This is a genomic window from Psychroserpens sp. NJDZ02 (genome assembly GCF_004843725.1).
Taxonomy (GTDB): domain Bacteria; phylum Bacteroidota; class Bacteroidia; order Flavobacteriales; family Flavobacteriaceae; genus Olleya.
This window is the reverse complement of sequence record NZ_CP039451.1, coordinates 3763432-4224804: the sequence shown is the minus strand read 5'-3', so window position 1 is coordinate 4224804 and position 461373 is coordinate 3763432. Positions and strand designations below refer to the sequence as shown.

Annotated in this window: 409 protein-coding genes, 4 tRNA genes, 2 other RNA genes, 3 pseudogenes and 1 riboswitch (2 of these 419 cut by a window edge); of the genes and pseudogenes, 168 read left to right on the top strand and 250 right to left on the bottom strand. The window is 31.7% G+C overall.

Annotated features, from left to right (window positions below; genetic code table 11):
- The 4 genes from E9099_RS18665 to E9099_RS18650 all read right to left on the bottom strand — a co-directional run.
- Window positions 1–1426: the 5' portion of a hypothetical protein gene (locus tag E9099_RS18665; RefSeq protein WP_136585014.1), read on the bottom strand. It extends 128 nt beyond the left edge of the window; 1426 of the gene's 1554 nt are visible here — the first part of the coding sequence; it begins with the start codon at window positions 1424–1426; its stop codon lies off the left edge, out of view.
- A gap of 140 nt (window positions 1427–1566) precedes the next feature.
- The gene (locus tag E9099_RS18660) at window positions 1567–1881 is read right to left on the bottom strand and encodes an acyl-CoA thioesterase (RefSeq protein WP_136585013.1); all 315 of its coding nucleotides are present in this window, start codon (window positions 1879–1881) and stop codon (window positions 1567–1569) included.
- A 27-nt stretch (window positions 1882–1908) separates the two neighbouring features.
- Complete coding sequence (locus E9099_RS18655; RefSeq protein WP_136585012.1) at window positions 1909–2661, bottom strand: hypothetical protein; 753 nt, start codon at window positions 2659–2661, stop codon at window positions 1909–1911.
- Between the two features lie 110 nt (window positions 2662–2771).
- Window positions 2772–3809, bottom strand: a complete 1038-nt coding sequence (locus tag E9099_RS18650; RefSeq protein WP_136585011.1) for a glutaminyl-peptide cyclotransferase — start codon at window positions 3807–3809, stop codon at window positions 2772–2774.
- A gap of 88 nt (window positions 3810–3897) precedes the next feature.
- Here E9099_RS18650 and ffs point away from each other — a divergent pair.
- From ffs to fsa, 4 genes are all read left to right on the top strand, one after another.
- Window positions 3898–3996, top strand: an RNA gene (gene ffs / locus E9099_RS18645) — signal recognition particle sRNA small type.
- Between the two features lie 141 nt (window positions 3997–4137).
- Entirely contained in the window at window positions 4138–4938 is an 801-nt protein-coding gene (locus E9099_RS18640) for an SDR family oxidoreductase (RefSeq protein WP_136585010.1), read from the top strand.
- Window positions 4939–4940: 2 nt separating this feature from the next.
- Window positions 4941–5369: a hypothetical protein gene (locus E9099_RS18635; RefSeq protein ID WP_136585009.1), complete on the top strand. Its 429-nt coding sequence runs from the start codon at window positions 4941–4943 to the stop codon at window positions 5367–5369.
- A gap of 186 nt (window positions 5370–5555) precedes the next feature.
- Entirely contained in the window at window positions 5556–6209 is a 654-nt protein-coding gene (gene fsa, locus E9099_RS18630) for a fructose-6-phosphate aldolase (RefSeq protein ID WP_136585008.1), read from the top strand.
- A gap of 96 nt (window positions 6210–6305) precedes the next feature.
- On the opposite strand, the gene E9099_RS18625 is transcribed toward fsa, so the two are convergent.
- From E9099_RS18625 to E9099_RS18595, 7 genes are all read right to left on the bottom strand, one after another.
- Window positions 6306–6722 carry a hypothetical protein gene (locus tag E9099_RS18625; RefSeq protein ID WP_136585007.1) on the bottom strand — a complete coding sequence of 139 codons (417 nt, stop codon included), beginning with the start codon at window positions 6720–6722 and terminating at the stop codon, window positions 6306–6308.
- Window positions 6715–7155 carry a DUF2452 domain-containing protein gene (locus tag E9099_RS18620; protein ID WP_136585006.1) on the bottom strand — a complete coding sequence of 147 codons (441 nt, stop codon included), beginning with the start codon at window positions 7153–7155 and terminating at the stop codon, window positions 6715–6717. The genes E9099_RS18625 and E9099_RS18620 overlap by 8 nt, the downstream gene beginning before the upstream one ends.
- Before the next feature lie 35 nt (window positions 7156–7190).
- Window positions 7191–7688: a peptide-methionine (S)-S-oxide reductase gene (locus E9099_RS18615; protein WP_317130659.1), complete on the bottom strand. Its 498-nt coding sequence runs from the start codon at window positions 7686–7688 to the stop codon at window positions 7191–7193.
- Between the two features lie 388 nt (window positions 7689–8076).
- A complete protein-coding gene (locus tag E9099_RS18610; protein WP_136585004.1) occupies window positions 8077–9639 on the bottom strand; it encodes a protein adenylyltransferase SelO in 1563 nt (520 codons plus the stop codon).
- 457 nt (window positions 9640–10096) lie between these two features.
- Entirely contained in the window at window positions 10097–10945 is an 849-nt protein-coding gene (locus tag E9099_RS18605; RefSeq protein ID WP_136585003.1) for a universal stress protein, read from the bottom strand.
- 88 nt (window positions 10946–11033) lie between these two features.
- Window positions 11034–12083 (bottom strand): response regulator, encoded by a 1050-nt coding sequence (locus E9099_RS18600; RefSeq protein WP_136585002.1) that lies wholly within the window; start codon window positions 12081–12083, stop codon window positions 11034–11036.
- A complete protein-coding gene (locus E9099_RS18595; RefSeq protein WP_136585001.1) occupies window positions 12083–13219 on the bottom strand; it encodes a PAS domain-containing sensor histidine kinase in 1137 nt (378 codons plus the stop codon). The genes E9099_RS18600 and E9099_RS18595 overlap by 1 nt, the downstream gene beginning before the upstream one ends.
- Before the next feature lie 126 nt (window positions 13220–13345).
- Here E9099_RS18595 and E9099_RS18590 point away from each other — a divergent pair, with 126 nt between their 5' ends.
- From E9099_RS18590 to E9099_RS18540, 11 genes are all read left to right on the top strand, one after another.
- Window positions 13346–13723: a hypothetical protein gene (locus tag E9099_RS18590; protein WP_136585000.1), complete on the top strand. Its 378-nt coding sequence runs from the start codon at window positions 13346–13348 to the stop codon at window positions 13721–13723.
- 138 nt (window positions 13724–13861) lie between these two features.
- Window positions 13862–14473, top strand: a complete 612-nt coding sequence (locus E9099_RS18585; RefSeq protein WP_136584999.1) for a WG repeat-containing protein — start codon at window positions 13862–13864, stop codon at window positions 14471–14473.
- A gap of 5 nt (window positions 14474–14478) precedes the next feature.
- A complete protein-coding gene (locus E9099_RS18580; protein ID WP_136584998.1) occupies window positions 14479–15558 on the top strand; it encodes an efflux RND transporter periplasmic adaptor subunit in 1080 nt (359 codons plus the stop codon).
- Window positions 15558–16820, top strand: coding sequence for an ABC transporter permease (locus E9099_RS18575; RefSeq protein ID WP_136584997.1), 1263 nt, complete (start codon window positions 15558–15560; stop codon window positions 16818–16820). Before E9099_RS18580 ends, E9099_RS18575 begins: the two co-directional genes overlap by 1 nt.
- Window positions 16820–17497 carry an ABC transporter ATP-binding protein gene (locus E9099_RS18570; protein WP_136584996.1) on the top strand — a complete coding sequence of 226 codons (678 nt, stop codon included), beginning with the start codon at window positions 16820–16822 and terminating at the stop codon, window positions 17495–17497. Before E9099_RS18575 ends, E9099_RS18570 begins: the two co-directional genes overlap by 1 nt.
- Before the next feature lie 78 nt (window positions 17498–17575).
- Window positions 17576–17788, top strand: a complete 213-nt coding sequence (locus E9099_RS18565; protein ID WP_136584995.1) for a hypothetical protein — start codon at window positions 17576–17578, stop codon at window positions 17786–17788.
- Window positions 17789–18682, top strand: coding sequence for a DnaJ C-terminal domain-containing protein (locus E9099_RS18560; protein ID WP_136584994.1), 894 nt, complete (start codon window positions 17789–17791; stop codon window positions 18680–18682).
- Between the two features lie 2 nt (window positions 18683–18684).
- Window positions 18685–18981, top strand: coding sequence for a chaperone modulator CbpM (locus tag E9099_RS18555; protein ID WP_136584993.1), 297 nt, complete (start codon window positions 18685–18687; stop codon window positions 18979–18981).
- 19 nt (window positions 18982–19000) lie between these two features.
- Complete coding sequence (locus E9099_RS18550; RefSeq protein WP_136584992.1) at window positions 19001–19894, top strand: mechanosensitive ion channel family protein; 894 nt, start codon at window positions 19001–19003, stop codon at window positions 19892–19894.
- 24 nt (window positions 19895–19918) lie between these two features.
- Window positions 19919–21142, top strand: a complete 1224-nt coding sequence (locus E9099_RS18545; protein ID WP_136584991.1) for a metallophosphoesterase — start codon at window positions 19919–19921, stop codon at window positions 21140–21142.
- Between the two features lie 97 nt (window positions 21143–21239).
- Window positions 21240–21704, top strand: coding sequence for a pyridoxamine 5'-phosphate oxidase family protein (locus E9099_RS18540; protein ID WP_136584990.1), 465 nt, complete (start codon window positions 21240–21242; stop codon window positions 21702–21704).
- A 94-nt stretch (window positions 21705–21798) separates the two neighbouring features.
- Here E9099_RS18540 and E9099_RS18535 read toward each other — a convergent pair whose 3' ends face one another.
- Both E9099_RS18535 and E9099_RS18530 read right to left on the bottom strand, forming a co-directional pair.
- Window positions 21799–22632 (bottom strand): universal stress protein, encoded by an 834-nt coding sequence (locus tag E9099_RS18535; RefSeq protein WP_136584989.1) that lies wholly within the window; start codon window positions 22630–22632, stop codon window positions 21799–21801.
- An 11-nt stretch (window positions 22633–22643) separates the two neighbouring features.
- Entirely contained in the window at window positions 22644–23489 is an 846-nt protein-coding gene (locus E9099_RS18530; protein WP_136584988.1) for a universal stress protein, read from the bottom strand.
- 559 nt (window positions 23490–24048) lie between these two features.
- Between E9099_RS18530 and E9099_RS18525 the strand changes: the two genes are divergently transcribed.
- From E9099_RS18525 to E9099_RS18480, 11 genes are all read left to right on the top strand, one after another.
- Window positions 24049–24843 (top strand): gluconate 5-dehydrogenase, encoded by a 795-nt coding sequence (locus tag E9099_RS18525; RefSeq protein WP_136584987.1) that lies wholly within the window; start codon window positions 24049–24051, stop codon window positions 24841–24843.
- A 511-nt stretch (window positions 24844–25354) separates the two neighbouring features.
- The gene (locus E9099_RS18520; RefSeq protein WP_136584986.1) at window positions 25355–25717 is read left to right on the top strand and encodes a DUF6567 family protein; all 363 of its coding nucleotides are present in this window, start codon (window positions 25355–25357) and stop codon (window positions 25715–25717) included.
- A 317-nt stretch (window positions 25718–26034) separates the two neighbouring features.
- A complete protein-coding gene (locus E9099_RS18515; RefSeq protein ID WP_136584985.1) occupies window positions 26035–27669 on the top strand; it encodes a type I restriction-modification system subunit M in 1635 nt (544 codons plus the stop codon).
- Window positions 27670–27915: 246 nt separating this feature from the next.
- Complete coding sequence (locus E9099_RS18510; RefSeq protein ID WP_136584984.1) at window positions 27916–29349, top strand: restriction endonuclease subunit S; 1434 nt, start codon at window positions 27916–27918, stop codon at window positions 29347–29349.
- 274 nt (window positions 29350–29623) lie between these two features.
- Window positions 29624–30298, top strand: a complete 675-nt coding sequence (locus E9099_RS18505; RefSeq protein ID WP_055448527.1) for a DUF3800 domain-containing protein — start codon at window positions 29624–29626, stop codon at window positions 30296–30298.
- 3 nt (window positions 30299–30301) lie between these two features.
- A complete protein-coding gene (locus E9099_RS18500; RefSeq protein ID WP_055448528.1) occupies window positions 30302–30805 on the top strand; it encodes a hypothetical protein in 504 nt (167 codons plus the stop codon).
- 171 nt (window positions 30806–30976) lie between these two features.
- A complete protein-coding gene (locus E9099_RS19335) occupies window positions 30977–31123 on the top strand; it encodes a hypothetical protein (protein WP_168800786.1) in 147 nt (48 codons plus the stop codon).
- A complete protein-coding gene (locus E9099_RS18495) occupies window positions 31123–31338 on the top strand; it encodes a hypothetical protein (RefSeq protein ID WP_136584983.1) in 216 nt (71 codons plus the stop codon). The genes E9099_RS19335 and E9099_RS18495 overlap by 1 nt, the downstream gene beginning before the upstream one ends.
- Before the next feature lie 17 nt (window positions 31339–31355).
- Window positions 31356–32321, top strand: coding sequence for a virulence protein RhuM/Fic/DOC family protein (gene rhuM, locus E9099_RS18490; RefSeq protein ID WP_055448530.1), 966 nt, complete (start codon window positions 31356–31358; stop codon window positions 32319–32321).
- A 3-nt stretch (window positions 32322–32324) separates the two neighbouring features.
- Window positions 32325–35195: a type I restriction endonuclease subunit R gene (locus E9099_RS18485; protein ID WP_136584982.1), complete on the top strand. Its 2871-nt coding sequence runs from the start codon at window positions 32325–32327 to the stop codon at window positions 35193–35195.
- Window positions 35196–35392: 197 nt separating this feature from the next.
- Window positions 35393–35680: a GIY-YIG nuclease family protein gene (locus tag E9099_RS18480; protein ID WP_136584981.1), complete on the top strand. Its 288-nt coding sequence runs from the start codon at window positions 35393–35395 to the stop codon at window positions 35678–35680.
- Between the two features lie 358 nt (window positions 35681–36038).
- On the opposite strand, the gene E9099_RS18470 is transcribed toward E9099_RS18480, so the two are convergent.
- Both E9099_RS18470 and E9099_RS18465 read right to left on the bottom strand, forming a co-directional pair.
- Entirely contained in the window at window positions 36039–36794 is a 756-nt protein-coding gene (locus E9099_RS18470) for a LytR/AlgR family response regulator transcription factor (protein WP_136584980.1), read from the bottom strand.
- The gene (locus E9099_RS18465) at window positions 36795–37814 is read right to left on the bottom strand and encodes a hypothetical protein (RefSeq protein ID WP_136584979.1); all 1020 of its coding nucleotides are present in this window, start codon (window positions 37812–37814) and stop codon (window positions 36795–36797) included.
- A 214-nt stretch (window positions 37815–38028) separates the two neighbouring features.
- Between E9099_RS18465 and E9099_RS19330 the strand changes: the two genes are divergently transcribed.
- The 9 genes from E9099_RS19330 to E9099_RS18420 all read left to right on the top strand — a co-directional run bounded on the left by E9099_RS19330 (window position 38029) and on the right by E9099_RS18420 (window position 44159).
- Window positions 38029–38169: a hypothetical protein gene (locus E9099_RS19330; protein WP_168800785.1), complete on the top strand. Its 141-nt coding sequence runs from the start codon at window positions 38029–38031 to the stop codon at window positions 38167–38169.
- 62 nt (window positions 38170–38231) lie between these two features.
- On the top strand, window positions 38232–39662 hold the full coding sequence (locus E9099_RS18460) for a viperin family antiviral radical SAM protein (RefSeq protein WP_136584978.1): 1431 nt from the start codon (window positions 38232–38234) through the stop codon (window positions 39660–39662).
- Window positions 39655–39948: a hypothetical protein gene (locus E9099_RS18455; protein ID WP_136584977.1), complete on the top strand. Its 294-nt coding sequence runs from the start codon at window positions 39655–39657 to the stop codon at window positions 39946–39948. Before E9099_RS18460 ends, E9099_RS18455 begins: the two co-directional genes overlap by 8 nt.
- A gap of 4 nt (window positions 39949–39952) precedes the next feature.
- The gene (locus E9099_RS18450) at window positions 39953–40363 is read left to right on the top strand and encodes a 5' nucleotidase, NT5C type (RefSeq protein ID WP_136584976.1); all 411 of its coding nucleotides are present in this window, start codon (window positions 39953–39955) and stop codon (window positions 40361–40363) included.
- Window positions 40364–40675: 312 nt separating this feature from the next.
- Window positions 40676–40768, top strand: coding sequence for a GIY-YIG nuclease family protein (locus E9099_RS19710; RefSeq protein ID WP_317130632.1), 93 nt, complete (start codon window positions 40676–40678; stop codon window positions 40766–40768).
- A 1076-nt stretch (window positions 40769–41844) separates the two neighbouring features.
- Window positions 41845–42060 carry a helix-turn-helix domain-containing protein gene (locus tag E9099_RS18435; protein ID WP_136584975.1) on the top strand — a complete coding sequence of 72 codons (216 nt, stop codon included), beginning with the start codon at window positions 41845–41847 and terminating at the stop codon, window positions 42058–42060.
- Entirely contained in the window at window positions 42060–42386 is a 327-nt protein-coding gene (locus E9099_RS18430; protein WP_136584974.1) for a HipA N-terminal domain-containing protein, read from the top strand. Before E9099_RS18435 ends, E9099_RS18430 begins: the two co-directional genes overlap by 1 nt.
- Window positions 42386–43372 (top strand): type II toxin-antitoxin system HipA family toxin, encoded by a 987-nt coding sequence (locus tag E9099_RS18425; RefSeq protein WP_136584973.1) that lies wholly within the window; start codon window positions 42386–42388, stop codon window positions 43370–43372. The genes E9099_RS18430 and E9099_RS18425 overlap by 1 nt, the downstream gene beginning before the upstream one ends.
- Before the next feature lie 427 nt (window positions 43373–43799).
- Window positions 43800–44159 (top strand): hypothetical protein, encoded by a 360-nt coding sequence (locus E9099_RS18420; protein ID WP_136584972.1) that lies wholly within the window; start codon window positions 43800–43802, stop codon window positions 44157–44159.
- A 56-nt stretch (window positions 44160–44215) separates the two neighbouring features.
- Here the strand turns inward: E9099_RS18420 and E9099_RS18415 are convergent, their stop codons facing one another.
- Together E9099_RS18415 and E9099_RS18410 are read right to left on the bottom strand one after the other, a co-directional pair.
- Window positions 44216–45553, bottom strand: a complete 1338-nt coding sequence (locus tag E9099_RS18415) for an exonuclease domain-containing protein (RefSeq protein ID WP_136584971.1) — start codon at window positions 45551–45553, stop codon at window positions 44216–44218.
- Window positions 45550–46323 (bottom strand): XRE family transcriptional regulator, encoded by a 774-nt coding sequence (locus E9099_RS18410; protein ID WP_136584970.1) that lies wholly within the window; start codon window positions 46321–46323, stop codon window positions 45550–45552. Before E9099_RS18410 ends, E9099_RS18415 begins: the two co-directional genes overlap by 4 nt.
- A 52-nt stretch (window positions 46324–46375) precedes the next feature.
- On the opposite strand from E9099_RS18410, the gene E9099_RS18405 reads away from it, so the two are divergent.
- The 5 genes and pseudogenes from E9099_RS18405 (at window position 46376) to E9099_RS19705 (ending at window position 55871) form a co-directional block, all read left to right on the top strand.
- Window positions 46376–47590, top strand: coding sequence for a DNA polymerase IV (locus tag E9099_RS18405; protein WP_136584969.1), 1215 nt, complete (start codon window positions 46376–46378; stop codon window positions 47588–47590).
- Window positions 47590–50547, top strand: a complete 2958-nt coding sequence (locus E9099_RS18400; RefSeq protein WP_136584968.1) for a DNA polymerase III subunit alpha — start codon at window positions 47590–47592, stop codon at window positions 50545–50547. Before E9099_RS18405 ends, E9099_RS18400 begins: the two co-directional genes overlap by 1 nt.
- 247 nt (window positions 50548–50794) lie before the next feature.
- A complete protein-coding gene (locus tag E9099_RS18395; protein WP_136584967.1) occupies window positions 50795–54355 on the top strand; it encodes a ShlB/FhaC/HecB family hemolysin secretion/activation protein in 3561 nt (1186 codons plus the stop codon).
- Window positions 54356–54478: 123 nt separating this feature from the next.
- Entirely contained in the window at window positions 54479–55222 is a 744-nt protein-coding gene (locus E9099_RS18390; protein WP_136584966.1) for a hypothetical protein, read from the top strand.
- Between the two features lie 22 nt (window positions 55223–55244).
- Window positions 55245–55871, top strand: a pseudogene (locus E9099_RS19705) (Pycsar system effector family protein).
- 306 nt (window positions 55872–56177) lie between these two features.
- On the opposite strand, the gene E9099_RS18380 reads toward E9099_RS19705, so the two are convergent.
- Window positions 56178–56262 (bottom strand) — tRNA-Ser (locus E9099_RS18380).
- Between the two features lie 199 nt (window positions 56263–56461).
- On the opposite strand from E9099_RS18380, the gene E9099_RS18375 reads away from it, so the two are divergent.
- The 3 genes from E9099_RS18375 to E9099_RS18365 all read left to right on the top strand — a co-directional run bounded on the left by E9099_RS18375 (window position 56462) and on the right by E9099_RS18365 (window position 58935).
- A complete protein-coding gene (locus E9099_RS18375; RefSeq protein WP_136584964.1) occupies window positions 56462–57091 on the top strand; it encodes an NAD(P)H-dependent oxidoreductase in 630 nt (209 codons plus the stop codon).
- Between the two features lie 72 nt (window positions 57092–57163).
- Window positions 57164–57637, top strand: coding sequence for a thioredoxin family protein (locus tag E9099_RS18370; protein WP_136584963.1), 474 nt, complete (start codon window positions 57164–57166; stop codon window positions 57635–57637).
- Window positions 57638–57741: 104 nt separating this feature from the next.
- Window positions 57742–58935 (top strand): DegT/DnrJ/EryC1/StrS family aminotransferase, encoded by a 1194-nt coding sequence (locus tag E9099_RS18365; protein WP_136584962.1) that lies wholly within the window; start codon window positions 57742–57744, stop codon window positions 58933–58935.
- Between the two features lie 75 nt (window positions 58936–59010).
- On the opposite strand, the gene ribB is transcribed toward E9099_RS18365, so the two are convergent.
- The 6 genes from ribB to tpx all read right to left on the bottom strand — a co-directional run bounded on the left by ribB (window position 59011) and on the right by tpx (window position 66395).
- Window positions 59011–60165 (bottom strand): 3,4-dihydroxy-2-butanone-4-phosphate synthase, encoded by a 1155-nt coding sequence (gene ribB / locus E9099_RS18360; protein WP_136584961.1) that lies wholly within the window; start codon window positions 60163–60165, stop codon window positions 59011–59013.
- 50 nt (window positions 60166–60215) lie between these two features.
- Window positions 60216–62384, bottom strand: a complete 2169-nt coding sequence (locus E9099_RS18355; protein WP_136584960.1) for an LptF/LptG family permease — start codon at window positions 62382–62384, stop codon at window positions 60216–60218.
- Window positions 62385–62390: 6 nt separating this feature from the next.
- Window positions 62391–63026: a LolA family protein gene (locus tag E9099_RS18350; RefSeq protein WP_136584959.1), complete on the bottom strand. Its 636-nt coding sequence runs from the start codon at window positions 63024–63026 to the stop codon at window positions 62391–62393.
- An 11-nt stretch (window positions 63027–63037) separates the two neighbouring features.
- A complete protein-coding gene (locus E9099_RS18345; RefSeq protein ID WP_136584958.1) occupies window positions 63038–65467 on the bottom strand; it encodes a DNA translocase FtsK in 2430 nt (809 codons plus the stop codon).
- A gap of 61 nt (window positions 65468–65528) precedes the next feature.
- Complete coding sequence (locus E9099_RS18340; RefSeq protein ID WP_136584957.1) at window positions 65529–65897, bottom strand: diacylglycerol kinase; 369 nt, start codon at window positions 65895–65897, stop codon at window positions 65529–65531.
- A complete protein-coding gene (gene tpx / locus E9099_RS18335) occupies window positions 65898–66395 on the bottom strand; it encodes a thiol peroxidase (RefSeq protein WP_136584956.1) in 498 nt (165 codons plus the stop codon).
- A gap of 215 nt (window positions 66396–66610) precedes the next feature.
- On the opposite strand from tpx, the gene katG reads away from it, so the two are divergent.
- Window positions 66611–68782 carry a catalase/peroxidase HPI gene (gene katG / locus E9099_RS18330; protein ID WP_136584955.1) on the top strand — a complete coding sequence of 724 codons (2172 nt, stop codon included), beginning with the start codon at window positions 66611–66613 and terminating at the stop codon, window positions 68780–68782.
- A 77-nt stretch (window positions 68783–68859) separates the two neighbouring features.
- Window positions 68860–69330 (top strand): ankyrin repeat domain-containing protein, encoded by a 471-nt coding sequence (locus E9099_RS18325; RefSeq protein ID WP_136584954.1) that lies wholly within the window; start codon window positions 68860–68862, stop codon window positions 69328–69330.
- A gap of 414 nt (window positions 69331–69744) precedes the next feature.
- Here E9099_RS18325 and E9099_RS18320 read toward each other — a convergent pair whose 3' ends face one another.
- The 5 genes from E9099_RS18320 to E9099_RS18300 form a co-directional block, all read right to left on the bottom strand.
- On the bottom strand, window positions 69745–70011 hold the full coding sequence (locus E9099_RS18320) for a hypothetical protein (protein ID WP_136584953.1): 267 nt from the start codon (window positions 70009–70011) through the stop codon (window positions 69745–69747).
- A gap of 831 nt (window positions 70012–70842) precedes the next feature.
- Window positions 70843–71391, bottom strand: coding sequence for a hypothetical protein (locus E9099_RS18315; RefSeq protein ID WP_136584952.1), 549 nt, complete (start codon window positions 71389–71391; stop codon window positions 70843–70845).
- A 199-nt stretch (window positions 71392–71590) separates the two neighbouring features.
- The gene (locus E9099_RS18310) at window positions 71591–72553 is read right to left on the bottom strand and encodes a tetratricopeptide repeat protein (RefSeq protein ID WP_136584951.1); all 963 of its coding nucleotides are present in this window, start codon (window positions 72551–72553) and stop codon (window positions 71591–71593) included.
- 112 nt (window positions 72554–72665) lie between these two features.
- On the bottom strand, window positions 72666–73292 hold the full coding sequence (locus E9099_RS18305; protein WP_205961008.1) for a hypothetical protein: 627 nt from the start codon (window positions 73290–73292) through the stop codon (window positions 72666–72668).
- Between the two features lie 203 nt (window positions 73293–73495).
- Window positions 73496–73876, bottom strand: coding sequence for a VF530 family DNA-binding protein (locus E9099_RS18300; RefSeq protein WP_136584949.1), 381 nt, complete (start codon window positions 73874–73876; stop codon window positions 73496–73498).
- Between the two features lie 273 nt (window positions 73877–74149).
- Here E9099_RS18300 and E9099_RS18295 point away from each other — a divergent pair, with 273 nt between their 5' ends.
- Window positions 74150–74989 carry an oxidoreductase gene (locus E9099_RS18295; protein WP_136584948.1) on the top strand — a complete coding sequence of 280 codons (840 nt, stop codon included), beginning with the start codon at window positions 74150–74152 and terminating at the stop codon, window positions 74987–74989.
- A 153-nt stretch (window positions 74990–75142) separates the two neighbouring features.
- Here the strand turns inward: E9099_RS18295 and E9099_RS18290 are convergent, their stop codons facing one another.
- From E9099_RS18290 to E9099_RS18255, 8 genes are all read right to left on the bottom strand, one after another.
- Window positions 75143–77623: a glycoside hydrolase family 9 protein gene (locus tag E9099_RS18290; protein ID WP_136584947.1), complete on the bottom strand. Its 2481-nt coding sequence runs from the start codon at window positions 77621–77623 to the stop codon at window positions 75143–75145.
- A gap of 183 nt (window positions 77624–77806) precedes the next feature.
- Window positions 77807–78910 carry a polysaccharide lyase family 7 protein gene (locus tag E9099_RS18285; protein ID WP_136584946.1) on the bottom strand — a complete coding sequence of 368 codons (1104 nt, stop codon included), beginning with the start codon at window positions 78908–78910 and terminating at the stop codon, window positions 77807–77809.
- Between the two features lie 193 nt (window positions 78911–79103).
- On the bottom strand, window positions 79104–80108 hold the full coding sequence (locus tag E9099_RS18280) for an NAD-dependent epimerase/dehydratase family protein (protein WP_136584945.1): 1005 nt from the start codon (window positions 80106–80108) through the stop codon (window positions 79104–79106).
- 62 nt (window positions 80109–80170) lie between these two features.
- Entirely contained in the window at window positions 80171–80740 is a 570-nt protein-coding gene (locus tag E9099_RS18275) for a Crp/Fnr family transcriptional regulator (RefSeq protein ID WP_136584944.1), read from the bottom strand.
- A 175-nt stretch (window positions 80741–80915) separates the two neighbouring features.
- Window positions 80916–81173, bottom strand: coding sequence for a DUF6952 family protein (locus E9099_RS18270; protein WP_101018310.1), 258 nt, complete (start codon window positions 81171–81173; stop codon window positions 80916–80918).
- A 43-nt stretch (window positions 81174–81216) separates the two neighbouring features.
- Window positions 81217–81525, bottom strand: coding sequence for a thioredoxin family protein (locus E9099_RS18265; RefSeq protein ID WP_136584943.1), 309 nt, complete (start codon window positions 81523–81525; stop codon window positions 81217–81219).
- 12 nt (window positions 81526–81537) lie between these two features.
- Complete coding sequence (locus E9099_RS18260) at window positions 81538–82176, bottom strand: peroxiredoxin (RefSeq protein WP_136584942.1); 639 nt, start codon at window positions 82174–82176, stop codon at window positions 81538–81540.
- 144 nt (window positions 82177–82320) lie between these two features.
- Entirely contained in the window at window positions 82321–83982 is a 1662-nt protein-coding gene (locus E9099_RS18255; RefSeq protein ID WP_136584941.1) for a Na+/H+ antiporter NhaC family protein, read from the bottom strand.
- A 284-nt stretch (window positions 83983–84266) separates the two neighbouring features.
- On the opposite strand from E9099_RS18255, the gene E9099_RS18250 reads away from it, so the two are divergent.
- The gene (locus tag E9099_RS18250; protein WP_136584940.1) at window positions 84267–84485 is read left to right on the top strand and encodes a hypothetical protein; all 219 of its coding nucleotides are present in this window, start codon (window positions 84267–84269) and stop codon (window positions 84483–84485) included.
- A gap of 73 nt (window positions 84486–84558) precedes the next feature.
- Here the strand turns inward: E9099_RS18250 and E9099_RS18245 are convergent, their stop codons facing one another.
- On the bottom strand, window positions 84559–85773 hold the full coding sequence (locus tag E9099_RS18245) for an aminotransferase class I/II-fold pyridoxal phosphate-dependent enzyme (protein ID WP_136584939.1): 1215 nt from the start codon (window positions 85771–85773) through the stop codon (window positions 84559–84561).
- A 162-nt stretch (window positions 85774–85935) separates the two neighbouring features.
- Here E9099_RS18245 and E9099_RS18240 point away from each other — a divergent pair, with 162 nt between their 5' ends.
- The 14 genes from E9099_RS18240 to E9099_RS18175 all read left to right on the top strand — a co-directional run bounded on the left by E9099_RS18240 (window position 85936) and on the right by E9099_RS18175 (window position 98638).
- The gene (locus tag E9099_RS18240) at window positions 85936–86397 is read left to right on the top strand and encodes an Lrp/AsnC family transcriptional regulator (RefSeq protein ID WP_136584938.1); all 462 of its coding nucleotides are present in this window, start codon (window positions 85936–85938) and stop codon (window positions 86395–86397) included.
- Window positions 86398–86564: 167 nt separating this feature from the next.
- The gene (locus E9099_RS18235) at window positions 86565–88178 is read left to right on the top strand and encodes a S41 family peptidase (protein WP_136584937.1); all 1614 of its coding nucleotides are present in this window, start codon (window positions 86565–86567) and stop codon (window positions 88176–88178) included.
- Window positions 88179–88349: 171 nt separating this feature from the next.
- Entirely contained in the window at window positions 88350–89750 is a 1401-nt protein-coding gene (lpdA, locus tag E9099_RS18230; protein ID WP_136584936.1) for a dihydrolipoyl dehydrogenase, read from the top strand.
- Window positions 89751–89892: 142 nt separating this feature from the next.
- Entirely contained in the window at window positions 89893–90591 is a 699-nt protein-coding gene (gene tssD, locus E9099_RS18225; RefSeq protein ID WP_136584935.1) for a type VI secretion system tube protein TssD, read from the top strand.
- Window positions 90592–90593: 2 nt separating this feature from the next.
- Window positions 90594–91478 (top strand): hypothetical protein, encoded by an 885-nt coding sequence (locus E9099_RS18220; protein ID WP_136584934.1) that lies wholly within the window; start codon window positions 90594–90596, stop codon window positions 91476–91478.
- Between the two features lie 25 nt (window positions 91479–91503).
- Window positions 91504–92337, top strand: a complete 834-nt coding sequence (locus E9099_RS18215; RefSeq protein ID WP_136584933.1) for a hypothetical protein — start codon at window positions 91504–91506, stop codon at window positions 92335–92337.
- A gap of 9 nt (window positions 92338–92346) precedes the next feature.
- Window positions 92347–93180 carry a hypothetical protein gene (locus E9099_RS18210; RefSeq protein WP_136584932.1) on the top strand — a complete coding sequence of 278 codons (834 nt, stop codon included), beginning with the start codon at window positions 92347–92349 and terminating at the stop codon, window positions 93178–93180.
- A gap of 9 nt (window positions 93181–93189) precedes the next feature.
- The gene (locus tag E9099_RS18205) at window positions 93190–94032 is read left to right on the top strand and encodes a hypothetical protein (protein WP_136584931.1); all 843 of its coding nucleotides are present in this window, start codon (window positions 93190–93192) and stop codon (window positions 94030–94032) included.
- Between the two features lie 9 nt (window positions 94033–94041).
- Window positions 94042–94872 (top strand): hypothetical protein, encoded by an 831-nt coding sequence (locus E9099_RS18200; RefSeq protein WP_136584930.1) that lies wholly within the window; start codon window positions 94042–94044, stop codon window positions 94870–94872.
- A 9-nt stretch (window positions 94873–94881) separates the two neighbouring features.
- Entirely contained in the window at window positions 94882–95715 is an 834-nt protein-coding gene (locus E9099_RS18195; RefSeq protein WP_136584929.1) for a hypothetical protein, read from the top strand.
- A gap of 9 nt (window positions 95716–95724) precedes the next feature.
- Window positions 95725–96558, top strand: coding sequence for a hypothetical protein (locus E9099_RS18190; protein ID WP_136584928.1), 834 nt, complete (start codon window positions 95725–95727; stop codon window positions 96556–96558).
- 326 nt (window positions 96559–96884) lie between these two features.
- Window positions 96885–97400, top strand: a complete 516-nt coding sequence (locus tag E9099_RS18185; protein ID WP_136584927.1) for a hypothetical protein — start codon at window positions 96885–96887, stop codon at window positions 97398–97400.
- Between the two features lie 8 nt (window positions 97401–97408).
- The gene (locus E9099_RS18180; RefSeq protein WP_205961007.1) at window positions 97409–98242 is read left to right on the top strand and encodes a hypothetical protein; all 834 of its coding nucleotides are present in this window, start codon (window positions 97409–97411) and stop codon (window positions 98240–98242) included.
- Window positions 98243–98251: 9 nt separating this feature from the next.
- Window positions 98252–98638 carry a hypothetical protein gene (locus E9099_RS18175; RefSeq protein ID WP_136584925.1) on the top strand — a complete coding sequence of 129 codons (387 nt, stop codon included), beginning with the start codon at window positions 98252–98254 and terminating at the stop codon, window positions 98636–98638.
- A 10-nt stretch (window positions 98639–98648) separates the two neighbouring features.
- Here E9099_RS18175 and E9099_RS18170 read toward each other — a convergent pair whose 3' ends face one another.
- Window positions 98649–99542, bottom strand: coding sequence for an IS1595 family transposase (locus E9099_RS18170; RefSeq protein ID WP_136582359.1), 894 nt, complete (start codon window positions 99540–99542; stop codon window positions 98649–98651).
- 30 nt (window positions 99543–99572) lie between these two features.
- Here E9099_RS18170 and E9099_RS18165 point away from each other — a divergent pair, with 30 nt between their 5' ends.
- From E9099_RS18165 to E9099_RS18120, 10 genes are all read left to right on the top strand, one after another.
- Window positions 99573–100052 (top strand): hypothetical protein, encoded by a 480-nt coding sequence (locus tag E9099_RS18165; RefSeq protein ID WP_136584924.1) that lies wholly within the window; start codon window positions 99573–99575, stop codon window positions 100050–100052.
- 9 nt (window positions 100053–100061) lie between these two features.
- The gene (locus E9099_RS18160) at window positions 100062–100904 is read left to right on the top strand and encodes a hypothetical protein (protein ID WP_136584923.1); all 843 of its coding nucleotides are present in this window, start codon (window positions 100062–100064) and stop codon (window positions 100902–100904) included.
- A 9-nt stretch (window positions 100905–100913) separates the two neighbouring features.
- Window positions 100914–101762, top strand: a complete 849-nt coding sequence (locus E9099_RS18155) for a hypothetical protein (protein ID WP_136584922.1) — start codon at window positions 100914–100916, stop codon at window positions 101760–101762.
- Window positions 101763–101771: 9 nt separating this feature from the next.
- Complete coding sequence (locus E9099_RS18150) at window positions 101772–102602, top strand: hypothetical protein (RefSeq protein WP_136584921.1); 831 nt, start codon at window positions 101772–101774, stop codon at window positions 102600–102602.
- Between the two features lie 8 nt (window positions 102603–102610).
- Window positions 102611–103444 carry a hypothetical protein gene (locus E9099_RS18145; RefSeq protein ID WP_136584920.1) on the top strand — a complete coding sequence of 278 codons (834 nt, stop codon included), beginning with the start codon at window positions 102611–102613 and terminating at the stop codon, window positions 103442–103444.
- A gap of 9 nt (window positions 103445–103453) precedes the next feature.
- Window positions 103454–104287, top strand: coding sequence for a hypothetical protein (locus E9099_RS18140; protein ID WP_136584919.1), 834 nt, complete (start codon window positions 103454–103456; stop codon window positions 104285–104287).
- A gap of 10 nt (window positions 104288–104297) precedes the next feature.
- Complete coding sequence (locus E9099_RS18135) at window positions 104298–105020, top strand: hypothetical protein (RefSeq protein ID WP_136584918.1); 723 nt, start codon at window positions 104298–104300, stop codon at window positions 105018–105020.
- 90 nt (window positions 105021–105110) lie between these two features.
- Complete coding sequence (locus tag E9099_RS18130; protein ID WP_136584917.1) at window positions 105111–105953, top strand: hypothetical protein; 843 nt, start codon at window positions 105111–105113, stop codon at window positions 105951–105953.
- Window positions 105954–105961: 8 nt separating this feature from the next.
- Window positions 105962–106573, top strand: a complete 612-nt coding sequence (locus tag E9099_RS18125; protein WP_136584916.1) for a toxin-antitoxin system YwqK family antitoxin — start codon at window positions 105962–105964, stop codon at window positions 106571–106573.
- A gap of 183 nt (window positions 106574–106756) precedes the next feature.
- Entirely contained in the window at window positions 106757–107443 is a 687-nt protein-coding gene (locus E9099_RS18120) for a hypothetical protein (protein WP_136584915.1), read from the top strand.
- 247 nt (window positions 107444–107690) lie between these two features.
- Here E9099_RS18120 and E9099_RS18115 read toward each other — a convergent pair whose 3' ends face one another.
- A complete protein-coding gene (locus tag E9099_RS18115) occupies window positions 107691–109043 on the bottom strand; it encodes a DEAD/DEAH box helicase (protein WP_136584914.1) in 1353 nt (450 codons plus the stop codon).
- A 42-nt stretch (window positions 109044–109085) separates the two neighbouring features.
- Window positions 109086–109997 carry an aldose 1-epimerase family protein gene (locus tag E9099_RS18110; protein WP_240788922.1) on the bottom strand — a complete coding sequence of 304 codons (912 nt, stop codon included), beginning with the start codon at window positions 109995–109997 and terminating at the stop codon, window positions 109086–109088.
- 56 nt (window positions 109998–110053) lie between these two features.
- Here E9099_RS18110 and E9099_RS18105 point away from each other — a divergent pair, with 56 nt between their 5' ends.
- From E9099_RS18105 to E9099_RS18055, 11 genes are all read left to right on the top strand, one after another.
- The gene (locus E9099_RS18105; RefSeq protein ID WP_136584912.1) at window positions 110054–111361 is read left to right on the top strand and encodes an anthranilate synthase component I family protein; all 1308 of its coding nucleotides are present in this window, start codon (window positions 110054–110056) and stop codon (window positions 111359–111361) included.
- A 91-nt stretch (window positions 111362–111452) separates the two neighbouring features.
- Window positions 111453–111788: a four helix bundle protein gene (locus E9099_RS18100; protein WP_136584911.1), complete on the top strand. Its 336-nt coding sequence runs from the start codon at window positions 111453–111455 to the stop codon at window positions 111786–111788.
- Between the two features lie 17 nt (window positions 111789–111805).
- Window positions 111806–113143, top strand: coding sequence for a tRNA lysidine(34) synthetase TilS (tilS, locus tag E9099_RS18095; protein WP_136584910.1), 1338 nt, complete (start codon window positions 111806–111808; stop codon window positions 113141–113143).
- Window positions 113143–115524, top strand: coding sequence for a protein-disulfide reductase DsbD family protein (locus tag E9099_RS18090; protein ID WP_136584909.1), 2382 nt, complete (start codon window positions 113143–113145; stop codon window positions 115522–115524). The genes tilS and E9099_RS18090 overlap by 1 nt, the downstream gene beginning before the upstream one ends.
- 50 nt (window positions 115525–115574) lie before the next feature.
- Window positions 115575–117197, top strand: coding sequence for an adenine deaminase (ade, locus tag E9099_RS18085; RefSeq protein WP_136584908.1), 1623 nt, complete (start codon window positions 115575–115577; stop codon window positions 117195–117197).
- Between the two features lie 565 nt (window positions 117198–117762).
- Window positions 117763–118722 (top strand): YheT family hydrolase, encoded by a 960-nt coding sequence (locus E9099_RS18080; RefSeq protein ID WP_136584907.1) that lies wholly within the window; start codon window positions 117763–117765, stop codon window positions 118720–118722.
- Between the two features lie 66 nt (window positions 118723–118788).
- Entirely contained in the window at window positions 118789–120666 is a 1878-nt protein-coding gene (locus E9099_RS18075; protein ID WP_136584906.1) for a CocE/NonD family hydrolase, read from the top strand.
- 46 nt (window positions 120667–120712) lie between these two features.
- Entirely contained in the window at window positions 120713–122248 is a 1536-nt protein-coding gene (locus tag E9099_RS18070; RefSeq protein WP_136584905.1) for a YifB family Mg chelatase-like AAA ATPase, read from the top strand.
- A gap of 166 nt (window positions 122249–122414) precedes the next feature.
- Entirely contained in the window at window positions 122415–122801 is a 387-nt protein-coding gene (locus E9099_RS18065) for a hypothetical protein (protein WP_136584904.1), read from the top strand.
- A 5-nt stretch (window positions 122802–122806) separates the two neighbouring features.
- Window positions 122807–123517 (top strand): hypothetical protein, encoded by a 711-nt coding sequence (locus E9099_RS18060; protein WP_136584903.1) that lies wholly within the window; start codon window positions 122807–122809, stop codon window positions 123515–123517.
- A 217-nt stretch (window positions 123518–123734) separates the two neighbouring features.
- Window positions 123735–124556, top strand: coding sequence for a sensor histidine kinase (locus tag E9099_RS18055; protein ID WP_240788921.1), 822 nt, complete (start codon window positions 123735–123737; stop codon window positions 124554–124556).
- A gap of 8 nt (window positions 124557–124564) precedes the next feature.
- On the opposite strand, the gene E9099_RS18050 is transcribed toward E9099_RS18055, so the two are convergent.
- From E9099_RS18050 to E9099_RS18035, 4 genes are all read right to left on the bottom strand, one after another.
- Entirely contained in the window at window positions 124565–125935 is a 1371-nt protein-coding gene (locus E9099_RS18050; RefSeq protein ID WP_136584902.1) for an aldehyde dehydrogenase, read from the bottom strand.
- Window positions 125936–126100: 165 nt separating this feature from the next.
- Window positions 126101–126796 (bottom strand): RluA family pseudouridine synthase, encoded by a 696-nt coding sequence (locus E9099_RS18045; protein WP_136584901.1) that lies wholly within the window; start codon window positions 126794–126796, stop codon window positions 126101–126103.
- A gap of 43 nt (window positions 126797–126839) precedes the next feature.
- The gene (gene panB, locus E9099_RS18040; RefSeq protein ID WP_136584900.1) at window positions 126840–127658 is read right to left on the bottom strand and encodes a 3-methyl-2-oxobutanoate hydroxymethyltransferase; all 819 of its coding nucleotides are present in this window, start codon (window positions 127656–127658) and stop codon (window positions 126840–126842) included.
- 131 nt (window positions 127659–127789) lie between these two features.
- Window positions 127790–129211, bottom strand: coding sequence for an L-serine ammonia-lyase (locus tag E9099_RS18035; protein ID WP_136584899.1), 1422 nt, complete (start codon window positions 129209–129211; stop codon window positions 127790–127792).
- Window positions 129212–129390: 179 nt separating this feature from the next.
- On the opposite strand from E9099_RS18035, the gene dnaK reads away from it, so the two are divergent.
- The 4 genes from dnaK to cmk all read left to right on the top strand — a co-directional run bounded on the left by dnaK (window position 129391) and on the right by cmk (window position 133722).
- Window positions 129391–131286, top strand: coding sequence for a molecular chaperone DnaK (gene dnaK / locus E9099_RS18030; RefSeq protein WP_136584898.1), 1896 nt, complete (start codon window positions 129391–129393; stop codon window positions 131284–131286).
- A 232-nt stretch (window positions 131287–131518) separates the two neighbouring features.
- Window positions 131519–132466 (top strand): NAD(P)H-dependent flavin oxidoreductase, encoded by a 948-nt coding sequence (locus E9099_RS18025; protein ID WP_136584897.1) that lies wholly within the window; start codon window positions 131519–131521, stop codon window positions 132464–132466.
- A 13-nt stretch (window positions 132467–132479) separates the two neighbouring features.
- Window positions 132480–132911, top strand: a complete 432-nt coding sequence (locus E9099_RS18020; RefSeq protein ID WP_136584896.1) for a hypothetical protein — start codon at window positions 132480–132482, stop codon at window positions 132909–132911.
- A gap of 115 nt (window positions 132912–133026) precedes the next feature.
- A complete protein-coding gene (cmk, locus tag E9099_RS18015; RefSeq protein WP_136584895.1) occupies window positions 133027–133722 on the top strand; it encodes a (d)CMP kinase in 696 nt (231 codons plus the stop codon).
- A gap of 79 nt (window positions 133723–133801) precedes the next feature.
- Here cmk and E9099_RS18010 read toward each other — a convergent pair whose 3' ends face one another.
- Window positions 133802–134182: a LysM peptidoglycan-binding domain-containing protein gene (locus E9099_RS18010; protein ID WP_136584894.1), complete on the bottom strand. Its 381-nt coding sequence runs from the start codon at window positions 134180–134182 to the stop codon at window positions 133802–133804.
- 386 nt (window positions 134183–134568) lie between these two features.
- On the opposite strand from E9099_RS18010, the gene rpsA reads away from it, so the two are divergent.
- The 5 genes from rpsA (at window position 134569) to E9099_RS17985 (ending at window position 139393) form a co-directional block, all read left to right on the top strand.
- Complete coding sequence (gene rpsA / locus E9099_RS18005; protein ID WP_136584893.1) at window positions 134569–136407, top strand: 30S ribosomal protein S1; 1839 nt, start codon at window positions 134569–134571, stop codon at window positions 136405–136407.
- Window positions 136408–136533: 126 nt separating this feature from the next.
- Window positions 136534–137073 carry a bifunctional pyr operon transcriptional regulator/uracil phosphoribosyltransferase PyrR gene (gene pyrR / locus E9099_RS18000; RefSeq protein WP_136584892.1) on the top strand — a complete coding sequence of 180 codons (540 nt, stop codon included), beginning with the start codon at window positions 136534–136536 and terminating at the stop codon, window positions 137071–137073.
- A gap of 92 nt (window positions 137074–137165) precedes the next feature.
- Window positions 137166–138095 carry an aspartate carbamoyltransferase catalytic subunit gene (locus E9099_RS17995; protein WP_136584891.1) on the top strand — a complete coding sequence of 310 codons (930 nt, stop codon included), beginning with the start codon at window positions 137166–137168 and terminating at the stop codon, window positions 138093–138095.
- A gap of 2 nt (window positions 138096–138097) precedes the next feature.
- Window positions 138098–138430 carry a ribonuclease Z gene (locus E9099_RS17990; protein ID WP_136584890.1) on the top strand — a complete coding sequence of 111 codons (333 nt, stop codon included), beginning with the start codon at window positions 138098–138100 and terminating at the stop codon, window positions 138428–138430.
- Window positions 138431–138487: 57 nt separating this feature from the next.
- On the top strand, window positions 138488–139393 hold the full coding sequence (locus E9099_RS17985; RefSeq protein WP_136584889.1) for a ribonuclease Z: 906 nt from the start codon (window positions 138488–138490) through the stop codon (window positions 139391–139393).
- On the opposite strand, the gene E9099_RS17980 is transcribed toward E9099_RS17985, so the two are convergent.
- Window positions 139390–139698, bottom strand: a complete 309-nt coding sequence (locus E9099_RS17980; RefSeq protein WP_136584888.1) for a DUF3784 domain-containing protein — start codon at window positions 139696–139698, stop codon at window positions 139390–139392. The two genes, E9099_RS17985 and E9099_RS17980, sit on opposite strands and share 4 nt — an antisense overlap.
- A 48-nt stretch (window positions 139699–139746) precedes the next feature.
- Between E9099_RS17980 and pdxH the strand changes: the two genes are divergently transcribed.
- Both pdxH and E9099_RS17970 read left to right on the top strand, forming a co-directional pair.
- Window positions 139747–140394 (top strand): pyridoxamine 5'-phosphate oxidase, encoded by a 648-nt coding sequence (pdxH, locus tag E9099_RS17975; protein WP_136584887.1) that lies wholly within the window; start codon window positions 139747–139749, stop codon window positions 140392–140394.
- Between the two features lie 159 nt (window positions 140395–140553).
- Window positions 140554–141048 (top strand): CAP domain-containing protein, encoded by a 495-nt coding sequence (locus tag E9099_RS17970; RefSeq protein ID WP_136584886.1) that lies wholly within the window; start codon window positions 140554–140556, stop codon window positions 141046–141048.
- A gap of 335 nt (window positions 141049–141383) precedes the next feature.
- Here E9099_RS17970 and E9099_RS17965 read toward each other — a convergent pair whose 3' ends face one another.
- From E9099_RS17965 to E9099_RS17955, 3 genes are read right to left on the bottom strand one after another with little or no spacing between them, the layout of a single operon-like run.
- Entirely contained in the window at window positions 141384–143336 is a 1953-nt protein-coding gene (locus tag E9099_RS17965; protein WP_136584885.1) for an OmpA family protein, read from the bottom strand.
- A 1-nt stretch (window position 143337) separates the two neighbouring features.
- A complete protein-coding gene (locus E9099_RS17960; RefSeq protein ID WP_136584884.1) occupies window positions 143338–144285 on the bottom strand; it encodes a type IX secretion system membrane protein PorP/SprF in 948 nt (315 codons plus the stop codon).
- A 9-nt stretch (window positions 144286–144294) separates the two neighbouring features.
- Entirely contained in the window at window positions 144295–156633 is a 12339-nt protein-coding gene (locus E9099_RS17955) for an Ig-like domain-containing protein (RefSeq protein WP_136584883.1), read from the bottom strand.
- Window positions 156634–157019: 386 nt separating this feature from the next.
- Between E9099_RS17955 and E9099_RS17950 the strand changes: the two genes are divergently transcribed.
- The 4 genes from E9099_RS17950 to E9099_RS17935 all read left to right on the top strand — a co-directional run bounded on the left by E9099_RS17950 (window position 157020) and on the right by E9099_RS17935 (window position 161145).
- A complete protein-coding gene (locus tag E9099_RS17950; RefSeq protein WP_136584882.1) occupies window positions 157020–157508 on the top strand; it encodes a SixA phosphatase family protein in 489 nt (162 codons plus the stop codon).
- 41 nt (window positions 157509–157549) lie between these two features.
- Entirely contained in the window at window positions 157550–159610 is a 2061-nt protein-coding gene (gene ppk1 / locus E9099_RS17945) for a polyphosphate kinase 1 (RefSeq protein WP_136584881.1), read from the top strand.
- Window positions 159603–160514, top strand: coding sequence for a Ppx/GppA phosphatase family protein (locus E9099_RS17940; protein WP_136584880.1), 912 nt, complete (start codon window positions 159603–159605; stop codon window positions 160512–160514). Before ppk1 ends, E9099_RS17940 begins: the two co-directional genes overlap by 8 nt.
- A 94-nt stretch (window positions 160515–160608) precedes the next feature.
- Entirely contained in the window at window positions 160609–161145 is a 537-nt protein-coding gene (locus tag E9099_RS17935) for a porin family protein (protein ID WP_136584879.1), read from the top strand.
- A 68-nt stretch (window positions 161146–161213) separates the two neighbouring features.
- Here E9099_RS17935 and E9099_RS17930 read toward each other — a convergent pair whose 3' ends face one another.
- The 3 genes from E9099_RS17930 to dnaX are packed head-to-tail and all read right to left on the bottom strand — an operon-like array spanning window position 161214 to window position 164088.
- Entirely contained in the window at window positions 161214–161795 is a 582-nt protein-coding gene (locus tag E9099_RS17930) for a tRNA-(ms[2]io[6]A)-hydroxylase (protein ID WP_136584878.1), read from the bottom strand.
- Between the two features lie 17 nt (window positions 161796–161812).
- Complete coding sequence (locus E9099_RS17925) at window positions 161813–162349, bottom strand: DUF4738 domain-containing protein (RefSeq protein WP_136584877.1); 537 nt, start codon at window positions 162347–162349, stop codon at window positions 161813–161815.
- A 2-nt stretch (window positions 162350–162351) separates the two neighbouring features.
- Window positions 162352–164088 (bottom strand): DNA polymerase III subunit gamma/tau, encoded by a 1737-nt coding sequence (gene dnaX / locus E9099_RS17920; RefSeq protein WP_136584876.1) that lies wholly within the window; start codon window positions 164086–164088, stop codon window positions 162352–162354.
- Window positions 164089–164281: 193 nt separating this feature from the next.
- Between dnaX and rnpB the strand changes: the two genes are divergently transcribed.
- An RNA gene (rnpB, locus tag E9099_RS17915) (RNase P RNA component class A) lies at window positions 164282–164589 on the top strand.
- A gap of 36 nt (window positions 164590–164625) precedes the next feature.
- Here rnpB and rsmD read toward each other — a convergent pair.
- The 3 genes from rsmD to E9099_RS17900 are packed head-to-tail and all read right to left on the bottom strand — an operon-like array spanning window position 164626 to window position 166731.
- Complete coding sequence (gene rsmD / locus E9099_RS17910) at window positions 164626–165183, bottom strand: 16S rRNA (guanine(966)-N(2))-methyltransferase RsmD (RefSeq protein WP_136584875.1); 558 nt, start codon at window positions 165181–165183, stop codon at window positions 164626–164628.
- A complete protein-coding gene (locus E9099_RS17905) occupies window positions 165183–166004 on the bottom strand; it encodes a DUF3822 family protein (RefSeq protein WP_136584874.1) in 822 nt (273 codons plus the stop codon). Before E9099_RS17905 ends, rsmD begins: the two co-directional genes overlap by 1 nt.
- The gene (locus tag E9099_RS17900) at window positions 165988–166731 is read right to left on the bottom strand and encodes a hypothetical protein (RefSeq protein WP_168800782.1); all 744 of its coding nucleotides are present in this window, start codon (window positions 166729–166731) and stop codon (window positions 165988–165990) included. Before E9099_RS17900 ends, E9099_RS17905 begins: the two co-directional genes overlap by 17 nt.
- Window positions 166732–166854: 123 nt before the next feature.
- On the opposite strand from E9099_RS17900, the gene E9099_RS17895 reads away from it, so the two are divergent.
- From E9099_RS17895 to E9099_RS17870, 6 genes are read left to right on the top strand one after another with little or no spacing between them, the layout of a single operon-like run.
- Window positions 166855–168285: an ATP-dependent RecD-like DNA helicase gene (locus E9099_RS17895; protein ID WP_136584873.1), complete on the top strand. Its 1431-nt coding sequence runs from the start codon at window positions 166855–166857 to the stop codon at window positions 168283–168285.
- A 35-nt stretch (window positions 168286–168320) separates the two neighbouring features.
- A complete protein-coding gene (gene kdsB / locus E9099_RS17890; RefSeq protein WP_136584872.1) occupies window positions 168321–169049 on the top strand; it encodes a 3-deoxy-manno-octulosonate cytidylyltransferase in 729 nt (242 codons plus the stop codon).
- Window positions 169040–169747, top strand: a complete 708-nt coding sequence (locus E9099_RS17885; RefSeq protein WP_136584871.1) for an HAD family hydrolase — start codon at window positions 169040–169042, stop codon at window positions 169745–169747. The genes kdsB and E9099_RS17885 overlap by 10 nt, the downstream gene beginning before the upstream one ends.
- Window positions 169748–170365: a CatA-like O-acetyltransferase gene (locus E9099_RS17880; RefSeq protein ID WP_136584870.1), complete on the top strand. Its 618-nt coding sequence runs from the start codon at window positions 169748–169750 to the stop codon at window positions 170363–170365.
- A 28-nt stretch (window positions 170366–170393) separates the two neighbouring features.
- Window positions 170394–171476 (top strand): iron-containing alcohol dehydrogenase family protein, encoded by a 1083-nt coding sequence (locus E9099_RS17875; RefSeq protein ID WP_240788920.1) that lies wholly within the window; start codon window positions 170394–170396, stop codon window positions 171474–171476.
- Window position 171477: 1 nt separating this feature from the next.
- The gene (locus E9099_RS17870; protein ID WP_136584869.1) at window positions 171478–172026 is read left to right on the top strand and encodes a 1-acyl-sn-glycerol-3-phosphate acyltransferase; all 549 of its coding nucleotides are present in this window, start codon (window positions 171478–171480) and stop codon (window positions 172024–172026) included.
- A 184-nt stretch (window positions 172027–172210) separates the two neighbouring features.
- Here E9099_RS17870 and E9099_RS17865 read toward each other — a convergent pair whose 3' ends face one another.
- On the bottom strand, window positions 172211–173665 hold the full coding sequence (locus E9099_RS17865; protein WP_136584868.1) for a TonB-dependent receptor: 1455 nt from the start codon (window positions 173663–173665) through the stop codon (window positions 172211–172213).
- 93 nt (window positions 173666–173758) lie between these two features.
- Here E9099_RS17865 and E9099_RS17860 point away from each other — a divergent pair, with 93 nt between their 5' ends.
- Complete coding sequence (locus E9099_RS17860; RefSeq protein ID WP_136585210.1) at window positions 173759–174520, top strand: MBL fold metallo-hydrolase; 762 nt, start codon at window positions 173759–173761, stop codon at window positions 174518–174520.
- A 13-nt stretch (window positions 174521–174533) separates the two neighbouring features.
- Window positions 174534–175031: a hydrolase gene (locus E9099_RS17855; RefSeq protein ID WP_136584867.1), complete on the top strand. Its 498-nt coding sequence runs from the start codon at window positions 174534–174536 to the stop codon at window positions 175029–175031.
- Between the two features lie 78 nt (window positions 175032–175109).
- Here E9099_RS17855 and E9099_RS17850 read toward each other — a convergent pair whose 3' ends face one another.
- Genes E9099_RS17850 through E9099_RS17835 form a run of 4 tightly spaced genes read right to left on the bottom strand, consistent with a single transcriptional unit; the run spans window position 175110 to window position 179320 of the window.
- Complete coding sequence (locus E9099_RS17850) at window positions 175110–175757, bottom strand: alpha/beta hydrolase (RefSeq protein ID WP_136584866.1); 648 nt, start codon at window positions 175755–175757, stop codon at window positions 175110–175112.
- Window positions 175757–176140, bottom strand: a complete 384-nt coding sequence (locus E9099_RS17845) for a hypothetical protein (protein ID WP_136584865.1) — start codon at window positions 176138–176140, stop codon at window positions 175757–175759. Before E9099_RS17845 ends, E9099_RS17850 begins: the two co-directional genes overlap by 1 nt.
- Window positions 176141–176144: 4 nt before the next feature.
- Window positions 176145–177395, bottom strand: coding sequence for a dihydroorotase (locus E9099_RS17840; RefSeq protein ID WP_136584864.1), 1251 nt, complete (start codon window positions 177393–177395; stop codon window positions 176145–176147).
- Window positions 177392–179320: a vWA domain-containing protein gene (locus E9099_RS17835; RefSeq protein ID WP_136584863.1), complete on the bottom strand. Its 1929-nt coding sequence runs from the start codon at window positions 179318–179320 to the stop codon at window positions 177392–177394. Before E9099_RS17835 ends, E9099_RS17840 begins: the two co-directional genes overlap by 4 nt.
- Window positions 179321–179472: 152 nt before the next feature.
- On the opposite strand from E9099_RS17835, the gene E9099_RS17830 reads away from it, so the two are divergent.
- Together E9099_RS17830 and E9099_RS17825 are read left to right on the top strand one after the other, a co-directional pair.
- A complete protein-coding gene (locus E9099_RS17830; RefSeq protein ID WP_136584862.1) occupies window positions 179473–181362 on the top strand; it encodes a peptidase M61 in 1890 nt (629 codons plus the stop codon).
- A gap of 102 nt (window positions 181363–181464) precedes the next feature.
- On the top strand, window positions 181465–181788 hold the full coding sequence (locus E9099_RS17825) for a DUF6799 domain-containing protein (protein WP_136584861.1): 324 nt from the start codon (window positions 181465–181467) through the stop codon (window positions 181786–181788).
- 50 nt (window positions 181789–181838) lie between these two features.
- On the opposite strand, the gene E9099_RS17820 is transcribed toward E9099_RS17825, so the two are convergent.
- The 6 genes from E9099_RS17820 to E9099_RS17795 form a co-directional block, all read right to left on the bottom strand.
- Window positions 181839–183035: a sensor histidine kinase gene (locus E9099_RS17820; protein WP_136584860.1), complete on the bottom strand. Its 1197-nt coding sequence runs from the start codon at window positions 183033–183035 to the stop codon at window positions 181839–181841.
- 68 nt (window positions 183036–183103) lie between these two features.
- The gene (locus E9099_RS17815; RefSeq protein WP_136584859.1) at window positions 183104–183868 is read right to left on the bottom strand and encodes a TIGR02757 family protein; all 765 of its coding nucleotides are present in this window, start codon (window positions 183866–183868) and stop codon (window positions 183104–183106) included.
- Window positions 183869–183880: 12 nt separating this feature from the next.
- Window positions 183881–184453: a hypothetical protein gene (locus E9099_RS17810; protein ID WP_136584858.1), complete on the bottom strand. Its 573-nt coding sequence runs from the start codon at window positions 184451–184453 to the stop codon at window positions 183881–183883.
- Between the two features lie 63 nt (window positions 184454–184516).
- A complete protein-coding gene (locus E9099_RS17805) occupies window positions 184517–185062 on the bottom strand; it encodes a CPBP family intramembrane glutamic endopeptidase (protein ID WP_136584857.1) in 546 nt (181 codons plus the stop codon).
- Between the two features lie 3 nt (window positions 185063–185065).
- The gene (locus E9099_RS17800) at window positions 185066–185725 is read right to left on the bottom strand and encodes an ABC transporter ATP-binding protein (RefSeq protein ID WP_136584856.1); all 660 of its coding nucleotides are present in this window, start codon (window positions 185723–185725) and stop codon (window positions 185066–185068) included.
- Window positions 185726–185777: 52 nt separating this feature from the next.
- Entirely contained in the window at window positions 185778–188204 is a 2427-nt protein-coding gene (locus tag E9099_RS17795) for a DUF5916 domain-containing protein (protein WP_240788919.1), read from the bottom strand.
- A gap of 209 nt (window positions 188205–188413) precedes the next feature.
- Between E9099_RS17795 and msrA the strand changes: the two genes are divergently transcribed.
- From msrA to E9099_RS17780, 3 genes are read left to right on the top strand one after another with little or no spacing between them, the layout of a single operon-like run.
- Window positions 188414–188968 (top strand): peptide-methionine (S)-S-oxide reductase MsrA, encoded by a 555-nt coding sequence (gene msrA / locus E9099_RS17790; RefSeq protein ID WP_136584854.1) that lies wholly within the window; start codon window positions 188414–188416, stop codon window positions 188966–188968.
- Between the two features lie 2 nt (window positions 188969–188970).
- The gene (gene folE, locus E9099_RS17785) at window positions 188971–189567 is read left to right on the top strand and encodes a GTP cyclohydrolase I FolE (protein ID WP_136584853.1); all 597 of its coding nucleotides are present in this window, start codon (window positions 188971–188973) and stop codon (window positions 189565–189567) included.
- A gap of 53 nt (window positions 189568–189620) precedes the next feature.
- On the top strand, window positions 189621–189917 hold the full coding sequence (locus E9099_RS17780) for a hypothetical protein (RefSeq protein WP_136584852.1): 297 nt from the start codon (window positions 189621–189623) through the stop codon (window positions 189915–189917).
- Between the two features lie 31 nt (window positions 189918–189948).
- On the opposite strand, the gene E9099_RS17775 is transcribed toward E9099_RS17780, so the two are convergent.
- The 27 genes from E9099_RS17775 to thrA form a co-directional block, all read right to left on the bottom strand.
- Entirely contained in the window at window positions 189949–190716 is a 768-nt protein-coding gene (locus E9099_RS17775; protein WP_136584851.1) for a CDP-alcohol phosphatidyltransferase family protein, read from the bottom strand.
- Window positions 190717–190948: 232 nt separating this feature from the next.
- Complete coding sequence (locus E9099_RS17770) at window positions 190949–191458, bottom strand: hypothetical protein (RefSeq protein ID WP_136584850.1); 510 nt, start codon at window positions 191456–191458, stop codon at window positions 190949–190951.
- A gap of 839 nt (window positions 191459–192297) precedes the next feature.
- Window positions 192298–193197: an ATP-grasp domain-containing protein gene (locus E9099_RS17765; RefSeq protein WP_136584849.1), complete on the bottom strand. Its 900-nt coding sequence runs from the start codon at window positions 193195–193197 to the stop codon at window positions 192298–192300.
- A 134-nt stretch (window positions 193198–193331) separates the two neighbouring features.
- A complete protein-coding gene (locus E9099_RS17760; protein ID WP_136584848.1) occupies window positions 193332–194276 on the bottom strand; it encodes a hypothetical protein in 945 nt (314 codons plus the stop codon).
- 383 nt (window positions 194277–194659) lie between these two features.
- Window positions 194660–195028, bottom strand: a complete 369-nt coding sequence (locus E9099_RS17755; RefSeq protein WP_136584847.1) for a DUF1801 domain-containing protein — start codon at window positions 195026–195028, stop codon at window positions 194660–194662.
- 8 nt (window positions 195029–195036) lie between these two features.
- Window positions 195037–195498, bottom strand: a complete 462-nt coding sequence (locus tag E9099_RS17750; protein WP_136584846.1) for a GyrI-like domain-containing protein — start codon at window positions 195496–195498, stop codon at window positions 195037–195039.
- 46 nt (window positions 195499–195544) lie between these two features.
- Window positions 195545–196267 (bottom strand): helix-turn-helix transcriptional regulator, encoded by a 723-nt coding sequence (locus tag E9099_RS17745; protein WP_136584845.1) that lies wholly within the window; start codon window positions 196265–196267, stop codon window positions 195545–195547.
- A gap of 250 nt (window positions 196268–196517) precedes the next feature.
- Window positions 196518–197165, bottom strand: coding sequence for a DUF2459 domain-containing protein (locus E9099_RS17740; RefSeq protein WP_136584844.1), 648 nt, complete (start codon window positions 197163–197165; stop codon window positions 196518–196520).
- An 82-nt stretch (window positions 197166–197247) separates the two neighbouring features.
- Window positions 197248–197916, bottom strand: a complete 669-nt coding sequence (locus E9099_RS17735) for a hypothetical protein (RefSeq protein ID WP_136584843.1) — start codon at window positions 197914–197916, stop codon at window positions 197248–197250.
- A 268-nt stretch (window positions 197917–198184) separates the two neighbouring features.
- Window positions 198185–198751 carry a hypothetical protein gene (locus tag E9099_RS17730; protein WP_136584842.1) on the bottom strand — a complete coding sequence of 189 codons (567 nt, stop codon included), beginning with the start codon at window positions 198749–198751 and terminating at the stop codon, window positions 198185–198187.
- Between the two features lie 222 nt (window positions 198752–198973).
- Window positions 198974–199738: a hypothetical protein gene (locus E9099_RS17725; protein ID WP_136584841.1), complete on the bottom strand. Its 765-nt coding sequence runs from the start codon at window positions 199736–199738 to the stop codon at window positions 198974–198976.
- 7 nt (window positions 199739–199745) lie between these two features.
- Window positions 199746–200339 carry a hypothetical protein gene (locus E9099_RS17720; RefSeq protein WP_136584840.1) on the bottom strand — a complete coding sequence of 198 codons (594 nt, stop codon included), beginning with the start codon at window positions 200337–200339 and terminating at the stop codon, window positions 199746–199748.
- 81 nt (window positions 200340–200420) lie between these two features.
- Window positions 200421–201353 (bottom strand): DUF5684 domain-containing protein, encoded by a 933-nt coding sequence (locus E9099_RS17715; protein WP_136584839.1) that lies wholly within the window; start codon window positions 201351–201353, stop codon window positions 200421–200423.
- Between the two features lie 149 nt (window positions 201354–201502).
- Window positions 201503–202120: a hypothetical protein gene (locus E9099_RS17710; RefSeq protein ID WP_136584838.1), complete on the bottom strand. Its 618-nt coding sequence runs from the start codon at window positions 202118–202120 to the stop codon at window positions 201503–201505.
- A gap of 399 nt (window positions 202121–202519) precedes the next feature.
- Window positions 202520–204955, bottom strand: a complete 2436-nt coding sequence (locus E9099_RS17705) for a carboxypeptidase-like regulatory domain-containing protein (RefSeq protein ID WP_168800781.1) — start codon at window positions 204953–204955, stop codon at window positions 202520–202522.
- Between the two features lie 137 nt (window positions 204956–205092).
- Window positions 205093–205686, bottom strand: coding sequence for a hypothetical protein (locus E9099_RS17700; RefSeq protein ID WP_136584836.1), 594 nt, complete (start codon window positions 205684–205686; stop codon window positions 205093–205095).
- Window positions 205679–206185 carry an RNA polymerase sigma factor gene (locus E9099_RS17695; protein ID WP_136584835.1) on the bottom strand — a complete coding sequence of 169 codons (507 nt, stop codon included), beginning with the start codon at window positions 206183–206185 and terminating at the stop codon, window positions 205679–205681. The genes E9099_RS17700 and E9099_RS17695 overlap by 8 nt, the downstream gene beginning before the upstream one ends.
- The gene (locus tag E9099_RS17690) at window positions 206175–207059 is read right to left on the bottom strand and encodes an alpha/beta fold hydrolase (protein ID WP_136584834.1); all 885 of its coding nucleotides are present in this window, start codon (window positions 207057–207059) and stop codon (window positions 206175–206177) included. The genes E9099_RS17695 and E9099_RS17690 overlap by 11 nt, the downstream gene beginning before the upstream one ends.
- 195 nt (window positions 207060–207254) lie before the next feature.
- Window positions 207255–207809 (bottom strand): RBBP9/YdeN family alpha/beta hydrolase, encoded by a 555-nt coding sequence (locus E9099_RS17685; protein ID WP_136584833.1) that lies wholly within the window; start codon window positions 207807–207809, stop codon window positions 207255–207257.
- Window positions 207810–207926: 117 nt separating this feature from the next.
- Window positions 207927–208307 carry a VOC family protein gene (locus E9099_RS17680; protein WP_317130630.1) on the bottom strand — a complete coding sequence of 127 codons (381 nt, stop codon included), beginning with the start codon at window positions 208305–208307 and terminating at the stop codon, window positions 207927–207929.
- Window positions 208308–208397: 90 nt separating this feature from the next.
- Window positions 208398–209111, bottom strand: a complete 714-nt coding sequence (locus E9099_RS17675) for a DUF6891 domain-containing protein (protein WP_205961006.1) — start codon at window positions 209109–209111, stop codon at window positions 208398–208400.
- A 37-nt stretch (window positions 209112–209148) separates the two neighbouring features.
- Complete coding sequence (locus E9099_RS17670; protein ID WP_136584831.1) at window positions 209149–210270, bottom strand: polysaccharide deacetylase family protein; 1122 nt, start codon at window positions 210268–210270, stop codon at window positions 209149–209151.
- 3 nt (window positions 210271–210273) lie between these two features.
- A complete protein-coding gene (locus E9099_RS17665) occupies window positions 210274–211443 on the bottom strand; it encodes a tetratricopeptide repeat protein (protein ID WP_136584830.1) in 1170 nt (389 codons plus the stop codon).
- Between the two features lie 185 nt (window positions 211444–211628).
- Complete coding sequence (locus tag E9099_RS17660) at window positions 211629–212513, bottom strand: hypothetical protein (RefSeq protein WP_136584829.1); 885 nt, start codon at window positions 212511–212513, stop codon at window positions 211629–211631.
- Window positions 212514–212648: 135 nt separating this feature from the next.
- The gene (gene thrC / locus E9099_RS17655; RefSeq protein WP_136584828.1) at window positions 212649–213944 is read right to left on the bottom strand and encodes a threonine synthase; all 1296 of its coding nucleotides are present in this window, start codon (window positions 213942–213944) and stop codon (window positions 212649–212651) included.
- An 82-nt stretch (window positions 213945–214026) separates the two neighbouring features.
- Window positions 214027–214962 (bottom strand): homoserine kinase, encoded by a 936-nt coding sequence (locus tag E9099_RS17650; RefSeq protein ID WP_136584827.1) that lies wholly within the window; start codon window positions 214960–214962, stop codon window positions 214027–214029.
- A gap of 106 nt (window positions 214963–215068) precedes the next feature.
- Window positions 215069–217510, bottom strand: a complete 2442-nt coding sequence (thrA, locus tag E9099_RS17645) for a bifunctional aspartate kinase/homoserine dehydrogenase I (RefSeq protein WP_136584826.1) — start codon at window positions 217508–217510, stop codon at window positions 215069–215071.
- A gap of 225 nt (window positions 217511–217735) precedes the next feature.
- Between thrA and E9099_RS17640 the strand changes: the two genes are divergently transcribed.
- Window positions 217736–219295, top strand: coding sequence for an NAD(P)H-hydrate dehydratase (locus E9099_RS17640; RefSeq protein WP_136584825.1), 1560 nt, complete (start codon window positions 217736–217738; stop codon window positions 219293–219295).
- Window positions 219296–219363: 68 nt separating this feature from the next.
- On the opposite strand, the gene E9099_RS17635 is transcribed toward E9099_RS17640, so the two are convergent.
- A complete protein-coding gene (locus tag E9099_RS17635; protein ID WP_136584824.1) occupies window positions 219364–220422 on the bottom strand; it encodes a TlpA family protein disulfide reductase in 1059 nt (352 codons plus the stop codon).
- Between the two features lie 127 nt (window positions 220423–220549).
- Between E9099_RS17635 and hutH the strand changes: the two genes are divergently transcribed.
- Window positions 220550–222058 (top strand): histidine ammonia-lyase, encoded by a 1509-nt coding sequence (hutH, locus tag E9099_RS17630; protein WP_136584823.1) that lies wholly within the window; start codon window positions 220550–220552, stop codon window positions 222056–222058.
- 81 nt (window positions 222059–222139) lie between these two features.
- Here hutH and E9099_RS17625 read toward each other — a convergent pair whose 3' ends face one another.
- Together E9099_RS17625 and E9099_RS17620 are read right to left on the bottom strand one after the other, a co-directional pair.
- Window positions 222140–222523, bottom strand: a complete 384-nt coding sequence (locus E9099_RS17625; protein WP_136584822.1) for a hypothetical protein — start codon at window positions 222521–222523, stop codon at window positions 222140–222142.
- A gap of 70 nt (window positions 222524–222593) precedes the next feature.
- Window positions 222594–225152, bottom strand: coding sequence for an ATP-dependent Clp protease ATP-binding subunit (locus E9099_RS17620; protein ID WP_136584821.1), 2559 nt, complete (start codon window positions 225150–225152; stop codon window positions 222594–222596).
- Between the two features lie 260 nt (window positions 225153–225412).
- On the opposite strand from E9099_RS17620, the gene gyrA reads away from it, so the two are divergent.
- Window positions 225413–227965, top strand: coding sequence for a DNA gyrase subunit A (gyrA, locus tag E9099_RS17615; protein ID WP_136584820.1), 2553 nt, complete (start codon window positions 225413–225415; stop codon window positions 227963–227965).
- Between the two features lie 26 nt (window positions 227966–227991).
- Window positions 227992–229215 carry a tetratricopeptide repeat protein gene (locus E9099_RS17610; RefSeq protein WP_136584819.1) on the top strand — a complete coding sequence of 408 codons (1224 nt, stop codon included), beginning with the start codon at window positions 227992–227994 and terminating at the stop codon, window positions 229213–229215.
- Between the two features lie 303 nt (window positions 229216–229518).
- Here E9099_RS17610 and E9099_RS17605 read toward each other — a convergent pair whose 3' ends face one another.
- Together E9099_RS17605 and E9099_RS17600 are read right to left on the bottom strand one after the other, a co-directional pair.
- A complete protein-coding gene (locus E9099_RS17605; RefSeq protein ID WP_136584818.1) occupies window positions 229519–230268 on the bottom strand; it encodes a C40 family peptidase in 750 nt (249 codons plus the stop codon).
- 9 nt (window positions 230269–230277) lie between these two features.
- On the bottom strand, window positions 230278–231456 hold the full coding sequence (locus tag E9099_RS17600) for an acetyl-CoA C-acyltransferase (RefSeq protein WP_136584817.1): 1179 nt from the start codon (window positions 231454–231456) through the stop codon (window positions 230278–230280).
- Window positions 231457–231580: 124 nt separating this feature from the next.
- Between E9099_RS17600 and E9099_RS17595 the strand changes: the two genes are divergently transcribed.
- From E9099_RS17595 to E9099_RS17555, 8 genes are all read left to right on the top strand, one after another.
- Window positions 231581–233623, top strand: coding sequence for an HD family phosphohydrolase (locus tag E9099_RS17595; protein ID WP_136584816.1), 2043 nt, complete (start codon window positions 231581–231583; stop codon window positions 233621–233623).
- Window positions 233624–233714: 91 nt separating this feature from the next.
- Window positions 233715–233803, top strand: a tRNA-Ser gene (locus tag E9099_RS17590).
- Between the two features lie 37 nt (window positions 233804–233840).
- Window positions 233841–233915, top strand: a tRNA-Pro gene (locus E9099_RS17585).
- Window positions 233916–233930: 15 nt separating this feature from the next.
- Window positions 233931–234004 (top strand) — tRNA-Arg (locus E9099_RS17580).
- 831 nt (window positions 234005–234835) lie between these two features.
- Entirely contained in the window at window positions 234836–237856 is a 3021-nt protein-coding gene (locus E9099_RS17575) for a cellulase family glycosylhydrolase (protein ID WP_136584815.1), read from the top strand.
- A 437-nt stretch (window positions 237857–238293) separates the two neighbouring features.
- Complete coding sequence (locus tag E9099_RS17570) at window positions 238294–238731, top strand: hypothetical protein (RefSeq protein WP_136584814.1); 438 nt, start codon at window positions 238294–238296, stop codon at window positions 238729–238731.
- A 210-nt stretch (window positions 238732–238941) separates the two neighbouring features.
- Complete coding sequence (locus tag E9099_RS17565; RefSeq protein ID WP_136584813.1) at window positions 238942–239703, top strand: M15 family metallopeptidase; 762 nt, start codon at window positions 238942–238944, stop codon at window positions 239701–239703.
- A gap of 1036 nt (window positions 239704–240739) precedes the next feature.
- Entirely contained in the window at window positions 240740–241162 is a 423-nt protein-coding gene (locus E9099_RS17555) for a hypothetical protein (RefSeq protein ID WP_136584811.1), read from the top strand.
- A gap of 261 nt (window positions 241163–241423) precedes the next feature.
- Here the strand turns inward: E9099_RS17555 and E9099_RS17550 are convergent, their stop codons facing one another.
- The 53 genes and pseudogenes from E9099_RS17550 to tsaD all read right to left on the bottom strand — a co-directional run bounded on the left by E9099_RS17550 (window position 241424) and on the right by tsaD (window position 294417).
- Window positions 241424–243616, bottom strand: a complete 2193-nt coding sequence (locus tag E9099_RS17550) for a toxin-antitoxin system YwqK family antitoxin (protein ID WP_168800780.1) — start codon at window positions 243614–243616, stop codon at window positions 241424–241426.
- A gap of 411 nt (window positions 243617–244027) precedes the next feature.
- Window positions 244028–245119, bottom strand: coding sequence for a hypothetical protein (locus tag E9099_RS17545; RefSeq protein WP_136584809.1), 1092 nt, complete (start codon window positions 245117–245119; stop codon window positions 244028–244030).
- Entirely contained in the window at window positions 245119–247020 is a 1902-nt protein-coding gene (locus E9099_RS17540) for a hypothetical protein (RefSeq protein ID WP_136584808.1), read from the bottom strand. Before E9099_RS17540 ends, E9099_RS17545 begins: the two co-directional genes overlap by 1 nt.
- Window positions 247021–247026: 6 nt before the next feature.
- Window positions 247027–247707: a DUF4280 domain-containing protein gene (locus E9099_RS17535; protein ID WP_136584807.1), complete on the bottom strand. Its 681-nt coding sequence runs from the start codon at window positions 247705–247707 to the stop codon at window positions 247027–247029.
- Window positions 247700–248587: a hypothetical protein gene (locus E9099_RS17530; RefSeq protein WP_136584806.1), complete on the bottom strand. Its 888-nt coding sequence runs from the start codon at window positions 248585–248587 to the stop codon at window positions 247700–247702. Before E9099_RS17530 ends, E9099_RS17535 begins: the two co-directional genes overlap by 8 nt.
- Window positions 248587–249699, bottom strand: coding sequence for a hypothetical protein (locus E9099_RS17525; protein WP_136584805.1), 1113 nt, complete (start codon window positions 249697–249699; stop codon window positions 248587–248589). The genes E9099_RS17530 and E9099_RS17525 overlap by 1 nt, the downstream gene beginning before the upstream one ends.
- A gap of 6 nt (window positions 249700–249705) precedes the next feature.
- Window positions 249706–250776, bottom strand: a complete 1071-nt coding sequence (locus E9099_RS17520) for a DUF2931 family protein (protein WP_136584804.1) — start codon at window positions 250774–250776, stop codon at window positions 249706–249708.
- The gene (locus tag E9099_RS17515) at window positions 250760–251827 is read right to left on the bottom strand and encodes a DUF2931 family protein (RefSeq protein ID WP_136584803.1); all 1068 of its coding nucleotides are present in this window, start codon (window positions 251825–251827) and stop codon (window positions 250760–250762) included. Before E9099_RS17515 ends, E9099_RS17520 begins: the two co-directional genes overlap by 17 nt.
- 1 nt (window position 251828) lies before the next feature.
- A complete protein-coding gene (locus tag E9099_RS17510) occupies window positions 251829–253307 on the bottom strand; it encodes a T6SS phospholipase effector Tle1-like catalytic domain-containing protein (protein ID WP_136584802.1) in 1479 nt (492 codons plus the stop codon).
- A gap of 18 nt (window positions 253308–253325) precedes the next feature.
- Entirely contained in the window at window positions 253326–255092 is a 1767-nt protein-coding gene (locus E9099_RS17505; RefSeq protein ID WP_136584801.1) for a type VI secretion system Vgr family protein, read from the bottom strand.
- Between the two features lie 255 nt (window positions 255093–255347).
- Window positions 255348–255743, bottom strand: a complete 396-nt coding sequence (gene tssD / locus E9099_RS17500; protein ID WP_136584800.1) for a type VI secretion system tube protein TssD — start codon at window positions 255741–255743, stop codon at window positions 255348–255350.
- A 95-nt stretch (window positions 255744–255838) separates the two neighbouring features.
- Window positions 255839–256225: a type VI secretion system tube protein TssD gene (gene tssD, locus E9099_RS17495; protein ID WP_136584799.1), complete on the bottom strand. Its 387-nt coding sequence runs from the start codon at window positions 256223–256225 to the stop codon at window positions 255839–255841.
- A 529-nt stretch (window positions 256226–256754) separates the two neighbouring features.
- Window positions 256755–257435 (bottom strand): hypothetical protein, encoded by a 681-nt coding sequence (locus E9099_RS17490; protein WP_136584798.1) that lies wholly within the window; start codon window positions 257433–257435, stop codon window positions 256755–256757.
- An 881-nt stretch (window positions 257436–258316) separates the two neighbouring features.
- Window positions 258317–258703, bottom strand: coding sequence for a hypothetical protein (locus E9099_RS17485; RefSeq protein ID WP_136584797.1), 387 nt, complete (start codon window positions 258701–258703; stop codon window positions 258317–258319).
- A gap of 104 nt (window positions 258704–258807) precedes the next feature.
- Window positions 258808–259161 carry a hypothetical protein gene (locus E9099_RS17480; protein ID WP_136584796.1) on the bottom strand — a complete coding sequence of 118 codons (354 nt, stop codon included), beginning with the start codon at window positions 259159–259161 and terminating at the stop codon, window positions 258808–258810.
- Window positions 259162–259760: 599 nt separating this feature from the next.
- The gene (locus E9099_RS17475; protein ID WP_168800778.1) at window positions 259761–260147 is read right to left on the bottom strand and encodes a hypothetical protein; all 387 of its coding nucleotides are present in this window, start codon (window positions 260145–260147) and stop codon (window positions 259761–259763) included.
- 169 nt (window positions 260148–260316) lie between these two features.
- Window positions 260317–261216, bottom strand: a complete 900-nt coding sequence (locus E9099_RS17470) for a hypothetical protein (RefSeq protein WP_136584794.1) — start codon at window positions 261214–261216, stop codon at window positions 260317–260319.
- A gap of 1091 nt (window positions 261217–262307) precedes the next feature.
- On the bottom strand, window positions 262308–262916 hold the full coding sequence (locus tag E9099_RS17465; RefSeq protein ID WP_136584793.1) for a hypothetical protein: 609 nt from the start codon (window positions 262914–262916) through the stop codon (window positions 262308–262310).
- Between the two features lie 107 nt (window positions 262917–263023).
- On the bottom strand, window positions 263024–263608 hold the full coding sequence (locus tag E9099_RS17460; RefSeq protein WP_136584792.1) for a hypothetical protein: 585 nt from the start codon (window positions 263606–263608) through the stop codon (window positions 263024–263026).
- Window positions 263609–263647: 39 nt separating this feature from the next.
- Window positions 263648–264673: a hypothetical protein gene (locus E9099_RS17455; protein WP_136584791.1), complete on the bottom strand. Its 1026-nt coding sequence runs from the start codon at window positions 264671–264673 to the stop codon at window positions 263648–263650.
- Window positions 264674–264930: 257 nt separating this feature from the next.
- Window positions 264931–265158 carry a helix-turn-helix domain-containing protein gene (locus E9099_RS17450; RefSeq protein WP_136584790.1) on the bottom strand — a complete coding sequence of 76 codons (228 nt, stop codon included), beginning with the start codon at window positions 265156–265158 and terminating at the stop codon, window positions 264931–264933.
- 513 nt (window positions 265159–265671) lie between these two features.
- Entirely contained in the window at window positions 265672–266304 is a 633-nt protein-coding gene (locus E9099_RS17445; protein WP_136584789.1) for a hypothetical protein, read from the bottom strand.
- Between the two features lie 152 nt (window positions 266305–266456).
- Complete coding sequence (locus E9099_RS17440; protein ID WP_136584788.1) at window positions 266457–266822, bottom strand: hypothetical protein; 366 nt, start codon at window positions 266820–266822, stop codon at window positions 266457–266459.
- 210 nt (window positions 266823–267032) lie between these two features.
- On the bottom strand, window positions 267033–267242 hold the full coding sequence (locus tag E9099_RS17435; RefSeq protein ID WP_136584787.1) for a hypothetical protein: 210 nt from the start codon (window positions 267240–267242) through the stop codon (window positions 267033–267035).
- A gap of 70 nt (window positions 267243–267312) precedes the next feature.
- On the bottom strand, window positions 267313–267513 hold the full coding sequence (locus tag E9099_RS17430) for a hypothetical protein (RefSeq protein WP_136584786.1): 201 nt from the start codon (window positions 267511–267513) through the stop codon (window positions 267313–267315).
- A gap of 145 nt (window positions 267514–267658) precedes the next feature.
- Window positions 267659–268645 (bottom strand): hypothetical protein, encoded by a 987-nt coding sequence (locus tag E9099_RS17425; protein ID WP_136584785.1) that lies wholly within the window; start codon window positions 268643–268645, stop codon window positions 267659–267661.
- Between the two features lie 361 nt (window positions 268646–269006).
- Complete coding sequence (locus E9099_RS17420) at window positions 269007–269711, bottom strand: hypothetical protein (RefSeq protein ID WP_136584784.1); 705 nt, start codon at window positions 269709–269711, stop codon at window positions 269007–269009.
- Window positions 269712–269827: 116 nt separating this feature from the next.
- Window positions 269828–269986 (bottom strand): annotated as a pseudogene (locus tag E9099_RS17415) (transposase); the annotation flags it as partial.
- Window positions 269987–270108: 122 nt separating this feature from the next.
- Complete coding sequence (locus E9099_RS17410) at window positions 270109–270987, bottom strand: hypothetical protein (RefSeq protein WP_136584783.1); 879 nt, start codon at window positions 270985–270987, stop codon at window positions 270109–270111.
- Between the two features lie 281 nt (window positions 270988–271268).
- A complete protein-coding gene (locus E9099_RS17405; protein WP_136584782.1) occupies window positions 271269–271481 on the bottom strand; it encodes a hypothetical protein in 213 nt (70 codons plus the stop codon).
- Between the two features lie 89 nt (window positions 271482–271570).
- A complete protein-coding gene (locus E9099_RS17400) occupies window positions 271571–272128 on the bottom strand; it encodes an REP-associated tyrosine transposase (protein WP_136584781.1) in 558 nt (185 codons plus the stop codon).
- 717 nt (window positions 272129–272845) lie between these two features.
- The gene (locus tag E9099_RS17390; RefSeq protein WP_136584780.1) at window positions 272846–273823 is read right to left on the bottom strand and encodes a hypothetical protein; all 978 of its coding nucleotides are present in this window, start codon (window positions 273821–273823) and stop codon (window positions 272846–272848) included.
- A gap of 8 nt (window positions 273824–273831) precedes the next feature.
- On the bottom strand, window positions 273832–274215 hold the full coding sequence (locus tag E9099_RS17385) for a hypothetical protein (protein ID WP_136584779.1): 384 nt from the start codon (window positions 274213–274215) through the stop codon (window positions 273832–273834).
- A gap of 289 nt (window positions 274216–274504) precedes the next feature.
- Window positions 274505–274726 carry a hypothetical protein gene (locus tag E9099_RS17380; RefSeq protein WP_136584778.1) on the bottom strand — a complete coding sequence of 74 codons (222 nt, stop codon included), beginning with the start codon at window positions 274724–274726 and terminating at the stop codon, window positions 274505–274507.
- 316 nt (window positions 274727–275042) lie between these two features.
- Window positions 275043–275228 (bottom strand): DUF202 domain-containing protein, encoded by a 186-nt coding sequence (locus E9099_RS17375; RefSeq protein ID WP_136584777.1) that lies wholly within the window; start codon window positions 275226–275228, stop codon window positions 275043–275045.
- 616 nt (window positions 275229–275844) lie between these two features.
- Window positions 275845–276537 carry a hypothetical protein gene (locus E9099_RS17370; protein WP_136584776.1) on the bottom strand — a complete coding sequence of 231 codons (693 nt, stop codon included), beginning with the start codon at window positions 276535–276537 and terminating at the stop codon, window positions 275845–275847.
- A gap of 24 nt (window positions 276538–276561) precedes the next feature.
- On the bottom strand, window positions 276562–277584 hold the full coding sequence (locus E9099_RS17365; RefSeq protein WP_136584775.1) for a hypothetical protein: 1023 nt from the start codon (window positions 277582–277584) through the stop codon (window positions 276562–276564).
- Between the two features lie 8 nt (window positions 277585–277592).
- Window positions 277593–280625, bottom strand: coding sequence for a hypothetical protein (locus tag E9099_RS17360; RefSeq protein ID WP_136584774.1), 3033 nt, complete (start codon window positions 280623–280625; stop codon window positions 277593–277595).
- Window positions 280626–280700: 75 nt separating this feature from the next.
- Window positions 280701–281267, bottom strand: coding sequence for a toxin-antitoxin system YwqK family antitoxin (locus E9099_RS17355; RefSeq protein ID WP_136584773.1), 567 nt, complete (start codon window positions 281265–281267; stop codon window positions 280701–280703).
- The gene (locus tag E9099_RS17350) at window positions 281264–283123 is read right to left on the bottom strand and encodes a DUF4280 domain-containing protein (RefSeq protein WP_136584772.1); all 1860 of its coding nucleotides are present in this window, start codon (window positions 283121–283123) and stop codon (window positions 281264–281266) included. Before E9099_RS17350 ends, E9099_RS17355 begins: the two co-directional genes overlap by 4 nt.
- Before the next feature lie 34 nt (window positions 283124–283157).
- Window positions 283158–284153: a hypothetical protein gene (locus tag E9099_RS17345; RefSeq protein ID WP_136584771.1), complete on the bottom strand. Its 996-nt coding sequence runs from the start codon at window positions 284151–284153 to the stop codon at window positions 283158–283160.
- A gap of 14 nt (window positions 284154–284167) precedes the next feature.
- On the bottom strand, window positions 284168–285934 hold the full coding sequence (locus E9099_RS17340; RefSeq protein WP_136584770.1) for a type VI secretion system Vgr family protein: 1767 nt from the start codon (window positions 285932–285934) through the stop codon (window positions 284168–284170).
- A gap of 97 nt (window positions 285935–286031) precedes the next feature.
- On the bottom strand, window positions 286032–286457 hold the full coding sequence (locus tag E9099_RS17335) for a hypothetical protein (protein ID WP_136584769.1): 426 nt from the start codon (window positions 286455–286457) through the stop codon (window positions 286032–286034).
- Window positions 286454–287101, bottom strand: coding sequence for a hypothetical protein (locus E9099_RS17330; protein ID WP_136584768.1), 648 nt, complete (start codon window positions 287099–287101; stop codon window positions 286454–286456). Before E9099_RS17330 ends, E9099_RS17335 begins: the two co-directional genes overlap by 4 nt.
- A 159-nt stretch (window positions 287102–287260) precedes the next feature.
- Window positions 287261–287656 carry a type VI secretion system tube protein TssD gene (tssD, locus tag E9099_RS17325; RefSeq protein WP_136584162.1) on the bottom strand — a complete coding sequence of 132 codons (396 nt, stop codon included), beginning with the start codon at window positions 287654–287656 and terminating at the stop codon, window positions 287261–287263.
- A gap of 96 nt (window positions 287657–287752) precedes the next feature.
- Window positions 287753–288139 (bottom strand): type VI secretion system tube protein TssD, encoded by a 387-nt coding sequence (gene tssD, locus E9099_RS17320; protein ID WP_101019101.1) that lies wholly within the window; start codon window positions 288137–288139, stop codon window positions 287753–287755.
- Between the two features lie 333 nt (window positions 288140–288472).
- The gene (locus tag E9099_RS17315; protein ID WP_136584767.1) at window positions 288473–289663 is read right to left on the bottom strand and encodes a THUMP-like domain-containing protein; all 1191 of its coding nucleotides are present in this window, start codon (window positions 289661–289663) and stop codon (window positions 288473–288475) included.
- Complete coding sequence (locus tag E9099_RS17310; RefSeq protein WP_136584766.1) at window positions 289656–290750, bottom strand: AI-2E family transporter; 1095 nt, start codon at window positions 290748–290750, stop codon at window positions 289656–289658. The genes E9099_RS17315 and E9099_RS17310 overlap by 8 nt, the downstream gene beginning before the upstream one ends.
- Before the next feature lie 24 nt (window positions 290751–290774).
- Window positions 290775–291281, bottom strand: coding sequence for a TrmH family RNA methyltransferase (locus E9099_RS17305; protein WP_136584765.1), 507 nt, complete (start codon window positions 291279–291281; stop codon window positions 290775–290777).
- A gap of 38 nt (window positions 291282–291319) precedes the next feature.
- The gene (locus tag E9099_RS17300) at window positions 291320–291961 is read right to left on the bottom strand and encodes a DUF4159 domain-containing protein (protein WP_136584764.1); all 642 of its coding nucleotides are present in this window, start codon (window positions 291959–291961) and stop codon (window positions 291320–291322) included.
- Window positions 291962–291964: 3 nt separating this feature from the next.
- Entirely contained in the window at window positions 291965–292669 is a 705-nt protein-coding gene (locus tag E9099_RS17295) for a 16S rRNA (uracil(1498)-N(3))-methyltransferase (RefSeq protein WP_136584763.1), read from the bottom strand.
- On the bottom strand, window positions 292670–293302 hold the full coding sequence (locus E9099_RS17290) for a peptidylprolyl isomerase (protein ID WP_136584762.1): 633 nt from the start codon (window positions 293300–293302) through the stop codon (window positions 292670–292672).
- Window positions 293303–293394: 92 nt separating this feature from the next.
- On the bottom strand, window positions 293395–294417 hold the full coding sequence (gene tsaD / locus E9099_RS17285; protein ID WP_136584761.1) for a tRNA (adenosine(37)-N6)-threonylcarbamoyltransferase complex transferase subunit TsaD: 1023 nt from the start codon (window positions 294415–294417) through the stop codon (window positions 293395–293397).
- 209 nt (window positions 294418–294626) lie between these two features.
- On the opposite strand from tsaD, the gene E9099_RS17280 reads away from it, so the two are divergent.
- The 6 genes from E9099_RS17280 (at window position 294627) to E9099_RS17255 (ending at window position 311609) form a co-directional block, all read left to right on the top strand.
- The gene (locus E9099_RS17280; protein ID WP_240788918.1) at window positions 294627–298988 is read left to right on the top strand and encodes a translocation/assembly module TamB domain-containing protein; all 4362 of its coding nucleotides are present in this window, start codon (window positions 294627–294629) and stop codon (window positions 298986–298988) included.
- A gap of 159 nt (window positions 298989–299147) precedes the next feature.
- Window positions 299148–300134 (top strand): 6-phosphofructokinase, encoded by a 987-nt coding sequence (gene pfkA, locus E9099_RS17275; protein WP_136584760.1) that lies wholly within the window; start codon window positions 299148–299150, stop codon window positions 300132–300134.
- 28 nt (window positions 300135–300162) lie between these two features.
- Entirely contained in the window at window positions 300163–301164 is a 1002-nt protein-coding gene (gene gap, locus E9099_RS17270) for a type I glyceraldehyde-3-phosphate dehydrogenase (RefSeq protein WP_136584759.1), read from the top strand.
- Window positions 301165–301258: 94 nt separating this feature from the next.
- Entirely contained in the window at window positions 301259–302122 is an 864-nt protein-coding gene (locus E9099_RS17265) for an N-acetylglucosamine kinase (RefSeq protein WP_136584758.1), read from the top strand.
- Window position 302123: 1 nt separating this feature from the next.
- Window positions 302124–302498 carry a methylglyoxal synthase gene (locus E9099_RS17260; RefSeq protein ID WP_136584757.1) on the top strand — a complete coding sequence of 125 codons (375 nt, stop codon included), beginning with the start codon at window positions 302124–302126 and terminating at the stop codon, window positions 302496–302498.
- 366 nt (window positions 302499–302864) lie between these two features.
- Window positions 302865–311609 carry a T9SS type B sorting domain-containing protein gene (locus tag E9099_RS17255; protein ID WP_136584756.1) on the top strand — a complete coding sequence of 2915 codons (8745 nt, stop codon included), beginning with the start codon at window positions 302865–302867 and terminating at the stop codon, window positions 311607–311609.
- A 612-nt stretch (window positions 311610–312221) separates the two neighbouring features.
- On the opposite strand, the gene E9099_RS17250 is transcribed toward E9099_RS17255, so the two are convergent.
- A complete protein-coding gene (locus E9099_RS17250; protein ID WP_136584755.1) occupies window positions 312222–312602 on the bottom strand; it encodes a RidA family protein in 381 nt (126 codons plus the stop codon).
- Between the two features lie 45 nt (window positions 312603–312647).
- Window positions 312648–315410 carry a putative LPS assembly protein LptD gene (locus E9099_RS17245; RefSeq protein WP_136584754.1) on the bottom strand — a complete coding sequence of 921 codons (2763 nt, stop codon included), beginning with the start codon at window positions 315408–315410 and terminating at the stop codon, window positions 312648–312650.
- 87 nt (window positions 315411–315497) lie between these two features.
- Here E9099_RS17245 and E9099_RS17240 point away from each other — a divergent pair, with 87 nt between their 5' ends.
- The 10 genes from E9099_RS17240 (at window position 315498) to bshA (ending at window position 326598) form a co-directional block, all read left to right on the top strand.
- Entirely contained in the window at window positions 315498–316610 is a 1113-nt protein-coding gene (locus E9099_RS17240; RefSeq protein ID WP_136584753.1) for an N-acetylmuramoyl-L-alanine amidase, read from the top strand.
- A 54-nt stretch (window positions 316611–316664) separates the two neighbouring features.
- The gene (locus E9099_RS17235; protein ID WP_136584752.1) at window positions 316665–317618 is read left to right on the top strand and encodes an MlaD family protein; all 954 of its coding nucleotides are present in this window, start codon (window positions 316665–316667) and stop codon (window positions 317616–317618) included.
- Between the two features lie 27 nt (window positions 317619–317645).
- Window positions 317646–318959 (top strand): 4Fe-4S dicluster domain-containing protein, encoded by a 1314-nt coding sequence (locus E9099_RS17230; protein WP_136584751.1) that lies wholly within the window; start codon window positions 317646–317648, stop codon window positions 318957–318959.
- A gap of 322 nt (window positions 318960–319281) precedes the next feature.
- The gene (locus E9099_RS17225) at window positions 319282–319599 is read left to right on the top strand and encodes a hypothetical protein (protein ID WP_240788917.1); all 318 of its coding nucleotides are present in this window, start codon (window positions 319282–319284) and stop codon (window positions 319597–319599) included.
- 8 nt (window positions 319600–319607) lie between these two features.
- Window positions 319608–320399, top strand: a complete 792-nt coding sequence (locus E9099_RS17220; protein WP_136584750.1) for a (Fe-S)-binding protein — start codon at window positions 319608–319610, stop codon at window positions 320397–320399.
- The gene (locus E9099_RS17215) at window positions 320399–320590 is read left to right on the top strand and encodes a hypothetical protein (protein WP_136584749.1); all 192 of its coding nucleotides are present in this window, start codon (window positions 320399–320401) and stop codon (window positions 320588–320590) included. The genes E9099_RS17220 and E9099_RS17215 overlap by 1 nt, the downstream gene beginning before the upstream one ends.
- A 50-nt stretch (window positions 320591–320640) precedes the next feature.
- Window positions 320641–321864, top strand: a complete 1224-nt coding sequence (serB, locus tag E9099_RS17210) for a phosphoserine phosphatase SerB (RefSeq protein WP_136584748.1) — start codon at window positions 320641–320643, stop codon at window positions 321862–321864.
- Window positions 321865–321877: 13 nt separating this feature from the next.
- Window positions 321878–322363, top strand: a complete 486-nt coding sequence (locus tag E9099_RS17205; protein ID WP_136584747.1) for an ABC transporter ATPase — start codon at window positions 321878–321880, stop codon at window positions 322361–322363.
- A gap of 121 nt (window positions 322364–322484) precedes the next feature.
- Window positions 322485–325406, top strand: coding sequence for a glycoside hydrolase family 3 N-terminal domain-containing protein (locus E9099_RS17200; protein ID WP_136584746.1), 2922 nt, complete (start codon window positions 322485–322487; stop codon window positions 325404–325406).
- 52 nt (window positions 325407–325458) lie between these two features.
- On the top strand, window positions 325459–326598 hold the full coding sequence (bshA, locus tag E9099_RS17195) for an N-acetyl-alpha-D-glucosaminyl L-malate synthase BshA (RefSeq protein ID WP_136584745.1): 1140 nt from the start codon (window positions 325459–325461) through the stop codon (window positions 326596–326598).
- Between the two features lie 53 nt (window positions 326599–326651).
- Here bshA and E9099_RS17190 read toward each other — a convergent pair whose 3' ends face one another.
- Window positions 326652–327092, bottom strand: a complete 441-nt coding sequence (locus tag E9099_RS17190; protein WP_136584744.1) for a hypothetical protein — start codon at window positions 327090–327092, stop codon at window positions 326652–326654.
- 518 nt (window positions 327093–327610) lie between these two features.
- Here E9099_RS17190 and E9099_RS17185 point away from each other — a divergent pair.
- Entirely contained in the window at window positions 327611–330499 is a 2889-nt protein-coding gene (locus E9099_RS17185; RefSeq protein WP_136585207.1) for an FAD-binding and (Fe-S)-binding domain-containing protein, read from the top strand.
- Here E9099_RS17185 and E9099_RS17180 read toward each other — a convergent pair whose 3' ends face one another.
- Window positions 330500–331345: a hypothetical protein gene (locus tag E9099_RS17180; RefSeq protein ID WP_136584743.1), complete on the bottom strand. Its 846-nt coding sequence runs from the start codon at window positions 331343–331345 to the stop codon at window positions 330500–330502.
- A gap of 57 nt (window positions 331346–331402) precedes the next feature.
- Window positions 331403–332248 (bottom strand): UDP-2,3-diacylglucosamine diphosphatase, encoded by an 846-nt coding sequence (locus E9099_RS17175; RefSeq protein WP_136584742.1) that lies wholly within the window; start codon window positions 332246–332248, stop codon window positions 331403–331405.
- 181 nt (window positions 332249–332429) lie between these two features.
- On the opposite strand from E9099_RS17175, the gene aroC reads away from it, so the two are divergent.
- Genes aroC through E9099_RS17145 form a run of 6 tightly spaced genes read left to right on the top strand, consistent with a single transcriptional unit; the run spans window position 332430 to window position 338530 of the window.
- Window positions 332430–333491, top strand: coding sequence for a chorismate synthase (aroC, locus tag E9099_RS17170; RefSeq protein WP_101018477.1), 1062 nt, complete (start codon window positions 332430–332432; stop codon window positions 333489–333491).
- A gap of 45 nt (window positions 333492–333536) precedes the next feature.
- Complete coding sequence (locus tag E9099_RS17165; protein ID WP_136584741.1) at window positions 333537–334106, top strand: hypothetical protein; 570 nt, start codon at window positions 333537–333539, stop codon at window positions 334104–334106.
- A 47-nt stretch (window positions 334107–334153) separates the two neighbouring features.
- Complete coding sequence (locus E9099_RS17160) at window positions 334154–335599, top strand: dicarboxylate/amino acid:cation symporter (protein WP_136584740.1); 1446 nt, start codon at window positions 334154–334156, stop codon at window positions 335597–335599.
- A gap of 7 nt (window positions 335600–335606) precedes the next feature.
- Complete coding sequence (locus tag E9099_RS17155) at window positions 335607–336422, top strand: sulfurtransferase (protein WP_136584739.1); 816 nt, start codon at window positions 335607–335609, stop codon at window positions 336420–336422.
- An 8-nt stretch (window positions 336423–336430) separates the two neighbouring features.
- Entirely contained in the window at window positions 336431–338185 is a 1755-nt protein-coding gene (locus E9099_RS17150; RefSeq protein ID WP_136584738.1) for an RDD family protein, read from the top strand.
- Between the two features lie 12 nt (window positions 338186–338197).
- Complete coding sequence (locus tag E9099_RS17145; protein ID WP_136584737.1) at window positions 338198–338530, top strand: hypothetical protein; 333 nt, start codon at window positions 338198–338200, stop codon at window positions 338528–338530.
- 33 nt (window positions 338531–338563) lie between these two features.
- Here the strand turns inward: E9099_RS17145 and E9099_RS17140 are convergent, their stop codons facing one another.
- Complete coding sequence (locus E9099_RS17140) at window positions 338564–338980, bottom strand: thiol-disulfide oxidoreductase DCC family protein (protein ID WP_136584736.1); 417 nt, start codon at window positions 338978–338980, stop codon at window positions 338564–338566.
- Window positions 338981–339020: 40 nt separating this feature from the next.
- Here E9099_RS17140 and E9099_RS17135 point away from each other — a divergent pair, with 40 nt between their 5' ends.
- Entirely contained in the window at window positions 339021–339479 is a 459-nt protein-coding gene (locus E9099_RS17135; protein WP_136584735.1) for a DUF962 domain-containing protein, read from the top strand.
- A 712-nt stretch (window positions 339480–340191) separates the two neighbouring features.
- Here the strand turns inward: E9099_RS17135 and E9099_RS17130 are convergent.
- Together E9099_RS17130 and E9099_RS17125 are read right to left on the bottom strand one after the other, a co-directional pair.
- Window positions 340192–340482: a GIY-YIG nuclease family protein gene (locus E9099_RS17130; protein ID WP_136584734.1), complete on the bottom strand. Its 291-nt coding sequence runs from the start codon at window positions 340480–340482 to the stop codon at window positions 340192–340194.
- Between the two features lie 518 nt (window positions 340483–341000).
- The gene (locus tag E9099_RS17125; protein WP_136584733.1) at window positions 341001–343175 is read right to left on the bottom strand and encodes an endonuclease MutS2; all 2175 of its coding nucleotides are present in this window, start codon (window positions 343173–343175) and stop codon (window positions 341001–341003) included.
- A gap of 350 nt (window positions 343176–343525) precedes the next feature.
- Here E9099_RS17125 and E9099_RS19320 point away from each other — a divergent pair, with 350 nt between their 5' ends.
- The gene (locus E9099_RS19320) at window positions 343526–344938 is read left to right on the top strand and encodes a polysaccharide lyase family 7 protein (RefSeq protein WP_168800777.1); all 1413 of its coding nucleotides are present in this window, start codon (window positions 343526–343528) and stop codon (window positions 344936–344938) included.
- Window positions 344939–345239: 301 nt separating this feature from the next.
- On the opposite strand, the gene E9099_RS17115 is transcribed toward E9099_RS19320, so the two are convergent.
- From E9099_RS17115 to E9099_RS17060, 13 genes are all read right to left on the bottom strand, one after another.
- The gene (locus tag E9099_RS17115; RefSeq protein ID WP_136584732.1) at window positions 345240–345743 is read right to left on the bottom strand and encodes a hypothetical protein; all 504 of its coding nucleotides are present in this window, start codon (window positions 345741–345743) and stop codon (window positions 345240–345242) included.
- On the bottom strand, window positions 345722–346807 hold the full coding sequence (locus E9099_RS17110; RefSeq protein ID WP_136584731.1) for a hypothetical protein: 1086 nt from the start codon (window positions 346805–346807) through the stop codon (window positions 345722–345724). Before E9099_RS17110 ends, E9099_RS17115 begins: the two co-directional genes overlap by 22 nt.
- A gap of 592 nt (window positions 346808–347399) precedes the next feature.
- Window positions 347400–348743 (bottom strand): hypothetical protein, encoded by a 1344-nt coding sequence (locus E9099_RS17105; protein ID WP_136584730.1) that lies wholly within the window; start codon window positions 348741–348743, stop codon window positions 347400–347402.
- 651 nt (window positions 348744–349394) lie between these two features.
- The gene (locus E9099_RS17100; protein ID WP_136584729.1) at window positions 349395–350453 is read right to left on the bottom strand and encodes a hypothetical protein; all 1059 of its coding nucleotides are present in this window, start codon (window positions 350451–350453) and stop codon (window positions 349395–349397) included.
- Window positions 350454–350567: 114 nt separating this feature from the next.
- Window positions 350568–351245 carry a hypothetical protein gene (locus E9099_RS17095; protein WP_136584728.1) on the bottom strand — a complete coding sequence of 226 codons (678 nt, stop codon included), beginning with the start codon at window positions 351243–351245 and terminating at the stop codon, window positions 350568–350570.
- Window positions 351246–351964: 719 nt separating this feature from the next.
- Window positions 351965–352129, bottom strand: coding sequence for a DUF3995 domain-containing protein (locus E9099_RS19575; protein WP_317130658.1), 165 nt, complete (start codon window positions 352127–352129; stop codon window positions 351965–351967).
- Window positions 352130–352150: 21 nt separating this feature from the next.
- On the bottom strand, window positions 352151–352384 hold the full coding sequence (locus E9099_RS19570; RefSeq protein WP_240788916.1) for a hypothetical protein: 234 nt from the start codon (window positions 352382–352384) through the stop codon (window positions 352151–352153).
- A 382-nt stretch (window positions 352385–352766) separates the two neighbouring features.
- The gene (locus E9099_RS17085; protein WP_136584727.1) at window positions 352767–353294 is read right to left on the bottom strand and encodes a hypothetical protein; all 528 of its coding nucleotides are present in this window, start codon (window positions 353292–353294) and stop codon (window positions 352767–352769) included.
- A 228-nt stretch (window positions 353295–353522) separates the two neighbouring features.
- On the bottom strand, window positions 353523–354347 hold the full coding sequence (locus tag E9099_RS17080; RefSeq protein ID WP_136584726.1) for a hypothetical protein: 825 nt from the start codon (window positions 354345–354347) through the stop codon (window positions 353523–353525).
- 19 nt (window positions 354348–354366) lie between these two features.
- Complete coding sequence (locus tag E9099_RS17075) at window positions 354367–354654, bottom strand: hypothetical protein (protein WP_136584725.1); 288 nt, start codon at window positions 354652–354654, stop codon at window positions 354367–354369.
- A gap of 354 nt (window positions 354655–355008) precedes the next feature.
- Window positions 355009–355578 (bottom strand): hypothetical protein, encoded by a 570-nt coding sequence (locus E9099_RS17070; RefSeq protein WP_136584724.1) that lies wholly within the window; start codon window positions 355576–355578, stop codon window positions 355009–355011.
- Between the two features lie 84 nt (window positions 355579–355662).
- Window positions 355663–356076, bottom strand: coding sequence for a hypothetical protein (locus E9099_RS17065; RefSeq protein ID WP_136584723.1), 414 nt, complete (start codon window positions 356074–356076; stop codon window positions 355663–355665).
- A gap of 44 nt (window positions 356077–356120) precedes the next feature.
- Window positions 356121–356846, bottom strand: coding sequence for a DKNYY domain-containing protein (locus E9099_RS17060; protein WP_136584722.1), 726 nt, complete (start codon window positions 356844–356846; stop codon window positions 356121–356123).
- Between the two features lie 198 nt (window positions 356847–357044).
- On the opposite strand from E9099_RS17060, the gene E9099_RS17055 reads away from it, so the two are divergent.
- Window positions 357045–357656 carry a hypothetical protein gene (locus E9099_RS17055; protein WP_136584721.1) on the top strand — a complete coding sequence of 204 codons (612 nt, stop codon included), beginning with the start codon at window positions 357045–357047 and terminating at the stop codon, window positions 357654–357656.
- Between the two features lie 219 nt (window positions 357657–357875).
- On the opposite strand, the gene E9099_RS17050 is transcribed toward E9099_RS17055, so the two are convergent.
- The 37 genes from E9099_RS17050 to E9099_RS16870 all read right to left on the bottom strand — a co-directional run bounded on the left by E9099_RS17050 (window position 357876) and on the right by E9099_RS16870 (window position 395296).
- On the bottom strand, window positions 357876–358643 hold the full coding sequence (locus tag E9099_RS17050; RefSeq protein ID WP_136584720.1) for a phospholipase D family protein: 768 nt from the start codon (window positions 358641–358643) through the stop codon (window positions 357876–357878).
- A gap of 296 nt (window positions 358644–358939) precedes the next feature.
- A complete protein-coding gene (locus E9099_RS17045) occupies window positions 358940–359386 on the bottom strand; it encodes a cytochrome c oxidase assembly factor Coa1 family protein (RefSeq protein WP_136584719.1) in 447 nt (148 codons plus the stop codon).
- Between the two features lie 422 nt (window positions 359387–359808).
- A complete protein-coding gene (locus tag E9099_RS17040) occupies window positions 359809–360657 on the bottom strand; it encodes a CPBP family intramembrane glutamic endopeptidase (protein WP_136584718.1) in 849 nt (282 codons plus the stop codon).
- A gap of 60 nt (window positions 360658–360717) precedes the next feature.
- Window positions 360718–361338: a hypothetical protein gene (locus E9099_RS17035; protein ID WP_136584717.1), complete on the bottom strand. Its 621-nt coding sequence runs from the start codon at window positions 361336–361338 to the stop codon at window positions 360718–360720.
- 1319 nt (window positions 361339–362657) lie between these two features.
- Entirely contained in the window at window positions 362658–363236 is a 579-nt protein-coding gene (locus tag E9099_RS17030) for an NAD(P)H-dependent oxidoreductase (RefSeq protein WP_136584716.1), read from the bottom strand.
- Window positions 363237–363272: 36 nt separating this feature from the next.
- Window positions 363273–363860, bottom strand: coding sequence for a Crp/Fnr family transcriptional regulator (locus tag E9099_RS17025; RefSeq protein WP_136584715.1), 588 nt, complete (start codon window positions 363858–363860; stop codon window positions 363273–363275).
- A gap of 476 nt (window positions 363861–364336) precedes the next feature.
- The gene (locus E9099_RS17020) at window positions 364337–365836 is read right to left on the bottom strand and encodes an SH3 domain-containing protein (RefSeq protein WP_136584714.1); all 1500 of its coding nucleotides are present in this window, start codon (window positions 365834–365836) and stop codon (window positions 364337–364339) included.
- A gap of 1793 nt (window positions 365837–367629) precedes the next feature.
- Window positions 367630–368007 carry a hypothetical protein gene (locus tag E9099_RS17015; protein ID WP_136584713.1) on the bottom strand — a complete coding sequence of 126 codons (378 nt, stop codon included), beginning with the start codon at window positions 368005–368007 and terminating at the stop codon, window positions 367630–367632.
- Between the two features lie 163 nt (window positions 368008–368170).
- Entirely contained in the window at window positions 368171–368674 is a 504-nt protein-coding gene (locus E9099_RS17010) for a hypothetical protein (protein ID WP_136584712.1), read from the bottom strand.
- 249 nt (window positions 368675–368923) lie between these two features.
- Window positions 368924–369559 (bottom strand): hypothetical protein, encoded by a 636-nt coding sequence (locus E9099_RS17005; RefSeq protein ID WP_136584711.1) that lies wholly within the window; start codon window positions 369557–369559, stop codon window positions 368924–368926.
- A gap of 222 nt (window positions 369560–369781) precedes the next feature.
- Window positions 369782–370165, bottom strand: a complete 384-nt coding sequence (locus tag E9099_RS17000; protein ID WP_136584710.1) for a hypothetical protein — start codon at window positions 370163–370165, stop codon at window positions 369782–369784.
- A gap of 364 nt (window positions 370166–370529) precedes the next feature.
- On the bottom strand, window positions 370530–371852 hold the full coding sequence (locus E9099_RS16995) for a hypothetical protein (RefSeq protein ID WP_136584709.1): 1323 nt from the start codon (window positions 371850–371852) through the stop codon (window positions 370530–370532).
- 477 nt (window positions 371853–372329) lie between these two features.
- Complete coding sequence (locus E9099_RS16990) at window positions 372330–372893, bottom strand: carboxypeptidase-like regulatory domain-containing protein (protein WP_136584708.1); 564 nt, start codon at window positions 372891–372893, stop codon at window positions 372330–372332.
- Window positions 372894–373232: 339 nt separating this feature from the next.
- On the bottom strand, window positions 373233–373391 hold the full coding sequence (locus tag E9099_RS19315) for a hypothetical protein (protein WP_168800775.1): 159 nt from the start codon (window positions 373389–373391) through the stop codon (window positions 373233–373235).
- 54 nt (window positions 373392–373445) lie between these two features.
- A complete protein-coding gene (locus E9099_RS16985; protein ID WP_136584707.1) occupies window positions 373446–373793 on the bottom strand; it encodes a hypothetical protein in 348 nt (115 codons plus the stop codon).
- Window positions 373794–374655: 862 nt separating this feature from the next.
- Window positions 374656–375108, bottom strand: a complete 453-nt coding sequence (locus tag E9099_RS16980) for a hypothetical protein (RefSeq protein ID WP_136584706.1) — start codon at window positions 375106–375108, stop codon at window positions 374656–374658.
- A gap of 2 nt (window positions 375109–375110) precedes the next feature.
- Window positions 375111–376775 carry a hypothetical protein gene (locus E9099_RS16975; RefSeq protein ID WP_136584705.1) on the bottom strand — a complete coding sequence of 555 codons (1665 nt, stop codon included), beginning with the start codon at window positions 376773–376775 and terminating at the stop codon, window positions 375111–375113.
- A gap of 132 nt (window positions 376776–376907) precedes the next feature.
- Window positions 376908–377120: a transposase gene (locus E9099_RS16970; RefSeq protein WP_136584704.1), complete on the bottom strand. Its 213-nt coding sequence runs from the start codon at window positions 377118–377120 to the stop codon at window positions 376908–376910.
- Between the two features lie 326 nt (window positions 377121–377446).
- Entirely contained in the window at window positions 377447–378667 is a 1221-nt protein-coding gene (locus E9099_RS16960; RefSeq protein WP_168800774.1) for a S41 family peptidase, read from the bottom strand.
- Between the two features lie 477 nt (window positions 378668–379144).
- Window positions 379145–379474: a hypothetical protein gene (locus E9099_RS16955; RefSeq protein ID WP_136584701.1), complete on the bottom strand. Its 330-nt coding sequence runs from the start codon at window positions 379472–379474 to the stop codon at window positions 379145–379147.
- Between the two features lie 233 nt (window positions 379475–379707).
- A complete protein-coding gene (locus E9099_RS16950; protein ID WP_136584700.1) occupies window positions 379708–379920 on the bottom strand; it encodes a hypothetical protein in 213 nt (70 codons plus the stop codon).
- Window positions 379921–380032: 112 nt separating this feature from the next.
- Window positions 380033–380926, bottom strand: a complete 894-nt coding sequence (locus tag E9099_RS16945) for a hypothetical protein (protein ID WP_136584699.1) — start codon at window positions 380924–380926, stop codon at window positions 380033–380035.
- Window positions 380927–381489: 563 nt separating this feature from the next.
- Complete coding sequence (locus E9099_RS16940) at window positions 381490–382293, bottom strand: BatD family protein (RefSeq protein ID WP_136584698.1); 804 nt, start codon at window positions 382291–382293, stop codon at window positions 381490–381492.
- A 341-nt stretch (window positions 382294–382634) separates the two neighbouring features.
- Window positions 382635–383708 carry a hypothetical protein gene (locus tag E9099_RS16935; RefSeq protein WP_136584697.1) on the bottom strand — a complete coding sequence of 358 codons (1074 nt, stop codon included), beginning with the start codon at window positions 383706–383708 and terminating at the stop codon, window positions 382635–382637.
- Between the two features lie 464 nt (window positions 383709–384172).
- Window positions 384173–384661 carry a hypothetical protein gene (locus E9099_RS16930; RefSeq protein WP_136584696.1) on the bottom strand — a complete coding sequence of 163 codons (489 nt, stop codon included), beginning with the start codon at window positions 384659–384661 and terminating at the stop codon, window positions 384173–384175.
- Window positions 384662–384930: 269 nt separating this feature from the next.
- On the bottom strand, window positions 384931–385845 hold the full coding sequence (locus tag E9099_RS16925) for a hypothetical protein (RefSeq protein ID WP_136584695.1): 915 nt from the start codon (window positions 385843–385845) through the stop codon (window positions 384931–384933).
- The gene (locus E9099_RS16920) at window positions 385838–386416 is read right to left on the bottom strand and encodes a hypothetical protein (protein ID WP_136584694.1); all 579 of its coding nucleotides are present in this window, start codon (window positions 386414–386416) and stop codon (window positions 385838–385840) included. Before E9099_RS16920 ends, E9099_RS16925 begins: the two co-directional genes overlap by 8 nt.
- A gap of 51 nt (window positions 386417–386467) precedes the next feature.
- A complete protein-coding gene (locus E9099_RS16915) occupies window positions 386468–387025 on the bottom strand; it encodes a hypothetical protein (RefSeq protein ID WP_136584693.1) in 558 nt (185 codons plus the stop codon).
- Window positions 387026–387158: 133 nt separating this feature from the next.
- Entirely contained in the window at window positions 387159–387953 is a 795-nt protein-coding gene (truA, locus tag E9099_RS16910; protein WP_136584692.1) for a tRNA pseudouridine(38-40) synthase TruA, read from the bottom strand.
- Between the two features lie 251 nt (window positions 387954–388204).
- Window positions 388205–388582, bottom strand: coding sequence for a hypothetical protein (locus E9099_RS16905; RefSeq protein WP_136584691.1), 378 nt, complete (start codon window positions 388580–388582; stop codon window positions 388205–388207).
- Between the two features lie 159 nt (window positions 388583–388741).
- Window positions 388742–389740 carry a YARHG domain-containing protein gene (locus tag E9099_RS16900; protein WP_136584690.1) on the bottom strand — a complete coding sequence of 333 codons (999 nt, stop codon included), beginning with the start codon at window positions 389738–389740 and terminating at the stop codon, window positions 388742–388744.
- A gap of 5 nt (window positions 389741–389745) precedes the next feature.
- Window positions 389746–390267 (bottom strand): hypothetical protein, encoded by a 522-nt coding sequence (locus tag E9099_RS16895; protein ID WP_136584689.1) that lies wholly within the window; start codon window positions 390265–390267, stop codon window positions 389746–389748.
- 89 nt (window positions 390268–390356) lie between these two features.
- Window positions 390357–391784 (bottom strand): hypothetical protein, encoded by a 1428-nt coding sequence (locus E9099_RS16890; RefSeq protein WP_136584688.1) that lies wholly within the window; start codon window positions 391782–391784, stop codon window positions 390357–390359.
- A 38-nt stretch (window positions 391785–391822) separates the two neighbouring features.
- Entirely contained in the window at window positions 391823–392539 is a 717-nt protein-coding gene (locus tag E9099_RS16885) for a DUF3307 domain-containing protein (protein WP_136584687.1), read from the bottom strand.
- Window positions 392536–393135: a SatD family protein gene (locus E9099_RS16880; protein ID WP_136584686.1), complete on the bottom strand. Its 600-nt coding sequence runs from the start codon at window positions 393133–393135 to the stop codon at window positions 392536–392538. Before E9099_RS16880 ends, E9099_RS16885 begins: the two co-directional genes overlap by 4 nt.
- 117 nt (window positions 393136–393252) lie before the next feature.
- On the bottom strand, window positions 393253–394743 hold the full coding sequence (locus tag E9099_RS16875) for a YfcC family protein (protein WP_136584685.1): 1491 nt from the start codon (window positions 394741–394743) through the stop codon (window positions 393253–393255).
- 37 nt (window positions 394744–394780) lie between these two features.
- The gene (locus E9099_RS16870; protein ID WP_136584684.1) at window positions 394781–395296 is read right to left on the bottom strand and encodes a GNAT family N-acetyltransferase; all 516 of its coding nucleotides are present in this window, start codon (window positions 395294–395296) and stop codon (window positions 394781–394783) included.
- A gap of 80 nt (window positions 395297–395376) precedes the next feature.
- Between E9099_RS16870 and ung the strand changes: the two genes are divergently transcribed.
- Window positions 395377–396042 (top strand): uracil-DNA glycosylase, encoded by a 666-nt coding sequence (gene ung, locus E9099_RS16865; protein WP_136584683.1) that lies wholly within the window; start codon window positions 395377–395379, stop codon window positions 396040–396042.
- Between the two features lie 642 nt (window positions 396043–396684).
- On the opposite strand, the gene E9099_RS16860 is transcribed toward ung, so the two are convergent.
- From E9099_RS16860 to E9099_RS16835, 6 genes are all read right to left on the bottom strand, one after another.
- Window positions 396685–397047 carry an endonuclease domain-containing protein gene (locus tag E9099_RS16860; RefSeq protein ID WP_136584682.1) on the bottom strand — a complete coding sequence of 121 codons (363 nt, stop codon included), beginning with the start codon at window positions 397045–397047 and terminating at the stop codon, window positions 396685–396687.
- Window positions 397048–397590: 543 nt separating this feature from the next.
- A complete protein-coding gene (locus E9099_RS16855) occupies window positions 397591–398445 on the bottom strand; it encodes a substrate-binding domain-containing protein (protein WP_136584681.1) in 855 nt (284 codons plus the stop codon).
- Between the two features lie 2 nt (window positions 398446–398447).
- Complete coding sequence (locus tag E9099_RS16850; protein ID WP_136584680.1) at window positions 398448–399317, bottom strand: nucleoside phosphorylase; 870 nt, start codon at window positions 399315–399317, stop codon at window positions 398448–398450.
- Window positions 399318–400247 (bottom strand): DUF1835 domain-containing protein, encoded by a 930-nt coding sequence (locus tag E9099_RS16845; RefSeq protein WP_136584679.1) that lies wholly within the window; start codon window positions 400245–400247, stop codon window positions 399318–399320.
- Between the two features lie 2 nt (window positions 400248–400249).
- Window positions 400250–400576, bottom strand: coding sequence for a translation initiation factor (locus E9099_RS16840; protein WP_101018534.1), 327 nt, complete (start codon window positions 400574–400576; stop codon window positions 400250–400252).
- Window positions 400577–400655: 79 nt separating this feature from the next.
- Window positions 400656–401603, bottom strand: a complete 948-nt coding sequence (locus E9099_RS16835) for an isopenicillin N synthase family dioxygenase (protein WP_136584678.1) — start codon at window positions 401601–401603, stop codon at window positions 400656–400658.
- A gap of 156 nt (window positions 401604–401759) precedes the next feature.
- Between E9099_RS16835 and E9099_RS16830 the strand changes: the two genes are divergently transcribed.
- Together E9099_RS16830 and E9099_RS16825 are read left to right on the top strand one after the other, a co-directional pair.
- Window positions 401760–403736 carry a thiamine pyrophosphate-dependent enzyme gene (locus tag E9099_RS16830; protein WP_136584677.1) on the top strand — a complete coding sequence of 659 codons (1977 nt, stop codon included), beginning with the start codon at window positions 401760–401762 and terminating at the stop codon, window positions 403734–403736.
- A gap of 63 nt (window positions 403737–403799) precedes the next feature.
- Window positions 403800–404600: a hypothetical protein gene (locus tag E9099_RS16825; protein ID WP_136584676.1), complete on the top strand. Its 801-nt coding sequence runs from the start codon at window positions 403800–403802 to the stop codon at window positions 404598–404600.
- 2 nt (window positions 404601–404602) lie between these two features.
- Here E9099_RS16825 and E9099_RS16820 read toward each other — a convergent pair whose 3' ends face one another.
- The 13 genes and pseudogenes from E9099_RS16820 to E9099_RS19630 all read right to left on the bottom strand — a co-directional run bounded on the left by E9099_RS16820 (window position 404603) and on the right by E9099_RS19630 (window position 419197).
- Complete coding sequence (locus E9099_RS16820; RefSeq protein WP_136584675.1) at window positions 404603–405985, bottom strand: TolC family protein; 1383 nt, start codon at window positions 405983–405985, stop codon at window positions 404603–404605.
- Window positions 405986–405987: 2 nt separating this feature from the next.
- Window positions 405988–407343: an HlyD family secretion protein gene (locus E9099_RS16815; RefSeq protein ID WP_136584674.1), complete on the bottom strand. Its 1356-nt coding sequence runs from the start codon at window positions 407341–407343 to the stop codon at window positions 405988–405990.
- A 1-nt stretch (window position 407344) separates the two neighbouring features.
- Window positions 407345–409012, bottom strand: a complete 1668-nt coding sequence (locus E9099_RS16810; RefSeq protein WP_136584673.1) for a peptidase domain-containing ABC transporter — start codon at window positions 409010–409012, stop codon at window positions 407345–407347.
- Window positions 409005–409691 (bottom strand): TetR/AcrR family transcriptional regulator, encoded by a 687-nt coding sequence (locus tag E9099_RS16805; protein ID WP_136584672.1) that lies wholly within the window; start codon window positions 409689–409691, stop codon window positions 409005–409007. Before E9099_RS16805 ends, E9099_RS16810 begins: the two co-directional genes overlap by 8 nt.
- 91 nt (window positions 409692–409782) lie before the next feature.
- Window positions 409783–411033, bottom strand: coding sequence for a mechanosensitive ion channel family protein (locus E9099_RS16800; RefSeq protein WP_136584671.1), 1251 nt, complete (start codon window positions 411031–411033; stop codon window positions 409783–409785).
- A gap of 73 nt (window positions 411034–411106) precedes the next feature.
- On the bottom strand, window positions 411107–411694 hold the full coding sequence (locus E9099_RS16795) for a pseudouridine synthase (RefSeq protein WP_136584670.1): 588 nt from the start codon (window positions 411692–411694) through the stop codon (window positions 411107–411109).
- Complete coding sequence (locus tag E9099_RS16790) at window positions 411684–413990, bottom strand: DNA topoisomerase 3 (RefSeq protein ID WP_136584669.1); 2307 nt, start codon at window positions 413988–413990, stop codon at window positions 411684–411686. The genes E9099_RS16795 and E9099_RS16790 overlap by 11 nt, the downstream gene beginning before the upstream one ends.
- Window positions 413991–414462: 472 nt before the next feature.
- On the bottom strand, window positions 414463–415461 hold the full coding sequence (locus E9099_RS16785) for a hypothetical protein (protein WP_136584668.1): 999 nt from the start codon (window positions 415459–415461) through the stop codon (window positions 414463–414465).
- Window positions 415462–415526: 65 nt separating this feature from the next.
- The gene (locus E9099_RS16780; protein ID WP_136584667.1) at window positions 415527–415970 is read right to left on the bottom strand and encodes a hypothetical protein; all 444 of its coding nucleotides are present in this window, start codon (window positions 415968–415970) and stop codon (window positions 415527–415529) included.
- Window positions 415967–416530: a hypothetical protein gene (locus E9099_RS16775; protein ID WP_136584666.1), complete on the bottom strand. Its 564-nt coding sequence runs from the start codon at window positions 416528–416530 to the stop codon at window positions 415967–415969. Before E9099_RS16775 ends, E9099_RS16780 begins: the two co-directional genes overlap by 4 nt.
- 183 nt (window positions 416531–416713) lie before the next feature.
- Window positions 416714–418300, bottom strand: coding sequence for a DUF4139 domain-containing protein (locus E9099_RS16770; RefSeq protein ID WP_136584665.1), 1587 nt, complete (start codon window positions 418298–418300; stop codon window positions 416714–416716).
- 104 nt (window positions 418301–418404) lie between these two features.
- Window positions 418405–418755: pseudogene (locus tag E9099_RS19635) on the bottom strand (DUF1853 domain-containing protein); the annotation flags it as partial.
- Between the two features lie 13 nt (window positions 418756–418768).
- Window positions 418769–419197: a DUF1853 family protein gene (locus tag E9099_RS19630; protein ID WP_136584663.1), complete on the bottom strand. Its 429-nt coding sequence runs from the start codon at window positions 419195–419197 to the stop codon at window positions 418769–418771.
- A gap of 110 nt (window positions 419198–419307) precedes the next feature.
- Here E9099_RS19630 and E9099_RS16755 point away from each other — a divergent pair, with 110 nt between their 5' ends.
- Together E9099_RS16755 and E9099_RS16750 are read left to right on the top strand one after the other, a co-directional pair.
- On the top strand, window positions 419308–420861 hold the full coding sequence (locus E9099_RS16755) for a DEAD/DEAH box helicase (RefSeq protein WP_136584662.1): 1554 nt from the start codon (window positions 419308–419310) through the stop codon (window positions 420859–420861).
- An 84-nt stretch (window positions 420862–420945) separates the two neighbouring features.
- The gene (locus tag E9099_RS16750; protein WP_101018549.1) at window positions 420946–422064 is read left to right on the top strand and encodes a DEAD/DEAH box helicase; all 1119 of its coding nucleotides are present in this window, start codon (window positions 420946–420948) and stop codon (window positions 422062–422064) included.
- A gap of 1994 nt (window positions 422065–424058) precedes the next feature.
- Here the strand turns inward: E9099_RS16750 and hpf are convergent.
- A complete protein-coding gene (gene hpf, locus E9099_RS16745) occupies window positions 424059–424361 on the bottom strand; it encodes a ribosome hibernation-promoting factor, HPF/YfiA family (RefSeq protein WP_136584661.1) in 303 nt (100 codons plus the stop codon).
- 123 nt (window positions 424362–424484) lie between these two features.
- On the opposite strand from hpf, the gene E9099_RS16740 reads away from it, so the two are divergent.
- From E9099_RS16740 to E9099_RS16730, 3 genes are all read left to right on the top strand, one after another.
- Window positions 424485–427310 carry a M16 family metallopeptidase gene (locus E9099_RS16740; protein WP_136584660.1) on the top strand — a complete coding sequence of 942 codons (2826 nt, stop codon included), beginning with the start codon at window positions 424485–424487 and terminating at the stop codon, window positions 427308–427310.
- Window positions 427311–427480: 170 nt separating this feature from the next.
- On the top strand, window positions 427481–427804 hold the full coding sequence (locus E9099_RS16735; protein WP_136584659.1) for a hypothetical protein: 324 nt from the start codon (window positions 427481–427483) through the stop codon (window positions 427802–427804).
- 2 nt (window positions 427805–427806) lie between these two features.
- Complete coding sequence (locus E9099_RS16730) at window positions 427807–428229, top strand: PepSY-like domain-containing protein (RefSeq protein ID WP_136584658.1); 423 nt, start codon at window positions 427807–427809, stop codon at window positions 428227–428229.
- A 552-nt stretch (window positions 428230–428781) separates the two neighbouring features.
- Here the strand turns inward: E9099_RS16730 and E9099_RS16725 are convergent.
- Entirely contained in the window at window positions 428782–429450 is a 669-nt protein-coding gene (locus E9099_RS16725) for a hypothetical protein (protein ID WP_205961005.1), read from the bottom strand.
- Window positions 429451–429719: 269 nt separating this feature from the next.
- On the opposite strand from E9099_RS16725, the gene E9099_RS16720 reads away from it, so the two are divergent.
- Both E9099_RS16720 and E9099_RS16715 read left to right on the top strand, forming a co-directional pair.
- The gene (locus E9099_RS16720) at window positions 429720–430511 is read left to right on the top strand and encodes a hypothetical protein (protein ID WP_136584656.1); all 792 of its coding nucleotides are present in this window, start codon (window positions 429720–429722) and stop codon (window positions 430509–430511) included.
- Between the two features lie 46 nt (window positions 430512–430557).
- Window positions 430558–430971 (top strand): hypothetical protein, encoded by a 414-nt coding sequence (locus tag E9099_RS16715; RefSeq protein WP_136584655.1) that lies wholly within the window; start codon window positions 430558–430560, stop codon window positions 430969–430971.
- 129 nt (window positions 430972–431100) lie between these two features.
- Here E9099_RS16715 and E9099_RS16710 read toward each other — a convergent pair whose 3' ends face one another.
- From E9099_RS16710 to E9099_RS16650, 14 genes are all read right to left on the bottom strand, one after another.
- A complete protein-coding gene (locus E9099_RS16710; protein ID WP_136584654.1) occupies window positions 431101–434337 on the bottom strand; it encodes an AsmA-like C-terminal region-containing protein in 3237 nt (1078 codons plus the stop codon).
- Window positions 434338–434409: 72 nt separating this feature from the next.
- Entirely contained in the window at window positions 434410–435015 is a 606-nt protein-coding gene (locus E9099_RS16705; RefSeq protein WP_136584653.1) for a hypothetical protein, read from the bottom strand.
- 59 nt (window positions 435016–435074) lie between these two features.
- Window positions 435075–435641 carry a pentapeptide repeat-containing protein gene (locus E9099_RS16700; RefSeq protein WP_101018571.1) on the bottom strand — a complete coding sequence of 189 codons (567 nt, stop codon included), beginning with the start codon at window positions 435639–435641 and terminating at the stop codon, window positions 435075–435077.
- Between the two features lie 7 nt (window positions 435642–435648).
- Window positions 435649–435816, bottom strand: coding sequence for a hypothetical protein (locus E9099_RS19310; RefSeq protein WP_168800773.1), 168 nt, complete (start codon window positions 435814–435816; stop codon window positions 435649–435651).
- Between the two features lie 476 nt (window positions 435817–436292).
- Complete coding sequence (locus E9099_RS16695; RefSeq protein ID WP_136584652.1) at window positions 436293–436583, bottom strand: hypothetical protein; 291 nt, start codon at window positions 436581–436583, stop codon at window positions 436293–436295.
- Window positions 436584–436587: 4 nt separating this feature from the next.
- Complete coding sequence (locus E9099_RS16690) at window positions 436588–438195, bottom strand: hypothetical protein (RefSeq protein WP_136584651.1); 1608 nt, start codon at window positions 438193–438195, stop codon at window positions 436588–436590.
- A 16-nt stretch (window positions 438196–438211) separates the two neighbouring features.
- Window positions 438212–439180: a hypothetical protein gene (locus E9099_RS16685; protein WP_136584650.1), complete on the bottom strand. Its 969-nt coding sequence runs from the start codon at window positions 439178–439180 to the stop codon at window positions 438212–438214.
- 14 nt (window positions 439181–439194) lie between these two features.
- A complete protein-coding gene (locus tag E9099_RS16680; RefSeq protein WP_136584649.1) occupies window positions 439195–440958 on the bottom strand; it encodes a type VI secretion system Vgr family protein in 1764 nt (587 codons plus the stop codon).
- Window positions 440959–441131: 173 nt separating this feature from the next.
- Window positions 441132–441731: a DUF6642 family protein gene (locus E9099_RS16675; protein WP_136584648.1), complete on the bottom strand. Its 600-nt coding sequence runs from the start codon at window positions 441729–441731 to the stop codon at window positions 441132–441134.
- 155 nt (window positions 441732–441886) lie between these two features.
- Window positions 441887–444247 (bottom strand): hypothetical protein, encoded by a 2361-nt coding sequence (locus tag E9099_RS16670; RefSeq protein ID WP_136584647.1) that lies wholly within the window; start codon window positions 444245–444247, stop codon window positions 441887–441889.
- A gap of 275 nt (window positions 444248–444522) precedes the next feature.
- Window positions 444523–445500: a phosphotransferase gene (locus tag E9099_RS16665; protein ID WP_136584646.1), complete on the bottom strand. Its 978-nt coding sequence runs from the start codon at window positions 445498–445500 to the stop codon at window positions 444523–444525.
- A gap of 3 nt (window positions 445501–445503) precedes the next feature.
- Complete coding sequence (locus E9099_RS16660; RefSeq protein ID WP_168800772.1) at window positions 445504–446493, bottom strand: nucleoside hydrolase; 990 nt, start codon at window positions 446491–446493, stop codon at window positions 445504–445506.
- A gap of 166 nt (window positions 446494–446659) precedes the next feature.
- Window positions 446660–447373 carry a LytR/AlgR family response regulator transcription factor gene (locus tag E9099_RS16655; RefSeq protein WP_136584644.1) on the bottom strand — a complete coding sequence of 238 codons (714 nt, stop codon included), beginning with the start codon at window positions 447371–447373 and terminating at the stop codon, window positions 446660–446662.
- The gene (locus tag E9099_RS16650) at window positions 447361–448374 is read right to left on the bottom strand and encodes a sensor histidine kinase (protein WP_136584643.1); all 1014 of its coding nucleotides are present in this window, start codon (window positions 448372–448374) and stop codon (window positions 447361–447363) included. Before E9099_RS16650 ends, E9099_RS16655 begins: the two co-directional genes overlap by 13 nt.
- A gap of 205 nt (window positions 448375–448579) precedes the next feature.
- Between E9099_RS16650 and E9099_RS16645 the strand changes: the two genes are divergently transcribed.
- A complete protein-coding gene (locus E9099_RS16645; RefSeq protein WP_136584642.1) occupies window positions 448580–449434 on the top strand; it encodes a DUF5694 domain-containing protein in 855 nt (284 codons plus the stop codon).
- 273 nt (window positions 449435–449707) lie between these two features.
- On the opposite strand, the gene E9099_RS16640 is transcribed toward E9099_RS16645, so the two are convergent.
- The 5 genes from E9099_RS16640 to E9099_RS16620 all read right to left on the bottom strand — a co-directional run bounded on the left by E9099_RS16640 (window position 449708) and on the right by E9099_RS16620 (window position 453992).
- The gene (locus tag E9099_RS16640) at window positions 449708–450343 is read right to left on the bottom strand and encodes a hypothetical protein (RefSeq protein ID WP_136584641.1); all 636 of its coding nucleotides are present in this window, start codon (window positions 450341–450343) and stop codon (window positions 449708–449710) included.
- A gap of 112 nt (window positions 450344–450455) precedes the next feature.
- Window positions 450456–450809, bottom strand: coding sequence for a TfoX/Sxy family protein (locus E9099_RS16635; RefSeq protein WP_136584640.1), 354 nt, complete (start codon window positions 450807–450809; stop codon window positions 450456–450458).
- Window positions 450810–450921: 112 nt separating this feature from the next.
- Window positions 450922–451941: an SH3 domain-containing protein gene (locus E9099_RS16630; protein WP_136584639.1), complete on the bottom strand. Its 1020-nt coding sequence runs from the start codon at window positions 451939–451941 to the stop codon at window positions 450922–450924.
- Between the two features lie 166 nt (window positions 451942–452107).
- Window positions 452108–453046, bottom strand: coding sequence for an SH3 domain-containing protein (locus tag E9099_RS16625; protein WP_168800771.1), 939 nt, complete (start codon window positions 453044–453046; stop codon window positions 452108–452110).
- Window positions 453047–453428: 382 nt separating this feature from the next.
- Entirely contained in the window at window positions 453429–453992 is a 564-nt protein-coding gene (locus E9099_RS16620) for a hypothetical protein (RefSeq protein WP_136584637.1), read from the bottom strand.
- A 174-nt stretch (window positions 453993–454166) separates the two neighbouring features.
- Window positions 454167–454261, top strand: a riboswitch (TPP riboswitch).
- A 98-nt stretch (window positions 454262–454359) separates the two neighbouring features.
- On the opposite strand from E9099_RS16620, the gene thiS reads away from it, so the two are divergent.
- From thiS to moeB, 8 genes are all read left to right on the top strand, one after another.
- Window positions 454360–454563, top strand: coding sequence for a sulfur carrier protein ThiS (gene thiS, locus E9099_RS16615; protein WP_136584636.1), 204 nt, complete (start codon window positions 454360–454362; stop codon window positions 454561–454563).
- Window positions 454564–454607: 44 nt separating this feature from the next.
- Window positions 454608–456467, top strand: a complete 1860-nt coding sequence (thiC, locus tag E9099_RS16610; protein ID WP_136584635.1) for a phosphomethylpyrimidine synthase ThiC — start codon at window positions 454608–454610, stop codon at window positions 456465–456467.
- Window positions 456468–456587: 120 nt separating this feature from the next.
- Window positions 456588–457196, top strand: coding sequence for a thiamine phosphate synthase (locus E9099_RS16605; protein WP_136584634.1), 609 nt, complete (start codon window positions 456588–456590; stop codon window positions 457194–457196).
- Between the two features lie 50 nt (window positions 457197–457246).
- Window positions 457247–458011, top strand: a complete 765-nt coding sequence (locus E9099_RS16600) for a hydroxymethylpyrimidine/phosphomethylpyrimidine kinase (RefSeq protein ID WP_136584633.1) — start codon at window positions 457247–457249, stop codon at window positions 458009–458011.
- Window positions 458008–458613, top strand: coding sequence for a thiamine phosphate synthase (gene thiE, locus E9099_RS16595; protein WP_136584632.1), 606 nt, complete (start codon window positions 458008–458010; stop codon window positions 458611–458613). The genes E9099_RS16600 and thiE overlap by 4 nt, the downstream gene beginning before the upstream one ends.
- A 52-nt stretch (window positions 458614–458665) precedes the next feature.
- Window positions 458666–459436 (top strand): thiazole synthase, encoded by a 771-nt coding sequence (locus tag E9099_RS16590; RefSeq protein WP_136584631.1) that lies wholly within the window; start codon window positions 458666–458668, stop codon window positions 459434–459436.
- 39 nt (window positions 459437–459475) lie between these two features.
- Window positions 459476–460594 (top strand): 2-iminoacetate synthase ThiH, encoded by a 1119-nt coding sequence (gene thiH, locus E9099_RS16585; RefSeq protein ID WP_136584630.1) that lies wholly within the window; start codon window positions 459476–459478, stop codon window positions 460592–460594.
- Window position 460595: 1 nt separating this feature from the next.
- Window positions 460596–461373, top strand: partial view of a HesA/MoeB/ThiF family protein gene (gene moeB, locus E9099_RS16580; RefSeq protein WP_136584629.1) — the 5' portion only. 278 nt of this gene lie beyond the right edge of the window; the window shows 778 of its 1056 coding nt (coding positions 1–778); it begins with the start codon at window positions 460596–460598; its stop codon lies beyond the right edge, outside the window.

The window sequence follows — 461373 nt, the reverse complement described above, 5'->3', positions numbered from 1 at the left end:
TAAGTAAATCATTTTCTGAGGCATCTCTAAAATCAGGATCTTCGTTAAAAATCATATTTTCATAATGCGTGGCATCATCAAAATCGTAATTAGAACTAGAAAAGAAGTTATTATTATCTTGAAAACGTAATAGACAATTAGTAAACTTAAAATTAAAGACAACAGATGTATCTTCAATTTCGTCAATTAAAAGCTCAGGATTATCATTACCATAAATAATACAGTTACTAAAATTAGCTTCGGTTAAATCCGAAACAAAAGCGGTATTTTCAGCATCGACAACAAAGTTATTAATTAATAACGCAGGGAATTGTCTAAAACTACTATTCCAGTAATTAGCTATCGTGGAGTGGGTGACATTGTATTTTCCACCAAGAGTTGCACCAAAACTAGCTTGTCCAGCATTATTTAAAACGATGTTTTCTGCTCTGATAGAAGTATTACGTCCTAAAATTCCGAAGGTACTAATATTGTAAATTTGAGAATTTGTAATGGTTAATTTATCTGTTACAGCATTGGCATCACCGTCAGATAACACACCAACTGTGGCGTTTTTTATGGTAGCATGATTAATAGTATTATTTTGGCTCCCTTCAAATAGCCAAATCGTTCCCCATTGTCCAGGGACATCACTATATAAAGGCTCTAAACGATCGCCTTCAAAAATCACTTCGTTTTCTAATAATTCTGGATCAGTACTTAACGCTCCATTGACATTTAACGTTGCGCCTTCAGAGACTAATAAACCTGAGTTAGCATGAAAATGGATGCGTGCGCCGGGATTTATTGTCAACGTTTCACCTGTTGGTACAGCTGCGTAGCCATAAACGACATACGGTTTTTCATTAGTAAAAGTTAACTCATCTGGCAGTAATTCGCGACCTAATATCTCACTTTCCGTAGGGACACCATCAATGGTTAAGGTTAGTGTTTCAATAATACCTGTAGTGTTATCTCTATTCGGGTAAATAAAATTAGCGTCCTTAACTAAAGTTACTAAATCGACCTCTTGAAGATTACCTCCAGAGTCAAACAAGATTTTGTCTGTGTATAAAAATTCTGTATCAGACAGCGGAGTCGTGTTAGTATTATAAGTGGTTTCTATAAAAATAAATAAACTGTCTTTTGCTAATAGTTGTACATCCGTAAAGCTTTTTCCGGCTTGACCGTCTACATTTAAACGGTAGCCTGAATTTTCTCCATTTTGTAGTTCCACATTAGGAATAGAAATATCTTCATTACTATTATTATACACTTTTAAATTATAAGTGCTTGATCCAATATTTGCAAAAATGGTATCTAAATAAACGGTGTCTTTAGAAAACCCTAAACTACCGGTGCTTGCTTCAAATTCGAAATCTTTACGACAAGATAATGATGATAAAATTAATCCAATACAGCAGATAAAATATAGCGTACGCTTCATAAATTGTAATTGTAACTTTGGTTGACTAAAATATAACTTTTTTAAAGGGTAATTAGTATGTGTCTTTAAAATTATTAGAACATGGCAATGATTTCTGGTGATATTCTAGACGGTCTTTTGGTATCTATATTCATAAAACACTATTTAGTTTCGGAATAAGCACACTGTTTGTTGTTAACTAACACTTCTACAACACGCAAGGATGTCACGCCTTCGCATAATTTGACGTAGGTTTTTAATGTAACTTTATCACCTAAAAATATTTGGCGTTTATAGTCTATTTTATGGGATATTAACACCCAAAAATACTGATCAAGCATCTCTTGTGTGGCATTATTAAACCAGTGTGCTTTAGCAATTTGGTTTACCCATTGGATATAACGCACATTATTAACATGATTTAGTTCATCTAAATCATCAAGAGTAACAATTAAATCTTCACTATATGTTTTCATGACTTAACAAAATTACTAAAATACCAGTTATTGTTTGTTTTTATAGTCAGCAATAATTTTATTAAATACCTTTCCTTTTTGGACAAAAAGCTCTAATAGCTCTACTTCTTTGTCTTTTTCTAAAAGCTGACTATCAAGTTCATTTTTTATTACAAACTCAAAAAACATAGGGATATATTCTTTTTCAATTTGTAAATCATGTATTATAAATCTTTCGTTAAATAAACTAGAGTTTTCAAAAAGTGATTCTAAATCGTCATAGGTCATTTCAATAAAAGGAGGCGCGACATATTTGTCTTTATTTTCAAAAAGTTTAGCAATCACACCAATAACCTGTATGATATCTATTCCGCCAGTGGTAGGTTGCTTAGAGTAGAGGTGAGGACTGGTTTTAGTATCTTCTGAAATTTGGTTTTTAAGGGTTGCTTCAACAGTTTTAACATCTGCTAAGGTTTCTTTATAAGGGGTGATTAGTTGGACTTCATCTAAATTATTAAAGATTTGTTTAAGCTCGATGACCACACTTTCGTGGAAATGATAGGCTTTTAAAACTAACTTTTGCTCATTGTAAAATAACGAACTAATTTGAATCGTATCTCCTGTTTTTCCTTCAATTTGAAATGTTCCGTTAGCATCAGTAACTGTTATTTGTTTAGATAATAAGTTTGTTATTTTAATGTTTTCTAAAGTAGAAATCGAGTCATACACTTTTCCTGTTACGGTTTGTGCATATAAGACGGATGTAGTCAAAAAGACTAGTAAGGTTGTAAAAGTTTTCAATAGTTGGTTGGTTGATTAGTCTCAAATTTAGATTTATCAAGACGATGATATATCTAAATTAAGAGACTTTAACAGCCGATTTATAATATTTTAACTTTTACAGTAGGAGGTTAGTTCTCTATAATTTTAACCTCAAATAATTTATCCCAACGCTTTCCAGTTAAGAAAAAAGTTTGTGTTTCTGGATTGTATGCAATACCATTTAAGCAGTTTTCATTAATCGAGAAATTAGAAATTTGTTTTGTTAATAGTGTACAGTCAATAACAGCCTCTACAGCACCATTTTTAGGATTGATTATGGCAATTCCGTTTTTCTCCCAAATATTAGCGTATAATTTGTCATTGGCAAATTCTATTTCATTTAATCTTCCGATTTTTCCTTTTGTAGTACAGACTTGTATGTGGTCTTCTTCAATTAATGTATCAGGATTTAAGGTCCAAATTAAACTGGTGCCATCACTTTTATATAGTTTAGAGCCATCGTTAGCAAATCCCCAACCTTCTTTACTTTGACCATAGTTAAAGCTACTTTTCTTTTCTAGGGTAGTGGCATCATAAGTAAACCCTTTTTTGCCTTGCCATGTTAAATGGTATACGGTATTGTTTAATACGGTAATACCTTCTCCGAAAAAAGCATCAGGAATGGTAGTTTCAGTAATGCTTTTTCCTGTTTTGTAATCTATTGTTCTGATTTTAGATTCGCCAAATTGTCCAGTACTTTCATATAAGACACCATTACTAAATTCTAACCCTTGTGTAAAAGAAGTCTTATCGTGCGGAAAGGTATTAATGACCTCCACCGTTAAAAATTTTGGAGCGACATGACTTAATAAAGCAATCGTTTGATTAACAATTGCAGTTTCTCCGTTAAAATTAATGGTCGCTTTTAAGGTATGTTCACCTAATTTAAAATCAGAAAGCACTTGTTTAGGCGTAATAGGTTTTCCGTTTAGCTCGTAATTGACAGATGTGATTTTGATGTTTTTAGGATTTTTTAGAGACAATTCTAGCGTTTTGTCAATGCTAATTGTACCATTTTGAGCGTTAGTAGAGACAGAAAAGCTCTTTTTTTGCAGTTCTACGTTGTCACCGCACGATAATAGTGCTGTTGCTAAAAATATGATTGTAAGGTATTTAAATGCTTTCATTTTGTAAACTTATTTGTTAGCAAGTTATTTATTAAAATTCATTATAAAAAATGATTGCGAGAAAATAAAATGTTTGTATCTTTGCACCTGGCAAGTCCTACACAACTAGCTCCTGTTGAATCCTCCAGGTCGGGAACGAAGCAAAGGTAAATGGTCGTAGCAGTGTGATGTAGGTAGCTTGCCTTTTTTTGATTACTCTAAATCCTTTTTTAAAAAGAGATTTAAAAACATAAAATAAAGATTTGCTAGTTAATTCTAGCAAATCTTTTTTGGTTACAGTCGTTTTGTACTTTCAACTTTTTTACTTTTAACTTTTAAAATTATTTACATGTCTAAAGTCGTATTAATTACAGGAGGGTCTTCTGGAATAGGAAAATCTATAGGTGAGTTTTTAACCGAAAAAGGGTGTATTGTTTATGGTACCAGTCGTAACCCATCTAATTATACCAACAGTAAATTTAAGCTTGTCGCTTTAGATGTTAATGATACGGTTACTATTGCAGCTGCAATAAAAACGGTGATTGCAGCAGAAGGGAAGTTGGATGTGTTAGTTAATAATGCTGGTGTTGGGATTAATGGGGCGATAGAAGAAATTCCGCAAGAACAAATCCAACATAATTTTAACACTAATTTTTTTGGGCCTATAAATGTTATCAAGGCAGTGTTACCTCAAATGCGAGTGCAACAATCTGGTTTGGTTATAAATATTACATCCATTGCTGGATATATGGGCTTACCATATCGTGGTATTTATAGTGCTAGTAAAGGCGCACTAGAGCTTGTAACGGAGGCGTTACGTATGGAAACTAAGGATTTTGGGGTTAAATTCACCAATATTGCACCAGGTGATTTTGCGACTAATATTGCTGCAGGACGTTATCATGCGCCTGTTTTAAAAAAATCTCCATACACTAAATACCCAAACGTACTTAAAGATATTGATGAGCATGTAGATAATAGCAGTTCTCCAATTGCTGTCGCTAAAAAAGTACATGAGGTTATAAATACCAAAAACCCAAGAATACATTATAAGGTTGGTGCACCGATGCAAAAATTTTCTATTGTTTTAAAGTTTTTATTACCTGATAAAATGTATGAGAAGCTGTTGTTGAATCATTATAAATTATAATCATGAAAAAAATCCTCGCGTCTTTGTGTATCGCTGTTGGATTTACATTGACTAATTGTGTTAGCTTTAAATATGTTTGTGAAACTGATGAGCGTTGGCCTATGTTTTATGGGTTTCCTTTTGTCCAAAGTACTGACAGTTGGGTATTTTCTATGTCTGGTGATTTATTTATTAAAGGTTTTATAGGAAATGTTGTGTTTTGGAGTCTACTTATTTTTGGTCTAATTAATCTTTTAGATACTGTAAGGCATAAGTTTTTTAAAGTCATTATTAAAGTTGTGATAGTTGTTTTATGTGTATTATCGGTAGTTCTAATTTATTTTGAAAGTACCATTTTTGATTGGAACATACACTGGGATCATGATAATTTTAAAATGAATTATTACCAACAAGACTTAGATTGCGAGAAAACCTTCAAGTTTTTTGACTAAAATGTTAATATCATTTGAAATCATTATTTTACTTGCGAAAGTTAAATTGTAACTTTGCATGGCGTTAAGGATGAAAGTGGCATCCTTTTTTTGCTGCCACAAATGGCAAAAAAAGATATAACGGACAGCCTGACCCTTGTGGTAACGCCCAAAATAGTAATATACACAACTTAAATATATTTTAGAATGAAATTTTTTATTGATACTGCCAATTTAGACCAAATTAGAGACGCTCAGGATATGGGTATTTTAGATGGTGTTACAACTAACCCGTCTTTAATGGCTAAGGAAGGAATTACTGGTCATGATAATATTATGAAACATTATGTTGCTATTTGTAACATTGTGGATGGTGATGTTAGTGCGGAAGTTATTGCTACTGATTATGAAGGTATGGTTAAAGAAGGTGAGGCTCTTGCTGATTTACATGACCAAATCGTGGTTAAATTACCAATGATTAAAGATGGTATTAAGGCTTGTAAATATTTTAGCGATAAAGGCATTAAAACTAATGTAACGTTAGTATTTTCTCCTGGTCAAGCATTATTAGCTGCTAAGGCTGGTGCAACTTACGTGTCTCCTTTTATTGGACGTTTGGATGATATCTCTACGGATGGTTTAAACTTGATTGCAGAGATTAGACATATCTATGATAACTATGCTTTTGAAACTGAAATTTTAGCTGCATCTGTACGTCACACAATGCACGTTATTGACTGTGCTAAATTAGGTGCTGATGTTATGACTGGTCCTTTAAGCTCTATTGAAGGGTTATTAAGACATCCTTTAACGGATAGTGGTTTAGCTAAGTTTTTAGAAGACTACAAAAAAGGAAACTAGTAATTAATTATCAGTGATTTGTTTTTAGTAGTCACTATTTGATTAATAAATATTATAAAAAAATCCCGAGCATTTGCTTGGGATTTTTTATGCTTTTTAGTGTACTAATGTTGCTAGGTTTATGATAAATAATAAGGTCCAAATTACTGTTCTAATCCAGTTTTTTGATACTAATTGACTGAGTGTTTTTTCTGTGTTTTTCCCGTTGTTAATGGTGTTGTGTAATGGAACAAATATGGCAAAAGTAGTTAGCCAGGCACTAATAGTTAAACCACTTCTAATATAAATAGAGACATCGGGTTGTGTAAATATTAGATATAAATATAGTATAAGCTGCCCAAACATTAAGGGGATGACTACACCCGCTATTCTTACCGTGTATTTGGCATGCCATTTTACTAGTGACTCTTGATTATGATATTTAAAACTTGGGTAAATAATAAGTTGCACTATCCAAATTAATACCACTAATCCAAAATCGAAAAGTAAACTTAAAACCTGAAGATTACTCATTATTAATTACATCCTGTCCCATGACTTCTTCGTCTATTCTTTTCCAAATGTGTTCAGAATTTAAGTAAAAACTGCCTATAAAGTCAAAATTGCATTGATCTGGCGCAATAATGGATAAAAAAGGTTGTCCTTTTTTATCTCTGTATAAATGATAAGTATCGCCAATTATGGGTTGAAAACTAAATTTGGCATTATAGACTAGGTTATTATATTCTAGTTCGGCCATCATTTTCTCATATTCGGCTTTTAACTCTAAATACTTGGCTTTAATTTGCTGATTGGCTTTGTGTACGTTTTTGTTTTTCCAAGTGACGTTTTCCGTTACTTTTATGGCTGGAGCACCAACATTTGTTGCATATGGTTTTAATGATGCATCGTATTTTTGTGTCTCTTGGTTAAAGACAATATTATCAGGTTTTTTAGTGTCTGACATCCTTTTTCTTTTTTAACAAAGATACTAAATAGCTGCTATTTAATAGATTTACGTTGTATGTTATCCGTTAAATGTTTGCTAAACTTTGTTTGTAATAGCTTTAGTTTTGGATTAATATAGGTTTGACAAAATGGTTTATTTGGATTGTTTTTATAGTAGTTTGTAAATTGAATTTCTGACGGTTTAAAGTCTTTAAAAGGAAGGTTTTTTGTGATTATAGGTGCTTCAAATTCTGATTGTAAATTAACTAGTAGTAAAGCAGAACCTTCTTTTTGTGCTTCTGAAAAATAATAGATAGCCGATCTGTATTTTGTCCGCATGGAATGGTTAGAGGTACTTTTATGCGTGTATAAATGTATTTGAATTAAGATATCAAGAGTAATTATTTCTGGATGGAAATGAACGATCACTGCTTCTGAGAAAGTTGTGTTACTTTCAGTGGAAGCTATAAAACCTTGTTCTACTTTATCTACACCTTTTAAGGCTTGAAATACCGCTTCTGTACACCAATGGCAACCACTTCCAAATGCTATTTTGTTTAGCTCTCCTCTTATTTTTAAGAGGAGAATGAAATTCTGCTTTGAAAAAAAAGCGGGAAGAAAGAGGAGTTAGATTGTTAGAATGTTATTCGGTTTTGTTTTTTCTGTCGTATTTAAAAAACTGCTGCGCGTTTTAGGTCAAACTCTCCGGTTTTTACTGAAGTAAAAGCCACCTCTCTTTAGCTAAAGAGAGGAGCTGTTTGCTATGGTGTTTTTTGTTATGGTTTTAGCTTTTGTTATTGTTATTGTTATTGTTATTGCTTTTGTGATGTCGTTACTCTATTCTTTTTAGCTATCCTCTTATTTTTAAGAGGAGAATGAATTTCTGCTTTGGAAAAAAAGCAGGAAGAAAGAGGAGTTATACATCATAAATGCTTCACAACTAAGAGCTACACGACAACATAGAACAGCCTACTTTGTGTCTTGCCCATTCTGGTCGTTTTGCAAACCATTTTTCGTGTTTTGGTTGTTCTGCGTAGGGGTTTTTTAGTAAGTTGAATAGGTCATCGATAAGTTTGTAGTCGCCTTTGTTAGCGTCATCTATTGCTAATTGCGCCATGTAATTACGTAATACGTATTTTGGGTTTACGCTGTTCATGTTTTCTTTTTTCGCTTTCGCTGAAATTGGGTCGCGTTCCAAACGGTCTGCATAACTATCAAACCATAAGTTCCATCTGTCTTTTACGGCTTCAGTTACTGATTTTATATCGTAAAACGATTCACGACTAATTTGTAATCCATTAGTAGGATTTGAACTATCAAAATCTGATAGGTTACGGAAAAAGATAGTCATATCTGTTTCTGTTAGTTGTAGACAGTCTTCTAATTCCTGAATAAGGTTGGCATCTAGTTGTTCTTCGGATGACAATCCAATTTTACTGCGCATCATTTGCAGGTATTTGATGTCTTTTTGTTCGGCATAATTAGCCAATACAGCTTCCAAACCTTCTGCTTCTTCAATTAATGGATATAAAGCGTTTGCTAATTGGTATAAATTCCAAAGGACAATATCCGGTTGTGAACCATATTGGTAGCGTTTGTTCTGATTGTCTGTCGTATTTGGTGTCCATCCAGGCTCATAACCTTCTAACCAGCCATAAGGCCCATAATCTATAGTTAAACCTAAGATTGATAAGTTATCGGTATTCATGACACCATGTACAAAACCAACACGTTGCCAATGGATAACCATGTCTAAACTGCGCATCGCTACCTCGTTAAAAAACTGAACGTAAGCTGGTTTGCTTGGTACGCCTAAATGCGTAAAATGCGTATTTATAGTATAGTCGACAAGGGTTTTTAAGGTTTCTGTATCCTGTCTTGATGCTAAAATCTCGAAACTTCCAAAACGTAAAAAACTTGGTGAAATTCGCGATACAATGGCACCTTTTTCGTAATCAGGGTTTCCGTTGTACATGACGTCGCGTAATACTTGGTCTCCAGATAATGCTAAGCTTAAAGCGCGTGTGGTTGGCACACCTAAATGGTACATGGCTTCGCTACACAAATACTCTCTAACCGAGCTTCGTAAAACTGCTAAGCCATCTGCTGTTCTAGAATAGGGGGTTTCTCCAGCGCCTTTTAATTGTAGTTTCCAATTTTTGTTATTGTGTTCGACTTCAAATAAATTAATAGCACGACCATCACCTAATTGTCCTGCCCAATGCCCGAATTGGTGTCCACCATAACACATCGCATATGGTGTTGTACCTTCTAATACAGTATTACCTGTAAATACGTTTAAAAACTGTTTGGTTTTAGCATCGGTTTCGGATAAACCTAGGGTGTCCAACATTTCTGGAGAGACATGGACTAATTCTGGTTTTGCAGTGTGTTTAGGAGTGACAAAACTATAACAGGCTTTAGTAACTTGACGTCTACTGTTGTCTGTCATTGGATCTGCTGGAAGTTGTGTGGTAAATGTATTTTTTATGTTCAGTTTCATGTAAAGCCTTTATATGACAAAGATACGGAATTGCTTGTCATAAAAAGAGTTGTACCTTTTACTGAATAATCAAAACAGGTTTGTTTGTTATATTGCTAAATACAAAAAAAACGGAAAGTAATATGCTTTCCGTTTTTAACGTATTTACTTGTAGTAAATATATATTTAAATTTGATTAATAGCCAATTTTGAAAAATAAACAGGAAGTATAGACTTCCTGTTTATCTTTTGTGTTTAAAAGTACTGTTTGACAGAAAAGATAATTACTTAGACCTATAATTAAACTGTGTTTTAAAATAGCTGCCTTACTGTAAATTTAAGTCACTTTTATCTACAGAATTTTAAATTTTGTAGATGAGCTTTATTTTAACTAATTAAATAAGAGCTTTTAATATAAATCTAAATTAAATATTATTATCGGTTAATAATATGATAAATATCAGTTAATCAATTTTTGTTACTCATGTAATACCAAAAACGGAACTTCTGTTTGATAGCTTATTTCTTCTACTTTATTGTGAAATAATATTTGCTGAAAGTAATTTAAATTTTTAGCAATCATAACTATCATATCTATATTTTTAGAGGCGACAAAGTCTTCTATTCCTGCTTCTATCTTAGTGTTAGTTAGAAAACTAAAACTATGACTGTAATTGCTGAAGTAGTCTTCTAGAAAGTCTTTGTTTTTCTCTTGGTCTTTATTAAGTTTGACCTCCTTTTTATTGATGTGTACAATTTTTAAGGATGCCTTAAATTGTTCTAGATTGTCTAGAATAGGCTCTAGAGTAGTGACACCGTAAAATTGTAATAAGTCTGTCGGAAAAGCAATCTGTTTAAGTGTTTTAAATTTTGCGTTTTCAGGTATAACCAAAGTATTACATTTTACTTTTGTTATAATATCTGCGGTATTACTACCTATAATCAGTTTTTTTAAACCAGAAGCACCTTTAGTACCCATGACAATAAGGTCTATCTTTTTTTCTATGACTTGGTTTCTTACAGCGTCTATAAAAAAATCGGTGTCGTTTATAGTGTAAAAAGCATGCTTGGCATTATTCGAAAAATGTGTGGCTATTTTTTTTAGTAACTCATTTAATTTCTTTTTAGCGGGTTTTGTATAAAGATCCTCTGCTAGTATTGGCGCAGTGCTGTAATTATAATCTATTTCGCTAATTGTTACTTGTGTTAATGGGTTAACATGAAGTATATAGAAAGTACACGCTGTATTTGAAAAATAATTGAGCGCGTACTCAATAGCATTCCAAGAGTTTTCAGAAAAATCTGTAGGTAGTAGGATAGATTTCATTTAAAATTTGTCTTATTAAAACAAATCTATACTTAAGCGATAGTTTAAAAAATGATAAAAATCATATTAGCTTTATTTTAAGTTGCTTTTAGCAGACATCTTTAAGTCCTTCAATATCAATTATTTTAATATTTCGGCCTTCTATAACGATCAAACCTTGCTTTTTAAAACTAGAAATAGTCCTAATTAAAGTTTCGGTAGCAATACCGGCAACACTTGCTAAGTCGCTTCTAGATATTTTTATAGCCTCGTTAGGTTGACAATTTAATTTCTCAGCAAATTTTAAAATGGTAGTTGCTGTTTTTTTATAAACCGAGCTATATGCCATTTCTAATAGTTGGTTTTTTACTCCAGAAATATCGTCTGTAAGTAATTGTATTAGTTCTAACGTTAATTTATGGTTGGTGTTTAAAATAGTAGTTAATTCATTTTTGGATAAGCCCACTAACGACGCCTCACTTATAGTCGTTGCTGTTTCTTGGTAGGGGATATTTTGGGTAAAAGACGTGTAGCCAAACAAATCATCTTCTTTGTAAAGTGCTGTGGTTAGCTCTTTTCCTTTTTCGTCTAATTTATGGCATTTTACAATTCCTTTTGTTACTAAATAGATGTAGTTCGAGTTTTTCCCTTCAGTATACACCGTTTCATCTTTACCAAAATGGAAGACCTCTCCATTATCATCAAAAAAGTTTTTCAAATCATTTAAACTTCTTAGTTCATCAGTCGTATTCTCTTCTTTGTTTGGTGTATTACGTCTGTCTTTTAAAATAGCAGCTTTAGCTAATCGACTTTCTATAGCACTAATTATTTCGTCCTCACTAAAGGGTTTTGTAATATAATCGTCTGCGCCTAAATCCATTCCTTTTCTAACATCTTGTCGTTCTGTTTTTGCAGATAGAAAGATAAAAGGGATGTGCATGGTGTGTTCTTGCTTTGTCAAACCTTCCAATACGCCATAGCCATCTAATTCGGGCATCATTATGTCGCAAACAATTATATCCGGACGTGTTGCTATGGCTGTTTGTAACCCTAGCTTTCCGTTAGATGCGGTTGTTACGGTATAGTCGGATAACTCTAAAAGTTCTTTAGTGTTTTCTCTTAAAACAACGTCGTCTTCAATTAAAAGTATGGTTTTCATTAGTTTGGTGTATTTGGTATAGTAATGGTAAAAGTAGATCCTATATTTTCTTTGCTTTCAAATTGTATTGCGCCTCCTAGATTTTCTAAATGTGTTTTTACAATATTTAAACCAATACCAGTACCTTGATTTAGTAAAGCATTTTCGGCTCTAAAATAACGATTAAATATATTTTTTTGGTCATTTTCTGGTATACCAATTCCGTTATCAATAATCTTAAAAATTGTATTGTTTTGGTTCTGATTAACTTGTAGTTCGATCGTGGTGTTTTCTGGCGAATATTTTATAGCATTATGTACGAGGTTAGACAAGGCTAATTCTATAGTTTTTTCATCTTGAGTTAATGATATATCATCAATATTTTCAGGATATTTTATTTTCTGACCTTCTTTTAAAAGCATATTAGCATTGTAAACGACTTCGTTAACCACTTTACTTAATCTAAACTCGGTAAACTTGTAATTAACCTTTCCAGATTCTAATTTTTCCACAGATAGAAAGTCATTTAAAATATTATTTAAGTATTGTACTTTACTATTAATGGTGTTTATATGCTTGTCTCTTTTGTCTTGTTGCTCAGCTAATTGGTACTTGCTTAGTAGCATGGACGAGGTTAAAATTCCTGTTAAAGGCGTTTTAAATTCGTGAGACACTAGAGATAAAAACTTAGTTTTTAAATCGTTTAATTCTTTTTCAGTTTCTAAAGCTTCTCTAAGTTGTTTGGTACGCTCCTCAACTGTTTTTTCTAATTTATCAGTATAGTTTTTACGCTCGGTAATATCAATAACCAAAGCCATAACGTATTTTTTATCAGCGACGTTAAAAGGATTTAAACCAACTTCTACAGGAAAGGTGTTACCATCTTTTTTAACAGCAAAAAGAGCACGTCCTTTACCCATAGTTCGTTTTTCACTGTTTTTGTAATACGAATTAAACTGTTTACCGTGTCCTTTATGATAATTAGAAGGGATAAGGGTTTCTAATGGTTTGTTATTTAGTTCATCTTTATTATAACCAAACATCTCTTCTGTAGAGGCGTTTACTGCGATAATGGTTTGGTTTTCATCGACTATAAGAATACCTTCTGATATGGCTTCAGATAAAATTTCAAAAATCTCTTGGTTGTTATTAAACATAAAGGGAGTGTGTAGTATAAAATAAAGTTTCAAAATACGAAAAAAAAGACATTATTGCTGTGTTTACTGATTAATATCATGTGTTAAGTCTTGAAATCCGATTACTTTGGATATTAAATTAAAGGGATGAAAAATAATATGAATAGTACTGGGGTGTTCTATCAAAACCTTGGTAAATTGTTTTACGCAGTTGCTGCTATTGATGGTACTGTAGAACACATAGAAATTGAAACGTTAAAACAAATAGTAACAGTAGAGTGGCGTACTGAGAAAGAAGCTTTAGTGATTATGGATATGTTCGATTGGTTGCATAAAGATCAAGAATACGATGCCAATACCTGTTTTAAGAGTTTTTTGAATTATATGGCATCTCATAAAGCGCTTTTCACAGCTTCACGAAAAGCATTAATTCTTAAAACGGCTAGGACGATAGCGCACAGTTTTTCTAAACATAACAAGTCAGAGCTCATACTACTAGCACAATTAAATTTGGCACTAAAATAAGCGCTTGGAAGTCTTAGGAATCTTAGAATTATTCCATCCTATAATAAAGAATAATTACTGCCGTAACTGATTAATATCATTTTGTAAGAACTGAAATCAATATACTTTTATATACATAAATTATAAATTAGTTTTATTATGAAAAAAGCAGCCATTTTACTTATCGCCATCGTTTTATTTCCAATTATAGGTCATTCTCAAAATAGTGAAGGTTTAGAGTTTATATCACCTTTTCATGACGGGGTTGCCGCTGTCAAGAAAGGAAAGCAATGGGCGTTTATAAATGCAGACGGTACTATTGTTGTCGATTTTAGAGCTGATTTAGTACCAACGACATCGGGAGATAGTGCTTACCCTATTTTTAATAGTGATAGATGTTTAATTAAGCAGGTCATTGATGGCATTCCATATTATGGCTATATTGATAAAACAGGTGTAGTTAGTGTCAAGCCTCAGTTTTTAAATGCTACTAATTTTAATACTAATTCGGCTATAGCCTTAAAATTAATTAAAGTCGATTTGGGAGAAAATGGATTGGTTGGCAAGGAAATGTATCTTTATAAATATTTTGAAACGACCATAGATGTTTCAGGCGAAATTAAAACGGTCTTAACGGAAGAAGAAACAATCGGTCTAATACCTAAAAACTTTAGAACCCCATTAGCGATTACTTCTAAATTTATTTCAGAGCATTTAATAGCCACTAAGTCTAAAGATACTAACCTTTGGTATTTAAAAAAAATAGACTAATGCGTATGAAATATTTGATAGGCCTTAGTTGTTTTGTACTTTTTTACTCATGTTCCAATACGCAAGAAAAAATTAGACCTACAATACAAGATTTAACCCAGTCTGTATATACTTCTGTGACCATACAGCCGGATAGTTTATATCAAGCGTATGCTATTGTTGCTGGGATTTTAGATCAAAATTTAATAGAAGAAGGTGATTTGGTTACAAAAGGGCAAGCGATTTCTCAAATTATAAATAATACGCCTGTTTTAAATGCACAAAATGCAAAGTTGTCTTTGGATTTAGCGAAAAATAATTATAACGGAAGTGCAGCAATTTTATCAGGAATTGCAGATGAAATTGAAGCAGCTAATTTGAAGTATAAAAATGATTCGATTAATTTTTATAGACAGCATAACTTATGGGAACAAAACATTGGTTCTAAAGCCGATTTTGATAACAAACAACTAAATTATCAGTTAGCTAAAAATAATTTGACGTTACTTAAAAATAAGTATGACCAAACTAAAAATCAGTTAAATACCAATGTTAAGCAAGCACAAAACACCTATCAAACGTCTTTAATTAGTACTAAGGATTTTACAGTAAAAAGTGCTGTAAATGGGAAAGTCTATGCGCTTTACAAAGCTTCTGGCGAATTAGTAAATACTATGGATCCTGTCGCTTCTATCGGTAGTGCCTCTACTTTTATTATTGAAATGTTAGTGGATGAGGTGGATATTGTCAAAATTGTAAAAAAGCAACAGGTTTTAATTACTTTGGATGCGTATAGCGGTAAAGTACTAGAAGGGAAAGTCTCTAAAATTTATCCGAAGAAAGATGAGCGGAATCAAACGTTTAAAGTCGAAGCTGTTTTTGTAAATCCCCCAGACATATTATACCCCGGATTGTCGGGCGAAGCAAATATTATAATTTCTAAAAAGCAAAATGTTTTGACCATTCCTAAAAGTTATATTATTGGTGATAACCAAGTCCAAACGGATAATGGGATCGTAACCATTACTACGGGATTAGGAGATATGGAGTTTATTGAAGTATTAGACGGGATTACCAAAGACACATACATCTATAAACCTGAATAATGGTAAACTGGCCCGTTATATTAGATATTGCAAAAAAGCAATTATTAACTAAGTTTAAGTCTACTGCTATTGCTGCATTAGGTGTCACTTTTGGTATTGGTGCATATATTACTTTGGTTAGTTTTATGACAGGTTTAAATAATATGTTAGACGATTTAATTTTAAATCAAACCCCACATATTCATGTGTATAATGAGATCGAACCTTCAAAACAGCAACCTGTAGCTCTTTATGAAGCTTTTAAAAACAGCTTAAACGTCGTACATTCCATTAAGCCAAAGTTAAGCCAGAAAAAAATCCATAATGCGTTACCTATTATAAACTTTTTAAATAAAAGTGAGGCTGTAAAAGGCGCGATTCCGCAAATAAAAACACAAATATTTTATATCGCTGGGTCTATTGAAATAGCTGGTAATTTAACAGGAATACAACCTATTGCGGAAGCTAAATTATTCAATTTTAGAGATTATATTATTGAAGGGTCGCCAGAGAAGCTTAAAAACACTGAAAACGGAATCTTATTAGGATCTGGTATTGCTAAAAAAATGGCGTTATCGGTTGGAGACCGCATTCAGATAAGCACTATAGGGGGTGATGTGTTTCCTTTAAAAATTGTTGGTCTTTATCAAAGTGGTATTTCGGATGTTGATGCGATTCAAAGTTTTGTCAATTTAAAAACAGTACAACGTATTTTAGGAGAAGCACAAAACTACATCACGGATATTAATATTAAATTGTATGATATCGAAAAGGCATTGCCATTATCTAAAAAAATAGCACAACAATTTAATGTAACCGCCATAGATATTAAAACAGCCAATGCACAATTTGAAACTGGTACAGATGTCAGGAATCTTATTACTTATGCGGTTTCTATCGCGTTGTTAATTGTTGCAGGTTTTGGCGTGTACAACATTTTAAGCATGCTTATTTACGAGAAAATGAATGACATTGCCATTTTAAAAGCAGTCGGTTTTTCAGGTAACGATGTGCAGTATATTTTTATGAGTCAAGCCTTAATTATTGGAGTCGTAGGTGGGCTTTTAGGCTTGTTAATTGGTTTGATTTGTACAAATATAATTAGCACCATTCCGTTTAAAACAGATGCATTAGCTAAAATAGAGACGTATCCCATCGATTTTAGTATTTGGTATTATGTTATAGGATTTTCGTTTGCAATTATCTCAACTTTTTTTGCAGGCTATTTGCCTGCTCTTAAAGCTAAAAAAATAGACCCAGTAAGAATAATAAGAGGACAATAATGGAGACCGTTTTAGAAGCAAAAAATATAAATAAATACTTTAAAAAACCAGTACCTTTTCACGTGCTGAAGGATATTAGTTTTAAAATTAATAAAGGTGAATTTGTCTCCATAATGGGGAAATCTGGGTGCGGAAAATCTACCTTATTGTACATTTTGTCTACTATGGACACAGAGTACGAAGGGGAATTGTATTTGAATACTGATTTAATAAGCGGGGATAGCAGACAGAAGTTAACCGTTATTAGAAATAAACATATTGGTTTTGTGTTTCAGTTTCATTATTTGCTTTCTGAATTTACCGTGTTGGAAAATGTCATGCTGCCTGCTAAAAAGTTAGGCGAAAAAAGTATCAAAGCGATTGAAAAAGACGCGCTTGAAAAATTAAGAATATTAAATATTGAACATTTAGCACACAAACGCGCGTCTCAAGTGTCGGGAGGCGAAAAACAGCGTGTCGCTATTGCTAGAGCATTGATAAATAATCCGTCAATTATTATGGGAGACGAGCCCACAGGGAATCTAGATAGCCATAATGCAGACAATGTGTTTAATATCTTTAAAAAGCTTAGTGTGGAAGAAAATTTATCGTTGCTAATCGTAACTCATGACGAAGATTTTGCAAAACGGACTGATCGGATTATTACTATGGAAGATGGTAAAATAATTAGTGAATAATTAACGCCTTAAACTGATATTAATCAGTTTAAGCTATCGATTTTATTAGTAAATTTAGTGTTACTAATAAAACCAGGTATGAAAACAAAGCAAGACTTACTTACAGAGATTACACAATTAACAACCAATATAGAAACCAATTACCCGGAACTATATACTTTTTTGTTAGAAGAACCCGTAACCATCCCTTCTGAAGAGCATCCACATATTGATGTTGCAGCTTTGCAAGATTATTTGGAGACTTTAAAACAAGAATTAAAACACCACATAGAAAATCATAAATCAAAATAAATGGCAGTTGTAGAGTATTATAAAACGTTGGGCATTTCCAAAACAGCGTCAGAAAAAGATATAAAAAAAGCCTACAGAAAATTGGCGCGTAAATACCATCCAGATTTAAATCCGAATGATAAAGACGCTGAAAAGAAATTTAAAGAAATTAATGAGGCGAATGAGGTATTGAGTAATCCTGAAAATCGTAAAAAATACGATCAGTATGGAGAGCACTGGCAAAACGGCGAAGCCTACGAGCAATCAAAACGTCAACAACAGCAGCAGCAAAGGGCGTATCAAGGTCAATCTGGGCAAGCTGGTGGTTATAGTCAACATGATTTTGAAGACATCTTTGGTAATATGTTTGGCGGTCAGGCATCTGGAGGACAACGTACTTCAAGATTTAGAGGTCAAGATTTTAATGCAGAGCTTCAGTTGGATCTAAAAGAGGTGTACGAAGATCATAAACGTACGCTGACTGTAAATAATAAAAATATCAGAATCACCATTCCTGCAGGAGTAGAAAATGGACAAACCATTAAGATTAAAGGCTATGGTGGCAAAGGCACAAATAATGGTCCTAATGGTGATTTATTAATTCAGTTTTCAATTACTAATAACACCAAATTCAAAAGAGATAAAGACAACCTGTATGCGACTGTAGATTTAGATTTATACACAGCACTATTAGGAGGCGATTTAATGGTGGATACTTTTACCGGAAAAGTGAAATTAACAATCAAACCAGAAACTCAAAACGGAACGAAAGTTAAGTTGAAAGGCAAAGGGTTTCCGAAGTATAAAAAAGAAGGACAATTTGGAGATTTGTATATCACTTACCAGATAAAAACGCCGACAAAACTGACGGATAAAGAGAAAGAATTATTTACAGAACTTCAAAAACTAAGATAATTATGGAAGTAACAGATTTAATTTCTATAACCACTTTTTGCACGCATTACAATGTGCCTACAACATTTATTAACCAACTACAAGATTATGAGCTAATAGAAGTTGTCGTTTCTGAGCAAGAGGAATATATCAAACTAACGCAAATTAATGAAGTTGAAAAAATGATGCGTTTGCACTATGATTTAAACATCAATTTAGAAGGCTTAGATGCTGTGTATAATTTATTAAAACGCGTCGAAAACTTACAAAGCGAAATAACATCACTTCATAATAAATTAAGACTTTATGAAGATTTATAGGTCATACCAGTTTTAAATAATGGATACAATTCAACAATTATTGCAAGACTATCCGTTTGTAAAAAGTATTTTTAAATACGGTATTATAGTAGGCTTTGTGTTGCTATGTATTCAATTTATTAGAAAATTTTTAAAACGAAACATTGCCAATGCTTCCGTACGTTATAAGTCACAAAAAGGGGTAGAGTTGTTTGGTTATTTTATACTTGGTGTTATTACTATTTTGTATTTTACAGGAAGTATTAAAGACTTTACAATAACTTTAGGTTTGCTGTCTGCGGGATTAGCCTTTACATTGCAGGAGTTAATTTTAAGTATCGCAGGTTCTGTGTATATTTTTATTGTAAAAGTGTATGAGCCTGGAGATCGTATAGAGATTAACGGGATTAAAGGAGACGTTATTGATGTGGATAGTATTTACACCACGATGATGGAAATTGGGCAATGGGTAGAGAGTGATAATTATACAGGTCGAATCGTAAAACTAAGTAATGCCTTTGTGTTTAAAGGACCGGTGTATAACTATTCTAAAGATTTTCCTTTTATTTGGGACGAGTTTAATTTACCAATCCGTTATGGTTCTGATATCGAATTAGCTAAAAGCATCATTATTGACGCGGCAACAACCACACTTGCCGAATATACCAAAGCTTCAAAAGAAAAATGGACGGAGGTCGTGTCTAAATATTATGTGGAGGATGCTATGGTAGAACCGACCCTAGCAACTACGTTAACAGATAATTGGATTCAATTTAATTTGCGATATATCGTCGATTATAAACAAAGGAGAGTGACCAAGCATCTTTTAAACGATAGGATTAGAAAAGATATTGAAGCGACCAATGGGAAAGTGATTTTAGCTTCTGCAACAGTGGAGCTTATTAAAATACCTGAAATAGAAATTAAAAAATAAACTTTTAAAAGTTATAAAATCAGCATGCGTAGCCATTCCATTTTCAAAATAGTACTGTTATGTTTGGCTATTGTCGTTATTGATGCTTTAGCCTTTTATTGGTTGCAATCTATAACACAACTTATTTCATCACGTGTTTTAAAAACAGTCATAAATGTGGTGTTTTGGTTATTTACTATTGGGTTAATTACCGCTATTTTAATATTAAAAGTAAGGTTAGATCATGTTGCTATAAAGAAGAAGCAGCGTTTGATTTCCTCGTTATACGGGCTTACAGTCTCGTCTTTTATTCCTAAAATAATTTTTGTCATTGTTATTTCTATACTGTATTATTCAAATTATATTATTTCTGAAAAACAATCATTACTCATTATTCCTTTGCTAGGATTATTTGCAGGCTTTTTTCCTTTTTTTGTTATTGCTTATGCTATTTTTAAATCGGCGTATCATTTTAAAGTGCATCATGTTACCGTAAGCTCTAAACAATTACCCGAAGCGTTTAACGGGACTAAAATTATACAGATCTCTGATTTACATATTGGTAGTTTTAATTACCGGTATCATCTTTTAGACAAGGCAGTCAAAAAAATAAATCAGGAAAAACCAGATTTTATATGCTTTACAGGCGATTTGGTGAATAATTATGCCTGGGAATTAGAGGGTTGGGAAAACACCTTAGGACAATTAAAAGCAACACACGGTAAATATGCTATTTTAGGAAACCATGATTATGGCGATTATAGTGTGTGGCGCACCGAACAGGAAAAAGCAGTTAATTTTGACACTATAAAACAGTTTTTTAAGATTATCAATTTTAAGCTTTTATTAAATGAAGCGGATGTAATTGAACGTGATACCTCCAAAATGGCCATTATTGGAATAGAAAACTGGGGAAAACCACCATTTAAGCAATATGGCGATTTACAAAAAGCGCTAACGGATGTGGACGCTGTTCCTTTTAAACTATTGCTCTCTCATGATCCTACCCATTGGACGGAAGAAGTAATTCTTAAAACAGATATTGCCTTGACGTTAGCTGGGCATACGCATGGGATGCAAGCCGGAATTAAAATTAGAAAAAAAGAATGGAGCCCTATTAAATATAAATACAAACATTGGGCAGGATTATACCAAATTAACGCACAATACCTTTATGTTAATCGTGGGCTAGGTTGGTTAGGTTTTCCTGGTCGAATTGGAATGCGACCAGAAATAACATGTATCACCTTAAAAGCAACAACTGATTAATATCATAGTTTTTAACTTAGATATTAAATATTATTACTGTTGTAAAACAAGAGATAAAACATAATAAGTACATTGTATAACCTTAAATCAAGCAGCCATGTTTAAAAATTTAGAAACCAAAGAAATCGATTATATTTTAGAAAATAATTATATAGGTCAGATCGGTTATATCTATAACAACAGACCGTTTGTTGTACCTATTACTTATTTTTTTGATAAAGAAAATAACGCTATTGTTTGTTATTCTGGAGATGGACATAAAATGAATGCCATGCGTAAAAATCCAAGTGTCTCTTTATTGGTGTCGGATGTAGATTCTGTTACCGATTGGAAATCCGTTTTAGTACATGGTACTTTTGAGCAACATTTTGGTAGTGATGCTAAAGCGTATTTGCATAAATTCTCGTTGGGTATAAAAGCTATTATATTAGAGAAGGAGCATAGCAAAGCTAATTTTATCAGCGACTTTTCTAGTAAGATTTATAAAGATAATGTGCCCGCTGTATTTATTATTAAAATTGAAGAATTAACAGGTAAAAAGCGTTTAGATTTTAGAGCATAATTATCAAAAGCAAAAGTTTAAACATAAAAAAAGAGCTAATATGTATTAGCTCTTTTTTTTTGTGTCATTATTTTTTTTAGTAATACGTTATGTTTTACCCTAAAGCCGGAATGACTAAAAGCGGAATAGTAGGATAGGAGACTACGTTTTTAATGATGGGCTCATTCATTAAGTTTTCAATAAAACTATGTTGGTAATTTATTAAAACTAGAAGATTAATATCTTGTTCTTTTATAAAATTAGTAATCTCTTGCGTTTTTTTGTCATCATTTGGCATCCAATGGAAACTATTAGGGTAGTCTACTAAATTGGATTGTAGTGTTGCTAAATTAAAGTTTTGTGCGTCTGTAAGTGTTTTTTCTTTACAGATATGGACCACTTTTATTTTAGAATTATATAATTTAGAGACGTCTTTTAAAGGCTGTAATTCGTCACCAAAAAAGCGATTGTAATCTGTTGCAAAAGCAATCTGTTTAGGTTCTACAAAATCATAGTTATCCGGAACGACCAGTATTGGGCAAAGCTTTATTTTTTTAATAAGGTTAATGGTGTTGCTTCCAAAAAGGATGTCTTTAGATTTAGACGCCCCTTTGGTTCCCATAAACACCATATCTATCTCGTGTTTTTTGACCGCAACTTCTACAGCATCTTGAAGTTTTTCAGTACTAAAAATAATTTCGAAGTTATGCTTAGACAATTCATCAATAGCATCGGCTTGATCTTTTAGTTCAAATAATTGCTTTTCAGCATCCGCTTTTAAAGTATCTATATAATTGGAAGTAATATAGGTTCTTGTGCTAGATTTAACAGACCAAGCATGCAGTAAATAAAAAGTGCATGATTGATTTTTATATAATTTTAGAGTGTATAATAAGGCGCTCCAGGCGTTGTCTGAAAAGTCTGTAGGGATAAGAATGGATTGTTTCATAAAGTAAGGTTTTATTTAAAAGTAGATGGTATGACTAAAAAAGGAATGGTTAAATGGAAGCCTATTTGATTAATATTAGATTTAAAAAATAAGTTTTCAAAAAACGAATGCTTATTGTTAATCATTACCAATAAGTTTATAGGTGTTTTTAATTGGAATATAGTAATGGCTTCAGGCACATTTTGATTGTGGATATCATGAAACAAATGCGCTGTTTTGGTAAACAAGTGCTCTAATGTGTCTCGATTTTTCTTTTGCACCTCTGTTAATTCCTCTTGATATCTTACATTCAAAATATTGATTCTAGACTGATACGACGTCGCAATATCTATGATGGGTTGCAGTTGTTTGTCCTGAAAATCTATTTGATAATCCGATGGAAATAATAGCTCGCGAGGGGTTTCAAATTCAAAACCACTAGGCACAGCGATAATGGGGCATTTGGCATGCTTTAATACATGGATTGTGTTAGAGCCAAATAAAACTTCTTGTAGTCCAGTCGCTCCTTTGGTCCCCATAACAATCAGATCCATAACATTGGCCTTGTAAAGGGATTTGATTTCGTCCGTTAGCGTATTAAAGGAAGATATCTGAGAAAAGGTATGGTTTGGATTGCTAAACTCTTGTTCAATTATTTTGGATAAAGACTCTAGTTTCTCTTTAGATACCTTAGCCGTCATTTCGATCATTTCCATCTCAAAAGCACTATCATTAATATCTTGATATTGATAAATAAGCGGCGTATAGGTATTTAGTAAGGTAAACACGCAGGTCTCATTTTTATACAATTGAAGTGCATATTTTATAGCATTCCAGGAATTATCGGAAAAGTCGGTTGGTAGAAGTATTTTTTTCACAGTAATGGTGTTTGTTATTATGCATAAATTTACAAGTAACACGAGATACAAACTATGACATATATCAGTCTAGTAGTTTTAGTGTCTTTAAATACCTCTTTAAAAAAGGGATTAGTAAATAAGGGTAATTCGCTAATTTCAATAAAAAAAAGACGCTACCTTTCGGCCATTCATTATAAAATGATTTTAAATTGATGGTGAATTAAAATTACAAGCGCAGAAATGGTATGAGTTATATAGGATGTTCGGATTTATGCAGATAACCTAAAGGCCTCAGTCTTTTACAATGGTAATAGGTAACCAGACTAACAGTAGCAACGTGGTTATGGTTCATTACTCTTCTTTATAGGCATCACCTTTATATTACTAATCGTATACGTCACCTAAAACCTTATACCAGAACAACAGGAAAATCACAAACAGAGATAAAATATATTGGACTATAAAACAATCAGGTCATAAAAAAAGCAAAATTTATGTAGTTATTTTTTTTGTAAGTATCCAGATATTCGGTTAATTGGTGGAAGTCTATTTTTAACCTTATAACGATACTTAAATTATGTCCATAACCTTATTTGATTTAACAGGAAAAATTGCTTTAATAACAGGCGGAACATCAGGTTTAGGTATGGCTATGGCTAAAGGTTTAGGGCACGCAGGTGCTACTTTGGTTATAAATGGCGTGTCGTCTAAAGCTAAATTAGATCAAGCGGTGGCTATATATCGATCGGAAGGGCTAAAAGCATTTGGATATTTATTTGATGTTACTAACGAAGCGGAAGTTATTCAGAATATTAACACTATTGAAACTGAAGTTGGAGCTATTGATATTCTGGTTAATAACGCAGGAATTATAAAAAGAACACCACTTCAAGAGATGAAAGTAGACGATTTTGAACACGTGTTAAAAGTAGATTTAGTCAGTCCGTTTATCATGTCAAAACACGTCGTAAAAGGCATGATTGCAAGGCGTGAAGGTAAGATTATCAATATTTGTTCTATGATGAGCGAGCTGGGACGGGATAGTGTTGGTGCTTATGCAGCAGCAAAAGGCGGTTTAAAAATGCTGACAAAAAATATGGCGACCGAATGGTCTAAACATAATATCCAAGTTAATGGTATTGGTCCAGGATATTTTGCGACACCACAAACCGCTCCAATTAGAGAAGATGGGCATCCATTTAACAATTTTATAATCGATAGGACACCTGCAGGGCGTTGGGGTAATCCTGACGATTTACAAGGTGTAGTTATATTTTTAGCCTCTAAAGCCAGTCGTTTTATTAGCGGTCAAATTGTATATGTCGATGGCGGGATTTTGGCCACTATAGGCAAACCTTCCAACGAGGACTAATGGTCATTGTGGGAGTGCTACAAATTCATTTCTAAATTTAAAAAGACAATATTAAGGGCTAACAATAAGCAAAGACGTTATAAATAATAAAGCAATTCTGGGAATAATACCAATTTGGGCGTTACCCACGTTTGCTTTTGGAAGCAAACGTGCGTCAGGCTGTCCATTATATCTTTTTTACTAGTTGGTTAGGCGTTGCTCATACTTCACAACACCACCAACTCACGTAAAAAAGGATGCCATTTCCATCCTTAACGCGGGGCCAACACTGGTCTTAACAGTTAGGTTTGGTTAAAAAGCAACTATTGGGACAGATAATCTTAAAAAAATAGGCATTTTTTAAAACAAGAAAAGCCACCAAAACCATAAATAATATAACACAATCTATAAGCCTTACGGGAAACCGTAAGGTTTTCTTTTTTTAACACGGTATGTTTGACACTTAAAGTCGGAATAAGCCGAAAATAGACTTAAAACAGGAGTACGTTATTAAAAAATCAAATATTTATTTATGAAAAAAATGACTTTCTTATTACTCGTAATGACGTTGTTTCTATCCAGTTGTGCCACCCATTATGGTTTGCCAAAAAACTACAACCAAAACACAACCGAAGTTGTACTAACTAAAAAGAATTTTAAAGTGGTAAAAATCGTTAAAGGCGAAGCACAAGCCACATATATTTTTGGAATTGGAGGATTGGCTAAAAACGGATTAATTGCAGAGGCTAAAGCAAAAATGTTAAAATCAGCAGGTATGGAAGGTGTTGCTAGAACAGTAGTAAACGAGATTGTGGAAGTTAAAACCTCTGGCTTTTTATTTGTAAATAAATATAAAGTGATCGTCTCAGGACAAATTATTGAGTTTACAGAATAGTGTATTGCTATTAATCAATTGTATTTATATAAAACAAAAGCCTTGCGTAACCGGAGCAAGGCTTCCTTTGTTTTAAGTTAGTTTTTGTAATATAGTGTTTTGTTTAAATGACTGATTTATATGTTTTTATGTTTGGGTAGAGGTTTGTATTTATTATTTGCTATAAAAATATCGTTTTTTGAGGATTTCCGTAATGGTGGTTTTTAAAAAGGTCTTATATTTAAGCTCTCCCTCTTAAAAAAAATAACCAATACCAAATACTAACACTTACTAGTCCAGTAAACAGTATATAAAGTACTAAAAATAAGCCTTTTTAAATGTCCGAAGAACAAAAACAACAACAACTAAAACAAACCCTCTGGAACATCGCCAACGACCTACGTGGTAATATGGACGCAGACGATTTTAGAGATTATATACTAGGCTTCATATTTTACAAATATTTAAGTCGTAAAATGAAAAACTACGCCAACGTCATCCTAAAACCAGATGGTTTAAGTTACGACACCGTAGAAAGTCATGAAGAAGCAGAAGCACTGCTAGAAGCCATCCGTTTTGAAGCCCTAGACAAACTAGGCTATTTTCTAAAACCAAGCGAACTATTCAGCGAGCTAGCAAAACGCGGAAACTCTGGCAATAAAAATAACTTTATTCTTGGCGATTTGGCAAACGTGCTCACCAGTATAGAGCAAAGTACCATGGGTAGCGAAAGCGAAGACGATTTTGGTAACCTATTCGAAGACTTAGACCTAACAAGCAGTAAACTAGGGAAGACCGAAGACGCCAAAAACGAACTGATAGTAAAAGTACTAACACACCTAGAAACCATAGACTTCGATGTAGAAAACACCGAAAGCGACATCCTTGGTGACGCCTACGAGTATCTAATAGGGCAATTCGCCTCTGGCGCAGGAAAAAAAGCAGGCGAATTTTACACACCACAACAAGTTTCCAAAATACTAGCCAAACTAGTCACCACAGATAAAACCAAACTAAAATCGGTTTACGATCCTACCTGTGGCTCAGGATCCTTACTATTACGCGTAGCAAAAGAAGTAGAAGACGTAGGCGAATTTTTTGGGCAAGAAAGTAACCCAACCACCTACAATCTGTGTCGCATGAACATGATCATGCACAACGTACACTATAAGCAGTTCGATATTTATAACGAAGACACACTAGTAAACCCAAGCCCAAACCATATCGATAAACGGTTTGAGGCCATAGTAGCAAACCCACCATTCTCGGCAAACTGGAGCGCAAGCCCATTGTTTATGAGTGACGATAGGTTTTCGGCATACGGTAAACTAGCACCAAAATCTAAAGCCGATTTTGCCTTCGTACAACACATGGTGCATCAATTAGACCATAACGGTACCATGGCATGCGTACTACCACACGGTGTATTATTTCGTGGCGCGGCCGAAGGACACATACGCAAGTTTCTAATAGAAGATAAAAACTACCTAGACGCCGTAATAGGCCTACCAGCAAACATATTTTATGGTACCAGCATACCAACCTGTATTTTAGTGCTTAAAAAAAATCGCTCAACAGATGTCACACTGAGCGCAGTCGAAGTGCTACCTAAACGTCACGAAAGCATCCTCTTCATAGACGCCAGCCAACATTTCGAGAAAGTTAAAACCCAAAATGTACTGCTAGACGAGCATCTAGACACTATAATAGAAACCTACCGAGACTACTGTCATACTGAGCGCAGACGAAGTGCAACCAAAGACAAATACAGTTACGTAGCCACAATAGCTGAGGTACGCGACAACGACTACAACCTAAACATACCACGTTATGTAGATACCTTTGAAGAAGAAGCACCTATAGATTTAACAAACGTAGCCAAAGACCTAAAAACCTTAGAAACAGACATAGCAAAAACCGATGCTACCATTGCCGACTTTTGCAAACAGTTAAACATAGAAACACCGTTCTAATCGTCGCAACCGTCACTGCGAGGCACGAAGCAGTCTCTATAAACAGATTGCTTCGTTCCTCGCAATGACAAATGCAAAGAATCTCATGATAAAAACTAAAAACATAATCAATAACAATTTGGGCGTGACCCAAGGGTCGGGCTTGGAGTTTATCTTGAGCGAAGTCGAAAGGTTGCAATCTTTTTGTTCGTGCCTCTCAAAAAGGATTTCCACTGCTATCCCTCACGCAAAAAAAACAAACCGATAATGGCGATAGAAAACAATAAACCAACAGTCATTGCTTCACAACCGTCGTCAGAACCGTCATTGCGAGGAGGCACGACGAAGCAATCTCATAATGCAAAGGAAAGCAACAAGCAGATTGCTTCGTCCCTCGCAATGACAGATAGAAAAGTACCCAAACTACGTTTTAAAGAGTTTGAAGGTGAATGGGATTCTGATAATATGAATAATATTACTTCTTATGTTGATTACAGAGGAAGAGGTCCAGAAAAATCAGATCAAGGAATTTTTTTAGTTACTGCCAAGAATATTAAGAAAGGCTATATTGATTATGAAAATTCAAAAGAATATGTTCCTATAAAAAATTACTCTATAGTTATGAGTAAAGGTTTACCAAAGGTTGGAGATATTTTATTTACGACAGAAGCACCTCTTGGGAACATTGCTCAAGTTGATAATCCTAATATTGCCTTAGCGCAAAGAGTTATAAAACTAAGAGGTAAAGAATGTATAGATAATACATATTTACTACATTATATGTTAGCTCCTATTTATCAAAAATTAATAAATAGAAAAGCAATTGGAACAACAGTACAAGGGATTTCTGGTAAAGAATTGCGAAGAACAAAAGTTAGTTTTCCCAACCTCCCAGAACAACAAAAAATAGCCAATTTCCTAACCGCAGTAGACACCAAAATACAGCAACTAAACACCAAAAAAGAACATTTAGAGCAGTACAAAAAAGGCGTTATGCAACAACTGTTTACCCAACAACTACGTTTTAAACCAGACACGTCGCAACCGTCATTGCGAGGAGGCACGACGAAGCAATCTGCCACTAATGAAAACCAAACACAATTTCCAGATTGGGAAGAGAAGAAGTTGGGAGAGGTTTGTGAAAAAATACAAGATGGAAATTATGGAGCATCATATCCTAAGGCTGATGAATTTGTAGAAATTGGTATTCCTTTTTTAACATCAAAAGCATTAGGTACAGGAGGTTCTATTATTTCTGATAAAATTGATTTTATACCATTAGAAAAGCATAAAGAGTTAAAAAAAGCACATTTAAAATTAAATGATGTTCTTTTCACAAATCGAGGAGCAAATGTTGGCGCAATTGCTTTTGTAGATGAATCTATTGCTCACGGAAATATTGGGCCACAACTGACTTTATTAAGAGTTAATCAAGATGTTATTGAAAGTGAGTTTTTACTTCATTCAATGAATTCTTTTGGTGTAAGGAAACAGATTGCTTCACAGGATAGTGGAAGTGCAATGAACTTTTTTGGTATTGGTGCAACATCTAAATTCAAACTAAAAATTCCACATCCAAAAGAACAACAAAAAATAGCCAATTATTTAAGTGCTATAGATTTAAAAATAGAAGCGGTAAACACACAAATTAGTAACACGCAAGCGTTTAAAAAAGGGTTGTTGCAGCAGATGTTTGTTTAAAAACGTCACTGCGTCGCGTACGTCATTGCGAGGAGGCACGACGCGGCAATCTCATGAAGTGTAGCACTAACAATAAACAGATTGCTTCGTGCCTCGCAATGACGGAAACAATAAGGATTCGCAATGACGTAACGAGAAACAGATTGCTTCGTCCTACGTCCTCGCAATGACTTAACGAGAAACAGATTGCTTCACTGCGTTCGCAATGACGGAAACAAGAAGCGTTCGCAATGACGTAACAAGAAATAAAAGAGAGTTTATTTAACAGAATAGTATGAGTAAAACATTTAATATTTATTGCGACGAGAGTTGCCATTTAGAGAACGACCATAAAAAATATATGGTTTTAGGTTCTGTTAGCTCGGCATACAATCAAGTAAAAAGGCATACAGAACGTATTAATAATTTAAAAGATAAACATAAGTTTAATGCAGAAATTAAATGGTCTAAAGTGTCTAATTCTAAACTTCAGTTTTATAAGGAATTGGTAGATTATTTTTTTGATACAGATTTACGTTTTAGAGCAGTAGTTGTAGATAAAGCAAAAATAGATAACGATACACATGGTCAAGATTATGATACATTTTACTACAAAATGTATTACTCACTTTTAAACCATAAAAAAAATAGTGAGTATAGTTACAATGTATATTTAGACATTAAAGACGATTTAAGTACATATAAAGTAGAAAAGCTAAAAGAGATTTTAAATATAGAATATGGTGTATTTAGAAATGTACAAAACATACGTTCTCACGAGAGTATTTTAATGCAATTGGCAGATTTTATAATGGGAGCAATTTCTTATAATTTAAATAATGAAAAGAAATCAGTTACTGCCAAAACACAAATTATAGAGCGTATAAAAATGCATGCAGACCAGCATTTGCAAGCATCATCTAATTGGGCAGAATCTAAGTTAAACTTATTTTTTATAGAATTAAAATAGACTATGCCATTAAACCAAATCAAAACATACAATAGTCTGTTAGATATTTCAGGCTTAGCAGAACGAGAAAGAAAAATTTCCTTAAAAGCTATTTTTGATAGAGATATTACTAATAATGCTAGTTTTAAATTCAGAAGTAAACCAATACAACCAACACCAAAAGAAGGTGAGTTAAAACTAGAAACATTATTTACGCATTTAACAACAGTTGTAGTTGATTATAAAACTAAAAAAAGAGAGTACGATTTATATCGTTCACAAAGATTACATTGGTTAAAGTACCATGTTGACGAAAAACGAAAACAAGGAATGTTAGTCTTTAGCGCTAAAGATAAAGGAGGAATTAGGACTTATATATATGATCAAGCGGAACATTATGTAATAGTACTAGAACCATTAAGGAAAATAAACGAATATTATTTGCTTACAGCTTATCATTTAAGAGGTAAAGACAATAAAAAAATAGAAAATAAATATAAAAGAAGACGTTTAGCAGAACTGTATTAAAAGCAAAAAACGCATAGCATCAAGGCTTGCGTCTTTCGATTTCCTTCTTCCAACTGGAAAGATGAACTCGCTGCAAATGTACAACATTATTTTGTTACAAAACAAACTTTATACCAAACCATCATTACCAAATAGGTTGTTTAGGTATTTAGAAATAAGCATTTTAAGGAAATGACCAAACAATCTGAAGCACAACTAGAAAACAACCTTATTAAACAATTAACAGGTTTAGGATACCAAAACGTAACCATAAAAGATGGAGATGCTTTACTGTCTAATTTAAAAGCACAATTAGAAGCGTTTAGAAAATATAAATAATGAGTTATAAAGACCAAATAGTAATTTTTCAAGATAAGGACTCTGGTATTACAATAGATGTAAAACTAGAAGGAGACACTATATGGTTAGATCAATACCAGCTTGAAGTTCTTTTTGATACGGATAGAACTTCTATTGGTCGTCATTTAAGAAATATTTATAAAACTAATGAATTAGATAAAGAGGCAACTAGTGCAAAAATTGCACAAGTTTAACAAGAAGGAAATATATTATGAGTGAAATAGTAATCTATAAATCTGATTTAAATCAAATTGAAGTATCGGTTCAGTTTGATAAAGATACTGTTTGGCTTAATCAATCTGAAATTACTACCTTATTTGAAAGAGACCAATCTGTAATTTCTAGACACATAAATAACGTTTTTAAAGAGGGAGAATTAGATAAAAAAAGCAATATGCAAAAAATGCATATTGCAAATTCAGATAAACCAGTTGTATATTATAGTTTAGATGTAATTATATCTGTAGGTTATAGAGTAAAATCTAAACAAGGTACACAATTTAGAATATGGGCAAATAGTATTTTAAAAGCGTATTTGGTAGAAGGCTTTGCTATTAACAAAAAACGCTTACAACAAAAAACAGCACAACTAACTGCCTTAAAAAAAGTAGTTGCGTTGCAAGAAAAAGTACTTACAGACTACAATTTAACTACTAACGAAACACAAGGTTTAATACATGTAATTAGTCAATATAGTAAAGCGCTAGATATACTTGATGATTACGACCACCAACGTCTGCAAATACCACAAACTTCACACCAAGAAGTATTTAAAATTAATTATAACGAAGCAAGAAAAGCTATAGACGAATTAGGAAGGCAAACACATTTTGAAGGCCTTTTTGGTATTGAAAAAGATGATTCGTTTAAAGGCTCTTTGCAAAACATTTACCAAACCTTTAATGGTAAAGATTTATATCCTTATATAGAAGAAAAAGCAGCACATTTATTATACTTTGTAGTTAAAAATCATTCGTTTACAGATGGGAATAAGCGTATTGCTGCATTTATTTTTGTGTGGTTTTTAGACAGAAACAACTTGTTACATAACCAAAACGGATTGAAACGTATTAGTGATAACACTTTGGTAGCATTAACTTTAATGCTTGCTGAAAGTCATCCAGAAGACAAGGATATGATGATTAAAGTAATTACAAATCTTTTAATTGAAGATTAAGACATGACTAAACAATCTGAAGCACAGCTAGAAAATAACCTAATTAAACAATTAGCAGGTTTAGGCTACCAAAACGTAACCATAAAAGATGGAGACGCTTTAGTTTCTAATTTAAAAGCACAACTTGAAGCTTTTAACAAAACCGTATTTTCTTCTAAAGAGTTTGATACCATTTTAAACCATTTGGCAAAAGGTAATGTGTTTGAAAAAGCAAAAACACTTCGCGATCGTTTTAATATTACCAGAGAAAACGGAGATAGTTTTTATGTACGCTTTTTTAATAGTGAAGATTATGCTAGTAATCTGTTTCAGGTTACCAACCAAATAACCCAAGAAGGTACGTACAAAAACCGTTACGATGTCACGTTATTAGTAAACGGTTTACCATTAGTACAAATAGAGTTAAAGCGTCGTGGTTTAGAAATTAAAGAAGCTTTTAATCAGATTAATAGGTATCAAAGACACTCGTTTTGGTCAAATCATGGGTTGTTTCAATATGTGCAATTGTTTGTTATTAGTAACGGTGTAAATACAAAGTATTTAGCTAATAATAAGTTGCAATCGGTTAAGCAAACTTTCTTTTGGGCAGATGCCAACAATAAAAATATTACAGAATTAACAGCATTTGCTTCTTCATTTTTAAACCCAAACCATTTGGGTAAAATGATTGCTAAATATATAGTGCATAACCAAACGCATAAAATTTTAATGGTCTTGCGTCCATATCAATTTTATGCAACCGAGCATATTGTAAATCAAGTAGCCACTAGTAACGACAATGGTTACATTTGGCACACAACAGGTTCTGGAAAAACCTTGACGTCTTTTAAGGCAAGTCAGTTAATTATGGATTTGCCAGACGTACACAAAGTGGTGTTTGTGGTAGACCGTAAAGATTTAGATTACCAAACCATGTTAGAGTTTAATAGCTTTAAAAAAGATAGTGTAGATGTTACGGACAATACACAGTCTTTGGTTAGGCAATTAACAGACGATTCTAAATTGGTATTAACTACTATTCAAAAGTTAAACAATGCCATTTCTAAAGCCAATTACAACAAAAGCTTATCGCATTTAAAAGATAAAAAAGTAGTCTTTATTTTTGATGAGTGCCATCGCAGTCAGTTTGGACAAACACATAAAACCATAACGGAATATTTTAAAAAGAGTCAATTATTCGGTTTTACAGGAACACCTATTTTTAAAGACAATGCCTCTAAAAACGATTTAGGAAAACGTACCACCAAAGACTTATTTGGTAACTGTTTACATAAATACGTGATTACAGATGCTATAAAAGACCAAAACGTATTACGTTTTGGGATAGAGTACGTTGGTAAATACAAACAAAAAGGAAATACTTTAATTGATATTGAGGTTGAAGCTATTGATACAGCTGCCGTTTTTGCAGACCCAAAACGTTTAGAGAAAATTGCAGATTATATGATTGCGTATCACAGTCAGAAAACGTTTAATAAAGAGTATTCGGCTTTATTTGCAGTAAGTAATATTAATACGCTAATTGCTTATTACGATATCTTCAAACGTAAAAAACTTTTAGGAGAACACGATTTACGAATTGCGACTATTTTTAGTTATGGAACAAATGAGGACGATGAAGATGCACAAGATTATATTCCTGATAATACGTTACAACAAGCAGCAGAACCGCAAGCGCAATACAAAACCAGTCATAGTAGAGAAAAGCTAGACGAATACATTACGGATTACAACCAAATGTATAATACTAGTTTTTCGACTAAGGATAGTCAGCAGTTTGAAAACTATTTTAAAGATATTAGTAAGCGTTTAAAAGAACGTGAAAAAACAACGTTTCAAGATAAAGATCGATTAGATATTGTTATTGTAGTAAATATGATGCTAACAGGTTTTGATGCTAAAAAGGTAAATACACTGTACGTTGATAAAAACTTAAAGTATCATGGTTTAATACAAGCGTATTCTAGAACGAACAGGATTTTAGGCGAACAAAAGTCGCAAGGAAACATATTGTGCTTTAGAAATCTTAAAGGGGCAACAGATGAAGCGATTACGTTGTTTTCTAACAAAGAAGCGATTGAAGAAATTATATTGCCACCTTATGAAAAGATTGCAGAGAAGTTTGATGACGCCTTAAAAAACCTGTTAGAAATAGCACCAACGTTTCAAGATGTAGATAATTTACCAAGTGAAACCGAAGAGTTAGCTTTTATACAAGCGTTTAGACGATTACTTCGTGCGAAAAATGTATTAGAGTCGTACACCGATTTTGAATGGGATGATTTAGGCATAGACGAACAAACGTTTGAAGATTACAAAAGCAAGTATTTAGATTTGCATGATAAGGTTAAAGACGAAAACCAAAAGCATAAAACATCTATTTTAGATGATATTGATTTTGAATTAGAGTTGATTCATCGTGATCAAATAAACGTAGCCTACATTTTACAACTTTTAGCAAAATTAAAAGATGTTAAATCTGTGGATGCGCAAGCACAGAAAAAAGCAATAATAGATATGCTATCTGGTGATGTTGAATTACGTAGCAAACGTGAACTAATTGAAAAATTTATAGAAGAAAACTTACCACATATTAGTGATGTAGATAATATTCAAGACGAATTTGAACGGTATTGGCACGAAGAAAAAATATTAGCATTGTCTAAAATGTGTGAAGAAGAACACTTAGACCAAAAACAATTTAAAGCCTTAATAGAAAGCTACACAGATTATGGTCGCGAGCCTTTACGCGATGATATTTTTAAATGTTTAGATAATAGACCAAGCATATTAAAAGCACGCGAAATTGGAGAGCGTATTTTAGATAAAATGAAGGAGTTTGTTCAGGTGTTTGTTCAAGGGATGACTGGGTAGTGTATAATCGTTACTGCGATGCGCAATAAGACCGTCATTGCGAGAAACGAAGGAGCTTCATTAAAGTAAACGTCATTGCGAGGACGCAGGGCGAAGCAATCTCATGATGCTAACGGAAACTATTAACAGATTGCTTCGTCCCTCGCAATGACAGTAAAAAAAGAAGCAATGACATAAGCGAGGTAATGACATAAACTATGAAACCAGGTTACGTTTACATACTAACCAATAAAAATAACACCACATTATATGTTGGTGTGACTGCCTATTTAAAAAAGAGGATACTGCAACATAAAGAAAAACATGATCCAAAATCGTTTACGGCTAGATACAATTTAGACAAACTGGTATATCATGAAGCACACCAAATGATTGGTGACGCAATAGCAAGAGAAAAACAATTAAAAGCAGGAAATAGAGCAAAAAAAATAGCACTAATCGAAAGTGTAAATCCAGAATGGTTAGATTTGTTTGATGAGTTGTAACGTCATTGCGAGGACGCAGGACGAAGCAATCTCATGATGCTAACGGTAACAATAAACAGATTGCTTCGTCCCTCGCAATGACGTAATAAATAAAAATGTAACTCACCTAACTACCAGGAACATGCAACATAACAGGAAGCAACCAAGACTAGGAAGCAGCAGACTATAAAGACACACTAGAGTTAACACTAGACGAAAACAATAGGATTAATGCCAAGAGGATAGTTAACAAAAACCAAGTACAGTAGCAGCTTTAGTTTTAGGACGCTATACTAATGGTTGGACGTCTTGGAAAGATTAAAACGGTAAAACGTTAGAAGCTTTGAAACGTAAGTAATTTGAGCTTTAAAGGTGTTTTCTAAACACCAAATAGCGTTCTTATTCTAGAGACTATTCCTTTTTTTTCATTATCTCCAATAGTAAATTCTTCTTCACTTCCCAATAAAGTAAGTTCTTTGTTATTTCTTTTATCAATTTTAGATAGATTAACAATAGTACTTTGGTTTATTTTTTCAAAACCGTAAGGTTCTAGTTTTTTAGAAAGCTCGTTAATACTAATTCGAACATTAGTAACAGTAACGTCGTCTTGCTCACCAAAAAAATGAACACAGTTTTTATTGGATTGATATTTTTTTATGTTTCGTGATGTTGAAATGTAACAGGTTTCGTCAGGACAAAAACCTATGTCTTGATTAACACCAATTGCAATAGATAATCGTTCTCCTTTTTTAAAGGTATTATTTTTATTTATTTTTCCAATCACCTTATTTTTTAAAATAGCTTCAAATTCTTCAATATCAAAAGGTTTACTTAAGTATCCTGAAATATCCAAACTATTAATGACTTGTTTTTCTTTTTCAGTTTCTCCTGTTAAAAAAATGATTTTTTTATTATCACCAATTTTTTGAGCTAACTCAATGCCATTATACACAGGCATGTCAAAATCGACTATAAGTAAATCAAAGTCATCTTTATTTATATTTTCATAAGCTTTTTTAGAACTGTCATAACTTTCTACATGTTTGAGTTCATAGTCTTTGGGTAGAGTATCTATTTTAGCCTTAACGTATTTTAAAGTTTTAGGTTGATCGTCTACAAGTATATAACGTATCATTTAATTTAAGCTTAAGGTTAGTTCTGACAAATATTGATTGTTTGGCAATGATTTATGCTCTAATTTACTTTTAGGATAATAGGCATCTAGTAACTGTTGTAAAGCATTTAATCCGAAATTAGAAGATTTTGCAACTTTGGTTTCGTAATCTAAGCGTTGTTCGGCACTGTTAACTAAGCAATAACTTAATTGTTTGTCTTCGTTTTCTTTTAGAATAATACTTATAAATGAGTCTGTATTATTTAAGCTACCGTGTTTTAAAGCATTTTCTACAAATGGGAAAAACAAAGTAGGTTTAATTTGTATGTTTTTGTTTTGTTCTTGTTTTAAGCTATTGTCAAACTGAATGTTAGTGTTTGGTTTGAGATATTTTATAAGGTCTAAAAACATAGTGATATGTTCCAGTTCTTCCTCCAAAGTGATGGTCTTTTTATTTAAAGCAGAGACATTGTAGTCTAATAGTTTAAAGATGTTTTTTAAGGCTTTTATAGGTGGGATTTTATTTTTGTTACCACCCATTTTATAATTAATCCCTAAAAATGATTTGTAGCTATTATCGGTTTGCTCCATGTCAACATAAATTTGACTGATTACATTTTTGATAAAATGTGCACCAAGCCTAGTGTTGTTCGCTTCGACATTTTTATAGTTTACAAATTGGTCATACGCTCTTTTTTGATGATTTATAGCTTCTTTATGCTGTGCTATCTCCTTTTCTTTTTGACTTAAAGACGAATAGAATTTTTTCATGTAATCTTCTATCTGTTGTTCTAACTGAAAGATTTCATTATTCTTTTTGGTTAATTTTCTTTCTAAAGATTGTGCTTTTCTAAGTTGTTCATCAAATTTAGAAACTCCTAATTGTTGCGCTTCTAGTTGTGCTGTCAACTGTTTATATCTCTTTTTAAAAACGCGCTTTCTATAAAGATTATACCAATTTCTAATAATGATTAGGATTAATATAAAAAGTAGGACTTCAACTGGTTTGAACTGTTGGATAAAGTCTGAAAAAGAATCCATAAAGCGATGTAGGTTTTTTTGGGGTGGTTGATTAAATAGCTGTTTTTATTTGAGGCTTACTTTTTTATATCTCAAAAAAGTAGGTCGATATCCCAAATATAGTCGGTCTGTCACAAATTAAGAAATTTAATTGTAATCATCTGCATCTTTACTGTAATAACAAGATGTTTAGCATGGTGCTGAGCTTTTATAAATCTAATTAAAACTTAAAAACATGAGTAATTCACAACAAAACAATCACAAAGCCAATCAAGCAAATCCTAACAAAGGAACATCTGGAACTAATGCTGTAAATAGTAAAGTACATGGTAATAGAGGTCAGCAGTTGAATCCAAATCATAATTCTAAGAAGTAATTATTAATAATACCTCGTTTTTTTAGAAAGACGAGGATTAACTAACCATTAAACTTATACCAATGAAAAATAAAATAACATTAAGTGGATTTGCAGGAACAGGGAAATCTACAGTAGGAAAACGTATTCAAGAACAGTTAAATTTTGAGTTTGTTTCTGTTGGAAATTACTCTAGGAAATATGCAATGGAAAAGTATGGATTGACTATTAACGAATTTCAAGAGCAATGCAAAGCACAACCAGAATTGGATAATGAAATAGACGAGAAGTTTAGATTAGAATGTAATAGCAAAGAAAATCTTGTAATTGATTACAGATTAGGGTTTCATTTTATTAAAAATGCATTTCATGTGTTATTAAAAGTATCTGATGAAAGCGCTTCTAAAAGAATTCGTTTAGCAAATAGAAATGATGAGGTTACAAGTGCAAAAGCCATTCAGCAAAGAAACCAGAAGATGAGAGATCGGTTTCAAGATAATTATGGTGTAGATTTTACTAGCGATAAAAACTATGATTTGGTTATTAATACGGACGATTTAACAGCCAATGAAGTTGCAGAGTTAATAATGGAACAGTATCAAAAAAGTAACACTGTAACTAAAATACCAAGCGTGAACTTTCATCTATGGCAACCATGTAATATGCGATGCAAGTTTTGCTTTGCTACTTTTTTAGACGTAAAACAAGAGTATGTGCCAAAAGGACATTTACCAGAAGATGAAGCTTTAGAAGTGGTGAGAAAGATAGCGGCAGCAGGATTTGAAAAAATAACCTTTGCAGGCGGGGAGCCTTTGCTTTGCAAATGGTTGCCAAAACTAATTAAAACAGCAAAAGAATTAGGAATGACCACTATGATTGTTACTAACGGAAGTCAGTTAACTGATTCTTTTTTAAAGGAAAACAAAGCTTATTTAGACTGGATTGCGGTAAGTATAGACAGTTTAGATGAAGAAAATAATATTAAAATGGGAAGAGCAATCACTGGACAAAAACCATTGTCTAAAACATTTTATTATGAGTTAATAAACAAGATTCATCAATATGGTTACGGCTTAAAAATTAACACTGTAGTTAACAAAGTAAATTATAAAGACAACTTAGCTTCCTTTATAGCAAAGGCCAAACCAAAACGCTGGAAAGTATTACAAGTATTACCAATAAAAGGTCAGAATGATAATAAAATTGATGCATTTAAAATTACAGATGAAGAATACGCTCATTTTTTAGACACTCATAAAGATGTAGAAACTATTGTTCCAGAATCTAATGATGAAATTAAAGGAAGTTATGTTATGGTAGATCCTGCAGGGCGTTTTTTTGATAATGCAGCAGGAACACATAATTATAGTAAACCAATTTTAGAAGTTGGTATACAGGAAGCTTTAAAAACAATGAATTATGATTTTGATAAATTTTTAAATAGAGGTGGAGTTTATGATTGGAATACTAATAAGAACCAAGATTTAAGAAAGGAGGAGGTTTGTTATGAGTAATAGAGTAGAAGGCTTTTTTAAATCAGAACTCTTTTGTTATAGACAATGGGATAGGCAAGTTAGTGATAACCTTTTATCCGAAATTTTAAAAGGGATAGAACCAAATAGTTGTAACACGTTGCTTATTGTTAGCCGAAACGTATTGAAGAAAACAAATAAAAATATAAATGAAGAACTTTTTATTAAAGTAGATAACAAAACCTTAATCACTTGCTTTTATTGTCAGTTTCAGGAGTATTTGGTAACAAAAAGAGTTCAAAAGTATTTAATAATAGATAATATTTAAAGTTATGAAGAAGATAGTGCTAATAGATATGGATGGTGTTTTAGTAGAATTAGGTGATGGGCCATTTAGTGTGAATAAAAATAAGAAAGGATTTTTCTTAAATAATAAGCCAATAAAAGGAGCAATAGATGCTTTTAAAGAATTAAGTAAGAAGTATGATTGTTATATAGTAACAACTCCAGTTTGGAGTAACCCACATTGTTGGATGGAAAAACGTTTATGGGTTGAAAAACATATTGGATTGGAGGCAAAAAACAGACTTATTTTAACTCATCATAAAAACTTAGTAAAAGGTGATTATATTATTGATGACACAAAAAATCATGGAGTTGATAAATTTGAAGGAGAGCATATTCATTTTGGTACTGATGCCTTTTTAGGATGGCATCATGTTCTAGATTATCTATTGTATTAAAAGGCAAGAGAAAAACAATTAAAAGTAGGAAATAGAGCAAAAAAAATAGCACTAATCGAAAGTGTAAATCCGGAATGGTTAGATTTGTTTGATGAGTTGTAACGTCATTGCGAGTTAGTCATTGTGTTTTACCTGTCATTGCGAGGAGTGAGGTACGAACGACGTGGCAATCTCATGAAAACAACCGTCATTGCGAGGACGCAGGACGAAGCCATCTCATGATGCTAACGGAAACTATTAACAGATTGCTTCGTCCCTCGCAATGACAGTAAAGAAAGGAGCAATGACATAAGCGAGGCAATGACATAAACTATGAAACCAGGTTACATTTACATACTAACCAATAAAAATAACACCACATTATATGTTGGTGTTACTGCGTATTTAAAGAAACGGATACTGTAACATAAAGAAAAACACGATCCAAAATCGTTTACAGCCAGATACAATTTAGACAAACTGGTACATCATGAAGCACACCAAATGATTGGTGACGCAATAGCAAGAGAAAAACAATTAAAAGTAGGAAATAGAGCAAAAAAAACAGCACTAATCGAAAGTGTAAATCCAGAATGGTTAGATTTGTTTGATGAGTTGTAACGTCATTGCGAGTCAGTCATTGCGTTTTACCTGTCATTGCGAGGAGTGAGGTACGAACGACGTGGCAATCTCATGATGCTAACGGAAACAATAAACAGATTGCTTCGTCCCTCGCAATGACGTAACGAGAAGCACCAACAATAAACAGATTGCTTCGTCCCTCGCAATGACGTAACGAGAAGCACCAACAACAAACAGATTGCTTCGTGCCTCGCAATGACGTAACGAGGAACAGATTACTTCAGTAAAAAAGCTAAAGTAATAACAAATAGATAAAGTGAAACTTTGCGCACGTTTTTTATATTAATTATAGTTTGCGCGCGTTTATTTTGGTTTGCGCACGTTTTTCAACCTGTTTTTCCCAAAAAGAGCGTGTATAAATCTAAAAAAACATAATAAAACCCGTTTTTCCATTATAAAACTTATTTTTCCGTCATCTTTGATTGTAAGTGTTTTTCACTATTAAAAGTATAATCGTTTTTCACGAATAGCAATGAATAATAAGCGATTTTCACTTAAAATAACTGTTTTTCACGGTTTAGAAATGCCTAAAGAAGTCATCTTAGTGGGTACGGCGCTATACATGAAGCTTATAATTTGGAAGTACCCTTGCCAAATCAATTAGCGTTAATTAGTTTTAAAAAACGAGCATATTCCACAAGACATTGGCGCGTATTTACATCTAGACATCAACTAGTTAATAGAACGAGCAACGCAATAGGTATCATCAAAATTTAAACACAAAATAGTGCAATAAAAAGCACTTTTATTATTAATTAATCACAATCAAATCAAAAAAACTACAAATAGTGCAATAAAAAGCACTTATTGTAGATTTAAATAATAAAAAAAACATATATTTATATAAAAAGAGCCATATAATGCACTCAAAAGATTTAATAGAAGCCATAAAAACACGTAGAGATAATTTAGGTGTAACACAAGAAATGCTTGCAGACCTTTCTGGTGTAGGTTTGCGTACGCTAAAACATTTTGAAAGCGGTAAAGGGAATCCAACTTTAGAAACGTTACAAAAATTGGGTAATGCATTGGGTATGGAGTTAACATTTACGGTTAAAGAGATAACTACTAAATAATGAGGCAGGCTGAGGTTTTATATAAAAAGGAAAAGGCAGGTATATTAACACAATTAGACAATGCTAGTTTTGTGTTTACATACGAGGATAGTTGGTTTCATGATATTAATAAACCGGCAATTAGTTTAACCTTACCGAAGACGCAACAAGAATATAGGTCTAAATACCTATTTTCTTTTTTTTATAATATGTTACCAGAAGGCTCTAATAAACAAACGGTTTGTTTTCAGAATCGTATAGATGCAAAAGATCATTTCGGTATTTTACTAACAACAGCAAAACAAGATACTATTGGAGCTGTAACTATTAAAAAAGTACACAAATAATGGCAATACCAGAAATTACAGTTTGTCCAAGTACACTTGCAGCAAGGTATGACACTTATAGCAACACCGCTTTAAGACGTGTGTTTAATGGTAAAAAAGTAAGTCCTTTTTTGCCTTACGATTCGCCAGCAAGCAATGATATTACAGATGCTTTGTTTACCGAAAATAGAAAACGCATGTCTATTTCTGGAGTGCAAGAAAAATTTTCGGTCTTATTAGAAAAAAACAAATTGCGTTTAATAGAAGAAGGAGAGCAAGGGCAATATATTTTAAAGCCAATTCCTAACGTTGGTAAAAATGCCAACCAAATGCCTGCAAACGAGCATCTAACCATGCAAATTGCAAGACAGGTATTTGATATGGAAACTGCCGAAAATACACTTATATTTTTTAAAAATGGTAGTCCTGCATACATTACAAAACGTTTTGACGTAAAAGCAGATGGAGGTAAATGGGCACAAGAAGATTTTGCATCTTTGGCAGAACGCACACCACAAACACATGGAGAAGATTTTAAGTATGTAGGTAATTATTTAGAGCTGTTTACAATTTTGAAAAAGTACGTGCCAGCCTATGCGGTAGAATCTGTAAAATTATTTAAGCTCATTCTTTTTAATTATTTGTTTTCTAATGGCGATGCACATTTTAAAAATTTCTCTCTGATAGAAACACCTTTAGGCGATTTTAAATTAAGTCCTGCTTACGATTTGTTAAACAGTAGACTACATATAGACGATAAAGATTTTGCTTTAGAAGAGGGTTTGTTACCGCTAAATTTAGCACAAGGAAAAGTTACAGAGCAGTTTTATGTATTAGGAGAACAAGCTAACATTTCTAAAAAACAAGTAGATAAAGTATTTAAGTCTTTAACAGCTAAAAATGATAGCGTATTAAAATTAATTGAAGCTTCTTTTTTAGAAGAAAAAGCGAAACAAAATTACACACAAGCATACCAAACACGATTAAATAAATTATTACGTCCATGAGCTACGAATATTCTGAAGATGGGTTAATAGAACAAGCAACACAAGATGTTTTAGAAGAATTAGGTTGGACTGTCCTTTCGTAGGTTTTGTAAATGGTATTCCGTTATATGGAAATAATAAAAGTGTTTATAATCAAATAGCTAGTTAGGATAACTGTTGCGGAGGACATGAATAAGACCTTCATTGCGAGGACGCAGGACGAAGCCATCTCATGATGCTAACGGAAACTATTAACAGATTGCTTTGTCCCTCGCAATGACAGTAAAAGAAGAAGCAATGACGCAAGAAGAAACAGATTGCTTCGTCCCTCGCAATGACAGTAAAAGAAGAAGCAATGACGCAAGAAGAAACAGATTGCTTCGTCCCTCGCAATGACAGTAAAAAAAGGAGGAATTACATAAGCGAGGCAACGACATAACAAATAAATATGCAACTAACCCAACTACCAGGAACGTACAACATTATAGGAAGCAACCAAGACCAAGAAGCAGTAACCTACAAAGGCACACTAGAGTTAACTTTAAACGGAAGTAATAGGATCAACGCTAAATGGTTAATTAATAACAACCAAGAACAATTAGGAACCGGTTTTTTTAAGGATAACATCTTGGTTATTAATTTTAATTACATTGGTGATGACGAGGCTATTTATAAAGGTGTTGTGGTGTATAAATGCATAACTCAGGATATTCTAGACGGCTTTTGGTCGGAGAAACATGGTAACCCATTATATCTAGGTGAGGAGCGTTGCTTTAGAGCAGGCACTCAAGAGGAGTTTATTAATTAGCACGGTCACTGTTGGGAACGAAGCAGTCTTATCAAAGGTAATGTTTTGCTATAATTTTACTGCGTTCGTAATGCGGTTCTTAATATTTTCTGTACATCTAAATTATCCTTTTGCGGAATCAAAAAAGGTTCTAAATCGTTTGGGCTGTTAATTTGTTCTGATTTATCAATAAAACCATAACCTAAATATGTGCTGTCTTTAATTAAAACAAAAGCGGTTTCATCGTTATGTCTGCCTTGCTTTTGTAAAACCAGATCTTTTTTATTTTCCATGGTGTGTGTTATGGCTGAGGTAACACGTAAATTATATGCGGTTACGGTTTCTTCATTTGCACAAATCCCTTTACAAGTCGTTATTTTATAATGAGAACATTGTGTAACGCCATCTTGTAAATGACAAAATTTTGGACACAATTCAAACTGAGCACACATTTTTTCTAAATACGCTCGGCAATCGGTAATACTAGAAAAGGTTTGAATGCTATTTGGTGTTGCTTTTAGAGTGTTGTAGGCTAAATGCTTTATGCCTTGTCTATCTTCATAACTAAATATAGCATACGCTTTTGGTGCGCGTTTGGAAATAACATTGTATTCCGGATAATGTTGTTTTATGGCAGCATCTTCCATTAATAAAGCAACAAGCTCGCTTCCGGACAGCTCAAAGTCAATGTCCGACGTCTCACGACAAAGGTCTAACGATTTTTGTGCTTTGCTGTAAAAATGACTTAATACCCGTTTTTTTATGTCTTTTGCTTTGCCAATATAGATTATTTTTCCTTTTTTATTTTTAAAATAATAGATTCCGGCAGTATTGGGTAAATTATTAAAAACAGCAGTTGGTAAATGGGACGGTAACGTGGCTTCTTTAGATGTTTTTTTTAGGAAGTCAGCAAAAACAGTTTCAGCATCTTCTTGATTTAATAATATTTCAAATAAAACAACGGTTGCTTCAGCATCACCTCGTGCTCTGTGGCGATCTACAATATTAATATGCAAATCGGTGCATAATTTACCTAAACTATAGGATTTATGACCGGGTAATAATTTACGAGATAAGCGGACCGTACAAAGTTTTTTTCGATTAAAATCAATGCCCAGCGCCTTAAATTCGTTTCTGATAACATTGTAATCAAAGTTAACATTATGCGCTACAAAAATAGTGTCTTCAGTAATGGATAAAACGTCATTAGCAACCTCGGCAAACGTAGGTGCATTTGCAACCGTCCCGTTATCAATTCCTGTTAAAGAAGTGATATAATCAGGGATTAAAACCTCTGGGTTAACAAGAGAAGTAAACTCGTCAATAACCTGTTTACCATCGTATTTAAAAACAGAGATTTCAGTAATTTTATTACTTCTTCCACTAGTTTCGACATCAATAATTGTATACATTATCGTAACGTTTTTTCTAAAGCTTTCAGCTCGACACCCAGCTCATTAAACATCCCTAAAATACTGCTAATTTTAAGCTCTTCTTCGGTGTATTCTTGTGTGTTAATACTGCAAGTAAATTCCCAGATCTCTAAAACTTCATTAATAGGCACGCTATAACCGTTATAAGCTTTGTTGTCCGATACTAGTAATAAAGAGTCATTTAACGCAATGTTATTATACACACGTTTGTAAACCATACCATCGTTTAAAGTAACCAAGACGTAAGTACGACCACTTTTAATATCGCTTCTATCTTCAATAAAACGACCAATAACAAAGGCGCCATCCTTCATGGGTAGCATGGAGTCTCCTTTAATTGGAAACGCACGGTGTTTTCCGGTAGGTAAAAAAGGGAGTTTTATTTTCTGTAATTGCTCAATATATTCTGGATCGTCATACCCTGCTAAATATCCAGCAGAGGCTTTGACGGGCACAACTTCAATTAAATTTTCGTTATCGTCATCAACCGTTATCGGAAACAACACGCGTTGGTTATTCAGCTCGATAAAAGAGAAGTCTTTGGCTTTAGTCAAGTCGTTACGCAATAAAATATCTATCGGTATTTTAAAGTAATCGGAAAAGGCAATTAAAAACTCGATAGTAGGGGCAGACCGATTTTCTTCGTAAGAGCCAATACGTGATCTAGTTACATCTAACTCTTCAGCAATACCCTCTTGGGACAGCTTTTTGAGACTTCTTAGGTGTTTTATGTTTTTAGAGATATAATTCATAATACTACAAATGTAAGCAATAAATACTTAAATATGTAGCTAAGTTTGTAGCATGCAAAATAATATTTTACATCTAGATTTAGACACGTTTTTTGTCTCTTGCGAGCGACTAATAGATAGTCGTTTGCAAAACAGACCGTTATTAGTTGGTGGGACCGGTGATAGAGGTGTGGTCGCTGCGTGTAGTTATGAGACTAGAGGTTTTGGTGTGCATTCTGGTATGTCCATGAAAGTGGCAAGACGGTTATGTCCAGAAGCTACAGTAATTAGAGGTGATGCGTCCATTTACACCAAATACTCACATCTAGTAACAGAAATTATTAAAGAAAAATCACCAGTTTTTGAAAAAGCGAGTGTTGACGAGTTTTATGTAGATTTATCAGGCATGGATAAGTTTTATGGGTGTTATAAATACGCGTCAGAGCTCCGTCAAAGCATCATTAAAAATACAGGATTACCAATTTCGTTTGGATTATCAGCCAATAAAATAGTATCTAAAGTGGCTACAGGAGAAGCAAAACCGAATAATCAATTACAGATAGATTCAGGATTTGAAAAAGATTTTTTAGCCCCATTATCCATTCGTAAAATACCATCGGTTGGAGAGAAAACGTACCAGGTGTTAAGAGGTTTGGGTGTGGATAAAATTAGTGTTATCCAACAAATGCCATTAGAAATGATGATTAGCGCATTGGGTAAAAACGGACAGACTATTTGGAAGCGTGCCCATGGTATTGATAATCCACCGTTGGTCCCGTTTTATGAACGTAAATCTTTGTCTACAGAACGCACGTTTGGAAAAGATACCATCGATATGGTTAAGCTTAGAACCACCATTTTTGCTATGGCAGAAAATTTAGCCTTTCAATTAAGAAAAGGCAATAAACTAGCTGGCACATTAAGTGTCAAAATCAGGTATTCGGATTTTAATACGTACACCAAACAGGTTAAAATCACTTATTCTAGTGCAGACCATGTGATTATCCCAAAAGTATTAGAGCTGTTTGAAAAACTATACCAACGCCGATTATTAATCCGTTTGGTAGGTGTTAAGATTAGCGATATAGTGACTGGTAATTATCAAATTAACCTTTTTGATGATACCGAAGAGATGCTAAATCTATACAATGCAATGGATGCGATAAGAAACAGATATGGCGACTTAAGTATTATGAGAGCCTCTGCAATGGGCGCCAAAACCATTGGTAGATTTAATAACCCGTTTAATGGCGAACCTCCCGTTTTATTAGCACACCGTAACCAATAATGTATTTAAACTGTCACTCATATTACTCTTTGCGTTTTGGAACATTTTCTGAAACCGATCTTTTAGATTTAGCAAAAGCTAATGCTATAAGGGCTCTGGCGTTGACAGATATTAATAATACCTCGGCGTGTTTAAATTTTGTGCGTCATGCTAAAAAACGTAATATTAAGCCTGTAATTGGTATTGATTTTAGGACGGGCGCACGACAACATTTTGTTGGTTTAGCAAAAAATAATGAGGGTTTTAAAGCGTTAAATAGCTTTTTGTCGCAACATTCTGAACAAAAATTACAATTACCAGAGGTGGCACCAACATTTAATAATGCATTTATAATTTATCCTTTTGAAAACGTCTTACAACTAAACAAAAAAAACTTTGCTGACCACGAGTTTATTGGGGTGTCTATTACCGATTTGCGCAAACTTAGATTTTCGTCCTTAAAACAATTGCAACACAAAATTGTTTTATTGCAGCCTGTGACGGTAAGAGATAAAAAGGATTTTAATGCCCACCGGTTATTAAGAGCCATAGATAATAACACGCTATTAAGTAAGCTTGAAAAAACGGAGGAATGTAATCCTGAAGATAAAATGTGGTCTTTAGAGCAATTAAATATAGCTGTAGCTGAATTTCCTTTTGTCCTAAAGAATACAAAAGCGTTGCTAGACCAATGTGAGATTGAGTTTGGTTTTGACGATCAACGAGAGTCTCAAAATCAGAAACGATACACAGATTCGTTTGAAAATGATTGTTTGTTATTAGAACAATTGTGTGATCAAGGCTTGCCAAAACGCTATGCTAATCCAACACCAAAAGTTTATGCCCGTTTAAAAACCGAATTGGATACCATCAAATCTATGCATTTTGTGTCCTTTTTTCTTATCAATCACGATATCGTGTCTTACGCTAAAAGCCAAGGGTATTTTCATGTTGGGCGTGGTAGTGGTGCCAATAGTATTGTGGCATATATTATCGGGATTACAGATGTAGATCCTATCGAGTTAGATTTATATTTTGAACGCTTTATCAATCCTTTTAGAGCATCTCCACCAGATTTTGATATCGATTTTTCTTGGAAAGATCGGGATGATGTTACCGCCTATATTTTCAGAAGATTTAAGCATACCGCATTATTAGCAACCTATAATACGTTTAAATATCGTGCGGTAGTTAGAGAGTTGGGGAAGGTTTTCGGTTTACCGAAAGAAGAGATTGACAAACTAAGTAAAAACAGCTACAACGCTTCTAGTTTAGACGATATTTCGAAATTGGTTTTAAAATATGGGAAGTTAATTGAAGGCTTTCCAAACCATTTAAGCGTGCATTCCGCCGGAATCTTAATTTTAGAGCAACCCGTACATTGTTATTCGGCAACAGATTTACCTCCAAAAGGGTATCCAACCGTGCAGTTTGATATGAATATTGCCGAAGATGTTGGCGTCTTTAAATTTGATATTTTAGGGCAACGTGGTTTAGCAAAAATTAAAGAAGCGCTAGAAATTATTGCCGAAAACAGACCCGAATTACCACCAATAGATATTACAAATGTCGAAGCTTTTAAAAAAGATCCAAACATTAATAATCTATTAAAATCAGGAGGTGCAATTGGGGCGTATTATGTAGAGTCTCCTGCAATGCGTGGGTTAATGCAGCAATTACAAACACAAGATTATTTAGGTTTGGTGGCAGCAAGTTCTATAATCAGACCTGGTGTATCGGGTTCTGGGATGAAAGACGAGTTTATTAAACGCCATCGGACGCCAGAAAAGCGTAAAGAGGCACATCCCATATTGTATAACATTATGCCAGAAACTTATGGTGTGATGGTTTATCAAGAGGATGTGTTGAAGGTGGCTAATCAGTTTGCCGATTTAACTTTAGGCGAAGCAGATGTGCTTAGACGTGGTATGAGCGGTAAGTATAGATCTTTAAAAGAGTTTGAAGCTGTCGAAGAAAAATTTATTGCTAATTGCAGAAAAAAAGGATATGCTGACGCTTTAATTTTTGAAGTCTGGAACCAAATTAAAAGTTTTGCGGGTTACGCTTTCGCGAAAGGACATTCGGCATCGTACGCTGTAGAAAGTTATCAGAGTTTGTATTTAAAATGTTATTTCCCGTTAGAGTTTATGACCGCTGTACTTAATAATGGTGGTGGTTTTTATAGTGCAGAACATTATTTTCATGAAGCTAGACAGCAAGGCGCCACCATTTGTTTGCCTTGTGTAAATACTAGTGATCATCCCAATAGGTTGATTGATACGTCTATTTATTTAGGGTTGGGGTATTTAAAAAGTTTAGAGGCTTATACCATCAAACGCCTATTGACGGAGCGTCAGTTACACGGACCGTTTACCTCTTTGGACGATTTTATTGATAGGATTTTGATTAGTATCGAACAACTCACCATTTTAATTAGAAGTAATGCCTTTAGATTTACCAATATCCCTAAAGTAGAATTGCTTTGGAAAGCTATTTTTAAATTGAATGCCAAAGGAAAAGACACCATACAATCCAAACTGTTTAAAACGGAGCATAAACAATTCACTTTACCAAAATTAGATAATAATTGGATTGAAAATGCTTATGACGAAATGGAATTGATTGGTTTTCCGTTATGCAATTATTTTGATTTAGTAAGTGAACCTATGGAAGGTGATGTGTTGGCCTCCCAAATGCATCTGTTTGTTAATAAAACAATACTTATTTACGGTAATTTAGTGACCACGCGTTTTAATAAAACAACACAAGGTAAATTGATGCGCTTAAGTACGTTTGTAGATAAAAACGGAGACTATTTTGATGCGGTACATTTTACAAATGTGGTCCATCAATTTCCTGTTAATGGGTTAGGGGTTTATGCTTGTTATGGAAAAATAACAGATAGATTCGGTTTTTATAGTATGAGTGTGGTTTGGAGTAGGAAACTTTCAGTAGTACAAGATCCTAGAAATAATTAGCTTGTTACTTTTTTTATGTAATCAAGTGTGTTAGTTTTATAATTTATTGCGTCTAAAAATCAAGTACTATGTAACTGTCATATTATAAGGATTATAGAGCGGCTGTTTTTGTAATACGATTTAAATTAATTAAGAATTAAAGACATCGTATAATAAATTAAAAGAAATTTAAAACCAGGGCTTATTTTGTATAATACATGCGATCGTTATAATATTGATTCCCTGATCACAACCAAATAACTAACACATGAATAAAAGATTATTTAATTCGTTATTGTCCCTTTTTATTGTAGGTTTTACCTATGCGCAAGACGAAAAAGCACTACCAAATACACCAATATCGCACTCGTTTTATGCTACAGGTAATTTAGCGACTTCTAATACTAACGAAAGTAATCCTGTTGTTACAGCACTTGCTAAAGCCTTAGAAAACGATACAGAGGCGACCTTATTACTCTTAGGTAATAATGCGTCTAATAAAGGAGTGTCTGATCAGAATAGTAGTAAAGCTAATTTAAAGCGCTATGCAGAGGTATTACAACCATTTTCAAAACGCATGTATTTTATTCCTGGTTTTTCAGATTGGAAATCCGGTTTAAAAGGGCTTAAAGACCAAGAAAACTATTTAGAAGACCTTTTTGATAATAAAAATATTTTTCAACCAGAAAAAGGATGCCCTCTAGAAAAAATTGAAATTAATGACAACATCGATTTGTTAATTTTAGATTCGCAATGGGCTTTGGCAGATTGGGATAATATTCCGAATATTAATGACGCTTGTGATATTAAAAATAAAACAGAATTTTATGTCGAAGTCGAACATGAAATTATAAAAAGCCAAGGAAAAACAGTGCTTATTGCCATGTATCATCCTATTGCTTCTTATGGTAAACATGGTAATGCTTATACTTTTGGTATTGGGTCGCAAAATTTGAATAATACGTATTATGAGGCGTATAGTAAACGTTTATTAACTATTGCACAACAATCCAAAAATGTTGTTTTTCTATCTGGACTTGAGCAAAACATGCAATTTATTATAGAAAAAAAGATACCAACCATTATTAGCGGTGCAGGAGGACAAATTCAAAATGCAAAACAAGGAAATCATAGTTTAGCCGCCATTAATGAAAAGGGATTTACAAAAATTATAGATTATAAGAATGGGGCGTTGTGGATGGCTTTTTATGGCGAATCTAATAATTTTACAACACCTTTATTTACTTCAGAAATAATAAAACCATTAGATGAGGTCGTCATGCCAGATTTTAATGAAACAGAAACACCAGACTACGTCAAAGCATCTATATATAAGCCGGAAGAATTAGAGCGTTCTGATTTTTATAAAATGGTTTGGGGAGAACATTTTAGAAAGGATTATGCCACGCCCATAAATGTCAAAACGGCACTTTTAGATACCTTATATGGTGGTTTGTCTATTATTAGAAAAGGAGGAGGGCATCAAACCAACTCATTACGTTTGGAAACAAAAGATGGTCGTGAATTCGCGATGCGTTCGGCAAAAAAAAGTGCGTTGCGTTTTATTCAATATTTTCTGTTTAAAACAGAATACTTAGAGCCAGATGTTGAGGATACTTACTTTATTCAATTATTACAAGATTATTGGACTACCGCAAACCCTTATGGAAGTTTAACTATTGGTGATTTGTCTGATGCGATAGATGTTTATCATGCCAATACTAAAATGTATTACATCCCAAAACAAAAGGCTTTAGAGAATTATAATGAAGCTTTTGGAAATAAAATTTATTTTATTGAAGAGCGTATTACTGACGGCCATAAAGCTGTCGCTAGTCTGGGAAGTACTAATACCATAGAAAGTACAACCGACTTACTGGATAAGCTACGTAGAAAAGATAAAATAGCGATAAATGAGAGTTTATATATCAGAACTCGTTTATTCGATAATATTATTGGTGATTTTGATAGGCATGCAGACCAATGGCGTTGGGCAGTGCAAAAACAAGAAGATGGTACCGATTTGTATGAGCCTATTCCTAGAGATCGTGATCAAGCTTATTCCGATTTTGATGGTTTTATGTTGGGGGCTTTAACGGCTTTAAGTCCGCCAATGCGTTTTATGCAACGTTATAACGGAAACTATAAGGAGACACGCTGGTTTAATGATGCTGGAGATGATGTTGATTTTGCAGTGTTGACTAAGCATACTCAAGACGATTGGTTGCGTGAAGCACGTTTTATAAAAGAAAACTTGACTCCTGAAATTATTGATAAAGCCTTTAGTAATTTTCCTAAAGAAATTGATCAAACCAAAGTAGCAAGAACAAAAAAGGCCTTATTAGAACGGTTAGCAAAAGTTGAAGAAAATGCGGTTAGTCTATATGAATACCTTCGCTCTGGTGTTATTATTACAGGAACCGATAAAGATGATCATTTTGTGATTACGCGTAAACCAAACGGTATCACGAATGTTAGTGTCTACCGCATTAAAAAAGGAGAAAAAACAGATAAGTATTTAGATGTTGATTATGATAAAGCTATAACTAACGAATTATGGATTTATGGATTGGATGACAAAGATATTTTTGAAGTGAATGGAACGAGTAATAAGTACATTAAAATCAAATTGATTGGGGGACAAAATAATGATACGTATCGCATCAATAATAAACGGAATCTTCGTGTGTTTGATCAGAAATCAAAACCAAACACGTTTGAAACTCCAGTTTCTAAAACACTTTCTGACGACTATGATTTAAACACGTACTATTTTAAGAAAAACCGTAGAGATGTTAGAAACATCCTGCCGATTATCGCTTCTAATACCGACGATGGATTAAAATTTGGTGCGACTTTAAACTACACAAAAAATTCATTACACCGGAATCCTTTTACAGCTAAACACAGTTTAAGTGTGGCTTATGTTACTAATACCTCAGGTATTGATGTGGATTATTCTGGAGAGTTTGCTAATGTCTTTGATAAGATTAATCTTGGGATTAAAGGAGGCTATTCCTCTTCAAATTATACGAATAATTTTTTTGGATTTGGAAATGAAACACCAAATTTTGACGATGATTTAGATTTGAATTTTAATAGAGTACGATTACAGACCTTAGCATTAGCACCAGCATTAATTTATAGAGGCTATTATGGAAGCATCATTAAATTAGGTGTAAGTTATGAGGGCATTGAAGCAGAAAAGACATCAGGCCGCTTTATAACCGTAAGTGGTGTTAACCCAAACGTATTTGAAGGTCAAGATTTTTTTGGAATTGAATCGTCTTACGAATATAAAAATTTTGATAACCCAGCGCTACCTAAATTGGGGATAGGCTTTAAACTAACCGCAGGATATAAAGCTAATTTTGATGAAGACAGAGGTTTTTCATACATCATACCAGAACTTAGACTAACAAAAAAAATAGACAGTCGTGGTATTTTAGTATTCGCGACAAAGCTTAAAGGGCATTTTAATTTGAGTGACGAGTTCGAATTTCATCAAGCGGCGTCTATTGGTGATGGTGATGGCTTAAGAGGGTTTAGACAAGAGCGTTTTAGTGGTAAAAGTGCCTTTTACCATAATTCGGATGTAAGACTATCTTTAGGTAAAATACGTAATGCGCTTATTCCTATTTCTTATGGACTTTATGGTGGATTTGATTATGGACGTGTTTGGGTAGAGAATGATAGCTCTAATGAATGGCATACGTCTCCAGGTGGTGGTGTGTTTTTTAACATTGCTGGATTTACAACTGCTAACTTCGGCTATTTTAGTTCGGATGAAGGTGGGCGATTAAATATATTACTAAGTCTAGCATTCTAATAATAAAAAATACTTGACATAATTAGGGCACAAACCTAAACAAAATTTAGTTTTAGTCAATTTTTGAGACATAAATTCACCAACGAATAGTTTTTTAATTACGGAGGAATACAATACTATATTATGGAAAAACAAATGCATTTAGCAGCACAATATTTAGCTGCAGCAGGAATTAGTTTTCTTGAAAAAAAAGACGACGATAGTCATACAAATTTAGGTTTTAGTATAACAGACCACTGTTTATATACGCACGCACTTTCAGAAAATGAAGACGTATTGGGTTTAGATTATAATAATTTTGCATTAGTATGGAACTCTAAAACAGAAAGGACCAGTTTTAATTTGGATGGTGAGACGCACAGTACAATTTTAAAATGGCTTTCAAACACCGCAAAAAGTAATCTTAATAAATTATATAGCTATAAGTTTCATTATGACTTACCTTATACTATAGACGCGACTTATACTTTTAAATTATCTAATACTGATAAACTTAAAGTCTTGACAGCACAACGTGTATTAGCGGAGGAAGTCATTGAAAAAATAAAAGAGGTCTACCACTTAAATACGCCATGTAGAGTTTGGCCGCATCATTTTGATACGGGTATTTATACAGCATTTCCAGATAGTAATATCACCATTGGATTGGGCTTAGCGATTCCTGATAGTGTCTCAAAGACATTCTATTTTTATATATCTGGGTATAAAAATGGAAAAACAATGCCGACTTCTGATTTTCCAAAATTAGAGATAGGCCAATGGAAATCGGATGGTTTTACTGGTGCTATTTTAGAATTGTCAGAGACCACAGTAGCTGAAGGTGTTTCTTTTTTTAAGCAAGCTATAAGTCAACTACAAACAAAATAAATTGTATTTGTAAAGGAATGATATGAGCAGTAAAAAAGCAGAAAAAGTAGAAGATAACTATTTAATGGACGCGTTAAAGATCGATAAGGACACCCTTAAGTCTTTAAAGAAGAAGTTAGCTAAAATTGAACCAAGGTCGGAGCGTGGTGTCGAAACGTTGTTTCGTTTATTATCCAAAAATCAGTGTACCTTAAATACGATGATAGATAGAAAATCTAACATTCTTATTTCGATTAATGCGTTAATATTGTCATTAATTATTGGGACTGTTATGAGTCAGTTAGCTGCAGATCCACATCTTATTTTTCCTGTGGTAATGATTTTGATGACTAATTTAATCTCTATAACATACGCGATATTTGCAACACGTCCAGAACTAGTACATGGCGATAAAGGCACACGGAATCTTATGTTTTATGGTAATTTTCAAGATATGGAGGAAGCTGAATATGTGGATAGTATTACGTAGTTAATGAGTCAAGGAGATGAATTGTATAAAACCATTGCAAAAGACACCTTTTATCTAGGGAAAACGATTGACAGAAAATTTAAACTCTTACGTAAATCCTTTAATGTATTTTTAGTAGGGGTTATTTTATCCGTTATTGGATTTATAGGCTGTCACCTCTTTTTTGGTGGACTGATGTAATCTATCAGTGGATACTACAACAGTATGATAATAATAGTTGATATTATAAATAAAAAAGCCTTATATGAAAATGTAAGGCTTTTTGTTTATAGTGTAGGATTTGAATTCCTGTGGTTAATTTAAAATGTTTATTAAACCTTATAATGTGTTTTTAGTGGGCCTTATGTTATCTGATATGAGATTTATAGGTTGTCACAGATGTGTGCTGTAAAGCCTTGTAATATTGAAGACGCTTATAAAACAACACTAATAATAACTAAAGTATTAGAAATAAAAAAGCCTTACATAAAAATGTAAGGCTTTTTGCGGAGAGTAAGGGATTCGAACCCCTGGAGGTGTGACCCTCAACAGTTTTCAAGACTGCCGCATTCGACCACTCTGCCAACTCTCCAAAGTGTCTCATTAGGTATTCCCTAATTGCGAGTGCAAATATAGAAAGCTTTTTAGTTTTATTCAAATAAAAAACACACTTTTTTTAAAAAACTTTTAGTTGATACCCTTACTTATTTGGTAATCAGATTATAACATAAATTTATAGTGCTTTTACTTTTCTTAAAGGGGTATTCTTTATTTTTGAACAAAATAAAACTATGAATATAATAGAGCAGCTAAATTGGCGTTACGCCACAAAAAGCTTCGATTCTGAAAAAAGCATTCCAGAAAAAGATATAGATGTGATAACGGAAGCCTTTAACTTAACAGCAACATCGTATGGTTTGCAACCGTTAAAGCTTCTTGTCATAAAAAATAAAGCGTTACAATCGGCATTAGTGCCATTTTCATATAATCAAAAACAAGTAGGGGAGGCGTCTCATCTTTTAGTCTTTTGTATCGAATCACAAATAGATACACCTTTTGTTTCTAATTATTTTGATCGTGTCAAAGCTATACGAAATACACCGGATGCTATTCTAAATCCTTTTAAAACCTTTTTGATAGAAGATTTTAAAACAAAAACACAAGCAGAAAAAGAAACATGGGCAGCAAAACAAGTCTATTTAGCTATGGGAAATTTAATGACGGTTTGCGCAATGTTAAATATAGATGCCTGTCCAATGGAAGGTTTTAGTCCTTCTGATTACGATCGTCTTCTAGAATTAGAAGCGTTACAATTAAAATCGGTACTTGTGATGCCTATAGGTTACAGAGCAGAAGATGATTTTATGGCAGCATTAGATAAGGTCAGAAGACCTATCCAAGAAACTGTAATCAGGAGGTAAGACATTAAAGTGGCAGGATTATTGTTATTTCATAAAAAAGAATACTTTTGTATTGCCTTAAAACGTTCGAAAATGAAAAAATTACTGTTTCTATTTATGTTATGTGCGTCGTTTACAATGATTGCTCAAGACGATGATTTTGAAGACTACGACTCTAATTTGAATTGGTTAACGGATTTGGCAGAAGCTAAAAACGAAGCTGTAGCTTCTAAAAAACCGATTCTAATTTATTTTACAGGAAGCGATTGGTGTGCCCCATGTAAAATGTTGAAAAAAGATTTTTTCTACTCGGAAGCATTTGAAGAGAAAGCGGATCAATTTGTGCTACTGATGATTGATATGCCAAGACGTGTTGATATCATATCTGAAGAACAACAAAAAAAGAATAATAAGGTGGTTAGTAAATATAATACATCTGGAGGCTACCCTAATTTGGTGGTGTTAAATGATAAATTACACATAATAGGAGAATTATCTGGTTATACGTTTTTAAGAGAAACAGACAGACATTTTGCATTTATAGAGGCTATTCTAGAAAATTATTAGACTATTAAAATATAACCCTATTAAAAAACGTCTAAATTAAGTTTTAGGCGTTTTTTTTATAGCTTAAATTCTTTTAAATTTGACTAATAACAAAAAATATAGAGATGCCAGGATTTGAAAGCTTTGGAGATTTAGAGCGAAAAGAAGTAGAAGATGTACTAGATAATGGAGTATTAATGCGTTATGGTTTTGATGGCATGCGTAATGGACATTATAAAGCAAAGTCTTTAGAAACAGAAATACAAAATACATTACAGGTTAACCATGCACAATTAGTAACTAATGGTACAGCTGCCGTTTCTGTTGCTTTAGCTTTAGCAGGAATTGGAGCAGGAGATGAGGTTATTATGCCTTGTTTTACATTTGTAGCTAGTTTTGAAGCAATCATGATGTTAGGGGCGATTCCTGTATTAGTGGATATTGATGATACGTTAACCGTAGATCCAGAGGCGGTAAAAGCTGCTATAACGTCAAAAACAAAAGCAATCATGCCAGTACACATGTGTGGTAGTATGGCTAATTTAGATGCACTGAAACAAATTGCAGAGGATAATAATTTGAAATTGATTGAAGATGCTTGTCAAGCTATCGGAGGAACTTACAAAGGAAAGGCTTTAGGGACTTATGGAGATTTGGGATGTTTTAGTTTTGACTTTGTTAAAACAATAACTTGTGGAGAAGGTGGTGCAGTCGTGACAAATAACGCAGCGTATGCTAAACATGCGGATTTGTTTACAGATCATGGACACGACCATATTGGAAGTGATAGAGGCGCGGAAACACATCCTTATTTAGGTTATAATTTTCGAATCTCAGAATTGAATGCCGCAGTAGGTTTAGCGCAAGTCAGACGTTTAAAAGACTTTATTGCTATTCAGAAAAAAAATTACACGATTTTAAGAGAAGCGTTGTCAACTATTCCAGAAGTAACTTTTAGAACGGTACCTGAAGGCGGAGAAGAGAGTTATGCTTTTTTAAGTTTCTTTTTACCAAATTTAGAAACGACAAGAAAAACATCTGCTGCGTTTAAAGAGACCGGTGTAGATGTTTGTTTTCATTATTATGATAACAATTGGCACTATATTAGAAAATGGGACCATTTAAAAGATATTAAAACACTTTATCCAGTGTCTAAAGAGGTTAAAGATGGTTTAGCGTATCTTAAAGATAAAACGTTTGAAAAATCAGACCATTTTATTGGTAGAAATATCTCTTGTCTAATCAAGTTGTCTTGGACAGAAGAAGAAACAAGACAACGTGCGCAACTTATGGTTGAAGCTATAAAAGCATCATTATAATAACAATTAATTACATAAAAAAAGCTCCAATTTTAATTAATTGGAGCTTTTTTGTTTTATAATATGTTGCAGGTTTTAATATCCTACGTATTCTTCGATTTCTAAACCGTAACCAATCATTCCAACACGTTTAGTTTGTTGAGAATTAGAAATTAGTTTTAATTTATGAATGTTTAAATCGTGTAATATCTGTGCGCCAATTCCAAAATCTTTACTATCCATTGCAATTGCTGGTGCTTTTACAACCGTATTTGGCTTTTGTTCACTTTTTAAAAGAGATAAACGTTGTAAAAGATTCATAGATTCTGCTTCCTGATTAATAAATAAAATCGCGCCTTTTCCTTCGTCGTTAATAACGCGGAACATATCATCTAATTTTTCGTCAGCATTATTTGTTAACGTTCCTAAGATATCATTGTTTACTAGTGTAGAGTTAACACGAGTTAAAACCGTATCGTCTTTTTTCCAATCGCCTTTAGTTAAGGCAATGTGTACTTGGTTATTTGTCGTTTGTTGGTAGGCTCTTAATCTAAAACTTCCAAATCTAGTTTCGATATCAAAATCATCTTTCTTTACAATTAAAGAATCGTGATCCATTCTGTAAGCAATTAAATCTTCAATAGAGACCAGTTTTAAATCAAACTTTTTTGCTACTTCAATTAACTGTGGTAAACGCGCCATAGTCCCGTCTTCATTCATAATTTCTACAATAACTCCTGCTGGTTGTAAACCTGCTAGTCTTGCAAAATCTATAGCTGCTTCTGTATGTCCAGTACGTCTTAAAACCCCTCCTTCTTTGGCTACTAAAGGAAAAATATGTCCTGGACGTGCTAAATCGAAAGGTTTAGTGTCAGCCTTCGTTAAAGCTTGGACTGTTTTAGCACGATCTCCAGCCGAAATACCTGTTGTAACACCTTGGCCTTTTAAATCTACAGAAACGGTAAATGCGGTTTCCATATGGTCTGTGTTATTAGTCACCATCATGTGTAAATCTAACTCTTCACAACGCTGTTCTGTTAACGGCGTACAGATTAGACCACGACCATGAGTCGCCATAAAGTTAATCATTTCGGGTGTTACTAATTCGGCAGCAGCCACAAAGTCTCCTTCGTTTTCTCTGTCTTCGTCATCAACGACTATAATAACTTTTCCTGCTTTTATGTCTTGTATAGCTTCTTCAATGGTATTTAATTTAAAAGAAGAATTGTCTTGTGTTTTTGTAGTAATCATAATAAATGTGTTGTCTTGCAAAGATATTACATATGTATTAGTTATGATATCTATGCGTCTATTTTTTGACGTCTATTAAAGTGAATTAATGGGTATAATATAACCCCTAAAAGTGTAAATAAAGGATGTTCTTTTTTATGCTTTATAGTCTTCAGTAATTTGACATATTCTAAATAGGATTTGATGTAGTTAAAAACAAAGACTATAAATGAAATAATGCTAATTTGTATTCCCGCTAAAGCTAATTGAGGTTGTTCATTATTTTTTAATATAAAATAAGAGAGAAACAAAATTAAGGCAATACTAAAAAACAGAAAACTTAACTTGGAGACTGCTCTAAAATCTATACTATCATTTTTACTTAAAGTGATAGGTGTTTCCGAATATAAATCTTTACTGTTATTCGTTTTTACCGGATTGTAGTTAGTACCGAAAGTAATTTTATCGACTCTAAAAAAGTGAGTTAAAGGGTAGATTACAGCACCAAGCGTTTTTTGAATAATTGTCTCTTTTTTATTTTTTGTTAAAGCATTTAGCTTATCAAAGGCTAAAGATGATTTAATGTAGTTATATAAAAAGATTATAAAGGCAACAGCACTAAATTGAATTCCTGCTTCAGCGAATTGTGGTAATTTATTGTTTTTTAAAACAAAGTATAGCACTCCTAAAACTACCGTTATACCAAAACTAATACTGGTTATTTTTGAAAGTGTTTTATAGTTATTGATATCTTTTTCTTCAAAGCTAACCAACGGTGTATTTCCATTTAAAGCCTCAAATTGCGCACTTCGATTAAATTTTTGATTGTACCAATTTTTGATTGGTTGTGTGATATGATCGAACTCAAAAATACCACGATCTTGTGTAGCACGTGTTGTTAAAAAGATACTCAGTGGTAGCATGATTAAGGTAGAGAACCAAGCGGATAATGCAGGGTGAAGATTCCCGTTTTTTGCACTATTTTCTGCAAATAGACCTATAAAGTGATAGCTCAAAAATAAGACAATAGCTATTATCATTGGCAAACCTAAACCTCCTTTTCTTATCAAAGCACCTAAAGGCGCACCAACAAAAAATAGTATTATACAAGCAATAGCCAAAGCAAACTTTTTATGCATTTGTATACCGTGCTTATATATGGTAGTGTTTCTAACTTTTAAGGTAGCTTGTTTCGATTTTATAATTTGTTGTGTACTAGAGGTGCTATTTATGGCATAGTCTAAAACTTGTATTTTACGTTTGTCTTTAAAAATATCAAGGATATCACCAGTGTAAGTACTATCTTTTTTAGGATTGACGGTTAAGTTTAAAGTTGCTAAATTAGTTCTATTATATAAAGCGGTTGAAAATTCTTTTACAATAGTATTTCTTTCAATTTTTAGGGAGTCTATTGCATAGTTTAATTCTGCAACATTTAGCATCGTGTATTTATCATCAATATTTTTTTCGTTTAAATCAATATTGTTTAATTTAGATAAGTCTAAATTCATAACATGCTTTTTAAAAGCAGCTTTTCTAAATGGCTTTTTCTTACGTTCGTCAATTTTTTTGGGAGGTGTATCATCATAATAATTCCCATCATATAAAATTAACTTTAAAATATTAGAATCTTCTGCACTAGCTAGCTCGCCACGTTCAGCAATAATGGTCGTGAAATTACCAGTAAAGCTTTTTCCACTTTTTTTATGTATTGTAACACCTTTTAGAAGCTTACCATTTTCTCCAGACTTTTCTTGTACTTTAATATTAAAAGATTCACCAATATCATTAAACTGCCCTTCTGCTATTATCATAGCAGGTTTAACTTTTGCAATATTTTTCCTAAGATTATAACTGTTATATTCTGCCCAGGGAATAACGTTATTACTAAAAAAGAAAGTTAGTATAGATAAGCCAACAATAAAAATACCTAAACCAGACATGGCACGTTGTAGTGAAATACCTGTAGATTTCATTGCAGCAAATTCATAGTTTTCGGCAAAATTACCAAAAACCATAATTGAGGCTAATAAGATTGTAAGCGGTAAAATTAAAGGAATTAGGGTAGGAGTTATATACATTAAAAACTTCAGGACCGTTACTAAGTCCAAATCTTTACCTGCTAATTCTTTAATATATAACCATATTGCCTGTAAAACAAAAATCAGCATGAGTATTACAAACACGCTGATAAAGGTTTTAAGATATGTAGTTAATATGTACCTATCTAATATTTTCACTTAAAATTAATCCAATTTGTTGATATAATAGTCCTTGTACTTACTTTCGTCAAAGGTAAATAAGGATTTTGATAAAGGCTCATTAGTTTTGAAAGAATTTACAGTTAAAGTTGTTTTTGTTCCATTTTTCCCAACTTGAATTAATCTGTAAATGTGTTTTGTTTTGGTATCGACTCCTAATAATACATTTTTAATTTCTGAATTAGAATCCATTGGAAGCAATTTTACAAACTGAATTTTACGTCCACTAACATCTTGAATGATATCCATGTTGTAAGTAAAGCCATCTTGATAAAAGGATAACATTTTACTTGGTGTAATTGTAGTTTCGTCTTGATCACTACCTTTAGACACTGTTATTTCCTCATCCTCAGGGCTAATGCTAAAAATACTTTTACCGTCAAAAATACGTGTAATACCTAAAATGTTTAAACGGTATTTTTCACCTTGCATGACTACATCACCTTTAGTTTCTTGCTTGATATTTTCTTCCGTATTTTCTAAAACATATTTAAAATTTATGGAAATATTATCATAGCTCTTGGCTTTTGCTGATACTTCATTTAGTAATTTTTTTGCATCATTATCTTGTGCGAAAATGGTACTGGTAGCTAATAAAAATAATACTAATAATTTTTTCATTTTAATTGTAATTAATTTTTTTCGTTTTCTAATAATTGATCTAGTGCCACTAAATCTGTTACTAGCACTTGTCTGGCTTTACTACCTTCAAAACCGCCTACAATACCTGCTGCCTCTAATTGATCAATTAGACGACCAGCACGATTATAACCTAGTTTTAATTTACGTTGTAATAAAGAGGCAGAACCTTGTTGTGCTGTAACAATAATTTCTGCAGCATCTTTAAATAATTTGTCTCTATCAGATATATCTACATCAAGATTTGTGCCACTTTCTTCTCCAATATATTCAGGTAGTAAATAAGCATCAGGGTATGCTTTCTGATTTCCTATAAAATCGACTATTTTTTCGACTTCTGGCGTATCTACAAATGCACATTGTACACGTATCATGTCATTACCCTGCGTATATAACATATCTCCACGACCAATTAATTGATCTGCTCCACCAGCATCTAATATGGTTCTTGAATCTATTTTACTTGACACTCTAAAGGCGATACGTGCCGGGAAATTGGCTTTAATAATACCTGTAATAACGTTTACAGAAGGACGTTGTGTTGCAATGATTAAATGTATACCAATAGCACGTGCCAATTGTGCTAAACGAGCAACAGGAGTTTCTACTTCTTTACCTGCAGTCATAATTAAATCGGCAAACTCATCTACAACCAAAACAATATAAGGTAAGAACGCATGACCGTCATTTGGATTTAATTTACGAGCTTTAAATTTTGTGTTATATTCTACAATGTTACGACATAATGCATTTTTAAGCATTTCGTAACGGTTATCCATTTCTATACACAACGAGTTTAAAGTATGGATTACTTTAGTGTTATCTGTAATGATAGCTTCGGCCTCATCAGGAAGTTTGGCTAAGTAATGTCTTTCTATTTTATTGAATAATGTTAATTCTACTTTTTTAGGATCGACTAGTACAAATTTAACTTCAGCAGGGTGCTTTTTGTATAATAATGAGGTCAATACAGCATTTAAACCTACGGATTTACCTTGTCCAGTGGCACCTGCCATAAGTAGGTGAGGCATTTTTGCTAAATCAATCACTAAAGTCTCGTTACTAATGGTTTTACCAATTGCTATGGGTAAATACATATCTGTATTTTGAAACTTTTGAGAAGCGATAACAGAACGCATGGACACTATCGTCGAGTTTTTATTTGGCACCTCGATACCAATAGTTCCTTTACCAGGAATAGGGGCAATAATACGTATCCCTAAAGCCGATAATGATAAGGCTATATCGTCTTCTAAGTTTTTAATTTTAGAAATTCTTATTCCAGCTTCTGGTACAATTTCATATAATGTAACCGTTGGTCCGATAGTTGCTTTTATACTAGCAATTCCAATCTTGTAGTTGTTTAAAGTATCTACAATTCGGTTTTTATTTTCTTCAAGCTCTTCTTGATTAATAGTAACGCCTTCGTTGTCATATTTTTTAAGTAGATCTAGAGGTGGATACTGGTAGTTTCCTAATTCTAATGTAGGGTCAAACTGTCCAAAGTCTTCTACTAATTTATTGGCAAGATTATCCGTTTCAGATAATTCTTCTTTTACTGCTTCTACTTCAATTTCCATTTGAGGTTCTTCAATTTCAATTTTTGGAACTTCAATTTCAATTTTAGGTGATTTAACTTCTGTTTTTGTTACTTTTTTAGGTGTATCTTGGCTTAGTTCAATATCCTTAGTAACTACAATTTTGGAATGATTGGAGATTGTAGGTTCTACTTTTTTATCGACGTCAAAAGCAGATTTGATATCTTCAGCTTCATCAGAATACGAATTATCGACAGGCACAAAGTCTTCATTAAAATCGTCCTGAATATTATTTTTTGCTTTCTTAAAAAAGGCAGCAATACGTTGTGGAGTAAATTTAAATCTAATAGCTAAATAACTAATAAAAGCAAATGTTAACAACAGGGAAGTTCCAATTTTACCTATGTAATCTTGAAAAAAAGTGTTAATTTCAAAACCGATGGTTCCGCTTAAGCTATCATTTTTATGTGTAAAAAAACCAAAGAAAATAGATATCCAGATCATTACTAAAATACCCCAAAACCAATGTTTGCGTAATTTAGCTTTACTTAAGTCTGTTAATACGTACACGCCAGATAAAAAGGTTAGTCCAGAGATTATAAAAGCAGCAACACCAAAACCGCGTTGTACAAATAAATCGCTAATCCAAGCACCAATCTTGCTTAACCAATTTTTAGTTTCTACTTCTCTAGAAGTAAATTCGCTTAAAGTGCTTTGATCTATTTTTCCGGTAAATAAATAAGATAAAAAAGCGATAAAAAACAGAAGACCTAAAATTACCAAAAAGCTTCCAAGAACTAGCTTTTGTTGACTAGATAGCTTAAAATCAGGTTTTTTGATGCTGACTTTCTTTTTGGGCTTCGTTTGTTTTTTTGCTTTCGCCATTATCGGGTTTTAGTTTGGGTAAAAATACAAATAGTTAACGTTTATCCTAATGGATAATTGTTTAAAATGCCTTTGGAATATAAATAATACATCCAATAATAGAAGCGGCTATAGATGCAATAAAAACAGCACCTGCTGCAATGTCTTTAATAAATCCAATTTTTTCGTGATGTTCTGGATGAATAAAATCCGCAATAGCTTCAATAGCAGTATTAACACCTTCCACGCTCATGACTAGTCCTATCGCAAAGCATTGCATAATCCATTCCGTTGAAGAAATCTCGAAATAGAAACCACCAATGGTCATGATGATAGCAATACAAAATTGAATTTTTATACTAGCTTCGGTCTTTAAAAGTAAGAGCATGCCTTTAAAGGCATACCCTACACTTTTTAAACGATTGATTATAAAAGGTTCCTTTTTACTCATTTATAATACGTCTAATGCCGCTTTATAATTTGGCTCATCAGCAACTTCTTGTACTTGTTCTGTATATTTTACAACCCCATTTTCGTCTAAGACAACAACGCATCTAGAATCTAATCCTTCAAAAGGACCTGAAGCAAACTCTAAACCGTAGTCTTTACCAAATTGTCCTGTTTTAAAATCGGATAACATTACCACATTATCAATACCTTCTGCACCACAAAAACGCGCTTGTGCAAATGGTAAATCTCTTGAGATACATAATACTTTAGTGTTTTTTATTTCTGCTGCTTCTTTATTAAAAGAACGTACAGAGGTAGCGCACGTGCCGGTATCGACACTTGGAAAGATATTTAAAACGACCTTTTGACCTTTAAAATCTGATAATTTATGTGTAGATAAATCACTTGCAGTTAAAGTAAAGTCAGGAGCTTGTGCTCCAATTTCTGGAAGATTCCCTATTGTTTCGACAGGTGTACCGCCTAATGTTATTTTAGCCATTTTATTTGATTTTATTTATGAAAAGTAAAAATAGACAATAAAGAGCTTTAACAATAAAGGTTAGCTAAACTTTATTATATCATTTTAAACTATCGTTAAATGTAAGTTGATAAGTAAAAGCTATTATTAAATAGTAACAATCAATTTTATATGTATTAAATTTATTGGATATACAACTAGTTTTGTAAAAAAATAAACACAAAAATAAACACTATATGGATCATACTACTAACGGAGATGCAAGCAAGTGCCCTTTTATGCAAGGTGCAATTACTACTACAGAGAAAACAGTCACAGATTGGTGGCCAAACACACTAAATTTAGATATTTTACACCAACAGGACACTAAAACAAATCCACTTGGTGCTGATTTTGATTACCATGAGGAATTAAAAAAACTGGATGTAGCAGGTCTTAAGAAGGATGTACACGATTTTATGACAGACAGTCAAGATTGGTGGCCTGCAGATTGGGGACACTATGGCGGCTTAATGATTAGAATGGCATGGCATGCAGCAGGATCATATAGATTACCAGACGGACGTGGTGGTGGTGGTACAGGTAACCAGCGTTTTGCGCCATTAAATTCTTGGCCAGATAATGTCAGTTTAGATAAGGCGAGACGTTTATTATGGCCAATTAAGAAAAAATACGGAAATAAAGTAAGTTGGGCCGATTTAATTATTTTGGCAGGAACAATTGCTTACGAAAGTATGGGGTTAAAAACTTACGGTTTTGCGTTTGGACGTATAGATATTTGGCATCCAGAAAAAGACGTGTATTGGGGAGCGGAAAAAGAATGGTTAGCACCTAGTGACGAGCGTTATGCTAATGTTGAGAATCCTGAAACTATGGAAAATCCATTAGCCTCTGTACAAATGGGATTAATTTACGTTAACCCAGAAGGTGTCAATGGTAAATCAGATCCTTTAAAAACAGCATTACAAGTTAGAGAAACATTCAAGCGTATGGCGATGAATGATGAAGAAACTGTCGCTTTAACTGCAGGTGGACATACTGTTGGTAAAGCACACGGAAATGGAGATGCCAGTATTTTAGGGCCAGAGCCAGAAAGTGCGGGAGTGGAAGAGCAAGGTTTAGGTTGGTCTAATCCAACAAAATCAGGTAAAGGAAGATATACTGTTACTAGTGGTATAGAAGGTGCTTGGACAACGCATCCAACAAAATGGGATAATGGTTTTTTCGAAATGTTATATAACCATGAGTGGGAATTACGTAAAAGTCCTGCAGGAGCTACACAGTGGGAACCTGTAACTATTAAAGATGAAGATAAACCTGTAGATGTTGAAGATTTAACAACAAGGTTAAATCCAATGATGACTGATGCGGATATGGCCATGAGAATGGATCCTATTTATAACGAGATTTCATTACGTTTTAAAGATGATTTTGAGGCGTTTTCAGATACTTTTGCTCGTGCTTGGTTTAAATTAACGCATCGTGATATGGGGCCAAAAGACCGTTGGTTTGGTCCAGATGTGCCACAAGAAGATTTAATTTGGCAAGATCCAATTCCTAAAGGAACTAAGGATTATGATGTTGATGCTGTAAAAAGCAAAATTGAAAGTACAGATTTAACTATTTCAGAATTAGTCTCTACAGCTTGGGATAGTGCAAGAACATATAGAGGCTCAGATTTTAGAGGTGGTGCTGATGGCGCACGTATACGTTTAGAGCCTCAAAATAAATGGGAAGGTAATGAGCCAGCACAATTACAAAAGGTATTAGCTGTATTAGAGCCAATTGCTGTAACATTTGGAATTAGTCTTGCGGATACTATTGTATTAGCAGGTAATGTTGGTGTCGAGAAGGCAATCAAAAATGCAGGTTTGGCTGTAAATGTTCCTTTTACTCCAGGTAGAGGTGATGCATCACAAGATATGACGGATGTTGCGTCTTTTGAAGCTTTAGAACCTTTAGCAGATGGTTTTAGAAATTATCAGAAAAAAGAATATGTTGTTAGTCCAGAAGAAATGTTATTAGACAAAACACAATTGCTTGGCTTAACAGCTGTAGAAATGACCGTTTTAGTTGGAGGAATGCGTGTTATGGGTACTAATTATAGTGGGACTAAACATGGCGTGCTAACAGAAAATGAAGGGGCTTTAACTAACGATTTCTTTGTAAACCTTACTGATATGATTTATGAATGGAAATCTATAGATAACGGTATTTATGAAATTAAAAATCGTAAAACTGGAGCTGTTAAATTTACAGCAACTCGTGTAGATTTAGTATTTGGTTCTAACTCTATATTGCGCTCTTATGCAGAAGTGTATGCACAAGACGATAATAAAGAAAGATTTGTAACAGATTTTGTTGCAGCTTGGACAAAAGTGATGAACGCTAATAGGTTTGATATATAACAATATCAAGTAAACATAATTATAAAAAGGAGTGGATTTTTTAGAATCCATTCCTTTTTTATTGAAAAATTTAAAAAATGAAAGACATAAATACACTTTTTGAAAGTATAAAAAATAAAGATACTGCCACTTTAAAAGCAGTGTTAAATGCTAATCCTAAATTGGCAGAATCTAAAGATCAACGCGGTTTTACAGCTTTAATTTTAGCGAGTTATTTTGATAATGAAGCAGCAACTAAAATTTTGATAGAACATAATGCGCCTATTAACGCCAAAGATGCCTCAGGTAATACTGCTCTGATTGGTGTTAGTTTTAAAGGAAATGTAGGATTTGCTCAATATTTAATTAAAAATGGTGCCGATTTAAATGCAATCAATGCCAACGGAACCACTGCCTTGACCTTTGCTACACAATATAATAAAGTCGACATAGTTAAACTGCTTTTAGAGCATAATGCCGATACTACCGTTAAAGATAACGATGGTAAGACGGCTTTGGATTACGCTGAAGCGAAAGAGTTTACTGAAATTATTGGGCTTTTGGGATAGTTTTATTGGATCGTTTAATGTAACGCCAAAATAATACTCAAATAATAAATTATATTCTAAGTTAAATTAAGTTCGTTTGAAAAATGAACAGAGTTAATTTTTAATTAAAATACAGTGACTTGGCTTGTGCTTACTGATTAAACGAAAATAGTGTGGATTTAAAGACAATTAATGTCACTGAAATGTTTGTAAGACTTAAAGATATGTGAAAATACTAAACTAAATTAGACACGCTTTTAAAAAACGGGTCAGAGAGTAGATGTCTCTAGACTGGTTTGCGTGATAGATGTCTCGGGAGTGAGACTTAGTAAATAAAACTAGTAGTTTTATTTAAATATATCAAGCTCTTGTGACTTAAATCAGAAGAGCTTGGTATGTAAAGAACAAATTACCTAAAACTTTAGATGTTTTAAATTATTTACAGTTCTCCATTTCTTTTGCTAAAGCTTCAGCAAAAGCTTTGATATCTTCAGCAGTGTTGTATTTCTTAGTTGTTTCTAAAGAAAAATCTGTGATTTCCTTTGTTAATTCACTTGCTTTTGTAGGATCCGCTGCCATTGTTTTTGTCATTTTGCAAGTAAGATCAGCCATTTTTTTAGCATCAGACGCCATGTCATTTCCACCACCACAAGAGGTTAAAAATAGTGCTCCTAAGCATATTGTAATTAGTACTTTTTTCATTTTACTTAATTTAAAAATATTTTGCTTACTCCCTTTTAAAGTCCTTTTCGGCTTATTTTGACTGTAAAATAATTAACAAGAGCAATACTACTTATATTTTGTTAAAAATAAGTAAAAAATACATTCTTTTTTATACCAACAATGTCATATAAATTTTTGAGGTGCTCTTCTTTAAAAATGAGTTTACTTTAAATAAAATAAAGTAAGATCTAAAATAGTTTAAAATTCTGTGTTTTCTAGAGTAAAGTATTAAACGTATTCTGTTGTGTCTTCTCTATTTAGTATTCGGTTAGTTTTATGAAGTTTCTGTTTTTTTTGTAATTATGGCTAATGGAAAGTGAATATTATGCCCCTGTAATAAATGATATTACAAGCTAAACGAAGTTAGTTTAAAAAGAATCAAACTCAAGTTTCAATTAAAGCAAAACGACTCTGTTTTTGCTAACTGATTAATCGAAAATAGGGGAGGTTTAAAAGCAAACAAAGAGTGTGGATTCTAAAGTACTTATTACTTTATGTTGTTATGTACTTTTAAGAGAGAAAAATATTATAAATACTAAACTAAATTAGACATGCTTTTAAAAATCGCTACAGAATGCTTGGTAGATGGCACACGTTTGGAATTCTAAGTATAATTATGGTTTTATCAGTTTGCTTACACCGTTTACCTCTTTTTAGTTTAGGAATGGAAAGTCCGTAGGATTTTAGTTTAGCGGTTAGCTAAAGTAAAAAAAACAGCAGACTTTATAAGTACACAGTGGCTTTTTGTTAAACACTAAGATCTGTATTATTTATAGGATTCGCTGAGTGTAGTTTATTTGCTTGAATTATTTAAAAATTATAAATCTTAAAATTCTTTTCTAATTCAGTCTGTTTTATTTTTAAAGTTTTTTTGAATGTTGCAATACTAGATTTATTCAGTAAACTTAATCCTGTATCAAAACTTTCAATTTTGTGCCTTGTTGTATACTTGACTTGTATGATGTCATCGCCAGATTTATTTATTTTTTCAAATATTATAATATCAGTGTATTCTATTTTTCTGTACCTCAAATTGTTTCTTAAAAGTTTAAATAAATTACCAATCGTTATATATCTACTAATAAATGAAACAAATTGTGAGACCTTGAAATCGTTTTCACCTACAATGAGAATAGGTATTTTAATTAAATATATTTTTATAATTAAAGCTAATGTCAAAATAATAAGTATAGAATTAGAGATGTAAAAAGTAATATCACTTCTCAAAAAAGTATTCGAATAACTTGATTTTTCTATAAGTAAATTTAGACCAAGAAAGGGAAAAACCATGAAAGCTAATAAAATGAAAGAAGCGTGAATATTAATGCTTTTTTTTTGATATAAAATTATATTTTTCATTGTATTTAAAATTATAAAGTTCTTTCAATTTATTTATTTAAAAGAAGTGATTTTTTTTAATAACACCCAATATTTGGTGTGAAATTGGTTACTTGTTTTAGTGTAGTAAGTAAATGACAGCTAGAAACTCTAAGAGGACTTTAACAAATTAACTAAAAACAGCAACTAATTTTACAGGAAGTTGAAATAGTTTTTTTATTTACTGAGACTTCGACTCTCTTATTTGTGAAGAAACAATGGTCCATTCTAAATCTTTTCGTTCTAAATTGTAAATTATTATAATACCTTCAATCGGATATTTTAATATAAGGTTTAATTTGTTTTTGGAATAAGTCCATTTACTCACGGTAATGTAATCGGATATTCTTTTTTCTTTTATTTCTCTGTCTTTTAAAAAGAGAATGTTTTTTCCAAACATTTTAATTCCCTTTAAGTTTTTTTCATTAATCTTATCAAACTCTTTAATTTTTAGAGGTAGTCTTTTAGGTGCCTGATCAATATGATAATACATCTGTAATTCAGGTAGGTTTAACGCTAGTTCAATTATTTCTTGTAATTGACTATTAGGTATTTTTATATCTTGTTCAGGTTTTTTTTTCTCAATAAAATAATCAGATTCTTCTAACCACGAATTAAAGTTACAATTAATTTTAGATTTGATTTTATTATAAAGTTTGTCTCCAGATCTGATTTCTTTTTCGGTCATTTTATTTGCCAATTTTGGAGCCATACTTTTAAACATTCTTATTTTTGATCTTGGCATATACCATTCATCCCAATGTGTTGGTATAAAATCTCCAGCAAGTCGATACCAAGCATAAGCCTTAACAAAATCAATTTCTCTACCTTCACCATCTTCATTCATAATACCTAAACTTCTCATAGAATTATGAATACCAAGATATGCCGATTTCTCAAAATAGGCATATGCCTTTTTGTAGTCAAGATTACTGCCTTGAACATAATACAGGCCTAGTTGATGGATTGCATGACCGTGATTAACTTTTGAGGCTTTAAAAAGCCATTCTAAAGATTCTTTATGGTCTTCTTTTTTTGATTCTTTATAAACTTTAATTGTTTCTTCATCAAAACAAGGGTTTTGACTGTATATACATGGAATATATAATAGTGAAATTAATAGTACTTGTATTTTATATTTCATCAGTAATGTGTTTTAGGTGGTCACATGTTAATTAGCGCCAACGTTAAATGTAAAAATAGTAAAGGGATAAAAGTTGCTTACTTTTTTGTAATTGACTACAAATGGAGTGCTTTTAGTCCATTTCTAATAATGGATCAGGATTTGATTTATGGTCGTCCAGGTCAGGATCAGGTTCCCAATTGCCCTGTATCTCTGTGTCTAATAATTTCTCTCCAGTTATTTTGTCTATCTCGTAGCTATAAAAATAGGAGTCGTTGCTACTGTATATGCGATAGGTCTTTTCAGTTTCTTTTACTTCGTTGATAAAGTCAGATTGGAAGTCGACCAATTCTTTTACTTTGTTTATAGTTTTACGTTCTTTTGTTGTTGGCACATAGAAGCGGTCAGTGCCAAAGAGATCAAAATTATTGACGTCGTTAGTTATTAAATTAACAATAAGATTGTAATCAAAAGTGGTTTCATTACCTAAAGGCGAAAATTGTATTAGGCTTTGAAAATTAATTAAGATGTCCTTACTGTTTGACCAAGCGGTAATTTTATAATCTTTAGATTCTATTTGTAATTCTGGGTATTTAGTATCAAGAATAGTAATCGCTTTTTGTATTAAAGTCGTTTTGCCTAAGGCTTTAAGGGAGTCTATGGTTTTAGTCATATTTTGATCTTGAGCAAGAGCGGAATACATGTTAATCATTGTTATTAGTGTAAATAACAACATTTTTATTAGTTTTATAATTTTCATATAAATAGGAGGGTATTTTGGTGTCGCAATGTTAAGCTGCAATAATAGTAATGACATTATAATCTTTAACCTCCTTATATTTCTCTAGGCTAATGGCTATAATCTGTAATTGTTTTAGAATAGTATTATTTTAATAAAGTAAAGGTTAAGCGATAATAAGAAAACAAGAAAATAAAAAGGTGCAAAGTAGCTGCTAAATACGACTACATTTTAGGCTTAGTTTTTTCTTCTGCTTTTTTTTTATCTAACATATCTAAATATAGGTCCTCTACATGCTCTCTCGCCCAAGTGGTTTTTCTTAAAAAACCAAGACTTGATTTCATGGTAGGATTATATATAAAACATCTAATGTTAACCTGCTCCCCAAGATAATCCCAACCATAATGTGCTACTAGACGCTCTAATACTTGCACTAATTTTACCCCGTGAAACGGATTACTTAATTGGGCTTCAGTAGCAGGTTTCCTGATACGTTTAGTTGGTTTCTGCAGATTGTTATCCGACTCTGATTTGGTCGCAGATACTAATTCTGATGTTGATTGTTTCTGTTTCTCAATTTGGGGTTTGCTATTATCTATGTTCATTTGGTTACCGTCTTTAGCAAATATGATTATATTTTAATAAATTATAGTGCAAGTGAAACGAAAATAGTTGAAAAATCTGGTAATATCAAGCTTCATTTAAAACAATAGTTTTACTGTCTATTACATTTGAAAAGTATAAAATAAACTAAACCTATCATTTTACATAGATTTAACATCATTATAGTACTTTTAAGACCAAAGGGATAGTAAAATTTTAGTAATTTTGCAAAAAAACATTTCAATTACTTACAAAACATTTCAATATAACAAAAAATGAGTAAAGACAAAAAAGTATGGTTTATTACTGGTGTATCATCAGGATTAGGTAAACAGTTAGCTAAAGAAGTATTATCACAAGGACAAATCGTGGTAGGGACTTTTAGAAAACAAGACCAAGTAGAAGCATTTAACAATGAAAACCCAGGGAATTCTTTTGGAGTACTTATAGATGTTGCTTCTACAGAAATGATTATCGAAGGTATCAAAACTGTTTTTGATAAATTTGGAAAAATCGATGTCGTTGTAAATAATGCTGGTTATGGTATTATGGGGAGTGTCGAAGAAATTTCTGACGAAGAAGTAAGAAGACAATTTGAAGTTAACGTTTTTGGTGTTTTGACGACCATCAGAGCGGTATTACCTGAAATGCGTAAACAACGTTCTGGACATATTATAAATATTACATCTATTGCAGGTCGTATTGGATCTCAAGGTTTAGGAATCTACAATGGTTCTAAATTTGCTTTAGAAGGTATTGGTGAAGCTTTAGCAGCTGAATTAAAACCATTAAACATTAAAGTAACTAATGTAGAACCAGGACCATTTAGAACAGAATGGGCGGGTAGTTCTGCAGCTTACGATAATACAGAGATTGAAGATTACGAAAGTACTGTAGGAGAACGTATAAGAGGTTTACAAGCTTTAAGCGGAAACCAACCAGGAAATCCTGAAAAAGCTGCACAGGCTATATACAAATTAGCGCAATTAGAAGAAGCTCCAGTACATTTACCTTTAGGTAAAATTGCTTACGAAGTTTTTGATAAAGTAAATAACGGTTTAATCGAAGAGTTAGCTAAGTTTGAGAGCTTAGGTAAAGATTGTGATTTTGAATAGGTTAGTTTAACCCGTTTTACAGAGATTAAAAACCGCCTTAATGGCGGTTTTTTTTATTTTATTAAGATGTGCTAAATTATATTTTTGATAGTTTTTAAGCTGATTAAATCAAACTATAATTATTAGGTGGGTTAAAAGACGATTGGTGAAAATTTAGTTTTTTATTAATTTTTTATAAAAAACACCTTCGGAAGTATAAAAGTTTATAAAGTATAAACCTTGTTTAATATTACCTAGATCAATAGTGTTGTTTGTTATGGCGTTAATTGTAATAATTTGTTTTCCGTTTAGGTCAAAAACTTTAATGTAATTAACAGCTTCATTTGTACTGAAACTTATAATCCCATTATTGGTAGGATTTGGATACATACGGATGGTTTCTTTTTGGTTATTAAACCCAGTAGTACTTAAAGTGTTGTCGTTTTTATTTTGATAATATTGTAATGCATTAAGGGTGTAAGCTAAGGGGGCATTCCAGTTTATAGCTACTTCATTAGAGGCATAAGAACACGAGTTGTCTAAATATGAAGCGGCATTGAAGTTACTTGGGTAAGCTTCGCTACAGCCCGAGGCATCTTGTTGGCCTGTATGAGGTCCCCCAGCTAACATACCAGGTATTGGATTGATGATTCCATCGGCTTCAGAAATTCTGTGATGAGGATCCGATGTTGACTTTTCTCCAAAACCAGTAACATAGCAATAACCTGTTCCATTTCTGCCTAATAAATAATCCATCGCTGTGTAGGCAGCATCTAAGTAAGATTGGTCATTGGTTATTTCGTATCCTCTAATTAGAATTAAAACTTGATTGGCAGCAGTACTGTTACTACCCCAAGTATAATCCCAATTATAGTGTCCCATAGTAGTATTCATTACAGAAGATTCAACTGTTGTTTTTAAATCATCAGCAAAGCTTAATAATAAGTTACTAGCTGTGTTTGTATCAATGTCTGGAGACAACAATGCTTCATGAAACATTATTGAAATTAAGGCTGAAGGATCTGCATATTGCCAACTTGGATAACCATTACCTATGGTGCTTAAATTGATGTCATTTTTGTATTGTACATCACTAGTTGTGATAAATAACTCCACAGCTGCCCATTGAAACTCGTCACTAATATCGTAATCTCCATATTCTCCTGTAGAAACATCATCAGGGTTAGAAAACAGAATGTTTGGGTTTGCTATAGCCCAAGTGTAGGCTTCCTGCGCAGCATTTAACAACGTTGCACTATAGCCTGGTATTTCTGTGTCAAAATTTGAATAGATTCTTGAAGCCATAGCCATTACGGCAGCAAAATTTAATGTGGCAGCCGTACTTTTTTGTACTACATATCTATCTGAATTTGAATCTTCAGGCATTTGAGTACCAGAAAAATTTAAAGTCGTAAGTTTATGGTAAACACCACCATCTGAAGGTTCTTGCATGGTTAACATCCAGTCTAAATTCCATTTAATTTCATCTAATATATCTGGTAAGTTATTACCTGTTTCAGGAATATTGAATGCTTTTGATGTATAATAGGACTCATAATGTTCAAATGCAGCTAAAAGGGTGTAAGTAGAAACACCACTATTAACAATGTATTTGTTGTAGTCACCTGCATCATACCATCCTTTTGGAGAAGAGATTATTGTTCCTGTAGGTCGTGTTGGAGAAGCAGCGGAACTATGAACATAGATTTGAGTATCTTCATGTCCTATGTTTCTAGCATATTCACCTCCATAAGTAGATGATATTGATGTGGAAGCTCTGTTATAATAGAAATACTTCAAAGATGCTTCAGATATGGATTCATAGATATCTACTCCTATATTAAATAAAACCTCTATCTCATCTGTTTGGAAGGTGTAAGTCCCTGGGGTATCCATTGATGTGAGATCTACCTTTGCTATATATTCACCCGAATCATCCCAGTAGTCTGGTGTGTTTGTAACACCACTCAAAACAATTACGTTATTATCATTTAATATAGTAAAGTTTTTAGGTGAAAAATTGTTTAAAGAGGCGATATTAATAATTTTGTTTCTCCCTACAAAATAGCCCAACTGATTGTATCTAACATCATAATCGGTTATTTGCTCCAATGGTTCTCCAATAGATAACCATTCTATAGCTACGGTTCCATTGTATTGTCCTGTACCTGGATTGAAATAAAGTACAATTCCTGATAATTGTGAAGCATCAACAGCGCATGGAGCGGAAGCACAAGAACTACCATATCCGCCATCTTCAAGTTTGGCATTGTAATCAATCTCAATGATTTGATAATTGGCATTTGTTGTAATTGCAGAAGGGGTTAGGCTTGTTACATAGCCATTGGTGTCTTTTAAATCTATTCTAACCTGCGGATTGTTTTCAGCTTTAATTTTGATATATAATTTTGGATTTGAGGCCGCATTTATAATTGTACTGCTTCCAGAGTTATGAAACGAATAGCCTAAGCTAGCCCAATCATTAGCAGTACCGTCTCCTACTATTTGTAGATTATCGTTATTAATTGAAGATGATAACGAGGAAGAGGAGGAGCAGTTATTGATTCCTTCATTAAATTGATCGCTATAAATAACTTGTGATACACCAATTAAAGACTGAAGTAATACGAATGTTAGTAATAGTTGTTTTTTCATGATTTTATTTTGAATAGGGCTATTATATAGTAGGTATGATTCTTCCTATTAATGAATCAAGTATAAAGGTTACTAAGTTAGTTTAATATTAGAGAAAATTATAGTGTCAATTCAATAAAAAAACCACCTTGCTTTCGCAAAGTGGTTTTTAAATAGGGATGTTTTTTGTTAATCGTTTATTTTTTAATCATTTTTAGCAAAATACCCATCGTTAGAGACAGCAGCATCACTTACAGAGATACTTCCTGTTTTAAACCACACTTCTGCGTAATTACCATCGGCATATTGCTTTTTAATATCACCGCCATGTGTTTCTGCGCCAGAACACCAATTTTTATTAATTTCTGGGGATTTACCGTTGGTTTGATTATAAGCACCAAGCTTAAAGAAACAACCTTCGCCAGTATAAGCTGTTGGACGTTCTACACCATCTTGACCAATTGGCACAAATAATTTTTGTGTTTGCTCTGGTATATCTGCTTTAGTCGTGTATTCTGATGCGATTAAGTTTTTAGTAAATGTTTTTGGCTCATGTCCTTCACTAGTAAATGTTAGGTTCATGATTCCCTCTTTGACTTCAACGGTATAACTAAACTCTTCGCCTAGCGCAATACCGTCTTTAGGTTCTTCTGGATACGTGTTTTCTTCGGTACCCACGACAGAAAAGTCATTACCCCAAACAGCAGAAGAATAATCCCATCGTCCAGAGTTATCATCACCTGCGGTATTAATTTCGTAATGCCAGAATACAGAGCCTTTAGTCTGACCAGGATACTTTTTGTAAAATATTTTTAAGGGTTCGTTTTCATGCTTGTCAGCACTGTGGATTTGACCTACCACGACAGCATGAGAGGCAGCAACACGAGCATCACCTGTAGCAGAGACATTCATTACTTTAAGTGTGGCTGATAATTTATCATTAGCGGTTTTAGGATACCATTTTTTAATTTGTGCTAATTCTGTTCTAGTATTATTTGAAGTACCGTGTGTATCTCCACCATTGGGCGCTTTAAAAACAACCCATTCACCAGCACTATCGTTTGTAGTGTAAAAGAAGTCTTTGTTCTCAAAATTAGTGGCAATACCAGCATTGGAGCCGTCACCTAGGATTAATTTCCAGTGCTCAAAAAAGGGGATGACATCACTGGCGTAAACAGTCTTGGGAGTGACTTCTTTTTCGACTGGGGTAATAACAGGTTGTTTCGCCTCTTCTTTGCAACTATTGACCGTGAGAAAAAGACCAAGCGTGAAGAGTGTTGTTACTGATGGGATAAATTTTTTGTTCATTCTGTTTTAATTTAGTGTCAAATTAGTATTTTTTTTATGGAATATAACTGTTGATAAACAGAAGTATTGGACCTGTTTTACAGTGTTGGTTTTCAATTTAAACAAAAAAATCCACCTTGCTATTACAAAGTGGATTTTTAATAGTAATGTCATTATATTTTAGAATAAATTCTAAAAGTCAATAATCATTAGTTTAATTGGTCGTCCAATCATTTTTTAGGTAGTTAAGCGCTTCTTCTAATACTTGTTTTGACGGTTTAGGATTGAAACCTAATTCTTGTTGTGAATTGGAGATGTCATAATCTTGTTTTAAGCCATAAAACATGTCTAGATAGTGACGTTGTAATAACGGTTCTTTATTTGTGATTTTACTACTAAATTCCATCAATTCTGCTACAGTGTATAATACCCATTTAGGTACCTTTTTTGGTGTTTTTAATTTTAATTCGGGATATAGATTAGCCGCTATTTTTACGCTGTCTTGTAAAGTTGTATGTGTTGGATTTGAAAGAATATAGCGCGTGTTGTTTTTGCCTTTTAACAGGGCTTGATAAGTACCAAAAGCAACATCTTTGACATCTACCCAGTTTAAGGTGACGTTGGTGTCTATAGGTATTTGTCCATTTAAAATTTGATATACTAAATTGTTAGAATAGCTAAGTTTGTACGCTTGATTTCCAACCATTGCAGATGGTAAAACTAAGACCGTTCTTATACTATACTTTTTACCTAATTCTAAAGCTAATTTATCAGAGTCATTTTTAGAATTATAATACCAGTTTCTGCGATCTTTATTATAACCATTATCGACGTTTGCAGGAAGGGAGCTAAAGTCTAAAGACGCGACAGAGCTGACGTATACTATGTTTTTAATACCACAGGTCTTAGCCATGTCAAATACATTTTGTGTGCCTTGCATGTTATTATCGTAAATTTCAACTTTAGGGTTTTTGGCCCACATGCTAAAATTTGCTGCGACTGCATATACATGTGTAACGCCTTCAAACGCTTTTTTTAAAGACGTTTTATCTAATAGGTCAGCTTGTACAACTTCGCAATCTAAATCTTTAAAAGGCGTCATGTTATTGAGGTCTCTAACCGTTGTTCTTACCTCTAGGTTTTTAGAAAGTAATAAACGGATCAGATTATTACCTAAATGACCATTTCCTCCAGTTACTAATGAAATCTCTTTGCTCATGTTTTATATGTTTTTGTTTGCGCAAAGGTCTGTGGTAATTAAGTGTGTAAAAATAACATTTGTTAGAAAGTGATTTGTTTTCTAATACGGCTTAAGGATTGCGGTTCCATGCCTAAAAATGATGCTATGGTATCTACAGAAACGTTTAGTGCTAGGTGAGGTTGCTGATTTAGAAACTTTAAATAACGTGCTTTTGCTGTTAATGTCTGAAAATCTTTAACGCGTTCTAATTTACAGTTTAGATGCTCGTTGGTAACCGTTTTTATAAAATCATTCCAGAAGGAGGATTGTGTTTGTAGTAAGTCGTAATCTAATTTAGAAATTTTTATAAGCTCACAATCGGTAATTGTTTCGTAATAATCAGCAGCAGGGGTTTGGCTAATGAAACTGTCTAAAGAGGTGAAAAAATCATGGGCTTGTACTAAATGCTGTACGACTATTTTACCGTCTATATTCTGATAGCCTTTTACAATACCTTTACTTAAAAAATAAACATAACGTTCAATTTTTCCTGCTTCTAATAGTTTGGTTTGTGCAGGTACATTTTTACTAATAAAATGCGTCTTAATTAAATGGATATCAGAAGTTGATATCTCACATCTAGTTTGAATGTAGTGTAGCAAGTTTTTCATTAGTGTTAAAAGTAACACTAAAAACTAGAATTATAAAGTTAAATTTGGCTCCTTTTGTAACCGTTACATTGGCATAGTTGAATTTTAAAATATTAGGCATATTATAAATAAAAAAAAACCACCTTGCTATTGCAAAGTGGTTTTTTAGTACAGGTAATTTTTCTTTTTCTTATTTCTATTTATCAATAGAACCTAAAACACGTTTCATAAAATTGTTAACGGCATCCTTTTTAGTAGCACCGTCTTTAATCATTTTATTAACTTCAATAGCACCATACATATTAGAGATTAATTCTCCAATAACGTCTAGTTCTTCATCTTTAAGAGAAGGTACTTCGGTTAAGGCTTCTAGAGTTTCAATGGTTTCAACGATATAGTCTTCGTCATTGTCTTCTATAAATTGTGTTAAGTGTTTTATTACTGGTAGTTTCATTGATAAAATTATTTTTTAATTTCGCTACAGCGAAAAATGGTTACTATGCTACTTCGTCAACTAATTCTTTTAAAACGTCAAATTTGTTAGTCTGTGTTTGATTTACAAATTTTCCGTCTTTAAAAGTCGCAAATGTTGGTAAGTTATCTACTGTAGCTAATTGTCTTGATTCTGGAAATTTTTCCGCATCAGCGATAACAAATGTTATATTTTCTAACTCGCCAGCTAATTTCTTAACCTTTGGTTTCATAATACGACAGTTACCACACCACGTTGCAGAATATTGTACTACTACAGTATCGTTAGCAGCAATAATTTCTGATAAATTGTCTTGACTTAATTCTTGTAACATAATATTTGTTTTTTAGTGTGAAGCTAAATAAGCTGCAGTTCCTTTTGCATCTGCAGACATAGCGTCTTTTCCTTCTTCCCAGTTTGCTGGACAAACTTCACCTTTTTCTTGTACGTGCGTTAAAGCATCTACTAAACGTAAGTATTCTCCAACGTTTCTACCTAAAGGCATATTGTTGATACTTTCGTGTTGTACAACACCTTCTTCATCAATAATATAAGTTGCTCTGTAAGTCACATTGTCTCCTTCAACTTGAACCGTTCCAGTTTCTTCGTCGTAAGTTTCATTTTGGATATCTAAGATACCTAAAATGCTAGATAAGTTACGGTTACTATCTGCTAATATTGGGTAAGTTACACCTTCAATTCCACCATTGTTTTTTGGCGTGTTTAACCATGCAAAGTGTACTTCTGGCGTATCACAAGAGGCACCAATTACGATTGTATTTCTTTTTTCGAATTCTGCTTTAGCAGCTTGAAAAGCGTGCAGTTCTGTTGGGCAAACAAAAGTAAAATCTTTAGGGTACCAGAATAATACTACTTTTTTATTGTTTTTTTTCGCTTCTTCAAGAACGTTAACTTTAAAGGTGTCACCCATTTCGTTCATTGCATCCACATTTAAATCTGGAAATTGTTTTCCTACTATTGCCATTGGTTTAAAATTTTATAATTAATACATTGTTTTTCTTCTACAAAAATACTGTAGTATATTAAAAAAACAAGCCTAATAAAATTTTTAAATCTTATTAGGCTATAAATTTTAACTATAGTAAAATGTGAAGGTGATAATTTACAGTTATTTATCTTTTAGTTGTCTGATCTTAATATTAAGCGCAGCAAAAAATAATGTGGTAAATGGGCTTAGCCAGTTAAAAATAGCATAGACAAAATACTCTCCAACACCAACACCTAAAACACCAGATTGATAAGCACCACAAGTATTCCATGGGATAAGTACAGAGGTTACGGTTCCAGAATCTTCTAAGGTACGACTTAAGTTTTCTGGAGCAAGTCCTTTATCTTGGTATGCTTTTTTAAACATTTTACCTGGTATAACTAAAGCTAGGTATTGATCTGATGCAATTGCATTTAATCCTAAACAACTAATGACTGTACTGGCAAAAAGTCCAAATACGGTAGTTGCTAGTTTTAAAAGTTCTTTTGTAATGCGCGACAAGGCACCAATAGCATCCATGGTACCACCAAAAACCATGGCACAACATATTAGTAGGATTGTCCATAACATACCATTCATCCCTCCAGCACTAAATAGCTTTTTTAATCGTTTGATGGTTATTAATTTTTCTAAGTTTTCAGCTTTAGCTTTAACTAGCGAAGCATCCTTATAATCTGGAGCTAAAAAGTTTTGAAGACTTTGAAGGGTATGCACACCTTTTAAATCGTCGTCTGAAAATAGATTTTTAAGCTCAGGGTCAGAGTTTACTTTTTCTATATCTGCGGCAGATAGATTAGCTAGGTATGCTGTATTATCAATTTCGACATTAGTATCTGTTAATATAGATGTCACAACTGTTTTAGTAGAAGAATCGGTTATGTTTTCAATAAGTTTAGGTTGAAAGACAAACGCAAATATAGCAGCCAATAACACACCGGAGACTAATGCGGCTAAAGGTTTAACTTTAAAAAGAATTAAAACGACTACAGCGACTGGGACTAAAAATAGTAGTGGTGTAATATTGAAGTATTGATCAATGGTTCCTAAAATAAAAGAGGTGTCAGAAGTACCAGTCGATTCAATACTCATACTCATAATAGAAAAGGCTATTAGTGTGATAATAACGGTAGGGATAGTAGTAATACTCATATATTTAATATGCGTAAATAAATCTGTACCAGCCATAGCAGGCGCTAAATTTGTAGTATCACTTAAAGGTGACATTTTATCCCCAAAGTATGCACCAGAGATTACTGCACCGGCAATCATACCTGGACTAATTCCTAAAGCTGTACCAATCCCAATTAAGGCAATCCCAACAGTTGCAGAAGTGGTCCAAGAACTTCCTGTGGCGATGGATATAACAGCACATATCACTACAGAAGCGGGTAAAAATATGGACGGAGTTAATACTTGCAACCCATAGTATACCATAGCTGGTATAACACCACTAATTAGCCAAGTTCCGGCTAAAGCACCCACCAGAAACAAAATCATGATAGGAACAAATACACTTTGCAGGTTTTCCCAGATTTCTTTTAACATTAACTTATAGTTCACTTTATTAAAAAAGCCTAAAATAGCAGCAATAGCAGCTGCAATTAATAAAATAAACTGATTAGAATAACCGCCTAAGGCTTCTCCATCTGCTACAAATATGTTGTAAGCTAGCATACACATTAACAAAACAACCGGTATTAATGCTTCCCAAATGTTAAGTTCTTTATTGTCTATAATGGTTTGATCTTGGATGTCTATTTCCGAAAGATTGTCGTCTTGCATTTAGTTAGTTTTTTTGGATATGTAATGTTACGATTTTAGAAGAAGCTATGCAAATGGATTTGTGTGCTGTAAACTAGTGGGTTAACTGTAATTGACAATACAATAGGGTAGAAGTAGTAACTTTTGAGTAATAAACTTGAATTAAAAAAACAGATAATATAGCATTGTTAATGGGGTAATTTGGAGTATAATTTTTAGTTGTATTGTAAATGTTGCGAGGTTTTTTACAGTTGGAGTTTAAAGTGTTGATATAGTGATGGTTATTAAAACCGTAGTTTTTCTGTTTGAGACTTTTTTACCAAGAAATTAAAAATAATGGGTTTATAGTTGATTTAAGTGAATTGTCTTTATTTTCATTAGAAAAATTAGAAGAGCAATTTTTATACATTACGCAATTAAATAAAAAGATAAAATCTCAGGATGCTGTTATAGAATCTCAAGATGAAAAAATAAAGAGTTTAGAAGAAAGACTTCTTAAGATAGAAGTGCTTTTACAGAAATAGTTTGAATTATATAAAAACAAAAAGCCTGAATAGTATAAATGTTCAGGCTTTTTTATTGTGTAAATTATTTTGGTTATGCCATTTCTACTTGTAAAACACCAACTTCAATCATGCATGCTTTAATCATGTTAAAGGTACGTTCTATATCGTCATCCAATCCAATAGAAAATCTTATTAGACCTTCACTTAGTCCCATTTCAGCTTGTTCGTCTTGAGGGATCTCAGAAGAGGTAGAGGTTCCAGGAGCACTAAATAACGTTTTGTAAAACCCTAAACTTACCGCTAAGTAACCTACGTTTTTTTCTTGCATTAATTCCATTAAGGCATTTGCTTTGTCCAAAGAGCCTGCGTCAATGGTTAGCATTCCTCCAAAACCATAGGCTTCGTTCATCATCGATTTAAAAACGTCATGAGAGGGGTGAGAAGCTAATCCAGGATATACCGTTTTTACACCTAAGTTTTCAAATTTGTCTGCTAAATAAGATGCGTTTTTACTGTGTTGCTTCATTCTAATATGTAGCGTTCTCATATTTTTTAATATAGAAGATGAGCGTAAACTATCCATTGAAGCACCAAGTAACATACTAGCACCATCAATAACACTTTTAAGCGAATTTACAAATTCAGCAGTACCACAAACAACACCTCCCATAGTGTCTGATGAACCATTAATAAATTTAGTTAAACTATGTATTACTATATCTGCACCTAATTGTGCGGGTGAAATTGATAAAGGAGAAAACGTATTGTCCACAACCAACGTCAGATTGTGTTTTTTAGCTAAAGCAGCTAAACCTCTAATGTCAGCAACTTCTAATAAAGGGTTACTAACAGACTCGCAATACAATACTTTTGTGTTTTTAGTAATCGCAGCTTCTACAACGTCTAGTTTAGTAATATCCACAAAAGACGTTTGGATATTCATTCTAGGTGTAAAATTCTTTAAAAAAGCATAAGTCCCTCCGTAAATCGTTCGGCTAGATACAATATGATCTCCAGCGCCACAAAGCTGTAATAAAGTAGGTGTAATAGCGCCCATTCCTGATCCTGCAACATTTGCACTTTCTGTACCTTCCATAGCAGCTAATGCTTCGCCTAAATAAAGGTTAGAAGGAGTAGAGTGTCTAGAGTATAAATAGCAACCATCTGTATTACCTTCAAAAGTATCAAACATGGTTTTTGCTTTCAAAAAAGTATAAGTAGATGAGTCTGAAATAGAGGGGTTTACACCTCCAAATTCTCCAAAATATTGTAAGTCCTGAATGTTGTCTGCTGGTTTAAATGACATAAGTTTGGTTTTAGTATTTATTATATCAAATATCAGAATTATTAGATTAATAATCAATACTTGTTTGTTTATTAGGGATATAAAACTATAATTCTTTGTTTTTACGGAAAATAAATTATGTATATTTGAAATTAATCTAATTACACTGAAAATTTTTCGATTATGACCTTTGATGCAATAGACAGAAAAATCCTGCAATTACTACAAAATGATAGTAAACAAACTAATAAAGAACTCTCCAATAAACTTAATCTGTCTGTAACAGCAGTTTTTGAGCGCATTAAAAAGTTAGAAAATAACGGTGTTATCAATAAGTATGTGGCTTTGGTTAAAAAGGAGAAAGTCGAAAAAAGCTTTGTAGCCTTTTGTCACATTAAGTTGTCACAACATATTCAAGCGTATGTGGTTCAGTTTGAAAAAGAGGTGACTAATTTGACAGAAGTGTTAGAGTGTCATCATATTAGCGGAGACTATGATTACCTTTTAAAAGTTATGGTTAAGGATATGGAAGCTTTTAGAGAATTTATGGTCGAAAAGCTGACCAATATTAATCATATCGGCAGTACGCATAGTATGTTTGTAATTAGCGAAGTAAAAAGTACCACAGCGATCCCTATTTTATAAATGGCACATGATTTGTGTTGAATAAAAATATTAAAAAGAAGACTAGTTTAGTCTAATTTAGTTTTGTCTGATTTTTTTAATTAAAAAATAATCACAAATCAAAGCAACCCTTTCTTCTTTTTTTACGTCTTTATAAATAGATACAATCATTTAAAATCGCTAGTCTTATGAGAAAGTTGTTTAGTTACCTGAGTATTATATTATTGTTAGTCTCTTGTAATAGTATAGAGACCTATAATCTGCAAGTCACCAAACAACACGCTGTACAGGATTTACATGCTGATATTGACGCAATTTACAATCAGTTAAAACGTAATCATCCACATTTATACCAATTTAATTCAAAAGAAACTTTAGATTTTAAGTTTGATAGTTTAAAAATGGCGATTACTACACCAATGGATAGTCGTACGTTTTATAAGCAATTAGCAGAGGTTACAAAGTATGTTGGTCAAGGACACTTCTCTATAACACCGCCGTCAAAAAGATATACTAAAAAAGAAAGAGATAAACTTAATACTTTAAAGTTTGGTCTCCATTTTTTAGAGTTTGAATACCTAGATGATGCCCTTTTTATTGTAGATGCCTTAGGCCAGGATTCTGTTTTGATTAATGCCGAAGTTTTAAAAATTGAAAATGAGACACCTCAAAAATTAATAAAAAAATACAAACGTATTATTGCTTCAGATGGTTACAATACAACATTCCATAATAGAGTGGTAGGTAAGCGTTTTTTGAATTATTACACCAATGATAAGGGACGTTTTGATAGTATTTCTTTGACCTTAAAAACATCAGATTCTACTTTTATAAAAAAATATAAAAGACTTAATACTAAAGATAGTATGGCGTTAGGTTTAGATACAAAAGAGAGATTAGCAATTGTAAAAAAAGACAAAATAAAACTAACAAAATCGGAGCGTAAAGCTAAAAAAACAGAAGCTAAAGCTTTAAGCGAATTTAATAGTAAATATGGCTATACTGCAATACCTTTTTTTCCTGAAGTAAAAAGGTATAATAGGAATTTAAATTTTGTTGGCAAGGATAGTACCGTAGCATTATTAAAAATTAAATCTTTTACTAGAGGTGATTATGAACGTTTTTATGATGATGCTTTTGCAACGTTAGATTCTCTAAAAACCAAAACATTAATTATTGATTTAAGAAATAACTTTGGAGGACGCCTACCTGAAATTGCCTATTTATATTCATATCTTTCAGATCAAAATTTTACGTTTATTAATAAAAGTGAAACTAAAACTAGATTGCCATTTCTAAAAAGTATGATGAGTAACTCTAAACCTTTTGGAGTTAAAGTTTTGGCAGGTGTTTTGTCTCCTGTTATAGCTCCTATAGAGTTTTTTAAAAGTAGTAAAAAGGATGGTAAACTGTATTATGGATTAAAACAAGCAAAGGTTAGTGCGCCTAAAGCGTTAAATTTTAAAGGTAAAATATATGTACTAATTAATGGTAACTCATTTTCTTCATCATCAGTATTATCTTCTAAACTTCATGGTGCGCAACGTGCTACTTTTGTTGGAGAAGAGACTGGTGGTGCATATAACGGTACTGTTGCGGGATTAATGAAAAGGTATATATTACCTAATACTAAAGTAGAAGCAAGGATAGGATTGTTATATATGGATACTAAGCAAAAAATGAGTACTGATGGTTATGGAGTAAAACCAGATGTGAAAATAACACCAACTTATCAAGATCGTTTAAATAATATTGATCCAGAATTACAATGGGTTTTAGAAGATATTGAAGGGCAAAAGTAAATTTAGATATTTAATTAGACTTTATGGGGTATTGCGACATACAGTTTTCATTTGTCCATAATTATTATAAAATTAGCATTAAGTCGTTAGTAAATAATCATTCAAAATTGTACTTTTGTTTTAGGTTTTAACAATAATAATTTCAGCGAAAGCGAAATAAAATATAAAAATATGAGTCAATACGATGTAGCAATTATAGGTTCTGGTCCTGGTGGATATGTAGCAGCAATACGTTGTGCACAGTTAGGAATGAAAACTGCAATTATTGAAAAATACTCAACATTAGGTGGTACATGTCTTAATGTTGGATGTATCCCAAGTAAAGCATTATTAGCGTCTTCGCATCACTATGAAGAAGCAACAAAACATTTTGAAGAGCATGGAATTGAAATTCCGGGAGAGATCAAAGTCAATTTAGAAAAAATGATTGGTCGTAAGCAGGCAGTTGTAGATCAAACAACTGGTGGTGTTGACTTTTTAATGAAGAAAAACAACATCGATGTTTTTACAGGTGTGGGTAGTTTTAAAGATGCGACACATATTACTATTGAAGGCGAAGAAACGACTGTTATAGAAGCAAAAAACACGATTATTGCAACAGGAAGTAAGCCTTCTAGTTTACCATTTATTACATTAGATAAAGAGCGTATCATTACCTCTACTGAAGCTTTAAAACTTAAAGAAATCCCTAAGCACATGATTGTGATTGGTGGTGGTGTTATTGGTTTAGAGTTAGGACAAGTCTACAGACGTTTAGGGGCTGAGGTGACTGTTATTGAGTATCAAGACAGAATCTTACCTACAATGGATAAAGCCTTGTCTAAAGAATTGAATAAAGTCTTTAAAAAGGCTAAATTTAACATGATGTTATCGCATAAAGTACAATCTGTAGCGCGTGTAGGTGACGAGGTAATTGTTAAGGCTGAAAACAAAAAAGGTGAGGTTGTCGAGTTTAAAGGAGACTACTGTTTAGTATCTGTTGGACGTAAACCTTTTACAGATGGTTTAAATGCAGAAGCAGCTGGTGTAAAACTAACGGATAGAGGTCAAGTTGAAGTTAACGATCATTTACAAACTAACATCTCAAATATTTATGCTATTGGAGATGTTGTAAAAGGGGCAATGTTAGCGCACAAAGCAGAAGAAGAAGGTGTTTTTGTTGCAGAAACGTTAGCAGGTCAAAAACCACATATAGATTATAACTTAATTCCTGGTGTCGTTTACACATGGCCAGAAGTTGCAGCAGTTGGTAAAACTGAAGAGGAGTTAAAAGAGGCTGGTGTAGATTATAAAGTTGGTCAATTCCCGTTTAGAGCATTAGGTCGTGCTAGAGCAGGAGGAGACTTAGATGGTTTTGTTAAAATATTAGCAGACAAAAAAACGGATGAAGTTTTAGGTGTACATATGATTGGAGCACGTTGTGCTGATTTAATTGCAGAAGCAGTAACTGCTATGGAATTTAGAGCATCTGCGGAAGATATTTCGCGTATGTCACACGCGCATCCAACATTTGCAGAAGCAGTAAAGGAAGCAGCATTAGCAGCAACTGGAGACCGTGCTTTGCATGTTTAGATAGCAGATTTAAAGTCGCAACCGCGAAAAACGTATAATATTAAAAGCAAACCGAACGGTTTGCTTTTTTTTTGATAAATAAATGGGTAATAGATTGATAGTTATAAGATAAAACTTTATTTTGCCTTCATTAAATATAACTATGAGTATTTCAGCAAAACTATATATAGAAGATAAGGTTTTTAATGTCTTAAAATTTGGTTTTAAATTTAACCAAAAATCTAGTGCTAGCGGGTATCCGTCGGCAACAACCACAGGAGGACAGTTTGATATTGTCATCGAATCTATTAAGGATCCCCTATTTTTTGAATGGATGACGTCAGGCGATATGTTGTCAAAAGCGAAAATAGAAATTTCTCAATCGTTTGTATTTGGAAAAACAAGAAAGATTGAGCTTTTAGACGTCTATTGTTTACAATTTCAAGAAAAATTTGATGGGATAAACAGCCAACCCATGCAATCGTTTTTACGTCTGTCTCCAGCAATAATGTTGCAAGATGGTGTTAAGATCTTTGAGTGGTATTGGAAGGTTACAGATTTGGAGGCTAATGCGGAAGATACTGTTCTTGATAATGCTGAGCCTAAATTATTAAGTTATCATATTGAAGATTTAGAGAACAATATTATAGAAGAAAAAACGATTAAAGAGAATCAAGAAATTTATCTTGTTATTAATTCTGAAAATACGCAGGGTGAGATTTCGGATATAGATTTAGATAATAGCGCCCTAGATTTTGAGTACAATGGGGAATGGATGGAAGATGATATTATTCGGGATATTGTCTTAAATGATAATTTTACTAAGGTTAAACTAAAAGCTGTTAAACAACAACAAAACTAACTATGGGAACAATAACATTAAGAGATTACCCAAATGAAATACTTCAATTTGAACTACCAGAAGTTGAGAGTGATATAATAAGAATCCATATTCATATGGTTAGAATTTATAATGATGGTACCACTATATTAAGTGTTATTAAAATGACTATTAGAAATAAGTGTTATTATTATACATCTGTATCTAGTGATACAGATAATTCTTCACCTGCAAGAGCAAAATCATATCATGGTTATTTAATAAGAAAAAATGATGATAGTGAAGGGGATAATGAAAATATGGCAGACTCTCAAAAAAATAAAAAAAGAATTGAAACTGTTTTTAAAAATTTAAAAAAGTACGATTTGAGATTACCCGAAATATTTCATGCTGGTAAGCAAAATTATAACGGTAGAGGACATAATGGATTAAGGATTTATGATCCAGATATTGCAGGTAATACGGATAAAAATGGTAATATTTTACCTGGAGGAAACCGGTTTTTTCATGTAGGAGCATTATTTTTTAATACTGTTGGTTGTGAGGCGCTTGGTACAGGTCTTCAGTATTACGTTAGATCTGATCTTTCAACAAGAAGTCAAAAATATATTTATGACAATCAAGGATTATATGGAACTCGTAATACGGCTCAGGCTGCAGAAGAATTTTTAGACAATATAATTAAGGTATATGAAGATAATATTTTAAGAGAGTCTCAATCAACAATACATATAGATATTGACGTTGTTGATAATATTCAAGACAATTTTAGTAAAAGAAAGGTTTATAATGCGGAAGAAACGTATTTAGGCTTATACCCGGTTGATAATGAAAAAGCTCTTAGTACAATAAAAACTTCTGGACCAATCTTGAAGGATTCACAACCTTCTGCGCCAAAAGAACTTTAGTAAATTACATAACTAATAAAAATATATGAAATCACTTTTAAAATTTTTAATAGTCTTAAGCTTTTTAAATGTGTATAGTCAAAGACTATGCGAACTTGGAGAGTATGATTTTATTACTCATACAATTATAGGGATTGATAAAGGCTCTTTTTCTAAAATTGAGTATGTTAATAACAATGAGCCTCTTAACGAAAGGGTAAGATATATCAATTACTATGATGATTTTGGTCGCTTAATAAATGCTGATTATAAGGGTAATGGTCATTTTTATGGTGGAGAAAATATAGAAACTGGTTGTTATGAAGTGGAAAATGTTACTTATCAATATTCCGATACTATTATTCCTAAAGAGATAAAGGTTGAAAATACACGTGAAAAATATAATTACATGCTCTATTATAATAAATATAATAAAATTACAAAGATAGAGTATACTGATGCTAAGGGAGAAATACGTTCGACCTTTAATCTAGAATATAATGAGGAAAATCAATTAACAATGGTAGATAAGGGATATCTTAAATATTATTACGAGTGGGATGATAATTCTCGTATAAAAAAAATCACAATCCCTGATCGCTTTTATCTAATTACAGAATATAACTTTACTTATATTAAAAATAGAATGGCAACTATTGAATATATTGTTCGGTATAAGGATAGTAAAGATGATATACCTTATCATGGGAAGTACTCTTACACTTACAAAAATGATAAATTAGATAAAATTGTGTTTAATAATACAGCATTTGGATGGTCCAATATGCGTGTATACAATTATGATGACGAGGATAAATTAATTATAACTGAATACGATAGTAAAGGTGTTTATGAGAGTCATTATGAATGCTATTATTAAGGAAAACAGATGAAAGGTCTTTTTAAATTTTTAATAGTTATAAGTTCTTTAAGTGTACATAGCCAAAGACTATGCGAACTTGGAGAGTATGATTTTATTACTAATACAATTATAGGGATTGATAAAGGCTCTTTTTCTAAAATTGAGTATGTTAATAACAATGAGCCTCTTAACGAAAGGGTAAGATATATCAATTACTATGATGATTTTGGTCGCTTAATAAATGCTGATTATAAGGGTAATGGTCATTTTTATGGTGGAGAAAATATAGAAACTGGTTGTTATGAAGTGGAAAATGTTACTTATCAATATTCCGATACTATTATTCCTAAAGAGATAAAGGTTGAAAATACACGTGAAAAATATAATTACATGCTGTATTATAATAAATATAATAAAATTACAAAGATAGAGTATACTGATGCTAAGGGGGTAATAGGTTCAATCTTTAATCTAGAATATAATGAGAAAAACCAATTGACGGTGGTGAATAAGGGGGCTATTAAATATTATTACGAGTGGGATAATAGTTCTCGTATAAAAAAAATAACAATACCTGATCTCTTTTATACAATTTACGAATACAGTTTTGATTATGTTAACAATAGAATCGCAACTATTAAATTTACTGCTCGGTCTAAAGATAATAAAGATGATATAATTTTACGTAGTACGTATTCCTACACTTATAAAAACGATAAATTAGATAAGATTATGTACAGCAATATTACCTATGGAAAGTCCGATATGACTATTTACAATTATGATAACGAAGATAAATTAATTATCACTGATTACGATAGTAAAGGTGTTTATGAGAGTCATTATGAATGCTATTATTAAAGAAAACACATGAAAGCTCTTTTTATATTTTTAATAGTTCTAAGCTCTTTAAGTGTTAATAGTCAGGAATTATGCGGTTTTGGTACATATGATTTTATTTCCAACACAATAAAGGGGATTGATAAATTTCCTTACTCTAAGGTTAAATACGTGGACAAAACAAAACCAATTAAGAATCGTGTGCAATATGTTATTAATTATGATCGTTTTGGGCGCGTGATTACTATAGATTCTAAAGGTAATGGTTATAGTAATGAAAACCTGATTGAAGGCTGTAAGGAATTAGATAAAGCTATTTATACATATTCAGACTCTATTATACCTAAGGAGGTCAAGATTAAAGAGGTTAATGAATACCAAGGCACTCAAGAGGAATATAGTTTTATGTTTCATTATAATACACATAATAAAACAAAATCTATTGATTATACTGATAATAAAGGAGAAATATTTTCAACTTATAATTTTGAATATGATAAGAAAAACCAGCTTAAATCAATAGATAAAGATTTTGGTTATTATTATGAATGGGATAATAAATCACGGATAAAAAAAATAACGATACCGCGTCCTTTTGCCTCAAATGATGAATATAATTTCACTTATGTTGACAATAGATTAGCTACTATTACATGTTTTAGTCGGCTTAAAGACAATAAAGAGATAATACGTTTTGGAGGGACTGATGTGTTTATATATATAAACGATAAGTTAGATAAAGTTGAGTATACTGATATTAAAACAGGAAATTCTAGTTATCGTTTATACAATTATGATAACGAAGACAAAGTAATTATTACTTTTTACGATGAGCAAGGTATTTACGAATGTCATTATGAATGCTATTATTAAGGAAAATACATGAAAGGTTTTTTAAAATTTTTAATAGTTATAAGTTCTTTAAGTGTACATAGTCAAAGACTATGCGAACTTGGCGATTATGATTTTATTACCCACACAATTATCGGGATTGATAGAGTGTCTTTTTCTAAAATTAGGCTTGTTGATAATGATAGGCCTGTTGAGGAAAGGGTTAGATATGTGTATTACTATGATGATTTTGGTCGCTTAATAAATGTAGATTTTAAGTCTAATGGTCATCTTTATGGAGGAGAAGATTTAGAAACAGGTTGTTATGAAATAGAAAATGCTAGTTATACCTATTCGGATACTATTGCTCCTAAAGAGATAAAGGTTAAAGATACTCGCAAGGAATATAGTATTATGATTTCTTATAATAAAATTAATAAAATAAAAACTATGGAGTATACTGATGATAAGGGAGAAAAATTTTCAAGTTTTAATTTTGAATATGATAATAAAAATCAATTGACATTAATAGATAAAGGGTATAATTATTATTATGACTGGGATGATCAATCACGTATAAAAAAAATAACAATGCCAGATCCCTTTTATACAATTAACGAATATAGCTTTACTTATGTTAGCGATAGAATCGAAAATGTTGTATACACTGGTCGGTCTAAAAAAAATAAAGATCATATAAGTCTTGAAGGTAAGTTTCTATACACTTATAAAAATAGTAAAATAGATAAAATTGAGTTTAAGAATATTACTTTTGGATGGTCAGATATGCGTGTATATAATTATGATAATGAAGATAAATTAATTATTACTAATTACAATAGTAAAGGTGTTTATAGGAATCATTATGAATGCTATTATTAAAGAAAACACATGAAAGGTCTTTTTATATTTTTAATAGTTATAAGTTCTTTAAGCGTGTATAGTCAAAGACTATGTGAACTTGGTGAGTATGATTTTATTACCCACACAATTATAGGGGTTGATAGAGTGTCTTTTTCTAAAATTAAGTATGTTGATAATGATAAATCGCTTAAGGAAAGATTTAGGTATGAGTATAACTATGATGATTTTGGACGTTTGATAAATGTAGATTTTAAAGGTAATGGTTATATTTTTACAGGTGAAGATGTAGAAACAGGTTGTTATGAAATAGAAAGTTCTAGTTATGAGTATTCTGATACTATTGTTCCTAAAGAGATAAAGGTCAAAGACACACGTAAGGAATATAGTATTTTGCTTTCTTATAATAAATTTAATAAAAAAAAATCTATAGAATATATAGATTATAAGGGGGCAGTACGTTCAAGTTATAATCTAGTGTATAATAAGAAAGGTCAACTGACAGAGATAGATAAAGGTAATATTGAATATTATTATGAGTGGGATGATGATTCTCGTATAAAAAAAATTGTAATTCCGGATCGCTTTTATATGGTTAAGGAGTACGATTTTAAGTATGCTAATAATAGAATAGAAACTGTCACAGTAACGGGACGATTAAAAAAGAATAAGGATAAGATACGCAGTCATGCTAAGTATCTCTACACTTATAAAAATGATAAATTAGATAAAATTGTGTTTAAGAATATAAAGTATGGTGGTTCTCATACGACGATATACAATTATGATAACGTAGATAAATTAATTATAACTAAATACTCGGGTGAAGGTGTTTATTGGGGGCACTATGAATGCTATTATTAGTAAAAACACATGAAATGTCTTTTAAAATTTTTAATAGTCTTAAGTTCTTTAAGTATACATAGTCAAAGACTATGTGAATTTGGTGAGTATGATTTTATTTCTCACACAATTATAGGGATTGATAAAGTTTCTTTTTCTAAAATTAAGTATATTAATAATGATAAACCTCCTAAGGAAAGGACTCGAAGTATCTATTATTACGATGATTTTGGTCGCTTAATAAATGTAGATTTTAGAGGTAATGGAAATATCTATGGAGGGGAAGATGTAGAAACAGGTTGTTCTGAAATAGAAAATGCTAATTATAAGTATTCCGATACTATCGCCCCTAAAGAAATAAAGGTTAAAGATTCACGTAAAGAATATAGTATTATGTTCTATTATAATAAATTTAATAAAACAAAATCTATAGAGTATATTGATGATAAGGGGGCAGTGCTTTCTAGCTTTAGTCTAGAGTATGATAAGAAGAGCCAAATGACATTGATAAATAAGGGGTATATTAAATATTATTATGAGTGGGATGATAATTCCTGTATAAAAAAAATAACAATACAAGATCCCTTTTATTCAGTTAAAGAATACGATTTTACTTATGTTAACAATAAAATAGTAACTGTTACATTTACTAGACGGTTAAAAAATAATAAAGATAAAATACGCAGTCAAGGTAAGGATTTCTATACTTACAAAAATGGTAAATTAGATAAAATTACACACGAAAATATTAAATATGGTGGTTCCAATATAAGTGTATACAATTATGACAACGAGGACAAATTAATTATTACTAATTACAATGGTAAAGGTGTTTATGATGGGCACTATGAATGCTATTATTAGTATAAAACAAGAAAACACTTTTTAAATTTTTAATAGTTCTAAGCTCTTTAAATGTTAATAGTCAGGAATTTTACGATATAGGTGGATATGATATTATTACTAATACAATTGAGGGTATTGAAAAATCTCCTTATTCTAAGATTAATTATATTGTTAGAACAAAACCTCTTAATAAGCGTATTCGATATGTTGTTAATTATGATCGTTTTGGGCGTGTGATTTCTAGAGATTATAAAGGCTTAAGGTTCAAAATTAATAACACAAATAATAAGCTTGATAAGCTTATTTATACGTATTCAGATTCTATTGTTCCTAAGGAGATTAAAGTGAAAGAGATTAACGAATCTCAGGAGGTCCAAAAAGAATATAGTTTAATGTTTCATTATAATACATTGAATAAAACAAGATCTATTGATTATACTGATGATAAGGGTGGGGTTCTTTCAACTTATAATTTTGAATATGATACGAAAAACCAACTTAAATCAATAGATAAAGATTTTGGTTATTATTATGAGTGGGATAATAAATCACGCAAAAAAAAAATAACGATACCGCGTCCTTTTGCCTCAAATGATGAATATAATTTTACCTATGTTGACAATAGATTAGTTCTTATTACTAGTCTTAGTCGGCTTAAAGACAATAAAGAGATAATACGTTTTGGAGGGATTTATGTGTTTATTTATAAAAACGATAAGTTAGATAAAGTTGAGTTTACAAATATTAAAACAGGAAGTTCTAGTTATCGTTTATACAATTATGATAACGAAGACAAAGTAATTATTACTTATTACGATAGTGAAGGTGTTTATAGATATCACTATGAATGCTATTATTAGTGAAAAAAATGAAAACATTTTTTAAATTTTTAATAGTTCTAAGCTCTATAAAAATGTATAGTCAAAGACTATGCGAACTTGGAGAGTATGATTTTATTACTCATACAATTATAGGGATTGATAAAGGCTCTTTTTCTAAAATTGAGTATGTTAATAACAATGAGCCTCTTAACGAAAGGGTAAGATATATCAATTACTATGATGATTTTGGTCGCTTAATAAATGCTGATTATAAGGGTAATGGTCATTTTTATGGTGGAGAAAATATAGAAACTGGTTGTTATGAAGTGGAAAATGTTACTTATCAATATTCCGATACTATTATTCCTAAAGAGATAAAGGTTGAAAATACACGTGAAAAATATAATTACATGCTCTATTATAATAAATATAATAAAATTACAAAGATAGAGTATACTGATGCTAAGGGAGAAATACGTTCGACCTTTAATCTAGAATATAATGAGGAAAATCAATTAACAATGGTAGATAAGGGATATCTTAAATATTATTACGAGTGGGATGATAATTCTCGTATAAAAAAAATCACAATCCCTGATCGCTTTTATCTAATTACAGAATATAACTTTACTTATATTAACAATAGAATGGCAACTATTGAATATATTGTTCGGTATAAGGATAGTAAAGATGATATACCTTATCATGGGAAGTATTCTTACACTTACAAAAATGATAAATTAGATAAAATTGTGTTTAATAATACTGCATTTGGATGGTCCAATATGCGTGTATACAATTATGATAACGAGGATAAATTAATTATAACTGAATACGATAGTAAAGGTGTTTATGAGAGTCATTATGAATGCTATTATTAAGGAAAATACATGAAAGGTCTTTTTAAATTTTTAATAGTTATAAGTTCTTTAAGTGTTTATAGTCAAAGATTATGCGAACTTGGTGAGTATGATTTTATTACCCACACAATTATCGGGATTGAAAAGGTCTCTTTTTCTAAAATAAAGCATGTTAATAACAATAAACCTCTTAAGCAAAAGGTAAGATATATCTATTATTACGATGATTTTGGTCGCTTAATAGATGCAGATTATAAGGGGAATGGTCATATTTATGGTCGAGAAAATATAGAAAACGATTGTTATGAAGTAGAAAATGTTACTTACAGGTATTCCGATACTATTATTCCTAAAGAGATAAAGGTTAAAAATACGCGTGAGGAATATAGTTTCATAGTATATTATAATAAATTTTAGAGGTCAGTAGTTAGTTACATATAATTTGTTTATGACTAACTTTTTCTTTTTCGACCATTTTGGTTATTAAGTTATTGAATATTGTAGCTTTGCTTTGAGAGCGATTAATTCTAAAACAAAATTCATTAAAGTATCTATTAATATTAGAATGACTTACCCAAGAATATGTTGTTCTTATCCATGATTTTATTTGATGTATCATGGTGTGAAGCGCTTTAAAATTCATTCCTCCATTACTTTCAATTTGTGTAATATTATAAGCTTTTGCAATAGGTCTGTAACCTCTCCATTTATCGGTTATCACTTTAGCTTCTCGGCTAATATGATTTACAAAAATATATTGAAGCGAACGTGCTGAAAAATCTTCAATTTTCATGGCGTACATTCTTTTTACTTTCCCATCATCAGTTAACTCAATAGCTGTGATAGCCTTTTTTTTCTTCGCATTATAACTTCTACCAACTTTATCTTTTTCTTGTCCGCCAAGCACAAATTCATCAACGTGCACAATACCAGTCATGGGACTATTTCCACTACTTTGCATAGCTTCTCTGATTTTAAGCATAAATAAACGAGCGGTCTTTTCAGTGACACTAAAGCGAACGGCAACATAGCTTGCCGAAAGACTTTTGGTACTGGTGCTCATTTCAAAAACAATAAAAAACGCCTTTCTAATACCAAATTTTACTTTGTGAAATAGTGTGTTTGAAGTTGCTGATTCTTGATGCGAACAAATATTACAAGTGCGAGAAAAATCCTTTCTTATCTGAGCTTTTTTATGGTTACATTTAGTACATATAAAACCATCTGTCCATTTAATATCTGCTAAGTATTTCTTACAATCTAGGTCTGTTTTAAACCGATCGGCAAACTCTAGAAGGTTTTGTCCTTTAAATATATTCATAATAACACTGTATTAGTTGACTTCTAAGGTATGAATTTACATACCTACCTCTATAAATTTAATAAAATTTCAAAAATAGAGTATACTGATGATAAAGGGGTAATACGTTCAACCTTTAATCTCGAATATAATGAGAAAAATCAATTGAGAATGATAGATAAGGGATATATTAAATATTATTACGAGTGGGATGCTAATTCACGTCTAAAAAAAATTACAATGCCTGATCTCTTTTATCTAATTAACGAATACAGCTTTACTTATGTTAACAATAGAATAGCAACTATTGAATATATTGGACGGTATAAAGATGATAAAGATGATATACCTTATCATGGGAAGTACTCTTACACTTACAAAAATGATAAATTAGATAAAATTGTGTTTAATAATACTGCATTTGGATGGTCCAATACGCGTTTATACAATTATGAAAATGAAGATAAATTAATTATTACCAGATACTCGAGTAAAGGTCTTTATGAGAGTCATTATGAATGCTATTATTAAGGAAAACAGATGAAAATACTTTTTAAATTTTTAATAGTTCTAAGCTCTTTAAGTGTTAATAGTCAGGAATTATGCGGTTTTGGTACATATGATTTTATTTCCAACACAATAAAGGGGATTGATAAATTTCCTTACTCTAAGGTTAAATACGTGGACAACACAAAACCAATTAAGAATCGTGTTCGATATGTTATTAATTATGATCGTTTTGGGAGAGTGATTACTATAGACTCTAAAGGTAATGGTTATAGTATTGAAAATCTGATTGAGGGCTGTAAAGAATTAGATAAAGCTATTTATACATATTCAGACTCTATTATACCTAAGGAGGTCAAGATTAAAGAGAATAATCAATACCAAGACAGTCAAATGGAATATAGTTTAAGGTTTCATTATAATACATTGAATAAAACAAAATCTATTGATTATATTGATAGTAAAGGAGAATTGTTTTCAAGTATTAATTTTGAATATGATAAGAAAAACCAACTGACATCAATAGATAAAGATTATGGTTATTATTATGAATGGGATAATAAATCACGGATAAAAAAAATAACGATACCAGATCCTTTTTATATTGTTCGAGAGTATAAATTCACCTATGTTGATAATAGATTAGCATCTGTAATTCATATTAGTCGTTTTAAACATAGTATAGATGAAATAAGGACTTATTCTATCTATATTTATACATATAAAAATGATAGGTTAGATAAAGTTGAGTATACTAATATTAAGTCAGAAGGTTCTAGTTATCGTGATTACAATTATGATAACGATGACAAAGTAATTATTACTTATTACGATAGTGAAGGTGTTTATAAACATCATTTAGAGTACTATTATTAAGGAAAACACATGAAAACGCTTTTTATTTTTTTTATAGTCTTAAGCTCTCTAAGTATACATGGTCAGATAGTATGCGATATTGGTACGTATAACTTTATTACCAATACAATAGAAGGTGTTGAAAAATCTCCTTATTCTAAGATTAAATATGTGATTAGCACAGAGCCACTTAATAAACGTATTCGATCTGTTATTCACTATGACGATTTTGGGCGAGTAATTGCTATAGACAATAAAGGTTTTGTTTACGGTTATGAAAGGTTTGGTGAAGGATGTCGTCATTTTGATGAGGTTGTTTATACGTATTCAGATTCTGTTGTTCCTAAGGAGATTAAAATGAAAGAGATTAAAGTAACTAATGGTATTCAAGAAGATTATAGTTTACAGCTTACGTATAATAAATTGAATAAAACAAAATCTATTGATTATACTGATGATAAAGGGGAAATATTTTTAACTTATAATTTTGAATATGATAAGAAAAATCAGCTTAAATCAATAGATAAAGATTTTGGTTATTATTATGAGTGGGATAATAAATCACGGATAAAAAAAATGTCGATAGGAAGTGCAGATACTTTTTATCTAGTTAATGAATATAACTTCACTTATGTTGACAATAGATTAGCTACTATTACCAGTATTGGACGGCTTAAAGACAATAAAGAGGAAATAGCTTTTGAGGGTATTTATGTGTTTAGTTATAAAAATGATAAATTAGATAAAGTTGAGTATACAAATATTAAATTTGGAGGTTCTAGTTATCGTTTATACAATTATGACAACGATGACAAAGTAATTATTACTTATTACGATGAGCAAGGTATTTACGAATATCATTATGAATGCTATTATTAAGGAAAACAGATGAAAGTACTTTTTAAATTTCTAATAGTTCTAAGTTCTTTAAGTGTGTATAGTCAAAGACTGTGCGAACTTGGCAATTATGATTTTATTACCCACACAATTATCGGGATTGATAGAGTGTCTTTTTCTAAAATTAGGCTTGTTGATAATGATAGGGCTGTTGAGGAAAGGGTTAGATATGTGTATTACTATGATGATTTTGGTCGCTTAATAAATGTAGATTTTAAGTCTAATGGTCATCTTTATGGAGGAGAAGATGTAGAAACAGGTTGTTATGAAATAGAAAATGCTAGTTATAAGTATTCGGATACTATTGCTCCTAAAGAGATAAAGGTTAAAGATACTCGCAAGGAATATAGTATTATGATTTCTTATAATAAAATTAATAAAATAAAAACTATGGAGTATACTGATGATAAGGGAGAAAAATTTTCAAGTTTTAATTTTGAATATGATAATAAAAATCAATTGACATTAATAGATAAAGGGTATAATAATTATTATGACTGGGATGATCAATCACGTATAAAAAAAATAACAATGCCAGATCCCTTTTATACAATTAACGAATATAGCTTTACTTATGTTAACGATAGAATCGAAAATGTTGTATACACTGGTCGGTCTAAAAAAAATAAAGATCATATAAGTCTTGAAGGTAAGTTTCTATACACTTACAAAAATGGTGAAATAGATAAAATTGTGTTTAAGAATATTACTTTTGGATGGTCAGATATGCGTGTATATAATTATGATAATGAAGACAAATTAATTATCACTAATTACAATAGTAAAGGTGTTTATAGGAATCATTATGAATGCTATTATTAGTAAAAAACATGAAATCACTTTTAAAATTTTTAATAGTCTTAAGTTCTTTAAGTGTGTATAGTCAAAGACTATGTGAACTTGGTGAGTATGATTTTATTACCCACACAATTATAGGGGTTGATAAGGTATCTTTTTCTAAAATAAAGCGTGTTAATAATAATAAACCTTTTAAGGAAAGGGTTAGATATGTGTATTACTATGATGATTTTGGTCGTTTAATAAATGTAGATTTTAAAGGTAATGGTTATATTTTTACAGGTGAAGATGTAGAAACAGGTTGTTATGAAATAGAAAGTTCTAGTTATGAGTATTCTGATACTATTGTTCCTAAAGAGATAAAGGTCAAAGACACACGTAAGGAATATAGTATTTTGCTTTCTTATAATAAATTTAATAAAATAAAATATATAAAGTATAGTGATAACAAGGGAAGGGAACTTTCAAGTTTTAATTTGGAGTATAATAGTAAAAAACAACTGACATTAATAGATAAGGGCAATCTTAAAAATTATTATGAGTGGGATGCTAATTCACACATAAAAAAAATATCAATACCCGATCCCTTTTATACAGTAAAAGAATATGATTTTACTTATGTTAATGATAGAATTGAAACTATTACATATACTAGGCGCAATAAAGAAGATAAAGATTATATAGTTATGCATGGTAAGTATTTCTACACGTATAAAAATGATAAATTAGATAAAATTGTGTTTAAGAATATTTTGTATGGTGGTTCCGATATGCGTCTATACAATTATGACCATGAAGACAAATTAATTATAACTAAATACTCGGGTGAAGGTGTTTATTGGGGGCACTATGAATGCTATTATTAGTAAAAATACATGAAAACACTTTTTAAATTTTTAATAGTTATAAGTTCTTTAAGTATACATAGTCAAAGACTATGTGAATTTGGAAAATATGATTTTTTTACTCACACAATTATAGGGGTTGATAAGGTATCTTTTTCTAAAATAAAGCGTGTTAATAATAATAAACCTTTTAAGGAAAGGGTTAGATATGTGTATTACTATGATGATTTTGGTCGTTTAATAAATGTAGATTTTAAAGGTAATGGTCATGTGTATGGTCGAGAAAATATAAAAACCGGTTGTTATGAAGTAGAAAATGTTAGTTATAGGTATTCCGATACTATTATTCCTAAAGAGATAAAGGTTAAAAATACAAGTGAGGAGTATAGTTACATGCTTTATTATAATAAATTTAATAAAATAAAAAAGTTAGAGTATACTGATGGTAAGGGGGTAATAGGTTCAACCTTTAATCTAGAATATAATGAGAAAAACCAATTGACGGTGGTGAATAAGGGGGCTATTAAATATTATTACGAGTGGGATAATAGTTCTCGTATAAAAAAAATAACAATACCTGATCTCTTTTATACAATTTACGAATACAGTTTTGATTATGTTAACAATAGAATGGCAACTATTAAATTTACTGCTCGGTCTAAAGATAATAAAGATGATATAATTTTATGTAGTAAGTATTCCTACACTTATAAAAACGATAAATTAGATAAGATTATGTACAGCAATATTACCTATGGAAGGTCCGATATGACTATTTACAATTATGATAACGAAGATAAATTAATTATCACTGATTACGATAGTAAAGGTGTTTATGAGAGTCATTATGAATGCTATTATTAATAAACAATATATGAAAACGCTAATCACTAGTCTATTGATGTTTTTTGCAGTAAGCTGTGGAGAACAAACTAAAAAAGATATTATAATTAAAAAAAAATCTACACCTTTAAGCGATCAAGAAATAAAAAAGCAAGGATATCAAATTAAAAAAAAGGACACCTTTTTTATCGAAAATGGAAAATTAGATATTGTAAGATTAGAAAAGATTGGTTCCCAGAGTAAATCAAGTGACTATAAAGAAGGTCTATATACTAGAACGATAAATTACTACTATGGACAAAAATTTAAAGATGGTACATTTATCGAGATATCAGGAGGTAACATAAGTGGATATCGCAAGTTAATAACAAGTGAGAGGAGTCTTTTTAAAACAAGGTATATTTATAACAGTTCAGGATATCTTAAGTCAGTAGGAAGGTCTTACAAATCTAATTTTTCTATTGGTATTAGGTATTATTTTAATGAGGATGGTACTATAGCAAACTATGAAGATTATGACAAGTGTTATACATTTAGTTGGGAAGATGTTACATCATTTTTAAAAGAAAAAGAGATAGAAAAAGAGGAAATAATTGATGTTTTTAGAAACGATAAAGATGAGGAATGTGTTTGGGTAATTGTATTTAAGCCTGAAGAATTTAATAATAAGGATAAAGCAATACATTTGATACTTGAAGCAGAAACGGGAACGATTATAAGTTCTAAAATTATAGATACAGGTCGACACATTTAAAGAGCGATAGTCTGCTTTATACTTTCGATTTAGAAACAGCCGTAATAGAATTTTTAAGGATTTATCCTTGTAAAATAGTCAATAAAATACATGAAAACACTTTTAAATTTTTTAATAGTTTTAAGCTCTTTAACTGCATGTAGTCAAAGACTATGCGAGCTTGGTAGGTATGACTTTATCACCCAAACAATTGTAGGGGTTGATAAAGTTCCTTTTTCTAAAATTAAGTCTGTTGATAATGATAAGCCACAGAACGATAGGGTGAAATACGTCTCTTATTATGATGATTTTGGTCGTTTAATAAATGTAGATTTTAAAGGTAATGGTCATCTTTATGGCGGACAGAATATAAACAAAGAGTGCTATGAAATAGAAAGCTCAAGTTATAAGTATTCTGATACAATTAGACCTAAAGAGATAAAGATTAAGGATACACGTGAAGAATATAGTATAATACTTTCTTATAATAAATTTAATAAAATAAAGACTATAGATTACACTAATGATAAAGATTCAATATTTTCAACTTTTAATCTGAAATATGATAAAAAACAACAACTTACAGTCATAGATAAGGGGAATCTTGAGTATTATTATGAATGGGATGATAATTCACGGATTAAAAAAATAACAACAACTGATGTAACGGACCCCTATTATATCGTTCAAGAAACAAGCTTTACTTATGTTAACAATAGAATGACAACTATTGAAGTTATTGGTCGAGCTAAAGACAATAAGGATGATATAAGTTTTCATTTTAAATTTCTCTACACGTACAAAAACGATAAACTAGATAGATCGGTGTTTCAGGATATAACATATGGAAACTCCATGATAACCATTTACAATTATCATAATCCTGATAAATTAATTATTACTCAGTACAATACAGATGAGGAATACTCCGCTCATTTTGAATGCTATTATTAGTAAAAAACATGAAAACACCAATTACTTTAATTCTATTAATATTTTGTATTTATTCATTTGGACAAAAAACAAAAGAAGAACCAAAAACTCCAATTATCCGAATCAGTTCATTTCAGTTGAAAACTCAAATTACAGATGGGGTGAAGCATTATAGTTTTATTAAAATGCAAAAAAAACTTTATAATGTAGAATATAAAATAATAGAAAGAATTGAAAATGAATCTACTAAATTAGATTCTAGAGATTTTAGAAAAAAAATGGGTTTATTTTTTAAAGGAGAATCAACAGGTATTACAACTCAAGGTTTTTTTAGTCATGGTTACAAAAATGGATTCTGGAAAACCGAATTTAACAATAAGTTAGTTCAAACCATTAATTATAAAAATGGTTTAGTAATAGGTAGATATAGGGTGTATAATGTAAATGGAGACTTGATTTATAAAACAACTTTTGGCAGTGCAGGTAATGGTAGATATAAAGGTTTTTATTACAAAACTGGAATACTAAAAGAAGAAGGTAATTATCAAAATGGCAAAAAGGAAGGCGAATGGATTCAATTTAATGAACAAGGAGATTTAACCGAGACTATTTACTATATTGAGGGTATGCCAAAAGAATAAAAATTTATACTTAGTAGATTTTAAATTCTAAAATCTTTAGTGGTTTGTTTTATTTTACTGCAATATGTCACAAAAGAAATTTTACAGAATAATACGTTAGAGTCTTTTAATTAAACAATAACTTTATCTTAAGCGATAGATAGTAGAAATTATTTGAAAATAATTGAGATAAAGAATATAATTATGAGACACTTACTCTGTATTATAATATTTGCAGCGTTAAATAATGGCATAGCGCAAAATAATCCAAGAAAGGATAATTACCTTAATAAACAAGATACAATTATAAATGTTTTCGATATTAAAAAATTCAATTTGAATAAAAACGACTTAAATCAGTTTAGTTTTAAGTTAAATGAAACAACTACTGTAAGTCATAGAGAACTCAAAGATGAATATATCGAAGTAATACAATCAGACACTTCTGTTTTTGAAGACTTTAAATCTTATCATAAAAATGGAAACCTAAAAGCTTCTGTTAAACGTTATCCTAATTCATTTCTAAAAGGAGAACTAAAAGAGTATGATAAGAATAGTAATTTGATTAATATAATTGATCATGACGAGCCTTTTAAGTTCACTTGGAAAGATATTGAAGCTTTTTTAATGGCTCATGAAGTTGAAGATTTGAAAAAAAATATAATAAGTATTAGAAGATTCAATGAAAAAAAAACGTCTAAATTCGTTAGAAAAGGACCTTATTGGCAATTGGAATTTATAGGTAAATACAAAGATCTAATAGGTCAATTTAGTATAGAATTAGACGGGATTACTGGCGAAGAATTATTAGTTAAACGGTTTAGAGGTAAAGGTCCTAAAGGAAAAAGTGGTACAATAGCGTTATATGATACTATTTATGAGAAAGAGTAGATGCATATTAAATAAGCATTACATTATATTTAATCGCTAAAGAACAGTTATATCTATATATAATTGTAGACATTCTTTAAGTTGACCTCATATTCTTAATGGGGTTTTTGTGAGGTTTAATGATGCGTTAAACGAGACATTAACCTAGAAAATTATTGGTTTTAAATCGAGTTTAAAAAGGAAATATATTGCAATAAAAAAGCGAACCAAATGGTTCGCTTTTTTTATGACACTCTCTAAGTGTTTCTTATTTCTTATTGTTACGCTTATTGTAATTTTTATCACCTCTAGTTTTAGGCTTTTTGTATTTGGCAGCAATTTTGAATTTGTAACTACCACCTAAATTTTCTTTACTGTTTTTTTCTGATTTTTCATGAAAAGCAGGTCCAGGAGCATCAATATCGTTTCGTTTGGTTGGATTGTTACGTTCTTTAATTACAGTGCGTTCTTCCTCAATCAACTCAGTAGAAATAACAACAGCTTCTGGGATTTCCAATTCAGGAATTTCCATTTGCATTAACGTCTCTATCTTTTCAAGACCAACTTGTTCTTTTACTGTAGAAAATACAATAGCTTGCCCTTCGCGTTCCGCACGACCAGTTCTACCTATTCTGTGCATGTAGTTTTCTGGATAATCAGGCGTATCAAAGTTAATAACGTGTGATACATTATCGATATCTAAACCACGAGCCATAACGTCCGTTGCTACTAAAATACGGTTAACACCTTCTCTAAACTGCTCGATACTACGTAATCTGTAATTCTGAGTTTTGTTAGAGTGTATAACACATAATTCTTCATTAAAAAACTCGTCTAAAGCTTCAAAAAGCCGATCGGCCATACGTTTATTGGATACAAAAACTAATACTTTGTTGTAGGTTTCGGCATCCTGAAATAAGTGTACTAATAAATTAAGTTTAGTATAATAATTAGGAACACTATATTTTGTTTGTGATATGTTTTCTAAAGGTGTACCAGAAATAGCAATAGATACTTTTTGTGGTGCCGTGAAAAAATCAGTGATTAATTCGTCAACATCATCCGTCATTGTTGCAGAAAACATAATGTTTTGTCTACGTTCTGGAAGGATATCAAAAATGTTAATTAATTGGTGTCTGAACCCTAAATCCAACATAACATCTACTTCATCAATAACTAAACGCTCTAAAGACTTAAGTTGTAGTACGCGACTAACCGCTAAATCGTATAAACGTCCTGGTGTTGCAACAATAATATCTTGACCTTGAGCAACTGCTTGTTTTTGCGTGTTAATGTTTGTACCTCCATAAACACCAAGCACACGTGTATTTATATATTTTGCTAACTTTTCAATTTCGTCAACTACTTGCACTACTAATTCTCTAGTAGGGACTAAAATTAAAACACGAGGGTTTTCTTGCTTAGAAAATTTTAGGTTTTTAAGTATTGGTAACATATAGGCAAAAGTTTTACCTGTACCAGTTTGTGCAATACCAACCATATCTTTACCACTTGCAACTACATTAAAAGCTTCTGCTTGTATTGGAGTTGGCTGTGTAAAACCTAGGTCGTCAATTGCGTTATATAAAGGGGTATTTAAATTTAAATCTCTAAAGCTCAAAACGTATTATTTTAGCCTACAAAATTACTACTAATATTTTGTTTACCCTAAATGATGCTCATGTATTTGTATACTGTAACTTGCATTAAAGGTTTCGTTTTTTGGTAATTTGATAATGCCTTCTTTTTCGGTTAGTTTTTGTGAGGTGTTTTCAGCGTCAGCAATACCTAACCAAGGTTCGATACAAACGTAAGGTGCCTTTGGTTTTGCCCAAATACCTAAATAATTAAAGTCTTTAAAGGTCACATTTAGTATTTCGCCATGAGTTTTACTAACTAAAGCGACTTGTCTCGATTGTAAATCCTTGAAAATAAGCGCGTCTTCAGTAAATAAATCCGGTCTTAAATGGATGCTGTTTTTAGTATCAAAAGCAGGTTTTGTTTGATTGGTAACTAAACCGTTATCCATATTTAATAGATAGGTTTGAGCTGTTTCGTCAGTTTCAAAAACAAGGCTATAATCGGTATAATTTTCATTTTTATAAACAGGACATTTAAAAGCAGGATGTCCACCAATACTAAAATAAATGGTTTGGTTATCTAAGTTTTTAACCGTGTGATTTATTTGTAAGGTATTATTAATTAAAGTGTAAGTGATTAAAAATTCAAACTTAAAAGGAAACTGTTTCAGTAAATCGACATTATACATTAAACTAAAGGTCAAACTGTTTTTAGTTTGATCTATTAGTCTGATAGCATCACTATGTCGCGTAAACCCATGTTTTGGTAATGTGTATGTTTTACCTTCAAAGGTGTATTCATCATTTTTTAAAGCACCAATTATAGGAAACAAATTGGGTGCATAGCTTCCCCAAATGTTAGGGTCTGCATGCCACATAAATTGATTGTCATTTTTAACGGAAGCAATTCCGCATAATTCTGCGCCTTTCGGTTTAACCGAAATTTTTAATACCTCATTTGATAGTTGAAACATCTGTTTTATATTTAATCTCATGACTAAAATACTCGTTTTTTTAACATTTCTGTTTAACTTTACGCAACATTTTTATAGTGAGAACAACGACAAAACATAAACTGACTAATCCTGAGGACTTCAAGCAAAATTTATTGTCTTGGAGCCAGCAATTTGATGATGTCGTTTGGTTAGATTCTAATAATTACCAACAACAGTACTCTAGTTACGACGCTGTGTTGGCTGTAGATGCCTTTACAGGATTTCAAACGGATTATAAGAATGCGTTTGCACAGTTTAAAGAATATCAAACCTTAGCTAACGATTGGGTTTTTGGCTATTTGTCTTACGATTTAAAAAATGATGTAGAGCCTTTAAAATCTGCTAATTATGATGGTTTAGCATTTCCTGATTTATATTTTTTTCAACCTAAAAAAATCTTTTTAATTAAAGGTGACACTGTGGAATTGCAGTATTTAAAAATGGTTGATGATGAAGTGGAAACCGATTTAAATGCAATACGTCATTACAAGGACGACGAATGTGACAATCAGCCGATTGAAAACGACCCAATTAAAATTCAACTCAGAATACATAAAGACGCGTATTTTGATAAGATCAAAACCATGCTGAGTCACATACGTAGAGGTGATATTTACGAGGCTAATTTTTGTCAAGAGTTTTATGCAGAGGACACCGTTATAAATCCGTTAGAGATTTATAATAAACTTAATGCCATATCAAAACCACCATTTGCGACGTTTTTAAAACTGAATGATAAATATTTGATGTCGGCGTCACCAGAGCGTTACATTAAAAAAGAGGGCACTAAAATAATATCACAACCTATAAAAGGGACCGCAAAACGTGAGGATGATTTTATATTGGATTCTATTTTAAAAAACAACTTGATTACGGATCAAAAGGAGCGTAGCGAAAACGTGATGATTGTAGATTTGGTGCGTAATGACTTATCACAAACCGCAACAAAAGGGAGCGTAAAGGTGGAGGAGTTATGTAAGATTTACACCTTTGATCAAGTACATCAAATGATATCCACAGTAACCTCTCAAGTAGCCGAAAACACACATCCAATAGATATTATTAAAAGTACGTTTCCTATGGGAAGTATGACTGGAGCTCCAAAAATTTCGGCAATGAAAATTATTGAAACCTTAGAGGAAACTAAACGGGGTTTATACTCTGGTGCAGTCGGCTATATTTCGCCAACAGGCGACTTTGACTTTAATGTCGTTATCCGCAGTATTTTATATAATGCCAGTAATAAGTACGTGTCATACTCGGTTGGAGGTGCCATTACTGCAAAATCAGATCCTTTAAACGAATATGAAGAATGTTTGCTTAAAGCGAAAGCCATGAGGACGGTTTTAGAAGGTGGTAATTAGGCAAAAGGCATTAGTATAAAGGCATAAGATATTAGCTAAAGGTGTAATTAGAAAGAAAAGACGCTAGTATAAAAAAACGTAAATTTGTTAAATGAAGAGTTATAGAGATTTGATAGTTTGGCAAAAATCAGTAGACATGGTAACTCATGTTTATCGTTTATTGAAGCGATTTCCTGAAGATGAAAAATATGGCTTGACTTCGCAAATAAAAAGAAGTGCTGTCTTAGAAGGTTATGGTCGTAATTATACTAAGGAGTATGTTTGGTTTTTAAATATTTCTAGAGGATCATTATACGAAATGCAAACACAGTTACAAATCGCAATTAATTTAGAGTTTTTAAAAAGTAATGACTTAATTGATGTTAATCACCTGTCTTTACAAATAGAAAAAATGCTTAACTCATTAATAAAAAAGTTGGCTGTATAATTTATGCCTTTTTACTTATGCCTTATAACTTACTAGAACACTTCCAAAATCACATTAACAACACACTTCCTTTTCTTAAAAACAGCAAACTATTGCTTGCTATTTCAGGAGGTTTGGATAGTGTTATTTTAACGCATTTGTGTAAAACATCTGGTTTAGATATTACATTGGCACATTGTAATTTTAATTTAAGAGGTATTGAAAGTGATGGTGACGAGAAATTTGTTACAGATTTAGCTGATAGTTTAGAATTAGAAGTATTTACTGAAAGTTTTGATACTAAGGCTTACGCCGAAAGTAATAAAGAATCTATCCAAATGGCAGCAAGAACGTTGCGTTATGATTGGTTTCAGGAGTTAGCTGAGAATCTAGATTTTGAGTATATTTTAACTGCTCATCATGCAGATGATAATTTAGAAACTTTTTTAATTAACCTGACTCGAGGAACAGGTTTAGAAGGTTTAAAAGGTATTCCAGAAATAAACGAAAACATTGTTAGACCATTGTTGCCATTTTCTAGAGAAACTATCGCAGATTTTGCGGTGTCGAATCAAATACAATGGAGAGAAGATAGTAGTAATGCGTCTACAAAATACCTTCGTAATAAGTTAAGACATGATGTTATTCCCGTTTTAAAAGAATTAAATCATAATGTATTGTCTAATTTTAAAAACACATTAAATAATCTTAATGATACAGCTGATATTGTTAAAGAAAGTGTGCAAGCGGTTTTAAAACGTGCAATTATCGATATTGACGATACGCAAATAAGTTATAAAATATCAGAGTTTATTAAAGTCAACAATCCTAAAGCTTATTTATATGAAATATTCAAAGATTACGGATTTACCCAATGGACGGATATTGTTAATTTGTTGACTGCACAAAGTGGAAAACAAGTGTCTTCTGCAACGCATCAATTACTTAAAAATAGAGAGACTTTAATTTTAAGTGAATTAAAAACGGAGGATAGCCAGCATCAAAATGACGCTTCAGTTGTAATCAATAATTTAGAAAACGAAGTAGATGTGTCGTTGGGCGTTTTGTCTTTTGAAACAGCAGATAGCATTCAAAAATCAGACGCCTCGACAGTATTTATTGATAAAGAAACGTTAAAATCACCATTAACTGTAAGACATTGGGAGGAAGGCGACTATTTTTACCCTTTAGGTATGCAAGGAAAAAAGAAGTTAAGTAAATATTTTAAAGATCAAAAACTATCTTTGTTAGACAAGAAAAAGGTTTTATTATTGTGTAGTCAAGATAAAATAGTTTGGGTTATTAATCATCGTGCAGATGATCGATTTAAAGTAACCAATCAAACCAAATCAATACTAAAAATTAAATTATCATAATGAAGTATATAACCGCTTTTATACTATTTTTTATTACTGTTTTAAGTGTTAATGCACAAGTATTAAAACCAGTAAAATGGACAACTGAGGTCAAGAAAATATCTGACACAGAATATAACTTGATTTATAATGCTAATATAGACGATCATTGGCATGTGTATTCGCAGACGTTACCTGAAGGAGGTGCAATTCCTACTGAGTTTTTTTACCAAGAAGATGTTTTAAATAATGATTTTGAGTTAGTTGGTAACGCTGTGGAAAGTGAGAGTATTACTGAATTTGATAAAGTATTTCAAATGGAGTTGTCTTATTTTGATAATGCGGCGACATTCACTCAAAAAATAAAAGTTACAAATCCAAATATCTCCTCAATTGAGGCTGAAATTAGTTTTCAAGCGTGTGATGACACAAAATGTATTTTTGAAAGCGAAATTGTAACATTTAAGTTAAAAAAAAATAAAACTTCAAAAATATTTGATCCCGTAAAATGGACTTCGAAAATAAAAAAGGTAAACGATACTGATTATGAGTTAGTTTATACTGCAACGTTAGAAGATAAATGGCATATTTATTCTCAGAATAATACGGAACCAATGGGACCTATTCCAACTGAGATTACTTTTAAGGATAACGAGAATAACGATTATAAGATTATAGGTAAATTAGAGGAGTCTCAGACTATTACAAAGTATGAAAATGCATTTGCAATGGATGTTACTTATTTTGAAAAACAAGCAATCTTCACTCAAAAAATTAAAGTATTAAATCCTGCTATCAAAAAAATAGAAGCAGAAGCATATTATCAAGCCTGCGATGACGAAAAATGCTTGGCTCCAACTTCATTTCAATTTATAAATAATCTTGATGGAAGTCAGGGTCTTGTAGAGACTTTAGCTATTGATGCACAGGATTTAGATAAATCAAGAGCACTTAGTTTAGGCGTTACTGGTTGGGATAAATACAAAAAGGAAGACGTTAAAGAAGAGACTAACTTCGGGATATTTGTTCTTGGATTTATTGGTGGTTTAATAGCATTGTTAACACCGTGTGTGTTTCCAATGATACCGTTAACGGTATCTTTTTTTACAAAAAGTGCTGAAAATTCTAAAAAAGGATTAGCCAACGCGATTATTTATGGGCTTTTTATATTAATAATATACGTGTTATTATCATTACCGTTTCACTTTTTAGATTCATTAAATCCAGAAATATTAAATACAATATCTACCAATGTGATTTTAAATATTGTTTTCTTTTTCATCTTAGCCTTTTTTGCATTCTCATTCTTTGGGTTTTACGAGATTACTTTACCTGCATCATGGGGTAATAAAATGGATGAAACATCGTCTAGAGTTGGTGGGATTATCGGTATATTTTTTATGGCATTAACTTTAGCAATAGTATCTTTTTCTTGTACAGGTCCTATTTTAGGGTCATTATTAGCAGGGTCATTAACTAGTGACGGTGGCGCTATGCAATTAACTGCAGGAATGAGTGGTTTTGGACTTGCTTTAGCATTACCATTTACATTGTTTGCGATGTTTCCAAAATGGTTAAACTCATTACCAAAATCTGGAGGTTGGTTAAATTCAGTTAAAGTAGTTTTAGGATTTTTAGAATTAGGTATGGCATTTAAGTTTTTATCAAATGCAGATTTAGTTAAGCATTGGGGGCTTTTAAAGCGTGAAGTATTTATTGGTATTTGGATTATAATAGGTATTGGTTTATTGCTATATTTATTAGGGAAAATAAAGTTTCCGCATGATAGTCCACTAAAAAAGTTAAGCTTTAGTCGCATATCATTTGCAGTTTTAGTTGGTGCATTTGTTATATACTTAATCCCTGGATTAACAAATACAAAATATGCTAACTTAAAATTACTTAGTGGTTTTCCGCCACCTTTACCATATAGTCTTTATGAGAAAGATAGCGATTGTCCGTTAGGTTTAAATTGTTATAAAGATATTGACGAAGGTCTTGTAGCTGCAAAAGAAGAAAACAAACCAATCATGTTAGATTTTACCGGTTGGGCGTGTGTCAACTGTAGAAAAATGGAAGAACAAGTGTGGAGTCAAGATGCTATTTATCAAATATTAAAAGACGAATACATAATTGTATCTTTATATGTGGATGACCGAAAAGAATTACCAAAAGAGGAACAATTTAAATTTGTTAAAGCTAATGGTAATTTAAAAAATATTAAGACCATTGGAGACAAGTGGGCCACATTACAAACTTTAAATTTCCAAAATAATTCGCAACCATTCTATGTTTTGGTTAATGATAAAATGGAACTTTTAAATCATACAACAGCATATACGCCAAGTGCAGACGAGTATCTTGAATGGCTGAAAGAGGGATTAGAAAATTTTAAAAAATAAATTAAATATCCTGCAATAGCGGGATTTTTTTTACTGTTAGATAGTACAACATGAAAACAATACAAGGACAAATAGTAGACATACAAAACAAACGTATTTTTAGTGGAGAGATCACTATTGATTCAGGTAAAATACAATCTATCACAGAAAAAGAACACGATGTAAAACAATACATTTTACCAGGTTTTGTAGATGCACATATACATATTGAAAGCTCGATGTTAGTACCATCAGAGTTTGCTAAAATAGCAGTTAAACATGGTACAGTGTCTACAGTTAGTGATCCGCATGAAATTGCGAATGTATTAGGTGTTGCAGGAGTGGAGTTTATGATTGAAAACGGTAAAAAAACACCCTTTAAATTCAATTTTGGAGCTCCAAGTTGTGTTCCAGCCACTACTTTTGAGTCGGCTGGAGCAGTTATAGATTCGGATGATATTAAAACGCTTATGGCTAATCCAGATATTAAGTATTTAGCCGAAATGATGAACTATCCGGGTGTATTGTTTGATGATGAGGAAGTACTTAAAAAAATTGCTTGGGCCAAACACTATAACAAACCCGTAGATGGTCACGCACCTGGTTTAAGAGGTGATGATGTTACTAAATATATCAATGCAGGAATTAGTACAGATCACGAGTGTTTTACCTATGACGAGGCGTTAGAAAAGCTTCAAAAGGGAATGAAAATCTTGATTAGAGAAGGTAGTGCAGCTAAAAACTTTGAAGCGTTAATAGATTTATTACCTGAGCATTATCAAAACATAATGTTTTGTAGTGACGACAAACATCCTGACGATTTGTTGTTAAATCATATAAATGCACTTTGTGCTAGAGCAGTTGCTAAAGACATGGATGTATTTAAAGTGTTGCAAGCCGCATGTATCAATCCTGTAAAACATTATAATTTAGATGTTGGATTATTACAAAAAGATGATGTCGCCGATTTTATTATTGTTGAAGATTTAAAACATTTTAAAACTATACAGACTTATATAAATGGTGAGTTAGTGTTTGATAATGGAATGTCTTTAATTAAGCACGTTGCGTTTGAAAATCTGAATAATTTTGATACGGAAATTAAAACGGTTGAAGACTTTAAAGTCGAAAGTACAGCAAAACAAATACGCGTTATTGAAGCTTTAGAAGGACAATTGGTAACTAATCAATTAGTTGAAGAAGCAACAATCCAAAACGGGAATTTAGTATCAAATACAACGACTGACGTCTTAAAAATGACTGTCGTAAACCGTTATAAAAACGATGTCCCAGCGTTAGCATTTATTAAAAACTTTGGTTTAAAAGAAGGTGCCATTGCAAGTTCTGTTGGACATGATTCTCATAATATAATTGCAGTTGGTGTTAGCGATGAAGCGATTTGTAAAGCAGTTAATTTAATAATTGAAAACAAAGGTGGGATTTGTGCGGTTTCTGATACAGATCAAAAAATAGTATCGCTTCCTGTGGCTGGAATTATGAGTGATAAAAATGCCGAAACTATTGGTCACGCTTACGCGGAATTGGATGCGTTTGCCAAACAATTGGGGACAACATTAAATGCGCCGTACATGACCTTGTCTTTTATGGCATTATTAGTTATTCCTTCATTAAAATTAAGCGACAAAGGCTTGTTTGATGGCGGAAAGTTTGAATTTACTAGTGTAGAGGTTTAGTGCTTTTATAGTAGCTAAATAGTTGACATTTTGAGCGCAGTCCAAAAACTTGAGATTTTAGGTTTTATAGCATTTCGACTACGCTCAATGTGACAGTTTTAAAATAAGTGTTACTTGAGTCGCTAAATAGTTGACATTTTGAGCGCAGTCGAAAAACATTATGATCTTTTGTTTTATAGCATTTCGACTACGCTCAATGTGACAGTTTAAAAATAAGTATTACTTGAGTGGCTAAACAATTGTCATTTTGAGCGCAGTCGAAAAACTTGAGATTTTAGGTTTTATAGCATTTTGACTACGCTCAATGTGACAGTTTAAAAATAAGTATTATTTGAGTAGCTTAACAATTGTCATTTTGAGCGCAGTCGAAAAACTTAAGATTTTAGGTTTTGTAGCATTTCGGCAACGCTCAATGTAACAGTTTTAAAATAAATATTATTTGAGTCGCTAAATAGTTGTCATTTTGAGCGCAGTCGAAAACTTGAGATTTTAGGTTTATAGCATTTAGACAACGTCGAATGTGACAGAATTTTAAAAATAAAAACAAAAAAAAGACATTCAATAAATGCCAATCTTAAAAACCACATACAAACCCAAATTTATGTTCAGAAATGGGCATATTTCTACTATCTATTCAGGTGTATTACGTAAAGTAAAAGGCGTAACTCAAAAACGAGAACGTATTACTTTACCAGATACAGATTTTATAGACTTAGATTGGAGTTATGCTGGCAATAAGACAAAACAATTACTTGTGGTTTTACATGGTTTAGAAGGCAATGCACAACGCCATTATATGCTGGGTTCAGCTAAAATGGCTAACCAAAACAATATGGATGCCGTTTGTGTCAATTTTAGAGGGTGTAGTGGAGAGGTAAATAAAACCTTTCAATCGTATCACTCAGGAAAGACTGACGACTTAGCTTCAGTTATAAAACACATTACGACTCAGTTTGATTATGATACGATCTACCTAAATGGTTTTAGCTTGGGTGGTAATGTTATTTTAAAATATTTAGGAGAAACATCAGATTTACCAAAACAAATAAAAGCAGCGGTAACAGTTTCTGTTCCTGTATATTTAAGAGGGTCTTTAGAGCGCTTAATGTCCTCTAAAAACTATGTGTATTCCAAAAAGTTTCTAAGGGATTTAAGAAGTAAATTAGTAGAGAAACAAGAGTTATTTCCGCAGAAAATAAACAATGAAGATTTAAGTGCTGTCAAAACTTTAAAAGATTTTGATGATGTGTATACCTCAAAAGCACATGGGTTTAAAGATGCTTATGATTATTACGAGCAATCTAGTAGTCTACAGTATTTAAAACACATTTCAATTCCTACTTTATTAATAAATGCACAAAACGATTCTTTTTTATCAAAAGAATGTTACCCAATTCATGAAGCAGAGCAAAACCCTAATTTTTATTTAGAAATGCCTAAATATGGTGGACATGTTGGTTTTCATGATGAACAGAATACCTATTATTCAGAAAAACGTATGCTTCAGTTTATTACTAATTTATAGCGTAAAGCTCTAGTTTCAGTTTAGTAATAAAATACCTATCTTTAGTTTTTTTAAAATCAAAAATTAATGAAACGTATCCTTCTTTTATTAGCCATAACGCTAATATTTTCGTCTTGTAAAGACCAACTAAAATTAGACACCACTAACACCGAAACAGCAAAAGACACTTTTATTGTTGCAGAACATTACAATAAAAAAGAAGTCTCTATTGCTATGCGTGACGGTATAAAATTACACACCACTATTTATTCGCCTAAAGACACCTCTAAGCAGTATCCGATTTTAATGCAACGTACACCTTACAGTTGCAGACCTTATGGAGCTGCCGAGTTTAAATCTAAAATAGGACCTAATCAATATTTAATGAGAGAAGGTAATATTATAGTGTATCAAGATGTTAGAGGGCGTTGGAATAGTGAAGGGGTTTATGATAACATGAGACCGTTTATACCTAATAAAACAGGCAAACAGTTTGACGAGGCTAGTGATACGTATGACACTATAGACTGGCTAGTAAATAATGTAGATAATACTAATGGTAATGTGGGGACTTGGGGAATTTCTTATCCTGGGTTTTACGCGACTTATTCTACATTATCTGGGCATCCTGCTTTAAAAGCAGCGTCGCCTCAGGCTTGTATTAGTGATTTCTTTTTTGATGATTTTTTCCATAATGGTGCTTTTTTATTAAGTTACTGGAGAGCAACGACTCTGTTTGGTTACATGAAAGATAAACCAGTTACAGAGTCTTGGTACGAGTTTCCAAAACTAGGAACAGAAGATCAATATCAATTCTTTTTAGATGCTGGTCCACTTAGTAATTTGAATTCATATTTTAAAGGTGACAATGTTTTTTGGAATCAAATCCAAAGCCATCCAAATTATGACGAATTCTGGCAGAGTAGAGGTATTCTACAACATTTAAAAGATATTAAACCAGCGACTTTAGTTGTAGGAGGCTTATTTGATGCTGAAGATTTGTATGGACCATTTAATACGTATAAGTCGATTGAAAAAAACAGTAAAAACTATAACGGTGTTGTCTTTGGACCATGGAGTCATGGGGATTGGGCAAGAAATAGTGACCGTCAAGTAGTCGGTAATATTCATTTTGGAGATAGTATTTCGGATTACTTTCAAAAAAATATTGAAACGAAGTTCTTTAATCATTTCTTAAAAGAAAAAGCAGATGGTACAGTGGATTTACCAGAAGCTCACTTTTTTAATACAGGAACAAAAAAATGGTCAGATTTTACGGCTTGGCCACCAGAAAACAGCGTTAAAGAAAGCTATTTTATGCAACCAGATCAACGTTTAACGCAAAAAGCAAATCGTATGATAGCGACTAGCGATTTTATTAGTGATCCCAAAAAGCCTGTACCATATTCTGAGGATATAAAAGTGGTATTTACACCACGTAAGTTTATGACCGACGATCAGCGTTTTGCATCAAGACGTCCTGATGTTTTGACTTTTGAAACTGAAGTCTTAGAAAACGACATTACTTTAGCAGGAGAGATTTTAGCTAAATTACAAGTGTCAACAACGGGGACATCTGCCGATTGGATTGTTAAAGTTATTGATGTTTTTCCAGGTGATACAGAAAACACAGACGATGTACAGGACCATTTAAAATTAAGTAATTATCATATGCTAATTAGAAGCGAAACCATGCGTGGACGTTTTAGAAATAGTATGAGTAGTCCAGAACCGTTTGTACCAAATCAAAAAACAGCAGTGAATATTAAATTGCAAGATATATTGCACACCTTTAAAAAAGGACATAAAATACAGGTGCAAGTACAAAGTACCTTTTTTCCTTATATAGATATCAATCCACAGACGTATGTCGATAATATTTTTGAAGCAAAAGCGTCCGATTTTAAAGCACAAACACATAAAGTTTATAACGATTCTGAAATAGAGTTTTCAATTTTAAAGTAATGTCTTGAATCTTTTTCCTACTTTTAGTATCTAAACCAACCATTTTATGCTTAAAAAAGTTTTTGGAAGTGCGGTCTTTGGCGTTGAGGCTACGACAGTAACAGTAGAAGTAAATATAGATAGTGGTATCGGCTACCATCTTGTTGGACTACCTGATAATGCGATTAAAGAAAGTAATTTTAGGATTGCGGCAGCACTTCAGAATAATGGTTATAAAATTCCAGGAAAAAAAATAATTATCAATATGTCACCAGCAGACCTTCGTAAAGAAGGTTCTGCTTATGACTTGACGTTGGCAATGGGTATTTTAACGGCGTCTAAACAAATTGCAGCAGATAATTTAGAAGACTTCTTAATCATGGGCGAATTATCCTTAGATGGAAGCTTACAACCTATAAAAGGGGCTTTGCCAATTGCAATTAAAGCAAGAGAAGAAGGTTATAAAGGTTTTATACTACCTATTCAAAACGTAAAGGAAGCTGCGATTGTTGATGGATTGGAAGTGTATGGTGTAGACAATATTAGTCAAGTCATTAAATACTTTGATAAAGGCGAACCTTTAGAGCAAACCATCATTAATACTCGTGAAGAGTTTGAAAAGAATTTGGATTTTCCAGAATTCGATTTTAGCGATGTACGTGGGCAAGAAAGTATTAAACGTTGCATGGAAATTGCAGCAGCAGGTGGACATAATATTATATTAATAGGACCTCCTGGAGCAGGAAAAACAATGTTAGCCAAACGTTTGCCTAGCATATTACCTCCAATGACCTTACATGAAGCTTTAGAAACCACAAAAATACATAGTGTCGTGGGACGTGTTAAAGATACAGGTTTAATGTCGCAAAGACCGTTTAGAAGTCCACACCACACAATTAGTGACGTCGCTTTAGTAGGCGGTGGGGCGTATCCACAGCCAGGAGAAATATCGTTATCTCATAATGGCGTTTTATTTTTGGATGAATTGCCAGAATTTAAACGTGGTGTTTTAGAAGTGATGCGGCAACCGTTGGAGGATAGAGAAGTGACTATTTCTAGAGCAAGATTTACAGTAACGTATCCTTCATCTTTTATGTTGGTTGCTAGTATGAATCCAAGTCCTAGCGGTTATTTTAACGATCCAAGTGCACCTGTAACTAGTAGTCCTGCAGAGATGCAACGTTATTTAAGTAAAATATCAGGACCGCTTTTAGATAGAATAGATATTCATATAGAAGTGACACCGGTACCTTTTGAAAAACTATCTGAAGAACGTAAAGGAGAATCGTCAGTAGATATCAGAAAACGGGTGACTAAAGCTCGGAAAATACAGACTACTCGTTTTGAAACATTTGATAATGTACATTATAATGCACAAATGTCAACCAAGCAAATCCGAGTGTATTGTAAACTAGAAGAGGCTTCTAAACAATTATTAAAAACAGCAATGGAACGTTTAAACCTTTCAGCAAGAGCGTATGACAGGATTTTAAAGGTGGCAAGAACCATTGCCGATTTGGAAGAAAGTATAGATGTAAAAGGGACTCATATTAGTGAGGCTATACAGTACCGAAGTTTAGATAGAGATGGTTGGTTGGGATAACTAAGATAATAGTTGTTAAAATGGAATAGTTTTTATTACTTTACGACGCTATTAACCAATAAAACTAACATCATGAATAACATAGGAAACCTTTGTTTAGGTTTAATTTTTGGGGATAGTTACGTAATTTTATTTTAACTATTTTTAACTATTAAAAAAATCACCCATGTCAAAAGAAACAATGTCAACACCACCTAGAGGTATTATTAGTGCGCAAGAAGCGGAGAAATTAAGTGAGAATTGGACCAATTTAAGAAAAACGACTAACGATCAAGTCGCTTGTAATGCGGGAGATAATCGCTCGTCATGGTATTCTTTGGAGGATTTAACCAATTTTATAGATAGTGTAAAAACATCACATCCAAATGCTAATGGATTACGTTTTTATCTAGGCGTTGATACATCTGTAGGGAAAGGCGGACATACAACTATTTTTATGGTGCCTACAGAACTTAATCAGAAAAAAAATAGGAGCTATGATATCTTAAAGGCTGATGGTCTAGATGATGGACTTGCAGGATACCCTCCTACAGCAGCATATCCTCAACAATAGATAGATTGAAAGATTTTATATTCCAATATTATATTGATTTAGTACTATTTGTAGAGATTTTAGCAGCTGTTACGGGCTTAATACTTTACAAAAAATATAGTCAAACAATTGCTAAATATTTTATTTTGTTTTTATGTTATGTTGTTTTATTATCAACAGTTGGTCGATACACATTATATATAGATGATGGTTTTTTGTACTTTCTAAAAGGAACAATATTTGAACGAAATTATTGGTTGTATACAATAATGTGGAAAATTTGTGCTGTAATTTTTTTTAGTTGTTATTTTCAGAGGATTTTAAAAAGCATAGTTAATATTACAATATTAAAATATTCGACATATGTCTTTTTAGGCATATCTGTTTTTACAATATTGACTAATTTAGACTTCTTTTTTAAAGGTTCATTCCCTATTATATATATTTGTGGAGGTATTATAATACTACAATGTGCTTTTTTTTATTTTTTTGAAATACTTCAAAGTGATGCGATTCTTAATTTTCATAAGTCATTAAACTTTTATATTGCTTGTGCTATTTTGTTTTTTTGGTTAATAAAAACACCATTAGTTTTTTATGAGATTTATTATACTAAAGCTGATTTAAATTATGTTCTGCTCAGATCGTATATAAATATAGCAGTAATATTCACGATGTATCTTACATTTACTGTGGGTTTAATAGTTTCAAAACCGGAATTACGTATGAAAACATAATTATAGGAATAAAACTAGATTTTTATTTACAGAAGAATATCATTTTACAAATAGTTAAGTTATGTTTATACTGCTGAAATTTTGATTGTAACTACATTTTTGTTATTTGTATGAGTTATTTCGCAAAGCAGAAATAAGTTTGGAGCTTAAAAAAACTATTATATCTATTTTTAATACTAATTAATCTTAACCATCGAAGTTTATAAAGTAAAAGACTATGACTAATTTAATGATACAAATTCAAAGTTTAGGCGCACCAATGTCTACTAGTTCAGAGCGCTATTTACTAATTTATATGATTGGTATATTACTGGTCGTCTGTACACTTATTATCTTGTTTTTTATGGTCTTTCAAAAAAGGAAGAATTTACTTATTTTAGATAAAATCAGACAACAAAAGGCATTTGAAGCAGAGTTAACTAATGCACAAATAGAAATACAAGAGCAAACCCTTAAGAACATAGGTCAAGAATTACATGATAATGTAGGACAAATTTTATCGGTTGCTAACATGAATATGAGTGTACTGAATACCAAAGTACCAGATGATATTAAAGAATCCTTTACCGAAACTAAAAATGCAGTTAAACAAGGGTTGACAGAGTTACGTTTATTATCTAAAACACTAAATAGTGATGTGATATTAAATAGGGGATTTGTGCAATCTGTTAATAGTGAAGTCGAGCGTTTAAATAAATTAAAATTATTGAACGCTTCTTTTTGTACAACTGGTTTTTCGGATCAATTTAACCAGCCAAAAGATGGTATACTATTGTTTAGAATAGTTCAAGAATTTATCTCTAATACGGTTAAATACGGCAAAGCTAGTAATTTATCCATTACAGCAGATTTTTCTGAAAGTACATTACAATTGGTATTACAAGACGATGGTATTGGTTTTGACCATAAAACGATTGAACAAGGTTCTGGATTAATAAATATTAAAAGTAGATCAGAATTAATACAGGCTGAGTTAAATTATAGTTCTAAAATAGGAGAAGGCGTTCTACTTTCCTTAACGTATCCTTACAGAACATAAGAGTGTAATTATAGGTGCTTCAAAAAACGTCTAACAAAGTCAAGCTTTCCTTTATAAGGCGCATAACGTACGGGTACATCTAACCAATTCGCTTTTTTAACTACTCCTTTTTTATGACTAAACGTATCAAAGGTATAGTGTCCATGATAAGCCCCAAGACCACTATTTCCTACACCTCCAAATGGTAATCTATGATTAGCAAAGTGTACTATTGTGTCGTTTATACAGCCACCTCCAAAAGAGAATTTTTGTATTAATTGTTTCGCTTTCGCGGAATTTGTGCCAAACACATACAAGCTTAATGGTTTGTTATAAGACAAAATGATAGCTTCTAATTCCGAATCATTTTGATAAGAAATTACTGGGAGAATAGGACCAAATATTTCGTCTTTCATGACTTCGCTATCAAGCGTCGGATGGTCAATAACAGTGGGGGCGATGTATAACGTGTCAGCATCTATTTGACCACCAATAATACAGTTTTGATTGGTTAGCATTTTAGATAAACGCTCAAAATTTTTCAGGTTGATAATACGTGCAAAATCTTTAGATTGTTGTGGTGTTGTAGAATACGCTAATTCAACCTCATGTTTCATAGCTTTATAAAACGCGTCTTTTTTAGAATGATGAATTAAAATATAATCAGGAGCAATACACGTTTGTCCTGCATTAACAAATTTACCCCAAACAATGCGTTTTGCGGCTAGTTTAATATTAGCAGTATCATCAATAATACATGGGTTTTTTCCGCCTAATTCTAAAGTAGTTGGTGTTAAGTTAACAGCAGCAGCTTTGGCTACAATTTTACCAACGTTAACACTACCTGTAAAGAAGATGTAATCCCAGTGTTGTTCTAGTAATTTAGTAGAGGTGTCAACGCCACCTTCTACAACGGTAACGTGTTCGGGTTTAAATACGGATTTAATAATGTCATTAATTAAGGCCGAAGTATGTGGCGTTAATTCGCTTGGTTTTAAAATAACAGTGTTTCCCGCAGCAATGGCGCCAACTAAAGGTGCTAATGCTAATTGGTAGGGATAATTCCACGGTGCGATAACTAAAACACTTCCATAAGGTTCTGTATACAAATAATCCGAAGACGGAAAGTTTAATAACGCAGGAAACACACGTTTAGGTTTTGCCCATTTGTTTAGCTTTTTAATGGTGTGTTTTAAATCCTGAATAACAATAGCTGTTTCCGTTAAGACAGATTCGAATTCTGGTTTTTTAAAATCGTTATATAGCGCATCAGTAATGTCTTGCTCTCTTGCTACTAATTGATTTAAAAGTGCTTTTAATAGTGTTTTCCTAAAGGTGATACTTAACGTTTCACCTGTTTTAAAATAACTTTTTTGATCGTTTAGTAATTCCGGAATCATATGAATGTTTTTATATAAAGATAATGTATTTTATTAGTTTGCTAGTGTTGCGTTATTGGTGGTAATGGCATCCTTTTTTCTGTCATAAATGGCAAAAAAAAGCTACAACCCTCCGACTGCGCTCAGGATAAATTTAAATACGACCTTTGTGGTAACGCCCTAATATTAAAGACAAGCGTCCCAAATAGGATCCTTAGGTAAGGGCGCTGTTATGTTTAAATCGTCTAGAGAGACTGGATGTATAAATTTGATGTTTCTGGCGTGTAAACTAATACTAGCGTCTTTATTACTGCGATCAAAACCATATTTTAAATCACCTTTTATTGGACAACCAATACTAGAGAGTTGCGCGCGTATTTGATGATGGCGCCCCGTTTCTAGGTTAACTTCTAACAGATAATAATTATCTAATTTCTTGATGGTTTTGTAATGCAGAATGGCTTTTTTGCTTTCTGGAATTTCCTTTATATAAGCGGTAGACTTATTATTTTTAGGATTCTTTTTTAGCCAATGGATTAAAGTATTAGCTTCTTTTTCGGGTTTATTTTTAACTAAAGCCCAATAGGTTTTAGAAATTTCTTTGGATACAAATAACTTATTTAAACGGGGTAGGGCTTTACTTGTTTTTGAAAAGATAACCAAACCTGTAGTTGGTCTGTCTAAACGGTGTACGGTGCCTAAATAGACCTTGCCCGGTTTGTTATATTTGTCAGCAATAAATCCTTTAACAACATCACTTAATGGTTTGTCTCCTGTTTTATCGCCTTGTACAATATCGCCTGCACGTTTATTTACGACGATGATATGGTTATCCTCGTAGATGACTTGTAGGTTGTCTTTATTTGAAATTATTTTGGACACAAATTATAAACTAAAAACCAATAGCAATAAGCTAAAAGTTAAATTAATACTGTTCTTTGTCACTAGGGAAGTCGCCACTTTTGACATCTTCTCCGTATTGCTTCATGGCATTAGTCATGTCTTCGTAAAGATTCATGTAACGACGTAAAAATCTTGGATTAAACTCGTGTGTCATACCAATCATATCATGTGTAACTAACACTTGACCATCAACACCAGCACCAGCACCAATTCCGATAACAGGAATAGAAACACTTTCTGCAACTTCTTGCGCTAATTTAGCAGGTATTTTTTCTAATACAATAGCAAAACAGCCTGCCTTCTCTAACATTAAAGCATCTTCTTTAAGTTGAATAGCTTCTTGGTCTTCTTTAGCACGTACGGTGTATGTTCCAAATTTGTATATAGACTGAGGCGTTAATCCTAAATGTCCCATGACAGGAATTCCAGCATTTAAAATACGCTTGATAGATTCTTTAACTTCTTTACCACCTTCCATTTTTACGGCATGTCCACCAGATTCTTTCATGATTCTAATAGCAGAGCGTAAGGCTTCTTTAGGATCACTTTGGTAACTTCCAAAAGGTAAATCGACAACCACTAACGCACGATGTATAGCGCGCACCACAGAAGAGGCATGATATATCATTTGATCTAAAGTAATAGGCAATGTTGTTTCATGACCAGCCATTACATTACTTGCAGAATCACCTACTAAAATAACATCTGTACCAGCACCATCAACTATTTTAGCCATAGTATAATCGTAAGCTGTTAACATGGAAATTTTCTCTCCATTTTTCTTCATTTCGACTAAAGACTTAACAGTTACTCTTTTATATTCTTTTTTTGCTACAGACATATTTTTATAGTTTAATATATATTGTAAAAATACTAAAATTAGTACGTATACTAAAGGCTTACTTCTTTTTTAGGATAATATTAGAATTCATGTGACGTAATAAATTTTCTGAAGCCTTTAATAATCTAAATCTAGCAATCAGAAAGGCTTACACGTACCGCTAAACCACCTTCAGAGGTTTCTTTATATTTAGTATTCATATCTTTTGCGGTTTCCCACATGGTGTCTACCACTTTATCTAAAGGTACCTTGACATTTTTAGGATCGGTATCTAAAGCTAATTCTGCCGCATTAATGGCTTTAATAGCTCCCATACTGTTACGCTCTATACATGGGATTTGTACTAAACCACCAATAGGGTCACAAGTTAAACCTAGGTGGTGTTCCATAGCAATTTCTGCAGCAATCATGACTTGTTCTGTAGAGCCGCCCAATAAATCACATAAAGCTGCTGCTGCCATAGCAGAAGATACCCCAATTTCGGCTTGACAGCCGCCCATTGCTGCGCTAATTGTTGCTCCTTTTTTAAAGATGCTTCCAATCTCGCTAGCAACTAGTAAAAATTGTTTGATTTCTTTAAAACCAGCGTCATGGTTTTCTATAACTAAGTAATACATTAAGACAGATGGTATAACACCAGCACTTCCGTTAGTTGGTGCAGTAACTACACGACCAAGAGCAGCATTAACTTCGTTTACCGCCAAAGCAAAGCAGCTTACCCATTTTAATATTTGTCTAAATTTGACTTCACTATGTCTAATACTTTCTAACCATTCTTGTGGTGTGGTGTAAGGGACTTCTATATTTAAACGTTTGTGCGTATCAAAAGCACGTCTTCTAACATTTAGTCCTCCAGGTAAATTACCTTCCGTATGACAGCCTGTAAACATACAGTCTAGCATGGTATCCCAAATACGATGTAACTCAAAGTCTATTTCTTCGTCCGTTCTAAGAGAGCGTTCGTTTTCTAAAACAATTTCTGATATGGTTTTGTTTTCACTTTGACAAAAGGCTAACAGCTCGGTAGCTTTATCAATAGGAAAGGGGAATTCTTTTTTAAGTTCTTTATTTTCGGCATCGACCGTACGTTCTTCTTTAACAACAAATCCACCACCAATAGAGTAGAAGGTAGAGGTATGGATTTCGTTTTCAGCGAAAGCGGTAAATGTAATTCCGTTAGAGTGAAAGGGTAAAAAGGCACGGTTAAAGACGATGTCTTGTTTTTTATCAAAAGAGATAATACGTTCGTTATTCAGTACGAGTTTCTCCGTATTGGTAATAGACGCTATTATAATATCAATAGTATCTGTGGGTATTCTTTCTGGATCAGCACCACTTAGACCAAGCATAACTGCTAAATCTGTAGCATGACCTTTTCCTGTTAGAGACAAAGAGCCGTATAAATCTATACGAACGCGTTGAACACTATCAAAAAGGTTAGCTGCTTTAAGTTCATAAATCCAACGCTCTGCAGCACGCCAAGGACCTAAAGTATGAGAACTAGATGGGCCAACACCAATCTTTAGCATGTCAAAAACAGAAATACACTCCATATTACGAAATCGTTTAAGTATTAAGCGACAAATATAGTTTTTTGCGACAGATATAAAAGTTAAAAGAGGGTTGATATTTAATTAGATTCTGCCATCATGTCAGTCCGATTGTCTTGGCATAATCATTGACTTACTGATATCGTAACAATTACAATACAAAATTTAAATTATATAAAATTATGAGTAAGATTATTGGAATCGATTTAGGAACAACAAACTCTTGCGTTTCTGTAATGGAAGGTAATGAAGCAGTTGTGATCCCAAACGCAGAAGGTAAACGTACAACACCTTCAGTTATCGCTTTTGTTGAAGGAGGCGAAATTAAAGTTGGTGATCCAGCAAAAAGACAAGCAGTAACTAACCCTACAAAAACGGTTTATTCAATTAAACGTTTTATGGGTAACAAGTATTCTGAGTCTAAAAAAGAAGCAGAACGTGTACCTTACAAAGTAGTTAAAGGTGATAATGATACACCACGTGTAGATATTGATGGTCGTTTATATACGCCTCAAGAATTATCAGCTATGATCCTTCAAAAAATGAAGAAAACTGCTGAAGACTATTTAGGTCAAGATGTAACTGAAGCAGTTATTACTGTACCAGCTTATTTTAATGACTCACAACGTCAAGCAACTAAAGAAGCAGGAGAAATTGCAGGTTTAAAAGTACGTCGTATCATAAACGAGCCAACAGCAGCAGCTTTAGCTTACGGAATGGACAAGAAAGGTACTGACCAAAAAATAGTTGTATTTGATTTTGGTGGAGGAACACATGATGTATCTATCCTTGAATTAGGAGATGGTGTATTTGAAGTGTTATCTACAGATGGAGATACACACTTAGGTGGTGATGATGTTGATCAAAAAATTATAGATTGGTTAGCTGACGAATTTAACGGAGAAGAAGGTATTGATCTAAGAAAAGATCCAATGTCTTTACAACGTGTTAAAGAAGCAGCAGAAAAAGCGAAGATTGAATTATCTTCTTCTGAGCAAACAGAAATTAATTTACCATATATTACAGCTACTGCAAGTGGACCAAAACACTTAGTGCGTACATTAACACGTTCTAAATTTGAGCAGTTAATTGACGATTTAGTAAAACGTACTATCGAGCCTTGTCAAACAGCTTTAAAAGCAGCAGGTTTATCAAAATCTGATATTGACGAAGTTATTTTAGTAGGTGGATCTACACGTATCCCAGCAGTACAAAAAGCAGTAGAAGCATTTTTTGGAAAAGCACCTTCAAAAGGTGTTAACCCAGATGAGGTTGTATCTTTAGGAGCAGGTATCCAAGGTGGAGTATTATCAGGAGATGTAAAAGATGTATTACTTTTAGACGTAACACCTTTATCATTAGGTATCGAAACTATGGGTAACGTATTTACTAAGTTAATTGAAGCAAATACAACAATCCCAACTAAAAAGTCTCAAGTATTCTCTACAGCAGCAGACAACCAACCTTCAGTAGAAATTCATGTTTTACAAGGTGAACGTGCTATGGCTGCAGATAACAATACAATTGGACGTTTTCACTTAGATGGTTTACCACCAGCACAAAGAGGTGTACCTCAAATTGAAGTAACTTTTGATATTGATGCTAACGGAATCATTAAAGTATCTGCAGGAGATAAAGCTACAGGAAAAACACAAGATATTCGTATTGAAGCATCTTCTGGTTTAACTGAAGAAGAAATCAAGCAAATGAAAGCTGATGCTGAAGCAAATGCTGAATCAGATGCTAAAGCAGCTGAAAATGCTAAGACTTTAAATGAAGCTGATTCTATGATTTTCCAAACAGAAAATCAATTAAAAGAATTTGGTGAGAAATTATCTGATGATAAAAAAGCACCAATCGAAGCAGCTTTAACTGAATTAAAGGCAGCTTACGAATCTAAAGATGTAGCAGTTATTGCTCCAGCGTTAGAAAAAATTAACGAAGCTTGGAAAGTAGCAAGTGAAGAAATGTACAAAGCACAAGCAGATGGACAAGCTGGTCAACCAGGTCCTGATGCAGGAGCAGATACAACTGAAAACAGTGATGTTGAAGATGTAGATTTCGAAGAAGTAAAATAATAACGTCTTTCTGAAGTAGTTTTAGAATCATATTATAAAAAAACGCAATCATTAATTTGATTGCGTTTTTTTTGTTTAAGATTTATAAAATGCGCTCTATTAAGTTTAAAGTCATTAGTGAAGTATTGGATGTTGTAATATATAACCTTACTACAATCTAGTAATTCAAAAAAAAACTATGCATGCATAGTAAATTATTGTTTATATTTGTGAGTATAACAATACTTGAAAAATGGAAACTAAATTAACTCAGCTTTTAAATATAAAATATCCAATCATACAAGCGCCAATGTTTTTGGTGTCTAATGTAGCAATGGTTACAGAAGGTATGAAAGCCGGAATAGCAGGATGTATTCCTGCGCTTAATTATAGAACATTAGATCAGTTACGAGCTGCTATAATAGAATTGAAAGCTAATAAGGTAGAAGGAGGATCCTTTGGTTTTAACTTAATCGTTAATAAATCAAATATTAAATATAAAGAGCAACTTAGGGTACTGTGTGAAGAAGGTTGCGATTTTATTATTACATCTTTAGGTAGCCCAGAAGAAACTATTAAGCAAGCACATAAATCAGGAATAAAAGTATTTTGCGATGTTACTGATTTACGTTTTGCTAAAAAGGTGGAACAGCTAGGAGCAGACGCAGCTATTGCTGTTAATAACGAAGCTGGTGGACATAGAGGAAACTTAACCCCTCAAGAGCTAACTAATCAGTTAAGCCAAGCGCTAACAATTCCAGTTATATCTGCAGGAGGTGTAGGTTGTAAAGCGGATATTGATAAAATGATAAGCTACGGTGCAGAAGGCGTATCTGTAGGGAGTCCATTTATTGCTTCTATAGAAGCAGGAGTGACTGATGAGTATAAGCAGGCTTGCGTAGATTACGGAGAAAAGGATATTATCATGACAGAACGTATTTCTGGGACGCCTTGTACAGTAATCAATACACCTTACGTACAAAAGATCGGAACGAAGCAAACTTGGATAGAACGTGTTTTAAATAAAAACAAAAAACTTAAAAAGTGGGTTAAAATGATTCGTTTTTCAATAGGGATGAAAGCCACAGAAAATGCAGCTAAAAAAGCAACGTATAAAACCGTTTGGGTTGCAGGACCAAGTATTGAGCATACTAAAGCAATATTACCGGTTAAGGATATCGTTGCACATCTAACAGTGTAATAACTGATGATTCATGTCTAATACGTCTATATCAGTTAAAAAACTTGTTATCGCTATACTTCTCTTTTTTGTTTTAATAGTTAGTGGTGGGTTTTATGCTTTACTATATGAGAGTAAAAAAGAGGTTTCTGAAGACGAGCGTTATTCTAAAATTTTAAATCGACCTTTTAAACTTAAAGATGTAGCGACAATACGTTGGAATGCAATAAACTTAAGATTTAGAAATTATAGTCTAGTTTTAAATGAAGCTTCGGAGTATGATTCACCAGATGTAAAGTCTGTGAAAGTTTATAAATCAGGAGATCCTATAACTTTTATTTCAGCAAAGTCCTATTCTAGTTTACATGTTGGAACAACCTATTATCTTATTGGACGTGATACTTTAACTACAGGGGAGGTTGTAGAGTTTGAATATTACTATACGGGAGACATGCCACCGTTTTAATAGTAATAACCATTATGTAGATTACAGTTTAAGTATGTGTGATTATAAAACCACGCAATGCGGACCTTATAGTTCCAAATTATAATTCCTATTTTTACATTCTAAAATAAAACAAGTGCAAAATATTACCATAGCCATAGACGGTTTTTCATCAACAGGAAAAAGTACAGTAGCAAAGCAATTAGCGAAACACTTAGGTTACATTTATGTAGACACTGGTGCCATGTATAGAGCTGTAACTTTATATACGATGCAGAATGGTTGGATAGATAAAGACCAATTTGATGTAGTTGCTTTGGTTTCTAATTTAGATAAGATTACGATTAGCTTTACATTTAATCCTGCTTTAGGATTTGCAGAAGTGTATTTAAATGGCGTAAATATAGAACGAGAGATTAGAACATTAGAGGTCTCTAGTTATGTTAGTAAAGTCGCAGCGATACCAGAAGTTCGTTACCAGTTAGTTAAACAGCAACAAAAAATGGGGAAAGACAAAGGTGTTGTTATGGATGGTCGTGATATTGGTACAGTAGTGTTTCCTTATGCTGAATTAAAACTGTTTATGACAGCATCTGCAGATAAGCGTGCGACAAGACGTTTTGATGAATTGATTGGTAGAGGAGACGATGTTAAGTATGAAGCGGTATTGCGTAATGTTCAAGAGCGTGACTATATAGATTCGCATAGGGAAGATTCACCTTTAGTAAAAGCAGACGATGCTATAGAGATTGATAATTCTGATCTGACTTTAGAAGCGCAATTTGACGCTGTGCTTAATTTAGTTAATAAGACGTTAGATGATTTAGCCTAATTAAATTGTAAGGTATAAAAAAAAGCGAATTGTTGGCTTTCGCTTAACAATTCGCTTTTTGTAATGTATTATTAAATTCCTATAAATTAGGAATTTTTAATTCTTGATCCACATTGATCATGTCAGGATTCTTTAAGATATCCTTGTTAGCTTCAAAGATAGCAGTATATTTTGCTGCATTACCATAGTAATGTTTAGCTATTTTACCTAAAGTGTCTCCACCTACAACTGTATGTTTTGCATAAAGACTCTCATCTGCAACATCAATATTTGCCATAATGTCTGAAGGACTATCTCCACCTGCAGCTTTGATTGCATCCCACATTAAGTTTTTCTCATATTGCGTACTAGCAGTTCCTTTAACTTTTAATACACCATTTTCTTCAGTAACGTCACCGTTAGCGATTTTTAATTTTTCTCCTAAGTCAAGTACACCTTGATATTTTGCTCTTAAAGCCATAAGTAATTTAATTTTAATTGTTAATTCTTCATTAAAGATAGTAATTAAAATAGCAGTTTGAAAAACTAAATTTAAATTTAAGGGCGGTTTAGATAAAGTGTATGATTTATCAGTTGAAATACATTTATTCAGAATAATTAATATATTTGTAGCCTATTGAATGTCAGTCTTTTAATATTTTTATATTACTATTAGGCTGTATTAGTAAAAAGTAGTATTTTTGCACTCCTTTTTAACGCCTACCAGAAAGATGAAAAGGGATTAAAACAATTTTATTTATAACACTTCTGTGTGTTAGCGTCTAAATCTTCTAAACATAACAGAATACAAAAACATAGTGTATTTAATTCAGCGAAAGCTAAAAGTACATTATTAAAATTATTTAAATGGCTGAAAAAGCAAAACAAGCAGAAGTTGCAGCTCAAGAAGCAGCAGCAGAAACAAAAGCAGCTCCAGTAGTATCTGAAGCTCAAGCAAACCCTGAAAAATTCTTAGCAGATTTTAACTGGCACAATTACGAAGAAGGAATTGATGAGGTTGAAGATTCTCAATTAAAAGAATTTGAAAAATTAGTATCAGAAAATTTCGTAGATACTTTAGATGATGAGGTTGTTGAAGGAACAGTAGTGCACATGACAGATCGTGATGCAATTATTGACATCAACGCTAAGTCGGAAGGAGTTATTTCTTTAAACGAATTTAGATACAATCCAGACTTAAAAGTAGGAGACAAGGTTGAGGTATTAATTGATGTACGTGAAGACGCAACAGGACAGTTAGTATTATCTCACAGAAAAGCTCGTGTAATTAAGGCTTGGGACAGAGTAATCAAAGCTAATGAAACTGGAGAAATCGTTAACGGTTTTGTTAAATGTCGTACTAAAGGTGGTATGATTGTAGATGTTTTTGGTATCGAAGCATTCTTACCAGGATCTCAAATTGACGTTAAGCCAATTAGAGATTACGATCAGTACGTAAACAAAACTATGGAATTTAAAGTTGTGAAAATCAACCACGAATTCAAAAACGTAGTAGTTTCTCATAAAGCTTTAATTGAAGCTGATATTGAAGAGCAAAAGAAAGAAATTATTGGTCAACTAGAAAAAGGACAAGTATTAGAAGGTGTTGTTAAAAACATTACTTCTTATGGTGTGTTTATTGATTTAGGTGGTGTTGATGGTTTAGTTCACATTACAGATTTATCTTGGTCACGTATTAACCATCCAAATGAGATTGTTGAGTTAGATCAAAAATTAAATGTTGTAATCTTAGACTTTGATGAAGATAAGTCTAGAATCCAATTAGGTCTTAAGCAATTATCTAAACATCCTTGGGATGCTTTAGGAGAAACTGTTGCTGTAGGTGATAAAGTTAAAGGTAAAGTTGTTGTAATCGCTGATTACGGTGCATTTATCGAAGTTGCAGAAGGAGTTGAAGGTTTAGTACACGTGTCTGAAATGTCATGGTCTACTCATTTACGTTCTGCTAACGACTTTGTAAAAGTTGGTGACGAAATTGACGCACAAATCTTAACTTTAGATAGAGAAGATCGTAAGATGTCATTAGGTATCAAGCAATTATCTGCTGATCCATGGACAGATATTACAACTAAATATCCTGTAGGTTCTAAGCATTCAGGTATTGTACGTAACTTTACAAACTTTGGTGTTTTTGTTGAATTAGAAGAAGGTATTGATGGATTAATTTACATCTCTGACTTATCTTGGACTAAGAAAATCAAACATCCATCTGAGTTCTGTAACGTAGGTGATACATTAGATGTAGTAGTATTAGAGTTAGATGTTGAAGGACGTAAATTATCTTTAGGTCATAAACAAACAACTGATAATCCTTGGGATAAATACGAAACTGAGTTTGCTTTAGGTACAACACACAAAGCTGAAATTGCTGATGTTGTAGATAAAGGAGCTACTATTGAATTTAACGAAGACATCGTTGCTTTCGTACCATCTCGTCACCTTGAAAAAGAAGACGGTAAGATGTTAAAGAAAGGTGATTCTGCAGAATTCAAGATTATCGAATTTAACAAAGAATTCAAACGTGTTGTTGCTTCTCATACTGCTATATTTAAAGCAGAAGAAATGGCAAATGTAAAAGCAGCTGTTAAAAAGGCAGCGTCTCAAGCTGACGAAGCTAAACCAACTTTAGGTGATGCTAACGAAGCTTTACAAGCGTTAAAAGATAAAATGGACGGAAAAGTATAAGCTTTAAAGTTTTTATCAATATTAAAAGCCTCTCAGAAATGAGAGGCTTTTTTTTTTGATACAAAAACACCTTTCAACTTATAATAATTTACTTTACCTTTGTTTACCAAACCCGTTTGGAACACTATGAGTCAAAAAGTGCTACTTAATGCTACAGAAGTCAACATCATTCTACATAGATTGGCTTGTCAACTCATCGAAAATCATAATGATTTTTCTAATACCGTTTTAGTTGGTATACAACCTAGAGGTAAGTATTTGGCTAACCGTTTAGCATCTATGCTAAAAAAGGACTATAAAATCAAAAACTTACAACTTGGTCATCTGGATATTACGTTTTATAGAGATGATTTTAGAAGAGGAGACACACCACTGGAAGCAAATACTACTGAAATTAATGTAGACGTTGAGGATAAAAAAATAGTTTTTATCGATGATGTATTATATACAGGACGTAGTATACGATCTGCCCTAACTGCTATTCAATCGTTTGGACGCCCGTCAGAAATTGAATTACTAACTTTAATTGATAGACGTTTTAGTAGACATTTACCAATACAACCTAATTATAGAGGACGCCAAGTAGATGCTATAAACAATGAAAAAGTTAAAGTGAATTGGGTTGAAAATGAAGGAGAAGATGCAGTCTATCTGATTAGAAGTTAGAACAGACTTTTGGACACGTAATACTAGTGTTGCTTAGATTTAAACTAAAAGATTAACTGGTAGTTTTGACTACCACCTGAATACTATATAATATGAGCGAGTTAAGTGTAAAACACTTATTAGGAATTAAATATCTGAATATACAGGATATAGAGCTTATTTTTAAGACAGCTGATCATTTTAAGGAAGTGATTAATCGTCCTATTAAAAAAGTGCCTTCCCTTCGTGATATTACCATTGCCAATTTATTTTTCGAGAATTCTACACGTACAAAATTGTCATTTGAATTGGCAGAAAAACGATTGTCTGCAGACGTTATTAATTTTTCAGCCTCTCAATCTTCGGTTAAGAAAGGAGAAACCTTAATAGATACAGTAAATAATATTCTTTCCATGAAAGTGGATATGGTAGTTATGCGTCATCCTAATCCAGGAGCGGGTGTGTTTTTATCGAAGCATGTTAATGCAAGTATCATCAATGCGGGAGATGGTGCGCATGAGCATCCTACGCAAGCGCTATTGGATAGTTATTCTATAAGAGAGCGATTGGGCAGTGTTAAGGGTAAAAACGTTGTGATAGTCGGGGATATTTTACATAGCCGCGTGGCTTTATCCAATATATATGCTTTAAAATTACAAGGTGCTAATGTTATGGTTTGTGGCCCTAAGACTTTACTACCAAAACATATTGATAAGTTAGGTGTCAAAGTAGAAACAGACTTAAGAAAAGCACTTAATTGGTGTGATGTAGCCAATATGCTACGGGTTCAAAATGAACGTATGGATATTAGTTATTTTCCATCAACAAGAGAATATACACAACAATTTGGAGTTAATAAAGAGTTACTAGATAGTTTAGATAAGGAAATCACGATAATGCATCCTGGACCAATAAACAGAGGTGTAGAGATTACTAGTGATGTTGCCGATTCTAAGCAAGCCATAATTTTAGATCAAGTACAAAACGGAGTAGCAGTTAGAATGGCAGTAATCTATTTACTAGCTTCCAAAATAAAACAATAGTTATGATTATAGATCAAAATGAAAATTTAATTGTAGTAACCCAAGAAAATGCTTCGGTTATAGAATTAGTAAAAAAAATAGAAACATTATATCCAAAATTTAAAAACAATAATATTATTGTTAATTTAAATACGATTAAAGTAGTGGCATTAGAAGATGTTATTGAGTTTTTAAGAGTCTCTAACCAACACCGCGCAACAAAGCATTCTTTTGTTATAGTTAATGAAGGTATTGATACGGATAAAACTCCAGACGAAATTATAATCGTACCAACACTTCAAGAAGCTTACGATATTATAGAAATGGAAGTTATGGAACGTGATTTAGGGTTGTAAAAATCGTATTTGCCCTTTTATCAGGTCTCATTTTAAAACAGTAATTATTCTTATCTAATGAAATTAAATATCTTAGGTTGTTATAGTGCAACACCACGTACGTTTACAAATCCGACGTCTCAAGTTTTAGAAATAAATAATCATATATTTTTAATCGATTGTGGTGAAGGAACACAAGTTGAACTGCGTAGGCATAAGATTAAGTTTAATAGGATAAAACATATTTTTATTTCTCACTTACATGGAGACCATTTTTTTGGTTTAGTGGGGTTAATTTCAACGTTTAGATTATTAGGACGTGATACCGAATTACACATACATTCCCCAAAAGGATTAAAAGAGGTAATAACGCTTCAGATGAAACTAGCCAATTCTTGGACTAATTATAAGTTGACATTCCATGAGTTAACTAATAAAGAATCAGAAATTGTTTTTGAAGATGATAAAGTAGAAGTACACACTATTCCTTTAGATCATCGTATTTATACTAATGGTTTTCTGTTTAAAGAAAAGTTAGGAGATAGAAAGCTAGACATGAATGCTGTTTTGAATGAAGATATTGATGTGTCTTATTATCGAAAGTTAAAGCAAGGCTTTGATGTTACAAATGAAGCTGGAGTACTTGTTAAAAACGAATCTGTTACACTACCACCTAATAAGCCTAAAAGTTATGCTTTTTGTAGTGATACGGCATATAGTGAGGCAATAATACCGATAATTAAAGACGTTGATGTATTGTATCATGAATCTACCTTTTTAGAGCAAAACGCTAAATTAGCTGCTCCGACTAAACATAGTACTGCAAAACAAGCTGCAAGTATTGCTAAACAGGCTAATGTGGGGCAATTAATATTAGGGCATTACTCTACACGTTATGACGATTTGAATGTTTTTAAAACAGAGGCACAATCCATTTTTGAAAACGTGAAACTTGGAGATGATGGAAAAATCTTTGAGTTTTAAAGTTTAAAACGTTTATTGGCTATAAAATGATTAATAATAAGTACACTAATTAATAGTGCACTATTTATGTAAAGGATACTATTATCATTTACATTACATATTTTCAATAGTAAATAGGTGAATAAACAGAAAACTCCAAGTCCTATTAATAAGCGTTGTAAAAAGGAGGCTAATCCTTTAGTATCTATTTTTTCTTTTTCGGAGTGACTTAATGTATTGTATCCCGCGATCAAATCTGGATATTTTTTCACTAGAAAACCAAAAATAATAAGAATAAAACTTATTAAAAGTTGAGAATATATCATAGTCTAAATATAGTGAAAAACCTGTAAATTTACATATAATTAAATGTTATGGAAAAAGACTTAAGCGACTATAGAAGAACTTACGAAAAAGGAGAATTACTACTAAAAGACACACCAGAAAATCCGTTAGAGCTTTTTAGGTCTTGGTTTAATGAGGTGGATCAACACTTTCCTGAGGACGAAACTAATGCTATGACAGTCGCGACAATTGGTAAGGATGGATTTCCTAAAAGTAGAGTCGTACTACTTAAAAAATTCACGTATGAAGGGTTTATTTTTTATACTAATTATGATAGCGAAAAAGGACAGGCGATACTTAATAATCCAAATGTGTGTTTATCGTTTTTTTGGCATGGCGCAGAACGACAAATAATAATTAAAGGTCAGGCAGAAAAAATTGCAGCCAATTTAAGTGATGGTTATTTTGAATCACGTCCGCGCGGGAGTCAATTAGGTGCGATTGTTTCTGATCAAAGTAGTATTGTAGAGAATAGAGAAGTTTTGGAAAACAAATTAAAACAGTTGGAACTTGATTATGAAGGTAAGGAGATAGAGAGACCAACGTTTTGGGGTGGCTTTATAGTTAAACCTATTTCCATTGAATTTTGGCAAGGACGACCTAACCGCTTGCACGATAGAATTTTATATAACTTAGATGCCGATTTTAACTGGGTAAAAAGTCGTTTATCACCATGATTTATCCGTTTACATGTATTCGGTTAGTGTGTTTTACCGATTAAATGCAGTTAAAATCGATTAAAAACACGTTTTTAATCGATTTTAACATTTCTTTAACAGTCTGTTAACTATAGCTGTTCTATTTTTAGAGTCCCAAACCTACTTAACTCTTTAAAAATGAGAACTTTTACCTATATAATGACTGTTTTTTGCTTCGCAATAATTTTAACATCTTGCTCTACTGATAGTTTAGATGATACTATTGAAATGGACAGTACCGCTATGGTTATTCCCGAAACTAAAGCAATTGAAACTGAAATTTTAGAACTTATAAATCAACACAGAATAAGTATTGGCTTAAATACTTTGGTTAATCATCAACTTATAAAAGGACAAGCTTTTAGTCATACAGATTATATGACAGATATAAGTGAAGTTAATCATGATCACTTTTTTACTAGAAAATCTTATTTAGTGAATAATGCAAATGCAGTAAAGGTTTCGGAAAATGTTGCTTATGGTTATTCTAGTGCAACATCAGTAGTTAATGCTTGGTTAAATAGTGAAGGACACAGAAAGAATATAGAAGGTGATTATACAGACTTTGAAATTTCAGCAGAATTAGGAGAGAATAATAAATGGTATTTTACAAACATTTTTATGAAAAAATAAAAGGAGTTATTTAAGTACTTCCTAAGTAATCACTTCAAAAGTATAAATCAAAAACCTGAACAATACATGAATTGTTCAGGTTTTTGATTTTTGTTATTATCTTGTTGCTTTTCATTTCAGACAAAAGGGTTTATAGGCAAACAGGTAGATTCTTAATTTTAAGTACTAGTTCTGTGTATTATAAGCTTACTTATAGCGGTATAAACAAATGAGAGACATTCTTGTTATTAGAATAGCTTGTGATGGACTGTATCGCAAGGTGGATAGTTTCCTTTAAGTCGTTTACCGTTTTGTAATAAAAAAGCCTTTCTGAATTTAGAAAGGCTTTTTTATTACTATTTATATTGATTTGTTATAATAAACTTAGATCGCCTATTTTCCTCATGTTCTTTGTCTGTACATTTTACGCCATTAGTACATTGGTTTAGTATTTGTGTTTCACCATAACCAATTGCACTTTGTATTCTGCTGTTTTCAATGCCGCGTGAGTATAAATAGTCTCGTGTAGATTTAGCACGACGGTCTGATAATTTTAAATTATAAGCATCACGTCCACGACTGTCCGTATGTGATTCAATTTTAATAATCATTTTTGGATGTTCTCTCATTACAGCTACTACGTTTTCTAATTCGTAAGCGGCATCAGCTCTAATAAAGGATTTATCGTAATCAAAATAGATAGGATTGATAACTATTTCGTTCTCTATAATTAAAGGGTCTAAATAAAGATCTATTGTAGTTGTTTCTCCATCAATAGGAGAGGTTAAAAATCCTTTTTTGTCAGGTCTGTAAATAACACGTTCTCCTAATATCGTATAAGTTTTATCACACCCGATACCCGTAAATTCATATTTACCATCTTTGTCAGTAAAATAAGTCTCTATAACTTTTCCGTTTATATCTAATAATGATACACTTACTTTAGATAGTGGTTCTCCAGATAATTTATTATAAGCAACACCAGAAACAATTTGTTTACATTGATATTTACCAAAAGCATAAATATCGTCTCCTCCTTTTCCGCCTTCACGATTGGAAGAAAAATAACCAGTTTGTGATTCAGAATCTATAAAGAAACAAAAATCATCAAAAGGACTATTAAATGGGGCGCCTAGATTTTTAATATATACTTCGGTTGAATCATTTTTTTTAATTTTAAGCAGATTAGTTTCAAATATATCAAGTAATCCTAAATTTAAATTTGCATCACTTGAAAAGTACAATGTTGAATCTTTAGCTACAAATGGAAATTTCTCGTTTCCTTCTGTGTTAATTTCTGCTCCTAGATTGTTAGGTTTGCCGTAAGTACCATCTTCTTTGATGGTGACTTTATAAAGATCTGTTTGACCAAAACCGCCGTCCATATCCGATACAAAATATAACGTTTTGTTATCTGGGCTTAAAGCGGGTGCTCCACAAGAATAGGCAGCATCGTTAAACGGTAATTCGGTTACATTGGTCCATTTATTCTCTAATAATGTAGATTTATATATTTTTAAATTGGAAGTTCCTTCTTTTGAATATCTACGTCTGTCTTTTTTAGAAACATTGTTTCTTGTAAAATACATGGTTTGACCATCATTAGTAATAGCTACTAGCCCTTCGTGATCATCCAAAGTATTTACAGTGGAGTTTAATTTTGTAGGTTCTCCATATGTTTTAGTTTCTTTTTCTTTTTCTATTTTTGTTTCAGATTGGAAAATATTAAGAAATGGCTCATTATTCCAATCATACAAATCTTTTTCGTCAACTATAGAGTCTTTAACCCAAGTAGAGTAGTAGTATAGTGTGTTTTTGTATTCATATCCACCAAAATCAGAATAACTAGTGTTTAATGGCAGGTTTTCTATATTTACATATACTTTTTCAGTGTTGGTAAGCTGATTATAATTTTCAATATTAAAAATATCAATATCCTTAATACGTTTATCCTTGTTGTTTTTTAATTTAAAATCTCTTAAATATTGATTAGCCAAATCGTATTTTTTTTGGCTTCTTAGTGTTTGTACATATTTATAGATGTATTCAGTATCAATGGAAGGATATTTTTCAATGGCTTTACCATACCAGAATTCAGCTTTCTCAACTTTACTAATATTAAAGTAACTGTCTCCTATTCTTTTCAGGATGTATTCAGTGCTATCTTCTTTTTTTAAGGCTTCTTTATATAGTTCGGCTGCCTTTTCATAAGAAAAGTCTCTGAAAAAATTATCAGCTACTTTTGTTTGAGCAACAGCTTGCTGCATAAACAATGCAAGTAGAATGTAAGAAATTATTTTTATTTTCATTTTAAAAATATCTAGGTGATTTTACACGTTTTGTAGGTTTGAAAACTTCAAACATTAATAGTATTTCATGTGTTCCGCCTGTATATGGTCTCAGGTCTGTAATATAATGTTCGTAAGCATAACCAATTCTCATTTGTGGAGATACTTGAAAATCTGCTAAAGCTCCAATGGTAGAAGTATCTCGGTTATATCTATAACTTCCCCCTAACCAAAATGTTTCGTTAAATAGAACATGAGCGCTCAGGTCAAATGAAATTGGAGCACCATTAGTTACTTTAACTAAAGCAGAAGGTTTAAGTTTTGTGTTTTCATCTAAATCAAAAACATAACCTCCGGTTAGGTAGTATCCAACACGTTCTAAAGCAACATAGTCAACTTCAGGGTCTAAAGAACTTTCATTATAGTCTGTATTTAATATTCTTGGGGCAGATAAACCAACATACCATTTATTTTGATGTAAGTATGCACCAACACCAATGTTAGGATTCCATTTATTAGTAAAGTTACTAAAGAAAGGATCTACAGATATTGTAGGATCATCTAAAAAACCTTCTTGATCCAAATTATAATGTGTAAAGCCGGCTTTTAACCCAAATGCTAATTTAGTTTTTTCGGATAAGTTAATAGTGTATGAAAAGTCTCCGTATGCATAGACAAAGTTTTCAAAGCCTAACTCGTCGTTGATGACTGATAGTCCTAATCCCACTTTTTCATTTTTCATAGGTGCATGAATAGACACGGTAGAAGTGGTCGGTGCTCCTGCCAATCCAACCCATTGACTTCTATGTAAACCAACTATACTAATGGTTTCTCTACTTCCTGCATAGGCAGGATTAATAGCAATAGTGTTAAACATGTATTGAGAAAATTGGGGTAACTGTTGGGCTAATGCATTTAAGCAGCTAAACAGTAATATAACTCCAATACTATATATTTTTATTTTTTTCATCTATAGTTTTTATTTTGTTCCTAAGTAAAGAGGACCAGCTATTGGTTTGATTCCACTATCTAATATATTGATTACGTAATAATATGTTCCGTTTGGTAATCTTCCTGCAGATCCAACAGATCCACTTGGACTTTCGCCATTCCAGTCATTTTGGTAATCTCTAGATTCGAAAACAATGTCACCAAAACGGTTAAATATTTTTAAGTCTATTATAAATCCACATTGCTCCACACCACCAACAGTGAAAAACTCGTTATAGCTATCTCCATTTGGTGTAACGGCTTTAGATATATTTAAGTCATCTTCTCCACAAGGAAGAACAATACAGTCTTCATTAACAGAAATTGTCAACTCATAGGTGTTTAAACATCCTCCATTTAATGTTGCGTAGGTAAAGACATAATCACCGATTTCAACTTCAAGAGGGTCAAAAATTCCATTAACGATTGTTATTCCATCAGTTACAACTTCCCATTCGATGTCTGTGTCAGCATCTTCAGGTAAGAATTCGTATAAATCTAATAGGCCGTCTTCGGTACATCGATCAGCAGTTAATGGTGTTGTGAAATTTTCTGTAAGCACATTTATTGTATGTGTAATTACTGTGTCATTGTCACAGTTATCAGTTGCTGTCCAAGTCCATGTAATATCGTACATCTCTTCAGATCCAGTGAATGTTGTTGTTTCTTCAAACACAACTTCAACATCAGTTATAGAACAATTATCTTCAAATATTAATTCAGGTATTTCAGGAACGTTAGAACATATAACACTTGTTGGTAAATCTATAGGTGTAATTAATTCAGGACCTGTAGTATCTACTATATTAACAGTAGCGGTAAATGTAGTAGCGTTTCCAGTTGCATCAGTTAATGTGTAGACTACTTCAATTGTTCCGCTAGCACCGCAAGTAGATACTAAATTAGCAAAGTCATAATTAGATGTTACTGTAAAATTATTATCACATGCATCTGTTGCACAATTTTCTAAAGCTGTAATATTAGTCTCGTTCCATGTTTCTGCAAGTAAAGCATTATTATCACCGTCACATTCGATAGTTTCATCTAGAACCGCACAAGTTGTAACATTCGGCGGTGTGGTATCTTCTATTAATTCTGTAGTCGTTTCACCTGTAGCTGTTACTGTTTCTCCATTTAGAATTACTGTAGCTGTTGCAGTAGCTGTATTTACAACTTGTGTGGCATCAATATCTAATTGTGTAACTAAATACGTTGCAGTATAAATCCAAGTTTCAGTAGGCTCTAGAACATCGTTACTGTTTAAATCACCAGAAACATATGTTACTGAAACAGGTGTTGCAGCATTAACTAGTAAAGGATCCGTTATTACAACATTTTCTAGTGATAAAGTACCAGTGTTTGTTACTGTGAATGTATATGTTATTGTTTCATCAACTTCAGTACAGTCGTTAGCATTATCATTATTGAAAACACCTGTTTTAACAATGTTAAGTAATGCTGTAGGAGTACAGAACATTACTTCTGTATTATTCTCATCAATCACATATGTATCCGTAGCAGTCACCTCTGTATTACCAAGAATTTCGATACCATCCACAGTTACTGTGTTAGTAATAATTCCAGCATCAACATCAGCTTGCGTTACGGTGTAGTTATTAGCAGTATAGATCCAAGTTTCCGTTGGCTCAATCACACCGTTAGTGTTAGTATCACCAGCAAGCACTAAGTCAGTAGTAATATTACCACCTAATAATGCATCTGTAATAGTTATTGAGTTAACCGATACAGTCCCTGTATTAGTTACAGTGAATGTATATGTTACTTCGCTACCAAGTACTAAACATTCCTCAGCGTTTGCAATCGCAGCCGACTTAACAATGTTTAATCCATTAGTTGGAGTACAGAACATTACTTCTGTATTATTCTCATCAATCACATACGTATCCGTAGCAGTTACATCTGTATTACCAAGAATTTCGATACCATTCACAGTTACTGTGTTAGTAATAATTCCAGCATCAACATCAGCTTGCGTTACGGTGTAGTTATTAGCAGTATAGATCCAAGTTTCCGTTGGCTCAATCACACCGTTAGTGTTAGTATCACCAGCAAGCACTAAGTCAGTAGTAATATTACCACCTAATAATGCATCTGTAATAGTTATTGAGTTAACCGATACTGTACCTGTATTAGTTACAGTGAAGGTATATGTTACTTCGCTACCAAGTACTAAACATTCCTCACCGTTTGCAATTTCAGCAGACTTGACAATGTTTAAACCACTAGTAGGAGTACAGAAAGTTACTTCTGTATTGTTCTCATCAATCACATACGTATCCGTAGCAGTCACCTCTGTATTACCAAGAATTTCGATACCATCCACAGTTACTGTGTTGGTAATAATTCCAGCATCAACATCAGTCTGAGTTACGGTGTAGTTATTAGCAGTATAGATCCAAGTTTCAGTTGGCTCAATGACACCGTTAGTGTTAGTATCTCCAGCAAGCACTAGGTTAGTAGTAATATCACCACCTAATAATGCATCTGTAATAGTTATTGAGTTAACCGATACTGTACCTGTATTAGTTACAGTGAAGGTATAGGTTACTTCGCTACCAACTACTAAACATGCGTCTCCGTTTGCAATTTCAGCAGACTTAACAATGTTTAAACCATTAGTTGGATCACAGAAAGTTACTTCTGTATTATTTTCATCAATCACATACGTATCGGTAGCAGTTACATCTGTATTACCAAGAATTTCGATACCATCCACAATTACTGTGTTAGTAATAATACCAGCATCAACATCAGCCTGAGTTACGGTGTAGTTATTAGCAGTATAGATCCAAGTTTCAGTTGGCTCAATCACACCGTTGGTGTTAGTATCTCCAGCAAGCACTAAGTCAGTAGTAATATTACCACCTAATAATGCATCAGTAATAGTTATTGAGTTAACCGATACAGTCCCTGTATTAGTTACAGTGAATGTATATGTTACTTCGCTACCAACTACTAAACAAAGATCACCGTTTGCAATTTCAGCAGACTTGACAATGTTTAATCCAAATGTAGGATCACAGAAAGTTACTTCTGTATTATTCTCATCAATCACATATGTATCCGTAGCAGTCACCTCTGTATTACCAAGAATTTCGATACCATCCACAGTTACTGTGTTAGTAATAATTCCAGCATCAACATCAGCTTGCGTTACGGTGTAGTTATTAGCAGTATAGATCCAAGTTTCCGTTGGCTCAATCACACCGTTAGTGTTAGTATCACCAGCAAGCACTAAGTCAGTAGTAATATTACCACCTAATAATGCATCTGTAATAGTTATTGAGTTAACCGATACAGTCCCTGTATTAGTTACAGTGAATGTATATGTTACTTCGCTACCAACTACTAAACATTCGTCTCCGTTTGCAATTTCAGCAGACTTGACAATGTTTAAACCATTAGTTGGAGTACAGAACATCACTTCTGTATTATTTTCATCAATCACATACGTATCCGTAGCACTTACATCTGTATTACCTAGAATTTCGATACCATCCACAGTTACTGTGTTAGTAATAATACCAGCATCAACATCCGCTTGCGTTACGGTGTAGTTATTAGCAGTATAAATCCAAGTTTCAGTTGGCTCAATTACACCGTTAGTGTTAGTATCTCCAGCAAGAACTAGGTCAGTAGTAATATTACCACCTAATAATGCATCAGTAATAGTTATTGAGTTAACCGATACAGTCCCTGTATTAGTTACAGTGAAGGTATAAGTTACTTCGCTACCAACTACTAAACATTCGTCTCCGTTTGCAATTTCAGCAGACTTGACAATGTTTAATCCAAATGTAGGATCACAGAAAGTTACTTCTGTATTGTTTTCATCAATCACATACGTATCGGTAGCACTTACATCTGTATTACCTAGAATTTCGATACCATCCACAGTTACTGTGTTAGTAATAATACCAGCATCAACATCCGCTTGCGTTACGGTGTAGTTATTAGCAGTATAGATCCAAGTTTCCGTTGGCTCAATTACACCGTTAGTGTTAGTATCACCAGCAAGCACTAAGTCAGAAGTAATATTACCACCTAATAATGCATCTGTAATAGTTATTGAGTTAACCGATACAGTCCCTATATTAGTTACAGTGAATGTATAGGTTACTTCGCTACCAACTACTAAACAAAGATCACCGTTTGCAATTTCAGCAGACTTAACAATGTTTAAACCATTAGTAGGCGTACAGAACATTACTTCTGTATTATTCTCATCAATCACATATGTATCCGTAGCAGTTACATCTGTATTACCAAGAATTTCGATACCATCGACAGTTACTGTGTTAGTAATAATTCCGGCATCAACATCTGCTTGCGTTACGGTGTAGTTATTAGCAGTATAAATCCAAGTTTCAGTTGGCTCAATTACACCGTTAGTGTTAGTATCTCCAGCAAGAACTAGGGCAGTAGTAATATCACCACCTAATAATGCATCTGTAATAGTTATTGAGTTAACCGATACTGTACCTGTATTAGTTACAGTGAATGTATATGTTACTTCGCTACCAACTACTAAACAAAGATCACCGTTTGCAATTTCAGCAGACTTAACAATGTTTAAACCATTAGTTGGAGTACAGAATGTTAAATCTGTATTGTTTTCATCAATCACATACGTATCCGTAGCAGTCACCTCTGTATTACCAAGAATTTCGATACCATCGACAGTTACTGTGTTAGTAATAATTCCAGCATCAACATCAGCTTGTGTTACTGTATAGTTATTAGCAGTATAAATCCAAGTTTCCGTTGGCTCAATCACACCGTTGGTGTTATTATCACCAGCAAGCACTAAGTCAGTAGTAATATCACCACCTAATAATGCATCAGTAATAGTTATTGAGTTAACCGATACAGTCCCTGTATTAGTTACAGTGAAGGTATAAGTTACTTCGCTACCAACTACTAAACATGCGTCTCCGTTTGCTATTTCAGCAGACTTAACAATGTTTAAACCATTAGTTGGAGTACAGAAATTTAATTCTGAGTTGTTTTCATCAATTACATACGTATCATTTGTTTCTAAGCTTGTTAATCCGTCAGGCTCTAATCCGCTTATTGTAACAGTGTTAGAGATTACACCAGCATCAACGTCCTCTTGTGTTACTGTATAATTTGGAGCTGTATAAACCCAAGTTTCAGAAGGATCAAGTAAACCATCGTTATTGGTGTCTCCTGTCAAAGTTACATCAGCAGTAATGTCACCGCCTAATAAAGTGTCTGTAATTGTTATAGAGTTAATAAGTAAATCACCAGGATTTGTTACTGTGAATATATATGTTACTAAATCTCCAGCAACAATACAGGTATTTCCATTAGCATTGATAGCAGATTTCACGACGTTTAATCCAGCTACACCATCTATAGTAATATATACCGTTGCAGTATCACAAGCTTGGTCAGTATTATCGTCGCAAATAGTATATGTAAATGAATCAGTGCCAGAGAAACCAGGATTAGGAGTGTAAGTAAAGTCTCCATTAGGAGCAATAGTTAAAGTACCGTTGGTTGGTTCAGTATTACTGGTTACTGATTGATTATCACCTTCAATATCATTATCATTAATTAGTACATTATCAATAACCGAAGTTGTTGGTGTTGTAGTGTATGCATCGTCATTAGCATTAGTTGTGTTAGGCGAATCCGTAGGTTGAACCGTTACCGTTACAGTAGCTGTATCACAAAGTGCAGGATCAGCATCATCACATATTGTATACGTAAATGTGTCTTCACCAATAAACCCATCATTAGGAGTGTAAGTAATTACACCAGTAGTTGGATCTACGGTTACAATTCCATTATCCGGAGTTGTTGTGTTAGTAACTGTAATTGTATCTCCATCAGGATCAAAATCGTTAGTAAGAACAACAATATCTACAGGAGTTCCTTCTGGTGTAGTTGCCGTATCGGCATTAGCGATAGGTGCTTCGTTTCCAGGACCACTTACAGGTAATACTTCAATATAGACCGTTGCTGTATCACAAGCTTGAGGATTACCATCATCGCAGATTGTGTAGGTGAAAGTATCTTCACCAGTAAATCCAGAGTTAGGCGTATAAGTATAGTTTCCAGTAGAATCAATAGTTACAGATCCATTAGTTGGTTGTGTATTATCAGTTACTGTTTGAGTATCACCTTCGTAATCTTCATCATTAGTTAAAACGTTTCCAGTTACTGGTAGATCTTGGAAAGTGTTATTGATATCAGTGATGGCATCTGTTGTATTAGCAATACCACCAATTGTAATATATACCGTTGCAGTATCACAAGCTTGGTCAGTATTATCATCACAAATAGTATATGTAAATGAATCGGCACCAGTAAATCCAGAGTTAGGCGTATAAGTAAAGTCACCATTAGACGCGATAGTTACTGTTCCGTTAGTTGGATTAGTATTAGCAGTTACTGTTTGATTATCACCTTCAATATCATTGTCATTTAATAGTACATTATCAGATATATTAGCACCAGGTGTTGTAGTGTATGCATCGTCATTAGCATTAGTTGTGTTAGGCGAATCCGTAGGTTGAACCGTTACCGTTACAGTAGCCGTATCACAAAGTGCAGGATCAGCATCATCACATATTGTATACGTAAATGTGTCTTCACCAATAAACCCATCATTAGGTGTGTAGGTAATTACACCTGTAGTTGGATCTACGGTTACAATTCCATTATCCGGAGTTGTTGTGTTAGTAACTGTAATTGTATCTCCATCAGGATCAAAATCGTTAGTAAGAACAACAATATCTACAGGAGTTCCTTCTGGTGTAGTTGCCGTATCGGCATTAGCGATAGGTGCTTCGTTTCCAGGACCACTTACAGGTAATACTTCAATATAGACCGTTGCTGTATCACAAGCTTGAGGATTACCATCATCGCAGATTGTGTAGGTGAAAGTATCTTCACCAGTAAATCCAGAGTTAGGCGTATAAGTATAGTTTCCAGCAGAATCAATAGTTACAGATCCATTAGTTGGTTGTGTATTATCAGTTACTGTTTGAGTATCACCTTCGTAATCTTCATCATTAGTTAAAACGTTTCCAGTTACTGGTAGATCTTGGAAAGTGTTATTGATATCAGTGATGGCATCTGTTGTATTAGCAATACCACCAATTGTAATATATACCGTTGCAGTATCACAAGCTTGGTCAGTATTATCATCACAAATAGTATATGTAAATGAATCGGCACCAGTAAATCCAGAGTTAGGCGTATAAGTAAAGACACCATTAGACGCGATAGTTACTGTTCCGTTAGTTGGATTAGTATTAGCAGTTACTGTTTGATTATCACCTTCAATATCATTGTCATTTAATAGTACATTATCAGATATATTAGCACCAGGTGTTGTAGTGTATGCATCGTCATTAGCATTAGTTGTGTTAGGCGAATCCGTAGGTTGAACCGTTACCGTTACAGTAGCCGTATCACAAAGTGCAGGATCAGCATCATCACATATTGTATACGTAAATGTGTCTTCACCAATAAACCCATCATTAGGAGTGTAAGTAATTACACCAGTAGTTGGATCTACGGTTACAATTCCATTATCCGGAGTTGTTGTGTTAGTAACTGTAATTGTATCTCCATCAGGATCAAAATCGTTAGTAAGAACAACAATATCTACAGGAGTTCCTTCTGGTGTAGTTGCGGTATCGGCATTAGCGATAGGCGCTTCGTTTCCAGGACCACTTACAAGTAAAACTTCAATATACACTGTTGCTGTATCACAAGCTTGAGGATTACCATCATCGCAGATTGTGTAGGTGAAAGTATCTTCACCAGTAAATCCAGCGTTAGGCGTATAAGTATAGTTTCCAGCAGGATCAATAGTTACAGATCCATTAGCAGGTTGCGTATTCTCAGTTACTGTTTGAGTATCACCTTCGTAATCTTCATCATTAGTTAAGACGTTTCCAGTTACTGGTAGATCTTGGAAAGTGTTATTGATATCAGTGATGGCATCTGTACAGTTAATAAGAATTTCTGTTGTAACTGTTGTTGTACATCCATTAGCGTCTACAACTGTTACTGTGTAGTTAGCTTTAGGTAAGTTAGCAAATGTGCCATCAGTTTGGTAGTTAACACCACCATCAATAGAATAGGAGTAAGGAGCAATACCTCCCGCACCTTCTACTATAATTGTGCCTAAACCTTCACATACAATATCTGTTTGTGTAGAAATAGTAGCAGAAACATTGGTTGCAGGTTCTAAAATTGTTGCCGAATCTGTCGTTTCACAACCTTTAGAGTCCGTAATAGTTACAGAATAATTTCCTGCTATTACATTTATTAAATCTTCAGTAGTTGCACCATTGCTCCATAAGAAAGTATAGGCTCCATTACCACCGTTAACTGCTAAGTCTAGTGATCCAGTAGCATCTCCTTTACATAAAATGTTTGATACAGCTATTGCAGAACTTAAAATATTAGGTTCGTTTATAGTTATAGTTGTATTTGTAGTGCATAGCGTTACATTATCTGTAACTGTGATAGTATAATCACCAGCTGATAAATTGTTAACTGATGTAGTTGTATTAGAAAGAGTATCCCAAGAATAGCTAAAGTTTCCAGATCCACCAGTTACAGTAGCTGTTACACTTCCATTACTTTCTCCAAAACAAACCGCTGGGCTAGAAGTTCCTGTTACCGATAGATTGTCACATGTACCAGGATTAACAGTTACAGTAGTTGAATCTATACAATCATTGGCATCTGTTACTGTTACAGTGTAATTACCAGCAGCAAGTCCTGTGATTGCACTAGTAGTTTCTCCTCCGGGAGACCAAGAGTAGATATAAGGTTCAACACCTCCAGTAACAACCGCTGTTGCTGTCCCATCATTTGTTGTTGGCCCTAATTCGTCAGTAGTTGTAGCAGTAATGGCAAGCGCGTTACTCGGTTCAGTAATAGCTATTGTTGCCTCAACAGCTTGACAAACTGTCCCATCAATTGTTACACTTACAGAATAGACACCTGCAGCTAAGCTTGCTAACGTACTAGTTGATACACCTGCATTAACTTGACCTGTCGACCATGTAAAAGTGAAAGTAGCACTAGGATTAGCATCAGAATTAGCGGTTACAGTTCCTGCGCCAGTTGTGTCACCAGTACAAAGTACATCACTAACATTAGTAATTGCAATTTCGGCATCACAAGTATTAACACATTCTATTACTATACTTTGAGTTATAGTACAATTATTAGCATCCGTAATAGTTACACTGTGCGTTCCGTTAGATAGTCCAATAGCAGTAGCAGTTGTTTGACTACCAGCAGAAGTACTCCATTGGTAAGTATATCCTGAAGTTCCTCCAGAAACTATGGCTGTTGCTTGACCATTAGAGCAACCTTGTGCTGTAGTAGCATCTACTTTAGTTATATTTAGACTAAGAGCAGTCGTTGGTTCAGAAATAGTTGCGCCAATAGAGGTAGTACACCCATTAGCATCAGTTATGGTTACATTATATGCGCCAGCTAATACATTTGATAAATCTTCAGTATTAGTATTGGTAACATCATTCCAAATAAATGTATAAGGTAATTTACCTCCAGTTACTGTGATGTCAATGCTCCCTGTTGCTTCACTATTACATAATACATCTGTTACAGATGTTATAGTTGCAGAGATAACAGGCTGTGTTACTGTTATTATTTGTGTATGCGTCGTCGTTAAATCGCACTGATCTGTTGCAGTCCAAGTTCTTGTAATCGTATAGCTTCCAGTACATACATCTCCAGATTCTGTTTCATTAAAGTTAACAGAGGCACTACCACAATTATCTGATGCTGTTATATTTGGTGTATTTGGTATGTTATCAACTGTTACAGTTATATCAGCAGGTAAGCTTTGATTAAAATTAGGAGGAGTAGTATCAATTATAGTAAATACTCCAGATATAAGAGTAATATTCCCACAATCATCTATTACAGAGTATTCTGCCTCGATAGTTCCTCCACATGCGTTAGGTACATAATTAGAGAAATTAAAATTTGATGTTACATTATTTGTTGAATCTATATCACAATCGTCAGTTCCACAATTTCTTAAAGCTGCAATATTATTATTATTCCAGTCATTAGCTTCAGATTGGTTTGAAGTACTATTGCATTCAATGGTCTTATTTATAGTAGCACAATTAGTTAAATCTGGTCCCGTATTATCTTCTATGGTCAGAGTAGCGCTAGTTGTAGATGTATTATCACACTCATCTCTTACAGTATAGGTAACAGTTATGCTTCCACTAGTTCCACAATCCTTTATAAAATTAGAATAATAGTAGTTAGATGTAACAACAAGGTTAGCTGATACAGTACAATTATCCGTACTACAGTTCTGTAATAAACTAATATTAGCAGCATTCCAATCGTCTACAATAGTATTGTTATTAGCACTAGAGCATTCTTCATTAGTTTGTGAGATAAGATTGCAACTACTTAAATCTGGTCCAGTAGTATCTTTAATCGTTATGTTTGTAATTGCTGTTGCCGTATTTCCACAATCGTCTGTAACAGTAAAAGTTCTTTTTATAACTGTTGTACAAGTAGCGGTAGAAGTTATGGTATCAATATAAGTTACAGATTGTACATTAACATCATCACTGACATTATAGTTAGAAAGTGTATTGAATGTACTTAGAACATTATTAGAGTTAGTACTGCCATAATTGAATTCGGAATTAGCAACTGTTATGTCATTAGCTTCGCAGCCCTCGATTGTTATTGTTGAAGGTACTGTAATAACAGGGTTTTCACTGTCTGGCGAATCAACAATAATAGCGTCCATATAAGCCTCGCAGCCATTAAAATCTGTAACTAAAACGCTATAATTTCCTGCTGGAATATTATTGTTATCTTGAGTTACAACACTATTATTCCAAGCATAAGAATAAGGAGCAGTACCACCTACAACAGTGATGTCAATGCTTCCAGTATTACCAGTGCCACAAATAGCGTTTGATATTGCTATATTAGAAATTTCTAAGGCATTATTAATAGTTGTCGTTGAAGCATTAGTACAACCTAAGGTATTATAAACATTTATATTATAATTTCCAGGAACTAAGTTAGGAAATGTGGTTGAATTTTGCGGGCTACCTCCATTAATACTGTAAGTATATTGACTACCAACGGGAGAGGTAATATTAATAGTATTTGTATCATTACTATTATTACAGCTTATATCTACAACCGGCGCAGAAGGTAAAGGTTGGTAATTTATAGTCACAGTAGCTTCATCACAAACAGCTTGGTTTGGAGAAGGTAAGCAAACCTTATAGTCAAAGGTTACTGGTCCCGTGTAACCAGGATTAGGTATGTAAGTGTAATTACCATTAGCGTTTAAATTAAAAGATTGTCCTGCTGGTGAGGGGCCAGAAATTACAGAAAAAGTTGAATTATTTGGAACATTAGCAACATCCTTTAAATCTCCATTAATTTCGTTATCTATACATTCGTCAAAATCGTCATCAACAGCATATTTTTGAAGAAGGAAAAATTTACCATCACCATGATCTCTAGTGGCACCAACAAATTCGATTTTTGTAATTTTAGAACCAGTTGGAGCAATGGAGTTTAAATAAAACAAACCGATGGCAATTGTTTGACCATTTTCGTTACAGCGTCCAGATCTCCAATAATCGGAGTTAGCATTTATAGGAGGTGCAAAATTACACCCCCAGTTGTCACCTATGTTTCTAACAAAAGTATTACCTAATTGTTGTTCTGGTCCTCCGCCAACTGGTATACCCCATATTTCAACATAATAACAGTTGTTTCCACCTCTTTCCGTAACGGCTAAAATTCCGCCATCATTGGAAGGTATTGGCTCATTATAAAAAATGGTTTGTCTTTGTGCATCTGTAGTTTCTGCTCTTGAAAAATTACCACATACATTTCGTCCATTTGGATTAGCAGAATAATAATGATTTAAATTTTTATCTTGAAAGGCACTTAATGCTTTATTATTCCAATTTGGATCTGCACTAGTACTAGCTATAGTTGCGCCATTTTCATAAATTTTATTAGGACCATTTCCGTCAGGACCTAATGTTGTCATTTCATAGGATGTAGGAACTACAAAGGTATTATATAACAAACCGTCTATTGTGATAGACTCAATAATCGCAGAACTTCCGTTGTTAGGTTGCGCGGCTGACCACTGAAATGTAACACCTGTTTGAATTGAAGGAGATTGTGTTTGTGCAAAAGTAAAACAACTAAACATAAATCCGATTAGCATGGCTAATACTGATTTTGAATATTTCAAATTAGTTTCTATTTTTCTCAAAATTTTTATAATTTTTTAACTATATCTTATTATTTTTAAATCAAAAATTAAGTTTAACAGCACCTACCGTTTTTTAGTAAGTTTATAAAGATTAAATAGGAAGGAGAATTTGAAATTCTCATAACCTAAATGTCTTTAACGCGTTATATTATAATTTTAAATAATTGTTTCAGAAAATATGCTACAGTTTAAGGGATATTACCACAAAGTGATAATTGTAGATTTTCTGTTTTTCAATAGTTTTTAGGATAAAGTTAATTAATAGCTTAACAAAAGAAAGCTGATTTAATCTCCTAATCAAAAAAAAATGTTATAAAACACATTAAAACCGATAAAAGGTATTTTGTGTTTTTAAAAACAGACATAAAAGCACTTTATCGATAGTTATGAATAAAATTCTACAAATTATTAGGCATGCCAAATCTTCATGGGAATATAATGTCGAAGATCACGAGCGTCCTTTAAAAAAAAGAGGAGTTAATGATGCTGTTTTAGTTTCTAAACACTTAAAAACTAATTTTTTAAATCCTGATGCTATTTATTGTAGCACCTCGAAAAGAACAAAAAGTACAGCTATGTTATTCGTCGATGTTTTAGATTTGAAAAACGTCAAATTTGAGCTAAAAAAACAACTTTATGACTTCTCAGGAGAAGCTATTTTGGAATCAATTTTAAGCTGTGATGACTCCAATAATGTGCTGATGGTTTTTGGACATAATTTTGCTTTAACTAAATTATGTAATTTGTTAGGAGATATAGCTATCGATAATGTTACTACTTCTGGATTTGTGCAAATAGAATTTGCTCAAAATACATGGAAAAGTATAAAAAATGGGAAAACAACAAAAATTGTATTTCCAAAACATTTAAAATAGACAATCTATTTAGATATATTTGTGGTAAATATTGCATTTAAATGACTAATCATATTATCGATAATAAATACATCAATAGGGAGTTAAGTTGGTTACAATTTAATCACCGCGTATTGCAGGAGGCTGCAGATGAAACTGTACCATTAATAGAAAGATTGCGTTTTTTGGGGATTTTTTCAAATAATTTAGACGAATTTTTTAAAGTACGTTATGCTACTGTAAAACGAATTGATTACGTAGGTAAGGCTGGTAAAAGTCAGCTTGGAGGAATAAAAGCTTCAGATTTATTAGAGATTATTACTAATATCGTAATCAAACATCAAACAGAAAGTTTAAAGATTTTAAGTGACATTCAAAAAAAGCTAGAAGCCGAAAATATTTTCATACTAAGAGAGGCAAAAATCACTAAATCTCAAAAACAATATCTTAGAAAGTACTTTTTAGATAAAGTGAGTCCAGCATTGGTTACTATAGTTTTAAATTCAGAAATTAAGTTACCTAATCTTAAAGATAGTGCCGCTTACTTAGCTGTTAATATGCATATGGCGGATAGTACTAACCAATATGCTTTAATAGAAATTTCTAAAAACATGGATCGCTTTATTGTCTTGCCTAAAGATGGTGAAACCGACTATATTATCATGTTAGACGATTTATTACGTTTATTCTTGAGTGATATTTTCAATATATTTGATTATAACAAAATCACTACTCATATGATTAAAATCACTAGAGATGCCGAATTGGATTTGGATAGTGATTTAACTAAAAGTTTCATGGAAAAGATGAGCGATAGTGTAAAGGATAGACAGGATGGAGAGCCTGTAAGATTTGTTTACGATAAAACTATTGATAAATCTACTTTAGCTTTTTTAATGGATAAAATGGGTATTGACAATACTGATAGTATTATACCTGGTGGACGTTACCATAATCGCAGAGATTATATGGGGTTTCCTAGCTTAGGGCGTACGGATTTATTATATGATAAAATAGTTCCATTACAAGTTAAAGGGTTGAGTTTACAAGGTAGTATTTTTGAAGCGATAGCTAAAAAGGACTTTTTATTATATGCACCTTATAATACGTTTTCTTATGTTGTTAAGTTTTTAAGAGAAGCAGCTATAGACCCAAAAGTAAAAACGATAAAAATTACTATTTACAGACTTGCTCAGATATCTCATGTAGCTAGTTCTTTAATTAATGCTGCAAAAAACGGTAAAAAAGTGACTGTTTCTATGGAGATCCAAGCACGTTTTGATGAAGAAGCAAATATTGCTTATGCAGAACAGATGCAGCGGGAAGGTATCAATTTGATTTTTGGAGTACAAGGGCTTAAAGTACACAGCAAAATGTGTATTATTGAGCGTGAAGAAGATAAAAAAATAAAACGTTATGGTTTTATCAGTACAGGAAACTTTAACGAATCTACAGCTAAAATATATACTGATTACACCTTATTTACAGCTAATCAAAAAATATTAAAAGACATAAATAAAGTGTTTAGCTTTTTTGAAGTTAATTATAAAATTTATCGATTTAAACATATAATTACTTCTCCGCATTATACTAAAAATAAATTTTTTCAATTAATAGATAAGGAAATTGCTAATGTTAAGCAAGGTAACCCTGCTTACTTAAAACTGAAAATGAATAGCATTTCTAGTTATCAAATGATTGATAAATTATATGAAGCTAGTCAAGCTGGTGTAAAAATACAAATGATTGTTAGAGGTATTTGCTGTTTAGTACCCGGAGTAAAGGGAATTAGTGAAAATATAGAGGTGATAAGCATAGTGGATAAGTTTTTAGAACATACAAGACTTTATGTTTTTTGTAATAATAATAATCCTAAAGTATATATATCATCTGCAGATTGGATGACAAGAAATATAGAGAATAGGGTAGAAGTGAGTTGTCCTATTTACGACCAAGATATAAAGGAAGAGTTATTAGATACATTTGAGATTTGTTGGAAGGATAATGTTAAGGCCAGAATTTTAAACAAAGCTCAAAACAATTCCTATAAAAGAAATGATGCTCCTAAATTTAGGTCACAATTTGAAGCTTATAATTATTTAAAAAATAAATTAGATGCTTAATATTCAAAAATACGCAGCTATTGATATTGGATCTAACGCCGTTAGATTGTTGATATCGAATATTGTTGAGGAAAAGGATAAGCCCACGCGTTTTAAAAAAAGCTCGTTGGTAAGGGTTCCTGTCAGATTAGGAGCGGATGTATTTATAAAAGATGAAATTTCTGAACATAATATTCAGCGAATGCTTGATACTATTCAAGCGTTTAAGTTATTAATGCAAACGCACGGTGTGGTTAAGTATAAAGCATGTGCCACGTCAGCAATGCGCGAAGCTAAAAATGGGTTAGAAGTTGCTAAGTTAATAAAGAAGAAAACTGGAGTTCAAATTGATGTTATAGAAGGGGAAGAAGAAGCAGCTATTATTGCAGCCACAGATTTACAAACCTATATTGATGCTAATAAAACCTATTTGTATGTAGATGTAGGTGGGGGAAGTACAGAATTTTCTGTTATAGATAAAGGTGTGAAAATAGCGTCCAAATCCTTTAAATTAGGAACTGTTCGATTATTAAACGATATGGTTAAAAAGGAAGTTTGGTTAGAACTAGAAACTTGGATAAAAAAACAGACTGCAAGTTATGAGAAAATAGAGGTTATTGGGTCTGGAGGAAATATAAATAAAATTTTTAAAGTTTCAGGAAAAGTTATAGGTAAACCATTGTCTTACTTTTATTTAACGTCTTATTATAATATGTTACAAACGTATTCTTATGAAGAACGTATTTCAATATTAGATTTAAATCAAGATAGAGCGGATGTTATTATTCCAGCGACGCGTATCTATTTGTCAGCCATGAAATGGTGTGGCGCCAAAGATATTTATGTTCCAAAAATTGGACTTGCGGATGGTATCATAAAAAGTATGTATAATGATACAGTATCTAGTCATACAAAGTTAAAATAATACATTTTATCTATTTAATGTGTCATATTTATGAAAAAAAGATATCTTTACTTGTATAATCATACATTAAATAAACCAATTTAAGTTTCAGAATATGAAAAAAACTATTTTACTTCTAACATTTGTATTAACTTCTTTTTACGGATTTTCTCAAGACGCTTTATACGGTGTAAGAGCTGGATATAATATTTCTAATTTAGATTTTGATCCAAGTGTACCTACTGGAGTTGAAAATGCACATAGAAATGGCTTTTTTATTGGTTTTTTCGGAGAGTATAGTTTGTCTAAATCATTTTCGTTTGCACCAGAAGTTCAGTTTTCAGCTGAAGGCGCAAAAGATCAAGAATTGCGTATTAATTATATACAAGTACCATTATTTTTTAAATATAAAATCGGTAAATCTTTAGCTATAGGCGTAGGACCTCAAGCAAGTTTAAAAGGGCATTCTTATGAGGATAGCCTAAAAAACTTTGGTTTTTCTGCATTAGGAGGTTTAGAGTATTTAATTTCAGATGAGTTTTTTGTAGATTTCAGATATTCTTATGGTTTATCCAATGTCTTAGATGACAATGCTAGTGATTTAGAAGCTACAAACACAAACATTCAAATCGGTTTTGGAGTAAAATTCTAAATTTGAAAGTATAAATAATAAAAAAGCCAATTCTAATTTAGAATTGGCTTTTTTTATTTGTCTCAATGTTAACCGTGTATAGTTTCTTTTTTACTTAAATTTTTCATGATTTGAGCTTCGTGCTCTAGTAAATCATCCCATTTTTTATCAACTTCAGATCGGTCTCCATATTGTCTAGCAAATCCTAAAAACATGGTGTAGTGGTTAGCTTCGCTGACCATAAGATTACGGTAAAACTCAGCTAAAGATTTATCCTCTAATTCTTCAGATAATAATCTAAAGCGCTCGCAGCTTCTAGCTTCAATTAAAGCGGCATATAGTAGTCTATGCACTAATTGTGTAGTTCTGCTTCCACCTTTAGGAAAAAACGTTATTAATTGTAAAACATAGTCGTCCTTGCGATCTCTTCCTAAAACCCAACCGTTTTTAATAATTAAATCATGAACCATTTTAAAGTGGCTAATTTCTTCTTTTACTAAAGCGACCATTTCTTGAACTAAGTCTGTGTATTCAGGAAAACTTACAATTAAGGATATAGCAGTACTCGTTGCTTTTTGCTCACAGTAAGCATGATCTGTCAAGATGTCTTCTATATTTTTTTCTACTATATTTACCCAACGTGGATCTGTTGGTAATTTAAGTCCTAGCATTTAATACGTGTTATAAATTAACTTTGTTTTTTTATTTTATGCATTCCTTTTTCATCTATTGTTATGTCATAAATGGGGCAATTTGCCGTTCTAGGAATACATAATGATGCAACTAAGTGTACTGTATTGGTTTCTAATGATTTTAATTCATCTATATAAATCTCATTACTAATGTAATCTGCTATTTTTAGCGATAGAAAATCATCGTTTATAATTTGTTTAAAAATCTGTTCATCATCTTTAAATACTTCTACTTCTGAGATATTTTCTCTAAAATAGTGTTTGTTTATAATGGAATCGGTTTCAAATGTTTTCAATACTGAGTTTTTCATATCAGAGTAGTTCTTGATAGTGACTCTGTAGCCATTACTTAGAATGGTATCGGTTGTTGTTTCAGTATACGCTTTTGGGAAGTATTTTATGTTTTCAGAGAAGGAGTCTAATAGTTGATTTTCTATTAATACTTCTTGTGGTGTTTTATTAATGCGATCACGGCCATCACAATTTAAAAATACAATAAGGAGACCTAAAATTAAAAGAGTGAATTTATTCATGGTTATACATCTAAATCAAAGGTTGTACGAAGTAATTCTAAATTAGGGTTCTTTTCTTTTAACTTCTCGTATTTTTCGAGAGGCGTATAAGCGTATTTAGTATCCAATTCTTCATTAATTGAAATATCTAAAGTGACATCGTAATTTTTTAAGTTTTTACGTAAATAAGACATTAAGTCAAATGACTGACGCTCGACTTCAACTTTATTGGTCGAATTTGGAAATGTCAATTGAATAGAAAATCCGTCAGGAGCCAGTGTTGGTTTGTCTATGGATAAAATAGAAGCCAAATTGAATTTACCTTCCGTTTCGATTTTAGTAACAAAAGCATTCCATACTTCTGTTAATTCGTCTTGATTAAAAGATTCTCTCGGTAAATTTTCTTCATCTACAACAACATCAAGTTGTTTAATTTGATGTTCTTTTTTAGCTCTGATGCTTTTTAAGGATAAACCAGAAGTACGTCTTTTAGTGGTTGTAATCCCATTTTCTAATACTATTTTAGGCTTAGAAGGTTCTGCTGCAGGTTTCTGTACGGTAGAGTTAGCCTTAGTAGATGTGTTTTCTGTTACAGTATTAGTTTCTTGTTTTTTTTCTGGCAGAGTAACTTTAACAGGTGTAATTCCTATTTTCTTGAAATAGGAAGGTGGAATTATGAACCGACTGCTATTTTTTTTTTCTCCATCAAAAGTGATAGAGGCAAGTTGCATTAAAGTTAGTTCGACGAGGAGTCGTTGATTTTTACTACTCTTATATTTTAAGTCACATTCGTTAGCTAAGTTAATTCCTTTTATTAAAAAGTCTTGACTTGCTTTTTTTGATTGTTCTAAGTATTTATTTTTAGTATCTTCTCCAACCTCTAATAACTCTACAGTAATAGGATTTTTACAAACCAGTAAGTCCCTAAAGTGAGAGGCTAACCCAGCAATATAATGATGACCATCAAATCCTTTGGCTAATGTTTTATTAAATTGAATTAGTAATTCAGGGATTTTATTGTCTAATATGTAATCGGTACTTTCAAAATACGTTTCATAATCTAAAACGTTTAAATTTTCTGTAACGGATTGTCTAGTCAATTCTTTTCCGGCAAAACTAACGACCCTATCAAATATAGATAAAGCATCACGCATTGCACCATCAGCCTTTTGAGCAATGATGTGTAAAGCATCATCTTCTGCATTTACACCTTGTTCTTTTGCTATGTATTTTAAATAGTTTTTAGCATCTGTAACTGTTATACGTTTAAAATCAAAGATTTGACATCGTGATAAAATAGTTGGTATTATTTTATGCTTTTCAGTAGTTGCTAAAATAAATATGCAATGTTTTGGTGGTTCTTCTAAGGTCTTTAAAAAGGCATTAAAAGCGGCTTGAGATAACATATGGACCTCATCAATAATATAGACTTTATATTTACCAACTTGTGGCGGAATACGAACCTGGTCCGTTAAACTTCTAATATCATCAACCGAATTGTTTGACGCAGCATCCAACTCAAAGATGTTAAAAGCATAGTCTTCATCTCCAGTTTCATTACCATCACTATTAATCATTTTAGCTAAAATACGAGCACAACTAGTTTTACCAACACCTCGAGGTCCAGTAAAAAGTAAAGCTTGTGCTAAATGATTATTTTCAATAGCATTCAACAATGTATTTGTAATAGCAGATTGCCCCACAACATCTTTAAATGTTTGAGGTCTATATTTTCTTGCTGATACTACAAAGTGTTCCAATTTTGCTGAATTTATTTCAACATCTATTTGATGCTATTGTTAAGTGATTACAAATTTAAAAAATAGGAATTTAATTTAGACCTGAAAATGCTGATTTTATTTATAGTTATTAACAAATCAATAGAAAAGTTATTAGTTGAAACTATTTAAAGTTTCTAGCTTTAAAAAAGATTAGTTTATTGTAATTTTGCATCTAGTAAATCGCCTTATCGCTTTAAATTTATTTTAAAGAGGAAAGTCCGGACACCATAGTGCAATCATAGTGGTTAATAGCCATCCACCGAGAGGTGAGGAAAAGTGCAACAGAAAGTATGTACAGGTCATGCTGTAGTGAAACCAGGTAAACTCTATGAGGTGCAATACCATGTATACTAACGTTTGAGCGTACACGCGCGATTGTTAGAGGGTAGGTAGCTAAAGCGTGTTGGTAACAGCAAGCTCAGATAAATGATAAGGGCTCTTTAGGGAGTACAAAATCCGGCTTATAGATTTGCTTAACTATAAAAAAAACCATCTAGAAATAGATGGTTTTTTATTTTATTCTTCTTCGTCTGAAACTTCATTTTTAAAAAAACTAAAGGTGTTTCCCCCATAACTTTTTGAATGACTATAATTAGTCGCTTTGGACAAGTCTGTATATTTAGAGTGCTCTACCACAAGTAAACCATCCCTTTCTAATAAGTTATTGGTGAACACTAGTTCCGGTATTTTTGAAAACTCTTCAACTGTAAACTCGTAAGGTGGATCAGCAAAAATAATAGTATGCTGTTGCTTGCTTTTTTCTAAAAACTTAAAGACATCCGCTTTTATGGTCTGTATATCCATTTCAAAACTAGCAGCAGTTTCGTTTATAAATTTTATACAGCCATGATCTTGATCTACAGCTATAATGTTTTCTGTTCCTCTAGAAGCAAACTCATAACTTATGTTTCCTGTTCCTGAAAATAAATCTAGTACAGAAATATCATCTATATAATATTGGTTATTTAAGATGTTAAATAAAGCTTCTTTAGCCATATCTGTTGTAGGTCTAACAGGTAGCTTTTTTGGAGCAGTGATTCGTCTTCCTTTAAATTGTCCTGATACAATGCGCATTATAAGCTTTTTAGTAAGGTGAAATGTGAATGATTATGTAATGGTTTTTCGGTAAAAGCGTAAGTATCCATTCGGGAACCAAAGGATACATTTCTTATGTATTTATACGCAATGGCAAACAATGGACTGTCTTTATCTAAGTCTCCCAAAAATAAAACGTCAATAGTTTCTGGGTTAAGTTGTAACTGTTCTAAGGTAAACAATAAATAGTAAATAAAGTCTTCTTGTGTATGATATTCAAAGGTGTTATAAAGTATCAATTTACCTTTGTTTAACGTAATGATTTCAAAAGTGGCATCAGAGACATTTATATATACTTTGGGTGTTGTACTATGCTTTTCAAAGGTTAATAATTGTTCTATTAAAATGGTAGAAAAATGATTAAAGGTAAAGCTTCCAAAACGATCAAAAATAAAATTATTGATATTGGCAAAAGGTACATAAATGTTAACACTATCGTTAGGATTGATGTCATCAAAAGTGATAAAATCTGTCTTTAAAATTTTAGTATTAAATTTTAAATAATCGACTAAAGCATCTTCCTTAAATAAGGGTTTTGGCACTACTGTAGACCAATCATTAACATGTATAATGTTAATCGATTTGAAAGTTTGTTTAAGTGCTGTTTCAGTATTAAAAAGATGTTTTACGATATCTAGAAGTTCCGACGGTGTCTTTTTAAATGAAAATTTTTCAGCTTTAAGCTCAATTATAGTTTTTGTGCTTGTATCTAAAACACAAAAAGAATGTCCACTCAAACTAATTTGAATGGACAATTCTAGGTTGGTTAAATCGATAGGATTATTATTCGTTGCTGCCATAAGTTTTTGGCCAGTTTCCTAAAGTTTTTACTTCTTCCATAGACCCTACACGTAATGCATCTCCATTTACTCCTTCGACAGATTGCACTTGGCTTTCTTTTAGAACTAAATTAGGATCTTGATCGTATAATATATCTGTTTTCTTTACAAAAGCTTCAAAAACAGGTATTTTATTTCCTTTTTCATCTTGAATCTCTCCTGCATTCATCGTAAACTCAATACCTTTTTTATCAAGTGGTACTTTCATCATATCTTTATATCTATTGGTGTTTTTGAATAAACGATCTTTAACCGGCTCAAATCCAATAGTATCAATGATTACAATTTCTTTAAACATTTCTACACCTCCAAAAGCAGCAGTTCTTTCAACATCTAAAACACTAGAATCTCTTCTCTCTACTAAAGTGAATTTCCCATTCTCGATAAATTTAATTAAAGAGTCGTAGCTTTTTGTAAACTTTCCTGTAACTGTTCTATGCGCAAGTTGAGCATCTCTAATATCAACTAAACGCTCAATAGCTGCTTTATATCTTTTTTCTTTTAATTTATTGAACTTAATTTCTCCATAAACAGAGTCAAAAGTTAGAAATCCTAAATAAGCTATAAGTGCCCATAGCGCAAGTGTAATAATTGGTTTTACTTTTGTTGGAATAAATTTGTCAATAAGCCAAACAATCAAAATTGTAAGTAAAATTGCTCCAAGTATAATAAGTGCTAATTTTATCATAAGTATTTTATTAAATTTAATTAAGGTCTGTGACAAATCTACAATTTTTTTTTATTCGTAAAAACCATTGTTGGTAAAAATGATTTATATATTTGATAAAAAGTTTTCAATCTATACTATTTAATGACCAGTTCTCAATTTTATTCCCTTATAAGACAGCATTTTCCGTTCAATCCGACCTCAAAACAAGATATTTTACTTTTGCAACTTTCTGAGTTTATTTTAAATGATAAAGAAAAAGGCGTGTTTTTGTTAAAAGGTTACGCCGGTACAGGTAAAACCACCATTATTGGTACGATTGTAGCCAATTTATGGCATGCAAAAAAAAGTGCAGTGTTGATGGCTCCAACTGGTCGGGCAGCCAAAGTAATCTCTAATTATTCCAAAAAAGAGGCATTCACCATCCATAAAAAAATATATTTTCCTAAAAAAGAAAAAGGTGGAGGCGTACAATTTGTGTTGCAACCCAATAAACATAAAGATACTATTTTTATTGTTGATGAAGCGTCAATGATACCAGATACACCAAGTGATTCTAAATTATTTGAAAATGGATCACTTTTAGACGATTTAATGCGGTACGTTTATCAAGGTAAAAATTGTAAATTGTTACTTATCGGTGATACAGCACAATTGCCACCTGTAAAATTAGATATAAGTCCGGCGTTAGACGAGAATGTATTAAGTCTTAATTATGATAAGTCCGTTACTAAAATGGAATTGGATGAAGTTGTAAGACAAGGAGAAGGTTCTGGAATCTTAGAAAATGCTACTATTTTAAGAGAAACCATTGCAGATGGTTTTTTTGATAGCTTTAAGTTTAATTTAAAGCAGTTTAAAGATATTGTTAGATTAGTTGATGGTTATGAAATTATGGACGCTATAAACGACGCTTATAGCTCCTTTGGTTATGAAGATACTAGTATTATAGTAAGAAGTAATAAAAGAGCTAACTTGTATAACCAGCAAATACGTAGTCGTATTTTGTTTAATGAAAACGAATTGTCATCAGGAGATTACCTCATGGTAGTCAAGAATAATTATTTTTGGTTAAAGCCAACTTCTGAAGCTGGTTTTATAGCTAATGGTGATATTGTTGAAGTCCTAGAAATTTTTAGCATTAAAGAGTTATATGGTTTTAGATTTGCAGAAGTAAAAGTAAGGATGGTAGATTACCCAAATATGCAGCCTTTTGAAACAGTTTTAATGCTGGATACTATCGAAGCAGAAACACCATCTTTACCTTATGAGGATTCTAATAGACTATATCAAGAGGTTCAAAAAGATTATGAAGATGAAACTAGTAAGTATCAAAAGTTTTTAAAAACTAAGAGCAATACTTTTTTTAATGCGTTGCAAGTTAAGTTTAGTTATGCTATAACTTGCCATAAGTCTCAAGGGGGACAATGGAATACCGTTTTTGTAGAACAACCGTATCTACCAGACGGAATAGATAAAGATTACTTAAGATGGTTGTATACGGCTATAACTCGAGCTAAAGATAAATTATATTTAATTGGTTTTAAAGACGATTTTTTTGAAGAAGACCATTAAATTATTATATTTTTATGCACCAATTTAATTCTTAGATGAAGATAATAGCAATGATTCCCGCACGATATAGTGCCTCCCGTTTTCCTGGTAAGCTAATGAAAGACTTAGGTGGAAAACCTGTAATAACTCGTACGTATGAAGCTACTGTTGACACCAAGCTATTTGATGATGTCATTGTGGTTACTGATAGTGCTATTATTTATGACGAAATCGCTAAAATTGGTGGTCACGTAGTTATGAGTAAAAAAGAGCATGAATGTGGTAGTGATCGTATTGCAGAAGCTGTAGAAGACTTAGATATTGATATTGTTATTAATGTTCAAGGTGACGAGCCTTTTACTGATTCGGAATCCCTAAAAAAATTAATTAAAGTTTTTAAAGAAGATACGGATAAGCAAGTCGATTTGGCTTCATTAATGGTCCATATTACAGATTGGGATGAGATTAAAAATCCAAACACCGTTAAAGTAATTGTAGATCAACAAAATTTTGCGCTTTACTTTTCAAGAAGCCCAATACCTTATCCTAGAGACAAAGCTGTAGCTGTCAAATACTTTAAACATAAAGGTGTGTATGCCTTCAGAAAACAGGCCATTTTAGATTTTTATAAGCTACCAATGTTAACTTTAGAGGCTTCAGAAAAAATAGAATGTATTAGATATTTAGAATACGGAAAACGTATAAAAATGGTAGAAACGGATATTCAGGGTGTAGAAATTGACACGCCTGAAGATTTAGAACGTGCAAAGAAACTATGGAAGTAGATTACAGTCCGATTAAAGTTATTGGTTTTGATGCTGATGATACACTTTGGGTTAACGAAACGTATTTTAGAGAGGCTGAAGTGGAATTTGCTAAATTATTAAGCCCATTTGAAACTGAAAATAAAATTGACCAGGAGCTATTTAAAATGGAGATGAAAAATCTTCCCGTATATGGTTACGGTGTCAAAGGATTTGTTTTGTCGATGGTAGAAATGGCTTTGGAATTATCAAACAATACAGTGTCAAATCAAACGATATCCAAAATTTTAGATATTGGAAAGGAAATGATAAATGAAAAGGTCGAGTTATTAGATGGAGTAGAGAGTGTATTACAACAATTATCAAAAAAATATAAATTAATAGTCGCTACCAAAGGAGATTTATTAGACCAAGAACGTAAACTTGAAAAATCAGGACTGTTGGATTATTTTCATCATATTGAGGTTTTAAGTGACAAAAAGGAAGCTAATTATTCTAAATTATTAAATCATTTAGAGATAAAACCTTCTGAGTTTTTAATGATAGGAAACTCTTTAAAGTCGGATATTTTACCATTAATAAATATAAAAGCTAATGCTATACATGTACCGTTTCATACTACTTGGGTGCATGAACAAGTCATAGTAAACACAGAAGTGTCAACGCAATATCAAACATTAAAAAGTCTAAAAGACTTACCAAAATTATTACAATTATAATTGAAAACATTAGATATAAATACTTGGGATAGAAAAGAACTTTTTCAACATTTTTTAAAATTGAAAGATCCATATTTTGGAGTTACAATACCTTTTAATGTGGATAAAGCTTACCAATATGCTAAAGATAAAAACGTAAGTTTTTTTGGTGTCTACTTACATGATTGCATGAAAGCAATTAATGCTATAGATAATTTAAAATATAGAATAGAAGATAATACTGTTCAAATTTATGACACTATACATGCATCAGCTACTATTATGAGACCGAATAATACTTTTGGATTTTCATTTATAGATTATGACGAAGAGTTAAATATATTTTTATCTAATTTATCTGCTGAAAAACGAAGAATAGAGGGCACACCAAATCTCTTTCCTCCAGTAAATGGTTTAAATTGTATACATTGTTCAGCACTGCCTTGGCTTAATTTTTCAGGTCATAAAGAACCCGTATCGGGAGTTATGGAATCTATACCAAAATTGGCCTTTGGTAAAGTAGTAAAAGAAGAAAATAAATTAATAATGAATGTCGCTATTAATGTAAATCATGCCTTAGTTGATGGGTATCATGTTGGTTTATTTTCAGAAATGTTTCAGAAAAACTTAAATAAGTAATAAATTTGCAATCTAAGACGAAAAGTCAATGAGTTATAAAAATTTTCCAATGGTATCCAAAGTTATATTTGGACGAGGTAGTTTTAATCAATTAAGTGATATTTTAGAGCCTAATAGGTTAAATATTAATGCGCCATTTATCTTTTTTGTGGATGACGTTTTTAAAGGCAATACTTGGTTAATGTCAAGAATTCCTTTATCGTACCAAGATAAAGTGGTGTACGTTTCTGCAAACGAAGAGCCAAAGACAGAACAGATAGATAAATATGTAGAAGATATTATTCTAAATTATACAGAAAGACCATCTGGTATTATTGGTATTGGTGGTGGTTCTTTATTAGATGTGGCAAAAGCGGTTGCTATCATGCTAAATAATGACGGAGATAGTAAAGACTATCAAGGTTGGGATATTGTTAAAAATGCAGCCGTGTATCATATTGGTATACCAACAATTTCTGGAACAGGAGCAGAAGTGTCTAGAACAACTATTTTAACAGGTCCAGAACGAAAACTTGGAATTAATAGTGATTATACGCCTTTTGATCAAGTCCTTTTGGATCCAGAATTGACTAAAGATGTTCCTAAAGACCAATGGTTTTATACAGGCATGGATTGTTATGTACATTGTATTGAATCTTTAAACGGAACGTATTTAAATGCCTTTAGTCAGTCTTATGGAGAAAAAGCCTTGGAGTTATGCGAAGAGATTTTTTTAAGTACTGATTTACCAGAGGAAGAGTCTCAGGATAAACTAATGATGGCTAGTTGGCATGGTGGGATGAGTATTGCTTATTCTCAAGTAGGGGTGGCACATGCAATGAGTTATGGATTAGGCTATTTATTAGGAGTTAAACATGGTATTGGAAACTGTATTGTTTTTGATCATTTAGAAGACTATTATCCTGAAGGTGTTGCTGTTTTTAAAAAAATGAAAGCTTTACATAATATAACTTTACCTCAAGGTATTTGTGCAGATTTGTCAGATAAGGATTTTGATATTATGATTAAAGTTGCATTAAGCTTAGAACCACTTTGGGAAAATGCAATCGGTAAAGATTGGAAAAAGACAATTACACACGATACGCTTAAGGCTTTATATAAAAAGATGTAATATGTATTGGCTAGCTAAACTTATATATTTTAAAATTATTGGTTGGAAAGTTATTGGAAACACTAACTTTTCACAGGATACTATAAAAAAAGCAGTTATTATTTCTGCACCACATACTAGTAATTTAGATTTTATAATAGGTATTTTATTACGTAAAGTAACTCACATTAAAACTAATTTTATTGGTAAAAAAGAACTCTTTACTTGGCCTTTTGGCTATTACTTTAGGGCAGTAGGAGGTGTGCCAGTCGATAGAAAGAATAAAGAAAATAAAGTACAAACTATTGCTAAACTATTTGAAAACAAAGAAGAATTTAGACTAACATTGGCACCAGAAGGTACTAGAAGTAAAGTAGAAGAATGGAGAACAGGGTTTTACTACATTGCAAAACAAGCAAACGTACCAATTATAATGTTTACTTTAGATTATGGTAATAAGCAAAATACAATTTCTGAGCCTTTTTATCCAACGGATAACATGGAAGAAGATTTTAAGTTTATGAAAGCTTTTTTTAAAGGTGTAAAGGGAAGAATCGAAAAAAACGGGTGATTTTTAGTAAAAACATAATTGTGGTATAACATTTGATTAGTTATAGATGTAGTATACAATGAAACATAAAGTAAACATCCTAGTCCCTAAAAAGAAACATTTACTACTACCATTCAAACAAATAAAAAAGCGACTTTAATTTTTAATTAAAGTCGCTTTTTTTATGTGATAGATTTTAATCTATTTAATTTTTGTTATGTATTTCTTCAGTTTCACAACCAAATAAACTTTGTTCTTTAATTAGTTTAGAAACCCCTTTAGGTAACATTTCTTGCCATCCATCTTCTCCGTTAGCAATCATTTTTAATACCATTCTAGAAAATACATTTAAAGTATTTGGGTCGTATTCTGTAATGTCAACAACTTTACCATTGTATTTAAAGAATTTGTATAATTCTTTCATTCTTGGATGTACTTTAAGATTGTCACTTGTTGTTAACGAACCATCTGTTTCCTTCATTGGATATAAGTATACACGTAAATCTTTAAAGAATAATTTACCAAAAGCTTCTAATATACCACCACTCAAGTGTCTATAATATTTCTCGTCAAAGATATCTACCAGGTTATTTACACCCATCGCTAATCCCATTCTACTCTTGGAGTATTGAGAGAAGTACTCAACCAACTTATAATATTCCTGAAAGTTAGATATCAATACAGTATGTCCTAAAGAGCATAATAATCTAGCACGATCCATAAAATCCTGCTCGTCTATTTCTCCTTCTGCTCTTAAATTAGATAGCGTAATCTCAAATATGACTTGTGTATTATCTTCGTCGACTTTATTTTCTTTAATAAACATGTCCAAGGATTTCTCATACATGTCAATATTAACTTTAGTTACAGGTCTAAAACTTCCACGTAACGCTAGGATATTCTTTTTATATAATACTCTAGCTGGTAAAACATTATTTCCGTCAGGAGCAAACATAATAGCATCAGTCATTCCGTTTTTAACCAATTGTAAACTCATTAATCGGTTATCTACATCTTTAAAAACAGGACCAGAAAAGTTTATCGTATCAATTTCTATTTGATCTTTATCCAAATGATCATATAAATAACGTAATAATTTTTTTGGTTCATGATACTTGTAAAAGGCACCATAAATAAGGTTTGTACCTAAAATACCAAGTGTTTCTTGTTGTAATCTGGCATCGTTTTCTTTAAAACGAAGGTGCAATACAATCTCATTATATTCATCTTCTTCGGGATCTATCTGATATTTAATACCAACCCATCCATGTCCTTTATATTTTTTAGCAAAATCTATTGTAGCAACAGTATTTGCAAAACTAAAAAACATTTTGTGTGGATTTTTTTTACGATCAATACGTTCTTCAATAAGCTTTATCTCATGAGATACCATTTTACGTAAACGCTCTTCCGTAACATAACGTCTGTCGCTTTCAATACCATAAATGGCATCACTAAAATCTTTGTCATACGCAGACATTGCTTTTGCAATAGTACCAGAAGCACCTCCAGCTCTAAAAAATTGACGCACAGTTTCTTGTCCAGCTCCAATTTCAGCAAACGTACCATAAATATTTTCATTTAAGTTAATACGTAATGCCTTGTCTTTTAGAGAGGGAATATTTTCAAACTCTTTATCTCCTTTTAGCCTTATTTCCATATAAAAATCCCAATAATGTTAAGTTTTACAAAGGTATCAAATAACTATATCAAATAAAATAAATAACTTATTTTTGTGAGAAATCTTCAACAATTGAAAATTACATTTTTAGGTACAGGTACATCTCAAGGTATTCCAATAATCGGAAGTACACATCCGGTGTGTTTAAGTGCTAATCCTAAAGATAAACGTTTACGTGTGTCCATAATGGTTGAGTGGGATGATAAGACCTTTGTAGTAGATTGTGGCCCTGATTTTAGACAACAAATGTTGTTGGCTAATCCAGCCAAAATTGATGCACTTTTATTCACGCATGAGCATGCCGATCATACTGCTGGTTTAGATGATATTAGACCATTTTGTTTTAAACAAGGCGAATTACCTATCTACGCACATCAACGTGTTATAGAACAGCTTAAAATAAGATTTGATTATGTTTTTGCTACCGAAAATAGATATCCAGGCGCTCCAACGGTATCTGTAAATGAAATTACAAATGAAACTTTTACTATAGAAGAAAAATCAATTGTGCCTATTAACGCTTTACATTATAAGTTACAAGTGTTTGGTTTTAGATTTGATAATTTTGCTTATTTGACGGATGTTAAAACGATTACTCAAACAGAATTGGATAAATTAAAAAACTTAGATGTTTTAGTGATTAACGCGTTGAGAATAAAAGAACATATCTCGCATTTAAACCTAGAGCAAGCTTTAGAGATTATCGCAATGCTTAAGCCTAAACGTGCTTATTTAACACATATTAGTCATTTATTAGGGTTTCATGAAGAGATTCAACAAAACTTACCAGAAAATGTTTTTCTGGCTTACGACCAATTAAAAATAACTATTTAAAAGTCCCATAAAAATGAAGAACAAAATCTTTATGTATCTGTTTATTTTTGCTGCATTAATTGTGGTGTTTCAATATGTTAATTCTAAAAAAATATTGGATGCTAGTGCTAAGCGTTTGGATACAATAAAAATCCAAAACAATAAATTTAGAGATTCTTTGGCAATACAAAAAGAAGAACTTTCCGATTTATCGTTGTTTGATTTTAGATACAATCAAGAAGCGCAAGATTACTTTTATGCAAAAAAGATAGATACGGACTCATTAATACCTTTTGTAAAAAATGAGTTGTATAAATTAAATGAAACAGAAGGAGAACATCCGCTAATTCCGTATGCCGCTTCTGAAGGAAAAAAAATGCAGTTTAATACTATCAAAATGCTAAACCACAAATGGATTATAGCAGATTTTTCTGATGGACAATATTGGGGAGAACTACTAATTAAGTATTTTATGGTTGGATCAGATAAAGTCGAGTTTGAAGTGCTAGATTACATGTTGTATACTAGATAAATATAAATACTAACACTATTTAAGTAAAAAGCCTAATTAAATATTTGATTTAATTAGGCTTTTTGTATTTATTTAACTCTAAATCAACTCCTCCAACCAGTTTTTAAACTCATAAAAATTTTGTGGCGCAACACCATGACCAACAGGGAATTCGCTAAATTGATGTTTAATATTTAATGTCGATAAAAACTTAGGTGCTTGTCTTGCCCAATCCACTGGGATGACTTGGTCTACACTTCCGTGAGAACAGTAAAAGTTTAAATGCTTGTACGCATTGGTGTCCTTGACTTCAAATAAATCTTCGTTTACATAACCGCTTAAAGCTATTATATTGTTGATTTTTTCTGGGTAGGTTAGTGCAACTGCATAACTTAATATACAACCTTGGCTAAACCCTAAAAGTGAAACACTATCCTTATTTACCGGATAATTAGCTATGACTTGATCTATAAATGTTGCAATTAAATCTCTAGATTGTATCGCTTGTTCGTTATCGCTCCATTTGCCTTGATCGGCATCAAAGTTAATCGCATACCATGCATTACCATGTGGTTGCATTGGATAGGGCGCTCTAACAGAAATTATAAATAGTTCTTCTGTTAATTCTGAAGCAAAGCTAAATAGGTCATTCTCGTCACTGCCATACCCATGAAAGAGTATAAGTAAAGGTGCGTTTTCTTTTAAAGACGATGGTCTTGTGATGTGATGTAAGTTAAAATTTTCCATTAGTTACCTAGTCCTTTAAATAGTTTTTGAAATAGTGGTCCAATAATAGGAGCTATGTTTTTTTTTCCAGTTGCGGCTCCTATTATTCCATATAAAAATAAAATTCCAAAAAATATCCAAAACGGAAAGTAAACCATATCACTTTGAAAAAATGAAATTTCAGTTACAACAACTTCCGGATCAACATGACCACCACCTGCTATAAAAAAGAAATAACCAATGAGCATATAACTTAAACAAAGACCTAGTCCTTGTCTGCAATGAAAAGCAACAAAATTGTTTTTTTTGTTTTGATTCATAATTATTGAAATAATTGAGCCTATTATGGTTAAATAAGCAACCACGCTATATATTCTTCCTTCTTCTGTTTCTTTATTCTCCATTATATTATAATACTATTTTATTATTTGCAATTATCCCGTATGCTTTTCCTTTTAACGCTTGGCCTAAAAAAGCACTATTCTTAGATTTTGAAACGATATCAGATTCCGCGAAAGCGTATGTAATAGTTGGATTAAATAACGTAATATTTGCTATTTCTCCTTCGTTTATACTACTTGTTTCTTGACCAAATCTAGCTTTTCCTTTGGTTAATAGTTGGATGGTTTTTTTTGTAGAAAACACTGTGTTTAAAGCCCCGAAAGCACTTTCTAGACCAATAGTTCCAAAAGCAGCATGATCAAACTCAACTTTTTTATCTTCAATGGTAACGGGGTTATGATCACTTGTAACCATATCTATAGTACCGTCTTTTAACCCTTCGATTAAAGCATCGACATCTTTTTGTATTCTAAGTGGAGGATTGACTTTGTAAATGGTGTCAAATTCGACTAAAACGTCATCTGTTAAACATAGATTATGAATAGCAACACTACACGTTACATCTAGATTTTTTAGTTTGGCGTCTCTAATAAGGGCAACACTTTCTGCGGTAGAAATGGTGGGGATATGTAGTTTCCCTCCAGTATATTCTAATAAAAATAAATCTCTAGTCACTTGTAAAGCTTCTGCTAAATTAGGACTTCCTTTTAAACCTAAAGATGTACTTGTAAATTCTTCGTTTACTATTCCTTTTCCAGATATTTTAGTTTCTAAAGGAAAGGAACACACTAAGCCATCAAAATTAATAGCATATTGTAATGCTATTTTTAATAGGTTAGGATTATTGATTGGTTTTTTATAATCAGAAAAAGCAACTGCTCCAGCATTTTTCATATCAAAAAGCTCTGCTAAATCAATGCTTTCGCTATTTTTTGTTAGCGCACCAATTGGTAATAATTGTACGGCGTGATTTTGTGCTTTTGATAGCACAAAAGTAATAATTGCATTGGTGTCTATTATTGGATAGGTATTGGCTTGTAAAACAATACTTGTAAAACCAGATTTTGCAGCTGTTTTTAGTCCGTTTTCTATGGTGTCACGATCTTCAAATCCTGGTTCTCCAAAACAAACACTACTGTCAAACCAACCTTGTGACAGGTGTAAGTTATCTAAGGTAATTGTTTTATAGTTATTAGTATTGGCAATGCTTTTAGCAATTTTACTAATCTTTCCTTTTTCAATTAAGACATCACAAATGTCATTGTGAAATTTACTTGAAGGGTCTACGATTGTAGCTGTTTTTATTAAGACGTTCATTTAAAGTATTTTAAGATGACCATTTCTATAATTAATAATACGAATCCCAAAATTACAAACCATTTCCATAATTCGTTGACTTTGGTGTCGTTATTTATATTTTCAAAAACAGTGGTAATGGCATTACTTACTGTTCCGTTTTTAAAATCATCTAAGTTAATGTAACTTAAATTACTTTCTGTTCTGTTGTAATTATAGCTAATGTTTTGGATGATTTCTGTATTGTTTTTTAAATCGTAAATGCCTGATTTTTCAGGTAGGTCATTTGTTTTAATGACGACCTTATTATTAAAATAATTTTGTTCTGGTATTATTTTATCGTCGGCATTGACTAGGGTTAATATCGCATCTTGTTGCAAATTAACAGCTACATCATAACTGTTGTTTTGACCGATTGTATAATATAGTGTAGACGCATTTAAACTCTGCTTTGCAATGTTATAAAACGTAGGAACAATTAAATTAATGTTTTTAAAATTAGAATTAGCTTTGTTTATTGGCGCAGAAAATACGTAAACAGATTTATTTTGTGATAAAAAAGGTTTTGCATCCTCAAACTTTAGGACACTTGATGTTTTTGTATTATTCTGTGGATAATAGCTGTTTACTTTTGGATACTGAAAATTATCTACACGCTTTTCAAAGACACCATTAGCATATAAAGGGTGCGAATAGTTTATGGTTGTTATACGTTTTTCAACTGTGTTTAGAGACGTAAATGGAGTAAATCCAAAACGTTGTAAAAAGATATTGTAATCCGTTAGATTTCCTTTTAGAGATGGAATAAAAACAACAGAACCACCTTTATCCGTAAAGGCTTTTAAAGCAGTTGTTAAGTTTTCAGGTAAAGTTTCAGTTTCATTAATAATCACTAAATTTTGATTGTCAAATAAACTGTAATCTAAAGTGTTGGTGGTTTTTGAAGTAAAAGTGAATTCGTCTTCCGTAAAGATTCGACTTAAATAGTCATCACTGGTATCATTAATCGCTAAGACATTGATTTTTGATGGTGAATTTATATTAAAATATAGCGTGTTGTCAAATTGTAATTGAGTGTCTTCTATAGTAATTTTTCCTTTAATAATTTGATTGGTAGGTATTGTAAATACAGCAGAAGCTTTACCGTTTATATCCACAGAGGCTTTAGATAATAACTGATCATTATTAAATAGCGAGATCGGTAAGTTTGTAACTTTTGTACCATTGTTTTTTAGAATAACAGTTAATTCTAAATTACTAGGATCTTGTTTTGAAACAAATAGACTGTCAATAGTTATATTAGTAGTGTTTACCGGTTTTAGCTTTACTAAATTTAGTGTTATGCTAGCGTCTTTTTTTATGTCGAATTCTGTTTTGTTTTGTTGAAAATCCGATATAAATATTAAGTTTTTAATGGTGTTACTATTACTGGAAAACCCTTTTTTAGATTTTAATAAAGCCGCCTCATAACTTAATTGATTAGAGGAGTAGTTTAGTTGTAATAATTCATTTCTAATGGCTTTTATAGTGGTGTTCCTATAACTATCAGTATTGGTAATTAAGGACAGTTTTTCAGTTTCCGGAATAGTTTCAATTAAATCTTGAACTGCACGTTTTAATAATTCGCCTTTTTCACCTTTGGCTTGCATACTAAACGAGTTGTCTAAATAGATAACAGTTTCTTTTTTTGTATTAAAAGTATTGGTTTTTGAAATATAAGGTTGCGCAAAAGCAATTATTAAAGCAGCTAAAAGTAAAAGTCTGGTTAAAAGTATTACCCATTTTTTTATGGTAGCACTTTTACGAGTTTGTAACTGTACTTTTTTTAGAAACTCTACATTGGTGAAATACACCTTTTGAAACTTTCTAAGCTGAAATAAGTGAACAATAATAGGGATAAGCAGTAAGAAAAGCGCGTAAAGAAGTTCTGGGTTTTTAAACTGCATTAATTTTAAAGTTTGTCAAAGATAATAATTGCATTTTAATTGTACCTATTCCCAAAATAACATTTTAACAAAAACTTAATGTATTTGTTATGTAACAAATTTTACATTTGAGCGTCTTTTAAGCAAGACCATTAACAATCAAAACATTTAAAATGAAAAAACTTTTAGTAACGACTATCGCAACAGGACTTTTATTAGTCGGTTGTAATAGTACAAAAACAACTGATAAATTAGCGTCTCAAACACCTATAGCGACAGCAATTGATTTGTCTAAAGTCGTAAACGATAAAGCACCTGTAACGATTAACCCTGGACGTTTTACAGAACAAACGGTAACGTATAGACTGCCAAGAGTTGTACAAGGAACGTATTCGGTAAGTGATTTTGGTAAATATATTGACGATTTCAAAGCGGTAGATTATAAAGGTAATGAATTGCCAACAACAAAAGTTGATACAAATACGTGGACTATTGCTAATGCAACACAGTTAGACTATATTACATATAATGCTAATGATACTTTTGATCAAGAAGTATCAGGAGGAATAGGAGGAGAGGCACCATTTTCTCCAGCAGGAACAAATATAGAACCTAATAATTACGTCTTAAACTTACACGGTTTTATTGGATATTTTGATAATTTAAAGGATAGCCAATATAGTTTAGATGTTACCGCACCTGCAGACTTTAAACGTACCTCTGCATTACAAGAAACAGGAAAAACCGTTAGTAATGATGGTCAATTGGCAACGTCTAGTTATTTTGCACCGCGTTACTTTGATATTACTGATAATCCAATGTTTTATGGTGATTTAGATGTTGAAGAATTTCAAGTTGGAGATATCAAAATTGTATTAAGTGTATACTCTCCAAACAAAGTACATACAGCAGCAAGTATTAAAGCTGTTATGGAAAAAATGATGCTTGCTCAAAAAGCATATTTAGGAGATGTAAATAGTACACCTCGTTATGATATTTATTTATATTTATCTGAAGAAAAACCAGACTCTCCTAAAGGATTTGGAGCTTTAGAACACCATACCTCTACAGTAGTCGTTTTAGCAGAAAGCTCACCTTTTGAGGCATTAGCCGAAAGCATGGTTGATGTTGTTTCTCATGAGTTTTTTCATATTGTAACACCTTTAAGTGTACACTCGGAAGATGTGCATTATTTTGATTATAATCAACCAACATTTTCTAAGCATCTATGGATGTATGAAGGTGTAACAGAATATTTTGCGACATTATTTCAAGTGGATCAAGATTTAATTGATAATGAAGAATTTTATGGTGATATTTTAAGTAAAATACAGACTTCAGCCAATATGGATGATAGTATGAGTTTTACAGTAATGAGTGAAAATGTATTAGACCAACCGTATGCACCTCAGTATTATAATGTATACATGAAAGGGGCTTTAATTGGTATGTGTATTGATATTTTGATGCGTGAAGAGAGTAATGGAGATAGAGGTATTTTATCTTTAATGAAAGAATTGTCTAATAAATATGGTAAAAACAAACCTTTTGAAGATGATAAGTTAATTGAAGAAATTACAGCAATGACGTACCCAAGTGTTGGAGCGTTTTTAAATACGCATGTTGTTGGTGGTACACCTATAGATTATTCCGTTTATTTTGAAAAAGTAGGATTATCTTTAGATAAAGGGCGTGTTAAAACTAATTATATACAAAATGATGGTGTTTTAATTTTCTCTCCTAATAAAGAAACGATGACGATTCCTTTTAGCGAAGCAGTGAGTAATAATAGTTTTTGGGCCGATAATGGGGTGTTACCAGGAGATGTTATTAAAACGGTTAATGGTAAAGAATTAAATATGGGAACAGCTCAAACTGTGATTACAGGGATGTATATGTGGCAACCAGGAACAGATATTAATGTGGTTATTGATAGAGCAGGAGAAGAGATTGTTATTAAAACAAAAACAACTCAATCTTATACTATGGGAATTAAATTAGCAGAAAATCCAAAAGCTACTGCTGCGCAAAAGGCAACAAGAAAGGCTTGGCTTAAAGGTTAATTAAGTATAAAAAGTTGGGCATAAAAGTTGAAAGACTTAACTTGTATGATGATTTATAAGATTTTATAAAATTATTCGGGTACTAAACTTAAAATATATAAAATGAAAAAAATAATTCTTATTGTATTGACGTTATTCTTAGGTGTACATTCGTTACAAGCACAAGATGCTAAACCAATTGAAGACACTAATTATGTGATCCTTTTAGATAGTAAAGTCTTTCATTATACTACAGAGGGTGTCGTACAATTACAAGAGGATGTAACATTAAATAATGGTACAGTTGTTAAAACAGATGGAACTTATATCACTGATAAAAAAACGCTTAAACTTGAAGATGGCGAGTGTTTAGGGATGAGTGGAACTTTTTATAAAGACCAGGAAACTTTAACAAAAAAGTTGATTAAACTAATGAGTAAATCATAGTTAAAAGCTAATATTATAAGAAAAGCCTAATCGTATGATTAGGCTTTTTTTTATTTTTCGATTGTAAACTTAAAGGTACTTCCTTCTCCTAATTTAGATTGAAGCGTTACTAAACCACCAAGTTTTTTAACTAAGTTTTGTACTGTAAACAACCCAATTCCGGTACCTTTTTTTCCTAAGGAATCTGTTTGATCATTGGTGTTAAATAACTTAAATACGTCGTTTGATTGATTATCAGGTATGCCATTTCCATTATCTAAAACAGAAAATATATAGAAATTTTTATCTTCACTAACGTTTATTGTTACTTCGGGAGCAGGTTTATTATTATATTTTAAAGCATTATCGACTAAATTTATCAGTATTTGGGTGACTGCAGCTTTATTTATAAAAACCTGGTCACCGCTACTGTTTATTTTAAATTGGTTATCATCTAACATGTGCATGCGTTGTACACTGCCTAATAACTGATTGATACTTACTAACTCTTTATCCGCAATAAGTAATTCATTAGTTTTATAGTGCATTAGTATGCCGTCAATGTAGTCTTTTAAAGATTCAGCAGATTCTTCAATATAGTTGATAAATTCAACAGACTCTTCAGTAAAAGTATTGCCTTCTTCTTCTTTTAGAAAATTGGTTAACGAAATGATATTGGCTAATGGTGATTTTAAGTCGTGTGAGACATGACTTGCAAATTTATTGAGCTCACTATTTCTATCTGTTAATTCTTGTTTTGTTTCGTCTAGAAGTCTGTTATTTAGTCTTAATTCGAACAAATTCATAACCTGTTTAGAAATTGTAATTAAAGCCTTTTTTTGTAAACTAGTCAACTGTCTTGGCTTATGATCATAGACGCAAAGGGTGCCTATTACTAATCCATTTTGATCCCTTAGCGGTACCCCTGCATAAAAAATAGCTTTTAAATTCGTTACTAATGGATTGTCTTTAAATCGAACATCTTTTCTAGAATCTTCAACAATAAAAATGTCATCCTCGTGTAAAATAGCATGTCCACAAAAGGACATATCTCTTGGTGATTCTTGTATCTCTAAACCATGATGCGATTTAAAAAAATTGCGATCGGCATCTAAAACTGTAATTAATGAGATTGGAACATCACAAATAGTTGCTACCAAACTAGTAATGTTGTCAAAATCACTTTCTGGAAGTGTATCTATTAGTCTGTATTTTTGGACTGAAGATACACGTTCAAGCTCATTTATAGGAAAACCAGGTTTAATCATTTTACGGATGAAATATTATTTATTATGCTATTATTTACGAAAATACTACTAATTTGGTTTTTAAAACGTTAAAATTTTTCAAAAACACCTAAACCAAATAAAGCAAAATCATATTTTACTGGGTCATTTTTATCTAATTGTCTTAAAGCAGTATCTAATTCGGCTAAAGCTTTACCGTCATTTTGTTTACGTTTTAAAAGCCCTAATTTTCTTGCAACGTTCCCCGAGTGTACATCCAAAGGACATGATAATTGTACAGGAGATAAGCTGCTCCAAATCCCTAAGTCCACATTAGTGGTGTTTGGTCTAATCATCCAGCGTAGAAACATATTGATACGCTTAGCAGCACTATTTTTAAGAGGATCACTAATATGCTTTTGTGTGCGTTGTAAATGGTCTATTTCGAAAAAAGTTTGTTTAAAATGATGTATTGACAATTGTAAGCTATCTTTTTCAGCATGTTTGGCAAATACAGCTTCCAAACCTTTGTGATTGGTGTAAATGTGTTGTAAACCTTTAATAAATGTTATAAAGTCAAGACCATTAAAAGTGCGATGTACAAAAGGTTCTAATTTTTCTAAATCAGATTCTTCATGGTTCATTATAAAATCAAATGGGGATTGTTCTAATAATACCATCATTTTATGACAATTGGTAATGATACTTTTTCTGTTTCCCCAAGATATAGTAGCACTTAAAAACCCTGCAATTTCAATATCTTCTTTTTTACTGAATAAATGAGGAATCTGGATGGGGTCACTAGTGATAAAATCGGGCTTATTATACTGTTCTACTTTATTGTCAAGGAAATCTTTGAGGTCTTTTTTATTCATTTATGATAGTACTTATTCTATAATATACGTATTAGAAGTCACTTTAAATGTATTTTCATTAGAATTTTTAATTGTAATGGTTAGCTTAAACGCTTTTGGGGGTACAATTGTATCGTTAAAAAATAATGTTATTAAGTCTGGAGATTGTTGGAAGGAGGTAGCCATAGTGTTTGTAGGATTATAAAATTCGTAAATTTCAAAACTATTGTCGCGATCGTAATAAGAAAATCTCATAATCTCATTAAGGCTTTCTCCTGCTACAATACCATTAATATCTACGTCTGCAGTAATATTTAAGTTGGTAAACTCATGTTCATAAACATAAACATTATCAGGGCAAGTGGTTGCTAGAGCAGTGTTGAAATTGAAGTTATAGGTATTTACTGAAGTAATAACTTGATAGTCGTAAATAAAATTTATGTATAGTAATAAGTCTTCTGAAGTTGTGGTTATGATAGCATCAGTTTCATCATATATAACCAGAGATTGTAGGTGTACACTATAAGTTTTTTCTTTACAACAAGAAAATAAAATCAATTGAAGCCCAAGAAAAAATAAGAGGGCATAGGCCGTTTTTTTTAGCATTACTTTTTTTGTAGATGCACAAAATCTGTTTTGGTTGCGTTAAAAAACAGGCTTTAGTTTTTTTTAGCTCATTAATAAGACAGAAGGAATAACGATAACGCCGTTATAACAAGCATGCAATAACATGGAGTACACTAAGCCTAAACGCACACGGATGTAACCAAAAACGATTCCTACAACTATTTGAGGGGCGACTAATAGTGGTGATAATAATACTATTTTTGGGGTAATCTCAAAATTAAAAATATGGACATAACCAAAAAGTAACGTAAAGAAGTAAAAGGCTATTTTAAAATATTTTTTATTGAATAGCGTTATTGGTCCTCTAAAAATTAGTTCTTCAATTATTGGGGCAACGATTACTGCAGTAAATATGATGTAAATTGCAGGTTTTTCTTCAAAAAGCTTATTCATAGCATGCGTATCAGAACTATAAACACCTGCAGCTTCAATTATAGCAATTAAAACACCAAAACCCAGTCCAATTAATAAACAAAGCGGCACACATTGTAAAACAATACCAAACTTTTGTTCAAAGCTGGTGTGCTTTAAATGTTTTGGACGTGGATTTTTAATATAAGCAAAAATAGATTCAAATAATTTGGTCATATATTAAATAATATTTCCGTCCACCATCGTTAATTTTCTATCTGCTAGATTGGCTAATTCTTCGTTATGAGTTACAATAACAAAGGTTTGTCCAAATTGGTCTCTTAATTTAAAAAATAGGTTGTGTAAGTTTTCTGCGCTTTCGCTATCTAAATTCCCTGAAGGTTCATCAGCAAAGATTAATTCAGGATTATTTACTAAAGCTCTAGCCACTGCTACACGTTGTTGTTCTCCACCAGATAACTCACTTGGTTTATGATTGTACCTATGAGACAATCCTAAAAAGTCTAATAATTCTTTCGCTCTTTTTTCAGCGTCAGCTTTATTGGTTCCTTTTATATAGGCGGGAATACAGACGTTTTCCAAAGCTGTAAACTCTGGTAATAGTTGATGAAACTGGAATATAAATCCAATATGTTGGTTTCTGAATTGTGCTAATTGTTTTTCGGTTAAACGGGTAATATCTTTTCCGTTAATTTCAAGGCGACTCTCTTTTTTATTTTCAATAAAATCTAAAGTTCCTAAAATTTGTAGTAAAGTGGTTTTTCCTGCTCCAGAAGCACCAACAATAGATACGATTTCTCCTTTTTTGATGTGGACATTTACACCTTTTAATACGTGTAAATCGTCATAATACTTATGTATATTTTTTGCTTTAATCATAGTGAATTATAAAGTACGGAAAATTACTACTTAATATAGTATTAGACAACAATTAACTTGTTTTGCTTTTCTTTTTTAACACGTTTTTTAAATCGCTGTAATCAATAAAGTAAACTAATTTTAGCGAAAATGTATTGCGTTGTTTTTGTTTAAATAAATCGTCGGTACTGTCAAAAAAGCTAGCTTCCGAGTTGTTAGATAAATTAAAAATTTGATTTCTGTATAATGCAGTCAGTTGACTTCCAGGAGCAAATTGCCAGGTGTAGCTTAAATCTAAGTTCCAGGTATTAAAATTAATGTCTGGATCAAAATCAGGGTCACTACTAATCGTGTTTTTAGTATAGATATCAGATTCTATTAATGTTCCATTGTTTTGTAATACATACAGGTTGTTGTCATAAGTAACTGTGCTCAAATAGTTTCTAAAACTTAATGTTAATGCATTAAAAGAATTAAAATTATAACTACCAGAAATACTTGCTGTCATATCTATACGATCGCGTTGCCCAAACAAAATCCTGTCGTCAATCTCTTGACCATTGACATAACCTCGGTCTGCGGTGTAATTGTCATAATCATAACCCAATACCATTAAAAATTTGTCATTAAATTTAAATCTTGGATTTAATCCAAACCAAACATTATTAAAATTTTTACGTGTTTCATTAAATAAACGGCCATATCCTAAGTTAGCATCAATCGCAAAAAACAAGTTGTAATTACTAGAAATCCACATGTTGGTTTGTGCATAATTTTCGGTAAGAAAGTAACTATCAAATCCATTTCTAGGCTCAAAATAATCATATTGTTTACCAATATTCCAATTGGAGTTAATTCCTAAATTATGAAGTGTTTTGGTTTGTCCATTAAATTCAATACCAGTATTTGCTCCCGTAAAAGTATTCGGATTAGCTAGTTGTTCGTAGTTTAGCCAAGCACCCAGATAGGTGTTGTTAAAGTTTTTACTAGGCTCAAAAGTACGGTAACTAATATCTGCGCCATAGTTACTATAATTATTTCTGAATAGGATTCCTAAATCGTTAATGTCATAATTCTCGTCAGCATAGCTATAATCTATGCTATATCTTAGTTTTCCACTATTTTTACCCATAGCAAATTGTGCATTATAACCATTGTCTTTATCAGGAACGTCATTAAACGTGCTCATTTTAACTTCGGCTACAGCCCCATAAGTATTGTTTTTATTGACTAAATCTAAAAGCAACCCAGTAACGTTGGCATCTCTAAAATCGCCATCTCTTGTTACATTTGTATTAATTAATGTTACAGAAGAATTTTTATTAAATTGTTGGTCTAAAACCATGATGTTATAATTAGCAAGAGGTTCTACCACTTGACTCCGTTTACCTCCAGTTTCTGCATCTGTAATAGATACTTCTGTTTTTTCTGTAATGGCATTAAAAAAACCAATTCCTAATCCGTTTTTTGTTCGTCCTGATACTTTTACAGCATTTAATAACTGTACTTTTTCTGGATATTCTTGGATAGTCTCGTTGTCATTTAGGTTTAATCGTCCAGAGGGACTATTTCCAACACGTCGAGAATAAAATAAATTTCCTTTGCTAAATAGATCTACACCTTCTGTAAAAAATTGACGTTGTTCGGAAAACTGTTGTTCAAAAGGGCCTAAATTTAATTGCACATCGTCAAAGCCTGCTTGACTAAAATCAGGAATTAAAGTAGCATCTAATGTTAGGTTTTCTGTAATACCATATTTAATATCTAACCCTGCCGCAAAATCAGAATCTGTCTCACCATCATAAGTACTAACTAATCCAGAAGCATAAGGAAAAAAGCTTAATCGGGTAGGAGGTGTGATGTTTGTAATGCCTTTTAATTCTGCATTATAAAGACCAACATTTCCTTTAGTGACATCAATAGCGTTCCACGTCGTTTGTTCACGTGTTTTTCTGTAATGTCTATGAAACTGGATTCCCCAAGTTGGATCTTCCTGTTGTGTAAAACGTAAGGCTCTGTAAGGTATTTTGATTTCTACAATCCAACCATCCTCAACTATTTTTGTGCTACTTTCCCATACAGCATTCCATCCAAAGTCTTCTCCATAATTAGGACTTTCTACAGCATCTGCTTGTGTACCTGAACTAAATACGAAGAACTCGGTATTATTTTGTGCATCATTATTTGGATTAAATATTAAACCAAAAAAATCGGATTGGCCAAAGTTATCACGTTGTGTAAATTGGCGCATAATATCTTCCGGCTTGTCATAACAATAGGCCGCAACGTAAATACCAGAATCGTCGTAAGTCATTCTAACTTTAGTCTTTTTATCTGCTGTAGCTGTATCGCCCACATCTGGTTTAAATTCTGTAAAATCTGTGGCTATTTGCGCATCAGTCCAAGCTTTATCGTCTAAAATACCATCAATTTTTGGTGGGTAATCAGTCCGTTTTATTTGATACGATTTTTTGTCTTGTGCTATTGATTGATATGACATTATTATTGCGAAAAGGAACAGTAAGTAAGGTTTCATTTAATTTTTGGTTGATGATTACTGTAGTAAAGACTTTATTTTTTTTGCTTTGTTACAGTATTAGGCTACAAAACTAAATTTGGTGGTAAATTATACTCATAATTAAACGTTAAAATTAATTTTGTTTATACTGTGATAAATGTAAGCTATGCGGAAATAGTTATTTTTATAAAATGAAAGAAGAAAATTTACAAATAGCTACTTTTGCAGGCGGTTGTTTCTGGTGTACAGAAGCCGTTTTTTTAAGAATAGAAGGTGTGGAAAAGGTAGTTTCTGGATATACAGGCGGTACTATTAAAAATCCTGCATATAGAGAAATTACTACGGGTAGAACGGGACATGCGGAAGGTATTCAGATGTTTTATGATGAAAATAAAGTAAGGTATACAGAGTTGCTAGAACTTTTTTTTGCAACACACGACCCTACAACTTTAAACAGACAAGGTCATGATGTAGGAACACAATATAGATCTGCTATTTTTTATAATTCTGAAATCCAAAAAGAAATGGCGGAAGATTTTATTAACTTATTAGAAAAAGAAGCTGTTTTTAATAGTCCAATTGTTACCGAAGTTACAGCATTGGGGCCATTTTATATTGCGGAGGATGCACATCAAACGTATTACGACAGAAACAAAGAAGCATCGTATTGCCAGTTTGTAATTGATCCAAAAATTGATAAGATTAAAAAATATTATAGTAATAAATTAAAAGAAAAACACGTTTAAAGATGCCATATAAACAATTTGAAGAGTATAGTATTAAAGTTACTGATGATGTCAAAGAACGTTATAAAAATATTATTGAAGATTTAGGTGAGGATACCAATCGAGAAGGTTTGATAAAAACACCAGAACGTGCAGCAAAGGCCATGCAGTTTTTAACGCAAGGTTACGATCAAGATGCGGCTGAAATATTAAAAGGGGCCATGTTCAAGGAAGAATATAACGATATGGTTATTGTAAAAGATATCGAATTTTACTCACTTTGCGAGCATCATATTTTACCATTTTTTGGAAAAGCACATATTGCATATATTCCAAATGGTCATATTGTAGGATTAAGTAAATTACCACGAATTGTGGATGTTTTTTCTAGACGTTTGCAAGTACAAGAACGTTTAACGCATCAAATATTAGATTGTATTAATGATACTCTAAAACCCGAAGGTGTAGCGGTAGTTATTGAAGCGAGTCATATGTGTATGCAAATGAGAGGCGTGCAAAAACAAAATAGCGTTACAACAACTTCAGGGTTTAGAGGGGCTTTTGAAAATATCGAAACACGCACAGAATTTTTGAATTTAATAAGCTCTAAATTGAGTTAATATTTTTGGAATACTATTTGCTTTGTATATCATGCAATTACAAATTATTTTAAATGAATTTTAACGACACAAACAAATACACAAAACTATTTCTAGGGCTAATCTTTGATGCCTTAGGATATGTTTCTTTTATTATTCCAGGTATTGGTGAGTTTTCCGATATTATTTGGGCGCCAGTGTCCGCTTGGTTAATGGCTAAACTATACAAAGGAAGAGTGGGTAAAATAGCAGCAGTTTTTAGTTTTATAGAGGAAGCATTGCCTGGTTTTGACGTCATACCATCCTTTACCTTGATGTGGTTATATACTTATGTGTATAGTGACAAAGCAAAAACAGTTACAGTTAAATAAAACAAAAGCAGCACTTTAAAAGGTGCTGTTTTTATTTGTAAAATAATTTACGGATAGCTATAAAGATAAAAATCATTCCAGAATAGCCAACAAAAAAGGGGATGATATAGTCTTTTAAATCAGAGACTAATAATATAGCAATAATTAATAATTGAAAACCTAAACCAAAGGTCGAAATACTAGTCATCAACCATTTAGGAAATACTTTTCCATAGGCTGCTCTTGGATCCAAGAAGTAAATAGTTTTATCAAAACCACCATATAATAAAGTGTATAGCTTAAAAAGCGTATTAACATGACTTTGTTTTTCGCCAGTTAAAGCTATTGGGGTTTTGGATTCAAAAATGCGACTTGTCGTATCACCATCAAATTTATTTCTTAAAATAACATAATAGTAATTATACAATGTGCCTTGTAATTGTATTCCTAAAAAGGCTAGTATCGTTAACCAAATAGGAGTTTCTGTGATATACCAAATGGTACTAAAAATAATAGCATTTAGTAAAATATCTGCCACCGAGTCCAAATAGCGTCCCGTATAAGATGGAGTTTGTTTGATTCTAGCCAACTCGCCATCCGCAGCATCAAGTATGGATTTAAATATTAAAAAAAAAGCAGCAGCCCAATAATAGCCCATTATAATACAGTAAATGGCAATTAATCCAGAGACTATAAAAGCTAAGGTTACATGGACTGGTGTAAATTGGGTATGTTTTAAACGATTGGCAATAACTCTGGCAATAGGTCTTCCGTAATCCGAAAGATCAATAAATTTATGCGCTTGTGGTAATTTTGACATGTAAAGTCATAAGATAGATAGGTGTTGCGGAATATACCAGATTATTACTATAAATAGACACTTCTAAAGTATTTAGAAAAACAAAGATAAGACTTTATAAAAACAAGTTGAATGATTAATAAAAAACATCAAAACCTATATTTTTAGCAATCCAAATAAAAGTACTGGAATTGTAGTTTTTTATTAATTTTTACTTGTTACTATTTCGTGTGTATAGGTATCATTACATAACTTATTTTAATTCAACTTCCACAAGTGTCTTTAATTGGGTTCTAATTAATTTACCTCTGTTTTTTGAGATATAATATTTAAAAGAATGTTTACGTTTCCAGTATTTATCGTCTATTTTACTTTTTATAAATCTTTTGTCATCCGTCCAAACGTTAAACGAATACTCATGTCCTGTTAACACTATATGTCTTAAGTCTAAATTGGTCGTCTGTATATTAAGTACCGTTGTATCTTTTAGAGTTTGGAACACTAGTATAGAATTGGTTGCAATTGTTTGTTGACTAAATTTAAATGTATTAGTAATAGAATCAAATGCAAGTGTGTTATTTGAATGCGCTCCAAAAGGAGCACTTAATAATTTGACAGTTCCGTCTTTAAAATTTTGTACGGAAATAGTGTCATTTGTTTTTGATATTAGTTTAAATTTTACAGAATACCCCCAACTGGCTTGAGCGAATAGTAAGGACGAATACATCGTAAAACAGAACATTAACGTTAGTTTCAAGGTCATTGTTTATAGAAGTTAATTTGTTTTTTTTCAATCAGAAACCTTAAGTATTACTATAATTTTATGCTTTTTTAATGAATTAAATATTTACCCTAGAAATAAGGAGGCAGGTTAACGTTTAATTAAGCTTATGTTTAATAGATCTAAAGATATATTTAATTTTAGTTAATGGTGTAAATTAGCAGCATTTTTTACTAACTTCAATAGGTGTATGACGCTATCATAGTTATATCTAGATATATTGTATTTATATTTTATTCTATTTGTAGCTTTAGTATAAACCAATATCTTTACCATAATTAAATCTTATCCAATGAAAAAAACAGCTATCCTTATAGGAATTATTCTTTTTACACTGCTTTCCTATTCATGTAGTGAAAAACTAACTATTGAACAACAAATAGTAAAGGATATTTCGGATATATAGCGTATAAAGGATTGTAATAATATACCTGATGGTGTTGAGATTTCCAATGTAACTTTTGGAAACTTAAATCCAACTCCAGGAACTAGTATGTATGTCGTTTTTGTAGAATATGATTATACTCTAGATAGTAAAATTACACATGTTAAAAATTCATATGTATATTTTAAACGAGGAGAATCTTATGATTTTTCAAAAGTAGTGGGTGGTTGCGATGATTAAACTAATAGTAAAATCAGTTTTATACAATCTAAATTCTTTATCAAATCGGACTTAAATAATAATTGTATGTCGGATTTTAAGGTGTCCTAATTAGGGAATCCTAGAAAAATATGCTTGTATGTTAGGATTTTTCAAATCAAAAACGGGAGTCATAAAAAGTGACTATGTTATGAATAGACTAAAATAAGCAATTAATTCAACACGATTTGCTGAGCCGTTTTTTTAGTATATTATAGTAATTGTTTGTATTCGCATTGTCAGGAACGCCAGCAACTTGACCATCTCCTAATTCCATTATTATCCAATCTCCATTCTTTTTTTTAGCAACATCCATTGTAAAAAAATTACTTTCTATTTTCTCAGCAATATTTTGGAAGAAATCAATATTTGGTTTTTCAGAGTTATAATTTCCTTCGTCCCAATAATTGAATATTTGTACAACTTTTTTATTTAAAAAGACAATTCTATATTCTTTTGTTAATGGCATTTTGCTTTTAGAGTGTTCGGTTAGAAATTCTAATTCTATAAACTCTCGGAAAACAATTCCTTCGTTTAGATAATCTCCTCGTAATTCCAGAAATCGACTTACTATTTCTTTAACTTTATTTGCGTCTGATGCGTTTGGTATAAAACAAGCATCATTCCAGTTATGCTTTTCCGATTTTACGTAATCTTTTACAATTATTGGATTATTCCCAAATTGATGTGATAACTCTAGGATACTGGTCTCGGAAATATCTTTGGTCCAATTTGATTTTGGCGTTTCGTTAATTATTTTATCGTAGGACTCAGGTAGGTAATGACAATGTTTGTATTGCGTCGAATTGTTAATCAACTTGATATTCTTTTTTAAAAGTCCAATGTAAAATTGGTTGTAAATTTCTGGTGTCATCATCCAACCGCGATAAATACCTAGTTCTATATTTTTAGAAGGTTGAATGTATTTTAGAGCATTATTTATATGTCCGTCTTCTAATGCTTCAAAACTGAATATGTCAGTTTCAAATCCGTTCGCTTTCGCAGAATTAAATTCAGCTTCGTAGTCAGGTTCAACTATCTTATTATCAATTACACTGTCGTTAAATATAATTTTCATGGTTTTGTAAATGATGTATAATTTGATGTGTTAGAACAATTTTAAAGTTTTATATCAATATTTTATGAAGGAAAATTGGACCTTATAAACTCGCAATGACTATTTAATTAAGGACTAAGCCTGAGTCATTTTTATTAGGTGTTAGTAGTGTTGTTTTTAAAAGTTTGTACCGAAATAATACTAAGGTTAGTTAATATAAATAACATATTGATAATAGTAAATAGAGAAGGATAAAGTTTTAAGATTACAAAATTTACAGATATTTTAGTCATATAAAAATACCCAACCAGAGAAAATAAATAGGTCACTAATATACCAAGATTAAAATAAAAAAGAACACGAAAGCCTTTGGTTGTTTTGTAATTTAAATAGAGATAATAAAATAAAACGATTAAAAGAGCAACTCCTAATAACATACTAATAATTTCAATATTAAGTTTTACAAAGGAATAAAGTATAGCCAGAACAAAAATAAATCCAATAAAAAGCAAAATCGTTTTTCCTAAATTTAGAATATATTTAGACATTATACTGTCCACTATAAAACTTTCTTTTTTTCCTTTTTTTACAGAAAGATGAACAACTAAAACGATGGCTAATAATGTTATTAAACCACTTAATATATTATATGTAGTCATATAATTATTTGTTTTTGCGATAACTTGAGCGTCATTAACAGTATAAAAAGTAAGTAATTTGATAGACCCTACAAAATTAAAACTAAATCCTAAATACAAGATGATGCCAAAAACGATGCCTTTGATGGGTGTATAGTTTAAGTCGATAGCTCTTTTGTAGCATAAAATGAGACAAGACAGGAATATTAGAAAATAGGAGTTTGTTGGTAAACTTAAAGCAGTTGGTGTAATATTTAATGCCGTAATAGTTAATAAATCATTATTTAATTGATTTAAAATTGTGGAAACGTTTATTAATAGATTTTCGGTTAATGTTTGATAAAAGGTAATTATGAGTAAAATACTTATACCAATCAAAAATTCTTTACTAGAAATACTACCCTTTGGTTTTAAAAGAATATTACATATATCTAAATTTAATTTTATTTTTGAAATGTTCATTTTTCGTTCTTAATTTGTATGGTATGTAACCAATCTGATAATGACTAAAGTTTCTGATATTCAAATAATAATAATAATAGAAATATAAGCTTTTTGAATTAATTGGGTGTTGCTAAGTTACAGTTTACAAACACTATTTCCAATAGGTATGACGTCCTAATTGTTTTGTGCATTATATTTAAATGAAGAATAGTGATTGAGCAGGTTATTATTTTAAAGTTTGTTTTAATACGTTAAAAGTGATTTGAGATGTTGTCATTGGAGCATTAGAAAAAGACGTGTGCCGCCATATTTACTAGAACTGTTTTATTGTAAAATAGCCTGCAAAATTAACCATTTTGCAGACTATTTGAAAAATTGATCGCCTTGTTAATACCTCGTTATTATTTAGTTTTTATAATTCCAAGTCTATATAAGTCTAGTGCTTCATTTAATAGCGCATTAATAAAAGCAATGGGTAAATCGATATTAGGGTTTATTCTCAAAATTTTCATTCTAGAGCGTTGCCCTTTTTCTAATTCTGGATGGTTTAAGTGTTTTCCTTCAACCATTAAAAGATAAGGTTCCTTCGTTTTTTTATCAGTCGATAGATAACAGAATATTTTATTTTTGTAAATAAAACAAGGCATTCCCCATTTTAGTGTTTCCGAAATGTTTTTATCTTGTCTAAGCATGCACTCTCTTAAAGTCAGTAAGCAACTTTTATCTGGTTCGTCCTTTTCTAAATAATAGCTATCAATGTCTGTACTCATTTTTGTTACTATGATTTAACAGCAATTAAAATATCAATTTCTGCATCTTGTGGGTTTTGTGCTTTCTCTCCAAAGACTTCAAAATCTGCCGTATATTCGCGGTCTAAATCCATAGTCCATATTGCTTTCCATTGTTTAATAATTAATCCTTTTGCTAAATCGCCTTTAGTTGTAAACTTATTATATTTTGCTTCATTAATAGTTTTACCAACCATCCCATTTGGTATTTCATTTAAGTGCTTGACTTTACAACCCAAAATGGTAGTATACGGTTGTGTATAGTCGCTTTCGTAATCTGTGTAGATGGAATACACAGTCGTATCTATTTTATTAGGAATTTTATCAAGAATTCCCTCTAACATAAATTTTTGCCATAATGCGCTAATATCTTGTGCTGCTTGCTCGTTTTGATTGGTTGTTCTTACCGAAATACCGATTACTTTAAATGCTTTAACTGTTACTGTGTTCATTTTTTAATGTCTTTATGATTAATTTTGCAGCAAAAGTAAATACAGGTTATGACAACGGTATGTCAGGGGTTGATGTGCATTTTTTTTTACAAATTTCAAAGTACTCTTGAAGCGTTATTTTTTGAGGTTCAAAATGTTGCTCGAGAACAGTCAATGTAGTAATATGATCTAATCTAAATGCTCTAAAGTCATTCCGTAAGCGACAGACCGCAATTAAAAGCCAATTGTCCTGTGTGCTATATAAAGCAAAAGGCTCAATAGTACGCTTGGTGTTTTTATCTTGTAAAGAATGATAGTCAATGTCGATAAGGTTAAAATCAGAAATAGCAGATTGGATGCTCATTAAATGATTACTGGTTTTTTGATGTTCTGCATTAGTTCTGAAGTGTATTTTTTCAGCTAAAAATTCGATTTTCTCTTTTTGCGAGTGTTGTAAAATGGCTTTTATTTTTGAGATTGCATTTTGGTATTCTCTAGCAAAAGAGTCGTCTTTGTTTTTTAGTATCAGTTGTTCTGCAGTAATCAACGCATTTGCTTCTTTTTCCGTAAACATGACTGGAGGAAGATTAAAACCATGGATTAAAGAAAAACCTTTTCCTTCCTCAGTAATAATTGGAATACCTGAATTTTCAAGTGTTTTAATGTCTCGGTATATTGTTCTTATACTTACATTATGTTTTTTTGCAATTTCACGAGCCGTTAATAGTTGTTTTGATTGCAATTGGGTTAAAATAGCGGTTAATCTGGAAAGTCTTGGTTTTTCTTCCATTGTAGCGTTTTGTCCTGTTTTGAATAATACGTGTTAATCTAAAACGAAAGTTAGCCGTTTTAAATTAAAATATCTGGAGCTAGTTCGCTTTAATATTATCCTGGTTATTGTAGATGTATTTATATTTTTTTTGGACTACGGGTAATTACTGTTTAATCTGAAATAATTGATGCATAAAACATTTTGTTTCATGATTTAAATCACAGGTTTTAACTAGCATTAAAAAAGATAGGATTTTTACGATTGTAGTTTAGTTATATTTATTAATTAATCCAAAATCGAAGGGTGTCCAAAAGCACGATTTTAAATCACTTTCTTTAAATGCATTATTTACCCAACTGTTACACGTGTTAAAACAGGAATAACTTCCTTTTGATTTATAAAAATTATCAGTAGAAGAATACGCTTTGTTTTTAATAATTATTTTTTTTCCGTTTTTAGTGGTCTCAAATGTATTTAATAAATAAGTGTTCAGTTTATCTAATTCTGATGGCGTTACTTTTATTGCAGTCCAATCGGAATGCTTCTGTTTGTAGCGTGTGACATGCATTAATGTCGAACTTTTTAAAAACATAGCTTTAAAAGCATTGCTAAAGGTTAAGTCGCCCCAAGTAGGAGTGTTGATATAAAAGTTTTCATCGCCCCAACCAAAAGATAAATACTTTTCGTTTTTATTATATTTTAGATCAGATAAGACAAAACTATTGATGTTTTCTATAGGAATTAAAATATCTAAATGCACACCATTTGTATTTAGATATATCAGTTTTTTAACATTACTATGACTCTCTTTCCGCTCAATTGTTATTGAAGATAAGAGTAAAGAAACAATTATATATGTTGTAGGAATAAGAAAAAAATATAAAAACCATTTAATTATTTTCTTTGCTATTTTCATATAATTTGGTTTATTCTAAGGCTGCTATATCTCAGTTATGACTTGTTTTTAAAGATTTATTACTTTTTATCGTATTCTAGTTTTACATTCTGATAGTGGAGAAGTATATGCAGTTTTTATACCCATTATTGTACAGTGTATTTCTAATTTTTGAAAATTGAGATTTATGAGTCTCATTAAATATAAAATATGTTGGCATTTTTTTTCCATCAAGGGTTAAAATTATAGGTGCTAACGCCTCTTTTTTATCATTAAGTATTATTTTTTCCATTACAGAATATGTAAATGCTTTGTTATGGGTTTTACATAATTTATCTATTTCACTTATTAGTATTATAGCGTCAATTCTAATCTTCCCTGTTGCTTTAATATGGTCTAATTGTAAACCCGTAACTTGATTTATGTTTGAAGTATAATGCAAGTCTTCATTTTCTAAGTTTAAATCTTGATATTGAAATAACAACCCTTCCTCCAGTATAGCTGATGTTTTTTTACCGTTGATGCTTTTTCTTATTAAAACAAAAGGAGTGATAGCAATAAAAATTAACAAGGCTAGAATAAACCCTAAAATCGAAGAAATAACAGCTCTACCACTAACTGAACTTTTAAAAAATAAAGTCCAATATTGACTAATACTATTAGTTTGAAAACAATACGAAACTATTTTAAAAAGATTTCCCGAGTTAATAAAAAGGTTAATTATTAATATTAAAATTCCAACTCCAAGTAGTACTATTCTTATTCCATTCATATTTTTTTAGTGTGTAATTAGTTGTAAGTTTCGTTAACGTAACACAGAGATCACCTCATTTTAGTGATTTGTATTAAATGTTAATTTATTTTCGAAGATATATGTTTTAGTTTACAATGTGAAGTATTATTGATTTCTAGATCAACAATAGTTCTTTTTTTTTAGGATAAGTACTTGTGTTTCCTATTAATGACTAAGTTTATGTTTAAAAAAAAATTAAAAGTAAGCATTGTAGTTTATTCTTAAAGCTATTGTTTGTTAAGCCATGTTATCTCGACCAGATTCTCCATTTTGTTTTTATTATTGACGGATTAATAAGATTCATTTTCTTATGGAAAAGCGGGAAGTTGTTGTTCCATATAGAATAATTATGTGCAAACTTATAATGTTCTTCTTTAATATTACCTGGTGGTTTTATTTTTATTTGCCAAATTCGTCTATTGTTTACAGTAAAAAACGTTTTGCTAACTTCTGTTATGTCAGTAAGCTTAAAAATTGATTTTTGAGATTTTTTATTTATGGCATAAAAATTTTCATCATCAAAGTAAAACGCATAATCATCAATAACTTTATTTTCAAGTCCGAATAAAAATGGTTTTGTAGATATTTTTTTTAAATTTTCAGCATTAGAATTTTTAAAGTTAATTTGATTATTTTTTAATGCGTAATTATCACTGTATTTCTTATAGATTTTTCGAATAAAGAAAATAAAAAACACAGCATTAACTAATGCAATTATTAAAATAGAAGTACTATCAGTTTTATAAATATTAAATGTTAAAGTCAAAATAACTATGATGTAAAGTATTGATAGTATTAAAGCTTTTTTTTGCATTCTTGTTTTTTTTAATTTCAATGAATTATGATTTGCTGAAAAAGTTAAACTGTAAACCATTAACAATGTATTTGACTTTTTATTTATAAAAACAACAAACCTTTAAAGACACTAAGCTTGAATTTAAACAGACAAGGATAATTAAGCTTTGCAAATACCTGGATTTAATTAACTTACTAAAATATTATATCGTCGTTTATTGATTATGAATACTGGCAAATGTTATAAAATATTTAGTGTTTTATAAACTTCTTTTTCAATTAGCTCATTGGATTTTTTATAATCATTAAATTTTATGGAAACAGAAGAAAAGTGCTGAATAAGAATTGTGAATTTTAAATCCTCTTTGTTAGTAAAATTCAAAATAAAATCACCGCTATCATTATATTTTTTAGAGTGCAATACTGGTCTGTAATTTTTGTATGCTTTTTTGTCAATATTTAATTCTTTTTTTTTGCTAAATCGATTTTGATCTATTTTTTTTGAAAGTTCGCCTAAGAATTTAAATTCATTTAGGTTAATTTTATTAAGGTCTAGGTCATTATTACCCATATTTTGCTCTGAATCATTTTTAATATCAGATGCTTTTTGTAGCTCAATAAATAGCTTTATTAAAAAGAATATGTAAACAGAAAAAACAATTGTTACTATATATAATAGGGGTGAAGGTGTAAAACCTTTTTCAGCAAGTTTAATGAAAGTAATTATTTGAACAACAATAAAAATTAATGTTAGTATAGACAATGCGATAGTTGCTGTTTTAATGTAAATTTTATTATCAAGGAAAAAACTGTTTTCTATATTTAATTTTATCTTTTTTATGTTAAAGATTAGAATTCCCGAAAAGAGAAATAATAGAAAAACAATAATTAAAGGTAGAATATTAATTGTTTTATTTAATCTTAGTACTTCTTTAAGCATGCCTACACTCATTACTGATATTAAAGCACTAATAAGTAGGATGTAATAAAATTGCCATTTTTTCATATTCTTATTATATGTTGTTTTTGAATTTAGAATTTCTTAAAGTTTGGATTAGTTGCTTTTTATATAAAGGTTTATCACTAGTTATATTTATAATAAAATCATAGCCGTTTATATAGGTGCGATACATATTTTGTTCCATCACTGCTCTATTGTGTTTAGATATTTTTAAGTTAAACACTTCAAATGTAACACCACTTATATTTTCTGTATTTGATGTTGTATCTACAATAACACTTTGTGATTTAAATACATTAAAAATGTATTCTTTTATTAAGGGATATTTATCATACCACTCTCCTTTATAACTTTCTTTAAAAGGTATTATGGAGGCCTGGAGTTTAGATAATGTATTTTTCCGGAAGGTAATTAAGCTAATTTCTTTCCCTCCCAATTCAAAATCTTTGTCTACTGTTTTTTTTATTAATTGTTCACCTTGTTTAATATTTTGATTTAATACGCTTTGATTTTCAATAGTCCATTTACTAGGGATTTCAATTTTCCAGTCTATTTCTTGTGCTGTAAAATATTTAACCTCTTTTTTTGAACAATTAATTAGTAATATGGACATTGTTAAAAAAGCGATGTTATTAATAAGTTTCATTGTTTTAATTTAGATCTAGAATTGAATTTTTTATTCTTAGCTTTTAAAATGTTAAGTCTAATGTTAGTAAAAGGGTAAGCGTTATTTTTTAGATACAATGTTAGCAATATTGTTGTCGTTTAGGATCAATTTCCCATAAAATAACCAAGGGATTAATGTCATACCAAAGGCAAAACTACTCTTTTTGCTATAATGTTTAGCTAGTGTTACGTTTATAAAATATTTTGGAACTAATCTAATAAAAGGAATTAATAAGAAAATAATCCACCAAGCAGGTTTTTTAGAAATTTCCAGAAATATCAAATCTTTTTTTATTGGTACTAAAGAATAAACACCCTTTTTTTTGTATTTAGCGAATAGCATATAGGAACTATAGTAAAATATTATGAACAGTGATAATATTAGAGGCGATTCAATTATATATGTTAGAATAACTCTTAAATTAATATTCGACATAGAAAACTGCGAGATAGAAAACGACAGAAAACCAGGCATGCTTATACTTCCAGGATTTGCATAATTAATTGATTTTAAGTAAGTATCAATACAATTGTAGCTAAACATAAAAATGTCACTTATAATTAGTAAAGATAGTAGACTAATGAATAAATCATTAAACGAGTGTTTTGTGTTTTTAATTTTTGAAATTAATATAATTGACCAAAACACAAATAAAATGCTATTAATTAAAGTGTGTATAAAAAATGCAGATGTTTGTACTCTAAAAATTCCTTTTTGACAAGCAAATAGCCAATATCCACCAATTATTGCAGTGGATAGCGTGAATAAAAAACTATATTTTATAATTTTTTTGAATATTGTATTTAATAAATATTTAGACTTAACTATAAGGAAAATCAAATACAGTAGTAATATAATTTCCAAAATGACTAAAGGAAAGTGTAATTGAAGTGAGTCATGAATAAAACGATAATAATAGGGAAGTACTTTATAAAATAATGCTATTAATAGAATGCTGATGACAATATACTTTGAAATATTTTTAGAATTCATTTTTTTATTTTATTGAATTATTGCTAACATAATACTGATGTTACAGCGTTGTAATATTACAGTAAATGGATAGTTGCTATAGTATTACAGATATTTTATAAAAATACACTAATGACGTATAAGATTAGAGGCTTTTTTCTACTACGTTTTTATTGTCCACCAAACAGCCTTTTCCAAAATGATTTCTTTACTTCAATTTTCTGCTCAGGGACGTTTTCTAAGGTGCTATTTTTTTTCTCCGGTTCTGAATTGCGTTTAGTAAATAACGCACTATAATCATATTTCCAAGGTTGATAAATTTCAAATCCTGAGTGATCAAGTTTTGGTGCTTTATGATCTAATAATAGAGCTCCCAATTCGGTAAAATGAATTTCTTTTTTATAAAAAATAGTTTTAAAAAATAAGTCTTCAATTGATATACCAAAATTAGTCTCAGGATTAACAATGGTATAGCCACCAAAGTCTAAATCGCTATCATTAACATATATCCATTTCCAATTAAATGACTCATGTAATATTTGTCCCAGTGTAAATCCCATTAAAGTTGTAACTTCTCTGTCACTTTCATATTCTGCAACAGGATAGTCCAAACCTGCTCTTAATTTTGATAAAACAACATTTATTCCAGTAATCAAATCTTCATTAGAAACTGTATCTCCCATATCGTAATACCAAAAAATAAATTCTATTCCTGCTTGATATTCAAAGTCAATTTCTTGTAATTCCTCTTTATCTAATAAGCGATGTTTTATATTTTCTATTGTCATGGAAACCTTTTTTTATTTGCGGAAATCACTAGGTATTGACACTGGTACAACAGCAGTATACTATTTGATCATACTAGTTAATTTAAAGTCGAAATTAATGGTTTTATTCTAGAATGTCAAGTATCAATTAGTTCTAAAATTTTGTTTTTACTATGTTTAACCTTTTTTTTGTAAAAGGATATATGTTGTTTATTGGCTATATTTTAAACTTGAATAGTTTACAAAGAGATAGTTTTTTGTTTTTTTAATTTTAGTATATCAAACATAATGCACAAAAAAGACAGTTCATAGTGTATTGATAAATAGCCAAATTTTAAAATGTGAGTTTCTTTAGAAACAACAAAGACTTTTTTTTTGGGCTTTTTAGAGGACTGTTACATAAATTTATAGATAAAAATTTTATTCGCAAATGTCAAATTTGTATAAATTATCCTCAATATAGAAAACATTGTTTTTCCAAAACTCTGTTTGTAAATCTAATTTAATTTTTTGTTTTAAATCTCTTATTGGTCTTTCAATTGTCTTTACATTTTGAATTTCTACATCGGTTGACATCAAGTTGTTTATTGTATAGTAGCTATTTAAAAAAGTACTGTCAGATATAGAATAATAATTGGTTTTATCAATAACCTTAAATAAGTTGATAAAATATTTACCATTAATTTCTTTATAAGACTGAACGATTTTATGAAACCTTTGAAATTTGTAATTAGAACGCTTTGACGTATATTCTTGTCGTGCTATACAATGCTCGTAATAGAGAACAGCAAAATTTTGTTTGTCGATATAAATTACACCGCTTGAAGCTAAAGGCGATGGATAACCATATCCTGTAGAATAAGAACCAGGCGAATTATTGATAAAGCTAATTCTATAAACTTTTCTACCATTATAATCAATAGAATTTTCTTTCTTTAAGTCATAACTAGAAGAACGATATAAAACATTGGTCTTACTCAAAATAATATCTCTAATTATCATTTTCCATAAATTTCCAATTCCACTTTCTTTTTTTTTGTTGAAATTTTCAGTGGTGTTCCTTAATTCTGAAACAGTTCCAAAAATGTTATTTTCTGGATTATTCGTTCCGCTATTCCCTTTTTTGAAGTAAGTTTTTATTATTGCCTCTTCATTAAAAATTAACGAGTCTTTTCTGTACTGCTGGACTTTATAAAAGAAATTTTGATTAAAAGGTGTTTGAACATAATTGTCTTCTATTTTTTTCTTTGCTCTTTTTAGTATTTCTTTTGCTGTGAGTACTTTTGTGCTTTTTAAAACTATTTCATCTAAACCAACTAGGTTTTCTGTTTTTTGAAGTTTTATTTTTAGTTGTTCAGTGGTCTTTGTAATACTTACTTGAATAGAATCAGATTTATAACCAAAACTTGAAAACAAAAGAAAATCATCTGATTTATTATTTTTTGATATAGTAAATTGACCATTACTATTTGCGATTGAACTTTTATTGTTTGAAGAATAATAAACATCTACGTATGGAATTGGTAGGTTAGATTCGCTATCTATTACAATTCCACTTAAATTTGATTCTTGTGTTATAGAAGTTGTTTGAGAGGTTTCGTTATAATCTCTATACTTTGGTGGATACATTTTAGGTATGTAATAAATTCCATCAAAAATAGTATTCCAATTTGCATATATAGGCAGATAACCTAAAGTTGAAGAATAAAAAGTTCCTTTAGGATAATTACTTTTATCTATAAGTTTTGGGATTGTGTTTTGACTAAACAGAATAGATTCTAAACTTTTTTTTGGTGGTTCTAAAATTGGAAATTCAACTTTGTCTGCACCATAATAGACACCATTAAATGATGTAAAACCTATACTGTATAATTTTTCTCCGTAGTGTTTTTTTAATAACTTACCCATTGGTATAGCATCTTTTAACTCTTGAATATTGCTAATATCTTCTTCCAGAGTTGAATGACTATGTGAAGTCAGTTTTTTTGAAAGTTTATGAAGTTCCGTAATATAGTTCTCTGTAGTTTTAGTGAACTCAAATTTATTAAGTTCGTTAGAAAAATGATAACTCGCTCCCCAAGCAATAATTTTTTCATTTGGAAACTGTTGTTGCAAAAAAACTAAATTTTCTGCCATTTGTTTATCTCTTGCATTTTGGATGTAAACTTTTTCTTTTTGTGCTAATTTGAGTGTAAAATCAAAATCTGAAACTACACTTTTGAATGTCTGCTTAATTATTTTAGTGTCAAAGTTTTCGTTTTTAATTTTAGACAGTTGATTTTCTATTGTATTAAAGACTTTGTACAATTCTAAAGAGTCTTTTTGATTGTTGATATAATTATCTAAATCTCGGTAAACTAAAGTTTTTTCTATTTGAGTATAAATTTTATCTGATAAATCCATTGCGTTTTTATTCAATAGATTTTTTAAATCTGGAATAAAATATTCCTTAAAAAGAGAAGTTTCTTGATTATCGAAGCCTAAAATTTTAATTTCAGGATTTTGTTCTGCATAGTCTAAAAGATCTTTAAAAGCCGATGTTTCAGTCCACATAGAAAAGATACTCTGGTTATAGATATTTATATTTTCTTTTTTAGATTGATATAGTTGTAGTGCTTTGTAATTGTCATAGAGTCCACTCTCAAAAATTAGGATGTTAAATCCAAGCTTTTCGTGTAGATATTTTATAAGGTCAACTTTTTTGTCAAAAACGGCTCCATCAAAGTGAGTTTGTTCACCAAGCAACACAATTTTTGCATTTTCTAATGGGGATAAATCTGATAAATTCGATTTTGTCTGTGCAATTAAAATAGTAGACACAAAACTTAGTAATATAATTGCAATATTCTTTATCATAATTTTGACTAACATAAGCCTGATATTTTGTTATTTTAATGTTTATATCAGTATTTAATTTAAACGGGAAGTTACTAGTTTTATTTAGAATACCAAGTGTCTAATATCTCTAAACTTTTGTTTTTTTAAGTTGATTATTACTCCGTTAAGTCTTTTTTTAACTTTAAAATTTCTGCTAATTTGTGCATTTCTTTTTTTACTGCTTTTCTTATAACAATAAATAGGATAATTCCAATAACCACATAAGACACATCAATTAGTATTAGATTCCAAAAAGGCATGTGTAAACTAAATTCTGGCGTGATTAGATAAAAACCAATGGTGTATAATATAATGATAATTGGGGCAATCACTTGATGGATTGTTTTTCTAAATTGATGAAACTTTATGGTGTTGTCTACTGCTTGCAAAGCATTATCTAAAGTGTTTATTTGTTTTGCTTTGTAAATACTAATCACTTCGATGTAAATTCTAAAAATCAAACCACCAAGCATTAATCCAACTCCAATTTTACTGACTAATGTTTTTACCGGTGCAACGTGATAGAAAAACAGAGCGATTACGACTAGTGTGATTAATAAGATGGTTATAGTCCCATAATAGAACATATAATTGTCTCTTTCTTTATGTTTAATTTTTGCATATAAGCTATCAAAGTTTGTAGCCGTTTGGTCCAAGCTGCTTTTGCTGTGGTCCCATTTGTTTTGAAGGTCTTGAAAATCGCTACTCATTTGTATTGTTTTTTATAATTGTTTGAAGACGTTTTTTTATCCTGTGGATTTTAACTCTGACGTTTATGGCATTAATACCAATAACTTCTGATATACTGTCATAATCCTGTTTATCTAAAACCATCATGATAATTAAACGGTCTATTTTTTTTAGTTGTCCAATGGCTTTATATAAATCAGAGACCTCATGGTTTGGGGTATGCTCTGTATCTGTAATAGCGGTTTGATTTTCTAGCTCCATTTTAGGGACACGCTTTTCCTTGCTGTCTTTTTTTACATATTGCAGACAGGTGTTTACGGTTATTCTGTAAATCCAAGTTTTGTATGTGGAAGCGCCTCTAAAGGTGTCTAAATTGCTCCAAATACTAATAAATATATCTTGCGACAAATCGTTAGCAATAGCCTGGTCACCTTTTACAAACCCTAAGCACATTTGCAAAACCATAGGATGATGTTGCTTATAAATGGCTTCAAACGAGGTGTTTTTATTATTTTTCATCAATCAAAAAATTGGTTACAGTTTTATAAAACCAGTCTGGTTGATCAAACATTATAAAGTGTTTACTATTGGAAGCCATTACAATTGTTTTGTTTGGTAAGTTAGCATATTGCTTTTTATAATTCTGTTCTGCGAGGTTTGCGTCAGGAAATGAAGCGCCTAAAATTAAAGTTTGGCATTGTACTTTAGATAAAATAGGTCTTAAGTCTAGTTTTAACAAATCGGTGTAACCATAGACCCAAGTTTTTCGATCAGCATTTACTAACCAATTAGTGATAGTTTCTACTTTATCTTGGTTTAAAGTCATATTTGAAGCCATCATAAGCGCCATGCTTTTAAATTGTTCTGTATCCATTTCAAGCATTTGTGTGTTGTATGGACTATCATAATAAAAATTATCTGCAGGCACATTAGGCATCATAACGTCTCGCATACAGGCCAGCGCATCGACTATAATAATTTTTGAAATGGTATTAGGTAATGCAGCTGCTATATCGATAGCTAAATTACCACCCATACTATGACCTACAATTATAACATCGGACATATTATTTGCTTTTATATAGTCGATAATTGCAGTTTTAATGGTCGCGTACCAAGGCATTGCGATAGGTGGATTACCATTAAAACCTGCATAGGAGAATAGATATGATTTACGGTCTAAGTTTACGTGTGTTACAGTTTCTGTCCATATAGTACCTGGTGTTGCAAATCCTGGAAGATATAATATCGGTTGTCCTTCGCCTGTAATGTCAACTGTAAAAGGAGTAGGGGACGCTGCCTCCGTTTTAGTGTTTGTGGTTTGTAAAGCAAAGCTAGTTGTACAGTTTAAGCAAATAATAAAAAGGACACTGATTTTAATTAATTTGGTCATAATGGTATTGATTTTTTAAAGGTTATACCCCTTTGATTAAAAAATCAGTATTTGTTACACTTTTAAATCAATTATTTTTAATTTATTTTTATTTGGAGTCGCTTTTACACTAAATAAGCTAGAGAATAAAAGACCATAATAAATTGATGTGCTATCAGAAAAACCGAATAGATACAAGTGATTAAACGGAATAGTCTAGTCTGTTTTATCTAGTAAAGTGTCCAAAATACGTTGTCCTTCTTCCCAATATTTTAAATTTGAATCTGAGTTAATATGACCTTTAGTTCCAATATTTATAAAATCACTACCCCATTGTTTTGAGAAATATTCTGCACGGGGTATACTTACATAGTCGTCATTCTCACTGGCAACTACTATGGACGAAAATGGAAGTGTTGTTATTGGCATAGGTGAAAATCCTCTAATGCTTTCTGGTGTATGCGTTGGCGAGTCCACATCTGCAGGTGCAACTAATAACGCTCCTTTTATATGGGGATTAGTATATTGTCGTGCCCAATGCAACACTAAGGACACTCCCAAACTATGGGCGACTAAAACCGTAGGGGAATCAATTTTTATTAAACAGTCTTGTAAGGTCTTTAGCCAAAGCTCAAGTTTTGGGGCATCCCAATTGTCCTGAACAATCTCTAAAGTGTTATCATATTGTTTTAACCAATAGGATTGCCAATGATTAGCGTTAGAACCACCAAGTCCTGGGATGATTACTATTTTTGTATGCTCATTTTCCATTTAATATTTTGTTTTTAAAGCGTCATTAACTTCACCTAGTTATGACCTTTTAGTAATGTTGTATAATGATTGGTTTTGGGTTGTAAAGTTTAGGTCTTAACTATAATCAAGCACAACTTAAATCGCATTGTTAACTTCAATCCAATAGCCGTCTGGATCCTGAAAGTAAATTTGTTTTATACCATCATCACGAACATAGTCCTTTTTTTTGGTATTACGCCAATCCGAATAAGGGATGGTTAAGTATTTAAGATGGCTAATAAACGATTCAAAATTGGGTGTTGCCAATGCAAAATGAACGGCTTTATTGGTTTTAACGTCCAATTCTGGTCTAGGTATTAAGTGGATTTGTTTAGTATCCGTCAATGCTAGCCATTGTGTTTTTGAATTGGAGGCTGTGTTTTTTATGGATTGTAATCCAAAGACGGTTTTATAAAAATTAATCGACAGGTCCACGTCCTTTACTGATAGTGCAATATGATCTAGTACAAACGTCATGATGATAGGTGGTATGTTGGTTTCTTATCGTAAAATTAATTGAAAGCTAATGGATTATGTGTTACAATGTCGTTAACTGTGTAATAGATTTTATTTAAATAATAAACTTCTAATTTTAGCTAAAAATCCAGTAGTAGCATTCGGCTCAGTAACGGGTTGTGCTGGTTTTAGTAAGAGGTCTAAAGCATCTTCATAATCTTGTAAGTCTCTGTTATTGTCGTCATAAAGATGCTGCCATTTAAAATCAGGCAACAATATTTTAGAATTAATATCGTCCTTCCAGTCGACTTTAAGTCCGTTTTTGGTTAAAATTTCGACTACTTTTTGTCCTACTTTTAGTGTGACGCTATCGTCGGTGTTTTCAGTTTTTTGGTACGCAATATATAGGCTTGAATTTTCTGGAGTGATTGCTCTAGACAAGTCTTGTTCATGATAAAAACAATACCCCTCAGAAGGGGATTGTTTTTGTCGTAGCGCTTTTTCTATTTCTACCACTTCATATTCGCCATCACTAGTTGTATATCCAGCGTTGTGTAGTGCGATGATATTAATGGCACACAGCTCATCAAAAGCTTTAATTAATTTTTCGGTATCAGTAGGATGACTCCAATGTTTACTTTCCGAAAGTAACGTATCGTATGCTTCCGTAATATTCTGAAACGCCCAAGATTCTGAAATCTCTTCCTCGAAACCATTGTCTTCAATTTCTTCAAGTATAGCGTCTTTAATTTCTGAAAGGGAACGAAATCCCATTCTAACTTGATTATAAATAGAATCAAATATAAATTGTTTGTTTTCTGTCATTGTTGTGCAATGGTGTTGGTTAATAATTTATTTGGTCTTAAATAGCGTCTGGTGTCATCCAAACAATAGTTGTATTTTTAAAATAGTTGTGAATAATAGGAACCGCTTTTTGAACTTTAGTATGGATGTCGTGAAATAGCAAAATCCCTTGTCTCCATAATAACATTAATTTAATTTGTCTGTCTGCGACTTGCTGTACATTTAATTTGGAACTCCAATCTCTAGAATCGATATTCCATAAAATTATTTTAGAGTCTTTCTCTGTAAAATAGTCTGTCATTGCTGTATTACGTTGTCCGTAAGGTGGTCTAAAATACACAAGCTTATCATTATTTTCAGGATAGATTTTATTAATCAGAGTACTCGTGTAGTCAATAGACGTTTTCCATGAATCATATTTTTGATGAGCTTTATGGACTTTTCCGTGAGAAAACACTTTGTTATCTCCATATAGTTGCTTTACAGCTTCTTTGGATGTAGCGTTTAGTCTTTGCTCTAAATTATCTCCTAGCACAAAAAACTGCCCTGTTAAGTCATAGCTATTTAGTACTTTGATAAGTTTATCTGTATTACCATTGACGGCAGTAGGACCATCGTCAAAAGTTAATAAAAAGTGTTTGTCTTTAAAATCATGTCCTTGAATTTCATTTTCTGAAAATTGTAGAATTTCACTTGTGATTTTAGGAAATAAAGCAGCTAATCTTATTTGTTCTCCAATGTAATCTGTATAAAATGCTTGCGTCGTTTTATACCAGTCTAAAAAATTAGCTGGCATATCGGATTGTAAGTCTAAAGCAGATAAAATCTCCCATGTACTATTGTTATTAATGCAAATTACGTCTTTTAAAGAAGCGTCAGATAGCTTGGAGAAGTTGGCGATTAGTCTTGCTTTGGTTTCTTTTTTCCATTGTGTAATGGATTTTAATTTAGCCTTTGGAACTTTAATCCTTTGGGCTAAATCAGTGTCTGATAATGCATCGTAGTCATTATAAACTTCAATAAAAACAAGCATTTCACATTTAGAAGCAACATCAAAACTAGTACTAGACTCTAATGCTAAAGGCCAGTTGTTAGCCGTGTCTTCATTTAAATTATTCGCAAAAGCAAAAAATGGAAGTAATAAAAATAGACTGTAAATAAAGGTTGTATTGTAGGTCATGGTCTATCTTAATTTTTCAGTCATTCTTGCAATTCCTTCGTTATAAGCTCTGTGTTCTCTATTGTTTTTAGCAGATTTGTAGTTGTCTAATGCATCTTGCCATTGTTGTTTTTTCTCATATATTTTAGCAATATTGTAGTAAGAGCTAGCTCTAACAACATGTGCTTTGTTACCAGAGGCTAAATCTATTGCTTTACGGTTGGCCCATAATGCTTCTGCTTCTTTATTCAGTTTCTGAAAAGCTAATCCTAAGTTACTATACGCTTGTCCGTTTTTGTAATTTAATTCTATTGCACTTTGATATAAAAAGACAGCATTCTCTAAATGTCCTGCATGGTATTCTTCTTCTCCTTTTCTATTAATAATTGTAGATTCATTTTTATCAGAACTGGTCACGACAGATTGATCTCCGTCAAATCGATAGTTTCTTAAAATCGTACTTACGCCTTCCCAACTTGTTGCATTTTTAAAGTCACCAACATTTACAATGTTTCCCATTTCATCAATTAAAAAAGGAATCCAAATAGTTCCTTTTAATCCTGTTGGCATCGTGTAAGTCTTAATTAGTGTGTTTCCGATATAAATAAACACTTTAGCTCTACTAACATTAGATAAATTTGAATTGTTTATCGACTCTTTATCTGAAAAATTATGAACCGCATAAACGTACTTTTTACCTTGTTCTTTTTTTGTAATAGTGATCGTTTCTGGACCATAGCCATCCGTATCATCAACATCTAAAATGGCGTGTGAAGATTCTTTTTTATAATAACAAACGTAACCACCAGCATATGATAAGTGAGAATCTATGTCTTGCGGAGAGTTATCCCAACTTAATACAATTCGCATACCATCCAATTCTTGCATTGTAGGACTTATAGCATACGTTAATCCGTCGCATAAACATTTTGTAATTAAAGGAGAATAGCCCTCTTTTTTGATGATAACGATAACCTCAGAATCATTTCTAAACTGTTCCGGAATAGAAGCAATACCATTAGAATTGGTGTATTTTGTAATCGAATTTTCTCCGTTTTTTTGAAAAATCACTTCTGCATTAGGTATGGTTTTATCTTTTATTATGGCACTTAGTACTAAAAGTTCTGATGATGATTGTGCAAAGGTTGTTGTGCCGATAATAAGCAATAGAAGGCTGCAAAAGATGTTTTTCATTTGGATTTAAGTTTAAATTAATGTTATTATGTTAAGGTATAAAATTGTAGCACGGGTGATATGTAAACTGGTTAGGTATAATGCTAAGCCAAATATAAATATATTGTTTGACTATTTTTTGTAAATAATAGCTTAAGATTGAAATATTTATAAAAAAAATGAGATACGTAAATGGTATATCATTTTTAGAGACTGTTGGAAGTCTTTTTATTTTTTTTAGGAGGAAAGACAATGATGTGCGAGTCATAATCTGTGTAGTTTGTAAACTTGGTTTTCAAGAATAATGGCTTGTTATTGTCAACATCATATTTTTTGGCAGGTGCGCCATTCCAATTACATTCTTTTAAATACTCAAAACGTGTAATCCAAGTGTGCCAACCTTGCTCGCTAAATCCCCATCCAAATTCGTTAGCCTTTAAAAGTGTATTGATTTGATCTTTATCGTCATCGATATCAAATACGTTTTTGATAGCAATATTTAGTTGCTGCCACACATGATAGGTTTTATCTGTTTTAAAATTTCGTAAACAGGCTTTATATTCTGGAGACTGTTTTGATATAAAAAGATAGGCGTCCCAATTGTAAAATTTGGTTAAGATATAACCCAAACTCCAACCTGCAAATTCGCGGTCAGACCAAATTTTAGTATGCTCTTTTTTTATGTTTTCAAATGTTGTTCCAAATCCAGACTCTAAAGCTTTTACAGCATAAATAGTACAATGCATACTATCTAAAGTGACCTCCTTTTTTTCTGAAGCGTAGTGGTCAAAAACAGTAGAGGAGTCGGAAGCATATAAACGTTGTCCAATAGAATAATACCATTGTGTACCATAATAGTGACTTACAGTGGTGTTATAAGCATTAAAGTAAGCATTTTCAATATTTGCAATCGTGTTTATGGCATCAGGAGAACTAAAATTGAGATATTGATTATCAAGATGACTAGGTGGTGTATATACTTTTATGCTATCTATAATCTTATTTTGCTGACCAGTCATTGCTGTTGTCTTTTGCTTGCAGGCGTAAGACAAAGCAATAAGTAATAATAGAAAATAGAGTTCTCTTTTCATAAAATTGGACAAATAAATACAACGTATACTATAAAGTGTACTAAGATACTAAAATAGTAGTGCCGATTTTTTATGATAACAATGTTGTAAAAAGAATCCCTTTATATAGCTATGATTTTAAAGTTTTACTAATGTTTAGGCATTCAATAAAAACAACTTTAAACCATCGTAGTTACTAATTTTTGTAGCCACCTTTGTTTTATCCATGACCGCTTCAATTTGTGGTGGTAAGGCTTGTTTTTGTTTAATTACGTCTTCAACAACATCTAAAAACTTTGTGGGGTGTGCAGTTTCTAAAAATACACAATGCGCTTTTTTATTATCTTTTAGATAAGCTTTACAACCTAAATACCCAACAGCGCCGTGTGGATCTGCAACGTAATTATAGTTGTCGTAAATTTCTTTTAATGCCACTTTAGTTTGTTCATCAGTAAAACTGAACGAGGATAGGTTTTCTTTTAAGTCGCTAAAGTTATTTTTGTAGATTTCTTGGATACGTATAAAATTACTTGGATTACCAACATCCATAGCGTTACTAATGGTTTGTACAGATGGTTTTGGATTATAATCTTCTGTTTTTAAGTAATTAGTAACCACATTGTTCTGGTTGTTAGCCGCTATAAAATGTTTGATAGGTAAGCCTAATTGTTGTGCCATCATACCCGCGCAAACATTTCCGAAATTACCACTTGGTACGGAAAAAACAAGCTCTTTTTGTGTGTTATGTAATTGCTTGTAGGCAAACATAAAATACAATAGTTGTGGTAACCAACGTGCTACGTTTATAGAGTTTGCAGAGGTTAATTGCATTTTGTTGGTTAAGGTATCGTCTAAAAAGGCACGTTTTACCATGTCTTGACAATCGTCAAAAACGCCATCTACTTCTAAGGCTTTAATATTTTGACCTAAAGTGGTCAGTTGTTTTTCTTGAATATCACTGACTTTTCCTGAAGGATATAAGATAACAACGTTAACCCCTTTGACTCCTAAAAAACCATTAGCAACAGCGCCTCCTGTATCACCTGAAGTGGCGACTAAAACAGTGACTTCGTTAGTATTATCCTTATTAAAATAGCCTAAACAACGTGCCATGAAACGGGCGCCAACATCTTTAAATGCCATGGTTGGACCATGAAACAGCTCTAATGTAGATATATTATCATTTAGTTTTACTATCGGAAAATCAAATGATAAGGTTTCTGCAATAATCGTTTTTAAAACAGCCTTTGGAATATCGGGAGACACAAATTGTTGGAGTGCTTCAAAGGCAATCTCATTATAACTTAAATTATCAATATTTTCAAAGAATGAAGCCGGTAAAGGTGTTATGCTTTCAGGAAAGTACAAGCCTTTATCTGGTGCTAATCCTTTTATAACGGCTTCTTTAAAAGAAGTGTTTGGTGCTTTATGGTTAAGGCTATAATAATTCATTGTACTAGTGTTTAATCTTTAGTTTTGTTTGATCGTCTTCGCATTGTTCTGAAAGACAATCGTATTCTTTTTATAGTCAGATTTATGACTCTGATTGACTTATTATTTTCATCCCTTGGGTATTAATTTTAGAGACGTAGGTATTAAATGCAATAGGTGTTTTAGAATAAATGGTCGTCATTGCTTCAGCGACGGCTTCTGCTGTTTTTTTACTTTTTGATAAGGCAAATATGGAAGGTCCAGAACCAGAAATTCCAGCACCTAAAGCACCTGCTTTTATAATTTCGGTTTTAACCGAATCAAAATGTGGTATCAATTGACTTCTATAAGGTTCTACTACAACATCAATTAAGGTAGCGCTTAATAATCCGTAATCACTAGTGTGTAAAGCGTGGACCAAACTTCCAACATTGGACCATTGGGTAATGGCATCTTGTAATGGAATGTGTTGTGGTAAAATGGCGCGCGCTTCAGAGGTTTTTACTTCTATCTGTGGATGAATAATCGTAACGTATAAATCGTCTGGTGTTGGCAATTGTAATACTTGTAATGGTACTGTGCTTTTGACTAATGTAAACCCGCCAAATAGGGCAGGAGCGATGTTATCTGCATGTTCGCAACCACTAGCAACCGCTTCCCCTTTCATAGCAAAATCGGTTAATTCTATTTGGTTATAAGGTCTTCCTAATAACTCATTAATAGCAAAAACACTTCCAGCCGCACTAGCAGAACTACTTCCAATTCCACTACCTGGTTTTATATTTTTATAAATTTCGATTTCGAAACCACAATCAGGCTTGGCGTGATTATATAAGGCTAAAGCCGAAACGGAAGCCACATTTTTGTCTGCTTCAAAAGGTAAGTCTGCACCAACAATTTTAGTGATTTTGATTCCTTTTTCAGTGGTTTTTCTAATCACCATTTCGTCACCAATAGTATCTAGGCAAAAGCCCAGGACGTCAAAGCCACAGGAGACGTTGGCTACTGTTGCTGGCGAGAATATTTTGATTTCGTTCATTTAAAACTACTTTATTGATTTCCGCTACAGCGATAATCTTTTTTATTTTATGTTCTTATAAGAAGTGAATCATGACTAATTAAGTATAATTCATTACCCTTTCATCTTATTTATTACCTATTCTTATAATATCTGCAAACAAACCTGAGGCTGTAACATCTGCTCCAGCACCTGCACCTTTTACAATTAACGGTTGTTCTGGATAACGTTGTGTATAAAACATAACTATATTATCTTTTCCTTCTAAGTTATAAAAAGGATGACCTTCAGGTATTTCTTGTAAGCCTACTTTTGCTTTTCCGTTTTTATATTCGGCAACATATTTAAGTTGGCATTTATTAGCTTTTGCCGAGGTGTATAACTTTTGAAAATGCGCTTCGTCATCAATTAATGTCTCGTAAAAATGATCGACGGATGTACTGTCTAAATTAGTTTTAGTTAAAAAAGACTCGTTAACAATATCCTCAATTTCCATTTTAACTCCGTTTTCACGCGCCAGAATTAATATTTTTCTAGCGACATCAATTCCGCTTAAATCAATACGTGGATCAGGTTCTGTATAACCTTCAAATTGTGCTTGTTTTACGGTGTCGTGGAAATTCTTTTTATCACTAAAATTATTAAATACAAAGTTTAAACTACCAGATAAGACAGCTTGAATGCTAATCACTTTATCTCCAGAAGCGACTAAATTATTAAGGGTATTTATGATAGGTAGACCTGCACCAACATTAGTTTCGTATAAAAAAGAAGCATTGTACTTAAGTGATAAGTCTTGTAGGTTTTTATAATTGATATATTTATCAGAACACGCTATTTTGTTACAAGCAACGACCGCGACACTTTGTTTTAAATAGTTTTGATAAACAGCGGCGACATCATGGTTTGCAGTGACATCTACAAAGATGCTATTTCTTAAATTTAAGCTGATAACTTTTTGGTAAAACCCTTCAATACTTGATGGTTCTGCATGATGAAACTGATCCGTCCAATTATTTAAATCAATCCCTTTTGGATCAAATATCATTTTTTTGGAATTGGCCATTCCAACTATTTTGACGTCTAATTTTAAGTTTTTCTTTAAAAAGCTATGTTGTTGATGGATTTGATCAATTAGTTTTTCTCCAACATTACCAATTCCTGTAATAAAAACATTGAGTTGTTTAGTATTAGTCTCAAAGAAACGTTCATGCAAACTGTTTAATGCTTTGCTAACATCTTTTTCGCTAATAACGGCAGAGATATTTTTCTCTGAAGCCCCTTGTGCAATTGCTCTAACATTAATATTGTTTTTTCCTAGTGTACTAAAAAGTTTCCCACTAATTCCTTGGTGACTTTTCATGTTGTCACCAATTAAAGCAATAATGGATAGGCCTTTCTCTACGATTATAGGATTGATTTTATGCAAAGAAATCTCATATTCGAACGCTAAATTAATTGTGTTTTCTGCTTTTTCAGCATTACTAATATCTATTCCAAAACAAATAGAATGTTCTGAAGACGCTTGCGTAATAATAATGATATTAATTTTTTCGTTAGCTAGTGTTTCAAACAAACGTTTTGAAAACCCAGGAATACCGACCATTCCACTACCTTCTAATGTTAAAAGCGCAACATTATCTATATGGCTAATACCTTTAACGGTCAGATTGCTTTCCTTTTTCTGATTAGAAATAACCGTTCCAACCGCTTCGGGATGTAACGTGTTTTTTATATGAATAGGAATTGCTAAATTTAAAACAGGTTGTACTGTTGGTGGATATAATACTTTTGCACCAAAGTGCGATAATTCCATCGCTTCCTGATACGATAAATTAGCTATCGGGTAGGCTTGTTTCACTAGTTTTGGATTAGTGGTGTACATCCCGCTAACATCAGTCCAAATTTCTAATTGTTCAACTTTTAAAGCTGCGGCTATTATGGCAGCCGTAAAATCTGAACCTCCGCGACCTAACGTTGTGATTTCGTCAGCTTGAGATTTAGACACAAAACCAGGTAATATTGTGATTTGCTGATTAGCTTTGTTAAAGTAGTCTGTTATATTTTTATTTGTAATGTCATAGTTAACTTCCGCTTTTGTAAAGTTAGAATTGGTTACAATTAGGTCTTGACTATTTTTTAGAATAGCATTTAATCCCATGCCTTCCATTGTCTTTGCAATGATAAAAGACGATAGTATCTCTCCGTAACTAACTAGTTTATCCGATGTTTTAGGTGATAATTCGTTAATTAAAAAAATACCATTAAGTAATTGATTAAGGGCTTCAAATTTTTGATCAACTTCAGTAATAATAGCTTTTGGCTCTGAGGTTAATCCTTCAATAACTTTATAGTGAATGCTTTTAATTTTATCTAAAACCGTTAGATAAGACTTGTCTTTTTGCTTAGCTAATGCTCCTGCTTGAAGTAGTTTGTCTGTTACACCACCAACAGCGGAAACAACACAAACGATCGGACTAGTAAGAGATTCTTTTTGAAGAATGGCTATAACTTTTTTTATGTTTTGTGCTGAACCAACAGAGGTTCCACCAAATTTTAATACTTTCATTTTAATTTATTTTATGATAGAAATTGTAGTTGAAAAACTACCTAAACGGAAGGAATATATAGTTGTTAACCCAAAAGGGTAATGGTCATAATTAGGCTAAAAATAGTATGTCTTTTTTTCATTTTATGCATCTATACCTATCAAATGTATTACATTTACTGTTATCAAAAAAACGATACATCAATTTTTGCGAGATTGATAATTAATAGCCAATATATTATTAAAATGAAAATATTTTCGAAAGAACAAATTTATGAAGGTGATGCATTAACTGCTAAAAAACAAGGTATTACATCTACGGATTTAATGGAGCGTGCAGGTATACAAATCTTTAATTGGTTGCATATGCGTATGCAAGGTGCACAAGTTCCAATCCATGTATTTTGTGGTATTGGTAATAACGGAGGAGATGGTTTGGTAGTTGCCAGACATTTGGTAACACATGGTTATAATGTTAAGACTTATATTGTAAATTATAGTACAACACGATCAAAAGACTTTTTATTGAACTATGATCGTATAAAAAATACGACTAAAGATTGGCCTGTTTTATTAAGTGAGGCTAGCGATTTTCCAGTAATGGAGGAAAAAGATATCATAGTAGATGCTATTTTAGGTATTGGTCTAAATAGAGCTATTGAAGGTTGGGTCAAGAACTTATTTTGTCACTTTAGAGACACTAAGGCGTTTGTATTATCGATAGATTTACCTTCTGGATTGAGTACTAGTGCTGCTCCAGAGGATGCGGAGTGTGTGGTCAATGCAGGATATACATTGAGTTTTCAAACCCCTAAATTAGTGTTCTTTTTACCAGAGACGGCAAAATATACAGTGCAATGGGAAGTTTTAGATATAGGTATAGATCCTGAATATTTACATGTAACACCAACTGAAGCCGAATTGATTGGTAAAAATGAAGTATTACCGTTATATAAACCAAGAGAAAAATATAGTAATAAAGGAGATTTTGGTCATGCTTTAGTCATCGGAGGAAGCTATGGAAAGATAGGTGCTGTTACTTTGGCTAGTCATGGTGCATTATCTATTGGAGCAGGAAAAGTGACCGCTTTTACGCCTAAATGTGGTTATATCCCTTTACAATCAGGTTTTCCGGAAGCAATGGTTATTACGGATACTGATGAAGAAAAAATTACCGATATTAAATTTGGTATTAAACCAGATGTTATTGCATTTGGAGTAGGCGTAGGAACGGACGTAAAAACAAGTAGTGCTTTTGAAGCGTTTTTGAAAACAAACACAGCGCCTTTAGTAATTGATGCTGATGGAATCAATATACTTTCTAAAAAGAAAGCGTTATTAAAATTATTACCAGAAAATACGGTGTTAACACCGCATCCAAAAGAGCTAGAAGGTTTAGTAGGGGAGTGGAAAGACGATTTTGATAAACTTAAAAAAACGAAAGCATTTTCAAAAAAATATAAGTGTATCGTTGTTATAAAAGGAGCGAATACAATTACGGTTTTTGAAGATAAATTATATGTTAATTCTACAGGGAATCCTGGTTTAGCAACAGCAGGAACTGGAGATGTGTTAACAGGTATGATTACTGGTTTAATAGCACAGGGTTATGAGACTTTATCGGCGACATTATTTGGAGTGTATTTACATGGTAAATCTGCCGACTTACTGATTGAGGATTTAGGATATCAAAGCTTTATTGCCAGTCATGTTATTGAAGGTATACCTTTAGCGTATTTAGATTTGTTTAAACAACCTGAGCAACCACAAGCAGAAAATGGAGATACTGAGGCGCCTAAAAGTTAAATAGTATAAAGCATAAAAAAAAGCGAACTTAATAGTTCGCTTTTTTTTATGCTTTAATTTGAAGTTTTTTAGATTCCAAAAGAACTAAAGTAGTCTTTAATTTTTGAGTAAGATGGTCTAGGGGCATCAGCATTAACAATATTTCCATTTGGATCTATTAAGATAAATCTAGGAATAGAGTTAATTTTGTAACCTGTTACAAAATCGGATTGAAAAGCTTTATCAGAAAATAATTGGATACCACTCATTTGCTTTTCAGCAATCATTTTTTTCCAACCTTCTTTAGCTAAATTAAAAGATTCTTCTTTGCTTTTTGCTCTGTAACCTCTACCATTATCTGTAGATATACTAACAAAAGCAATATTTTTACCTTCGTAATCTTTTTCTAATGCTTGCAATGAAGGGATTTCTCCAATACATGGACCACACCAAGTTGCCCAAACATCCACATATACATATTTACCTTTTAAGTCCGATAAAGATACTGTGCCACCTTTGTAGTTCTCGTAGTTGTCAAAAGTAGGAGATACTGTTCCTGCAGGTAATTCTTGTTTTAATTTAATACCACCTAAAATGTAACCCTTTAATCCCGAAAGCATTTGGGGAACTTGTTTTTTAGAATCCGCAATAAGCGTAGAGTCTATCGCTGCATTTTTATCATAAAACGCAAGCAATTCAGTTTCTAAACTTTTCATTTTGACATCTAAACCAGCTTGGTCTAAATTTTTTAAAGCTTCTGTATCAACTAAATCATTTTCAAATTTTAATTTTTCAATTAAAAAATTTGTTTTTTCTGCACCTTTTCCATTGACCACAATCGATTCTTTAAACGCTTTAGTATCTAAAGTCATTTTTAAATCCATGTCATTTGCTAAAAAAATAGTAGTCTGCTCTTTACCATCATATATTCCATAAACACCAGATTTAACTTTTAAAGTATCACTAAATGTTCCATCTACATTAACTTTAATAGTCTTTTTAAAGTCTCTACCTTGGTAAACAAATAAAGAATCACTGTTTTTGTTTTCTATCTTACCAGAAAACGTAGCGTAATCTTTTGGCTTAACTTCTTCTTTTTTACAAGCAACAATGGATAATGCTGCTAAACAAACTAATAGTTTTTTCATTATTATGGTTTTAATTTCATTCAAAAATATATAGAATTATTAGGGATATAAAGTTTTTTTTTAATTATTAACAATTCCTTGCATATTATTATAGTATTGATGACTTTTGAATAGTTAAAATAAGACAATGAATACAACCCACATTATATCTTCAACGCCATTAGATTTGGCTACTATACAATCGATAATTTTAGAACAGAAAACACTAAAGTTATCGGAGCAATCTATAACAAAAATAGAAGACTGTAGGGCGTATTTAGATAAGAAAATGACTTCTGTATCTAGACCTATTTATGGCATAAATACGGGTTTTGGATCTTTATATAATGTTAAGATTAGTACTGAAAACTTAACAAAACTTCAAGAAAATCTTATGATGTCTCATGCTTGTGGGACTGGGGATTTAGTGCCAGAATCGATTGTTAAATTAATGTTGTTATTAAAAATACAAGCATTAAGTTATGGACACTCAGGCGTGCAATTACAGACCGTTACACGTTTAATTGATTTTTATAATAATGACGTTTTACCTTTAGTATATACGCAAGGTTCTTTGGGGGCTTCTGGAGATTTGGCGCCTTTAGCACATATGTCACTGCCGTTAATAGGTAAAGGGAAAGTGAATTTTAAAGGTCAAGTTGTGGAGTCGGATGTGGTTTTGAAGCATTTTGATTGGCAGCCAATTACATTATTATCTAAGGAAGGATTGGCTTTATTAAATGGAACACAATTTATGAGTGCCTATGGGACATCTTTATTGTTAAAATCTTATAAATTATCTTATTTAGCTGATTTAATTGGAAGTGTATCTATAGATGCTTTTGATGGTCGAATCGAACCTTTTAATGAACTAATACATTTAGTTAGACCACATAATGGGCAATTAAAAACAGCAGAGCGCGTTCGTGATTTTTTAGAAGGTAGCGAAATAATTACTCAAGAAAAGCAACATGTACAAGATCCATACAGTTTTAGGTGTATACCTCAAGTGCATGGGGCTACTAAGGATACTTTAGCTTTTGTTGAGAAAACGTTTACTACAGAAATTAATTCGGTTACCGATAATCCTAATATTTTTGCTAAGGATGATGAGATTATTTCTGGTGGAAATTTTCATGGTCAACCCTTGGCATTAGCTTTAGATTATTTGAAAATCGCTATGGCGGAATTAGGTAATATATCAGAAAGACGTGTGTTTCAATTAGTATCAGGACTTAGGGGGTTGCCAGCTTTTCTAGTTGATAATCCTGGCTTAAATTCTGGTTTTATGATTCCGCAATACACCGCAGCAAGTATTGTTAGTGCTAATAAACAATTAGCAACTCCTGCGTCGGTTGATTCTATAGTCTCTAGTAATGGTCAGGAAGATCATGTTAGTATGGGGGCTAATGCGGCAACGCAAGCTTATACTTTGATTAATAATGTGGAGCGCATATTGGCTATCGAATTGTTTAACGCTTCTCAAGCATTAGCATTTAGAGCGCCTTTAAAATCTAGTGATTTTGTAGAGCAATTTTTGTCTACTTATCGCGAGGTTGTTCCTTTTATTAATGAGGACGAGATTTTACATAATAGTATTCAAGCCTCAATAGATTTTATTAATACACTGGGTATTGATAGTGATGAGTTGTTTTAAATCTATTTTTTTGAGGATAATTATGAAAAGAGATGTTAGTGCTTTATTGTTATTTTGTATGACAATGAGGTGTAAGTCTTATTATAGCTTATGATTAGAATTTTCTTTGATAAGTTTTAAAGCCCAAGTTTTGGCTTCTTCTATATCTGTGAAAATTTCAAAAGGTTTGTTTAAAAATAAGCGTTCAATTTCTGCATTTCTTCCAGATTGCGTTTGAGATACCACAGCAAAGCCTTGTAAAGTTTTTACTTGAGAAACATCCTTGTATACGATTGTGTCTACAGAATAGGAGTGTATTCGGTTAGTAATATAAACAAATGGCATACCTTTAAAAGCCAGAGAAGCAAAATATATTATAGCATCTGATAGTGCTTTGTTAAGAGTTACACCTTCGTCTATTTCTGCAATAAGTATATTGCCAGAAATCAAAAGGGTGCAAAAGGATAGTTTAGTTTTTGTATACATTTTTGACAAATTAAAAAAGCTTCACTTAAGTTAGTGAAGCTTTTTTGGATTTGCAAATATATCTCTAATTTTAAGATTCAGCAGGTTTTTCTGCTTTTTCTATTTCAATAGTTATTTCATCAGTTTTTGTATCTAAATCCATGACTATTTTATCACCTTCTTGTAATTTTGCTGTGATAATTTCTTCAGCTAAAGCGTCTTCAACATACTTTTGAATAGCACGTTTTAAAGGACGTGCTCCGTATTGTTTATCAAATCCTTTCTCTGCAATAAAATCTTTAGCAGCTTCTGTTAGTTTAAGTTTGTAACCTAAACCATCAATACGCTTTAAAAGTTTGTCTAACTCGATATCAATAATTTTGTTAATGTCTTCTTTTTCAAGTGCATTAAATACAACGACATCATCAATTCTATTTAGAAATTCTGGAGCAAATGACTTTTTAAGCGCGTTTTCAATAATGCTTTTAGCATTGGCATCTTCTTGAGATTTTTGAGAGGCTGTTCCGAATCCAATTCCAGTACCAAAATCTTTTAATTTTCTAGCCCCAATATTGGAAGTCATTATAATAATAGTATTTCTAAAATCGATTTTACGACCTAAACTATCCGTTAAATAACCATCATCTAATACTTGAAGTAGCATGTTAAATACATCAGGATGCGCTTTTTCAATTTCATCTAAAAGAATTACAGCGTAAGGTTTACGACGGACTTTTTCTGTTAATTGTCCTCCTTCTTCGTAGCCTACGTATCCTGGAGGTGCACCTACTAATCTTGAAATAGCAAATTTCTCCATGTATTCACTCATGTCAATTCTGATCATCGCTTCTTCGCTATCAAATAATTGATTTGATAACACTTTGGCTAGCTGTGTTTTACCGACACCTGTTTGACCTAAAAAGATAAATGACCCAATTGGTTTATTAGGATCTTTAAGTCCAGCACGGTTACGTTGAATAGCTTTTACTACTTTAGCAACAGCTTCATCTTGACCAATTACTTTTCCTTTTATAAGATTAGGTAATTCTGCTAATTTATTGCTTTCTTTTTGAGCAATACGATTTACAGGTATTCCCGTCATCATACTAACGACATCAGCAACGTTATCCTCACTAACAATTTCTTTATGTTGTTTGGTGTCTTCTTCCCATTTTTCTTGGGCGATATCTAATTCTTTTTCTAAACGCTTTTCATCATCACGTAAACGTGCAGCCTCTTCATATTTTTGCTTTTTAACTACAGAATTTTTAGTTTCTCTAACGTCTTCTAGCTTTTTCTCTAACTCTATGATTTGTTTTGGGACACTAATATTAGTAATATGTACTCTAGAACCAGCTTCATCTAAAGCATCAATAGCTTTGTCCGGAAGAAAACGTTCTGTCATATAACGATTAGTTAATTTTACACAAGCTTCAATCGCTTCATCTGTATACACAACATTATGGTGCTCTTCGTATTTTCCTTTAATATTATTAAGGATTTCAATAGTTTCATCTACACTTGTTGGTTCTACAATAACCTTCTGGAAACGTCTTTCTAAAGCGCCATCCTTTTCTATGTATTGTCTATATTCATCTAGTGTAGTTGCTCCAATACATTGGATTTCTCCTCGTGCTAAGGCAGGTTTAAACATATTAGACGCGTCTAAACTTCCTGTTGCTCCTCCAGCACCAACAATAGTATGGATTTCATCTATAAAAAGAATCACATCGTCATTCTTTTCAAGCTCATTCATAACGGCTTTCATGCGTTCCTCAAACTGTCCTCTGTATTTTGTACCGGCCACTAAACTTGCTAAATCTAAAGTTACCACGCGTTTATTAAATAATATGCGCGATACTTTTTTGCTTACAATTCTGTTGGCTAGTCCTTCAGCGATTGCAGATTTACCAACACCAGGTTCTCCAATTAGTAATGGATTGTTCTTTTTACGACGAGATAAAATTTGAGACACACGCTCAATTTCTTTTTCTCGTCCTACCACTGGATCTAGTTTTCCTTCTTCAGCCATAGCTGTCAAATCGCGTCCAAAATTATCTAAAACTGGTGTTTTAGATTTTTTGTTTCCTTTGGCGCCTCCAGGCGTATTAAATATGTCTTTAGAACTAGAGTCGTCAGAAGATGGGTCATCTTGAAATGACTCAGCTTTTGGTGCTCCAGTTATATCTTCGAAGTTATCGTCGTTTGTTATCATAGACTTAAATTGTTCTTTAACGTTATCATAATCTACTTTAAGCTTATTTAAAAGCTTTGTTGTAGGGTCATTTTCGTTTCTAAGTATACATAATAATAGGTGTGCGGTATTAATTGATGTACTCTGAAACAGTTTAGCTTCTAGAAAAGTTGTTTTTAGCGCACGTTCCGCTTGACGTGTTAAGTGCAAATTTTTCTTTTCGTTAGAAGTAATTGTGGTATTAGGATTGGCAGGACTTAGTATTTCAACCTTTCGCCTTAAATGATTTAAATCAATGTCCAACGCATTTAAAATATTAATTGCTTTTCCGTTCCCGTCTCTTAATAAACCAAGCATTAAGTGTTCCGTGCCTATAAAGTCATGTCCTAAGCGTAATGCTTCTTCCTTACTATAGGCAATGACGTCTTTTACTCTTGGTGAAAAATTATCATCCATATATTTGTTCCTTTCAGCTTTAAAAATAGTAAACATTATTAATAATGGCAAAAACTATACCTTAAATAATATGTTAATTGTTTAAAGCTTGAAAGTACATATTTTTTCAAAATAAACCACTATCGAGTTGTTAACTAAAAAAGAGAATTAAATTGTTAATAAAAAACATCAAAAAATAGAGGTAAAAGGCGTACCGTTACTAATGAAAGTTTTATATTAGCGTGTTTTGAAATAATGAATAAAACTAATTAAATTTATATATGGCAGAAGGAGAGAAGGTCATTCCGATTAATATTGAAGATGAAATGAAATCGGCTTACATTGATTATTCAATGTCAGTCATTGTGTCACGTGCATTACCAGACGTTAGGGACGGGTTAAAACCAGTACATAGACGTGTGTTATTTGGAATGCATGAACTGGGTGTTAGAGCAACTGGAGCACATAAAAAGTCGGCAAGAATAGTTGGGGAAGTTTTAGGAAAGTATCACCCACACGGTGATACATCAGTTTACGATGCAATGGTACGTATGGCTCAAGAGTGGAGTTTACGTTACATGTTAGTAGACGGTCAAGGTAACTTTGGGTCTGTAGATGGAGATAGTCCAGCTGCAATGCGTTATACAGAAGCACGTATGCGTAAGATCTCGGAAGACATGTTGGCAGATATTGATAAAGAAACAGTAGATCATAAATTAAACTTTGATGATACTTTAGAAGAACCAACGGTTTTACCAACGCGCATACCTGGTCTTTTAGTTAATGGTGCGTCAGGTATTGCGGTAGGTATGGCAACAAATATGCCGCCACACAATTTAACGGAAGTTGTAGATGGTACTATTGCTTATATTGAAAACAATGATATTGAAATAGACGAGTTAATTACACATATTAAAGCACCAGATTTTCCTACAGGAGGAACAATATATGGTTATGACGGTGTAAAAGAAGCTTTTCATACAGGTAGAGGACGTATTGTAATGCGTGCCAAAGCTATTATTGAAGAAGTACAAGGACGTGAATGTGTTATTGTAACTGAGATTCCGTATCAAGTCAATAAGGCAGACATGATTAAAAAGACTGCTGACTTAGTTAATGATAAAAAGCTGGAAGGTATTTCTACTATTAGAGATGAATCTGATAGAAATGGAATGCGTATTGTATACATCTTAAAACGTGATGCTATACCAAACATTGTACTTAATAAGCTGTATAAGTATACGGCCTTACAATCGTCATTTAGTGTTAATAATATTGCGTTAGTTAATGGTAGACCACAATTATTGAATCTAAAAGAATTGATTCATTATTTTGTTGAGCATAGACATGATGTGGTGGTTAGACGTACAACTTACGAATTGCGTAAAGCTGAAGAAAGAGCACATATCTTAGAAGGTTTAATTATAGCGTCTGATAATATAGACGAAGTTATTGCTATTATTAGAGCTTCCAATAATGCAGATGAAGCTAGAGCTAACTTGATTAAACGTTTTGAGCTTTCAGAAATACAAGCCAAAGCAATTGTAGAAATGCGTCTTCGCCAATTAACAGGTTTAGAGCAGGACAAGTTGCGTGCGGAGTATGAAGAGATTATGAAAACGATTATAGACCTGAAAGACATTCTTGCAAACAAAGAGAGAAGAATGACTATTATTAAGGACGAGTTACAAGTTGTTAAAGATAAGTATGGTGATGAGCGTCGTTCTGTAATTGAATATGCCGGTGGAGATTTAAGCATCGAAGATATGATTCCTGACGCACAAGTAGTGATTACTATTTCTCATGCAGGTTATATTAAACGTACGTCTTTAACAGAATATAAAACACAAAACAGAGGAGGCGTTGGTCAAAAAGCGTCAACGACTAGAAATGAAGATTTCTTAGAGCATTTATTTGTGGGTACTAATCACCAGTATATGTTATTCTTTACTCAAAAAGGAAAATGTTTCTGGATGCGTGTTTATGAAATTCCTGAAGGAAGTAAAACGTCTAAAGGTAGAGCAATCCAGAACCTTATAAATATTGAGCAAGATGATAAAGTAATGGCATTTATTTGTACTCAAGATTTAAAAGACGAGGCGTATATCAATAGTCATTATGTGATTATGGCAACTAAAAAAGGTCAAGTTAAAAAGACTTCTTTAGAGCAATATTCTAGACCAAGAACTAATGGTATTAATGCCATTACTATTAAGGATGATGATGAATTACTAGAAGCTAAATTAACGACTGGTAATAGTCAAATTATGATTGCACTTAAATCTGGTAAAGCTATTAGATTTGAAGAAGCTAAAACTAGACCAATGGGACGAAATGCTTCTGGAGTTAGAGGTATTACTTTATCGCATCCAAAAGATGAAGCTATTGGTATGGTGATTGTTGAAAATCCACAGGAGGAAACAGTACTTGTAGTGTCTGAAAACGGGTATGGTAAACGTACTTATATTGACGATCCAGAAGATGGAGAAGCAGTTTACAGAATAACAAACAGAGGAGGGAAAGGAGTTAAAACAATTTCGATTTCCGAAAAAACAGGAGATTTAGTGTCTATTAAAACGGTAACAGATACTGATGATTTAATGATAATTAACAAATCGGGTATAGCGATTAGAATGGCGGTAGAAAGTCTACGTACCATGGGAAGAGCAACTCAAGGAGTTAAATTAATTAACCTAAAAGGAAAAGACTCAATAGCGGCAGTTGCTAAAGTAATGAAAGATGAGGATGAGGAGCTTGATGAAACTCTTGATGCGCTTGAAAACACTACAGATACAGAAGCTGGCACAACTATTGATATTACAGAAGAAGAATAAATAACAATAAATTAAAATAACTAATAATGAAAAAACAATTAATTCTTGCGATAGCATTACTTGTATCTGTAGGCTCTTTTGCACAGAAAAAAGAAATTAAAGCTTTAGAAAAAGCGGTAAAAAATAATAATTATGCTGAAGCGAAAACTTTAGTAAGTCAATTAGAGTCTATGGAAGGTTCCATGGATGATAAATTAAAAGATAAATATTACCTAGCATCTGCTAGTGCTTACTTTGCAAATGGCGCTGCGTCTTATGAGGATATATCTAAGGCAGTTGAAACACTTGAAAAATTATCAGGTAATTCTGTTGCAGGTGAAAACTTAAAGCAAACTATTGAAAACGGTTTGCTAACTAAAGCAAATGATTCTTACACTAGTAAGGATTTTAGCAACGCAGCTATAGGTTTTGAAAACTTGTATAATGTTAATAAAACTGACCCGTCTTATTTATATTACGCAGCTGTTAGTGCTTTAACTGCTCAGGATATGGATCAAGCATTAAAATATTATTTAATGTTGGATGATTTAAACTACACGGGAGTTGAAACAGAATATTTTGCAACAAACTTAGAAGGAAAAGAAGAAGTTTTAGATAAGAATGTTAGAGATAATTATGTGAGATTAAAAACACATACTAATCCAGGAGAAAGATTAACTGAATCTAGAGAGGGTGAAATCACTAAAAATATTGTAATTATTTATACAAACAAAGGTGAGACTGAAAAGGCTTTGGCAGCAATGAAAAAAGCTAGAGATGCTAATCCAAACGATTCTAATTTATTAGTTACTGAAGCAAACCTTCAATATAAATTAGGAAATACAGCAAAATATGAAGAGTTAATTAGTCAGGCATTAACAAATGATCCTAATAACTCAGAGTTGCTTTATAATTTGGCTGTATTAGCAAACGATTCTGGTAATTCAGAAAAGGCTAAAACTTATTATTCTAAATCTTTAGAGTTAGATCCAACTAATGTGAATACACTAACTAATTTAGCTGTATTGATTTTGGCTGACGAACAGTCAATAATTGATCAAATGAATAATTTAGGTACTTCTGCTGCGGATAACAGAAAATATGACGAGCTTAAAGAAAAAAGATTGGCTTTATATAACGAAGCAATTCCTTACTTAGAGAAAGTTGTAGATATAGCTCCTGATAATAAAATTATTGATACTTTAGTTAGTATTTATGGTGCTGTTGGTCAAGATGCAAAAGCAAAAGCAATTAAAGAAAAAAAGATTTAAGTTATAATTTATAGCAAATTTTTTAGAAATAAAAACCTTCAGAAATGAAGGTTTTTTTTGTGCTCTAATTAGATGGTTTTATTAGATAAAATTAGAGTTTAGCTAGTGATGTTAAGAAGTCGTATTGGACTAGTTGTTAATTATATAATTTATAGAAAACAGTTACACGTTTAGTTTAAGAGTTAAATGTTACTAATGCAATAGATGATATTGCAAAAGTTGAAGTAATAAAGAGTTGAATACTCTAGCACGTTGTTGTATGATAATAAAAAAGCCTTCATTTCTGAAGGCTTTTTTAATTTACTATATAATCTTTTTAATGACTCGCAGTTTGTGCGTATGCATGCGCTTGTCGGCATTATATATACCAGTATGATCTAATCTATCAATTCTGACTTGGCCATGCGCATGGATCACATAGTTATCTTGCATAATAATTCCAACGTGTATAATGTGACCTTCGTTATTATCAAAAAAGGCTAAATCACCAGGCTCACTTTCCTCTATAAAACTTAAAGCTTCTCCTTGAGTTGCTTGTTGAGAAGCATCACGTAATAGTTTATAACCATTAAGTTTGTAAACCATTTGAGTAAAACCGCTACAATCAATTCCAAACGGTGTTTTGCCACCCCATAAATATGGTGTGTTTAGGTATTGAAATGCAGTTGTAATTATTTCTTCTTTTAAATTTTTCTTATTGCAAAAGTCGCCTTCAAAAGTATGTTGCAATAATTCTAAACCATTTAATTGAGAGCCTAAAACAATAGTATTTAACTGCTTGTTTTGATCCTGAATAAATTCAACTAAATCAGTTGACAATTTAAGAGGTTGACTGGTTATTAAATGGTATTGTTCTTCTGTAATTTCAATATATTGTTTATTGTCGACCCAGCCTTCGTATTTATCAAAAGCTAGTCTTATTTTACTCCATTGCTTGCGCTGTTCTAAAACTTTAAATGTTTCTCCATAAATAACCTGCGAGACTAACTCGCTTGTATCAGAGGTTTCAAGTCTTAAAGGGACAATACTTAAATTACAGATTCCGAATTGCATTAGGTCTTTTTAGTGACGTTCTATAATTACAGCAGAGGCACCACCACCACCATTACAAATGGCTGCAGCTCCTGTTTTAGCATTATTCTGTTCTAACACATTTAATAAGGTGATTAATATTCTAACACCAGAACATCCTAATGGATGACCTAAAGAAACAGCACCACCATTTACATTAACGTTAGAATCATTTAAACCTAATATTTTCATGTTAGCTAATCCAACAACAGCAAAAGCTTCGTTAAATTCAAAAAAGTCAATATCGTCAATCGACATACCAGCCTTTTTTATTGCTTTTGGTAACGCTTTAGAAGGTGCAGTTGTAAACCATTTAGGTTCGTGCGCAGCATCAGCATAACTTTTTATAGTGGCAAGAGGTTTTAAACCTAATTCTTTAGCTTTATCAGCACTCATTAGTACCATTGCACCCGCACCATCATTGATCGTTGATGCATTGGCAGCGGTTACAGTACCGTCTTTTGAAAAAGCAGGACGTAAAGCTGGTATTTTTTCCATTTTTACGTTTGTAAACTCTTCATCTTTACTAACTATTATAGGTTCTCCTCTTCTTTGTGGTACTTCAACAGGAACAATTTCATTATCAAATTTACCCGCTTCCCACGCAGCTGAAGATCTATTATAACTTTGGATAGCATAAGCATCTTGGTCTTCTCTAGAGAAGCTGTATTCTGTAGCACAAGCATCAGCACAAACTCCCATAGCATTTTGGTCGTAAGCATCCACTAAGCCATCTTTTTGCATACCATCAATTAAGGTACCTGGTCCAAATTTAGTTCCAGTTCTAGCGTATAAATAATGAGGGATCATACTCATGTTTTCCATTCCACCAGCAACAATTATGTCAGCATCACCTAAAGCAATACTTTGTGCAGCTTGCATAACGGTTTTCATACCAGAAGCACATACTTTATTTATAGTGGTACATGGCACAGTATTAGGTATTCCAGCGTATATAGCAGCTTGTCTAGCAGGGGCTTGACCAGTACCTGCTTGTACAACATTACCCATTAATACTTCTTGTACTAATTCTGGATTTAAATTTATTTTATCTAAAGCTCCTTTTATAGCAATAGCTCCTAACTTTGTAGCAGGAACAGTACTTAAAGCACCTAAAAAACTACCAATTGGTGTTCTAGCTGCAGAAACAATAACAACTTCTTTGCTCATAATATCTATAATTTAGTAAAGCACGAAATTACTAATTTTTTTAGAAAATTTTACTGTAATCTTAATATTATAGGTTAATTGTAGTATTATAAATTGTTACATTTGAAAAACACGAGTTTTAAGCATGAAAGATTATATTAATACGATTTATAAAAATCATTCCCAATTTTACAAAATATTACTATTTGTAGTTACTACTTTTTTAATAGTTTTTATTTTTCCTAAAAGTGGACGGTTTAAATATAATTTTGAAAAAGGTAAACCTTGGCAGACAGAAAATCTTTATGCGCCATTTAATTTTGCTATACAAAAATCCAATGCCGAAATATTAAATGAAAAAGCTATAATAGCTTCTCAAACCTCTTACTTTTTCAACAGTCAACCAAAAGTTAAAGAGAAGGTTAAACATGATTTTGAAGCGTCTTTTAATAAAGTTTTTAGCGACACTTTGAGAAGTTATAAAAAATTAAAGAACAAAGGGGGAGCTATATTAAAAGGGTTTTATCAATATGGTATTTTAAGTGAAGATGTCAGTTTAAAGGGAGATGATAAAGTTGTACTTCTTGTAGATAATGTTGAAAAACGAACAACTCAGTATTCTAAAATTCAGAAGATAGGGACTATAAAAAAACAAGTTGAGAATGAGCTAAAAAGTACAACTCTAGAAAGGTATTCTAATAAGCTTACAGCACTTTTTTTTGATATCATACAGGCGGATTTAACTTATAACAGCGCATTATCTGAAAATGTACTAAAGGAAGCTTTAGATAAAATTTCTAAACATAGAGGTGTTATTGATAAAGGTACATTAATTATTTCTAAAGGGGAAGTTGTAAACGATTCTAAATATCAAATTTTAAGTTCCTTGTCAAAGGAGTATGAATCGCAGGTATGGAGTAAATCTAATTATAACTGGATAATTTTTGCATATACTTTGTTGGTAGCCTTGGCTCTTTTAATGCTATTACTATTTATTAGAAAATACAGATTGGATATCTATAAAAATAATACAAAAGTGACCTTTGTGTTTTTCAATGTGCTAATTATGGTATTATTGACAACATTAGTGGTTGATTATAATCCTGAATATGTTTATTTGGTGCCAATAACAATTCTTCCTTTAGTGTTAAAAGCTTTTTTTGATGCGAGACTAGGTTTGTTTACCCATGTAATTACAGTGCTTTTGTTAGGTTCCATTGTTCCTAATAGTTACGAGTATATGTTTCTTCAAATTATAGCAGGTATTGTTACTATTTTAACGGTTTCTGAACTATACAAGCGTGCCAATTTATTTATTTCTGTAGGACAAATTACGTTAGTGTATATCATCGCTTATTTTGCGTTTTTTGTTATTCATGAGGCTAATATTGATAATTTGAAATGGGAAACATTTGGTCTCTTTGTTTTATGTGGATTGGCAACATTATTTGTGCAACCTTTAATATATGTTTATGAGAAACTATTTGGATTAGTATCTGATGTATCGTTATTAGAATTGTCTGATACCAATTCTAAATTATTAAAAGAATTATCTAATAAAGCACCAGGTACTTTTCATCATTCTTTAAACGTCGCTAATTTAGCAGAAGCTTCAGCTAATGAAATTAATGCCAATGCGATGTTAGTTAGGGTAGGAGCTTTGTATCACGATATAGGTAAAATGAAGTCACCAATCTTTTTTACAGAAAATCAATCATCTGGTATTAATAGGCATGACGAATTATCTCCAAAGGAAAGTGCTAAGATTATTATAAATCATGTTATTGATGGTATAGAGGTTGCTAAAAAGTATAATTTACCAGATCGCGTTATAGATTTTATAAGAACTCACCATGGCACAAGTCAAGTGTATTATTTTTACATGAAAGAAAAAGCGAATAATGAGGACGCAGACATAAATGATTTTACATATCCAGGTCCAAAACCATTTAGTAAAGAAACTGCAATCTTAATGATGTGCGATAGTGTAGAAGCAGCTTCTAAAAGTTTAAAGGAGCCAACCTCGAGTAAAATCGATAATTTTGTGGAAAATATCATAAATAAACAGAAAGATGATGGTCAATTTTTAAATGCAGACATAACTTTCAAAGAAATTGAATCGATAAAAAAAGTGCTAAAACGCAAGCTTGCAAATATTTACCATTTGAGAATTGAATATCCAGAATAAAATTGAAAAAAAACTTTAAAAAAGGTTGTGATATTTAATAAAGTATCCTAAATTTGCACCCGCAATAACATGCTAAGTTCATTACATTATCGGAGAGGTGCCTGAGTGGCCGAAAGGAACGGTTTGCTAAATCGTCGTAGGTGTTAAAACTTACCCAGGGTTCGAATCCCTGTCTCTCCGCTATAATTTTTTAGAAATTATATTTAGATAACCAATTCGGGGTGTAGCGTAGCCCGGTTATCGCGCCACGTTTGGGACGTGGAGGCCGCAGGTTCGAATCCTGCCACCCCGACTTTTTTATTGCTACGGGCTCGTAGCTCAGCTGGATAGAGCACCTCCCTTCTAAGGAGGCGGTCACAGGTTCGAATCCTGTCGGGCTCACTTAAAGCTTCACTAGAAATAGTGAGGCTTTTTTGTTTTATATAGTTTCCTTCTGTTTTATTATACTTCACAGCCTTTTTAGAGTTATTAATACAATTTCAATATAATCTACATTTAATCAATTCACACTTTTTTAGGTGTGCTATTAGGTGTACCATTATTACCTAAGGTACACCATAAGAAAAACAAAAACTAGTAATAATTATAAACGATCTATATTTCTACAGGAATATTTATAAACCTAGATCTTTGGAGTAGTAGCAAGCAGAAAGCAATACCTCCTAATAAAGAAAGCACAAACTTAAATAACAAACTACGCCTTATTCATCAACAGATAGATAAGGCTTTTTTAATACTTTAAATTCAACCAAATGATTTTGATAGGGATGATATTTATCGAAAATATAAAGGGAAGATATTAAAACAGAAATTAAAATTCTGCTAGTTTATTTGTGCAAAACTAATCTCACCTCCAAAAAGGTACTTTACACTAGAAGCTACTGACTAACAGTGATAGCTCATGCTGAAATGTTTTGTTAACCGATAATAAAATAGTGATGACGTCGTCTTATTCGTTTTTGTACAATTTTTTAGGGAGTAAAATAGTACTGTAATAACTAATTTTATAAAGGCTATTAGCAATGCAGAGAGTCATAAAATCGCGGTAAATACAATTTCAGGAGGGAACCTCAAAATAAACGCCTCATTAAAGTCTTAACTAGTCTTAATCAATAGACCAGAAAACTTTTTTAAAATATTTAGATAATCCAATTTGTTAGTTAAAAACGTATAACCTTTAAATATTATCCTTAATAAACAATTAACAAAATTATGAAAAAAAAACAACGAATTTTTAAAAAATTAATGTACCTCCCTTTAGTTCTAACGCTATTTTCCTTAAATTTAAGAGCACAAACTCCGGTAGAGCGACATGGTCGATTACAAGTTAACGGAAATCGTATTCTTAACCAATCTGGAGAAATTACAAGTCTTGCAGGAAACAGTCTCTTTTGGAGTAACGCTGGAGATACCTCCGACTATTATAATGCAGAAACTATCGATTTTCTTGCAGAAAACTGGAATAGCTCTCTTATTAGAATAGCCATGGGTGTAAAAGAAAATTGGGATGGCGGAACAGGCTATATTGACAGTCCTGAGGCCCAAGAGACTAAAATCAGAAAAGTAATTGATGCTGCTATTGCTAATGGCATGTATGTCATAATAGATTGGCATACTCACGAAGCAGAGTTATACACCGATGAAGCTGTTGCCTTTTTTACTAGAATGGCAGATCTTTATGGAGATACACCTAATGTGATGTACGAAGTTTATAATGAACCTATAAACCAAAGTTGGCCGGTCATTAAAAACTATGCAGAGCAAGTAATTGCAGGTATACGTTCCAAAGACCCTGATAATTTAATAATCGTCGGTACTAGTAATTACTCACAAGAAGTTGATGTCGCTTCTGCAAATCCAATCATTGATAATAACGTCGCGTATACGTTACATTTTTACGCTGCTTATACACCACATGATAACTTAAGAAATGTAGCACAGACTGCTTTAGATAATAATGTTGCTTTATTTGTTACCGAGTGGGGAACTATTTTAAACACGGGACAAGGCGCTCCGGACCTTGAAAATACTAACACATGGATGTCTTTTTTAAAAGAAAGAGGTATCAGTCATGCTAACTGGTCTTTAAGTGACAAAGCATTTCCAGAAACAGGATCGGTTGTTCAAGCAGGTCAAGGTATATCGGGTTTAATTAACGATCAACTGACTACTTCAGGACAGATTGTAAAAGAGATTATCCAAAACTGGGATACAACGACCACTACAGGTCCTACAACGTCAGAATGTAACACTATAGATTGTATTAGAAATGCAATGGAAACAGCACAAGCGGGAGACGAAATTATAATTGCTTCTGGAACTTACAATTTTGAAGACAAAATAGTCGGTGCTTTTAATCGTGATGTTTACCTCTATGGTAGTGCTAACGGGAACAGTGCAAACCCTATTATACTAAGAGGAGCTAGCGCTACAAACCCGCCTGTATTTAAAGGAATAGATTACACTGATGGCTATCTTTTAAGTATTGAAGGTGATTATTGGAATATTAAAGACATAGAATTTAAAACAGGTTCTAAAGGTATTGTACTTGATAATTCTAATCATAGCACATTACAAAATCTTATTGTACATGATATCGGAGAAGAAGCGATACACTTACGTGATGGCTCAAGTAATAATGTAGTGGATGGTTGTAATATATACAGTACTGGTAGAACTCAACCTGGTTTTGGTGAAGGTTTATATGTAGGATCAGATAAAGGGCAACATGATACTTACCAAAGGGCTTGTAACGATAATACTATTCAAAACTGTGTTGTAGGCCCTAATGTAGCAGCAGAAGGTGCGGACATTAAAGAAGGCACAATGAATACCATTATAAGAAATTGTACCTTCTCTGCTGAAGGGATTTCAGGAGTAAATAGCGCAGATGCCTTTATTGATTTAAAAGGTGCCTATGGCTTTGTGTACGGAAACACGTTTAATCTTGATGACTCTGACATAATAAATACTGGAGTCGATTTTTTAGACAGAGGTACTGATTTTAATACGGGATTCAGAGATGCAATATTCAATAATACATTTAACCTTGGTGGTAGAGCTTCAGAAATTTCAACCGCTCGTAAAAAGCAAGGATCTCCTGAGCAAATTCACGTTTGGGATAATATTAGAAATCCTAGTTCTCTAGATTTTCCAATAAGTGATGGTACAGAAAGCTTTGTAACTCAATCTTGCCCCGTTTGGAATATAGAACCTTGTGTTCCTGTTGAAGGAAACAATGAAGCACCAACGGTCAGCTTTCAATCTCCTACAAGCGACATTAGTTTAGTGGAAGGTTATAATTTACAAATTGAAGTTATAGCTAATGATAATGATGGTACTATCGACAATGTAAAACTATTTATAGATAATAATTTAGTTAGGCAAATAAATGCGACGTCATATCAATGGGGACATTCTCAATCTCCAAACACAGAAGAGCTTAATGGTCTTTTAGAGGGCACTTATATTTTTAAAGCTGTCGCAACAGATAATGAGGGAGCTACTAGCGAAACGCAATTTACATTAACAGTAATAACCGAACAAAACCCGTCGGACTCTTGTAATTTTAATACCCCTTCGCAAAATGGTTTAGAAAATTTTGACAATCAACAATTTTCTAACGTTTATGTATTAGGGAGTGGTGGACCTGATTTAAGTAATTTAAGAACATTTACTATCAATTGGAGATCGGAATACAATGGCTTATATCAATTTTCAATAAACACAGATAACGGTATTCCAGATTGGTACATAAATTTAAAACCTAATATTACCTTCCAGTTTAAAAATGCAAATCCTGAACTATCTATTAGTAATAGTTTAATTCCTAATTTAGATGGCGATTACTGGGTAACATCAGATAATGGTAATTTTGTAATGGTATCCAAAACTAATAACTTTACATTATACTTTAGTAACGATACTTCTGCGCCAGCTTGCAATATGTTGCTTAGTAGCCAGCGTAATGAGGCCACTAAAATTAATGACGATTCCAATACTAATCTTAAGCTTTTTCCTAATCCTGCAATAGATGGACATGTTTTTATAAGTGCTAAAAATGAAAATCTTGTATCTGTTAAAGTTTATGATTTGCAAGGCAAACTATTACTCGATCAAAAAGCGGATAGTACATTGTTAAGATTAAATATCTCTACACTTACATCAGGAACTTATGTTATAATAATTACAGGTACAAAATCTAAAAAACATTCCCTATTTGTGAAAAAATAGTATTTATAGGACACTATTTATAATTAGATTAAAATTTAAAATGCTAAAAGCGGAATACCATTTTTTTTGGGTATTCCGCTTTTTTTATTGATAACAAGCCTTATATCGGTTCAAATAGCTCAGAATAAGAGGAACTTGCTAGAGGCTAAAAATTAAGTAAATGTATTTTCAATAAAAAAATAGAACAACGGAACTCCAAAAGGTCTTAATTTTAAATTATAAAACAATAGATAGCAACTTTGGATATAAAAGTTTACAAATTCTATACAAAACACAAGCTTAGATTTGTGTTTTGTATTTACATATTACCAATAAATACTTAGAGCTACGGTCTCTTGCTTTTAATCTTAAAACAAAAGTTGTTTTAAGTATTGTTTATTTGCAGGATTTTAGCAACTTTAGCCATTATATAACTAATTAACCACAAAATAACATTTATGACAACAGAAAACACTCAAATAAAGAAGTATGAGTCAATTACCACAGGATTTGGAATTACAGGATTAGTATTAGGGATTATTACGCTTTTAGTTTCTTTTATACCCTGCTTTGGGATTTACGCTTATTTATCAGGAATAGTCGCAATTTTATTTTCATTAATAGCATTAGTCGTAGCTTATAAGTATAACCACCCAAAAGGTTTGATTATTGCTGCATTAATAACCTCTCTATTAGGTTGCGGGATTGCTTATTCTCAATATTTAACTATACAAAGCTTAGCAGAGCAATCTATTGAGGTGGGTAAAGAGTTAATAGAACAAATTGAAGAAGAAGCTAGATCTGAACAAATAATTAATGAAGTAGACGATGTGGACCAGGTAGATGAGATAGATGAGTTAGATGAGAAAGTCATAGAAAAAGAAGATATTAATTAACAGAAACCACTGACAGAATAAAATACGCTATTCTGATAATGATTATTGCCAGTTATAAGAGTAGCATACATCCTTTTTTTTAGAGTCACAATTTAGTAAAAAAGTGATAGGTCACATTAATGACGTACACATTGAGAACTATTGATTTAAAATGAAGCACCTTCGGGAAATACTGTTTGAATAAAGGACTATACTTTAGAACTAAATAAAATGAAAAAACTTTTTTTACTTTTTATACTCATTTACTCTTGTAAAGACACTAAGCAAGATGTTGAAAACAGAAATGTCACTAGTGATGTTTCTGTTTTAAATAATTTAACAAAAACACCAGAATACACTTACGATAGCAATTTTATATTGGGTAAATTTGACTACAAAAAAGACACTACCTTTATAAAGGTGGACAAAATTCACGCTTCAAAAACACTTTATATAAACAAAGAGGCGTATCGTTCATTTATTAAAATGTTTAATCACGCAAAAGAGGATAACATTAATTTGAAAATAATTTCTGGAACAAGAAATTTTTATGAACAAAAATCAATTTGGGAGAGAAAATGGTTGAAATATAAAAGTTTAAAACCAATAGATCGAGCACTTAAAATTTTAGAATACAGCTCAATGCCTTCAACATCTAGACATCATTGGGGTACGGATATTGATTTGAATAATCTAAACAATTCTTATTTTGAAACAGGACAAGGGAAAAAAGAATATCTGTGGTTAGTGAAAAATGCTAGTACTTATGGTTTTCAGCAAGTATATACTTCTAAAAAACAGGGGAGAACAGGTTATAATATGGAGAAATGGCATTGGTCTTATATGCCATTAAGCGAAAAATATTTGACTTTTTATAATAACACTATTCAAGCTAAAGACATCTCTGGTTTTAAAGGAGCTGATTTAGCTGAGGCATTGGATGTCATTCAGATTTATGTAAACGGTATAAAAAAAACGCTGAATGCTAAATGACAGGAGAGCGTATATAATTACTAATATTAGTCTTATTCTTATATTCCTTTTAGGTTTAGTATATCTACTTTTTAGTGAACATAATCTTATTTGTTATTATAAACAAAATTTTAATGTTTTATGCAATACTTGTGGTTTAACTAGAGATTTTAAATCAATACTAAGATTGGATTTTGATAACCTTATAAATAAATTTTCGTTATATTTTTTTTTATTTTTAATGGTTTTTTCTTTTTCAAGAATATTAACCACTCTTTTGTTATTCAAAAAAATAAATGTAAAAAAAGTATTAATTATCGATTGTGTACTAAATACTATGGGTACACTAATTATAGCTTGTAAATTGTTTTGGTAAACGCATAGCTAATGTTATTGAATATTTCAGTCAAAAACGGCATTGTAACATATAATATATGCAACAAAATAAATAAGACTTTAAAAACGGTCAGTAAGTTCAACTATCAAATTTATACTGCACTTCTTTGTTTTACTAAAAAACTCTCCATTGTATTTTAGAAGGTATGGCAAGACTGTATAGATTTGTCCTGAGGCTCACAACAATTATTTTAGAGTTTTTAGAAAAGTATTTTAAACAAACCAATTTTATTGTCAACAATTATTTTTACCTAAAATTATATAGGTCCAACTAATTAATATCTTTTATGCGATTAGTATTTAGGTGAAAAAATAATTATTTATCCTTGTTAAGAATGTTGTGTGGTATCGTAGTTAATTATAATGGGCTGTTTATATGCGCAAAGTAATAATTAACTAAAAGATGTTTTTATTTATAAATAGCCACAATAAAAATCATAGATCAATTCATTTTTTCCAATTGATCTGTTGGCTTTTTCTGAATTATTTTAACCAATTCTATATCTTACATTTTGATGAATAAGTATATTTTGTCGGTTAAACAAACCGTTTGTCTATTTGTTTGTTTTATTTTAATTTGATGTTTTTCGTGTTGATTTAAGTTGTACATTTGCAGCCCCAAATCAAGCACATTTATTTTGTGTTTTTAACTTAAAAAAAAATGAATTACCTATTAAAATTATCAGTTGCTATTTGTTTATTATTTTCTGTATCTAGTTGTTCTGTAGACTCGTTAGAAGACTCTACCGATGAGAGAGCAATAAATACAACTGCTGTTACACCTAATGTCGCATGTAGTAACCAAGATCCAAAATCTAAGCTAATAAATAACGGAACTGTCGTTTTTACATTACAAATCTTCGATTCAAACAACAATTTAACTGAATTGATAGATGTAGCGCCAGGAACAAGTTCTTCATGGATTAGTTTCTCAGAAGGCGATACTGTTTTTAATTTAGATAGTACCTCTTCTAATGTTTCTGATGATAAAATTTCTATTAATATGAATAATTGTTCAGAAGTAGAGATTGTCGTTAATGCTCTAAACAAAATTGATTCTCCAGTAGTTAATAGCCTAGACTAAAGGCTAAAATAATTTATAACAATTTTTTAATTGTCAAGATGGGTGGTAAAAACAGAATAGTTTTTACCACCTTTTTTTTTCTCGTCTATATTTTTTGTGTTTACTATTTGTATATTTCCAACTTAGATTTAGTAATTCCGTTACTATTATCTTTAATCGTGAAATCTATTTTATCACACTTTTAATTAATATCGAAGAGCTTTATCTTTTGTAGTTATTTGAGGTGAGTCTTTTTTGATAAATACAGATAAATAGTATGTGTTAATTTTTTAGTTTTAAATTTATTTTTTCAATTAGTTTTTCTGTTGTTTTGATTTTTTCTCTGCCGTTTTCTTCTGCAATTCTTATTGCTTTTTTAGCAATTATTATTGCTTGCTTATAGTTGCCAGTTTTATATAATAATGCCGCATAGGTATCTGTGTTGTTATAAGTTTCTTCTAAATCTATAGATTGTTTTATCCATTTAATAGCAAAATTTAGTTTTGTAACATTATTTTCTTCTTTATAAACTTCCCATGCTAATGAATTGAGTTTATCGCTATCAAGCCATATTGCATCAACACTATTGTCTTTTATTGGGTATCCATTTTTATATTCTACACTATTTATAAGACGCCCTTTACTATTGTATTCTTTAACTATACCTGTTCCATTTTTTAGTGTACCCCTGTCTAATATGTTACCTTGGTTATCAAAACAGGAAATGATTTCCATTAGTTTACTAGGATATTTATAGGTTTGAGTTTTATAAAGTTGTCCATTTTCGTGATATAACTTAAAATCGTTTTGCGGAATTTCGTCTTTATAATAAGCAATAAGTCTTACTTGCCCATTTTTATAATAATCTTTCCATTCTCCAGTTAAAACACCTTTTTTATGGTATTGTCTTAGTTTTTCTATTTCTCCAGTTTTATAATAGTACTTCCATTCTACTAAGGAGTCTCTTTCGTAGAGTTCTACCGATTCTAATTGTCCATTACCAAAGTATTTCCATTCTCCAAAACTATATGCTGACTCGTGATTATATTCAGAGGCTAGTATTATATCCCCGTTTTTTTTATACCATATAAATTTACCATCTCTTTCTCCTTCGTAATGTTTTCCTTCAAATTTTATCTGCCCGTTTTCGTAATATTTTTTATTTTCGCCATGCTCTTGTCCATCTTTATAATTATTTATTTCTTTTAATTGTCCATTTTTAAAGTACCATTTGTACGGACCTTTATTTTTAAAGCCAATTCTACTTATTTGACCATTTGGATAAAAACCTGTTATATGGCTTTCTGAATAATCTCCATTTTTTATTATTGTTCTTATCGTTAAAATCCCATTTTCATTGTATTTTACCCATTCTCCATGAATTTTACCATTTATATATGGTGTAATTTCTTTTATATTACCATTTTCATAATATTCTTTATTTTCTCCATGGAATTTATCATTTTTTAATGATATAACTTTTTTTAAGTTTCCATTTTTAAAATATGTTATATCTTTTTTTTCTTTCTTGTTCTTGGTATATATAAACTTATGCTCGATTCGGCCTTTGCTATCAAAGCTTGTAACATTATCTTTATGATATTTTCGTAAACCTTTCAATAACCCATTTTGGGAATATGTTTTCCACTCACCAACATATTTACCATTTTTTTTTCTACCTTTTTCTTTTAACTGTCCATTTTCATAGTATAATTTACATACACCAGTTTCTTTACCATTTTTGTAATTACATGAGGAGGATAATTTACCTTGTTCATCATATCTCTGAAACTCTCCATGTCGTTTTCCATTTTTATAGTTTCTAATTGAGTACAATTTACCATCATTAGAATATGTTTTGCTTTGTCCATGAGCTTCATTGTCTTTTTGTTTAGTAAAATAAAGTACATCTCCATTAAAGTATAAGTTATAACCATTAGGTTCTTCTATAAAAAAATAAAAAACGCTCAAAAAACTATAACTTTCTTGGAATTTTACTATCGTAGTGCTATTGCCGTTATGCTTGAAAATTGTATTACCACTATTATCTAAAACAACATACTCTGTAACAACACCTTTATTAAAGTTAATTATAATTCTTTGTATTTGGTCTCCTGTTTCGCTGTTCCATTCCCATTTGCCATCTCTTTTTCCATTGCTATATTGTCCTTTACAATATAATTTATCGTTGCTGTAGTACCATTTTCTATCACCTTCTGGATTGCCATTTTTATAACTCCCTGTCGTTTTTATTGCTCCGTTTTTAAAATACCATTTCCATTCTCCGTCTTTTTCTCCATTACTGTAAAACCCTAATTCTCCTAATTTTCCATTATCATAATACCATTGCCATTTACCGTCTTTATGCTTTACAATAGTATCTGATTTTGTATTAACTGAGTCGTTGGACTTTTCTTGAGAATACAAGGAAATAGATAAACAAATGAGGGTAATTATTAATATTGTATTTTTCATAGTTTCCAATTTAAAGTTATAAGTGCAACATGAATATTTAAAATATATGGCGTTAGTCTTATCTATTTTAGGCTCAATATTTATATTCGTTTTGGATGAAACATTACAAGTAATTGACCTCATTACAAAGGTATCAAATCTCTGCATTATTAGAGACCGGAATAACTATTACACAAATCCAAAATTATTGGTTTTAATAAAAGTACAGTATCAAGAGAATTAAGCAGGAATACTCCCAGTAATAAGCTAATTACTCAGAATGTTAATATATTTTTCATTAGTTAATTTTAATAGGTTCTTTTTTGATATCAGGAATCTCTAAAGAAGTAGGTTCGGTTTTTACAGGTTCTGTTTAAGGAACTAGTAATTATTTAATTAGCCATCTATGCTATTGAAAATTCTTTTTATATTTTAATATTTATAAGATGATATTCTTTTTTCATCATTAATATTAAAAGTAGTTTCCTTTACAAGTCTATTTTTTAAATCATATTTAAACTTAGCATATTGCTTAGTTTCTTTCGTTTTGTGGCTTACAATATTTACTCTAGTGGGATTTCCTCTTTTGTTATATTTTGTAGTATAAATATCGCCCTGCTTTAAGATTAGATATTTTTCAGGTTTTTTATTAAATAATATTTTAAAAAAGCAATCATCTCCTTTGTCTTTTCGTAATGCTTTAACTTGGCTAAAGTTATAAAATGTATAGGATGTACGTTCTTCTTCTAATCCTTTTCTAGTATACTTTATTTTTTCTAAAGAAGCCTTTCCTCCTTGATTATAATTAATACTTAATAGGCTTGATACTAAATTTTGATCGTTAAATTGATAGATGTTTTCGTTGATTAAGATTCCATTTAAAAATAGACGATACTGTAATGTTTCTGTTTTTGGTTGATATTTTATTTTAAGTAACTCTACATTTTTACCTATCTGTGTTTTTCTTTCTAAAGGATAACCAGCATCATCTCGTTTATCATATAGTATAACCCTTTCAATTATAGGTTGAGGATTGAGGGCGTTTATAGAATCAAATTCTTTTTCAATTCGTTCTAAGTCTCTTTCGGCATTAAATGAATTTTTTTCACCTGTTTCAGAATCATAAAAAAATGATTCTTTAACAATTCTAGTACCGTACTCTATATAATTGTAAAAATAATATCCTTTACCATAGCTTTCTATATCACTATTGAGAACATCCTCTCTTTTGTACATATACTCTGTTTTTATTTTAGAACTAAAAGCGATATAATCATACCAAGGACTACTCATTCTAAAGTAACTATTTCTAATAATATCTTTATTGGTAAAGTATTCAATCTTTTGTTTTTTCTTATCTATCCTTTTCAATAATTGTTTTTTATCGTTGTAGCAATAGGTTATTGAGTCTATATCTTCACATTTTGTAATATCAGGGTCAGATCCATCTATATCTGTTGTTTGGGATACGGCTGTAGTTATTGTAAATAAGTTAATTACTAAGAATGTTAATAAATTTTTCATTAGTTAATTTTAATAGGTTTTTTTTTGATATCCGGAATCTCTGCAGTGATAGGTTCTGTTTTTAAAGGTACTATAGGATTCAATGGAAGAGGCTCTATTTGAGTAATTAATTCTCTAGTTATTATTTCATCATCTGCTTGCATCATTTGCCATTGCCATTGCCAAAATGAAATACGTTTTTTAAGATTAGGAATTTCAGTTCCTTTTTCATAGAAATCTTTTTCAGATCCCGCTCTATATATTGTAGGTCTGGACAAACAATTTGCTGCATTTGCGACACGGCCTATTGGAACTGCACGTCTAGCATGTGTGACATTATTCTCATTCCATTGATCTTTTTGTGGATAATCCATAATATTTTCCGTACTTCCTTTTATAAAAAGGTGCTGCGCATTTGAATGACGAGTTTTAAAATACACAGCTTTTTTTCTACTAATAAAAATATCAATAGTCTGGGAAGGAGCTCCTACGGGAATAAGAGGATAAAAATTAATTTTATTTGTTTTATCAGTGTATATATTAAAAGTATGAGGTAAACCAAGTGTATGTGCTGTTTCGTGTATAAGTGTTTGCTTATCTGCAGTATCAAAAATACTAGCCCATTTCCCTTTAGTATTAATTTGTGGAGTATCTAAGTCATCGGCAGCTCCTTTTATTTGAGACGTACCTACTGTATGACTATAATCGTGCATAAATAATAAAAATTGTTTTTTTGTTTCAAAAGGTGTTTTTACTGCTGCTTTATTAGCCTTAAAATTAGCATAGTTTACTGCGCTAATACTAGTGCCATTGGTTGTATTATCTGTAGCTGTCTTGGCAACATAATTTTTGTATAAATATTGGTTATTAATGTAGTTATTATAATTACCGACGTTGCTTCCTAAACTAGCATCCGTAGATTTTTTTAGTCTATTTCCACTATCATCTTTATCTATTATATCCGTAGAGAAAAAACAAGTAATCATACCTTGGCCTAATCCTCTTTGTAATACCTTTTCTACTTTTGCTTGGCTTGTAAAAGCTCCAAAGCCAGAATTGAAATGATTATTTCTTTGCTTAACTTTAACAATGATCATGTTTAAGAAAAAATGTTCATTGTTTTTCATCATTCTAAGTTCTCCAACTTTGGCTCCTTTAGTTTGTATATTAATAGAACCATCAGCTTCTTTTGGAGTTAAACCATCTGTGTGATAAGCAATAATACTAATATTTTTATTTGTAGGTTTTATGCATTTAAGAGTTATTTCAACACTTCCAAATACTAAGTCTGCTTTTTTTATTTGCTTAGGGCTTATTGTGAATGCATTTGCATAACCAGTTTCAGGTATTAGATGTATGGTATCATCGTTATCTCCAAATTGTGGAGCAGTAGAAAGGTTTTCATTTCTTAGACCTAAACATATTTTTACTTCTTGATTATATTTTAAAGCCATCCATGCTGGAAAATACTCTTTATTATGTATTGTGTTTGTTTTTGCTCCTTGTTTAAATACATTTTTTAAATTTGTTTTTGCTCTACTAAGTGTTTCTACACTGTTATAGCTCCTATCATGTATTAATTTTTCAATTTTACTACCAGAGTTTGTATTTGGATTTGAAAGACTATTATTTACATTATTAAAGAGGTAATTATAACGCCCTTTTCTATCGGTTAAAGTATTGGTTTTACCAAAATCATAGTGTTCATCACCCAGCCAATCAAAACCATATAATAAATCGTCTTTAGTTGTTGGTGTTGTGCCGTCAATAGTTCCATTCATATACTCTATCCATTTAGGATGTCTTCTAAAATGAATAATTGGTTTTGCCGCTATTGAAGTTACTAATAGTTTTTCTTCTTTATTAGTAAAAGAGCGTCCAGCAACCTCTATATCCATTATTAATTCTCTATCTCTTGGCATATTGTATTATTCTTTGATTTTACTCCAGTCTTCTTTTGTATCTAATAACTCTAATTTGGCTATACCATTTTCTTGTATAGTTCCTGTATATATAAATTGTGCTTTTTTACTATCTATCTTGTTACCTTTGGTTTCATTTACTTTTACAGTAATGGATTCTCCTAAATCTATATTTTCTGTTCTAACAAACATAGTTGCTTTCTCTCCATAGTTAATTTTGTCTATTTTTTCATCTCCAGCTTCATCCATCCAATAACTTTCTATTACTTTAGGTGCTTTATCGTTACCCATCATGGCGCCAGGAATAGTCATGGCTATGTCTTTAAACTCTTCTTTTATACTTCCCGCTAAATTTAGTTGTGTAGGATCTGTAATAGTTATTTTTCCACCTGTACCACACATACATTCAGAATCGTCAAATAACCATTTTTTTGAACTTCCTAATGTTGATTTGCTAGTGGTTTTTGTCCATTTTTGTAAAGCAGGAATACATGGTAAATACCCGCTATTTGTGGGTTTTAGTTTACATTGCCCAAAAGTTTGTGGTACTTGAACATCCATGTCCGTAGCTTTAAATTTACCTTGAATTTTTACTTTTTGGTTTTGAGTCACCAATAATTTGGCAGGTGCAAAACCTTCATTACACTCTAACAAAGCACCGTCTAATACATATATTTTGCTACTCATTGTTTACTAGGTTAAAGGTTATTTGGGTTGTTTTTTTGTACACATCTTTTATGTCAAAGACATAGTTTAATTTTGCATTTGTAACCAACCCTAGTTGTGGTACGACACTATATTGCCCGTTATAACTAAAGTCTAAATCGTAATGATTACCCTCTATAGTTGGTAAATCACCAATAAAAGCATTAAGTTTTTCTAAGGGAAATTTTTTATTTGCGGCATCAATTTGGGCTATTGTACTTATTGTAACATTTGTAAAAGCACGATCTTGTTTAGTTATTGTTTTTTCTTCAATAATAGGAATATTGAATGTACCAATACCATTTGATATTATTTTTGCTTCCACTAAAGGCTTGTCTTTCTCAAATTCGTGATAAAAAATATTAGAAAACAAAAAATTATAAAAGTTATCGTCCAAATATATTTGCTGGATATTTTCTTCTTGTAATTGCCAATCAAAATCTTTGGTCATAAGTTCAAGATCTGGATGCCTTTGTAAGATGTCTCTTTTGACTTTCATCCAATGTATTCTAATATCATCTGTATTGGATACTTTTATCAGTTTGAAGTTTTTTGTTAGTTTAAATTCTAGAATATTATTAATAGTGGATACAGTATCTGCAATTTGCTGTGCTTTATTCAACTTTTTAATAGCACTTAGTTTATCATTTAAAAAATAGCGGAAATCTACCTTTAGTCTATAGTTTAGTATATTTTGGGTTGTCATCCCTAAATAAGTTAGGTTAAAACCTAAAGCTACAGTTGTTTTATTCTTCTTATTGCCTTGTATTATTTCATGACTAATCTCTGCAGTGTATTGACGCGGCATGCGTTCGCCATTTAACTTTATAATTTCAGTAGTATGAGATAATATGTTTTCCATTATAGCGTATTAAAATAGTCTTCTAAAATAATTTGAAAGTTTTGCAGGTTGTCTTTACCGGTTGTAATTATTTCACCTGCTTTATAAGCTGTGTAAGTACCCATGGTATTTGAGTCTTCAGTCCAGTACATACCATCTACTATTATTCCATTTTTATCTGTAGTGATATAAGCCATTAGAAGCGTGTTGGTATGATCATTATTGTTTTTGATATCTATAGTTTTTACATAATGTTCTAATAGCTCACTGTTATTTTTGTCTTTTAAAGAAGACGGATTGTTGTTTAATACTAGATTTTCTAAAAACGAAAAGTTACCTCTGTAGTCATCCATATCTTTATTGTTATTACTTAAGACAAGGCATTCTACATCGGTATTAATTTTGAAAATTCTTATAATGCTATTTGGTTTTGGTTTATTTTGGGTGCAATCATCCATGTTATTACTGGCTAAAACAACCCCTTTAGCTAGTAATTGAAATAGCAGTTTATCTTCTTTTTTAGAAATGACGACTTTGGAAATAGGATCTTTAAAATTTGAAGATATTATTTTATCATCAACAATTTTAAAGGTTAGTCGGTTATAGTAATGTATAGCAAAGACATCTATATTTATTGCTATTAATTGCCCTTTAGTATATGTTTTTGAAAGGTATCCATTTTTTATTTTTTCAATAATTTGACCATCAATAATTTTATCATTTTTAAAAGTCGATATGATATTTAATATGGTTTTAGAATTTTCAGAATAACCATATTCGATTTCTTTTTTTTCTTCTTCATTTAAATTATCAAATATATCATAAGAGTAGTGCTTTGTTTTTTGTCCTGATTCGTAATAGTTAACCCAAAAAACATCTCGGTTATCGTCTTTAAAATAGCCGTTATATGGTTTGTTTTCTTTGTAGAAACCACTGTAGTATTCTTGAGGATGATCTGCTATGATAAAAGAGCTATCTATAACTTCATTTTTCACTTCAAGACTAGTCCTATATACTGTTACCGTAGTTTTTGAATTTTTTTTAGCGCCTTTATTTTTAGTTCCATTTGGGTGTTGTGCCAAAGTAAAAAAAGGTGTTAATAATAAGATCAGAAGTGTTTCTTTTATCCGCATATGTTATTATTTAGTAGTTTCAAAAATTTTAATTGTTGTTTTTTCTAATTTAATAATCTCTGTATCACTTTTTAATGAAATTTCCATTTTTCCATTGTACTTATCAACTTCAAACACAAGGTCTAATTTTTTGTTTTCTGAAGTGTTATTGATAGTTTTAAATGCTTTTTTTACTTCATCTTCATTAAAATACAATTTACTTCGATATACATTTTTGTTTGCATCTTCCCAATATAATTTTGCGTATTTTGGTAGAGCTAGCGGATTATATTCTTTAAGTTCAGGATTAACGCCAGTGGTAAAAATATGTTCACCATTAACATAGTCTATAAATACTTCAAGAAAATTTTGTTCTATAACTTGTTTAAAAATTGGTTTCCAATTATAGCGTTTTCTATATTCTGTCCATAAGCCATAAGTAATGCCTTCTTTTTGAAGATGAATTTTGGCTTCATCAGTTAAACTATTTAACGCATCCTTAACGTATTTTTCTCTGTCCTGTATTCCTGAAGGATTAAACTCCTTCATAGTTAAATCTGTTTCAGTAGCTTTAAAATGGTCAATTTCAGTTATTTTACCACCACCTAAAAGCCAAATAGAAACGATGCCTCCAGGCGCCATACCGCAAACTATTCTTGAGTATTTTTCTGGCTCATTGTTGTTGTCTATAAAGGTTTCATTAAATAAAGCAAGCATTTTATCGTATGGCAATTTAAAGCTTCCTTTATAAAATTTATTTTCCGCATAAGACATCCAAGTGATATCTAGATGGTCTGGTACTGCTTTAAAATCTTCTCCAACAATGTAGGTGGAGCCTAATTTTCCCCAACCATTTTTTACAGTACGTCCACCACTTGGAATACTAGCTATAAATTTATTATCAAGAGAGAATGTTCCATTTACTATTTCTATGGGATAAGCTTTTGGAGCACATTCTGTAGGTAACCAATCAAATTTTTGTTCTTTTTTATTTAAAATCACACTTGTTGTGTCTGTTGTTTTGTTTTTACAACTAAGAAAAGCTAAACAAACTATTATTATTTGAATTTTTAAAAACATTTTATTTAGTAGTTTCAAAAATTTTAGTTTTTGTTTTTTCTAAACTAATGCTGTCTGAATCACTTTTTAGAGTAATATCCATTTTTCCATTGTATTTATCTACCTCAAATACCAGGTCTAGCGTTTTGTTTTCTGAGGTATTATTTATAGTTTCAAAAGCTTTTTTTACTTCATCTTCATTAAAATACAATTTACTTCCGTAAATATTTTTGCTTGCATCTTCCCAATATAGTTTTGCATATTTAGGTAGAGCTAGCGGATTATAGTCTTTAAGTTCTGGATTATTAGCCACAGTGTAAATACGTTCTCCATTAACATATTCTATAAAAATTTCAAAATAATCGCCTTTTGTTTTTAGTTTAAATACTGGTTTCCAGTTGTAGCGTTTTCTATATTCTGTCCATAAACCATAAGTAACGCCTTCTGTTTGAAGATGAATCTTAGCTTCATCATTTAAACTATTTAGTCTGTTTTTTACATATTCTTCACGACTAATTACAGCATTAGGCACAAATTCTTCCATTGATAGTTCTATTTTATTCGCTTTAAAATGATCTATTTCAGTTATTTTGCCTCCGCCTAAAAGCCATATAGAAACGATACCTCCTGGTGCCATACCACAAACTATTCGTGTGTAAGTGGCATGTTTATTATTTCTATCTAAAAATCCTATATTAAATAGTGCCAGCATTTTATTGTAAGGTAATTTAAAACTTCCTTTGTAAAATGTGTTTTCAGCATAAGACATCCAAGTAATATCTAGATAGTCGGGTACTACTTTAAAATCTTCTCCAACAATATAGGTAGAACCTAATTCTCCCCAACCATTTTTAACGGTACGACCACCGCTTGGTATATTTGCTATTAATTCTCCATTTAAAGAGAATGTACCATTATGTATTCTAATTGGATATGCCTTAGGAGCACATTCTGTTGGTAGCCAGTCGAATTTATTTTCCTTTTTATCTAAATTCATTGTATGCGTATTAGTGGATGTTGTTTTATTTTTACAGTTTAAAGTAATTAAACTAATAAAACCTACTACCAAAATAATCTTTAATTTTCTCATTTTAACCGTCTTGTATAACTCTAGTCCTTACTCCGTTTTCTCTATTTGGAGACATAGGAGCTATTAAACCTAAAACTCTATCATTATAATGTGCAGAGAAATGAAAATACTCGTTTCTTAAAGTTTTAAGCATCATTTTATCTGCTGGTGTATTAAACGTAATGGCTTCTTTTTCGCCTTTTACATAAGCATCAATACGTTGTTTGACATCGGTAAGTTTTACCTTTTTGCCATCTTCATTTTTTATAGGAAAATCTTCATTAATTAGTGAGAAATCATATTTTACTACCTTTTTTAGTGAATACTCAACCATAACATGTAATGGTATATGGCTGTATTTATTAGATATTCCTTTTCTTTCGGCACGTAGTGAGCCCCAATAGTTATTTATCTTAATTTGTCCTGGTAAATACCAACCCAGATCTATTAAATTTTGACGCTCAACTTTCATTTTGTCTATGTAATTGATTGTGGCATAATCTAAAGTAACTTCTTCGTCTGCTTTATCGGTATATCCGCCACCAATATCGGAATGTACACCAGGTAAAAACTTTTGTACGCCTTGGCGGGCTTTTTTTATATTTGTTAATCTAAAATTATCGCGATGTTCGTCTGCAGCAGCAAGTTGAAATGTGAAACTTGCTTTAGAAATGGCATCTAAATGTAATTGAGCAGTATCATTTGTGTGTTTCATTCCAAAAGAAGCAACAGTATCATACAACCCAACAAAACGGACTGTAGTTTTTAATTTAGGAGTAAGTTTTTTATTTGCTAATTCTTCGCCTAATACACCACCATCTTCTGCATATTTATCTCCAAGATATTCAAACAATCCAAGTCCATTATCTATCTCCTTATTTTCTCCTTTTTTTTGATTAATTTCAAAAATAAAATGTCTTGCAGCTGCAGCACCTCTACTAAAGCCATAACTGTCTATTTGTAATCTGTTTATTTTTTTAATTCCTGCCTCTTCTAAAAATGCCGCAATCATTTCGCATCCTTTTTTCACTTTTCCTTTAACACCAGTAGCGCCTTTACCCATAGATTTCCCCCAAGTACCATCATCTTCAAGATCCTCTGTACCGATACCTTCTATATATAACGATAATTGGATGAGTTTTTCATCTTCAATTTTTTCATACGCTGGTTCCATTCTAGAAACATTAGAAAAATCGTTGTTATAACTTCCAGATTGTTTAGAGCTGTACCATTTATCTTTATTGTAGGAATCAGCAAGTTTTTTATTATAGGATTTGCCCTTAACTTTTTTCTCATATTCTAATCTTGCTTCTGTGTTTTTTCTGTTGTTTAATGTCCCATCAAAGAAAATACCCACTGTGACGTTTACATGATCTTCTGGAATATATTCTTCATAGTCAGCGTTACCAACATTTACTTTTGCTGTACTCACATTTAATCCACTAAAAATATTTCTGGAAGCTGATTGTCCAACAGGTGTTGCTGTTAATCCTATAGGCATAGTTTTACATTTTTTAGATTATTCTCCATATTCTACAGTTTCGGCACTTGAAATACTGATTTTTCCACCTGCATTGGTTTTTATCTCTCCGCTGGCATCTGTAGTAATTTCTTGTGCTTCTTGCTTATAGGTGGAACTAATCACTTTAATTTCTTCACCAACCTGTTTTTCTTCATTATTAGCCATAATAAAGGAGTTTTCATTAATCGATTCCGTTTTATTTTTACCTACTGAAACATCTAGATTTTCTTCAACATTTATCTGCATATTTTTGGCATTCAGCGTCATGTTTTCTAATGCTGAAACAGTAATGTTATTATTGGCCGTATCTATAGTTATAATATTACCATTCATGTCTGTAATAGTAATACTCTCTGAACCATTGGCATCATTAAGCTCAAAGGTGTGCCCGCTTCGGGTTTTTATAGCTTTAATATCATTAGTATCACTCTGAAAAGCAGTGGCTTTGCCACCACCATTATATAAACTACCTAGCATGTAGGGATGCTCTGCATTACCTCCTTCAAATCCAACTAAAACTTCTTCATTAATTTCTGGAATAAAGTGAAACCCTTTGTCACCCCCTGCGTGTGGTGTTACTATCCGTATCCAGGGGGTCATTTCTCCTGTTATTTTTTGCCAAGGCATTTGTACACGTATTCTACCAAATCCTTCTGGATCTGCATTTTCCATAACTACAGCGGTTTGCGTGTCACTTTTAGGAAATGCATTAATGTTGGTATTAGGATAGGCATCAAAATCGGCTGTTATGGCTTCAAATCTATTTTCGTAATCTCCATTTTCTCTGTTGCTATGCGTGATACTTGTAATTCTGTAATTAGCACCTTCTATGTTTACAATATTTCCTAGTTTGACTCCAGGGTTATCACTAACGCCGTTAAGTTTTACTTGCTGTATTTCTATAGCTTTTTTCTGTAATTCTATACTCGTATCTAATCGTTGTTTTGCTTGCGGATCATTATATATATTATGCCATACTTTGGTTTGCTTATTATAGATTGTATTTGCTTTACTAGAGACAAAACCACTATAACCACTGGCACCAGAACTAATGTCTTTAGCATCTTTTTCGTGTACATCGTTTAAAAGATAGTCGTTTGCATAAAATTTGTAATTATGGGATTGTGGTGACAGGTTCAAATCATATTGTTTAAGATCAAAACCGTAAGTCAATGCTAATTCTTCAGTTTCTGGTTGTCCAAATATAAGTTTAGAGCCATTATAATAAAACCATTCGCCATATTGTGCAGCTAATCGACTAGCGTAGGCATAAGCACTTTCTCCATTTTGAACAGAGTAGTGTAGGGGGGAGGTGTTATTAGGTTGTATGCGTACTTCTAATTTAGACTTATCATAGTCGCTAAAGGTTAGCTCTAGTATTTCTGACAGTGATACATCATTATAAGAGGCATAATGTGGCCCATCGTCGGCAATAAAAGTCGGGCTTAATGCTGTAATTACGACTTCATCACCAGTGCTTGCTTCATGTCCTTTTACGGTTGTTATTTGTGATACAATACCTTTAAATTCTAAAGCTTTGTAACCACTAAACGTATCTAATGCAGCTGTTTGAATGGTTATAGTTTCGCCTAAATAATTTTTACTAGATTCTCCAAGGGCTTGAGTTAGATTTTCTAAAACGTCCATACGGCAGACAAGTTCTAGTCTGTGATGGGCATCGATACTTTGATGAAGCTCTATCGATTTAAAAGCTGTAATTTCTGATCCTGATATAAATATAGTCGTGTTGCTTTGTAATGCCATAGTCTTATTATATTATTAAAACGAGGTTGAAATATGATATGTAATAGTCTATATAGGTAAGACACAAATTTGTTTTAAAGTACAGTGGTTATCAATATATGGTACATTTTTAGTAAAAAATTGAAGTAATCACGGTATAATGTATAACCAAATTGCAGCACAACAAATGGTATTATTTATAAAAAAAACAATAGTATTAAGCACTGTCTAGTAATTAGATATCTGATAAAAGGTTAAATAGGGACGTCCTAAATATTACATTTTTGCTGGCCAGTTATTTGTATAGGTTGTCCCTTTTATACTGACTTCTTTAGCAGAAATTACAACACGCGTTTTTAAGGGTTGTGATCCAATAGCATCAAAATCTTCGACATAGTCCAAACAGTAGGCTTCGCTAAAATCTACGGTTTTAAGACTAGATAGATTATCTCGTTTATAAAAGACAATACTACCATTTTTGGTCATATTACTAGAAATCATCCACTCTAAAAAGTCTGTTTTATTTGTGGATTCTATAAGAATAGTTATTTGTCCTCCTCGAGGCTTTTGTGATGGTCGACCTGTATTATCAGCGCCTTGGTGAAACCCAAAGGAGCATTCTAAAACATTCATTTGGTCATCATCAATATTTAGTTTTGCTAAAAATGACATAATTAAGTGGGTTAAAATGAATAAAGGAAAAAACAAAGGGAGTAGCCATGAGCTCTCCCTTTAGTAATACATAATGATAATAAAAAGAGTTTAACTTAAACCCAGTCATTAACATGTTCTCCATTACCAATTCCAATTCCTTTAGCAGAAATTATAAAAGACTCAGACATTGGGTTTTTTCCAGTTGAATCAAAGTTTTCATAATACTTAACCATGTAACCTTCTGTGAATTTTAATTCTTTAGAAGTAGATTCGCTATCTCTTTTTAAGAAGACGATAGATCCATCTCTACGCTCGAAGTTGTTAAACATCCAGTCAGAAAGACTAGTATCTGCAGTAGACTCTACAGTTAATTTAATTTTACCTCCTCTTGTGATAGAAGAAGGTCTTCCTGTAGCGTCAGTTTCTTGGTGTAATTCGTAAGACGAATTTAACACGTTGTACTCTTGTCCACCTACTTTAAGTTTTGCTTTGAAAGCCATAATAAAAAATATTTAATAAATTTAAAAGCCATTATTGGCATACTTTAAATCTATAGAGATCGTAGAGCGTTGACAAATATATTCGCTAAAACGTATATTTAATCGTTTAAAAGCGTATTTGGTAGTGTTTGTTTACTATTAATAGGTTGACATTCAATTATGTATGGAGTGGATTTAGATATAATGCGCTTAGATAAAAAAAATGATAACGTGTAAGGATAAGGTTGTGAGATTAGTATTTGTATTTATCTAATCTTGATACGTAGAATAATTTTATTTTTCAAAACGTTGCATATATTCAATATTATATACCCTTCGTTTTGCACCAAGCAATTCTAATATTCTATCATAAAAATAAGTGTTATTGTTTTCTACCACAAATAGCTCAGTTGGAAAAACATTGACATTACTACTTTACATATTCCAATATTTGGTTTATAAACTGAACTGTTAGAGTCTTTTTCCTTATTTGTTTTACGCGTAGCCTTGTAGTTAGATAATTAGCATTTTAAGTTTTATTAGTTTTTAATTATAAACTTAAAATTTTATCAACCGGAAATTTTGTCAAATCCACATCACTTTTCACTACTGAAATATTACAAGTATAAGTACCTCCAGATTTTTTTATTGTTCTCACTAATTTTATAACTCTATTATCTGTTTCCCATTTATATTCTTCACCACCATAATATGCGTATACCTTATTTTCTTCTCCTGTTACAACGTCATATTTTCCATATTTAGTTTTTAAACTAGTTAGAATATAATCGTAAGGTGTTTCACTTGATTCAAAAAAACTAAAAGCAACGAAATTTTTATCTCTATCTAAAAAAAAATCTACTCTATCTACTTTAAAACTTTTATTTAAAAAATAGAATATCCGTCCATTCGATTCGTCTTTATAACTATTAAGTCCTTTTATTTTACGTTGATAAGCAAAAGTATCTGTAATAACAGTCTTTTGCAATTCTTTATCATAATGACCGTCTTCTAAAGGTCCACTAATATTGTATGGTATTTTAGCAGCCAATGTATCTAACGGTATTGTAAAATCTATAGAATCTAAATCAAATACACCATCACCTATATTTTTTGAAGTTTGAGAACTACAATTTTGGAGTAAAAGGCAAAAAACAGCAATAATTAAAACACCATGTTTTCTTTTAGTTACCCTCCAAGTAGGATTTTCTAGATTTAAAAATTGAATCATCTTTATCCATAATTTGAAAAGTTTTTGTTGTATCATTATCTACTTTATTTTTTGATATTAATTTATCAAACGTTAATACTGCGCCATTAAAAGCTACTGAAGATTGCCTATACTGTTTACCGTTAAGTCTATCTTTAACTTTCCATTCTTCTACTTCTACAGCATCTGTAATACTACCAGTCGCTACGGAGGTAACAAAACAGTATCCTTGAATACTAGCACTTACTTTTAAAGCAATTCCAGCCTTAAATTCTGTTTTTTACCCTACTTTTTAATCAAAGCCACCTCTGTTATTATAGTATAATTATAAGTCAGTTTTAACAGCGACAAAACACTCAAATATAATATATATATCGGAATTCTTTACATATTTAATTACCTCTAAGATCCAATCAATCATCTTTCCAGTGCCAAGAAACATAGTATTAAAGGTTTTAAACCTATACCAATATAGAGGTCTAGTAGTAAATCTAATCGGTTTTATTTTATTAGATCTCTGTAATGTGGCATCATTTGTTTGTGATTCTAACCATGACAATACTAGTGCAACCTAAAACAAAGGCTATGTTTGGTGGCTCAAAATTGAATTATTAATCTAAAACACCCTTATTTAAGGCTTTGCTGAGTGGAGGAGTAGGTCCTTTAGGATTATATAATTATAAATGCTTAGAAACACTATTATATGTAGTTGTTGCTTTTTTGGACTGCGCTTTTAATTTTCTTTAGAACAATAGTTGATTCCTACTCTTTTGCATTTACTTTATATTTTTTACTACTAGTAGATAGATAGGAGTAAAGATATCCATATTTACTATTTTTTACCTAAGCTATTGTATTAATTAAAACTCTAACTTAAATAGAGTTGCGTAATTTAATGTTTATTAAAATGAAGTAATTAAAGGATTGATACGGACAATTTCAAAATCGTTTTGGCCAGGTGGTATATGTAATAAAATATAATTTTTATATAACTTTTTGGTGTCTTTATTTTCTGCAATTAAAACACCTTGACCTTCATATGTTCCAATTCTTTCTAGTGAGACAACTTTACCATCACCTAAGATTCGCATTGTGTAGTGTTCTATAGGTAACATCTTGTTTTTAAAACCATTAAATGTAGCCGTTAAATTAGCTTCGTAAGCTAATATTTGAGATGAGTTAAAATAATTAGCCTTGTAAAATTCACTATTTCTAAATTCTAATTGTTTCATAAAACCTTTAGAATTTCCTGAATTTAATAGCGCTCTTAACTCTGTAAATTTAGCCAAGACTTTTTTTTCTAATTCTTTATGATCAATAGTCCTTAAATCTTCTGAATTTTTCCATCCGATAAGTTGGAAAGGAACCTTTGCATTAAAATTCCATTCACCATCTAAGTAAGGAATACGTGAGTAATCGTTTGAAATTCTAATGCTTTTATTAACTGTAATTTTCCATTGTTGATATTTTGGTCTTTAAGATATATGCCAAGTCTATCATTTATAAAGGTAAGGTCTTGTGGTTTTATTTTTCCGCCATTTTTTGCAAACGGATGTGTGAGTCTTATTTTTAGTTTTTGTTCGCCATTTTGAAGAATAAACTGATTTAGTTGCGTAGGACCATCCATTCCTAGTTGTATATTTTTCTCTATGATAACATCATTTAGGAGAATTTCAAAAGGCATATTAAACTCATAATAAAAAGAATACTCTTTTATATTAGGGGGACTTGTTTGTTCATAGTACATACCTAATTTATTTTGTTCTTCAAACTTACAAGAGAGAAGGATTAACAATACAAATATACTGGAGTACTTAAATTTTATCATATTATACGTGTAAAGTCATTGCTTCTAAGATTAAGACGCTATTTAATCGTAAAAAGTACTAAAAACTATACCAATTTTCAAACAATGCAATCATTAAGTGATGAGTGTAGTAGTTTTTAATTGCTTTTATAGCATGATTTGTAAAGAGTATTCCAGGAATTAAGTAGATAATTCTAAGCTTTTTTGTTTGCTACAATAGTCTTGCCTTGTAAATACTTCTATCCAATTTACTGTTGCAGACTAAACAAAATATGCTGCTGTTGGATTATCAAATTTAAGATTTATTCTTATACCTTATAAACACAAAAGCTATCTAAATGTATCGATAACTTTACTGCTTCGAAGGATTTGGGTATAACATACATTGCAAACAATCACTGGCTGGGAAGCTATCTATCGTGTAGCTTCTTTATAAAAACATATATGATAACAAATGGTCATTGTGCCTTATTGTTCCAGTGTTGCCTCGGGGGTAGGAACTGCACTTTGGTATAAAGGCTTTGGGAAGCCCGCATAGGTTATGATACCTTTTTATTAACTAATTTATAAAAAAACAAGTCTAAAAACAGGAGTATTAAAAAATAAAATCCTCCCATCCACATGGCTGTAGCATTAGAAGGAGCATTCATTTTAGGAAGTAATGTACAAATAGATAATAGTAAAAAACAAATAAGAGCCAGAGATATATATTTAGTTTTCAAATGTTTTATAGAAGCATTATCTATAAATTTAACCTTTAAAGGTTCTGTAATGACAACAAAAAGAAGAACGATGTAATTGTATTTTCCTATTGTACCAAATAAAACAAACAGTCCAAAAGTATAAATCAGAGCCCAAATCATGCCAGGCGATGTTAATATTTTAGAACGATCAACGGGAATAGTTAATACGGATAGTACAGCCACAAAATAAATAAATAAATGGAAGTAAAGCAATTGCAGATAAGTTGATTATATAATCGAGACTATCTGGATAAAATAATTGTTTGAAGTATAAAAAAGACCAAAACAGATTAAAGAGAATTGTTGAGATTATCCAGATTTTTCTTTTAATATTAAACAGAACTATCATAGGTTATCTTATAGGGACTAGTGGACCTCTTTTTACGGGTCTATGAAAAGTAAATCCATAAAAAGATAGTCGTTTTTTACCTTTTTCATTTGTATAACCAATTCGAATCACTGGTTCTCTTTTGTTTTTTAAATCAGTTCTTAATAGGCAAACGGTTTTTCCATCGCCAAAAAAATAGAGTTTATAATTCTCTATTGGTTTTAAATGAAATAAAGAATTATCAAAATTCTCGGAATAATCGTCTATAACTTCCAAAACATCATTTTTTTCGCTGCTGTAAATAGACTGCAGTCTTTCGATTAATTTAACTTTATTAAAGACAATTATATCTTTAATATTCTTATCTTGAAATTTATTTCTAAGTTCCATGTACGCATTAACAACCTCGATTTCTAAATCTTCTTGGTTTTCTTGAGTTAAGTCAACACTTTCTTTCCAACCTTTTAGAGAATACGGTACATCTGCATTAAATGTTCCTTCATATTCAAAGTATGGGCTACCTGCTAATTTAAATTCTTTAATTCCTGATTCCGTTATTGTATGAGGTAACGAAAATTCAAAATCAATTTTTGATTCTTCTCCTAAATTACTCCAATCTTTATGACTAAAACTTAAATTGAACTTAGTATCTTTTGTTAGGCTATCTGCTTGTATTAGTTGTTTATTTTCCTTGTAATAACCGGGATATAATTTTATTGTAAATGTTTGTATGCCACTTTTTAATATTTGAGGATTTATAGGGACGCTAGTAGCAATACCTCCTTTATTATAGTAGCTTAAAACAGGCATGTCGTTAACTAAAAACTCAAAACTACAGGCACTTGTGTTTATACTAGCATGATAACTAGGCTTGTCTTTAAATGTTACTAATTGACTAGCTATTTCATTTATTATTTTATCCATTTCAGCATTGTTTTTATTTTGTGAATTACAATACGAAACACTCATGATTATAAATAGTAGTAATATTGTTTTTTTTATCATTTTATTTAATAAAATTCTATTGGACTTAATTTTTATATAACTCTGTCAATAACTTGATAATGACCTGCAATACTTGTTTATTCTACCCTTATCGTCCTTTTCTACCAATTTTATATCATTATGGATATTTCCCCCGTTGGCATGCGTTTGTAACGATTGTCGTTTATGTTATGCTAATAAACCATTCGTATCAATTTTTAAAAGCCTCTAATGCAATTATACCTTATTTAAAGGTCTATAAAATAATACGCGCGGAGTAGGAGTAGAGCAATATACAAATAATTATATCTTTTTATTATTTTCTGTAATAGTCTTGCCTTATAAATGCATGTATCCAATATACTGTAGTTAACGAAGCAAAATATAAAGCTGTTGGATTTTAAAATTTAGGCTTACAATTCATGTCTTGAAAAAAACGACCTATTTGAATAGGTAGCTTTTGTTATTTGTTAAACTTAATTGGTCCGTCACTCGTTACAAACTAACGCTAGTTGAGAGCAAAGTAATTCTTGAACCATCTACAGCTAAAAGCCTAAAGCCTTGACACCTTTTCATTACTCGATCATTGTCAGTATAAAACTCATTGAGCAAGCTATCATATAGATGCTTAAATACTTCTAGTTTAATTTTTTTACGAGCTTGAACAAACGCACTTTTCGTGGATTTATTAGAAGTGTTTGTCTTTACTATAAAATTAAAAAAGTTCTCTATTTCTAAAGTTATACTTTTTCTTAGCATATTTCACTTGAACAACAATGTAAGGTGAAATATTTGTTTTCTAATCCTTGTAAAGTACCTTTTTTTGATACTCGAAATTCTTACTTTAGCTCTTCACTTAATAATTCTGATTTAACTCGTTCCAAATAAAAACAGGAGCTTTAATCAATGCGATAAGGGTTTGATTATAATTGAAATACACAAAATTAAATGTTGAAAAAATAAAATAACACTTTAAATAAAACAAATAAAAATTTAAATTAGTGACATTGAATGAGCGCTAGTAGTGAATTTTAAAAAAAAATAGACTTAACAAAAACAGAAAAAAAAGCGATTGCAATAGCTATTAATAAAACAGCACAACCAACTCTTAAATATGGGTTTTTATGTACATAAATATTATAGAATTTTTCATCCATAATAATCAATGGAGCACCATCAAGACTTTTACATATCTCGAGACTATTGTTATCACCATTACTAACTGTACCTAATACAATGTAGTTGGTATTATCTGCCAATAGTATATTCTCTATTAAATATGTTCCTTTATTGTTTTTTTTACTTTCATTAATATTTAGATGTATTTTTATATCATAAGCGTTGACTTTTATTTTTCCGCTTTTATCTTTTATGTAAAAATCTCTACATTCTGTTTGAGAAGATAGCGTTTTCCATTTTTTATCTGAATGACTATTTTTGAATGGCTTTCTAGAAACCCATTTTTTTTCATAAAAAGTATAGCCTATACATTTGCTTTTGGTTAACAATGACAGCATGCTGCTCTCTGTTTCTGCAATTCCATTTATTTTATAAAGTGTACCTGCCTTTAAATCTGAAATTGGAGTAATAGGTAGTGTATTGAGTAATTTTGTTGGGTCAGTGTTTTTATATTTACTCATTTTTTAATTTTGATTATAACAATAATAGGTAAAGTATTGCTTTTATCTAATCATTTCTAAAGGTCTTCTCTTTTAGGACGATGAAGAAGGACTTAAAAAAAGCATTATTACGTTTTAAAAAAGTCATATAAAATTAAACTCGTAATTAAAATAAAAATTAAAAAACCAATTTTCTTTAATATAGAGATCAAATTATTATTTGTCAAATTATAATATGAAATATCAGAAATGAAAAATTGATTTTTATTTTTTTTAATCACTTTCTCTCCTTCATCATTAAGTGTAACCTTACCAACTAATACATATTCAGTATCATCTTCAAGTAATAAGTACTCTATATCTTTTGAATCATTCGTAATATTTTTTTCATGTTGATTCACAATAATTGCAATAGTAATTCCTTTTGCAATAACTCTAATTTTGCCTGATGTATCTTCAATAAAAAAATCGTTGCATTTTGATTTTGAATTTTTCGATTTCCACGCTCTCCAAGCAGAGCTTTCCTTTTTTTCTTCTAAAGTACGGATTTTACGAGTTTTGGAAGGAGTATAAAGCAATTCAGAATAATGATAACCAATGCATTTGGATTTTGATATAGGAGAAGTAATAGTGTCAATAGTCTTTAATTTTCCTCTAACCATTACTAATCCTGTTGGTAATAATCCAATTTTATATTTAATAGGCTTTTTCACTAATTTTTATTTTGTCTTATTCACAGTAAATGAAATATACTATCTAATTTCTAATTTAACATTGCGTTTAGGACGATGCAATAGTATATCATAGTGACTATTATACTCATCTCCATCTTCTTCATAACTTGACATTAAAGCTGATTCTCCACGGTATTTTTGTTCAATACGTTCTAGAGTAACTAACCGACCATTACCATAAAACACCAACTTGTAGTTTTCAATAGGCTCCATTATAAAATCTTTTCTTTTTTTTGAGTCAAAATTCACTAAATAATCATCATCCCATCTATTCTGTATCCCATCTTTGGTAAGATATAATTGTTGAGCTATTACTTTTTCTTTTTCGTATACTTTTTCTGCCAGTTTTGCTTTATCTTTTTTCTGATAAATAGTTTTCATCTCAGAATAAAAAAGGAAGACCTCTTTGGTTAATTCTTTTAAGCTATCGTTATCTTTAGTAATTAATACTTGAGAGTTTTCTAATTTTGAAACGGTATATGGTACCTCTGCTATGAAACTAGTGTTTTCTTCATAATAAGGCATTTCTGGATGGCTAAACCACGGTATATTATCTTTTCTGTTTTTTCTGGGGTCTGTTGGTGCTTGCCAAGAGAATATAGTTTCTTCATCTGTAGATTGCCCATCTTTTAGAGTATTGGCCACTATATCAATACTTAAATGAGAATTACCTAATTCTTGTTCTGGTTTGTTTGTTTTTTTATTTAAGCCAGGATATAGTCTTATTTCTATTTTTTGTTTACCTCTATTATATATAGCTTGGTTAATTGGTGTGTAAAGTCCATTTGCTACTTGTCCAACTGCTACATCATGATAGAAAAGTACTTTTACATCATTTATTAATATTTCAAAATTACAATTAGAACTGGATAGTATTATTCCATAATGAATTTCATTATCATAGTATTCTACTGTTTTATAAAGGTCATAGATATCTTTTTCCTTAATATTTGTTGTTGCCATAATAGTGTTTTCTTTTTTTTCTTGAGCACAAGAAACTATATTTATAAATAGTGAGATATAAATTAAAATATTTTTTATCATTGTTATCATTTAAAATTTATTAGCTGGAAATTAATGCTATTTTAGTGTCAAAAACATGTTCATAAGCATCCATTATTACAAATTGTTTACTAGTATCTGCTGATTCTTCAAATAATGGTTCTGAATCTTTTTTCAATAGAAACCTTAACTGAAGCTTTTAAATCTAAAATCACACCAGCAAATGATAATTTAGGACTCCACTTCTCATGTTCCATTAAATCGGCTATTCGTTTTTTAAGTTCATCAGTTAAGGCGATTCATTTTTGTTTTAGGCAATGTCTATTAATCGCTTTATATTGCGGGTATTTTGCAATGTAAATGCCAGCTGTACGACCTCTACTGGGAGTATTCCTTTTTAATTCTCTTGATACAGTACTTTTATTAATACCAATAATTTTTGCTAGTTGTGTAATAGTAATTCCGGTCTGTAATAATGTAGAGATTTGATACCTTTGTAACAAGGTCAATTGTTTGTAATGTTTCATCCAAAACGAATATAAATATTGAGCCTAAAATAGGTGGGGCTAGCTCCATCTATTTTTAATATTGGTTTGGAACTTATGATTTAAACTTGGATTTCTTTAAAATAAGTAAATTCTTTAAGAATTTTAAATTTTTCCGAGGGTAATGGTTTTCCAGATTTTTACTTATCCCTTTTCCTTTTTTAGACTTTTTAAAATCTTTTTTTTCGAAAAGCAATATACAAATAATTACATTTTTTTTTATTTTATGCAATAATCTATACTTTTTATTAGAAAATTGAAATACTCTTGCCTTGTCAATACATTTATCCAATACACCGTGACAAACTAAGCAGAATAAGCTGCTATTGGATTATGATTTCTAATTATAAGTTAAAAACAATACAAGCTATCTAAATATTTAGATAACTTATATTGTTTATTTCTGTTTGTAGAGCATACTCGGTATTGCACTCGTTACAAATAAGCGCCAGCGGGGAATTAATTTTATTTTCAAACTTATTATCTTATAATCTCTTAATGGCGGCCCTTTTTTAACTTGTATAGCAGAAATGTATTTGTAGCCTTATCCTCTTCTATTATATTGTCTTTATTACAAAAACCGATTAATATTACTTTTACCTTGTTTTTTAATCGTTGTTCCGAAAATCTTTTATTGATCTCTCTCTTTACAACAAGGTTTGTTAAACAATCAATAATTATATTTTGGGAAGAAACTTCAACAGAACCAGTTTCGTCTTTTATTATAAATTTATCACAATATAAATTATTCTCTATTGTAGAAAAGCTTGAAGTAGACTTGCCAATTCCACCAGATCTAATATATCTAACGGACTCAACTTTGTAGGTATATGCTATACATTTTTTTTCTGTTAACTTTGAAATTAATGGTGTAATGGCTTCTACAGTGCCCTCAATTTTTACAAGTCCAGTTTTTAAATCTTTTATTCTTGTTATTGGAAGCTCTTTTTTTAATCTTCTTATATTTTTATCTTGTTTTGAAGGTATTAGAATAAATAAAATAGTTATTAGAAATAAGCATAACATGCCTAAAATAATACCAAGAGTGTCTATTAAAAATAGACCTAAAGCAAGAAAAACAATCGTTTTTAAACCTTTAATTATTGTTGATTTTGTATTTGTTCCCAAAATTAATATGAAATATTATTTTATAATTAGTTAAAATATTTTGGCTCCTATAGTTTTTTGTTATCCATGTCATTGTTGGTACTATCATCATTATACTTACGCGTATTTTAGATCTTTATGTAAGCATCGATACCTTTCAATTTTTGATTTTCTTACTCTATTTTATTGTAAAATGAAAAGCTTAAACCAATAGTCATAAGCATAGAAACTAAAATAGTTCCGATGAACAATACAATAGACCAAAATGATTTTTTTATAATAATACCATCTTTATAGAAAATACTTGCAGACTTTCCTTTGATTATTTCTTCACTTGTTCCCTCGTTACTATCGATACGGATTATATTACCTGTTTTATCCTCTAACTCAAGAATTGCATAATTAAAGTAAATCTTGTTTCCTGTATTACTTCTTTTATAGAATTTAGATACACTATCTACTATCGTAGCGTCATATTTTGGGTAAGTTATTACACCATATAATGCATGGGTGGCTCCAAATGTTAATCCTATGAACATATAACAAAAAGGAACACCTGTCAAAAGATAAAATAAAAGAATACTGTATCCTTTTTTTTGATCTTTGCTTTTTCTTATTTTTTTTAAAAGCAATAAAGAAAATGCGATCAGTATTCCATAAATTAGATAGGTTATATAATCTGGGGATTGAGGTAGACCAAATGAAATCATGTTTATAGACTAATTATTTTTAAAAGCTTTAATTTAGTGTTATCTTATTATTTCAAAAGTATCACTACCTGCAGGCATATGTAATTTAGTTCCTATTGCATATATAGAACCTTCATCATTAAATATTAAAGCATTCCAACCTTTGATATTTACTTCAATATCTTCAAAGAAATCAGTTTCCCTTCGTTCTAATGATACAATTCTGGCGTTTGTATAGAATTTTAGTTCATAATCTTCAATTGGTAACATATTTCCTTTAGATTCTTCTTTTATCTCGGTTAAAATACTTTTCCAATTTTCATCAAAATTTGATTCTTTTTCATAGGAAATTTTCCAAATTTCTTTTCTTACTAATTCGCTTTTTCCATTCTAAGGTATCGCCTGCATTTAGAATACTTTTTAATTCGTTATAGTATTTTAATACCTGTTTCATAATTTCTAAAGAGTCTGCCTTCTTAAAAACTTTACTATTATTCCAGCCTTCAACTTTGTAGGTAAGATCTTCAATCTCTATTTCCATTGTTTTTTGCTTAAAAGGTTAAAACTTCAAAATTATGTAACCAACGATTAAAAAAGGTATAAAAACCCATCGGTAGGCATAAAAATACTCCGTTCCTTTTATGGGGAACAATTTTTCTTCTTTTTTAAAGTATCTTTTCATAATATCACCACTTGTCCAAAGCTTTTAATTTTGCTTCACAGAATAATCTGCGTTCTTCTGGCAAGTTACTTAAACCAGCTTTAGCCTCTTTAAATTTTCCTTTCTCTATTAAAAAATAGGGGTCGTTAATTAAATCTCTACGGACGTAGGTTGGGAAAAAAAAATCTTGAATAGCCAAATGGTATTTTTGTAAACGCTCTTTAAATACAGGCCAACCTCCTGAAGCTTTAAAAACATAACCGATAGATTGAAAATTTCGAGGTCTTCCTTTTTCTCCAAATTCTGTAAAACAATGTGTTTCATCACCTTTTTCGGGTTGATAGGCTGTTTGAGAACATTCCAAACCATTCATATATATATATATATTATAATCAGGATATTGCCAGTCATAATAATTTGAAATTATCATTTTCGGAGTATAACTTTCTGTCTTATTTAACAAAATACAATATTCTGTAAAATCAGAAGGTATGAGATATTCTTTGTAAATACTATCTTGTTGATCAAATGTGTAATTATGATGTTTAATACCACTTGGCCCAGCAAGTGGCCTTATTCTTTTTTTAAATTTACCCACCACAAATGCTTTATTAGTATCTAATAATTTTAAACCGCTTAAATAGTGTTCATCTAATTTTCTAATATTAATTTCATCTTGTTCATTAAACCAAACATCGTCTCTTTCGCTATATTTGTTAAAAAAGCCTAAAAGAATATTTACACTAACCAAAAATAGACCTATTTTATAAAAATATTGTTGCCACTTAGGGCCTGTACGGATTGTAAGTAAATATACCTGTAAACAAAGTATACTGCTAATTAGTAGTAAAAAGTAGTTAGTAGGTCCATCCATTCCTCCTCCATAGGTTAAGACTTCAAAATTATGTAACCAAACGATTAAAAAAGGTATAAAAAACCATCGGTAGGCATAAAAATGCTCCGTTCCTTTTATGGGGAACAATTTTTCTTCTTTTTTAAAGTAGCTTTTCATTAGGCTTCTATTTTATTTTTTTTTAGGTAACTACTTGCTTAGTGTTATGCTTAAAGCTCTCTAAAATAATATGCGTGAAGTAGAAGTAGAGCAATATACAAATAATTATATCTTTTATTATTTTCTACAATCGTCTTGCCTTATAATTACATGTATACAATATACTGTAGTAAACGAAGCAAAATATACAGCTGTTGGATTATAAAATTTAGGCTTACAATTCATGTCTTAAAATAAAGCTACCTAAATGAATAGATGGCTTTTGTTTTTTTGTTCTTTTTGTAGAACTTACCGGTACGGCACTCGTTACAAACGAGTGCTAGCGGGGACACTTTTTTTCTTAGTCATTTTCTCAAATAAATTACCATTCACCAATTAATAAACGTTCTGCTTGCTGTTCAGGTGTTGCCTCTGGTGTCGCAGTATTACTTGTATATAAAGGCTTTTGAAAACCTGCTGCCTTACGGCGTTCAAAATCTTTATCTCTATAGGCATCAAAAGCTGTTCCAGGTGGTAATGGGCGGTTTTTATCCATATACCAAACATATAAGCTCCACTCTTCATAAGGGTCTTCGTAAGTAATGGTTTTTAACACATCTAAAACTCGAGGTCTAAATGTATTTACTAACTTTAAATACTCAGTAGGTGAGTAGCCATCAATATCTCCAGAAACTCCTATTAAAGCTTTCAAAGTATTGAAAGGCCCAACTAAAGGTTTGCCAAAAAAAGGAGCTGGGTAAGAAATAATGCCTTTTTGTCTGTCAAAATGGAGTTGCATGTGCTTTTTGGGCTTTAAAGTGCCTAATAAAATTAAAAATAGACCAGGGAGCATAAAAATTAAATCTAGAAAACTAGGGTTACCATTACCATGATAGTAATAGCCAAAAAAACCAATTAAAAAAAATATAGTTCCTAAAGTAATAGCCCCAACTGAATTAGCTCTGTGTGATTCAATAAAAAACTCATCATTAGCAGTAGTTATTATGGCGCCCCTTTTTGGTTTTACAATTTCTATATCAATACTTCTAGGATATTGAAGTATTCTATGTTCAATATATTTACTCATTTATTTTTGGTTGTTTAAATCTCGTTAAATTTTCAATATTGTCAAGATCAACAATATTAATCTGTTGGTCTTTTTCTAATGCTAGCGCTCGTTTGCAACGAGTGCATACAAAACTAAGCAAATAACTCCATACCTTTTTCTTTTCTGCAATAGTCTATGCTTTCCACTAGAATATTAAAATACTCCTGCCTTGTAAATACATCTATCCAATATACTGTGGCAAAAGAAACAAAATAGGCTGCTGTTGGATTATGAAATTTATATTTTCTACTCATAACTTAAAAATACAAAAAGCTACCTAAATCAATAGATAGCTTTTATTTTTAATTCTTTTATAGAACTTACTCGCTACGGCACTCGTTACAAACGAGCGCTAGCGGGAGATGCGAATTATAAGCTAAGATTTATTTTTTGGCTTTTTTCTCAATAAACTATAGTGCGCTTCTTCTTCTGAGGCAATATAATCTTCATCTCTCCAAAAAGCTTCGCGAACTAATTGTTGTTCTGCTGTAGCTTCGGGAGTTGGTATTAGGCTTTTAAACAAAGGTTTTGGGAAACCTTCCGACTTACGTCGCTCAAAATCTTTTTCTCTAAATTCATCAAAAGCAGTGCCTGGTGGTAAAGGACGGTTTTTATCCATATACCAGACATAAAATGACCAATCTTGTTGAGGTGTACTAGGGTAGAATCCACCTCTAGATATGTAGGCATTATGTCTTTTAACTATATTAGATGAATAATCTCTATAAAACCAAAGTTTTTTACCTGAGTAAGTAGTAGCAGAACCTCCTATCGCGTGTATAGAAACGCGCAAATGGGAAAAAGGTATTTTTAAATATTCTTTGTCTCCTATTTTAGGTAAAGTAATCAAAGTATTAACTCTATCTAATAGCATGAAGCAATAATCTGCAGTTTCTTGATATTTTTTCCAATAATTGTAAGTGATTTTACCAAAAAATGCACCCAATACAATGAAAAATAAATAAATACCCAATGGCAATAATCCCCCTTCCTCAATAGTGAAAATAAGAGGTCCAAGAACTCCAAAAAAAAGTGTTACCGCCAGATATATATGTGTATCTATCTTGTGACTAGCTTTATCACTAGGCACAGATTCTTTAATTAAACGCTCACTGAATAAACCATAATAACCTATATGTTTAGCAAGAAATTCCTTATCCTTAGCTTCTGGTAGTTGTGTAATAAGAAACGGAACTCGTTTAAAATTTTTAAAAACTTTTGCGTCATTATAATTTTTATCAATATCTATTTCCATTCTTTTTTGCTTAAAAGGTTTTGTTTTGTGTCAGCGATAACTCTTTCATTAATACCATTATCATGATACATTCCACTACTAGAGGTGGAACGTATAGTTGGTATTATTGATGCGTTGTACCGTGGTGTTGCTCCATTAGGGAAAGGAAAATATTGTCCTCCCGGGAAAGCTACAAAATTTTTAAATAAAAATACTACAACATAAATGCCGTAGTTTTAATTATTATATTACTCAACTACTAATGGCACGAGCGATACGCACGCGGGGAGATTCATTTTAAATTACTCTATTGGTTTCCAAATGTTATTTTTTGGGGCATTATAATTTCCTTTCTTTATTAAAAAAAGTACAAATTCATTCTCAGTTAAATCATAGTCCTCTTCTTCCTCTTTTAATCCTTTTTCTCCTAACTTAAAAAATGGTAGGAAATTGAGTTTCCAAATATCATTTTCTTTTTCAAAATAAATCGGCACCGTTAGGTCCTTTTTAATCATTACAAAATCTGCTACAGCAGAATTGCCATCAATTTTTACATTATCTAATTCCCCCCGCTAGCGCTCGTTTGTAACGAGTGCCGTTCATGTTATCCTAAGAATCCAATATTATCAATTCTTAATACCGTATGATCATTTGCAAAATTATTAGCGCTACTATATTTCCAACCTATAGGGTTACTAACAAAACCAGAAACAACAGGGTTGTTATGGATGTAATCTATTTTTTGTTTTATAACAGTAGCACTCCATAGCTCTATAGGTTTGTTATTGTGCTGCCAAAACTGATATTTTGATACATTACCTTTTTCTTTTCCTGCTCTTTTAAACATCCATAATAACCATTCTTTTCTACTTTCGCTAGGGTTTTCTTCAATTGCTTTTAATATTCTTTTAGAGGTGTATTTTTTAAAATCTCTCAATAGACTCATTGGGTCTTCCTTAGAATCTCTAAACACAAAATGCACATGGTTAGGCATAAAGCAATATGCAAATAACTCCATACCTTTTTCTTTTCTGCAATAGTCTATGCTTTCCACTAGAATATTAAAATACTCCTGCCTAGTAAATACATCTATCCAATATACTGTGGCAAAAGAAACAAAATAGGCTGCTGTTGGATTATGAAATTTATGCTTTCTGCTCATACCTTAAAAATACAAAAAACTACCTAAATGAATAAATAGCTTTTATTTTTAATGCTTTTGTAGAACTTACTCGGTACGGCACTCGTTACAAACGAGCGCTAGCCGGGGGATTGGTACATTAATTGTCTAATTTAGGATTGTATGAAGCTAACAATCGTTTGGGATGACTTTTAACAAAACTAAGTAAATAATTATATCCTTTTTTATTCTATAGAATACTTTATACTAGGATATTAAAATAATCTGACCATGTAAACATATCTATCCATAATACTGAAGCAAACAAAACAAAATAGGCTGCTGTTGGATTATGAAATTTATGCTTTCTGCTCATACCTTAAAAATACAAAAAGCTACCTAAATGAATAAATAGCTTTTATTTTTAATGCTTTTGTAGAACTTACTCGGTACGGCACTCGTTACAAACGAGCGCTAGCCGGGGACGATTACAAATGCAATATACAATTATACGTGCTGTACAAAAGCACATTAGATTAATTACTATACATAACTAGGGGATTGTTAATTTGGTATTAGCTATAAAGTAAAAAGGAAACAAAGGTTTTAAAACCGATGTTTCCTCTTTTTATATATTAAAGCTTATTTAGACTTATTTTGCATTTTTAATCTTAGTCCAACCCAATTTAATGTTACTATAAACTAATAGTTTTAAGTTTTATAGCGCACGTATTATAAATATCTATTGTTTTAAAAGTATTACCGTATAATCTCTAATGGTGCCCCTTTTTTAGGACGGTGGAGGTGGAGGAATAGATAGCCAACATATTCTAAGTCATTTTTATTATAATCCATTTGGAGTGATGGTTTGCCTTTGTAAGATCCAGTATTATCATACAAACCGATCATTTTACCATTACCAAAAAACTGAACAGAAAAATCATCAAGAGGTTGTAGTTTTTTTTCATTATAAAGGGCGTATTTCTTATAAGGTTTTAAGTTCTTTATCATGCCAGTGCTATCACTATAATAGCATTGGGCAATTTCTTTTGTTTTTTTTTCTGTTAATGTAAAAAAAGTTTGATAATCACCTTCCGTTATGGCCCGTCCTGCACTTTTGTATAATTTAAGTGCCTCTTCTAATAATTTATCGGGATCTTCTTTACGCAAATCTACAGACTCTGACCAACCTACTAAATCGTATTCCACGTCTGCATTAAAATAGCCTGTATAGACAGCTATAGGTTGTCCTTCGTCAGCATAAATCATAGTTTCTGCACCATCATCGTTAATTCCTGGTTTAGTTGGTAATTCGAAAGTAATACCGTCGTCTACAGTGTCTACAAAACCATCATCAAACACAACGCCTTTTATATCTAACTTAAAAGATGCATCTTTTGGTAGGGTCTTTGCAAAATCGCCGTTAGTTAACCGTGGGGGATATAGTGTTATACTAAAACGTTGTTTACCCGCTTTTAATATATTAGGATTTATAGGAAAACTTGTCCCTATGCCACCGGTACTATAATAGTTGTAGACATAATCATCATTAACCCTTAACTCAAAGCTACAGCCACTACTATAAAACGAAGCGTTATAATTTATAGGGGTAGTGGGTTGCTTAATTTGTTTATAATAATTTAAAAGTTCTTCTTCCATAGTAGTATTAGTGGTTTTTTGTTGTGCACAAGCTTGTAAAGCTAGTAAAAGTGTTATTGCAATTATTTTTGTTTTCATTATAGTTTTTATTTTTTATTGAAATACCATTTGCCAAGAGGTATAGTATCTTGTTTGGCTATGGCTTGAAAAGTAAGAGTAGCTTTATCGCCAATAGTGTATGTGTCTTGATCCCCATTATCATCTTTTTCCATTATTGCCTTTGCAGAGAGCTCAGCTTCTCCTTTAAAGGCTAACCCTTGAAAAGACCAAGTAGAATCTAAATAGAGTCCATTATCATCTGCTTTAATGTTGCCTTCTGCTAGCCATTTAGCTTCAGCTGTAAATCCTTCTGTATTAGCTAACTCTAGAGTAACACTTTTTTCTGGTTCTATAGTTAATAAATGATCCGTATCGTTGACCTCTACAGTTGTAGTTGTCTTTATTACCTTTATGCTATTTTTAGTTGCCATAAATTTGTTTGCTTTATTTGTTGTAGAACCAACCTAACAGTATCATTATAATGAAAATAATAAAAGGCATTTTCCAAATTAATTCGGAAGGTTTATATATCAAATATAGAATGGTGGATATAATTAGTAGAAGTAATGCTGTACTTCCAAAAATAATCATTTTTATAAAGCCTCCAGGAACATGAGTGCTGCTATTTTCGGGTAACAGATACCAAATACAAGCAAGCGTTTGAAGTATTATAATTATATATGGACTAAACTTGTGAATCATCGTATTATTTTTAGAATTTTATTTATATTGATTTTCAACAGAACCTGCAGAATACAAACCATAACTTTTGCCTTCATTATCCACTACAAATGGATAGATTTTTTCTCTTAAATATTCTTTTAGAACCTCTTCTGTATTATTTTTTTTGAAAAACATTAAAATTTGGTACGAAGCATTTATGGCGTTATGCTTAAACTCTCTAAAATAATATGCGCGGAGTAGGAGTAGAGCAATATACAAATAATTATATCTTTTCTTATTTTCTACAATAGTCTTGCCTTATAAATACATATATCCAATATATTGTGCTGATGGATTTTAAAATTTAGGCTTACAATTCATGTCTTGAAAAAAAGCTACCTAAATGAATAGATAGCTTTTGTTATTTGATTCTTTTTGTAGAACTTACCGGTACGGCACTCGTTACAAACGAGTGTTAGCGAGGGTACCATTTTCTCTATCCATTATAATATATTTTCTATCTGTTTTTAAGTAAATTAATAATTTGAGACTGTATGTTTTGAAAACTTAACGTAAAATTATCTCAATAACGTTGCTATTCTTTCTTTTTCTGAAAATAAAAAGCAATGGCCGCTATAGCAAATGCGATGGCTGCTGCAGAAAACAATATTCCTGCTTCTCCATCTCTCAAACTAAACAGTTTATTAGCCTGCCAAATACTTAACGACATTAGTATTAAAACAATAATTATTTTTACCCATTTGAGTTTAGAATTTTCCATAGTTTAATTTTAATTAAAATGTTACAAAATTTAATACCAAGCTGATTCACTATTTCCGTAATGTTCCTTATCAAGCCAATATGCGTTACGCTCTATTTGTTGAGATGGTGTAGCCTCAGGCGTTTGCACTTTGCTTTTGTAAAGTGGTGGAGGGAAGCCTTCAGATTTTCGTCTTTTAAAATCCTTCTCTCTATAAATGTTAAATGCATCTCCAGGAGGTAATGGACGGTTCTCTTCATCTAGAAACTTCTTTCCTGTCTTTAAAGTGCGAATTTGTTAAGAAGTATAGCGCAATTCAGCATAATAATAACCAACATATTTAGATTTCTAATTTGGAGAAGTAAAGGTATCAATACTCTTTAGTTTTCCTCTAACTTCTACTATACCTGTTGGTAATAATCCAATTTTAGATTTAATAGGCTTTTTTACTTTTCTTGATAAGGACCATTAATAACTTTTACATCTTAAGATAATTGGCTATATTTCTTACAAGATCATCAAATTTTTTTTCTTCTATATCGTTAACCTAAAATATTAGAGTTAATTCTTCCTTTTTATATTTTATGTTATAAATTACTCTTGTTCCCATGGCTTAAAAAAATGTGATGATATTTATTTAAGTAAGTAAACTGTTAATAAATGTGATTATCACTACAATTAACAAAAGCATAATAATTAAACCATATTTGTTAATTTTATCAGATAATTTGCTTTTATGTAATTCATTTATATAGGAGTCGCTAATTATTAGCTCATTAGAGTCTTTTTTAATAATTAACTCATTTTTTTTATTATATCTAGCTGTTCCCGTTAATACGTATTCTCTGTTATCTTGTAATAGTAAATTTTCTGTAATCATTAATTCATTAGAAATTCTTCTATCAGTTTGATTGATATTATTAAGTAAAATTGCTATTCCTTTTCCTTTTATTTTTATTTTACCCGTATTATCTACAAAGTAGAAATCTTTACATTCTGTATCTGTCGAAACAGTTTCCCAATTTAAAGATCTCTCATTTCTTTTGGTCGTAAACACTTTTCCTTTTATAGAAGTTGGATTGACAGACCTAGAAGAATTATAGCGTGTTTTAAAATGTTTATACCCAATGCAATTGGATTTAGTTAATGGAGAAATTACAGTTTCAATTTGTTCTAGTCGACCTTTTATTTCAATAATTCCGACCGATAAATCTTTAATTTTAGATACATTTGGTTTTTTTCTTTTTTTTTCTTTTTTGTTTTTTTGAGACTCTCCAATAATTATTATTAAGACAAGAAATAAAACAAATAATATGATTAAATAGGCCACTATTTTTTAAAATTACTTAATATTTTAAATTACTTCTAATGGAGCACCAGGTTTAGGGCGATGAAGTAAGAAACGGTAAAAAGTTTTTGAGTATCCTTTGTTACCTTTTTCAATATATTTAGAATATAGTGCAGAATCCCATTGAAACTTCGGTCCATTTAATTCTAATCCTATCATTTTTCCGTTACCAAAAAAGACTAGTTTAAAGTTTTCAAGAGGTACCATTGTAAAGTTATCGCTTTTATAATCTTCAGTATAATAATCCCAATTTTCTCTACAGTCTGATTCTTTAAAATATAATTGTTGCGCAACCCTCTTTTCTTTTTGATATACCAGATTTGCTATTTTATCTAAGTTTTTTTCTTGGAAATTTTTATGTAATTCTTTAAAAATAGTAACAGCTTCTTCTGTTAATTCCTTTAATTCCTCCTTGTCATTTGTAATTAAATTAACAGAATTATTCCAGCCATCAATATCAAAAGGAATTTCGGCTATAAAACTATCTCGGTGTTCAAAAACAGGTAAATCTGGTTGAGTAAAGTAAGGCATTTCTATCCCTTCACTTTCTATAAATTTTATCTCTTTTGGCGATTCCCACTCAAAAATTGAGTATTCACCTGTAGATTCTCCATCCATAAAATCATCTGCCACAATTTCAATATCTAATTGTGCATTTTGCAAGGTAGGATATTTTATCTCTGTTTGACGATTTTGTACAGCTGGCAGTATACGTATTGTAATTTTTTGATTACCACTTTTTAATAATCCGTAATTAATAGGCGCATAAGCACCGTTAATTACTGAACCTATTTTATTTCTATTTACAAAAAAAACTTTCTTATCATTTATTAATATTTCAAAATTACAATTAGCGGATTTAATGCGTACACCGTAATGTTGTTCTTCTTCAAAGTGTTGTACAGTTTTGTATAGATCTAAAATATCTTGTTGTGTGTAAATTGTATTCATAAAATCTTTTTCTTTAGATTGATTACAGGAAATATTAGTGATCAATATTAAAATATAAATTAATGTTTTATTTGTCATAAGTTTTATTAGCATCTACCTAAAGGAATTTTCATATCTAATTCAGCCTCATAAGGGTCCATTACCACGTATTCACCGCCTACTTCTCCATCAACTTCTGCAATTGATTCATCGCTACCAACTTTTCCAAATTCACCTTTTCCTTTAGCTGCAATTGTTACTGTCAATCCATGAAATTTAAGTATTGGATTAAGATAAATACCATCTGGGTAATTATTATTGTCTTTTACCCATTCTACAGAACCGGAAATGGTTATTCCAGTTACTACACTAGCATAAGCATTTAGCTCAATAACAGCTTCATAGCTCCAAGCTTCATATTTTTTAGTGAATTTAATACCTGCATAAACTTCCATTTCAATACGTCCACCAAGTACTAACGGACTATCTGTTGTTGGATCTTTGAGGTCCTTAAAGTCTCCAGGCATAATATTGTTTTCACCTGTAGCTGTATTATAAAAGATATGCCCTTTACAGAACACTACCCCAGATACAGTGAGATCTAAGCGTATTTCAAAACCACCTAATTCCAATATTGTTAATGCTACTTTTACTAGAGGATGTGATTTTTCTACTAGTGCCATAAAATTAAGTACAATTTCTGCACCAATAATTGGATCAAATATAGCGTTAATATCTATGGTAGTACCAATTTCGTTTTGATGGCTATTTTTAGGATTAGCTGCATGCCAAGAACATGCCAACGCTACAGATGGAGGTATAATGTTTACGGACATTAATGGTTTTAGTTTAAATAGACCCAAGATGGCTTTTAGTTTTTTCTCTCTGTCAGCTTCGGTACTATCTAATTCTTTCTTTTTAGGTTTTGGGTTTTTAGAGTTATATTTTTTTCCTTTTTTGTCAATATTACCTTCTTTTTTTCCTCCAAAAATATCATCTACAATTTTTTTAAATTTTAATACAGTCTTAAGCATCTCGACGTACTTTTGATAGCCAGCGGTGATTTCAAATTTTTCTGTTGGTCTATCCCACTCTGCCCATAAAGCCAAAGTAATATCTGAGATACCATGTTCCAGATTGTCATCAAAGTCGTACAAATCTGGACGCTGTTTACTAAGTTCAGGATCTTTATTTGCTTTTTTTCTTTCCTTTTTCTGATATTTTGCTTTACTCTTTTCGTGTTTGGTAATTTTCTCTTCGTATTCGTTTTTTTTATTCTTATACTTGGTTTGTAGTTTATTTAAATTTTCTTTTCGTTTAATTGCTTCATTTTTCTTATTCTTAAGTTTTTTCTTTTCAGCTCCAGATGCCTTTTTTAATTGTCTTTCAAATTTTTTAATTTTTCTTTCTGACTTAGCTTTATTGCCTTTAACCTCTTTAGACATTTTATCATATTTGTCAGCAAGGTCTTTATTTCTATCTATTTTATGGTCATAGGTTTCTTTAGCGTCTTCATTTACTTTCTCTAAACGTACTTTATAGTCTTTATATTGACCTCGTATTTTATTAAATTCTTCAGGATCTGTATTGTAACAAAATTGTAATGTCCATCTGATGTCTGGGTAGGCATCAATATTGAGTACTACCTTTTTTTGCCTGCAAGTTTGTATACTTATTTGATACTGCTGAATGTTAGATGCACTTGCTGGCCAAATATATGCAACTAAATCTTTTAAGCGTTCATTATCTGTATTCTTTCCATATTTGTAAGGTATACCAATGTTAACTTCTGTATCCGAAGATGCTTCTTTACAATATTTATCATTATTTACTGCTAAACTTTTTTCTGTGTATCTTTTAAAACCACCTATAACAGAATCTACATCTACAGAACCAAATACTTTGCCCCATTTTCCTTCATTGCCACTATCTATTTGTTTAAATATAGTTTCATTTATGTTTTTCTCTTTAGGCTTGCTCTCTTTTGCGGGACTAGCAGAATCTTTAAGGACAATTGCATCTTCAATATTAGAAAAATTTAAAACTCTTCCTTCGTGTTTAAGTTTTTCGTTTTGTTCAAATAAACAATATGAAGTATCTGTGTCTAGTTCTATTTTTACTTTTCTTTTTCCTTCTCTTGGACCTGCTACAACAGCAAACGACATTTTTTTAGGTTTTAATGAACTATTAGAATCGTAAATAGTAGCTTTTGTTTCTCTAGTTTTCTCCTCGTCGTCTTTAAAAGTGTAGCTTGTAATAATCTTCGTATAAAAGCAAGGTTTGAAATCAGCTGTATCTGTTGCAATATTTCCAATTTTTACGGGTTTATTCCCAGATTTGGTTGCACTGATAAGTGCTCTTTCTTTCTGTTCTCTTTTTTTAATGACTACTATTGTATCCTTAAAACTAGTCGGTTTTGCATCTTTTAGTAGTGGTTTAACAATAGGATAAACTTCTAATACTTTTCCTTCTTTAATCCATTGCATATCCGCACGGACATTAATAATTACTTTTTGCTGATATATTTCAGGAATTTTAACACTTTTTAATTTCTTTACCTCACGCTGAAAATGTTTTACAGGTTTATTGGTTTCGTCTTTAATATCTTTGTCTAACAATAGTATTTTATCAGAATAAACTAGATTTTTATCTAATAATGATACTTCTATGTCATGGCCATAAAGTCCAGAAGTATATATATGTAATTGTATTCCTTCTCCAAAAAACTTTTTATCTTTTACAATCGCTCCTTTATTGTCGGATTGATATTCTCTCCATTCAACGCGATCTATACTTGGGGTGCCAATGGTGTTTACAAAATAGCCATAAGGTGCTTTATAAGTTGGTTCTTTATTGGGGGCAACAGCCTCGAGCCAAATAAGCCCCCCTCCTGTAGCTGCTTTTGATATACTAAAATATATCTTTTTTCCTTTGAGAACAGCATGATACTCTAGATTTTTTGGCCTTCCAATAAAAGCACTACAAATCCATCGTATATTGGCAATTTCATCAGGTTCTAATTCATCTGTATTTGCCGTTACTACTATTTTCGTTTGGGGATTGGTAGTAATTAGATAGTTCTCACTATCTACTGTTACTCCATCGGTTTTTTTTATTATAAGTTTATTTGCTTTAGCCATATTCCAATCCTGTCAACTATTTATAAGTTCTCTTTTAATTTTATTTCTTTATTACCGTCAAAAATAAGCCACGTTTTATTCATTTATTGTAGAGCCTTTTTTATAATTTATTGTTTTTATAATTTTTCCCTGTCTATCATATGTGCACCATTCTCCTTCTTTTTTACCATTTTGATAATTCCCTTCTTGTTTAAGGATGCCTGTTTTGTAGTAATCCTTATATTCACCATTACCTCCAGTTCCAAAATCTGTTCGATATTGTATTTTCTGTATAGTGTCATACACTCGATATTCTCCATGGATTAAACCATATTTCCAATTTTCAGTTTTTATCAATTTATTTTTATAAGTAGTTGTCCAAAGACTATTTTTGTACCCCTTGCTAAATGTTCCTTGTTCTCTATATCCTGTTGATTCCCCTAAATTATAATTAATACCTGTATAGTCCGCTACTTTTGTTGTAATCAAAATCTTATATTTTCCATTAAAAATTATTTCCTGTTTACTATCAGAAAATAGTTCTACTCCATCTATAATTGAAACCTTAGTATTAATAGAAGTAGTTAAACGTTCGAAATCTTCCTGTTGTTGTGAATAAACAATAAAGGATATAAAAAGGAATAGTATATTTAGAATTTTCATAGTTTCTTTTTTGAATAAAATTTAACAACATCATCCTGCATTGCTTTCCATTGGTATTTAGAATAACTGGTTTTTTTATAAGGGTTTTTTCTTATAATTTCATCATTACTATCACGAAGATCTGGATAGTCCATGAAATTTTCGGTAGTCGCTTGATCAAATGTTAAGGCTTTATTTCTATAATGAATATTTAGGTATGAACGTAAGTCTTTGTATCGTTCTTTATCCAGCTTCCATTTTTGAGCAATTATCTTTTTTGGGGTGTTAGCATCTAACATCTTTTGATAAATTCTATCAAAGCTCTTTATTTCTTCATTAAACATATCTATAGTTTCTCTTTCATGATATGTTCTAAAAGTATGTGTTAGACCTAACACATGAGAAATTTCATGAGCAAAAATTGAGGGTTCACTTAATCCCGAATCATATATTGCCAATTTATTGCCATCAATATCATTTAACATTCCTTGTCCAGCCATTTCTTTATTTTGTAATGGTGATAGGAACATAAACAATCCTCTTTTTTTAGAAAGTAAAGGATATTTATTCTCAAACTCTTTTGTGAATTTTGAAATTGAATCTCCTAAAAATATATTGTTGTTCTCTTCGATAATCAAACCATCTTCTAGCCATTCTTCCTCATTAATTACAAGGTCATAGACTTTGCCTATATTACATTGAAGTAGTCCTTGATTTAGCGATTGTGTATTTAGGTATTGTTGTAAGTTTTGTAAATTTCCTTTTAAATCTTTGTTTAAATCTTTGTTTAAATCTTTGTTTATATCTTTAAGGCCTTCATATAGTTTATCTTCAAGGTTTTTTGCATCACTATCTTTATTTTGCCCTCTTAAAACTCTAATTGGAATAATTTCAAAATGTAAGTCTTCGTGATTAGAATTTTTAAGAAAATGTATTTTTCCTACGATAGTATTGTCCTTGTCCTTTAATTTTATAGTCGTATCTTCAGTAAGAGGGTCGTCACAATATACTTTTATTAAAACATCGTCTATATCCGCTTCGGACACCTTTACCTCATTAGGTTCAAAACGTATACCATTTTTAGAAGGGAGTTTTATAATATCTTGTTCAGTAATGGGTATATGGTCATTATGCGTATAAACGCTTAGAAGTAATTCTACTCCTTTCTGTTTAGGAAACATAGATAACCAGGGCACAAAATATTCTCCTTCGATCTTAAACGGAGTATATTCGGTTTTTAATTTTTGATAATCATTACAGGTACTTTCTCTTCTATCGTTTTCTAGTATATAAGTATATCTCATCCAATCAAACCCAAATGTTCCACTATAGTCATAAGGCCTAGAAAAGTGTGCTTCAAATTTCAAGTTTTTCTCTTCTTGCATATTTTCATCAAAGACACCTCCAGAAATAGTTTCCTGCGCTTGACTCATCTCTTTGACATTAACTAATGGATTTAAATGACTCTGAATTTCTTCATCTGCTTCTTCGACGTTACTGCTTCCTGCTGCCACTGTTTGTCCATGCCACGTAAACTCCACACTAGGAGAGCCGGAAATAGCGCAGATACCTTTACTGTTTTCTGTTAATATTTGTCCTTGATTGGATAATATTACTTTATCATAAAAATCTTGCCACTGGGTTATTGCTGGGACACATGGCAGGTAACTACTTGATGTTGGTTGTAATTTACATTGGCCAAAAGTTTTTGCCTGTAATGGCATACCAAGATCCATGGTATTAGCAATTAGTTTTTTGCTACCGGCAGAATCATTAATATATTCTTTTTGCTGTGATTGAACGACCAATACATCTGGCGTAAAACCAAATTGGCACTTACAGATTGCTCCATCTACTACTATATGTCCTGTACTCATATTTTTAGTCTATGTTTAGTAACTATTATTTCTTTTATTTACCAAAAAAGAAAGAAAATTTTTTCTTCTTTTTTGGTAAACTTTTTTCGTTTTCTTCTTTTGTTTTTTCAATTGCCGCCTTTTTTTGAGCCGACGATTGAGGTGTTTTATTTTTTAAATTATATATCTCGATAGATATTTTTTTGCTTTTACCTGAAGGAAAATTTAAATTACATACACCGGTAATAGCATCTATAAGTAACGAGTTTTTGTATAGTTGGTGTTTTATTGCAATTTCACCTTTAACAGGTCGTTTTGTTTTTTCAAACGAAATTTGATTACCTCTAAGTATATCCTTTTCACTTCTATGATCTATACAAAGCCCTTTTTGATTAAAAATAATATCTCCTTTTTTGTTAGGATGTTCAATTATTTTATTTTCAATGGCATAACTAACACCAGGTGCGTATGGTATAATTGGAAATTTTAATTCTTTGCGTGTTTTACTTTTTACAGAGCTAGTGTATATAGGAGAAAAGAATAATGTTATAAACCAGTCCCGTTGTAATATCAAATCTGTAAGTTTCTTTTTATCGTAAATAATACTATCCATATTATTTACTAGTAATGATACTTCTTTACTGTTATATAGTTGTTTTATATTTTCTTTTTCTCTTTCCCATCGTTCTATAATAGTGTGTTGATTAACTATGTTTAGGACCTTTGCTTGTTTATTAACTTTTAGATTAAGTGGATAAATTACTTTTCCACATCTTTCCGATAACTCGTCTATAAGAATATCTGGTTTTTTCTCATTTATATAAATTTGATGTTTAAAAATTTCAATTTCAAAATAATCATCATCCGTTTTATTAATGCAAAATATATCTATCTCAAAATGAATTTGGAGTTTTTTTTGAACTTCATCTTCAAAAACTAGTACTACACCGTATGTTCTGGCTACACCTAAAGGATTGTAAATATGCGAGGTATATTGACTCGCACTTTCTTCTTCTGTTATTATATTAGTACCAAAATCAAGTTTTGCCATATTTTACTAAAGTCTTAAAATAATTTGATCTTATCGTTTGCTTGGATATCAACTTGCTTAGAGCTAACCAATTCTAAATTATCTTTAGAGCATTCTAACCTCATTTTTTCCGCATTTAGTAATGTCTCTTTAGCGACTAAAGTTTTTTGATCTTCTACCATTTCAGTCGAATTTTTTGAAGATAAAGAGGCGTCCTCAGTAACTCTAGTAATCATATTTGTACCAGCATTTATTTTAACTTCTTCAGAGGCATTCATCTCAATATTTTTAGCATTTAAAGTAATATTTTCCATTGCTGAGATTTCAATATTATTATTTGCTGTATCAATGCGTATTATGTTACTGTTTTTATCAATGATAGTAATAAATTCTGCCCCATCAGTATCATTTAATTCAATAGTATGCCCGCTTCTAGTCTTAATAGCCTTAACATCATTAGTACTACTCTGAAAAGCACCTGCTTTAGCAGCTCCATTATACAAACTTCCTAACATATACGGATGCTCTGCATTATCACCTTCAAACCCAATTAGCACTTCCTCATCAAGTTCCGGTATAAAATGGAAGCCTTTGTCTCCACCGGCATGAGGGGTTACAATACGTATCCAAGGCGTCATTTCTCCTGTTATTTTTTGCCAAGGCATTTGTACACGTATTCTACCAAGACCTTCTGGGTCTGCATTTTCTAAAACTGTAGCGGTTTGTGTACCACTTTTAGGAAAGGCATTGATGTTGGTGTTAGGGTAAGCGTCAAAATCTGCAGTAACAGCTTCAAACCTATTTTCGTAATCGCCGTTTTCTCTATTACTATGTGTAATACTTATAACTCTATAATTTGCACCTTCTACTTTTACAATGTTTCCTAATTTGACTCCTGGGTTATCACTAATACCATTCAGTTTTACCTGCTGCATTTCGATAGCCTTTTTCTGTAACTCGATACTAGAATCTAATCTTTGTTTAGCTTGTGGGTCATTATATAAGTTGTGCCATACTTTAGTTTCTTTATTATAAATGCTATTAGATTTACTAGATACAAAACCACTGTAACCACTGGCACCAGAACTGATGTCTTTAGCGTCTTTTTCGTGAGTATCGTTTAATAAATAATCATTAGCATAAAACTTATAATTATGTGATTGTGGTGTCAGGTTTAGGTTGTATTCTTTAAGATCAAAACCATAGGTTAAGGCTAATTCTTCCGCTTCAGGTGCTCCAAAGACTAATTTAGAGCCATTATAATAAAACCACTCGCCATATTGCGCAGCTAAACGGCTTGCGTAATTGTAAGCACTTTCTCCGTTTTGAACAGAGTAGTGTAGGGTAGCGGTGTTATTGGGTTGTATTAGGACTTCTAATTTAGATCTATCGTAGTCGCTAAAGGTGCGGTCTAGTATTTCTGCCAATGAGACATCATTATAAGAGGCATAATGTGGACCATCATCTGCTATAAAGGTTGGGCTTAAGGCGGTAATGACAACTTCGTCTCCAGAACTAGCTTCATGCCCTTTTATAGTGGTTATTTGCGAGACAATACCTTTAAACTCTAATGCTTTATAACCACTAAAGGAACCTAAAGCAGACGTTTGAAGTGTTATAGTTTCTCCTAAATAATTTTTACTAGATTCTCCAAGGGCTTGAGTTAGATTTTCTAAAACGTCCATACGGCAGACCAACTCTAGTCTGTGATGGGCATCGATACTTTGATGAAGCTCTATCGATTTAAAAGCTTTAATCTCTGTTCCTGATATAAATATAGTGGTGTTGCTTTGTAATGCCATAGTCTTATTATGTTATTAAAACTGGGTTGAATTAGTCTGTTTTTAGCTTTTATTGAAAGCCTAATGTTTGTAATGTAAAATACACTTTAAAGATTAACTAATATTGTGTTGATATATGATCCTTTATTGCTGTAATAGGTAACCATTGCTTTTTTTCTTTTTTATACCATACACGAATGATATGTTCTTCATCTTTTGTACCCCACAACACAATTTTAATTGGGATGTTATTTTTTTCGTGCGCTTCTCTTGAATAATAATTTTCCAAAATCCGTGTTGGTCCCATATAGCCATGACCTTTTAAAATAAATTGATCATCCAATAGTGTTAACCTACAAGTTGCTATTGCTTTTTTGTAACTAGCTTTTGATAAAAAGGATATTGTAATAGAATCTTCTAAACAAAAATAAGTGGAGTCGATTGTTTTATTTACGACTACTTTTTTAACCTTTTTGGTAGGGCTATTGTTACAAGACGAAAAGGTCAGTAGTCCTAGCAGAATTATATAAATTGGTTGTATCATTTAAAAAAAGTAATAAAACTGACTTCTGGAATCATTGAATTGACCTCCATTTTAATGTCACGGATATATCGTGTTCTAAGTTCATTTCCAATATTCATTAAAGCTTTGGTGTCTTTAACATGTATAGGTTCATACTTTGTTCTATCCTCTTCACGTTTATAAGCATTACCATATTCGTCATCAACACCAATAGTATGACCAAACTCGTGTTTTACCGTATTTTGGTTTATAGCTCCTGATACTCTTCTTTTAGTATCTATATGTGCTAAATATATTTTTTTCTCTGTTAGATTTACTCTAGATCTAAATTTTTCTGCAGACTTTGTCTTCTTAACATTAGCCAACCAATGCTGATCGGAAGTCACCCATTCTATATCAAATTCTAGATTAAATTCTTTTTTGTGTAAAGATCTACTGCTAGAATTTTCGTCATGGACTAGAGCCCAAAACACAAATTGACTTCCCCATTGTTGCCAAATGACATTATCTGCTTTTTGGTGCCATTCTTTTTTTTCTAAGTAAGACCAATTTGGTAACCCTGAAGCAGAGGACCATATATATTTCCATTTTTGACGGATAACAATAGTTTTTCGGCTAGGTTCAATATAGATATCGTAATTATCGGTTTTTTTGATGTAGTTCATCTGTAAAAATAGCGTTTAAGTGGTAGTCATGTACAAATTAAGTGCGTGCAGATTTTAGTGCACAGAATAGTATTGCTTATAAAAATAAACAATACTAGGGTCGTTAACTATAATATTAAAGTTAAACGTTAAAAAGGTCAAATAACAGACTTGCAGAAATTACATTTTTGCTGGCCAATTATTTGTATAGGTTGTTCCTTTTATACTGACTTCTTTTGCTGAAATAACAACACGGGTTTTTAATGGTTGTGATCCTATAGCATCAAAATCTTCGACATAGTCCAAGCAATAGGCTTCACTAAAATCTACGGTTTTAAGGCTAGACATGTTATCTCTTTTGTAAAAGACGATACTCCCATTTTTGGTCATGTTACTAGAAATCATCCACTCTAAAAAGTCTGTTTTATTTGTGGATTCTATAAGAATAGTTATTTGTCCTCCTCGAGGTTTTTGTGATGGTCGACCTGTATTATCAGCGCCTTGGTGAAAACCAAAAGAGCACTCCAAAACATTCATTTGGTCATCATCAATATTTAGTTTTGCTAAAAATGACATAGTTAAGTGGGTTAAAATGAATAAAGACAAAACAAAGGGAGTAGCCATGAGCCCTCCCTTTAGTAATACTATTATGATAATTAAAAAGAGTTTAACTTAAACCCAGTCATTAACATGTTCTCCATTACCAATTCCAATTCCTTTAGCAGAAATTACAAAAGACTCAGACATTGGATTTTTTCCAGTTGAATCAAAGTTTTCGTAATACTTAACCATGTAACCTTCTGTGAATTTTAATTCTTTAGAAGTAGAGTCACTATCTCTTTTTAAGAAAACGATAGATCCATCTCTACGCTCAAAATTGTTAAACATCCAGTCAGAAAGACTAGTATCTGCAGTAGACTCTACAGTTAATTTAATTTTACCTCCTCTTGTGATAGAAGAAGGTCTTCCTGTAGCGTCAGTTTCTTGGTGTAATTCATAAGAAGAATTTAACACGTTGTACTCTTGTCCACCTACTTTAAGTTTTGCTTTGAAAGCCATAATAAAAAATATTTAATAAATTTAAAAGCCATTATTGGCATGGTATAAATGTATAGACATCGTAGAGCGTCAACAAATATATTCGTTAAATAGTTGATTTAATCGTTTAAAAGCGTAACAAATTTAAATATTTTACTTTTAATTGTTGGTTGCACACGGTTATAGTTATTTGATTGTCAGTGTACATTGTCTTAAAAATCGGTATACTGCTTATACTATTTGAATTATTAGAAGAAATAACAAAAAGCAATATGTTTTGAATAAGATTCTTAGAAGTAGCACTTGTGATTAATTTTGTAAGCCAAATGGTTGTATCACTAGGTGTCCTTTAAATTATAGTTTAGAACAGCTTAAAACGATTTTGGAGTTGTTAAGATTGGTGGTAAAAAACAAATAGTGTTTTCCTCCATCTTTTATTTTAAGCTTTTTTCTTATTTGGGTAACTGCTTCGGGAAAATTACGAGTGGTAACATTAGCTTGCTTTAAGCCTATGTGTTTAGTAAACTCCTTTTTATTGTAGTTAATAGTGTTATCTATTTTAAATGTTCTCCCAGGAAAGTCAATTAAATTAGTACTTGTATATAAATGCGAGTGCTTATGTAATTTATAGATATTTAGTGTGTTTGCAATACTATTGAAGGCACCAGACTTTAAAATAGCAGCATTGGGCTCGTATAAATAGGTGAGCGGTAAACTATATTCTGCAACTTCTATATTTTCGGTTTCTAATGTAAAATTAAATTCTTGAGTATCTCCATTTTTAATATTACTTGTTTTAATTTGAATGTCACCAGTAAAATTTTCTTCTAAAACCCAAAGTAATTCTTTAACTTCATTATTTACAGCCACGCAATGTATGGTTTTTACATTTTGAAGCTCATTGCTGCCCGATTTGATATCTAATAACGGAGATGTCTTAATTAATATGTTTTTTGCATGCTTAAAAAGCATCGTGACATGTTCAGGGATATTAGGTAAGCAATCTTTTAATAAAAATACTTTTCCTTTAGTGTCATCTCTTCTAGATGGGTCAACATAGATCCAATCTAGGGTTTTATCCAATTGGTTTAAAACCTTGATGCCATCTTCTGGATAAAATTTAATATTTTTAATTTGTAAAACAGAGGCATTATATGCCGCTATACTGGATAGTATTTTATTAATATCGCAATGCAGTACCGTGTCTACTTTTTTAGAGAAATACAAACTATCAACACCAAATCCACCTGTTAAATCTATTAACGAGTGGCCTGAGACCAGATTAGCTTTGTATTGGGCAGTAACTTCTGAAGAGGTTTGCTCAATATTTAACTTAGATGGAAAATAGATATTTGGCGCATTAAACCAAGTCGATAGTTTTTTCTCGCATCGTTTTTTAGCTTCAATTTGTGTAATTATATCCTGCTTTAAATGGTCTTGAAACGGGATACCTTTTAAGGCTAACGTCGCAATATCAGAATTTATATTATTATTTATAAAGTCTTGGATAGCACTATTTAAAATGGCTTTATTAAAATTAGTCATCTAAGCCTTTGGTCAATTTATTTACAACTCTATATTCTGATAAAAACTCTTTAGAGACCACTTTTAAAGCTGTATAGGTTGGTATTGCTACTATCATACCTACAATACCGAAAAGTAATCCTGCGATAATGATTACTAAAAATATCTCTAGAGGATGTGATTTGACACTTTTAGAGAATATAAAAGGTTGACTAAAAAAATTGTCGACTAATTGTGCAACGACATAACCAATCATGACGTAGATTGTTTTAGGCAGAATAACATCACTAAAATTTTCGCCTAAGTTACTTGACATACTTAATAGGATAAGTAAAAAAGCACTTATTATTGGTCCTATATATGGTATGATGTTTAATAAGGCGCAAAGCGTTGCTATTATAACTGCATTTTGAATGCCAAAAATTAATAAAACAATAGAGTAGATTGTAAATAATATTAGCAATTGTAAAAGTAAACCACCAAAATACCGCGTTAATAAATCACGAATGGTTACAAAAGATTTTCTTAAACGTTGTTCGTGTTTTTTGGGAAGTACTGTAACTAAACCTGTACTCATTAATTTACTGTCTTTTAGAAAGAAAAAAGAGATAAATAATACAGAAAATAATCCAATACTAAAACTTCCAAACCCTGAAATGATATAGTTTAAAAACTCTGGAATTACACCAAAATTAATGCTCGACATAAATTTTGAATCTTTTATAGACGCTTCAACTTCTGAAGAATTTAATCCAAAATGACTGATTGCTTCTGTATATAAATTTTCAATATTTGTTTGCAGCAAATCAATGTCTAATAGTGCCAAATTTTGACCTTGTTCTATAATTAAAGGTATAAACATACTGATAATACCAAATAGTAAGCCTAGAAAAATAAACATTGTGGTCACGACCGCTAATGTGTCAGAAAATTTTAATTTACTTTTAAGAAACACAACCAACGGTCTTCCTAGTAAGGCAATAATACCAGCAATTACTAGGTAAACTAATACAGATTGTATTTTGTAAGTAAACCATAGTAATCCAATTACCCCAACTATAGTGGCTACTGCTCTTAATATTCCGTTTGATATTGTTTTTGATGTCATACTGTAAATATAGAATATTGTATTCTATTTTATTAATAACTGCTTAGTAATTTCGTAAAGTGCTATGCTGGTTGCTTGGACAACATTCATGCTACTATTTTGTCCAAACATATCTATGTGAGCTATAGTGTCACTTAATTGTAAAATGGCTTCTGAGACGCCAAAATTTTCGTCACCAATAACTAAAGCAATAGGCTGGTTATTATTAAAAACAGACTCGTGTAATGGTTGACTATTAGTGGTTATTTCTAAAGCCACAATCGCGTAGTTTTCTTTTTTAAGTTGAAGTACAACCTCTAAGGCAGAATCTACAACCTGGTAATTGACAACTTTTTCAGTAGCACGAGAGGTTTTAGTCATTTTCCGTCCTAATGGTATATCTGAACCACAAAATATAAGGGTCTCTATCCCAAAAGCATCGCAAGCTCTGAATAAGCTTCCTATATTTGGTGCATTTGTTACGTTTTCGCAAATAACAGTTATTGGAAATTGTTGTTGCTTAAAATTAGAAGTATAGTGGGTATGTTGCATTTTTTAGTAATCCGGTTTATGTTTTTACTAAATATCACTTAGTTTTCAAAAGCATATTTTATAATATTAGCTCCCATTTGTAAGGCTTTTAAGCGGATGTCTTCTGGATCATTATGTATTTCTTGATCTTCCCAACCGTCTCCTAAATCGCTTTCAAAAGTAAATAAAACAACTAAACGCTCTTTACTATATAATCCAAATGCTTGAGGACGTTTACCATCGTGTTCGTGTATTTTTGGCAGACCATCTTTAAACTGAAAAGCGACGCTAAAAATAGGATGGGTACTTGGTAGTTCTTCCAATTCTTGGTTTGGAAATATTTTTTTTAGCTCTCTAGTAATATAGGGTTTCATACCGTAATTATCATCAATATGCAAAAAACCTCCCGATTCTAAATAGCGTCTTAAATTAGTAACGTCGTCATCTTCAAAAAGTACATTACCGTGACCAGTCATATGTAATAGCGGAAATCTAAAAACATCCACACTACCAGCTTCTACCGTTTCTGGTTTTTCTGTCATTTGTGTGTCAATATTGGCGTTGCAAAATTTTATAAGATTTGGTAAAGCGGTCGGGTTACCATACCAGTCACCACCTCCTTTATATTTAAGTATGGCTAGATCTTGACTAAATGAGAAAAGAGAGAAAATTGATAATAGTAGAAAAAAATTAAGTTTCATAAGTTACTCATTTACAAACGCAACACTATGACAAGCTACTATTGCAGCCGTTTCTGTGCGTAATCGTGTGTCTCCCAAAGTTACAGGAATAAATTTATGTTTAATTGCCATTTCTATTTCTTTAACAGAAAAATCACCTTCAGGTCCAATTAAAATAGTGATTTCATTATTAAATGAAATTTGAGATTTTAATGTTTTTTTATCTGTTTCTTCGCAATGCGCGATATATAAATCTCCCGAAAAATCTTGATTACAATAGGCTTTAAAAGCGATTGGTGGATTTAAAATAGGGTAGTAGCAATTTAAAGATTGCTTCATTGCGGACTGAATGATTTTTTCATAGCGTTCTAATTTCACGACCTTTCTTTCGCTATGATCACAAATAATAGGTGTGATACTTGTAACACCTATTTCCGTAGCTTTTTCCAAAAACCACTCATAGCGATCATTCAATTTTGTTGGCGCAACCGCTAAATGTAATTTGTAATTTAACGGTTGTTGTAATGTTGTGTCTGTAATAGTAACGATGCATTTTTTTTGATCAGCAATAACCAGTTCTGCTTCAAATAAATATCCTTTACCGTTGGTAATATGTAAGAGGTCTCCAGTTTGTTTTCTTAAGACTTTGACAATATGTCGACTTTCATCTTTAGGAAAAGTAAATTGCGCTGTATTAGGGGCTATATCTGGATTATAAAAAAGTTGCATTTAATCTTTGGCTATAACTTTAAGGACTTTAATTTCTTTAATTTTTTTAATACGTTCTGTTTTTAAAATCACATAAAATCCATTAGGTTCCGGGATTCTAACCGTGTACAACGTTCCTAATTTATTATCTAAATTAAAAGCTTGTGCTTCTACTTCTGCAGGCATGCTACCTTCCTTTAACCAGCCAGAATCACCACCGCGATTAGCATTTCGGTCCATTGAATACCGTTTAGCTAAGTCATCAAAACGAATACCATCCTCGTATGACTTTAAAATTTCATTTTTATATTCTACAATTTTTGAAGCTTCCAATTGGTTACCATCAAAATAGATATAACTTATTCTATAATGTCTTTCTTGCGATTTATCAATGACCTTATAATGGGTAACATTAAATTCTGTTTTAATAACTTCTGTACTACCCACGCTATTATTTAATAGTTTGGTAGCTAGTTTCGTTTTATGCTTTTCTTCATTAAAAATCAGCATTTTGTTTTTTCTAGACTTTTTAGTGTCTAAAAACTTTTCAGCTTGTGCAACGGTTGTGATGGTGTCCAATTCTTTTTCTAGAGATTTTTGGGCAAACGACGAAATAGTAAGTAAGCAAATAGCTAATGTCAGTAGGTTTTTCATTTTGAGATTGTAATTATTTCGACAAAAAAACAAAAAAATATAGTCTTAAAGGCGATTATTAACACGAGTTTTAATAATTTTTGTGATTGGGTCTATAGTTTTAATCTAGAATTGGCCATAACATTCTGTGTAGCAAAATCACCTTCTAAAAATTTTAAATACCCCACAATAGCAATCATGGCAGCATTATCTGTGGTAAATTCAAATTTAGGAACGTAAGTCGTCCAACCGTGTTTAGCTTCGCCCTCTTTTAAAGCTTGTCTTATTCCTGTATTTGCAGAGACACCACCACCAATAGCAATATGTGTTATACCTGTTTGTTTTACAGCTAATTTAAGCTTGTCAGTTAAAATGCCAATAATAGTATATTGTATAGAGGCACAAATGTCATTGAGATGCTCTTCAATAAAATTAGGATTTAATTTGACTTGTTTTTGAATAAAATATAATACCGCTGTTTTAAATCCCGAAAAACTAAAATTAAGGCCATCAACTCGTGGTTTTGTAAATTGATAAGCTTTTGGATTTCCTAATTTAGCTAATTTGTCAATTTTAGGCCCTGCTGGATACCCTAATCCTAATGTTTTTCCACTTTTATCAAAAGCTTCGCCAACTGCATCATCAATAGTTTGACCAATGACTTCCATGTCAAAATGATTTTTGACAGTTACAATTTGGGTATGCCCACCAGAAATAGTCATGGCTAAAAAAGGGAAAGGTGGGGTATTGAAGCCTTCTTCTTCAATAAAATGAGCTAATATATGCGCTTGCATATGGTTGACATCAATTAATGGTATTTTTAATCCAAAAGCTAAAGATTTTGCAAAGGACGTCCCGACCAACAAACTCCCCATTAATCCTGGGCCTTTTGTAAAAGCTACAGCACTAAGTTGTGCTTTGGTAATTCCTGCTATTTTTAAAGCTTGATCTACTACGGGTACAATATTTTGCTGATGTGCGCGAGAGGCTAATTCTGGTACAACGCCTCCATATTGTTCGTGTATTTTTTGGCTAGCGACTATGTTGCTTAAAATTTTTCCGTTAAGGATTACAGAAGCTGCAGTGTCGTCGCAAGAACTCTCAATTCCAAGTATATAAATATTTTGTGAAGCCATTAGTTATTTTTAGGCATAATAATTGTTAATTTTGGTGTAATGATTAACAACTAAATTACTTTTGTTTTTGAAAAGGCAAAAGTAAGATATTATAAATAATTTTTAACTCTAAAAAAAGTATCAAAAAATTTCTTAAAATAATAGGTAAATTAATAGCGATCTTACTGTTGCTATTCATCATTTTGATATTGGTATTTTTAATACCTGCTGTGCAAACGCGTGTTGCAAAATATACAACCGATTGGGTTAATAAGGAATATAAGACCAATATAAATATTGAAAAAATTGGTTTACAGTACAATGGAGAGGTAGAAATTAAAGGTGTTTTAATCAGGGATTTTAAAAAGGATACGTTGATTAGTGCCACAACACTTAACACATCAATAATTAATTTTAGAAAATTATATAATGGGAAGCTTAATTTTGGGGATATAAGTGTAGAAGATTTAGTGTTTAATATCGTAACTTATAAAGATGAGTCGAGCACTAATTTAGATGTATTTGTAGCTAGGTTTGATAGTGATAACCCACGAGCAAAGAAAAGTGAATTTTTATTGTCATCAAGCGATATAACCATTTCTAATGGGACTTTTAAGTTAATAGATCAAAACAAAGAGACACCTCAAATTGTTAGGTTTAATAAAATTAATTTAAACGGGACCAATTTTCTGATTGATGGGAGTAATGTAAAAAGCAGAATAAACACGATGCAATTTGAAGATAGTCGTGGCTTGAAATTAGAGAACTTAACCTCTGATTTTTCGTATACGTTATCAGAAATGCGTTTTGATAATCTTAATTTAAAAACACACGAATCTTTTATTAAAGGGGAGTTAGTTTTTAATTATGATAGAGCGGATTTTAAAGAGTTTGAAGACAAGGTTAAGGTCTCAGCTAATTTTACAGAAGGACGGATTTTATTAGATGAATTAAATGTGTTTTATAATGAATTTGGTGTAAATCAATACGCTAACTTCTCTACCAAATTATCAGGAACTTTAAATAATTTAACGACTGAAAATTTAAAGTTAGATACTAGTAGAAACACTAAGATTTATGGAACATTAAATTTTAAAAATTTATTTAATAGCGAAGCTGATAATTTCGCGATGCAAGGTAACTTTGATAATTTATCTTCTAATTATAAGGACTTAAAAGACCTTTTGCCTAATGTTTTAGGAGAATCTATTCCCTCAATATTTGGTAAGCTTGGCAATTTTACAGCGGTGGGTACTACAAACATTACCTCTCATAAAATTGTAGCCGATATAGAAATTAGTACAGCGCTTGGGCTTGTAAATTCTAATTTAGAAATGTCTAATATAGATAATATAGATTATGCTTCTTATAAAGGTAATATTATTTTAGACGAATTTAATTTAGGTGAAATGTTAGACGATCCTAAGTTAGGAACCACCTCTTTTAATGTGGATGTAGATGGAGATGGATTTAAAAAAGAAATTCTTACCACTAAATTAAAAGGTGATATATATAGTATCAATTATAATAATTACAATTATCAAAATATTGTTGTAAACGGACAGTACAAACGAAGTAAATTTAATGGAAAATTAATTTCTAACGATAAAAATTTAAAGTTAGAATTTGATGGTTTAGCTGATTTATCAGACGATGTAAGAACATTTGATTTTGTCGCAAATGTAGCGTATGCCAATCTAAAAGCACTTAATTTATATAATAGAGATGAGCAATCAGAGTTTACTGGTATTGTTGACATGAAGATGACTGCTAATACTATTGATGATGCTGTTGGTAGTATTAATTTTAAAAATACAGTCTATAAAAATGAAAAAGATACGTACACATTTAAAGATTTTGCAATTAGCTCGGAGTTTGTAGATAACGAAAGATTTATAAAAGTTAATTCGCCAGAAATAGTTGAAGGGCAATTAAAAGGGAATTTTAAATTTAATGATTTGGAATTACTTTTTGAAAATTCAATTAAAAGTATTTATGCTAATTATGTGCCTAATAAAATTGAAGGTAATCAATATATAGACTTTAATTTTAAAATTTATAATAAGATTGTCGAAGTGTTTTTGCCGGAAGTAGAAGTCGGTGCTAATACCTTTATAAAAGGAAGGGTAGAGAGTAATGAGAAAGCTTTTAAATTAACCTTTAAATCGCCAAAAATTAAGTTGTTAGATTATTTTGCCGATAAAATAGAATTGCAAGTCGATAACAATAATCCGCTGTTTAATACGTACGTAGAAATTGATAGTGTTTACACTAAGCATTATAATATCTCTAAATTTAATTTAATTAATGTAACGCTTAATGACACCTTGTTTATGCGTTCAGAATTTAAAGGAGGAAAACGAAATGATGATGCTTATAATTTAAGTTTTTATCATACTATTAATGAAGAAAATTTATCGGTTTTAGGTTTTAAAAAGAGTGATGTTACGTTTAAGGGCAATAAATGGTTTGTTAATGAGGATAAAAACAAGTTGAATAAAATAATTTTTGATCGTGATTTAAACAATTTTAAGATTGAACAACTTGTAATGAATCATGAGAATGAAGAAATTAAATTAAAAGGTACAGTTAGGGATTCTACATACAAAGATTTAAAACTAAATTTCAAAGATGTTGATCTAAATAAAATTATTCCCGAAGTAGAAAAGCTGTCTTTAGCAGGTAATATTAATGGTAATTTAGATATTTTACAGGAAAGTGGAAATTACTTACCAAATGCTTCTATTACTATTGACGACTTGGAAGTTAATAACACTTTTCTAGGCTCTTTTGATGCTAAAATAAAAGGAAATGAAACGCTATCTAGGTATAAAATTGAGGCTAAAATTAAAGATGATAACACCAATTCGTTTACAGCAATAGGAAATGTTAATGTAATTAATGATGATGCTTTTATTGATGTTGATTTAGGGTTTAACCAATTTAGTTTAGAGTTGCTTAATCCTTTTTTAGAAGGGGTCTTAAGTAATATTAGAGGTGATGTTTTAGGAAACATAAAAGTGGTTGGTAATTTAAACAAACCAGAGTTTAATGGACAATTAAATATTGATCATGGGGGATTAGGTGTGCCTTATTTAAATGTTGATTATGATTTTGAGGAACAAGCGTCTGTGTTTTTAAAAAATCAAAGTTTTTTCTTCAATAAAATTAATATTACTGATACAAAAGAAAACACTAAAGGGGTTTTAGAGGGGAGTATCAGTCATACTAATTTTTCTAAATGGAAACTGGACCTAAATCTAAAAACAGCAAGACTATTAGTGCTTGATACAAAAGAAAACGAAGACTCCTTATATTATGGTACTGGATTTATAGGGGGCTCTGCGTCCATTTATGGACCAACTGAGGGGTTAAGTATCAATGTCATTGCACGGACTAAAAAAGGAACTGTTTTTAAAATACCCTTAAATGATAATGAGGATTTTGGAGATAATTCCATCATTCATTTTTTAAGTCCAGAAGAAAAAGATGCTAAACTAAAAGGTGTTGTTCTAGAGAATCTTGTAGAAACTGGTTTAGATCTAAATTTTGAATTAGATGTTACTGAGGAGGCGGAGATTGAAATTATAATAGATAAAGCTTCGGGTCACACAATGAAAGGACGCGGTGTTGGTGGTTTGTTAATAGAAATCAATACCAATGATAAGTTTAATATGTATGGTGATTTTGTCGTTTATGAAGGCGTTTATAACTTTTTATATGGCGGTATCATAGAAAAGAAATTTACTGTAGAGCCTTATGTTAGTAATATACAATGGAATGGGCCACCATTAGATGCTATTATTCAAATTAAAGCAAAGTATGCTACACGTGCAAATCCATCTCCTTTATTAGATAATCCAATAAGTAGAAGTATTCCTGTCGAATTGTTTATTGAGTTATCTGGTAAATTGGAAAGACCAGACCCAGAATATAGTTTTGCTTTCCCGACCACAGAGTCAACAATAAAATCGGAATTAAATTACAGATTAGATTCTAAAGAAGAAAAAGAAAGTCAAGCCTTGTACCTGTTAACGACAGGCGCTTTTAGTAGTGGATTTAATGATCTTAATTTTTCTGGAACACTAACCGAAAGATTAAATGGATTAGTTAATAGTTTATTATCTAGTGGCGATGGTAAACTTGATGTAGGTGTAAATTTTGAAGCAGGTTCTAGTAATCCAGATTACCAAACGGATAATCGTGTTGGGTTAACGTTACAAACTAAAATATCGGATCGCGTTTTAATTAATGGAAAAGTAGGTGTTCCTGTAGGAGGTTTAGGAGACTCTGTTATTGCAGGGGATTTACAAATTGACTTTTTATTAAATGAAGAAGGTACACTTACGGCTAAAGTGTTTAATAGAGAGAATAGTATTAGAAATTTTGGAGAAGAAATTGGCTATACACAGGGCTTAGGATTATCCTACAGTGTGTCTTTTGATACGTTTGGAGAGTTAATGCGTAAAATTTTTAATCCTAAGGAAGAAGAAGAGGATAATTCAGCACCATTAAAAGACAATAAAGCAACCGAACCTGACACAGAAAATAACTCCATCCTCCCTGAGGTTAGTAAGCTAAAAAAAGAGTAATCCTAAGTGCTTTAATCTTGTTTTTTGATAATTAACACCCTGTATTTTATTAAGTTATTAACGAAAACGTTATAGTTTTAAGCTTATCGTTAAATTTTAGTAAAAGCAATGTATTATCTAATATTTCTTTATTAGTTTTACTGTAATAAGTAAAAATACATGTCAAAAAATATAAAAAAAATTGCTGTAATGACCTCCGGTGGAGATTCTCCTGGGATGAATGCAGCTATCCGTTCGGTAGCCAGAACTTGTGCCTATTATAATATTGAATGTGCTGGAATCTATCGTGGATATGAAGGTATGATTGAAGGCGACTTTAAAGAGTTAACGGCACGTAACGTAAAAGGTATTATAAATAAAGGTGGAACAATCTTAAAATCTGCTAGATCTAAAGAGTTTCGTACTAAAGAAGGACGTCAAAAGGCATACGATTCATTAAAAGAAGCAAACATTGATGGATTAGTGGTTGTTGGTGGTGATGGTACATTTACAGGAGCCTTAATTTTTAATCAAGAATTTGATTTCCCAGTAATGGGTATTCCAGGAACTATAGATAATGATATTTTCGGAACGTCGCATACTTTAGGATATGATACGGCTTTAAATACTGTCGTTGAAGTTATAGATAAAATTAGAGATACAGCGAGTTCGCATAACCGTTTGTTTTTTGTCGAAGTTATGGGGCGTGATGCAGGCCATATCGCATTAAATGTTGGTGTTGGAGCAGGAGCAGAAGAGATTTTAATTCCTGAAGAGGATTTAGGGCTAGAGCGTTTATTAGAATCTTTAAGACGTAGTAAATTATCTGGTAAATCGTCAAGTATTGTCGTAGTAGCGGAAGGTGATAAAATAGGTAAAAATGTTTTTGAACTTAAGGATTACGTAGAAGAAAATATGACCGAATATGAAGTGCGTGTCTCTGTATTGGGGCATATGCAACGTGGTGGTTCTCCATCTTGTTTTGATCGTGTATTAGCATCTAGAATGGGTGTGAAAGCAGTAGAAAGTTTATTAGAAGGGAAATCTAATTATATGGTTGGATTATTAAGCGATACCATACAATTAACACCATTAGAACAAGCAGTAAAAGGAAAATCAAAAATTAACGAAGAATTGATTCGTGTGTCAGATATCATGACCACATAATATAAATTGAATAAACTAAAACAATAATATGTCAACATTAAAATTAGGAATAAACGGGTTTGGTAGAATTGGTCGTATCGTATTTAGAGCGACTGTAAAACGTAGTGACGTAGAAGTTGTTGCGATTAATGATTTGTTAGATGTAGATCATTTAGCATACTTATTAAAATACGACTCTGTACACGGAAGATTTGATGGTACTATTGAAGTTAAGGACGGAAATCTTGTAGTAGATGGTAAAACAATCCGTATTACTGCAGAAAGAGATCCTAAAAATTTAAAATGGAATGAAGCAGGAGCAACAGTTGTTGCAGAATGTACTGGTATTTTTACAACTTTAGAAACAGCAAACTACCATATTGAAGGTGGTGCTAAAAAAGTAGTTATCTCGGCACCAAGTAAAGATGCACCAATGTTTGTAATGGGTGTTAATGATGATACTTTAACTGCTGCAAACACGATCGTGTCTAATGCCTCATGTACAACAAACTGTTTAGCGCCTTTAGCTAAAGTAATTGAAGATAATTTTGGTATTGAAGAAGCTTTAATGACAACTATTCATGCTGCAACTTCAACACAATTTACTGTGGATGCTCCATCACGTAAAAACTACCGTTTAGGACGTAGTGCATTAAATAATATTATACCAACATCTACAGGAGCTGCAAAAGCAGTAGGTAAAGTAATTCCTGAGTTAGATGGTAAAATTACTGGTATGGCTTTTAGAGTACCAACTGTTGATGTCTCTGTGGTTGATTTAACAGTTAAAACTAAAAAAGAAACATCTTTAGCAGAGATTAAGGCAGCTATGAAAAAAGCGTCTGAAGGTGCTATGAAAGGTGTTTTAGGATATACTGAAGATGCTGTGGTCTCTCAAGATTTTGTTAGCGAAGTACAAACAAGTGTATTTGATGCAGATTCTGCTATCGAATTAAACTCGACTTTCTTCAAATTAGTATCTTGGTATGATAACGAATTTGGATACTCAAATAAATTAGTGGATTTAGCGCAAAAGATCAACGCACTATAATTTAGAGCTTTTTTATATAATATTAGCACAGTAAAATGCAATTTTAAATTCATTTTACTGTGCTTTTTTTTATCTTACAATAAATTTTTGAAATATGATTTTAGTTGTTGATAGTGGGTCTACAAAATGCGATTGGATAGCAGTAGACAAAAATGGTAACCAATTACTTGAAAAAATACGCACCAAAGGCTTAAATCCGGCCATACTTTCCGAAAAGAAAATAAAGAAAATCTTAAAAAAGAGTCCGGCTTTAAATGATAATAAGGATAGTGTGACTCATGTGTTTTTCTATGGTGCCGGTTGTGGCACAGAAAATCCACGATTAATGCTTAAAGTTATTCTTCAAGAGTTTTTTCCAAAAGCAGATATTTTAGTGGATGAAGATACTATGGCTGCAGTATATGCAACTATTAACACACCAACAGAAGCAGCTGTGGTATGTATTTTAGGGACAGGATCTAACTGTAGTTATTATGATGGTACAACGTTACATCAACGTGTAAAGTCTCTAGGTTATACCATAATGGATGATGCATCAGGTAATTATTACGGAAAAGAACTTCTAAGAGATTACTATTTTAATCACATGCCAGAAGATATCAGGATTGCATTTGCACATAAACATAATCTAGAAGCAGATTATATAAAATATAATTTATATAAGCAACCTAATGCTAATGCTTATTTAGCTCATTTTGCCGAGTTTATGATACTAAATAAAGATTCTAAATACATATTAGAATTAATTAAATCTGGAATTAGACGCTTTGCAAAAAATATGATCATGCAATATAAAGAAGAACTAAAAACGGTACCAGTACATTTTGCTGGTTCTATTGCCTTTTTCTGTCAAGATGAAATTAAAGCTGTTGCTGAAGAATTAGGTTTTAAAGTTGGTAATTTTGAAAGACGACCAATCGAAGGTTTAGTTTCTTTTCACACTAAAACAATTCAATAATATGGAGATTGCAATTATTGCACATGATGGTAAAAAAGCGGAAATGGTCCAGTTTCTTAACCAACACCAAGCTATTCTTCATCAAAAAGATATGTCTTTAGTCTCTACAGGGACTACTGGTAAAAAAGTCAAAAAAGCGGGATTTGAAGTCTTACGATTATTATCTGGACCTTTAGGAGGTGATGCTCAAATAGCCGCAAGAGTAGCTGAAGGAAAGTGTAATATGGTTATCTTTTTTAGAGATCCGTTGGAAAAGCATCCACATGAACCTGATGTACTTATGTTAATGCGTTTATGTGATGTACATGATGTACCGTTAGCAACCAATTTGGCAAGCGCAGAACTTTTCATGAAATCGCTTCAAGAATCAACTTAATTTAGCATTATAACTTTAGATTCGTTTGTTTTTTGCACGAGATGAGTTTGGATAGTAAGAAAATATTCACTTTTCTAACTATCCTTTTTTTGTTTTTAAATATAAATAGTAGCACGTTATATATCGGTATTGCTGTTAGTATATCCTAATAAGCATGGGAGTTGTCATTAATATTTGTTACTTAATGTTAGATGGTTTTTATCTAATATATAAGTTTGAATAGTACTATTTATATTGCAAATTAATAAGTAAATAGCCGGTGTTCGTTTTATTTTATTCGAAATAAGGGGATTAAAAATAAAATTAACGTTAAATTTATAAGCTTTTAATCGATTTTATTTTATTTCGTTCAACTATATTATATTTATGAAACAACTAATTTTACTTGTAGCTATTGGTTTATCAAGTTTTTTTAACACAAGTAGTATTTCAAATACTGTCAAAACGACAGAGATACAAGTATCCGATAAATATGTGATACCAAGTGTACGGGAAGGTCAAAATTATTATACCGCGTTTGGTGGTTCAAATGGTACTGGTTGTATACTAGAATATGGAACAATTATTGACTATTCTGCAACTATATATTTATATGATCACACTAATGATCTTAAGGGGAATAGCGAGACTGTTATTACTATAGATATTTGCGAAACAGACCTTACTACTAGTATTACTACTGTAGAAAGTAGCGATGCTAGATACAGTCCATATATTTCTGTAGAGTTAGCATCTGATAGTAATACTTACAACGTTTCTCAATTAGTGACTGACGTATTAATTAATAACCCTTGCGAGGCTATTACAGATATTGATTGGAGTACAGGGACTGATTATGGTAGTGTTAATGGGATTGGCTATTTTACAGCTACACCTGGTACTTTTGCTTTTGAATCGGGAATTATTTTAGCAACTGGAGATGCTCGTGATGCTGAAGGGCCAGAAACAGGTGATCAAGGTGAATCTACTCCATTTTGGGAAGGTGATAGAGATTTAGAGGATATTATCAATACGGACTTAGATGGTACTCCAGGAGACGATTTAACTACTGATGAATCTGTTAATGCCTCTTACATAGAATTTAAGTTTGTACCCAGAGGAAATAAAATAAGTTTTGACTTTTTATATGCCTCTGATGAGTTTATTGATTCACCATGCAGGTTTTCGGATGCTATGGCTTTTATATTGACAGACGGGGTTTCTGGTGCTGTTAGTAATATAGCTGTTGTCCCAGGAACAACTGATGTTGTATCTGGATATACAGTAACTAATGGGGTTTGGAATAGTCCAACAGGTGTTTGTCCGGCTCAAAATCCGACATATTTTGATTCTTTTTATGGAGCAAGTTATGGAGGTACAGCATTAGGGTTGCCTGCTAGTGATGATCCTTTAAATTATTCTGGATTTACACGTCCAATGACGGCAGAAGCTACCGTTATACCAAATCGAAGTTATACCCTTAAACTAATAATTGCTGATGATCATCGTAATGGTGCTCTTGAAAGAACAGATTTTGATTCAGCTGTTTTTATAGATGCAGGTTCCTTTGACTTAGGAGGAGACTTAGGTGATGATGTTACAATTGCAGCTGGTACAGCAATTTGTAGTGGTGGGACTATTCCTTTAGATACTAATTTACCAACACTTGCACATATTTGGTATTTAGATGGGGGCGTTATTCCTGGAGAAACTAGCGCTACATTAGACGCAGCAGTAGATGGTGTATATAGTGTAGATGTTATATTTTCACCAACTTGTACAACATCAGATACCATTGTAATAGAATTTATTCCAACTCCGATTATAGAGAGTATTTCTAATCTGTTTGTTTGTGATGACGGGACAGGAAGTTCAAATTTTGATTTAACCGAGAATGAAACAACAGCAATTGGTACACAAGATCCATTGGCTGTTACCGTAACCTTTCATAATTCACAAATTGATGCTGATTTAGATGCTAACGCTATCACTACCGCAGCTAATTACGTAGGTACCGATGCTGAAATAATCTATATTAGGATTGAAGATAATGATACAGGACAATGTGCTGCAACAGATTCTTTTACATTACAGTATTTAAATCCATCTATTACTACAACAAACGATTTTGTTATTTGTGATGATGTAACTAATGATGGTTTTGAAGTATTTGACTTAACATCAAAAGATACTGCAATACTTGGGACGTTAGACCCTAGTATATATAGTGTTAGTTATTATTTAAATTTGACTGATGCTAATTCAGGTACAAGTGCTTTACCGGATAGTTATACCAACACGGTAAGTCCACAACCTATTTTTGTTAGGGTTGAAAGTATTGCGAACCCTACTTGCTTTGTAATCTCTCCGACAGCTTTATTTGATTTAATAGTAACGTCTAAAGCTTATGCGGATCAGCTAGACCCAATAATTGTTTGTGATGATGCATCTAATGATGGGGTTGAGATATTTAACCTTTCTAATTTAGAAACGTACTTTTTGGGTGGCCAAAGTCCTTCAGATTTTACTGTGACTTTTCATGAAAATTTACTGGATAGTGCTTCCGGATTAAATCCAATTCCTAATCCTGGTACTTACACTAATACGGTTAGTCCAACACAAACTATCTATGTTAGAGTAATCAATAATTTATATGCAACTTGTGTTTCTTTAAGTAATTTTGACATCACTGTTAGTGCGCCTCCAATAGCAGATGATCCAGCAGATGTTTCTGCTTGTGACACGTATAGTCTACCTGCTTTATCTGCCAATAATAATTATTATACGGCATCTGGTGGTACAGGTACTCTAATGACAGTAGGTGATGATATTACAACAACAACGACACTTTATATTTATACTGAAATAGGTATAGCTCCAAACACGTGTTCAGATGAAAATAGTTTTGTAATTACTATTAATACCTCTCCTGTGGCAGATGCGCTTTTAGATGTCGAAGCTTGTATTTCTTATGATTTGCCTGCGTTATCAGCTGGTAATGCTTATTATACAGGAACAGGCGGAACAGGAGCTTTAGTTCCTGCAGGGACTACAGTATCAACAACCACAATTTACTTTGTTTACATAGAAACTGGTACTGCTCCAAATGATTGTTCTGACGAAAATAGTTTTGTTGTTACCATTAATAGTGCACCAACAGCAGATTCACCTGCGGATGTTCAAGCTTGTGATACGTATACGTTGCCTGCTTTATCTGCAAATAATAACTATTACACAGCACCAGGTGGGGCAAGTGGCTCAGGTACTTTAATGATGGCGGGTGATGCCATTACAACAACAACGACCCTTTATACGTATACTGAGATTGGCATAGCTCCTGATACTTGTTCTGGCGAGGATATGTTTACTATTACTATAGATGCTACACCAGTAGCAGACAGTTCTGTAGATATTGAAGTTTGTGACGCTTATAGTTTACCAGCTTTAACGGCAGATAATTTTTATTATACGGATTCGGATGGTCCAAGTGGAACTGGAGTTTTAGTGGCGGAGGGAACAGTGATTACGGTATCAACTACTTTATTTATTTATAAAGAAACAGGGACAACACCAAATAATTGTTTTAATGAAACAACTTTTGATATTACTATTAATACTTCTCCAATAGCTGATGCGCCTGCGGATGCACAAGCTTGTGATACTTATGTATTACCAGCGTTATCTTTAGATAATGACTATTACACAGCTACAGGAGGACCGTTAGGAACAGGAACTTTACTTGCAGCAGGAGATAATATAACAACGACAACGACACTTTATATTTATACAGAATCAGGTGTTGCACCTAATAAATGTTCTGACGAAAATAATTTTACTATCACTATCGATGCCACTCCAGTAGCGGACTCATCTGTAGATATTGAAGTGTGTGATTCTTATACATTGCCTGTTTTAACAGCAGATAATTTTTATTATACAGCCTCGGGTGGTCCAACTGGTTCAGGAGCTTTAGTTGCAGAAGGAACAGCAATTATAGTGTCAACTAGCTTGTTTATTTATACGGAAACAGGGTCAATACCAAATAATTGTTTTGACGAAACTACTTTTGATATTACTATTAATTATTCCCCAGTAGCTGATGCACCTGTAGATGCTCAAGCTTGTGATATTTACACTTTACCTGTATTGTCAGTAGATAATGACTACTACACGGCAACAGGTGGACCAAATGGTACGGGAACTGTAATTGCTGCAGGAACAGATATTACAACGACTACAACGCTTTATATTTATACAGAGTCAGGTATTGCTCCGAATAAGTGTTCTGACGAAAATGAGTTTATAATTACTATTGATGAGACTCCTGTAGCAGATACTTCTTTAGATATTATTATTTGTGATTCTTATACTTTACCAAATTTATCAATAGGAAATAATTACTATACAGCCTCAGGTGGTCCAAGTGGCGGGGGGACTTTAATTGTAGATGGAGCAGCAATAACAACATCAACTATTTTATATATTTATGTAGAAACAGGTACAACTCCAAATAATTGTTTTGACGAAACTAGTTTTAATATTACTATTAATACATCTCCAGTCGCAGACGATCCTGCAGATGTTCAAGTTTGTGATACTTATATTTTACCTACGTTATCAATGGATAATAATTATTATACAGCAACAGGTGGACCAAACGGAACAGGGACTGTTGTGTTAGCAGGAGAAGAAATAGCAGTATCAACAACACTTTATGTTTATACTGAATCTGGTGTTGATCCTAATAAATGTTTTGATGAAAATAGTTTTGAAATAGTAGTGGATGTCTCTCCAGTAGTAGATGTGCTTGTAGATGTTCAGGCCTGTGATAGTTATATCTTACCAACCTTATCAACAGGAAATAATTATTATACAGCAACAGATGGACCGGGTGGAACTGGAGCTTTAATTCCAGAAGGAACAGCAATAACAGCATCAACTATTTTATATATCTATATAGAAACAGGAACAGCTCCAAATAATTGTATTGATGAAAGTAGTTTTGATATTACAATTACAAACACTCCTGTTGCTGATGCACCTCTGGATGTCCAAGCCTGTGATTCTTATATTTTACCTCCTTTATCAGCAAATAATAATTATTATACCGCAATAGATGGTCCTGATGGCGTAGGTGCTTTAGTTGCTGAAGGAACTGAGATTACATCAACAAGAACATTATATGTGTATTCCGAAACAAATACATTACCAAATAATTGTTTTGATGAAAATAGCGTTTTAATTACGATTAATTTATCTCCAGTAGCTAATACTGTCGACGATATGATACTATGTGAAATTGATGCTAATCAAACTGAAATCTTTGATTTGTCCTCAAACGACGCTACTGTTAGTAATGGTCAAGATGATACTGTGGTTACTTATTACAATAGCTTATCTGATGCAGAAGCAGGTACTTCAGTAATACTAAATCCTAATGCTTATGAAAATACATCTAACCCTGAAACGATTTATGTTAGATTAGAAAATGGACTAAGTGGTTGTTATGATACAACAACATTAGATTTAATTGTAAATAATTCAGGAGCATTGGTGCCTTCTTCCTCATTAACTTTTTGTGATCCAGATAGCGATGGATTTGGTATCTTTAATTTATCAGATTCTGAGGCAGAAATTACAGGAGCGGCTGCAGGAGTAGAGATTTCATATCATGAAACTTTAAGCGATGCAGCGCTTGATGTTAATCCATTTACTGGTGCTTACAATAATATCGTAGTGAATAATCAAGTGATTCATGTTCGTGTTGAGAATATGAACAATGGATGCTTGACTGTTATACCATTAAATTTAATCGTCAATCCTACACCACAAATAACAGATCCAAGCGCCTTAGAAGTTTGTGATAATGATGCAGACGGCATTGCGTCATTTGATTTAGAGTTAAATAATCCAGAAATATTAAATCAATTAGATACAGATACAACAAATGATTTAGCAACTACAGATTATACTATTACCTATTATACGACAGCAGCAGATGCAGCAGTCCCTCAAAATGGCATAGCGACACCAAATGCATTTACTAATACAACGGTTTATATGCAAACGATTTGGGTTGTAATAACGGATAATGCTAATGGATGTTCAACGACTACAACTATGGATTTAATTGTTAATCCATTACCAGTGTTAGTTCAGCCAACGCCATTAGAGTTATGTAACGCTACTGATTTACCAGGAGAAGTTGCAACACTAGCACAAGAAGAGTTTACTTTGGAAGATGCTAATGCACAAATTTTAAATGGACAAACGGGTATTACATTAACGCATTACTTTACACAAGCGGGGGCGGACAATGCAACAGTTGCGGATCAAATTTTTAGTCCTTATACTAATACCGCTAATGCACAAACCGTATATGTCAGAGCAGAAGATAATGTGACAGGATGTATTAGTACAATTACTTTAAATTTAAGAGTTAACCCAACACCATCACCAGAAGCTAACCCGAGTGCATTAATAGAATGTGATATTGATAATGATGGTCTAGCACTTTTCGATTTAGACAGTCAAACGGTAAGTATATTAAATGGTGAGCCAGGGGTTAGTATCAGTTATCACGAAACAGAATCAGATGCTACCGAGGGGATAAATCTATTAACTAGTCCATACACTAATGTCGTACTTAATAATCAGAATGTATATGTTCGTGCAGAAAATGATATTACGGGGTGTTTTACAATAGTTATTTTACCATTAGAAGTGCAGCCTTCACCAGTAGTACCTGCAACAATAGACGATTATGTCGTGTGTGATGATAATAACGATGGTTTTAATCAGTTTGATTTTGATACGGTTATGAGCCCACAAATTTTAGGAACACAAAATCCTGCAGATTTTACTTTAACGTATCATACTACAGCATTAAATGCTGAGAGTGGAAATAGTCCTATAGTTAACACAGGTAACTATACCAATGCGACTAATCCACAAACCATTTATATCCGATTAGTTAGTAATACAAATGGTTGTGTGACTACAGGACAGTTTGAAATTAGAGTAGACTTTCCTCCAGTACTAGTACAGCCAACACCATTAGCTATTTGTGATGAGTTAGATGCTAATTATTATGAAAATAATGATGACATGGCAACATTTGATTTAACCCTTAAAGATGACGAAATTACAGCAGGTGACGTCAGTTGGATTGTTGCGTATTACGTAACACAAGCAGATGCACAAGCGGATGTTAATGTTATTGCAGACCCAACGATGTATACCAACATGATGGTTGGAGCTAATCCAGCAAACCCACAAACGGTTTATGTTAGAGTTACAGATTCTAACACAGGATGTTTCTCATTTACCACATTAACGATTCGTGTGTTGCCAAATCCAACACCACTAGAAAATCCAGATAATATTGAGTTGTGTGATGATGTTGCTATTGTAGGACCAAACGATTTAATCGAAATCTTTGATTTAACGCAAGATGCGACCGTCATATTAAATGGTGAAGGTATTAATCCAAGTGATCCAAGACATTTAAGTTACTATACGGATTTAGATAATGCTTTAATGGGAACAACGCCAATAGCTGATCCGACGATGCATAGTAATGAAGATCCAACAAATCCAGGAGTGGCTATTACCCCACAAACTATTTATGTGCGTGTAACTAACGGAACAGATGAAACAGGAACATCAGGAACAGGTTGTTATACCATTGTAAGCTTTGATATTATTGTTAATCCATTACCAGAGGTTAGTCCAATCGAAGACTATATCTATTGCGAGTTATTTAGTGATGGTCAATACGGATTTGATTTAGTGAGTAAAACAGACGAAATTTTAGGGACGCAAAGTGCTACCGATTTTACACTAACGTTTTATGCAGCAGATGGTACTACAATAGGTAATCCATCAAGTTATACCAATGCTACCAACCCAGAGATTATTTCTGTAGATATTACAAATAATCTTACAGGTTGTATTGCTAGAACAAGTTTTAGTATTGAGGTACAAGAGGGTGCACAGGCTAATCCAGATATGACGCCAATTGTTTACGAGCTATGTGATGACAATATGGAAACCGATGGGGATACTACAAATGATAGTGTGCAGTTTGATTTAGTTTCTCAAAATCCAGACGTTTTAGATGGACAAGATCCAGCAAACTATATTGTAAGTTACTACGCAACGCAAGCCGATGCCGATGCTTCAATAAATCCTTTACCATTATTATACGAAAACATAATTAACCCACAAGTTATTTATGTGCGTGTAGATAATGATACGATGATAGATGATGGATCAGGAACAGGTACTACAGTTGATACTTCAATATGTTATGAAACCGCAGAGTTAACCTTACAAGTAAATCCATTACCAGAGGTTGAGTTAGAGGCGAGCTATATATTATGTATTAACACTAATGGTACGGAAGTAGTCAGTGCGCCAATAATCGAAACAGGATTAAATACCACGGACTATACTTTTGAATGGTTTTTAGAATCGGTTATTATTCCAGGAGAAACAGGAAGTAGTTTAGAGCCAACGCAAGGCGGTAATTACACTGTAATCGTTACAGATGTTAGTTCAAGTAGTGTTACTATGTGTCCAACAGAGGCAACAACAATAGTTGAAGAAAGCGAGCCACCGACAATAACAGTAGACTTGTTAACAGAAGCTTTTGCAGACGTACATAACATTTTTGTTACCGCAACAGGAAGTGGAAGTTCTATATACGAATTTAGTATTGATGACGGACCATGGGAAGTTAATGTGCCAAATGATGGAACATATACTTTTACGGATGTTGGAGCAGGAGATCATATTGTAACAGTAAGAGATATAAATGGTTGTGGAGAATCTAGTTTACCAGTTTCTATAATGGATTACCCACACTTCTTTACACCAAACGATGATGGTTTTAATGACACATGGAATATCTACGGAATTGATGATCAACCAGATGCTGTGATTTACATCTTTGATCGTTATGGAAAGCTATTAAAGCAACTCAGTCCAACAGGATTAGGGTGGGATGGAACGTATAACGGAAATCCAATGCCAACCAGTGACTATTGGTTTACAGTTGACTATAGAGAACCAAACGATCCAAATAATAGTAGAAAACAATTTAAGGCACACTTTACCTTAAAGCGATAAGTCATAATAACTACCTAATAGTTATGGATATAAAAAAAGCCTGAACATATGTTCAGGCTTTTTTGTATGCAAAGGGTGGTAATTTATTTAACAGTATTTATGCTATTCTGTACATGTAGTCAATTGTTATTTATTATTTAATGACTTCAATAGTTTCTGTTTGGAGCAAGCATGGCTGATATAAGTATGATATCTTTTACTTCTTTGACTTAGACATGTATTTTCGTTTGTGATTTATATAGAAATATTTAAAACCTATGTATAAAACTTTATAGAACAATTATTATATACCTCTGAACAGGTTTAGATATTTTTTAAGAGACTAATTCAAATTATTAATGAGACAAATGTTGGACCAATCGGTTATTAAGTTTAACTTAATAAAGCGTTTTTAACACATAGTAGTCAACCAGAATACACGGTTTAAGAATCAAAAAATATTATTTATATCCAATTACTTGTCAGTAAGTAAATTAGCAGCATATAAAGCCTGTGTTATTTAAACAGTTAAGATAAAGTTTACTTAACAGGATATGGTAATAGGCATCCAATAAACAAAACTAAAAAAGCCCAAACGTAAGTTCAGGCTTTTTTATATTTAGGTGATAAAAGCTATTTAATAGCAATCATACTAATTTCAACATTTACAAATTTTGGTAAATTAGCAACTTCTACTGTCTCTCTAGCAGGAGCAGTATCATCATTAAAATAAGTACCGTAGACTTCATTAATTTGTGCAAAGTTGTGCATGTCACTAATAAAGATAGATGTCTTAATAACGTGCTCAAAAGTCATGTCTGCCGCTTCTAAAACAGCTTTCATGTTTTCCATAACTTGTTTGGTTTCTGTTTTAATATCATCCATTACCAATTCTCCAGTCTCCGGATGTAATGCAATCTGCCCAGATGTGTATAAAGTATTTCCGCTTAAAACGGCTTGGTTGTAAGGACCAATTGGAGCAGGGGCTTTTGTTGTAGCTATTATCTTTTTCATTGTTTGTGTATTTAATTTCCGCTTAAGCGAAATAATAAAAAAATATTATAAACCTTCGTCAGCTTTAAGACGTTGTTCGTATTTTAAATCTTTTAAGATACTAGATTTGATTCCTATAAAGAAATTCCAGCTATTGTAAGTACCAAATGGGACCCAAGTAAAGTTCATCCTCCAACTTAATAAATCACGTTCAAAGCGTAATTGTGTTAAACCAAATCCATTGTTTTTAAAATCATAACTGGATGAGCCACCAATGGACCATTTTGGTGATAATTCAATATCTCCCGAAAACATTAACGAATGTGACGATATCTCATCTTGACGTGTGCTATTGGCGTAATTAACGGCATAGGCAAACCTAAGACTCCAAGGGATTTTATTATTGTAAAATTCGTCAGATTCTCGTTCTTCTTTTTCTTCACCACCTAAAGTACCTTGTTGAGCAGCAAAATCTTGAGAGACCCCAAACAAGTCATCGGCACGTCCACCACTTAGCAATCTATTATCAATCGCGTCATTTTTATTGTCGCTACTGCCGTCTTTACTACTTAAGCTATAACTTAAATTAAGGGAGGCACTGGTTAATCTAAATAAGCTTCCGCCATTATCTATATTAAAGGTGTTAATTCTTGTGTTATTTGTATTTAGAGCATAAGGATCTAACGTGGCACCAAAATTAATACTCATTTTATTATCGAATATTTGTGTTCCTCCGGAAATTTTTACAGGACTCCATTTTAATGAATCTCCAGCAACATTATACGATGTAGAAAAATTAAGACTATTAAGTAAAATTATTTTTTTAGGTTCTACTTTAGTCGAGTCCGAATCTTTTACTTTTGCTTCAAAATTATTAGAGACTCCTATACCTATAGAGCTAGAAAAAGTGTTGTTTGGAGTGCCAAATAGGCTGTTTTCAAATCTAGTAAATTCACTTTTAGTAGTTCCATCAGCATCAATGATTTCAAAGTCATCATAATAATTATCAAAAGCAGGATTAATATTATAACTAAGACTTGGTCTAATAACGTGTCTAATAGCTTGTAGTTTTTTTCCTTCACCCTCTTTATCTAAGTTAAAAAGACCATAAAGCGTTGTTCCAATACTGGTACTAAAATTATAGGTTCTAAAAGCATCAAAACCATTAACATCTTCCGTAATTATTTCTTCATTTGCAGTATCATAATATTTATCAACTGTTTTTACTACCCAAGTTTCTTCAAAATTTGTACTGGCAGAAACACTAAAATAGTCGAAAATCTTAAAATTTGTACTCAATGGGATACTGTGGCGTACACCTAGTTTAGCATCGTCGAACATTTCTTTTTTAAAGAATAAAGAGTCTGTTGTCGTAATACTATTTTCTGCTCGAACACTATATTGTAAATTAATGTTTTGTATGATTCCGCTTTTTACGCCATCTTTTCCTGCAAAAGGATATATCCTAGCCAAACTACCTTGAAAAGTTGGTAGCGTCATGCTTATGGATTCGGTTTGCGTGTTTTGTGTATGTGTTGCAGTTAAGCTGATATTAGCTTGTGGCTCTCCTTCAAATGTTTTGGAATACGAGATAGAAGATGATAAGGTATTGTTTTGTGTGTTCGGTAGGTTTATTTGATTTATAGATTGTTGGTAATAGCTACTACTACCTAAATTGACTGAGGCAGAAAATGTAGAACTTGGATTTGCTTTAGAATCCTGAGAGTGGGACCATTGTAAATTATAAATGGTTGATTTTGCATAGTCAGGAAAACCAAGCTCACTAGTAATTAAGTTTTCATATCTAAACGCCAAATTTCCACTATGTTTATAGCGTTTAGCATATTTACTTTCTAGTCTTAAACCATAACTTCCGTTAGTATAATAGTCTCCTAAAACAGCTAAATCTACATTATCATTTATAGGAAAGTAATAGCCTCCATTTTGTAAAAAATATCCTCTATTACCATCTTCTCCAAAACTAGGAAATAATACACCTGCAGTACGTTTTTTTGATAACGGAAAATAAGCAAATGGTAAACCAATTGGAGTAGGAACGTCGTAAATAAAGAGATTGGTTGGCCCTGTAATTACTTTTTTACTTGGGACCAATTTACCAGTTCTAATTAAAAAGTAATATTCTGGATCGTCATAATTATCGGACGTCGTAAATTTTGCATTTTTTAAATAGTAGACAGAATCGTTAACCCGTTTTGTGGTTTCGGTAATTAAAACACCTTGTTCTTGTGCGGTTTGAGAATTATAGATTAATCCTTTTCTAGTTTTTGAATTAAAGACAATAGAGTCAGGCTCTATAACATTAGCACCCTGTTTAAAAATAGGTTTTTGTGTGTATTCGCCTAAAGAATCAGTAATCCCTTTAGCATAAACTAAATCTTTAGTATAATCTATAATTATTATTCCTGCAGAAATATCCATGTCGTCATAAAGCACTTGTGCTTCATTATAAAGATACATTTTAGATTCTTTCTTTTTATAAGCCATATAATCTTTGGCCTTGTATGATACAGTACTACTTAATAAAGGTTTTGGTTTAATAGAATCTGATAGGACACTATCGGTTTCTTTTTTAACTCCAAGTAGTTCGTTTACACTAACTGTAGTAGAATCGTTTTGTTTTATTTCGGGCTGTTCTGTTTCTTGAATAGGACGTATTGTTTCACCATCTTTGGGTAAATCCACTTGTCCAAAGCTTAAAGTGTTAATAAACACTGTAAAACTCAAAGAAAAAAGTATATGAAGACTATTTGTACGCAACGCTTTTAAATGTATTTTTGTAAAAGTATGGCTTGGTTTTTGAAAAGACAAAACTACATATATTTTTTTGTGAATGTTTTAATATTCGTTAAAAATTATGATTCATACTAAACGTAATAATAATTGGTTATAACATCTATGCAAACGTACATTTTTAAACTTATAGTATCCTTTATATTAGTATTAACATTTAATACCAGTCAAACTATGCATGCTCAAACATCTAGTGGAAAGTTTGTGGTTGTGTTAGATGCAGGACATGGAGGACATGATTCTGGTAATTTAGGGAATGGTCATAAAGAAAGTGACATTGCTCTAAAAATAGTATTAGAAGTGGGTAAGGCTTTAGAGGCTAAAAAAGATTTTAAAGTTATCTATACTAGAAAAACAGATGTTTTTATTGAGTTGCGCGAGCGTGCAGCGATTGCCAATAGGGCAGATGCAGATCTATTTGTGTCTGTACATTGCAACGCACATTCTTCGCAAGCGTCCGGTACAGAGACTTTTATTTTAGGAGTTGCGAACACGAAACGTAACTTTGATATCGCAAAAAAAGAAAATGAAGTTATTTTTCTAGAAAAAGATTACAAGAAAAATTATAAGGGGTTTGATCCCAATGCTCCAGAGTCTTTAATAGGATTAGCGTTGCAACAAGAAGATTATATCGAGCAAAGTATTAAGCTAGCGCGATTAATTGAAGATAATTTTATAGGACAGTCTAAAAGAAAAAGTAGAGGTATAAAGCAAGCTAGCCTTTGGGTATTACATAATACGTATATGCCAAGTGTTTTAGTAGAAGTTGGGTTTTTAACTAATAATGCCGAAGGAAAATTTTTAAATTCAAAAAGTGGACAGTCTAAAATGGCAAGTTCTATATTACAATCTATTAATGCTTATAAAAAATCTCTAGATTTAAACGTTGGTGATAATTATATTGTTGACGAAACTTTTGCGGACACTATTTCTTCGGATGTAAAAACAATTAAAAACACCGTTTTTAAAATTCAGCTAGCAGCCAGTTCTAAAGCCTTAGAACCAAAAGCCTATAATTTTAAAGGGTTGTTAGACGTTTCTAGAGAAAAACAAGGTGACTTATATAAATATTATTATGGTTACACATCGGATTATAATATCGCTCAAAAACTACAAATAGAAGCAAAAAATAAAGGTTATAAAGATGCTTATATTGTAGCGATTAAAGAAGGAAAACAAATTAAACTATCGGAAGCTTTAAAAACCGAAGTTAATTAGACCCATTCTTTTATAATTTATTTCTAATTTTGTTACCAATCTAAATTTAGCATATTGAAACTAACACTTGAAGTTAAAACAGCCATACTAGTTATACTTGGAATTATCTTTTTCATTTTTGGATTTAGTTATTTAAAAGGAAATAATATATTCGATTCGAATAACACGTATTATACAGAGTTTGATTACAACTCACTAAATGTATCTGCACCAGTCACCATTAAAGGAAATACTGTCGGAAAAGTCAAAGAGATCATATATGATTTTGAAACTGGTAAGACTAGAGTTGCCTTTTCTGTAGATAAACAATTACAGTTTTCTAAAAATAGTACTATAAGCCTGTTTCAAGCGGGTTTAATGGGGGGTAATGCTCTAGAAATTATTCCTGTAGAAGATAATCAAATGGCTAAAAACGGTGATTTAATTAAATCTTCTATAAAGGAAGGATTGGTTAATAGTTTAACCAGTGATTTTTCACAATTAAGTACAAACCTAGATGGAACCTTAAGTACCGTTGATACATTAATGGGTAACCTTAATGTTTTGGTTGCAGACCAATCAGAAAATGGGTTGAAAAGCACGTTAGCCGAATTAAATTCAACTTTAAAATCATACAATGGCTTAGCGCATTCAATTAATGCTTTAGTTAAAAAAAATGATGCTAACGTCACAGCAATGGTGGAAAACTTCAATAAAACGAGTGCTAACTTTAGCACGATGAGTGAGAAGCTAAATAAAGTAGATATTACTAAAACAGTAGCCGATCTAGAAGCAACGTTAGGAAGTGTGAACAAAATGCTTGCGGGGATTGAAAAGGGAGATGGCTCTATTGGTAAGTTATTAAAGGATGATAAACTCTATACTAATATGGAAGGGGCTGCATTGCAAATGGAGCAACTTTTAGAAGATATGAAGCTTAACCCTAAACGTTACGTACATTTTTCTTTATTTGGAAAAAAAGCAAAACGTTATGATGCAGACGGGAATGAAATTGAAGAAGAAAAATAAGACTAAGACCATAAACTAACTAAACAAATGGAATACATACCAAATATAATTTTTGCAATCATACTTGCTGCAGGTATTGGTTATTTTGCAAATAATGTCAGAAAACTAGTCAGAAATATAAAACTAGGTAAAGATTTAGACGTTTCAGATAACAAACCACAGCGTTGGAAAAATATGGCATACATTGCTTTGGGACAAAGCAAAATGGTTAAACGTCCAATCGCAGGTTTTTTGCACGTTGTAGTATATGTTGGATTTATAATTATTAATATCGAAGTTTTAGAAATCATAATAGATGGTTTATTTGGCACACATAGGATTGGACATTCAATTTTACCCGGTGCTTTATATGGCTTTTTAATTGCCAGTTTTGAGATATTAGCAGTCCTTGTATTGGTTTCAGTTATCATCTTTTGGGTCAGACGTAATATAATAAAACTTAAACGTTTTATGAGTGCAGAGATGACTGGATGGCCTAAGTCAGATGGTAACATTATCCTTTATTTTGAAGTCGTTTTAATGTGTTTGTTTTTAGTAATGAATGCTACAGATACCGTTTTTCAAGGCTATGATTCAGGAAACGTAATCAGTCAATTTATTGCACCATTATTTAGTGGAGTGTCAGAAGCAACCTTACATATTGTAGAACGTGCAGCTTGGTGGTTGCATATCGTTGGTATTTTAACGTTTTTAAATTACCTATATTTCTCAAAGCATTTACACATCCTGTTAGCTTTTCCAAATACGTATTACGGTAAATTAACTCCAAAAGGACAATTTGCTAATAATCCAGCAGTAACAAAAGAAGTTAAAATGATGATGGATCCAGATGCAGATCCGTTTGCAGCTGCACCAGAAGGAGAAGACGATGCTGTTCCAGAAAAATTTGGAGCAAGCGATGTGCAAGATTTAAGTTGGGTAAACCTTTTAAACGCTTATACTTGTACAGAATGTGGACGTTGTACAAGCGAGTGTCCTGCTAATTTAACGGGTAAAAAATTATCACCTCGTAAAATTATGATGGATACAAGAGACCGTCTGGAGGAAGTTGGTAAAAATATAGATGCTAATAAAGGTGTGTTTGTAGATGATGGTAAACAACTATTAGGCGACTATGTTACAGATGAAGAACTTTGGGCTTGTACTAGTTGTAACGCTTGTGTAGAAGCTTGTCCAGTAAGTATTGATCCTTTAAATATTATCATGCAGATGCGTCAATATTCTGTGATGGAAAAAAGCTCGGCGCCAACAGAGCTTAATAATATGATGACCAATATCGAAAACAATGGTGCCCCATGGCCTTACAATCAAATGGACCGTTTAAATTGGAAAGACGAGTAGAATAATTTGGGCGTTATCACAAGGTACGCGATGGAATTATCTTGAGCACAGTAAAAGGAGGTTTATTTTTTTTTGCTGTTTTTTGACAAAAAAAGAATGTCATTACTATAATTTAAAGAAAAGGAAACCATGAGTATTATTTTAAAAGTACCCAGTAAAACTAGGAGCATTATAGGTTTGATACTTATTGTTATTGGAGTATTTATACTTTTTTTCAAGGATATTTATAACATAGCAGGATCGCTTTCAGTTTTTTTTGGAAGTCTAACACTGACTTTAGGAATTATTTTTATTTTAACACGTAATAAAAAAGCATAAGTATTTGAAATACGTAATCTTAATATCGTTAATCTCAATATTTAGCTTAAGTCAAGCTAAAGCACAAGGTTATCAAAAAGATTCACTTCAGTTTAAGATAATTACACAAATTAAGTACAAGCAAAGTAGAGTAGAAAGCATTAGTTTAAAAAAAGTGCTTTGCGATTATTGTACAGAGAAACAAACAGAAGAATTAGGGTTGGAAGCTTTAAGGTTAGCAGCCTTAGAACAAGACGATCCAAGAAATAAAATGAAAAAAGGAATTAAGATATTATCTATTTATATCAGATTATCTAAAATCGATTTTTCAGCAATAAAATAAAACAAATTATGAGCGAAACACTTATAGTGCCAACGATGGCAGAAATGATGAGCCAAGGTAAAACTCCAGATATTTTATTTTGGGTAGGATCAGCAGGAAGTTATGATGATAGAGCTAAAAAAATAACAAAAGCATTTATTAAAATTTTAAACAAAGCTAATGTTAATTTTGCCGTATTAGGGACTGAAGAAAGCGCAACAGGAGATTTGGCAAAACGTGTAGGAAACGAGTTTTTGTTTCAGATGCAAGCTGTGATGAATATAGAAGTATTAAATGGATATGAGGTAAAACGAATTGTAACCTGCGATCCACATGCTTTTAATTGTTTAAAAAACGAATATCCAGAGTTAGGTGGTAAGTATGAGGTATTACACCACACACAATTCATAAAGCAATTAATAGACTCTAAAGTTATTGAAGTCAAAGATGATAGCTTTAAAGGTAAGCGTATCACATTCCATGACCCGTGTTATTTAGGTCGTGCTAATTCGGAATACCAAGCACCAAGAGCTGTTCTATCAGTTTTAAATGCCAATCTGCAAGAAATGAAGCGTAGTAAAGCGACAGCTTTATGTTGTGGAGCAGGAGGTGGGCAAATGTTTAAAGAGCCGGAAAAAGGTGCTTTGGATATTAACGAGCTAAGGACGCAAGATGCTTTGGAAACCAAACCGGATATTATCGCAACAGGTTGTCCGTATTGTATGACAATGATGTCTGATGGTGTAAAAGTGAAAGAAAAAGAAAATGAGGTAAAGGTTATGGATATAGCCGAGCTAATAGCTAGCGCCCAAGGATTATAATGGCTATCAAAAAATATATTATAAGTGGTTTAATTTCAGGATTAGCATTTGCTTTGTTAATGGCTGGTTGGGACTATTACAAAGGAAAACCATTTTCAGCTTTAACATTTTTAATTCATAGTGTTCTATTTGCCTTATTTAATGGTTATTTGACTTATCGAAAAGATCAAAGTAAATTGAAAAACAAATAGCTAAATTTTAAAGTTGACACTTTATGTCTTCTTTAAACAAAACAGTAAAAATGACTAACGATATATTTCTTTTAAACATTTCAGGGCAAGATAAACCAGGTCTAACATCTGGACTAACTAATGTTTTGTCTCAATATGGCGCTAAAGTTTTAGATATCGGTCAAGCTAACATACATGATACTTTATCATTAGGTATTTTGTTTGAAATAGAATCAGGAAATAATTCGGCCTCAGTTTTAAAGGATTTATTGTTTAAAGCTTATGAGTTGGGCGTAAAAGCTAAGTTTACTCCAATTTCATTAGAGGATTATGAAAAATGGGTGGATCTTCAAGGAAAAGACCGTTACATTATTACTATTTTAGGAGATAAATTAACAGCAGAACAAATCTCTGAGGTAACTAAATTTATTTCAGATAAAAACTTAAACATTGATGCTATTAAACGACTAACAGGTCGTACCTCATTGGTTAAAGAAGCAGAATACCCTAGAGCATCAATTCAGTTATCGATAAGAGGTAAAATTGAAAATAAATCAGAATTTACTGAAAAGTTTATGCAAATATCACACAATTTAGATGTGGATATTGCATTCCAAGAGGATAATATATACAGACGCAACAGACGCTTGGTTTGTTTTGATATGGACTCGACATTAATTCAGGCAGAAGTTATTGATAAGTTAGCAGAATTGGCAGGTGTTGGAGACGAAGTAAAGGCAATTACTGAGTCGGCTATGCAAGGCGAAATTGATTTCAACGAAAGTTTTAAACAACGTATGAAGTTGTTAAAAGGATTAAGTGAAGATGTGCTGCATGATGTTGCAATTAATTTACCTATTACAAAAGGAGCTAGACGTTTGATTGATACACTAAAAAAATACGGTTTTAAAACAGCTATTTTATCAGGTGGATTCACTTATTTTGGACATTACCTGCAAAAGGAGTTAGGTATGGATTACGTCTATGCTAATCAACTAGAAATTAAAGATGGAGTTCTTACTGGTGGTTACCTTGGTGATATTGTGGATGGTAATAAAAAGGCAGAATATCTTAAAGAAATTGCAGAAAAAGAAGGGATTGACATTAGTCAAACCATCGCGGTTGGAGATGGAGCAAATGATTTACCAATGCTAAATTTAGCAGGATTAGGTATTGCTTTTCATGCCAAACCAAAAGTGAAAAATAATGCCCAAAGTGCCATTTCTAGCATAGGACTAGATGGTGTTTTATATTTATTAGGGTATCACGATAGACATATAGATTTAATAGAATAACAATAAAAGTATAATGTTAGTAGATTTTAACACATTACCAGAAACGTCAAGAGTTTGGATTTACCAAGCTAATCGCTCATTTTCTGATGCCGAATTAGAAGAAATCAAGTCAAAACTGGATGTCTTTGTAGAAGGATGGACAGCACATGGTGGCGAATTAAAAGCGGGTTATGATATTAGGTATAAACGTTTTATAATAATAGCTTTAGATCAGGATTTAAACCAAGCAACAGGTTGTAGTATTGATGCTTCTGTAGTGTTTATACAGCAGTTAGAAAAAGAATACGAAGTCGACTTATTAGACAAAATGAATGTGTCTTACAAGCAAGGAGAATTTGTAGCTCACAAAACATTGACAGATTTTAGAAAAATGGCTAAACAAAAGGCAGTCTCTAAAAACACTATTGTATTTAACAATTTAGTGACTAATATTGAAGAGTTAAATGAAAGCTGGGAAGTTCCTGCAAGCGAAAGTTGGCATAATCGTTTTTTGAGTTAAGGTGTTTAAAAAACGATTATAATTCTATCACAAAGTCCTTCATTAATAGTAAGAATTGTACTAATTTGGCATAGTTTTTAGTCGTATAGTAAAATACAACTTAAATAGTCAAATTCAGTATATGCAATATTTAAAATACCTTGTCTTATTATTAGTGTTTACCAGCGTTTTACACGCTCAAGATACACCCAATCCATTATTGGATAAAGATCCTGTAGCACAACAAAAATGGGTAGATGATCTTTATGATTCGATGACCTTAGAAGAGAAAATTGGACAATTGTACATGGTTCAGGTTTTTTCTAAACAAACAGCACGAGAAAAAAATGCCATAGTTAATTTAATTAGAGACAACAAAATTGGAGGTTTAATTTACTCTAAAGGTGGTCCTGTTAGACAAGCAAAACTTAATAATGAGTTACAAGCTGCCGCTAAAATACCGTTATTAATTGGTATGGATGCGGAATGGGGCTTGAGTATGCGTTTGGATTCTACTTACGCTTTTCCATGGAATATGACGCTAGGTGCTATTAAAAACAATCAGTTGATAGAGCAAACTGGACGTCAGTTAGGTGAACATTGTAAGCGTATAGGCGTTCATTTTAATTTTGCACCAGTTGTAGATATTAATACTAATCCAAATAATCCAATCATTGGAAACCGTTCCTTTGGAGAAGATAGGGACAATGTTACAGATAAAGCTTTAGCATTTATGAAAGGAATGCAGAGTGTTGGCGTCTTAGCTAATGCGAAACACTTTCCAGGACATGGAGATACCTCTTCAGATTCTCATAAAACACTACCAACGGTTGATTTTGATGAAAAACGAATAGACTCTATCGAGTTATATCCGTATAAAAAGCTAATTAAAGAAGGTTTGTCAAGTGTTATGGTTGCACATCTTAATATTCCTAGTTTAGAGCCTAGAGATGGATTCCCTTCAACATTATCTGAAAACATTGTAACTAATATATTAAAACAACGTTTAGGGTTTAAAGGGCTTATTTTTACGGATGCTTTAACGATGAAAGGGGCGTCTAATTATAGCGCGCCTGGAGATATAGATTTAGCGGCTTTTAAAGCTGGTAATGATGTGATGTTAATGTCAGGAGATGTCCCAACAGCAATTAATAAATTTGTTGATGCTTACAACAATAAAGATATTACTGAAGCACGCTTAGCACATTCGGTTAAAAAAATATTAATGGCTAAGTATAAAGTTGGTCTAAATAAGTATAGACCAATTGGAACTTATAATTTAGTGTCTGATTTAAGTAGAATAAAAGATGATGCACTGTATGAGATGTTAATGGAAAATGCCATTACTATTGCTAGAGATACTACAAATCAGTTACCCTTCAGAAATCTTGAAACAAAAAAAATAGCCTATGTTAAATTAGGAGATGATGGAGGATCATATTTTGTAGATGAACTTAAAAAATACACTAAGGTACATGAAATTTCTGATGATAATTTAGATGAATTAATTAAAAAATTGCAATCCTATAATACGGTTATTATTGGATTTCACAAGTCTAATGATAGTCCTTGGAAGAGTTATAAATTTTCGAATAAAGAATTAGTGTGGTTGCAAGAAATAGCAAGAACAAACAATGTAATTCTTGATGTATTTGCTAAGCCTTATGCGCTTTTAGATTTAAAATCAGTGACTAACATTGAAAGTGTTGTTGTTAGTTATCAGAACAGTAAAATAAGCCAAGAAAAATCGGCACAACTTATTTTTGGAGCTATTCCTGCTCGAGGGACGTTACCAGTATCCGCAGGCGAGTTTTTTAAAGTAGGGGACGGTAAACAATCTAATAGTTTGGAAAGATTAGGCTATACCATTCCGGAACGTGTGGGCATGTCTAGTGAGGCGTTAAAAAAAATTGACTCAATTGCTAACTACGCGGTAAGTGGTAAAATGACCCCAGGCATACAGTTAGTTATAGCAAGAAAAGGAAAGGTTATTTACAATAAAAATTTTGGTAAACATACGTATGAAGGTAACGAGGCTGTAGCTTTTGATGATATCTATGATATTGCATCGTTAACAAAAATTGTAGCGACTTTACCTCTAATGATGGAGTTGGAAGAACAAGGTATTGTTTCTTTAGAGACCAAACTGGGTGACATCATTCCATTGTATAAAAATTCTAATAAAAAAAACATCACTTTAAAGAAGATGTTGTCGCATTATGCACAGTTAAAACCTTGGATTCCTTTTTATTTTAAAACATTAGACCCCGATACAAAACAACCTTCAGCAAAGTATTATAGAAAGACAAAAACAAAAGGATTCTCTATAAAAGTATCTCCAGAATTATTTTTACGAGATGATTATAAGGATTCAATAAACATGAGGATTAAGGATACGGATTTATTATCTAGACTGAGATATAGATATAGTGATTTGCCTTATTATATATTAAAGCAATATATAGAGTCGCATTACGATAGACGGTTGGACGAGTTAACTGCAGATCATTTTTATAAGTCTTTAGGTGCCAACCATACGATGTACAATCCTTATAACAAAGTAAGTAATAGTAAAATTGTACCGACAGAGAATGATGATTATTACCGTTATCAAAAGGTACAAGGTTATGTACATGATATGGGTGCAGCAATGCAAGATGGTGTTGGTGGTCATGCAGGTGTTTTTAGTAACGCAAATGATATTGCTAAAATTATGCAGTTGTATTTACAAAAAGGATTTTACGGTGGTAAACGGTATTTTAAATCCGAAACTTTAGATAAATTTAATACCTGCTATTATTGTGAAAGTAATAACAGGAGAGGTATTGGATTTGATAAACCACAATTAGGAGAATCAGGACCAACTTGCGGTTGTGTTAGTATGACTAGTTTTGGACATTCTGGTTTTACAGGAACGTATGCTTGGGCAGACCCAGAACAGGAAATAGTGTATGTCTTTATGGCAAATAGAACGTATCCGTCATCTAAAGGACCCAATACTTTATTACGTAAAGACATTAGAACCAATATTCAGGCAGCCATCTACGATGCTATTATAGATTAAATTGTAAAGTTTTTTGAATTAATCAGACTAAGTACTAAACTATAAAGATTACATGAAAATAGGTATTGTTTGTTATCCAACATTTGGAGGAAGTGGCGTTGTAGCAACCGAATTAGGTTTAGAGTTATCAAAACGTGGTCATGAGATTCATTTTATAACGTATAATCAACCCGTAAGATTGGAGTTATTAGGTAACAACGTTCATTTTCATGAAGTAGCCGTTCCAGAATATCCTTTGTTTCATTATCAACCTTACGAACTTGCTTTATCTAGTAAATTAGTAGACATGGTAAAACTTCATGGTATTGAAGTTTTACATGTGCATTATGCAATACCGCATGCATACGCCGCTTATATGGCTCAAAAAATGCTTAGAGAGGATAATATTTATGTTCCTATTGTAACAACTTTGCACGGTACAGATATTACGTTAGTAGGTAGTCACCCTTTTTATAAGCCAGCAGTAACTTTTAGTATCAATAAATCGGATGCTGTCACCGCTGTATCTCAAAGTTTAAAGGATGATACGTTACGTTTATTTGATATTAAAAATGAAATTAATGTAGTGACTAACTTTATAGATATTACAAAATTTAGTAATGGATTTACGGATTGTCAACGGGGTATGATGGCCAATGAAGATGAAAAAATTATTACGCACATAAGTAATATGCGAGAAGTCAAACGTATACCTGATGTGATTAATATTTTTAATGAAATTCAAAAAGAAGTTCCAGCAAAGTTAATGATGGTTGGAGAAGGTCCAGAAAGAGAACCTGCTGAGCGTTTATGTGAAAAATTAGGAATTACAGATAAAGTGGTCTTTTTTGGTAATAGTAATGAGATTGACAGAATATTATGTTTCTCAGATTTGTTTTTATTACCAAGTAAAACAGAAAGTTTTGGATTATCAGCATTAGAAGCTATGGCGTCTGGCGTACCTGTAATATCTAGTAATACAGGAGGAATTCCAGAAGTAAATAAGGATGGTTTCTCAGGTTTTTTAAGTGATGTTGGAGATGTAAAGTCTATGAGTAAAAATGCGATTCATATTTTAAAGAATGAAGACGTATTAAAACAATTTAAGATCAATGCAAAAGAACAAGCTAAAACTTTTGATATCCATCGTATAGTACCGCAATATGAAGCTATTTATGAAGAAACATTGAATAAATGTAAGATTTTGAAGTAACAAAAAAAAGCCACCTTAATAGGGTGGCTTTTTTTATTTTATAATAGTGTTGGTTAGAATCTATAACGAATTCCTAAACCGATATCAAAACCTAAATCATCACCATAATCTCCAAAACCTAATTCAGGTCTAAAGTCTAAAGATAATTGTAACGGAATATCAAAATTATATTCAATACCAATGTCTCCAGCAGCAAAGATAAAAGTTTCATTGTAGGAAGCAATACCTCCCCCAGCACCTGCATACCAGTTAAAGTCTCCATCTAGAACCCAAACCCATTGGTATAACCCTGCTAACTTAAACCCATCGTTACGCCATCCTAAATCGACTTCTAATCTATTATTGTCACCCAAAGCACGTTGATATGATACTTCGGCACCAAAGCCATCACTATCTCCCAAACGTAATCCAATAGCATTATCCGAGATGTCTTGAGCATAAGTAAATGTTGCAAATCCAAAAATTGCAAAAGCAAACAAAAGTTGTTTTTTCATGTTAATTTATTTATTAGTTTAGTGTATATACGTTAATATCTAAAGCTTAGATGTCTTATATTAAAGACTTCGCGAATGTAATCTAATTATTTATGATTAAAATTTAAAATTTACACAAATAAAAAAAGACAAACAATGGTTTATCAAATTTATAAACTAAAATCAATTAATTGTACGACTCTATTTTTTATTCCATCTGCTTTAGTGGCAATTTCAGTAATTAGAGATGATAATAGCCTTTTTTTTAGTGTTTAGGTGTTTTCCATGTAATCTATAAATCTAATCAAGTTATAATTATAGTTTTGTGATTTGGTTTTTATGCTCCAATAGCATTAAAAACAGAGTTTATAATGATTTTTTTTATCTTGTTTTATAGTAATTGTTACTCTTACAAATGTAATTGGTCTGCTTATCTTTCTTATTTTTGTTAGGCAAGTTAATTTAGTATAGCAATGAAGTGATTCTTACGTTGTAAAATACATGTCTTGTTAACCTTTTGATAATTGAATAAAGCTAAAATGAATTTAAACAAGCTGAAAAATAGTTTATTAGGAGAATTGTACTCTGACGATTTAATTAAATCTATATACGCTACAGATGCATCCGTTTACAGAATGCTTCCGGCTGCTGTAGCTTATCCTAAAAATAATGAGGATATTAAAACGTTAATTGCTTTTGCTAAAACCAATAATACGTCTTTAATACCAAGAACAGCTGGTACATCTCTTGCAGGTCAATGCGTAGGAAATGGTATTGTTGTCGATGTGTCCAAACATTGTAACAATATAGTATCTATAGATCAGCTTAATAAAACGGTTACGGTTCAACCCGGAGTTGTTAGAGATCAATTAAATAATTATTTAAAACCTTTCGGTTTGTTTTTTGGCCCCAATACGTCTACTTCTAATCGCTGTATGATTGGTGGTATGGTTGGTAATAATTCTTCTGGTACGACTTCAATTAAGTATGGCGTCACTAGAGATAAAGTAGTAGAGCTTCATACTATATTAAGTGATGGTAGTGCTGTTGTTTTTAAAAGCTTGTCTCAAGAAGAATTTAAAGAAAAATTAAACCTTGAGTCATTAGAAGGCCAGATATATAATCAACTATATAACGACGTGCTCACAGAAGTCGCTCAAAAAGAAATTAATGCACACTTTCCAAAACAAGAGATACATAGAAGAAACACGGGGTATGCTATTGATCAGTTGATTGATAATGGTGACATTAATTTATGTCGTTTATTAACAGGTAGTGAAGGTACATTGGCGTTTACAACACAAATCACTTTAAAATTAGATGATTTACCGTTGAAGCATCGGGTAATGGTGGCGCTACATTTTAACACTATAGAAGATTGCTTAATTGCTGTTAGACCAGCAATGGAACATGATTTATATAATTGTGAGATGATGGATAAAACTATCTTAGATTTAACTAAACATAATAAAACACAACAGGACAATAGGTATTTTATTCAAGGTGACCCAGAAGCAATATTAATGTGTGAAGTAAGGGGGAATAGCTTAGAAGAGGCAAATCAAAAAGCGAATGCCTTAATTTTGCAAGTTGAAAAAGAAACTTTAAGCTATGCTAATCCAATATTGATTGAAGACCAAATAGATAAAGCGAATAATTTAAGAAGTGCAGGTTTAGGACTTCTTGGTAATATGATTGGTGATAAAAAAGCAGTCGCATGTATTGAAGATACAGCGGTCGCGTTACCGGATTTAGCTAATTATATTTCAGATTTTACAGCCTTGATGAAAGGTTATAATCAAAAAGCGGTGTATTACGCACATGCTGGTGCAGGTGAGTTGCATTTACGTCCTATTTTAGATTTAAAAAAGAGTGAAGATGTTAAGTTGTTTAGACAAATAACAACAGATGTAGCACATTTAGTTAAAAAATATAAGGGATCGTTTAGCGGAGAGCATGGTGATGGTATTGTTAGAGGTGAATTTGTAAAATTAATGATTGGTGATAAAAATTATCAGTTATTAAAAGGTATAAAATCAACTTTTGATCCCAATAACATATTTAATCCAGGTAAAATAGTAGATGCTTTTCCAATGGATAAAAATCTACGCTATGAAACTGATCGAAAAGTACCCGAAATTAAAACGATTCTCGATTTTTCTAAATCAGAAGGTATTCTTCGTGAAGCCGAAAAATGTAATGGCTCTGGGGATTGTCGAAAATTACCTGAATTTGGAGGGACAATGTGCCCTAGTTATCGAGCGACTAGAGACGAAAAAGATACAACCAGAGCAAGAGCAAATGCATTAAGAGAATATTTGACAAATTCGGAAAAATCAAACAAGTTTAATCACACAGAGTTAAAGCAGGTTTTTGATTTGTGTTTGAGTTGTAAAGCATGTTCTAGTGAGTGTCCAAGTAGTGTGGATGTTGCCAGTTTAAAAGCCGAATTTTTATACCAATATCAAAAAGAAAATGGTGTGCCTTTTAGAACAAAATTGTTTGCTTATAATGACAAATTAAATCATCTAGGAAGACATTTTAAAGGGTTGACTAATTTCATGTTCTCTAACACAATAACATCTTCTGTAATTAAACAGGCATCAGGTGTTGCCAAGGAGAGAAGTTTACCCTTATTATCAGATAAAACGTTATCTAAAGAGTATCAGATCCTTAAGAATAATCTAATTGTATCAAAAGCAATCAAAACAGTGTATTTGTTTAATGACGAATTTACTAATCAATTGGATGCTGAAATAGGAAGAGATGCTATTCATTTATTAACCAGGTTAAACTATAAAGTGGAGCTTATCGATAATGTAGAGTCTGGGCGGGCGTTCATGTCTAAAGGTTTATTGGAGCAAGCTAAAAAAGTGGCGGACAAAAATGTGGCTATTTTTAAAAATATAGTTTCTGAAAATACACCTTTAATAGGAATTGAACCCTCTGCTATTTTATCATTTAAAGATGAATACCCAAGGTTGGTCGACGACAAAATTTCAGCGAAAGCGATAGCAGAACACACCTACTTAATTGAGGAATTTTTATCCAATGAAATAGCACTAGGAAACATCAAATCGGATCAGTTTTCTGAAGATGAAAAAACAATTAAGTTTCATGGACATTGTCATCAAAAATCGCAATCCAATCAAATCTATAGTTTTAATGTGCTCAACCTTCCTAAAAACTATAAAGTAACCATTATCCCAAGTGGTTGTTGTGGTATGGCTGGTAGTTTTGGTTACGAAAAAGAACATTATAAAGTAAGCATGCAAATAGGGGAGCAGACCTTATTTCCTGCAGTTCGAAAATCACCTAAAACAACACAAATAAGTGCTAATGGTACTAGTTGTAGGCATCAAATTAAGGATGGAACACAACGTATTGCATTACATCCTATTACTATTTTAAAAAATGCTTTATTGTAGTTATTCTGTAATAGTATAACTTGTTAATGTCTGAATATTTGTTAACGATAAGGTTGTTGGCAATGTGCTTAAATCAACACCCGCTTGTTGCAAAAGTGTAATTGTTGTAGGGTTTAAGGAATATCCAGAGTCTGAGTCAGCTTTAATTAGACCAATATTTTTGGCATAAAAACTGTTGATACTTAATACCTCTTGTGTGTCTATTATAGAGATTACTTGCGTGATTCCGAATACTGAAATTTGGATCGTAGCATTTAAATCTAAACTTATGTTGGCCGAGGTTACGCTGTCGTATATCGTGTTATTAACAGTCAAAGCGTCTAAGTTTTCTAATTGCGTGCTGGTTAGCGTGTAATTTAAAGTGATTGGATACCCTTGTAAATCTTGAGTAAATGTTCCGGTTTTTAAAGCTAATTGGGTGCCGTTATTGGCTTGTGTATCATATAATACTGCATTTTCTAACGCTATTTCAAAATCAAAACCATCAATAGGTATTCCTACTGTTCCGTGAGTTGCCAATGTGGTTTCCGTTCGTGTTAATTCTCCACTTGTTAAAATACCACTCATAGTTCCGTTCGCCGGAGCACCCTGATTTACAGATAATGTAAACCCAGTATTTGTTTCGTTGTCCACCAGTAAAACATCGTCACTAACAATAGTCTCGTTAGTGTCATTATTTGTGTTTAGAATAGCATAATACCAAGAATCGTTGACCGTTAATGGGAAAAAATTGCCACTAAATTGTTGTTGCTGTTCTTGGCTGATACTATCGTTTGTATCATCGTTAGAACAATTAAATACAGTGAAACAAAAGATTACAAGTAATGTGAGTTTTAAAGGCTTCATTATCAAAGTGTTTTAACAAAAAAAAAAATCTAAAACTAATACTTTAAATGTAAGCTATTATTTTGTATTTTTAAAAGGTTGCATGATGGTAATCGCTGCAATCAGCTCTTGTTCGGACATATCCTTAAGTTCTTCGTCCGCATAAAAAGCACTTAGTTTATCTTCGCTATACCTATAAAGTTTCCAGCGTTTAAATTGATATTCTAAAGCCGTAAAATTCTCTACCCAATCTCCAGAATTTAGGTAGTTTGTTTTTCCTTTTTTAGTTTCAACTATCTCATTTTTTGGCTGATGTATATGGCCACATATCACATAATCATAACCGTTTTCAATCGCTAGATCTGTTGCTGTTTTTTCAAAGTCACTAATGTATTTCAAAGCGCCTTTGACACTGTTTTTTATCTTTTTAGATAGGGAATAACGTTCTTTGCCTAGTGTGACTAATATCCAATTAATAAATCTATTAATTAATATTAGTAAATCATAACCGTAGGCTCCAAGTTTAGCTAACCATTTGGCATTTTGGATAGAAACATCAAAAACATCACCATGAAAAAACCATGCTTTTTTACCATCTAATTCTAAAACAAGTTTATTGACAATAGAAATATTACCAATTTCAGAGTCAGTAAATTTACGAAGCATTTCGTCATGATTACCAGTAATGTAAGTCACTTTTGTGCCTTTAGCAGCTAAAGAGACAATTTTTTTTAACACTTGCATATGTGATTTAGGAAAATAACGTTTGCTAAACTGCCAAATGTCTATAATATCACCGTTTAATATTAGGTGTTTAGGATTTACACTACTCAAATAAGTCAATAACTGTTTCGCATGACAGCCATAAGTACCCAAGTGTACGTCTGATATAACAACAATTTCAACTTTTCTTTTTAATTTCAATGTAGAATGTATTTCTAAATTATATGCAAATATTAGTTTTTAGTGTTACTCAATCATTATGGCATAATTATCTAATTATAAGGGAATTGTTAAGATTACATTACCAAATTTTTGAAGTTGAAATTGCTACAGTTTTGTTTGGCTACTATTTATGATTACTTTAGCGTAAATTATTTTATGTATGGCAGGTAATAGCTTCGGAAACTTATTTAAATTAACCACATTTGGTGAGTCACATGGTGTCGCAATAGGAGGAATTATAGATGGATGTCCTCCTGGAATAGAATTGGATTTAGATGCCATTCAAATGGAAATGAATAGACGTAAACCAGGGCAATCTGCTATTGTAACACAACGTAAAGAACCAGATGAAGTCAAGTTATTATCAGGTGTTTTTGAAGGGGTTACGACGGGAACACCAATTGGTTTTGTTATCGAAAATGCCAATCAGAAATCAAAAGATTATTCGCATATAAAAGATGCGTATAGACCTAGTCATGCGGATTATGTTTATGACAAAAAATACGGATTAAGAGATTATAGAGGCGGTGGACGTAGTTCTGCTAGAGAAACAGCAAGTCGTGTAGTGGCTGGTGCAATTGCCAAGCAGATGTTGAAAGATGTTAAAATTAATGCCTTTACATCTTCAGTAGGGGATATTTTTATTGATAAACCGTATCAGGATTTAGATTTTTCTAATATTGAAAGTAATGATGTACGCTGTCCGGATTCAGCTATAGCTGAAAAAATGATAGATCGTATCAAACAAATTCGTAAAGAAGGTGATACCATCGGAGGTACAGTAACATGCGTGTTACAAAATGTTCCTATTGGACTGGGAGAACCTGTTTTTGATAAATTACATGCCGAATTAGGTAAAGCCATGCTATCTATTAATGCCGTAAAAGGTTTTGAGTATGGAAGTGGGTTTTGTGGTGCTAAAATGAAAGGTAGTGAGCATAATGACTTATTTAATATTGACGGTAGCACAAAAACGAACTTATCCGGGGGAATTCAAGGTGGAATAAGTAACGGAATGGATATCTACTTTAGAGTCGCGTTTAAACCCGTGGCAACTATTATGCAAAATCAAGAGACTATTAATAATGAAGGTGAAAAGGTAGAAATGCAAGGCAAAGGACGACATGATCCTTGTGTTGTGCCAAGAGCTGTACCAATAGTAGAAGCTATGGCAGCAATAGTTTTAGCAGATTATTTATTGATGAATAAAACCTATTCATAAGTCAGCGTTACAACTGTAAATATCACTTTTAGCCTTACTATTAAAATGAAACCTAAGATTTACTATACAGCTTTACAAACTTTTGATGCTGATCATAAACATGGTTTTAGTTGGAAGGATTACGTATCGTTTTCTGAAATTAAACATTTAAAAGAATTAGTATCTTTAGATGGTAACCTTAATAGGTTGTTATTTGTGCCAGATATGGATACAGAAGCAGATTGGGAACATTTAGTAACTGATCAAGGTGTGGTTATGTTTTATTTTAATACACTAGATTATGTATTAGAAAACGTAAAAACAATTCCATATTTTAATTTATTAGCCCTTGTTAAGGAACCTAATTTTGAAAAAGCAGACTTGACATCACAATTTGATTTTGTTGGGTATGATTTAATTACTATTGGAGGAGACACTAGTGCTTTAAGTAATGGTGGTGGTTTTGATAATACATTTTTACCTACTGATTTAAATGCTTTTGGTTTAATTTCTGATTACCATAAAGCTAAAAAGATACAAATAGATTTACCCCTTAATAATCTAGATCAAGAAGACACAACGTGTTATCTTTATGAAGTTTGGAGACATAAGATTATAGGAAGAAAAACTAACTAAACAACTAAAAAATAGTCCTTACTAAAAAGGATGACAATTGAGAGCATATGAAAAAACTTGCATTACACTGGAAAATTATAATAGGAATGGTTTTAGGAATCCTTTTCGGTTTTATAATTATGTCCATGGATTGGGGAAAAGAAAAAATTGTTGTAAAAACAATTGATGCTTATGAAAAAGTTATTCATAAAAACGTAAATGGTCAAGTTGTATCTACCGTTGAGTATGTGCCTGCTAAAGAAATAAAAATAACGAGAGCTAAATCTTTTGTGAGTAGGTGGATAGAACCTTTTGGTAAAATATTTATTAATCTTTTAAAACTAATTGCCGTTCCGTTAATATTAGCGTCTTTAATAAAAGGAATTTCAGATTTAAAGGATATTTCAAAAATAAGAACCATGGGGTTTCGTACCATTGGTATTTACATAGGAACAACAGTTATTGCTATTGTTATAGGTTTAAGTATTGTTAATATTATTAAGCCTGGCGAGGGAATGCCTAAAGAAACTATTGAAAAAATGAAAGAGGCTTATCAAGGTAATGCGGATGCCATGATTAGTAAGGCTAAAGTAACACAGGATGCTGGACCTTTACAAGCGTTAGTGGATATTTTTCCGAGTAATATTTTTCAATCTTTTGCAGAACCAGCAATGCTTCAAGTTATTTTCTTTGCATTATTTTTCGGAATCTGTTTATTATTAATTCCAGAGAAGAAAGCGAAGCCCTTAGTTGACTTTTTTGATTCCCTAAACGAAGCCATCATGAAAATGGTTGATTTAATTATGTTGTTTGCACCTTATGCTGTTTTTGCTTTAATGGCAAATGTTATTATAGCTTTTGATGATACAACAATACTAGTTAAGTTATTGGGTTATGCAGCCTGTGTCGTTTTTGGATTATTTTTAATGATTTGTTTTTATATGTTATTAATAAAGATAATAACAAAAAAATCGCCTTTTTGGTTTTTAAAACGTTTTAGTCCAGCACAGTTGTTAGCATTTTCTACAAGTAGTAGTGCTGCAACGTTACCGGTGACTATGGAGCGCGTGGAGGAACATTTAGGCGTAGATAAGGAAGTGTCAGGATTTGTATTACCTGTTGGAGCAACGCTTAACATGGACGGTACCAGTTTATATCAAGGGATCGCTGCAGTCTTTATTATGCAAGTGATTTGGCCAGATGGATTAACATTTACAAATCAATTAGTAATTGTAGGTACCGCTTTATTAGCGTCTATAGGTAGTGCTGCAGTGCCAAGTGCAGGTATGGTGATGTTAGTTATCGTTTTGGAAGCTATTGGTTTTCCAGAGGAATTGTTACCAATTGGATTGGCCTTAATTTTTGCTGTAGATAGACCATTAGATATGTGTAGAACCGTGGTAAATGTTACAGGAGATGCTACAGTATCCATGATTGTAGCAAAATCTTTAGGTAAACTTCATGATGATCCTAAACCAAAAGAATGGGATGACAATTATGAAAACGTAAAATAAAACAATAATGAAGGGATTTGATAATTTAGTATCTGTGCAATGGCTTGAGGCTAATTTAGATCAACCTAATTTGGTGATTTTGGACGCCACTATTACCAGAGTAGCAGGAAATCAATCTAATTCTGAAACACAACAAATACCTAATGCTCGTTTTTTTGATATAAAGAAAGATTTTAGTGATGTATTGGCAGATTTTCCCAGTACGATACCATCAGAACTTCAATTTGAGCAATCAGCCCAAGATTTAGGTATAAATAAGAATAGTTTTATTGTGGTTTATGACAGTAAAGGTATTTATTCTAGTCCGAGAGCGTGGTGGTTATTTAAAACGTTTGGACATACTAACGTTGCTGTTTTGGATGGCGGTTTACCAGAATGGCAAACACATCAATTTAAGACAGAACAATGTACAGAAAACGAAAAGCTAACAGGAGATTTTAAAGCGAAATATAACCCAAATAATGTGGTATATTTTGAGTCTTTAGAAGCTATAGGGAAAGATTCAGAATTTAAAATTATAGATGCACGGTCACAGGATAGGTTTACTTCTAAAGTGGCAGAACCTAGAGCGGGTTTACGATCTGGGACAATACCAAATTCGGTTAATTTGCCTTTTACAGCGCTCTTAAATGGTAATACATTTAAACCCCAAAAGGATTGGAAAGTATTGTTTGGTAGCGTTGCACTAAGTGATCAACAATTGGTATTTACTTGCGGTTCTGGTATAACCGCATCTGTATTAAGTTTAGCGGCAACAATCTTAGGATATAACAATTGTGTTTACGATGGGTCTTGGACAGAATATGGTAGTTTAATAAAGTAAATCTCTAAATGAAAACATTAATTGAAAAACTAAGGTATTTTCTTGAACAGAAAATAAATCTAGTATTACCTCTTTTTATTGTAATAACTCTCTTTTTAGAATACAAAAGGATTTATGCAAATCCGTACAGCTCTTTTTTTTCTATCCAGCAGTACTTCTATAAAATTAATTTAAATTTTTTAAATTCAAATTACTTTATTTTTAATTCTTTTCCGGCTGGAGAACATTTTTCTGGAGTAAACATACTAGAGTTTATTTTTATTCTAGTTTTAGTATTGTCGTATATCCTATATTATTTTAGCAAAGGTATTGAGAAGCGTTTGCTTCAATTTTGTTTTTCTATATTTTTTATAAATAGCGCTATAAGCTCGATTTTGACTTTATACTTTACTATTCGTAATCTTAAAATTGAATTTGGGACGTTGATATATCTATTAATAATCGTTTTTTGGACCTTATTCTTTTATTTAATACTTACAATTTTATCAAAAGGTGAAAAAGTAAAAACATATAAATATCGGTTATTAAATGATTATACTGCATTTAATTTAAAACGTGCGAATAAAGCACAACGGATCTTTCATTTAGTTTTTGATGCTTGTTTTGCAATTTTAGTGACTTCTAATTTAATTAGAATATTACCGATTAAATCACTCAGATGGTTATCTAATATTATTGGAGAACGGTATGTTATTACTTTATTGTTATTAGTGTGTATAACATTTTATTATATTATTTTTGAATTAATTTTTAAATCAACTCCGGCAAAGTTTCTAACACAAACTAAAGTGGTTAGTCTAACAGGTCAACCAATAACTTCGGGACAAATAATCGCTAAAAGTTTTTCTAGACGTTTACCTTTTAATCCGTTATCCTTTTTAACAGAACAATTAGGTTGGCATGATTCGTTATCCAAAACAACAGTCGTACAATTAACACGACAAGGAAAACACGGCAGTTGGTATTGGCTAATAATTCCCTTTTTTATAGGTCTATTTGCTATTGTTTTCTACGCTACCTTATATTTAAGAAAATATGAAAATTTTAAAGTCGGTGAAAATAATTACAACAATCAAAAATATGATATTGAAAGAAAATTAAACAATATAAGCGAGTTTGATTTTATTACACTATCAGAAACCAATAGCCGCTTTGGTAATAATCAATATTTAAAGGTTGGTTTTATAGGTAAGGATTCAATTGATTGTTATAAGATTAATGAATCTTATTTAGCAAATTCTTTGCAAAAAGCAGATCAATACTATGGTGGATATTATAACGGTCTGGAAGTTGTTACATTAAGTAAAGAAGATTTAAATAACGCTATTTGCGAAAGCTACGATTTTGATGGTTTATTTTCCGACTGTGGATTAAAATTGTTCGAGAATCAAAAGGCCGTGCGTATTAAAAAAATTGAATCGTTAAATGAACCAACTATAGGTTTTAATGATGTGTCTTTTAAGCAACAAAGAGATGGTGATTATGGTTTTACTATTAGACTTTCAAATACAGATAATAAGATAGTAATAGAAAATATAAAAACCGATAATAAAGACATCCTTTTTACTACAACTTTTCCCTATTCTGGTGCGGATAGTTATAATAAAGAAAAATATTCTATAAAAGGTTCGGGATTAGAACCAAAACAATCTGTTATATTTAAACTACAAATTAAAGACATGTTAACAGAGCAACGGTTTATTTATTCGTTAGAAATAGAGGGACGTTATACAAAAACATTAAAATTGGTTAAAAGTTTATAAATTTATAATAGCATGGAGAAACCAAATACTTGGAGTAAAGACGAATTATTAGCATACATATTACTTTTTATAGCGCATTCTGATTTAGACGAAAGTAAAAAAGAAAAAGAATATATTTTATCAAGAGTTGATAAGAGTGTGTACCAGCGTGTACATGAAAAATTTGAAGAAGATAACGATTATCAAAGTATTCAAAATATTGTTGAAGGTGTCAAATCTCACGATTATTATCGTAATGATCTGGCGGATTTATTTGCGGATATAAAGCTTATGGCTTTTGCAGATGGAGAAATGGATCAGATGGAAAAACTAGCTTACAATACATTAAAAAAAATATTAAAGTAAAACTTGTGTTTTTAGGGACTTGATAATGTTCTGTTACTCTAAAAATTTTGCTTTTAGTTCGGGAGTAGGAATCATGCAAGCCTCTTTTTTACCGTACCATTTATATCTATTTTTGGCAATAAAATCATAGACCAAATTACGTATAAAAGTTGGTACAATTAAAAAGATAGACAACATGTTATTTGGAAATCCTAAGTGTTTTGCAATATGTAATGCTGCTGTCGATTTTACTTTTAATCCTTTGTTTGGGGAATACAATAATATCGAATCTGTTTTGGACGTATCTAAGTTATATTTAGCTATAATTTGTTGTCCCATGTTACTTTGTAAAGGTGCAAACATAAACTTATTATTTTTATCATGTTTGATAACATAAAGCACGGAACTATTGCAAAGGTTGCATACACCATCAAAAATGATTAAATATTTATTGCTTGGTAACTGTATCATACCGCAAAAATAATTTAATATATTTACAAAAATCAATATTATGAAAACTTTACAACAATGGTTTGATAGTTATGCTGTAAGTCATCAAAATCCGACCAATATAGCCATACATTACATTTGTGTACCAGCTATCTTTTTTAGTGTCGTTGGCTTGTTTATGTCCATACCAACAGGTTTTTTAAGTTCTTTTTTGCCACATCCCATAGTGGCTAATTGGGCGTTTGTAGTTTTGGTGATTATCCTAGTATTATTCTATTTTAGGCTATCAGTAAAGGTTGGGCTACAAATGTTGTTGTTTTCAGCATTTTGTTTGGTATTCAATTATTACATTTCTCAATATCTCCCGATATTATATTTTTCAATAATTTTGTTTGTCGTGGCTTGGATTGGACAGTTTTATGGTCATAAAGTAGAAGGTCAAAAACCTAGTTTTATTGACGATTTACAATTCTTATTGGTGGGGCCAGCTTGGGTTATTTATAAGCTTTTTGGAAAATAGAATATTTTAATTTAATTACTGTGCTTCTCGATACAATTTGCCTATTGTTCCTAAATCATTCGAAGTAACGACGAGGAATAGAAATTGTGAAGTAGAGAAATCACAAAAGAGTAATCACATTACGTCAGTTCGAGTGCTTCGACGTAGGAGAAGTGTATCGAGAACTTTTGTTTTATTAGTGTTGTCTTAGTTTACTGTGCTTCTCGATACAATTTGCTCGTACCTCACAAACCACTCGAAGTGACGGGGGCGGAATAGGATGTAAAAGGAATATTTGCAATAGAGTAATCACATAAGAGTAAACAAGAATCGTCAGTTCGAGTGCTTCGACGCAGGAGGAGTGTATCGAGAACTTTATTTTGTTGCGCTTCTCGATACAATTTGCTCGTACCTCACAAACCACTCGAAGTGACGGTGTCGGAATAGGATGTAAAAGGAATATTTGCAATAGAGAAATCACAAAAGAGTAATCACATTACGTCAGTTCGAGTGCTTCGACGCAGGAGGAGTGTATCGAGAACTTTATTTTGTTGCGCTTCTCGATACAATTTGCTCGTACCTCACAAACCACTCGAAGTGCCGGGGGACGGAATAGGACGTAAAATCAATATTTGCAATAAAGTAATCACATAAGAGTAAACACGAATCGTCAGTTCGAGTGCTTCGACGCGGGAGAAGTGTATCAAAAATTTATAAAGAACAATAATGCACTTCAATCAAAAGTCTTCCTAGCCAAATTTGCAAGTTTTTCAAACTCATTATTTATCAGAGCTAATTTCTTGGATTTAGACCATTTTTTTATTTGTTTTTCGGTAGAAATGGCAATGTTAATATCAGTAAATTCTGCATAAAACTCTAATGTAATAGGTCTTCTTGAATATGTGTAACTTTCTGAGTATTTGCCATATTTATGTTCAATTAATCTATTATTTAAATTTGAAGTAACACCTGTGTAATAGGTATTATCAGAACATTTTAATATGTACACGTAAGACAATTTCATTTTTAAATATATGAAATTTATTTTTTCTCTTTTCTCGATACAGCTTGCCTATTGTTTCTAAATCATTTGAAGTAACGACGAGGAATAGAACTTGTGAAGTAGAGAAATCACAAAAGAGTAATCACATTACGTCAGTTCGAGTGCTTCGACGCAGGAGAAGTGTATCGAGAACTTTTGTTTTATTAGTGTTTTCTTAGTTTACTGTGCTTCTCGATACAATTTGTTCGTGCCTCTCAAATCACTCGAAGTGACGACGCAGAAAAGGCCAAAATAATAATTGCAATAAAGTAATCACATTAGAGTAATCACGAATCGTCAGTTCGAGTGCTTCGACGTAGAAGAAGTTTATCGAGAACTTTTGTTTTATTAGTGTTTTCTTAGTTTACTTTGCTTCTCGATACAATTTGTTCGTGCCTCACAAATCACTCGAAGTGACGGGATGGAGTGTTGTAATTACTGTTGGAGGAGTGTCAATTATTCTTTATTATTCAATAAGTAACACTCCTTTATAATTCATATTATTTTTTCTTAATGGCTTCAACTAACTCTAATGCATCAATATTTACATTGGTGGTAAACATACCGTAATTGACAATAGCTTTATTCTTTTCAAACTTATCAATAGTCCCCACTGCACGACCATCATTCATACGGACTCTGTCACCAAGCCTTAAAGTTGGTTTTGGAGCAACAGGTTTGTTTTTTTCTTTCTCTTTGGCTTCTTTTTTCTTTTTACGGATGACTTCCACTGTTTTTTCAGCTTCTTGTTTAATCTGAGTTTCTTTTGCTTTTTCAGCTTTAGCAACTTTTGCAGTTACTTTTTTACGTTTAGAATTTTCAATTTGAACCAATCGGAATAATTCCGCCATCAATTCTTTTTTCTTTCTATCATTAAAAAACTTCTCAGAAATATCATTCATCTTTTGACCTAAATAAATCAAACGCTGGTTACTATCGTATAATTCCTGGTAGTTTTCTAATTTTTTCTGAACCTTAGCATTAATCTCTTCTAATTTATCCGCTTCGGTTTGTTTTTTCTTTTCGTTTACTTTTAAAGACTCGCTTGTTTTTTCGAGCTTAGCACGTTGTTTTTGAAGTTTAGCTATCGTTGCATCAAAACGAACTTTACTGCGCTCAATCTTCTTTTTAGAACGGTTAATTAAGCTATATGGAATTCCGTTTTTCTGAGCAACTTCAAATGTAAAACTACTACCAGCTTGACCTAAAGCTAGTTTATACATGGGTTCTAAAGTACGCTCGTCAAACATCATGTTGGCGTTAATCATTTCCTCTTTTTCGTTAGCCAACATTTTTAAGTTAGCATAATGGGTGGTAATGATTCCGTAGGCGTTTCGAGCATAAAACTCTTCTAAAAAAGTTTCTGCTAAAGCACCTCCTAATTCCGGATCAGAACCAGTACCAAATTCGTCAATTAAAAACAGCGTATTCTTGTTAATTTTCTTCAAGAAATAATTCATCTGTTTTAATCGGTAACTGTATGTGCTTAAATGATTTTCTATAGACTGATTGTCTCCAATATCACTAAGAATACGATCAAATAAAAAGGCTTTACTACGTTCGTGCACTGGAATTAATAGTCCAGACTGTAACATCACTTGCAATAAACCAACGGTTTTTAAAGTAATAGATTTACCACCAGCATTTGGTCCAGAAATCACGATTATACGACTGTCTTCATTAAGGCCAATAGTTTGCGGAAATGTTTTTTCTTTTTTCTCTAAATTATTTAGATAGAGTATAGGATGGTAGGCATCACGAAGGTATAATTCTCGTTTCTCAGAGATTTCTGGTAATATAGCATTCATCGATTTTGCGTATTTCGCTTTCGCGGAAATCACATCAATCTCGGTTAAAAAAGCTTGGTATAAATGTAATAAAGGTAGGTATTGACGCAAGAAATTGGTCACTTCCTTTAAAATTCTAACCACCTCTTCGCTTTGTTCGTATTCTAAATTATTAAGTTCTCTAGTGTGTTGTAATGTTGTTTCAGGCTCGATATACACAATACTTCCTGTTTTACTTCCTCCCATAATAGCGCCTTTAACTTTACGTCTGTACATGGCTTTAACAGCTAGAACACGTTTGTTATCGACTACAGATTCTCTAATATCATCTAGATATTCTAAATTATGGTATTGGTTTAGAGCAGAGGTAAAGCTAGAGTTAATCTTACCTTTCAACTTATTAATTTCTTGTCGTAATTGTTGTAGTAGAGCAGAGGCATTGTCTTTAACATCACCAAAACGATCCACAACGCTATCCACTTTTTCAATAATAGCTGTAGTTACTTCTATTTGTAAGCTATGTTGATGTAAGCTTGGATAATACGTTTCAAATTTCTTTAAAAATTTAACAATCTCATTCGCTGTTAATGAGATAGACACTAGTTTTTTAAGACTATGCGTTTCTAAATAAGTGTTTTCAATTTTTAAAAGCTGTAATTCTTTAGTAATCGTATCAAAACCATGGTTTGGGATACGATTATCATTATAGTAAGATGATAAATATTCGTTAGTTAATTGTAACGCATTAAGTAGGGTGTCTTTGTCTCTAAATGGTAGTATATTTAGTGCTTCTTGATTACCCAAAGCAGTCACGCAATATTCGCTAACTTGCTCTAATACGGTTGAAAACTCTAAGTCTTGTAATGTTTTTTCGTGAATGTTAATCATGTTGTTTTTCTATGAAAAAGTATGTTTTTCTTAGCTATTATATTAATCACAAAGTTAGCAAATACATTTTACAAATTAATAGTTTTAAGGCTGTTGATATTTTAGATAGAAACGGTTTGTTTTTATCTGAATTATTTTAACCTATTAGTGATTTGTGGTTGTTTGTTACTGTAGTTTTAATAAGCTGAATAAATATAGATACGTATATTATAGTGTTAATAAATTTATTATTTATCTATTTTATTGTTAAAAAAATGATAATTCATTCGATTCTTTATCTTATATTTGGTAAACCAATCTGGTACACCAGATTGGTTTACCAAATAATATTAACCCTTAATTACAATCAAATGAAACCATTTTTAAAAAAAACCAAGCAAATTATTTTGCCATTATTACTATTGATGTTTATCATTAATAGTTGTTCTACAGATGAAATAACGACTGTAGAAGAGCCCACAGGTAAAACTGAAAATACTGGAAGTATGCTAAGAACTACCGTTTCAGCGAGTTCTTCAGTTATAATACAAGCTGAAAATTATGATAATATGAGTGGGGTACAAACCGAAAATACACAAGACTCAGGAGGAGGACAAAATGTAGGTTGGATTGATACTGACGATTATCTAGAATATGATTTAAATGTATCTACATCTGGTAGTTATAAAATCGAATTCAGAGTAGCATCTCGTACCAATACGTCTAAATTCAATTTTTTCCAAGATGGTACAAAACTATCCAATGTTAATAAGGCGTCTACTGGTGGATGGCAAAATTGGGTAACGACTGCAAAAACTGTAACTTTAAGTTCGGGGAACAGTACACTTAAATTATTAGCCACCGGAAGTGGATGGAATATTAATTGGATAAAAATTACACCAGTTGATGTTGATTCGGGTGGCGGAGGAACAGGATCCTTAGATCCAAATAAAGCACCTTCTGAAAATTTCGATTTATCGACTTGGAAAATCACTTTATCTTCGGGATCGGAGAAAAGTGTATCAGAACTTAATAACGGTTATGAACTTAGCAACCAGTTTTATACTGGAAGTGATGGAGGAATGGTGTTTAAAAACTATCCATTAGGATCAGGAACGACTACAAATTCGACGTATTCTAGAGTCGAATTTAGAGAAATGTTGCGTGGTACTAATACTAGTATTTCTACTTCAGGTATAAATGGAAATAACTGGGTCTTTAGCTCTTCAAATTCTACAAATGAAAATAAAGCTGGTGGAGTAGATGGGATTTTAGAAGGTACTTTAAAAGTTAATAGAGTAACAACAACTTCAGGAAGTACATCTCAGGTAGGTAGAATTATTATTGGACAAATACATGCTAGTGGTGATGAACCATTACGTTTATATTATCACAAACAACCAGGACATAGTAAAGGTGCAATTTACTTTGCACATGAACCAAACGGAGGAGACGAAGTGTTTGAAAACATGATTGGAAATTATGTTACAGAAACGGGTGATAGTGCTGGAGACTATACTGGCGCAGGAAGTCCTTCTAATGGTATTGCACTTAACGAAACATTTTCTTATAAAGTTCAAGTTAACGGTAATACACTTTCTGTAACGTTATATAATTCTGGAGGGAGTACTATTGCATCAACAACTTACAATATGAGTAATAGTAATTTTGCTAACGATTGGATGTATTTTAAAGCAGGCTTATATTCTGGTAACAAAACAGTATCTAGTAGTTCGGATTATGAACAAGTGACGTTTTATAGTTTAAGTAAATCTCACAACTAGTCCCTTATATCTAAATCTATTTTGTAATCCACGGTTACAGAAAAGTTAGATAAGATAATTAAATATTATAATTAGTCTTTAATTTAATTATTAATAAAAGCAGAAGTGTATGCTTCTGCTTTTTTTGTTTAAAACCTTATGATTTTTAATATCTAGTTAGAAGTCTTTGGAGCATTGTATGTTGTCTTTTTTCAACAGGCAATGTCGATAGCGAGGCTATTTGACGGCTAATTTTATGTATGTCCGGGAAAATAGTAAAGTCATTATTAAACACAACTTAAACAGAAAGCTTACAATCTGATTACCAATTTGAAGATAATGGTACAAAATCGAGTGTTTGTTTAACAAAAACATCGTGCTTTCCTGTTATAAATTGATTTTCTAAAATGAGACTATCACCTTTAATAGTCCCTTTTTGCATTTCGTAATTACCAGATTGGGTTCTAACATTAACATTGTATATTTCAATTTCAATACCATTATTATTGGATTGATAACGGCCTATAAATCCTGGTTTTAGCACGGTTTTAGTTAGCTTAGTTTTTGGGTCGAAGCTTTTAAGAAAACAATTACCATTGTTAAAAAACTTATAAAAATAGACACTTTCATTTTGACCATATTTTAGCGTGTCTATATTGACGTAAATCGCTAACGTATCAATTTTAGTATTAAAAGAAAAGTCATTTTTAGTTACAGAAAACTTAGGCTTTTTAGGTCTAAAACCACCTTCTGGATGTTGATAAAAGCTAACGCAACTAATACTTAATAAAAAAACACTACCTGTTAATAGCTTTTTCCACGCCATACTTCTGTTTTTTGATGTTGATAATCAAATCGTAAATCGTTTATACTTCTATGTATAAAGTTTTGCAACCAAGCGTCACCAATAAAATCTACAGTAGCATTATTACCATTATTGTTAATTCTAAAATAAGTGGATGCTTTATTTAAATTACGTTGGTAATTGTTTTGTGTATGTAAACTATTATCCGTTAATTCTGAAAGCTGCTTATCAAATAGAGCTGTCTTCTCAGCTTTTTCAGCTTTAGATAAATCAGAATTTTTGATGTTTTTAATTGCTTGTCTTAGTTCTTTTAATTTGGTTTCGGATGCTCCATTTTCTGTATATTTTCCTGAAAAATCTTGAAAACCTACTTCAAATAGAGGTGTACTTACTGTTAAACCACCAGTCCAAGACCGGTCGCCACCATCTCCAAAATAAAACATACTTGTATCATTATTACTACTAACGTTAAAATCGCCTAATCTAAATCCAATCATACCTTGTCTTTGGATATCATCTAAAGAAAACTGATTATGATTAACGTTAGAATTCCACGTTAGTAATTGTCCATAACTAAACGAGTTTTGAAAATTGTTGAGATTAGGAATAGGGGAGTTGTAGTTAGAAGAGTAGGACTGTAAAGGTGTACTGTGTCCACCACCAGCAGTTAAGTTAACAGCTGCAGTAATATCTACTGTAAAGTTCTTTTTGCCAACACCAACACCTAAACCTCCATTGTAGGCCGCTACGTGTAAGGAATTGGTTAAACCAAAATCTCCATAACGCTGTCCGTAACCTATATTAGCAGTCGCTTTATATCTAACTTTGTAACCTAGTGAAATTTGTAGACCAAATAGCGCTCTAAATCCGTTTCCATTTTTAGGAGGATCTACAAAGCCATTACTAGCTGTAAATCCATTTTTGCTTGCAATTTTACCTAATGCATCTTCAGCACCACGTTTAAGACTACTTTGTGCCCAGAAATCAATGTCTTCTTTATGATTAAAATCGTTAACAGAACTTTGCAAAGCGCTCCAAACGTCAGTCTCCATGTTATTTAAAGAAAATAGGCTAGACTCTGTCATGGTTGGTTTAGTTTTAAAATTATACTTAATAAACGATAGCTATACAATATATAAAATACACGATATCAAAAGCTAAGGTAAGTTAGTTAAAAATAATTAATGTGAAAACAAAATTAGAGTTTGTTTTTTAATAATTGAAATCAATAAAACAGCTCAATTAGTAATTCTAATTGATGGAAGGGATGGAATCCATTATTTTTTTCACCTGCAATCCGTAATACGGTGTCGTTGTACATCGGGTATAATTTGAAGGTTTTACTATCTATATATTTGTAAAAAGAAATATTTTCGACTAATAATGTGTTTATCTGTTATTTTAAGTAGGTTATAAAAAGACTCTTTATGACCATTATCGTATCTACTCTCTTAAAAAAAATAATAATGAATAATATTATTTTTCTGTAACCAAAAATTAATGTTCGATTCCGATTTTATAGATGAATAAAAACATCCACCATCGTAAACATTTTTTTAAATTTTAGAACTACATTTTTTATCAAATTTATCTGATATACAAGGGTACGTGGTCTATTTTTCTTTTTTTTTAAAACTTTGTATTGGACGCTTGGTTGATATAATTAATAGTCTGTTTCTAATTATTATAAATATATTCAATTTCTAAATTTATAATTTCTTGATCATCAATAATGGTATAATTTGTTACTAAATTATCTTTGTTTAAAACGTAAGTACCGTTAAGCATATATTCATCTTTATCGCTGTCTTGCGTCGCATTAGAATAATATTTTTTATATAATTTTTCGTTTTCTTTTTCTATTTTAAATTTTCGGTACTGCATCACTTCTCCATCTTGATAAGAGGTGTAAGTATGTACATAAGGAAAATTATTTTGATCAGTAAAACAATTTCTAGACCAAACAGCATCATTTATATAACGTATTTTGCAATTTTTTTCGGTAATGGTTTGTGATAACGTATTTTGAGAGGCGTATGCCTCGTCAATCATTATAATATAATTTTTAAAGTTTTTCTCACCATTTTTTAAATAGTATACATTGATTTCATTGGCCCCTCCAATATTTTGAAAAGACATCATTTTATCATCAGCGTAACTAAAGGTAGTTGTTTTACGTCCATCACTAACAGTCTTTGTTAATATATCATTCTCGTAGATATAGTCAATAGACTGTGATATTTTACCCGCTCTGTCAAATAAAATTAGTTTTTCTATTTGTCCTTTTGCATTCATTTCAATGCTACGTTTTAGTATTTTTTGTTCGTTTCCAGAAGATATGTAAAGATTCATTTTTTTTAAATTTTCTGGTGGTGAGTTGAATAAATTAGCATTTTGACCTAATTGATTAGTAAGAAAAGCTTTATATCCATCATCTAAAAAAGCATGCATTAATAGTTTTGATTTGTCAGTAAACTCGTTTTTATTCTTTAATAAGTCTAGTTCGTTTTTATACTTTTCATTATTTATGACATAAGATGATTTTGTATTTAGGCCCATTTGTTCAGCAACAAATTCAGTACTTTTATTTACGGTTTGTTTTAATTTGACATCATCTTCTAAATTTCCGTGCCAATAGGCTAATCCCTGAAAGGTGTTATCTATAGATGACAAATCTAGTTTTTGTCCATTTTCAAATAGAATTAAAGTATGCTGATATTGTTTAATAATTTCAAATGAATTGTCTTCAAAGTTTTTTAAAAGTTCTTTTTCTTCATCATCCACTGGACCACCGTGTATACTTACTGTATCATCATCGTAATCTTTTTGTACGTCCATTAAAATCACATAAGCTTTACCTGAATTAATATATAGTGTATCTATTTCAAAGGGTGCGCGCTCTCCAAGGTTAAATGTCATACCAGCATGATCCGTTGGTGTAGCATTCTGTGTTGTGTCATCTTGAGCTAGTACAGTTAAAGAGAATAACGTTGTGCTTAATAAGATAATTATATTTTTCATAAAAAGGTTTGATTGTATTTTATTGGATAAATAAATGTAAACTAACGTGTTGAAATTGGTTCGATACTTTAATTTACCACTAAAGTAGTAAATTAAAAGAGAAAATAAAATCCATAAGGAGTTTTGGAAGGTCTTAGTGAGGAAGAGGAATGAATTATTGAATTTGTTGATTACCTGCTATTAGTCATAGTTTCTGCAATTACGACGTCAATTAAAAACACTTTTAAATTCTGTAGTATTTTTAAAACTCAAAGTGGTTAGAAAAGGTTGTAATTCAAGTTAAGAATCAGTTTATAAATTATACCGTACTACTTTGTGTTGCACGTTTCAATAAGCTTAAACGTTATTAAGTTAACCATTTTTGGAATATGTTTTCCATATGTTTAAAAAGAAAAAGGCTATAATACCAAATACTATTTTACTCATCTTAGATAATTTTGATTGCCATTTTGTAAGAAAATTAATAGTATTAAACCTGTAATTTGGTAAATAGATAAACCGTATAACTGTAATATGGAAAATTTTATAACAGATCAATTTTTTACAAGTTGTTATTATCGATAAGTCAAGTTTATAATTCTCGGATTTTATGTCCTAAGATTATCTATTGATATCATTTTTAATTAGTTTGAATAAAAAATATTAGACGGTTTAAGCCCACTTGATGGTATATAATTCATAAATGTTTTTAGGACGCGTTTCTTCTCCTTCGATTGCTTGGTTTTTATCAATATCAAACGCACCATTTGTATAGGCAGTAATTGGGTTAACAAGATTTGAAGTTGCTCCTGATCCTCCCATAGCAGTAGGTGCTGTACCAACTTTATAGTCTAAACTATGAATATGCTTCAGAAAAGCATCCTGTTCAAAACTTCCAACGTAATCTCCAATTTTTGTGTTACTTCCGTTAAGTGTTCTTTGGTCGGCGTCTGGATCTATTTTTGCTCCATTGTTCCAAGCTCTACTAAAATAACCACTCATGTTTACTAGCATAGAATTACCATTGTTTCCAATTCCAAAACGACCATTTAATACGGAGTTTAATCGGGTGTAGTTGTTACTTAGTTCTCTAGATTCATTACATAAAGACAGTTCTTCTATAGGAGGGTTTTCTGTAGCGATATACTGTTTACGCTCGCCAATGACCCCTTGGACAATACAAGGCAAAGTATCTAAGGTAATCTTTCCAATATTAGCAGATATTTTATTAACATAAATAATTGCTTTTTTGGTAGAGCATTCAATATAAACTTTAATTTTAACTGCTTTTGGGTTGACATCTATTTGAATGGAAACTTCTGTTTTATCTCCCGGTTTAAACAGAATTCTTTTAGTAGATTTTGAATAACCATCATCTATAGAAAAGTCTAAATTAAAATCTGTTTTCGCTGCCAATGGATTTTGAATAATAACTTTAGCACATATTTTTTGTCCAAGTAATGTCTCTTGCCATCTAGGGAATTCGTTAATGATTTGACTAAGAGTCATTAGTGAGTCGTCACTGCTTTTTTGAATCAGACACGACGTAGTACCTTCATCATAACTAATTTCGCCATTTGCTCCTAAATCTTTGTATATCCATCCATCAGGATGGTTGTATGCCACTGAAGAATCTACTATTTTTTTATTACTATAATACAGGAAATTGTGATTGTATACTAAATTTTGTTGTTGCATAGCAAACAACATATCGTTTATAGAGTCTTTCATGATAATCGTTTTTTGTAATTTTAAATCGTATTCAATTGGGCTTCATTCGACAGTTCTTTTTATAAAAAAAAACACATCTGAATTATATTTTATTCAGATGTGTTTTTGGACTGTTTATGCCATTACAGTTCTTTTTGTATTAAGGCTTCTGATACGATCTTGTATCTGAGCATATGGAGCAACAACTCTATTATTGGTTCCTACTTCTTCAAAAATGAAAGTAGCACCTTCTACTTTTGCTACGTATTGTTTTGAAGTTTGTCCTCCATCAAATACCACTTCTAGTGGACCATGAATTTGATTACCAGAAATAATTTCTCCTTGCACTAAGTTAGAAAATAATGCAACATAATATTTTGGTTTTACCGTAAATTGTGCACTATTACCACTATAAACATCACTTTTTACCAAAGCTATGTCACCATCCATACCGATAGCTAAATTAGCTAGTTTTCCGGATACATTGGTGATTAATAATTGTCCATCTTTGGTATCCCCATCAGGAAATAATTGTTGTACTGAATCTTTAAATTCACATTTCCATTTTTTACCCAAATTACTATCTAGTTTTTGTGATGCTTTGTAAACTCCTTTTCCTCCATCTTGTTTGTAATTAGCTAAAGCAGCTAAGTACTGAATACTCCATTGCACTCCAGAATTTCCATTTTGTGGAACAGTTGTTTGTTTCCATGACACACTATCTAACCCTGGAGAATTAGGTAATTCTTGGTATACACATAATGTCCATGTGTCTGGTGTCTCGTTGTCAAAATCAATATTGTAAGTTGTCATAATAAATCGTTTTAAGTTTTCCTACTCTATTATTATGGCTTTTCAGATTCCGCCATTGCTCTAGTTTTGTTTGAAGCTTCGTTAATCAGAACAATACAAATAGACGACTATATTTTAGTTTATTTCATAGTAGAAATTACCGAGCTGAAAATCAGGTATTTATACGGAGTGTGAAATTAAGTTGAAAACAAATGCCATTAGGAATAGTATAAATGATTTAACCAATAGTAATTTTTGTAGGATTTTTTTCTTGACATGTTAACTTTTAATTTTGTTACGGTTGGTTTCATTAAAAATAATTGCATTGTAATTTTTTAATTAGTGTACTCAAGACTAATTAATTTTGAAGATTAAATTTTATTGGTAGAACGGTTTTTGATATAAATTAGGCTTATTTTTTTATGATTTATGAATCATAAACTTTATACACACTTCTAGAGCAATACAATAAAATATAAAACAAATGTATTGACAGATGTTATAGTAACAATAAGTAAGCCTTTTAGAGAATAACAAGAGAACTGCACGTTTTACCTTATGATTTAAAACGTGGTTTTTTGAGGGGATATTTATTTTTTGAAACGTCAACCAATCCAAATCCATGCTTAATTGTATTAGTAACAAAAGCATTATTAGATAAATAAATTTCAGGTTTGTCTATTAGTCAATCATGAAATGATCAACAACGATATATTATTTTAGTTACCGAGACGTATTTTTTATTTTACAAGCTGGATCACTATTCCAAATATTGCAATTATCAAACACAGGGGCGATAATAGTTTGGTGTCTAACTTGCCGAAATCAGTTTTCTTTATACTTTTAAAAAATCCGATATATTTAAATTCGCCAATTGCTATTAACAGGAATATTAGTGGTATAATCCAACTAATGTTATTAATAATTCATAGCGGTAAATTATATTCAAAAAGTCCAGATTTAAAAATATAAAAAATCCCAAACGCTGTTAGTCCAATTCCAACTAGTGCACTGTCCAATTTTTTTGGATGCAATACGCTTTCACCGCTTTCTTTTGTTGGTAACGATTCTGCAAAACCAAATTGTCCTCCAATAGCCCAGTTAAAATGAATTAAACCAAGCGCAATTAGTATGAAACTGAATAAAATTGATACGATCATAGTTTTGGATTTCTTACCTTCCAATTGGTATTATAGCTTATGTGTAATGGGCGTTACGGGATAGTATGCTAACAACTAGGAATTACTTTTAAAGTGTTTATAACAATCTTTAATAACCTAGATTATCAAATAAATAACAGATAGAAAGACGGCGAAGTGTTTTATAAACAACCTAAAACCAGTAATTAATTTTACATGGTTTTAGGAGTAGTTTTTATCTATGTAATTAGTCGTGATAATAAAAGTGAAATGGCTTTTACGTTTTATTACTCTCCGTATTTTTCAATCAGATATGGTTGCTTTCTAAAGGCTTTCAATTTACACTCTAACAAACATAATGTTTAACAGGAGATAATAAATAGTATTTATTATAACTAGGATATTATTCTACTTTCTCAATCAATAAATCTACAGGACCATTACCATAATATGTTGCAGGCACATGTTTATCAACGATTTTTCCATCTACAACATCTTTAGTATCTCTAGCGGGAAATGGATCTCGGTTTGTATTTAAATGCATAGTAAATGATACTTTAATTTCATCATTTACGCCTAGTTTATTTCCATCTTTATCGTAAATATCTATTTTATCAGGAGTAAAAGTATCAGGAATAAAAATACCGTTTTTATATTCTTTATATTTCATATCTACTGATCCAATTGATTCTCCTTTTCCCATTGGTTCAGAGTGGATACTAACAGAAATAGTGGAACCTGTCATTGTTACGTCACTGAAAATAAAGGGGTAACCTGTAATACTAAAACGTTTACCTGCATTATCTTTTGAGTAATGTAATTCATTAAATTGTTTTGCTGTAATTGGTGTACCAGGTTCTGTACTTCCGCCACAGCTTAAAAGAATTAAACTTCCTAATATGGGAATAATAACTAATTTTAATTTTTTCATAATTGGTTAATTTTGGTTTAATGATGCACAGAGGTTACCTGTACGGTTAGTAGCGAAACTAAGTTATATTTAATAAATGAAAAAAGGACTAGTAACAAATAAGATTTTTCTAATTATTCAATAACCCAGTACTTATATACATAAGGTGTCGAGAGTTGTTTTGATGCTATAAAAATCCAGTTTTTTAAAATATTATATAAAACTAATACTATAATTTACTAATTAATTTTAGATGCTATATAGCGATCCATTTACAACTTTATAATTGTTAACATGGAATTCATTTCTATTATTAAATCCAATAAAAGGGAGTAGTCCGTCAGAAGCTATAGCTTTTTTCGGTAATTTATCATTCTCATTATCAGAAAAACCGATAGTTGCTACTCTTATGTCATTAGAGATTAATTTCTTATTTTCAAATTCAACATTATATGCGTCTAGTAAAGTTTGATCAATTTTAATGTCAAATGTAGAGTCTGGATTATCTAAATTAGCATACAAATCACTCATCTGTCTTGATAGACCTTCGGGTAATTTATCTTCATCTCTAAAATCATTTAATAGTTTACTAATTACTTTTAAAAGTGAAGTATTATTTTTGTACTCACCATTTTCTACTAAAGCACAAACTAACATGGCATAGCCAATATCTTCATTTACATTCCATAATTGTGGGGCACATTGAATTACTGTTGATAAAATAACTTCACCTTCTTCTACTTTTTGCTTCCATTTATCTTTACCTATCAATGGCGCCGACATACTTTTTTTAATTAAATCAGAATTTACATCAAGTCTTGTGTTCATAAAAGGTTTTAATAAACCAATATCAGTAGGATTTGGTATTTGACTTTTTTCCATATCAATGTTTTCAAATCTAATACGATCTAAAAGTTGATTTTTATTTTCACCTTTTTCATATTTCTCAAGCAGTTCTTTTACATCATACCCTTGACCTTCCATTTCTTTTAGCTGTTCGTATGTGTAATCTGCTGTGTCAAAACCTGTATTAACTCCTCCTAGAAGTTTTACAAAAAAATCTTTTAATCCCATTTTTTTAGTTTTTAAGGTGTTAAAAATACCAAGTCAAATATAGTATTAATAATCCAAAAGCGGCAAAAACAACAGCCATTAATCTGCTGTACCATTTCTCTCCCAGTGAGTTAAGCCAATCTCTTTGGCGACTGCTAGCAGGACTAACAAGCCAAGACCAATATTTAAAGCGATCAACCCTTAAGAGATGTAAAAGGGCAAAGGCTAAAAAAATTATAGCTAGAATGGTGTGCACAACATCTGGATTAGAAAAGGAAAACTCTTTAGATTGAAGTAAGTGTATTGTTTTGGAGAAAAATAGTTTCATGTTTTAGAATATACTTTTTAAATTTATAACTAGGTGTCTGCAATAACAAATTGATCCAGAGTTTTTCGTATTGATTAGTTTAAATTAGTCTTTTTTATCTGTTTTTTCATTATAATTTTTAGTTAATAGGAAACACATGATATCGAAACCGAAAGCTTTACGAAAACAAAAAGACATTATAAAAAGTGTTGCTTTTACTGATAACATTATAGGTGGTGGTATTTCTTTGATTTTAAATGTAGTATTTTGTGATTAGGTGTGGTTTGTTTGCGTAGATTTTGCTTCAGGCAAATCAGATATTATAATTAAGCGTTGGTGTAAGATGGAGCAATTGATGCATGCTGTAGGACGTTGTTATTTCCAGAATTCCCACCATTTCTTATCCTTTTCTATAATTCTTTTATGGGATGTTTTTTTTATCCTCCATCTATCCTCGTCCTCATCCTTATCTTTAACTTTAATTTCTTTTATTTTAACAAATTCTTCTGTTACATATTTTAAGATTGAAGGTGTTGTATTTGGATTGTTCTTAATATGAGTTAAAAGGTCTTCCATTTTTTCATTTCCGACGTAATTAATATCAGAATTAAAAAGTTGGCTTAGGTTCATTATCGTTATATCAGAAGCTTTTCTTTTTAAAGAATTCACATATTCTTGATCAAAACCATCCATTTCTTCTAGTGTATACATGATGTCCCAAAACACAATAGGTTCCGATACTTCATGGAATCTTTCTAATACCTTAAATAAGGTCACTAGTCCTTTATTTGATGTATTTGTTTTTAAAAATTTATCGTAAAGTTGATTAAAAAGAAGTTCTAAAGGGGTGTAATCATCATTTTTAGGTCTAAAAGCTTCTATTTTATTTAAAAGTTGTTTTTCAGTATCATTTTCCATGAATTGTAATATTATAGTTTCACTCAAATTTAATAATAGACTATCGTTTTGGTTTACTACTTAGCTAACTTTAAATAGTTTGCTGCATTATTAGTCTTTTGTGTTTTTTAATCAGTAAACGTTTTCCTTAAAAATGTCTACTTTTTCAATTTTCCAATTATCCTCAATTTTATACCATTTATAAGTTGCCTCTCTTTCAATAGTCCATTTCTTTGTAAAAAAGAAAAATACTTTAATTGATACAGTTGTCTTTTGAATCAAATGTTCTGTAAATCGATTACCCTCAATAGAATAATCCTTTCTTTGGTACTTACTCTTCACGGTTTTTAAGCGATTGAAATACACTTTGGTATCTTTTGTTATTTGCTTCTTGTCAATTATTTTTCCATTGCCTTGTTTGTATGTTAATTTTTCTGAAAAAATAGTAATATAATTATCAAATCGTTTTTGCTCGATTGCTTCAAAGGAAAATTGATGAATTCTATCTATCTCTTTTAAAACATTTTCAGTATCAAGTTTACTCATTTTTAGTCTATGTATCAGTTTGTATTTTGGCATTGGCAAACGGTTCACTGTAATTTTTCAATAATTGCTAAAGTTTCTTTATTGGTAATAGTATTTATATCCTCTATTTTATTACCCCAATAATAATAGCCATTTATATCCTTTGCATAACAGCCACAACTTTTACAGGTTTTAAATGTTTTATAATCTACAGTATTCATTGTCATAGCTCTTTCTCCGTAAATATAATTTTTGTCTTTAGCATAGCATTCACCAATAATTCTAAACGTTTTTACATCTGCATCCTTTAGTATCCAAACGCGTCCTCCGCCAGCCATTTCATAAAATGTATAAATATTATTTTTGTCTTTATAAAAAGCACTGCCTAGATGCTTAAAAGTAGTTAAGTCAATAACTTCTGCTAATGGTTTTCCATCTGATAGCTTTTTGATATAAACGGTTGTAATAGATTCTTGAATGCCTCCAATGGTTTTGAAAGCTAAATCACCATTTTTAGATTTCCATAACACTGAATTAGTTTTTTTCCAATTTAAAAGCTTGTTTATACTATCTATCCTACTTATTAACTGGGTAGTATGATTCGTTCTGGTATCTGTAATAATTTCAGTATTTGAGGTTGTATCTTGTGCAGCTATTGTGTTAATCAATACTTTAGGGGCTAGTAAATTTTGATTCTGATCAGGTGTTTTCTTACAACCCGATAGCATTGTTATTAATACTATTAAAAACAGACTATAATTATTTGTGAAATAAAATTTAGTTTTAGACATAAAAAGAGGACCTGTTTTTTTAGTTAATAAGGGTAAAGCGTTGTATGTTTTTTTTACTTAATTTTATATGGTTAAGATAGTATTTTCGATAGTATTTCAATGATTATCGATAAAAGATAACGAATCAATATTTATTTACTAATACAAGACGTTTGATAAAATCAATTTATCTTAGCATCAAATTTAAAATAACTTAAAGTGAAAATAGTTTCCCATAGTATAATCCTATTAATATTGTGTTTATGTTCTTGTAAATCAGAAAAATCAAAGACACCTAAAGCAGCATCAGATAAATTTGAAAGTGTAAAGGGAATAGAGCGGGTAGACGGAGTAGAGCAAAAGGAAAATTATAAAGTTTGTTTGGATGAAAGGGCTTTTAAAGATATCCGCTTAGGAAATTATGCCCATATACTAAAAATAACACCAGACGTATCTAAACCTAAAAACAATATGGCGTATAGGATAGTGTTAATCAGGGATAAAAAAAAGGCAGATATAGGTCATTTAAAACTGAAGGACACCGTTATTAATATGTTGATCAATAAAAAATCAATTAAAGATTTATATAAAAACGAAAAAAGAGATAGTATAACTATTGATAATTTTCATTTAATGACGACTAGATATAACTACAGCCGGGCGTCTGAAATGCATTTTGAAGTTGTGATGTACTCAATACAAGATTCAGTGTTTTGTAATGCGGGGTATCATTTTAATTATAACAATGGAGACTATAGATTTGGTCTTTATAAAGAAGAACAAACAAAAATAAAGGCTTTTAAAAAGTATAACAATTTTGAATGTTACTAGGTCATTTGTTTACATGTAAATTATAAACTATTAAAATAGTTTATGGTTTTGTAACGATTGGCCATGTTACCCACAATTATTGTGCTAATTATGTGACGTTTAGTGATTCAGCATTGCAAATTATTTGATTTTTTACATAGAACAAGAAGTCATGTTTTCTAAGCTTTATTTCTATTGGTTAATCTAATATCTAGTAATATTGGTTAGATTCCATACTTTTTAGTTTATAGGCTCTTTATATAGTTGTTTTCCCCATAATTGAATATCTCTTTCAGGCAAATGCGAATGATTCATTAATCGATACATTTCTTCTTTTATTTCTTTAATCGCTTTGGGGTCTTCTGTTCTTATTCTCGTTTCGTAATTATGTTTTGTTCCACTCGAAGTAAAATTTAATGAGCCTAAATAGGCGATTTGATTGTCAATTAAGTATATTTTACTGTGTATAAAAGTGTCGCTTAACTTATTTTGATCAGGTGACATATATACTTTAAAAGGAAATAACTGCGAATACCAATAAGAGTAGATGCGTTTGTTTTTAATCTTGTTTCTGTATAATTTAACGACCAAAAAAATAACTAATAGCGGTATTAAACCAAAAGCAACTTTTATGTCTTTTAAGTAATAGGCCACACCAATTAAGATTGCAAATAGACCAAGTCCAATATAAGTCAATACCTTAGAAACAACTTTCCACTTTTCACGTTGTTCTACAGCCACATAATCTATGTCTCTATTTTGATGTATTAGTTTATGTATATTTTTCTCATAATGGCCATAAAAATCTTCGATATTGTCGCTTGTTATTAATTCAACCTCCAGATTTCTTTTTCGTAATTTTATTAATTCGGTGATTAAAAATGGTGATAAATACGGAGAAACAATTCTAACAGAGGTACGTGCGTTTTTTATATCGTTTAAGAGTTTTTTACCGGCTCCTTTTCCAATATAAATATCACAATTTGCACCATTATAAAACATTCCCATAAAGTTCTTTATATTATTGAAAACCTAATAGTATAAGAAATGTAGTGTGAGTGTTAAGCACTACGTTTTTGTTTAATACTCAGCTAAATATAAATGTTTTGCTCTAATTTTGGCTTCAAATATCCACTTTTAATTGAGCTAAAGGTAAATCTATTTGATGCGATTCCCTTTCACGTTGGAGCAGCATCTTGAAGCAGTAGTAAGTCACAAATAGATAAGTAGGGAGGGAGGCATTTATTTGAAAGGTAGATTATAATTATTTTAATTATGCCCCTACGGTTAATTACCTATGGTTTTTATTCTAGTTTTAGTATTTCAATCGTTTGTTTGCTTTCTGGCGGATTTTTAATTCGGACCTTTATTTTTGTATAATTCCATTCATTATGTATTCGGTCAGCACTAATATCCATTTTTGCTTTTCCTTTTGTTCCTTTTAATCGGATGGTTGAATTCACCGTTTGGTTTTCATTGGTATAATGCACTGTTCCTTCTAAAATGGCTAGTTTGTCAATCGGTTCTATTTGACCAAGTAGATCATTAACTTTTTGATTAGATTTTACTTTTTCTAACGCATTTTCATAAAGTTCAGTATCTGAATAGGCCTTAGCTAAATCAGCACTAATTGTTCCCATTCCAGAAGAAATAAAAACCGATATACTAATCAATACTAATCCACTAATGGTAATAAACCATTTCCAATTATTTTTCCACCAACTTTTCTGCTTAATCAGCTCATTATTCATTTTGTGTCCTTTTTATTCAAATAGATTTTTTAATAGTCTAATTCTCTTATTAAAACCATTTTTTAATGTTTTTATGTTTTTACTAAAAATGGTTAGGCTTCTTTTAATTCACCTAAAGGTAAATAATAAATCTAGCGGGGGCAAGTCTCTTATTTAAAGGAATAGTATCTCGAAGGATTTGTAAGTTGTAAGTAAATTAAAGAAGACATTTTTATTCAAAACTGGTATAAGAACGTAAGTTATATTTAAATTAGAATATCGTGTCAAAAGTAACAACCGCTTTGATGTGATGGGCTGCGCAGCGCCGTAAATGTGCTTGAGTTCTATTATTAAAAGCAATGGAGGAGAAAGAATCAACGTCGTTGCTTATGCACGCTGATTTGCGAGGCGCACGACAATTTTAGTCGGAGTTGTCTACTGGATTATGGCACGTTTTGTTTTTCATAAATCAATTTGTTCAAATCATCTCTATCTGTGTTGTAAATTAAAAACAAGCCAATAACTAGTGGAATACCAAAAATTATAATTCTGAATATTTCAGTAATAATAATATTGACAAGACTTTTATCAGTAATATTAACTGAATTATTTATTAGAGCAATAAATTCAAGTTCATTTATCATTGAGAAAAAGTTACTTATGAAGTGAAGAATACCAAGAGTTAAAATACTTCTTGTTTTTAAATAGGTGGCACCATACATAATCCCAAAACAGGTTGTCGCATAAACTTGATTTAATATTCCTTTAATCGTTTGTCCTTCAAATGTCCATAAATTTATGATGTGCATTAAACCAAATATTAGACCTGAAAGAGCAACACTTTTAAAAACACCTATTCTAGTTTTAGGGAAATTTAGTATAAAAATTCCTAATATAAAACCTCTAAATACAAATTCCTCTAGAAAAGAAGAGCTAAAATATTTTAAGATATAAGTGAATAATAGATTAAAGCTTATAGATGAAAAATTAAAATTTAAAAAATCCTTAAAACCACCCGAGAAAACTATAATAAATAAAATTAAGGGTAAATAGTACTTAAGATTATTAAATTCGAACGAAAATAATTTAAAAGGTACTTTTGTATTTTTTGTTAAAAAAAATATTAAAATAATGCTTATAAAATTAGTTATGATTGTATCATATGATTCTGAATGATATTCGTCGAAACCACCATAAGTAAAAAAAAAATGTAATGGTAATTTATGAAAGAATATTATTATTATGATTAATAATATTGAAGATAATAATGGCTTTGTTCTATATTCTAACATAATTTGTTCGTAATAAATTTAAAGAGAAAGTGCAGAAGCACTTTCTCTTTTCTAATGATTTTAACCCCAACCAATAGTTACTGAACAGTCTGAAACACAAATACACCCAAATCCATCCCAAATCCAATCAGCAATACAGCCAGAACTACATATTTCAACATCACACGTAATTTCAGCTTTTGGTCCTGCCTTTTCACCTGAGTTATTATCTAAATCAGAAATTGATTGCATTTCATATTTAGATTTTAAATCAATTAACTTATTTGAATATTTAAATTCCGGTGCAGTAACTATAACGTCCATAACTGATAAAGTTTTTACATCTTTTCTGTATGTAACTTTTTCATTAAAGTTAAATTTTTTGACAGAGGTAAAAATACCATCATTTGCAACTAGATCATTTCCTTCTCCATTATCTTGAAATACAATATTATCAAATCCAATTTGATTTCTATCCCAAGATTTATCTGAAAAATTAGCTAAATATAGTTCTTTAACAAAAGACGTTTCATTTAAAGTTCTGACTCTAGCGTCAAATATTGAAATATTCTCTTTAAAAAAAGCTAAACTTTCAACTTCTGTCATTTGAGGTTCTTGTTCAACAGTTTCATCTTCGCTACAAGAATAAAGTGTGATACTTATAATAATAATCGCAAAGGAGAATTTTAGTAAATTTTTCATTCATTTTAATTTATTAGGAAAATCTTTTTCTTTTCAGACTTTCTCGATTTATAATAATTTCTATTCTTTCGATTTTCGTAACTCGTCTGTCTTATTTTTTATTTCTTTTTGACAGAATTTCACATTTTTTGATTTTGGATGGTCAGACCGGCTTTGACCGTAATGCTTGGTTTTAATATGTCATAACTCGTTTTATGGAGACTTTTGTTTCAAGTAGCCCTTAAATATTACGGGACGTATTTGCGTTAAGTGTCTGATTTTAATTTATTTAGCTAAGCTACGGTTAATAAATACAATAAACAATACGTAGAACTACGTATATTTATCCAAAGCTAATTACTGTTATTGGCGTAGTTTTATTTTGAGAAAAGTCATTTTTTATAAATTTATCTTTTTCTATTATATATAAAATCATTGAGTTTCCTTTTAAATCATTTCCGTGGTTATAAGCGTAATTTTTAAAAGTTTGTTTATTGTAAGAAGGGTTTGTTATTTCTACGTTAAAAGGTAACTAGCAGCCTAAATAATATTCATTTTTTTGCTAAAAAACAAAGTAACTTTTTGATTTGATTTGTTGAATTTATTAAAGCAGATTAAATTTTTAATTAGAATATCTTATCTCCAAAAAAAATTAAAATTTTCTACTATATTTTACAACTATAGGATAATTAGATCCTTCTAAAACGATATATATAAGTAGTTATGTTTTTAAAACACAGGACAGATAGTAATGAAAATAAGCTAAAATCTAAAGTTTTTTTATGTAGAACTTACCTTTTTACTGTCACAGTAATACATTCTCCTAATTTTGTACTATCTAAAAACTGTATGGAATACTATCGTTTTTAGTTAGCTTATTAAAGAACTCTTTATAGTTTTATTTGAACGCTTTTACTGACCAAAATGTAAATTGTCTTCATAAGAATAATTAATTTTTATAAAAGATTTATTTTCCATGTTTGGTTTATTTGGAAATTTAATTCCTATTATGGAACTATCTTTTTTGTTAGTCTAATAATAATAGATTCTTTAGCTTCAGTCTGATTTATAGTAATAATAATAATAATAGATTGTTTAAAAGTTCTCCAATTAGAAAATGTGATAATAATAATACGTTCAACAATAATGTTTAAAGTATTATTTTTATCTATAAATATTGTTTCTACTATGTGTAATATTCGTTATAAACTTCTCTTTAAAGCTCTTTTATGTTATGATTTTCGAACTGCCGTATATGTTCCTAAACTCTAATGCTACTAGCAGTAATAGAGGCGCAATCTGTTTGTTATTGTCAAAACCAACTACTCGATTAGCTTTAGTTATTTTACACTTTTACCTAACAACGCTACTTTTGTCAACCACTTTTCTCTAAAAGTCGAAGTTGAATTTTTTATTGAAGCAATGTAGGTGGTTTTTACGGGACTTATTCCGCAAAATTTTAATGTTCCGTTTTTAAATTGGTTGATTGTCGGGCTTTTCATTATTAGAAAATCATACCATTTTGGCGTGTCTGCTGTAATAATTAGTCGTGCTGATTTTCCTTTTAGTAATTTTTCGGGTAATGCTTTTCCCTCAATCGGTTGATATGTAATTGATGGTAAGAATGTTCTGTCTATAAAACCTTTCATTAGTGCCGGATAACCGTACCACCACATTGGAAATACCCAAACAATATGGTCTGCCTTTTTTATTTTCTCGATGGCTTTAACCAAATCAGGCTCCAATTCTACCCGTTTTCGGTAACCAAATTGCAGATTGGGATTAAATTCCAAGTCTGCAATGTTAATTCGAGAGAGTATAGAATTTGTTTTATTTATTCCTTTTATGTAGGCTTCGGATAATGCGTAATTAAAGCTCTCCTTGTCAGGATGTCCGTTTATTACTAATACTTGTTTCATGTTTGTTTTTTGTATTATACAAAGAACAATACTTCGTTACTTTTTAAAAAGGACATTTGTCTCATTCGTAATCGTTTTTCGTATTCTGCTTAAATGTCTTTGGGTAATTCCTAAATAAGAAGACAGAAAATGTAAAGGAATTGATTGTAAATATTCAGGTTGATTTATTAGTAAATCTTTGTATTTTTTTTCTGCGGATTCTTTTTGCAATAAGAAAACTCTTTTTTCCATTTTAATGTATTCCTGTTCAGTAATTAATTTGAAAAATCTAAGCCAATTAGTGCTTGATTTCTCTAAAATTAAAATGTCTTCTCTTGATATAGTTAATAACTCTATATCTGTTAATGCTTGAATATTTTCAATTGTTTTTTTTTGAGATAAAAACGAAGAGTAAGCACTAACAAAAGAATTTGAAAACGTAAAACAATAGGTAACTTCCTCTTCGGATGACGAATAATAGAACGACCTAAACAAACCAGAAACCACAAATGCTACTTCTTTGGATATTCGATTTTCTTTGATAAAAAAAGCATCCTTTTTCAATTTCTTATTCCGAACTTTACTTACAAAAAGGTCAATTTCCTGGTCAGTTAAAATATCAAATGTTTGTAGATATTTCTTCATTTTTTTAATTAGTATCAATGTGATTGTGTATGCTTAATTACATGGTTTAAGCCTTAAATATAGCGAATAAATCACATATAGAAAGTCTGCGAGTACTTTCGTAAATTGTTTAAAACCAGCAATTAATTATACATGTTTTGTTTACCCAGCACGAGCTTCCTTTAAGTTACCTAAAAGTAAATAAATAATCTAGAGGGGGCAAGTCTCTTATGTGTAGGGGTAGAAGCTGAATGGAAGGAGTCTCTAAAAGTCTATTTTAAAAACTACTATGACAATTTCTAGGCTTAACTGAAAAGGCACTCAACGTTTGTTAGCGTATAGTAATATAAGCCAACTTCAATTTAGAGAATCGCTGTAAACATTCCTGAGCGCTATTACTATTAGGCATAAAGCCGAAAGGAGCAATGTAATTGCGCACGTGAAGAATTGATAGAAGCGTAATGAGGCTATTTTAGTTGAAATAGTAGTAGTTAATTTTATTGATATTTTCTCAAAAGATTTGATTCTTTATATTTCCAACCATTATCATAAAATAATTTAACATCATAACTACCTGTTCCTTCTTGAAAGCTTTGCTCTATATGCGCGTTAATTGTGTTATTTACCACTGTAAAATTTCCAATAGATTCACCAACACCATCACTATTCATAACCCCAAATGTAGCGTTGCTGTTTTTGTCTTTTATAACAAAGAAAACATTATTTTCTTTGATCATTATATTAGTGAAATCACCATGTCCATCACAAAATGTCAAACCATCTTCGTCTGTTGATTCTTGAATATAGTTCTTAACAAAAGTTATAATAATGGTTTTCTCTTGTAACTTTATATTTTCCTCACGAGTGATTAATAATACATTTTCACCAAAAAGTATATAGTTATGATTGTTATAAACTATTTCTACATAATTAGACCAATCACAGTAATCTTGATTTGTTTTCTCTTCTCTTTTAAATTTTGTTTGTCTTAAGACTTCTACCTCCGTTTTAGCTTCAATATTAAGGTTGTTAATTTTTACTAGTTTCTCATTAAAGACTTTATAGTTTTTTGGCTTAAGAACAGCTTTTCCTCTTGACTCAATAAATTCTACAGGAAATCCTATTATTTTCTTTGGTAGGTTAGTTAGATCATATGGTTCACCTAAAAACCCATCAAAGACATAAGTATCATCGTTATTAAATTTAACCTTAACCCATTTTCCTTTAATTTCTTTATCATTATCAATTATAGTTTTTTCTGTATTGGTAACCTCTAAAATTTCTACTTTTTCGCCATAAATAAATTTCCCAACGATTTCCCCTTCAGGAGATTCTCGTATAAGTAAGCCATTTTCGGCTGTTACATATAAAAAAGTTTTAGGGGTATCCGATGTCTTTTTTTTTACTTCTATTTTCTGTTGTATTTCTGATTTTGTTAGTTGTTCTGTTTTTGATTTTTTTAATGGGTCAGCTTCAATAAAGTCTAGCGATAAAATCTCTTCAGGGTTTAATCTATCTAGTGTGTTTTCGTATTCAAAGGGGTTTATTACAAAATTGCTATAACCATTAGAAGCTGTTTTATTTAACTTCCAGTCTACTATTAGTTTATTGTTGTCGTATTTTAAAGAAAGAACTAAAAGATTAGAAAAATCGAATTGTTTTTTGATTTTTCTTTCAGGGAAAATCTGTGTGAGGCTTAATAATATCCCATTTGTTATTGGACCGTCATATTCAGGATAAAAATACCAAAAATCATTTTGTGTCGTTTTTTTATTTAAGTAAAAATCAATACTTTCCTTATTTATTTTGTGGTCCAGTTTCCAATCAAAAACTCTTCCGTGAGTTTCAAATTTTAATGTAGAATATTTACTGTTGTTAAGGTCAATGTCCATATAAACTTGATTCTTTTCTGAGAACCAAATGCCTGAAAAGTCATCAACTTTATCACATGATATAAATAGTAGTGTTAATAGTGAAAAGACAAATATTTTCATCATTTTTAAGTATTACTAACGTTTTAATATAAGAAACGTGTGGTTATGTATATGTACTATATTTTAATTTTAATACGCCGATAAATATAAATGTTTTGCTTTTATTTTTTGTTCCATAATATGGCAAATTTAATATTTAGGCAAACTTTGTAAATCTTTTTACGTCCTCTTGATTTTTAAGAATAGATTAATTTATTGTTTTAATAAAACTAATCCTCATATATCAATTCACTTCAAAGCTCTAATTCTATAATTTCTTCCTCGGTGCAATTCTCTGTTAATACTATATCCAAATAAGAAATATCTTTGTAAGGATTATCATTACCTTTTTCTAAAAAATGATAGCTGAATTTCTCCGCAAGCCTTTGCAGACACTTTTTTACTTTATTCATAAAATTTATAATTATGGTGACTTAGTACATTGCTTATAATGTATTTGTATAAGAATAGTTGCGTTTTTGTGTGCGAAGATTTTCCGAAGGAAAATCAGACGCAACAAAAGTGCAACGACCTTTGATTAAGCCTAAAATAGCAATTATTTTTATACCGTGTGTGTGCCCAGCATGGGCATCTTTTTATTTGCGTAAAAGTAAATAATTAATCTAGAGGAGTCAAGTCCCTTATGCGCAGGAGTAACGTCTTGAAGCATTAGTAAGTCGCAAGGGTGAAAACCGTGAGGTTTTATCTGAAGGCTATTTGTGATTGATTAATGAGCAAATACCACTACAAAACTCGGTACTGATACTTTGACTACGGTCAGCATAAACTAAACAGAAATCGTATACAGAGGCATAGTTATTCGGGTAAGCAAGGACACCTTTGTAACGCCCAAACAGTACAAAAAGGGTAATTATGTAGATACGGCAGTGATTGAGAGAAAGAGGATGCCATTACCTAGGGAGGTCTCCAAAGTTACGAGTTAACTATATGGAGCAATCAGCAGAGGTCATAGTACTTACAGGAAACAAGCAGAGATACCTCCGATGGTCTCACTCGTAAGGACGAACTGAACGTAATGCTCTTCAAAATTCACATAGGAGCATTAGTGGTAGTCTATGCCTAAATTAGAAGATAGTGTCAAGGGGGAAAAGCCCTTTGGCGTGATGATTTACGAACCACCGTATATGTTTCTGAGTTCTATTGCTAGTAGCAATAGGGGCGAAAGGACCAACGTAGTTGCGTATGTGCGGTGGTGTGAGAGGCGCACTCCGGCTATTTTAGTCGGAGCCGTCTACTCGATTGGCAGTAGTTATTATTTGCTACCTGCATTTAATTAAACAAAATATATCATATTATTTAATTTCAATAAGTGGATCCGTTTTTATTAGTTCAGGAAAATCTTCGGGTGGCATTGTCTAAAAATGAGCTCCTTCTATCATTCCTTCAAGAACTTTACCTGTTGTCTTATCTATAGAATAATTGCTAAATGATGTCTCATTATCAATGTTTATAGTATACGAATCAGGGTTTTCAATAATGCTATTATTAAAACCTCTACGAGGTAAACCAAAATTTTCTATAACAAAATCAATTTTACTTTGCTCTTCTTTGGTGGGAACGTAAAACTTGTCAAATCCCCAGAGATCAAATGGCCAAATATTCTGGTTGATTACATTAACTTCAAGATCGTACCGTAAATTTTCATTCTTTTTATCAAGAGGAGTAAACCTGATAATACGTTTGTATTTAATTATAGTTTTTTTTGTGTTTTTCCAAGCTGTAATTTCATATTTTAAAGAATCAAAGGTAAATTCAGGATATTTGGCAATAATGATTTTATTGGCTTGATCTACTCGTTAATTTTTAGTTACTAAAATATCATTTTTAATAATTACGACATCAATGGATTCATTATAATTAATGTGTTTTAATTGAATTGTATATTCATTCCAATTAATAGATTCATACTCTTTCTCAATTCCATCTGCACTTTGATACATTGAAAGCATCAATTCGTATTTTTTTTCCTCTTGAAAAATAATTAAATGACAAGATGCTAAAGATGCTTGGCTTATTGCAATTTTGTGTGAGAATCTAGTTAATTCAATAGAAATGGAATTGTCTATCTCTGTTTTTGTATTGAGTACTAAATTGGTTATGTCATTCATAGCGTTCTTTTGGGCATAGTTTGATAAACTAAAAACGAATAATAATAAAGTAAATAGTTTAGTCATGTTAATCGATTTTTGCTATTACTGCTAACGTTTATGTATATGGAAAGTTGCGTGTTTGTGTGCGAGGATTTTCCGAAGGAAAATCAGCAGTAGCAAACAAAGCAACTAACTTTGGTTTAGGTGAAAAGAGCATTTTTTTATATACCGTGTTGTAAGCAGTTTATTATTCACACAATTCACATATAAAATTCTCAATTTTTTCTCCTGTTAGAGTCTTTAAATTAATAATTATTTTGAAATATGCTTTATAGATTTCAAACTCATCACTAACATCATTGACGGCAATTTCAACAATATATTTCCCTTTTTTCATTGGTTCAGAAAATGTTATTGGAAATCCATAGTTTTTATAGTTTCCATCTTTGTCACAAATCATAGTAAACTCTGAATGTGATAGAATCAGCAGTTCGTCATTATCAGAAAATTCGATAGATTGTTCAATAACTTTGTCATAGTCATAATATTCAATCTTTTTATTTATGTCGTATTCAGCTATTATGTTGTCTCCTCCAGAATTTGTAATAGCAATTATAGAATTTTGATTAATCAATTCATTAATTCCGTCTGGAAAATTATAATCAAATTCTTCATTATCATATTTTTTTTTCAACGAATTTGAAGAAGCAATTACTAAAACTCCCTCTGTTATTAATTTGAATTGTTTCATTTTTTTGGAATTGCTTACAACTAGTTATATAAAAACTTTTGCTCCACATATCCCGAAAATATTATGGGATATCCGCAATTTTAGTTCCTGATTTTAATTTATTTAGCGAAGCTACACTTTATAAATACGATATACAATACGTAGAAGTACTTATATTTACCCAAAGATAATTACTGTTTTTGGCGTAGTAGTATTATCAGAAAGTCCATTTTTTACGAATTTATCTTTTTCTATTAAATATAAAATATTCTATTTTTTAGACACTAAAACCTCAATATACTTATCATACGAAAACGCTCTTATCCGAAAAACATATCCCTTTAAAGTAATTGTATCATTAGGATAAGATAGTCCTGCTAAGGAACGACTTTTAAGATTTATCTCTTCTTCGGTACCATCACCTATTATAACTTGCACATTAGCCACCGCTTGTGAAGGATTCAAAAAATAATTACGTTTATGTGTAAAATACCTTAACATTAAAGAAAGTCCATCCTTTAATTGCACAATTTGTCCAATCTTTAATAGAATTATTTCTCCATTCTTAATTTCATTTAAGACTTGTTTGTGATGTTGCTCTAAAGCTTCAGCGTCTGCAACAAAATCATTAACAATGGATTTATATTCAGAATCCGAGCTTTTTAAGACTAAATCTCCTTTCCAAAACAATATCGTATTTTTCTTTAGATAGGTGATGGTATATTCTATAACAGTTAAAGGCTTACCAGGTCTTTTTACAATTTTAGCCCAATGAATAGTTTTTGTAGTTTTATTATATTTAAAATTAATGACCTCAAAATTACTATTATAAAAAGAAGTACCCTTTTGTTCTGTAGCAACTATATTTTTAATATTATCAAAGACTTCTACTAGTTTTTTATTCATTGTTTTGGATTGGCAATGTGCCTTGGAAGAGAATAAATAAATACAACATATCAGAGTAAAAATAGTTTTCATTTTGTAAATCTAATAGATCTATTTTATGTGTACTTCCCTGTTTTCCGTGAAAGTCATTGAAAACACCTCATAATTTTAAGTATCAGAAACGTAAGGCAGTTGATAAGCACTATCGTTTTTTTTATGTTGATTTAGGTTTTGTACGACTATTCAATTTAAAATCTGCATAATTCGTTCAGTTTTACGTTCTTTATTTAGAGTTTTTGTAATCAACGTTATACTATCATTTTCTATATTTACTATTTTAAACTCAAAAGTTTTGCCGATAATTGGAGTATACAAAGTGTCATTAACTTTGTAGATAGTCATTTCATATTCACAATCAGATTTCCAATTAATTTTGCTGTGTATTACAAAATTCACAGAGTTACAACTATCAATTTGTATTGAGTCTTTTCTTTGCACTATAAATTCGTTAGACTGTGAATCTAGATATTTGAAATTTCCATTTTTGATATCAATGCACGCTTTATTTTGAGCAGAAATAGTTAATGAAAAATTTAAAATTATAAATGTTACGATGAGCGCTTTCATATTGTTGTGAACGGTTTTGTGTATGATTAGTTACGACGTTTAAACAATAGATTTAGTAAATAAACACCAACAAATAAAATCAGTGATAACTTTTGTGAGTAAGCTACAAGTCTACGATTAATTATATACGGCTTAAACGAAAAGGGTATAAGCCTTTGTTAGATTATATTAATAATACGCAAACTTCAATTTGGTGAACCGCCGTATACGTTCCTGAGTTGTATTGCTAGTAACAATAGGGGCGAAAGGACCAACGTAGTTACGTACGTATGGTGGTGTGAGAGGCGCACTCCGACTATTTTAGTTGGAGGCGTCTACTTGATTGCCAACAGGATTTGTAACTAATTATTCTTAAGTATTAATTTTATTTTCTATGTTCATTAAAGATTTTATGTTCCACAAATTGCCCAATATTATTAATTTTATATATCTCAGTTTTCAATATTTTATAAAGACCATGTTCATCAGCTTCTAAACTCGTGTTAGTAATGTATATAGCATCGTTGAATATTTCATATACAATTCTATTAGTTTCAGAATTAGAATAAAGCACTAAATTATCCATTACATTAAAATTATTATCATAATTAAAAAGTCTAACTTCAACTATGCCATCAAGTTCATTAATATGTTCTACTACAACGCTAGTTACACTTTTTTTTATTTCAGTTTTATGCTTAATATTTATGTAATCTCCATTTTCATAAAACCTTCTAAGATTTAATTTTTTAAATTCCAAGCTATCGATGCTATTAAAACTAAAAGTCCCATTTATTTCATCGTTGATGATACTATTCTCAGTTAAATAGAAATAATTAAAATCATCTATATTTAAGTCGCTTTTTTTATCAAAATCAAATATTTCAATAAACCTTCCTGTAGATTCTATTTTATATAATTTTTCATTACAAATAGAGTCAGAATCAATAGCTTTATTAAAAATAGATAATGTATCTTTCTTTAGGTTAAAAACTGTTTCAAATTTATGATAAATATTAAGGCGATTATCATCTAAACGTATAGGAAGAATATCAATAATCTTGTGTTTAAGGTGATAATTAATTATTTTAGTCATTGTTGGTGCTTCTCCTGCATCGACAGGACCTTCAACCATATAATGGCAAAATAATGAAACAATTGAGTCGTTTAATTTTACTTGATATTTGATATTAAAATTATCACAATCTGGAAAAAAATCATCTAATTTTAGCTGCTTACACATTAATCTATTATTACCAGTATAAGTATTAACAATTGTATCATTTAGGGGTAATTCTCTAGTTTCTATGGAGTCAAATAAAATTTCATTCTTTTTTATGAAAACAGGTTTTTTGGAAGATAATTTAGATTTAGGAACAAAAGCCCTAATATGTTTAAAATTAGACACTTCAACGTTTATCCATTCTTCTCTTTCTTCTTTAGAAAAGGTAGAATCTAATTCTTTCAAATTGAAAACACACTCACGATAAGGTAGAGTATTAATAATTTCTCCATCAGGAGTTTTTCTTAATTTCACTCCTTTAAAATCTGAAACATACCATAAGTAAGCTTTTTTTTTAGGAGCTAAAGGTTTTAAATCTTTTTTTAAACTATCTGCTTTTTTTGATATGTCAGTTTTATTTTCTACTGAGGTGCTTTTTTTACAACTTAAAAGTAAAAATGTTAAAATAATTAAATATTTTTTCATTAATTTATCTTGTTTTATTTTGTTGGCAACTAGTTACATGGAAACTTTAATTCCACAAATATTACAAGACATCCGCAACTTTAGTTACTGTTTTTTATTTGTTTAGCGAAGCTACACTTTATAAATACGATATACAATACGTAGAACTACGTATATTTATACTAATTATTTCCCCAAAGATAATTACTATTTTTTGTCATATAATTTAACAAATAGAACATTCAGAACAATTTTCGTAAGCAAGCTAAAACTAGCCATTAATTATACACGGCTTCAACGAAAAGGGTATAAGCCTTTGTTAGATTATATTAATAATACACAAACTTCAATTTGGTGCACCGCCGTATACGTTTTTAAGCTCTATTGCTAGTGGCAATAGAGACGAAAGGACCAACGTAGTTACTTGCGTACGGTGGTTTGAGAGGCGCACTCCGACTATTTTAGTCGAAGCCGTTTACTCGATTAGGTATAGTTTTATTATTCAACTAAAATCCATTCTGAAAAATCTGCATTCTCATCAATTAAACTCCTATATTTTTTTTTCAAACCGCTACAATAATGTCTATAAGTTGTTTCATTTTTTTGATACGCCATTTCATCTACTAAATAATTATCATCAACTCCACATTCGAAAAACCCAATACCTTTTTTTAATCTCTTAAGTTCTTTTTCCGTATAGACTCTATCTTTTTCCAAAGTCATACTTATATTAATAATTGTATCGGAATCAATTTTATAATAACTTTTTTTCTCTTTATAAAATGCTTTAGTCGTTTTTAATAAAAGGGTATCATTTTTTATTTTATTGGAGCAAAACGATATCGAGTACATTCCATCAAAATCAGACATTGTTACCTTAATTCTTCCGTTATCTGTATCCATAAATTCAAGAATTGCAAAATTTAGAGTGTCTTTAGTCGTTTCGTCAGTTATTTGTCCATAAATCTTATATATTTTTCCCGATTCAAATTGTTCATTATTTTGACAATATGAAGGCAGATTGTATAATAACGCAATTATTAAGATGAAGAGTATTCTCATTTTTTTTAATTATACCTAACGTTTATGTATAAGAATAGTTGCGGGTTTGTATGCGAGGATTTTCCGCAGGAAAATCAGATGTAGCAAAAATGCACTAACTCTTGATTAAGTACTAAACTAAGCATTATTTTTATACGGCTTCAACGAAAAAGGTATAAACCTTTGTTAGATTATATTAATAATACGCAAACTTCAATTTGGTGAACCGCCGTATACGTTCCTGAGTTGTATTGCTAGTAGCAATAGGGGCGAAAGGACCAACGTAGTTACGTACGTGCGGTGGCATGAGAGGCGCACTCCGGCTATTTTAGTCGGAGCCGTCTACTCGATTGTAAACAGTTATTTTTTGTTTTCATTAATTGAATACTCTGTGTATTTGTCATAAGCCATTAAGTCAAAAACTTTTGATTGTCCAGTTTTTAACCATCTTTTATAAACGAGCTTCCCATTCATATACACATATAGTTCGTCGTCTTTCGACTCTTTAGTAAAAATCATTTTTGTCAATCAGTTTTTTGCTAGAAACAATTATTTTCATTCCGTAATTACTTTTTAGTCAGTTTGCGTTATTTTAGATTTATATCCAATCATTTTTTTTTCAACTTCTTCTATTTTTCCGTTAACGAAAAGCTCACACAAATTTGTTATTTGCTCAAAGTCATTAAGTTTAGTTGCATAAAACGTGTTTTTATTGTCATTTAGATGTAGAAAAGTCTCAAACCATTTATTAATTTCTAGAACTTTTTCTTCAGATTTATCTCCATAAACTCCAATCCAAAAATCAGCGTGTTCATCATCAGTTTTTCTCAAGTATTCAATTGCATTAGAAATATCTTTTCTGTCAACATTATCCTTATTAAATCCTCCTCCATATTGAATGTACGAGCCTACTAATTTCATATTGTTCTATTTTCAGATTCTGATTGGTTTAATTGTTTACAACGTTTAGTATAAGAAACGTAGAGCAGTTGATAAGCACTATCGTTTCGGTTTGACACTTAGCCAAATATAATATTTTGCTTTTATATTTTTTGTTGAAAATGCCAAATTTTATATTTGACGGACTTCATAAATTAACACAGACTTTTGGAGTTAAGACAAAAGTCCTATGTTTTTTATACAGTGTGTGTGCCCAGCATGGGCATCTTTTTATTTACCTAAAGGTAGATAATTAATCTAGAGGGTGCAAGTCCCTTATGCGCAGGAGTAACGTCTTGAAGCATTAGTAAGTCGCAAGGGTGAAAACCGTGAGGTTTTATCTGAAGGCTATTTGTGATTGATTAATGAGCAAATACCACAACAAAACTCGGTACTGACGAACAGAAATCGTATACAGAGGCATAGTTATTCGGGTAAGCAAGCACATCATTGTAACGCCCAAACAGTAACAAAAGGGTAACTATGTAGATACGGCAGTGATTGAGTGAAAGAGGATGCCATTACCTGGGGAGGTCTCCAAAGTTACGAGTTGACTATTTGGAGAAGTCAGCAGAGGTCATAGTACTTACAGGAAACGAGTTGAGGGAATACCTCAGAAGGTCTCACAAGTAAGGAAGGACTGAACGTGATTCTCTTCAAAATTCGCATAGGAGCACTAGTGGTAGCCTATGCCTAAATTAGGAGATAGTGTCAAGGGTGAAAAGAGCTTTGGCGTGATGATTTACGAACCGCCGTATACGAGACCCGTACGTGCGGTGGTGTGAGAGGCGCACTCCGGCTATTTTAGTCGGAGCCGTCTACTCGATTGTAAAACGTTATTTATTTAGTCTTTATGGATTAGCATAGGTTCTTTTGACATAACAATTATTTTTTTTCTATTACACCCACCAAATAATTCAATAAGGATTTTCACTTCTTCCTTTTCACTCCATACCCTTAGTAAGAAAACTTTATTAAATAGTTCAAGAGTCTTAAACTTTAGTTGATTATCAACTATATGATTATTGCAATTTATCGACTGAGAAATAAATCCAGGTAATTTATTTTTATCGAATTTTAATTCTTTAATGCCTTTCATGTTAGTAGAATCTATTTTTATTCCTACGTTTGTGTTTTTTAACAAATCATCGTCTATAATTTCTACTTCTTTAATTTCATATTTTAATTGTTGATTGTTTTTAGTGTAAAATTCTAATGTTAATTCTCCACCACCACATGCTTGTGAATAAGAAAACTGATAAATAAAAATTGCTATTAAAAAAGTTGTAATTTTCATAATCATTTTATTATTTTTTTTATTATTTCTGAAGTTACATTTATCACTTCATTAACTCTGTTTATACTTCTAAGGTTTGCTAAATGAAAATGACCTACGGGTTTATTAGATTTACCTCTTATTGAAGTAGCAATAAACATTATTTCGTTTGATAAATAATTACCTCCACCACCTTCTGTTGAAGAACTTAATTTTGTAGAGTCAAATTTGACGTTTAGGCCATTAATTTTTAAAGAAGAATTATTTCCAAAAATTTTCTTTTTAGGGAGTGTTGTCAAATTATGTGTGATACTAGTATTAGGTACAAATCTATTAGTATTGTAATTGTATTTAATGTAGTCTTGACCACCAATGCATATATTATCATGAAATCCTCCTCTATATTCTATTGCATCAGCTTCAATATCAAACCAATTATTCCCTCCATTTAAACTGGTTGTTATAATAGCATCTACTTTTGAAATGTGTTTTGATATCAATTTTTCTACAACTTTTTTATCAAAATCTTCATAACGTACAGGAAAGATACAAGTTTGTATATAAATATCTTGATTAAGGAATTCTTTATTTTTATTTAAATATAGAGCAACAATGCCAGAGGGGTTAAAAGTATCGGCTGAATCTGGACCCATATTTGTTGAGAATTTAGGGTCAGGATTTAATTGAAAAGGGTCAAATCCAGTAATAAGTATTTTTTTCTTATTTCCAGCTTTTGCTTTTGAGAAGTCTACACCTGTATAGTTTCTGCTTTTATTCTCAAAATCATTGATAGCGGTATCTAATTTAGTCCCTTTATAAACTTCGGAAGTCTCTAAATTAAAATCACCTTTATAGCAGGGGTTACGTTTTAAGTAGGTTAACATTTTATTTCTTGCCCAATATAAAGGGCGGTCATCATAGTTGTTTTTTTGAACTTCTTTTGCAGAAATTTTCCAGAGCTTAGGAGCGTACTCATCAATTAAGTGAAGTATCTCTGCTGCTTCTATACCCTGAGAAGATATTTTTTTAATAAATTTTTCGACGACTTTAATTACTTTACTGTTTTTATTTATAATAAATTTATTTTCATAATTATTTTTAATATCTTTTTGACTAACATCATTGATATTAATAAGTCCTATTAATTCTTCATAATTTCTTCGATAAGAAACGGGTTTTAAGTAATCAGTATCTTGTTTAGGTAAGCTTTTTGAAGTACTCCATTCTTTATCCTTAAATTTTACATCAAAAGTAAATGTAATAGCTTCATCTGGGTTTACTAATGTTTGATGAGCTTTAGGGGTAAATCCATTAACAGGAGTAGTATCATAATAATAATTTTCAACTGTTTCATCATACCATTTTGGGTCAATATAAAAATCTTTTAAGATAGCTTTATTATTTTCAACTTTTATGGTATGTATTATTTCTTCAAAATCAGGGATAATATTTCCTCCAATTTGTGCTTTAATTTTCACATCTATTTTTTTCCCGTCTTTTACATTAAATGTATTAATTTGAATTTTAATGCTTTCTCCAAATAAAGCTTCTGTTGTAAATCTGTCTACTTGTTGTAATTGTTTTCCTTTACTATTTAGCCAATATGCATCTTTTATACCTACAGGAGTTAAATATCTTGTATGAGATTCTCCATCTTCAAATGTTATTGTAAATCCTGTTTTTTTCATATTGACAGCTTTCTTTAATGTCTTGTCCTGAAATATGGCTACAGGTTAAAATTGAATTAAACTGATAATTTATATAACATATTTGGTGTTTTATAATCTAAAGATAAGTGTAATCTTACTTCGTTGTATCAATTAATTGTATTTTTTTGCAGCTCTCTTAGCGTGAGCCACATTATCAAAGGTTTGGTCGTGATAAAATTCATCTTTTAAAATTCCGTTTACACGTTCCGCCATCGCATTTTCGTAACAAATATTTTGTTCGGAAAAAGGAGACGACCAATTAGCAAAAAAGGGAGCTATATGAAAGGAAAACGACAAAGCAGATAGCCCCTGTATTTGGTACACTAACCCATTTTTTAGGCATGAGTAAGGTAAATACCCTTGGGATTAAACAAGCTAATAAATGTATGCATCTATCCGCAACAACCTATAATCTTAAAAAGTATTTAAAATATATTAAAAACGGGCCAGAAAGTATAGCGGGACTACTTGCTTTTATTAAAAGCATCAAAAACCACCTAATAAGCCTTCGAATACTATGTTTTAAGCCACTTGCATTTTAGAGAAAAAATGACGTATTAAAATTAAAAACAGCTTAAAATCAAAGATTTTAAGCTGTTTTTATGCTTTTTTAAGGGGTTGTGCAACGGTTACCGGTGTTCTACGCAGTTTTATTCCGTCATTTTGTTAATCAATTCAATTCCTTTCTCTAAAGTTTCATCTTTTTCAGTGGATGATTGACTCACATAATTTTCTGGAATATATTTTTCTCTTGGTGTTCCGTTTAAGTGAAATAATTTTTCAGTGGTTAGTTTATAGTCTAAATTCTCATTTTTAAGATGAAAATTGTTTGTTGAACCTCCTGCAAGTCTTTTCATTTCTGTACCAACTATTTCCGCTCGTCCTAATCCGTCAAATCCAATTGCAAGACCTTCTCCCATACTTCCTGTCCATTTTCCGACAAGAACAACAACTGGATTTTTATATTGCTTATTTCTTGGACTTACGTGTTCTGCCCAACTCCTTTTTATTATTGGTTGATTGTCCCAACTTTCATCAAAAATTTGATGTAATTGATATGGCATACTTTCATTAATAAATCTACTCATAATTCCTCTAGCAACATAACTATTTCCACCTCCTGTTGTATTTCTCAAGTCTATGATTAATCCTTTTGTGTTTTGTAAACGATCAATCGCAGAATCAAATTTTTCAATTAAGGCATTTTGCCCAAGCGAATTATTTAGCCTAATAATTCCAATATTATTAATTGTTGAAAGAGTCAAAAGGCTACTTTTTTTTTTTAGTTTTATTTTGTCTAAATCAAAATCTATAATTTTACCATTAGAAAGTTTAAGAGTTAAAACTCTTGGTTCATTATATTTTCCGGCAATAATTTTATTTGTAATCCAATTTCTTGTTTCAAAATCGTTTTTATCATTGCAAATAGTAGGGAACTTTTCAATTTTAGTGATTAGGTCGATTCCATTAATTTTTAAAACTTCTGAACCTATAATATTTAAATCAATATTCTCAATTTGAGTTTGCCATACATTTTTTATTTTGGCCTTACCATTGTTTGTAACTGTGAAAATTGGTGAATCTAATCTATATGATGGTCTAATTGCTCTCATTAACATAACGTGACTATCATAAAATTCATCGAGTAAATATTCAAAGAATAATAGTCTTTGGTCTTCAGAATCTATAAGTTTTATTTTTTGCTTATAATTTGAATATATACAATCAATATCTACTTTTTTATCATTTAGATATATGTAGTTATTTTTAATATCTGAGATTATTTGCTCAAAATCTTCTTCTATTTTATTCTGGTCAATCTTGTTTTCCTGTGAATTGGCACAAGAAAAATTCAGAAGGATTAATGTCATTAAAATCAGGTTTCTCATAAATTGTACTGTTGTTGGTTTAAATTGCGTAGAACTCGTTATATAAAGACTTTTGTTCCAAATATCCCGAAAATATTATGGAACATCCGCAGCTTAAGTTATTGATTTTAATTTATTTAGCTAAGCTACACTTTGTAAATACGATATACAATACGTAGAACTACGTATATTTATACTAATTATTTACCCAAAGATAATTACTGTTTTTGGCGTAGTAGCAGTATCAGAAAGTCCATTTTTCATGAATTTATCTTTTTGTATTAAATATATAATCAGTGAGCTTCCTTTTAAATTATTTCTGTGCTTATAAGCTTGATTTCTAAAAGTTTGTTTATTAAAACAAGCCTTTGCTATTGCTAAATCAGGGTTAATATTTGATAAAGAATATAAAAGTACGTTAGTGCAAAATTAATGAAATTTTACTTGTTTTTTAACAGAGTACTTTGTTGGTAACTGGTTTTATTCCGTTTTTTTATAATTGTCAAAATTTATTCCGTTAGTTTTAAAGAAAACATTACTAAATTCCGATTTATTTTTAGTTACTAAATCATAATCAATCTCAACAAAATCTCCATGTGTTGCAGTTGCTATATCATATTTTTTATTGTCAATAATCAAGGTCATATGTATTGCTCCTAATTTCACCGTAATATCAGGTTCATAGATTAATGAGGAAATCTGTCTTTTGAATTTTGTAAGTTGCTCAGTTGATAATATGAATTCCCCAGAGTTATTACTCATTATTACTTTTTCAATTTTTTCTACCTCTACAAAATCTGAAAAAATCATTTTTCTTTCGGTTTTACAAGAAAGAAATTGAATTATTATGAATATTGATAAGAGTTTCGATTTCATTTTTCTGCTTGTCGCCAACATGTTATATAAACACTTTTAATACACATATCCCGTAAATATTAAGGGATATCCCTAACTTAAGTTCCTGTTTGTAATTGGTTAAGCGAAGCTAAACTTTATAAATACGATATACAATGCGTAGAACTACGTATATTCATACTAATTATTTACCCAAAGATAATTACTGTTTTTGTCATAGTTTTATTATCAAACAATCCATTTTTCATGAATTTATCTTTTTCTATTAAATATAAAATCAGTGAGCTTCCTTTTAAATCATTTCCGTAGTTATAAGCGTAATTTCTAAAAGTTTGTTTATTAAAACAAGCCTTTGCTATTGCTAAATCAGGGTTAATATTGGATAAAGAATATAAAAGCACGTTAGTGAAAAATTAATGCGATTTTACTTGTTTTTAGCACAGTACTTTGTTGTAACACGTTATTATTAAATGTAAATAGATTTTAAATCGATAGAAACTTAAATAATAGGATCTAATCAATCATGTTACCGTTTTCGTCCCATTTTCTAAGTATTTTATTTGTATCATGTAAGTTAGTTGCCTCATATCTTTTATTACCGTTGTCATAATAATTAGTCATTAAATCGTTTCTAAAATCTTTAACAATAGAGATATTACCTTTATTCCAAATTTTTTCATTGTCAAATGTTCGTTCATATTTAAGAGCACCATCATAATCCCATTGTTTTAAGGTTATTACTAATTCACCTTTATTAAATACACTAAGTTTTTTTTTATTCTGAGTATGTATATCATAATCTAGACATAATCCATGTGGTTTACCCAAGAAAAAATTATATTCCTTGAAAAGATTCCCATTATTTGCTTTATAACCTAAAAACCCATTAAAAAAACGCTCTAAATATTGCCCATTTTCATCTCTACAATAATTATTAGGGTTTCGTCTAATAGTATCTGCAACTACATCAATGCTTTCATTTAGTTTACAAATTATAATACCTTCACTTTCCATTTTACTTGTTAATTCATCGAATTTCTTCTCAAAGTCTTTTGGATAAGGTTTTAAATATTCAAAATCTTTAATGTTTTTTTTATAGAATTTGTAAAATGATGTTATAGAATTAACCGTTTCAGTTTGATTGATTGATAATAGATAGCTTTTTAGGTTTTCCATATCACAGTCTTCATATGAGCTTTCAATAAACCAATTTGCTTTACCATATTCTTCTAGTTGAAAATCGAAATTAATTAAATCGAATAAAGCTTGTGTTTTTTTTTCGAATTTTCTATTTTCATTTTCGTCCAATTGGGAATCAATACATTTTTCTCTTGATTCTCCAATATGTTGAATTAAATTAGCATTATCTAAAGTATAAAATAAGAATTTATTAATTTTTGATATCATTTAGGTTCACTTTTTTGTTTGAGAAGAAACTTGTGGTTTTTTATATTTTTTTTAGTTCTTCAACATCAAATTTCAAAAGCTACTACTTTTGTTATTCTTTTAGTTTCAGAATGTGTTACAACTCGTTATATAAAGACTTTTGTTCCAAATATCCCGTAAATATTAAGGGATATCCGTGACTTAAGTTCCTGTTTGTAATTGGTTAAGCGAAGCTACACTTTATAAATACGATATACAATACTTAGAACTACTTATATTTACACTAAAATTTACCCAAAGATAATTACTGTTTTTAGCATAGTTTTATTATCAAACAATCCATTTTAATGAATTTATCTTTTTCTATTAAATATAAAATCAGTGAGCGTCCTTTTAAATCATTTCCGTGTTTATAATCTTGATTTCTAAGAGTTTGTTTATTAAAATAAGCCTTTACTATTGCCAAATCAGGATTAATATTTGATAAAGAATATAAAAGGACGTTAGTGAAAAATTAATGCGATTTTACTTGTATTTAACACAGTACTTTGTTGGTAACTGGGCTTTTATTACTATTACTTAGGTCAATCAATTATCTCAAAATTCAATTCGTTGGTTTTTATCTTTTTCTTTTCAATTTTAATTTCTAAAGGTTCAATATTTATTTTTCCAGTTGCTGAAGCTTTGCAAATAAAATATATGTAATGATATTCAAATCCATTCTCATAAAGTGTCGAAATCCCTGCTTTTTCTACATTAAATTTCTCACTTAAATTCTCTATAAACTCCATTGAAATACTTGTTTTGTCAAAATTCATATTGCTTTCAATAACAATCTTAAAACGGTCATTTATTTTAAAAATATTTTTATCTGTCCAAAGTAATAAAGCTCTATCATTTATATTCTTTGAAATTCGAGATGCAATTTCCCCTTCAAGTCTTTCTTTTGCAGCAGCTTTATATTTGTCTATTCTATCAACTTCTTGTTCATCAGCCAATTTTAGGGAATCAAGTTTAGAGAGTTTGACAGGTTTTTTAAGAATCACATATTCGTCTATTGGAATTTCGTAAGATTTATTATTTGACCAAAGTTTTGCTGAAGGTAATTTGTAAGTTGTATCAATTTTTGCAGTAAATCGATAGTCATAATATATTTTTTTTGGAGATAAATTTTGACCATTAATATCCAATGTTTTGTTTTTGGATTTAATCAGATTTGTATCAATTGGGAAATTTATAGAATCTATTCCTTTGTCAAATCTTACAACTAAAGCAAGTGTCTCAAAACTATAAAATTTAGTAACCAAAATAGATTTAGGTGCATCAGTTTGACAGAAAGCATTCATTGTCAAAAAGATAGATATTATTAATGTAATTTGGTTTTTCATTTGTTTTGTTACTAACTGTGTTTGTATATGATTAGTGTCGTGTATAAGTAACTAATTTAGCAAATAAAAAACAAATAGAACATTCAGAACAATTTTCGTAAGCAAGCTAAAAAACTAGCAATTAATTATATACGGCTTAAACGAAAAGGGTATAAGCCTTTGTTAGATTATATTAATAATAGGCAAACTTCAATTTGGTGAACCGCCGTATACGTTCCTGAGTGCTATTGTTGGTCGCAATAGAGACGAAAGGACAAACGCAGTTACGTACGTGCGGTGGTGTGAGAGCGCACTCCGGCTATTTTAGTCGGAGCCGTCTACTCGATTAGCCACAGTATTTATTATACTGACTCCTTTACGGTTTTAATGAGTTTCAATAATTTATCTAAATCAACAGTACTGTTTTTATCTTTATTTTCCTCTTTTAAAAGTTCTGACTCAGAAATTATTGGTTTATTTTTTAGGTGATTAGATATTATTTTATCAAGTGCGTTATTAATTCTTAATATGCCATCATTGATATTAGGGGATAAATTATTTATTGAAATTAATAGACCTTGTATATAATTTATATTGTGAATATTATTAGAAATAGCGATGAGTTGTCTTTGTGCTCTGTTCATTTGAAAAACAAATCCCCACATTAAAGCACCTGCAATTGGTAATGGTAAGAAAAGCATTAAATATTGTTCGAAGTTTGGAAAATCTTTATTAGACGCTAATTTATAGACAGCATTCATTTCGATTGTAGAAATGATAATTACTGTTATAATTGAAAGGCCAGCAAAGACATAGTACAATACATTTAATCTATTATGTTCTTGCTTTATAGGTTTTAAGTAATCTTTAAGTTGTGTGAATGTATCATTTATTTTTTGTTCCCAGTCACTTTTTGCATCTTCTTGCTTTTGTTTTATTTCTAATTCCCTTTTTTTCTGGTTTAATTCATTCTCAATACCTGAAAGCTTTTTCTTAGTTTCTTCAGAGACTTTTTTTTGTTCTTTATTTGCGTTTTGATTGTGTGCAAGAATGTTTTTTAATTCGAGTTCTCTTTTTTCTAACTCTACAATTCTATTGTTATAGTATTTCTCAGAATTTGAATAATGTTTAGTTTCTAACAAACTACTTGAACTTAATTTTTCATAAAGTTGCTTTAGCATATCGTTTGACTCTGCTAAATCATTATTGCTAATTTGTGTTAAAGATTGTAATCTTTTATATTCAGGAAGTAATCTGTTTTTTATATAACTAGCTTCGTTAATTTGTCCTAGGCTGCTGAAATTATACAAGAATTGTATAATTTTAAGAAATTTATTTTTTTTGATAATATTAGTGTTACTATATACTTCCTTAAAAAAATCTAACATATGATCAAATTCTTCTATTTCATCTGCCATTCGGCTATAAGTTCCCATAGTGTTTTTTTTATTGTGGCTACAACTCGTTATATAAAGACTTTTGTTCCAAATATCCCGTAAATATTATGGGACATCCGCAACTTTAGTTCCTGGTGTTAATTTGTTTAGCGAAGCTACACTTTATAAATACGATATACAATACGTAGAACTACGTATATTTATACTAATTATTTACCCAATGATAATTACTGTTTTTAGCATAGTTTTATTATCAAACAATCCATTTTAATGAATTTATCTTTTTCTATTAAATATAAAATTAATGAGTTTCCTTTTAAATCATTTTCGTGCTTATAAGCGTAATTTCTAAAAGTTTGTTTATTAAAACAAGCCTTTGCCATTGCTAAATCAGGGTTAATATTTGATAAAGAATATAAAAGTACGTTCGTGAAAAATTAATGAGATTTCACTTGTTTTTAACACAGTACTTTGTTGTGCCACGTTTTTAATTCCGTTAAATATCATTTTAAAGTATCCGTTTTTTTATCAGCAATTATTGAATCAGTAGATTTTGTTAATTCAATTCTGTCACTATTATTCGGAACTTTGTCTTCAACTTTGTTTTTTTGAAATATAAATCCGCCAATAAAACCTAATAAGGCTATTGCTAGATATTTAAGAATTGACATTTTAAAGTCACGTGATTGTATTAAAAAATATTTTAGTTGCCATTGTAATTTTAAATATCTAAAATAAGTTAAATCCAAATACATTAAATGAACTTCTTTCGCGATTGATTTTTTTATGAAATATTTACAGAAATTATTTGTAGCATCTGGATTGTATGTTTTCAATATTTCAATATTATCTGCTAATTCGGAATTGTTTTGAAAAGCTTTTATATTTTTAAAAAATTCCATATTTACTTCTTGGATTTTACCATGTTTAAAGAGTAAATCACATTCAGTTAAATCGTTCGTTTTATATTTAATATAGGCTTTAACCCACATATTTTTTGTTTTTAGTTTGGTTTCTAAAATGTGGCACAACTCGTTATATGGAGACTTTTATTCCACATACCCCGTAAATATTAAGGGATACCCATAAATTAAGTACCTGTTTGTAATTGGTTTAGCGAAGCTACACTTTATAAATTCCATATACAATACGTAGAACTACGTATATTTACCCAAAGATAATTACTGTTTTTGGCATAGTTTTACGGGAATCCACAAAGGGCTGTAATTAATACAAAAGTAGCCCTATGTAGTGATGGACTTTAACCTCTTAAATCTTGAAACCTAATGTTAAGCTTGTTTAGCTGACTAATCATATTTTGGAGGCGTTCTTGCTTGAGATCATCCACTGAAAAACGATAGACTTTATGGTAAACCATGTGTATGATTAGTTGTGTAGTACTTCCTTTTCCGTGACTTATTAGTTTTAATTCAATATGATTAATTTGATCTAAGGCTAATGGTGTCTTTTGTTTTTTAAACACTAAATTTTTAATGTATAAGGCTTTATCACAGCTTTCTATATAGTTTGATCTTGCAGCTATTATTAGCAATATAAAAACGCATAAAGCACTGGTAATTATAAACCATTCGGCGTGATCTATATTACAATAGGCGGCTAAACTACTGCTTATCAAAGTGACTAAAGCCAGCACTAAAATAAAAGGGAGTGCTTTAGTTACTAAAGTGATTGGACTGGTTGTATTAAGGTTAGTGTTGCAATCAAAATTAGGCTTAAAATTAAAATTGAAAGCGGTGTTGTTTTTTATAAATCGGTTTTCTAAAAACCAACGGAGCTTCCATAAATTAGCACAATAGTTATCTTGGACAACTATTTTTTTACCATTATTTAAGGTTATGGTTAAACAGGCTTCTACCATAGGGAAAAATAAAAACCTATATTTTGTGTGATCGTACAATGTTATACTAGCGATATCCTGGTATTTATATTTGGTAAAAAATCCGGTTTTAATATAGTTTGTATGCACGCTTAAATAAGTAAGTTGTTTAAAGGTATAAAACATGGAGAAAACAACAAAAGCGATAAACAACCTTAAAAATACCACGATTTCGTTTTTAGTATACAGCAGTATGATTAAACCAAGGCTTATTATGAAACAGAATATTAAAATAAATAGTATGATACTTTTTGGTCTTGCGGTAATTGTTTTACTCATTTGATTGTATAGTGTTTTTAGCGTCTACATATCTACCTAACGCTTTTTTTAAGCTACGACCCAAATCGGAATCCATGGTGTCACTCTGATAATTAATATCATGCTTTTTACAAAATTTAAGAAACGTATCCCAACAGGCGTCATTAAATTTTACGATCGCTTTATGGCCTTTTATAGGTTCTATTTTTTGCTTTAAAATTTTTCCGTTTTTAAAGGTATAACTAATTTTAAATGTTCTCAACTTTCTGCCCAGCGCACTGTCTATATAATTACTATTTTCTTCTAAGGTTGTTACTGTATTATTTTTAGACGTTAGGCTTACTAATTTAATTTTGGAGTCTATTTCTTTTCCAAATAATATAGTTTGTTTGAGATGTGCTATATCTTTAATTTCTAAGGTGCCATCGTAATAAATCTCTTGATAGGCGCTATCCACAAGAGTTACTATTTTTGAGATATCATAGTTGTTTCTAGCTTCAATATAAGATTCGACAATTGTTTTGTTATTTATATTGACACTATAAAACGTGATGATTAAAACAAAAAAGAGTGTATTAAAAAGCGTATGCATTGTATTAATATATTAAAAGGATTACTACTTTATAGTCTTGTTTTATAGGCGTTACTGCCCATTTTTAGTATAGTCTAATAGTGTTTTTTTTAATTTTACAGCACCTTTTGCATCAAAAGGGAAATCAAATGTGGTTAGATTATGGTGTTGCTTTAACCAACTAAAAAAACGGTCGTATTTTTTTCTTCTGGGTTGGTCATAGGCTTTGTAATATTGAAAACCTTGACCTACAATTTTTATAATTTGATGATCCTTGATGGTGTAAGTTCTTTGAGATTTATAGGGCGTAATATTTAGTAATCTATCTCTATCCGAATAATATGTGGACCTAGTTATTACGCTATTAGAATCTGCTTGTATTATTTTAATTTCCTCTTTGTCATGCATGACTTTGCCCCAAGCATAATGTTTAAAGTAGTTAGTTGGTCCTTTTATGACGGTGTCTTTTTTCCATAATTCTACAAAATCTTTATGTAATATTTGAGACGTTACAATGGAGTCTTTGCTATTATAGGAGGTAATAAAGGTGTCTACAATTTTGGTTGTTGTTTGCGACTTACAGTATAAAAAAGAACATAAGCTTAATAGTAGTATATACGTGTTTTTCATAAATGGTCATCGTTGCAAGCCAAATTTAATGCAACACTATAGGTTATAATTAAAATAGGACTGTTTTTTAAAAAAATGTCATAGCATTAAAATTAATGCTCTAATTTTATCTTGTGATAGCTTTGTATTAAAACTATTCCAAGCCTGCACGTAATATAGTCACTAAATTATTGGTATTATCCAATTGTAAATAGGGATACGTTACCTGGCTTAAAAATAAACCATTGGGATGTGCTGCATAGGTGGTTTTTAATTTTTTGTCTTGGTTTAAAATGGCTTTAAAGGTGTCTATTGTCATTTTTCCGCGTCCGACTTCTAAAAGGTAATATATACAAATCCTGACCATGCCTCTTAAAAACCGATTGCTTGTAATAGTAAAACGGAGTCTACCTTGGGCATCGTTAATAAATAAAGCACAATGGCTTATGTCACACATGGTATTATCGTATAAATCGGGCTGCTTGCAAAAGGCTCTAAAATCTTTAGTTTGACGTATGATAGCAGTTGCTTTTTGCATGGCGTCAAAATCTAAGGTGTAATCTTCGTAAAACGAACTGTTGGTAACTAAGATTGGGTTTTTTTTCCAATGGACAAAATAGTCGTAAGCGCGTGTGGTCGCATCATAACGACAATGTTGCGTGGTATTAACTTTAATAACTTGAAATACTGCAATGCTATTGGGTAGGTTTTTATTTAATCGGAATTTTAAATCGAAAGTAGGGGCGTCTTCTAGAGTGATTTGAATAACATATTGACTAGCGTGCACACCTGCATCTGTCCGACCACAACCATAAACGCTGACGGTTTTTTTAAAGAGTTTATAGAGTGTTTGTTCTATAACTTCCTGAATGGTGTTTTGTGTGTCATTTTGACGTTGCCAACCGCTGTAATGGGTACCATCGAATCCTAAATGTATAAAATAGCGCATCTTTAAATTTGAAAACCGTAAAACTAAGTATTGTAACTATAATATGATCTTTAAAAAAGGAATAGTTATTATCTGTTGTGCACAGGGTAATGGTGATGTATTGTCATTAAAGAGAGCGTCTAATTTTCTAAATCTGTACTTTTTTGTATAGAACTGGCATGGTCTTTTATAAAATACCACTGCCCATTTATTTTTTGTAAATCGTAGCTTACAATCATATGATTAAAATAGGGTGTATTAGCTCTTAACGGTCAGGTATAGACAACGTCTACGATGGCCATCCCTATGCGTTCGCCAATTTGTATATTCCGAATGGTGGTGATAAAATCCCATTCTAGATCTGCTGCAAACCACGCTTTATGGTAGTTTAAAAAGTCCGTATTGGTATTTGTTGGTTCTGTTTGTGGTAAAATAAGCTGCATGTTTCCGTTTGGCGTCAGGGTGCTTTTTAGGGTTTCTAAATCCTTAGTTGGGATAGCGTCCAAATGTTTGTTTAGGACTTTTAAAAATGCGGTGCTATGGTCTTGTTGGCTGATTTGTGGTGCTGTGGTTTCAGTGGTTGTTTTCGCTTTTTGGCAAGCATTCAGCGAAAGCGCTATAACTATAATTAAAACTGTTTTTAGTGCCATATGTTTTAGTTTAACTAGCGCATTTTAAATGAAAATTGACAAGTGTATTGTGTTGTTATTGAGTGGTTTGATATAAAAATAAGCAATTTAGGTTAATTATGGTTCTAAAAAAAGCTTAGATCATGAAGTTTGATTATAGCGTTTAAGGTATTTAATAGTTTAGTCGTTTTCTTTCCAATAGGTATCCGACACTAGAAAGCGACCTTCTTTTTTATTTAATTGTAATACTATCGTGTTACCTTTAAAACAGTCTGAATCCTCGTCTTGATGGAAAGCCCAAGAAGCAATGGTAATGCTTTGGGGCGCACTGAAGTCGTAATCAAAAGTGATTTTGTTTTCTTCTAGAAGGTTTTGACAGGCTTCAGAATTATTTTGAAGTAATACATTAAAGTAATCACCAAAAATAGAAGTGGCGTCTATAAGTTGTAAAACAGCATTTTTTAATAGATATACGGTATAGTCATTACCATCGCCCACGCTATCATTAGTAATAACCAAGGTATTGTCCGCATCGAGAGTATAGAGAGATAACGTCCAAAAGCCGTCCACAACAGATAAGCCCATAGTGTTGGGTTTGACGTATTTGATATTTAAAAATTGTGCTGTGGTGTCTACGATATAATTATGTGTTTTAATATAATCAACCATGGTCGTACGGTCTTTTTGAGACCAATCCCAACTGCCCATATTTGACTTTGGAAATAATTGGAGTACATCCAATAGTTTTTTATTGTCCTTATAATTTATAGCAATGGTGTCTCTAAAACGGGTATATGGTGATTGTGATGCTTTGTAAATAATAGTTTCTGTTCTTTTCGCTTTTTCAATTTGTTTTATAAGGTGAACGTATTGCTTCTCCATTTCGGTAAGAAAAATAGGATCGTTTTTTCTAGGTGAATACCAGGGTTGTGCATTAAAATAAGTGTTTAATTCGGTACTATCAAAGACATACCCTTTCCTGGCATACACCTCATTTCGTAGTAAGCGTAATTGATTTAAGTCTTTGGCGTTTAATTCGGTTTCTGTTAATAATTTTTGGGAATGGTTCTCTAGCGCTATAATCTTTGTTTCTGTGTCTATAGTTTTAGGTTGCTTCCTGTTATTACAAGACATTAGTAAAAAGAGGGTAGAGCAGAGGAGTAGTATTGCGTATCTCATATTGGTTAGTCCTTTTTTGTAAAATAAGGTGTGGTTTTTACGGATAGCATTGGAATGTCCATAAACGTTAAGTCAATTAAAAACTGAACACTATCTGGTGTAGCATTTACGATATAGATTGGCATTGTTTTTTTGACGTAAAACTTCATCCTTACAATGGTATGCTCTATTGGTAACGTCGTTTTAAAATTATGCGTTTGCCCCATATAAGTGATTGGGATGATTAAATTAGATTTAAATTTAATAATGTCCTTCTGTTTATGATAGTCGTTAGTGGCAGGTTCAATACAAGAAGACGATTGGTTTGGATACAGTTCGTTATCGTACACATCAACCGCTCTGTTTTCTGTCCAATGTAATCCGTCTATTTTTATAGTATCCAATACTATAGGAAAGCTTTTTAGCTTGCTTAGTAAATTGGTGCGGTGTTTGCGGTTTGATTTGACCTGATAAGCACCTGTTATTTTTACTATGATTAAAATAATAACGGTGACGACTAGTATAATTGTCTTGAGTTCCCCGACCATGTTAAATGTTATTAGGTTGTTTTTTAGTACTATAGTTTCGGTGTTAACGGTGAGGCTTTTGGCTTTATTTCCGCGAAAGCGAGCTGATATTACTGTATCATATTTTTAGAACGGTCAAACTCTTTAACGCAGTCTTCTAAGTTTTTGAAATCCATTGTGTATAAATAATGGTCGTTTTGTATTTTAAAATAACGTACTAGTTTGTAGTTGTTTATTATTTGGTACATATAACCAGAAGCGTCAGCATCTATGGTATGCATACGTTGTGCTTCTTCTATTACAGCGTCCATTGTTTCTTTAAAGTCATATGCAACAGTGGGGTTGTTTAGAATAAGTAGTTTACCATTTGGTTTGTTATAACTGTCTTGATATTCGATATAAGTGGTGTCTTGAATTTGATATTGTATCAAATCTTTATTGGAATTATCAAAGACCAGACTGTCACTTAAACTAAAGATATACATACCTCCAATAGCTTTCTTTTTGACGTCATAATTAGCAGGAAAGGTTAAGTTTAGATTAGGTTTTACTTTTTTAATACGTTCTAATTGATTTACTGGTTTTTTTCTGATGACTTCTAAATCTGCTAGATAATCTTCATTAAAAGCTGGTGTTTGGTCATTAGTGTCATCTGCTTCTTGAGAAAAATTATCTAAGCTGTTGTTCGTGTTTTTTAATGTTTGTATTTGGTCTTTTAATGCTTGTATTTGTTCCTGTATTAGTTCAGGGTTTTGCTCTGGATAATCATAAGTGGTCCTATCTTTTAGTCTTATTTGACTCGTAATAATTTGGACACGTAAGTCATATTGCGCCAAATCTGTTATAGGATAGTTAAACGTTGGTTGTAGTTTTTGTAGTCGTCTGCTATTTTGGATTATTGAAGCTAGTGATGCTGATATATTACAGAAAAATTGATCATTAACTAGTGTATTACCATCTTCAAAACTACTTCCAGAACCTGTGGATAAAATGAGTTTATCCTGAGCGATAGAGTATAGCTTTACAGTAAACATATAGTTGGTGATATCCTTTAAATTATTAGTGTTTTTAATTTTAAGATAAAGGTTTGGTTCGCCCCAATTATCTTTTTTTATAAGAATATCTGAAGGTTTAAATCCGTCGAGTAGTGTAATAACGGAATCTGTTTTTTTACGTTGTGCGTCTAGTTTTAAGATTTCTGATTCTAGAGCGTCTATTTTATCCTGGTTAAGGGTTTCAATAAAATCTTCGGCAAAATTAACAACAGCGTCATACGATTTGTTGTTTAGTGTGCTCAATGTAATAGCTGTTATAGACTGGTTAGGGTGGTTATCTGGATGTTCCCATTTTTCTTTCATGGCATACAGGCCAATAACGCCAATGGCATTGTCTAATTTTTCTTGTTCAGTTACATTTAGTTCTTTTTTAACCACCAATAACGAGGCGGTTAAACCGTCTTCGGTGTCTCCAGATAATTTTGGTTTACAACTAACACTACTCAAAATTAATAGACTGTATAAAAAATGTTTTGTGGTCATGGTTGGTGGGTGTTATTGATTTTTAAATGTCGATGGTATTAGTCTAGTTTGACAACGTAATTATAGGCTAAACCGACAGCTATAGCAATACCAAAACTGACTAAGGTGCCTATTAAAACATACTCGGTTAACTTGCGGTTTTTAGATTTTGATAAATCACCAAATCTAAATACCGATTTAGCTGTAATTAGCAAGCCTATTGCACTCCATTGGTTAAGTATAATAAATCCAAAGACAAATAGTCGTTCTAGAATACCAATGTATTTTCCGGCTTTTTCAAGAGAATGATCTGTGTTATCTTCTTCGATAACCCATTGGCTCATCATTAAGCGCATAACTACTGGGGCTATGGATGAGATAGCAATTATTGATAGAAGAAAGGCAATGTTGTTTTTTGAATAAATTTCTGAAAAATCTATGGAATACGACGTATAAGCTAAAGCAACAAGAACAATTATAATTAGATGTGCGATTTGGTCTAAGAAAAAGAGAAGTCTGGCATTTACTTTTTCTGTTAGATTAATTTTTATAAGATCTATAATATAATGAGAGGCTAGAATACTTAAAATACCCAACCAATAGTTAAAATCAAATTGTAAGGCTACTATTAAGGCAATGGCATGTACTAAAATATGGTAGTACAAATATTTTGATTTGTGCTTTTTTGACGCTTTGTCTATAACCCATTTTTCTGGTTGCAGCACAAAATCGCCAATGGCGTGTGCTAACACTAATTTAAGTACTAATAACATCATAGTTTTATAATTTGGTTTTGGTAGTAGTTGTTTAGTTGCATAACCTCTTCATAACCGCCACGTTTTAAGGCTTCACTAATATTACTTTGTGATTTACCTAAGAGTTTTGCAATATCTTTTTGGTTTTTTGTAGGGTGTTCTAATACTGTTAAAATGACTTTAGCAACGGTACTGCTCCAATTATTAGCCGTTAATAGTGCTAAATGAAACATGATGTTTAAAGGTTGATCCCATTCTGGTAGGTCAGATTTTATGGCTAATGTTTGCTTTTTTAAGGCTTCAAAAGCTTCTCCAGAATTGATATAAGCCGTACCATTGGACTCGGCTACTTTTTTAGCGTTATGGGTTTCTTCTCCTAAACCGATGGCTATTCTAACATCATAACTTTCATTTTGTTTAATCGCTGCTTTAATATGTAACGCTGCTAACAAGGCTTGTTTTGGAGTGGTAACAAGTTGAAAACTATCCCCTCTAAATACTTCCCATTGCTGTGGTGTTTGTCCATATTTATTAAGCGTGCCTTTTAAAATATCCAACCATTGCGAGACATTGCCTTCTCTAGAATTAATAATGTCTCCTGTTAAAACTGCTACCATTTTTTATTAGTTTTTATAAATATATCTGTTTTTAAGCAGATATGCAACAATATCTGTTTAAAAGCAGATAATTACTAATATCTGTTCTTAAGCAGATATTTTGGTTTCTATTGTGTTTTATAAGTAACTAGAGACTGTCATCACCACTAAAGTAAAGATAATTAGTACTATAAATAACGGCATTACAAATTTTATCCATTTATTAAAACCGACTTTTACCACTGCTAATGAGGCTAAAATAAGACCTGTAGGATTGATAAAATAGAATAACCCCAAGCCATATTGGTAAGCGTTAACAACAAGCTCTCTTCCTACACCAACACTGTCTGCTAAAGGTGACATGATAGGCATGGTTAATACCGCCATTCCTGAACTACTTGGAATAAAAAAGGATAATCCCGCGTAAATAGCCGTCATAGCACTCGCAAAAAGCCCTTTATTCATGCCTTCCGTCATAGAACTCGCATAATATAATAACGTATCACTAATCAATCCATCAGCCATAATCACCGTTACACCACGTGCTATACCAATAATTAAAGCGACTCCCAATAAATCTCCTGCGCCTTTAACAAACGTCTCTATAAACTCTGTTTCTTTTATTTTTGCAATGACACCAATTAAGATGGAACCTACTAAAAAGACAGAAGTCATCTCCACAAACCACCATTCTAAAGCCACAACACCATAAATCATGATTATAAAACATAAAGCAAACACAATTAAAGATAGGCGTAAACGGGTTGTGAATTGTACGGTTTCTGTTTTATGAGAAAATAACGCTGCTATTTGTTGTTGCTGATCGTAAATAACAGATTTTGTAGGGTCTTTTTGGACGCGTTTACCATATCTAATAATATAAATTAAAGCAATAGTCAAACAGGCTAGTAGCATAAACAGTCTGCCACCAAGTCCTGTAGTCCAACTAATACCTGCAGCATCACTAGCAATAATAGTACTAAATGGATTAATTGTAGAACACATCGTCCCAATAGCACTTCCTAAAAATATAGAGGCGATACCGACCATAGCATCATATTTTGCGGCTAAAAACACGGGGATTAAGATAGGGTAGAAGGCAATCGTTTCTTCTGCAAAACCAAACGTTGTTCCTCCAGCTGCCACTAAAACAGTGACTAATATAATTAAGATGAATTCGCGCCCTTTTAATGCGGTTGCCAATTTGCTGATTCCTGCATCAAAAGCACCTGTACTGTTTATAATACCTATTAATCCTCCAATAATTAAAACTAGAAAAATAATGTCTGCTGATTCTATGATTCCTTTGACTGGCGATTTAACAAAATCGTAAAACCCTTGTGGTTGCGCTTCTAATTCTTGATACGTATTAGGGATATTAATAGGTTTGTTAATGTCTCCATTAGTAAATTTTTCTAACGGAATTTTAATGTTTAGGATTTCTAATGTTTGCTGTGTTGCTGCTAAGGTTTCTGTTTTTTCAAGACTGACTCTTGTAAACTGATTAGCTTCTTTATTATAACCTAAAGTTTCGTATTTACCTGCTGGAACCAGCCAAGTTAATAAGGTCACTAGTCCTGCTATGATAAGTAAAATGGATTGTGCTGAAGGGAATTTTATGTTTTTCATTAAAAATGTAATTGTCTTTTTTATATAATTTTAAGTCTTATTTATTCAGTTGTATTTGAAACAAACAGGCGCGCTGATTATGGTAATGTTCCGGTAAACCGTTCGTATTATTTAAATCAAACATGCCTAAAAAATCAAAACCTGATTGTTTGTAATATGCAATTAATCCCGTGTTGTTACCTAAGGTATCTAGTCTAATATAATCGATTGCTTTTGTTAATGCGTAACCTTTTGCCCAGTCGACTATTTTAGTCACCAAATGCTGGCCTCTAAATTCAGGATTAGTAGCAATACGATGGATATACATTGCATTATCATTTTGACTCGTTTCCCAAATTTGATCATCTTTAAATGTAATCGCCCAAACACAAGCAATCGTATTGTTAATGATAAATTTAAATTGACGGTTTTCTTTGATTTCTGAAATGACCATATCACGATCAAAATCAGGCCAAACGACCACAGTTTTCTTAGTCTTTTGATAATCAGAAGCTATTTTGTATAGCTTAAAGATATCGTCCATATCATTGATTGTCGCGTTTTGAATGGTCATTTAATAATTAACAAATTGGTTTAGAATTCTTAAAGATAGTATTATTTTGTGCTTGAATTAAAGGTCAATAATTAAAAGTTATGAACGTCAATATACATCACAGTTGGAAAACACCATTACAAACCGAATTTGATAAACCCTATTTTAAGGATTTAACTCAATTTGTTACTGAAGATTATAAACAAAATCAATGTTTTCCGACAGAAAATTTGATTTTTAATGCTTTTGACACCTGCCATTTAGACGACTTAAAAGTTGTTATTATTGGTCAAGATCCATATCATAATTACAACCAAGCCAATGGGTTGTGTTTTAGTGTAAATGAGGGGGTAAAACATCCGCCATCATTGATTAATATTTTTAAAGAGATTGAAACCGATTTAGGGAAACCATATCCGTCAAGCGGAAATTTAGAGCGTTGGGCCCAACAAGGCGTCTTTTTGCTAAATGCGACATTAACCGTTAGGGCACACGAGGCTGGAAGTCATCAAAAACAAGGTTGGGAAAGCTTTACAGACGCTGTTATTAAAATGATTAGTGACCAAAAAGAAAACGTAGTGTTTTTACTCTGGGGAGGATTTGCTAAGAAAAAAGGGAAGTTAATTGACGCCGATAAACATCATATTTTGACCTCTGGACATCCCTCGCCTTTAAGTGCTAATCGTGGCTATTGGTTTGGGAACAGACATTTTAGTCAAACTAATAATTTGTTAGCGTCTGACGGTTTGGATGTGATAGATTGGTAAGGTGTTTTTAGTCTTGTTTTCGCTTTTACTTTTACTAATAGTGCTGTGATAGTAAATTTGATATGAGATTATTACAAATGTTGAGTTATTGTAGCTCTCCTCTTAAATTTAAGCCGAGAATGAATTCTAATTTCTTAATTAAAGAGAAATTGGAAGAAAGAGGAGTTTGTTATTTATTATATATTAAAACTGCTTCGCGTTTTGGGACAAACCCTCCGTCTTTTTCTATGAAAAACACACCTCCCTTCAGCTGAAGGGAGGAGCTGTTTGCGATGGTCTTTTTAATTTTGATTTGAGATAATTACTAATCCTAAGTTATTGTAGCTCTCCTCTTAATTTTAAGAGGGGAATGAATTTCAATTTCTTAATTAAAGAGAAATTGGAAGAAAGAGGAGTTTGTTATTTATTATATATTAAACTGCTTTGCGTTTTGGGACAAACCCTCCGTCTTTTTCTTTGAAAAATACACCTCCCTTTAGCTAAAGAGAGGAGCTGTTTGCGATGGTGTTTTTAACTTTAATTTGAGATAATTACTAATACTGAGTTATTGTAGCTCTCCTCTTAATTTTAAGCCGAGAATGAATTCTAATTTTTTAATTAAAGAGAAATTGGAAGAAAGAGGAGTTTAAGTATTCTAATATCTTAACGAATATGCTCTTCAATAGCCATAAAAACAGAGGGTAAAAAATCAAAAACCATTTTATTCTCAAATCTCAGCACTGTGTAACCGAGGTGTTCTAGATACTTTGTTCTTCTTTTGTCTTTTTCTGATTGTTCAGGATTGTTATGAATTTCACCATCTAATTCAATTATTAATAGATGTTCAGCACAATAAAAATCAACAATATAATACCCGATGCTATGTTGTCTTGTAAATCTTGTATTGTGGAATTGTCTAGCTTTAAGTTTAGTCCACAAATAAGCTTCCGAAGGCGTTAGACTTTGTCTTAGTTTTGCTCTTAGTTGTTTTAACTCTTGTTTACTGTGAACTTGTTCGCGATACATGGCTTCAAGTTACTATAAAATTTGTTGCTTTTATAATTTTGGATAAAACTGCTTCGCGTTTTGGGACAAACTCTCCGATTTCTATTTAAATAGAAACCACCTCCCTTCAGCTGAAGGGAGGAGCTGTTTGCGATGGTCTTTTTAACTTTGATATGAGATAATTACAAATGTTGAGTTATTGTAGCTCTCCTCTTAATTTTAAGCCGAGAATCAATTTCAATTTCTTAATTAAAAAGAAAATGGAAGAAAGAGGAGTTTTATTCTTGTACACTTTTAAAAATGCTTCGCGTTTTTGGACAAACTCTCCGTCTTTTTCTTTGAAAAATACACCTCCCTTCAGCTGAAGGGAGGAGCTGTTTGCGATGGTGATAGTAATTCTAATTTGAGATAATTACTAACGTTGAGTTATTGTAGCTCTCCTCTTAATTTTAAGCCGAGAATGAATTTCAATTTCTTTTTTGAGAGAAATTGGAAGAAAGCGGAGTTTAACATTCACATATAAAACAAAAAAAAACCTCACTATATAAGTGAGGCGTTTTAAAATTATACATCTTCAACAAGGTCTTCATATTTCCATTTTTCAGGAATAATATTTAAAGCGAACAATTCGTCTTGCACTTTTTTAACCGTTTCTTTCGAGATATTGTCTTGGGACCATTCCGTTAAACTTAACCATTCTTGAACATCTTCAATTTCTTGTTCATAGCGATTAGCAATCATACGATCGATACTCGGGATTTCTTTAAACTCTTCAGTTGTAGCATTTACAATATCTAAAATAGCTTTAACATCAGCTTTATTGGTTTTTAAAAAGTCTTCTCTAACGGCTATAACAAAACAGGGCCAAGGTGAAGGACAGTTACCTACACGTCTAAACGTACCATTATCAACTAAAGGTTTTGTGGTAAATTTTTCCCACATAAAATAATCAGCTTTACCTTCGGTTAAACCTTCAACAGCACCATCTAAGTTTTTTATAACTTCAAAGTTTAAATCTTTTTCTAAATCCCAGCCATTATTTTCGGCATTGATATAAGCCATTAAATGCGATCCAGAGCCATATCTACTGATCGCTGCTTTGGTTCCTTTTAAATCTTCTATAGTTTTATAATCCGATTTTTCAGCAACATGAATACCCCATATTAATGGTGTATCCACAAATACCTGAACAATTTTAGATTTATTACCAGCGATGATGTCTTTGATAATACCTTCTGTTAAGATGACAGCCATATCAATATCTCCATCTCTTAAACCTTTGCACATAGCACCAGTACCTCCAAAATAGTCTTTCCAACGTAAGTTGATATCGGCATCTTTAAATTCGCCATTTTTTAAACCTAAATACCAAGCTAGGTTAAAGTGTTCTGGTACACCTCCAATATTAATTTGCTTCATAATTATTCTGCTAATTTGTCTAAGGTATATTGTATTAAATTTTCAACCACTTTTTTAGGGTCTTCGCTAAAGGTTCCATTTGGCCTATTAGCAATGATAGCATTTAAGGATAAGGCATTGTGTCCTAATAATTTTGATAAACCATAAATAGCAGAGGTTTCCATTTCTAAATTGGTAATCCTAAAACCTTTATAAGAAAAAGCATCCATTTTCTGGTTTAAAGTGCTGTCAGATAGTGGTAAACGTAATACACGACCTTGTGAAGCATAAAAGCCTCCAGCGGTTGCTGTCATCCCTTTGTGCATTTTTGGACTATCAAAATGTGCTTCTAAAGTTTTGCTATTATTAATAACAATTGGTCTTGCTTTGTTGCTATCCCAATTAGTGAATTTGATAAAGGCATCTTCAACATCATTATTACTAATGGCATCAATTTGATAAAAATGTAACATTCCATTTAAATCTAAAGCATGAGTACTCATGACAAAAGAGTCGACAGGAATATCTTTTTGAAGCGATCCAGACGTTCCAACACGAACAATATTTAATGTAGTCAAGGTGTCTTTTGGCTGTCTTGTTTTTAAATCAATATTTACTAATGCATCTAGTTCGTTTAAAACAATATCTATATTATCTGGTCCAATTCCAGTAGAAATCACGGTTAGACGCTTGCCTTTATAAAGTCCTGTTTGTGTTTTAAATTCTCTTTTTTGAATAGTGAATTCGATAGAATCAAAATATTTTGTAATTTTTTCTACGCGGTCTTGGTCACCAACGAATATGATGTTATTTGATATATGTTCAGGTAATAAATTAAGATGGTAAACACTACCGTCTGGATTTAAAATTAATTCTGATTCTTGTATAGCCATTTAAATGGTTGGTATTAATTTATTTTCTTTTTTATCGTATTGGAAGTCTTTTTTATTAACCCCTCCAAATTGGAATTCTGTATCTATTTGTTTAGAGAAGTTTTTTTGATGCTCTATAGCTAAATGACCATTTCTATTTAGGGTTAGCGTATTTTCAGTTTCATCAAAAAACAGTTCTAATCTGTTAATCATACGTTCTAACTGTAAATCGCCAAAGCCATAATAACCTTGATAATGTAAACAGTAGCCTAGTAAATGATTGCGAGAGGTTACCGTGTGCTCTTTTATTAAAATTAGAGTATTGTATTCCAACGTATTTAATCCACTTCTAGTGTCCGGAAAACGTCTTAAATGTGCTTTTAAACAATTGCTTAAATATTTAAAACTAGAAGGTCTGACAATTAATTCTTTTAATAAGTTATGATCATGCTCGCAGTAAATACGCCACGCTTTTTGGGCTGTCGCAATATCATCTACATTTAACTTTATTTTATTCTCGTATTCGTTTAAAAGTTGCTGTTCTGATAGGTCGGATAATACTTTTAAGTCTTTTTCGCCTGCAATACGACCACTACACACTAAATAGAGTGGGAGCTCGATACCTTTTTGCTTGATTAAACTAATAGCAGCAATTAAATTTATATGACAGAATAAATCATATTCAAACCATAAAACGATTGCAGTATATTTAGAAACATCGTCTAATTTATTAAACTCGTTTTTAATACTATCAATATCGTATTCTAGATCGTAAACGTCTTCAAGAAACGTTTTTCTGGTCTTAAAAAAATCAGGGGTATTAATTTCTTTTACAGTAGGACCTTCACATAGCATTTCGTGCCAAGTTAAAGTATCTCCTTTAAAGTTTATTTTAGTTAAATAATCCGTTAAGCTAGAACCATTTGTAATGTGAAGATTGTTATCACTCATAATTATCCGCCGACGCGTTTTACATTAAAGCCCTTTTCCTTTAGCATAGCCATGATTTTATCACGGTAATCTCCTTGGATAATAATTTTATCATCTTTAAAACTTCCGCCAACACTTAACTTTTGTTTTAGCTCTTTAGCTAATAACTTAAAATCTTCGGTTGCTCCTGTGTACCCTTCTAAAATAGTTATAGGTTTACCTTTACGTTTCTCGTATTTGCAAAGTATTGGGTCGTCTTGAAGCCAAATAGCACTATCTTTTTCTTGTTTTTCAACAATTTCAGGTTCGTGTTCTGGGAAGAGGTTTTTTAATTGATCTTGTAAATCCATGGTGTGTCGTTTATAGTCCATATTTAAAGTCTCAGTAACACAATCGAATATGAATGTGACTGAGACTATAAAATGAATGCTATTTTTTTAAACCTAATTCTCTTAAACGCTCGTCTAGAAATTGACCAGCAGTAATATCGTCAAACTGTTTTGGGTTTTCTTCATCTATACAGCTATCTAAAACATCTAGTTTCATTTCACTAATTGGGTGCATGAAAAATGGAATAGAGTAGCGAGAGGTTCCCCAAAGTTCTTTAGGTGGATTAATTACGCGGTGTATAGTAGATTTTAATTTGTTATTAGTGTGCCTAGATAACATATCTCCCACATTAATCATTAATTCATCTGCCTCAGCAATGGCATCAATCCATTCTCCAGCATTGTTTTGCACTTGTAAACCACGTCCTTGAGCTCCCATTAACAATGTAATTAAGTTAATGTCACCATGTGCTGCTGCACGTACTGCATTGTCTGGCTCTTGAGTGATTGGTGGATAATGTATTGGTCGTAAAATTGAGTTTCCGTTGTGAATATAGTTGTCAAAATACGTTTCTTCTAAATCTAAATGTAATGCCAATGCACGTAATACGTATTTTGCAGTTTCTTCTAACGTTTGGTAGGCTTTTTTACCGACGTCGTTAAAATTAGCTAACTCATTAACGCTTACATTTTCAGGGTATTCTTTAGCACGTTCTGCATCATCCTCTACATATTGCCCAAAGTGCCAGAATTCCTTTAAATCACCTTCTTTTTTTCCTTTTGCACTTTCTTTTCCAAAAGAAACATAACCACGTTGTCCGCCAATGCCTGGGATTTCGTATTTATGCTTTGTTTCTAATGGTAGTGTAAAAAAGTTTTTTATTTCTTCATATAAGTTATCAACCAAAGTCTCATCTAATAAGTGTCCTTTTAAGGCTACAAAACCAATCTCTTCGTAGGCTTTCCCTATTTGATCAACAAATTGTTGTTTTCTAACAGGATCTCCAGATGTAAAATCCTTTAAATTAACGCTAGGTATGCTATTCATCTTTATATTTTATAAGTGTAATATATACAAATGTAGCGAAAACATTGGAAAAATGGTAGTCATAATTTTTTTTAAAGCAGCGATTTACTTTTACACTTTTATTCTATATTTGACAAACGCTTAAATTTATAAGCTACAGCTTTAGAAAAAACCACTATGACTTTTGATAAAAAAATGTTAGACAATACGACGCTTTTAGACTTATATAAGCGCATGTTAAAACCAAGATTAATTGAAGATAAAATGCTTATTTTACTTAGACAAGGTAAGATTAGTAAGTGGTTTTCAGGTATTGGTCAAGAGGCTATTTCTGTGGGTGTGACAGCTGCTATGCATAAAGACGAGTACATTTTACCGATGCATAGAAACTTGGGTGTTTTTACAACTAGAGACATTCCGTTACATAGGCTGTTTTCGCAATGGCAAGGAAAAGCTAATGGTTTTACAAAAGGACGAGATAGAAGTTTCCATTTTGGAACCCAAGAGTATAATATTGTGGGGATGATTAGTCATTTAGGGCCACAATTTGGTGTTGCTGATGGCATTGCATTAGCCTCTAAATTAAAAAACAAAAATCAAGTAACGACTGTTTTTACAGGAGAAGGCGGGACTAGTGAGGGAGATATCCACGAAGCTTTAAATGTCGCTTCTGTTTGGCAATTACCTGTTTTGTTTTGTATTGAAAACAATGGTTATGGTTTATCTACACCAACTACAGAGCAGTACAACTGTAAAGATCTAGCTGATAGAGCTATTGGATATGGTATGGAAAGTCATATTATAGATGGTAATAATATCTTAGAAGTATATAATACACTTAATGATTTAGCCAAAAGTGTGCGCGAAAATCCACGTCCGATTCTAATCGAATTTAAAACGTTTAGAATGCGTGGGCATGAAGAGGCGAGTGGTACAAAGTACGTTCCTCAAGAATTATTAGACGCGTGGGCGATTAAAGATCCTATCGAAAATTACCAAGAGTTTTTATTGCAAGAAGGTATTTTGACTACAGACTTGATTTCAGAATTAAAAGCAAAATATATTACAGAAATTAGTGATAATTTAGATATCGCTTACGCGGAAACCGAAATCGTTTCAGATGAAAGTAACGAATTAAATGATGTGTATCAAAACTTTGTTTATCATGAAGTTAAAGAAAATGAAACTACAAATGAATTACGACTTATTGATGCTATTTCTGAAGGATTGAAACAGTCGATGGAACGTCATGATGATCTGGTAATTATGGGGCAAGACGTTGCCGAATATGGCGGTGTTTTTAAAATAACAGATGGCTTTGTTGAGCAGTTTGGAAAAGACAGAGTGCGCAATACGCCGATATGCGAATCGGCTATTATCGAAACAGCAATGGGTTTAAGTATTGCAGGCATTAAAAGTGTTGTCGAGTTACAATTTGCAGATTTTGTGACTTCTGGTTTTAATCCAGTGGTTAATTATTTAGCAAAATCGCATTATCGATGGAATCAAAATGCGGATGTTGTTTTAAGAATGCCATGTGGAGCAGGTGTAGCAGCAGGACCATTTCATAGTCAAACTAATGAGGCTTGGTTTACTAAAACCCCAGGGCTAAAAGTGATTTACCCAGCCTTTCCATATGATGCAAAAGGGTTGTTAGCTACAGCTATAAATGATCCAAACCCTGTGTTATTTTTCGAACATAAAGCATTGTATAGAAGTATCAGACAAGAGGTGCCAACGGACTATTTTACAATTCCGTTTGGTAAAGCTGCAACATTACAGACAGGTGATGAAGTTACTATTATATCTTATGGTGCGGCAGTTCATTGGGTTTTAAATACACTAGAAAAACATCCCGAAATAAAAGCAGATGTTATAGATTTAAGATCTTTGCAACCTTTAGATACAGAGACTATTTACGCTTCAGTTAAAAAGACGGGACGTGCTATTATATTGCAAGAGGATTCTCTTTTTGGAGGTATTGCTAGTGATATTTCAGCTTTGATTATGGAGCATTGCTTTGAGTCTTTAGATGCGCCAGTTAAGCGTGTTGCTAGTATGGATACGCCGATACCATTTATAAATCAATTAGAAGATCAATACCTTTCTAGAGATAAATTTGAAGGTGAATTGCTTAAATTATTAGAGTATTAATATTTTTTTGGCATTTAGGTATGATTTTTGGTTTATTTTCGGCAAACAACAGAACATAATACCATGAAGTTTTATATTTCTTTTTTAATATTATTTTTTATTTCGCTGTCAAGCTATGCTCAAATTGATAGTGAAAATAATGGTTTTGCTATTCCTGCTATGGAAAGTGAAGACCCTAAAGATGATCCAGAATTAATTATTGAACCCGCGCCTGAAGCAGAAGAAGTTAAGCCTGATGATGATAATGACAACGAGATTGAGGCTCCTAAAGAGGTTGCTACCGCGGTAAAACCTAAAGTAGCATTTTCAATTTATAAAGAAGATAATAATTTTAGAAGTTCAGCCGAAGTCTTTACTAAACAGTTAAATCGACAGATGGAAGCTGTTGAAGAACGCCTATTGCTATTACCTGCAGATGCGAATCAATTTTTAGGTAATTATACAACTAGTGCTAAAAAATTGAACATACAATATCGAGATTTTGGAGCAGTTGATGGCGATATAATAAGAGTTATAATAAATGATGATGTCGTTGTGCTTAAGGAGGTCTTAAGTGGCGGATTTAAGGGGTTTAATATAGATTTTGATGAAGGTATATTCCGAATTGAATTTCAGGCATTAAACCAAGGGCTTTCTGGTCCAAATACGGCTGAGCTTAGAATTTTTGATGAGAATAATAAAGTTATCATATCTAATCAATGGAGTTTAAGAACAGGACGTAAAGCCATTATCGTTTTAGCCAAGTCTGAAGAAAGTAAATTACAACTTATAGAACAAGGTGTTGAAGACAGCGAAGATTCTAAAAACGCTACAACAAAAGACGATAAGTCAAAATCGACTTCAAACTCTAAAAAAGAAGAATAGTTTTAATTAGGTACTAACCCAAGACTATTAAATAACTTGGCTTTTGTGGTAAAAAACTTATTTTCTAACTGTATGGCTTTAACTTGAGATTGTATCAATTTATTTTCTCTACTATTGATTAAAAATATTGAACTTTCTCCAAAAGTAAACTTACGCTCTTCAGCGTTTAACAGTGTTATGTAATCTGCTACTATAGTTTTAATTAATTTGTTTTGAGTTTTGTAAGATTCTAACTCTTTATTTAAAGCAGTAATCTTATTTTTAATTTGCAATTGTGTGTCTGAAAACTCAAATTCGGCATCTTGAATTTTTAATTTAGAAAGTTTCAAATCACCACGTTCTTTTCTTAAAAATAAAGGGAAAGCAACATTAATACTGGCTTTATATGCAGAAGCATTAAATGAGTTTGCTATTTCAGGTGTTTCTGATAAAAAATTATACTGTCCATTTACAATAGGTAAAAGCTTATTCGCTTTTAGACGTCTATCCACATCCATTCCGTCTAGTTTACTACCTAGAGCAACTAATTTTGGATGCTCCGCTACGTTTAACTCTAAGCGATCGTCTAACGCTAAAATGGAATCCACTTCCTCGTCTAGTGTTAGTGTCGGGTAGACAGCATCATTTATATCTGCTGGTGTGTTGTTTAGCCATATAAAATTGGAGGCTTGTAATCTGGCCTTAAGTAATTTGACTTGAGCTTGTTCTAACTCTAATGTTCTAGTTTTAACAACAATGCCTGCTTCTAAACTATCAATGCCTGCTTTATCACCAGCAAGCACGCTAGAACGCACGCCTTTAAATCTGACTTCAGCATTAGCTAAGAAGCGTTGATATATCTTTGTTTCGTTATAAGCTTGTAGCCAATCAAAATAGGCAGTAGATGCATTATATAAGACTTCATTGACTAATAATTTACGTTCTGCTTCGGTTTGAGTTGTATAAAACTTGGCTTTTTTAATATCAGCCATTCGTTTATTAATTAATAAACCTTGGCCTAAAGAAAACCCAATACCTGCACTATATAGTCCATCGTTTGGAACTGTATTTTCTGGATTTAAATAGTACCCTGTATTATCATCAAAATTAGCTTTCAATTCAATACCGTACCACGTTGGTATCTTGAAAGTGGCATTTAGACGCTCATAATACTCAGTGTTTTTAAAGTCTTTTTCATTAAAATCAACTTCAAATTTTGGATCAAAGCCACCACGAGCTTTCATTAATGATGCTTGGCCTATTTCTAGACGCAGCTCTGCTTGCTTAACAATGGGATGAAACTGTTTTACGTAACCTAAATATTCAGTAAAACTCAAACTATCTAACGTTTGCGCCCCAGAAAGCCAAGGAGATACTGTTAAAAGGATAATTATTATATTTTTCATTCTTACTTTTTATTTTTTGTCGCCGTTTGGTTTCCGTTTGGTTGGTAATAATTAGGAGGAAAACCATTTAGTTGTCGCCATAATTCGAACCAAATAGGGACATCTTCTAATAATCCTATTGTTAGTGCTCCTGAGCCTACACGGATAGCTTCTGGCCATTGATGTTCATCTTCTATTGGTGCTAATAAGACTCTAAATTTTCCATTCGGACTTATAAAACGCTCGATAGCCACTACTTTTGCGCCATAGGTTCCGTATGACGAATTCGGCCAACCGCTAAAAATAATAGCCGGCCATCCATCAAATTGGACTCTAAATTCTTCATCTAAATGTACTAATGGTAAATCAATTGGATTTATAAATGTTTCGATAGCTACATCATATTTAGAGGGCATAATACCTACTAGTCTTTCACCTTCTTTAAACGATTCTCCAATACCTGCTTTTATAGCTCTATTAATAAAACCATCTTGCGGCGCTTTTATGTAATAGAGGTCATTACGCATGGAATAGTTGGTATAGGCATTTTCTAGTTTGGTGACTTGTGCTTCGGCATCAAACCCGCTAGACTGCGCTGTAAATTTATCACTTTGTGCTTTTGATATTTTTTCGGCATATTGGGCTCCAATTTTATTTAATTCTATTCTAGCATTAATTACTTCATTTTGAGAGGCTAAATACTTATTGTCTTGAGACATTAGTTTTGCTTTAGACTCTTGTAGCTTAGCTTTTTTAGACTCTAATTCTGTTAATGATTTTAAACCTTCGTCATATAAATTTTGAATCGCTCCAAATTGTCTTTCGGCAATATTTAAATTAATTTTGACAGCTTCCAAGTCAATACTATCCGTAGTCACTTTATATTTACTCTGTAACAACTTGTTTTTAGCTTGTTCTAACTTTAGTTGTCTTTCATTAGATAATGCGCCGATTTGATTATTTAAGGCATTTACTTTTCCAGAATAAGAGACCACGGATGATGCTTTCGCTTTAATTTGTTGACTTGTTCTCTCGACTAAATTAGGATCGAAGTATTCATTTTTTACTTCAGAAATAAATAGAATAGTATCTCCTTTTTTTACAAAATCACCTTCCTTAACAAACCATTTTTCTATACGTCCAGGTATAGGAGATTGTATTGTTTGTGGGCGTTGGTCTGGTGTTAACGTGGTGACTAGACCTGAGGCAGTAATGCTTTGCGTCCAAGGGAGAAATAGTATAATAATACAAATAACCCCAAATATGATTAATAACCGGTTAAAGTGTTTGTAATGTTTTTTATTAAATGCTTTTTGCACAGACTTAAAACGACTGATGTCAATGTTTTTATTGACGCTATTTCTTGAAATATTTAACATGTTATTTAGTGTTAATTATTTGACCTTTATCTAAAATGATTGTTTTGTTAAGTTTAGGTTGCCAAATGGTGTTTTGGCTAACCACAATTAATGTCCAAGGATGTTCCGGTTGCGTTAAAAAATCTACTAATTGTTGCGCTTCTTTGGCTTCAAATTGATCTAATGGTTCTTTAAGCATTAGTAATTTAGGTTGTTTAACAATACTTCTAGCTAACATTATTTTTTTAGAAATAGTGAACGAAACGCCTTTCCCTTCTGGATACAACATCGTGTTTAATCCGTTAGGCAACTGCTTAACAAAATCTCTTAACCCGACATTTTGTATAGCCCAATCTAATTGTTTCAAAGTAATATCTGTATCTCCAAAAGTGATGTTTTCTAACAAAGTTCCTTCAAAAGGTGTTTCTTCTACTAATGTTTGACCAATATTTGACCTGTAACTGTTAATATTCAAACTGGTCAAAGATTTGTCACAGACATATACACTACCTTCGGTGGGTGTTAAGACGCCAGCAATAAGTTTTAATAAACTAGATTTTCCAGAACCACTATGTCCTTTGATGAGTAGCCTGTCTTTAGCTTTTATTTTTAATGAAATATCTTTTAATACAGGTGTTTTTCTGTCACTGACACTATACGAGACATTGTCTAATTCTATATCAAAATCAAGGTCTGTAAGGTCTAAAAGCGCTCCGTTTTGCGGCTCTAAATCTTTATCAACAACTTTTCCTAATTTTTCAATAGAGGTTAAAACATCATAAAAGGTTTCTAGTCCAAGAATTAATTTTTCAACAGAATTAATGACTAAAAGTATAATAATTTCAGCAGCAACAAACTGTCCAATATTCATTTGTTGATTCAGTACCAATGCGCCACCAATTATTAGTAATCCAGCAGTCACTAAAACTTTAAACCCTATAAGTTGAATAAATTGTACAATCAAAACCTTGAAGTGACTTTCTCTAGCCTCTAAATAATCTGTTACTAATCTATCATTTTTTTGTAATGCTAGACTTGTCTTTCCAGATAATTTAAAGCTTACAATAGACCGTGCTATCTCTTGCAGCCAATGCGCAACTTTGTACTTGTGGTTAGATTCGTCAATACTCGTTCTCAATCCTTTTTCGGCAGTAAACTTAAAAACAACGTAAATAAGTATTAATAATAGTGCGCCATATATAATAAAAAAGGGATGATAAAAAGATAATAATATTAGCCCAAAAACGATTTGTAAAATTGCAGCAGGAAAATCAATTAATACTTTAGCAATTCCTTTTTGGATATTAATAGTATCAAAAAACCGGTTGGCTAATTCTGGTGGATAATACCCATTTAATTCGCTCATTTTCATTTTAGGAAAGCGATAAGCGAATTCAAACGAGGCTCTTGTAAATATTTTTTGTTGAATGTTTTCTATAATTCTAATTTGCATTAGTTGTAATATGCCGACAAAAACGACACCGATGGTTACTAGTACGACTAAGACAATCCATGATGTACTAATTTGTGCTGCCTGTAATAAATTAATAATGGCCTGTATCCCTAATGGTAAGGATAGATTAACTAAACCAGCAAAAATGGCATAGAAAAAGACTTGCCTTACGTCTTTACGTTCTAATTTTAGCAAACTAATAAAACGTTGCCATGAAGTTAATATTTTTTTACTCATTTGTGGAAATGTTTAGGGATTTGAAAACTAAATCTTTAAAATAATTAGTAGGAGCTTCCTCTTTTTTTAAATCAGAAATTGTGGTAAAATGATCTTTCAGAAAATGTTGGTGTAACGCACCATCAATAACAGTACTGGATAGGCTATAGGCATAAGGGTAGTTACTATCTATAGCCAAAATCATGTCATGCAATCGGTTAACTAAGCGTTTATAAACCAAAAAATAACCGTCTTTATTTTCGTTATCAACCTCTTTTGTTAAGTAAGATTTAGAGTATTCGTTTATAACTATGCGTTTTAAAATCACTTCATTGATATGCGAGAAATTGGAATCAACAGTGGTTGTTCTGGTCAGTATAATAATGGCTCTCTCAATCTTTTCTGTAGTATTTTCAATACTATTTGTAGTAAATACTAATTGATACTCCAACCAAGTCCAATACCAAGAGGCCAGATAAATTAATAGTTTGTGTTTGCTTTCAAAATAACGATAGATACTACTTTCGTTAGAACCTATTTTGATACCAAGTTTTTTAAAGGTATAAGCATCAAAGCCTATGTCGTCTATTAATACTATGCTGTTTTCGACTATGCGTTTCCCCAATGCAGAAGATTCTGGATCTTTGAGGTAGATTTTTTCGTTAATATTGATCTTTAAATTTGATAGTAAAGTATGCATAACATTTTATTTGATTGCAAATATAATAGTATTACTATTAAAACTGAAATCAAATTAACTATTAATTAACTTTCTCAGAAAAAATAAGGTTTTAAGATGGTGTAAAACTGTTATTACTTGGAAGTTCAAATAACTCTAAGTCGAAAAAAGGAACAGCCGCTAAAAAATGATCAAATAGATCGCTCATAACATACTCATAACTTTCCCAACGTTTATCTTTAGTAAAACAGTAGATTTCCAAAGGAATTCCTTGAGAGGTAGGTTGTAATTGTCTAGCCATTAATAACATGTCATTATTGATGGCCGAGTGTTGTTGCAGATAGGTTTGAATAAATTTTCTAAAAACACCAATGTTAGTTAAGTTTCTACCATTAATTAGTATTGATTTATCAACGGAATGTGAATCATTAAAATTTTGTATTTTATCCTGCATCGTATTTAAATATACCGAAATTATTTCGATTTGTTTTAAACGCTCAATATCTTCAATTGTTAAGTACTTAATAGACGTTTGTTTAATTAACATATGTCTTTTTATTCGTCTTCCGTCGGAATTTGTCATTCCTCTCCAGTTTTTAAACGAATCTGCGATTAAGGCATAAGTTGGTATGGTTGTAATTGTATTATCAAAATTCTGAACTTTTACTGTCGCTAGATTTATTTCGATTACATCACCATCAGCACCAAATTTTTCGAAAGTAACCCAATCTCCAATACGTACCATATCGTTAATAGACACTTGTATACTGGCAACAAAACCTAAAATAGTATCCTTAAAAATCAACAAAATAACAGCAGAAGCAGCACCAAAACCGGTTAGTATTTTCCATAACGACGTTCCTCCAACAACTACAGCCAAAGCAAGAACAATGCCTATAATCCATGCAAAAATCATAAAGACTTGTATGTAACTGTCTATAGGTTTATCTTTTAATCTTGGTACTGTTTTAAAATAATTTTTAAGTGTGTTTAGTAAACTTCTAACAATTAATAAGCCTAATATTATACCGGAAACTTGCATCCCTTTTTCAAAAAATAAATGCAGGTTTTCAAAATCATTAAAGACTAAGGGGATACTTTCTATAGCCAAATATAAAGCAGGGATATGCGCTATATTTCTTGGTACACGGTTAGCGATTAGTAAATCATCAAAATTAGATTTGGTAGTAGCGGCGACTTTGGCAGAAATTAAACGTAGTATTTTTCTAACTAAAATATCTAATAAAAAAAGGACAACTAACGTTAAAATTGATAACGCTAATAAATTTAAATATTTAGAAGTGATTTTAGTTAATCCTAAATCTATAAAATAATCGTAAAAAAAGTGTACGTATTTAATCATGTAATTTATATGAATTTAGAGCAAAAGTAATGTGTTTTATCTGATTACTATTGCATTAAAAATTAAAGATACGTTAAAGTATCTCTTTTAGATTGTCTATCGGAAAAACTGAACCTACAGGCATATCATCCAGTAGGATTTTACCAACTCTAACACGCACTAATCGTAACGTTGGGCAATTTACAGCACTAGTCATCTTTCGGACTTGTCTAAATTTTCCTTCTGTTAAAGTTACCGAAATCCATGTTGTTGGACCATGTCTAGCGTCTCTAATTTTTTTAGAGCGTTCAGGAAAAACAGGGAGTGCTTTTAATTTGAAAACTTTACAAGGCTTTGTGATGTATTTTTTACCGTTAAATCCAATTTCTACGCCGTTACATAATTGCTGTATCGCTTCCGCGGAAATAGCTCCGTCGACTAAGGCATAGTATTCTTTTTCGATTCCGGATTGGTTAACATGATCACTTAGTTTACCATCTGTAGTGAGTAGGAGTAGACCTTCACTTTTCTCGTCCAAGCGTCCGATTGGCATAATACCTTCAGGAAAATTACCTAGCTCACTTAAAAAATGTTTGCGTTGTTCTTTAGCAGCATTGCTAGAAAACTGGCTTAACATTTTAAACGGTTTATATATTTTGAAGTGCTTGTGGTTATTTTCCATATAAAATCTCAAAAACCAAATCTTTGGTTAGTGGTTTACCATTTGCTTTTTGGCGAATCAAATCATAGCTGAATCTAAAGTCGCATCCTGATTTATAAGCACTACACCCATAGGCCGTTTTTCCTTTTATAATGGTTCCTTTTTTACATTTAGGACACGGATTGGTATCCGAACCTGTTTTTGCTTTCGCTGAAGCATTTTGCTTGGGTTCTAATTTTAATTTAAAAGCATCATCAAAACGAAGCAAGCCTTCAACTGAAGCACCTTCTATTTTAAAACCTTTTAAATTCACGGTTGACCCTTTATCCAATAAACGTTTGTATTGGTTTTCAGAAATATTTTTTTCACCAAAACTGAAAGGCAACACAAAATCACAGGTTTTGCCATAATTACTGCAACCATAGGCACTTTTTCCTTTTAAAACTTGTCCGGTTTTACATTTTGGACAGGTTTTACCAACAATCCCTTTTGAGGTGGTTTTAGATTTGGCTTTAGTCTTTGTTGCTTTTTCTGATTTATTATTAGTGTAACTTATTTTAGCCTCGACCTTTTCGCTTCTTACTTCGTAGACCAATTGATCTACCATTTTTTTCATGTTATTTATAAACGCTGAAGCGGAATATTCGCCTTTTTCAATATCTTTTAGTTGTTTTTCCCAAAGTCCCGTTAGCTCGGCTGACTTCAGTAAATCATTTCGAATGATATCAATTAATTGAATACCTGTTACTGTTGGTAATACTTGTTTTTTATTACGTTTTATATATTTACGTCTAAAAAGAGTTTCAATAATATTGGCGCGCGTAGAAGGTCTACCAATACCATTTTCTTTCATTAAATCACGTAACTGGTCATCATCCACTTGTTTTCCTGCGGTTTCCATTGCACGTAGGAGTGTGGCTTCCGTAAACTGATTAGGTGGTTTGGTTTGTTTTTCAAGGAAACTAGGTTCGTGTGGTCCTTTTTCTCCTTTAACAAATGTTGGTAATAATCCTGCTTCTCGGTTTGGGCTATCTTTTGTTTCGAAAACAACACGCCATCCTTTGTCTAAGATTTCTTTACCTGTAGTTTTAAAATTAACACTTTCTGCTTTTCCTATAACCGTGGTGTTTGCCACCTTACATTCGTCATAAAATACAGCGATAAAACGTCTTGTAATTATATCATAGACTTGCTGCTGATTGTACTGTAAATTACTTTGCACGCCAGTCGGGATAATAGCGTGGTGATCTGTTACTTTAGCATCATCAAACACCTTTTTAGACTTTTTAATTTTCTTTTCTAAAACAGGTTGTGTTAGTACAGCGTATTTGGTCAGGTTTTTTAAAATCCCTGCTACTTTTGGGTAAATATCGTTTGGTAAATAGGTGGTATCTACTCTAGGGTAGGTCACAACTTTCATCTCATACAATTTTTGTACAATCTTCAAGGTTTCATCTGCAGAAAATCCGAATTTAGTATTACAGTATACTTGTAATCCTGTTAAATCGAATAATTTTGGTGCATATTCATTTCCTTTTTTCTTGGTAATTGAGACTATTTCAAAATCGTGTGCTTTTACAATTTCTGCAAGCTTTTCACCATCTTCCATTTTTAAAAAGCGACCTTCCTCATAACTAAATAACGTGTCACGATATAACGTTTGTAATTCCCAATAGGGCTGAGGCTTAAAATTTTCGATTTCTTTCCAACGGTTAACTACCATAGCTAAAGTTGGTGTTTGTACACGACCAACACTTAAAACTTGTTTATATCCACCATATTTTACGGTGTATAAACGGGTAGCATTCATCCCAAGTAGCCAATCACCAATGGCTCTAGAAAATCCTGCGTAATATAAATTATCGTATTTGGAACTAGGTTCTAGCTTTAGAAAGCCTTCTTTAATAGCCTCCGTTGTTAGAGAGCTAATCCAAAGACGTTGTACTTCTCCTTTATAGCTGGCTTGATCTAAAACCCAACGCTGTATCAATTCTCCTTCTGTCCCGGCATCCCCACAGTTTATAACGACTTCGGCTTTATCAAAAAGGCTTTTTACAATTCTAAATTGCTTTTGAATCCCTGAGTCTTTTGTGACTTTAGTCTCAAATTTTTCAGGCAGCATGGGTAAGTTGTTTAAATCCCAACTTTTCCAATAGGGTTTGTAATCGTTAGGTTCTTTTAAAGTACATAAATGTCCAAAGGTGTAGGTTACTGCATACCCATTGCCTTCGTAGTAACCATCACGTTTTGTGTTGGCACCTAATACTTGCGCAATTTCTCTGGCGACACTGGGTTTCTCGGCAATACAGACTTTCATGTGATACTAGCTATGATTTTAAAAAGAGATCCGTTACATTCCTTAAATCTAATTATTGTTCTAGATTATTAAAAGAAGAAAGGCTTACTTTATAGGTAAAATTCAGACTTGCAAAATAAGTGAATTAGTTTAGGTAATGAAAGGGTTTTGGTAGGAGTTATTAACGAATTGTTTTTAAGTTTCTTTTTGCGCTATATTAGCTTGATTAGCAATGCTTATTAATTTGTATCTAAAGCCTTAAAACACCTGAATTAATCGTGTGTTGTCTATTTTTTATTGGCTCTACTGAATAATTAGCACATACGAAAGTACGCTCCTTTGAAAAATCTCTAATTGATGTGTCTCGTATTTTAGCTTTATTATAGTTTGCTAAATTAATTACTATTAAGCTGTAGTAAAGGTAACAGCTAAGTCTTTTCAATTAAAATTAATAGAAAGATAAAGAGGAATTTTATAATAGATTAAGAGGTCTCTAATTATCTAAAGTATCGAAAATTTGTTGCAATGATAATTCAACTAAGTCTTGTTTATCATAGGTAGTAAACACTAATTGATTATCTATTATTTTAAAAGTGCGCATGCCATCATCAGTCGTTACATTGTGGTGGGACGCTTCATATTTTAAGCGTCCCATGCGCTGTGTTTCGATATTTACAATGTAAATAGAATAGCTAGCGTCTGGCGACGTGTCTTGATGGATAATAAGATAGTTGTCAATTAGCTGGACTTGATTGATTGATGACCACCTTAATTTTTCTGGTGCACCAGTTGTATTTAGATCGGATAGAAACATCCATTTATAAGTGTTGCCTTTTCTCGCAAAAACGGCGTGCGCTGTTTTATATATTTGATAGCGATCATTAGTTATTACTGGAGTTAAACTGTCCCATGATTTTACAGCATGTGCGTTGGTGTAATAGATTAAAAAGCCCTTAGTTTGGCTGGCTGTAAGATTATCTTTAATGGTCGCACTTAACTTTTGTAACGTATCTCCAAAAACAGTATTATAATAGGTTTCAGGAATAGTTGGTGGCTTAGATTGCCAATTGGTTTTAGGGCTAATGATACGATCAAAAAGAGCATGGGATTTGACTTGTTTAAAATTGAATGTCGCACTTGTCATCCATTCTAGAGAGCTATCTGGTTGTGCTCTTTTTTTTGGGAGTACTTTTTCTTTTAGTACTTCAAAAAAAGCACTATTAGCATCTAAAGTTAAGGCATTAGGTATAGGGACTATTTGCTTAAAATTACAATAGCAACCATAATTACTTAAAGTGAATGTTTCGTTGGTTTTACCGTTTGTGATGGTTACAGAACGTCCTCCAAAAGTACTACCACTTTCATACTCATCTATTAAAGTGTCTATAACTTTGTCATTATTAAAATCCGCAACTATAGTATCTAAGCGATATTGAGCTATTAAAGGAGTAACACCACTTAAAAGGACTAATAAAATAAAATAATTTTTCATGTAAGATATTGTGTGATATAAAACGAAACTAAGATACTTAAATATCTAAAGTAAGGTATTGAAAACTATTTGTTTCGGCAAAAAATCTTGTTTTTAATTAATATAATCTCACTAATTATTTTAGATTTTTTTGAATAGGCATGAGAAAACGCCATAGACGTAAGTAGTGTAATACAAGCTAATGTCCCCAACGCACCGCCATAACCATTAAAAAAATGGCTTTTGTTGATGTAGACCAAACTAAATAAAATTCCTGATATAGCTAATAGTAAATAATGTTTCTGACCTTTAGGAGACGCCATTCCAATAAACGACGTGCCAATAAATACAATTGGAATATTTTTAGTAAGATAAACGTCCAAAACCTCTGGGAAACAATAAAAAAACAATCCCACTATTAGGGATAGTAATGCAGAGCCTCTAACAACACCTTGATTTAATTGTTCGCTCACATAAAAGGTAAGTGTTGCCCCGATGACACCTGTTATTGCTAATATTATAAAATTCATATAAATAACCAATATAATAATGATACCATAGCAACACCTGCAAAGGCTAGCGTGCCTAACTTTCCTCCAATACCTAAAAACAAATTTTTAGAGACCATAAACAACACTCCTGTTAAACTTCCTGCTGCAATTACAAATCCTATGGAAGGTGTGATTTCTGCACTAGACATACCAACAAAAGCACCACAATAGATAGCACCTGGTAACTTTTTTATATAAATAGAATCTTTATTTAGTACAGGAATAAATGAGGCCACTGTACCAGTAATTCCTGCGGATAATACACTACCTAATCCACCATATATATTTAGAGAATAGCAAAGGACAGCACCAATGGGGACCCATATAGCGACACCAATTCTTTCATATCCATACTCTTCATGATGTAAGTCTAAATAACGATAACCAAAAAAAATGGCTACAGTAATGATTATAACCGATATTAGAATAGCAAAACTACCTACTTCATATTTTTCTTTGGCTATCATCGTTAAAAAAACAACTTGGATAACTAAAAGGGTAATAATGGTAACTAATCGAATGTTTTTGTGTGTTTTCATTACAAAAACAAATTTTGAGAGATTACTGTTTTAGTTTTAATTCTGTTTTCTTTATTGGTGATCACTAACTTCAGATAAAAAAAATAAGTACTGTATTTATTATAAGTGATACAAAACTAATTTAAAAAAATGAAAAAGCCCCATAAAGGGCTTTTTCATTACTATGTATTTTAAAGGGATTGGTTATTTGGTACCTCTCACGTTTTTATTTTTAGGATATTTAATAGTGTAAATAAACTTTTCGACAACAGTCTCTCTTGCTTGGACGCCAATGGTCCACAATAACTTACCATTATCTTCTGTATATTCAGCGTTTCCTTTATCATCTAAAGTGATTTCAATATCCTTATTTTGAGAAACAGGGATTTGATCTAGAATTTCAATAGTTATAGGCGTTCCTTTTTTGTTTTTAACTACAAGTTCGTAACCTATGGTTTCTTTTTTATTACTTCCAATAAATTTTGAAGCGGTAAACTCTTTTATTGGCGTACGCTCTACAACAATACTATTATCACGTCCCATAGAGATTAATAATTCTTTAGCAGTCACTTCTGGATTAATATAAGACGTCCCTACAAAAGCACCTTCAAAAAAGATATTGGCTTCTCCTGCAATTAAGTTGTATTGACTCCAATCCGTAATTTTTGCTAACAAAAATGCAGCTCTATCCAATTTAGGAACCGTGTGATAGATATAATCGGTTTTTAAATCAAAGGACTGTAAAGCAACTAGGTTTTCTTTTCCATCACTAGCGATAGAACGCTTACTTAAAATATTAAAATCTACAGATAATTGATTTTCTGCCACCGTTGAAGCATTAACATATCCCGATATTTGCGTGTATGCCATATTACTAACCTGGATTTCCTCCATGACTTCATCATCTAGTTCTTTTTTGTATCGCTGTAACTGTTCTTGGTAGATACTAGCATACAAAGGACTTAAAATAGGTCTGTCATTATTTTGAGACGGATTTCCTGTACTTATTATTAAAGCCACATTGTCCCAGTCCAATCCAGTATTTTGGTAGATGCTAGCTTTATAAGTCAAGTTTACATTTTCTGTAATACTTTCTGATCTTAAATCGTATAACGGAATCCAACCGACGTTTCCAACAATATATTTACAATCAATAGCTACTTTACCTGGTTTTTTAGAATCTATTTGAAGCACAATATTTCCACTCGGTTTATTAAATTTGGCATTAAGCTCACTTAATTGTTGGGTCAATTTTACAGCAGTTTCTCTTAAAGGTTGTTCCTTTTTATCCAAAGCGATAATTGCTTTCTTTATTTCAAGGTATTTAGCATGATATACGTTACTTAACTCTAAGACTTGTTGCGGTGTAAAACTAGAATTTCCGGAACCTAAATCTTGATTTTTATTTAGGATTTGTTCCATTCCTAATAAACTATTACGCTCATGAGCCAACCAATTAAGATCATCATTTAAAGCTTCTAATTGTGTTTTTAACGCTTCAATTTCTTTGTTATTTATTTTGGAAACTAGATAGTTGTTTTCATATTTTGCAGATACCAATACCGTATTAGGGTTATTAAATTGCACTTGCAAACTGGAAGGGTTGATGCTTGTAGAAATTCCCGTTAACACAATTTCTTGTGGTCCCATTGCGGCGTTAAACGAGGCGTCTCTTACTATTTGCGCGTTGCTTTTAAAGACTTTAACAGCTGTTATTTTAGAGGATACTTCGTTTTGTGCTGTTGCAGAAACACATAGTAGAAAGAGGAATAGTCCAAATATTTTTTTCATGATTTTTATTTTTTACGAAGCTATTATAATTATCCAAATTATTAAACTCTAATGAGTAAACATTAAGTTTGAATGAGTAAAACGATACGTTTTAGAAGGCAACGTTACCAGGCTACTACAAAACACTTCGTTGCTGTTCCATTAGGACATTTTAACCAGAGCAATGGGGCGTACTTTTCTGCTTTATAACTATCCAATTGTGGCATAATTTGATCATAAGTCATCCAATGGACGGTAACGTCCAAATCTAACAACCAGTCTATTTTTTGTGGTATAAAAAACTGGCAATCTGAAAATTGCGGTAATTGTGAATAATTGAAATAAAAACCATAAATACAGTCGTTATTTAAAGTTTTAAATTGAATAGATTGACCGAATGGCACAAAAATTTGTGCTTTAAAATAAAGCTGTTGTTTTATATTCTCAGCTTTTAATTGCAACCGGTCTAATAAAGGTTTTGTGGCTTGGTTATAAAGTTAACTTGTTTAGTTTTTCTATTAAAGAATCTCGACGCATGGGACCAATCAAGCAATCGACTTCATTAGGTCCCAAAGTCGAATCATATAAATAGTATTTAAACTGAATTTCTAAATGAACAGCTTGCTCTTCATCTAAATATAAGCAGTCCAATTCGCCAATGGTAAGGTTTTGATTGTTCTGAATTTGAATGTTTTCTTCTAAAACCGAAATATTTTTAAACTGTTTTAACTCTTCAAAAACAAATTGCTCCACACGTTGTCCTAAGCGTATGTTAGTTCTAACCGCCTTATTAAAAACAAAGGGGCTACCTAATTGTTTTACAAAAGGTTGCATTCCAAATATTTTGTTAAAAAATAGGTGTGGTGTGTTAAAAAAACCGCTAAATGTGGCTTGTAAATTTTCTTTTTTGTGGCTCATATTAAGGAGTAAATGTAGTGATATTAATTTTTTTCTATAAAATAATCGTTGAAACCCTTTAATTCGTTGTATTTTTGCACATCTTAAAATTTAAAAATTGCAATTGATTAATGTCTACTAAAACCATAGAATTACAAGAACGTACGGAAGGAAAAAGTCTTTATAGTTACCAAAAGGGTGCTATTGATAAGATTTTTAAATGTTTTGAAGAAGCAGAAGAGGATTACCATTTATTATATCAATTACCAACAGGTGGTGGTAAAACGGTTATTTTCTCCGAGATTGTTAGACAGTATTTAAAAACACATAAAAAGCAGGTGCTTGTAATGACGCACCGTATAGAGCTTTGTAGGCAAACCTCTAGAATGCTTACAGAATTTGGTGTAAGTAATAAAATTGTAGATAGTAAAGCCGATTTAAGTGACCAGAAAGACTTTAATTGCTTTGTGGCCATGGTTGAAACGCTTAACAATCGTTTAACAGATAATAAATTAGATATTTCGGACATCGGTCTAGTTATTATTGATGAGGCGCATTATAACAGTTTCACCAAGTTATTTAAGTTTTTTGAAAAATCATTTATCCTTGGTGTTACAGCAACGCCTTTAAGTAGTAATATTAACCTTCCAATGAAGGATAATTATAACGAGCTTATTGTTGGAGAAACGATACATTCCTTAATTGCTAATGAGTTTTTGGCTCGTGCCGAAATTTTCTCATACAACGTTGGATTAACGTCTTTAGTTGTAGGCGCCAACGGTGATTATACAGTAAAATCTTCTGAAGATTTATATACCAATACGGACATGTTAACTAAGCTTATTCAAGCTTATGAAGAGCGTTGTAAAGGTAAAAAGACCTTAATCTTTAATAATGGTATTAACACGTCTTTACACGTGTACGATACGTTTAGAAGAGGTGGGTATCCTGTAGCACATTTAGATAATAACAATACTAAAAAGGAACGTAAAGCGATCTTAAAATGGTTTAAAGAAACGCCAGATGCGATTTTAACCTCTGTAAGTATCTTAACCACTGGTTTTGATGAGCCTACAGTAGATTGTATCATGCTTAACAGAGCAACCAAATCATTGACATTGTATTACCAAATGATTGGTCGTGGATCTCGTATTTTAAAAGATAAAAATAAATTTGTTGTTATCGATTTAGGGAACAACTTACATAGATTTGGACCTTGGGGTAACGATTTAGATTGGCATAAAATATTCCGTTCGCCTAACTATTATTTAGATGGTATTTTAAGTGATGAAGAGCTTGAAAATAACTTTAGATATGAAATGCCAGAGGAGTTACGTGAAAAATTCGTAAAATCTGAGCAGGTTTATTTTGATATTAAAAAGTGTTATATTGATAGTATTAGAGCAGGAGAGAGCTCTAAAGTCGTACTAGAACGTTCTATTATTCACCATGCACATATTTGTACTGAAAATAGTGAAGATTTATGGGACGCTTTAGGTTTAGCAAAATTATTGGGAGACGATATTGATTACCGTATTTCACGTTACACCAAGTGTATTAGTAAAAGTACATTCAATTTTGTGGAATGGTTGAAAGATGATTATCGTAAAAAGTTAAATGCCTTTTTACGTACTAATTTTGACGAAATTTTTGAAGAAATCAATGGTTTTCCTCCAGAAGAATAAAATTAATTTTGACAGTATTCAGTCGCAGTTTGCAGTTGCTTACTCTTGTAAATATATTAAAATAACGATAGACTAATTACTACGATTATGACTTTTAAAGACTTAGGTTTAGATAAAAATTATATAAAAGCACTAAAGGAATTAGGGATTAAAAATCCTACTGAAATTCAATCTCAGGCCATACCTGTGTTACTTAAAAAGTCAACCGATTTAATTGGTTTGGCTCAAACGGGAACAGGTAAAACCGCTGCTTTTGGATTACCTTTATTACATAAAATTAATCCTAAAAAGGATACCGTTCAGGCGCTTATCATTGCACCTACAAGAGAATTGGTACAACAAATAAAGAAGCAGTTATTTAAGTATATCAAGTATAACGATGCTAAAATATTTTTAGAAGGGGTTTATGGAGGTGAAAAAATTGATATTCAACTTAAAAATGTAGCCAGAACAACACATATTATAGTGGCAACTCCGGGTCGTTTGGTCGATTTAGTAGAGCGCGGTGCTGTAAACTTGGCGGATGTTAAAACAATTGTTTTAGATGAAGCTGATGAAATGTTAAGTATGGGGTTTAAACCTGATTTGACAACAATTTTAAAATCAGTAACAGGACCAAAAAACACGTGGTTATTCAGTGCAACCATGTCTGATGCTTTAAAAGATATTGTAAAGCGTTATATCGCAGATGAAGCTATTCGTTTAGAGATTGATAGAACAAGTATTGTTAATCAAAATATCTCGCATTATTTTGTAGAAACTTCAGTGCATGAGAAAGCTTCAACGATCATTCGATTATTAGAAGATAGAGAAGACCAACGTGGTATTATTTTCACTAAAACAAAAGCAGGTGCGCAAGCATTAAGACATCAATTAGAAACCGAAGGATTCAACGTTGGTGCTTTAGAAGGGGATATGCAACAAAGGGATCGAGATAAAGTAATGCGTGCGTTTAAAAACACTACGTTACAGTTGTTAATCTCTACTGATGTATCTGCAAGAGGAATTGATGTTAACGATTTAGCTTTTGTAATGCACCATCAGTTACCAGAGCATATAGAGTATTATACACACAGAAGTGGACGTACAGCCAGAGCTGGTAAAAAAGGAGAATCTATCGCTCTTGTTTTGAGTAGTGAGCGTAATGACCTTAAAAAGGTTGAATCTACTTTAGGTATTAAATTTAAACAATTATCGGTTTAATTATAGTATAGTTTTTCTGATTAATACACAGTGTGAAACACTTTAATTCAATACTTTATAAGTAGTGAGTTAAAGTGTTTCTTTGTTTAAAACTGCTTCGCGTTTAGGGTCAAACCCTCCGTCTTTTTCTTTGAAAAATCCACCTCCCTTCAGCTGAAGGGAGGAGTTGTTTGCGATATTGTTAATTAGGTGTTATTTGTTGAGTTTTATTATTAATGTTGAGTTGTTGTAGCTCTCCTCTTAAATTTAAGAGGAGAATGAATTTTAATGTCTTACTTAAGAGACATTGGAAGAAAGAGGAGTTTTCTATTTATTAACTTTTAAAACTGCTTCGCGTTTAAGGTCAAACCCACCGTCTTTTTTTTTGAAAAACCCACCTCCCGTCAGCTGAAGGAAGGAGTTATTTGCGATGGTTTTAATTGGTTCTTTAGTTGTTTTTACTAATGTTGAGTTATTGTAGCTCTCCTCTTAAATTTAAGAGGAGAATGAATTTTAATGTCTTACTAAAGAGACATTGGAAGAAGGAGTAGTTTTATATTTGTAAATTTTAAAACTGCTTTGCATTTAAGGTCAAACCCTCCGTCTTTTTCTTTGAAAAATTCACCTCCCTTCAGCTGAAGGGAGGAATTATTTGCGATCGTGTTAATGAGGTTCTTTTGTTGAGTTTTTCTATTAATGTTGAGTTGTTGTAGCTCTCCTCTTAAATTTAAGAGGAGTATGAATTCTAATGTCTAATTTCAGAGACATTGGAAGAAAGAGGAGTTTTATGCTTGTTAACTTTTAAAACTGCTTCGCGTTTAGGGGCAAACCCTCTGTCTTTTTCTTTGAAAAACACACCTCCCTTCAGCTTAAGGGAGGAGTTATTTGCTAGGGTATTAATGAGGTTTTTTTTGTTGAGTTTTCTATTAATGTTGAGTTGTTGTAGCTCTCCTCTTAAATTTAAGGGGAGAATGAATTTTAATGTCTGATTATAGAGACATTGGAAGAAAGAGGAGTTTTATGCTTGTTAACTTTTAAAACTGCTTCGCGTTTAGGGGCAAACCCTCTGTCTTTTTCTTTGAAAAACACACCTCCCTTCAGCTTAAGGGAGGAGTTATTTGCTAGGGTATTAATGAGGTTTTTTTTGTTGAGTTTTCTATTAATGTTGAGTTGTTGTAGCTCTCCTCTTAAATTTAAGAGGAGAATGAATTTTAACGTCTTACTTAAGAGACATTGGAAGAAAGAGGAGTTTTATATTGGTGAACTTTTAAAACTGCTTCGCGTTTAGAGTCAAACCCTCCGTCTTTTTCTTTGAAAAATCCACCTCCCTTCAGCTGAAGGGAGGTGTTATTTGCGATGGTGTTAATGGTTCTTTTGTAGTTTTTAATAATGTTGAGTTGTTGTAGTTCTCCTCTTAAATTTAAGAGGAGAATGAATTCTAATGTCTAATTTTAGAGACATTGAAAGAAAGAGGAGTTTTATGCTTGTAACTTTTAAAACTGCTTCGCGTTTAAAGTCAAACCCTCCGTCTTTTTCTTTGAAAAATCCACCTCCCTTCAGCTGAAGGGAGGAGTTATTTGCGATGGTGTTAATGGTTCTTTAGTCGTTTTTACTAATGTTGAGTTATTGTAGTTCTCCTCTTAAATTTAAGAGGAGAATGAATTCTAATGTCTGATTATAGAGACATTGGAAGAAGGAGCAGTTTTATTCTTGTTAACTTTTAAAACTGCTTTGCGTTTAAGGTCAAACCCTCCGTCTTTTTCTTTGAAAAATACACTTCCCTTCAGCTGAAGGGAGGAGTTATTTGCGATCGTGTTAATTGGTTCTTTTGTCGTTTTTACTAATGTTGAGTTATTGTAGCTCACCTCTTAAATTTAAGAGGAGAATGAATTCTAATGTCTGATTATAGAGACATTGGAAGAAGGAGGAGTTTTATATTTAACTACTAAAAACAAAGCATAAAAAAAGCAACTCTATTGAGCTGCTTTTTTAGTTTATTACTATTTATATAATAATTAATGTGATTTCATTTTTCCTTTTCGTTTTGCTAACTGTCTTTCTAACTGAGTCACAACTTCACTCACACTTTTATGTAAGGTGTCTTTGCTTTCTTCAGCATATAATCTAGGTCCAGGTGCACTTAATCTAATACCTGCAATCTTTCCAGAATTATCGTCACTTGTATTTTCTAATTTAAAAAACACATCGGCACGTACTATAAATTCATATTTATTAAATAGCTTTTGGATTTTTTCTGCAGTAAATTGCTCTAACTCTTCACTTGCTTTTACCTTATCATATTCAAAATTGATATCCATATTCTTAAGTTTTATATTTACTTAAAGATACAAAAAACAGCGCCTATTCTTGTCTTTTTATTAAATATTTAAGACAAAAAATTAATGATTATCTTTAGGCCACAATCAAAAACACTATTCAAAATGCGTACAATTAAATCCTTAATTCTATTAACTGGTTTAGCTTTAGTCTCTTGTGGGGAGTCTGGAACTGCAGTGGTAGATAAGCCAACCGATTTTAAAATCGATTATGAAAAATTCACCTTAGATAATGGACTAGAAGTTATTCTTCATGAGGACCATTCTGATCCTATTGTTGCTGTAGCAACGCTAATGCATGTGGGGTCTAATAGAGAAAAACCTGGTAAAACAGGCTTTGCCCATTTCTTTGAACACATGTCTTTTAACGACTCCGAAAACGTGCCTGTTGGTGCTAATCGTAAAATGATTCCAGAATGGGGTGGAAGTCGCAATGGAGGAACGTCTAACGATTATACGGTGTATTACGAAGTTGTACCTAAAGATGCCTTTGAAAAAATTATGTGGATTGATTCGGACCGTTTTGGTTACATGATTAATACTGTAACTAAAGAAGCATTAGAACGCGAAAAGCAAGTGGTAAAAAACGAAAAACGCCAACGTGTTGATAATGCTGCGTATGGTTATACGGATGAAATTATTAGAAAAAACTTATATCCGCAAGGACATCCTTATAATTGGACAGTTATTGGTGCTTTACCAGATTTACAAGCCGCTACGATTGATGATGTTAAAGAATTTTACAAACAGTATTATGGTGCTAAAAATGCCTCTTTAGTTATTGCTGGAGATATTGATATTGCTGAAACTAAAAAATTAGTAGCACAGTGGTTTGGCGAAATTCCTAGTGGACCAGATGTTGAAGAGCAAAACATAAAACCTGTGGTTTTAGATAGTATAAAATCGTTATACTTTGAAGATAACTTTGCTAAACTTCCTGAAGTGCGTATGGTTTATCCAACTGTTAAAAATTATGATAAGGATAGTTATGCCTTAGATATTTTAGGCGAATTATTAAGTGGTAGTAAAAAATCACCGTTATATAATATATTAGTTGAAGAACAAAAATTAGCGCCTCGTGTGGGGACTTACCAAAATAGTAGTGAACTGGCTGGAGAGTTTGTGTTTAGAGTGCGCGCCAATGCCGGAACAGACTTAGATCAAGTAAAATCAGCAATTGATGAAGGTCTAACTAAATTTGAAACTAACGGTGTTAATACGGACGACTTAAAGCGTATCAAAGCCGAATTGGAAACGGGGTTATATCAAGGTGTAAGTACGGTTTTAAATAAAGCGTTTCAATTAGTGCAGGATAACGAGTTTAATGGAGATCCTAGTTTTATTACTAAACGTGCTAAATTGACTAATGCAGTAACTGCAGCAGATATCATGCGTGTATACAATCAATATATTAAAGGTAAAAACTATGTTATGACCAGTGTGGTGCCTAAAGGACAATTAGACTTAGCAGTAGCAAATAGTAAAGAAGCGACCGTTTGGATTGAAGAGGTGAAGCAAGATGTGGCTAACGAGGAAGTGAGCCAAGGAGCAGAGGCTGTTTACGAGCAAACGATAAGTAAATTTGATAGAAGCGAACCTAATTTTGGAGAATTACCAGTATTTAATGCACCTAAAGTGTGGAAAAGTCAAATGGATAATGGTATGGCCGTGTATGGTATTGAAAATAATGAAGTGCCTTTGGTGCAATTCGATATTACTATTCCTGGTGGACAATTACTAGACCCAAAAGGTAAAGAAGGTGTGGCTAATTTATTTAGTGATTTAATGATGCAGGGCACAAAAACTAAAACGGCAGCAGATTTAGAAGAAGCTATTGGTTTATTAGGAGCACGTATTACGATGTATAGTGGTACTGAAGATTTTCATATTACAGGATCTTGTTTGACTAAAAACTTAGACGGTACTATTAAGCTAGTTAAAGAGATGCTTTTAGAACCGCGCTGGGATGCTAAAGAGTTTGACAGATTAAAACAAGCTTTAGAAACTAGTTTAAAAGGTAGCGAAGCTAATCCTAATGCTATTGCTTCTAACGTCTTTAATCAATTAATGTATGGTAATACGCATCGTTTTGGTATTAATGGTTCTGGGACTTTAAATAGTACTAAAGACATTACAATGGACGATTTAAAAGCTTATTACAAAAACCTATCACCAAAAGCCGCGACGTTCCATATTGCAGGCGCTATTAATAAAGGAAAAACAATTACCGCTTTAAGTACTTTAAAAGCTTGGAAAGGAGAAACTATAAATGTACCTACCGTTGCAGTAAAAAATAATGGAGCAGGAGGGAACTTGTATTTTGTAGATGTACCAGATGCTAAACAATCTGTAGTATACATCGGTAAGCTGGCATTATCAGGAAAAGATGAAAATGCTAATAATCTTGATTTTGCTAACGAGATTCTTGGAGGTGGATCAAGTGGACGTTTATTCCAAACCCTTAGAATTGGAAAAGGATACACTTATGGTGCTTATTCTAATATTTCAGAACGCGAAGCCATTAGTCCATTTGCAATTAGAAGTAGTGTGCGTGCTAATGCGACTTTAAAATCGTTAGAGATTATAAAAAACATGGTTACGGATTATAAAGATAGTTTTACTGAGACTGAAGTCGAACTTACAAAAAACAAAATCTTAAAAGGAAACACTAGAGCCTACGAAAGTTTAGGGGCGCAATTAAGTATTTTAAGACGAATTAGTAAGTACGACAAAGCAGAAAACTTTTTAGATACGGACCAAGACGAATTAATTAATATGACATTAGCGGATTACAAAACCATTATTGATCAGTATTTAACCGAATCTGAAATGGTGTATTTAGTCGTTGGTGATAAAGCCACACAACTAGAAGAAGTTAAGCAATTAGGAAAACCGGTTGTAGAACTTGATATTTATGGTAATACGCTATAAATACACACCAATTTAAATTTCAAAAAGCACAATGTCTAACATTGTGCTTTTTTTGTTTCTACGTTACTGAGATGTAAATCTTGTAACACGCACTTATAATTGTGTAATGTAATTAGTAAGGTTAATGGTCATCTTTGTAAAACAATTAATAATCATTAAAACTTAAAATTATGAAGCTTATAAGTATATTATTTAGTCTGTTTTTTGCTTCAACAATAGTTGTAAACTCAGATAACGACAATCATTTAAATAACAAAGAAACAACCAAGCAAGTGGTGTACGATGGGTATCATGATCGTATCTATTATTTTACAGATACTAGTGATAATACCATTCTTATTGAAGATATCAACGTTAGTAATGTATTGGATACATATAAACTAGACAATAACAACCATTTAGGTGCTACGTTTACTCTAAAGTTAGACAAAACTACCGAAGACAATATCTATAGTGAAATCCAAGTGGTATCTATTAACTTAATACAAAAATAAAGATGAGACAGTTACAGTATATAATTATCGCAATAATAGTATTTAGTTGCCAAAATATAGTACATAGCCAAGTCCCAAAAAGTGTCCAAAATGCTTTTGAGGTTAAGTATCCTGGAGAGAATAATCCGGACTGGGAAACTGATGCACATGGCAACTTTGAAGCCCATTTTAAAGACAAAGGCGTCAAATATAGAGCCGATTTTAGTCCGAATGGTCATTGGATAGAAACCGAAAACAGTATTAAAAAAGGAGATTTACCAAAAGCCATAAGAGCTATTATCAAAACAGAATATGGTAGTGAAGACATTACAGAAGTAGAACATGTACAAAGTGCCTCGAAAGGCGAATTCTATGATGTGGAGTTTAAACAGAAAGGGAAAAATAAGGATATCGAATTCCGGGCCAACGGTGACATTATAAATTAATAAAGGAAAATACTAAGTAAGGAAAAAGTCCAACACAAACTGTTGGACTTTTTTATGTACTATATCAAGTATTTTTAGTTGCCCCAGGAGATACACGTTTTTAATACAATAATTGTTTTTTGTAATGTGTTTGCTATATCCGCAACGGTTTGATTTCATAACTTCAAAACATCTGCTTTTTCTGCAGAATACACATCCATAATATAAGGCTCAGCTATAAACTGAATAGGCTTGAGATTATTTGACGTTAAATGTAATTGTATAGCTTAACAAAGTCTATTTTACATAATATAAATTATAGTACACTTTATAAATAGGTTTATCCGGTGGATGAAGCTATTTATAACACAGATGGCGCGTTGGCGAAATTATGATGTTTAGTACTTATCAATCTATATTTAGCACTTGAGTCTATAATATTCCAGTTTTACATTCAGTTTAAATCGAGTATTCTGTATCTAACCGCACAACCTTCCAACTTAAAAAGCTAACCGTTTTAGATTATTTCAAAATTCACATATTTGATAATAAGACTTATTTGGCATAATTTATTTACCACATATAAAAAATACATTGTTGTTCTCTATAAGAATATCCCGCTTTCAAATTCTTTTCGGCTTTCCTGAGTAGTTTATACTTATCAAGTATTTCTTCATTGTCTTCTATGCAATTACTTTCCTTTAATTCTAAAGAATTAAAATAAGCTGCATCCCAATCAAGTGCATTTTTTGCGTGCTTTCTTTCAAAACATACACTAGTAGAATTGCTATCAAAAAACATTCTTTGTTCAACAACTTCAATTACCTTTTCTACACGTATAGATGATGACCCATTGTAATCTTCTTTATACATTGTATTAAGGTGAATTGTTTCTTCTGTAATTAAAGTTTTTATTTTTAGGGTATCATCTATAATAAAATAATCTTCTGAAGTCCAAAGATTTGTAGATCCTTGTTTATAAAAATGATTAATTAATATAAGTTTGTCTGCCTCATAGTAATAATCAATTCTTCCTGATAATACTTGAGAACACTCATAATGTTTTGTGATATAATGTATTAACGTGTCTTTCGTTTTTATTCTTTCTTGTAAAACGTCATATTCACTATTAGCAGTATCAAATGTTTGCTGACTATATCCATACAGTACAGCACATAAAAACAATATAGTAAAGCATGCCTTTTTACATTTTTGGTACTTATTTAAATATTTGGTAGACATAGTAATCATTAGTTATTTATAATTTTAATACAAATATATTTTATCTATTAGGTTAACATTGATATTAAATACCCTTTTAGGAATAAAATAGTACTTATGGAAATTTATAATCCAAAAGATAGTCTTTCAAATATAGAGAATTTTAACAAATAGAACATTTTTAAATCACACGGTTTTCAGGGATAAAAGGAATAAACATTTTAAATTATATTTACACTCTAAATAACGATTTACAAAGACATAAATAAATCCCTAAGATTAAAGAAGACATGAAATGGTTTGAAGAAATGACCCAATATCTGTTTAAGGAATATAAAACGTTGTTTTTAAGTAAAATAGTAGATTATGAAAAAGAGTCTATAAAAAAAATAGCCCTTTTAAGAAACCAATACCTAGATTATGATGATAATGGTGATGATTTTGTAGTTGTTGATTATACACTAGGTATCTATTCTAAAGAGCAGTTAAGAGTGCTAAAAAATAAAATAGACGAGTCCGCTTCTAGTGATGTTTTAGAAAGTGTTAAAGACCTTTGGGGACCTCCACCCATCAATAAAGCATGGGAAAACAATTACCAATATAGTACTGACTTTGAGCTATTTCTACAGTGTACTGTTCTAGCAATTGTAGGTCAAAAATTATTAGAAGACGTAGACATTAAGCCATATCTAATAAAAGGTGCTTCTGTTTATCTAAAATGCTTTGGAGATATAGAAGAAGAGTGTACAGTACCTATGTATAAAGGAATAATACCAGACACTATAATTCGTAAAAAAGTCATAGCCGATTTTGTTACTACTCCTGAAAATCAAAAATTATTACTGTCACTTTGGAATAAAGAAATTACAACACCCGGAAAAAGCCTTTTCAAGACTATTGGTATGACGCCTTTATCAAATTATCCTAGTCAAAGTGATATTAGTAAAGCGCTATTTAAAGCACGACGTATATTAATTAAAAAAGAAGAGGAAGGCGCTAGTAAGGAAGCATGTAAAAAAGCAGCAATAGCTAGTTTAGAGCCCTATTTAGAAGATATTAAACCTTTTAAAGGTAGAGTCTAAAAAAATAACGGACGCTATACAAGAACATGAAAGCGCTTGTAACTATATGGGATCATGGTACAACGGATTAGAAGACTATGACAATGCAGAAAAATGGTGGAAACGTTGTTATCAAATCCTGCCTACTGAAGCAGGAACCTTAAATCTATGCTTATTGTATAAAGATGATAAATTAAATTACCCTGAATTTTTAAAAATCTGTGAACAATTAACGTCTATCTACAACAAATTATCTTCATATAGTCAAATGTATGTTTGGGAATACTTAGCAAGCGCTTATGTATTAAATGGAGAGATAAACAAAGCATGTAAAACCTTTAAAACTCTAATAAAAGAGAATCCTGATGAAGACTTAGCGTATTACAAAACATTAGCAAATAAAGCATTAGTCAAATTATTTGAACAAAATGGAATAGATGAAAAGCTAAAAAACAAACTATTAAGTGTGTTTGAAGCTTAACCTATAAATTGGTTATACCTTTAGTATAATAATCAAGTAGATAATTATACTAAAGGATAATGTATGCCTATATGGCGTAATAATTTATACTTAGTGTTGGATGTTTTTTATAGTAACGCGTACATCGCATTATTCCTTTTCACTCTTTTTTGCTTTTTTCATGGACACTTTAAAATCATCCATGTTACCATGTAATTTTAAGTTGAGGTAGCGTATTTTTTTATTAGGATCAAGCTCTATAATGTCGTCATCCTCCATTTCTACAGTACTATCGGGATTATTTTTTTTAGCAAATAGCTTATAACGTGCTGCCTGTTTTATGGTTTCCCAAGGAATTCTGACATAATATTCGATATTATGATCGCTATCTTGTGTGCCTGACAACTCCAAATGTCCTAGCGTAGACTCGATAGTCATGTTTGGTATAGTTATGCGCCCATTAGTAATATCTAAATGATTTCTAAGGGTATCAAATTTTATGTTTCTAAGATTTTTATCACCCATATAATCTGACAACATGGATATAGGATCATAATTTTGTAATTTTCCATTTAGGACTTCTACATCCATATGGATTTCTGATTGATCCAAATCAGGTACTAAATCTGGATACACTCTAATTTTACCTTTAATTCTAGAAGACACAGTACCTTTTAAATTTTCTGACACTAAGTGATCTTGCCCAAAGTTTTCAAACTTAAACAGTAGTTTATCTATATCTACATGCTCTGCCACTAAATCGGGTTTCATGTAAATATGTTTTGGGTCACTACCATTAAAATAACCCGACATTTTAAAGTTACCTCCAGCCGCATTCATAGACATGGTATCAACGTGGATATAATGATTTTGCGTGGTACGCAACTCCGCTTTAATATTTTGTAAATCAATACGATGATATATAAAATGACCGATATTGATATCAAATGTCATATCTGTAAATGGAAGTTCGTACAAATTAAACGCCTCTGCGTGCGCTTTAACATCTGCAGTTTCCGTGTCTTTTTTGGGGGTTGTTACTTGGTTGGTTGTTGATGGTGAAGTATTAAAATTAAAAAGTTGATCAAAATCTATGTAATTTGCTTTTAGCGCAAGGTAATTGTCTCGTTTTTTTATAGCTTCATCATCTCCTAAATAATAATTAAGGTCCACACCAAAAATAGTTCTTCCTATTTTACCATTAAATTTTTGAATGACGAGGTGCTCATCTTCATAATGAAAACGTCCTTTAAAATTTTCAAATCGTAAAGGATGTAAATGCATTTTAGTAGTAAGCTTATCAAGATCTAGATCTATGGAATGTAATGCTGAATCTTTGTAATGCATACTAGAATTAAGATGTAAGACTAATTTTTCGAACTCTTCGTGACGATACTCTTTAGGGACATAATTCTCGCCTTGGTATGAAAATATGTCTTCTAAGCGTAATACATTGGATGTTAAGGTAATATCCAAATCTACATCTCCATTAAGTTGGTCTTGCATCCAAAAGCCATAATTATAGACTTGTCCATTAAAATGGAAATCTGTATTGTCAATAAAACCAGTGAAATCTACAATTTTTAGGTCTTTATCGCCAATAAGAAAATCGATATGAAAATCATGTAATTTATGTGGGTAATGCTTAAGTTGTGCATGAAGACTATCTATAAAAAATTCGCCTTCTGGTAAATATTGAGATTCTGTAAAGGCTTTAGCCGAAGATTTAAATGAGAACCCCATACTTAAATTTTTAATCTGTTCGTCTATACCTGTGCTGTCTATTGCAGAATAGCGTGTTATTTCTGAAATATCAAGGAGATTGGATTTAATCTCCAAATGCGCGTCTACAGGCGTGTTAGTGTGATGTATAATGGCAGGAAAATCTGATAAATATCCTGTTACGGATACGTCAGACTTACCCAATATCATATCAAATTGATCAAGCGTTGCTTTTTTACCATTCATTATAAGGTGCGCGTTAAGTTGTTTTAATGGCGCAGGAAGCTCTGCCGAAGAGACACTTAGATTAGTTACTTTTAACTCTGTAAAATAGGCTTGATTAAGTGTGTTTAGTGAAAGTTCAGGATGGTCTATATCTATAATATCATGAAAATTCATTTCTAACGACACATTTCCAGAGGTGTTTTCTATGTCTTTAAGATTAAGAAAACTAGCCATAAATTCTAAGTTAAAGTCAACATTTAATTGCATATTAACTTCAGGTTCTTCAAAATTTTCAATAACAATATTCCCTAAAAACGTGCCTGTTTCTAGTTTGGCTGTCATATCTGTTAATGAGAATTTCATGGTGCGTAAATTACGGTCTTCGCCATTGGTAAAATGACCACTAAACCCCATATCGTCTACGCGTTTCCCTTTGTCTGTATTTTCAAGAAAAGCCTCACTTGCACCAAAATGGACATCAAAAAAGGGCATTTGTTGGTTGAGTGTCCGTCCTTTAACTAAAGCATTAAAATAGATTTTTCCTGCATTACTATAGCGTTCCAAAACAGGTATCACATCTTCTGGCGCAAAAGCAATTAGCATATCAAAATTGGGCTTGGTTCCTTTTATAGAAAGATCAAGGTCTACATCGTTTTTAGTATCTATAGTGCCTTCTATTTCAAAATCACCGTGTTCCATTTTAATACCTGAAGGTTTAACGGTAAGCAGTCCTGTGTTTTGATTGAGTGCGAGGTCTGTATGAAGTTCAAAATGTTTGTGACGGACATAAGTGGTGTCTCCGTTATCAATTAAATTCATTTCAAATTCAGTATCTATGTGACCAGAAATCAGTTCATTATTTATAGTAAATCCACCTTTTCCTTCATAAATGAAAGTTTCTAGATCTGTATTTTCGGTTTCATCTTTTTTATGAATATCTAGATTATGTAATTGAATACGCTGTAGTTGGATATTTACAAAGTCGTCACTTGTTGTTTCTGTTTCCTCAAAAGATTCTAAAGCATTTTGAAGGTTGATTGTTCCATCTTTATGTAGCACAATATCAAAAAACCCTTCTTCTATAATAAGTGACCGAATATTATAGTTTCCGTTTATAATATCCCATATATTGAAACCCGTATAAATGTCAGCAACATCTAGGATTGGTGATGCATTAGTGTCTTTAGTTTCATAGATTTTTACATCATCTACCTTAAAAGAAATATCAGGAAAGTTGTTGAAAAGTGACAAATGAGTGTCACCGATTGTGATCAAACCTTGGTGTTGTTTATTTAAATCAGCAATTTCATTTTGAATAATATCGTCTTGTTCTGAATAAATATATAATACTACGCTACTAAAAAAAAGTATTGGTAGTAAGATTATAACAGCAATAAACCGCCACCAGAACTTTCGTTTTTTTAAGAATTTTAACTTCATACTTACCTCCATTTTGAAATTTACCTACCAAACATTTTTTGAACATCATAAAATTCATTTTACGATAGAAACTTAATTATAATTTTGTATTTCTTTTAAATTATGGCTGATACGATTATCATATTTTGTAAAAAAAGAAAACTCTTTTACATACTGATCTAGCGCTTCTTCTTCATATTTAGCTATAACAGGTAATAACTGACTCGCTTGATAGTAACGTTCATTAGCTATAGCAGTCTCAATAGCTTTTTTTATATTAGGTATTAAAACAGAAGTGTTTTGTAATTTCAATAAAACATACTTTAATCTACTTTCAAAAAACTTATTCCCATACATTGCTAACATTATTTTAATGTATGGAACTATTTTATCTTCATCGTTTGTATTATAAGTAGATATATATAATGCATCGGATATTACATCGTATACATTATCTTCTCCATAAATTCGATGAGGTTTTTTAAAACCTACATCTATTCCCCAAGATAATAATATGAGCATTGCTTGATACGCTATATACCTATCCTCATTATTAGTCAAATTAGTCAAATTAGTCAACTTTTCTATCCTTTCTTGAGAAAAACTTTCTAATAACTGAACTTCTCTAAGGTCTTCTCCTTGATTACCATCTTCATCAGTATATGTATAGAGAGTATCATGTATTTCATTATCCATCATATTCAAATATATTGATTTTGATATTTAAAAGATCACTCCTAATTTATAAGGGGATAAAACTAAGTAGTTTCCTTTATAAAAACTGCTTCATCTTCAATATAAATAATATTCTTTTGTTCTGCATATTTCAAAGGATACTTTTTAGAAAACTTGAGGTGTCTAAATCTAGTATTTTGCATTTCAGTATCTGCAATAATAGTACCTTCTACGATAATCTTATCAAAAACACATTTAATAAAACTTGAGCCATCTATAAATGCCCAACCTAAATCCACTTCCAAAAAACTCGTGTTATTTGATTTCAAATTAAAAAACTCAGTTTTAGTGATATTAGACTTCTCTATATTACATTTAATAAAATGACAATCATGAAATTCACTTTTTCTTAAATTCACGTTTTTAAAACTAACATTATTAAAAACACAATTAAAAAAGTAAGAACCACTTAAATTCACTTCTATAATATCAATATCAGTAAAATTAACATTTGTGAAGATTCCACTATTTAAATCAACATTCTCAAAATTAAAATTATTTATTTCTTCATTTTCAATATCTAGTTGATTACCTTCTTCTTTGTCCAACCATTTCAAGTGATCATTTATTTTCTGCTCTAAACCTATCATCTCTTTTTTAATTATTAATGAAAACTATTCCATCTTGACTTCCAGCCGAATTTATAACTGTTTGCTGAAATGATGCTTTTTCAGAAAGTGGTATGTTTTTTAAATCTACTATATGCAATACATCATTAGTTCCGCCTTTCTGCAAAGGTATTTTTTTTCCAATACCTTCTGCCATTCTTGTTAAGTTTCCCCTATTAACTGGAGTCTTGACATCTGTCCATCTATAGGGATCTGGTCCATCAATTTTAAAATTTAAATCAGGTTCTCCTAATTTTCTATTTGGTCTACTGGGGTTCTCAACTATACCTTTATTTTCTGCAATTAATATAGCTTCTGCTTCATTCTCAGCTTTAATAATATCTCCTTTACTATTTTTCCCTTCTTCTCTAGCTAATTCTTCAAATTTTGGATCTTTTCTTGGATCATATACTTCCGATTCATACGCCTTCCCATCTTTATCTGGTTTTGTGGGTAATTCACTTTCTGTATTTTTATTGGTGGTATTATTTTAATTTTTACATAATTTTAATATCTAAATATGTTATTCAATATAATTAAATAGCTACAAACAATTTTAAATTTTGGTTATGTAATGAGAAAACAACCAAGAATCATAGTGTTTGCTTATTGATAAAACAGGAAGTATCTATCCTAAGAAATATTAAGATTTCTTTGTTTGAACAAAATATATAATTTGTTTAGATATTGAAAAATATCATTATTTGAAAATCTATCATTTGCATAGGACATTAGAGATAAAAAATTATAGTCTTTGTTATCCATAGCCCATTCTAGCGAAGCAAAGATATTTTTCCTGTCATCCAAAGGATACTCTTTTTTTAAAAAATTAATTTTTTCAATCTTCTCATTTAAGTCTTCCATACTATCTATGTAATGTAATACATACATCGGGATAGTTAAGCCTTGTTTTAACTTTTCCATAATTTTAATATCCTGATATTTTAATAATTGCTGTGTTTATTCTTTGATTACTTATTTGCTCAATCACCTGCGAGTTAATAGCCCGATCAGGTTGGTAGTGACCACTTTTATTTGATATTTCTGTGATTATTCCATTACTTGCCGTAATTTCTCCAGCCCCAGCAACTGGTTCACCTCCAAGAATACTTGAATGATGAAATTCGCCAATAGCTTGATATTTTGAAGCATAAATATTTCCTTGAGCATCCATCACAAAAATTGCTTTTCCATCGGAAAATATAGAATTTGAATTTGAAGTGTCAAATAAATTTCCTTCAAAATCATAAACTTTACCATCTTTAAATTCAAGCTTTAGTTTTGCTCTTTCTGTATGGGTTAGATATTTTACCTTTTTAGGAGCGCACCATCCATTTCCAGTTTCTTCTCCTTTATAATTTTCAGACATTTTAGTAGTCTCATAATTTTTTATGGGTTTAGGAGCAGCCTCATACGCCTCCCCATCCTTATCTGGTTTTGTAGGAGATTCACTTTCTGTATTTCGTGTCGTATTTCCTTCCTCTTCGTCTGCTTTAGTAGTTTCTGGATCATCACTCTTAGTAGTTTCAGGTTCATCTGCTTTGGTAGTCGTTTCTCCTTCATCTGCATGTGTAGGTTCCGCATCTCTCGCAGGCCCATCTGCTGCGTCGTCTGCTGCACTACGAAAATTATTCTCTACGTCTCGTTTTCCTTGTCCTACAGGTAGCAACATCATAGCGGTACCCCACACATCATTCCAACTGCCTTGACCTGTAACAACACGATACGCACTTACCTCTCCCCCAAAAACACCTTCAGCTATGGATCCTGCGTTGGTACTTCCTGTTTCTCCATAAGATTGTAATCCACCCTGTACTCCACCAACACCTCGAAAAAGAAGTCCTACTTTACCTATGCTCTCTATTGCATTTACAGCTAGGTTTCTAGGTGTGCTTGCCAGAAATCGTAATCCTGCGTGCCCTACAGCTTTCATTCCTCCTATCCCATAAGCGGCTGCACCACCCAAAAATGCCATCCCAGCAGCACCGACCGTAACACCAATCATCATTCCCTGAAAAATCTCTCCTATATAATTAGCTGATGCTAATGATATGGCTTGCCACCAATTCTTGATATTAGGAGCAAAAGTAATACTTCCACCTGCAGCACAGGTCATCGTACTGTCTCCTGTAATTGTTGGAGTCCCTATTACTTTAAAATCATTTTTAGTGCCAGTCCATGTACGTTTACCACTTAATTGTTGTCCACACAATAATCCACCAATTGCTCCACCAAAAGCAGCACCTGCTGCTCCTGCAATAGCACCTATGATTAATAATGCAGCACCACCTGTTGCTACGGTGAGTACGCCTACTACAATAGCACCAACAACTAATGCTGCTGCTGCTAAAGCTGCAATCCACATATATTTACTACACCCAAAATCAATAAAACTAGCTGTAGAGGTATCTCTCTTGGTAATATATACATCTCCAGATTTGGTTTTAGGACGAGAAGCTGTACCCTGAAAAGGCGCAGGAACACATCCTGTAGAACATATCCAGAAATCTTTTTCTGTAATAATTTTATTGCCCATACTTAATTTGAGTTATTTACATATCATCAATTAAAAAAGACATTCTGCCACTGCGTTTAGTACCAGAATTTTCTTTATAATCTTTTGTAGATTTTTGCTCACTATTAGTTTGAAAATCTTTATGATCTGCGACCATTTTATAATTCATTACAGTAAATAATTTTTCCTTGTCTGCTATTTCAATGTTAGAAGAAGTTACTTCTAATAATTTACCATTATTTTTTGAAACTGTATACTGAGCCTTTTTACTAAGGGTTGTTTCTAGTTTTTTAATATCCATAACTTTCTCAAAACTCTTATATGTTTTCTGATGCCAACTTTTGGTTAGTATCCCATGTGGTTCAGAAGACACATCTACTAAAAGTAAAGATCCTGTAGCCTTATCTAGTTCTTTTGCACTCACCTTTGTTTTCCATTGTAACGTATTTGAGTTCAAAAAATTATTGGTGATAATATCTCCATTAGTATAAGGTAATGATTTACCATACACGTAAGGAAAATAAAGGTTCAAGAAATCATTAGCGCCGATAGCTAATTTTACTTTTTCTTTATCGTTGAATATCTCATCGTTTAGTATTAAAATATCTTTTGCTTCTGGAGAATGTTCAATAGCTTTTTCCATTTCTTTTTTAGCAATATTCCATTTATCTAAAATGAGGTCCATATTTAATACTTCAAGCACCTTTCCTGTATGGCTTATAATTAAATGTAATTCTGAATACATTCTACCAAAAGCTTGACTCATAGCAGATATATCCTTAATCATTGGATTATCACTTTCTATTAGGGTGTTTTCTAATTGTAATAATGAGATTTCTAAATAGTCTTCTTTAACACGATGTACGTTAAAATCCCATCGCATTCGCGTCTTAGAATTCATGGAAACATTACCTGCCATCATTTTACTATCAATAAGTAATGTATAACGGTCAGAAAATGGTTCAGAAACAAGTATTCTATTATTATTATTATTATTATTAAACATATTTTTATCTCATTCTAATTAATAAATACATCTCCACCATCCATTTTTGTATTTCCTGCAATATGATTACTTGGAGAAAAAATTGCTGTAGATTTATTAGCCCCGACCCCAATATCATCGCCTTCAACAGTAATGGCTTTTCCTTTTATTTTGATTGTGCCATCTTTCTTCATTGTAATACTACTTTCGCCTATTGTAATCGTTAATTTTTCTTTGCCAGTAAGGTCTATATTCCCATCAGCATCCATTTTCAGCACGCTAGACTCTTCTCCTACCGTTGTGGTATGACTAGCATTTGTAGTTACTATGGTATTTCCTGCTCCATCCATCATCATAGAAGCAGTTCCTTTATCAGTGAGTAACATACTCCCTACATTATCATCCAAAACCATTTTATTCCCACTACGGGATTGGATCGCTTTGATATCGTTTGCTCCACTTTGAAAATTACCTGGCTGTGCAGTACCGGTATACATACTGCCATGTACATAAGGTCGTTCTGCATTCCCCCCTTCAAATCCCACTAGTACTTCTTCTCCTTTTTCTGGTATAAAATGAAACCCTTTATCTCCACCCGCATGAGGAGAGACTACACGTAACCAAGGTGTTAGTGCGCCACTAAGTTTTTGCCAAGGAAATTGTACTTGTACACGACTAATTCCATCAGGATCAACATTTTCTACAACAGTAGCAACTTGTGTCTCACTTCTAGGAAACGCCAGAATATTGGTTTTGGGATATACATTAATATCTGTTGTAACGGCTTCAAATTCATTTTGATATACACCATCCTCTATATTAGTATGTATTACTTTAATAATTCTAAAAGCACCGTAACCTTTTATATTAACAATTTCTCCAAGATTTACTCCTGGATTATCACTTATTCCTTTTGCTACAACTTGTTGTATAGCTTGTGCCTTTGTATATTGTTCTACTTGAGTATCTAATCTTGGTTTTAGCGAAGCATCACTATATAGGTTATGGTATACCTGAGTTTGTTTATTAAACAATTCTTTAGATTTGATGTCTGTAAACCCATGATATCCGTTAGAAGAAATTTCTACATCTCTACTACTTTTTTTATGTAGTTGATCTGTAAGATAATCATTAGTAAAATAATCGAAAGAGTTAGGTACTGTGCTCAATTCTAAAGATAATTTTTGTAAATCAACACCATAAGCCAACTCTGTTTCTTCAGCACTTGGACTACCAAATACAAGTTTTTTACCATCATAATAAAACCACTCATTATAATAAGCAGCTAACCGACTAGCATAACTAAAAGCACTTTGATTGTGTTGTACTGAATAATGAATTGTATCTGACGACACAGGTTTAAAACTAGTTTCTAATTTTCCTACATCGTAGCCTAAAAAGGTTTGATTTAGAATATCAAAGAGGGTCATATCACTAAAAGAAGCATAATGTCCTCCATCGTCAGCTAATATTGAAGCACTTTTTGCATGTAAAGTGATTAAATCACCACTATCATGATGAAATCCTTTTGTCCCTATTATTTTATTTATAATCCCCTTAAATTCTAATTCCTTAAAGGTCCCGAAATCTGAAAAAGCCTTGATTACAATGGTTATTATACCTCCCAAATATTCTTTACTATCTCCTATTAATTCTTGGGATAATCGTTCAACAACATCAGTCCGACAAACTAATTCTAAATCGTGATGTGCATCAATTTCTTGTGAAAGTTTTAAACTAACATAAGATTGTATTGGTATGCCAGATATAAATATCTCTGTACTGGTTTGTAGTGCCATGTATTGATTTTTAGTTTTTTATATTGTACTACTACGTAATCTGTAAAGTAAATATATTACAATTTTATAGAAAATACTAATAGATCTAACTCCTAATCAATAATCATTCGGTTTTATATAGAAAATCTGTTTAAATTTAAATTTACAGCTTCAAACACATATTGAGTATTCCTTTAATAATACAATCTAAAATCAAGTAGTTTACATAGTTTGTAATGTCTTTGATGTAACTCCTCCACAACATCTAACATATTATGGTCTTCCTTAAATAAATTAAAAAATGCAATATCAAGATTTGAGCTAGTTACTCCGTTAGACTCATAACCATATCCAGAAATAGCTTTTGCACCAGTAATATCTAAAAAATATTGAGCTTCCTCTTCGTCCAAATCTAAGACTTTTACATTGGAAAAATGAAGAATCTTCCCCTCTAACCGTCCTTCAAACATTTCTGCTATTTCTTGTAGACTGTAGTAATAATCATTTAAACAAATACTATTGGCTTCACCCGATATAACTAGATAGATTATTTCGTAATCATTAAAATTATGATCATCTAAAATTAAAATGTTTAAGTTAGATTCTAATCCTTCAATAGTGTCGCATGTATTATAAATACTTGCTACACCATATTGCAAGGTTAATTGTCCTAATTTGTTTTGTGTTTCAGTAACTGTTTCGATTTCTATATCTTCAACTGCTTCTAAACAGTAAATAAAATAATCGGTATCTAGTACTTCTTCTTGGGGTAATTGTTGCGTTTTCTTTAACAAATCTTAGTGTTTATGCATTTTGTTTAAAACACAAAAATATTGTAAATCTTTATTAATTTTAGTGATTTTAGTGATTTTAAGTAAAATATAATTGGGCGATAAAAACAATTTTGAAGATGTAAAGCTCGACATGATTTTTGCTTAAAAAACCACATTCAATTGATGTCATACTCCTCAAGCGTGTGTACATCAATCCAACCTTTTTTACCATCAAGTGTCTCAAAAGACATAAAATTATTATCAATATTACCTAACGCTTTATATTTTAATCCATTTTTTAGAGGATAAATACCGTAGGCATTATTTAGTTTAACAATTATTAAAGGATTAAGAAATTGAATAGCATCATATTTGACAGGTAATAGCACTTTTGCATTTGTACTTCCATATCGCACTCGCCCTGAAACTAGCTCATTTTCTCTCGTCGTATCTTTTTTATTATCAAACTTGACATTTTCTAGGCTATAATTATACAGTCCAACTTTATTGTTTTTGGTTACAACTAACAGTTTTGTAACATTTTTATAACCATCCACAAAACTACTGTTACCGTTATAACCATCTTGCTTTTTTTTATTTAAAAACGTTAATTGGTAACTGGTGTCTAAATTATTAATTTTTAAAATATTTTCCTCACGATAGCCTCTACCGACACCTCCATAATAAATTTTAATAGCATTGACGGGATTTTGTCCTTTGGTCTCAAATATTGTAAAGTCTGTAGAGCTAACAGTCCCACAAAACGAATAGGAAATAGATTTTCTTTGCGTGTTGTTTCCTAGGGCATCAATATAAAATAGACCATCATTTGTAAGTACTTGTAAATTGCCTCTATCATAATACGCTTGACGGATATTCTGTATTGGTAATTTTTGAAGTTTGATATTATAAATATCTATAGTGTTTTTATGCCTACCAATAATATACTGTTTTGTCAATTGTATACTATCATAGGCTTTGTCAATTATGGTTTCATTAAAAGCATTAGCAATATAATGCTTACCTGTTTTTTTAGAAATTTTATAAAAATTGCTAGCATCAACATATGCAACAAGACTTTGCAATGCTCTATCAGAAAATGGGATATATACTTTTGGTTGTGCGATATTATACTTTCTATCCTTAAAATTTACAATAAAACTATTGTCTATAGTAGGTATGATATAATACTTAATATCCTGCTCATCACTTAATATAATAATAGGTTTATTACCATTTAGTAAGAAAACGCGCATGGTATAAAAGTGAAGTTTATCTAATCGCCATTTTTTGACGTCATCATCTTCACTTGTGTAAAAGGAGCCAAAACCGCCCCTACTTTTAGTTGTAAACGTATTGTCTACATTGGTAAAAATGTAATTGTTTAATAATTTGAATGTTGTTTTGTGCGCAATGGTGTCACTATCATAACGATTTGTTTCGCTATAATTAGTCTCCCATTCTATTGATTTTAAAGATTCAAATAATTGTAATACAGTTTGTTCTTTTATTTGATTGATAGCAATGCTATGTTCTCTCTCATCATATAAATCATTAATAGAATAAGTGGAGTTATTAGGATTGTTATAAGTTACAAAAGACGCCAATACACCATTATCTTGATTTTTATGCAAAATTCTAAAGTCAATTTCTGAATAGTTATCTGTCGCTATTTTTTTATAAAAGTTAATATAACTATTTGTTTTAGCTGCTTGTATTAGGCTAATATCGTCGATTTTAACCACTTGTTTTTGCTGACTAACTTGCGATGTGGAGTCGATAAAAACAGCAAAACCATTGCTTGTTTTAACCTCATAGTAATTGCCATCTATTAATCTAGAACCAAAAAAATCGCTTTGTTTATAGTGTTTTAGCTTTTTTCCTGTCTCATTATATATTTTCTGAGCAGTCAGTGTATAATTATCGTTATAATCTGATACAGATGCCAATTGTCCAGAATTCATCCAATACAATGCCTTAGTTGGTCTTATTTTTTTTACAACATGATCATTAAACGGAATTTTTTGATCAGAATAACCTTCATAGTAATAGTTAGTAAATTTATCTATTGTATCATTTACTCTGGACCCTTTTTTAAAGATTTCTTCCCTAATTTCTTGCCCTTTGTTGTTATATAGCTTTACGACACCAACCTTAACATCCTTTTTGTACGTAATGGTTTTCCAAACTGTTCCGTTGTGATGATAATATGGTAATGGCCTGTTTGTTGTATTTATATATTTACTGCGGGAGCTATCACTACCATCTTCATAATAATAATAAACATCGCCTGCATACTTTTCTTCATTTATAGCATACGCATACCCTTGCATTTGCATGTTTCCATTTTTATAAAAATCTTGGATTAAGACTAGGCTATCGACTTTTTTTAAAGGTAATGGTCTATAAAAGGCATGATTTGGTTTAGTAGTTTTCTTCCAATTGACATCAAAATATAAAGTATCGTTGGTTTGTGCTAAACTGTATTGTACAGAGATAACTGCTAAAAAGAGAAGTATTTTAATTTTACGTATCATCAGGTTGAGTTTTTGTCTTGGTTAGTACAAAAGGTTATCTTATCGGCTATGGTTTACGATAAGTTTTAGTTTCAAAAATCAAATAAATGAAAGTCAAACTATAAACACTGACAAGGTAATTAATTTTGTTAAGTTTTTATTTATTGAATGTTATAATATATAGAAAAACGCATAAAAGCCTTATTTCCTAATCTTTTGATGTCAAAAATCATGTACAGTATATACGTAGAAACACTCATGAAGAAAACGTAGTAAAAGGACAGTTTTATATAATACTAATTATTTTCATCAAGAATCAAAGCATGCGCCATTTTTAAAAGTATTTTCTTTTCTTGAATTGATCTGTTTAAAGGCAATTGCGCTAAACCTATTATTCTGCGCATAATTTCTATACCTGCTACTTTTGCGAGTAATTGGTTGTTAAGTGGTTCTGGATAGGTTGTTGTTATGGTTTGAAGACAGCCTATATCCATGTTAATCATAATACTATGCGCCACTAGTACACCTATATCAAATTCGGCAAAGCCCATAAAACTAAATTCTGGATCAATCACATAAATATGGTCACCTTTAGCCATCCAACTTCCTGGATAATAGTCGCCATGTAATAACGTATTGCCTTCCGCTAAGTATTGCTCTCCTACTCTTTCTATTTCTTTTTTTAAGAGGTTATCAGACTTATAATTAAGTGCTAGCTCCTCTAAGCCTTCCTGGATTGTATCTAAAGAAAAACCATTAGCCTTAGCAAAAGGAAGTACAAATATGTGTTGGTGATTAAGTAACCGTAAGGCCTTGTTTTTAGGATAATCTATAGCTTTTGATTTATGAATTTGAGAGGCAATACTTATCAGTTGATCCAGTTGTGATTTACTGATATGCTTATCATCATACAAGGATGACATATCCTGACAATCACCTAAATCTTCTAATAATAACAAATAATTATCGGCACTATAACTTAGTATTTCAGGAATGTGAGGTTTAATGCTTTTATTGGTAACGGCTTTATAAAACTGATACTCTACAGCGATACGCTCAATAGGCGCAGGTATATCTTGATATTTTTGAACAAAAGGTCGGGATTGCTTAACAATAAAAGAACGCGTATTGGTACGTATTCTAAGAACCACATTCATATTACCTTCTCCAGGTTTTTCGACAGTTTTTATGTGTTCTTGCTTTGGGTCTAAAAAACCAATGGAATTTAAACACGTTTCAAAATCTGAAATGGAATTAGTTGCCTCTAGATACATATTCTAATGTTTATAATTATTCAAGCTTTTCCAAAAATCGGCAGTCATTTTATCTACCTCTATTTTCGTATGGATATCTATTACTCGTTGCGTATTTTCTGGTGGTGTTAGAAAAGATTTCGTTTTTGATAATTCAGGATTAGCCAATGCTTCTATAATGGCAACATCCCACATAATCCAACTGTTTTTTTCTGGATCATCTTTGGTCCACCAACGTTGGTAAGTCTCCCATCTATTGATCAAATAATCGGAAATACCGTCTTTATTTTTTAAATTAAGGTCTACTTCTGCTTTTGTAAATACAAGGTGCTGGCTAGTGGTTGCCGTCATAATAGTCAAATCAAGGTCTTTAGTGTTTAAAAGTACCTCTACCGCGATAGGATCATTGCCAGAATTAAATTCCTTTTTATTATAAGTATTAGTGTCTACATCATGCCAAAATCCAAGATAATGGACTTTTAGTTTTTTTATTATAGATGGATCTTCCAAAATGGCACTCGCAATATTAGTACAAGATCCTAATACTACGACATTCAATTTTTGATTGACAGGTAATTGATGCGCCATTTTTACTATAAAATTAGACGCAGGAGAACTTGCTGGATTTGTATTATTCTGTAATGGAACATTGCTCCCTAATGGTAACGGAATGGACTCCTGCCCCATTAATTGCAATATAGTTTCATTAATTTCCTGACTTTCTTGAACTGTATTATCTGTAGCTAAAGGCGAGGTATGAAACTGTGCGGATGTGATACCTAGAATATTAAATGTAGGTTCTGTAATGGCACGAACAATAGCGTAAAGATCATCGACTTCGTTTGCAGTATCTGCATCAATAATAAGTGGTAAACGCTGGTCCAACTCCTGACCTACAACAGTTGCATTAACAAAAGCAACGCTTATAAATATGTATTGTAATAAAGCACTTTTAATGACTTTATTAAAATGTAAGGCTTTTTCTTTTTTAAAGGTGTTATTTATGTTTTGCATGTGTTTTCTATACTGGTAGACAGTGTTTGTATTTGTTTTAATACAATCAAATGTATAATTGACACTATTTATGATTGATTCTACCCTTGGTCGTACAAAAAGATTAAACATTACTCGTCTATTTTATTCACTATCTATGTGCGATAGCTCTCTTAACTACTGTTAATTACAATTTGTTTTTTTCAATTCTATCAAAAAATAAGCTTTTGTATGTATTTCCTAAAGGCAGCTCTTTTCCATTTATTTGAACCACAATGGAATTTGTTTTTTCGATATGAATAATAGCGACTATAAACGATTTATGGATTTGAATAAAATTGTGAGTTGGTAAACTCTCGCTAATATGCTTTAAAGTATTATAAGTTATTATCTGTTTATTGTTTTTTAAGTGAATGGCAACATAGTTTTTTAACCCTTCTATGTATAGAATATCTGAATTATTTATTTTTTCAAAATTGTTTTTCCCATCTGTTTTCACAAATAAATATGACGCTGCGGTAGTATTAATGTCTTGTGTTTTACTTGAAACATTCACTTTAGATACAGCTCTGTAAAAGCGCTCAAAATCAAAAGGTTTCAATAAATAATCTACCGCATTTAAATCATAACTTTCTAATGCAAATTGTGGGTATGCTGTAGTAAAGATAATTTTAGTTTTGTCGTTAACAATTTTAGATAACTGAATCCCCGTTAAATTTGGCATTTGTATGTCTAAAAAAGCTAAATCGATGTCCTCCTTTTCCATGATTTGAAGTGCTTCTAAAGAGTTTGTGGTTGTCGTAATAAGCTCTAAAAAGGCCACTTTATCAATATATTTTTCTAATAAGCGTATTGCTGGCGGCTCATCATCTACTATAATACATTTTTTTATTTTTTCCATAGCGGCATTTTTAAATGGGTATTAAAATAAGGAGTGTCATTGGTATAAACTAATTCATAATTTGAACTAAATAATGTTGACAATCTACGTTTTACATTTTTGGTACCGATTCCTGAAGCCATAAATTTTTCTGACGTTAAGATCTTGTTTCTAGTCTTTAATATTATAAAGTCTTCATCAATAAATAAATTAATGGTTGCGGGATTATTCTTATCGTTTACAACGCCATGTTTAAACAAATTTTCTATAAAGTGAATTAAAACCAGTGCTGGTATTTGTTGGTTATGTACTCTGCCAGAAACCTTAAAGTCAACGGAAAACTCGTTCTCAAATCGTTTTTTAAAGAAATGAATATAGTCTTCTAAAAATTTAATGTCATTAAATAAAAACACAAAATCTTTTTGAGAATCATAAGTCACGTACCGAAGTAATTCGGATAATTTATGAATATCTTTAGCTGTCTCAGGCTTGTCATCAATTAATTCAACATAAAAAGCATTGAGTGTATTAAAAAGAAAATGCGGGCTAATTTGAGATTTTAAATGATCTAATTCAGCTTTATTATGATTATTGGTCTCCATTAATTTAATCGCCAAATACGCTAAAGTACTATATAGAATAGGTTTTATGGCATAATAAGAATTATCAAGAATATAAAACCCCACTTTCCTTGTCTTCTCGTAATAATTATGAAACCCTGTAATATTAAACAATATAACCTCCTCCAATAGATACCTAATCCCTGCAAATAATAAAAACAGGACTACTAAAGCTATTAAAAATTGAGCAATCTTTATTCGCTTAAGATAATACGGGCAAACTATTTTAAAATTAATAAAGTAGATAATTATACAAGTACTGTAAAACGTGGTTTCCAGTAGTAGGCTTTGTAATTTAAAAAAGCCTTGTTTTTCTTTAAGAACAAAAACTTGAAGTAGCTGCAGTGCTAATAAAAGCAGCGCTAATAAGCCATGATAGGTCCATTCTTTTTTTATATTCATTTTACAAAAGTATCTTTAAATAACTATAATCTTTAAATTTAAATATATACCCCGTCTTTTCTAGGACGAAACCCTAAAATCATACAACAAAATTAAATGTTGTGTGCCTTATATCGTTAATGGAATGCTTGATGGTAGTCATCAAAAACTGGCACTATCATATACGTTACGCTACTACTTTTGAAGTAATCATAAAACGAACAAAATGAAAAATTCACTTTTAATTATAGGCTTAGTCCTTGTTTCATGTAATACTAAACAAGGTAATAATACACTTGATGACGAAAAAAAACAATTGGATACTATAAAAACAGAAGTGTTACTTGTTGGAACTTCACACTGGAATAACTACAAAAAAGCAGGTTTTGATGTTACCCAAACTAATGAAATTGATATCCTTTCTGCCACCTATCAAAAAGACTTAAATGACATTGCAAATAAAATAGCAGCATTTAAACCAGATAAGATTTTTGTGGAAAGAACTTTAGACTATCAACCAAAATTAGATTCCCTTCTTAACTTGTATAAAACAACAAAATGGGGAACTGACAAAAGAAATGAAATTTATCAACTTGGTTTCAGAGTGGCCAAAACATTAAAACAGGACCGTGTGTATGGTATTGATTTTAGAAATACCCAATTTCCTTATGATAGTTTAATGAAAGCTATGGAATTAGCTAAACAAACCACACTCATTTCTTCTTTTAATGCGGACATAAAACACTATGAATCCAATTATAATACACTAGTTTCTGAACAACGGTCTCTTAAAGACATTTTATACTTCTTAAATGACGACAAACAACGACAGCTTGATTTGTCATGGTACTTAGAAGGAGCCAATAAAGGTGGTGATTTAAATAGTACGGTAGGTTCTTTTCTAGCATCCGAATGGATTAAAAGAAACATCTATAGTTATGGATTAATTCAGAAATATACTCAATCTAAGGACAACCGTATTATGATACTTATGGGAGCTAGTCATATCGCTGTTTTAAAGCAATTGATATCCGTTAACACTGAATGGAAAACAGTTGAGTTAAAAGCTATTATGGAATAGGGTTTTTAAGTTTATACTAAATGTTTTTTTAATGCTATAAAACTTTAAAAGCGCACAGTGTAAACTGAATTATAGTTTTTGAAAATCACCGTTACTTTTTACTTATAACAACAGGTTTCAATAGATCGCTATCATCGTCAGCCTAAACACTTGCATGTCTTTATAAATAGGCTTTTTATTTCCCTTACTAATGATGTACAAATAAGTATGCACAACAATCGTTAAAAAAAAGCTAAAGGCTACACTAAATAAATTATTGATAATCTCTGGATATTAATCAATTCTATAAGCAACTATGTTATTTTCTGCCCATGTGGTTCCACCAAAACTATTAATAGTAGCTGTTGTATTAAATGTCGTGCAATTTCCTACAATATAGTAATACGTTTTATCTACTGCAGTACTATTATTAATGAATACAAAACCTGAGAGTATTGAATATATAGCACTAGGTATATGGTTACCACTAATTAAATTCCCTCCATTTACAATGTCTCCAGAAATACCGACGCCAACATTACTATCAGAAAATGAAGAACGCAACCAAAAATTACTATCATTTACTGCTCTTCCAGATGTTTGAGTTAATAACATACTGACATTAACAACATACTTACCCGGAGGCAACGTAATAGATGTACCTGTTTGTAAATAAGCACTAGTATTGTAAGGTACATCAACACCAGCTCCTAAAACACCAATGATATTACTGATTTTTGATTGTTTCCAAGTTCCTGTACCATCAGCATCAGAAGTCAAGACCTTATCGGTTCCTTCAGAGCCGTCTTCAATCCTTACAGAACCTTGTACGTGCAATGTTTCTTGGGGATCCGTTGTGTTAATACCTACTTGAGCATACAGCGTAAAAGAAAAAAGTGAAGAAATAAATATAAAAATAATTTTGTGCATATTTTTTTATCAAAGTTAATAATTTAAGTTATTACATCCTAAATATTTATTATTTAATGTATTAGCAAATTAAATAAGTAACACTTTATTAGCATAGCAAAAAGATAATTACTTAATAACACTTTATTGTCTTTTTTTGTTTATTACCCCGTTTTTGAATCGCTAATGCCGACTCTGCCCAAACAACAAATTGTATATAGTCTTCAATAATTTCTACAGGAACATCATAAAAAGAGGGCACTATGGTATCATTTTTAAAAAGTCTTAACGGTGCAGAGCCTGCATCTAAATAGTAGTTTTTGTTGGTCGCATCTACTTTAAAGTAAATGGTGTCTTTAGCTATTATACCAAACATTAAACCATCAGCATACAACCCAATAGTACCAAACATTTTTTTTGTAATTATTGGTTTCCAAGTGGCCAATTGATCTTTTATAAAGTCTAAATAATCTGTTGATGTTACCATATGTCTTTTTGTTTGCTCTTCTAAAATCTGACAAGGTTTAATTCCAAAAAAAAACCTTCGTTATTAACGAAGGTTTTTTTATTTAATCAGATAAAGTAATTAAAATTTTAATCTATTTTTTTGAAGTGAAGTAGCCAAAAACCCAACCTTCATTACCATTAAAATTAATTTTATACCAATTACTGCTATTGTCTCTTATAGTTTCAAAATTTCCTTTCTCAATAATATCACATACATCTCCTTTTTCTAATTGAAAAACGACATTGTCTTCCTCAGAATTAGGGTTGCTTCTCGCATTTAAGACATCAGTACTAATATATAATTGATCAGAGCTTATAGACGCGTCTAATTCGCTAAAATCATCTTCACCATACGCATCATTATCATCACCAATTAAAGCATTTTGAACAATATCAATAAAACTAGATTGTTGAAATGCTGGGTTGTCAGTAATTAATTTAAGCTTTTTCTGCTTTTTAGATTGACTGTCTTCATTTATAGCTCTGTTGTATAAAATGGCTAACTTAATATCCAACTCGTCATAAACAAAGTTATCGCTGTTTTGAATCCAACCTTCATTTTCTTTTTGAAAACCAGTCACTTTTTGCCAGTCACCTTTAGATTCATTTAAAACAACAACAATATCTCCTCGTCCAAACTTGTTACCTACAAATTCCATAACATCAGGTCTTTTATAAATCGCTAAAGTATTTTTTAATACTGCTAATTTGCCATTCTCAGATAATAGATAATCGTATACCCAACCTTGTTGACCATCAGACAACTCAACTTTTAAATAGTCTTTATTATCACTAGCAGTTTCTTTTTCTCCTAAAAATTTCACGGTTTCTCCAAAATAGATTGTTGTTAAATATTTGGCGCCTTTTCTTCCTGCTATATCACGTAAGCCAACTTTAGGCCATAAACAGATTAATGATTTATCACTCTCGGAAAAGTTAGAGGTTTTAACGTCTAAATCATCACCAGAGTCTGAATCATTACCGCGCTCTGAATCAGTGCTAGTCTCCATGTCGTTATTAGAAGAAGACGATGTGTCTTTATCTTTACAACCGACTATAACGGATAGTAATAAAATAATTAAGTAGTACTTTTTTAATGAGTTTTTTTTCATTTTACTTGGTTTAGTATTGATTTTTTAACAGCGATAAATATAATCCAATTTGAATAGAATACGAATTAAATTATGTCACTATTTTTTCTCTTGCCTTTTCTCTTGTTCTTTTTTAATAGGAAAAGACATTTAATGAGTAGTGCTTTTTTATAAAATAGACTATTTGTTATTCACTCACTATTGTTATACGACTACCGTGTATCCATCCGCTAGTACCATCCATAAGACGTACTAAAGACCAATCACCATCATTACGTTGAATAGTAAATTTTTCATCGTCAAATACTTTTTTTACTATAGCATAATCAGTCCCTTTACCTTCTCTCATATTAGTATAGCCATCAGGATCGTTAATAATTCCATAATTGATGCCATTGTCTCTTACCAAAGCTTTTTCTACAATATCAATAAAGCTTGAGTTTTGAAACGCAGGGTTACCAGTAATCAATTTAAGTTTTTTTTGTTTTTTAGAGTTGCTATCTTCATTAATAGCTCTATTGTATAAAATGGCTAATTTAATATCTAAATCATCGTAGACAAAAGCATCACTTTTTTTAATCCAACCTTCATTCTTCTTTTCAAAACCCGTTATTTTTTCCCACTCTCCTTTACTCTGATCTAACAGCACAACAATATCACCTCTATCAAACTTATTACCTACAAATTCCATTACATCTGGTCTTTTGTATATTGCTAAAGGTTTTTTAAGTACTGCTAACTTACCATTTTCTGAAAACAAAAGGTCATAAACCCAACCTTCCGAACCATCAGATAGCTCTACTTTTAAATACTCTTTATTATCACTAGCGGTTTCTTTTTCTCCTAAAAATTTTACGGTTTCTCCAAAATAGATGGTCGTCAGATATTTTGCACCTTTTCTTCCAGGGATATCTCTAAGACCTACTTTTGACCACAAGCAAATTAATGATTGGTCATTGTCGGAAAAATTAGACGTTTTAACGTCTAGAGCTCCATCTTCTTCAATTTTACTACTACTGTTGTCTACAGTATTATCTGGTGCGGAAGTTTCTTTATCTTTACAACCGACGATAACGGCCAGTAATAGCATAATTAGGTAGTATTTTTTTAGGGTACTTCTGTTCATGTTGATTGGTTTAGTATTGATTTTTAAACTGGCATAAAAGTAATCCAAATTGAATACAATACGAGTAAAATCATTCGCCATTTTGTTTTACTGATTATAAATCTGCCTGTTTTACCAAAAAATTAAAAATACTGTAACTAAAAAAAAATAACAATTGCCACACTATCCGTTTCTACTTTTTTATATTTTAACTAATTTGATCGTATAATTCTTAATTATGTGCGCAATTAGAGCAATTAATTGTGGAATAAATAATATTGGAAGGATTACAAAAGTTAATAATATAACACCAATTTTTAGGTGTATTAACAGAAGGTTTTTATAAAAAACACTTCAAATTCTTTAATTTACATACCTCACAATCAATACAACTCTCTTGCTTTTAGTTTTTAAGGATAAAAATTAATTTGTAATCACCTGAAGTATTTACAACTATTTTTTCTGCACTATCTCTATTTAACTCAAAATATAGGATACAGGCTTCAAGAAAGCTATTAAAAACACCTTCTTGATTTTTATCTTTACTGATAATATTAATGCTTTTATTTTCATTAAAATACATTTCTAAAATTCTAAATCTGTTATGAATTGTTTTGTCATCATTACTTTTTATTATAATTTTAGTGATATCACTTTTATTAAATTGATATAGCTTTTTTTTACGTCCTTGTATTGTAATCAATTCTCCTAAAGAAACATTTAACGTCTTAAAAAATAACGCATTAATTACAATAAACAATACCATCATTAAGGGTGTTGCTATTATTACTAATATAAATAGGTGTGAAAATAAAGGTGTATTTGCCGTATCATCAGGTAAAAAGTAATTTGCTAATAATAAGCCTGGAACAACTATTATAGACACTAATAGGACAGCAAAAATACTCCACATTTTATAATACTTTTCGACTAAAAAAGCTCTAAATTTAAATTGTTTTACTTTCATAAATTTATAAGATTATACGGTGCCCTTTGGCATATTTATATTTTACAATTATAAACTTGGCATCATTAACTAATGTTGTTGTATTTAAAATACAATTTTAATAAAATAAATAATACCATTCGAGATTTTATAAAATACACCTCACATAATTCAATTAAATTATTACATTTGTATAGTAAACTTTAGGAGTAGCTATTAAATTAGTTTGAGAAAAATCCTTAGAACCTGATTTGGTTAATACCAACGGAGGGAAAAGTTATCAGTTTGTTGTATTCTCAACACTGCTCCTTTTTTCCATTCTCAACACTTTTATCGTTTATAACATTGCAAATAAAGCATGATGCTTTTTTTTAATGATTTTAAACAAATGATAAACATAAAAGTAAATAATACCACACACCAATTTGCCACAAATAGCTCCTTAGAAGCCGTACTTAATGGGCTTTCTATTCCTGCTAATGGCATTGCTGTGGCTATCAATCAGACTATTATCGCCAAAAACGATTGGGATACTACACGCTTAATCGATGGTGATCACCTATTAATTATAACCGCTACTCAGGGGGGATAATGCTATCAACCTACCTTATATAAAAGCCAATTCAACCAAAAGACATGAAAAATAAAGACACTGCGCCAAAGCAAAACGGAATTACAAGACATCCGTTTCCTAATTCTACAAAAATTTATGTAGCAGGAAAAATTCATCCTCAAATCAAAGTCGCTATGCGCGAAATTGCATTAAGTGACACTACAGATTCGATGACCAAAAAGAAAACGCCAAACGAGCCGGTAACCGTATACGATACCTCTGGTCCCTATACAGATCCTAATAAAGAGATAAATGTACATGCAGGAATAGAAAGAATACGTGAACAATGGATTTTAGACAGGAATAATGTCGAACGCTTAGACCAATTTTCTTCAGACTATTGCAATACGCGTTTAAATGATAAAAGTTTAGATCACATGCGTTTTTCGTTATTAAAAAAGCCATTACGTGCTAAAAAAGGAGAAAATGTAACACAATTACACTACGCTAAAAAAGGTATCATTACTCCAGAAATGGAATACATCGCTATTCGTGAAAATCAGCGTATTGACGAAATGACCGAAATTAGAAAGCAACATAAAGGGGAGCATTTTGGAGCATCTATTCCAGATAAAATTACTGCCGAATTTGTACGTTCTGAAGTTGCAAGGGGTCGTGCCGTAATTCCGTCTAACATTAATCACCCAGAAGCCGAACCTATGATTTTAGGTAGAAACTTCTTAGTTAAAATTAATGCTAACATTGGTAATTCTGCTGTAACATCTTCTATAGAAGAAGAAGTAGAAAAAGCAGTTTGGGCCTGTCGTTGGGGTGCTGATAATATTATGGATTTATCTACAGGAGAAAATATCCATGAAACACGCGAGTGGATTGTACGTAACTCTCCCGTGCCAATTGGTACAGTCCCTATTTATCAAGCTTTAGAAAAAGTAAATGGTGTTGCCGAGGACTTAACATGGGAGATTTTTCGTGATACCTTAATCGAACAAGCAGAACAAGGTGTGGATTATTTTACCATTCACGCTGGTGTCTTATTACGTTATATACCAATGACCGCAAAACGTGTTACAGGTATTGTTTCTAGAGGTGGTTCTATCATGGCAAAATGGTGTCTCGCACATCATAAAGAAAGTTTTTTATATACTCATTTTGAAGACATTTGTGAAATCTTAAAACAATATGACGTTGCGTTTTCATTAGGTGATGGATTACGTCCAGGCTCTGTTGCCGATGCTAATGATGAGGCACAGTTTGCTGAACTAGAAACTCTTGGTGAGTTAACGCAAATTGCAAGAAAACACGAAGTACAATGCTTTATTGAAGGGCCTGGTCACGTACCAATGCATATGATTAAAGAAAATATGGAGAAGCAAATTGATGTTTGTGACGAGGCGCCTTTTTACACCTTAGGTCCTTTAACCACTGATATTGCACCAGGTTACGATCATATTACATCCGGTATTGGAGCCGCTATGATTGGCTGGTTTGGTTGCGCCATGTTGTGTTATGTGACTCCCAAAGAACACTTAGGCTTACCTAATAAAGAAGATGTTCGTGTGGGGGTTGTGACTTATAAATTGGCCGCACATGCAGCGGATTTAGCAAAAGGTCATCCTGGTGCACAGCACAGAGATAATGCCTTAAGTATGGCGCGCTTTGAGTTCCGTTGGTACGACCAATTTAACTTAGGACTTGATCCAGAACGTGCCTTAGAGTATCATGACGAAACGCTCCCTGCCGATGGTGCAAAGGTGGCTCACTTCTGTTCGATGTGCGGACCAAAATTCTGTTCTATGAAAATTTCTCAAGAAGTTCGCGATTTTGCTGCCGAAAATGACATTGTGGATAACGAAGTCATCGCCAAAGGGTTTGAAGAAAAATCAAAAGAATTTAAAGATAAAGGCTCAAAAGTCTATTTATAAACTAATTTGGAAGTTCCCACGCTTATAAAAAAAGCGTGGGCGGGCTTTCCGTTGTATCTTTTGCAAAAAAAAAAAGCAAAAGGATGCCACTGCAATCCCTAACTCAAAAACCAGTATACCATGATAATTCTTATTGCTCCAGAAAAAGATAGTCCCAACGAAATTGAAATATTAAATCAATTATTTGAAGCAGGACTACTGTTTTTTCACTTTAGAAAACCGGATAAAAATTACGACGAGCATGTCGCCTATTTAAATCAAATAGATAGCAAATACCACAATAGAATCGTAGTGCATTATCATCATGAATTGATAAATACGTTTAACTTAAAAGGCGTTCATTTTCAAGAACAAAAACGAATAGATCATATTGATAATCCAGGACAGTATTTTAAAAGTTTAAACATGTTTGGAAAAACAATCAGTTCTTCTTTTCATGATCCTAAAATAGTAGAAGATTGTACATTCGAATTTGATTATCATTTATTAAGTCCTGTATTTTCCTCGATTTCTAAAGCAAATTATGAAGGGCGTGGTTTTGACGTCAAAGCTATTGATAAGACAATTATCGGTATGGGTGGTATTAGTGAAGATACCATCGCTAAAGCTTTAACATTAGCATATAAAGGCATTGGTGTATTGGGTGGTGTTTGGAATACTGAAAATCCTGTGGAGTCTTTTAAAAATATAAAAAAATGCTACGAAACGCTGCTCACAAAGTCATTATAATGACATGTATCAAACAGATTGTTTCTTAAAATGCTAAACACCTAAACATTTTGAATCAAAAAGACTATATTTTAACTATCGCAGGGCTAGATCCTTCTAGTGGCGCCGGAATCACTTCGGACATTAAAACATTTGAAGCGCATAATCTATATGGATTATCAGTGTGCACTGCTGTTACGGTTCAGAATGACACCGAATTCACAAACTGTATTTGGATAGACAAAGACATTATTTTGCAGCAAATAGAATTGCTTTTTAAACGCTTTTCAATAGCAGTTGTAAAAATAGGAATCATAGCTTCTTGGGAGACTTTGTTAACGGCCGTTCAAACCTTAAAAAAACTGAATCCCAATATTAAAATAGTGTTAGATCCTATTTTAAAAGCAAGTGCGGGATTTACATTTCATACGTCACAAGATTTAGAAATTTTAGAAAATGTATTACAACACTGCGATTTTATAACACCAAATTATGACGAAATAAAAGCTTTATTTCCAAACAAGAGTATTGAAGAGACTATCGATTTTATAGCCCAAAAGACTAATATCTATTTAAAAGGAGGACACAGAACGGATAAAAAAGGTTGGGATGAAGTGTATTATAGTAAAATAGTAAAATTAAATATACCGCCCATGACAACGCAACCTATTTATGATAAACATGGTAGTGGCTGTGTATTATCTGCTGCGTTAGCAGCCAATATAATGCAAAATATCGCTTTAGAAGATGCTTGTAAAAACACAAAATGGTACACAGAACAGTTTTTAAGTTCTAACCAATCGCTATTAGGAACACATAATTATCAGAAAAAATGATTAGTAAATTACAATATATTTCACAAGGAGAGACTCCTGAATCTCATTTAGAAAACATTGAAAAAGCATGTGCTTCGGGTGCAAAATGGGTGCAATTACGTTTAAAAAACGGTGAACCTAAAACTCTTTTAGACATCGCTAAAAAAGCGAGAATTATAACCACCTCTTTTAACACTAAACTAATAATAAACGATCATTATAAAATAGCAAAAGCGGTAGAAGCAGATGGTGTCCATTTAGGAAAAACCGATGCCTGCCCCCTACTCGTTAGAGATTATTTAGGCCACATGTTTATCATTGGAGGAACAGCCAACACAATTGAAGATTGTAATGTTTTACTAGAAAAACAAGTCAATTATATAGGCTTAGGGCCTTACCAATTTACAAAAACAAAACAGAATTTAAGCCCCGTTTTAGGTGTATCAGGATATAAAAAACTATTAGAAGACTTACAAACCAAAACACCGATAATAGCGATAGGCGGTATTACATTAAAAGATGTCTCACAACTACTAAAAACAGGTGTTCATGGTATTGCCGTTTCTGGAGCTATTACTAATGATGTAACTAATATTTCAAAATTTCAAACCCTTTTAAACTAAAACGAAAGATTTTCTAGAGTATCCAAACTGAAAAGAATTCAAAACACAACAAATGACTCAAAAATTAAACATAGCAGATAAAACATTCTCCTCTCGCCTATTCACTGGAACGGGTAAGTTTAGTTCTTCAAAACTAATGAAAGAGGCATTGTTAGCTTCAGAAAGTGAACTGATAACAGTGGCGCTAAAAAGAGTGGATGTTAATAATGAGGAGGACGATATTTTATCACATTTAAAACACCCTCATATTAATCTATTACCAAATACCTCAGGAGTTAGAACCGCTAAAGAAGCTGTGTTTGCTGCACAATTAGCTAGAGAAGCCTTACACACTAATTGGATTAAATTAGAAATTCATCCTGACCCAAAATATCTTTTACCAGACCCTATAGAAACATTAAAAGCGGCTGAAGCACTAGTTAAACTCGGTTTTGTAGTGATGCCCTACATTCACGCTGATCCGGTATTATGTAAACGACTTGAAGATGTGGGTGTGCAATGTGTGATGCCATTAGGCGCACCTATTGGCACCAATAAAGGTATTAAAACGGTGGATTTCTTAGAAATTATCATCGAGCAATCTACCGTTCCTGTTATTGTGGATGCTGGTATTGGAAGCCCATCACATGCTGCTTATGCTATGGAATTAGGCGCGGATGCTGTTTTAGTAAATACTGCAATTGCAGTGTCTAAAGACCCTGTGATTATGGCTAAAGCCTTTAAAATGGCTGTAGAAGCTGGTCGATTAGCCTATCAAGCTAAATTAGCGTCTATTAAAAATCATGCGGAAGCTAGTAGTCCATTAACCTCTTTTCTCAATTAATTCGTACTACAATAAAGTACAATACTAAACGCTTAATACATGTCATTTAAAAACACCTTTGATACTTACGATTGGGATACTTTAGAAACAGAAATTTATAAATACACCTCCGATAATGTTAGACAAGTATTAGATAAAGAGGCCATAGATTTAGACGATTTTAAAGTTTTAATTTCTCCTGCAGCAAAACCTTTTATCGAAGAGATGGCACAACGCAGCCAAACGATAACAAAAAAACGCTTTGGTAATACAATACAGATGTATATTCCGATGTATTTATCAAACGAATGCCAAAATATTTGCACCTATTGTGGCTTTAGTATGACCAATAAAATCCCAAGAAAAACTCTATCTGATGCCGAAATTTTAAAGGAAATCACACATCTAAAATCCAAAGGGTATGATCACATATTATTAGTAACCGGTGAAGCCAATAGAACCGTTGGTGTCTCTTATTTAAAACACGCTATAGAATTAATTAGACCACATTTTTCTAATATTAGTATAGAAGTACAACCATTAGATGAAGCGGACTACAAACAACTTATTGAAGCCGGACTCTACGCCGTGTTAGTCTATCAAGAAACCTATCATAAAGCAACTTATAAAATCCATCATCCAAAAGGTAAAAAATCGAATTTTGACTATCGTTTGGATACCCCAGATAGATTAGGAAAAGCAGGTATCCATAAAATAGGAATTGGCGCTTTATTTGGATTAGAAGATTGGCGAGTGGATAGTTTTTACACGGCGTTGCATTTAAAGTATTTGCAAAAAACGTATTGGAAAACAAAGTACTCTATTTCTTTTCCTAGACTAAGACCACATCAAGGAGAAGTACAACCAAAAGTAGAAATGACGGATTCTGATTTAGTACAATTAATTTGTGCGTATCGCTTATTAGATGAAGATGTGGAATTATCCATGTCTACTAGAGAAAGTGAAACCTTTAGAAATAATATTATTAATTTAGGAATAACGTCTATTAGTGCAGAATCTAAGACCAATCCAGGTGGTTATGCAGTAGATCCACAATCGCTGGAACAGTTCGAAATTTCTGATGAAAGAAACACAGAACAAATTAAAGACATGATTACCGCTCAAGGCTATGAAGTGGTCTGGAAAGATTGGTATAACAATTATTCTGAATTCAATTAAAATGACATTAACACCATCCGAACAGAAACAATATGACAGACATCTCATTCTAGAGGACATAGGATTAGAAGGTCAGTTAAAATTAAAACAAGCAAAAGTACTAATTATTGGTGCCGGTGGATTAGGGTGTCCCATACTGCAATATTTGACTGCAGCGGGAGTTGGTACTATTGGTATCGTTGATAATGATACTGTGTCGCAATCCAATCTGCAACGTCAAATAATATATACACATCAAGATATTGGAAAAAATAAAGCGGAATCAGCCATAAGTCACCTGAAATTATTAAATCCTTATATCAAATTTGAGAGTTACAACCTCAGATTGACTACAGACAATGCGCTAGATATAATGAAACCTTACGATATTATTATAGACGGTACAGATAATTTTCCGACTAGATATTTAATAAACGATGCTGCAGTATTACTTAAAAAGCCAGTAGTTTTTGGATCTATTTTTAAATTTGAAGGTCAAGTGTCCGTTTTTAATTATAATAACGGGCCAACCTATCGCTGTTTATTCCCAACACCTCCAAAACCCAATACAATACCTAATTGTTCTGATGTTGGTGTTTTAGGTGTACTTCCCGGTTTAATAGGCGTATTACAAGCCAATGAAGTCTTTAAGATTATTTCTGGTCTTGGAGATGTCTTATCGGGAAAATTGTTGACCTATAATATGCTCACGATGGCACAAGTAGTATTGAATTTTAAAAAGAACGATACCATTCAAATCAAAAACCTAGAGAATAACTATGAGTTTGCTTGTGGTATAA

Coding starts and splice junctions, on each gene's coding strand:
- E9099_RS16845 (WP_136584679.1), bottom strand. CDS start 400,247: ATGAGTGATAACAATCTTCACATTACAAATGGTTCTAGCTTAACGGAT.
- E9099_RS17405 (WP_136584782.1), bottom strand. CDS start 271,481: ATGATTAAAAAGGACCTAACGGTGCCGATTTATTTTGAAAAAGAAAAT.
- E9099_RS18305 (WP_205961008.1), bottom strand. CDS start 73,292: ATGAAAATTATAAAACTAATAAAAATGTTGTTATTTACACTAATAACA.
- E9099_RS17115 (WP_136584732.1), bottom strand. CDS start 345,743: ATGGCGTGGAAAAAGCTATTAACAGGTAGTGTTTTTTTATTAAGTATT.
- E9099_RS17525 (WP_136584805.1), bottom strand. CDS start 249,699: ATGCGGATAAAAGAAACACTTCTGATCTTATTATTAACACCTTTTTTT.
- E9099_RS17030 (WP_136584716.1), bottom strand. CDS start 363,236: ATGAAACAAGTATTAGTAATAAACGGACATCCTGACAAGGAGAGCTTT.
- E9099_RS18510 (WP_136584984.1), top strand. CDS start 27,916: ATGGCGATAGAAAACAATAAACCAACAGTCATTGCTTCACAACCGTCG.
- E9099_RS17250 (WP_136584755.1), bottom strand. CDS start 312,602: ATGAAAAAGATAATAGCTACAACAAAAGCCCCTGCTCCAATTGGTCCT.
- E9099_RS18090 (WP_136584909.1), top strand. CDS start 113,143: ATGAAGTATATAACCGCTTTTATACTATTTTTTATTACTGTTTTAAGT.
- E9099_RS17145 (WP_136584737.1), top strand. CDS start 338,198: ATGGAGAAACCAAATACTTGGAGTAAAGACGAATTATTAGCATACATA.
- E9099_RS17725 (WP_136584841.1), bottom strand. CDS start 199,738: ATGAAAAAATGGCAATTTTATTACATCCTACTTATTAGTGCTTTAATA.
- E9099_RS16700 (WP_101018571.1), bottom strand. CDS start 435,641: ATGATAGGTTTAGAGCAGAAAATAAATGATCACTTGAAATGGTTGGAC.
- E9099_RS18100 (WP_136584911.1), top strand. CDS start 111,453: ATGAAGAGTTATAGAGATTTGATAGTTTGGCAAAAATCAGTAGACATG.
- E9099_RS16770 (WP_136584665.1), bottom strand. CDS start 418,300: ATGAAAAAAATATTTGGACTATTCCTCTTTCTACTATGTGTTTCTGCA.
- E9099_RS17720 (WP_136584840.1), bottom strand. CDS start 200,339: ATGAAACTTATTAATAACATCGCTTTTTTAACAATGTCCATATTACTA.
- E9099_RS17155 (WP_136584739.1), top strand. CDS start 335,607: ATGAAGGGATTTGATAATTTAGTATCTGTGCAATGGCTTGAGGCTAAT.
- E9099_RS17005 (WP_136584711.1), bottom strand. CDS start 369,559: ATGAATAAAAAACTAGTAGAAGTCTTTGATAATATTAAAAATATAGTT.
- E9099_RS16785 (WP_136584668.1), bottom strand. CDS start 415,461: ATGAAAAATTATTTTATTTTATTAGTCCTTTTAAGTGGTGTTACTCCT.
- E9099_RS17390 (WP_136584780.1), bottom strand. CDS start 273,823: ATGAAAACAAAAATAATTGCAATAACACTTTTACTAGCTTTACAAGCT.
- E9099_RS17700 (WP_136584836.1), bottom strand. CDS start 205,686: ATGAGTAGCGATTTTCAAGACCTTCAAAACAAATGGGACCACAGCAAA.
- E9099_RS16885 (WP_136584687.1), bottom strand. CDS start 392,539: ATGATGTTATTAGTACTTAAATTAGTGTTAGCACACGCCATTGGCGAT.
- E9099_RS17260 (WP_136584757.1), top strand. CDS start 302,124: ATGGAGATTGCAATTATTGCACATGATGGTAAAAAAGCGGAAATGGTC.
- E9099_RS18270 (WP_101018310.1), bottom strand. CDS start 81,173: ATGAAACTACCAGTAATAAAACACTTAACACAATTTATAGAAGACAAT.
- E9099_RS17760 (WP_136584848.1), bottom strand. CDS start 194,276: ATGAACATTTCAAAAATAAAATTAAATTTAGATATATGTAATATTCTT.
- E9099_RS19630 (WP_136584663.1), bottom strand. CDS start 419,197: ATGAGCCACAAAAAAGAAAATTTACAAGCCACATTTAGCGGTTTTTTT.
- E9099_RS16840 (WP_101018534.1), bottom strand. CDS start 400,576: ATGGATTTACAAGATCAATTAAAAAACCTCTTCCCAGAACACGAACCT.
- E9099_RS18465 (WP_136584979.1), bottom strand. CDS start 37,814: ATGGATTCTTTTTCAGACTTTATCCAACAGTTCAAACCAGTTGAAGTC.
- E9099_RS18375 (WP_136584964.1), top strand. CDS start 56,462: ATGAATATAATAGAGCAGCTAAATTGGCGTTACGCCACAAAAAGCTTC.
- E9099_RS17980 (WP_136584888.1), bottom strand. CDS start 139,698: ATGATATATTCTCAACTTTTAATAAGTTTTATTCTTATTATTTTTGGT.
- E9099_RS18605 (WP_136585003.1), bottom strand. CDS start 10,945: ATGAAATCTATCCTACTACCTACAGATTTTTCTGAAAACTCTTGGAAT.
- thiH (WP_136584630.1), top strand. CDS start 459,476: ATGTCATTTAAAAACACCTTTGATACTTACGATTGGGATACTTTAGAA.
- E9099_RS17895 (WP_136584873.1), top strand. CDS start 166,855: ATGACCAGTTCTCAATTTTATTCCCTTATAAGACAGCATTTTCCGTTC.
- E9099_RS16860 (WP_136584682.1), bottom strand. CDS start 397,047: ATGTATCGCGAACAAGTTCACAGTAAACAAGAGTTAAAACAACTAAGA.
- E9099_RS17730 (WP_136584842.1), bottom strand. CDS start 198,751: ATGCAAAAAAAAGCTTTAATACTATCAATACTTTACATCATAGTTATT.
- E9099_RS16940 (WP_136584698.1), bottom strand. CDS start 382,293: ATGAAAAACCAAATTACATTAATAATATCTATCTTTTTGACAATGAAT.
- E9099_RS18295 (WP_136584948.1), top strand. CDS start 74,150: ATGAGTAAAGACAAAAAAGTATGGTTTATTACTGGTGTATCATCAGGA.
- E9099_RS17060 (WP_136584722.1), bottom strand. CDS start 356,846: ATGTCTAAAACTAAATTTTATTTCACAAATAATTATAGTCTGTTTTTA.
- E9099_RS18310 (WP_136584951.1), bottom strand. CDS start 72,553: ATGAAATATAAAATACAAGTACTATTAATTTCACTATTATATATTCCA.
- E9099_RS17490 (WP_136584798.1), bottom strand. CDS start 257,435: ATGATTCAATTTTTAAATCTAGAAAATCCTACTTGGAGGGTAACTAAA.
- E9099_RS17085 (WP_136584727.1), bottom strand. CDS start 353,294: ATGAAAAAATTAAAATTAGTTATTATTCCCATATTAGGAAGTTTAATT.
- E9099_RS17770 (WP_136584850.1), bottom strand. CDS start 191,458: ATGACCTTGAAACTAACGTTAATGTTCTGTTTTACGATGTATTCGTCC.
- E9099_RS17200 (WP_136584746.1), top strand. CDS start 322,485: ATGCAATATTTAAAATACCTTGTCTTATTATTAGTGTTTACCAGCGTT.
- E9099_RS17110 (WP_136584731.1), bottom strand. CDS start 346,807: ATGACAGAGTCTAGCCTATTTTCTTTAAATAACATGGAGACTGACGTT.
- aroC (WP_101018477.1), top strand. CDS start 332,430: ATGGCAGGTAATAGCTTCGGAAACTTATTTAAATTAACCACATTTGGT.
- hutH (WP_136584823.1), top strand. CDS start 220,550: ATGAATACAACCCACATTATATCTTCAACGCCATTAGATTTGGCTACT.
- E9099_RS18075 (WP_136584906.1), top strand. CDS start 118,789: ATGAAACGTATCCTTCTTTTATTAGCCATAACGCTAATATTTTCGTCT.
- E9099_RS16735 (WP_136584659.1), top strand. CDS start 427,481: ATGAAGCTTATAAGTATATTATTTAGTCTGTTTTTTGCTTCAACAATA.
- E9099_RS18540 (WP_136584990.1), top strand. CDS start 21,240: ATGTTTAAAAATTTAGAAACCAAAGAAATCGATTATATTTTAGAAAAT.
- msrA (WP_136584854.1), top strand. CDS start 188,414: ATGAAAGAAGAAAATTTACAAATAGCTACTTTTGCAGGCGGTTGTTTC.
- E9099_RS18565 (WP_136584995.1), top strand. CDS start 17,576: ATGAAAACAAAGCAAGACTTACTTACAGAGATTACACAATTAACAACC.
- lpdA (WP_136584936.1), top strand. CDS start 88,350: ATGAGTCAATACGATGTAGCAATTATAGGTTCTGGTCCTGGTGGATAT.
- E9099_RS18170 (WP_136582359.1), bottom strand. CDS start 99,542: ATGAATATATTTAAAGGACAAAACCTTCTAGAGTTTGCCGATCGGTTT.
- E9099_RS17000 (WP_136584710.1), bottom strand. CDS start 370,165: ATGAAAGCGCTCATCGTAACATTTATAATTTTAAATTTTTCATTAACT.
- E9099_RS18190 (WP_136584928.1), top strand. CDS start 95,725: ATGAAATGTCTTTTAAAATTTTTAATAGTCTTAAGTTCTTTAAGTATA.
- E9099_RS17625 (WP_136584822.1), bottom strand. CDS start 222,523: ATGTATACAAAAACTAAACTATCCTTTTGCACCCTTTTGATTTCTGGC.
- E9099_RS18215 (WP_136584933.1), top strand. CDS start 91,504: ATGAAATCACTTTTAAAATTTTTAATAGTCTTAAGCTTTTTAAATGTG.
- E9099_RS18455 (WP_136584977.1), top strand. CDS start 39,655: ATGAGTAATAGAGTAGAAGGCTTTTTTAAATCAGAACTCTTTTGTTAT.
- E9099_RS16740 (WP_136584660.1), top strand. CDS start 424,485: ATGCGTACAATTAAATCCTTAATTCTATTAACTGGTTTAGCTTTAGTC.
- E9099_RS16995 (WP_136584709.1), bottom strand. CDS start 371,852: ATGAAAAAATATTTAATTATTTTAACATTTTTACTTTTAAGTTGTAAA.
- E9099_RS18285 (WP_136584946.1), bottom strand. CDS start 78,910: ATGAACAAAAAATTTATCCCATCAGTAACAACACTCTTCACGCTTGGT.
- E9099_RS17530 (WP_136584806.1), bottom strand. CDS start 248,587: ATGGAAAACATATTATCTCATACTACTGAAATTATAAAGTTAAATGGC.
- E9099_RS16905 (WP_136584691.1), bottom strand. CDS start 388,582: ATGGCACTAAAAACAGTTTTAATTATAGTTATAGCGCTTTCGCTGAAT.
- E9099_RS18245 (WP_136584939.1), bottom strand. CDS start 85,773: ATGTCATTTAAACCAGCAGACAACATTCAGGACTTACAATATTTTGGA.
- E9099_RS17850 (WP_136584866.1), bottom strand. CDS start 175,757: ATGGAAAATTTTAACTTACATCACATCACAAGACCATCGTCTTTAAAA.
- E9099_RS17025 (WP_136584715.1), bottom strand. CDS start 363,860: ATGAAGAAATATCTACAAACATTTGATATTTTAACTGACCAGGAAATT.
- E9099_RS18315 (WP_136584952.1), bottom strand. CDS start 71,391: ATGAAAAATATAATTTTATATCAAAAAAAAAGCATTAATATTCACGCT.
- E9099_RS17865 (WP_136584868.1), bottom strand. CDS start 173,665: ATGGAAATAAGGCTAAAAGGAGATAAAGAGTTTGAAAATATTCCCTCT.
- E9099_RS16775 (WP_136584666.1), bottom strand. CDS start 416,530: ATGAAAACACACAAAAACATTCGATTAGTTACCATTATTACCCTTTTA.
- E9099_RS17845 (WP_136584865.1), bottom strand. CDS start 176,140: ATGGAGAATAAAGAAACAGAAGAAGGAAGAATATATAGCGTGGTTGCT.
- E9099_RS17105 (WP_136584730.1), bottom strand. CDS start 348,743: ATGAAAAATATAATTATCTTATTAAGCACAACGTTATTCTCTTTAACT.
- E9099_RS16815 (WP_136584674.1), bottom strand. CDS start 407,343: ATGTTAAATATTTCAAGAAATAGCGTCAATAAAAACATTGACATCAGT.
- E9099_RS16665 (WP_136584646.1), bottom strand. CDS start 445,500: ATGTATCTAGAGGCAACTAATTCCATTTCAGATTTTGAAACGTGTTTA.
- tssD (WP_136584799.1), bottom strand. CDS start 256,225: ATGGCTTTCAAAGCAAAACTTAAAGTAGGTGGACAAGAGTACAACGTG.
- tssD (WP_136584162.1), bottom strand. CDS start 287,656: ATGTCATTTTTAGCAAAACTAAATATTGATGATGACCAAATGAATGTT.
- E9099_RS18035 (WP_136584899.1), bottom strand. CDS start 129,211: ATGGAGTGTATTTCTGTTTTTGACATGCTAAAGATTGGTGTTGGCCCA.
- E9099_RS18055 (WP_240788921.1), top strand. CDS start 123,735: ATGACTAATTTAATGATACAAATTCAAAGTTTAGGCGCACCAATGTCT.
- E9099_RS16725 (WP_205961005.1), bottom strand. CDS start 429,450: ATGTCTACCAAATATTTAAATAAGTACCAAAAATGTAAAAAGGCATGC.
- E9099_RS16900 (WP_136584690.1), bottom strand. CDS start 389,740: ATGAGATACGCAATACTACTCCTCTGCTCTACCCTCTTTTTACTAATG.
- E9099_RS16755 (WP_136584662.1), top strand. CDS start 419,308: ATGTCTACTAAAACCATAGAATTACAAGAACGTACGGAAGGAAAAAGT.
- E9099_RS18535 (WP_136584989.1), bottom strand. CDS start 22,632: ATGAAACAATCCATTCTTATCCCTACAGACTTTTCAGACAACGCCTGG.
- E9099_RS17180 (WP_136584743.1), bottom strand. CDS start 331,345: ATGAAGCCTTTAAAACTCACATTACTTGTAATCTTTTGTTTCACTGTA.
- E9099_RS16710 (WP_136584654.1), bottom strand. CDS start 434,337: ATGAAGTTAAAATTCTTAAAAAAACGAAAGTTCTGGTGGCGGTTTATT.
- E9099_RS18500 (WP_055448528.1), top strand. CDS start 30,302: ATGCCATTAAACCAAATCAAAACATACAATAGTCTGTTAGATATTTCA.
- E9099_RS17305 (WP_136584765.1), bottom strand. CDS start 291,281: ATGCAACATACCCACTATACTTCTAATTTTAAGCAACAACAATTTCCA.
- E9099_RS17045 (WP_136584719.1), bottom strand. CDS start 359,386: ATGAATAATGAGCTGATTAAGCAGAAAAGTTGGTGGAAAAATAATTGG.
- E9099_RS17715 (WP_136584839.1), bottom strand. CDS start 201,353: ATGAATTCTAAAAATATTTCAAAGTATATTGTCATCAGCATTCTATTA.
- E9099_RS18180 (WP_205961007.1), top strand. CDS start 97,409: ATGAAAACATTTTTTAAATTTTTAATAGTTCTAAGCTCTATAAAAATG.
- E9099_RS16590 (WP_136584631.1), top strand. CDS start 458,666: ATGACTCAAAAATTAAACATAGCAGATAAAACATTCTCCTCTCGCCTA.
- E9099_RS16830 (WP_136584677.1), top strand. CDS start 401,760: ATGACTTTTGATAAAAAAATGTTAGACAATACGACGCTTTTAGACTTA.
- E9099_RS17125 (WP_136584733.1), bottom strand. CDS start 343,175: ATGATTAACATTCACGAAAAAACATTACAAGACTTAGAGTTTTCAACC.
- E9099_RS18635 (WP_136585009.1), top strand. CDS start 4,941: ATGAAAAAAATCCTCGCGTCTTTGTGTATCGCTGTTGGATTTACATTG.
- E9099_RS17385 (WP_136584779.1), bottom strand. CDS start 274,215: ATGGCAACTAAAAATAGCATAAAGGTAATAAAGACAACTACAACTGTA.
- E9099_RS18320 (WP_136584953.1), bottom strand. CDS start 70,011: ATGAAAAAAGTACTAATTACAATATGCTTAGGAGCACTATTTTTAACC.
- E9099_RS16880 (WP_136584686.1), bottom strand. CDS start 393,135: ATGGTAGCAGTTTTAACAGGAGACATTATTAATTCTAGAGAAGGCAAT.
- E9099_RS18395 (WP_136584967.1), top strand. CDS start 50,795: ATGAATAAAAGATTATTTAATTCGTTATTGTCCCTTTTTATTGTAGGT.
- E9099_RS17600 (WP_136584817.1), bottom strand. CDS start 231,456: ATGAGCAAAGAAGTTGTTATTGTTTCTGCAGCTAGAACACCAATTGGT.
- E9099_RS19570 (WP_240788916.1), bottom strand. CDS start 352,384: ATGATCGTATCAATTTTATTCAGTTTCATACTAATTGCGCTTGGTTTA.
- E9099_RS16810 (WP_136584673.1), bottom strand. CDS start 409,012: ATGAGTAAAAAAATATTAACTTCATGGCAACGTTTTATTAGTTTGCTA.
- E9099_RS17265 (WP_136584758.1), top strand. CDS start 301,259: ATGATTTTAGTTGTTGATAGTGGGTCTACAAAATGCGATTGGATAGCA.
- E9099_RS16925 (WP_136584695.1), bottom strand. CDS start 385,845: ATGAGTAAAACAATTACCGCAAGACCAAAAAGTATCATACTATTTATT.
- E9099_RS17905 (WP_136584874.1), bottom strand. CDS start 166,004: ATGGCAGCAACGAATAATAATCCTATCGATTTAACCAACCTAGAATTG.
- E9099_RS18340 (WP_136584957.1), bottom strand. CDS start 65,897: ATGAGTAAAAAGGAACCTTTTATAATCAATCGTTTAAAAAGTGTAGGG.
- E9099_RS17940 (WP_136584880.1), top strand. CDS start 159,603: ATGCTTAATATTCAAAAATACGCAGCTATTGATATTGGATCTAACGCC.
- thrC (WP_136584828.1), bottom strand. CDS start 213,944: ATGAATTATTATAGCCTTAACCATAAAGCACCAAACACTTCTTTTAAA.
- gap (WP_136584759.1), top strand. CDS start 300,163: ATGTCAACATTAAAATTAGGAATAAACGGGTTTGGTAGAATTGGTCGT.
- E9099_RS18365 (WP_136584962.1), top strand. CDS start 57,742: ATGCCAGGATTTGAAAGCTTTGGAGATTTAGAGCGAAAAGAAGTAGAA.
- E9099_RS17555 (WP_136584811.1), top strand. CDS start 240,740: ATGAATTACCTATTAAAATTATCAGTTGCTATTTGTTTATTATTTTCT.
- pdxH (WP_136584887.1), top strand. CDS start 139,747: ATGGAAAAAGACTTAAGCGACTATAGAAGAACTTACGAAAAAGGAGAA.
- E9099_RS18130 (WP_136584917.1), top strand. CDS start 105,111: ATGAAAACACTTTTAAATTTTTTAATAGTTTTAAGCTCTTTAACTGCA.
- hpf (WP_136584661.1), bottom strand. CDS start 424,361: ATGGATATCAATTTTGAATATGATAAGGTAAAAGCAAGTGAAGAGTTA.
- E9099_RS18580 (WP_136584998.1), top strand. CDS start 14,479: ATGAAATATTTGATAGGCCTTAGTTGTTTTGTACTTTTTTACTCATGT.
- tilS (WP_136584910.1), top strand. CDS start 111,806: ATGCCTTATAACTTACTAGAACACTTCCAAAATCACATTAACAACACA.
- E9099_RS16825 (WP_136584676.1), top strand. CDS start 403,800: ATGAAGTTTTATATTTCTTTTTTAATATTATTTTTTATTTCGCTGTCA.
- E9099_RS18485 (WP_136584982.1), top strand. CDS start 32,325: ATGACTAAACAATCTGAAGCACAGCTAGAAAATAACCTAATTAAACAA.
- E9099_RS17925 (WP_136584877.1), bottom strand. CDS start 162,349: ATGAATAAATTCACTCTTTTAATTTTAGGTCTCCTTATTGTATTTTTA.
- E9099_RS17010 (WP_136584712.1), bottom strand. CDS start 368,674: ATGAAACAATTCAAATTAATAACAGAGGGAGTTTTAGTAATTGCTTCT.
- E9099_RS19310 (WP_168800773.1), bottom strand. CDS start 435,816: ATGGCAGAAGGTATTGGAAAAAAAATACCTTTGCAGAAAGGCGGAACT.
- E9099_RS17755 (WP_136584847.1), bottom strand. CDS start 195,028: ATGAGTACAGACATTGATAGCTATTATTTAGAAAAGGACGAACCAGAT.
- E9099_RS17540 (WP_136584808.1), bottom strand. CDS start 247,020: ATGCCAAGAGATAGAGAATTAATAATGGATATAGAGGTTGCTGGACGC.
- E9099_RS18070 (WP_136584905.1), top strand. CDS start 120,713: ATGCTTAAAAAAGTTTTTGGAAGTGCGGTCTTTGGCGTTGAGGCTACG.
- E9099_RS17440 (WP_136584788.1), bottom strand. CDS start 266,822: ATGTTCATAGGATTAACATTTGGAGCCACCCATGCATTATATGGTGTA.
- E9099_RS18120 (WP_136584915.1), top strand. CDS start 106,757: ATGAGACACTTACTCTGTATTATAATATTTGCAGCGTTAAATAATGGC.
- E9099_RS16875 (WP_136584685.1), bottom strand. CDS start 394,743: ATGAAAAACATAAAATTCCCTTCAGCACAATCCATTTTACTTATCATA.
- E9099_RS17215 (WP_136584749.1), top strand. CDS start 320,399: ATGGCTATCAAAAAATATATTATAAGTGGTTTAATTTCAGGATTAGCA.
- E9099_RS19335 (WP_168800786.1), top strand. CDS start 30,977: ATGACCAAACAATCTGAAGCACAACTAGAAAACAACCTTATTAAACAA.
- rsmD (WP_136584875.1), bottom strand. CDS start 165,183: ATGCGCATTGTATCAGGACAATTTAAAGGAAGACGAATCACTGCTCCA.
- E9099_RS17080 (WP_136584726.1), bottom strand. CDS start 354,347: ATGGGATTAAAAGATTTTTTTGTAAAACTTCTAGGAGGAGTTAATACA.
- E9099_RS16680 (WP_136584649.1), bottom strand. CDS start 440,958: ATGGCACTACAAACCAGTACAGAGATATTTATATCTGGCATACCAATA.
- E9099_RS17345 (WP_136584771.1), bottom strand. CDS start 284,153: ATGGCAAAACTTGATTTTGGTACTAATATAATAACAGAAGAAGAAAGT.
- E9099_RS18495 (WP_136584983.1), top strand. CDS start 31,123: ATGAGTTATAAAGACCAAATAGTAATTTTTCAAGATAAGGACTCTGGT.
- E9099_RS17140 (WP_136584736.1), bottom strand. CDS start 338,980: ATGATACAGTTACCAAGCAATAAATATTTAATCATTTTTGATGGTGTA.
- rhuM (WP_055448530.1), top strand. CDS start 31,356: ATGAGTGAAATAGTAATCTATAAATCTGATTTAAATCAAATTGAAGTA.
- E9099_RS17640 (WP_136584825.1), top strand. CDS start 217,736: ATGAAAATATTTTCGAAAGAACAAATTTATGAAGGTGATGCATTAACT.
- thiC (WP_136584635.1), top strand. CDS start 454,608: ATGAAAAATAAAGACACTGCGCCAAAGCAAAACGGAATTACAAGACAT.
- E9099_RS17750 (WP_136584846.1), bottom strand. CDS start 195,498: ATGAACACAGTAACAGTTAAAGCATTTAAAGTAATCGGTATTTCGGTA.
- E9099_RS18570 (WP_136584996.1), top strand. CDS start 16,820: ATGGAGACCGTTTTAGAAGCAAAAAATATAAATAAATACTTTAAAAAA.
- E9099_RS17745 (WP_136584845.1), bottom strand. CDS start 196,267: ATGGAAGAAAAACCAAGACTTTCCAGATTAACCGCTATTTTAACCCAA.
- E9099_RS17315 (WP_136584767.1), bottom strand. CDS start 289,663: ATGACTAATTTTAATAAAGCCATTTTAAATAGTGCTATCCAAGACTTT.
- E9099_RS17930 (WP_136584878.1), bottom strand. CDS start 161,795: ATGCTAGGACTTAAATTACCAACAGATCCACGTTGGGTAAATATAGTA.
- E9099_RS16935 (WP_136584697.1), bottom strand. CDS start 383,708: ATGGGAACTTATAGCCGAATGGCAGATGAAATAGAAGAATTTGATCAT.
- E9099_RS18430 (WP_136584974.1), top strand. CDS start 42,060: ATGAGGCAGGCTGAGGTTTTATATAAAAAGGAAAAGGCAGGTATATTA.
- E9099_RS18610 (WP_136585004.1), bottom strand. CDS start 9,639: ATGAAACTGAACATAAAAAATACATTTACCACACAACTTCCAGCAGAT.
- E9099_RS17950 (WP_136584882.1), top strand. CDS start 157,020: ATGAATAAAATTCTACAAATTATTAGGCATGCCAAATCTTCATGGGAA.
- E9099_RS17190 (WP_136584744.1), bottom strand. CDS start 327,092: ATGAAAAAACAACTTTTGTTTGCTTTTGCAATTTTTGGATTTGCAACA.
- E9099_RS17820 (WP_136584860.1), bottom strand. CDS start 183,035: ATGATTAAACCTGGTTTTCCTATAAATGAGCTTGAACGTGTATCTTCA.
- E9099_RS17330 (WP_136584768.1), bottom strand. CDS start 287,101: ATGAACTACATCAAAAAAACCGATAATTACGATATCTATATTGAACCT.
- E9099_RS16800 (WP_136584671.1), bottom strand. CDS start 411,033: ATGATTAAATACGTACACTTTTTTTACGATTATTTTATAGATTTAGGA.
- E9099_RS16670 (WP_136584647.1), bottom strand. CDS start 444,247: ATGATACGTAAAATTAAAATACTTCTCTTTTTAGCAGTTATCTCTGTA.
- E9099_RS17870 (WP_136584869.1), top strand. CDS start 171,478: ATGTATTGGCTAGCTAAACTTATATATTTTAAAATTATTGGTTGGAAA.
- E9099_RS17575 (WP_136584815.1), top strand. CDS start 234,836: ATGAAAAAAAAACAACGAATTTTTAAAAAATTAATGTACCTCCCTTTA.
- E9099_RS18345 (WP_136584958.1), bottom strand. CDS start 65,467: ATGGCGAAAGCAAAAAAACAAACGAAGCCCAAAAAGAAAGTCAGCATC.
- E9099_RS17985 (WP_136584889.1), top strand. CDS start 138,488: ATGAAATTAAATATCTTAGGTTGTTATAGTGCAACACCACGTACGTTT.
- panB (WP_136584900.1), bottom strand. CDS start 127,658: ATGTCTGTAGCAAAAAAAGAATATAAAAGAGTAACTGTTAAGTCTTTA.
- fsa (WP_136585008.1), top strand. CDS start 5,556: ATGAAATTTTTTATTGATACTGCCAATTTAGACCAAATTAGAGACGCT.
- E9099_RS17825 (WP_136584861.1), top strand. CDS start 181,465: ATGAAAAAAATAATTCTTATTGTATTGACGTTATTCTTAGGTGTACAT.
- E9099_RS16685 (WP_136584650.1), bottom strand. CDS start 439,180: ATGTTTAATAATAATAATAATAATAATAGAATACTTGTTTCTGAACCA.
- E9099_RS16920 (WP_136584694.1), bottom strand. CDS start 386,416: ATGCATACGCTTTTTAATACACTCTTTTTTGTTTTAATCATCACGTTT.
- E9099_RS18545 (WP_136584991.1), top strand. CDS start 19,919: ATGCGTAGCCATTCCATTTTCAAAATAGTACTGTTATGTTTGGCTATT.
- gyrA (WP_136584820.1), top strand. CDS start 225,413: ATGGCAGAAGGAGAGAAGGTCATTCCGATTAATATTGAAGATGAAATG.
- E9099_RS16690 (WP_136584651.1), bottom strand. CDS start 438,195: ATGGGCAATAAAATTATTACAGAAAAAGATTTCTGGATATGTTCTACA.
- E9099_RS17900 (WP_168800782.1), bottom strand. CDS start 166,731: ATGATAAAATTAGCACTTATTATACTTGGAGCAATTTTACTTACAATT.
- E9099_RS16960 (WP_168800774.1), bottom strand. CDS start 378,667: ATGACATTAATCCTTCTGAATTTTTCTTGTGCCAATTCACAGGAAAAC.
- E9099_RS18480 (WP_136584981.1), top strand. CDS start 35,393: ATGAAACCAGGTTACGTTTACATACTAACCAATAAAAATAACACCACA.
- E9099_RS17935 (WP_136584879.1), top strand. CDS start 160,609: ATGAAAAAAACTATTTTACTTCTAACATTTGTATTAACTTCTTTTTAC.
- ade (WP_136584908.1), top strand. CDS start 115,575: ATGAAAACAATACAAGGACAAATAGTAGACATACAAAACAAACGTATT.
- E9099_RS18400 (WP_136584968.1), top strand. CDS start 47,590: ATGTATTTAAACTGTCACTCATATTACTCTTTGCGTTTTGGAACATTT.
- E9099_RS18290 (WP_136584947.1), bottom strand. CDS start 77,623: ATGAAAAAACAACTATTACTAACATTCGTATTACTTCAGTCTTTAATT.
- E9099_RS17400 (WP_136584781.1), bottom strand. CDS start 272,128: ATGAGCAGAAAGCATAAATTTCATAATCCAACAGCAGCCTATTTTGTT.
- E9099_RS17970 (WP_136584886.1), top strand. CDS start 140,554: ATGAGAACTTTTACCTATATAATGACTGTTTTTTGCTTCGCAATAATT.
- E9099_RS17420 (WP_136584784.1), bottom strand. CDS start 269,711: ATGAGTAAATATATTGAACATAGAATACTTCAATATCCTAGAAGTATT.
- E9099_RS16715 (WP_136584655.1), top strand. CDS start 430,558: ATGGGATCATGGTACAACGGATTAGAAGACTATGACAATGCAGAAAAA.
- E9099_RS16660 (WP_168800772.1), bottom strand. CDS start 446,493: ATGCAAAACATAAATAACACCTTTAAAAAAGAAAAAGCCTTACATTTT.
- E9099_RS18585 (WP_136584999.1), top strand. CDS start 13,862: ATGAAAAAAGCAGCCATTTTACTTATCGCCATCGTTTTATTTCCAATT.
- E9099_RS17740 (WP_136584844.1), bottom strand. CDS start 197,165: ATGAAAATAGCAAAGAAAATAATTAAATGGTTTTTATATTTTTTTCTT.
- E9099_RS18155 (WP_136584922.1), top strand. CDS start 100,914: ATGAAAACGCTTTTTATTTTTTTTATAGTCTTAAGCTCTCTAAGTATA.
- E9099_RS17515 (WP_136584803.1), bottom strand. CDS start 251,827: ATGAGAAAATTAAAGATTATTTTGGTAGTAGGTTTTATTAGTTTAATT.
- E9099_RS18165 (WP_136584924.1), top strand. CDS start 99,573: ATGAATTTACATACCTACCTCTATAAATTTAATAAAATTTCAAAAATA.
- E9099_RS18420 (WP_136584972.1), top strand. CDS start 43,800: ATGCAACTAACCCAACTACCAGGAACGTACAACATTATAGGAAGCAAC.
- E9099_RS16655 (WP_136584644.1), bottom strand. CDS start 447,373: ATGGAAAAAATAAAAAAATGTATTATAGTAGATGATGAGCCGCCAGCA.
- E9099_RS16620 (WP_136584637.1), bottom strand. CDS start 453,992: ATGAAAGTAAAACAATTTAAATTTAGAGCTTTTTTAGTCGAAAAGTAT.
- E9099_RS18575 (WP_136584997.1), top strand. CDS start 15,558: ATGGTAAACTGGCCCGTTATATTAGATATTGCAAAAAAGCAATTATTA.
- E9099_RS17635 (WP_136584824.1), bottom strand. CDS start 220,422: ATGAAAAAACTATTAGTTTGTTTAGCAGCATTATCCATTGTTGCTTGT.
- E9099_RS18435 (WP_136584975.1), top strand. CDS start 41,845: ATGCACTCAAAAGATTTAATAGAAGCCATAAAAACACGTAGAGATAAT.
- thiS (WP_136584636.1), top strand. CDS start 454,360: ATGATAAACATAAAAGTAAATAATACCACACACCAATTTGCCACAAAT.
- E9099_RS17185 (WP_136585207.1), top strand. CDS start 327,611: ATGAATTTAAACAAGCTGAAAAATAGTTTATTAGGAGAATTGTACTCT.
- E9099_RS17675 (WP_205961006.1), bottom strand. CDS start 209,111: ATGACAGAAAACAAACAATTTATATTTGATTCTATTTATAATCAAGTT.
- E9099_RS18110 (WP_240788922.1), bottom strand. CDS start 109,997: ATGAGATTAAATATAAAACAGATGTTTCAACTATCAAATGAGGTATTA.
- E9099_RS17230 (WP_136584751.1), top strand. CDS start 317,646: ATGGAATACATACCAAATATAATTTTTGCAATCATACTTGCTGCAGGT.
- bshA (WP_136584745.1), top strand. CDS start 325,459: ATGAAAATAGGTATTGTTTGTTATCCAACATTTGGAGGAAGTGGCGTT.
- E9099_RS18600 (WP_136585002.1), bottom strand. CDS start 12,083: ATGAAAACCATACTTTTAATTGAAGACGACGTTGTTTTAAGAGAAAAC.
- E9099_RS17375 (WP_136584777.1), bottom strand. CDS start 275,228: ATGGAAAATTCTAAACTCAAATGGGTAAAAATAATTATTGTTTTAATA.
- E9099_RS17545 (WP_136584809.1), bottom strand. CDS start 245,119: ATGAAAAATTTATTAACATTCTTAGTAATTAACTTATTTACAATAACT.
- E9099_RS17710 (WP_136584838.1), bottom strand. CDS start 202,120: ATGACAATAGAAAATATAAAACATCGCTTATTAGATAAAGAGGAATTA.
- E9099_RS17670 (WP_136584831.1), bottom strand. CDS start 210,270: ATGACCTACAATACAACCTTTATTTACAGTCTATTTTTATTACTTCCA.
- E9099_RS18390 (WP_136584966.1), top strand. CDS start 54,479: ATGGAAAAACAAATGCATTTAGCAGCACAATATTTAGCTGCAGCAGGA.
- E9099_RS16630 (WP_136584639.1), bottom strand. CDS start 451,941: ATGAAAAAAAACTCATTAAAAAAGTACTACTTAATTATTTTATTACTA.
- E9099_RS17425 (WP_136584785.1), bottom strand. CDS start 268,645: ATGAAAAGCTACTTTAAAAAAGAAGAAAAATTGTTCCCCATAAAAGGA.
- E9099_RS18460 (WP_136584978.1), top strand. CDS start 38,232: ATGAAAAATAAAATAACATTAAGTGGATTTGCAGGAACAGGGAAATCT.
- E9099_RS16605 (WP_136584634.1), top strand. CDS start 456,588: ATGATAATTCTTATTGCTCCAGAAAAAGATAGTCCCAACGAAATTGAA.
- E9099_RS17690 (WP_136584834.1), bottom strand. CDS start 207,059: ATGACCAAATTAATTAAAATCAGTGTCCTTTTTATTATTTGCTTAAAC.
- E9099_RS16915 (WP_136584693.1), bottom strand. CDS start 387,025: ATGAAAAACACGTATATACTACTATTAAGCTTATGTTCTTTTTTATAC.
- dnaK (WP_136584898.1), top strand. CDS start 129,391: ATGAGTAAGATTATTGGAATCGATTTAGGAACAACAAACTCTTGCGTT.
- E9099_RS18255 (WP_136584941.1), bottom strand. CDS start 83,982: ATGCAAGACGACAATCTTTCGGAAATAGACATCCAAGATCAAACCATT.
- E9099_RS17165 (WP_136584741.1), top strand. CDS start 333,537: ATGAAACCTAAGATTTACTATACAGCTTTACAAACTTTTGATGCTGAT.
- E9099_RS18470 (WP_136584980.1), bottom strand. CDS start 36,794: ATGATACGTTATATACTTGTAGACGATCAACCTAAAACTTTAAAATAC.
- E9099_RS18640 (WP_136585010.1), top strand. CDS start 4,138: ATGTCTAAAGTCGTATTAATTACAGGAGGGTCTTCTGGAATAGGAAAA.
- ppk1 (WP_136584881.1), top strand. CDS start 157,550: ATGACTAATCATATTATCGATAATAAATACATCAATAGGGAGTTAAGT.
- E9099_RS17350 (WP_136584772.1), bottom strand. CDS start 283,123: ATGAGTACAGGACATATAGTAGTAGATGGAGCAATCTGTAAGTGCCAA.
- E9099_RS17050 (WP_136584720.1), bottom strand. CDS start 358,643: ATGGGAATGTTTTATAATGGTGCAAATTGTGATATTTATATTGGAAAA.
- E9099_RS18505 (WP_055448527.1), top strand. CDS start 29,624: ATGAGTAAAACATTTAATATTTATTGCGACGAGAGTTGCCATTTAGAG.
- E9099_RS17695 (WP_136584835.1), bottom strand. CDS start 206,185: ATGAAAAATAATAAAAACACCTCGTTTGAAGCCATTTATAAGCAACAT.
- E9099_RS17885 (WP_136584871.1), top strand. CDS start 169,040: ATGGAAGTAGATTACAGTCCGATTAAAGTTATTGGTTTTGATGCTGAT.
- E9099_RS18025 (WP_136584897.1), top strand. CDS start 131,519: ATGGAAACTAAATTAACTCAGCTTTTAAATATAAAATATCCAATCATA.
- E9099_RS18325 (WP_136584954.1), top strand. CDS start 68,860: ATGAAAGACATAAATACACTTTTTGAAAGTATAAAAAATAAAGATACT.
- E9099_RS18625 (WP_136585007.1), bottom strand. CDS start 6,722: ATGAGTAATCTTCAGGTTTTAAGTTTACTTTTCGATTTTGGATTAGTG.
- E9099_RS18405 (WP_136584969.1), top strand. CDS start 46,376: ATGCAAAATAATATTTTACATCTAGATTTAGACACGTTTTTTGTCTCT.
- E9099_RS18300 (WP_136584949.1), bottom strand. CDS start 73,876: ATGAACATAGATAATAGCAAACCCCAAATTGAGAAACAGAAACAATCA.
- E9099_RS18265 (WP_136584943.1), bottom strand. CDS start 81,525: ATGTTACAAGAATTAAGTCAAGACAATTTATCAGAAATTATTGCTGCT.
- E9099_RS17205 (WP_136584747.1), top strand. CDS start 321,878: ATGTTAGTAGATTTTAACACATTACCAGAAACGTCAAGAGTTTGGATT.
- E9099_RS16955 (WP_136584701.1), bottom strand. CDS start 379,474: ATGATTTTTTCAGATTTTGTAGAGGTAGAAAAAATTGAAAAAGTAATA.
- E9099_RS18370 (WP_136584963.1), top strand. CDS start 57,164: ATGAAAAAATTACTGTTTCTATTTATGTTATGTGCGTCGTTTACAATG.
- E9099_RS17150 (WP_136584738.1), top strand. CDS start 336,431: ATGAAAACATTAATTGAAAAACTAAGGTATTTTCTTGAACAGAAAATA.
- E9099_RS18620 (WP_136585006.1), bottom strand. CDS start 7,155: ATGTCAGACACTAAAAAACCTGATAATATTGTCTTTAACCAAGAGACA.
- E9099_RS16890 (WP_136584688.1), bottom strand. CDS start 391,784: ATGACCACAAAACATTTTTTATACAGTCTATTAATTTTGAGTAGTGTT.
- E9099_RS16975 (WP_136584705.1), bottom strand. CDS start 376,775: ATGAAAAAAACAGGATTTACAATAACATTTGAAGATGGAGAATCTCAT.
- E9099_RS17470 (WP_136584794.1), bottom strand. CDS start 261,216: ATGGATAAAATAATAAATGAAATAGCTAGTCAATTAGTAACATTTAAA.
- katG (WP_136584955.1), top strand. CDS start 66,611: ATGGATCATACTACTAACGGAGATGCAAGCAAGTGCCCTTTTATGCAA.
- E9099_RS16820 (WP_136584675.1), bottom strand. CDS start 405,985: ATGAAAAATATAATAATTATCCTTTTAACAGTATCTCCTTGGCTTTCT.
- E9099_RS17605 (WP_136584818.1), bottom strand. CDS start 230,268: ATGCAATTCGGAATCTGTAATTTAAGTATTGTCCCTTTAAGACTTGAA.
- thiE (WP_136584632.1), top strand. CDS start 458,008: ATGATTAGTAAATTACAATATATTTCACAAGGAGAGACTCCTGAATCT.
- E9099_RS18260 (WP_136584942.1), bottom strand. CDS start 82,176: ATGGCAATAGTAGGAAAACAATTTCCAGATTTAAATGTGGATGCAATG.
- E9099_RS18515 (WP_136584985.1), top strand. CDS start 26,035: ATGTCCGAAGAACAAAAACAACAACAACTAAAACAAACCCTCTGGAAC.
- E9099_RS17160 (WP_136584740.1), top strand. CDS start 334,154: ATGAAAAAACTTGCATTACACTGGAAAATTATAATAGGAATGGTTTTA.
- E9099_RS17650 (WP_136584827.1), bottom strand. CDS start 214,962: ATGAACGAAATCAAAATATTCTCGCCAGCAACAGTAGCCAACGTCTCC.
- E9099_RS16835 (WP_136584678.1), bottom strand. CDS start 401,603: ATGAATAGCATACCTAGCGTTAATTTAAAGGATTTTACATCTGGAGAT.
- E9099_RS16980 (WP_136584706.1), bottom strand. CDS start 375,108: ATGAAAATTACAACTTTTTTAATAGCAATTTTTATTTATCAGTTTTCT.
- E9099_RS17965 (WP_136584885.1), bottom strand. CDS start 143,336: ATGAAAATAAAAATAATTTCTTACATTCTACTTGCATTGTTTATGCAG.
- E9099_RS18235 (WP_136584937.1), top strand. CDS start 86,565: ATGAGAAAGTTGTTTAGTTACCTGAGTATTATATTATTGTTAGTCTCT.
- E9099_RS17765 (WP_136584849.1), bottom strand. CDS start 193,197: ATGAAAATTATATTTAACGACAGTGTAATTGATAATAAGATAGTTGAA.
- E9099_RS17810 (WP_136584858.1), bottom strand. CDS start 184,453: ATGCTAAAAAAAACGGCCTATGCCCTCTTATTTTTTCTTGGGCTTCAA.
- E9099_RS17240 (WP_136584753.1), top strand. CDS start 315,498: ATGCAAACGTACATTTTTAAACTTATAGTATCCTTTATATTAGTATTA.
- E9099_RS17020 (WP_136584714.1), bottom strand. CDS start 365,836: ATGATGAAAATATTTGTCTTTTCACTATTAACACTACTATTTATATCA.
- kdsB (WP_136584872.1), top strand. CDS start 168,321: ATGAAGATAATAGCAATGATTCCCGCACGATATAGTGCCTCCCGTTTT.
- E9099_RS17255 (WP_136584756.1), top strand. CDS start 302,865: ATGAAACAACTAATTTTACTTGTAGCTATTGGTTTATCAAGTTTTTTT.
- E9099_RS18010 (WP_136584894.1), bottom strand. CDS start 134,182: ATGGCTTTAAGAGCAAAATATCAAGGTGTACTTGACTTAGGAGAAAAA.
- E9099_RS17535 (WP_136584807.1), bottom strand. CDS start 247,707: ATGAGTAGCAAAATATATGTATTAGACGGTGCTTTGTTAGAGTGTAAT.
- E9099_RS17570 (WP_136584814.1), top strand. CDS start 238,294: ATGACAACAGAAAACACTCAAATAAAGAAGTATGAGTCAATTACCACA.
- E9099_RS17450 (WP_136584790.1), bottom strand. CDS start 265,158: ATGAAACATTACAAACAATTGACCTTGTTACAAAGGTATCAAATCTCT.
- pfkA (WP_136584760.1), top strand. CDS start 299,148: ATGTCAAAAAATATAAAAAAAATTGCTGTAATGACCTCCGGTGGAGAT.
- E9099_RS18410 (WP_136584970.1), bottom strand. CDS start 46,323: ATGAATTATATCTCTAAAAACATAAAACACCTAAGAAGTCTCAAAAAG.
- E9099_RS16635 (WP_136584640.1), bottom strand. CDS start 450,809: ATGGTAACATCAACAGATTATTTAGACTTTATAAAAGATCAATTGGCC.
- E9099_RS17410 (WP_136584783.1), bottom strand. CDS start 270,987: ATGGAAATAGATATTGATAAAAATTATAATGACGCAAAAGTTTTTAAA.
- ribB (WP_136584961.1), bottom strand. CDS start 60,165: ATGATTACTACAAAAACACAAGACAATTCTTCTTTTAAATTAAATACC.
- rpsA (WP_136584893.1), top strand. CDS start 134,569: ATGGCTGAAAAAGCAAAACAAGCAGAAGTTGCAGCTCAAGAAGCAGCA.
- E9099_RS17220 (WP_136584750.1), top strand. CDS start 319,608: ATGAGCGAAACACTTATAGTGCCAACGATGGCAGAAATGATGAGCCAA.
- E9099_RS17130 (WP_136584734.1), bottom strand. CDS start 340,482: ATGAAATTGTCTTACGTGTACATATTAAAATGTTCTGATAATACCTAT.
- E9099_RS18660 (WP_136585013.1), bottom strand. CDS start 1,881: ATGAAAACATATAGTGAAGATTTAATTGTTACTCTTGATGATTTAGAT.
- E9099_RS17995 (WP_136584891.1), top strand. CDS start 137,166: ATGAGCGAGTTAAGTGTAAAACACTTATTAGGAATTAAATATCTGAAT.
- E9099_RS16850 (WP_136584680.1), bottom strand. CDS start 399,317: ATGGCTATACAAGAATCAGAATTAATTTTAAATCCAGACGGTAGTGTT.
- E9099_RS18050 (WP_136584902.1), bottom strand. CDS start 125,935: ATGATTCCGGAATTACTAAACGATCAAAAAAGTTATTTTAAAACAGGT.
- E9099_RS18020 (WP_136584896.1), top strand. CDS start 132,480: ATGTCTAATACGTCTATATCAGTTAAAAAACTTGTTATCGCTATACTT.
- E9099_RS17680 (WP_317130630.1), bottom strand. CDS start 208,307: ATGACGTTTGTACTAGATCATATTGCACTATCAGTAAAGGACGTGGAC.
- E9099_RS17505 (WP_136584801.1), bottom strand. CDS start 255,092: ATGGCATTACAAAGCAACACGACTATATTTATATCAGGATCAGAAATT.
- E9099_RS17610 (WP_136584819.1), top strand. CDS start 227,992: ATGAAAAAACAATTAATTCTTGCGATAGCATTACTTGTATCTGTAGGC.
- tssD (WP_101019101.1), bottom strand. CDS start 288,139: ATGGCTTTCAAAGCAAAACTTAAAGTAGGTGGACAAGAGTACAACGTG.
- E9099_RS16650 (WP_136584643.1), bottom strand. CDS start 448,374: ATGAATATAAAAAAAGAATGGACCTATCATGGCTTATTAGCGCTGCTT.
- E9099_RS17565 (WP_136584813.1), top strand. CDS start 238,942: ATGAAAAAACTTTTTTTACTTTTTATACTCATTTACTCTTGTAAAGAC.
- E9099_RS18350 (WP_136584959.1), bottom strand. CDS start 63,026: ATGAAAAAATTATTAGTATTATTTTTATTAGCTACCAGTACCATTTTC.
- E9099_RS18590 (WP_136585000.1), top strand. CDS start 13,346: ATGAAAAATAATATGAATAGTACTGGGGTGTTCTATCAAAACCTTGGT.
- E9099_RS16705 (WP_136584653.1), bottom strand. CDS start 435,015: ATGATGGATAATGAAATACATGATACTCTCTATACATATACTGATGAA.
- E9099_RS17480 (WP_136584796.1), bottom strand. CDS start 259,161: ATGTACTATGAACAAACAAGTCCCCCTAATATAAAAGAGTATTCTTTT.
- E9099_RS17840 (WP_136584864.1), bottom strand. CDS start 177,395: ATGAACGTCTTAATAAAAACAGCTACAATCGTAGACCCTTCAAGTAAA.
- E9099_RS16695 (WP_136584652.1), bottom strand. CDS start 436,583: ATGGAAAAGTTAAAACAAGGCTTAACTATCCCGATGTATGTATTACAT.
- E9099_RS16930 (WP_136584696.1), bottom strand. CDS start 384,661: ATGTGGGTTAAAGCCTATATTAAATATAAAACGAACGATTTAACTGAA.
- E9099_RS16990 (WP_136584708.1), bottom strand. CDS start 372,893: ATGAGAATACTCTTCATCTTAATAATTGCGTTATTATACAATCTGCCT.
- E9099_RS18135 (WP_136584918.1), top strand. CDS start 104,298: ATGAAAACGCTAATCACTAGTCTATTGATGTTTTTTGCAGTAAGCTGT.
- E9099_RS16870 (WP_136584684.1), bottom strand. CDS start 395,296: ATGACCATTCAAAACGCGACAATCAATGATATGGACGATATCTTTAAG.
- E9099_RS18550 (WP_136584992.1), top strand. CDS start 19,001: ATGGATACAATTCAACAATTATTGCAAGACTATCCGTTTGTAAAAAGT.
- E9099_RS18065 (WP_136584904.1), top strand. CDS start 122,415: ATGTCAAAAGAAACAATGTCAACACCACCTAGAGGTATTATTAGTGCG.
- E9099_RS18425 (WP_136584973.1), top strand. CDS start 42,386: ATGGCAATACCAGAAATTACAGTTTGTCCAAGTACACTTGCAGCAAGG.
- E9099_RS17335 (WP_136584769.1), bottom strand. CDS start 286,457: ATGATACAACCAATTTATATAATTCTGCTAGGACTACTGACCTTTTCG.
- E9099_RS16805 (WP_136584672.1), bottom strand. CDS start 409,691: ATGCATACTTTACTATCAAATTTAAAGATCAATATTAACGAAAAAATC.
- E9099_RS17800 (WP_136584856.1), bottom strand. CDS start 185,725: ATGATTAAAGCAAAAAATATACATAAGTATTATGACGATTTACACGTA.
- E9099_RS17835 (WP_136584863.1), bottom strand. CDS start 179,320: ATGCAGTTTAAAAACCCAGAACTTCTTTACGCGCTTTTCTTACTGCTT.
- E9099_RS16645 (WP_136584642.1), top strand. CDS start 448,580: ATGAAAAATTCACTTTTAATTATAGGCTTAGTCCTTGTTTCATGTAAT.
- thrA (WP_136584826.1), bottom strand. CDS start 217,510: ATGAAAGTATTAAAATTTGGTGGAACCTCTGTTGGTTCAGCACAAAAC.
- E9099_RS17295 (WP_136584763.1), bottom strand. CDS start 292,669: ATGCAACTTTTTTATAATCCAGATATAGCCCCTAATACAGCGCAATTT.
- tssD (WP_136584935.1), top strand. CDS start 89,893: ATGAGTATTTCAGCAAAACTATATATAGAAGATAAGGTTTTTAATGTC.
- E9099_RS18205 (WP_136584931.1), top strand. CDS start 93,190: ATGAAAGCTCTTTTTATATTTTTAATAGTTCTAAGCTCTTTAAGTGTT.
- E9099_RS18560 (WP_136584994.1), top strand. CDS start 17,789: ATGGCAGTTGTAGAGTATTATAAAACGTTGGGCATTTCCAAAACAGCG.
- E9099_RS18080 (WP_136584907.1), top strand. CDS start 117,763: ATGCCAATCTTAAAAACCACATACAAACCCAAATTTATGTTCAGAAAT.
- E9099_RS17100 (WP_136584729.1), bottom strand. CDS start 350,453: ATGAAAGACTCTATAAACGATATGTTGTTTGCTATGCAACAACAAAAT.
- E9099_RS17780 (WP_136584852.1), top strand. CDS start 189,621: ATGAATTTTAACGACACAAACAAATACACAAAACTATTTCTAGGGCTA.
- E9099_RS17290 (WP_136584762.1), bottom strand. CDS start 293,302: ATGAAAAACCTACTGACATTAGCTATTTGCTTACTTACTATTTCGTCG.
- E9099_RS17340 (WP_136584770.1), bottom strand. CDS start 285,934: ATGGCATTACAAAGCAACACCACTATATTTATATCAGGAACAGAGATT.
- E9099_RS17465 (WP_136584793.1), bottom strand. CDS start 262,916: ATGAGTAAATATAAAAACACTGACCCAACAAAATTACTCAATACACTA.
- E9099_RS18595 (WP_136585001.1), bottom strand. CDS start 13,219: ATGTTTAATAACAACCAAGAGATTTTTGAAATTTTATCTGAAGCCATA.
- E9099_RS18525 (WP_136584987.1), top strand. CDS start 24,049: ATGTCCATAACCTTATTTGATTTAACAGGAAAAATTGCTTTAATAACA.
- E9099_RS19710 (WP_317130632.1), top strand. CDS start 40,676: ATGAAACCAGGTTACATTTACATACTAACCAATAAAAATAACACCACA.
- ung (WP_136584683.1), top strand. CDS start 395,377: ATGAACGTCAATATACATCACAGTTGGAAAACACCATTACAAACCGAA.
- E9099_RS18555 (WP_136584993.1), top strand. CDS start 18,685: ATGGAAGTAACAGATTTAATTTCTATAACCACTTTTTGCACGCATTAC.
- E9099_RS17855 (WP_136584867.1), top strand. CDS start 174,534: ATGAAGAACAAAATCTTTATGTATCTGTTTATTTTTGCTGCATTAATT.
- E9099_RS17035 (WP_136584717.1), bottom strand. CDS start 361,338: ATGAAAAATTTACTAAAATTCTCCTTTGCGATTATTATTATAAGTATC.
- E9099_RS18520 (WP_136584986.1), top strand. CDS start 25,355: ATGAAAAAAATGACTTTCTTATTACTCGTAATGACGTTGTTTCTATCC.
- E9099_RS18450 (WP_136584976.1), top strand. CDS start 39,953: ATGAAGAAGATAGTGCTAATAGATATGGATGGTGTTTTAGTAGAATTA.
- E9099_RS16895 (WP_136584689.1), bottom strand. CDS start 390,267: ATGGTCGGGGAACTCAAGACAATTATACTAGTCGTCACCGTTATTATT.
- E9099_RS18175 (WP_136584925.1), top strand. CDS start 98,252: ATGAAAGGTCTTTTTAAATTTTTAATAGTTATAAGTTCTTTAAGTGTT.
- E9099_RS18125 (WP_136584916.1), top strand. CDS start 105,962: ATGAAAACACCAATTACTTTAATTCTATTAATATTTTGTATTTATTCA.
- E9099_RS18145 (WP_136584920.1), top strand. CDS start 102,611: ATGAAATCACTTTTAAAATTTTTAATAGTCTTAAGTTCTTTAAGTGTG.
- E9099_RS16855 (WP_136584681.1), bottom strand. CDS start 398,445: ATGAAGCAAATTAATATTGGAGGTGTACCAGAACACTTTAACCTAGCT.
- E9099_RS18195 (WP_136584929.1), top strand. CDS start 94,882: ATGAAAGGTCTTTTTATATTTTTAATAGTTATAAGTTCTTTAAGCGTG.
- E9099_RS17300 (WP_136584764.1), bottom strand. CDS start 291,961: ATGAAACTTAATTTTTTTCTACTATTATCAATTTTCTCTCTTTTCTCA.
- E9099_RS16720 (WP_136584656.1), top strand. CDS start 429,720: ATGAAATGGTTTGAAGAAATGACCCAATATCTGTTTAAGGAATATAAA.
- E9099_RS18140 (WP_136584919.1), top strand. CDS start 103,454: ATGAAAACACTTTTTAAATTTTTAATAGTTATAAGTTCTTTAAGTATA.
- E9099_RS16985 (WP_136584707.1), bottom strand. CDS start 373,793: ATGAAATTAGTAGGCTCGTACATTCAATATGGAGGAGGATTTAATAAG.
- E9099_RS18210 (WP_136584932.1), top strand. CDS start 92,347: ATGAAAGGTCTTTTTAAATTTTTAATAGTTATAAGTTCTTTAAGTGTA.
- E9099_RS18220 (WP_136584934.1), top strand. CDS start 90,594: ATGGGAACAATAACATTAAGAGATTACCCAAATGAAATACTTCAATTT.
- E9099_RS17095 (WP_136584728.1), bottom strand. CDS start 351,245: ATGACAACTTACAATATTGATTTTGACAACGAGACACCAGACACATGG.
- E9099_RS18275 (WP_136584944.1), bottom strand. CDS start 80,740: ATGAAAAACTTGCTACACTACATTCAAACTAGATGTGAGATATCAACT.
- E9099_RS18280 (WP_136584945.1), bottom strand. CDS start 80,108: ATGAGCAAAGAGATTTCATTAGTAACTGGAGGAAATGGTCATTTAGGT.
- E9099_RS17360 (WP_136584774.1), bottom strand. CDS start 280,625: ATGGCTAAAGCAAATAAACTTATAATAAAAAAAACCGATGGAGTAACA.
- E9099_RS16780 (WP_136584667.1), bottom strand. CDS start 415,970: ATGAATTTTATAATATTAGCAATAACAGGTGTCATCGGGGCAACACTT.
- E9099_RS17015 (WP_136584713.1), bottom strand. CDS start 368,007: ATGACTAAACTATTTACTTTATTATTATTCGTTTTTAGTTTATCAAAC.
- tsaD (WP_136584761.1), bottom strand. CDS start 294,417: ATGGCTTCACAAAATATTTATATACTTGGAATTGAGAGTTCTTGCGAC.
- E9099_RS17960 (WP_136584884.1), bottom strand. CDS start 144,285: ATGAAAAAAATAAAAATATATAGTATTGGAGTTATATTACTGTTTAGC.
- E9099_RS19330 (WP_168800785.1), top strand. CDS start 38,029: ATGAGTAATTCACAACAAAACAATCACAAAGCCAATCAAGCAAATCCT.
- E9099_RS17355 (WP_136584773.1), bottom strand. CDS start 281,267: ATGAAAATTCTAAATATACTATTCCTTTTTATATCCTTTATTGTTTAT.
- E9099_RS19315 (WP_168800775.1), bottom strand. CDS start 373,391: ATGATTTTTACTAAAGAGTCGAAAGACGACGAACTATATGTGTATATG.
- E9099_RS17875 (WP_240788920.1), top strand. CDS start 170,394: ATGAGTTATAAAAATTTTCCAATGGTATCCAAAGTTATATTTGGACGA.
- E9099_RS17990 (WP_136584890.1), top strand. CDS start 138,098: ATGATTATAGATCAAAATGAAAATTTAATTGTAGTAACCCAAGAAAAT.
- tssD (WP_136584800.1), bottom strand. CDS start 255,743: ATGTCATTTTTAGCAAAACTAAATATTGATGATGACCAAATGAATGTT.
- E9099_RS18150 (WP_136584921.1), top strand. CDS start 101,772: ATGAAAGTACTTTTTAAATTTCTAATAGTTCTAAGTTCTTTAAGTGTG.
- E9099_RS17665 (WP_136584830.1), bottom strand. CDS start 211,443: ATGAAAAACATCTTTTGCAGCCTTCTATTGCTTATTATCGGCACAACA.
- E9099_RS17685 (WP_136584833.1), bottom strand. CDS start 207,809: ATGGAAAATGAGCATACAAAAATAGTAATCATCCCAGGACTTGGTGGT.
- E9099_RS17775 (WP_136584851.1), bottom strand. CDS start 190,716: ATGTCAAAATTACCACAAGCGCATAAATTTATTGATCTTTCGGATTAC.
- tpx (WP_136584956.1), bottom strand. CDS start 66,395: ATGGCTAAAATAACATTAGGCGGTACACCTGTCGAAACAATAGGGAAT.
- E9099_RS17365 (WP_136584775.1), bottom strand. CDS start 277,584: ATGACAAATAAAACATTAATTTATATTTTAATATTGATCACTAATATT.
- E9099_RS16795 (WP_136584670.1), bottom strand. CDS start 411,694: ATGGAAAATAACCACAAGCACTTCAAAATATATAAACCGTTTAAAATG.
- E9099_RS17805 (WP_136584857.1), bottom strand. CDS start 185,062: ATGACCAAATTATTTGAATCTATTTTTGCTTATATTAAAAATCCACGT.
- E9099_RS17595 (WP_136584816.1), top strand. CDS start 231,581: ATGAAAGATTATATTAATACGATTTATAAAAATCATTCCCAATTTTAC.
- E9099_RS18200 (WP_136584930.1), top strand. CDS start 94,042: ATGAAAGGTTTTTTAAAATTTTTAATAGTTATAAGTTCTTTAAGTGTA.
- E9099_RS16640 (WP_136584641.1), bottom strand. CDS start 450,343: ATGCACAAAATTATTTTTATATTTATTTCTTCACTTTTTTCTTTTACG.
- pyrR (WP_136584892.1), top strand. CDS start 136,534: ATGAGTCAAAAAGTGCTACTTAATGCTACAGAAGTCAACATCATTCTA.
- E9099_RS17455 (WP_136584791.1), bottom strand. CDS start 264,673: ATGATAAAAAATATTTTAATTTATATCTCACTATTTATAAATATAGTT.
- E9099_RS16625 (WP_168800771.1), bottom strand. CDS start 453,046: ATGAACAGAAGTACCCTAAAAAAATACTACCTAATTATGCTATTACTG.
- E9099_RS17660 (WP_136584829.1), bottom strand. CDS start 212,513: ATGAAAAGAGAACTCTATTTTCTATTATTACTTATTGCTTTGTCTTAC.
- E9099_RS17310 (WP_136584766.1), bottom strand. CDS start 290,750: ATGACATCAAAAACAATATCAAACGGAATATTAAGAGCAGTAGCCACT.
- truA (WP_136584692.1), bottom strand. CDS start 387,953: ATGCGCTATTTTATACATTTAGGATTCGATGGTACCCATTACAGCGGT.
- E9099_RS17435 (WP_136584787.1), bottom strand. CDS start 267,242: ATGTTACCAATTGAAGATTATGAACTAAAATTCTATACAAACGCCAGA.
- E9099_RS17550 (WP_168800780.1), bottom strand. CDS start 243,616: ATGAAAAATACAATATTAATAATTACCCTCATTTGTTTATCTATTTCC.
- E9099_RS17065 (WP_136584723.1), bottom strand. CDS start 356,076: ATGAGTAAACTTGATACTGAAAATGTTTTAAAAGAGATAGATAGAATT.
- E9099_RS17815 (WP_136584859.1), bottom strand. CDS start 183,868: ATGAATAAAAAAGACCTCAAAGATTTCCTTGACAATAAAGTAGAACAG.
- E9099_RS16730 (WP_136584658.1), top strand. CDS start 427,807: ATGAGACAGTTACAGTATATAATTATCGCAATAATAGTATTTAGTTGC.
- E9099_RS17510 (WP_136584802.1), bottom strand. CDS start 253,307: ATGCCTATAGGATTAACAGCAACACCTGTTGGACAATCAGCTTCCAGA.
- folE (WP_136584853.1), top strand. CDS start 188,971: ATGCCATATAAACAATTTGAAGAGTATAGTATTAAAGTTACTGATGAT.
- E9099_RS17135 (WP_136584735.1), top strand. CDS start 339,021: ATGAAAACTTTACAACAATGGTTTGATAGTTATGCTGTAAGTCATCAA.
- E9099_RS18650 (WP_136585011.1), bottom strand. CDS start 3,809: ATGAAAGCATTTAAATACCTTACAATCATATTTTTAGCAACAGCACTA.
- E9099_RS17830 (WP_136584862.1), top strand. CDS start 179,473: ATGAAAAAACTTTTAGTAACGACTATCGCAACAGGACTTTTATTAGTC.
- E9099_RS17620 (WP_136584821.1), bottom strand. CDS start 225,152: ATGGATGATAATTTTTCACCAAGAGTAAAAGACGTCATTGCCTATAGT.
- E9099_RS17795 (WP_240788919.1), bottom strand. CDS start 188,204: ATGTCATATCAATCAATAGCACAAGACAAAAAATCGTATCAAATAAAA.
- E9099_RS18240 (WP_136584938.1), top strand. CDS start 85,936: ATGACCTTTGATGCAATAGACAGAAAAATCCTGCAATTACTACAAAAT.
- serB (WP_136584748.1), top strand. CDS start 320,641: ATGACTAACGATATATTTCTTTTAAACATTTCAGGGCAAGATAAACCA.
- E9099_RS16790 (WP_136584669.1), bottom strand. CDS start 413,990: ATGAAAGTCTGTATTGCCGAGAAACCCAGTGTCGCCAGAGAAATTGCG.
- E9099_RS17040 (WP_136584718.1), bottom strand. CDS start 360,657: ATGTTAGAATATAGAACAAAGCCATTATTATCTTCAATATTATTAATC.
- E9099_RS17705 (WP_168800781.1), bottom strand. CDS start 204,955: ATGATAAAGAATATTGCAATTATATTACTAAGTTTTGTGTCTACTATT.
- E9099_RS16945 (WP_136584699.1), bottom strand. CDS start 380,926: ATGATATCAAAAATTAATAAATTCTTATTTTATACTTTAGATAATGCT.
- E9099_RS17735 (WP_136584843.1), bottom strand. CDS start 197,916: ATGAATGGAATAAGAATAGTACTACTTGGAGTTGGAATTTTAATATTA.
- E9099_RS17075 (WP_136584725.1), bottom strand. CDS start 354,654: ATGAAACTATTTTTCTCCAAAACAATACACTTACTTCAATCTAAAGAG.
- E9099_RS18160 (WP_136584923.1), top strand. CDS start 100,062: ATGAAAATACTTTTTAAATTTTTAATAGTTCTAAGCTCTTTAAGTGTT.
- E9099_RS17430 (WP_136584786.1), bottom strand. CDS start 267,513: ATGGAAATAGAGATTGAAGATCTTACCTACAAAGTTGAAGGCTGGAAT.
- E9099_RS19320 (WP_168800777.1), top strand. CDS start 343,526: ATGAAACCATTTTTAAAAAAAACCAAGCAAATTATTTTGCCATTATTA.